General features: G+C 72.7%; 434 protein-coding genes and 3 pseudogenes (2 of these 437 cut by a window edge). 203 read left to right on the top strand and 234 right to left on the bottom strand.

From position 1 onward, the window contains the following. Window positions 1-927: the 3' portion of an alpha-amylase family glycosyl hydrolase gene (locus tag HD601_RS19300; RefSeq protein WP_221441117.1), read on the top strand. 693 nt of this gene lie to the left of the window's left edge; only the last 927 of its 1620 coding nucleotides appear in the window; its start codon lies beyond the left edge, outside the window; its stop codon occupies window positions 925-927. Between the two features lie 121 nt (window positions 928-1048). Further along, window positions 1049-3217 carry a Xaa-Pro dipeptidyl-peptidase gene (locus tag HD601_RS19295; RefSeq protein WP_221441116.1) on the top strand — a complete coding sequence of 723 codons (2169 nt, stop codon included), beginning with the start codon at window positions 1049-1051 and terminating at the stop codon, window positions 3215-3217. An 88-nt stretch (window positions 3218-3305) separates the two neighbouring features. On the opposite strand, the gene HD601_RS19290 is transcribed toward HD601_RS19295, so the two are convergent. Beyond that, window positions 3306-4979: a fibronectin type III domain-containing protein gene (locus HD601_RS19290; RefSeq protein WP_221441115.1), complete on the bottom strand. Its 1674-nt coding sequence runs from the start codon at window positions 4977-4979 to the stop codon at window positions 3306-3308. Window positions 4980-5232: 253 nt separating this feature from the next. Here HD601_RS19290 and HD601_RS19285 point away from each other — a divergent pair, with 253 nt between their 5' ends. After that, entirely contained in the window at window positions 5233-5721 is a 489-nt protein-coding gene (locus HD601_RS19285; protein WP_184824569.1) for a hypothetical protein, read from the top strand. 19 nt (window positions 5722-5740) lie between these two features. Here the strand turns inward: HD601_RS19285 and HD601_RS19280 are convergent, their stop codons facing one another. Continuing rightward, complete coding sequence (locus HD601_RS19280) at window positions 5741-6427, bottom strand: DUF305 domain-containing protein (RefSeq protein ID WP_184824568.1); 687 nt, start codon at window positions 6425-6427, stop codon at window positions 5741-5743. Window positions 6428-6590: 163 nt separating this feature from the next. Between HD601_RS19280 and HD601_RS19275 the strand changes: the two genes are divergently transcribed. The 14 genes from HD601_RS19275 (at window position 6591) to HD601_RS19210 (ending at window position 15727) form a co-directional block, all read left to right on the top strand. Continuing rightward, on the top strand, window positions 6591-8333 hold the full coding sequence (locus HD601_RS19275) for an LVIVD repeat-containing protein (RefSeq protein ID WP_221441114.1): 1743 nt from the start codon (window positions 6591-6593) through the stop codon (window positions 8331-8333). Window positions 8334-8419: 86 nt separating this feature from the next. After that, entirely contained in the window at window positions 8420-9589 is a 1170-nt protein-coding gene (locus tag HD601_RS19270) for an epoxide hydrolase family protein (RefSeq protein ID WP_184824561.1), read from the top strand. A gap of 62 nt (window positions 9590-9651) precedes the next feature. Continuing rightward, the gene (locus tag HD601_RS19265; RefSeq protein WP_184824559.1) at window positions 9652-10143 is read left to right on the top strand and encodes an alpha/beta fold hydrolase; all 492 of its coding nucleotides are present in this window, start codon (window positions 9652-9654) and stop codon (window positions 10141-10143) included. A gap of 139 nt (window positions 10144-10282) precedes the next feature. Continuing rightward, window positions 10283-10510 carry a hypothetical protein gene (locus HD601_RS19260; RefSeq protein ID WP_184824557.1) on the top strand — a complete coding sequence of 76 codons (228 nt, stop codon included), beginning with the start codon at window positions 10283-10285 and terminating at the stop codon, window positions 10508-10510. Window positions 10511-10607: 97 nt separating this feature from the next. Then, complete coding sequence (locus HD601_RS19255; RefSeq protein ID WP_184824555.1) at window positions 10608-11243, top strand: hypothetical protein; 636 nt, start codon at window positions 10608-10610, stop codon at window positions 11241-11243. A gap of 5 nt (window positions 11244-11248) precedes the next feature. Beyond that, window positions 11249-12451: an SRPBCC family protein gene (locus HD601_RS19250; RefSeq protein ID WP_184824553.1), complete on the top strand. Its 1203-nt coding sequence runs from the start codon at window positions 11249-11251 to the stop codon at window positions 12449-12451. Between the two features lie 36 nt (window positions 12452-12487). Continuing rightward, window positions 12488-12913, top strand: a complete 426-nt coding sequence (gvpJ, locus tag HD601_RS19245) for a gas vesicle protein GvpJ (RefSeq protein WP_184824551.1) — start codon at window positions 12488-12490, stop codon at window positions 12911-12913. Next, window positions 12910-13713, top strand: a complete 804-nt coding sequence (locus tag HD601_RS19240; RefSeq protein WP_184824549.1) for a GvpL/GvpF family gas vesicle protein — start codon at window positions 12910-12912, stop codon at window positions 13711-13713. Before gvpJ (HD601_RS19245) ends, HD601_RS19240 begins: the two co-directional genes overlap by 4 nt. Next, window positions 13701-13919 (top strand): gas vesicle protein GvpG, encoded by a 219-nt coding sequence (locus HD601_RS19235; protein ID WP_184824547.1) that lies wholly within the window; start codon window positions 13701-13703, stop codon window positions 13917-13919. The genes HD601_RS19240 and HD601_RS19235 overlap by 13 nt, the downstream gene beginning before the upstream one ends. Next, on the top strand, window positions 13916-14173 hold the full coding sequence (locus tag HD601_RS19230) for a gas vesicle protein GvpO (protein ID WP_184824545.1): 258 nt from the start codon (window positions 13916-13918) through the stop codon (window positions 14171-14173). The genes HD601_RS19235 and HD601_RS19230 overlap by 4 nt, the downstream gene beginning before the upstream one ends. Window positions 14174-14177: 4 nt before the next feature. Further along, window positions 14178-14459, top strand: coding sequence for a gas vesicle protein GvpJ (gene gvpJ, locus HD601_RS19225; protein ID WP_221441113.1), 282 nt, complete (start codon window positions 14178-14180; stop codon window positions 14457-14459). After that, complete coding sequence (locus HD601_RS19220; RefSeq protein ID WP_184824543.1) at window positions 14452-15237, top strand: GvpL/GvpF family gas vesicle protein; 786 nt, start codon at window positions 14452-14454, stop codon at window positions 15235-15237. The genes gvpJ (HD601_RS19225) and HD601_RS19220 overlap by 8 nt, the downstream gene beginning before the upstream one ends. After that, window positions 15234-15437, top strand: a complete 204-nt coding sequence (locus HD601_RS35870; protein ID WP_184824540.1) for a gas vesicle protein GvpJ — start codon at window positions 15234-15236, stop codon at window positions 15435-15437. Before HD601_RS19220 ends, HD601_RS35870 begins: the two co-directional genes overlap by 4 nt. Then, window positions 15434-15727 carry a gas vesicle protein K gene (locus HD601_RS19210; RefSeq protein ID WP_221441112.1) on the top strand — a complete coding sequence of 98 codons (294 nt, stop codon included), beginning with the start codon at window positions 15434-15436 and terminating at the stop codon, window positions 15725-15727. The genes HD601_RS35870 and HD601_RS19210 overlap by 4 nt, the downstream gene beginning before the upstream one ends. A gap of 14 nt (window positions 15728-15741) precedes the next feature. Here the strand turns inward: HD601_RS19210 and HD601_RS19205 are convergent, their stop codons facing one another. Next, window positions 15742-16344, bottom strand: coding sequence for a flavodoxin family protein (locus HD601_RS19205; RefSeq protein WP_184824538.1), 603 nt, complete (start codon window positions 16342-16344; stop codon window positions 15742-15744). A 51-nt stretch (window positions 16345-16395) separates the two neighbouring features. Here HD601_RS19205 and ku point away from each other — a divergent pair, with 51 nt between their 5' ends. Both ku and HD601_RS19195 read left to right on the top strand, forming a co-directional pair. Then, window positions 16396-17277 (top strand): non-homologous end joining protein Ku, encoded by an 882-nt coding sequence (ku, locus tag HD601_RS19200; protein WP_184824536.1) that lies wholly within the window; start codon window positions 16396-16398, stop codon window positions 17275-17277. A 35-nt stretch (window positions 17278-17312) separates the two neighbouring features. After that, window positions 17313-17963, top strand: a complete 651-nt coding sequence (locus HD601_RS19195; protein WP_184824534.1) for a dihydrofolate reductase family protein — start codon at window positions 17313-17315, stop codon at window positions 17961-17963. Window positions 17964-17978: 15 nt separating this feature from the next. Here HD601_RS19195 and HD601_RS19190 read toward each other — a convergent pair whose 3' ends face one another. Further along, a complete protein-coding gene (locus tag HD601_RS19190; protein ID WP_184824533.1) occupies window positions 17979-18245 on the bottom strand; it encodes a DUF6295 family protein in 267 nt (88 codons plus the stop codon). Between the two features lies 1 nt (window position 18246). Next, window positions 18247-18990, bottom strand: a complete 744-nt coding sequence (locus HD601_RS19185; protein WP_184824531.1) for a dienelactone hydrolase family protein — start codon at window positions 18988-18990, stop codon at window positions 18247-18249. Between the two features lie 17 nt (window positions 18991-19007). Between HD601_RS19185 and HD601_RS19180 the strand changes: the two genes are divergently transcribed. Beyond that, window positions 19008-19781 carry a pentapeptide repeat-containing protein gene (locus HD601_RS19180; protein WP_184824529.1) on the top strand — a complete coding sequence of 258 codons (774 nt, stop codon included), beginning with the start codon at window positions 19008-19010 and terminating at the stop codon, window positions 19779-19781. An 87-nt stretch (window positions 19782-19868) separates the two neighbouring features. Here HD601_RS19180 and HD601_RS19175 read toward each other — a convergent pair whose 3' ends face one another. The 5 genes from HD601_RS19175 to HD601_RS19160 all read right to left on the bottom strand — a co-directional run bounded on the left by HD601_RS19175 (window position 19869) and on the right by HD601_RS19160 (window position 23028). Then, the gene (locus HD601_RS19175; protein WP_184824527.1) at window positions 19869-20498 is read right to left on the bottom strand and encodes a DUF1707 SHOCT-like domain-containing protein; all 630 of its coding nucleotides are present in this window, start codon (window positions 20496-20498) and stop codon (window positions 19869-19871) included. A gap of 179 nt (window positions 20499-20677) precedes the next feature. Further along, window positions 20678-20809: a hypothetical protein gene (locus tag HD601_RS34935; RefSeq protein ID WP_281386325.1), complete on the bottom strand. Its 132-nt coding sequence runs from the start codon at window positions 20807-20809 to the stop codon at window positions 20678-20680. Then, a complete protein-coding gene (locus HD601_RS19170) occupies window positions 20806-21987 on the bottom strand; it encodes a DUF6596 domain-containing protein (RefSeq protein ID WP_184824525.1) in 1182 nt (393 codons plus the stop codon). The genes HD601_RS34935 and HD601_RS19170 overlap by 4 nt, the downstream gene beginning before the upstream one ends. Window positions 21988-22034: 47 nt before the next feature. After that, window positions 22035-22391: a YciI family protein gene (locus HD601_RS19165; protein ID WP_184824522.1), complete on the bottom strand. Its 357-nt coding sequence runs from the start codon at window positions 22389-22391 to the stop codon at window positions 22035-22037. Between the two features lie 79 nt (window positions 22392-22470). After that, window positions 22471-23028, bottom strand: a complete 558-nt coding sequence (locus HD601_RS19160; protein ID WP_184824520.1) for a helix-turn-helix domain-containing protein — start codon at window positions 23026-23028, stop codon at window positions 22471-22473. A 70-nt stretch (window positions 23029-23098) separates the two neighbouring features. Between HD601_RS19160 and HD601_RS19155 the strand changes: the two genes are divergently transcribed. The 3 genes from HD601_RS19155 to HD601_RS34930 are packed head-to-tail and all read left to right on the top strand — an operon-like array spanning window position 23099 to window position 24307. Continuing rightward, window positions 23099-23803, top strand: coding sequence for an AzlC family ABC transporter permease (locus HD601_RS19155; RefSeq protein ID WP_184824518.1), 705 nt, complete (start codon window positions 23099-23101; stop codon window positions 23801-23803). A 2-nt stretch (window positions 23804-23805) separates the two neighbouring features. Further along, window positions 23806-24126 (top strand): AzlD domain-containing protein, encoded by a 321-nt coding sequence (locus HD601_RS19150; protein WP_184830052.1) that lies wholly within the window; start codon window positions 23806-23808, stop codon window positions 24124-24126. A 46-nt stretch (window positions 24127-24172) separates the two neighbouring features. Continuing rightward, a complete protein-coding gene (locus HD601_RS34930) occupies window positions 24173-24307 on the top strand; it encodes a hypothetical protein (protein ID WP_281386324.1) in 135 nt (44 codons plus the stop codon). A gap of 25 nt (window positions 24308-24332) precedes the next feature. Here the strand turns inward: HD601_RS34930 and HD601_RS19145 are convergent, their stop codons facing one another. After that, window positions 24333-24953: a pyridoxamine 5'-phosphate oxidase family protein gene (locus HD601_RS19145; protein WP_184824516.1), complete on the bottom strand. Its 621-nt coding sequence runs from the start codon at window positions 24951-24953 to the stop codon at window positions 24333-24335. Between the two features lie 107 nt (window positions 24954-25060). Here HD601_RS19145 and HD601_RS19140 point away from each other — a divergent pair, with 107 nt between their 5' ends. Continuing rightward, entirely contained in the window at window positions 25061-25702 is a 642-nt protein-coding gene (locus tag HD601_RS19140; protein ID WP_184824514.1) for a LysE family transporter, read from the top strand. A gap of 10 nt (window positions 25703-25712) precedes the next feature. Continuing rightward, window positions 25713-26237, top strand: coding sequence for a GNAT family N-acetyltransferase (locus tag HD601_RS19135; RefSeq protein WP_184824512.1), 525 nt, complete (start codon window positions 25713-25715; stop codon window positions 26235-26237). Between the two features lie 13 nt (window positions 26238-26250). On the opposite strand, the gene HD601_RS19130 is transcribed toward HD601_RS19135, so the two are convergent. The 5 genes and pseudogenes from HD601_RS19130 to HD601_RS19110 all read right to left on the bottom strand — a co-directional run bounded on the left by HD601_RS19130 (window position 26251) and on the right by HD601_RS19110 (window position 31962). Then, on the bottom strand, window positions 26251-27735 hold the full coding sequence (locus tag HD601_RS19130; RefSeq protein WP_184824510.1) for a cation:proton antiporter domain-containing protein: 1485 nt from the start codon (window positions 27733-27735) through the stop codon (window positions 26251-26253). A gap of 6 nt (window positions 27736-27741) precedes the next feature. Beyond that, window positions 27742-27969, bottom strand: coding sequence for a cation:proton antiporter regulatory subunit (locus HD601_RS19125; protein WP_184824508.1), 228 nt, complete (start codon window positions 27967-27969; stop codon window positions 27742-27744). Window positions 27970-28007: 38 nt separating this feature from the next. Next, a pseudogene (locus tag HD601_RS35865) lies at window positions 28008-29506 on the bottom strand (methionine--tRNA ligase). A gap of 689 nt (window positions 29507-30195) precedes the next feature. Continuing rightward, complete coding sequence (locus HD601_RS19115; protein ID WP_184824506.1) at window positions 30196-31605, bottom strand: HAD-IG family 5'-nucleotidase; 1410 nt, start codon at window positions 31603-31605, stop codon at window positions 30196-30198. Between the two features lie 9 nt (window positions 31606-31614). Next, window positions 31615-31962 (bottom strand): VOC family protein, encoded by a 348-nt coding sequence (locus tag HD601_RS19110; RefSeq protein ID WP_184824503.1) that lies wholly within the window; start codon window positions 31960-31962, stop codon window positions 31615-31617. 65 nt (window positions 31963-32027) lie between these two features. Between HD601_RS19110 and HD601_RS19105 the strand changes: the two genes are divergently transcribed. Continuing rightward, window positions 32028-32579 carry a TetR/AcrR family transcriptional regulator gene (locus HD601_RS19105; protein ID WP_184824501.1) on the top strand — a complete coding sequence of 184 codons (552 nt, stop codon included), beginning with the start codon at window positions 32028-32030 and terminating at the stop codon, window positions 32577-32579. Here HD601_RS19105 and HD601_RS19100 read toward each other — a convergent pair. Together HD601_RS19100 and HD601_RS19095 are read right to left on the bottom strand one after the other, a co-directional pair. After that, complete coding sequence (locus HD601_RS19100) at window positions 32576-32989, bottom strand: rhodanese-like domain-containing protein (protein ID WP_184824499.1); 414 nt, start codon at window positions 32987-32989, stop codon at window positions 32576-32578. The genes HD601_RS19105 and HD601_RS19100 overlap by 4 nt on opposite strands. Further along, window positions 32986-33507 carry a cysteine dioxygenase gene (locus HD601_RS19095; RefSeq protein ID WP_221441109.1) on the bottom strand — a complete coding sequence of 174 codons (522 nt, stop codon included), beginning with the start codon at window positions 33505-33507 and terminating at the stop codon, window positions 32986-32988. Before HD601_RS19095 ends, HD601_RS19100 begins: the two co-directional genes overlap by 4 nt. 174 nt (window positions 33508-33681) lie before the next feature. Between HD601_RS19095 and HD601_RS19090 the strand changes: the two genes are divergently transcribed. After that, window positions 33682-34914 carry an endonuclease/exonuclease/phosphatase family protein gene (locus HD601_RS19090; protein ID WP_184824497.1) on the top strand — a complete coding sequence of 411 codons (1233 nt, stop codon included), beginning with the start codon at window positions 33682-33684 and terminating at the stop codon, window positions 34912-34914. A gap of 16 nt (window positions 34915-34930) precedes the next feature. Here HD601_RS19090 and HD601_RS19085 read toward each other — a convergent pair whose 3' ends face one another. The 3 genes from HD601_RS19085 to HD601_RS19075 all read right to left on the bottom strand — a co-directional run bounded on the left by HD601_RS19085 (window position 34931) and on the right by HD601_RS19075 (window position 38735). Continuing rightward, a complete protein-coding gene (locus tag HD601_RS19085; RefSeq protein WP_184824495.1) occupies window positions 34931-35194 on the bottom strand; it encodes a hypothetical protein in 264 nt (87 codons plus the stop codon). Window positions 35195-35502: 308 nt separating this feature from the next. Further along, on the bottom strand, window positions 35503-37983 hold the full coding sequence (locus tag HD601_RS19080; RefSeq protein WP_184824493.1) for a tetratricopeptide repeat protein: 2481 nt from the start codon (window positions 37981-37983) through the stop codon (window positions 35503-35505). A gap of 89 nt (window positions 37984-38072) precedes the next feature. Beyond that, window positions 38073-38735 carry a hypothetical protein gene (locus tag HD601_RS19075; RefSeq protein ID WP_221441108.1) on the bottom strand — a complete coding sequence of 221 codons (663 nt, stop codon included), beginning with the start codon at window positions 38733-38735 and terminating at the stop codon, window positions 38073-38075. Between the two features lie 58 nt (window positions 38736-38793). Between HD601_RS19075 and HD601_RS19070 the strand changes: the two genes are divergently transcribed. Continuing rightward, the gene (locus tag HD601_RS19070) at window positions 38794-39855 is read left to right on the top strand and encodes an ArsR/SmtB family transcription factor (RefSeq protein WP_184824491.1); all 1062 of its coding nucleotides are present in this window, start codon (window positions 38794-38796) and stop codon (window positions 39853-39855) included. Between the two features lie 245 nt (window positions 39856-40100). On the opposite strand, the gene HD601_RS19065 is transcribed toward HD601_RS19070, so the two are convergent. Further along, complete coding sequence (locus HD601_RS19065; RefSeq protein ID WP_184824489.1) at window positions 40101-41588, bottom strand: DUF222 domain-containing protein; 1488 nt, start codon at window positions 41586-41588, stop codon at window positions 40101-40103. Between the two features lie 283 nt (window positions 41589-41871). On the opposite strand from HD601_RS19065, the gene HD601_RS19060 reads away from it, so the two are divergent. Further along, a complete protein-coding gene (locus HD601_RS19060) occupies window positions 41872-43803 on the top strand; it encodes an alpha/beta fold hydrolase (RefSeq protein ID WP_184824487.1) in 1932 nt (643 codons plus the stop codon). On the opposite strand, the gene HD601_RS19055 is transcribed toward HD601_RS19060, so the two are convergent. The 3 genes from HD601_RS19055 to HD601_RS19045 all read right to left on the bottom strand — a co-directional run bounded on the left by HD601_RS19055 (window position 43800) and on the right by HD601_RS19045 (window position 46485). Then, complete coding sequence (locus HD601_RS19055) at window positions 43800-44447, bottom strand: hypothetical protein (RefSeq protein ID WP_184824485.1); 648 nt, start codon at window positions 44445-44447, stop codon at window positions 43800-43802. The two genes, HD601_RS19060 and HD601_RS19055, sit on opposite strands and share 4 nt — an antisense overlap. Window positions 44448-44461: 14 nt before the next feature. Then, on the bottom strand, window positions 44462-45001 hold the full coding sequence (locus HD601_RS19050; protein ID WP_184824483.1) for a sigma-70 family RNA polymerase sigma factor: 540 nt from the start codon (window positions 44999-45001) through the stop codon (window positions 44462-44464). A 68-nt stretch (window positions 45002-45069) separates the two neighbouring features. Beyond that, a complete protein-coding gene (locus tag HD601_RS19045; protein WP_184824481.1) occupies window positions 45070-46485 on the bottom strand; it encodes a GH1 family beta-glucosidase in 1416 nt (471 codons plus the stop codon). Between the two features lie 61 nt (window positions 46486-46546). Here HD601_RS19045 and HD601_RS19040 point away from each other — a divergent pair, with 61 nt between their 5' ends. Together HD601_RS19040 and HD601_RS19035 are read left to right on the top strand one after the other, a co-directional pair. Further along, entirely contained in the window at window positions 46547-47701 is a 1155-nt protein-coding gene (locus HD601_RS19040; RefSeq protein ID WP_221441107.1) for a sensor histidine kinase, read from the top strand. Next, window positions 47698-48363, top strand: a complete 666-nt coding sequence (locus HD601_RS19035) for a response regulator (RefSeq protein ID WP_184824479.1) — start codon at window positions 47698-47700, stop codon at window positions 48361-48363. The genes HD601_RS19040 and HD601_RS19035 overlap by 4 nt, the downstream gene beginning before the upstream one ends. Here the strand turns inward: HD601_RS19035 and HD601_RS19030 are convergent. Both HD601_RS19030 and HD601_RS19025 read right to left on the bottom strand, forming a co-directional pair. Beyond that, window positions 48324-49475: a hypothetical protein gene (locus tag HD601_RS19030; protein WP_184824477.1), complete on the bottom strand. Its 1152-nt coding sequence runs from the start codon at window positions 49473-49475 to the stop codon at window positions 48324-48326. The two genes, HD601_RS19035 and HD601_RS19030, sit on opposite strands and share 40 nt — an antisense overlap. Next, window positions 49475-50251: a hypothetical protein gene (locus tag HD601_RS19025; RefSeq protein ID WP_184824475.1), complete on the bottom strand. Its 777-nt coding sequence runs from the start codon at window positions 50249-50251 to the stop codon at window positions 49475-49477. Before HD601_RS19025 ends, HD601_RS19030 begins: the two co-directional genes overlap by 1 nt. A 171-nt stretch (window positions 50252-50422) precedes the next feature. Here HD601_RS19025 and HD601_RS19020 point away from each other — a divergent pair, with 171 nt between their 5' ends. Then, the gene (locus HD601_RS19020; RefSeq protein ID WP_184824473.1) at window positions 50423-52564 is read left to right on the top strand and encodes an MMPL family transporter; all 2142 of its coding nucleotides are present in this window, start codon (window positions 50423-50425) and stop codon (window positions 52562-52564) included. A gap of 42 nt (window positions 52565-52606) precedes the next feature. Here HD601_RS19020 and HD601_RS19015 read toward each other — a convergent pair whose 3' ends face one another. Beyond that, entirely contained in the window at window positions 52607-52975 is a 369-nt protein-coding gene (locus tag HD601_RS19015) for a hypothetical protein (RefSeq protein ID WP_184824470.1), read from the bottom strand. A gap of 28 nt (window positions 52976-53003) precedes the next feature. Continuing rightward, window positions 53004-53504 (bottom strand): DUF1203 domain-containing protein, encoded by a 501-nt coding sequence (locus tag HD601_RS19010; RefSeq protein WP_184824469.1) that lies wholly within the window; start codon window positions 53502-53504, stop codon window positions 53004-53006. Between the two features lie 77 nt (window positions 53505-53581). Here HD601_RS19010 and HD601_RS19005 point away from each other — a divergent pair, with 77 nt between their 5' ends. Then, window positions 53582-54154, top strand: a complete 573-nt coding sequence (locus tag HD601_RS19005) for a GNAT family N-acetyltransferase (RefSeq protein WP_184824467.1) — start codon at window positions 53582-53584, stop codon at window positions 54152-54154. Between the two features lie 12 nt (window positions 54155-54166). Here HD601_RS19005 and HD601_RS19000 read toward each other — a convergent pair whose 3' ends face one another. Both HD601_RS19000 and HD601_RS18995 read right to left on the bottom strand, forming a co-directional pair. Continuing rightward, on the bottom strand, window positions 54167-54841 hold the full coding sequence (locus tag HD601_RS19000; protein WP_184824465.1) for a response regulator: 675 nt from the start codon (window positions 54839-54841) through the stop codon (window positions 54167-54169). After that, a complete protein-coding gene (locus HD601_RS18995; protein WP_184824463.1) occupies window positions 54838-56124 on the bottom strand; it encodes a sensor histidine kinase in 1287 nt (428 codons plus the stop codon). Before HD601_RS18995 ends, HD601_RS19000 begins: the two co-directional genes overlap by 4 nt. A gap of 131 nt (window positions 56125-56255) precedes the next feature. Here HD601_RS18995 and HD601_RS18990 point away from each other — a divergent pair, with 131 nt between their 5' ends. From HD601_RS18990 to HD601_RS35860, 5 genes are all read left to right on the top strand, one after another. Continuing rightward, window positions 56256-57191, top strand: coding sequence for an ABC transporter ATP-binding protein (locus HD601_RS18990; RefSeq protein ID WP_184824461.1), 936 nt, complete (start codon window positions 56256-56258; stop codon window positions 57189-57191). Beyond that, a complete protein-coding gene (locus tag HD601_RS18985; RefSeq protein ID WP_184824458.1) occupies window positions 57191-57979 on the top strand; it encodes an ABC-2 transporter permease in 789 nt (262 codons plus the stop codon). The genes HD601_RS18990 and HD601_RS18985 overlap by 1 nt, the downstream gene beginning before the upstream one ends. Continuing rightward, window positions 57976-58659 carry a YqeB family protein gene (locus HD601_RS18980; protein WP_184824456.1) on the top strand — a complete coding sequence of 228 codons (684 nt, stop codon included), beginning with the start codon at window positions 57976-57978 and terminating at the stop codon, window positions 58657-58659. Before HD601_RS18985 ends, HD601_RS18980 begins: the two co-directional genes overlap by 4 nt. Before the next feature lie 4 nt (window positions 58660-58663). Continuing rightward, entirely contained in the window at window positions 58664-60004 is a 1341-nt protein-coding gene (locus tag HD601_RS18975) for a M20/M25/M40 family metallo-hydrolase (protein WP_184824454.1), read from the top strand. A 118-nt stretch (window positions 60005-60122) separates the two neighbouring features. Continuing rightward, window positions 60123-61544 (top strand): LPXTG cell wall anchor domain-containing protein, encoded by a 1422-nt coding sequence (locus HD601_RS35860; protein WP_184824452.1) that lies wholly within the window; start codon window positions 60123-60125, stop codon window positions 61542-61544. A gap of 31 nt (window positions 61545-61575) precedes the next feature. Here HD601_RS35860 and HD601_RS18965 read toward each other — a convergent pair whose 3' ends face one another. Further along, complete coding sequence (locus HD601_RS18965) at window positions 61576-61794, bottom strand: DUF5703 family protein (protein ID WP_343076427.1); 219 nt, start codon at window positions 61792-61794, stop codon at window positions 61576-61578. Between the two features lie 54 nt (window positions 61795-61848). Here HD601_RS18965 and HD601_RS18960 point away from each other — a divergent pair, with 54 nt between their 5' ends. Continuing rightward, entirely contained in the window at window positions 61849-62457 is a 609-nt protein-coding gene (locus tag HD601_RS18960) for a hypothetical protein (RefSeq protein ID WP_184824448.1), read from the top strand. Window positions 62458-62513: 56 nt separating this feature from the next. Here the strand turns inward: HD601_RS18960 and HD601_RS18955 are convergent, their stop codons facing one another. Then, on the bottom strand, window positions 62514-63491 hold the full coding sequence (locus HD601_RS18955; RefSeq protein WP_184824446.1) for an aldo/keto reductase: 978 nt from the start codon (window positions 63489-63491) through the stop codon (window positions 62514-62516). Between the two features lie 87 nt (window positions 63492-63578). On the opposite strand from HD601_RS18955, the gene HD601_RS18950 reads away from it, so the two are divergent. From HD601_RS18950 to HD601_RS18940, 3 genes are read left to right on the top strand one after another with little or no spacing between them, the layout of a single operon-like run. Further along, window positions 63579-64628: an LLM class F420-dependent oxidoreductase gene (locus HD601_RS18950; RefSeq protein ID WP_184824444.1), complete on the top strand. Its 1050-nt coding sequence runs from the start codon at window positions 63579-63581 to the stop codon at window positions 64626-64628. 30 nt (window positions 64629-64658) lie between these two features. Then, entirely contained in the window at window positions 64659-65513 is an 855-nt protein-coding gene (locus HD601_RS18945; protein WP_184824442.1) for an undecaprenyl-diphosphate phosphatase, read from the top strand. Next, window positions 65501-66397 (top strand): aminoglycoside phosphotransferase family protein, encoded by an 897-nt coding sequence (locus tag HD601_RS18940; RefSeq protein WP_184824440.1) that lies wholly within the window; start codon window positions 65501-65503, stop codon window positions 66395-66397. Before HD601_RS18945 ends, HD601_RS18940 begins: the two co-directional genes overlap by 13 nt. 277 nt (window positions 66398-66674) lie before the next feature. Here HD601_RS18940 and HD601_RS18935 read toward each other — a convergent pair whose 3' ends face one another. After that, window positions 66675-68030: a M23 family metallopeptidase gene (locus HD601_RS18935; protein WP_184824438.1), complete on the bottom strand. Its 1356-nt coding sequence runs from the start codon at window positions 68028-68030 to the stop codon at window positions 66675-66677. Window positions 68031-68258: 228 nt separating this feature from the next. Here HD601_RS18935 and HD601_RS18930 point away from each other — a divergent pair, with 228 nt between their 5' ends. From HD601_RS18930 to mshC, 4 genes are read left to right on the top strand one after another with little or no spacing between them, the layout of a single operon-like run. Next, window positions 68259-68969, top strand: a complete 711-nt coding sequence (locus HD601_RS18930; RefSeq protein ID WP_184824436.1) for an MSMEG_4193 family putative phosphomutase — start codon at window positions 68259-68261, stop codon at window positions 68967-68969. A 38-nt stretch (window positions 68970-69007) separates the two neighbouring features. Then, the gene (locus HD601_RS18925; RefSeq protein WP_184824434.1) at window positions 69008-69568 is read left to right on the top strand and encodes a DUF3090 family protein; all 561 of its coding nucleotides are present in this window, start codon (window positions 69008-69010) and stop codon (window positions 69566-69568) included. Further along, window positions 69565-70380, top strand: coding sequence for an SCO1664 family protein (locus HD601_RS18920; protein WP_184830048.1), 816 nt, complete (start codon window positions 69565-69567; stop codon window positions 70378-70380). Before HD601_RS18925 ends, HD601_RS18920 begins: the two co-directional genes overlap by 4 nt. 21 nt (window positions 70381-70401) lie before the next feature. Beyond that, window positions 70402-71610, top strand: a complete 1209-nt coding sequence (mshC, locus tag HD601_RS18915) for a cysteine--1-D-myo-inosityl 2-amino-2-deoxy-alpha-D-glucopyranoside ligase (protein ID WP_184824432.1) — start codon at window positions 70402-70404, stop codon at window positions 71608-71610. An 84-nt stretch (window positions 71611-71694) separates the two neighbouring features. Here the strand turns inward: mshC and HD601_RS18910 are convergent, their stop codons facing one another. Further along, window positions 71695-72654, bottom strand: coding sequence for a type IV toxin-antitoxin system AbiEi family antitoxin domain-containing protein (locus HD601_RS18910; protein ID WP_184824430.1), 960 nt, complete (start codon window positions 72652-72654; stop codon window positions 71695-71697). A gap of 215 nt (window positions 72655-72869) precedes the next feature. Then, window positions 72870-73700, bottom strand: a pseudogene (locus HD601_RS18905) (PAC2 family protein); the annotation flags it as partial. Window positions 73701-73865: 165 nt separating this feature from the next. On the opposite strand from HD601_RS18905, the gene metH reads away from it, so the two are divergent. Further along, a complete protein-coding gene (metH, locus tag HD601_RS18900; protein WP_184824426.1) occupies window positions 73866-77342 on the top strand; it encodes a methionine synthase in 3477 nt (1158 codons plus the stop codon). Window positions 77343-77633: 291 nt separating this feature from the next. Here metH and HD601_RS18895 read toward each other — a convergent pair whose 3' ends face one another. Next, window positions 77634-77954, bottom strand: coding sequence for an adhesin (locus HD601_RS18895; RefSeq protein WP_184824424.1), 321 nt, complete (start codon window positions 77952-77954; stop codon window positions 77634-77636). A gap of 162 nt (window positions 77955-78116) precedes the next feature. Here HD601_RS18895 and HD601_RS18890 point away from each other — a divergent pair, with 162 nt between their 5' ends. From HD601_RS18890 to HD601_RS18865, 6 genes are all read left to right on the top strand, one after another. After that, window positions 78117-78803, top strand: coding sequence for an HAD family hydrolase (locus HD601_RS18890; RefSeq protein WP_184824422.1), 687 nt, complete (start codon window positions 78117-78119; stop codon window positions 78801-78803). A gap of 168 nt (window positions 78804-78971) precedes the next feature. Next, window positions 78972-80633 carry an ABC transporter substrate-binding protein gene (locus tag HD601_RS18885; RefSeq protein WP_184824420.1) on the top strand — a complete coding sequence of 554 codons (1662 nt, stop codon included), beginning with the start codon at window positions 78972-78974 and terminating at the stop codon, window positions 80631-80633. 8 nt (window positions 80634-80641) lie between these two features. After that, a complete protein-coding gene (locus tag HD601_RS18880; RefSeq protein ID WP_184824418.1) occupies window positions 80642-81646 on the top strand; it encodes an ABC transporter permease in 1005 nt (334 codons plus the stop codon). A 4-nt stretch (window positions 81647-81650) separates the two neighbouring features. Next, window positions 81651-82565, top strand: coding sequence for an ABC transporter permease (locus HD601_RS18875; protein ID WP_184824416.1), 915 nt, complete (start codon window positions 81651-81653; stop codon window positions 82563-82565). A gap of 2 nt (window positions 82566-82567) precedes the next feature. Beyond that, a complete protein-coding gene (locus HD601_RS18870) occupies window positions 82568-83566 on the top strand; it encodes an oligopeptide/dipeptide ABC transporter ATP-binding protein (RefSeq protein ID WP_184830047.1) in 999 nt (332 codons plus the stop codon). Further along, on the top strand, window positions 83563-84684 hold the full coding sequence (locus HD601_RS18865) for an ABC transporter ATP-binding protein (RefSeq protein WP_184824413.1): 1122 nt from the start codon (window positions 83563-83565) through the stop codon (window positions 84682-84684). The genes HD601_RS18870 and HD601_RS18865 overlap by 4 nt, the downstream gene beginning before the upstream one ends. Window positions 84685-84744: 60 nt before the next feature. On the opposite strand, the gene HD601_RS18860 is transcribed toward HD601_RS18865, so the two are convergent. The 4 genes from HD601_RS18860 to HD601_RS33985 form a co-directional block, all read right to left on the bottom strand. Further along, complete coding sequence (locus tag HD601_RS18860; RefSeq protein WP_184824411.1) at window positions 84745-87297, bottom strand: ABC transporter permease; 2553 nt, start codon at window positions 87295-87297, stop codon at window positions 84745-84747. Beyond that, window positions 87294-88055 carry an ABC transporter ATP-binding protein gene (locus HD601_RS18855; RefSeq protein WP_343076426.1) on the bottom strand — a complete coding sequence of 254 codons (762 nt, stop codon included), beginning with the start codon at window positions 88053-88055 and terminating at the stop codon, window positions 87294-87296. Before HD601_RS18855 ends, HD601_RS18860 begins: the two co-directional genes overlap by 4 nt. Window positions 88056-88229: 174 nt before the next feature. Continuing rightward, window positions 88230-88910: a response regulator gene (locus tag HD601_RS18850; protein ID WP_184824409.1), complete on the bottom strand. Its 681-nt coding sequence runs from the start codon at window positions 88908-88910 to the stop codon at window positions 88230-88232. Continuing rightward, complete coding sequence (locus tag HD601_RS33985; RefSeq protein ID WP_221441103.1) at window positions 88907-90136, bottom strand: histidine kinase; 1230 nt, start codon at window positions 90134-90136, stop codon at window positions 88907-88909. The genes HD601_RS18850 and HD601_RS33985 overlap by 4 nt, the downstream gene beginning before the upstream one ends. A gap of 113 nt (window positions 90137-90249) precedes the next feature. Here HD601_RS33985 and HD601_RS18840 point away from each other — a divergent pair, with 113 nt between their 5' ends. Both HD601_RS18840 and HD601_RS18835 read left to right on the top strand, forming a co-directional pair. Next, the gene (locus HD601_RS18840; RefSeq protein ID WP_184824406.1) at window positions 90250-90591 is read left to right on the top strand and encodes a PadR family transcriptional regulator; all 342 of its coding nucleotides are present in this window, start codon (window positions 90250-90252) and stop codon (window positions 90589-90591) included. Next, on the top strand, window positions 90588-91100 hold the full coding sequence (locus tag HD601_RS18835; RefSeq protein ID WP_184824404.1) for a hypothetical protein: 513 nt from the start codon (window positions 90588-90590) through the stop codon (window positions 91098-91100). The genes HD601_RS18840 and HD601_RS18835 overlap by 4 nt, the downstream gene beginning before the upstream one ends. A gap of 25 nt (window positions 91101-91125) precedes the next feature. On the opposite strand, the gene HD601_RS18830 is transcribed toward HD601_RS18835, so the two are convergent. Next, entirely contained in the window at window positions 91126-92028 is a 903-nt protein-coding gene (locus HD601_RS18830) for a RecB family exonuclease (RefSeq protein WP_184824402.1), read from the bottom strand. 75 nt (window positions 92029-92103) lie between these two features. On the opposite strand from HD601_RS18830, the gene HD601_RS18825 reads away from it, so the two are divergent. The 14 genes from HD601_RS18825 to HD601_RS18760 all read left to right on the top strand — a co-directional run bounded on the left by HD601_RS18825 (window position 92104) and on the right by HD601_RS18760 (window position 106504). Beyond that, entirely contained in the window at window positions 92104-93213 is a 1110-nt protein-coding gene (locus HD601_RS18825) for a site-2 protease family protein (RefSeq protein WP_184824400.1), read from the top strand. A 479-nt stretch (window positions 93214-93692) separates the two neighbouring features. Beyond that, complete coding sequence (locus HD601_RS18820; protein ID WP_184824398.1) at window positions 93693-94625, top strand: tRNA (adenine-N1)-methyltransferase; 933 nt, start codon at window positions 93693-93695, stop codon at window positions 94623-94625. 125 nt (window positions 94626-94750) lie between these two features. Next, entirely contained in the window at window positions 94751-96436 is a 1686-nt protein-coding gene (gene arc, locus HD601_RS18815; protein WP_184824396.1) for a proteasome ATPase, read from the top strand. A 92-nt stretch (window positions 96437-96528) separates the two neighbouring features. After that, window positions 96529-97545, top strand: a complete 1017-nt coding sequence (locus HD601_RS18810; RefSeq protein WP_184824394.1) for a Gfo/Idh/MocA family protein — start codon at window positions 96529-96531, stop codon at window positions 97543-97545. Window positions 97546-97552: 7 nt separating this feature from the next. Then, complete coding sequence (locus tag HD601_RS18805) at window positions 97553-98110, top strand: GNAT family N-acetyltransferase (protein ID WP_221441102.1); 558 nt, start codon at window positions 97553-97555, stop codon at window positions 98108-98110. A 48-nt stretch (window positions 98111-98158) separates the two neighbouring features. Beyond that, complete coding sequence (dop, locus tag HD601_RS18800) at window positions 98159-99670, top strand: depupylase/deamidase Dop (RefSeq protein ID WP_221441101.1); 1512 nt, start codon at window positions 98159-98161, stop codon at window positions 99668-99670. A 148-nt stretch (window positions 99671-99818) separates the two neighbouring features. Beyond that, complete coding sequence (locus HD601_RS18795) at window positions 99819-100028, top strand: ubiquitin-like protein Pup (RefSeq protein WP_131981704.1); 210 nt, start codon at window positions 99819-99821, stop codon at window positions 100026-100028. Continuing rightward, window positions 100029-100865 carry a proteasome subunit beta gene (prcB, locus tag HD601_RS18790; RefSeq protein WP_184824392.1) on the top strand — a complete coding sequence of 279 codons (837 nt, stop codon included), beginning with the start codon at window positions 100029-100031 and terminating at the stop codon, window positions 100863-100865. It abuts the gene before it with no gap. Window positions 100866-100918: 53 nt separating this feature from the next. Next, the gene (gene prcA / locus HD601_RS18785; protein WP_246401546.1) at window positions 100919-101653 is read left to right on the top strand and encodes a proteasome subunit alpha; all 735 of its coding nucleotides are present in this window, start codon (window positions 100919-100921) and stop codon (window positions 101651-101653) included. Window positions 101654-101786: 133 nt separating this feature from the next. Continuing rightward, a complete protein-coding gene (pafA, locus tag HD601_RS18780) occupies window positions 101787-103148 on the top strand; it encodes a Pup--protein ligase (protein ID WP_184824388.1) in 1362 nt (453 codons plus the stop codon). A gap of 112 nt (window positions 103149-103260) precedes the next feature. Beyond that, the gene (locus HD601_RS33980) at window positions 103261-104400 is read left to right on the top strand and encodes an FKBP-type peptidyl-prolyl cis-trans isomerase (RefSeq protein ID WP_184824386.1); all 1140 of its coding nucleotides are present in this window, start codon (window positions 103261-103263) and stop codon (window positions 104398-104400) included. A 5-nt stretch (window positions 104401-104405) separates the two neighbouring features. Next, window positions 104406-104765, top strand: coding sequence for an FKBP-type peptidyl-prolyl cis-trans isomerase (locus HD601_RS18770; RefSeq protein ID WP_184830042.1), 360 nt, complete (start codon window positions 104406-104408; stop codon window positions 104763-104765). A gap of 99 nt (window positions 104766-104864) precedes the next feature. Beyond that, entirely contained in the window at window positions 104865-105380 is a 516-nt protein-coding gene (locus HD601_RS18765; RefSeq protein WP_184824384.1) for a SigE family RNA polymerase sigma factor, read from the top strand. Beyond that, window positions 105377-106504 carry a hypothetical protein gene (locus HD601_RS18760; RefSeq protein WP_184824382.1) on the top strand — a complete coding sequence of 376 codons (1128 nt, stop codon included), beginning with the start codon at window positions 105377-105379 and terminating at the stop codon, window positions 106502-106504. The genes HD601_RS18765 and HD601_RS18760 overlap by 4 nt, the downstream gene beginning before the upstream one ends. Before the next feature lie 34 nt (window positions 106505-106538). Here HD601_RS18760 and HD601_RS18755 read toward each other — a convergent pair whose 3' ends face one another. Then, window positions 106539-107627 (bottom strand): DUF3866 family protein, encoded by a 1089-nt coding sequence (locus HD601_RS18755; RefSeq protein WP_184824380.1) that lies wholly within the window; start codon window positions 107625-107627, stop codon window positions 106539-106541. 124 nt (window positions 107628-107751) lie between these two features. Between HD601_RS18755 and HD601_RS18750 the strand changes: the two genes are divergently transcribed. The 8 genes from HD601_RS18750 to HD601_RS18715 all read left to right on the top strand — a co-directional run bounded on the left by HD601_RS18750 (window position 107752) and on the right by HD601_RS18715 (window position 115866). Next, complete coding sequence (locus HD601_RS18750) at window positions 107752-108657, top strand: WYL domain-containing protein (protein ID WP_221441100.1); 906 nt, start codon at window positions 107752-107754, stop codon at window positions 108655-108657. After that, window positions 108654-109718, top strand: coding sequence for a WYL domain-containing protein (locus HD601_RS18745; protein ID WP_221441099.1), 1065 nt, complete (start codon window positions 108654-108656; stop codon window positions 109716-109718). The genes HD601_RS18750 and HD601_RS18745 overlap by 4 nt, the downstream gene beginning before the upstream one ends. 11 nt (window positions 109719-109729) lie before the next feature. Beyond that, entirely contained in the window at window positions 109730-109903 is a 174-nt protein-coding gene (locus HD601_RS18740) for a hypothetical protein (RefSeq protein ID WP_184824379.1), read from the top strand. Between the two features lie 84 nt (window positions 109904-109987). Beyond that, window positions 109988-110281, top strand: coding sequence for a Sec-independent protein translocase subunit TatA (tatA, locus tag HD601_RS18735; RefSeq protein WP_184824377.1), 294 nt, complete (start codon window positions 109988-109990; stop codon window positions 110279-110281). 28 nt (window positions 110282-110309) lie between these two features. Beyond that, entirely contained in the window at window positions 110310-111182 is an 873-nt protein-coding gene (tatC, locus tag HD601_RS18730) for a twin-arginine translocase subunit TatC (protein ID WP_184824375.1), read from the top strand. Beyond that, window positions 111157-112071 carry a diacylglycerol kinase gene (locus HD601_RS18725; RefSeq protein ID WP_184824373.1) on the top strand — a complete coding sequence of 305 codons (915 nt, stop codon included), beginning with the start codon at window positions 111157-111159 and terminating at the stop codon, window positions 112069-112071. The genes tatC and HD601_RS18725 overlap by 26 nt, the downstream gene beginning before the upstream one ends. Continuing rightward, complete coding sequence (locus HD601_RS18720; RefSeq protein WP_184824371.1) at window positions 112068-114833, top strand: DEAD/DEAH box helicase; 2766 nt, start codon at window positions 112068-112070, stop codon at window positions 114831-114833. Before HD601_RS18725 ends, HD601_RS18720 begins: the two co-directional genes overlap by 4 nt. A 16-nt stretch (window positions 114834-114849) precedes the next feature. Then, window positions 114850-115866 carry an NAD-dependent epimerase/dehydratase family protein gene (locus HD601_RS18715; protein WP_184830039.1) on the top strand — a complete coding sequence of 339 codons (1017 nt, stop codon included), beginning with the start codon at window positions 114850-114852 and terminating at the stop codon, window positions 115864-115866. Window positions 115867-116132: 266 nt separating this feature from the next. Here HD601_RS18715 and HD601_RS18710 read toward each other — a convergent pair whose 3' ends face one another. The 6 genes from HD601_RS18710 to HD601_RS18685 all read right to left on the bottom strand — a co-directional run bounded on the left by HD601_RS18710 (window position 116133) and on the right by HD601_RS18685 (window position 122420). Beyond that, window positions 116133-116954: a nitroreductase/quinone reductase family protein gene (locus HD601_RS18710; protein ID WP_343076510.1), complete on the bottom strand. Its 822-nt coding sequence runs from the start codon at window positions 116952-116954 to the stop codon at window positions 116133-116135. A 56-nt stretch (window positions 116955-117010) separates the two neighbouring features. Next, window positions 117011-117364: a hypothetical protein gene (locus HD601_RS18705; RefSeq protein ID WP_184824369.1), complete on the bottom strand. Its 354-nt coding sequence runs from the start codon at window positions 117362-117364 to the stop codon at window positions 117011-117013. Between the two features lie 105 nt (window positions 117365-117469). Continuing rightward, window positions 117470-118423: a sigma-70 family RNA polymerase sigma factor gene (locus HD601_RS18700; protein ID WP_184824367.1), complete on the bottom strand. Its 954-nt coding sequence runs from the start codon at window positions 118421-118423 to the stop codon at window positions 117470-117472. A gap of 16 nt (window positions 118424-118439) precedes the next feature. Further along, a complete protein-coding gene (locus HD601_RS18695) occupies window positions 118440-119639 on the bottom strand; it encodes an NAD(P)/FAD-dependent oxidoreductase (protein ID WP_184824365.1) in 1200 nt (399 codons plus the stop codon). An 85-nt stretch (window positions 119640-119724) separates the two neighbouring features. Then, entirely contained in the window at window positions 119725-121287 is a 1563-nt protein-coding gene (locus tag HD601_RS18690) for an MFS transporter (protein WP_184824363.1), read from the bottom strand. A 203-nt stretch (window positions 121288-121490) separates the two neighbouring features. Next, the gene (locus tag HD601_RS18685) at window positions 121491-122420 is read right to left on the bottom strand and encodes a 5'-3' exonuclease (RefSeq protein WP_221441096.1); all 930 of its coding nucleotides are present in this window, start codon (window positions 122418-122420) and stop codon (window positions 121491-121493) included. A gap of 92 nt (window positions 122421-122512) precedes the next feature. Here HD601_RS18685 and HD601_RS18680 point away from each other — a divergent pair, with 92 nt between their 5' ends. Continuing rightward, entirely contained in the window at window positions 122513-124726 is a 2214-nt protein-coding gene (locus HD601_RS18680) for an MMPL family transporter (protein ID WP_184824361.1), read from the top strand. A 32-nt stretch (window positions 124727-124758) separates the two neighbouring features. On the opposite strand, the gene HD601_RS18675 is transcribed toward HD601_RS18680, so the two are convergent. Then, window positions 124759-125463, bottom strand: coding sequence for a class E sortase (locus tag HD601_RS18675; protein ID WP_184824359.1), 705 nt, complete (start codon window positions 125461-125463; stop codon window positions 124759-124761). 39 nt (window positions 125464-125502) lie between these two features. Here HD601_RS18675 and HD601_RS18670 point away from each other — a divergent pair, with 39 nt between their 5' ends. The 4 genes from HD601_RS18670 to HD601_RS18655 all read left to right on the top strand — a co-directional run bounded on the left by HD601_RS18670 (window position 125503) and on the right by HD601_RS18655 (window position 129295). Continuing rightward, window positions 125503-126180, top strand: coding sequence for a GPP34 family phosphoprotein (locus HD601_RS18670; RefSeq protein ID WP_184824357.1), 678 nt, complete (start codon window positions 125503-125505; stop codon window positions 126178-126180). A gap of 29 nt (window positions 126181-126209) precedes the next feature. After that, window positions 126210-127316, top strand: coding sequence for a M24 family metallopeptidase (locus HD601_RS18665; RefSeq protein ID WP_184824355.1), 1107 nt, complete (start codon window positions 126210-126212; stop codon window positions 127314-127316). A 78-nt stretch (window positions 127317-127394) separates the two neighbouring features. Then, window positions 127395-127676: a hypothetical protein gene (locus tag HD601_RS18660; protein ID WP_184824353.1), complete on the top strand. Its 282-nt coding sequence runs from the start codon at window positions 127395-127397 to the stop codon at window positions 127674-127676. After that, on the top strand, window positions 127673-129295 hold the full coding sequence (locus tag HD601_RS18655) for an amidase family protein (RefSeq protein WP_221441095.1): 1623 nt from the start codon (window positions 127673-127675) through the stop codon (window positions 129293-129295). The genes HD601_RS18660 and HD601_RS18655 overlap by 4 nt, the downstream gene beginning before the upstream one ends. Window positions 129296-129723: 428 nt before the next feature. On the opposite strand, the gene HD601_RS18650 is transcribed toward HD601_RS18655, so the two are convergent. The 3 genes from HD601_RS18650 to HD601_RS18640 form a co-directional block, all read right to left on the bottom strand. Continuing rightward, entirely contained in the window at window positions 129724-131076 is a 1353-nt protein-coding gene (locus tag HD601_RS18650; protein ID WP_184830035.1) for an FAD-binding oxidoreductase, read from the bottom strand. Between the two features lie 91 nt (window positions 131077-131167). Next, a complete protein-coding gene (locus HD601_RS18645; protein ID WP_184824351.1) occupies window positions 131168-132205 on the bottom strand; it encodes an aminotransferase class V-fold PLP-dependent enzyme in 1038 nt (345 codons plus the stop codon). A 25-nt stretch (window positions 132206-132230) separates the two neighbouring features. Next, complete coding sequence (locus HD601_RS18640) at window positions 132231-133463, bottom strand: metallopeptidase domain-containing protein (RefSeq protein WP_184824349.1); 1233 nt, start codon at window positions 133461-133463, stop codon at window positions 132231-132233. Window positions 133464-133581: 118 nt separating this feature from the next. Between HD601_RS18640 and HD601_RS35855 the strand changes: the two genes are divergently transcribed. After that, entirely contained in the window at window positions 133582-134022 is a 441-nt protein-coding gene (locus HD601_RS35855; RefSeq protein WP_184824347.1) for an AsnC family transcriptional regulator, read from the top strand. 161 nt (window positions 134023-134183) lie between these two features. Here HD601_RS35855 and HD601_RS18630 read toward each other — a convergent pair whose 3' ends face one another. The 5 genes from HD601_RS18630 to HD601_RS18610 form a co-directional block, all read right to left on the bottom strand. Next, the gene (locus HD601_RS18630; RefSeq protein ID WP_184824345.1) at window positions 134184-135359 is read right to left on the bottom strand and encodes an acyl-CoA dehydrogenase family protein; all 1176 of its coding nucleotides are present in this window, start codon (window positions 135357-135359) and stop codon (window positions 134184-134186) included. A 1-nt stretch (window position 135360) separates the two neighbouring features. Then, window positions 135361-137508 (bottom strand): thiamine pyrophosphate-dependent enzyme, encoded by a 2148-nt coding sequence (locus tag HD601_RS18625; protein WP_184824342.1) that lies wholly within the window; start codon window positions 137506-137508, stop codon window positions 135361-135363. Further along, complete coding sequence (locus tag HD601_RS18620; RefSeq protein ID WP_184824339.1) at window positions 137505-139061, bottom strand: aldehyde dehydrogenase family protein; 1557 nt, start codon at window positions 139059-139061, stop codon at window positions 137505-137507. The genes HD601_RS18625 and HD601_RS18620 overlap by 4 nt, the downstream gene beginning before the upstream one ends. 21 nt (window positions 139062-139082) lie before the next feature. After that, complete coding sequence (lat, locus tag HD601_RS18615) at window positions 139083-140423, bottom strand: L-lysine 6-transaminase (RefSeq protein ID WP_221441094.1); 1341 nt, start codon at window positions 140421-140423, stop codon at window positions 139083-139085. Between the two features lie 88 nt (window positions 140424-140511). Further along, window positions 140512-141048 carry a GNAT family N-acetyltransferase gene (locus tag HD601_RS18610; RefSeq protein WP_184824335.1) on the bottom strand — a complete coding sequence of 179 codons (537 nt, stop codon included), beginning with the start codon at window positions 141046-141048 and terminating at the stop codon, window positions 140512-140514. Window positions 141049-141069: 21 nt separating this feature from the next. Between HD601_RS18610 and HD601_RS18605 the strand changes: the two genes are divergently transcribed. After that, a complete protein-coding gene (locus HD601_RS18605; RefSeq protein WP_184824333.1) occupies window positions 141070-141639 on the top strand; it encodes a helix-turn-helix domain-containing protein in 570 nt (189 codons plus the stop codon). A gap of 32 nt (window positions 141640-141671) precedes the next feature. Here the strand turns inward: HD601_RS18605 and HD601_RS18600 are convergent, their stop codons facing one another. Beyond that, on the bottom strand, window positions 141672-142775 hold the full coding sequence (locus tag HD601_RS18600) for a winged helix DNA-binding domain-containing protein (protein ID WP_184824331.1): 1104 nt from the start codon (window positions 142773-142775) through the stop codon (window positions 141672-141674). Window positions 142776-142847: 72 nt separating this feature from the next. On the opposite strand from HD601_RS18600, the gene HD601_RS18595 reads away from it, so the two are divergent. The 8 genes from HD601_RS18595 to HD601_RS18560 all read left to right on the top strand — a co-directional run bounded on the left by HD601_RS18595 (window position 142848) and on the right by HD601_RS18560 (window position 152201). Next, entirely contained in the window at window positions 142848-144437 is a 1590-nt protein-coding gene (locus tag HD601_RS18595) for an amidohydrolase (RefSeq protein ID WP_343076425.1), read from the top strand. 100 nt (window positions 144438-144537) lie between these two features. Continuing rightward, complete coding sequence (locus HD601_RS18590; protein ID WP_184824329.1) at window positions 144538-145425, top strand: FAD binding domain-containing protein; 888 nt, start codon at window positions 144538-144540, stop codon at window positions 145423-145425. Between the two features lie 124 nt (window positions 145426-145549). After that, window positions 145550-146089: a (2Fe-2S)-binding protein gene (locus HD601_RS18585; protein WP_184824327.1), complete on the top strand. Its 540-nt coding sequence runs from the start codon at window positions 145550-145552 to the stop codon at window positions 146087-146089. Next, window positions 146086-148479, top strand: coding sequence for an aerobic carbon-monoxide dehydrogenase large subunit (locus HD601_RS18580; protein WP_184824325.1), 2394 nt, complete (start codon window positions 146086-146088; stop codon window positions 148477-148479). Before HD601_RS18585 ends, HD601_RS18580 begins: the two co-directional genes overlap by 4 nt. A gap of 24 nt (window positions 148480-148503) precedes the next feature. Continuing rightward, the gene (locus tag HD601_RS18575) at window positions 148504-149406 is read left to right on the top strand and encodes an XdhC family protein (RefSeq protein WP_184824323.1); all 903 of its coding nucleotides are present in this window, start codon (window positions 148504-148506) and stop codon (window positions 149404-149406) included. A 3-nt stretch (window positions 149407-149409) separates the two neighbouring features. Continuing rightward, window positions 149410-150270 (top strand): AAA family ATPase, encoded by an 861-nt coding sequence (locus HD601_RS18570; protein ID WP_184824321.1) that lies wholly within the window; start codon window positions 149410-149412, stop codon window positions 150268-150270. A gap of 21 nt (window positions 150271-150291) precedes the next feature. Continuing rightward, entirely contained in the window at window positions 150292-150993 is a 702-nt protein-coding gene (locus HD601_RS18565) for an SRPBCC family protein (protein ID WP_184824319.1), read from the top strand. Window positions 150994-150998: 5 nt separating this feature from the next. Beyond that, complete coding sequence (locus HD601_RS18560; RefSeq protein ID WP_184824317.1) at window positions 150999-152201, top strand: vWA domain-containing protein; 1203 nt, start codon at window positions 150999-151001, stop codon at window positions 152199-152201. Between the two features lie 591 nt (window positions 152202-152792). Here HD601_RS18560 and HD601_RS18555 read toward each other — a convergent pair. Continuing rightward, window positions 152793-153752 (bottom strand): LysR substrate-binding domain-containing protein, encoded by a 960-nt coding sequence (locus HD601_RS18555; RefSeq protein ID WP_184824315.1) that lies wholly within the window; start codon window positions 153750-153752, stop codon window positions 152793-152795. A gap of 624 nt (window positions 153753-154376) precedes the next feature. Here HD601_RS18555 and lnt point away from each other — a divergent pair. The 3 genes from lnt to HD601_RS18540 are packed head-to-tail and all read left to right on the top strand — an operon-like array spanning window position 154377 to window position 157194. Next, window positions 154377-155918: an apolipoprotein N-acyltransferase gene (gene lnt / locus HD601_RS18550; RefSeq protein WP_184824313.1), complete on the top strand. Its 1542-nt coding sequence runs from the start codon at window positions 154377-154379 to the stop codon at window positions 155916-155918. Then, the gene (locus HD601_RS18545; protein ID WP_184824312.1) at window positions 155915-156658 is read left to right on the top strand and encodes a glycosyltransferase; all 744 of its coding nucleotides are present in this window, start codon (window positions 155915-155917) and stop codon (window positions 156656-156658) included. The genes lnt and HD601_RS18545 overlap by 4 nt, the downstream gene beginning before the upstream one ends. Next, window positions 156655-157194 carry an FxsA family protein gene (locus tag HD601_RS18540; protein WP_184824310.1) on the top strand — a complete coding sequence of 180 codons (540 nt, stop codon included), beginning with the start codon at window positions 156655-156657 and terminating at the stop codon, window positions 157192-157194. Before HD601_RS18545 ends, HD601_RS18540 begins: the two co-directional genes overlap by 4 nt. 175 nt (window positions 157195-157369) lie before the next feature. On the opposite strand, the gene HD601_RS18535 is transcribed toward HD601_RS18540, so the two are convergent. Both HD601_RS18535 and HD601_RS18530 read right to left on the bottom strand, forming a co-directional pair. After that, window positions 157370-157759, bottom strand: coding sequence for an RNA polymerase-binding protein RbpA (locus HD601_RS18535; RefSeq protein ID WP_184824308.1), 390 nt, complete (start codon window positions 157757-157759; stop codon window positions 157370-157372). 162 nt (window positions 157760-157921) lie between these two features. Beyond that, window positions 157922-159319, bottom strand: a complete 1398-nt coding sequence (locus tag HD601_RS18530; RefSeq protein ID WP_221441093.1) for an MFS transporter — start codon at window positions 159317-159319, stop codon at window positions 157922-157924. 98 nt (window positions 159320-159417) lie between these two features. On the opposite strand from HD601_RS18530, the gene def reads away from it, so the two are divergent. Further along, window positions 159418-159912 carry a peptide deformylase gene (gene def, locus HD601_RS18525; RefSeq protein WP_184824304.1) on the top strand — a complete coding sequence of 165 codons (495 nt, stop codon included), beginning with the start codon at window positions 159418-159420 and terminating at the stop codon, window positions 159910-159912. A 17-nt stretch (window positions 159913-159929) separates the two neighbouring features. Then, on the top strand, window positions 159930-160373 hold the full coding sequence (locus HD601_RS18520; protein ID WP_184824302.1) for a PH domain-containing protein: 444 nt from the start codon (window positions 159930-159932) through the stop codon (window positions 160371-160373). On the opposite strand, the gene HD601_RS18515 is transcribed toward HD601_RS18520, so the two are convergent. Continuing rightward, window positions 160309-161091 (bottom strand): glycerophosphodiester phosphodiesterase family protein, encoded by a 783-nt coding sequence (locus HD601_RS18515; protein ID WP_184824300.1) that lies wholly within the window; start codon window positions 161089-161091, stop codon window positions 160309-160311. The genes HD601_RS18520 and HD601_RS18515 overlap by 65 nt on opposite strands. Before the next feature lie 32 nt (window positions 161092-161123). Here HD601_RS18515 and HD601_RS18510 point away from each other — a divergent pair, with 32 nt between their 5' ends. Both HD601_RS18510 and HD601_RS18505 read left to right on the top strand, forming a co-directional pair. Beyond that, on the top strand, window positions 161124-161816 hold the full coding sequence (locus tag HD601_RS18510; protein WP_184824298.1) for a GNAT family N-acetyltransferase: 693 nt from the start codon (window positions 161124-161126) through the stop codon (window positions 161814-161816). A 136-nt stretch (window positions 161817-161952) separates the two neighbouring features. Beyond that, complete coding sequence (locus HD601_RS18505) at window positions 161953-163227, top strand: serine hydroxymethyltransferase (protein WP_184824296.1); 1275 nt, start codon at window positions 161953-161955, stop codon at window positions 163225-163227. A gap of 12 nt (window positions 163228-163239) precedes the next feature. On the opposite strand, the gene HD601_RS18500 is transcribed toward HD601_RS18505, so the two are convergent. From HD601_RS18500 to HD601_RS18490, 3 genes are all read right to left on the bottom strand, one after another. Continuing rightward, the gene (locus HD601_RS18500) at window positions 163240-163794 is read right to left on the bottom strand and encodes a winged helix-turn-helix domain-containing protein (RefSeq protein ID WP_184824294.1); all 555 of its coding nucleotides are present in this window, start codon (window positions 163792-163794) and stop codon (window positions 163240-163242) included. Then, a complete protein-coding gene (locus tag HD601_RS18495) occupies window positions 163784-164590 on the bottom strand; it encodes a helix-turn-helix domain-containing protein (protein ID WP_184824292.1) in 807 nt (268 codons plus the stop codon). Before HD601_RS18495 ends, HD601_RS18500 begins: the two co-directional genes overlap by 11 nt. Before the next feature lie 386 nt (window positions 164591-164976). Continuing rightward, window positions 164977-165951 carry a BadF/BadG/BcrA/BcrD ATPase family protein gene (locus HD601_RS18490; RefSeq protein WP_221441092.1) on the bottom strand — a complete coding sequence of 325 codons (975 nt, stop codon included), beginning with the start codon at window positions 165949-165951 and terminating at the stop codon, window positions 164977-164979. A gap of 237 nt (window positions 165952-166188) precedes the next feature. On the opposite strand from HD601_RS18490, the gene HD601_RS18485 reads away from it, so the two are divergent. The 7 genes from HD601_RS18485 (at window position 166189) to HD601_RS18455 (ending at window position 174921) form a co-directional block, all read left to right on the top strand. Further along, window positions 166189-167076, top strand: coding sequence for a MurR/RpiR family transcriptional regulator (locus HD601_RS18485; RefSeq protein ID WP_184830032.1), 888 nt, complete (start codon window positions 166189-166191; stop codon window positions 167074-167076). Continuing rightward, a complete protein-coding gene (locus tag HD601_RS18480; RefSeq protein ID WP_184824291.1) occupies window positions 167073-167828 on the top strand; it encodes a sugar isomerase domain-containing protein in 756 nt (251 codons plus the stop codon). The genes HD601_RS18485 and HD601_RS18480 overlap by 4 nt, the downstream gene beginning before the upstream one ends. 46 nt (window positions 167829-167874) lie before the next feature. Beyond that, window positions 167875-169350 (top strand): N-acetylglucosamine/diacetylchitobiose ABC transporter substrate-binding protein, encoded by a 1476-nt coding sequence (gene ngcE / locus HD601_RS18475; RefSeq protein WP_184824290.1) that lies wholly within the window; start codon window positions 167875-167877, stop codon window positions 169348-169350. Window positions 169351-169367: 17 nt separating this feature from the next. Beyond that, window positions 169368-170291, top strand: a complete 924-nt coding sequence (locus HD601_RS18470) for a carbohydrate ABC transporter permease (RefSeq protein ID WP_184830031.1) — start codon at window positions 169368-169370, stop codon at window positions 170289-170291. Beyond that, the gene (locus HD601_RS18465; protein ID WP_184824289.1) at window positions 170288-171226 is read left to right on the top strand and encodes a carbohydrate ABC transporter permease; all 939 of its coding nucleotides are present in this window, start codon (window positions 170288-170290) and stop codon (window positions 171224-171226) included. Before HD601_RS18470 ends, HD601_RS18465 begins: the two co-directional genes overlap by 4 nt. Before the next feature lie 213 nt (window positions 171227-171439). Next, window positions 171440-173035, top strand: a complete 1596-nt coding sequence (locus HD601_RS18460) for an MFS transporter (protein ID WP_184824288.1) — start codon at window positions 171440-171442, stop codon at window positions 173033-173035. Next, window positions 173032-174921 carry an ABC transporter ATP-binding protein gene (locus HD601_RS18455; RefSeq protein ID WP_184824287.1) on the top strand — a complete coding sequence of 630 codons (1890 nt, stop codon included), beginning with the start codon at window positions 173032-173034 and terminating at the stop codon, window positions 174919-174921. Before HD601_RS18460 ends, HD601_RS18455 begins: the two co-directional genes overlap by 4 nt. On the opposite strand, the gene HD601_RS18450 is transcribed toward HD601_RS18455, so the two are convergent. The 5 genes and pseudogenes from HD601_RS18450 to HD601_RS18430 all read right to left on the bottom strand — a co-directional run bounded on the left by HD601_RS18450 (window position 174885) and on the right by HD601_RS18430 (window position 178320). Continuing rightward, window positions 174885-176066 carry an alpha/beta hydrolase gene (locus HD601_RS18450; RefSeq protein ID WP_184824286.1) on the bottom strand — a complete coding sequence of 394 codons (1182 nt, stop codon included), beginning with the start codon at window positions 176064-176066 and terminating at the stop codon, window positions 174885-174887. The two genes, HD601_RS18455 and HD601_RS18450, sit on opposite strands and share 37 nt — an antisense overlap. A 133-nt stretch (window positions 176067-176199) precedes the next feature. Beyond that, window positions 176200-176976 carry an SRPBCC family protein gene (locus HD601_RS18445; protein ID WP_184830030.1) on the bottom strand — a complete coding sequence of 259 codons (777 nt, stop codon included), beginning with the start codon at window positions 176974-176976 and terminating at the stop codon, window positions 176200-176202. Between the two features lie 87 nt (window positions 176977-177063). Beyond that, window positions 177064-177480: pseudogene (locus HD601_RS33975) on the bottom strand (SRPBCC family protein); the annotation flags it as partial. Continuing rightward, a complete protein-coding gene (locus HD601_RS18435; protein WP_184824284.1) occupies window positions 177477-177791 on the bottom strand; it encodes an ArsR/SmtB family transcription factor in 315 nt (104 codons plus the stop codon). The pseudogene HD601_RS33975 and the gene HD601_RS18435, both read right to left, overlap by 4 nt. A gap of 55 nt (window positions 177792-177846) precedes the next feature. Then, the gene (locus tag HD601_RS18430) at window positions 177847-178320 is read right to left on the bottom strand and encodes a CHRD domain-containing protein (RefSeq protein WP_184824283.1); all 474 of its coding nucleotides are present in this window, start codon (window positions 178318-178320) and stop codon (window positions 177847-177849) included. A gap of 331 nt (window positions 178321-178651) precedes the next feature. Here HD601_RS18430 and HD601_RS18425 point away from each other — a divergent pair, with 331 nt between their 5' ends. Continuing rightward, complete coding sequence (locus HD601_RS18425) at window positions 178652-178825, top strand: hypothetical protein (RefSeq protein WP_184824282.1); 174 nt, start codon at window positions 178652-178654, stop codon at window positions 178823-178825. A 113-nt stretch (window positions 178826-178938) separates the two neighbouring features. Here the strand turns inward: HD601_RS18425 and HD601_RS18420 are convergent, their stop codons facing one another. Continuing rightward, the gene (locus HD601_RS18420; protein WP_184824281.1) at window positions 178939-179856 is read right to left on the bottom strand and encodes a hypothetical protein; all 918 of its coding nucleotides are present in this window, start codon (window positions 179854-179856) and stop codon (window positions 178939-178941) included. After that, window positions 179853-180374 carry a SigE family RNA polymerase sigma factor gene (locus HD601_RS18415; RefSeq protein WP_184824280.1) on the bottom strand — a complete coding sequence of 174 codons (522 nt, stop codon included), beginning with the start codon at window positions 180372-180374 and terminating at the stop codon, window positions 179853-179855. Before HD601_RS18415 ends, HD601_RS18420 begins: the two co-directional genes overlap by 4 nt. Before the next feature lie 243 nt (window positions 180375-180617). Here HD601_RS18415 and HD601_RS18410 point away from each other — a divergent pair, with 243 nt between their 5' ends. From HD601_RS18410 to HD601_RS18385, 6 genes are all read left to right on the top strand, one after another. Further along, window positions 180618-182774, top strand: coding sequence for an MMPL family transporter (locus HD601_RS18410; protein WP_221441088.1), 2157 nt, complete (start codon window positions 180618-180620; stop codon window positions 182772-182774). A gap of 68 nt (window positions 182775-182842) precedes the next feature. After that, a complete protein-coding gene (locus tag HD601_RS18405; protein ID WP_184824277.1) occupies window positions 182843-184417 on the top strand; it encodes a phytoene desaturase family protein in 1575 nt (524 codons plus the stop codon). After that, the gene (locus HD601_RS18400) at window positions 184414-185151 is read left to right on the top strand and encodes a tetratricopeptide repeat protein (RefSeq protein WP_184824275.1); all 738 of its coding nucleotides are present in this window, start codon (window positions 184414-184416) and stop codon (window positions 185149-185151) included. The genes HD601_RS18405 and HD601_RS18400 overlap by 4 nt, the downstream gene beginning before the upstream one ends. A 168-nt stretch (window positions 185152-185319) precedes the next feature. After that, window positions 185320-185811 carry a hypothetical protein gene (locus HD601_RS18395; RefSeq protein WP_184824273.1) on the top strand — a complete coding sequence of 164 codons (492 nt, stop codon included), beginning with the start codon at window positions 185320-185322 and terminating at the stop codon, window positions 185809-185811. Next, window positions 185801-186484 carry a cytochrome b/b6 domain-containing protein gene (locus HD601_RS18390; protein WP_184824271.1) on the top strand — a complete coding sequence of 228 codons (684 nt, stop codon included), beginning with the start codon at window positions 185801-185803 and terminating at the stop codon, window positions 186482-186484. Before HD601_RS18395 ends, HD601_RS18390 begins: the two co-directional genes overlap by 11 nt. Before the next feature lie 56 nt (window positions 186485-186540). Beyond that, window positions 186541-187107, top strand: a complete 567-nt coding sequence (locus tag HD601_RS18385) for an Ig-like domain-containing protein (protein ID WP_184824269.1) — start codon at window positions 186541-186543, stop codon at window positions 187105-187107. Here the strand turns inward: HD601_RS18385 and HD601_RS18380 are convergent. Next, window positions 187077-187865 carry an aminotransferase class IV family protein gene (locus HD601_RS18380; RefSeq protein ID WP_184824267.1) on the bottom strand — a complete coding sequence of 263 codons (789 nt, stop codon included), beginning with the start codon at window positions 187863-187865 and terminating at the stop codon, window positions 187077-187079. The genes HD601_RS18385 and HD601_RS18380 overlap by 31 nt on opposite strands. A 95-nt stretch (window positions 187866-187960) precedes the next feature. Here HD601_RS18380 and HD601_RS18375 point away from each other — a divergent pair, with 95 nt between their 5' ends. Continuing rightward, entirely contained in the window at window positions 187961-189064 is a 1104-nt protein-coding gene (locus HD601_RS18375) for a class I SAM-dependent methyltransferase (protein WP_184824265.1), read from the top strand. Here the strand turns inward: HD601_RS18375 and HD601_RS18370 are convergent. From HD601_RS18370 to HD601_RS18340, 7 genes are all read right to left on the bottom strand, one after another. Beyond that, window positions 189019-189834, bottom strand: a complete 816-nt coding sequence (locus tag HD601_RS18370; protein ID WP_184824263.1) for an oxygenase MpaB family protein — start codon at window positions 189832-189834, stop codon at window positions 189019-189021. The two genes, HD601_RS18375 and HD601_RS18370, sit on opposite strands and share 46 nt — an antisense overlap. Beyond that, the gene (locus HD601_RS18365; protein WP_184824261.1) at window positions 189831-190517 is read right to left on the bottom strand and encodes a class I SAM-dependent methyltransferase; all 687 of its coding nucleotides are present in this window, start codon (window positions 190515-190517) and stop codon (window positions 189831-189833) included. Before HD601_RS18365 ends, HD601_RS18370 begins: the two co-directional genes overlap by 4 nt. Window positions 190518-190653: 136 nt before the next feature. After that, window positions 190654-191160, bottom strand: a complete 507-nt coding sequence (locus HD601_RS18360) for a TetR/AcrR family transcriptional regulator (protein ID WP_184824259.1) — start codon at window positions 191158-191160, stop codon at window positions 190654-190656. Window positions 191161-191283: 123 nt separating this feature from the next. Beyond that, window positions 191284-193836, bottom strand: a complete 2553-nt coding sequence (locus HD601_RS18355; RefSeq protein WP_184824257.1) for an amidase — start codon at window positions 193834-193836, stop codon at window positions 191284-191286. A 104-nt stretch (window positions 193837-193940) separates the two neighbouring features. After that, window positions 193941-196211 carry a molybdopterin cofactor-binding domain-containing protein gene (locus HD601_RS18350; RefSeq protein ID WP_184824255.1) on the bottom strand — a complete coding sequence of 757 codons (2271 nt, stop codon included), beginning with the start codon at window positions 196209-196211 and terminating at the stop codon, window positions 193941-193943. Beyond that, window positions 196208-197203 carry an FAD binding domain-containing protein gene (locus tag HD601_RS18345; RefSeq protein WP_184824253.1) on the bottom strand — a complete coding sequence of 332 codons (996 nt, stop codon included), beginning with the start codon at window positions 197201-197203 and terminating at the stop codon, window positions 196208-196210. The genes HD601_RS18350 and HD601_RS18345 overlap by 4 nt, the downstream gene beginning before the upstream one ends. Beyond that, on the bottom strand, window positions 197200-197718 hold the full coding sequence (locus HD601_RS18340) for a 2Fe-2S iron-sulfur cluster-binding protein (RefSeq protein WP_184824251.1): 519 nt from the start codon (window positions 197716-197718) through the stop codon (window positions 197200-197202). Before HD601_RS18340 ends, HD601_RS18345 begins: the two co-directional genes overlap by 4 nt. Before the next feature lie 49 nt (window positions 197719-197767). Here HD601_RS18340 and HD601_RS18335 point away from each other — a divergent pair, with 49 nt between their 5' ends. The 7 genes from HD601_RS18335 to HD601_RS18305 all read left to right on the top strand — a co-directional run bounded on the left by HD601_RS18335 (window position 197768) and on the right by HD601_RS18305 (window position 203061). Next, entirely contained in the window at window positions 197768-198433 is a 666-nt protein-coding gene (locus HD601_RS18335) for a TetR/AcrR family transcriptional regulator (protein ID WP_184824249.1), read from the top strand. Between the two features lie 109 nt (window positions 198434-198542). Further along, window positions 198543-199001, top strand: a complete 459-nt coding sequence (locus HD601_RS18330) for a helix-turn-helix transcriptional regulator (protein ID WP_184824247.1) — start codon at window positions 198543-198545, stop codon at window positions 198999-199001. Window positions 199002-199006: 5 nt separating this feature from the next. Further along, on the top strand, window positions 199007-199417 hold the full coding sequence (locus tag HD601_RS18325; RefSeq protein WP_184824245.1) for a VOC family protein: 411 nt from the start codon (window positions 199007-199009) through the stop codon (window positions 199415-199417). A gap of 29 nt (window positions 199418-199446) precedes the next feature. After that, the gene (locus tag HD601_RS18320; protein WP_184824243.1) at window positions 199447-201816 is read left to right on the top strand and encodes an ATP-binding cassette domain-containing protein; all 2370 of its coding nucleotides are present in this window, start codon (window positions 199447-199449) and stop codon (window positions 201814-201816) included. 159 nt (window positions 201817-201975) lie between these two features. After that, window positions 201976-202362: a VOC family protein gene (locus HD601_RS18315; RefSeq protein WP_184824241.1), complete on the top strand. Its 387-nt coding sequence runs from the start codon at window positions 201976-201978 to the stop codon at window positions 202360-202362. A 79-nt stretch (window positions 202363-202441) separates the two neighbouring features. Then, window positions 202442-202672 (top strand): AbrB/MazE/SpoVT family DNA-binding domain-containing protein, encoded by a 231-nt coding sequence (locus tag HD601_RS18310; RefSeq protein ID WP_184830029.1) that lies wholly within the window; start codon window positions 202442-202444, stop codon window positions 202670-202672. Then, window positions 202669-203061: a type II toxin-antitoxin system VapC family toxin gene (locus HD601_RS18305; protein ID WP_184824239.1), complete on the top strand. Its 393-nt coding sequence runs from the start codon at window positions 202669-202671 to the stop codon at window positions 203059-203061. Before HD601_RS18310 ends, HD601_RS18305 begins: the two co-directional genes overlap by 4 nt. Before the next feature lie 145 nt (window positions 203062-203206). On the opposite strand, the gene HD601_RS18300 is transcribed toward HD601_RS18305, so the two are convergent. From HD601_RS18300 to HD601_RS18285, 4 genes are read right to left on the bottom strand one after another with little or no spacing between them, the layout of a single operon-like run. Then, entirely contained in the window at window positions 203207-203734 is a 528-nt protein-coding gene (locus tag HD601_RS18300; protein ID WP_184824238.1) for a hypothetical protein, read from the bottom strand. Window positions 203735-203789: 55 nt separating this feature from the next. Further along, window positions 203790-204341, bottom strand: a complete 552-nt coding sequence (locus HD601_RS18295) for a hypothetical protein (RefSeq protein ID WP_184824236.1) — start codon at window positions 204339-204341, stop codon at window positions 203790-203792. After that, the gene (locus HD601_RS18290) at window positions 204326-204895 is read right to left on the bottom strand and encodes a hypothetical protein (protein ID WP_184824234.1); all 570 of its coding nucleotides are present in this window, start codon (window positions 204893-204895) and stop codon (window positions 204326-204328) included. Before HD601_RS18290 ends, HD601_RS18295 begins: the two co-directional genes overlap by 16 nt. A gap of 58 nt (window positions 204896-204953) precedes the next feature. Beyond that, window positions 204954-205241, bottom strand: a complete 288-nt coding sequence (locus HD601_RS18285) for a winged helix-turn-helix transcriptional regulator (RefSeq protein ID WP_246401510.1) — start codon at window positions 205239-205241, stop codon at window positions 204954-204956. A gap of 139 nt (window positions 205242-205380) precedes the next feature. Between HD601_RS18285 and HD601_RS18280 the strand changes: the two genes are divergently transcribed. Further along, on the top strand, window positions 205381-206259 hold the full coding sequence (locus HD601_RS18280) for an NAD(P)-dependent oxidoreductase (RefSeq protein WP_184824232.1): 879 nt from the start codon (window positions 205381-205383) through the stop codon (window positions 206257-206259). On the opposite strand, the gene HD601_RS18275 is transcribed toward HD601_RS18280, so the two are convergent. Then, window positions 206246-206764 (bottom strand): DNA-binding protein, encoded by a 519-nt coding sequence (locus tag HD601_RS18275; RefSeq protein ID WP_184824230.1) that lies wholly within the window; start codon window positions 206762-206764, stop codon window positions 206246-206248. The genes HD601_RS18280 and HD601_RS18275 overlap by 14 nt on opposite strands. A 222-nt stretch (window positions 206765-206986) precedes the next feature. Between HD601_RS18275 and HD601_RS18270 the strand changes: the two genes are divergently transcribed. Continuing rightward, window positions 206987-208792, top strand: coding sequence for a VWA domain-containing protein (locus HD601_RS18270; RefSeq protein WP_184824228.1), 1806 nt, complete (start codon window positions 206987-206989; stop codon window positions 208790-208792). Here the strand turns inward: HD601_RS18270 and HD601_RS18265 are convergent. From HD601_RS18265 to HD601_RS18245, 5 genes are all read right to left on the bottom strand, one after another. Beyond that, complete coding sequence (locus HD601_RS18265) at window positions 208776-209888, bottom strand: protein kinase domain-containing protein (protein ID WP_184824226.1); 1113 nt, start codon at window positions 209886-209888, stop codon at window positions 208776-208778. The two genes, HD601_RS18270 and HD601_RS18265, sit on opposite strands and share 17 nt — an antisense overlap. A gap of 5 nt (window positions 209889-209893) precedes the next feature. Beyond that, window positions 209894-211342, bottom strand: coding sequence for an NADP-dependent phosphogluconate dehydrogenase (gndA, locus tag HD601_RS18260; protein ID WP_184824224.1), 1449 nt, complete (start codon window positions 211340-211342; stop codon window positions 209894-209896). Between the two features lie 111 nt (window positions 211343-211453). Beyond that, on the bottom strand, window positions 211454-212710 hold the full coding sequence (locus tag HD601_RS18255; protein WP_184824222.1) for an arginine deiminase: 1257 nt from the start codon (window positions 212708-212710) through the stop codon (window positions 211454-211456). A gap of 29 nt (window positions 212711-212739) precedes the next feature. Further along, window positions 212740-214167: a basic amino acid/polyamine antiporter gene (locus tag HD601_RS18250; protein ID WP_184824220.1), complete on the bottom strand. Its 1428-nt coding sequence runs from the start codon at window positions 214165-214167 to the stop codon at window positions 212740-212742. A 107-nt stretch (window positions 214168-214274) separates the two neighbouring features. After that, on the bottom strand, window positions 214275-215063 hold the full coding sequence (locus tag HD601_RS18245; protein WP_184824218.1) for a TetR/AcrR family transcriptional regulator: 789 nt from the start codon (window positions 215061-215063) through the stop codon (window positions 214275-214277). Between the two features lie 109 nt (window positions 215064-215172). Here HD601_RS18245 and HD601_RS18240 point away from each other — a divergent pair, with 109 nt between their 5' ends. From HD601_RS18240 to HD601_RS18215, 6 genes are all read left to right on the top strand, one after another. Continuing rightward, window positions 215173-216150 carry an ATP-binding cassette domain-containing protein gene (locus HD601_RS18240; RefSeq protein ID WP_184824216.1) on the top strand — a complete coding sequence of 326 codons (978 nt, stop codon included), beginning with the start codon at window positions 215173-215175 and terminating at the stop codon, window positions 216148-216150. A gap of 95 nt (window positions 216151-216245) precedes the next feature. Next, window positions 216246-217001 carry an ABC transporter permease gene (locus tag HD601_RS18235; protein ID WP_184830027.1) on the top strand — a complete coding sequence of 252 codons (756 nt, stop codon included), beginning with the start codon at window positions 216246-216248 and terminating at the stop codon, window positions 216999-217001. A 100-nt stretch (window positions 217002-217101) separates the two neighbouring features. Next, window positions 217102-217317, top strand: a complete 216-nt coding sequence (locus HD601_RS18230) for a DUF1918 domain-containing protein (protein ID WP_184824214.1) — start codon at window positions 217102-217104, stop codon at window positions 217315-217317. 114 nt (window positions 217318-217431) lie between these two features. Next, window positions 217432-219099: a substrate-binding domain-containing protein gene (locus HD601_RS18225; protein ID WP_184824212.1), complete on the top strand. Its 1668-nt coding sequence runs from the start codon at window positions 217432-217434 to the stop codon at window positions 219097-219099. Window positions 219100-219182: 83 nt separating this feature from the next. Continuing rightward, window positions 219183-220070 (top strand): polysaccharide deacetylase family protein, encoded by an 888-nt coding sequence (locus HD601_RS18220; RefSeq protein ID WP_184824210.1) that lies wholly within the window; start codon window positions 219183-219185, stop codon window positions 220068-220070. Further along, window positions 220067-220546, top strand: a complete 480-nt coding sequence (locus HD601_RS18215) for a phosphatase domain-containing protein (protein ID WP_184824208.1) — start codon at window positions 220067-220069, stop codon at window positions 220544-220546. The genes HD601_RS18220 and HD601_RS18215 overlap by 4 nt, the downstream gene beginning before the upstream one ends. Window positions 220547-220771: 225 nt before the next feature. Here the strand turns inward: HD601_RS18215 and HD601_RS18210 are convergent, their stop codons facing one another. The 9 genes from HD601_RS18210 to HD601_RS18170 form a co-directional block, all read right to left on the bottom strand. Next, window positions 220772-221518: a prepilin peptidase gene (locus HD601_RS18210; protein WP_184824206.1), complete on the bottom strand. Its 747-nt coding sequence runs from the start codon at window positions 221516-221518 to the stop codon at window positions 220772-220774. After that, window positions 221515-222372 carry a shikimate dehydrogenase gene (locus HD601_RS18205; protein WP_184824204.1) on the bottom strand — a complete coding sequence of 286 codons (858 nt, stop codon included), beginning with the start codon at window positions 222370-222372 and terminating at the stop codon, window positions 221515-221517. The genes HD601_RS18210 and HD601_RS18205 overlap by 4 nt, the downstream gene beginning before the upstream one ends. Then, a complete protein-coding gene (gene mltG / locus HD601_RS18200) occupies window positions 222366-223517 on the bottom strand; it encodes an endolytic transglycosylase MltG (RefSeq protein WP_184824202.1) in 1152 nt (383 codons plus the stop codon). Before mltG ends, HD601_RS18205 begins: the two co-directional genes overlap by 7 nt. After that, window positions 223510-223971 carry a Holliday junction resolvase RuvX gene (ruvX, locus tag HD601_RS18195; RefSeq protein WP_184824199.1) on the bottom strand — a complete coding sequence of 154 codons (462 nt, stop codon included), beginning with the start codon at window positions 223969-223971 and terminating at the stop codon, window positions 223510-223512. Before ruvX ends, mltG begins: the two co-directional genes overlap by 8 nt. Beyond that, complete coding sequence (gene alaS / locus HD601_RS18190) at window positions 223971-226649, bottom strand: alanine--tRNA ligase (RefSeq protein ID WP_184824197.1); 2679 nt, start codon at window positions 226647-226649, stop codon at window positions 223971-223973. The genes ruvX and alaS overlap by 1 nt, the downstream gene beginning before the upstream one ends. A gap of 2 nt (window positions 226650-226651) precedes the next feature. Continuing rightward, window positions 226652-226957, bottom strand: coding sequence for a DUF6167 family protein (locus HD601_RS18185; protein ID WP_184824195.1), 306 nt, complete (start codon window positions 226955-226957; stop codon window positions 226652-226654). Then, complete coding sequence (locus tag HD601_RS18180) at window positions 226954-227364, bottom strand: DUF948 domain-containing protein (protein WP_184824193.1); 411 nt, start codon at window positions 227362-227364, stop codon at window positions 226954-226956. The genes HD601_RS18185 and HD601_RS18180 overlap by 4 nt, the downstream gene beginning before the upstream one ends. A 115-nt stretch (window positions 227365-227479) precedes the next feature. Next, complete coding sequence (locus tag HD601_RS18175; protein ID WP_184824191.1) at window positions 227480-227860, bottom strand: YdeI/OmpD-associated family protein; 381 nt, start codon at window positions 227858-227860, stop codon at window positions 227480-227482. After that, on the bottom strand, window positions 227857-228303 hold the full coding sequence (locus tag HD601_RS18170; protein WP_184824189.1) for a VOC family protein: 447 nt from the start codon (window positions 228301-228303) through the stop codon (window positions 227857-227859). The genes HD601_RS18175 and HD601_RS18170 overlap by 4 nt, the downstream gene beginning before the upstream one ends. 63 nt (window positions 228304-228366) lie before the next feature. Between HD601_RS18170 and HD601_RS18165 the strand changes: the two genes are divergently transcribed. Together HD601_RS18165 and HD601_RS18160 are read left to right on the top strand one after the other, a co-directional pair. Next, entirely contained in the window at window positions 228367-229344 is a 978-nt protein-coding gene (locus HD601_RS18165; protein ID WP_184824187.1) for a helix-turn-helix transcriptional regulator, read from the top strand. A gap of 223 nt (window positions 229345-229567) precedes the next feature. After that, the gene (locus tag HD601_RS18160) at window positions 229568-230419 is read left to right on the top strand and encodes a Gfo/Idh/MocA family oxidoreductase (RefSeq protein ID WP_184824185.1); all 852 of its coding nucleotides are present in this window, start codon (window positions 229568-229570) and stop codon (window positions 230417-230419) included. A gap of 36 nt (window positions 230420-230455) precedes the next feature. Here HD601_RS18160 and HD601_RS18155 read toward each other — a convergent pair whose 3' ends face one another. Next, window positions 230456-231805, bottom strand: coding sequence for a replication-associated recombination protein A (locus HD601_RS18155; protein WP_184824183.1), 1350 nt, complete (start codon window positions 231803-231805; stop codon window positions 230456-230458). Window positions 231806-231841: 36 nt separating this feature from the next. Continuing rightward, on the bottom strand, window positions 231842-232792 hold the full coding sequence (locus HD601_RS18150; RefSeq protein ID WP_184824181.1) for a dihydrodipicolinate synthase family protein: 951 nt from the start codon (window positions 232790-232792) through the stop codon (window positions 231842-231844). Window positions 232793-232863: 71 nt separating this feature from the next. Here HD601_RS18150 and HD601_RS18145 point away from each other — a divergent pair, with 71 nt between their 5' ends. Together HD601_RS18145 and thyX are read left to right on the top strand one after the other, a co-directional pair. Then, window positions 232864-233619, top strand: coding sequence for an NAD-dependent epimerase/dehydratase family protein (locus HD601_RS18145; protein ID WP_184824179.1), 756 nt, complete (start codon window positions 232864-232866; stop codon window positions 233617-233619). Between the two features lie 28 nt (window positions 233620-233647). Next, on the top strand, window positions 233648-234433 hold the full coding sequence (thyX, locus tag HD601_RS18140) for an FAD-dependent thymidylate synthase (protein ID WP_184824177.1): 786 nt from the start codon (window positions 233648-233650) through the stop codon (window positions 234431-234433). Window positions 234434-234771: 338 nt separating this feature from the next. Here thyX and HD601_RS18135 read toward each other — a convergent pair whose 3' ends face one another. The 3 genes from HD601_RS18135 to HD601_RS18125 are packed head-to-tail and all read right to left on the bottom strand — an operon-like array spanning window position 234772 to window position 237397. Then, on the bottom strand, window positions 234772-235497 hold the full coding sequence (locus HD601_RS18135) for an amidohydrolase family protein (RefSeq protein WP_184824174.1): 726 nt from the start codon (window positions 235495-235497) through the stop codon (window positions 234772-234774). Beyond that, window positions 235494-236219, bottom strand: coding sequence for an amidohydrolase family protein (locus tag HD601_RS35850; RefSeq protein WP_184824172.1), 726 nt, complete (start codon window positions 236217-236219; stop codon window positions 235494-235496). Before HD601_RS35850 ends, HD601_RS18135 begins: the two co-directional genes overlap by 4 nt. Further along, window positions 236216-237397, bottom strand: coding sequence for a DegT/DnrJ/EryC1/StrS family aminotransferase (locus HD601_RS18125; RefSeq protein ID WP_281386817.1), 1182 nt, complete (start codon window positions 237395-237397; stop codon window positions 236216-236218). Before HD601_RS18125 ends, HD601_RS35850 begins: the two co-directional genes overlap by 4 nt. Window positions 237398-237567: 170 nt before the next feature. Here HD601_RS18125 and HD601_RS18120 point away from each other — a divergent pair, with 170 nt between their 5' ends. Continuing rightward, window positions 237568-238830, top strand: a complete 1263-nt coding sequence (locus tag HD601_RS18120; RefSeq protein ID WP_184824168.1) for a response regulator — start codon at window positions 237568-237570, stop codon at window positions 238828-238830. A gap of 12 nt (window positions 238831-238842) precedes the next feature. On the opposite strand, the gene HD601_RS18115 is transcribed toward HD601_RS18120, so the two are convergent. The 13 genes from HD601_RS18115 to HD601_RS18055 form a co-directional block, all read right to left on the bottom strand. Next, window positions 238843-239895, bottom strand: coding sequence for a dihydrodipicolinate synthase family protein (locus HD601_RS18115; RefSeq protein ID WP_184824166.1), 1053 nt, complete (start codon window positions 239893-239895; stop codon window positions 238843-238845). Next, the gene (locus tag HD601_RS18110) at window positions 239895-240911 is read right to left on the bottom strand and encodes an NAD-dependent epimerase/dehydratase family protein (protein ID WP_184824165.1); all 1017 of its coding nucleotides are present in this window, start codon (window positions 240909-240911) and stop codon (window positions 239895-239897) included. The genes HD601_RS18115 and HD601_RS18110 overlap by 1 nt, the downstream gene beginning before the upstream one ends. An 86-nt stretch (window positions 240912-240997) precedes the next feature. After that, a complete protein-coding gene (locus tag HD601_RS18105) occupies window positions 240998-241135 on the bottom strand; it encodes a hypothetical protein (protein WP_184824162.1) in 138 nt (45 codons plus the stop codon). Between the two features lie 132 nt (window positions 241136-241267). Then, window positions 241268-241849 (bottom strand): dihydrofolate reductase family protein, encoded by a 582-nt coding sequence (locus HD601_RS18100; protein ID WP_184824159.1) that lies wholly within the window; start codon window positions 241847-241849, stop codon window positions 241268-241270. Between the two features lie 83 nt (window positions 241850-241932). Next, window positions 241933-242781, bottom strand: coding sequence for a ribosomal RNA small subunit methyltransferase A (locus tag HD601_RS18095; RefSeq protein ID WP_184824157.1), 849 nt, complete (start codon window positions 242779-242781; stop codon window positions 241933-241935). Window positions 242782-243026: 245 nt separating this feature from the next. Further along, window positions 243027-243581 (bottom strand): Uma2 family endonuclease, encoded by a 555-nt coding sequence (locus tag HD601_RS18090; RefSeq protein ID WP_184824155.1) that lies wholly within the window; start codon window positions 243579-243581, stop codon window positions 243027-243029. A gap of 84 nt (window positions 243582-243665) precedes the next feature. Further along, entirely contained in the window at window positions 243666-245306 is a 1641-nt protein-coding gene (locus HD601_RS35845) for an ATP-binding cassette domain-containing protein (RefSeq protein WP_184824153.1), read from the bottom strand. A 144-nt stretch (window positions 245307-245450) separates the two neighbouring features. Next, on the bottom strand, window positions 245451-245921 hold the full coding sequence (locus tag HD601_RS18080) for a pyridoxamine 5'-phosphate oxidase family protein (RefSeq protein ID WP_184824151.1): 471 nt from the start codon (window positions 245919-245921) through the stop codon (window positions 245451-245453). A gap of 71 nt (window positions 245922-245992) precedes the next feature. Then, the gene (aspS, locus tag HD601_RS18075; RefSeq protein ID WP_184824149.1) at window positions 245993-247753 is read right to left on the bottom strand and encodes an aspartate--tRNA ligase; all 1761 of its coding nucleotides are present in this window, start codon (window positions 247751-247753) and stop codon (window positions 245993-245995) included. A gap of 203 nt (window positions 247754-247956) precedes the next feature. Further along, a complete protein-coding gene (locus HD601_RS18070; RefSeq protein ID WP_184824147.1) occupies window positions 247957-249492 on the bottom strand; it encodes an Rv2578c family radical SAM protein in 1536 nt (511 codons plus the stop codon). Between the two features lie 36 nt (window positions 249493-249528). Further along, window positions 249529-250182 (bottom strand): GNAT family N-acetyltransferase, encoded by a 654-nt coding sequence (locus HD601_RS18065; protein WP_184824145.1) that lies wholly within the window; start codon window positions 250180-250182, stop codon window positions 249529-249531. Window positions 250183-250194: 12 nt separating this feature from the next. Next, window positions 250195-251460: a histidine--tRNA ligase gene (gene hisS / locus HD601_RS18060; RefSeq protein ID WP_184824143.1), complete on the bottom strand. Its 1266-nt coding sequence runs from the start codon at window positions 251458-251460 to the stop codon at window positions 250195-250197. A 7-nt stretch (window positions 251461-251467) separates the two neighbouring features. After that, window positions 251468-252133 (bottom strand): MBL fold metallo-hydrolase, encoded by a 666-nt coding sequence (locus HD601_RS18055; RefSeq protein ID WP_184824141.1) that lies wholly within the window; start codon window positions 252131-252133, stop codon window positions 251468-251470. Between the two features lie 150 nt (window positions 252134-252283). Between HD601_RS18055 and HD601_RS34895 the strand changes: the two genes are divergently transcribed. Beyond that, complete coding sequence (locus tag HD601_RS34895) at window positions 252284-253084, top strand: peptidylprolyl isomerase (RefSeq protein ID WP_184824139.1); 801 nt, start codon at window positions 252284-252286, stop codon at window positions 253082-253084. 16 nt (window positions 253085-253100) lie between these two features. Continuing rightward, complete coding sequence (locus HD601_RS18045; protein WP_221441084.1) at window positions 253101-254819, top strand: DUF349 domain-containing protein; 1719 nt, start codon at window positions 253101-253103, stop codon at window positions 254817-254819. 73 nt (window positions 254820-254892) lie between these two features. On the opposite strand, the gene HD601_RS18040 is transcribed toward HD601_RS18045, so the two are convergent. The 17 genes from HD601_RS18040 to pgsA all read right to left on the bottom strand — a co-directional run bounded on the left by HD601_RS18040 (window position 254893) and on the right by pgsA (window position 268510). Then, complete coding sequence (locus HD601_RS18040) at window positions 254893-257196, bottom strand: RelA/SpoT family protein (RefSeq protein WP_343076423.1); 2304 nt, start codon at window positions 257194-257196, stop codon at window positions 254893-254895. Window positions 257197-257358: 162 nt separating this feature from the next. Next, complete coding sequence (locus tag HD601_RS18035; protein WP_221441083.1) at window positions 257359-257832, bottom strand: MarR family transcriptional regulator; 474 nt, start codon at window positions 257830-257832, stop codon at window positions 257359-257361. Then, on the bottom strand, window positions 257829-258245 hold the full coding sequence (locus HD601_RS18030) for an SRPBCC family protein (RefSeq protein ID WP_184824135.1): 417 nt from the start codon (window positions 258243-258245) through the stop codon (window positions 257829-257831). Before HD601_RS18030 ends, HD601_RS18035 begins: the two co-directional genes overlap by 4 nt. Before the next feature lie 20 nt (window positions 258246-258265). Further along, the gene (locus HD601_RS18025) at window positions 258266-258532 is read right to left on the bottom strand and encodes a hypothetical protein (protein ID WP_184824133.1); all 267 of its coding nucleotides are present in this window, start codon (window positions 258530-258532) and stop codon (window positions 258266-258268) included. A gap of 2 nt (window positions 258533-258534) precedes the next feature. Continuing rightward, window positions 258535-259071 carry an adenine phosphoribosyltransferase gene (locus HD601_RS18020; RefSeq protein ID WP_184830021.1) on the bottom strand — a complete coding sequence of 179 codons (537 nt, stop codon included), beginning with the start codon at window positions 259069-259071 and terminating at the stop codon, window positions 258535-258537. 45 nt (window positions 259072-259116) lie between these two features. Continuing rightward, window positions 259117-259476: a preprotein translocase subunit YajC gene (yajC, locus tag HD601_RS18015; protein WP_184824131.1), complete on the bottom strand. Its 360-nt coding sequence runs from the start codon at window positions 259474-259476 to the stop codon at window positions 259117-259119. Between the two features lie 113 nt (window positions 259477-259589). Continuing rightward, window positions 259590-260666 (bottom strand): Holliday junction branch migration DNA helicase RuvB, encoded by a 1077-nt coding sequence (ruvB, locus tag HD601_RS18010; RefSeq protein WP_184824129.1) that lies wholly within the window; start codon window positions 260664-260666, stop codon window positions 259590-259592. Continuing rightward, window positions 260663-261283, bottom strand: coding sequence for a Holliday junction branch migration protein RuvA (gene ruvA, locus HD601_RS18005; protein ID WP_184824127.1), 621 nt, complete (start codon window positions 261281-261283; stop codon window positions 260663-260665). The genes ruvB and ruvA overlap by 4 nt, the downstream gene beginning before the upstream one ends. Further along, window positions 261280-261804 (bottom strand): crossover junction endodeoxyribonuclease RuvC, encoded by a 525-nt coding sequence (ruvC, locus tag HD601_RS18000; RefSeq protein WP_184824125.1) that lies wholly within the window; start codon window positions 261802-261804, stop codon window positions 261280-261282. Before ruvC ends, ruvA begins: the two co-directional genes overlap by 4 nt. 82 nt (window positions 261805-261886) lie before the next feature. Further along, entirely contained in the window at window positions 261887-262651 is a 765-nt protein-coding gene (locus tag HD601_RS17995) for a YebC/PmpR family DNA-binding transcriptional regulator (RefSeq protein ID WP_184824123.1), read from the bottom strand. Between the two features lie 5 nt (window positions 262652-262656). Further along, window positions 262657-263250: a pyridoxal 5'-phosphate synthase glutaminase subunit PdxT gene (pdxT, locus tag HD601_RS17990; protein WP_184824121.1), complete on the bottom strand. Its 594-nt coding sequence runs from the start codon at window positions 263248-263250 to the stop codon at window positions 262657-262659. A 51-nt stretch (window positions 263251-263301) separates the two neighbouring features. Continuing rightward, window positions 263302-263838 carry an NUDIX domain-containing protein gene (locus HD601_RS17985; RefSeq protein ID WP_184824119.1) on the bottom strand — a complete coding sequence of 179 codons (537 nt, stop codon included), beginning with the start codon at window positions 263836-263838 and terminating at the stop codon, window positions 263302-263304. Window positions 263839-263848: 10 nt separating this feature from the next. Then, complete coding sequence (gene pdxS / locus HD601_RS17980) at window positions 263849-264748, bottom strand: pyridoxal 5'-phosphate synthase lyase subunit PdxS (protein WP_184824117.1); 900 nt, start codon at window positions 264746-264748, stop codon at window positions 263849-263851. A gap of 549 nt (window positions 264749-265297) precedes the next feature. Then, a complete protein-coding gene (locus HD601_RS17975) occupies window positions 265298-265840 on the bottom strand; it encodes a hypothetical protein (protein ID WP_221441081.1) in 543 nt (180 codons plus the stop codon). After that, window positions 265837-266976 carry a glycosyltransferase gene (locus HD601_RS17970; protein WP_184824114.1) on the bottom strand — a complete coding sequence of 380 codons (1140 nt, stop codon included), beginning with the start codon at window positions 266974-266976 and terminating at the stop codon, window positions 265837-265839. Before HD601_RS17970 ends, HD601_RS17975 begins: the two co-directional genes overlap by 4 nt. Next, window positions 266973-267902: a phosphatidylinositol mannoside acyltransferase gene (locus HD601_RS17965; RefSeq protein WP_184824113.1), complete on the bottom strand. Its 930-nt coding sequence runs from the start codon at window positions 267900-267902 to the stop codon at window positions 266973-266975. Before HD601_RS17965 ends, HD601_RS17970 begins: the two co-directional genes overlap by 4 nt. Then, on the bottom strand, window positions 267899-268510 hold the full coding sequence (gene pgsA / locus HD601_RS17960; protein WP_184824111.1) for a phosphatidylinositol phosphate synthase: 612 nt from the start codon (window positions 268508-268510) through the stop codon (window positions 267899-267901). Before pgsA ends, HD601_RS17965 begins: the two co-directional genes overlap by 4 nt. A 210-nt stretch (window positions 268511-268720) precedes the next feature. Here pgsA and HD601_RS17955 point away from each other — a divergent pair, with 210 nt between their 5' ends. The 3 genes from HD601_RS17955 to HD601_RS17945 are packed head-to-tail and all read left to right on the top strand — an operon-like array spanning window position 268721 to window position 271554. After that, window positions 268721-270859: an elongation factor G-like protein EF-G2 gene (locus tag HD601_RS17955; protein WP_184824109.1), complete on the top strand. Its 2139-nt coding sequence runs from the start codon at window positions 268721-268723 to the stop codon at window positions 270857-270859. 36 nt (window positions 270860-270895) lie between these two features. Then, on the top strand, window positions 270896-271168 hold the full coding sequence (locus tag HD601_RS17950; protein WP_184824107.1) for a type II toxin-antitoxin system VapB family antitoxin: 273 nt from the start codon (window positions 270896-270898) through the stop codon (window positions 271166-271168). Continuing rightward, window positions 271165-271554 carry a PIN domain-containing protein gene (locus HD601_RS17945; protein ID WP_184824105.1) on the top strand — a complete coding sequence of 130 codons (390 nt, stop codon included), beginning with the start codon at window positions 271165-271167 and terminating at the stop codon, window positions 271552-271554. Before HD601_RS17950 ends, HD601_RS17945 begins: the two co-directional genes overlap by 4 nt. 32 nt (window positions 271555-271586) lie before the next feature. On the opposite strand, the gene HD601_RS17940 is transcribed toward HD601_RS17945, so the two are convergent. The 17 genes from HD601_RS17940 to HD601_RS17860 form a co-directional block, all read right to left on the bottom strand. After that, a complete protein-coding gene (locus HD601_RS17940) occupies window positions 271587-273056 on the bottom strand; it encodes a S10 family peptidase (protein WP_184824103.1) in 1470 nt (489 codons plus the stop codon). A gap of 19 nt (window positions 273057-273075) precedes the next feature. Then, window positions 273076-273585 (bottom strand): HIT family protein, encoded by a 510-nt coding sequence (locus tag HD601_RS17935; protein WP_425503415.1) that lies wholly within the window; start codon window positions 273583-273585, stop codon window positions 273076-273078. Between the two features lie 2 nt (window positions 273586-273587). Then, window positions 273588-275561 carry a threonine--tRNA ligase gene (gene thrS / locus HD601_RS17930; protein WP_184824101.1) on the bottom strand — a complete coding sequence of 658 codons (1974 nt, stop codon included), beginning with the start codon at window positions 275559-275561 and terminating at the stop codon, window positions 273588-273590. A 57-nt stretch (window positions 275562-275618) separates the two neighbouring features. Next, entirely contained in the window at window positions 275619-276485 is an 867-nt protein-coding gene (locus HD601_RS17925; RefSeq protein WP_184824099.1) for an ATP-grasp domain-containing protein, read from the bottom strand. Between the two features lie 186 nt (window positions 276486-276671). Beyond that, window positions 276672-277652 carry a sortase gene (locus HD601_RS34890; RefSeq protein WP_221441080.1) on the bottom strand — a complete coding sequence of 327 codons (981 nt, stop codon included), beginning with the start codon at window positions 277650-277652 and terminating at the stop codon, window positions 276672-276674. Continuing rightward, on the bottom strand, window positions 277649-279097 hold the full coding sequence (locus HD601_RS17915) for a WxL protein peptidoglycan domain-containing protein (RefSeq protein ID WP_184824097.1): 1449 nt from the start codon (window positions 279095-279097) through the stop codon (window positions 277649-277651). The genes HD601_RS34890 and HD601_RS17915 overlap by 4 nt, the downstream gene beginning before the upstream one ends. Window positions 279098-279237: 140 nt before the next feature. Then, entirely contained in the window at window positions 279238-280245 is a 1008-nt protein-coding gene (locus HD601_RS17910; protein WP_184824095.1) for a hypothetical protein, read from the bottom strand. Window positions 280246-280349: 104 nt separating this feature from the next. Then, a complete protein-coding gene (locus tag HD601_RS17905) occupies window positions 280350-281465 on the bottom strand; it encodes a substrate-binding domain-containing protein (protein ID WP_184824093.1) in 1116 nt (371 codons plus the stop codon). Window positions 281466-281776: 311 nt separating this feature from the next. Further along, on the bottom strand, window positions 281777-284407 hold the full coding sequence (locus HD601_RS17900; protein WP_184824091.1) for a hypothetical protein: 2631 nt from the start codon (window positions 284405-284407) through the stop codon (window positions 281777-281779). Next, entirely contained in the window at window positions 284404-286185 is a 1782-nt protein-coding gene (locus tag HD601_RS34885) for a phosphate ABC transporter substrate-binding protein PstS (RefSeq protein WP_184824089.1), read from the bottom strand. Before HD601_RS34885 ends, HD601_RS17900 begins: the two co-directional genes overlap by 4 nt. Continuing rightward, the gene (gene pstA / locus HD601_RS17890; RefSeq protein ID WP_221441079.1) at window positions 286182-287480 is read right to left on the bottom strand and encodes a phosphate ABC transporter permease PstA; all 1299 of its coding nucleotides are present in this window, start codon (window positions 287478-287480) and stop codon (window positions 286182-286184) included. Before pstA ends, HD601_RS34885 begins: the two co-directional genes overlap by 4 nt. A 4-nt stretch (window positions 287481-287484) precedes the next feature. After that, window positions 287485-288498 (bottom strand): phosphate ABC transporter permease subunit PstC, encoded by a 1014-nt coding sequence (gene pstC / locus HD601_RS17885; RefSeq protein ID WP_221441078.1) that lies wholly within the window; start codon window positions 288496-288498, stop codon window positions 287485-287487. After that, on the bottom strand, window positions 288495-288965 hold the full coding sequence (locus HD601_RS17880) for a hypothetical protein (RefSeq protein WP_184824087.1): 471 nt from the start codon (window positions 288963-288965) through the stop codon (window positions 288495-288497). The genes pstC and HD601_RS17880 overlap by 4 nt, the downstream gene beginning before the upstream one ends. 306 nt (window positions 288966-289271) lie before the next feature. Beyond that, window positions 289272-291653, bottom strand: coding sequence for a [protein-PII] uridylyltransferase (locus HD601_RS17875; protein WP_281386802.1), 2382 nt, complete (start codon window positions 291651-291653; stop codon window positions 289272-289274). Further along, window positions 291650-291988 (bottom strand): P-II family nitrogen regulator, encoded by a 339-nt coding sequence (locus tag HD601_RS17870; protein WP_111256740.1) that lies wholly within the window; start codon window positions 291986-291988, stop codon window positions 291650-291652. The genes HD601_RS17875 and HD601_RS17870 overlap by 4 nt, the downstream gene beginning before the upstream one ends. A 4-nt stretch (window positions 291989-291992) precedes the next feature. Further along, window positions 291993-293300: an ammonium transporter gene (locus HD601_RS17865; protein WP_184824085.1), complete on the bottom strand. Its 1308-nt coding sequence runs from the start codon at window positions 293298-293300 to the stop codon at window positions 291993-291995. 135 nt (window positions 293301-293435) lie between these two features. Further along, window positions 293436-294458 (bottom strand): LacI family DNA-binding transcriptional regulator, encoded by a 1023-nt coding sequence (locus HD601_RS17860; protein ID WP_184824083.1) that lies wholly within the window; start codon window positions 294456-294458, stop codon window positions 293436-293438. A gap of 138 nt (window positions 294459-294596) precedes the next feature. Between HD601_RS17860 and HD601_RS17855 the strand changes: the two genes are divergently transcribed. The 4 genes from HD601_RS17855 to HD601_RS17840 are packed head-to-tail and all read left to right on the top strand — an operon-like array spanning window position 294597 to window position 300091. Further along, window positions 294597-295946 (top strand): extracellular solute-binding protein, encoded by a 1350-nt coding sequence (locus HD601_RS17855; protein WP_184824081.1) that lies wholly within the window; start codon window positions 294597-294599, stop codon window positions 295944-295946. A gap of 1 nt (window position 295947) precedes the next feature. Further along, window positions 295948-296880, top strand: coding sequence for a carbohydrate ABC transporter permease (locus HD601_RS17850; RefSeq protein WP_184824079.1), 933 nt, complete (start codon window positions 295948-295950; stop codon window positions 296878-296880). After that, window positions 296877-297713 carry a carbohydrate ABC transporter permease gene (locus HD601_RS17845; protein ID WP_184824077.1) on the top strand — a complete coding sequence of 279 codons (837 nt, stop codon included), beginning with the start codon at window positions 296877-296879 and terminating at the stop codon, window positions 297711-297713. The genes HD601_RS17850 and HD601_RS17845 overlap by 4 nt, the downstream gene beginning before the upstream one ends. 23 nt (window positions 297714-297736) lie before the next feature. Then, on the top strand, window positions 297737-300091 hold the full coding sequence (locus HD601_RS17840; protein WP_184824075.1) for a glycoside hydrolase family 3 N-terminal domain-containing protein: 2355 nt from the start codon (window positions 297737-297739) through the stop codon (window positions 300089-300091). Here the strand turns inward: HD601_RS17840 and HD601_RS34880 are convergent. Continuing rightward, on the bottom strand, window positions 300075-300473 hold the full coding sequence (locus HD601_RS34880; RefSeq protein WP_184824073.1) for a DUF1232 domain-containing protein: 399 nt from the start codon (window positions 300471-300473) through the stop codon (window positions 300075-300077). The two genes, HD601_RS17840 and HD601_RS34880, sit on opposite strands and share 17 nt — an antisense overlap. Before the next feature lie 56 nt (window positions 300474-300529). On the opposite strand from HD601_RS34880, the gene HD601_RS17830 reads away from it, so the two are divergent. Continuing rightward, on the top strand, window positions 300530-300985 hold the full coding sequence (locus tag HD601_RS17830; protein WP_184824071.1) for a MerR family transcriptional regulator: 456 nt from the start codon (window positions 300530-300532) through the stop codon (window positions 300983-300985). A gap of 447 nt (window positions 300986-301432) precedes the next feature. On the opposite strand, the gene HD601_RS17825 is transcribed toward HD601_RS17830, so the two are convergent. After that, a complete protein-coding gene (locus HD601_RS17825; RefSeq protein ID WP_221441076.1) occupies window positions 301433-301813 on the bottom strand; it encodes a pyridoxamine 5'-phosphate oxidase family protein in 381 nt (126 codons plus the stop codon). A 94-nt stretch (window positions 301814-301907) separates the two neighbouring features. On the opposite strand from HD601_RS17825, the gene HD601_RS17820 reads away from it, so the two are divergent. Next, window positions 301908-302576 carry a response regulator gene (locus HD601_RS17820; protein WP_343076422.1) on the top strand — a complete coding sequence of 223 codons (669 nt, stop codon included), beginning with the start codon at window positions 301908-301910 and terminating at the stop codon, window positions 302574-302576. Here the strand turns inward: HD601_RS17820 and HD601_RS17815 are convergent. From HD601_RS17815 to HD601_RS17770, 10 genes are all read right to left on the bottom strand, one after another. Continuing rightward, window positions 302542-304269, bottom strand: coding sequence for a sensor histidine kinase (locus tag HD601_RS17815; protein WP_184824065.1), 1728 nt, complete (start codon window positions 304267-304269; stop codon window positions 302542-302544). The two genes, HD601_RS17820 and HD601_RS17815, sit on opposite strands and share 35 nt — an antisense overlap. A gap of 253 nt (window positions 304270-304522) precedes the next feature. Further along, on the bottom strand, window positions 304523-305692 hold the full coding sequence (locus HD601_RS17810; protein WP_184824062.1) for an MFS transporter: 1170 nt from the start codon (window positions 305690-305692) through the stop codon (window positions 304523-304525). A gap of 2 nt (window positions 305693-305694) precedes the next feature. Next, entirely contained in the window at window positions 305695-307335 is a 1641-nt protein-coding gene (locus HD601_RS17805) for an amidohydrolase family protein (protein ID WP_184824060.1), read from the bottom strand. A gap of 10 nt (window positions 307336-307345) precedes the next feature. Continuing rightward, entirely contained in the window at window positions 307346-309010 is a 1665-nt protein-coding gene (locus tag HD601_RS17800; RefSeq protein WP_184824058.1) for an amidohydrolase family protein, read from the bottom strand. A 60-nt stretch (window positions 309011-309070) separates the two neighbouring features. After that, a complete protein-coding gene (locus tag HD601_RS17795; protein WP_184824056.1) occupies window positions 309071-309982 on the bottom strand; it encodes a fumarylacetoacetate hydrolase family protein in 912 nt (303 codons plus the stop codon). A 10-nt stretch (window positions 309983-309992) separates the two neighbouring features. Then, a complete protein-coding gene (locus HD601_RS17790; protein WP_184824054.1) occupies window positions 309993-311078 on the bottom strand; it encodes an ABC transporter substrate-binding protein in 1086 nt (361 codons plus the stop codon). Continuing rightward, on the bottom strand, window positions 311071-311895 hold the full coding sequence (locus HD601_RS17785; protein ID WP_184824052.1) for an ABC transporter ATP-binding protein: 825 nt from the start codon (window positions 311893-311895) through the stop codon (window positions 311071-311073). The genes HD601_RS17790 and HD601_RS17785 overlap by 8 nt, the downstream gene beginning before the upstream one ends. Next, a complete protein-coding gene (locus HD601_RS17780; protein ID WP_184824050.1) occupies window positions 311892-312755 on the bottom strand; it encodes an ABC transporter permease in 864 nt (287 codons plus the stop codon). Before HD601_RS17780 ends, HD601_RS17785 begins: the two co-directional genes overlap by 4 nt. 114 nt (window positions 312756-312869) lie before the next feature. Next, a complete protein-coding gene (locus HD601_RS17775) occupies window positions 312870-313721 on the bottom strand; it encodes a polysaccharide deacetylase family protein (RefSeq protein WP_184824048.1) in 852 nt (283 codons plus the stop codon). Next, window positions 313718-314374: a GntR family transcriptional regulator gene (locus tag HD601_RS17770; RefSeq protein WP_246401456.1), complete on the bottom strand. Its 657-nt coding sequence runs from the start codon at window positions 314372-314374 to the stop codon at window positions 313718-313720. The genes HD601_RS17775 and HD601_RS17770 overlap by 4 nt, the downstream gene beginning before the upstream one ends. 57 nt (window positions 314375-314431) lie before the next feature. Here HD601_RS17770 and HD601_RS17765 point away from each other — a divergent pair, with 57 nt between their 5' ends. Together HD601_RS17765 and HD601_RS17760 are read left to right on the top strand one after the other, a co-directional pair. After that, entirely contained in the window at window positions 314432-315844 is a 1413-nt protein-coding gene (locus HD601_RS17765) for a carboxyl transferase domain-containing protein (RefSeq protein WP_184824044.1), read from the top strand. A 29-nt stretch (window positions 315845-315873) separates the two neighbouring features. Then, a complete protein-coding gene (locus HD601_RS17760) occupies window positions 315874-316173 on the top strand; it encodes a DUF1905 domain-containing protein (RefSeq protein WP_184824042.1) in 300 nt (99 codons plus the stop codon). Between the two features lie 7 nt (window positions 316174-316180). Here HD601_RS17760 and HD601_RS34875 read toward each other — a convergent pair whose 3' ends face one another. After that, window positions 316181-316306, bottom strand: coding sequence for a hypothetical protein (locus tag HD601_RS34875; RefSeq protein WP_281386317.1), 126 nt, complete (start codon window positions 316304-316306; stop codon window positions 316181-316183). 140 nt (window positions 316307-316446) lie between these two features. On the opposite strand from HD601_RS34875, the gene HD601_RS17755 reads away from it, so the two are divergent. Beyond that, window positions 316447-316872, top strand: coding sequence for a DUF7144 family membrane protein (locus HD601_RS17755; protein WP_184824040.1), 426 nt, complete (start codon window positions 316447-316449; stop codon window positions 316870-316872). A gap of 12 nt (window positions 316873-316884) precedes the next feature. On the opposite strand, the gene HD601_RS17750 is transcribed toward HD601_RS17755, so the two are convergent. From HD601_RS17750 to HD601_RS17740, 3 genes are all read right to left on the bottom strand, one after another. Continuing rightward, on the bottom strand, window positions 316885-317958 hold the full coding sequence (locus tag HD601_RS17750; RefSeq protein WP_184824038.1) for a hypothetical protein: 1074 nt from the start codon (window positions 317956-317958) through the stop codon (window positions 316885-316887). Continuing rightward, on the bottom strand, window positions 317955-318551 hold the full coding sequence (locus HD601_RS17745; protein ID WP_221441075.1) for a sigma-70 family RNA polymerase sigma factor: 597 nt from the start codon (window positions 318549-318551) through the stop codon (window positions 317955-317957). The genes HD601_RS17750 and HD601_RS17745 overlap by 4 nt, the downstream gene beginning before the upstream one ends. 127 nt (window positions 318552-318678) lie before the next feature. Then, window positions 318679-319176, bottom strand: coding sequence for a DUF1269 domain-containing protein (locus HD601_RS17740; RefSeq protein ID WP_184824036.1), 498 nt, complete (start codon window positions 319174-319176; stop codon window positions 318679-318681). 284 nt (window positions 319177-319460) lie between these two features. Here HD601_RS17740 and HD601_RS17735 point away from each other — a divergent pair, with 284 nt between their 5' ends. Beyond that, entirely contained in the window at window positions 319461-320132 is a 672-nt protein-coding gene (locus HD601_RS17735) for a GAP family protein (RefSeq protein WP_184824034.1), read from the top strand. A 4-nt stretch (window positions 320133-320136) separates the two neighbouring features. Here the strand turns inward: HD601_RS17735 and HD601_RS17730 are convergent, their stop codons facing one another. The 5 genes from HD601_RS17730 to HD601_RS35840 all read right to left on the bottom strand — a co-directional run bounded on the left by HD601_RS17730 (window position 320137) and on the right by HD601_RS35840 (window position 326655). Then, window positions 320137-321771 carry an HNH endonuclease signature motif containing protein gene (locus tag HD601_RS17730; protein ID WP_343076508.1) on the bottom strand — a complete coding sequence of 545 codons (1635 nt, stop codon included), beginning with the start codon at window positions 321769-321771 and terminating at the stop codon, window positions 320137-320139. An 8-nt stretch (window positions 321772-321779) separates the two neighbouring features. Further along, a complete protein-coding gene (locus HD601_RS17725; RefSeq protein WP_184824031.1) occupies window positions 321780-323159 on the bottom strand; it encodes a hypothetical protein in 1380 nt (459 codons plus the stop codon). A gap of 21 nt (window positions 323160-323180) precedes the next feature. Next, on the bottom strand, window positions 323181-323429 hold the full coding sequence (locus HD601_RS17720; RefSeq protein ID WP_184824029.1) for a hypothetical protein: 249 nt from the start codon (window positions 323427-323429) through the stop codon (window positions 323181-323183). After that, window positions 323426-323854 (bottom strand): DUF6325 family protein, encoded by a 429-nt coding sequence (locus HD601_RS17715; protein ID WP_281386316.1) that lies wholly within the window; start codon window positions 323852-323854, stop codon window positions 323426-323428. The genes HD601_RS17720 and HD601_RS17715 overlap by 4 nt, the downstream gene beginning before the upstream one ends. Window positions 323855-323985: 131 nt before the next feature. Next, entirely contained in the window at window positions 323986-326655 is a 2670-nt protein-coding gene (locus tag HD601_RS35840) for a winged helix-turn-helix domain-containing protein (RefSeq protein ID WP_184824026.1), read from the bottom strand. Window positions 326656-326852: 197 nt separating this feature from the next. Here HD601_RS35840 and HD601_RS17705 point away from each other — a divergent pair, with 197 nt between their 5' ends. From HD601_RS17705 to HD601_RS17680, 6 genes are read left to right on the top strand one after another with little or no spacing between them, the layout of a single operon-like run. Continuing rightward, window positions 326853-327059 carry a hypothetical protein gene (locus tag HD601_RS17705; RefSeq protein ID WP_184830005.1) on the top strand — a complete coding sequence of 69 codons (207 nt, stop codon included), beginning with the start codon at window positions 326853-326855 and terminating at the stop codon, window positions 327057-327059. A 36-nt stretch (window positions 327060-327095) separates the two neighbouring features. Next, a complete protein-coding gene (locus HD601_RS17700) occupies window positions 327096-327569 on the top strand; it encodes a DUF6069 family protein (RefSeq protein ID WP_184824024.1) in 474 nt (157 codons plus the stop codon). Window positions 327570-327605: 36 nt separating this feature from the next. Further along, window positions 327606-328043, top strand: coding sequence for a DUF6325 family protein (locus HD601_RS17695; RefSeq protein WP_184824022.1), 438 nt, complete (start codon window positions 327606-327608; stop codon window positions 328041-328043). Window positions 328044-328056: 13 nt separating this feature from the next. Next, window positions 328057-328374: an SHOCT domain-containing protein gene (locus tag HD601_RS17690; RefSeq protein ID WP_184824020.1), complete on the top strand. Its 318-nt coding sequence runs from the start codon at window positions 328057-328059 to the stop codon at window positions 328372-328374. A 5-nt stretch (window positions 328375-328379) separates the two neighbouring features. Next, on the top strand, window positions 328380-328949 hold the full coding sequence (locus HD601_RS17685) for a hypothetical protein (RefSeq protein ID WP_184824017.1): 570 nt from the start codon (window positions 328380-328382) through the stop codon (window positions 328947-328949). Next, window positions 328946-329482: a DUF1269 domain-containing protein gene (locus tag HD601_RS17680; RefSeq protein ID WP_184824016.1), complete on the top strand. Its 537-nt coding sequence runs from the start codon at window positions 328946-328948 to the stop codon at window positions 329480-329482. The genes HD601_RS17685 and HD601_RS17680 overlap by 4 nt, the downstream gene beginning before the upstream one ends. On the opposite strand, the gene HD601_RS17675 is transcribed toward HD601_RS17680, so the two are convergent. After that, complete coding sequence (locus HD601_RS17675) at window positions 329421-330251, bottom strand: adenylate cyclase (protein WP_184824014.1); 831 nt, start codon at window positions 330249-330251, stop codon at window positions 329421-329423. The genes HD601_RS17680 and HD601_RS17675 overlap by 62 nt on opposite strands. 126 nt (window positions 330252-330377) lie before the next feature. Here HD601_RS17675 and HD601_RS17670 point away from each other — a divergent pair, with 126 nt between their 5' ends. Then, the gene (locus HD601_RS17670) at window positions 330378-330800 is read left to right on the top strand and encodes an SgcJ/EcaC family oxidoreductase (RefSeq protein WP_184824012.1); all 423 of its coding nucleotides are present in this window, start codon (window positions 330378-330380) and stop codon (window positions 330798-330800) included. A 4-nt stretch (window positions 330801-330804) separates the two neighbouring features. Here the strand turns inward: HD601_RS17670 and HD601_RS17665 are convergent, their stop codons facing one another. The 6 genes from HD601_RS17665 to HD601_RS17640 all read right to left on the bottom strand — a co-directional run bounded on the left by HD601_RS17665 (window position 330805) and on the right by HD601_RS17640 (window position 337974). Then, window positions 330805-334857 carry a S8 family serine peptidase gene (locus HD601_RS17665; RefSeq protein ID WP_184824010.1) on the bottom strand — a complete coding sequence of 1351 codons (4053 nt, stop codon included), beginning with the start codon at window positions 334855-334857 and terminating at the stop codon, window positions 330805-330807. Window positions 334858-334873: 16 nt separating this feature from the next. Then, window positions 334874-335707: an Ig-like domain-containing protein gene (locus tag HD601_RS35835; RefSeq protein ID WP_184824007.1), complete on the bottom strand. Its 834-nt coding sequence runs from the start codon at window positions 335705-335707 to the stop codon at window positions 334874-334876. Beyond that, a complete protein-coding gene (locus HD601_RS17655) occupies window positions 335704-336075 on the bottom strand; it encodes a hypothetical protein (protein ID WP_184824005.1) in 372 nt (123 codons plus the stop codon). Before HD601_RS17655 ends, HD601_RS35835 begins: the two co-directional genes overlap by 4 nt. Further along, entirely contained in the window at window positions 336072-336833 is a 762-nt protein-coding gene (locus tag HD601_RS17650; protein WP_184824002.1) for a hypothetical protein, read from the bottom strand. The genes HD601_RS17655 and HD601_RS17650 overlap by 4 nt, the downstream gene beginning before the upstream one ends. Next, window positions 336830-337198 (bottom strand): hypothetical protein, encoded by a 369-nt coding sequence (locus tag HD601_RS17645; protein ID WP_184824000.1) that lies wholly within the window; start codon window positions 337196-337198, stop codon window positions 336830-336832. The genes HD601_RS17650 and HD601_RS17645 overlap by 4 nt, the downstream gene beginning before the upstream one ends. A gap of 86 nt (window positions 337199-337284) precedes the next feature. Further along, window positions 337285-337974 (bottom strand): LuxR C-terminal-related transcriptional regulator, encoded by a 690-nt coding sequence (locus HD601_RS17640; protein WP_184823998.1) that lies wholly within the window; start codon window positions 337972-337974, stop codon window positions 337285-337287. 83 nt (window positions 337975-338057) lie between these two features. On the opposite strand from HD601_RS17640, the gene HD601_RS17635 reads away from it, so the two are divergent. Genes HD601_RS17635 through HD601_RS17625 form a run of 3 tightly spaced genes read left to right on the top strand, consistent with a single transcriptional unit; the run spans window position 338058 to window position 339953 of the window. After that, complete coding sequence (locus tag HD601_RS17635) at window positions 338058-338867, top strand: NAD(P)H-binding protein (RefSeq protein ID WP_184823996.1); 810 nt, start codon at window positions 338058-338060, stop codon at window positions 338865-338867. After that, window positions 338864-339535: an arsenate reductase/protein-tyrosine-phosphatase family protein gene (locus tag HD601_RS17630; protein ID WP_184823994.1), complete on the top strand. Its 672-nt coding sequence runs from the start codon at window positions 338864-338866 to the stop codon at window positions 339533-339535. The genes HD601_RS17635 and HD601_RS17630 overlap by 4 nt, the downstream gene beginning before the upstream one ends. Window positions 339536-339548: 13 nt before the next feature. Further along, window positions 339549-339953, top strand: coding sequence for an arsenate reductase/protein-tyrosine-phosphatase family protein (locus tag HD601_RS17625; RefSeq protein WP_184823992.1), 405 nt, complete (start codon window positions 339549-339551; stop codon window positions 339951-339953). Here the strand turns inward: HD601_RS17625 and HD601_RS17620 are convergent. Genes HD601_RS17620 through HD601_RS17610 form a run of 3 tightly spaced genes read right to left on the bottom strand, consistent with a single transcriptional unit; the run spans window position 339950 to window position 342262 of the window. After that, complete coding sequence (locus tag HD601_RS17620; protein ID WP_184823990.1) at window positions 339950-340654, bottom strand: cation diffusion facilitator family transporter; 705 nt, start codon at window positions 340652-340654, stop codon at window positions 339950-339952. The two genes, HD601_RS17625 and HD601_RS17620, sit on opposite strands and share 4 nt — an antisense overlap. After that, window positions 340651-340983: an ArsR/SmtB family transcription factor gene (locus tag HD601_RS17615; protein ID WP_184823988.1), complete on the bottom strand. Its 333-nt coding sequence runs from the start codon at window positions 340981-340983 to the stop codon at window positions 340651-340653. The genes HD601_RS17620 and HD601_RS17615 overlap by 4 nt, the downstream gene beginning before the upstream one ends. A gap of 28 nt (window positions 340984-341011) precedes the next feature. Beyond that, window positions 341012-342262 (bottom strand): FAD-dependent oxidoreductase, encoded by a 1251-nt coding sequence (locus tag HD601_RS17610; RefSeq protein ID WP_184823986.1) that lies wholly within the window; start codon window positions 342260-342262, stop codon window positions 341012-341014. A 102-nt stretch (window positions 342263-342364) separates the two neighbouring features. On the opposite strand from HD601_RS17610, the gene HD601_RS17605 reads away from it, so the two are divergent. Together HD601_RS17605 and HD601_RS17600 are read left to right on the top strand one after the other, a co-directional pair. Further along, complete coding sequence (locus tag HD601_RS17605) at window positions 342365-343201, top strand: helix-turn-helix domain-containing GNAT family N-acetyltransferase (RefSeq protein WP_184823983.1); 837 nt, start codon at window positions 342365-342367, stop codon at window positions 343199-343201. Between the two features lie 14 nt (window positions 343202-343215). Beyond that, the gene (locus HD601_RS17600; protein WP_184823981.1) at window positions 343216-343632 is read left to right on the top strand and encodes a PaaI family thioesterase; all 417 of its coding nucleotides are present in this window, start codon (window positions 343216-343218) and stop codon (window positions 343630-343632) included. On the opposite strand, the gene HD601_RS17595 is transcribed toward HD601_RS17600, so the two are convergent. Next, a complete protein-coding gene (locus HD601_RS17595) occupies window positions 343625-344599 on the bottom strand; it encodes an aldo/keto reductase (RefSeq protein ID WP_184823979.1) in 975 nt (324 codons plus the stop codon). The genes HD601_RS17600 and HD601_RS17595 overlap by 8 nt on opposite strands. Window positions 344600-344660: 61 nt before the next feature. Next, window positions 344661-345098, bottom strand: coding sequence for a hypothetical protein (locus HD601_RS17590; protein WP_184823977.1), 438 nt, complete (start codon window positions 345096-345098; stop codon window positions 344661-344663). A 104-nt stretch (window positions 345099-345202) separates the two neighbouring features. Between HD601_RS17590 and HD601_RS17585 the strand changes: the two genes are divergently transcribed. Further along, window positions 345203-346177: a helix-turn-helix domain-containing protein gene (locus tag HD601_RS17585; protein ID WP_184823976.1), complete on the top strand. Its 975-nt coding sequence runs from the start codon at window positions 345203-345205 to the stop codon at window positions 346175-346177. Between the two features lie 6 nt (window positions 346178-346183). Here the strand turns inward: HD601_RS17585 and HD601_RS17580 are convergent, their stop codons facing one another. From HD601_RS17580 to HD601_RS17570, 3 genes are all read right to left on the bottom strand, one after another. After that, window positions 346184-346813, bottom strand: coding sequence for a hypothetical protein (locus HD601_RS17580; protein WP_184823974.1), 630 nt, complete (start codon window positions 346811-346813; stop codon window positions 346184-346186). Between the two features lie 64 nt (window positions 346814-346877). Then, on the bottom strand, window positions 346878-347657 hold the full coding sequence (locus HD601_RS17575) for an MBL fold metallo-hydrolase (protein WP_184823971.1): 780 nt from the start codon (window positions 347655-347657) through the stop codon (window positions 346878-346880). Further along, window positions 347654-348448: an alpha/beta hydrolase gene (locus tag HD601_RS17570; protein ID WP_184823969.1), complete on the bottom strand. Its 795-nt coding sequence runs from the start codon at window positions 348446-348448 to the stop codon at window positions 347654-347656. Before HD601_RS17570 ends, HD601_RS17575 begins: the two co-directional genes overlap by 4 nt. Before the next feature lie 104 nt (window positions 348449-348552). On the opposite strand from HD601_RS17570, the gene HD601_RS17565 reads away from it, so the two are divergent. The 4 genes from HD601_RS17565 to HD601_RS17550 all read left to right on the top strand — a co-directional run bounded on the left by HD601_RS17565 (window position 348553) and on the right by HD601_RS17550 (window position 352984). After that, complete coding sequence (locus HD601_RS17565) at window positions 348553-349509, top strand: GlxA family transcriptional regulator (RefSeq protein ID WP_184823967.1); 957 nt, start codon at window positions 348553-348555, stop codon at window positions 349507-349509. A gap of 9 nt (window positions 349510-349518) precedes the next feature. Next, entirely contained in the window at window positions 349519-350580 is a 1062-nt protein-coding gene (locus HD601_RS17560) for an NYN domain-containing protein (protein ID WP_184823965.1), read from the top strand. 42 nt (window positions 350581-350622) lie between these two features. Next, entirely contained in the window at window positions 350623-351411 is a 789-nt protein-coding gene (locus HD601_RS17555; protein ID WP_184823963.1) for an alpha/beta fold hydrolase, read from the top strand. Window positions 351412-351544: 133 nt separating this feature from the next. Next, on the top strand, window positions 351545-352984 hold the full coding sequence (locus HD601_RS17550) for an MFS transporter (protein ID WP_184823961.1): 1440 nt from the start codon (window positions 351545-351547) through the stop codon (window positions 352982-352984). On the opposite strand, the gene HD601_RS17545 is transcribed toward HD601_RS17550, so the two are convergent. Together HD601_RS17545 and HD601_RS17540 are read right to left on the bottom strand one after the other, a co-directional pair. Beyond that, window positions 352981-354069 (bottom strand): sensor histidine kinase, encoded by a 1089-nt coding sequence (locus tag HD601_RS17545; protein ID WP_184823959.1) that lies wholly within the window; start codon window positions 354067-354069, stop codon window positions 352981-352983. The genes HD601_RS17550 and HD601_RS17545 overlap by 4 nt on opposite strands. Further along, on the bottom strand, window positions 354041-354709 hold the full coding sequence (locus HD601_RS17540) for a response regulator transcription factor (protein ID WP_184823957.1): 669 nt from the start codon (window positions 354707-354709) through the stop codon (window positions 354041-354043). The genes HD601_RS17545 and HD601_RS17540 overlap by 29 nt, the downstream gene beginning before the upstream one ends. Before the next feature lie 352 nt (window positions 354710-355061). Here HD601_RS17540 and HD601_RS17535 point away from each other — a divergent pair, with 352 nt between their 5' ends. Next, window positions 355062-360596, top strand: a complete 5535-nt coding sequence (locus HD601_RS17535) for a peroxidase family protein (RefSeq protein WP_221441073.1) — start codon at window positions 355062-355064, stop codon at window positions 360594-360596. A 67-nt stretch (window positions 360597-360663) separates the two neighbouring features. Here the strand turns inward: HD601_RS17535 and HD601_RS17530 are convergent, their stop codons facing one another. From HD601_RS17530 to HD601_RS17510, 5 genes are all read right to left on the bottom strand, one after another. Continuing rightward, the gene (locus tag HD601_RS17530; RefSeq protein ID WP_184823953.1) at window positions 360664-360843 is read right to left on the bottom strand and encodes a hypothetical protein; all 180 of its coding nucleotides are present in this window, start codon (window positions 360841-360843) and stop codon (window positions 360664-360666) included. Between the two features lie 277 nt (window positions 360844-361120). Beyond that, entirely contained in the window at window positions 361121-362479 is a 1359-nt protein-coding gene (locus HD601_RS17525; RefSeq protein WP_184823951.1) for a hypothetical protein, read from the bottom strand. A 75-nt stretch (window positions 362480-362554) separates the two neighbouring features. After that, window positions 362555-363457, bottom strand: a complete 903-nt coding sequence (locus HD601_RS17520) for a PPK2 family polyphosphate kinase (protein WP_184823949.1) — start codon at window positions 363455-363457, stop codon at window positions 362555-362557. Window positions 363458-363462: 5 nt separating this feature from the next. Further along, on the bottom strand, window positions 363463-366207 hold the full coding sequence (locus HD601_RS17515) for a cation-translocating P-type ATPase (RefSeq protein WP_184823947.1): 2745 nt from the start codon (window positions 366205-366207) through the stop codon (window positions 363463-363465). A gap of 16 nt (window positions 366208-366223) precedes the next feature. Next, a complete protein-coding gene (locus tag HD601_RS17510) occupies window positions 366224-366640 on the bottom strand; it encodes a DUF7144 family membrane protein (protein ID WP_184823945.1) in 417 nt (138 codons plus the stop codon). A gap of 96 nt (window positions 366641-366736) precedes the next feature. Between HD601_RS17510 and HD601_RS17505 the strand changes: the two genes are divergently transcribed. Beyond that, window positions 366737-367822, top strand: a complete 1086-nt coding sequence (locus tag HD601_RS17505; protein WP_221441072.1) for a DNA glycosylase AlkZ-like family protein — start codon at window positions 366737-366739, stop codon at window positions 367820-367822. Window positions 367823-368049: 227 nt separating this feature from the next. On the opposite strand, the gene HD601_RS17500 is transcribed toward HD601_RS17505, so the two are convergent. Together HD601_RS17500 and HD601_RS17495 are read right to left on the bottom strand one after the other, a co-directional pair. After that, entirely contained in the window at window positions 368050-368250 is a 201-nt protein-coding gene (locus HD601_RS17500) for a hypothetical protein (protein ID WP_184823943.1), read from the bottom strand. Window positions 368251-368376: 126 nt separating this feature from the next. Beyond that, window positions 368377-370389: a glycoside hydrolase family protein gene (locus tag HD601_RS17495; protein ID WP_184823941.1), complete on the bottom strand. Its 2013-nt coding sequence runs from the start codon at window positions 370387-370389 to the stop codon at window positions 368377-368379. A gap of 183 nt (window positions 370390-370572) precedes the next feature. On the opposite strand from HD601_RS17495, the gene HD601_RS17490 reads away from it, so the two are divergent. Genes HD601_RS17490 through HD601_RS17480 form a run of 3 tightly spaced genes read left to right on the top strand, consistent with a single transcriptional unit; the run spans window position 370573 to window position 374017 of the window. Further along, window positions 370573-372834: a sialidase family protein gene (locus HD601_RS17490; RefSeq protein WP_184823939.1), complete on the top strand. Its 2262-nt coding sequence runs from the start codon at window positions 370573-370575 to the stop codon at window positions 372832-372834. 20 nt (window positions 372835-372854) lie between these two features. Next, complete coding sequence (locus HD601_RS17485) at window positions 372855-373619, top strand: metallophosphoesterase (RefSeq protein ID WP_184823937.1); 765 nt, start codon at window positions 372855-372857, stop codon at window positions 373617-373619. 23 nt (window positions 373620-373642) lie between these two features. Beyond that, on the top strand, window positions 373643-374017 hold the full coding sequence (locus HD601_RS17480; RefSeq protein ID WP_184823935.1) for a VOC family protein: 375 nt from the start codon (window positions 373643-373645) through the stop codon (window positions 374015-374017). 146 nt (window positions 374018-374163) lie between these two features. On the opposite strand, the gene HD601_RS17475 is transcribed toward HD601_RS17480, so the two are convergent. From HD601_RS17475 to HD601_RS17445, 7 genes are read right to left on the bottom strand one after another with little or no spacing between them, the layout of a single operon-like run. Next, window positions 374164-374919: an SOS response-associated peptidase gene (locus HD601_RS17475; RefSeq protein WP_343076421.1), complete on the bottom strand. Its 756-nt coding sequence runs from the start codon at window positions 374917-374919 to the stop codon at window positions 374164-374166. A 19-nt stretch (window positions 374920-374938) separates the two neighbouring features. Beyond that, a complete protein-coding gene (gene secD, locus HD601_RS17470; RefSeq protein ID WP_184823931.1) occupies window positions 374939-377386 on the bottom strand; it encodes a protein translocase subunit SecD in 2448 nt (815 codons plus the stop codon). 22 nt (window positions 377387-377408) lie between these two features. Then, on the bottom strand, window positions 377409-378368 hold the full coding sequence (locus HD601_RS17465) for an ABC transporter permease subunit (protein WP_184823929.1): 960 nt from the start codon (window positions 378366-378368) through the stop codon (window positions 377409-377411). A gap of 13 nt (window positions 378369-378381) precedes the next feature. After that, entirely contained in the window at window positions 378382-379332 is a 951-nt protein-coding gene (locus tag HD601_RS17460; RefSeq protein WP_184823927.1) for an ABC transporter permease subunit, read from the bottom strand. Then, window positions 379329-380375 (bottom strand): ABC transporter ATP-binding protein, encoded by a 1047-nt coding sequence (locus tag HD601_RS17455; RefSeq protein ID WP_184830001.1) that lies wholly within the window; start codon window positions 380373-380375, stop codon window positions 379329-379331. The genes HD601_RS17460 and HD601_RS17455 overlap by 4 nt, the downstream gene beginning before the upstream one ends. Beyond that, on the bottom strand, window positions 380375-381382 hold the full coding sequence (locus HD601_RS17450) for an ABC transporter ATP-binding protein (RefSeq protein WP_184823925.1): 1008 nt from the start codon (window positions 381380-381382) through the stop codon (window positions 380375-380377). The genes HD601_RS17455 and HD601_RS17450 overlap by 1 nt, the downstream gene beginning before the upstream one ends. A gap of 1 nt (window position 381383) precedes the next feature. Further along, entirely contained in the window at window positions 381384-383174 is a 1791-nt protein-coding gene (locus HD601_RS17445) for an ABC transporter substrate-binding protein (protein ID WP_184823923.1), read from the bottom strand. 152 nt (window positions 383175-383326) lie between these two features. On the opposite strand from HD601_RS17445, the gene HD601_RS17440 reads away from it, so the two are divergent. Together HD601_RS17440 and HD601_RS17435 are read left to right on the top strand one after the other, a co-directional pair. After that, window positions 383327-384010: a response regulator gene (locus HD601_RS17440; protein WP_343076420.1), complete on the top strand. Its 684-nt coding sequence runs from the start codon at window positions 383327-383329 to the stop codon at window positions 384008-384010. After that, window positions 384010-385443, top strand: coding sequence for a HAMP domain-containing sensor histidine kinase (locus tag HD601_RS17435; protein WP_246401432.1), 1434 nt, complete (start codon window positions 384010-384012; stop codon window positions 385441-385443). Before HD601_RS17440 ends, HD601_RS17435 begins: the two co-directional genes overlap by 1 nt. 405 nt (window positions 385444-385848) lie before the next feature. On the opposite strand, the gene HD601_RS17430 is transcribed toward HD601_RS17435, so the two are convergent. The 7 genes from HD601_RS17430 to HD601_RS17400 form a co-directional block, all read right to left on the bottom strand. Further along, entirely contained in the window at window positions 385849-386136 is a 288-nt protein-coding gene (locus HD601_RS17430) for a hypothetical protein (RefSeq protein ID WP_184823917.1), read from the bottom strand. 48 nt (window positions 386137-386184) lie between these two features. Further along, the gene (mmsB, locus tag HD601_RS17425) at window positions 386185-387444 is read right to left on the bottom strand and encodes a multiple monosaccharide ABC transporter permease (protein WP_184823915.1); all 1260 of its coding nucleotides are present in this window, start codon (window positions 387442-387444) and stop codon (window positions 386185-386187) included. Further along, window positions 387441-388988, bottom strand: a complete 1548-nt coding sequence (gene mmsA / locus HD601_RS17420; RefSeq protein ID WP_184823913.1) for a multiple monosaccharide ABC transporter ATP-binding protein — start codon at window positions 388986-388988, stop codon at window positions 387441-387443. Before mmsA ends, mmsB begins: the two co-directional genes overlap by 4 nt. A 79-nt stretch (window positions 388989-389067) precedes the next feature. Further along, a complete protein-coding gene (gene chvE / locus HD601_RS17415; RefSeq protein WP_184829999.1) occupies window positions 389068-390186 on the bottom strand; it encodes a multiple monosaccharide ABC transporter substrate-binding protein in 1119 nt (372 codons plus the stop codon). A 151-nt stretch (window positions 390187-390337) separates the two neighbouring features. Continuing rightward, window positions 390338-391009, bottom strand: a complete 672-nt coding sequence (locus HD601_RS34865; RefSeq protein ID WP_184823911.1) for a DUF305 domain-containing protein — start codon at window positions 391007-391009, stop codon at window positions 390338-390340. A 43-nt stretch (window positions 391010-391052) separates the two neighbouring features. Then, window positions 391053-393128 (bottom strand): LVIVD repeat-containing protein, encoded by a 2076-nt coding sequence (locus HD601_RS17405; RefSeq protein ID WP_184823910.1) that lies wholly within the window; start codon window positions 393126-393128, stop codon window positions 391053-391055. Window positions 393129-393275: 147 nt separating this feature from the next. Continuing rightward, window positions 393276-394229, bottom strand: a complete 954-nt coding sequence (locus tag HD601_RS17400; protein ID WP_184823907.1) for an FKBP-type peptidyl-prolyl cis-trans isomerase — start codon at window positions 394227-394229, stop codon at window positions 393276-393278. 232 nt (window positions 394230-394461) lie between these two features. Here HD601_RS17400 and HD601_RS17395 point away from each other — a divergent pair, with 232 nt between their 5' ends. The 8 genes from HD601_RS17395 to HD601_RS17360 all read left to right on the top strand — a co-directional run bounded on the left by HD601_RS17395 (window position 394462) and on the right by HD601_RS17360 (window position 404414). Beyond that, a complete protein-coding gene (locus tag HD601_RS17395; protein WP_184823905.1) occupies window positions 394462-395736 on the top strand; it encodes an MFS transporter in 1275 nt (424 codons plus the stop codon). A gap of 9 nt (window positions 395737-395745) precedes the next feature. Then, window positions 395746-398031 carry a sensor histidine kinase gene (locus HD601_RS17390; protein ID WP_184823903.1) on the top strand — a complete coding sequence of 762 codons (2286 nt, stop codon included), beginning with the start codon at window positions 395746-395748 and terminating at the stop codon, window positions 398029-398031. Beyond that, window positions 398028-398717, top strand: a complete 690-nt coding sequence (locus tag HD601_RS17385) for a response regulator transcription factor (RefSeq protein WP_184823902.1) — start codon at window positions 398028-398030, stop codon at window positions 398715-398717. The genes HD601_RS17390 and HD601_RS17385 overlap by 4 nt, the downstream gene beginning before the upstream one ends. Window positions 398718-398856: 139 nt before the next feature. After that, entirely contained in the window at window positions 398857-400134 is a 1278-nt protein-coding gene (locus tag HD601_RS17380; RefSeq protein ID WP_184823901.1) for an ABC transporter substrate-binding protein, read from the top strand. A 7-nt stretch (window positions 400135-400141) separates the two neighbouring features. Next, a complete protein-coding gene (locus HD601_RS17375; protein ID WP_184823899.1) occupies window positions 400142-401020 on the top strand; it encodes an ABC transporter permease subunit in 879 nt (292 codons plus the stop codon). Continuing rightward, window positions 401017-402633 (top strand): ABC transporter permease subunit, encoded by a 1617-nt coding sequence (locus HD601_RS35830; RefSeq protein WP_184823897.1) that lies wholly within the window; start codon window positions 401017-401019, stop codon window positions 402631-402633. The genes HD601_RS17375 and HD601_RS35830 overlap by 4 nt, the downstream gene beginning before the upstream one ends. A gap of 6 nt (window positions 402634-402639) precedes the next feature. Next, on the top strand, window positions 402640-403416 hold the full coding sequence (locus HD601_RS17365) for an ATP-binding cassette domain-containing protein (RefSeq protein ID WP_184823895.1): 777 nt from the start codon (window positions 402640-402642) through the stop codon (window positions 403414-403416). Window positions 403417-403424: 8 nt separating this feature from the next. Then, window positions 403425-404414, top strand: a complete 990-nt coding sequence (locus HD601_RS17360) for a TAXI family TRAP transporter solute-binding subunit (RefSeq protein ID WP_221441069.1) — start codon at window positions 403425-403427, stop codon at window positions 404412-404414. 80 nt (window positions 404415-404494) lie between these two features. Here HD601_RS17360 and HD601_RS17355 read toward each other — a convergent pair whose 3' ends face one another. The 3 genes from HD601_RS17355 to HD601_RS17345 form a co-directional block, all read right to left on the bottom strand. Continuing rightward, entirely contained in the window at window positions 404495-405397 is a 903-nt protein-coding gene (locus tag HD601_RS17355) for an endonuclease domain-containing protein (protein ID WP_184823893.1), read from the bottom strand. A 183-nt stretch (window positions 405398-405580) separates the two neighbouring features. Further along, window positions 405581-406999, bottom strand: coding sequence for an ATP-binding protein (locus HD601_RS35825; protein ID WP_184823891.1), 1419 nt, complete (start codon window positions 406997-406999; stop codon window positions 405581-405583). A 3-nt stretch (window positions 407000-407002) separates the two neighbouring features. Then, window positions 407003-407722, bottom strand: a complete 720-nt coding sequence (locus HD601_RS17345) for a response regulator transcription factor (RefSeq protein ID WP_184823889.1) — start codon at window positions 407720-407722, stop codon at window positions 407003-407005. 136 nt (window positions 407723-407858) lie between these two features. Between HD601_RS17345 and HD601_RS17340 the strand changes: the two genes are divergently transcribed. From HD601_RS17340 to HD601_RS17330, 3 genes are all read left to right on the top strand, one after another. Continuing rightward, a complete protein-coding gene (locus HD601_RS17340; protein WP_184823887.1) occupies window positions 407859-408908 on the top strand; it encodes a tripartite tricarboxylate transporter substrate-binding protein in 1050 nt (349 codons plus the stop codon). A gap of 78 nt (window positions 408909-408986) precedes the next feature. Next, a complete protein-coding gene (locus HD601_RS17335; protein ID WP_184823885.1) occupies window positions 408987-409448 on the top strand; it encodes a tripartite tricarboxylate transporter TctB family protein in 462 nt (153 codons plus the stop codon). Window positions 409449-409458: 10 nt separating this feature from the next. Next, window positions 409459-410964, top strand: a complete 1506-nt coding sequence (locus tag HD601_RS17330) for a tripartite tricarboxylate transporter permease (RefSeq protein ID WP_184823883.1) — start codon at window positions 409459-409461, stop codon at window positions 410962-410964. A 21-nt stretch (window positions 410965-410985) separates the two neighbouring features. Here HD601_RS17330 and HD601_RS17325 read toward each other — a convergent pair whose 3' ends face one another. The 4 genes from HD601_RS17325 to HD601_RS17310 all read right to left on the bottom strand — a co-directional run bounded on the left by HD601_RS17325 (window position 410986) and on the right by HD601_RS17310 (window position 413941). Then, window positions 410986-411366, bottom strand: a complete 381-nt coding sequence (locus tag HD601_RS17325) for a hypothetical protein (RefSeq protein ID WP_184823880.1) — start codon at window positions 411364-411366, stop codon at window positions 410986-410988. After that, the gene (locus HD601_RS17320; protein ID WP_184823878.1) at window positions 411363-411926 is read right to left on the bottom strand and encodes a hypothetical protein; all 564 of its coding nucleotides are present in this window, start codon (window positions 411924-411926) and stop codon (window positions 411363-411365) included. Before HD601_RS17320 ends, HD601_RS17325 begins: the two co-directional genes overlap by 4 nt. 198 nt (window positions 411927-412124) lie before the next feature. After that, window positions 412125-413381, bottom strand: coding sequence for an MFS transporter (locus HD601_RS17315; protein WP_184823876.1), 1257 nt, complete (start codon window positions 413379-413381; stop codon window positions 412125-412127). Then, a complete protein-coding gene (locus tag HD601_RS17310) occupies window positions 413378-413941 on the bottom strand; it encodes a class I SAM-dependent methyltransferase (RefSeq protein ID WP_184823874.1) in 564 nt (187 codons plus the stop codon). The genes HD601_RS17315 and HD601_RS17310 overlap by 4 nt, the downstream gene beginning before the upstream one ends. Window positions 413942-414012: 71 nt before the next feature. On the opposite strand from HD601_RS17310, the gene HD601_RS17305 reads away from it, so the two are divergent. Next, on the top strand, window positions 414013-414894 hold the full coding sequence (locus HD601_RS17305) for a LysR family transcriptional regulator (protein WP_184823872.1): 882 nt from the start codon (window positions 414013-414015) through the stop codon (window positions 414892-414894). Here the strand turns inward: HD601_RS17305 and HD601_RS17300 are convergent. Next, entirely contained in the window at window positions 414888-415259 is a 372-nt protein-coding gene (locus HD601_RS17300; protein WP_184823870.1) for a winged helix-turn-helix transcriptional regulator, read from the bottom strand. The two genes, HD601_RS17305 and HD601_RS17300, sit on opposite strands and share 7 nt — an antisense overlap. 82 nt (window positions 415260-415341) lie before the next feature. On the opposite strand from HD601_RS17300, the gene HD601_RS17295 reads away from it, so the two are divergent. Next, the gene (locus HD601_RS17295; RefSeq protein WP_184823868.1) at window positions 415342-415752 is read left to right on the top strand and encodes a RidA family protein; all 411 of its coding nucleotides are present in this window, start codon (window positions 415342-415344) and stop codon (window positions 415750-415752) included. Between the two features lie 66 nt (window positions 415753-415818). On the opposite strand, the gene HD601_RS17290 is transcribed toward HD601_RS17295, so the two are convergent. After that, window positions 415819-419817, bottom strand: a complete 3999-nt coding sequence (locus tag HD601_RS17290) for a metallophosphoesterase (protein ID WP_184823866.1) — start codon at window positions 419815-419817, stop codon at window positions 415819-415821. Between the two features lie 133 nt (window positions 419818-419950). Here HD601_RS17290 and HD601_RS17285 point away from each other — a divergent pair, with 133 nt between their 5' ends. Both HD601_RS17285 and HD601_RS17280 read left to right on the top strand, forming a co-directional pair. Beyond that, window positions 419951-420748, top strand: coding sequence for an AraC family transcriptional regulator (locus HD601_RS17285; RefSeq protein WP_184823864.1), 798 nt, complete (start codon window positions 419951-419953; stop codon window positions 420746-420748). Further along, on the top strand, window positions 420745-421812 hold the full coding sequence (locus tag HD601_RS17280; RefSeq protein WP_184823862.1) for a flavin-containing monooxygenase: 1068 nt from the start codon (window positions 420745-420747) through the stop codon (window positions 421810-421812). The genes HD601_RS17285 and HD601_RS17280 overlap by 4 nt, the downstream gene beginning before the upstream one ends. Here the strand turns inward: HD601_RS17280 and HD601_RS17275 are convergent. Next, window positions 421769-422560, bottom strand: coding sequence for a hypothetical protein (locus HD601_RS17275; protein WP_184823860.1), 792 nt, complete (start codon window positions 422558-422560; stop codon window positions 421769-421771). The two genes, HD601_RS17280 and HD601_RS17275, sit on opposite strands and share 44 nt — an antisense overlap. Window positions 422561-422775: 215 nt before the next feature. Further along, entirely contained in the window at window positions 422776-423642 is an 867-nt protein-coding gene (locus HD601_RS17270) for a LysR family transcriptional regulator (protein ID WP_184823858.1), read from the bottom strand. Window positions 423643-423713: 71 nt separating this feature from the next. On the opposite strand from HD601_RS17270, the gene HD601_RS17265 reads away from it, so the two are divergent. From HD601_RS17265 to HD601_RS17255, 3 genes are all read left to right on the top strand, one after another. Then, the gene (locus tag HD601_RS17265; RefSeq protein ID WP_184823856.1) at window positions 423714-424352 is read left to right on the top strand and encodes a LysE family translocator; all 639 of its coding nucleotides are present in this window, start codon (window positions 423714-423716) and stop codon (window positions 424350-424352) included. A gap of 58 nt (window positions 424353-424410) precedes the next feature. Then, window positions 424411-426855 carry an ATP-binding protein gene (locus HD601_RS17260; protein WP_184823854.1) on the top strand — a complete coding sequence of 815 codons (2445 nt, stop codon included), beginning with the start codon at window positions 424411-424413 and terminating at the stop codon, window positions 426853-426855. 139 nt (window positions 426856-426994) lie between these two features. Continuing rightward, window positions 426995-427180 (top strand): hypothetical protein, encoded by a 186-nt coding sequence (locus HD601_RS17255; protein ID WP_184823852.1) that lies wholly within the window; start codon window positions 426995-426997, stop codon window positions 427178-427180. 15 nt (window positions 427181-427195) lie between these two features. On the opposite strand, the gene HD601_RS17250 is transcribed toward HD601_RS17255, so the two are convergent. Next, complete coding sequence (locus HD601_RS17250; RefSeq protein WP_184823850.1) at window positions 427196-427438, bottom strand: hypothetical protein; 243 nt, start codon at window positions 427436-427438, stop codon at window positions 427196-427198. 127 nt (window positions 427439-427565) lie between these two features. Here HD601_RS17250 and HD601_RS17245 point away from each other — a divergent pair, with 127 nt between their 5' ends. Both HD601_RS17245 and phzG read left to right on the top strand, forming a co-directional pair. Beyond that, complete coding sequence (locus HD601_RS17245) at window positions 427566-428126, top strand: dihydrofolate reductase family protein (protein ID WP_184823848.1); 561 nt, start codon at window positions 427566-427568, stop codon at window positions 428124-428126. Between the two features lie 31 nt (window positions 428127-428157). Continuing rightward, a complete protein-coding gene (phzG, locus tag HD601_RS17240; RefSeq protein ID WP_184823846.1) occupies window positions 428158-428799 on the top strand; it encodes a phenazine biosynthesis FMN-dependent oxidase PhzG in 642 nt (213 codons plus the stop codon). Between the two features lie 64 nt (window positions 428800-428863). Here phzG and HD601_RS17235 read toward each other — a convergent pair whose 3' ends face one another. Then, entirely contained in the window at window positions 428864-429253 is a 390-nt protein-coding gene (locus tag HD601_RS17235) for a winged helix-turn-helix transcriptional regulator (RefSeq protein ID WP_221441068.1), read from the bottom strand. Window positions 429254-429343: 90 nt separating this feature from the next. On the opposite strand from HD601_RS17235, the gene HD601_RS17230 reads away from it, so the two are divergent. The 3 genes from HD601_RS17230 (at window position 429344) to HD601_RS17220 (ending at window position 431533) form a co-directional block, all read left to right on the top strand. After that, complete coding sequence (locus HD601_RS17230; RefSeq protein ID WP_184823843.1) at window positions 429344-429733, top strand: nuclear transport factor 2 family protein; 390 nt, start codon at window positions 429344-429346, stop codon at window positions 429731-429733. 40 nt (window positions 429734-429773) lie between these two features. Further along, window positions 429774-430562: a DUF2470 domain-containing protein gene (locus HD601_RS17225; protein WP_184823841.1), complete on the top strand. Its 789-nt coding sequence runs from the start codon at window positions 429774-429776 to the stop codon at window positions 430560-430562. A gap of 191 nt (window positions 430563-430753) precedes the next feature. After that, window positions 430754-431533 (top strand): NADase-type glycan-binding domain-containing protein, encoded by a 780-nt coding sequence (locus tag HD601_RS17220; protein WP_184823838.1) that lies wholly within the window; start codon window positions 430754-430756, stop codon window positions 431531-431533. Here the strand turns inward: HD601_RS17220 and rox are convergent. From rox to HD601_RS17195, 5 genes are all read right to left on the bottom strand, one after another. Further along, on the bottom strand, window positions 431514-432962 hold the full coding sequence (rox, locus tag HD601_RS17215; RefSeq protein WP_184823836.1) for a rifampin monooxygenase: 1449 nt from the start codon (window positions 432960-432962) through the stop codon (window positions 431514-431516). The two genes, HD601_RS17220 and rox, sit on opposite strands and share 20 nt — an antisense overlap. A 256-nt stretch (window positions 432963-433218) precedes the next feature. After that, window positions 433219-433773, bottom strand: coding sequence for a dihydrofolate reductase family protein (locus HD601_RS17210; RefSeq protein ID WP_184823834.1), 555 nt, complete (start codon window positions 433771-433773; stop codon window positions 433219-433221). 106 nt (window positions 433774-433879) lie between these two features. Next, entirely contained in the window at window positions 433880-436699 is a 2820-nt protein-coding gene (locus HD601_RS17205; RefSeq protein ID WP_184823832.1) for an AAA family ATPase, read from the bottom strand. A 26-nt stretch (window positions 436700-436725) separates the two neighbouring features. After that, window positions 436726-437325 (bottom strand): hypothetical protein, encoded by a 600-nt coding sequence (locus tag HD601_RS17200; RefSeq protein ID WP_184823831.1) that lies wholly within the window; start codon window positions 437323-437325, stop codon window positions 436726-436728. 93 nt (window positions 437326-437418) lie between these two features. Next, window positions 437419-438006, bottom strand: a complete 588-nt coding sequence (locus HD601_RS17195; protein WP_184823829.1) for an NADPH-dependent FMN reductase — start codon at window positions 438004-438006, stop codon at window positions 437419-437421. A gap of 115 nt (window positions 438007-438121) precedes the next feature. Between HD601_RS17195 and HD601_RS17190 the strand changes: the two genes are divergently transcribed. Next, a complete protein-coding gene (locus tag HD601_RS17190; RefSeq protein ID WP_184823827.1) occupies window positions 438122-439051 on the top strand; it encodes a cupin domain-containing protein in 930 nt (309 codons plus the stop codon). Between the two features lie 20 nt (window positions 439052-439071). Here the strand turns inward: HD601_RS17190 and HD601_RS17185 are convergent, their stop codons facing one another. Next, window positions 439072-439530, bottom strand: a complete 459-nt coding sequence (locus HD601_RS17185) for an SRPBCC family protein (protein ID WP_184823825.1) — start codon at window positions 439528-439530, stop codon at window positions 439072-439074. A gap of 125 nt (window positions 439531-439655) precedes the next feature. Between HD601_RS17185 and HD601_RS17180 the strand changes: the two genes are divergently transcribed. Further along, the gene (locus HD601_RS17180) at window positions 439656-440684 is read left to right on the top strand and encodes a DNA topoisomerase IB (protein WP_184823824.1); all 1029 of its coding nucleotides are present in this window, start codon (window positions 439656-439658) and stop codon (window positions 440682-440684) included. An 87-nt stretch (window positions 440685-440771) separates the two neighbouring features. On the opposite strand, the gene HD601_RS17175 is transcribed toward HD601_RS17180, so the two are convergent. Further along, entirely contained in the window at window positions 440772-442562 is a 1791-nt protein-coding gene (locus HD601_RS17175) for a thiamine pyrophosphate-requiring protein (RefSeq protein WP_184823823.1), read from the bottom strand. An 18-nt stretch (window positions 442563-442580) separates the two neighbouring features. Then, window positions 442581-442955, bottom strand: a complete 375-nt coding sequence (locus tag HD601_RS17170) for a DUF6766 family protein (RefSeq protein WP_184823822.1) — start codon at window positions 442953-442955, stop codon at window positions 442581-442583. A gap of 116 nt (window positions 442956-443071) precedes the next feature. On the opposite strand from HD601_RS17170, the gene HD601_RS17165 reads away from it, so the two are divergent. Next, the gene (locus HD601_RS17165) at window positions 443072-443296 is read left to right on the top strand and encodes a DUF7218 family protein (RefSeq protein WP_184823821.1); all 225 of its coding nucleotides are present in this window, start codon (window positions 443072-443074) and stop codon (window positions 443294-443296) included. Window positions 443297-443318: 22 nt separating this feature from the next. Here the strand turns inward: HD601_RS17165 and HD601_RS17160 are convergent, their stop codons facing one another. Next, complete coding sequence (locus HD601_RS17160; protein ID WP_184823820.1) at window positions 443319-444020, bottom strand: GAF and ANTAR domain-containing protein; 702 nt, start codon at window positions 444018-444020, stop codon at window positions 443319-443321. Window positions 444021-444049: 29 nt separating this feature from the next. Between HD601_RS17160 and HD601_RS17155 the strand changes: the two genes are divergently transcribed. Further along, complete coding sequence (locus HD601_RS17155) at window positions 444050-444427, top strand: VOC family protein (protein WP_184823818.1); 378 nt, start codon at window positions 444050-444052, stop codon at window positions 444425-444427. 37 nt (window positions 444428-444464) lie between these two features. On the opposite strand, the gene HD601_RS17150 is transcribed toward HD601_RS17155, so the two are convergent. Continuing rightward, window positions 444465-445277 carry a SigB/SigF/SigG family RNA polymerase sigma factor gene (locus HD601_RS17150; RefSeq protein ID WP_184823815.1) on the bottom strand — a complete coding sequence of 271 codons (813 nt, stop codon included), beginning with the start codon at window positions 445275-445277 and terminating at the stop codon, window positions 444465-444467. 131 nt (window positions 445278-445408) lie between these two features. On the opposite strand from HD601_RS17150, the gene HD601_RS17145 reads away from it, so the two are divergent. The 3 genes in view from HD601_RS17145 to HD601_RS17135 are tightly spaced (each overlapping or abutting the next) and all read left to right on the top strand, a layout consistent with a single transcriptional unit that may run on beyond the window. Beyond that, window positions 445409-447889 (top strand): molybdopterin oxidoreductase family protein, encoded by a 2481-nt coding sequence (locus tag HD601_RS17145; RefSeq protein WP_184823814.1) that lies wholly within the window; start codon window positions 445409-445411, stop codon window positions 447887-447889. Further along, complete coding sequence (locus tag HD601_RS17140; protein ID WP_184823812.1) at window positions 447886-448380, top strand: hypothetical protein; 495 nt, start codon at window positions 447886-447888, stop codon at window positions 448378-448380. The genes HD601_RS17145 and HD601_RS17140 overlap by 4 nt, the downstream gene beginning before the upstream one ends. Continuing rightward, window positions 448377-448443, top strand: partial view of an endonuclease gene (locus HD601_RS17135; protein ID WP_184823810.1) — the 5' portion only. It continues 554 nt past the right edge of the window; only the first 67 of its 621 coding nucleotides appear in the window; it begins with the start codon at window positions 448377-448379; its stop codon lies off the right edge, out of view. The genes HD601_RS17140 and HD601_RS17135 overlap by 4 nt, the downstream gene beginning before the upstream one ends.

Below are 448443 nucleotides of genomic sequence, written 5' to 3'. Positions count from 1 at the left end.
GACCTGCGCGCCTACCTGACCCGCCGGCGCGGCGACGCGATCCTGCTGGGCGAGGTCAACCTGCCGCCGAAGCAGGCGCTGGAGTTCTACGGCGAGACCGGCGACGAGCTGACCATGGCGTTCGACTTCACCGTCAACCAGGCGCTGTACCTGTCGCTGGTCCGCGAAGACGCCGGGCCGCTCGGCAAGGCGCTGAAGGCGCAGCCGGACCTCCCCGACGACTGCCAGCGGGTGAACTTCGTCCGCAACCACGACGAGCTGTCGCTGGACCAGCTCTCCGACAAGGAGCGGGCCGAGGTGTTCGCCGCGTTCGGGCCGGAGCCGGACCTGCAGCTGTACGGACGGGGGATCCGGCGGCGGCTCCCGAGCATGCTCGACGGCGACGAGCGGCGGATCCGCCTGGTCTACTCGCTGGCGTTCTCGCTGCCCGGCACGCCGGCGCTGTTCTACGGCGAGGAGATCGGCATGTCCGAGAACCTCGACATCCCGGGCCGGCTCAGCGTGCGCTCGCCCATGCAGTGGTCGGGGGAGCGGCACGCCGGCTTCTCCACCGCCCCCGACGGCGCCCGGCTGGCCCGGCCGCTGCCCGCCGAGGTCACCGTCACCGTCGAGGCGCAGCGGCGCGACCCGGACTCGCTGCTGAACTGGATGGAGCGGCTGATCCGGCGGCGCAAGGAGTGCCCCGAGTTCGGCTGGGGCCGGCTGACGCTGATCGAGGCCTCCGGCCCGGTGCTGGCGCACCGCTGCGACTGGCAGGACCGCACCATCGTCGCCGTACACAACCTCTCTGGCAGGACGGCGTCCGTGAAGCTCCCCGGCGACGACGGCTGGGAACGGCTGACCGACCTGTTCGGCGCCGACGACGCCGTCCCCGGCGAGGACCTCGAGCTGGAGCCGTACGGGCACCGCTGGTTCCGCGCTCACTGACGCTGACGGCGTCCACCTTCTGTCGCGTTGACCTCGCTTGTCATGCGACAGGTGTCGGATGACATTGCACTGGCGCCCCACTAGGTTCCGAGGATTCCCGCTCTTCGAGGAAGGACCGCTCATGGCCCTGCGCGGAACCCGGACCAGAGCCGGCGCGGCACTCGCCGCCGCCGGCGTCTGTACCGCCGCACTGCTCACAGCCCACGGGGCGGCGGCCAACGCCGCCCCTGCGCCGGCACCCGCCCCCGCGCCCGCCGAGCCGACATTCGTGGACGGGCTCGCCCAGCCGGTCTTCACCGGACCGTTCATCCAGCAGGAGCTCTGGGTCGAGACGGAGTTCGACACCGACGGCGACGGCAAGCTCGACCGCATGCACGTCGACGTCACCCGGCCGGCCGAGACCGAGTCCGAGGGTCTCGACGTCCCGGTGGTCTACGAGTCCAGCCCGTACTACTCGGGCACGGCGAACACGAACTCCCGGTTCCTCTGGAACGTGTTCCACGAGCTGGGCGCAGTGCCGCCGCAGCGGCTCTCGCCGGAGAAGCTGCCGCCGGAGGTCCCGACCAACGAGGGCCCTCGGGCACCGGGCAGCACGAGCCCGCGGATCTCCACCAGCCAGGTCAACACGTGGGTGCCGCGCGGCTTCGCCGTCGTGCACTCCGAGTCGCCCGGCAGCGGCCTCTCCGAGGGCTGCCCGACGGTGGGCGCGCCGAACGAGTCGCTGGCGCCGAAGGCGGTCGTGGACTGGCTGAACGGCCGCGCGCGCGGCTTCACGAGTGTCGACGGTGACGAGGAGGTGCTGGCGGACTGGTCGACGGGCAAGGTCGGCATGACCGGCACGTCCTACAACGGCACGCTCCCGCTCGCCGCCGCGACCACCGGCGTCGAGGGCCTCGAGGTGATCATCCCGGTCGCGCCGAACACGTCGTACTACCACTACTACCGGTCCAACGGCCTGGTGCGGAACCCGGGCGGCTGGGTCGGCGAGGACATCGACTTCCTCTTCGACTACATCAACAGCGGCGACCTGGAGAAGCGGCAGTACTGCCGCGACACCGTCCGCGCCATGATGCAGGCCGAGCACGACCGCGTCACCGGCGACTACAACGACTTCTGGGCCGGCCGCGACTACCTCAACCAGCTCGACGACATGCACGCCGCCACGCTGATGGCGCACGCGTTCAACGACTGGAACGTCGTGCCCGAGCACAGCGTCCGCATCTCCGAGGCGCTGGAGGCGAAGGGCCTCACCGTCCAGGAGTACTTCCACCAGGGCGGGCACGGCGGCAACCCGCCCACCGACATGATGAACCGCTGGTTCTCGCAGTACCTCTACGGCCAGGACAACGGCATCGAGGACGACACGAACACCGCGCACATCGTCCGCAACGAGCTCGGCGGCAGCACGCTGACCGCGTACACCGAGTACCCGAACGCGGACGCGGCGCCGGTGACGCTGAACCTGCAGTCCGGCGGCGCGACGGCGGGCGGATTCTCCTCGCTGGCACTGGGCGACGACGCCACCGAGACGCTGATCGACGGCGGCGCCAACGCCTGCAACGCGGGCCTGCTGGCGACGGTGCCGTCGGCCGAGCGGCTGCTCTACACGACGCCGACGCTGACCGAGAACGTGCACCTCTCCGGCACGACGGAGGTGACGGTGCGCATGGCGGCCTCGAAGGCGCGGGCGAACCTGTCCGTCGCGCTGGTGAAGCTGCCGTGGACGAGTTCCAGTACCTGCACCGGCTCGACCCGCGGCACGACGACCAGCATCATCACCCGCGGCTGGGCCGACCCGCTCAACCGTGACTCGATCCGCGACGAGAAGCCGATCACGCCCGGGCAGTTCGTCGACGTGACGTTCCCGCTGCAGCCGGACGACCAGGTCATCCCGGCCGGCTCGCAGATCGGGCTGATGATCTGGTCGAGCGACGCGGAGTTCACGCTGCGCCCGCAGCCGGGCACCGAGCTGTCGGTGGACCTCGAGGGCACCACGGTGAACCTGCCGGTCGTCGGCGGCCCGCTGGCGCTGCCGATCTGCGGCGCCGAGGACACCCGCGGCACCGTCGTCATCGACGGCGTCGACACCGGCGTCCCGAACGCCGGCCTGGCCGGCACCTGCACCGTCAACGACCACGTCCTCGACGGCGAGGACTGGCCGAACCACGGTGACTTCGTCCGGCACACGACCGAGCTGGGCGACCAGCTCGTCGCGGCCGGGCTGATCAGCGGCCGGGAGCGCGGCGCGCTCGTCCGCACGGCCGCGCAGTCCGACGTCGGCAAGGGCTGACGACACTCACACGCAACAGAACGGCGGGCCGTCCCTTCCCGGGACGGCCCGCCTCTGTTCGTGTGGTGCGTGTTCCGTCAGCCGCGGGTCAGCGGTTGACGGTGATCTCCGGGCTGGTGATCTGCTGGTTCACGCTCTCGAGGTACACGACCTGCGTGCTCAGCTTCTTGGCCGACGACGGGAACCGCACCGGCGTCTCGAGGATGCGGCCGAGCTCGTCGGCCGTGACCTCGCCGACCAGGACGTCCTGGCCGCGCTCGACATTGCGGACGTAGACGTTCACCGTCTCGCCCGGGTCGTAGCCCCACGCCGAGACGTTGACCGTGCCCTTGAAGTCCACGTTCTGCACGTCGACCGCGACCTGCTCGCCGACGGTGTTCTCCGGCGTGCGGATCTCCTGGACGGTGCGCTCACCCGCGTCGTTCTTGCGGATGGTGACGCCGTCGTGGTGCTCACCGTTGGCGTAGCGGGCCTCGTAGGTGATGCTGTCGGCCGTGACGTCGATCATCTGGTAGAGCTGCATGTCCTCGCCGACGGACATCTGGTCGGCGCCGTTCTGCGTCCAGTTGGTGTCGACGGCGTCGTACATCTTGCCGCCGGAGACCGAGGTCGCGTAGACGGTGCTGTCGTGCACGGTCACCGACTTGCGCGACGACGTCACGCTGCCGCGGCCGTAGGTGTGGTCGTGGCCCTGCAGGACCAGGTCCACGCCGTACTCCTCGAACAGCGGGCCCCACTGCGCGCGGACGGTCGGGTTGTTCCGGCCGGACGCGACGGAGTAGACCGGGTGGTGGAACGTGACGACCGTCCACTTGTTCGGGTTGTCGGCGAGCTGCTCCTCCAGCCACGCGGTCTGCGCGGCCATGATCGGGGCGAGGCTCTGGACGTTGCTGTTCAGGCCGATGAAGCGCACACCCTGGTAGTCCACCGAGTAGATGGTGTTGCGCAGGGCGGCGTTCGTGGCGTCGTCACCGAAGTCCGGGCCGTTCGTGGGGAACGGGAACTGCGGCTGCCAGAACGTCGACAGCTGACCACCGCTGTACTCGTGGTTGCCGGTGATCGAGATGTTGTTGACCTGGCTGTTGATGAAGCCGTCGGCGGCGTGCCACTGGCCCCACTGCTCTTCGCTGTTCGCCGAGTCGATGAGGTCACCGGCGTTGACGATGACCTTCGCCTCCGGGCGGTCGGCGAAGGCCTGGCGGAACACGCGGGGACCGGCGGTGTCGATGTAGTTCTGCATGTCGCCGTAGTAGATGAACGAGAAGGGCTCGAACTCCGCCGCTGCGGTGGTGAAGTCGATCCACTCGCTCCAGTTGACGCCGTCGCCCACCCGGTAGGTGTAGCGGGTGTTCGGCTGCAGGCCGGTGAACTCCACCTGGTGGTAGACCGACGCGTAGCCCAGCGTGGTGTTGACCGGGTTGGTCGAGCTGGCGTTCACGGTCTTCAGCGAGGCGGCCGGGGCGACCTGGCCGAGGGCGACGGGCGCCTCGACGATCTGGGCCTGCGCGTACTCGCCGCCGACCTCGGACCGCCACGACACCTTCTGCGACGTCGCAGGGGTCGAGGTCGGGACCAGGATGATGCGGTCCGGCACGCCCGACGGCTCGTAGATCTCCGCCGCCGGAACCTTGACCGGGGGCTCGCTGTCGGCACCGACCGCTGCGGGGACGGCGATCAGGCCGCCACCGAGCAGCGCCGCGCCGACCGCGGCACCGGCCGCGCGACGGGACCGGAACGGCCCGCGCTTGCTCACGTCACTCACGTTGAGTCTCCTCCCAGGACACTCGAGAACGCTGCCGGGCAGGTCGCGCGGCAGTCTGCCCGATTCATCCAGATCTGCCGGTCGCGGCGAGGACGGCCAGTTCACGGCACGTTGACCCCGCGATGAACACCTGAAAACGATTCTCTTGATGCGACGGTGTCGCGCGTCCTGACGGCGAACGGCCATCATCGGGAGGGTTCGGGGGCACCTGCCGGACAGACGTCGTTCATCCGCGGGTGCCTACGATCCGGCCGTGCCCGTCTCTGTCGCCGGCCGCCGCCTGCTCGCGGCCGCCGGTCTCGCCCTGATCGCGCTGACGGCGTCCGGGTGCGGCGGGTCGGTCCACAAGGACGACACGTTCATCGACGCCGGCGTCACGGGCCTGCTGGACATCGAGGTCACGGAGTGCTTCTCCGACCCCGAGTACTCCGACTTCGCCGGCGAGGACGTCGTCGTCTACACCCCGTGCGTCGACGGCGCCGACAACCAGTCGTTCATGTTCGTGCACGCCCCCGACGCCCCGTGGGACCGTGACGCCGTCGCGAAACTCGGCTGGGACGAGTGCGGCAAGGGCTTCGAGCAGCAGTGGACCAGCCAGGACGAGTCCGGCCTCGACTACTACCCGATCCTCCCCACCGCCGAGACCTGGGCCGACGGCGACCGCGCCGTCATGTGCGCGGTCTACGACCCCGACGGCCGCCTGAAGGACTCCGTCCTCCCCGCCGCCGTCGTGGGGGAGTAGTTCGGTCACTCACGAGCCCTTAAGAGGCGGCGATCTCTGCCAGCAGGCTCTTCATCCGGGCGATCTCGATGCTCTGGTCGGAGTCGATGTGCTGGGCGAGCTGGAACAGCGCCGACTCCTGGCCGCCTTCACCGCCGGAGAGCAGCTCACTGACCATGAGCACCGCACCCTCGTGGTGGCGGATCATGTACAGGAGGAACAGCTCGTCGAAGTCCCGGCCGGTCGCGGCCTCCAGCCGGGCCAGGTCGTCGTCGGTGAGCATGCCGGGCATCGACTGGCCGTCCTCGCCGTGCTGACCGTGCTGACCGTGCTGACCGTGCTCGCCGTGATCGCCGGACGCGTCGGGGACGTCCTCGCCCCGGTTCTCCAGCCACTCTTCGAGCATGGCGATCTCGTCGCGCTGGGAGACGTCCATGCGCTCGGCCATCAGGGGGAGGTCGTCGCTACCGGTGCGTTCGGCGACGAGGTCGGTCATGACCAGCGCCTGCGCGTGATGCTGGATCATGCCGTGGACGAAGGCGACGTCGGCATCGGTGTACTGGGGCTGGTCCAGCCCGGCGAGCTCGCCGTCCGTGAGTGGTGTGCCCGTCTCGCCCGGCGGCCCGAGCTGGACGACCGGAGGTGGGTCCGCCTCGTCGTCGGACGTACACCCCGCGACGACGCCGGCCGCCAGCACGGCGAGGAGCGTTCGACGAGCGATCGACATCGGCGGCGACCTCCCTTTATGTCGGAAATGGGTGGATAGTAAGCATCCACAAGGATAGGGCCGGATCGGTTCCCTCGGAGGTGGAGAGCCCGTGGCAATGAAGCCAGCAGTTCCCACGCGCACACCGCGCATCAGACGCCGTGGCGTCACGGTCATCGGGGCCATGGTCCTGCTCGGCGGCCTTCTCCCCGCGGCGGCTTCCGCGCAGGACGAGGACCCTCGAGTCGGCCTCGAGCCGGGGTACTTCCCCTGGTCAGAAGCCAGCAGCAACATCGAACTGCTCGACAACGACCCGCGGGTGGCGCCGTTCGACGCACCGCCGGGCAACTTCGGGTTCGTCAACTCAGACCTGGCGTTCACCGGCGACAACGCGATCGTCGGCGGCTTCAACGGCTTCCAGATCTACGACATCTCCGATCCGGCCGACCCGGTCCTGCGCAGCTCGTTCGTCTGCCCGGGCGGCCAGGGTGACCCCTCGGTGTTCGGCAACCTGCTCTTCTTCTCGGTCGAGGAGACGCGTGGGCGCATCGACTGCGGCACGCAGGGCGCACCCGGCACGGTGAACCCGGAGCGGTTCCGCGGCGTGCGCATCTTCGACATCAGCGACCTCGACAACCCGGTCCAGCTGCCTGGCGTGCAGACCTGCCGCGGCTCGCACACCCACACGCTGGTCACCGACCCGGACGACCCGGACAACATCTACGTCTACAACTCGGGCACCGCAGGGGTGCGCCCGTCGGCCGAGCTGGCGGGGTGCGAGAACGCGGCGCTCACTCAGGCCCCGGTGACCACCGGTAACCCGACGCAGTGGCGCATCGACGTCATCAAGGTCCCGCTCGACGCTCCCGAGGACGCCGAGATCGTCAGCCAGCCGCGGATCTTCACCGATCCCGGCACGGGTGCCTTCAACGGCCTGCAGAACACCCTTCAAGGCGCGCTGCACCCGTCCGGCACGGCCTACTCGCCGCTGCCCAACACCAACACCTGCCATGACGTCACCGCGTTCCCGGAGATCGGCCTGCTCGCCGGCGCCTGCCAGGGCAACGGCATCCTGCTGGACATCTCCGACCCGGTGAACCCGGTGCGCCTGGACGCGGTCGCCGACCCGAACTTCTCCTACTGGCACTCGGCCCAGTTCAGCAACGACGGCACCAAGGTCATGTTCACCGACGAGTGGGGTGGCGGCACCACCGCCCGCTGCCGGGTGACCGACCGGCCGGAGTGGGGTGCCGACGCACTGTTCGACATCGTCGACGGGCAGATGGAGTTCGCGAGCTACTACAAGATGCCGGCGGTGCAGACGTCGCAGGAGAACTGCGTGGCGCACAACTCGTCGGTCATCCCCGTGCCCAACCGCGACATCTACGTCCAGGCCTGGTACCAGGGCGGCCTCTCGGTCGTCGACTTCACCGACACCGCGAACCCGGTCGAGATCGCGTACTTCGACCGTGGCCCGATCAACTCCCCGAACCCCACTGGGCTCAACCTCGGCGGCTTGTGGTCGGCCTACTGGTACAACGGCTTCGTCTACGGCACCGAGATCGCCCGTGGCTTCGACACGTACGGGCTGACGCCGAACGAGCACCTGACCGCGAACGAGATCGAGGCGGCCTCCGAGGTGCAGCTGGACCAGTTCAACTCCCAGTTGATGTCCGAGCTGGTCGCGGCGCCGAGCTTCGCGGTGGTGCGGGCCAACATCGACCAGGTCGTCCGGGCCGCTGACATCGACGCCAACACCGCCCTCAGGGTCCGAAAGGCTGTCGAGCAGGCCGAGAAGCAGGCCGACAAGGGGAACACCAGGGCGGCTGTGGCTCAGCTGAACCACGCACTCAGGGAAGTCGACGACTCTGCCGGCCAGGCCGCGCTCGAGCAGGCGCTGCTGGAGCTGATCGACTCGCTCGACTGAGTCACCGGGCCTGCCGGCAGAGGCGGCGCGCCAGGCATCACGCCTGGCGCGCCGCACTGTCGGACCCGGCTCGTAGGGTGGGTCGCATGCCGGAGGATCTCGCGAAGCCCGAGCCGTTCGACCCGCGCGCGACCGATGCGGAGCTCGACGATCTGCGGCGACGCCTGCGGGCGACCCGCTGGCCCGACGCGCCGGAGGATGCGGGCTGGTCGCTGGGCACCGACGTCGGCTACCTGCGCGAGCTGGTCGAGTACTGGGCCGACGGGTTCGACTGGCGGGCGCAGGAGGAGGCTCTCGCGCGGCTGCCGCGGTTCCGCGTCACCGTCGGCGGCCTGCGCATCCACCTCGTGCACGCGCGCGCCGCGGCACCGGCTCCGCAGCCGGCGATCCCGCTGATCCTCACGCACGGCTGGCCCGACTCCTTCTGGCGCTACACGAAGGTCATCGAGCTGCTCACCGACCCCGGCGCCCACGGCGCCGACCCGGCCGACGCGTTCGACGTGGTGGTGCCGGACCTCCCCGGGTACGGGTACTCCGACCCGCCGGCGGGCGCGCCGCTCGACTCCATCGCCGCCGCCGGGCTGTGGGCCGAGCTGATGACCACCCTCGGGTACGAGCGGTTCGCGGCGGCCGGCGGCGACCTCGGCAGCCACGTCAGCCGCTACCTCGCGCTCGACCACTCCGGCCGCGTCATCGCCGTACACCGCATGGACGCGGGCCTGCCAGTGCTCTCCGGCGACCACTCGGAGCTGACGCCGGAGGAACAGGAGTGGATCCGCACGGTCGGGGTCTGGGGTGCGACGGAGGGCGCCTACGCGGCCATCCATCGCACGAAGCCGCAGACCGCCGCCGCGGGGCTGACCGACTCGCCGGCCGGGCTGGCCGCCTGGATCGTCGAGAAGCTGCGGGCCTGGAGCGACTGCGGCGGCGACGTCGAGCGGGCCTTCACCAAGGACGAGATCCTCACCAACGTCACGCTCTACTGGCTCACCGGCACCATCGGCTCGGCCATGCGCATGTACGCCGCGAACGCCGCCATCCCGCCGGCGCAACTGGCCCGGCGCGTCGAGGTGCCGTCGGGCTTCTCGATCTTCCAGGGCGACGTCGTCCGGCCGCCGCGGGCCTGGCTCGAGCGCTCGACCAACCTCGTGCGGGCGACGGAACCGCCGCGAGGCGGGCACTTCGCGCCGTTCGAGCAGCCCGAGCTCTACGCCGAGGAACTGCGCGCGTTCTTCCGCCCGTTCCGCACCGGCTGAGCGCCGCGTCGTTTGTCCCGGCAGCCGTGGGGAACGGGACCAGCAGCGACCCGCGGAGGTGAATGACCCGTGCCCGTGGCTCTGGCGCCGAGGACGGGCTGCGCGCGGAGGTGCTCGGCGAGGTGCCGGAGCGCGTGCGCGAGAGGATCTCACCGGAGCTCTGGCGGCTGGCCTGGGCCCGCATGCGCGAGCCGGACAACCGGGCGATCATGGTCGAGCTGATGGGACGCATCCGCGAGAGCGTGGCGTCCTTCCCGGAGTTCCAGGCCTACCTGCGCGAACACCGTCCGCCGGCGCTGATCGTGTGGGGTCCGCACGACGGTTATCTGCCGGCCGAGGCGGGTGCCGCCTACCTCGACGACCTGCCCGACGCCGAGCTGCACCTGATCAACGACGCCGGCCACTGGCTCATCGAGACCCACCTCCATCGTGCGCAACTCGCGCCTCCGCGCGCCGGTGCCATGGGGCACGTGAATCGATGTGAGATCGGTGCGCGGAGCGGGTGGCATCACTGTCGTCAGAGCGACAGCGATGCCACACCGTCGCGGCGGTGACGGCACACCGTTGCGCATGCTGACGTCCGGTCCGAAGACTTCATGAGAAGCGCCCGGAACGTCCGGAACGCACCGTTTGGGGTCGAGCGCAGGTGGTAACCGATCAGAGTCGAGTTCCCGACCCGGCTCTGGAGGATCCATGGCGAAGCAGCAGCCCACCGAGGTCGTACGCAAACTGCTCCTCGATTCGCTGATGCGCAAGGTGGAGGCGGACCTCTACCCGTCGTCGACGATGCTCGACCAGATCGAGGCACTGCTCACCGAGGAGGAGTTCGCCGACTATGCGGCGATCCTCCTCGCGCACATCGACGACGACTTCTATCCGAGCATCCCGATGATCCAGCGGGTGCTGAGGCTGGCCGCCTGAGGGCGTCCGGCACGCGGTGATCGTTTGCCGCAGACCTCGTGGGGTACGCCGCAGCAATACCCCCAAACAGTACGAATCCCCACAAAGGGAGTGAGTGATGAACACGGCCACCCGGGTCGCCGCAGCGGCGGCCAGCGGCTACATCCTGGGCCGCAGGAAGAGATTGAAGCTGGCCATCGCCGTCGGCAGCATGCTGGCCGGCAAGCGGCTGGCCACCGATCCGAAGGGCATGCTGCGGCAGGCCAACGAGCTCATCGAGAGCCGCCCGGAGCTGGCGAAGCTCTCCGACCAGGTACGCACGACGTTGTTCATGGCGGCGCGCGGCGCGGCGGTGGGCGTCGTGAGCAACCGCATCAACGCGGTCAGCGACTCCATCCGCGACCGCTCCGACCTGCTGACCGGCGCGGTGACCGACAAGGTCCCGATCGGGCGGGGGAGCGACGAGGCCGACGAGCGCGAGAGCGACGAGAACGAGCCTGACGAGCGCGACACCGACGAGCGCGAAGCCGACGAGCGCGAGCCCGAGGACACGAAGGACGAGCGGCCCCGCCCGCGCAAGCGCCCGGCGAAGAAGGCCGCGTCGTCGCGCAGCGACGCGCCCGCGCGCAAGCGGACCGCTGCCAAGAAGACCACCGCTACCAAGAAGACCGCCGCCGCCAAGAAGACGGCGAAGAAGTCGGCGACGAAGAAGAGCGCGTCGTCCGGCCGGACGCGCTCCGGGTCGAGGGGGTGACCTGAATGGCACGCACTGACATCGAAGGCCGTCCGGACCAGGGTCTGCGTGGCCTGGTCGACGAACTGCCGCTGGACCGGCTCAAGGACGAGGCCAAGAACGGCCTCACCTCGCTCGGCGAGTGGGCGGTCAAGTCCGCCGGGGACAAGATCAGCCAGGCGACCGACAAGCTCGACGACGTCGCCGCCGGCGGCTCCGTCGGCGGCGCCGCGCTCGCGGGTGCCGCGAAGAACGGTGTGCCGGGCGCGGTCAAGGGCGCCCTCACCGGCGTCAAGGACAAGGTCGTCGGCGCGGTCACTGGCGGTGGCAAGGGCGGTGGCGGCAAGGGCGACAAGGCGACCAAGGCGATGAACATCATCGAGGAGATCGACATCGGTGCGCCGGTCAGCGTCGTCTACAACCAGTGGACGCAGTTCCAGGACTTCTCGAAATTCATGAAGAAGGTCGAGAACGTCGAGCAGAAGGAAGACGAGAAACTCGACTTCAAGGCGCAGGTCTTCTGGTCGCACCGCACGTGGTCGGCGACGATCATCGACCAGGTCGCCGACGAGCAGATCGTCTGGCGCTCGTCCGGTCAGAAGGGCCACGTCGACGGCGCGGTGACGTTCCACGAACTCGCACCGCGACTGACCAGGGTCGTCGTCGTGCTCGAGTACTACCCCAAGGGGTTGTTCGAGCGCACCGGCAACCTCTGGCGGGCCCAGGGCCGCCGTGCGCGGCTCGAGCTCAAGCACTTCCGCCGGCACGTGATGATGAACCTCCTCCAGGACCCGGACCAGGTCGAGGGCTGGCGCGGCGAGATCCACGACAGCCAGGTCGAGGAGACCGACGAGGAGGCGCGCGAGCGCGAGGCCGCCGAGGCCGATGACGAGGGCCGGGACGAGGACTACGCCGCCGAGGGCGACGAGTACGAGGACGAGCCGGCCGAGGAGGGCGAGGAGGACCTCGCCGAGGACGAGTACGAGGACGAGCCCGCCGAGGACGGCGAGGAGGACTACGTCGAGGAGGACGAGCCCGCCGACGACGAGACCGACGCCGAGGCCGACGAGTACGAGGACGAGCCGGCCGAGGAGGGCGAGGAGGACCTCGCCGAGGACGAAGAGGCCGCCGACGAGGAGCCCGTCGAGGACGAGGAGCCCGTCGAGGACGAGGCCGCCGACGAGGAGCCCAAGCCCCGCCGGCGTCGTGCCCGGGCCCGCGCCCGATGAGGGGCCCGGCGATCAACGAGACCGAGAGGTGAGCACATGACTGTGGTGAACCAGCGACGCTCCGGCGGCGGCGGCCAGCTCCAGCGCCCGTCGCCCAGCGGGCTCGCCGATGTCATCGACATCATCCTGGACAAGGGCCTGGTGATCGACGCGTACGTGCGCGTCTCGCTGGTCGGCATCGAGTTGCTGACCATCGACGCCCGCATCGTCGTCGCCAGTGTCGACACGTATCTGCGCTTCGCGGAGGCGACCAACCGGCTCGACCTGTACGAGCACGGCGGCAAGGACCTCACGGAGCTCATGGGCAACGGCGTCCACCAGGCTGCCAAGGGCAAGACCCAAGGCGCCATCGAGGGCATCAAGGATGCCTTCACTGGCGGGGACGACGACGAGGACGAGGAACGGCGCCGTCCGGCGAAGAAGACGACCTCTCGCCGGCGGCAGAGGAGCGAGAGCGAATGACGCTCACGGAACCGGGGGCGACCATGGACGAGCCGACGACGGGCTCGGCCGGGCTGACGGCACAGTACGTGTACGCGATCGTGCCGTCCGGCACGGCCGTGCCCGACGATCTCACCGGCATCGACGACGGCGGCATCGAGGTGATCGCGCACGACCACGTCGCCGCCGTCGTCGGCAAGGTGGTCACGGACCGCCCGTTCGGCCGGCGCGACGACCTGCTCGCGCACAGCCGAGTCACCGACGCGCTGGCCAGGCACTGCGCCGTGATCCCCGTGCGGTTCGGCGCCGTCATGGCCGACACGGGCGACGTCGTCACGGGACTGCTCGCGCCGAACGCGGACTTCTTCGCCTCGGTGCTCGACGAGCTGCGGGGTCACCGTCAGTTCGTCGTCCGGGCACGCTACGACGAGGAGGCCGTCCTGGCCGAGATCGTGCAGGAGCATCCCGAGATCGCCCGGCTGCGCGACGACACCCGTGACCGGTCGGTCGAGTCGAGCTGGAACGAGCGGATCCGGCTTGGCGAGCTGGTGTCCCGCGCGCTCGAGGTGAAGCGCGACGTCGACAGCGCGACCCTGCTCGACCTGCTCACGCCACACGCCGCGGGCTGGAACATCCGGGCCGCCGGCGAGGCGGACCACCTGGTCGACGTCGCGTTCCTGGTGGCCGACGAGCGGCTCGAGCAGTTCGAGAAGGCCGCCGAGGAGGCGGCCCAAGGCCTGGCCGGGCGCGGCCGGGTCCGGCTGGTCGGCCCGACGGCGCCGTACGACTTCGTGCCGGGCGACGACACATGGGCCTCCTGACCGGCCTGGTCACGTTGCCGCTGGCGCCGGTGCGCGGCGTGGTCGCGGTGGCCCGGCTCATCGCCGACGAGGCGGAGCGGCAGTACCGCGACCCCGCCGCCATCCAGCGCGCCCTGGAGCAGGTCGACCGCGACCGCGCCGCGGGCCTGCTGTCGGAGGAGGAAGCCGTAGCCATGGAGGACGAGCTGATCGGACGGCTGTTGTGAAGGCGACGGAGGCGGCCGCGCGTGCGGTCGAGCAACTGGCGATGCTGAGCGGGCGGGTCGCGGAGGCGGTCACCGGCCTGGAGAAGGACGACGACGGCTGGCGGGTCCGGGTCGAGGTGCTCGAGCTGGAACGCATCCCGCACTCCACCGACGTGCTGGCCGAGTACGCCGTCGACCTCGACGGGGAGGGCGACCTGACCAGCTACAAGCGGGTGCGCAGGTACACCCGCGGCTCGTCCAAGGAGGAGGACTGACCCCATGACGGAGGCCAGAGAGCGCGCGCCGCTCACCCGGCCCTACGGCTCGTCGCTGGCGGCGCCGCCGCAGCCGGCGAACCTCGCCGACATCCTGGAGCGGGTGCTGGACAAGGGGATCGTCATCGCCGGCGACATCCGGGTCAACCTGCTCGACATCGAGCTGCTGACGATCAAGATCCGGCTGCTGGTGGCGTCGGTCGACAAGGCGCAGGAGATGGGCATCGACTGGTGGCGCCGCGACCCGATGCTCTCGGGGAGCGCGAAGGACGATGCCGATGAGTGAGTCCGGCTGCTACCTGTACGCCATCGCGGCTCCGGTCGACGACGGCGTCCTCGACGGTCTGCGCGGCGTGGCGGGGGAGCCAGTGCGCGCCGTCCGCCACCGCGACCTCGTCGCGGTGGTCGGCACCGTCGACGTCGGCGCGTTCGGCGAGGAGGCGCTGGCCCGCAACCTCAACGACCTCGGCTGGCTGGAGCACGCGGCGCGGGCCCATCACGCCGTCGTCGACGGAGTCGCGCGTGCGGTCCCGGCGGCGCCGCTGCGGCTGGCCACGATCTGCGCCGACGACGACGGTGTCCGCGAGCGGCTGGAGCGGTGGCACGACGGCTTCCGGCGCGCGCTGGACGAAGTGACCGGCCGGGCCGAGTGGAGCGTCAAGGTGTTCGCGCCGCGGCTGCCCACGTCGTCGCCCGACCCCGTGGCGGAGCCGGTGCCGGCGGCCGGGACGCCCGGCTCCGGCGCGGCCTACCTGATCCGGCGCAAGGCCGCCTCGACCGCCCGCGACGACGCCCTGGCCCGCGCGACGGCGGCCGCCGACGAGGTGCACGCCGAACTGGCCGCTCACGCCGTCGACGCCCGCCGGCTCACGGTGCAGGACCAGCGCCTGACCGGCGGCGAGACACCGATGAGCCTCAACGGCGCCTACCTGGTGCCGATCGACGACTCCGACCGGTTCGAGGCAGCGGTCGAGGTGCTGCGAGAGCGGTACGCGGACTGCCACATCGTGGTGGCCGGGCCGTGGCCGGCGTACTCGTTCGTCGCGATGGAGGAGGGCGCGTGACGGCCGCGTCGACGGCGGCGCCGGCCCGGCCCGAGGGATGGCCGACCGCGCAGATCGCGCTGGTCGACCTGCTCGACCGGCTGCTCGGCGCCGGCGTCGTCCTGTCCGGCGACATCGTCATCTCCCTCGCCGGGGTGGACCTGGTGGAGGTGCGCCTGCACGCGCTGATCCGCTCGATCCGGGCGGAGGAGACGCGGTGACCGCGCCGGTGCACGCGCTGCCGCGGCGCATCGACACCGACGCGGACTCCGTCGAGCGCGACCTGTTCAAGCTCGTCCTCACCATCGTCGAGCTGGTCCGCCAGCTCATGGAGCGCCAGGCGCTGCGCCGGGTCGACGAGGGCGACCTCAGCGACGAGCAGGTCGAGGCGCTGGGACAGGCGCTGATGCGGCTGGACCAGGCGATGACGGACCTGCGCGGCCGGTACGGCCTGACCGTCCAGGACCTCAACCTCGACCTGGGCCCCCTCGGCCCGCTGCTGGGGGAGTGAGCGGCCCGACGGCGTCAGCTCGGCTTCGGGAGCGGCGACGCGGCCAGCGCCCGGGCCGCCGCGACCAGGTTGGCGGCCATGGTCCGGCCGGTGGAGTGCGCCCACTCGTGGCCCTTCGTCTCGTCCAGGTAGTCCGGACCCGGGCCGGGGCCCAGGTGCCAGTAGGTCCACGACTGCCCCGGGATGGTGAACCCGAAGTCGACCAGGCCGCCGCAGATCTCGGAGATGACGTGGTGCGCGCCGTCCTCGTTGCCGGTGACGACGACGCCGGCGACCTTGTCGAACGCGACCGGCCGGCCGTCGTCGCCGGTCTCGGACATCAGCGCGTCCAGGCGCTCGAGCGCCCGCTGTGCCAGCGACGACGGGCGGCCCACCCAGGTCGGGCTGGCGACGACGAGGATCTCGGCGGCCAGGATCGCGTCGTGCACCATCGGCCAGTCGTCGCCGTCGCCCAGGTCGGTCTCGACGCCCGGCGGGACGTTCAGGTCGGCCAGCCGGTACGAGGTGACGTCGACGCCGTCGTCGCGCAGGAAGCCGGCGACGACGTCGGCCAGCGCGCCGGTGTTGGAGGGCTGCGGGGACGGCTTGAGGGTGCAGTTCAGCAGGACGGCTCTCATGGTGGGCCGGTTACCCGCGTGCTCGCCGCCCATGCGGGTACGGAACGGAGCATGGCACGGTCGATCTGGAGCGGATTCCTCAGTTTCGGGCTGGTGTCGATCCCGGTGCGGCTGTACTCGGCCACACAGGAGCACGAGGTCGACTTCCACCAGTTCGAGCGCGGCACGTCGGACCGGATCCGCTACAAGCGGGTCAACGAGCGCACCGGCGACGAGGTCGAGTACGACGACATCGTCAAGGGCCACGAGGTCAGCGGCGGCGAGTACGTCATCGTCGAGAAGGACGAGCTCGAGGAGATCGCGCCGGGCCGGTCCCGGGCGCTGGAGATCGAGCAGTTCGTCGAGCTCGCCGAGATCGACCCGATCCACTTCCAGAAGAGCTACTACCTGGGGCCGGGCGACGACGACAACGCCTCCTCGTACGGGCTGCTGCGCACGGCGCTGCAGAAGACCGACCGCGCCGCCGTCGCCAAGTTCGTCATGCGCGGCAAGGAGTACCTCGCCTGCGTGCGCGCCTCGGGCCAGGTGCTCGTCCTCGAGACGATGTACTTCGCCGACGAGATCCGCGACGCGGGCAAGGAGCTCGGCGACCTGCCGAAGGCGGCGTCCAAGGGCAAGCAGCTGGACATGGCCGTCGACCTCATCGAGGCGATGACCGAGGCGTGGAAGCCCGAGCGGTACCACGACACCTACACCGAGCGGGTCGAGGACCTCGTCGACGCCAAGCGCAAGGGCGAGGACGTCGTCACCGAGTCCGCGCCGGCCGCCACCGGTGTCACCGACCTGCTCACCGCGCTCCAGGACAGTGTCGCCGCGGCGAAGAAGTCCCGGTCGGGGACGAAGAAGAAGGCGCCCGCGAAGAAGGCGAGCGCCGCCAAGAAGAAGTCGCCGGCAAGGAAGAAGACTCCCGCGAAGAAGAAGTCGGCGGCATGATGTAGAAGTTCCGTCCCCGACTCCGACCTACGGACATGACGACCACACAGAAGCTCCGCGTCCACATGTTCTCCGTGTCCGTCGACGGCTACGGCGCCGGACCCGAGCAGAGCCTCGAGAACCCGCTCGGCATCGGCGGCGAGAGCCTGCACGACTGGGCCGTCGTGACCCCGACGTTCAACGCCGCCGATCCCACCGCGGCCGCGTCCGTCGGCGTCGACGACGACTACGTCCAGCGCAACTGGCGCAACATCGGCGCCACGATCATGGGCCGCAACATGTTCGGCCCGGTCCGCGGCGACTGGCCGGACGAGACCTGGACCGGCTGGTGGGGCCCGAACCCGCCGTACCACCACCCCGTCTTCGTGCTGACCCACCACGCGCGCCGGCCGGTCGAGATGGCGGGCGGCACGACCTTCCACTTCGTCACCGACGGCATCGAGGCGGCCCGGGAGCAGGCCCTCGCGGCCGCCGACGGCAAGGACGCCCTCGTGGCCGGTGGCGCGGCCACCATCCGCCAGTACCTGAACGCCGGGCTGATCGACGAGATGGAGATCGCGATCTCGCCGGTGCTGCTCGGCGGCGGCGAGCGGCTGTTCGACGACGGCGCCGGCTTCCGCGGGTACACGTGCACGGGCTTCACCGCCGGCGAGAAGGCCGTGCACGCGCGGTTCGAGCGGGCCTGAGCCCGACGGCGTCGGCTACCGGGTCAGCTCCGGCGGCGCGGAGGCGAGGGCGGCCTCGATGGCGGCCACCAGCTCACGCGCCGCTGACGCCGTCAGCTCGACGGCCACCCGCTGGCCCGGCCCGCGGGACGGGTCAGCGAGGTCGATGTTGAGCGTGTGCTCGGCCATGGCGTGCACCGGATGGTCGAAGTAGACGGTAGCGTCGCTGACGTGGAACCAGGCGCCGCCGGGGCCCTTGGCGCTGCCGTCGACGGCGGTGCGCACGGTCGCGTAGGTGCACATGTCAGGCCCCCAGGTGGGTCTCGAAGAACGCGCCGATGCGCTCCCAGCCGTCGTTGGCGGCCGCGACGGTGTAGGACGGCCGCTCGGTGGCGAAGAAGGCGTGGGCGGCGCCGTCGTAGCGGTGGATCTCGTAGCTCTTGCCGTGCTGCTTCAGGATGTCCTCGAGCTCGTCGACGTGGGCGGGCGAGGGGTAGCGGTCCTCGTTGCCGAACAGGCCGAGCAGCGGGGCGCGCAGGCCCGGCAGCTGGTCGACGAGGTTCGGCACCTGCAGCGGGTGTCCCTCGGGCGGCGTGCCGGTGACGAAGGCGCCGTAGCAGTCGACGGCGGCGTCGAGGTCGGTGTGGCAGGCGGCCAGGACGGACTGCCGGCCGCCGGAGCAGTAGCCGATGGAGCCAACCCTGCCGTTCGACGTCGGCAGCGCCCGCAGGTACGCGGCCGCGCCGGCGACGTCGCCGACCAGCCGCTCGTCGGGGACGCCGCCGTTGGCCCGGGCGGCCGCGGCGGCGTCGTCGGAGGCCGCGCCGGGCGCCTCGCGCCAGTAGAGGTTCGGGCAGAGCGCGTCGTAGCCCATGACGGCGAAGCGCCTGGTGATCTCCTTGGTGCCGCGGTCCCAGCCGGGCAGGTGGTGGATGACGACCACCCCGCCGCGCCGCCGGTCGCCGTCGGGCCGGGCCAGGTAGCCCTCGATGTCGTCGCCGTTCGCACCCGGGAAGTGGACGGTCCGCGCGGTCAGGTCATCGGTCACGCTCGTATGCTACGAGCGTGGTCGAACTGCGAGCCGACTGCGCTCGCTGCGCGGGACTGTGTTGCGTCATCCCGGCGCTGACGCGCTCGGCCGACTTCGCCATCGACAAGCCGGCGGGGGAGCCGTGCCCCAACCTGCGCGACGACTTCCGCTGCGGCATCCATGCCTCGTTGCGGGTGCGCGGCTTCCCCGGCTGCACGGTGTACGACTGCTTCGGCGCGGGTCAGCAGGTCGTCCAGGTGACGTTCGGCGGGGCGGCGGCCGCGCGGGACGAGCTGTCCGCCGCGTTCGGGGTGCTGCGCCCGCTGCACGAGCTGCTCTGGCACGTCGACGCGGCGCGCGGGTTCCCGGCCGCCGCTTCCCTGCGGCCCGCACTGGACACGCTGTTCGCCCGGGTGTCCGAGGTGACGACGGCGTCCGCTGCGGTTCTGGCGGGGGTCTCCGTTGCGGAGCTGCGGGCGGCGGCGGGCCCGCTGCTGCGCGAGGCGTCCCGGCTGGCCCGCGCGGGGACGCCCGGCCGTGACCTGCGCGGCGCCGACCTCATCGGGAAGAAGCCGCGCGGCGACCTGCGGGGCGCGGACCTGGGCAGCGCCTACCTGATCGGGGCCGACCTGCGCGGGGCGGACCTCGACCGGGCCGACGTCATCGGGGCGGACTTCCGCGGGGCGGACGTGCGCGGTGCCCACCTGGCGACGGCGCTGTTCCTGACCCAGCCGCAGGTGAACGCGGCCAACGGCGACGCCGCGACCCGGTTGCCGGCCGGCCTGGACCGCCCGCCGCACTGGGGCTAGGGAGCGGCCCGCCTCTCCATGATCATCCAAGTTCCGGGGCGTGATGGCGCCCTATTTCTTGGATGATCCCGGAGCGAAGGGCGACCCTCAGCGCGCCTTCGACTCCTCGACCCGGATGCGCCCGCCCATCATCGATCCCGTCACCGTGACGACGTGCGTCACCGCCGAGCCCGGCACCGCGTGCCGCGAGGCACGGTCGCGGACCCGGCCGCCAGTGGTCACCAACTCGCTCAGGTCGACGGCGACCCCGGGCGGCACCGTCAGCCGCACACGCCCGCCGGTGGTCGTCAGCCGGAGCGTGCTCTGCCCGCCCTCGGGCAGCCGCGCGAGCGTGTAGTCCAGCCGCACCGAGCCGCCGAACATGGTGAGCTCGGCGGTGCGCGGCACCTGCCAGGCGCCCTCGCGGCGGAACCGCTGGCCGACGACGCTCCACTGTTGCGTCTCGCCGTCTGGGACCGCCGGCGCTGTTGCTGCCGGGCCGGCCGGCACGGGGGCGGCCGGCGCCGCGACCGGCAGGCCCTCGGCGAGCGGCTCGAGGTCGGCGAAGGTGCGTGCGGTGAGGGCGCGCTCGACCCGCTCCTCGAGCTCGTCGGTGTCGAGCCGGCCGTCGGCCGCCGCGTCGCGCAGGATCTCGACCATGCGGTCGCGGTCCGCGTGCGAGACACGCATCAGACCCGGATCGGGCTCGCTCCGGCCGCCCGCCTCGTCGGTGCTCATGGCCGTACCCTACGACCCGGCGCGGCCCCGGGCTGGGGAGTGTCTGACGGATACCGACTCCGCGACGACTCACGATCATGCCCGACCGCCGGACCGACACCTTGGAACGCCATCGGTGTGAGATCCCTGCATGATCGATGTGGCGACACTGTCGCTCCGACGACAGTTCCGTCACACTCTCAGCGCAGTGATCGCGCACCGTTGCGATGCCGCCGCCGCGTGAACGGGGCACGCGCCCAGCCGTCGACGCTGCCGCAACCCGCCATCGCGACCAGGCCGAAGCCGGCCAACGCGGCGGCTCGGCGGGTCATGACGGCGGCGTACGGCTGAGCCGGTCCTGGAGGAACTCCTGCTCGGCGGCGTTGTCGCTCAGTGCCAGCGCGGCCCGGTAGGCCTGCGCGGCCTCGGCGTGCCGGCCGAGCCGCAAGAGCAGGTCGGCCTTCGTGGCGGGGAGGTAGCGGTAGCCGGCCAGCCGTCCGTCGTCCTCGAGCGCCGTCACGACGGCGAGCGCCGGACCGGGTCCGTCGACCATCGAGACGGCGACCGCGCGGTTCAGCGCGACCACCGGCGAGGGCCAGCGGCGCAGCAGCTCGTCGTAGAGCGTGAGGATCTGCGGCCAGTCGGTCTCGGCGTAGCTGGGCGCCTGGGCGTGCAGCGCGGCGATCGCGGCCTGCAGCGCGAACCGCCCGGGCGGGCCGGACCGCAGCGCGCCGACGACCAGCCGGTCCGCCTCGGCGATGAGCGTCCGGTCCCACCGCGAACGGTCCTGCTCCTCCAGCCGCAGCAGCCGGCCGTCGGCGTCGGTGCGGGTCGCCCGGCGGGCCTGGTGGACCAGCAGCAGCGCCAGCAGTCCGGCCGTCTCGGGCTCCGACGGCAGCAGCGGGCGGAGCATGCGGGCGAGGTCGAGGGCGCGGCCGGTGAGCTCGTCGCGGACCAGGTTCTCGCCTGAGTGAGCCGTGTGCCCCGTCGCGTACAGCAGGTGGATCACCGTCAGGACGGCGTCGATGCGCACGGGCAGGTCGCTCGCCGACGGGACCGAGTACGGGATGCGGGCCGAGGCGATCTTCTTCTTCGCCCGGGTGATGCGGGCGGCCAAGGTGGGCTCGGCGACGAGGAAGGCGTGCGCGATGTCCGGGGTGCTGACGCCGCAGACCAGCCGCAGCGTCAGCGCGACCTGCGCCTCCTGGGCCAGCGCGGGGTGGCAGCAGGTGAAGATCAGGCGGAGCCGGTCGTCGGGGATGGGCCCCTCGGAGCCGCTGCTGCCGCCGTCGTCGGCGTCCATGAGCAGCAGCGGGAGCTTGGCCTGCAGGGTGCGTTGCCGGCGGATGACGTTGAGCGCCGTCCGCCGGGCCACCGTCGTCAGCCACGCGCCGGGCTTGGCCGGCACGCCGTCGCGCTGCCAGCGGGTGAGCGCCTGGACGTAGGCGTCCTGCACCGCCTCCTCGGCGGCGTCGAGGTCGCGCGTGACCCGCACCGTCGCGGCGAGCACGAAGGCCCACTCGCGACGGTGCGCGTCGGCGACCGCCTGCTCGACCGTCAGGACGTGAGCCCGGAGAAGTCGAGCCCGAGCAGCGGCCGGACCTCGACACCGCCGCTGACGATCGGCGTCATGCGGGCCAGCTCGATGGCGTGGTCGAGGTCGCGCGCCTCGATGACGAAGACGCCGGCCAGCGCCTCCTTGGTCTCGATGAACGGCCCGTCGGTGACGAGGTCGCCGCGGATCGTCGTGGCGGTAGCGCTGGGCTCCAGTGCGATGCCGCCGAGCTCCTTGCCGCCCTTCTCGGTGATGCGGCCGGGCAGCGCCTCGTGCGCCGCCAGGACCTCCGGCGGCAGCTCGGCGGCCTGGCCGCCCTCGGCCTCGCGCTCGTAGATGAGGATCGCGTACTGAGCCATGGGAACTCCTTCGTGTCGGTGCGTACACATCCTCGTCACGCGGCGGGCCGGCGAATCGACAACTCGCGAGAAGAAATTCTCAGACGTGTTCGGAGACGAGGACGGCGACGGTGTCCGGCTCGAGCGCGCGGAACACGTGCGGCAGGTCGCCGGGGTACGCCACGTAGTCGCCTGGCGCCAGCTCGACGGGGTCGTTGGTGAGCCCGACCAGGGCCCGGCCGGCGCTGAGCACGACGTGCTCGACGACGCCGGGCATGTGCGGGTCCGACGAGCGCGGCTCACCCGGCTGGGCGGTGATGAGGTAGATGTCGCGGCGGGCGTTCGGCGGGCTGGCCGACAGCACGGTGGCGACGTAGTCGGCCCGCTCCGAGGCCACGCCCGGCCCCTCGCCCTTGCGGATGACCTGCACCTTCGGCCGGGCCGGCTCGAAGAGCTGGGCGAACGGCACGTCGAGGGCGATGCTCAGCGCCCACAGCGTCTCGACGCTGGGGTTGCCGGCGCCGGCCTCGAGCTGCGAGAGCGTCGACTTCGCGATGCCGGCGCGGCGGGCGACCTCGGCGAGCGACAGCCCGGTGCGCCGCCGCTCGCGCTGCAGGGACGCGGCGATGACGGCGAGCGGCGCTTTGGGCTGGCTCATGGCGGTGTTCGCTCCATCGGTCGGTCGTTCGTCTTGACGAACGGTGCATGCGTCGTTCAGTGTAGTGGTCATGCGTTCGATCTACCGAACACTACGCGCCGACCGGGCGCTGGCGCGCGACATCGCCCTCGTGTGTGTCGCCGACGCGGTGGTCGGCCTGTCCTTCGGCGCCATCGCCGTCAGCGAAGGGCTGCCGGTATGGGCGCCCATGCTGCTGTCGGTCGTGGTGTTCGCCGGGGCGGCGCAGTTCATGTTCGTCGGCCTGGTCGCGTCGGGCGGCAACCCGGTGGCGGCCGTCCTGGCCGGACTGCTCGTCAACGTCCGGCACGTCGTGTTCGGCTTCACCGTCGGCGACGTCGTCGGCCGCGGCTGGCAACGGGTCGTCGGCAGCCACGTCATGGTCGACGAGACCGTGGCGTTCGCGCTGGCCCAGTCCGACGCTGCGCGCCGGCGGGCGGCCTACTGGGGCTGCGGCATCGCGCTCTTCACCTGCTGGAACGTCGGCGTGGTGGCGGGGGCGTCCATGGGGACGGCGGTCAGCGACCCCGCGGTCCTCGGACTGGACGCCGCGTTCCCGGCCGTGCTGCTCGCGCTGGTGCTGCCGGCCCTGCGCGACCGGACGACGGCGCTCGCCTGCGGTGTGGGGGTGGTCATCGCGCTCGCGACGGCGCCGTTCCTGCAGGCCGGGCTGCCGGTGCTGCTCGCCCTGGCCGGCGCCGTGGTCGCCCTGGCCCGCCCGGCCCGCCCCGCGTCACAGGAGGAGGTGCCGGCATGACGATGTCCGCGACGGCGCTCGTGGTGGCCGTGGTCGTCCTGGGGGTGGGGACGTTCGCGTTCCGCTACGCCGGGCCGCTGCTGCGCGACCGGGTGACGCTGTCGCCGCGGGTCGAGCAGCTGCTCGCGGTGTCGGCGATCGTCCTGCTCGCCGCACTGGTCGCGACGGCCGCCGTCATGGACGGCCAGGAGTTCGCCGGCGTCGCCAAGCCGGCCGGCGTGGCCGTGGGGGCCGTGCTCGCCTGGCGTCGGGCCCCGTTCGTCCTGGTCGTCGTGGCGGCCGCCGCGACCGCCGCGCTCCTCCGCCTCGCCGGCATCCCCTGATCGCGAGTCGCACTCTGGGAGCATGGAGGGCAGGAGGTGGTGAGGCATGACCGAGAACGCGACCGAGCATCAGCCGCAGACCCTCGTCGATGCGCTGATCGACGCCGTCGCCGCCATGGGCGGAGTGGAGCTCGAGCTGCCGGCGCGCACCGAGCCGCAGCGGCCGGTGAGCTTCGAGTGATCGCCGTGGTCGACCCGTTCGAGGGTCAGGGGAGCACGTAGCGCCGCGTCCAGTCGCCGCCGTCGTCGAGCGTGAAGCGGGCGCGGGTGGCGATGCCGCTGCCCTCGGGCATCCACCAGACGTCGACGCGGTCGGGGACGAGGACGATCGGGGTCCACGACGGCGGCGGCTGCGGCGGGTCGTCGGCCAGGAACCGCTCGAACACCGCCCGCACCCGTGCCGGCTCGACCGCGGCGCCCTCCACATCACCGAGCTCGTCGTGGGTCCAGGCCAGTGCCCGCAGGTTCGGCGCCTGCGCCCCGTACCAGGCACGGGCCTCGGCGAGCGACGGCGTCAGCACGGCCGCCGTGCCGTGCAGCGTCACCTGCCGGACCAGCGCCGGCCAGAAGAACACGCCCGCCGCCCGCGGGTTCGCCGCCACGTCGGCCGTCTTCATCGAGGGGCGCGAGGTGTGGAACCGCACGCCGGACTCGTCGATGGCCGTGGCGAGCACCGTCCGCGCGTGCGGCGTGCCGTCCGCCGACGCCGTCGTGAAGGTGAAGCAGCGGGCGCTGCTGCCACCACCGGCCTCGTCCACCCAGCCGGCCAGCAGCCGCAGTGGATGGCCGGAAACTCCGTTGAGCGCGGCGCCGTCGTTTGCCATCATCCCTCCATGATCTCGACTTCCGGTCCCCGCCCGCTGCCCGTCTCCGCCCACCCGGCGAAGACGCAGCAGCAGACGCGCCCGGGCCGGAGGCCGATCCCGCTCGTGCCATGAGCGCGGCCATCGTCGCGGGGTTGCTGGCCGGCTACGGCATCGCGATCCCGGTCGGCGCCGTGGGCGCCTATCTCGTCGCCCTGACGGCGCGTACCTCGCTGCGGGTGGGTGCGGCGGCCGCCCTGGGCATCGCGACCGTCGACGGCGGCTACGCGATCGCCGCCGTGCTGGGTGGGGCCGCACTGGCCGGGTCGATCGAGCCGTACGCGCAGCCGCTGCGCTGGGCCTCGGCCGCCGTCCTGCTGGTCATGGCCGCCGTCGGCGCCGTCGCCGCTGCCCGCAGGCACCGCGCCGCACCCACGAAAGACGTCGTCGACCCACAGGAGCCGCGCCAGGAGACGCCGGCGCGCGCGTTCGTCACGTTCCTCGGCATCACGGCGATCAACCCGCTGACGGTGGTGTACTTCGCCGCGCTGGTCCTCGGCAGCGGTGCGCGGCTCGCGCAGGGCGCCGAGGCGGTGGTGTTCGTCGCGGCGGCGTTCGCGGCGTCGGCGAGCTGGCAACTGCTGCTGGCCGGCGGGGGAGCGCTGCTCGGGCGGTTCGTGACCAGCCCGCGGGGCCGCCTGACCACGGCGTGGGTGTCGAGCGCGGTCATCGTGGTGCTGGCCGTTCGCATGATCGTCACCGGCGGCGAGTAACGTCCGGAAGGTGAGGGATGCCGGCCACACCACGCTCGTCACCGACCGGCTGCTATTGCGGCGACCGGTTCCCGACGACGTCGACGTGATCTTCCACGTCTACCGCGACCCGCGGGCGTGCGAGCACAACCCGTCGAACCTGCTACGCGAGCGCGAGGGCGCCGCGAGCCTGTACCGCAGCTGGGACGAGCACTGGCGCACCGAGGGGTTCGGCTACTGGACGGTGCTGCGCCACGAGTCCGACCGGCCGGTCGGGTTCTGCGGCCTCAAGTACATGTGGTTCCGCGAGGACCAGGTCGCGAACCTGTTCTACGGGTTCGACCCCGCCTGGTGGGGGCACGGGCTGGCCGCCGAGGCCGCCCGGGCCGTCGTCGGCTGGGGCGCGAAGCACCTGCCGGGCGTGTCCGTGGTCGCCCGGATCCGGCCGGACAACCACGCCTCGCAGCGGGTCGCCGTCCGGGCCGGGCTGACCAGGGCCGAGCACCTCGACGGGCTCGGCTTCGACGGCCTCGAGTGGATCTACACCACGGCCTGAGTCGACGACGGCGTCAGCTGCCGGTTCGCGCCTGGCCCAGCGGCTCGCGCACCAGGATCTCGTCGACGTAGCAGTACTGCCAGTCCGCGCCGGGCTGCAGCGACTGGATGACGGGGTGGTGCTCGTCCTCGTAGTGCGCCCGCGAGTGCCGGGCGGGGGAGTCGTCGCAGCAGGCCACCAGCCCGCACTTCATGCACAGCCGCAGCTGCACCCAGGTGCCGCCGTCGTCGATGCACTGCTGGCAGACGGTGATGTCGGTCTCGGTGACCTCCATCTGGTCCTGGTGGATGCAGGCGGTGCTCATGGTCTCGGACTGGACGTACTTCCAGCGCGAGCGGAGCAGCCGGTCGGGCACGAAGCGGGCGAAGTGCTGCGACTGCGACGCCAGCAGCGGCGCCGCGATGGCCAGCACCAGCACGTACAGCGCCACGAACGGGCCCATGCGCTCGTCGAGGCCGGCGGCGATGGCCAGCGTGGCCAGGATCAGCGAGAACTCGCCGCGGCCGAGCACCGTCAGCCCGATGTTGGTGGCCGCCCGCTGGTTGAACCCGAACAGCCGCGCCGTGAACACCCCGGCGGTCAGGTTGGTCACCAGCGTGACGCAGACGGCGATGGCCACCGGCAGCGCCACGCCGCCGAGGTCGGCGACGTCGATGGTCAGCCCGAAGGAGATGAAGAAGACCGCCGCGAACACGTCGCGCAGCGGCAGCACCAGCTGTTCGACCCGCTCCTTGAGCGCCGTCCGCGACACCACCAGGCCGATCATCAGCGCGCCGATGGCCTCGGACACGCCCACCTCGAGCGCGACGCCCGCGACCAGCACGACCAGGCCGACCATGAGGATGGCCAGCAGCTCGTCCTCGCGGGAGTCCAGGATCATGGCGATGGCGCGCGCGCCCCACCGGGCCAGCGCGAACAGCGCCACCAGGAAGCCGAAGCTGATCAGCAGGTCGACGACGAAGTCCAGCGTCGAGCCGGAGTCGTTGAGCACCGGCGCCAGCAGGGCCAGGTAGAACGCGAGGAACATGTCCTCGATGACGATGACGCCGAGGATGATCGGCGTCTCGGCGTTGGTCAACCGGCGCAGCTCGATGAGCAGCTTCGTCGCGATGGCCGATGAGGAGATGCCCAGCGCACCGGCGATGACCAGCGCCTCGGACGTGCCCCAGCCCAGCGCGAAGCCGAGCCCGAGCCCCGCGCTGACGTTGAGGCCGATGTAGACGCCGGCCGCGATGAACAGCCGCTTCCCGCTGCCCAGCACCTGCTCGGCGGGGAACTCGACCCCGAGGTGGAACAGCAGCAGCACCAGGCCCAGCGACGCGAGCAGGGCGAGGTCCTCGGGGTGCTCGACCAGCACCGGCCCCGGCGTCCCCGGCCCGAACACGATGCCGATGAGCATGTAGCAGGGGACGGTGGGGAAGCCGTACCGGCGGCCGAGCCGCGCGACGAGTCCGGCGAGCAGGACGATCGCGCCCAGCCCGATGAGATCAGCGTGCACCTGTACCTAGCCCTCGAAGAACGTGCCGGTCAGGACGGCGCCCAGCTTCAGCGCCTGCTCGCGGGTCAGCTCGAGGACGGCGGTCGGCTCGTCGCCCTTGTTGGTGAAGACGTAGAGGTCGCGGATGTCGCCGCGGCGCACGACGACCGAGACCCGCTGCGTCGGGCTGCCCAGGTCGATGTCGTACCGCTTGCCGATGCCCGGCAACTCCTGCATGTGCACGCCCTGGCCCATGGTGGGTGTCCTTCCTCCCGCGCGATCAGAACCCGAGTCTAGGGTCGCCGCGCCCTGGCCGGCGCCAGCCGTCCGAACGCCGGTTCCGGCCGGCCCACCCGCGGGTCGCCGACGGCGCCGAGCTGGGCCTCCAGCCGGGTCGCGCCGCCGGGCAGGAACGGCGTCAGCTCACCGGCCACCACCCGGCAGGCGTGCACCACGCCGGCGAGGACCGCGTCGGTGCCGGGGGAGTCGCGGCGGCCCGCGTCCCAGGGCCGCTCGGCCTCGATCGTCCGGTTCGCCAGATCGACGACGGCGACCAGGGCACCCGCCGCCCTGCGCAGGTCGAAGTCGTCGATCGCCCGGTCGACCGCCGCCGGCAGTGCCTCCGCGGCCGCGGTGAGCGGGCTCGTCCCGGGGGCACTGACGACGCCGTCGCGCAGCCGGTGCACCAGCGTGAGCGTGCGCTGCACGAGGTTGCCCAGCCCGTTGGCCAGCTCGAGGTCGTGCCGGGCGACCAGCCGGTCCTCGGTGAAGTCGGTGTCGCCGACCCGCGGCACCTCGCGGACGAACCACCAGCGCAGCGCGTCGGTGCCGTAGCGCTGGGCCAGGTCGGCCGGATCGGCCGTCACCCCGGTGCTCTTGGCGATCTTGGCGCCGCCGACGGTGAGGTAGTCGTGCACGAGGATCGCGGTCGGCAGCGGCAGCCCGGCCGCGAGCAGGTGCGCCAGCCAGTAGACGGCGTGGAAGCGCACGATGCCCTTGCCGATGACGTGCACCCGGTCGGCGGACTCGACCCACCAGTCCGGTAGGCGGCCCCGTCGTCGCCGTAGCCGAGCGCCGTCACGTAGTTCGCGAGCGCGTCCCACCAGACATAGACGACCTGGGACGGGTCGCCGGGGACAGGGATGCCCCACCCGTCGGCCCTGGCGGCCGGTCGCGACACGCTCACGTCGCGCAGGCCGGCGCGGACGAACGCGAGTACCTCGGCACGCTTGGCGGCAGGCTCGATCCGCACGGTGCCGGACTCGAGCAGGCGCAGCAGCTCGTCCTGGTAGCGGGACAGCCGGAAGAACCAGTTCTCCTCGCTGACCTCCTCGGGCTGGACGCCGTGCTCCGGGCAGACGCCGTCGTCGAGCTCGTCCGGTGCGTAGAACAGCTCGCAGCCGGCGCAGTAGAGCCCGGTGTAGCGGCGGCGGTGGAAGTCGCCGCGGGCGGCGCAGCGCTCCCACAGCCGGCGCACGCCGGGCGCATGCCGCGGGTCGGTGCTGGTGCGGATGACGTCGTCGACGGAGAGCACCAGCGGCTCGCGCAGCGCGGCGAACCGGGCGGCGTTCTCGTCGACGAAGGGCTGGACGGGGACGCCGGCGGCCCACGCCGCGACGACGTTCTTCAGCGCGTTGCCGTCGGTGCCGGTGAGGAACCGCACCGGGCGCCCGCGCCGCCGCCGGTGCCGGGCGAGCACGTCGGCCTGCACCAGCTCCAGCGCGTGGCCGAGGTGCGGCGCGCCGTTGACGTAGGGGATGGACGTGGTGACGTAGTAGCGGTCGGTGGTCATGACGATCTCCCTCCAGCCTGCACGGCGGGGGAGTCCGAACACACGAAAGCCCCCGCTGAGCAGGGGCTTCGACGTTCGGGTGGTGACGGTGTCAGCGCACGCCGGGCGGCCCCGCGACGGGGCGCATCATCGGCTGCGAGAACTGGGTCATACCGGTCATGATACGCGAAGCGGCCGGTCCACACGTCGCGACTAGCTGTGACAAGCGTGTGATGGGACCTGTCAAGACAGCTATGTCCGTTTTCGTCGCACATTCAGTGTCGACGAGAATGTTTAATGCGACGACACGCGGGAAAGATTTCTTCGTTTCTCCTTGCGCAACTTCTTTGACTGCTTAGACTCACAGTCAAGAACACACGGGGTCGTCCGGACCGAAAGCTTGACCCTGCTGGTTCGCCAACAGAGGTTCTTTCCCACGAAGGAGTCAAAGATCATGGACGCACTTTCGGGTCTCCTGGACACCATCGTCGCGCTGGTCAACCAGCTGCTGGGGACGGTCACCGGCCTCCTCGGCTGAGGAACCGGCAGGTAAGCCCTTCTCCATCCGGTGGGCGCTTGGCGGCTCCCCACCACCCGTCCGCGTATGTCCTGGGAATCCCCGGACATACGCGGGCGGTCTTTTTATGTCCCGAATTCGCGGGTGCGAATGTCGCGGTTGCGCCCGGGTTGTCGCGGGTGCGGCAAGCGCCCTATTCCGGGGCGATCTCGCGCGGCATGATGTCGTGCGGCAGCGAGGTGCGGGCGGCGCGGAGGAACGCGAACGGCGTGCGGCGGCCGAGGTTGGCCACGCGCGAGGTGTAGATGTCGGCGTACTTCTCGACCTGGCGGGCGAACAGGCTCTTGTCGTTGCCGGCGCGCATCATGGGGCCCCAGGTGGCGTTGCCGAGCTCGCCGGCGGCGCGGGCCAGCGGCGCGATCTGCTCGTCGAGGGCGCGCAGGGCCTCGCGCAGCGCCTCGACGGTCTCGCGCGGCGCGTCGTCGCCCGGGCGGAGCTGGGCGACGCGGGCGTGGGCGAGGCGGTCCTCGAGGTCGGCCTTCTGGGCCATGAAGTGGCGCAGCTCGCGCTCGTCGTCGGCGAAGGCCATGGCGGCGGCGATCTCGGCCTCGAGCTCGCGCATTATGAGCGCCGTCCGCCAGCGCAGCGCCGACTTCGTGACGTGGACGTCGCCGAACAGGTGGTCGCCGACGTAGAGGATCTCGTCGCCGGTGAGCTGCAGGCTCTGCTCGACGCGGCGCGCGTTGCCGCCGTGGTACACGTCGCCGGTCTTGAACGGCCCCCAGTGCGGCTGCAGCAGCCCGCGCTCGGTGTCGACGACGCGGAACGCCGGCTCGACCTCGGAGAAGAACCGCGGCTTGGCGGCGGCCACCACGACGATGTCGAACAGGTCGCGCCAGGAGCCCGACGGGACGTGCCGGTCGAAGGCGTAGCTCATCATCGCCTTCGTGTAGGCCCACTCGCTGTTGGTGATGAGCAGCAGCCGCTTGCCGGCCAGCCGCTGGTCGATGAGGGTCTGCGCGGTGTCGGGGTCGATGTCGCAGAACCGGTCCGGGTCGGCGACGATCTCGGCCTTCAGCGCGCCGGTCATGTGCGACTCGTCGAGCGCCGCCGACACGATCCGGTACAGCTCGTCGTAGCCCAGCGGGCCGGGGATGGTGCCGTCGTCGAGGCGGTCGACGAACTGCGCGTACAGCGCGGACTCCGAGATGGTGAACAGGGTGTTCATGAACCGGAACCGCGGGTTGTTGAGGTCGACGGTGACGCCGGCGTAGGTGGTGCGCAGCTCGTCGAACGAGAGCTGGCGGGTGCCGTGCTGGGCCTGGATGACGTAGCCGAAGCGGGTCGCCTTGACGAGGTTGCCGAGGTCGAGGTCGATGACCAGGCCCTGCAGGTAGCGGTCGGGCTCGAAGACGAGGCCGGCGACGGGGTAGTCGCCGGCCGCCAGCACCCGCGTGGCGTGCTCGAACGCCGTCCGCTCCCAGTCGTCGGTCCGGTAGTGGATGAGCGTGTAGTCCATGTCGTAGCCGATGGCCTGCACCGAACGCAGGTTCAGTGTGCGGTTGGCGTAGACACCGCGTTCCAGCGGGCCCGGAGACGTCATGGACCGAGCCTAGAGGTTCGGGTCGTTCACCTGGTCCATCACGTAGATGATCGCGCCGCCCGGGTCCTGGTAGGTGGCCATGAAGCCGCCCGGGATCTCGTTCGGCTCCTCGATGACGCCGAGCGAGTCGGGCTTGCCGGCGTGGAACGCCTGCACGCTGTCGACGACGAAGAGCGGCCCGACCGGCGCGTTCGCGTCGTGCGAGTCGAGCATCAGCTGGACGCCGGTGCCCGGCATGGTGAGCGCGACGGTGGCGTCGCCCTCGCGCCAGGCCTCGTCGAAGCCGAGGCCGTCGCGGTAGAGGGCCAGCGACGCCTTGAAATCGGAGGTCGGGACGAACAGGAACTCGAGCTTCATGGCCGTTCTCCTTCTGGATGGTGCCGTAATTGAATTTGAGCATAGCGTAACGGCATTATGGTGTCATGCGCGAGTGGGTTCCGGTGTCGAGTTCGGCGAAGGGGCGGCTCGCGCTGGCCGCGGTCGGGGCGTTCGGTGCGCGCCCGTTCGAGGCGGTCACCGTCGGCGAGCTGGCCGCGGCCGCCGGCGTCACCACGGGCGCGCTGTACCACCATTTCGGCAGCAAGGCGGGCCTGTACGCGTTCGTGCGCGAGGACGTCGAGCGGCGGCTGCTCGACCGCATGGAGGGCGCGGTCGCGGCGACGGCGCCGCCGGGGGACCGGTCCGCGGCCGTGACGGCGGCGCTGCGGGCCGGTTTCGACTTCGCCGTCCGCGAGGGGTTCCCGCGGCTGCTGGGCGCGCCGCCGCCGGAGGCGTCGCCGTCCGGCCCGGATCGGCTGGCGCACCTGCTGGGCGCGCTGACGGCGCCGGTGTCGCCCGTGCTGGGCCGGGTGCTGGCGGCGTCGTGGCGGGCCGCGGTGCTGGCGGTGGCCGACGGCGCGGACCCGCCGGCGGCGCGGGACGCCCTGACGGCGCTGCGGCCGCGGATCCCGGCGTGGCCGCTCGCGGAGGGTTAGGCGGCGGCGTGCGGGCCGGCGACCGGCAGGCCGGCCGCGGCCCAGGCGTGGAAGCCGCCGACCAGGTCGGTCGCGTTGACCAGGCCGAGGTCGCGAAGCGAGGCGGCGGCCAGGCTGGACGCGTAGCCCTCATTGCAGAACACGATGACCGTGCGCCGCGGGTCGTCGGCCTGCTCGAGCCGGTGCGGGCTGGTCGGGTCCAGGCGCCACTCGAGCACGTTGCGGTCGACGACCAGCGCGCCGGGGATGGTGCCGTAGCGGGCGCGGTCCTCGGCCGGGCGGGTGTCGACCAGCAGGGCGAGCTCGTAGGTGACGGCGTGCGCGGCCTGTTCCGGCGTGACCCGGACCAGCCGCGACCGGGCGGCGTCGACCAGGGTGTCGACCCGGGGGCCCGTGGGGTGCGCGCTCATCGGGCCGGCTCCGGCTCGGCGGTGAGGATCGTCCGTACCCGCCGCAGTGCGCCGGCGTCGTCGACCTCGTAGTAGCCCATGGCGGTGAGCGGCGGCGAGTAGGCGTGCACCGTCACGGCCGGCTCGGGAGCGGTGTTGACCACGTCGTGCACGTGTCCGACGGGGAAGCCGATGCCGCGCCCGCCGCGCAGCCGCCGCTCCCGCAGCCGCGACCTCGACGGCGTCCAGAACCGCTCGGTGACGACGCCGGACACGACGGTCAGGGCGCCGAGCGAGCCGGCGTGGTCGTGCAGCTCGGTGGACTGCTCCTGGGTCCAGCTGATCAGCCAGACGTCGGTGTACGGGTCGCTGGACAGCCGCACGGACCAGCGCTCGTCCGGGTCGAAGGTGACGGGGTGCTGTCCGGCGCGCACCTCGGCGGCGACGGTGCGGGTGAGCTCCACGAGGTGGGGGAGCGAGACAGGGGTGGGGCCGTGCGTCATGGCGGACTCCGGGTCGATGCGCAGGGTGGGCGGCATGGGGTGGACCGGAGTCAGCGACAGGACTGCATGGGCCGATAATCCCCAGTGAGTTACTAGGAATCAAGTGGCGTCCGCCCACTGAGATGCGATCGGGTCGTGCGGGCGTCACCTCCTGTTCGCCCGATGGGTCTACGGTTGCCCGGATTCGGTCATCACGGGAGAGGGACACCCATGCGCATCTCGATCCGCGCCGTCGCGGTGACGGCGGCCCTGACCACCACCGCCGCGGTGCTGGCCGCGGCTCCGGCGAGCGCCGGCCGCGACGACGCCCGCGACGACAAGGCGGGCCGCGGCGCCGCAGCCGTCCGCGTCGCCACCTACAACCTCAGCCTCAACCGCGCCGTCGAGGGCGAGCTCGAGGCCGACCTGTCCACGACCACAGACCCGCAGGCGCAGGCCGTCGCCGAGGTCATCCAGCGGACCCGGCCCGACATCGTCCTGCTGAACGAGTTCGACTACGTCGAGGGCGGCGTGGCGGCGGACCTGTTCCGCGAGAACTACCTCGAGGTCGGCCAGGGCGGCGCCGACCCGATCGAGTACCCGTACGCGTTCGTGGCGCCGTCGAACACCGGCATCCCGAGCGGCTTCGACCTGAACAACGACGGCACCGTCGGCGGCGGCGACGACGCCTACGGCTTCGGCCTGTTCCCGGGCCAGTACGGCATGGCGGTGCTGTCGAAGTACCCGATCCGCACCGACGACGTCCGCACCTTCCAGCACTTCCTCTGGAAGGACATGCCGGGCGCACTGCTGCCGACGGCGTTCTACTCGCCCGAGGAGCAGAACGTCCTCCGGCTGTCCAGCAAGTCGCACTGGGACGTTCCCGTGCAGGTGGGCCGGCGGACCGTGCACGTGCTGGTCTCGCACCCGACGCCGCCTACGTTCGACGGCCCCGAGGACCGCAACGGCACCCGCAACCACGACGAGATCCGCTTCTGGGCCGAGTACGTAGGCCCGGGCCGGGCGAACTGGATCTACGACGACGAGGGCGTGCGCGGCGGGCTGAAGCCGGGCTCGTCGTTCGTCATCCTCGGCGACCAGAACAGCGACCCCGTCGACGGCGACTCCGTCCCCGGCTCGATCCAGCAGCTGCTCGAGAACCCGCGCATCGTCGACCCGCTGCCGACGTCGCCCGGCGCACCCGAGGCCGCCGTCCTGCAGGGCGGGGCCAACGCAACGCACCGGGGCGACCCGCGCTACGACACCGCCGACTTCGCCGACGGCGCGCCGGGCAACCTGCGCGCCGACTACGTGCTGCCGTCGCGGCAGTTGCGACCGGTCGGGGCGGGCGTGTTCTGGCCGGTGCGCTCGGACCCGCTGTCGCGGCTGACCGGCGAGTTCCCGTTCCCGACCAGCGACCACCGGCTCGTCTGGGTGGACGTCCGGGTGCCCGCCGGGCGCTAGAGCTGCCGCCGGCCGGCTAGAGCTGCCGCGTCCAGGCGACGACGAACAGCGCGGCCGCCACGCACGCCGTCGTCGCCGCCGGCCGGACCCACCACGCCGCCGGTTCGCCCTCCTGACGGGGGACGAGCCGGCGGCGTAGTCGTTCCGAGCCGACGAGCAGCCCGGCCGCGACGACGCCCAGGGGCACGGCCAGCAGCGCGTGGGTGAGCCAGGCGCCGGTCCGGGACGGCCCGCCCCAGGCGTCGTCGTACGGGCCGGCGTCGACGAGCCCGTACAGCACAGTGTGGTGTCCATGCGCACGGACGGTAACGACGCCGTCACCGTGCGTCGTCATACCACGGAGCCATCGTCCGACCCGTACCTCTGGGGTACGCGCGGGACCACGTTGTCAGGGGGTTGTCAGGGTGCTGTAGCTGTTCCGTAGTGCCCCGGCACGACAGAGTTGTTCCCGCGGGGGGAGGAGTGCCGGAACCCGTACCAGATGTGGGTGGACATGGCCAGGCGCCGGCGCCGCACAAGCTTGGCCGGCTGCGAGTCTAGCGGGGGGCAAGACCGCAGCCGGCCGGGCACTTATCTCGCCAGGCGTGCTCACCAGGGCGCGTCGAGAGTGCTCAACGAGTCGTCGGGTGGGTAGCCGTCGGCGACGGCGTGCAAGGGCGTGGCCTGCCCCGCACCCCAGGCGTGGGCGAACGCGCGCTCGCCCAGCTTGTCGCGGACGGCCGACGTCGTGACCTCGGTGTCGGGACGCTCGCACAGCGGGACCGGGGCGCCGATGGTGTCGCGGACGGCCGAGGCCGCACCGAGGAGGAACGCGGCCTGCCCGGTGTTGTCGTGCTGCTGCGCGACCGCGGCCAGCGCCTCGAGCACGCTCGCCGAGCGCCACTTGTCGCCCAGTTCCTGGTGTTCGGCGAGGCTCTCGTCGAGCAGGTGGATCGAGCGTTCGAGCCGGCCTTGGCGGCGCGCGACCACCCCCAGCTGGTTCAGCGACCAGCCCACGCCTTCGCGGAAGCCGAGCCTCTGGGCGCGACCCAGGCTCTGGTGCAGCAGCCGTTCGGCGCCGGCGAGGTCGCCGTCGTACAGGGCGACACAGCCGAGGTTGATCTGCGACCAGGTGATGCCCTCGCCGTCGCCGGCCTGCTGGAAGTAGGAGAGTGCGGCCTCGGAGTAGTCGCGGGCGCGCTGGAGATCCATGCGCAGCCAGGAGACGAAGCCCAGGTAGTGCCGCGCCCACGCGATGCCGGCGCGGTCGCCCTGCTGCTGGTAGAGCTGCAGGCTCTCGAGGTGCAGCTGGTGGGAGCGGTCGTACTCGGCGCGTTCGCGCGCGACGCTGCCCAGGTGCCTCAGGGTCCGTGCGGCACCGTCGGGGTCGTCGAGGCGCCGGTAGATGTCGAGGGCCTCCTCGAGCCGGTCGGTGGCCACGCCGTACTCGCACTGCAGGAACGCGAGGAACCCGGCGCCGCGCAGCGCGGCGGCCAGGGCGGGCTCCGCGACCGGTTCCGGACCGGCGCGGGCGATGCGCAGTGCCGACTCGAGCCAGTCGCGGCCCTCGGAGTAGTGGCCGCGCAGCGAGAAGTACCGCCACAGGGCCGCGGCCAGCCGCATCGACTCCGCGGAGAGCTCGCGGCTGATGGCCCGGCCGAGAGCGACCCGCAGGTTGTCGAGCTCGGTGTCGAGGCGCTGCAGCGTGGCGCCCTGCTGATCGGTGCCCAGGTTCCCTTCGGTCTGCTCGGCCAGCTCGACGTAGTGCAGCAGGTGCCGCTGCTCGATGGTGGCCCGCCGTCCGCCGTCGTCGAGCCGCCGGCCCGCGTACTGCCGGATGACGGAGAACATCGAGTACCGCGCCTCGGTGGCGTCGCGGTCGACGAGGATCAGCGACTTGTCGATGAGCCGGCCCGTGAGGTCGAGGACGCGCTCGTGGCACGCGTCGGTGACCTCGCCGCAGAAGACGGCGACGGCGGCCGACAGCGTCCAGCCGCCGGAGAACGTCGAGGCGGCCTCGAAGAACTCCTGTTCCTCGCTGCTGAGCAGGTTGTAGCTCCAGTCCAGCGCGGCGTCGATGGTCTGCTGGCGCAGTGGCGCGGTGCGGCTGCCGCCGGACAGGATGCGCGACGACGAGTCGAGCTCGTCGGCGATCTGCTCGATGGTCAGGACGTTCACCCGGGCGGCCGCGAGCTCGATGGCCAGCGGGATGCCCTGGACACTGCGGCAGACCCGGCTGACCTGCAGCAGCCGCTCGTCGCGCGGGTGCACCCCGTGGGCGGCGGCGCGGGCGAGGAACATCCGGACGGCGTCGGCGTCGCGGATCTCCTCGGGCGCGGCGCGCGACGGCGGCACCGCGAGCGGCTGCACCTGCCGGACCACCTCGCCGGGCGCCCGGAGCAGCTCGCGGCTGGTGGCCAGGATGGTCAGACGGGGGCAGCGCTGCAGCAGGACCGTGCACAGCCAGGCGCAGGTCTCGACCACGTGCTCGCAGTTGTCGAGGACGATGAGCATGCGCCGCGACCCGATGTGCTCGGCCAGCGCGTCGACCTCGGCGGCGTCGGAGGCCAGCCGCAGCCCGACGGCGGCCGCGACGGCGTCGGTGACCTCGGGCCCGTCGGGGCGGGCGGCCAGCGGGACCCAGCAGACGCCGGCCTCGAACTGGCGGCCGACGCCGTTGGACACGGCGACCGCGAGGCGGCTCTTGCCGACGCCGCCGAGCCCGGTGAGCGTGACCAGCCGGACCCCGCCGTGCCCGAGCAGCGACGTCAGCTCGGTCAGCTCGGCGGCCCGGCCGATGAGGGTGTCGGGCGGCAGCGGCGGTCCCTGCAACTGCGGTGCGTAGCCCGACGGGGACCGGCGCAGCGACTCGGTGAACACCGCGAAGTCCTGCTCGGAGAGGTTGAGCGCCGTGGCAAGCATGCGCACCGTCAGCGGGCGCGGGGCCCGGCGGCGGCCGCGCTCGAGGGCGGCGACGGCGTCGGAGCTGAGGCCGGCTTTTTCGGCAAGCTCCTCCTGCGACAGACCGGCCGCCAGCCGGTGCCGCCGCAGCAGACCTGCGAAATCGTCGATCTCGTTCTTGCCCGACACGCCTCGTAAACCTCCGAGATGACCCGGTAGCTGTGAAATCGTACCGGGTGATCTTGGGGGTATCAGGAGGCGTCGAGCAAGTGATTCGTTCAGAATCGCCAGACCTCGGCGACGGCGACGAACGCGCTGGACGATGGGCGCTGCGGTGTGCCGCCCCGGATGATCTCTCCGGGTAGCCTCCGGCCGCGCACCTCGATGGCCGCCGAGGCGCTCGGCCCGGTCACCAGACTGAGGCTGTGGACGCGGCCGCCGAGGTCGAACTCGTCGGTCGCGAAGGCCCTCCGATCCAGCACGTTCGCGATGCGCACGGACACGTCGCCGGCCCGCGCCCGGGTGCCCTGGGCGAGGTCGTTGGTGACGTGCACGGCGCGCCGCTCGACCCGCGGCTCCGGCCAGAGCAGGCCCGTGGCCTCGGGGAAGAACCGGGTGAAGGTGCGCTCCAGCCAGTAGCCGAGGCTCGGGTGGTCGGTGAGCACGCGGACCTCGCCGTCGTGCCAGAGCACGATCGCCGCGCCGGAGCCGTGGGTGGACCAGTCGACCGTCCAGACCGAGGCGTACGCCGTCACCACGTCGCCGTGGAACAGCTGGACGCCCGGGTTGGCGCCGACGAGGACGACCTTGCGGAGGGCGGGATCGGTGGGCCCGGCGTCGGCGATGGAGGGGAGTGCTGTGGCGGTGAGGGCGGTGGCCGAGAGAGCTGTGGCGGCGCCGGCGCGGAGGACCCGGCGGCGGCTGAGGGGCTGCGTCGTCATGGCGGCAGTCGACCCGCCGGGCCGATCCGGCCGCCATGAATTCGAGTAGGTTCGAATGATGGCGGTCCGGATGCCGATGACGGCCGATGCCCTGGGCCGGTCGCGGTTCGGCATCTCGCCCTGCGCCGAGGTGGTCGGCAGTCTGCGCGCGCTGCATCGCCCGGCGCCGGGGTCGCCGCACCTGATGCGCTGGCGGTCGCGTGCACTCGACGCCGTCCCGGCCGCTCCGCTGAGCCTGCTGGCGGCGCTGACCGGCAGCTCCGTCTACATCCTCGATCTGCTGACGCCGCCGCCGGACGCCGCCGTGATGACGATCGACGACGAGGTGGCCGCGATCGCGGCGACCCCCGCCGAGCTGGTCGACTACCAGCTCGACATCGCCTACCGCGGCCGGGCGATCCCGGCCGCCGTCGCCGCCAGCGTCGGTGGCCCGGCCCGGCTCGAGGAACTTCGCCAGCCGATGCCCGCCGTCGTCGCCGAGGCACTGGCCGGGGGACCGGCGGCGTTCGCGGCCCGCGTGGCCGCCGCCATGGGCGTGTACTTCGCTCGGGTGCTGGCTCCCGACTGGCCGCGCGTGCTGGACGTGCTGACCGCCGACGTCGCCTACCGGGGCGACCGGATGGCCCAGCACGGCGCGCTCGCCCTGCTCGACGACTTCCATCCGTCCGTGCGCTGGGACGACGGCGCGATCGTGGTGCGCAAACCGTTCGACCTCGTGGTCGACTGGCCCTACGACGGGCTGCTGCTGATCCCGAGCACCGGCGTCGGCGACGGCGTCCTGCTCAACGCCGAGCGCCCGACCACGCCGTCGATCCTGTACCCGGCCCGCGGCCTGCACGCGCTCTGGTCGGTCCCGGGCGCGCCGGGGTCGCGTGCCGAGCGGGCGGCCGAAGACCTGGGCGAGCTGATCGGGCACACCCGCGCCACCCTGCTGGCCGCCCTCGACACCCCGCGCACGACGGCCGAGCTGGGCCGCCGCGAGGCGCTGTCGCCCGCGACGGTCTCGTACCACCTCGCGATCCTGCACCGCACCGGCCTGGTGTCGCGCCGCCGCACCGGCCGCCGCGTCGTCTACGCCCGCACCGACCTCGCAGCCGCCCTGCTCGCCCCGACGGCTTGAGCCAGGGCCTGTGCCGAAGCAGTCGGGTGGCCCAGCCACGAACGGACCGGACGCGCAGTCCCGACGCACCGCCGGGATGGGCATGAACGCATGTGGCGCCGCTGGGCTTCCGGGCCGGTGACAGCAGCGGGTCCGTGGGTGGCGGCGGGCCTGGCCTCGAGAACGGGCTTGGCGCGCGCCGGATCGACGCGCGTCGGCAGGAGCATGCCGACCCCGGGCGCGGCGGGTGGCGTAGCGAGACGGGCTCAGAACGGCACCGGCTCCTCCTGCGGCGTCGGCGGAGGCTTGGCGGCCGGGGTGGCGGGTGCCGGCGGTCGGGTGGCGAGGATGGGGCCGATGGTTTCGGGTTCGACGGGGTAGCGGTGTCCGGCGGGGGTGGTCCACCAGGTGGTGCCGGTGGTGTCGGTGACGATGCGGTAGCCGTGCCAGGTCTTGGCGCGGTGGTGGCCGCCGTGCAGGGCCCAGGTGTTCGCCTCGCCGGTGGTGCCGCCTGCGGCCCAGGGGATCCGGTGGTCGATCTCGGCTTCGGTGGCGGGGCGGTGGCAGGTGGGGAACCGGCAGGTGCGGTCGCGGGCGACGACATGCGCGGCGAGGTCGGCCGGCGGGGCATAAGTGGTGCGGCCGTACTCGAGGAGGCGCCCGTCGGCGGGGTCGGTGAGCAGGCGGCGCAGGGTGGCGTCGGCGGCGATGCGGCGGGCGGTGGCTGCGGGGATGGGCCCGAACCGGTCGAGCTCGGCGGGCGTCTCGTCGACACCGGCCAGCGCGGTGATCGGGACGGTGACGTGCACGGTCGCGGCCCGGCCTCGGCGCTGCCCCAGCACCACCGGCCCCGCCGCACTACCCGCCGTGGTGGCCGGCTGATCGGCCGGGGGCGCGGTCGTGTCGCCGGGTGGTGGGCTGGCGGCGGCGTGGCCGGTGCAGGTGGGGTTGCAGCAGCCGAGGTGGCCGGTGTCGAGGGCGGTCCAGGCCAGGCCGGTGAGTAGGTCGAGGCGGAGTTGGTCCAGGGTGCGGGGGTCGCCGGTGGTGCGGGTGTGGCGGGCGGCGGCGTCGGCGGCGACCCAGAGGGCGGTGAGGTCTTCGGCCGGGCCGTGCAGGGTGAGGGTGGCCGCGCCGTCGTCGCCGCCGGGGTTGGCGGGTTCGGGGCGCCCGACCCGGCGCTGCTGGGCGGCCGTGGCGCGGCGGGTGTCGGCGGCGGCGGGGTCGGCGGCGATGACCTCGCGGCGCAGGGTCTGGTCGAGCACCCACCGGGTCCGGGTCGCCGCGACCGGCAGCGCGACCTGCTCGACCTGGCGGCGCAGCGCCGGTGAGGGGAGGCAGCGGGTGCGTTCGGCGATGAGGCGTGCCTGGTCGGCGTCGATGAGGCCGGTGTCGAGCGCGGTGAGGGTGTCGGGGAGGTCTTCGAGGAGTTCGACGGCGAGCGCGACCCGGGCGGTGGCGCGGCCCGGGGTCCAGCGCAGCGCCAGGGACACCTCGTCGCCGGCGGCCTGCACGGCCCGGTGCGCATGCCCGGGCGCGAGGTCGTCCGGGGCGGTGCAGGCCTGGTACTCCGGCCGGGCGGCCAGTTCGGCGAACACCCGCAGCAGGGCGGCCTCGTCGTGGGCGATCTGGCGTTGCCGGGCCCGCGCGACCGCGACCAGCCCACCAGCCGGCAACCCCGCGAGATCCACCGCCGCGAGCGCGGCCGCCAACTCGGGGCCAGGCGCCAGCCCGGCCAGCCCGTCGAGATCAGCCACAGCAGTCCTCCGTCCACGATGAGGGACGCCCCCGGGTGGTTCGGGGCGTCTGCCACCCGCGTTGGGCCTTATCGGAGGGCTGGGGTGGACGACCGCGAAACCCCTGGACGGGTGCGACCGTGGACGAGGTGAGAACACCTGGCGTGATGTCCTGCTTCGAGGCCCGGGAACCCACTGCTGCCGCTCCCGGTGACGGCTGAACCAACAAAACGATCTTATCGAACACCCGTCCGACCCGCAACCCGAGCAAAGCGGCCGAGAGCGGGCGGCTAGATTGTCGCCCGTGCTGAGGCGGCTGCGGCGGACGACGACGGTGTTCGCTTCATTCGCGCTGCTCCTCGCCCCGGCAGCTGCCGCCGCAGCCGCAGCGGACCCCGCCGTCGATGCTCGCGAGAGCGACTGCCTGGTCGCGGTCCCCACCGGCGGCGAGTGCGGCGTCCTCACCGTCCCCGAGTACCGCGCCGACCCGGACAGCCGGACCATCGAGCTGCCGTACGTCCGGGTCAGGTCCGAGAACCCGACCCAGCCGCCGCTGGTGTTCATGAACGGCGGCCCGGGATCCGGATCGCTGCAGCTCGCGGGGTACTTCTCCTACGGCCTCGGGCTGGCCGAGACCCGCGACGTCGTCGTGCTGGAGCAGCGCGGCGGCGCCCGGAGCACGCCGTCGCTGCAGTGCTCGGGCGCGGCCGCGGCCCTGGCCGACGCGTTCACGACCGCCGACGACCCGTACGTCGAGTTCGAGCCGGCCGCCGTCGCCATGCGCACCTGCCTGGACGAGTTCGAGGCCGACGGCGGCGACCCGCGCGGCTACACCGTCGCCGAGACCGCCCGTGACCTGCGCGATCTGCGCGAGGCGCTCGGCTACGACACGTGGTCGGCGTACGGGCTGTCGTGGTCGACGCAGGTGATGGCGGAGGCCGCGCGGATCGACCCGGCCGGTGTCGACGCCGTCGTGCTCGACTCGTTCAGCGCCCCGGACCGCGACTTCGCCGCCACGGCGTACGAGGGCCTCGAGCTGTCACTGAACCGGCTCGGGGAGCGCTCCGGCGGCGACTTCCCGGACCCGTACACCGACCTCCTCGCGGCGACGGACCTGCTCGACACCCAACCCGTCGAGGTCGACGGGCACAACCCGGTGACCGGCCGGCCGGTGACGTTCCGCATCACCGGGGACGACCTCGTGACGTTCGTGCACGCCGGCCTCTACGACGTCGAGCTGCTGCCGGTGATCCCGTACCTGCTGGACCGGCTCGCCGACGGGCACGCCGGCGCCCTGACGACGCTGGTCGACATCGGCGTCGACGAGCTGACCAGCCACACTCTCGGGCAGTACTGGGTCATGCAGTGCCAGGACGAGGTCGCCTACCGCCGCGAGGGCGCCGGCCGCGCGTCGCCGCTGATCGAGTGGCTGGTCGCCGACGAGGTCGTCTGCGCAGAACTGGGGCTGGCGCCGTCGCCGCCGTCGACCCGCGAACCGGTCGGCTTCACCCAACCCGCGCTCGTGCTGGCCGGCAGCGAGGACCCCGTCACGCCCGCGCCGGTCGCCGAGGAGGCCGCGGCCGGGCTCGCCGACCACCGGTTCCTCGAGTTCGCCGGCGTCGGCCACGCCGTGCTGCTGAACAGCCGGTGCGGTCGCGACGTGATCGCCGCATGGCTGGCAGACACCGCCCGCGACGTCGACGGCCTGTGCGACCGCGCGACGCCCAGCTACGACGTCGTCGGCCGCGGCGACCTGCACCCGACGACGCGGGTCGCGCAGGCCGGGCTCGCGGCCGCCGACGGCAACTGGCTGCTGCTCGCGGCACCGGCGGTGTTCGCGCTGCTGTGCGTGGGCTGGCTGCTCGGCTGGCTCGCGCCGGTCGTCGCGGGCGTGCGACGACGGCGACAGGGGAGCGCCGCCGCCCGGGGGAGCGCTGCCCGGACGGGCGGCCCGACGCTGGTCGCGGGCATCGCGCCGGTCGCCGGGACGGCGCTCCTGCTGGCCGCGGGCGGGCTGATCTGGTCCGCCGCGAGCACTCTGCCCACGCAGCTCGTGGTCGGCGTGCCGACGGCGGTCCCGTGGCTGGGCCTCCTGTTGGTCGCCGGGCTCGCGGGCATCGCGCTCACAGCCCGAACGGCGGCGACGACGCGCGGCCGGGTGGCCCTCGCCCTCGCCGCCCTCGTCTGGCTCGCGTTCACCGCGTGGTTCGCGGTCATCGTCGTCCTGCCGAGCTAGCCCAGCACGTCGCGCCAGAACGCTGCCGTCGTCCCGTCGTAGTAACGGGTGAAGCCGCACGTCCACACGATGGGGTCGTCGAGCGGCCCGCCGCCCCAGCGGGGTTCGCCGCTGACCAGCAGCCGGGTGCCGACCTCGTACACCGGCCCCCACTCGCTCGTCTCGTCGGCGAGGGCGGCGCCGTCGGCCATGGCCACGGTGACCGCGGGCTCCTCGCCGCCGCGGAACCACTCGTGCACGTCGAAGGTGACGGACCCGGCGCCGATGTCCGTCACCGTCCCGTCGAAGGCGAACGCGCGCTCGGCCAGCGTCTCGCGCGAGTACGCGAACGCGCAGCTCGCGGCGCCGCCGTCGGGCAGCGGGCCGGTCCGCGTGACCGGCGACGGCTCGGGGCGGGCCTGGGCGGGTGGTTCCGGATCGCCCCCGGTCAGGACGACGGCGACGGTCACGCCGGCTGCGACGGCGGCAGCAAGCGCCCCGTAGGCTGCCCGACGCCTGCGCCGCGACGAACGCCGTCCGGCCGCCTCCGCTTCCGCGGCCGCCTCCGCGTCCGCCGCCGCCCGCACGGCCTGCCGCGCGCGCTCCAGCGCCGCCGGCTGCACCGGCGGCACGGACCCGGCGGTGCTCAGCTCGTCGTCGCTCATCGGGCTCACCTCCGTCACCCGGTACTTGCCGGTGGGGCGCCGAGGTGTTCGCGCATCCGCTGCCGGGCTCGGTGCAGCCGCGAGCGCGCGGTGCCCGGCGGGATGCCCAGCGCCGTGGCAGCCTCCGCGGGGGCGAGCTCCTCCCAGGTGACGAGCAGCAGCAGCTCGCGCTCGACGGCGGGCAGTGCGGCGAGCGCCTCGCGCAGGGCGGGCCGGACGGTGGTCGCATCGAGCCGGGCGTCGACGGCGTCCCATTCGTCGGCCACGGACTCGGCCGAGGCGACGACGGCCCGCGACCGGGTGCGCAGGTGCGCGGCCAGGGTGTGCCGGGCGACGCCGAACAGCCAGCCGCGCACCTCGCCGCGGGCCGGGTCGAACGAGCGCCGCGCGGCAAACGCGGCGAGCCAGACCTGCGCCAGCAGGTCGTCGGCATCGGCCGGCCCGGCCCGCCGCGTGAGGTACGCGTGCAGCGCCGGGCCGTGCCGGTCGACCAGCGGCTCGAACGCACGCGGGTCACGGCGGGAGCGCTCGATCAGCTCCTCGTCGTCGGCCACCCACCCTCCCACCGCCGGCACCGTCGTCTACCGGTACTTGTCGCGCCGGGGCGGGAGCGTTCGCGGCCTCAGTCCTCCGGGAGCGCGTTCTGTGCCACCACGCCCTGGTACCAGTGGGCGGAGTCCTTCCAGGTCCGCTGCAGCGTGTCGTAGTCGACCCGGATGAGCCCGAACCGGCGGTCGTAGCCGTAGGACCACTCGAAGTTGTCCAGCAGCGACCACGCGAAGTAGCCGCGCACGTCCGCACCCTGATCGATCGCCACTCCCACGGCCTCGAGGTGGCGCGCGATGTAGTCGATGCGCAGCGGGTCGTGGACGGCGCCGTCGGGGGAGACGGTGTCGGCGAAGGCCGCGCCGTTCTCGGTGATCATCATCGGCTGGCCGGGATACTCGTCGCGCAACCGGAGCAGGAGCTCGGTCATCCCACTCGGGTCGATGTTCCAGCCCATGGCGGTGTAGGGGCCTTCGGGGCGGACGAACTCGACGTCGTCGGCGCCGACCCAGGGGGAGCCCAGCGCGTCGTCGTGGCCGTCGTCCTCGGAGCGGGGGCTCGCGCCGTCCCACCGCCGTGCGAGCGCCGTCGAGTAGTAGTTGACGCCCAGCACGTCGATCGGCTGGTGCGCGATCTGCTCGTCACCGGAGCGGACGAACGACCAGTCCGTCACGTGCGCGGTGTCGTCGAACAGGTCCGCCGGGTAGGCGCCGGACAGCAGCGGTCCGGTGAACGCGCGGTTGGCCAGCGCGTCGACCCGGCGGACGGCGTCCAAGTCGTCCGGCGACGACGGGTCGACCGGCCGGATCACGTGCAGGTTCAGCGTGATCGACGCCTTCGCCGACGGCAGCACCGACCGCACGGCCTGCACCCCCAGCCCGTGCGCGAGGTTGAGGTGGTGGACGGCGGCCAACGCTGCGGCGCCGTCGGCCCGGCCCGGGGCGTGCGCGCCGGAGGCGTAGCCCAGGTACGCGCTGCACCACGGCTCGTTCAGCGTGGTCCAGGTGTCGACGCGGTCGCCCAGCTCGCGGGCCATGAACTCGGCGTACTCGGCGAACCGGTACGCGGTGTCGCGGTTGGCCCAGCCGCCGGCGTCCTCGAGGTCCTGCGGGAGGTCCCAGTGGTACAGCGTGAGGACCGGCTTCACACCGCGCTCGAGCAGGCCGTCGACCAGCCGCGAGTAGAAGTCGAGGCCCTCGCGGTTGACCGGGCCGCTGCCGCCCGGCTGCACCCGCGGCCACGCCGTCGAGAACCGGTACGCACCGAGGCCGAGGTCGGCGATGTGGCCGAGGTCCTCCTGCCAGCGGTGGTAGTGGTCGTCGGCGACGTCGCCGGTGTCGCCGTTCAGGGTCTTACCGGGCGTGTGCGAGAACGTGTCCCAGATGGACGGGCCGCGGCCGCCCTCTTTGGCCGCGCCCTCGATCTGGTACGAGGCCGTCGCCGACCCCCAGAGGAAGCCGTCGGGGAAACGGCGGCCGGTGCCGGTGCTCATGGTGTCGGGACTCCTCGCGGAAGACGTCGGAACAGCCCCGACCTTATCTAAGCTGCCCTCCATGACCGAGGGCCGGGAACCGCTCTGGCGCGGAGCGCGCGGCGACGTGCTGCTCGCCGCCGGCACCGGCCTGTTCGTGGTGCTCACGACGGTGCTCGGTGCGGGCGACCCGATCGCGTTCCGGCCCGTGCCGGTCGCCGGCTGGCTGCTGATCGTCGCCGGCTGCGGCGCCCTGGCGTTCCGCCGCCGGTTCCCCGTGACGGTGGGCGTCATCACGCTGGTCGCGTCGATGGCCTACTACCCGCTCATCAACCCAGACGGCGCGCTGCTGGTCACGCTGATCATCGCGCTGTACTCGCTGGCATCGGCCGGCCGGACGGTGGCAGCCGCGGTCATCGGCGGGTCGGCCATCGCCGGCTCGGCGTTCGGCGAGTACGGCACCGACGAGTCCCCGCTGGGCGACGCCGGCATGTTCCTGCTGGTCAGCTGGCTGGTTGCCGCCGTCGCCGTCGGGGCGGTCATGCACACGTCGCGCCGCAGCCGCGAGGAGGCGCTGCGCCGCCGGGCCACGGAGGAGCGCCTGCGCATCGCCCGCGAGTTGCACGACGTGCTCGGGCACAACATCTCGCTCATCAACGTGCAGGCCGGCGCCGCGCTGCACGCACTGTCCCGCGACGGCGGCAACGGCGGTGACGGCGGCAGCGAGAGCCCCGCCGCCGAGGCGCTCGCCGCCATCAAGGAGACCAGCCGCGAGGCGCTGCGCGAGCTGCGCGGCACACTCGGCGTCCTCCGTCAGGTCGACGAACAGGCGCCGACGGCGCCCGTCCCCGGTCTGCGCCGCCTGCCGGAGCTGGCCGAGCGCAGCCGGGCCGCCGGCCTCGCCGTCGACGTCGCTACCGAGGGCGACCCCGTCGAGCTGTCGCCCACCCTCGACCTCGCCGCGTTCCGGATCGTCCAGGAGGCGCTCACCAACGTCACCCGGCACGCCGGTGCCGGGCGGGTCGCCGTCCGGGTCGGCTACGGACGCGATGATGTGACGGTGGACGTGAGCGACGACGGACGAGGTGCCGGCTCCCGCGCGGGCGCCGGTACCGGCAGCGGCATCGACGGCATGCGGGCGCGGGCCGAGGCGCTCGGCGGCACGCTCGAGGCGGCCGACCGGCCCGAGGGCGGCTTCCGGGTGACCGCGCGGCTCCCGTACGGAGGTGCGGCGTGACGACGGTGCTGCTGGCCGACGACCAGCGGCTGGTGCGGGCCGGGTTCCGGTCCATCCTCGACGGCGAGCCGGACCTCGACGTCGTGGGCGAGGCGGCCGACGGCGCCGAGGCGCTCACGCGGGTCCGCGAGCTGCGCCCCGAGGTCGTCCTCATGGACGTGCGGATGCCGGAGCTGGACGGGCTCGAGGCGACCCGGCAGATCGTCGCCGACCCGGCGCTGGCCGGCGTCCGCGTCGTCATCCTCACCACGTTCGACCTCGACGACTACGTCTACGGCGCGCTGCGGGCCGGCGCCAGCGGCTTCCTCGTCAAGGACACCGAGCCCATGGAGCTGATCCACGCCGTGCGCGTCGTGGCCCGCGGCGACGCCCTGATCGCCCCGTCGATCACTCGGCGGCTGATCTCCGAGATCGCCGGCCGGGCCGCCAAACCGGTCCCGAACGCCCGCCTCAACGCGCTGACCGAGCGCGAGCGCGAGGTGCTCGAGCTGGTCGCGGCCGGGCTCTCCAACGACGAGATCGCCGACCGCCTCGTCCTCAGCCCGGCGACGGCGAAGACCCACGTCAGCCGCATCCTCACCAAGCTCGACGCCCGCGACCGCGCCCAGCTCGTGGTGCTCGCCTACGAGGCCGGGCTGGTGACGCCCGGCTGGCTCGGCTGAGGCTCGCCTCGACGGCGCAGCCGCAGCACCAGCGCGTGCACGACGGCGAACCCGGCGGCGACGGCGGGAGCGGCGAACAGTGTCGCGGGCAGGCCCGACGGTGGCAGCAGCAGCCCGAGCACGCCCGGCAGCCCCGGCTCGTCCGCGACACCGATCGCCGCGTCGACGACGCCCTCGTGCGTCACCACGGCGAGCGTGAACGCGTACCAGACCGCCAGCAGCGTCGTCGCCGGACGGCGGCGCAGCGGCTGGGTGTGCACCTGGAAGTAGGCCAGCGCGAAGACCAGCAGGAACGCCTGGATCGCGTAGATCTGGACCAGTCGCGCCCGCCCCTGGTCGAACAGCACGTCGCCCGGCCGGCTGGGCTCGGTGCCCGCGATGAGGGCCAGCCCGCGGGCGCAGCCGTCGCCGGGCGCGGCGCCGGCGCACCACACCCGCGCGACCGGTTCGGTCACGGCCTCCAGCAGGTCCGGGACGACGAGCATCGCGACATAGCCGGCGACCGTCGCGAGCACGGCCATGCCGACGCGCCGCCCGACCGTCCCCGCCGGGCCGCGGACCAGTGTCAGCGCGGAGGCGGCGGTGACCCGCACCGTGCCGTCGGGTGCGCGCGGCCAGAGCCGATCGCCGTGCGTCGCGAGGAGCACGACCGTCCCGGCCAGCGCGACCAGCACCACGTGACCGGACGCGTTCTGGGCGTCGTGGAGGATCCGTGCGAGCCGTTCGCCCCGTCCCGCCGCGTCCGTCGTCAGCCCGACGGTGTCGACCAGGAGCAGCGCCACCAGGTTCGCCAGCGGCGCGAGCACGGGCAGCGCCAGCGCGACGACCACCGGACGGGTCCAGGCGTCCGCCGTCGCCTGCGCGAGCCGCCAGGCCACGACCAGCAGCAGGCCCGCGAACAGCACCGCCCAGACCAGTTCGCCGAGGTACGCCGGCCAGCCGGACCGCTCGTTGTAGAGCAGCGTCGGCGACACCGTGAGGAAGCGCAGCCGGTCGCCGGCCCGTTCCGGGAAGCCCAGGCGGTCGGCCCAGTCGATCTGCGCGGGGAGCGCCGCGACCACCAGCATCGCGACGATGCCGGCCAGCGCCGTCCGGACGGGGTGGCCGCGCATCAGCCGGGCGCCGTCACGCGGAACGGCGCCCCGTCGTTGTCCAGCAGGTCGGTGTGCAGATGTTCGCCGTCCCACCAGGTGATCTCGGCCTGCCACTCGGTGTCGTAGGCCAGCGAGCGGCCGATCAGCGTGAACGAGTAGAAGTCCTGTGCGTCGACGGTGCGGGGCAGCGTGATCTGCTCGCCCTCGTCGTCCGCGAGCTGCCGGGCCGCCGTCTGCTGGTCACTCTGCTGCAGGTAGTCGACGGGGACGGCGGTGCCGACCGGCAGGGTGTCGAGGTCGACGACGACGAAGTCCGGCTCGTCCTCGTCGCCCTCACCGCCGCAGCCCTGGGCCTTGGACTGCTCACCGGTGACGGGGTCGGTGCGGCTCAGCACCGTGATGGTGAGGTCGCGCAGCTGGATCGGCGTCTCGCCGCCGCGGATGCTGACGCGCGCCTTCACCGTCTCGCGGTGGGTGATGAGACCGTCGCGCTCCCACCGGCTCAGCTGCCGGACGTCGATGTTGGCGATGATGTCGTCGACCAATTCGGTGCTCTCGGCCGGCACCGTCCACACCGAGGTGCAGCCGTTGTCGTCCTGCTCGACCAGCAGGCCGGTGGCCGGGCCTCTCGACCCCGTCAGGACCGCTGCCGCCAGCGGCGTCACGACACCCACCGCCGCCAGCACGAGCGCGTAGAGCGCCAGCCGGTTGCTCAGGCTGAGCGTGCGGTGCCAGTGCCTCAGGCGCGCGAACGGGCCCGGGCGGGGCGGCGGGGGAACGTCGGGGGTGACCACGGGGCAGTCATCCTAAACAACCTCAGGCGTACGTGATCACCCCGAGACCACGACTCGGGATGTAGTCCGGGTGTCCACTCCAGCTGGACGCGCCGGAGCACGCCGTCAGCCGATCCTCGTCATCGTCGGGAGCACCCGGCACGAACTCGGGACGACGAGGAAGGACGGATCATGGGGCTGGAACGGCTCGCCGCCTGGTCGCAGCGGCATCACTGGCTGGCCATCGGGCTGTGGGTGGCCGTGCTGGCCGGCGTCACGGCGCTGTCGCAGGCCGTCGGCGACGACTACCACGACGAGCACTCGCTGCCGGGCACGCAGTCGCAGCAGTTGTCGGACCGGCTTGCGGACGCCGCGCCCGCGCAGGCCGGCGACTCCGTCCAGGTGGTGCTGCAGTCCGACGACGGCGTCGAGACCCAGCAGGACCGGATCGAGCCGATGCTCGCCGACCTCAGCATGCTGCCGCACGTCGTGCACGTGTCCGGTCCGTTCGACGTGCCCGGGGCGACGTCGGCGGACGGGACCATCGCCTACGCGACGGTGACGCTGGACGGCACCGCTACGGACGTGCCGGCCGACGCCGTCCGCGAGATCATCGACACCGCTCAGGCGGCCGACGGCGACGGCCTGCGGGTCGAGCTGGGCGGTGACGCCGTCCGGGGTGCGGAGGAGTCCGAGGGCGGGGCCGCCGAGGGCGCGGGCATGCTCGCAGCGCTGGTGATCCTCGTGTTCATGTTCGGCTCGTTCCTGGCCGCGACGCTGCCGCTGATCACCGCCCTCTTCGCGGTGGGCTCGACGCTGGGCGTCATCGTCCTGCTGTCCAACGTGGTGACGATCGCGACCTACACGCCGCCGCTGATGATGCTGGTCGGCATCGGCGTGGGCATCGACTACGCGCTGCTGGTGTTCGCCCGGTACCGCTCGGAGCTGCTGGCCGGCCTGGACCGTCAGGCCGCGGCCCGGGTCGCGCTCGACACCGCCGGGCGCTCGGTGATCTTCGCCGGCTGCACCGTGATCATCGCGCTGCTCGGCCTGTTCGCGCTGGGCCTGGGGTCGCTGCAGGGCGTGGCGCTGGCCGTCGCGCTGACGGTCCTGGTGACCATGCTCGCGTCGCTGACGCTGCTGCCGTCGCTGCTGACGGTGTTCGGGCGGCGCATCGAGAAGCGGATCTTCGCCCACGCGCAGAAGTCGAAGCGGCAGCCCGGTGCCCGCTGGCGGCGCCTGGCCGACGCCGTCCGCCGTCACCCCCTCCCGCCGCTGGTCGCCGCCGTCGCCGTCCTGCTCGCGCTGTCCGCTCCCGCCCTGGGCATGCGACTGGGCTTCGCCGACGCCGGCAACGAGTCCGCGTCGTCGACCAGCCGTCAGGCGTACGACCTGCTGGCGTCCGGGTTCGGCGACGGGTTCAACGGGCCGCTGATCGTCCTCGCCGACGGCGCCGCCGACGGTGGCGCGGCGCTGGCGTCGACGCTGTCGTCGACCGAAGGTGTGGCCGGCGTCGTGCCGCCGCAGCCGCTGGACGGTACCGACCTGGCGCTGGTCGTCGCGTTCCCGGCGTCCGCCCCGCAGGACGCCGCGACCGGCGACCTCGTCCACCGCCTGCGCGACGACGTCCTGCCGCCGCTGGAGGAACAGACCGGCGCGATCTACCTGGTGGGCGGGTCGACGGCGGCCGCCGAGGACTTCGCCGCCGCCGTCAGCGACCGGCTCCCGCTGTTCGTCGCCGTCGTCGTCGGGCTGTCCGCACTGCTGCTCATGGCGGTGTTCCGGTCGGTCTGGGTGCCGGTGAAGGCCGCGATCCTCAACCTGCTGAGCATCGGCGCGTCGCTGGGCGTCGTGACGCTGGTCTTCGGCGAGGGCTGGTTCGGGGTGCCGGCCGGCCCGGTCGAGGCGTTCGTCCCGGTGATGATCTTCGCGATCGTCTTCGGCCTGTCCATGGACTACGAGGTCTTCCTGGTGTCGCGGATGCACGAGGAGTGGCGGCGCTCCGGCAACGCCGTGCGTGCCGTCCGCGAGGGCCTGGCGACCACCGGCGGCGTCATCACCGCGGCCGCGGCGATCATGGTCGTCGTGTTCGGAGCGTTCCTGCTCAGCCCGGACCGCATGCTGCAGCAGTTCGGCCTCGGCCTCGCGGTCGCGGTGTTCCTCGACGCCGTCGTCATCCGCTGCCTCATCGTCCCGGCCGTCATGAGCCTGCTGGGGGAGCGGGCCTGGTGGCTGCCGCGGTGGCTGGGCCGGATACTGCCGCACATCGCGCTGGAGCGTGACCAGCCCGCCCGGGCCGAGGCTGACGCCGTCGTCGCCGGTCAGGAGCGGTAGGCAGGCCGCACCGGGTCGACGGGCCGCATAGGGTCGGCTGGGTCAGCCCGGGACGAGGTGGTCGGCCGGGACGGAGAGCCGGACCATCTCGCCGTCGACCCGGTGCACCTCGTCGCCCGCGGCGTAGAGGTCGCGGGCGAGCGTCCGGTCCACCCGCAGGTAGCCGACCCGGCTGAGCCGGGCCGCCTCCTGCTCCGGCAGGCCCGCGTCCCAGATGCTCCGCACGACCGAGGTGAGGAGGTCGTCGCCGCCGGGCTCGGCCTGCTGGCCCGCCGCGGTGACGGCCTCAGGGTCGCCCATCTTCACCTCGGCGACGGTGCCGAGCTCCTCGCCGAGGGCGTCGACCACCGTCATGCCTTCCCGCACGTCACTGAGCCGATCGGCTCCGTCGAACCCGCTGGTGTCGGTCATGCCCGGCCCTTACCCGCAGGAACGGCCGTCACACCGGGCGGCGGACCTCGGAGAAGAAGCAGCCGAACTCGACGGCGCGGACGTGGACGACCTCGACGGCCGGGTCGGCGAACAGGTCGTCCAGCGCCGCCGACGCGACCTCCTCGGCGTGGCCGGACGCGGGGGAGACCAGCCGGCCGCCGACGATGTGCCCGCGCTTGTCGTAGCCGCGGAACACCCGCCGCGACGAGACGAACTCGGCCGGGAAACCGTCGTGGCGCGGCCCGTCGCACCCGTCGGCGTGCAGGAAGACCGGGCCGACCTCGTCGTAGGCGTGCGGGTCGGCGCCGTGCTCCTCGGCCCAGCGCCGCAGCGGCGCGTAGGACACGAGGACGATGCGTTCGCCGATGGCGCTGCGGGTCAGGCAGCAGCGCAGTGGCGCGCCGCCCTCGTCGTCGACGTACGGCCCACGGGTCTGGCCGGCGTCGTCCCTGGCGCGCAGTCCGTCGGCGACGCCTGCGGGGATGGGCCGGTACTCGTAGCTGCTCATGGGTCCAGCCTGCGGCGCGCCGCGGGGGAGTGCTGGCGGGAATCGGACGCCGCGTGGGCCGTGCCTAGGATGGATCGATGCCGGCCCCCGCTCCCTCCCTGCCCGTCACCACCGACCGCCTCACGCTGCGCCGCTTCACCGAGGCCGACCTCGACGACCTGCACCGGCTGCACTCGCACCCCGACGTCGCCCGCTACATGTACTGGGAGCCGTGGTCGCGCGGGCGCGCCATGGAGGGCCTGGGCAAGCGGATGCAGCAGTCCGCCCCGGCGCATGAGGGCGACGTGCTCGACCTCGCCGTCGTCCGCAGCACCGACGGCGTCTTCCTCGGCGAGGTGCACCTGCAGAACGTCAGCGACGAGCACCGCCGCGCCGAGCTCGGGTTCGCGTTCCACCCGGCGCACCACGGCCACGGCTACGCCCGCGAGGCGGCGACGGCCATGCTGCGCCTGGCGTTCGAGACCTTCGGCTTCCGCCGGGTCATCGGCCGCTGCGACGCCGACAACGCCGCGTCGGCCGGGCTCATGGAGCGCCTCGGCATGCGCCGCGAGGCCCACCTGGTCGAGAACGAGTTCGTCAAGGGCGTCTGGGCCAGCGAGTACCTGTACGCCATGCTGGCGACGGAGTGGAGCACCCTCGCCTCGAAGTGAGCGACGACGGCGTCAGACCAGGCCGGCGTCGTGGACGAGCAGGGCGATCTGGACCCGGTTGTTGAGACCGAGCTTCGTCAGCACCCGCGAGACGTGCGCCTTCACCGTCGCGACGCTCATGTACAGCTCGGTGCTGATCTCGGCGTTGGACTTGCCGTGGGCGATCGCGACCGCCACCTCGAGCTCGCGCTCGGACAGGTCGGCGAGCTGTCCCCGCGCCTGACGGGAGCGGCCGCCGTCGTCGCCGTCGGACACGTGCGCGATGAGCTGGCGGGTGACCGACGGCGACAGGATCGGCTCGCCCGCCGCCGCGCGCCGCACCGCCGCCACGATATCGGCGGGCGGGGTGTCCTTGAGCAGGAACCCGGTCGCGCCGGCCCGCAGCGCGCGCAGGACGTGGTCGTCGGTGTCGAACGTGGTGAGGATGACGATCTCGGGCGGGTCGGTGCGCCGCCGCAGCGTCTCCGTCGCCGCCAGGCCGTCGACCTTGGGCATGCGGATGTCCATGAGCACGACGTCCGGCCGCGCCGACTCGACCATGGCCGGCACGTCGGCGCCGTCGGCCGCCTCGCCGACGATCTCGAGGTCGGGCACCCCGGCGAGCATCATCGACAGGCCCGCGCGGACGAGCGCGTCGTCGTCGACGATGAGGACTCTGGTGACCACCGGCTGCGGATCGGACGTCATGCCGGCCACGGTAGCCAGGCGTGCACGCGGAAGTCGCCGTCACGGGTGATTCCGTGCTCCAGCATCCCGCCCGCCAGCTCGACCCGTTCGGCCAGTCCGATGAGCCCCGTCCCGGTGCCCGGGATCTCGGAGGTGGTGGCCCGCGCGTCCGATCCGACGGGCATCCGGTTGCGCACCTCGACGGCCAGTCCGCCGCCGGGGCCGCCGGTCAGCGTGACGCAGACGCCCGTGCCGCGGGCGTGCTTGCGCACGTTCGTGAGCGCCTCCTGCACGACGCGGTAGGCGCAGCGGGCGATGGCGGGCGGCGGCTCGGCGCCGTCGGCGTTGAGCTGGTCGACGACGCTGACCCGCATGCCGGCCTGCCGCGACTCCTCGACCAGCGCCGGCAGCTGCGCGAGCGTGGGCTGCGGCCGGTCGGGGTCGTCGTCGGACGACGGCGCCCGCAGCACGCCGATGATCTCGCGCAGGTCCTGCAGCGCCTGGTGCGCGCTGGCCCGGATGACCCCCGCGGCGTTCGCGACGTCGGCCCGCGGTGCGTCCGGACGGTACTCCAGCGCGCCCGCGTGCACGCTGAGCAGCGAGATCCGGTGCGCGAGGACGTCGTGCATCTCGCGAGCGATGCGCTCGCGCTCGAGGTGCCGGGCCCGCTCGACCCGCAGCGCCGCCTCGGCCTCGGCCTGGTACGCCCGCTCGCGCAGCGACAGCACCAGCTGACGGCGCGAGCGCACCAGCATGCCCCACAGTGTGACGGCGGCGACGACCGACGCGGACAGCAGGACCGTCCAGCGGAAGGCCAGGACCGGGTCGGGGTAGACGGCGTAGAACGCCAGCGCCGTGCCGAAGTTGACCGCCGCCACCGCCGCGGCGACGGCCCACCGCCGGTGCACGGCGACGGTGAACAGCAGGACGACCCCGGCGCCCGCGGCCGACGACACCCCGATCGCCAGCAGCGCGACCACGACGGCGAGCTGCACGGGCCACCGTCGCCGCCACCACAGCGACAGACAGGCGAGCGCGCCCACGACGAGGTCGGCCAGCTGGACGATCTCGGGCGGGTCGGTCTGCATCGCGCTGTCGTACGTCATGAGCCCGATGAGAATCGCGATGACGAAGCAGAGGGTGTCGACGACCCAGTCGCGCACCGACCGGCGCACCCGGCCGCGGCGGGCCGGGTCGGCGTCGTCGGGGTCGACCCGCAGCATGCCCGGCAGCAGCGCCGGCAACTCCGGACTGCTCGCCGACCGCTCCGGGCTCCGGGCCGACGGCAGGGCAGGGGTCGTCATGGGACCCCACGCTACGAGCCGAACGGCGCCCCGGGTAGCGACGAAGGTCGATCGGGACCTAGACCAAGGTCGCATGGGCGCAGCCTTCGGAGCGACGCGGCGGACCGGGTGGTGCGACCAGAGTGGATGCCATGATCACTGTCGAGCACCTGACGAAGCGGTACGGCGCCTTCACCGCCGTGAACGACGTCTCGTTCACCTGCGTCCCCGGCACCGTCACCGGCTTCCTCGGCCCGAACGGCGCGGGGAAGTCCACCACGATGCGGATGATCAGCGGCCTCACCCCGCCGACGTCGGGCCGCACCACCGTCAACGGCGTCGCCTTCCGCGACCTGCCCAACCCGGGCCGGCACATCGGGGTGCTGCTGGACGCGTCCGCTCAGCACTCCGGCCGCACGGGCCGCGAGATCCTGTCGCTGTCGGCGCAGCTGCTCGGCGTCGGCCAGAAGCGCGTCGACGCGATGCTCGAGCTGGTCGGCCTGCACGGCGCGGCCGAGAAGCGGCGCGTCGGCAACTACTCGCTCGGCATGCGCCAGCGGCTCGGCCTCGCGCACGCGCTGCTCGGCGACCCGACGGTGCTCATGCTCGACGAGCCGGCGAACGGCCTGGACCCCGAGGGCATCTTCTGGATGCGCGGCGTCCTGCGCGACTTCGCCGACCGCGGCGGCACGGTCATGCTCTCCTCGCACCTGCTGCGCGAGGTCGAGGCCGTCGCCGACCACCTGGTCGTCATCGGCAACGGCCGCATCGTCGCCGACGGTGGCAAGGACGAGCTGCTCAACGCCGGCGGCCTCTACGTCCGCTCGCTCGACCCGGCGCCGCTGGAGAAGGCGCTCACCGAGGCCGGGCTGTCCGTGCAGCCGACCCGCGATGGCGGCTTCGGCGTCGCGAGTGACGCCGAGACCGTGGGCCGCGCCGCGCTCGCCGCCGGCGCCGTCCTGCTCGAGCTGCGGCAGGCCGACTCCGGCGGCCTCGAGGAGATGTTCCTCCGCCTGACCTCGTCCCACGATTCCCACGTCGGCAGCGCAACCGCAGCTGACGCCGTCGCCGCCCAGCAGGAGGCCTGATGTCCGCCCTCGCCACGCCCGCGGCCGGTACGCACCGGCCCACCCGCACCTCGCGTCCGTCGCTCGCGCGGCTCACCGCCGTCGAGCTGCGCAAGGCCACCGACACCCGGGCCGGCTTCTGGCTGCTCGCGATCCTCGTGCTGGTCGCCCTCGGCATGGTGATCGTGCAGATGTTCACCGGCAGCGCCGAGGACCGGAACTTCGCCGACTTCTTCGGCGGCGCCCAGCTGCCGGTCGGCATCCTGCTCCCCGTCGTCGGCATCCTGGCGGTCACCGGCGAGTGGTCGCAGCGCACCACGCTCAGCACGTTCGCGCTGGAGCCCCGGCGTGAGCGGATCATCGCGGCGAAGATCTCGGCCGCGACGCTCATGGCCGTCGGCGCCGTCGTCGCGAGCCTCGCCTGGGCCGCGCTGGCCAACATCGTCGCACCGCTGGTCACCGACGCGAACGCGAGCTGGGACTTCAGCGGCGAGCTCCTGGGCCGGGTGCTGCTGTTCCAGGTCCTCATGGTGCTGGTCGGCACCGCCTTCGGTCTGGCACTGCTCAACACGCCGCTGGCCATCGTGCTCTACTTCGTCCTGCCCACCGTGCTGACCATCCTCGGCAGCACCATCTCGGCACTGGAGACCCCGGTCGAGTGGCTGGACCTGAACAGCACCACGATGCCGCTGATCGACGGTGACATGTCCGGCGAGAGGTGGGGGCAGCTGGGCACGTCGCTCGCGCTGTGGCTGGCGGTGCCGCTGGCCCTCGGCACGTGGCGGGTGCTCCGCTCGGAGATCAAGTGAGCGTCGTCGGGCGTCCGCGCTGGGAAGCCGTGCTCGTGTGGCTCGGCTTCCCGGCGCTCGGCGCGCTCCTCGGCCTGGGTCTGCGGCCGCTGGCGCAGTGGATGCTCGACACGTCCTGGGTGCCCGACCACGGTCTGGCGCGCGTCGTCGCCGACCTGCCCCAGCCCTGGGGTGTCATCGGGGCGGTGGCCGTCGGCGTCGTCCTCGGCGTGGTCGTGGCGCTGACCGCCGAGGGTGAGGTGCTCCGGGTCGCCGTCGACGGCAGCGGGGTCACGCTCACCCGCGACGGCAACAACCGCACCTTCGCGCGCGGCGACGTCACGGCGATCTTCACCGACGGCAAGGAGCTGGTGCTGGTCGGGCGGTCTAGCGAGGAGCTGGCCCGCGAGAAGTCCGACCTCGCGGCGGACCGGCTGGCGGCCGCGTTCACCGAGCAGGGCTACCCGTGGCGGGCCGACGGCGACCCGCACCGCGACGAGTTCCGCCGCTGGGTGCCCGACGAGCCCGAGCTGCCGGCTGGCGCGAACGCCGTCCTCAGGGCGCGGTCGTCGGCCCTGGAGAAGGGCGACCTGAAGGACCTCGCCGAACTGCGCGAAGAGCTCGCGAAGCTGGGCGTGGTGGTCCGCGACCAGGACAAGCGCCAGTACTGGAGGCAGGTCAAGGGCGCCGTGTCAGGATAGGCAGATGACGACGACCCCCGCCTCGCCCGACCAGCCGCCCGCCGGCGCGCCCGACGCCGAGGTCGTCGACCTCTGCCGCGACCTGCTGCGCATCGACACCTCCAACTACGGCGACAGCAGCGGCCCGGGCGAGCGCAAGGCCGCCGAGTACGTCGCCGAGAAGCTGGCCGAGGCCGGGCTCGAGCCCGTCGTCTTCGACTCCGAGCCCGGGCGCACCACCGTCGTCGCCCGGGTCGAGGGGTCCGACCCCGCCCGCACCGACGCGCTGCTCATGCACGGCCACCTCGACGTCGTGCCTGCCGACGCCTCGGACTGGACGCACGACCCGTTCTCCGGCGAGATCACCGACGACTGCCTGTGGGGGCGCGGCGCCGTCGACATGAAGGACATGGACGCCATGATCCTGTCCGTCGTCCGCGACCGCCTGCGGACCGGACGGCGTCCGGCCCGGCCGCTCGTGCTGGCCTTCCTGGCCGACGAGGAGGCCGGCGGCGTGCTCGGCGCCCACTGGGCCGTCGACCACCGCCCCGAGCTGTTCGAGGGTGTCACCGAGGCCATCAGCGAGGTCGGCGGCTTCAGCCTCACCGTCAACGACGACCTGCGGCTCTACCTCGTCGAGACCGCCCAGAAGGGCATCGACTGGATGAAGCTGACGGTCGAGGGGCGCGCCGGCCACGGCTCCATGGTCAGCAGCGCCAACGCCGTCACCGAGCTAGCCGAGGCCGTCGCGCGCATCGGCCGCTACCAGTGGCCCGTGCGGCTCACGCCCACCGTCCGATCCTTCCTCGAGGAGGCCGGCGACGCCTTCGGCGTCGAGTTCGACCCCGACGACCCCGAGGCCATGCTCGGCCAGCTCGGCAACGTCGGGCGGATCATCGGCGCCACGCTGCGCAACAGCACCAACCCGACCATGCTCAAGGCCGGCTACAAGCACAACGTCATCCCCGGCCGCGCCGAGGCGTTCATCGACGGCCGCTTCCTGCCCGGCCAAGAGGAGGAGTACGCGGCGACGCTCGACTCGATCCTCGGGCCGAACGTGAAGCGCGAGGCCCTGGTGCACGACATCGCCGTCGAGACCACCTTCGACGGCCCCCTGGTCGACGCCATGAGCGCCGCCCTCCGCGCCGAGGACCCCGGCGCCCGGCCCGTGCCGTACTGCCTCTCCGGCGGCACCGACGCCAAGGCGTTCAGCCTGCTCGGCATCCGCAACTTCGGCTTCTCGCCGCTGCGGCTCCCGCCGGACCTCGACTTCGCCGGCATGTTCCACGGCGTCGACGAGCGGGTGCCGCTCGACGGCCTGCGGTTCGGGGCGCGGGTCCTCGACCGATTCCTCGATCTCGCTTGATGAGAACGCCCTCATAGTTATTCCTGGAATACCTCCCGGTGATGTAATCTGCGCCAGGCAAAACAGACGTTTCGCGCTGCTATTACATAATTCTCTGGGGGCACCGTTGAGGTTCACTGTGCGGACTGCTGTCCGCGTCCTGGCCGGCGCCGGCTTGATCGGGGCGACCGCCCTCGGTCTGGCCGCACCGGCAGCTGCTGAAGACATTCCGCACGACTTCAGCATCGACATGTTCGCCCACACCGGCGATCCGGGCGGGACGACGGAGGTCTTCACCTTCATCGAGAACGAGGCGCCGCGCATGGACGGGCGCAGCCTCGACTTCTCCGTCCCCGACGGCGCCACGATCGTCGGCATGGTGGACGAGGAGTTCGTCGACGGCACGGAGCGGCCGGACGAGGGTTGCGCCCTGGTCACGCCGCAGCGGGTCGAGTGCCACACCAGCGCCACGTTGGACTTCAACGAGGGCGCCAGTGCCTATTTCACGGTGGCCATCGACGACGACGTGACGGGTGATCTCTCGTCCGTGATCTACACGGTCACGCCGGATGGCGGTGTCGCGAAGACCATGGAGATGGACCTTCCGGTCAACGATGCGGAGCCTTCGATTCTGGTCAGCATCGGGCCTGAGCTCAGCGCGTCGGCCCCTCTCGGCGCAGCGTTCGATCAGACAATCAAGATCCACCGTAACTCCGCCGTGCCCGGGTTCACCATCGACTTCACTCCTGCCTCGGGCGTGACCGTCACGGGTGTCACCGGTTTGGAACTGGTCGACGGAACCGAGCGACCTGACGAAGGATGTGTCGTCGCTGAGACCGGGCGCCTCGAGTGCCACGCCGAGGCCGAGATCGGCGCGTTCGAGATCACGGTCCATCAGCAGATGCCGGAGACTGCGCAGGTGCCGTCGCTCGGTGATGCCTCCGTGCATGTGGTGGGGGACCGCGGCGGTGAGGCGTCTGACACGGCGCCGGTGCACATCTCCTACGATCCGCGCATGATGGAGGTGTCCGCGACGCCGTCGGTGACGGGTGCCGCCGGAGACGTCGTCGAGATCGTCCTGACGGCACGGCACAACGGCCTGTTCGGAGTAAAGGGCCGGTATGCCGAGCTGACGGTGCCTGCGGGCGCCACCATCTCCAGCGTCGACGGACTCGAGATGCTCAACGAGATGACCTGGGTGGACGAGGGCTGCAAGCTGTGGACGCCGCAGCGGGTGGAGTGCCTCCGCATGGACACGCTGGCACCCGGCGACACCGAGGAGTGGACCTTCCGGGTCCAGCTCGACTCCGACGCGCCGGCCGGCGAACTGGGCGTGGCGGCGGGGAAGTACGACGCCCACGCCGAGGACTACGCCTTCGAGACCGTCGTGACGGTGGCGGGGGCCGGCGATGACGACGGCTCGGGCGACCACGACGGGTCGGGCGGTGATGGCGAGGAGCTGCCGGACACGGGCACGAGCAGCACCACCGTCACGCTGCTGGCGCTGGGCCTGGTCCTGGCCGGCGGCGCGGCGATGACCCTGCGGGCGCGCCGGGCCTGACGGTGCTCGCGCGACGCTCTGGCCGGGACGGTCAGAGCGTCGCGCGGACCCGAAGGATCTTGCGACGGAGCACGATCTTGCGCGTGCCGTCGGGGTGGAGACGCAGCCGAGCGAGTTCCCAGTGCCCGTGTTCCGCCTGCTCGGTCAGCAGGCGGCGGGCGGCGCCCCGGGTGGTGGTGCGGGGGAGCGAGATGTGCCGGAACTCGTACTCGGTGGCCTGGGGACCTTGGGAATTGAGGCTTCTCGCCACCGACCACTCCATTTACGTATCTTGCCACGCCCGGACCCGGTACGGTCGTCGACTGTGACCACGCCGCCGCACGACGCCGAGCGCCTGCAGGCCGCGCTCGACGACCTCACCGATGCTCTCGAAGCCCACCTCAACGCCTGCCTGGCCCGCACCGGTGAATCGGACCCGGTGGTCCAGGCCGCCTACAACGCGCTGCGGGTCGCCGCCGATCGTTACGACGACCTGTTGTACGACGCCACCGACGAGGTCACCCCCTGGGAGTTCCCGGAAGAGCCGCCGAGCATCGAGTTCGAGGACCTCGAGGCCGATCCCGGTCTGGTCGGCGTGCTGGTCCGCCGCGACTACGAGATCGACGACGCCGACCGCCTCATGCTGTCCGGCCGCGAGGCGTACGGCGAGTTGTACCCGCAGGACCCCGAGGAGTCCGCCGTCGCCGACGTGTCGCACCCGGGCCGGGCGCTCTACCAGATGCTGCACGCCTACGGAGTCGACGGCCTGGACGAGCGGGCCGAGGAGGCCGGGCTGCTGCCGCGCGGCGGGACGGTCTGGGTCCAGGCGCTCTCTGAGACCGACGAGCAGACGCTGACCTCCGACCCGTTCGGCGTCGCCGACGAGGACCTGCTGGTCTACCGCGTCGACGAGATCATCCACACCGACGACTGATCGTCGCCGGCCGGCGGCGACAGCCCCGGCCGGCCCCTGAGCGACCGCAGCCGCGGCTACCCCCGGTTCTCCGGGTAGCCCAGCTCCAGCGCGGACACCTCGTCGAGGGCGGCGCGGATCTCCGCCGGCAGCTCGAGGTCGTCGGAGCCGAGCACATCGCGCAACTGTGCCGCCGTCCTGGCCCCCACGATCGCCGACGACACGCCCGGGCGGTCGCGCACCCACGTCAGCGCGACCTCCAGCGGCAGCGCGTCGAGGCCGTCGGCGGCGGTGCAGACGGCCTCGACGATCTTCGCCGAGCGGCCGTCCAGATACTTGTCCACGAACGACGCGAAGTGCGTCGTCGCGGCGCGGGAGTTCGCCGGCGTGCCGGTGCGGTACTTGCCGGTCAGCACGCCGCGTCCCAGCGGCGACCACGCCAGCACGCCGAGCCCGAGCCGCGAGGCCGCGGGCAGCACCTCGCGCTCGACACCGCGCTCGAGCAGTGAGTACTCGACCTGGGTGGAGACCAGCGGCGCCTGAGCGCCCGCGACCGCACGCTGGTGGACGGCGGCAGCGGCGGTCTGCCAGCCGGTGTAGTTGGACACGCCGGCGTAGCGGGCCCGGCCGGAGGTGACGGCGTGCTCCAGCGCCCCGAGCGTCTCATCCATGGGCGCCGCGTCGCTCCAGGTGTGCACCTGCCAGAGGTCGACGTAGTCGAGGTCGAGGCGGTCGAGGGAGTCGTCGAGCTGGTCGAGCAGGCCCTTGCGGGACACGTCGACGACGCGCTGCCCGGCCGGCCGCGAGGTGCCTGCCTTGGTGGCGATGAGCAGGCTGTCGCGCGGGACCGCGCTGTCGAGCAAGGCGCCGATGAGCTTCTCGCTCTCGCCGTTGCCGTAGGACGCGGCCGTGTCGACCAGTGTGCCGCCCGCGTCGGCGAACAGCTTCAGCTGCTCCCGCGCGTCGTGCTGGTCGGTGTCGCGCCCCCACGTCATGGTGCCGAGCGCCAGGCGCGAGACGTACAGCCCGCTTCCACCGAGTCGTCGCTGTTCCACGCGGCGAGGCTACCGGGTGGGGCACGGACTCGGGGCGAGGACCGCCGACAGGTAGAGTCCCCCGGAGTGTCTCGCGGGAGGTGACGCATGCGGCTCGGGCTCAACCTGGGCTACTGGGGCGGTGGCGACAACCACCTGAACCTGGCTCTGGCCAGGGAGGCCGACGAGCTCGGCTACTCCGTCGTGTGGGCCGCCGAGGCCTACGGGTCCGACGCGCCGACGGTGCTCGCCTGGGTCGCCGCGCAGACGTCCCGCGTCGACGTCGGCAGCGCCGTCATGCAGATCCCGGCCCGCACCCCGGCGGCGACGGCCATGACGGCGGCCACGCTCGACAGCCTGTCGGGCGGACGGTTCCGGCTGGGGCTGGGCGTGTCCGGCCCGCAGGTCTCCGAGGGCTGGCACGGCGTCCGGTTCTCGCGGCCCCTGGAACGCACGCGCGAGTACGTCGACATCGTGCGGCTGGCGCTCTCGCGGCAACGACTGGCGTACGACGGCGAGCACTGGCGGCTGCCGCTGCCGGACGGCCCGGGCAAGGCCCTGCAGCTGACGGTGCACCCCGCGCGGCCGTCGATCCCGGTGTACCTGGCGTCCATCGGGCCCAAGAACCTGACACTGACCGGCGAGATCGCGGACGGCTGGCTGGGCATCTTCTTCGCGCCGGAGCATTCGGGCGAGTCGCTGGACCTGCTGGCGGCCGGGCGTGCAGCCGCGGGCCGGACCATGGACGGATTCGACGTGGTCCCGACGGTGCCGGTGTCGGTCGGCGCCGACCTCGAAGCCTGCGCGGCCCCCGTCCGGGCCTACTCCGCGCTGTACCTCGGCGGCATGGGCAGCAGGCAGCAGAACTTCTACAACGCCCTCGCCGTCCGCATGGGCTTCGGCGACGCCGCGCGCACCGTCCAGGACCTCTTCCTCGAGCGCAAGCACCGCGAGGCCGCTGCCGCCGTCCCGCTCGAGTTCGTCGACCGCACGGCGCTCATCGGGCCGCCCGAGCGCATCCGCGACCGTCTGCACGCCTACGCTGAGTCCGGGGTGACGACGTTGTCCGTGGCGGTGCACGCAGGGCCGCTCGAAGAGCGCATCGCCGCGCTGCGCACCGTCGCCGAGGCGCTCGACGCCGCCGGCCTGGCAACCTGACCACGTCTCTCAGGGGAGTCGACGCATCACATGGAGTGGTTCCAGGCCGCCGTCCTGGGCGTGCTGCAGGGGCTGACGGAGTTCCTGCCGATCTCGTCCAGCGCCCACCTGCGCATCTACCCCGAGCTGTTCGGCTGGGAGGACCCCGGCGCCGCGTTCACCGCCGTCACGCAGATCGGCACCGAGTCCGCCGTCATCCTCTACTTCGCCCGCGACATCGGCCGCATCGTCACGGCGTGGTTCCGGTCGCTGGCGAACGGCCGGGGCGGCGAGTCCCGCGGGCGGCGCCGTCGAGCCACCTACGATCCCCAGGACGCCCGCATGGGCTGGTTCGTGATCATCGGGACCATCCCCATCGGCCTCCTCGGGTACGTGCTGCAGGACGTCATCCGCGACGACTTCCGCTCCCTGTGGATCATCGCGACGACGCTCGTGGTGCTCGGCGTCATCCTGGGCATCGCCGACCGCGTCGGGCGCAAGGAGCGCACCGTCGCCGACCTGAACTATCGCGACGCCGTCGCCATCGGGTTCGCGCAGGCGATGGCGCTGATCCCCGGTGTGTCGCGGTCGGGCGCGTCGATCAGCATGGGGCTGTTCCTCGGACTCGACCGCGCGGCGGCGGCCCGGTTCGCGTTCCTGCTGGCGATCCCGGCGGTGCTCGGGTCGGGCATCTTCGAGTGGCCGGGCGCCATGGAGGAGGGGTCGGTCCTCGGCGTCGGGCCGACGATCCTCGCGACGGTCATCGCGTTCCTCGTCGGGCTCGGCGTCATCGCCTGGCTGATGGCGTGGCTGGAGAAGCGGTCGTTCGCGCCGTTCATCATCTACCGCATCGCGCTCGGCCTGTTCACGTTCGCGATGCTGGCGACCGGGACATGGAGCGCGTGATGGACGGCGTCCTGCTGCGGACGCTGCTGCGCGAGCAGCACCCCGATCTGGCGGACCTGCCGCTGCGGCCGGCGGCGAAGGGCTGGGACAACGAGCTCTGGCGCCTCGGTGACACCCTGGCCGTACGCGTCCCGTGCACCGAGCGCGCGCCGTCGCTGCTGCGCAAGGAGTACCGGTGGGTGCCGGAGCTCGCCCCGCGGCTGCCGCTGCCCGTCCCAGTGCCACTGCGGCTGGGGGAGCCGTCCGCGCGCTTCCCGCAGCCCTGGACCGTCACGACCTGGGTCGACGGCGAGCCCGCCGACCGTGCCCCCGTCACCCGCGGCGACGACGCGGCCGAGGCGTTGGCCGGGTTCCTGCGCGCCCTGCACGGGCCGGCGCCCTCGGAGGCGCCGTCGAACCCGGAGCGCGGCGTCCCTCTGGCGGTGGTCGCCGACGGGGTCGAGCAGGGCCTCCCGGCGCTGCTGCCGCCGTCCCTGGCCGAGGCGGCCCTCGCCGTATGGGAGGACGCCGTGACGGCGCCCGCCTGGGCAGGCCCGCGGACCTGGCTGCACGGGGACCTGCACCCGGCGAACGTCACCGTCGACGGCGGGATGCTGGCCGGGGTGATCGACTTCGGTGAGCTCTGTGCCGGCGACCCGGCCACGGACCTGGCCGCGGCGTGGACGCTGCTGCCCGCGGGGTCTGCCGCGCGGTTCTTCGAGGCCTACGGCGGCGCCGACGACGCCACGATCCGGCGGGCGCGCGGTTGGGCCGTGCGCGCCTCACTCGGCCTGATCGGCGTCGGCCGGGCCGGTGACCAGGGGCTGCCCGGCGGTAAGCCGACCTGGGGACCGGCCGGTCGCAACGCCCTGGACCGCGTGCTCGCCGACGCCGGCGTCGTCTGACGCGGTGTTCGTGAGTTGACTCGCCCATCCGGGGCACGGTCCGCGAGCTCATGGTTGAGGGATCGGTGTTGCCTGGGCGACAGTCATCCCTCAACCATCCGAGACCCGGCCCGCGAGCCTTCGTCACCGCCGCCCGGAGCCCGGGATGGTTGGCGGATTGGTGGGGTCAGGGCGCCAGTAATCCGCCAACCATCGCCCGGACACGTTCATGGTTGAGGGATCGGTGTTGCCTGGGCGACAGTCATCCCTCAACCATCCTGGACGCGGAGCCCCGGGGCTAGGAGGCGCCGCCGGGGAGCGGGGCGCTGGCGACCCACGGCCACGGGTCGGTGTGCTGGCCGTCGAGGCGGACCTCGAAGTGCAGGTGCGGGCCGGTGGAGTAACCCGTCGAGCCGATGTTGCCGATGTACTGGCCCTTCTCGACCCGCTGACCCGGCACGACCATGAGGTCGGCCTGGTGCGCGTACATGGTGGTGAGCCGCTGGCCGCCCACCACGCCGTGGTCGACGATGACCATGTTGCCGTAGGCGTTGTTCCAGCGCGCCTCGATGACGGTGCCGGCGTCGGCGGCGTAGATGCGTCCGTCGCCGCGGCCGAAGTCGAGGCCGGTGTGGATCTTCACGTAGCCGAGGATCGGGTGCAGGCGCGGGCCGTACTCCGACGTCGTCGGGCCGGTGCCGGGGCGGATGAACGTGCCGGTGCCGTAGCCGGGGCCGTAGTTCACCGTGGCCAGCAGGTCGTCGACCTCGGTCGACTGCTGCAGCAGCTCCATGTAGCGCTGGTAGTCCTGCAGCCGGGCGTCGGCGGCGGACTGCAGCGCGGCGTCGACCAGGGTCTGCGTGTTGTCGACGACCTGCCGGGCCGCGAGCGCCGCCGCCTCGGAGGTCTCGAGCGCGGCGAGCGACAGACCGGCCTGGTCGGCGAGCTGCTCGCGCTGCAGCCGCTGACCCTCGAGGCGGGCGTGGGCATTGGAGAGCTCGGCCTGCGTGGCGGCCATCTCGCCGAGGGCGCCGTCGGCCGTGCGCAGCAGCGTGCGCATGCCCATGTAGCGCGCGGCGAGGTCGTCGGGCGTCTCGGCACCCAGCACCACGCCGAGCGCGGCGAGGTTGTTGCCCTGGTACGCCTCGCGGGCGATGGTGCCGATGGTGTTGCGGGTCGCCTCGGTCTGCGCGTCGAGGTCGTCGATCTCGCGCTGTGTGCGGGCGACGGCCTGGGTGGCGATCTCGAGCTGCTGGCGCGCGTGGACGTCGTTGGCGCGGGCGTCGTCGGCGGCTGCGGAGGCCTCGGCGAACACCTGCTGCGCTGCGCCGAGGTCGGCCATGACCTGCGCCAGCAGCCGCTGCGCCTCGGCGACGGCGACCGTCTGGGCGCCCTCGAGACCCTGGTTGTACGCCTCGTCGGGGTCCGACGTCGTCGGTGGCGCCTCGACCGGCGGCGGCGGGACGGTGCCCGGCGGCACGTCGGGCGTCCCGGTGGGCGCGCCCTCGGTGGGCGGGTGGACCGGCGGCTGCGTGGCCGGCGGCGGTGTCGCGGGCTCGGCGCCGGCGGGCACACCAGCGGGCACGCCGGCGGCCAGCGCCAGCCCGGCCGTGGCCGCGATGGCCGCCAGGTGGCGACGTCTGAGGCACCGCATCCGCGTCTGGTCTCCTCCCGTGCCCGACGCGCTGAGGCCCCATGGGCCGAACGGTCCCGGCGACGAAGACGTTTGTCTGAAGCCTTGATAGCCCATTTCGGGGACGCGCGCGACCCTCTAGGCAGAGTCAATGTAAGTCTCGACCACCATGAATCGGAACAAAGCGGCCAGATGTTCACCGGATTCTCAGGTTCCGTAGGCTCGGACCAGGACACGAAGGAGCAGGCATTGCCGACAGTCGTCTTGGTGCGCCACGGCCGGACCACCGCCAACGTCTCCGGGGTGCTGGCCGGTCGCAGCCCCGGGGTCGGGCTCGACGACGCCGGGATCGCGGGCGCCGCGGCGCTGGCCGAGCGGCTCGCGCGGGTCGAGCCGGCCGCCCTCGTCAGCAGCCCGCTGGAGCGGTGTATGCAGACCGCGTCGGCCATCGCGGCTGGTCGCGAACCCGCAACGCACGTCATCACCGACGACGGCCTCGTCGAGTGCGACTACGGCGACTGGACCGGCAAGCCGCTGGCCGACCTGCGCCGCGAGAAACTCTGGAAGGTCGTCCAGGAGCACCCGTCCGGCGTCGTCTTCCCGGGTGGCGAGGCGATGCGCGCCGTCCAGCAGCGCGCCGTCGACGCCGTCCGCCGCCGCGACGCCGAGCTGGCCGACCGGCACGGCCCGGGCGCGGTCTGGTTCGCGGTCTCGCACGCCGACGTCATCAAGGCGGTCCTGGCCGACGCGCTGGGGATGCACCTCGACCAGTTCCAGCGCCTCGTCATCGACCCGTGCTCGGTGTCGGTCGTGTCGTACACCGAGCGCCGTCCGTTCGTCCTGCGCATGAACGACCTCGGCGGCGACCTGGGGTTCCTCCGGTCGCCGGCCCGCCGCAAGCGCCGCGCGAGCCGCACCGACGCCGTCGTCGGCGGGGGAGCGGGCGACGCGGCCGAGTAGATCATCGGTCTCGACGGCGTGCGAGATAGGCTTTCCGGGTGGCCGCGCAGGTGTACCGATTCGACGAGCCCGAACGTTTCATCGCCGGAACGGTCGGGCGTCCGGGCGAGCGATCCTTCTTCCTCCAGGCCCGCGACGACACCAAGCTGATCAGCGTCCTGCTCGAGAAGGAGCAGGTGTCGGTGCTCGCCGACCGGGTCGACGACATGCTCGACGAGATCCTGCGCCGGGCGGGCGGGCTGACCTCCGTCCCCGCCGTAGCGCCGGCCGAGCTCGAGGACCTCGACCCGCTCGAGCAGCCCATCGTCGAGGAGTTCCGCGTCGGCTCCATGACGCTCAAGTGGGACGGCGAGGACGAGCACGTCGAGGTCGCCGCCTACGCCGTCGTCGACGATGACAGCGAGCCGCCGGACGACCCCGACGAGACCGACCGCGACGTCATGGTCGTACGGCTGTCCGGGCCTGCGGCACGTGCCTTCGTCAAGCGCGCGCAGGCCGTCGTCGCCGCCGGGCGCCCGCCGTGCCCGCTGTGCAGCCTGCCGCTCGACCCGGCCGGGCACGTCTGCCCCCGGCAGAACGGCTACCGGCGGCGGGACTGACCGCCGTGGACCTGCTGAGCCTGCTCCGTGAGGGCGAGCTGACCGTCGAGGGCAGGCTGGTCGTCGCGTCGAACCTCACGCTGCTCGGGCGGGTGACGCACGGCGACACGTCGGTGCGGTGCGTCTACAAGCCCGTCGGCGGCGAGCAGCCGCTCTGGGATTTCCCGGACGGCACGCTGGCCGCCCGCGAGGCGGCGGCGTACGAGGTGTCGGCCGCGGCCGGCTGGCATCTCGTCCCGCCCACGGTGCTGCGCCCCGACGGGCCGTTCGGCGAGGGCATGTGCCAGGCCTGGATGGAGCAGGGGACGGCGTCGCTGGGCGCGGGCCAGGTGGACGTCATCCCGGCCTCAGCGCCCGTCGGCGCCTGGCTGCCCATCCTCGAGGCGGTCGACGGCGACGGCTCACCCGTCGTGCTGGTGCACGCCGACGACCCCGGGCTGCGGCGGCTGGCGATCTTCGACGCCGTCGTCAACAACGCCGACCGCAAGGGCGGGCACGTGCTGGTGGGTGACCGGACGGTGGCGCCGTCGGTCGCCGATGTGGTCGGCGTCGACCACGGCGTCTGCTTCAACGTCGACCCGAAGCTGCGGACCGTCCTGTGGGGATGGGCCGGGTCGGCCCTCAGCGACGACGAGCGGGCGTCGTTGGTGCGGCTGCGCGAGCTGGTCGACGGCGACCTGGGCGCGACGCTGGGCGCGCTGCTCGACGCCGACGAGGTCGCGGCGACGGCCGAGCGGATCGACGCGTTGCTCACCCGCGGGACGATGCCGAGTCCCGAGGGGCGGATGCCGGTTCCATGGCCCGTCTTCTGAGCATTTAGGCTGAGCGTCATCATGCGAGCCTGGTCTGCCCCCGACGTGCCCGCCCTTCCCGGGCGTGGACTGCCCGTCCGCCTGCACGACACCGCGGCGGGCGCCGTCCGCCCCGTCGAGCCGGAGCAGGTGGCGACGATGTACGTCTGCGGCATCACGCCGTACGACGCGACGCACCTGGGGCACGCCGCCACGTACCTCGCGTTCGACCTGCTCAACCGAGCCTGGCGCGACGCCGGGCTCGACGTCCGCTACGTCCAGAACATCACCGACGTCGACGACCCGCTGCTCGAGCGGGCCACGGCGACCGGCCAGGACTGGCGCGAGCTCGCCGACGCCGAGACGCGGCTGTTCACCGAGGACATGGCCTGGCTGCGGGTGCTGCCGCCGTCGTCGTACGTCGGCGCCGTCGAGGCGATCCCGCTGATCACCCGGCTGATCGCGCGCATGGAGGGGTCGGTCTACGAGCTCGACGGCGACCTCTACTTCTCCGTGCGCTCCGACCCGGCGTTCGGCTCGGTGGCGCGGCTGTCCGAGGCCGAGATGCGCGCCCTGTTCGCCGAGCGCGGCGGCGACCCCGACCGCCCGGGCAAGAAGGACCCGCTCGACCCGCTCGTCTGGCTCAAGGCGCGCCCGGGGGAGCCGTCGTGGGACAGCCCGTTCGGCCCCGGCCGGCCCGGCTGGCACGTCGAGTGCGCGGCCATCGCCATGGAGTACCTCGGCGTGCCGTTCGACGTGCAGGGCGGCGGCAGCGACCTCGCCTTCCCGCACCACGAGATGTCCGCGGCGCACGCCCACGTCGTGGCGGGCGCGTTCGCGGGCCTGTACTCGCACGCCGGCATGGTGGGCCTCGACGGCGAGAAGATGTCGAAGTCGCTCGGCAACCTCGTCTTCGTCCACCGTCTGCGCGCCGACGGCGTCGAGGCCGCGGCCGTGCGGCTGGCGCTGCTCTCCAGCCATTACCGAGGCGACCGCGAGTGGTCCGAGGACGTGCTGACGGCGGCGCAGGACCGGCTGGCGCGCTGGCGGGCCGCGGTGTCGTCCGGTGCGGGCGCGCCGGCCGAGCCGGTGCTCGCCGAGGTCCGCGAGCGCCTGGCCGACGACCTCGACTCCCCGGGCGCGCTGGCCGCGATCGACCGCTGGGCCGCCACCGCCGGCAACGACCCCGACGCCCCGGCCCTCATCACCGCACTCGTCGACGCCCTCCTCGGCATCTCCCTCTCGAAATGATCACGTTCACCACCCGATTCCCTGCCACACGAGGCCTGCAGACCTCGTGACGCACGCGCAGTCCTCGTGATGTGATCGCGCCCCTCACGCGACGACGACGGGGCGACGGTTCCTGGCGAAGGCCTCGAGGTATCGACCAGCGACGGCCTCGTCCCGGTACAGGTCGGCCCAGACGGTGCGGACCACCTGCAGACCGCGCTCGCGCAGTCGGTCCTCGCGGGTCTTCTCCCGCCAGATCGCGTCCTGGGCCGTCTCGCCGGGACGGAGCAGCACCTCATACTTCATCCGCCCGTCGAACTCGCCCACGGTCGCCTGGTCGGCGAAGTAGAAGTCGACCCGGTCCGCGGAGCCGTCCGGGCCGGGCATGCGGACCTGGAGCTCAGGTCTGGGCAGTCCGATGCGCTCGAGTTGGACCCGGTGCCGCGACTCGCCAACACTCTCGGAGCGTGCGTCCGCGAACTCCACGACACGGCCGGCCGCGCGGGCTCCACGCCAGTCGCGCATGGTGTCGAGCACGGTCAGCAACGGCTCGTTCTTCGTTCCCAGGTGCGCCAGCGCGTCGTCGGCCGTGACCACCGCGGACTCGAAGCCTTCCGTCCGCGCGACGTCGATGGCGGTCCGGGCGTAGCCGGTGACGGGAATGCCGTCGACCTCCATCACATCGGCTTCGGCGAGCGAGCCGGTGTGGTGATGGACGCCGCCCTCGATCCGCGGCGAACGGAGGTCCGACCGCCAGACGTGCACGCGGTTGAGGTCGACGTCCCAGACGCGCAGGCCGGCGACGACGGCCGCGGAGACGTGACAGATCACGACCGGCTTGGCGAGCTGCAGAACCACGGCGTGGCAGAGCGCCCGATGCCTCTCGAGGTCGTCCTTGGCCGCCCAGGACCGTCGATCGGAGTAGGCACCCCGGCGAACGGTCACCCACTGGCCGTTCGCCAGGCGGCGCGCGATCTCGTCGTCGTTCAATCCCGCCGCGAGCGCCTGGGCCCGGGTGACAACGCCGTGCTGCTGGCTCGCGAGGAAGCTGAGCGTCTCGTCCATGCCAGCGACACTTCCCGGCTCCGAGGCCGAGTGCCACGGCCTAGACGCGAAATGTGGACGACTCGGGCTCCCGCCGCGAGCTGTGGACAACCTGCTGGCGGTCGGCCGGCCACCCGCATCACGAGGGCTACTGGCGCATCACGAGGTCTGCAGGCCTCGTGTGGCAGGGAATCGGGTGGTGAACGTGATCATTCCGGACGGGGAGACCGTCAGGTGTCGCGGCGGCGGAGGTAGCGCTCGAACTCGCGGGCGATGTGCTCGCCGGAGGCCTCGGGGAGGTCGACGGTGTCGCGGGCCTCTTCGAGGCGGCGGACGTACTCGGCGACGTCGGAGTCCTCTTCGGCCAGCTCGTCGACGCCGTGCTGCCAGGCCTCGGCCTGCTCGGCGAGGTCGCCCATGGGGATCGGCAGGCCGAGGTGGTCCTCGACCCGCTGCAGCAGGACGAGCGTCGCCTTGGGGCAGGGGGACTGGGCCACGTAGTGCGGCACGGCCGCCCACAGCGACACGGAGTCGAGCCCGGCCTTGGTGGCGGCGTCCTGGAACACCCCGACGATGCCGGTGGGGCCCTCGTAGCGCGACGGCTCGAGGCCGAGGCGCTCGGCCTGGTCGGGGTCGCTCGCCGAGACGGTGACGGGCACCGGCCGGGTGTGCGGGACGTCGGCCAGCAGCGCACCGAGCGTGATGACCTGCTCGCAGCCGAGGTCTGCGGCCACGGAGAGCAGCTCGGCGCAGAACGCGCGCCAGCGCATGTTCGGCTCGATGCCGCGCAGCAGCACGATGTCGCGGTCGTCGAGGCTCGCCACGGACAGCCGGGTGGTGGGCCACTCGATGCTGCGGACGGCGTCCTCGTCGACGCTCACGAGCGGGCGGTTGACCTGGAAGTCGTAGTACTCGTCGGGGTCGAGGGCAGCGACCGACTCGCCGTTCCACACCCGCTCGAGATGCTCGACCCCGGCGGTGGCCGCCTCGCCGGCGTCGTTCCACCCCTCGAATGCCGCGATCAGGACAGGATTGCGCAGCTGCGGCGCCCCATCGATCTCCATCACGCACGTCTCCCTGACTGGAAGGGTCACAACCCCGTCGTCCCTCTGACCAACCCTACGGCTCCGCGCGCCGATTGGCTCGCGGAGGCTCGTCCCAAAATCAGAGACGATTTGTCCGCATGGCGGACTTCAGCTTGTCGCCAGGTCCGCCCGCCATAGTCTGTCGTGATGAGGGGGAGTCTGAGGGAAGCTCTGTCCCGGCGCGTCGTGGTGGCCGACGGAGCCATGGGGACCATGTTGCAGGAAGCCGACCTGACCCTGGACGACTTCCAGGGACATGAGGGCTGCAACGAGATCCTGAACGTCACCAGGCCCGACGTGGTCCGGTACGTCCACGACGCCTACTTCGCCGTCGGCGTCGACGCCGTCGAGACGAACACGTTCGGCGCCAACTGGGCGAACCTGGGGGAGTACGACATCGCCCACCGGATCCACGAGCTCGCCGAGGCCGGCGCCCGGCTGGCCCGCGAGGTCGCCGACGGCTGGTCCACGCCGGACCGCCCGCGCTGGGTCCTCGGCAGCGTCGGGCCCGGCACCAAGCTGCCGTCGCTCGGCCACGTCGACTTCGCGACGCTGCGCGACGCCTACCAGCAGCAGGCCGAAGGGCTGATCCAGGGCGGCGCCGACGCCGTTCTCGTCGAGACCGCGCAGGACCTGCTGCAGGCCAAGGCCGCCATCATTGGCGCCCGCCGCGCCATGAAGGCCGCCGGCGCCGACCTCCCGCTCATGGTCAACGTGACCGTCGAGACCACCGGGACCATGCTGCTGGGCTCCGAGATCGGGGCCGCCCTGACGGCGCTCGCACCGCTCGGCGTCGACCACATCGGGCTCAACTGCGCCACCGGCCCGGCCGAGATGAGCGAACACCTGCGCCACCTCGCCCGCTACGCCCACACCGGCCTGGCCTGCATGCCCAACGCCGGACTGCCCGAGCTGACGGCCGACGGCGCGCACTATCCGCTGACGCCGCAGCAGCTGGCCGACGCCCACGACCTGTTCACCGCCGAGTACGGACTGTCGCTGGTCGGCGGCTGTTGCGGCACGACGCCCGAGCACCTGCGCCAAGTGGTCGAGCGAGTCGGCGGCCGCGAGATCGCCCCGCGCACACCCAACGACGAGCCCGGCGCCGCCAGCCTCTACCAGCACGTCCCGTTCCGCCAGGACACCTCCTACCTCGCCATCGGCGAGCGCACGAACGCCAACGGCTCCAAGGCGTTCCGCGAGGCCATGCTCGAGGGCCGCCTCGACGACTGCGTCGAGATCGCCCGGGCACAGACCCGCGACGGCTCGCACCTGCTCGACCTCTGCATCGACTACGTGGGCCGCGACGGCGCCGCCGACATGCGCACGCTCGCCGCACGACTGGCGACGGCGAGCACGCTGCCGCTCGTCCTCGACTCCACCGAGCCGGCCGTCATCGAGGCCGGCCTCGAGTGCCTGGGCGGGCGCAGCGTCGTCAACTCCGTCAACTACGAGGACGGCGACGGCCCCACCTCGCGCATCCGCAAGCTCATGCCCATGGTCCAGGAGCACGGCGCCGCCGTCGTCGCCCTCACCATCGACGAGGAGGGCCAGGCCCGCACGGCGGAGTGGAAGGTGCGCGTCGCCGAGCGGCTGATCGCCCAGCTCACCGGCGAGTGGGGCATGCGAGTCGAGGACATCGTCGTCGACTGCCTGACGTTCCCCATCGCCACCGGTCAGGAGGAGACCCGCCGCGACGGCATCGAGACCATCGAGGCGATCCGCGAGCTCAAGCGCCGGCACCCGACGGTGCAGACGACGCTCGGCGTCTCGAACGTCTCGTTCGGCCTCAACCCCGCCGCGCGCGCCGTTCTGAACTCCGTCTTCCTGGCCGAGTGCGTCGCCGCCGGCCTCGACTCCGCCATCGTCCACTCCGCGCGCATCCTGCCGGTCTCGCGGATCCCCGAGGAGCAGTACCAGGTCGCCCTCGACCTCGTGTACGACCGCCGCACGCCCGAGTACGACCCGCTCACCCGCTACCTCGAGCTGTTCGAGGGCGTCACGTCGACGACGGAGGACCGCGCGGCCGCCCTGCTCGGCCTGCCGCTGTTCGAGCGGCTCGAGCAGCGGATCGTCGACGGCGAGCGCAAGGGCCTCGAGGACGATCTCGACGAGGCTCTGCAGGAGAAGCCGGCGCTCGAGATCGTCAACGACACCCTGCTGGGCGGCATGCGCACGGTCGGCGAGCTGTTCGGCAGCGGCCAGATGCAGCTGCCGTTCGTGTTGCAGAGCGCCGAGGTCATGAAGGCCGCCGTCGCCCACCTCGAGCCGCACATGGAGCGGGTCGAGGGCGACGACGGCACCAAGGGCACCATCGTGCTGGCCACCGTCAAGGGCGACGTCCACGACATCGGCAAGAACCTCGTCGACATCATCCTGTCGAACAACGGCTACACCGTCGTCAACCTCGGCATCAAGCAGCCCATCAGCGCCATCCTCGACGCGGCCGAGGAGCACGGCGCCGACGTCATCGGCATGTCCGGCCTGCTGGTGAAGAGCACGGTCGTCATGAAGGAGAACCTCGAGGAGATGAACCAGCGCGGCGTGTCGGCGCGCTGGCCGGTGATCCTCGGCGGTGCCGCGCTGACCCGCGCCTTCGTCGAGGACGACCTCGCCGAGCTGTACGCGGGCGAGGTCCGCTACGCCCGCGACGCGTTCGAGGGGCTGCGGCTCATGGACGCCGTCGCCAGCGTGCGCACCGACCCGGACAAGGATCTCGCCGACGTGCTGCCGGCGCTGCGCAAGCGGCGGGTCGCGCGCGTCTCGGCCGCGGACCGGCCGGTCGACGACGGCGACGACGTGCGCTCCGACGTGGCCACCGACAACACCGTCCCGGTGCCGCCGTTCTGGGGCACCCGCGTCGTCCGCGGCCTGCACCTCGCCGACTACGCCGCCTACCTCGACGAGCGGGCGACGTTCATGGGCCAGTGGGGGCTCAAGGGCACCCGCGGCGGCGCGTCCTACGAGGACCTGGTCGAGACCGAGGGCCGGCCCCGGCTGCGCGCGTGGCTGGACCGCCTGCACACCGAGAGCATCCTCGAGGCCGCAGTCGTCTACGGCTACTTCCCGGCCGTCTCCGAGGGCCGCGACCTCGTCGTGCTCGACCCCGACGACCACGGCAAGGAGCTGGAGCGGTTCTCGTTCCCGCGCCAGCGCCGCGACCGCCGCCTGTGCCTGGCCGACTTCTTCCGCCCGCGCGAGTCCGGCGAGGTCGACGTCATCGCGTTCCAGCTGGTCACCATGGGCTCCGGCGTCGCCGAGGCGACCTCGAAGCTGTTCGCCGCCAACTCCTACCGCGACTACCTCGAGCTGCACGGGCTGTCGGTGCAGCTCACCGAGGGGCTGGCGGAGTACTGGCACGCGCGGGTCCGCGACGAGCTCGGGTTCGGCGGCGAGGACGACAAGGACCTCGGCGGCATCCTCAAGCAGGATTACCGCGGCTCGCGCTACTCCTTCGGCTACCCGGCCTGCCCGAACCTCGCCGACCGCGTCAAGCTGGTCCGGCTGCTGCGCCCCGAGCGGATCGGCGTGAACCTCTCCGAGGAGCTGCAGCTGCACCCCGAGCAGTCGACCGACGCGCTGGTCGTCCACCACCCCGAGGCGAAGTACTTCAACGCCACCTGATCGCGCGGGCGGTGCGGGGCGCGACTCGAGCGAAGGGTGGCGGGGTCGGGTTTCGCCGGCCACTGACTGTTGATCATGGAGTAGGTCGGCTTCCGAGGCGCTGTTGACCCGACCTTCTCCATGATCATCAACTTTCTGCGCTCGCGAAACAGGTTGTCCCTGTCATGGCGGGTGAAAGTCCCTCCTCGCGCGGGCGGCGCGGGCGCGACTCGCTCGGGTGAACGGGTATCCCGCCCGCGCCCGCCGCCGGAAGGGGGACAGGGGCGGCGGGCCGCGGGCGGAAGCCTGGGGTCAGCCCGGCATGCCGGGCATGTCGCCGGACCCGGGCCGGCCGTCGATCTGATCGGTGACGGCGAACCGGATGGAGCCGGCGGGGTCGACGGAGGCGTCCAGCGCCTTGTCGTCGAGCATGATGGCGGCGTCGGCGTCGAGGAACAGGCGGGCGCCGGCGTCGTCGAGGACCTGGTCGCCCTCTTCGGGCGAGGGCCGCAGCTCGAGGTCGAGTCCGCCCTCGGGGTTGGCGGCGATGCGCATTCCGGTCCCCATGGGGAGGTCCTCGCGGCCCTCGATGTTGCGGATGACCGCTGCGGCGTTGTCGGTGAGCATGAGCATGGTGGCGTGCACCTCCGGTGGGCGCGCAGCAGCGCGTCCGTTCTTCGGTGTGTGGGTTTCCTGTTGTCAGGGCATCGCGATGGCCGCAGTCCCCACGCTTCCCGCTCGATGCCCATCCGTCAAGCGCGACGGCCGGATCACCGGGGACCGCGGCATGGGACCATGGAGTACGTGACTCCGCCACTTCCCGCCGCGGTCCTCTGGGACATGGACGGCACCATCGTCGACACCGAACCCCTGTGGATGGGCGCCGAGGAGGCGCTCGTGCTGCGCCACGGCGGCACCTGGACCCACGCCGACAGCCTGTCCCTGGTGGGCAGCGACCTGCTCGAAGCGGCCGCCTTCATCCGCGAGCGCGGCTCCATCCCGATGACGCCGGAGCAGATCGTCGAGCACATGGTCGGCGAGGTGCTGAAGGGGATCGCCGACGGCGTCACCTGGCAGCCGGGCGTGTTCGAGCTGCTGGGCGAGCTGCGCGAGCTGGGCGTGCCGCAGGCCCTGGTGACCATGTCGTACCGGAACCTGGCCGAGGCCGTCGTCGCCCAGCTGCCTGCCGGGCTGTTCGGCGCCGTCGTCACCGGCGACGAGGTGACGAACGGCAAGCCGCACCCGGAGCCGTACCTGACGGCGGCCGGCGAGCTCGGCGTCGACCCGGCCGGGTGCGTCGTCATCGAGGACTCGCCGCGCGGGGCGGCGGCCGGGCTCGCGGCCGGGGCGCTGGTGCTGTCGATCCCGAACGCGGTCGCCGCGGTGCCCGAGCCGGGCCTCGTCGTCATCGACTCGATGGCCGGCGTGCGGGCCGCCGATCTCCTCGCGTTGTTCGACGATTCGGCCCTAGACCCGGTGTAATGTCACACAGTCATTTCACATGACGTATTTCGCAACAATGTTGCGAAATCGCGATGTCATCCTGACAACTCGGTGACTGTCCATCACACCCTCACGAAGTACTGTCACAGGCCAACCGGTCGGGAACACCGCCCGGCAGTCGAGTGTGTGAGGTGTGACATGCGTGGCATGAGCCTGAACCGCAGGCTGGCCGCGGGAGCCGTGGCCGGTACCCTGGCCCTGGGACTCACGGCCTGTGGCGGAGACGACGACGGCTCCGCCGAGGGTGGCGACGGCGGTGGCGGCACGCTCGTCTTCGCCGGTTCGGCCGATCCCGTGATCATGGACGGCGCGCTGGTCAGCGACGGCGAGTCCACTCGGGTGATCAATCAGGTCTTCGAGGGCTTGGTCCGCAGCGAAGAGGGCGGCACCGAGATCGAGCCGGCCCTGGCCGAGTCGTGGGAAGCCAGCGACGACGGCCTGACCTGGACGTTCACGCTGCGCGAGGGCGTGACCTTCCACGACGGCGAGGCGCTGGACGCCGAGGCCGTCTGCTTCAACTTCGAGCGCTGGTACAACTTCACCGGCGTCCTGCAGAGCCCCGCGGTCTCCTACTACTGGGGCACCGTCATGGGCGGCTTCGCGGCCAACGAGGACCCCGCCATGGGCGAGAGCCTCTACAGCGGCTGCGAGGCCACCGACGAGCGCACCGCGGTCATCACACTGTCGCGTCCGTCCTCGGCGTTCCTGTCCGCGCTGGCCATGCCCGCGTTCACCATCGCCAGCCCGGCCGCTCTGCAGGAGTTCGAGGCCGACGCCGTCAGCGGCACCGGCGAGGCGCCGTCGTTCGACGGGACCTTCGGCTACGAGCACCCCGTCGGCACCGGCCCGTTCCAGTTCGAGTCGTGGGAGCGCGGCAGCGAGGTGCGGCTGTCGGCGTACGAGGACTACTGGGACGAGCCCGCGCAGGTCGACGAGCTGATCTTCACCGTCATCCCGGACGGCCCGGCCCGCCGGCAGGCCCTGGAGAACGGCGAGATCGACGGCTACGACCTGGTCGACCCGGCCGACGTCGAGCTGCTCGAGACCGGCGGCTTCCAGATCCTGCGCCGACCGGCGTTCAACGTCGCCTACATCGGGTTCCAGCAGAACGTCCCGCCGTTCGACAACCTGCAGATCCGGCAGGCCATAGCGCACGCGATCGACTTCGACAACATCATCCGGACCAACTACCCGGAGGGTGCGGTCAAGGCGACGCAGTTCATGCCGCCGGAGCTGTTCGGCTGGGCCGACGACGTCACGACGTACGACTACGACCCGGACCTCGCCCGCGACCTGATCGCGCAGTCCGGCGTCACCGACCTGACGCTGCCGTTCTGGTACCCGACCGACGTCACCCGGCCGTACATGCCCAACGCCCAGGCCAACTGGGAGCTCATGACGACCGACCTCGAGGCCGTCGGCTTCACCGTCGAGCCGCACACGGCGCCCTGGAACCCGGACTACCTCGACGCCACCCAGACCGGCGGCACGCCGATGTTCCTGCTGGGCTGGAACGGCGACTTCGGTGACCCGGACAACTTCATCGGCACGTTCTTCCAGGACGTCAACCCGCAGTTCGGCAGCTTCGACAACCCGGAGATCTTCGCCAAGCTCGACGAGGCCGAGCAGGAGACCGACCAGGAGGCGCGGGCCGCGCTGTACCAGGAGGCCAACCGCCTGATCATGGACTTCGTGCCGGGCATCCCCTACGTCCACAGCGAACCGGCCATCGCCTTCCGTGAGGGCGTGTCCGGCTTCGTGCCCGACCCGTTGTCGAACGAGAGCTTCTCCACGGTCACGGTCGATTGACGGTCTAGATGCTCAAGTTCGCCGTACGGCGGCTCCTGCTGCTCGTCCCGATCCTGCTCGGGCTGTCGTTGCTGTTGTTCGTGTGGTTGCGCGCGCTTCCGGGAGGGCCGGCCCAGGCCCTCCTGGGGGAGCGTGCGACCGCCGAGTCCGTCGCCCGCATCGAGGAGCTCTACGGGCTCAACGAGCCCTGGTACGTCCAGTACTGGAAGTTCCTCTCCGCGGCGGTGCGACTCGACTTCGGCAACAGCGCCAACACCAACCGGCCGGTGACCGAGGAGATGATGCGGACCTTCCCGGCCACCTTCGAGTTGGCGACGGCCGCGCTGATCTTCGCGGTCGGCATCGGTATCCCGCTGGGCTACTTCGCGGCGAAGAAGTACGGCAGCTGGCTGGACAACCTGTCGGTGTCGGGCTCGCTGCTGGGCGTCGCCGTGCCGGTGTTCTTCCTGGCCTACATCCTCAAGTACGTGTTCAGCGTCAAGCTGGGCTGGTTCCCGACCCAGGGCCGGGACGACCCGCGCATCGACGCGGAGCATCCCACCGGCCTGTACGTGCTCGACGGCATCATCACCGGCAACCTCGAGGCCAGCTGGGACGCGATCATGCACCTGGTGCTGCCGGCCATCGCGCTGGGCGCCATCCCGCTGGCCATCATCGTCCGCATCACCCGGGCCAGCGTGCTCGACGTCGTGAACGAGGACTACGTGCGCACGGCCGAGGCGAAGGGCCTGTACGAGCGGACGATCACCCGCCGGCACGTGCTGCGCAACGCGCTGCTGCCGGTGGCGACCGTCATCGGGCTGTCGGCCGGGTTGCTGTTCTCCGGCGCCATCCTGACCGAGACGGTGTTCGCCTTCGACGGCGTCGGCCGGTTCATCTATGAGGCGATCACCGTGCGGGACTACGCCGTCCTGCAGGGGTTCATCCTGGTGATCGCGGCGATGTACGTCGTCGTGAACCTGCTGGTCGACCTGTCGTACGGGCTGATCGACCCACGAGTACGGGTGAGGTGATCGCATGAGCCTGTCCGAGATCGAGGCGACCACCGAGTCCGAACCGGTCGAGCCGGCCGGCGGCAACCTGCGCAAGGAGGCGTGGAAGCGGCTGCGCCGCGACCCCGTCGCCCTCGTCGGGTTCGCCATGATCGGCTTCTTCGTGCTGGTCGCGATCTTCGCCCCGCTGATCGCGCCGTACGCGCCCGACGCCCAGCCCGGCCGCGGGATGATCACGCCCACGAACATCCCCGGCCCGTCCGCGGAGCACTGGTTCGGCCTGGACGCCTCCGGCCGCGACGAGTTCAGCCGGGTCGTCTACGGCGCACGGCAGTCGCTGCTGGTGGGCGTCGTGGCGACGTTGTTCGGCATGGCCGGAGGCCTGATCCTGGGCACCCTCGCCGGCGCGTTCGGCGGCAAGGTCGACGCCGTCATCATGCGGATCGTCGACATCATGCTGTCCATCCCCGGCCTGCTCATGGCCATCGCCATCGCCGCGCTGCTGGGCGCCAGCTTCTGGTCGGTGATGATCGCCATCGCGATCATCAACGTGCCGGTGTTCGCCCGGCTGCTCCGCGGCCAGATGCTGGCCCAGCGCGGGTCCGACTACGTCATGGCAGCCGTGTCGATCGGGGTGCGGCGGCGGCCGATCGTGTTCGGCCACATCCTGCCGAACTCGATCTCGCCGGTCATCGTCCAGGCGACGCTGACGCTGGCGACGGCGATCATCGAGGCCGCCGGGCTCTCGTTCCTCGGCCTGGGCAGTGCCGACCCGCGGGTCCCCGAGTGGGGCCGCATGCTCGCCGACACCCAGCGCTACCTGGCCTCCGCGCCGCACCTGGCGTTCTTCCCCGGCATCGCGATCGTCATCGCCGCTCTGGGCTTCACCATGCTCGGCGAGCGGCTGCGCGAGGCCATCGACCCCAAGTACAGGCGGTGAGTGTGACAGGCTCCGAACCCCTGCTCGACGTCCGCGACCTGACGGTCACCTTCACCCGCAAGGGCGGGCCGTCGGTGCGGGCGGTCGACGGCGTCTCGTTCACCGTCCGGCCGGGCGAGACCGTCGGCCTGGTGGGGGAGTCCGGGTCCGGCAAGTCGGTGACGTCGCTGGCGGTCATGGGGCTGCTGCCGAAGCGCGGCGTGCAGGTGGGCGGGCAGGTGCTCTACGACACCGACGACCTGCTGACGCTGCCGCGCGACCGCATGCGCGACATCCGCGGCCGCGACGTCGCCATGGTCTTCCAGGACCCGATGTCGTCACTGAACCCGGTGGTGCCCATCGGCATCCAGGTCACCGAGGTGCTGGAGCGCCATCAGGACCTCAAGGGCGAGGCGGCGCGGGCCGCGGCCGAGGACCTGCTCTTCCGTGTCGGCATCCCGGACCCGAACCGCCGGCTCAAGGAGTACCCGCACCAGCTCTCCGGCGGCATGCGCCAGCGCGCGCTCATCGCCATGGCGCTGGCCTGCAAGCCGCGGCTGCTCATCGCCGACGAGCCGACGACAGCGCTCGACGTCACCATCCAGGCGCAGATCATCGAGCTGCTCAAGGAGCTGGTCCAGGACACCGGTGCGTCGCTGGTGATGATCACCCACGACCTCGGTGTCGTCGCCGGGCTGTGCGACACCGTCCACGTCATGTACTCCGGGCGCGTCGTCGAGTCGGCCGGACGGCGCGAGCTGTTCGCCGAGCCCCGGCACCCCTACACCGGCGGGCTGCTGGCGTCGGTGCCCCGGCTCGACGCGCCCCGCGGCACCCCACTGCACCCGATCCCGGGCTCGCCCACCGATGTGCTGCACTGGGAGAAGGGCTGCGCGTTCGCGCCGCGATGCCCGAACCGGCTGGCCGCCTGCCTCGACGGCCCACCGCGGCTGGAGTCGCTGGGCGGACGGTCACTGCGCTGCCTGAACCCGCTGGAGCAGACCGAGGAGGTGCCCGCATGAGCCAGACATCCCCGCCCTCGGCGGAGAAGCGTGCCTCGGTCGAGAACCTGCTGTCCGTGCGCGGGCTCGAGGTGCACTTCCCGATCAAGTCCGGCATCGTCGTCGAGCGCCAGGTCGGGTCCGTCAAGGCCGTCGACGGCGTCGACCTCGACATCCCGCGGGGCGCCACCGTCGGCCTGGTGGGGGAGTCCGGCTGCGGCAAGTCGACCCTCGGCCGGGCCATCCTGCGCCTCGTCGAGCCCACCGCCGGCACCGTCACCTTCGGCGACGTCGACGTGCGCTCGCTCGCGGGCGAAGAGCTGCGCCGCATGCGCCGGCAGATGCAGATGGTCTTCCAGGACCCCATGGCCAGTCTCGACCCGCGGCAGAACGTGCAGTCCGTGCTGAGTGAGCCGCTGCGGGCGCACGGCATCGGCGGCGACCACCGCGCCCGCGTGCGCGAGCTGCTGAACCTGGTCGGCCTGCCCGCCTCGGCGGCGAACCGGTACCCGCACGAGTTCTCCGGCGGCCAGCGCCAGCGCATCGGCATCGCCCGGGCCATCGCGCTGGAGCCGCAGCTCATCGTGGCCGACGAGCCGGTGTCGGCGCTCGACGTGTCCATCCAGGCTCAGGTGGTGAACCTGCTCGAGGAGCTCCAGGACCGCCTCGGGTTGACCTACCTGGTCATCGCGCACGACCTCGCCGTCGTCCGGCACATCGCCGACGTCGTCGCCGTCATGTACCTGGGCGGGTTGGTCGAGCAGGCGCCGTCGGACGACCTGTACGCGACGCCGCTGCACCCGTACACGAAGGCGCTGATGTCGGCGGTCCCGATCCCGGACCCCGAGGTCGAGGACACCCGGCAGCGGATCCTGCTGCAGGGCGACCTGCCCTCGCCGGCTGACCCGCCCACGGGCTGCCGGTTCCACACCCGCTGCCCGTTCCGCCAGCCCACCCGCTGCGCCGACGAGCGACCGGCGCTGCGGACGGTGGCCGGCCACGCCGACGCGCACCGCGTCGCCTGCCACTGGGCCGAGGACATCGAGGCCGGGCGGATCCGCCCCGCCGCGAGCGCCGTCGTCGACCCCGATCAGCAGCCGGACCCGGAGCCCGACCCGAATCCCGCGCCGGCGACCTGAGACGAGGGGGGAGCCGCCACCCGGGCACGGGGTGGCGGCTCCCGGTCTCGGTCCCGCGGGCTACTCCGTCGTGATCGCCCGCAGGACGTCGAGCTTCGCCGCTCGGCGGGCCGGCCAGACGGCGGCCAGCACGCCGATGACCGCGGCCAGGACGACGAACACGATCAGCTGGCCGCCGGGGATCGCGAGCTGGTCCAGCCCGTCGTCGGCGATGGCCCGCTGCAGCGACACCCCGAACAGCAGGCCGAGCGCGACGCCCAGCACCGCGCCCAGGACGGCGATGGCGATCGACTCGAGCCGGATGGTGCGCCGCAGCTGGCGCCGGCTCAGGCCGACCGCCCGCAGCAGCCCGACCTCGCGGGTGCGCTCCATGACCGACAGTGCCAGCGTGTTGACGATGCCGAGGACCGCGATGAGCACGGCCAGCCCGAGCAGCGCGTAGACCAGGAACAGCAGCTGGTTCACCTGGTCGCGCGAGGAGTCCTTGTACTCCTCCTGGTCCTGGACGGTGACCGTCGGGATGTCCGCCGTCACCTGGTCCAGGCCCTCGTGGACGGTGGCGAGGTCGGCGCCGTCGTCGGCCAGGACGTAGAGCAGCGAGTCCAGCGCCGGCACCGCGCCGTCCTCGAGCGTCTGCGTGCTGACGATGATGCCGCCGGACAGCAGCGGCGACTGGCCGTAGATGCCGACCAGCTCGATCTCCTCGTCGGAGCCGGGCAGCTGCAGCCGGACGGTGTCGCCGACGGCGAGGCCCTCGGACTCCGCCTGCTGCTCGCCGATGAGGAACCCGCCGCCGCTGAGGTCGTCGCTGCCCTCGACCATCGGCAGGTCGGCGGCGCGGCCGTAGGCGACCGGGTCGAACGCCTGCAGGAAGGTCTGGTCGCCGTCGACCAGCCCGCCGGACATCCGCACCGGGACGACCTCGTCGACGCCGTCGACCTGGCTCGCCTCCTGTGCGATGGTCGGCGAGAACGGCTGCCCGACGGCGTTGGACACGACGAACTGTGCGCGGACGCCGTCGTCGAGGGCGCGGTCGATGGTCGCGTTGGCCGAGGCGCCGATGATGGAGATGGCCGTGACCAGCGCCATGCCGATCATCAGCGCCGACGCCGTGGCCGCCGTGCGGCGCGGGTTGCGCAGCGCGTTCTCTCGGGCCAGCCGGCCGACGGTGCCGAACGCCCTGGGGTACCAGCCGGCGACGACGCGGAGCACCGGGCTCGCCAGCACCGGCGCCAGCAGCGCCACACCGATGAAGACCGCGAAGATGCCGGCGCCGACCATCAGCGCGGCGTCGTCGACGTCGGCGAACAGGCCGGTGGCCATGGCGACCGCTCCGAGCAGGGTCAACGCGCCGCCGATCCACAGGTGCCAGCGCCGCGACGACTCCGTGGTGGCGACGTCGTCGCGCATGGCCGCCACCGGCGGGACCCGCGAGGCGCGCCGGGCCGGCACGTACGCGGCGATCATGGTCACCACGATGCCCACGACGTAGGCGACGATGACCGTCCGCGGCAGCAGCACGAGGCCGCCGGCCAGCTCCAGCCCGAACGCGCCGAACACCGTCTTGAGCAGCTGCGCGACACCCAGCCCGAGCAGCAGGCCCAGGGTGGAGCCGACGACGCCGACGACGAACGCCTCGAGCAGCACCGACCGCGTCACCTGCCGCCGTCCGGCGCCGAGCGCCCGGAACAGCGCCATCTCCTGCGAGCGCTGCGCCACCAGGATCGAGAACGTGTTGAGGATGAGGAACACGCCGACGAACAGCGCGATCGCGGCGAACACCAGCAGGAACGTGTTGAAGAAGCCGAGGCCCTCCTCGATGGCCGACGCCGTCTCCTCGTCGACCTCGGCGCCGGTCAGCGCCTCGAAGTCGCCGGGCAGCATCGCGCTGATCTCGTCGCGCACGTCCTCGGAGCTCGCGCCGTCGGCCGCCGTGACCGAGATGCGGTTGTAGGCGTCGTCGCCGCCGACGAAGAGCTCCTGCGCGTAGCGGGTCTCGAAGACCGACAGGCTGGCGCCGGCCAGGCTGCCGCCCTCGCCGAACCGGACGACGCCGACGAGCTCCGCGGTGAGCCGGGGCTGGTCGCCGGTGCTGACGAAGCTCACCTCGTCGCCGATCTGGTACCCGGACCGCTCGAACGTGCGGTCGTCGAGCGCGACCTCGCCCGGGCCGGCCGGCAGGTCGCCGTCGACCAGGCGCAGCACCGGGTCGCCGTCGGCCGCGGGGCCGTCGTGCCAGTTGACGGCGATGCCGGGGGCGCCCGGGGTGGTCATGACGTCGCCGTCGCTGTCCAGGACGAAGAAGCTCTGGTTCTCGATCTCGCCGTCGGCGCGCTCGACGCCGGGCAGGGCGGCGACGTCGTCGACCAGGTCCGACGGGATGGTCGTGGTGGTGCCGGTGGGCATGGTGAAGATGTCGGTCTCGCCCGGCAGGTCCGGGCGCACGACGACGTCGGAGGACAGGCCGCCGAAGATGTCGTCGAAGGTCCGGTCGATGGTGTCGGTGAACACGTACGAGCCGGCCACGAACGCCACACCGAGCACGATGGCGAACGCGCTCATGGCCAGCCGCAGCTTGCGGGCGGCCAGGCTCTTGAGGGTCGCGCGGATCATGCCTGCTGCCCCACGGCGTCGAAGCCCTTCATGCGCTCCAGCACCTTCTCGGCCGTCGGGTCGGTCATCTCGTCGACGATCTGGCCGTCGGCGAGGAACAGCACCCGGTCGGAGTAGGCGGCGGCGTTGGGGTCGTGCGTGACCATGACGATGGTCTGGCCGAACTCGCGGACCGACCGGCGCAGGAACGAGAGCACCTCGGTGCCGGACCGCGAGTCGAGGTTGCCGGTGGGCTCGTCGGCGAAGATGATCTCGGGCTTGCTGACCAGCGCCCGGGCGCACGCCACCCGCTGCTGCTGGCCGCCGGAGAGCTGGTTGGGCTTGTGGCTGAGCCGGTCGGCCAGGCCGACGGTCGAGATGACGGTGTCGAACCACTCCTTGTCGACGTCGCGGCCGGCGATGTCGAGAGGCAGCGTGATGTTCTCGCGCGCCGTCAGCGTCGGGATCAGGTTGAACGCCTGGAAGATGAAGCCGATCTTGTCGCGGCGCAGGCGGGTGAGCTCCTTGTCGTTGAGCTTGCTCAGCTCCGTGTCGCCGACGTACACCTGCCCCGACGTCGACGAGTCCAGCGCGGCCATGCAGTGCATGAGCGTGGACTTGCCGGAGCCGGAAGGGCCCATGATGGCGGTGTACGCGCCGGCGGTGAACTCCACCGTCACCCCGCCCAGAGCCACCACCTGGGTGTCGTCCTTGCCATAGATCTTGGTCAGGTCAACGGCGCGGGCCGCCGTGCTCGGCGAGCTGGGTTCCGTCGTCACCGGTGCGCTCCTCGTCAGCTGGTTCGTGGATCGTGTTCCACGCTATGGGCCGGCGGCGCCGGGATGATCGGCGAACGGCACGGTCTGTCGGCTCCACCGTGAGGAGTAGGAGGGTGGATCTGCCCGTCCTGCGGGCGTACGCCCCGCCTCGGCGGGCGTGCTCAGCCCGGCTGCTCAGAGCGCGCCGGGCTGGACCAGGCCGCTCTCATAGGCGTAGACGGCGGCCTGGACGCGGTCGCGCAGGCTCAGCTTCGTCAGCACGTTGCCGACGTGGGTCTTCACCGTCGTCTCGCTGACGACGAGCTCGGCGGCGATCTCGGCGTTGGAGTAGCCGCGCGCCACCAGAGTGAGCACCTCGCGCTCGCGGTCGGTGAGGTGCGCGAGGTTGGCCGGCGTGGGGGAGTCGGTGGCGGGGAAGCGGCTCGCGAACATGTCGAGCAGCCGGCGGGTGATGCTGGGGGCGACGACGGCGTCACCGCGCGACACCGTGCGGATGGCCGTCACCAGGTCCTCCGCGGGCACGTCCTTGAGGAGGAAGCCGCTGGCGCCGGCCCGCAGCGCCTCGACGACGTACTCGTCGAGGTCGAAGGTGGTGAGCACGAGGACGCGCGGGGCGGTCTCGCGGGCGGCGCCGGTGATCTGCCGGGTGGCCTGGACGCCGTCGACCCGCGGCATGCGGATGTCCATGAGGACGACGTCGGGCTGCAGGGCCCGCGCGTCGGCGACCGCCTGCTCGCCGTCGCCGGACTCGCCGACGACCGCGATGTCGGACTCGGCCTCGAGGATCATGCGGAATCCGGTGCGCAGCAGCGGCTGGTCGTCCACCAGCAGGACCCGGATGGGCTGGGCCGTCATCGTGACATCGCTCCGTTACTGTCGTACGGGATCTTCGCCCGCACCTCGTAGCCGCCGCCGCGGCGCGGTCCGGCCGCGAGGGTTCCACCATAGAGGGCCACCCGCTCGCGCATGCCGAGCAGGCCGTGTCCAGGGCGTCGCCCCTCGAGTGCGGCCGCCACGCCGTGGCCGTCGTCGCTCACCTCGACGTGCACCTCCGACGGGAGGTACTGGACGTGGACGGTGGCGGCCGACGGTCCCGCGTGCTTGATCGTGTTGGTGAGCGCCTCCTGGATGACCCGGAAGGCGGCGAGGTCGACGCCGACGGGGACGGCGCCCGGCTCGCCCTCGACGCGGATGTCGACGGGCAGCCCGGCGTCGCGCATCTGCTCGGCCAGCAGCTCGAGGTCGCCGAGGCCGGGTTGCGGCGCCAGCGTGGCCGGCTGGGCGCCGCGGTCGTCGCCGTCGGGGGTGCGCAGGACGCCGACGACCCGGCGCATCTCCTGCAGCGCCGACCGGCCGACGTCCTCGATGGCCTGCAGGGCGTCGGCGGTGCGGTCGACGTCGCGGCGCAGGGACCGGCGTGCGCCGGCCGCCTGCACCGTCATGACCGACACGTGGTGGGCGACGACGTCGTGCAGTTCGCGGGCGATGCGGGAGCGCTCCTCGGCGATGGCGGCCCGCACCTCGACGTCGTGGGCGCGCTCGAGCCGGCGGGCGCGGTCCTCGAGCTCGGCGGTGTAGAGGCGCCGGCTGCGCACCGCCCGCCCGATGCCCCACGCGCCAAGGATGAGCAGGCAGCTGATGATGATGTTGGCCCCGAGGTCCATGCTGAGATCGGGGTGGCGGTCGACGCTGACGACGGCGTAGGCGGCCGACGCCGCGACCTGGGCGCCCGCGACCAGCAACGACGCCGCCAGCCCGCCGTAGTTGGCCGCCGTGTAGATGGCGATCAGCGCCACCACGGCCGCCGTGGGCATGGCGTAGTCGACGGCGGTGAAGGCGGCCAGCCCGGCCGCGGTGATCAGCCCGACGGCGACCGGGTGCTTGCGGCGCGCGATCAGGGGGACCGTGATGACCAGCACCAGCGCGATGCCCAGCGCATCGGCGTCGGCGTACTCGACGCCGCTGGGGTCGGTGTAGACGAACAGCGCGACCACCGCCGTGACCGACAGGACGATCGTGAGGGACGCGTCCAGCAGCCACGGCTCGATGCGGGGGAAGAGCTTGGCGCGCGCCGTCGTCACACGATCAACGGTAGGCCGCACTACACCGCCCGCAACTCGTCCTCGACGTGGAGCTGTGGCCTCCACCAGCAGGCTAGGTTGCGAGCCTGACTAGGTAGCGTTACTGTCTAGCCATGCCCGACGAGAGATGGCCCGCCGAGTGGATGCGGGCGGTGCTGCCGCTCAGCGTCCTGAGCGTCGTGGCCGACGAGGAGACCTACGGCTACGTCATCGCCCGGCGGCTCGACGACGCCGGCTTCGGCACGGTCAAGGGCGGCACGCTGTACCCGATCCTCGGCCGCCTCGAGGACGACGGGCTGGTGACGTCGTCGTGGCGCGAGGGCGACGGCGGGCCGGGGCGGAAGTACTTCACCGCCACGCCCGCCGGCCGGGCCGCGCTGGCCGAGCGCTCCGAGCGCTGGGCCGCCTTCGCCGCGACCACCCACGGACTGCTGACCAGAAAGGCCGACGCATGATCACCGACACCGAGAAGTACCGGCGCGAGCTGCTCACCGCCCTGCGCCTGCGCGACGTCGACGCCGACCGCATCGGCGAGGTCCTGGCCGAGGTCGACAGCCACGTCGCCGAGACCGGCGAGGACCCGCGCGAGGCCTTCGGCGCACCGGCCGACTACGCCCGCGTCATCGGCGACGGCGTCCGCGGCCTGTCCGAGCGCGAGCGGCGGACCCGCAACGCCGGGCACGCGCTCATGGGCGGGTTGGTCGGCGCGGTCAGCGTGCTCGGCATCATGGCCGTGGTCCGCGGCGACGAGACCGCGCTGGGGATGCCGGCCTGGCTCACGCTGGCGCTCGGCCTGCTCGGCGCGGTGCTGGGCATCGTGCTGCTGGCCGTCCGGGCCCGCGTGGTGCGCGACCCGCGGACCGGCCGCCCGGTCGACCCGTCGCAGCGCTGGTTCGCGCCCGTCGTGCTGGCCGGTTACGCCGTCGTGCTCGCCGCCTGCGCCGGGCTCGCCGCGATGCTGTAGCGCCGGCGGCGCCGCCGGGCGGGCGTCAGGCGTCGACCGGGGAGGTGCGGGGAGACGGGGCCTCGTCGTCGTCGGCTGTGGCGACGGTGGCGGGCAGCGGGGGCGGGGTGCCGCCGTAGGCCGGGCAGAGCGCCTGGTGGGAGCACCAGTCGCAGAGCCGGCTGGGGCTGGCCCGCCAGTCGCCGGACTCGGTGGCGCGCTCGATGGCCGCCCACAGCGCCGCCAGCTTGCGCTCGGTGGCGCGGAGGTCGGCCTCGTCGGGCTCGTAGCGCAGCAGCTCGCCGCTGCCGAGGTAGATGAGCTGCAGCAGCCGCGGCACCCGCCCGTGCAGCCGCCAGAGCACGAGCGCGTAGAACCGCATCTGGAACATGGCCCGCTGCTCGAACCCGGCCCGCGGCGCCTTGCCGGTCTTGTAGTCGACGACGCGGAGGTCGCCGGTGGCCTCGGCACGGTCGAGACGGTCGACGTAGCCGCGCAGCCGCAGCCCGGAGTCGAGCGTGGTCTCGACGTACAGCTCGCGCTCGGCCGGCTCGAGGCGGCCGGGGTCCTCGAGCGTGAAGTACTTCTCGACCAGCTGCTCGGCGCTGGCCAGCCAGTCGGCGAGGGCCGAGCCGTCCTCGTCGTCGGCGAACAGCTCGGCGACCGCGGGCTCGGCCTCGAGCAGCTCGTCCCACGCGGGCCGCACCAACCCCGTCGCGCGGCTCGGGGTGCGCTCGCCGGCCGGGAGGTCGTAGAGGTGCTCGAGCACGCTGTGCACGACGGTGCCGCGGGTGGCCTCGGAGCTGGGCGGCTCGGGCAGCCGGTCGATGGTGCGGAAGCGGTAGAGCAGCGGGCACGTCATGAAATCGGCCGCGCGCGACGGCGACAGGCTCGGCACGCGCGGGGCCGCGGGGTCGTCCCCGAGGTCGGCGCGCGTGCGGATCGTCATGTTCGTGACTGTAGATCACACCTCCGACAGAGTGGGACCGCCCACGCCGGGGGTGCCGCCACGTAGCCTTGGATGATGGCAACGGGTCGGGGTCGGCAGCTGAGTCTCGGGCGCATCGCGGGCATCCCGGTGTACATCAGCCCCACCTGGTTCCTGGTCGCCGCCCTCATCACCGCCTGGGGCCACGACACCGTGCTCCGCCAGCTGCCGGAGCTCTCCGACGTCGAGGCCTACGGACTCGCGTTCCTGTTCGCCGTCCTGCTCTACGCGTCGGTGTTCGTGCACGAGCTCGGTCATGCGCTGACGGCGCTACGGCTGGGGCTGCCGGTGCGCGGCGTCACGCTGCACTTCCTCGGCGGCCACACCGAGATCGAGCGCGACGCGCCCACGCCGGGCCGCGACCTCGTCGTCTCTGCCGCCGGGCCGGCGCTGTCGCTGGCGCTGGGCGGGCTCGGCCTGCTCGCCTACCAGGTCGTCGACGACGGCGTGCCCGGCTTCCTGGTCTGGATGCTGACCGTCGCCAACCTCCTCGTGGGCGTCTTCAACGTGCTGCCCGGCCTCCCGCTCGACGGCGGCCACATGCTGCGCGCCGCCGTCTGGCGCATCACCGGCGACGAGCACCGCGGCACCGTCGTCGCCGCCCGCTCCGGCCAGGTGCTCGCCGGCCTGGTGCTGCTGATGCCGTTCGCCCTCGACGGTGCCCGGCCCGACCTCCTCACCATCGTCTGGGCCGGCCTGGTCGCCGCCCTGCTCTGGTCCGGCGCGTCCCAGGCCCTCGCCGTCGGGCGCATGCGGGCCCGGCTGCCACGACTCGACACCCGCACCCTCGCCCGCCGGGCCGCCCCCGTCGCCGCCGACCTCCCGGTCTCCGAGGCGTTGCGGCAGGCGCGCGAGGCCAACGTCACCTCCCTGGTCATCGTCGACAGCGCCGGCCGGCCGACGGGCCTGGTCAAGGAGGCCGCCGTCGCCGCCATCCCCGAGCAGCGCCGCCCGTGGGTCGCCATCGGCCAGTCCGCGCGGTCGCTGCAGCAGGGCATGGTGCTGGCCCTCGACGTCACCGGCGAGGCGCTGCTCAAGGCCATGCGCGACACGCCGGCCTCGGAGTACCTGGTGGTCGACGCGCAGGGCCGGGTCTACGGCGTGCTCGTCAGCTCCGACGTCGACCACGCGTTGGCTGCCCGCTGAGGTCTTCTCCCGGGTTCGTGTGGTTGCGCTGGGTTCCCCCGTCCCCCTGCTGCCCATTGTCTTAGCCGCGGGGACCCGCCTCAAGTCGGCGCCCTCTGGGGTTGCTTGCCGCTGTGGCTTCCGGGGCTTCGACTTGACCCGGGTCCCCGCGGCCTAAGAACGGGCAGCTATCAGGGGGACGGGGGGAGTCTGGCGACGGGTGCGGGTCGCTGGGCCTGCTTGGGGTCCCACGATGTGGGATTTCGGGGGTGCTTTCTGGGTCGCCCACCACGTTTACCCGTGCATCACGAGGCCTGTAATCGTGTCGAGGCTCGGGTAATCCTGGTGATGTACGCGATCGTTGATGATCATCGCTGTCCACAGGCCACCAGAGCGGGACGAAACGGACACGGGCGGGGCGAGGCGAGCCCACCTCACCACCCCGGCAGAACCTCGGACCACCCGCCGGACTGTCACCGGCGGCGGATAGCCTCACCCGCATGTCCGCGACCGAATCGTCTCGCCGCACCGGGCCCTTCCGGGTCGGCGACCAAGTGCAGCTGACCGATCCCAAGGGGCGTCACCACACCATCACGCTCCAGGAGGGCAAGGAGTTCCACACCCACAGGGGATCGTTCACCCACGACCAGCTCATCGGCCAGCCCGAGGGGTCGGTCGTCGTCTCCACCGGGTCGACGGCGTATCTCGCGCTGCGGCCGCTGCTGTCGGACTATGTGCTGTCCATGCCGCGCGGCGCGGCGGTCGTGTACCCGAAGGACGCAGGCCAGATCGTGGCCATGGCCGACATCTTCGGCGGCGCCCGCGTGGTCGAGGCCGGCGTGGGTTCGGGCGCGCTGACGATGTCGCTGCTGCGGGCCGTCGGCGAGCACGGGACGGTGCACTCCTACGAGCGCCGCGCCGACTTCGCGAAGATCGCGGCCGAGAACGTCGAACGGTTCTTCGGCGGCGCCCACCCGGCCTGGCGGCTCACCGTCGGCGACCTCGTCACCGAGCTCGACGACACCGAGGCCGACCGCGTCGTGCTCGACATGCTGGCGCCCTGGGAGTGCGTCGACGCCGCGGGCAGGGTGCTGGTGCCCGGCGGGGTGCTGTGCTGCTACGTCGCCACCACCACCCAACTGTCGCGCACCGTCGAGACCATCCGCGAGAGCACCCTCTTCACCGAGCCGGTGTCCTGGGAGTCCATGGTCAGAACGTGGCACGTCGAGGGCCTCGCGGTGCGCCCCGACCACCGCATGATCGGCCACACCGGCTTCCTGGTCACGGCGCGCCGCATGGCCCCCGGCGTCACCGCACCGCCCCGCCGGCGCCGTCCCGCGCCCGGCGCATCCGGTGAGGCAACTGCCGACACCGGCGGCGACGCAGGTCGCGACGCAGGTGGAACCGAGGGTGGCGCGGGGGAGTTGGGGTAAACGAGATTTCCACACTCGCCGGACCGGAAGTCAACATCTGGTCACTAGCTGATCTCTTGCGTGGCGTTCCGGCCCGGCGACTGTAAGGTCTGGCTATAGACGACCCCCTTACGAGGAGGTGCGAGATGGCGTCGTACGACGATGGCTTCGATCACGGCCGTCGCGGGTCCGGGCGCGAGCCGTCCGACATGGCCGGCGAGGTGGCCTTCCTCGAAGCCCGACTGGCATCGGTGAACGCCCAGAACGAGCGGCTGGCAGCCACCCTCCGCGAGGCGCGCGACCAGATCGTCGCGCTGAAGGAGGAGATCGACCGGCTGGCCCAGCCACCGTCCGGTTTCGGCACGTTCCTCTCCAAGTACGACGACGGCACGGTCGACGTCTTCACCGGCGGCCGCAAGCTCCGGGTCGCGGTGAGCCCCGACGTGGAGCTCGACGGGCTCCGGCCGGGGCAGGAGGTCATGCTCAACGAGGCGCTCAACGTGGTGCGGGCGCTCGAGTACGAGCAGGTCGGCGAGGTCGTCATGCTCAAGGAGCTGCTCGCCGACGGCGACCGCGCCCTGGTCATCGGCCACACCGACGAAGAGCGCGTGGTGCGCATCGCCTCGCCGCTGCTCGACTCCGGCATGCGGGTAGGCGACTCCCTGCTGCTCGAGCCGCGCGCCGGGTTCGTCTACGAGCGCGTCCCGAAGTCCGAGGTCGAGGAGCTCATCCTCGAAGAGGTCCCGGACATCGACTACTCCGACATCGGCGGGCTGTCGCGGCAGATCGACCAGATCCGCGACGCCGTCGAGCTGCCGTTCCTGCACGCCGACCTGTTCCGCGAGCACGAGCTGCGCCCGCCCAAGGGCGTCCTGCTCTACGGCCCGCCCGGGTGCGGCAAGACGCTGATCGCCAAGGCCGTCGCCAACTCGCTGGCCAAGCAGATCGCGAAGCTCAAGGGGATGTCCGAGCACAAGTCGTACTTCCTCAACATCAAGGGCCCCGAGCTGCTGAACAAGTACGTCGGCGAGACCGAGCGGCACATCCGCCTGGTCTTCCAGCGGGCGCGAGAGAAGGCCAGCGAGGGCACGCCGGTCATCGTGTTCTTCGACGAGATGGACTCCCTGTTCCGCACCCGCGGCTCGGGCGTCTCGTCGGACGTCGAGAACACCATCGTCCCGCAGCTGCTGAGCGAGATCGACGGTGTCGAGAGCCTCGAGAACGTCATCGTCATCGGCGCCTCGAACCGCGAGGACATGATCGACCCGGCCATCCTGCGGCCCGGCCGGCTGGACGTGAAGATCAAGATCGAGCGGCCCGACGCCGAGGCGGCCCGCGACATCTTCAGCAAGTACCTCACGACCACCCTGCCGCTGCACGCCGACGACCTCGCCGAGCACGGCGGCGACCCGGCGGCCACCACGTCGGCCATGATCCAGCGCTCGGTCGAGAAGATGTACTCCGAGTCCGAGGAGAACCGCTTCCTCGAGGTCACGTACGCCAACGGCGACAAAGAGGTCCTGTACTTCCGCGACTTCAACTCCGGCGCAATGATCCAGAACATCGTCGACCGCGCGAAGAAGATGGCGATCAAGGACCTCCTCGACTCCGGCTCCAAGGGCCTGCGGGTGCAGCACCTGCTCACCGCGTGCTTCGACGAGTTCAAGGAGAACGAGGACCTCCCGAACACCACCAACCCCGACGACTGGGCCCGCATCTCCGGCAAGAAGGGCGAGCGCATCGTCTACATCCGGACGCTCATCTCCGGCAAGCAGGGCAACGAGGCCGGCCGCTCCATCGACACGGTGGCGAACACCGGCCAGTACCTCTGATACCCAGAGGCCGCACGAGGCGCCGTCCCGCGACCAGCGGGGCGGCGCCTCGCCGTTCCGGGGCCGGTCCGGGTCCGCGTAGGGTTCCGGGCATGACCGAGCGGACCATCGGCTGGGGCGTCGTCGCCACCGGCAACATCGCCCACAACATCGCCGACGACCTGCGCGGGCTCGAGCACAGCCGGCTCGCCGCGGTCAGCTCGCGGAAGCTGGACCGCGCCGGGGCGTTCGCCCGCGAGTTCGGCGACGCCGCCACGTCGGCCCACGACGACGTCCGCGCCCTGGTCGACGACCCCGCCGTCGACGTCGTCTACATCGCCACCCCGCACGCGCAGCACGCCCCCGTCGTCGAACTGGCCCTCGACGCGGGCAAGGCGGTGCTGTGCGAGAAGGCGTTCACCACGTCACTGGCCGAGACGACGCGGCTGGCCGGCCTCGCCCGCGAGCGCGGCGTGTTCTGCATGGAAGCCATGTGGACGCGGTTCAACCCGCTCGTCGTGCAGCTGCGTCAGCTCGTGGCCGACGGCGCCATCGGCGACGTCCGTGCGGTGTCGGCCGACCTCGGCTTCGTCGCGCCGACGGACCGCAGCGACCGGCTGTGGGACCCGGCGCTGGGCGGCGGCGTGCTGCTCGACGTCGGCATCTATCCGGTCGCGTTCGCGCAGATGCTGCTCGGCCGGCCGACGGCGCTCACCGTCACCGGCACGCTCAACGAGCAGGGCGTCGACAACGAGGCCGGGCTCCTCCTCACCTGGCCCGACGGCGTCCGCGCGCACCTCGACGCGTCGCTGGTGTCGCCGATCCCCGGAGCCGCGCTGGTCATGGGCACCACGGGGCGCATCGAGGTGCCACCGCGGTTCCACGCCGCCACCAGCATGCGGCTCGTGCACGCTCCCGGCCGCGGCGTCGAGGAGACGCAGACGTTCGAGTGGGAGAAGGAGGGCCGCGGCTACGTGCCCATGCTGCGCGCCGTCGCCCAGGCGGTCCGCGAGGGCCGCACCGAGTGCCCCGAGATGCCGCTCACGGACACCGTCGAGATCGCCGACATCCTCGACCAGGCGCTGGCCGGGCTCGGCGTCCGGTATCCGGATCCGGCGCCGCTGGGGTGACCGGACCGTGGCCGAGCTGCGGGTCGAGCCGCTGACCGAGGCGCTGTGGCCGGCGTTCGAGGAGCTCATGGCCGACAGCGGGGGACCGGCGGCGCGTTGCTGGTGCATGGCGTGGCGCCTCGGCCCGGAGTACCGGAAGCGGCCGCCGTCGGCGAACCACGACGATTTCCGGGCGGTGGTGGCGGCCGGTCCGCCGCCCGGGCTGCTGGCCCTGTCCGGGGACACCGCGGTCGGCTGGTGCCAGCTGACGCCCCGCGACGCCGTCCCGGCGCTCGACCGGCCCTGGCGGCTGCGGCGGGTCGACGACGTCCCCGTCTGGGCGATCACCTGCTTCTACGTCCGCAAGACCCACCGCAGGCGCGGCGTCACGTCGGCGCTGGTCGAGGCCGCCGTCGACCATGCTCGCGCGGCCGGGGCGCCCGCCGTCGAGGCCTACCCTCTGGACGGCACCGTGTCGCCGTCGTCGACCAGCACCGGATACGCACCGACGTTCCTGCGGGCCGGGTTCACCGAGGTCGCGCGGCGCTCGCCCGAGCGGCCGGTCCTGCGACTGGTGCTCGCCTGACGGTCCGCCGCGCGTGGTGGACGGCGGTTGCTGCCGTAGGCTCGATGCATGAGTGCCCGGCGCATCATGGGAATCGAGACCGAATACGGCATCTCGGTGCCCAGCAACCCTGCCGCCAACTCCATGTTGGCGTCGTCGCAGGTGGTCAACGGCTACGCCGCGCAGCGTGCGCACGCGCGCCGGGCCCGCTGGGACTTCGAAGAGGAGAACCCGCTGCGCGACGCCCGCGGGTTCGAGCTCTCGCGTGGGGGAGCCGACCCCAGCCAGCTCACCGACGAGGAGATCGGGCTGGCCAACCTCATCCTCACCAACGGCGCCCGGCTCTACGTCGACCACGCGCACCCGGAGTACTCCTCGCCCGAGGTCACGTCGCCGCGCGACGCCGTCATCTGGGACAAGGCCGGCGAGGCCATCATGGGCGTCGCGGCCACCTGGGCCGGCCGGCTGCCCGGCGCGCAGCCCATCCAGCTGTACAAGAACAACACCGACAACAAGGGCGCGTCGTACGGCTGCCACGAGAACTACCTGATGAACCGCAGCACGCCGTTCGCCGACATCGTCCGCCACCTCATCCCGTTCTTCGTGTCGCGCCAGGTCGTGACGGGCGCGGGGCGGGTCGGCATCGGCCAGGACGGCAGCGGCCACGGATTCCAGATCTCGCAGCGCGCCGACTACTTCGAGGTCGAGGTCGGCCTCGAGACCACCCTCAAGCGCCCCATCATCAACACCCGCGACGAGCCGCACGCCGACCCCGAGCGGTACCGCCGGCTCCACGTCATCATCGGCGACGCCAACCTGTCCGAGATCTCGACGTACCTCAAGCTCGGCACGACGGCGCTCGTACTGGCCATGATCGAGGACGGCTTCCTCGGCGGTGACCTCGCGGTGTCGCGGCCCGTGGGCGCCCTGCACGAGATCTCGCACGACCCCACGCTCGCGCACCAGGTCGAGCTCGCCGACGGCCGCAAGCTGACCGCCGTCCAGCTCCAGACCGAGTACGCCGAGCAGGCCCGCAAGTTCGTCGAGGACCGCTACGGCGCCGACGTCGACCCCGTCACGGCCGACGTCCTGGCCCGCTGGGAGGCCACGCTGCACGCGCTGGCCACCGACCCCATGTCGCTGTCCGACCAGCTCGACTGGGTGGCCAAGCTGTCGCTGCTGCAGCAGTACCGCGACCGCGACGGCATGGACTGGTCGCACCCGAAGCTGCACCTCATCGACCTGCAGTACGCAGACATCCGGCCCGAGCGCGGCCTCTATCGACGCCTCGTCGCCAAGGGCCGCATGCAGCGCGTCGTCACCGACCAGCAGATCGACGACGCCGTCCACCTGCCGCCCGAGGACACCCGGGCCTACTTCCGCGGCCGGTGCCTGGACAAGTACGCCGAGTCCATCGCGGCCGCCTCGTGGGACTCCGTGATCTTCGACCTGCCCGGGCGCGAGGCGCTGCAGCGGGTTCCGACGCTCGACCCCACCCGCGGCACCAAGGCGCACGTCGGCGACCTCCTCGACCAGTGCGACACCGCGGGCGACCTCGTCGGACGCCTCACCTCCCGCTGACCCGGCGACCCCGCTCGCGACCTGCGGCGGGGGTTGCGCTGTCGGCGTAAGTGGAAAATCTCTGCCCCGATCCGGTGTCCCGGGGCGGCAAGATGTCACCACCTCTGGATAGGGTCGTTCTCAAGGCGACCAGGTGGAGGTTGGCGAGATGGCGCGTGAGACAACCGGCGGTCACAAGCAGCCGCGGAAGAACGAGGACGTCGAGGACACCGCGGCGACCGAGTCGAGCGAAGAGCTCAAGGAGCGGCAGGACAAGATCGACGACGACGTCGACTCCATTCTCGATGAGATCGACGAGGTGCTGGAGGAGAACGCCGAGGACTTCGTCCGGTCGTTCGTGCAGAAGGGTGGAGAGTAAGTGGATGTGTCGCGCATCGGCAGCCTGCCGGCGGAGTTCCTGAACCCGGGGACGTCGTCGTTCACCGAGTTCCTGCGGCAGCACTCGCCCGAGCTGCTGCCGGGGAACCGCGTGCCGGCCGGCGACCTCGGCGGGCTGACGCCGCACGCCACCACGCTGGTGGCCACGACGTTCCCGGGCGGCGTGGTCATGGCCGGCGACCGGCGGGCCACCATGGGCAACATGATCGCCCAGCGCGACATCCAGAAGGTCTTCCAGGCCGACGAGTACTCCGCGGTCGGCATGGCCGGCGCGGCCGGCCTGGGCCTCGAGCTCATCCGGTTGTTCCAGCTCGAGTTGGAACATTACGAGAAGATCGAGGGCACCGTGCTCTCGCTCGAGGGCAAGGCCAACCGGCTCTCGCACATGATCCGCGGCAACCTCGGCATGGCCATGCAGGGGCTGGCCGTGGTGCCGCTCTTCGCCGGCTACGACCAGGGCTCCGGCCAGGGCCGCATCTTCTCCTACGACGTCACCGGCGGCCGGTACGAGGAGCACCAGTTCTTCTCGGTCGGCTCCGGCTCGGTGTTCGCCCGCGGTGCGCTGAAGAAGCTGTACCGCGACGACCTCGCGGTCGACGACGCCATCGCCATCACGGTGCAGGCGCTGTACGACGCCGCCGACGACGACTCCGCGACCGGCGGTCCCGACCTGCAGCGGCACATCTACCCCATCGTGGCGGTGGTCGACGAGGCCGGCTTCCGGCAGCGCGACGAGCAGGCGGTCGCCCAGATCGTCGAAGAGGTCGTCGCCGGCCGCAACGTCCGGCCCGACGGCCCCATCGCGCCGGTGCGCTGACCCGCAGCCCCCACTCACCACCACAGCCCGCAGGAGAGGACCAGTCGGTGTCGATGCAGTTCGGATACGTCTCGCCCGAGCAGATCATGAAGGACCGGGCCGACTACGCCCGCAAGGGCATCGCCCGGGGCCGTTCGGTCATCGTGATCCAGTACGCGGGCGGCATCCTGTTCGCCGCCGAGAGCCCGTCCCCGTCGCTGCACAAGATCAGCGAGATCTACGACCGCATCGCGTTCGCCGCGGTCGGCAAGTACAACGAGTTCGAGAACCTCCGCCAGGCCGGCGTGCGGCTGGCCGACCTGCGCGGATACTCCTACGACCGCGTCGACGTGTCCGGGCGGGCGCTGGCCAACGTCTACGCGCAGACCCTGGGCACCATCTTCACCCAGGACCCGAAGCCGTACGAGGTCGAGCTGGTCGTCGCCGAGGTCGGCCAGACACTCGAGACCGACCAGATCTACCGCATCACCTACGACGGCTCGGTGGCCGCCGACAGCGGTTACTCCGTCATGGGCGGCGCCGCCGAGCAGGTCGGGCGCTACGTCGCCGAGCACTTCACGCCGGGCTCGTCGCTCGAGGGCTCGCTGCGCCTGGCGGTCGACGCCCTGGGCCGCGACACCGACGAGCCGCGGCAGCTGGCGCCGTCGTCGCTCGAGGTCGCGGTGCTCGATCGCGAGCGGCCGCGGCGCACGTTCCGGCGGCTCAGCGGCCCGGTCCTGGACTCGTTGCTCGACCGTGGCGGTTCCGAGACCTCCGCACAGGCCGGTTCCGAGGACTCGGGCGACTAGGCTCCTGTGAAGGGCCTTGCACACCGGCGACGACCGGGGGCCGGAGGCTCCTGCGAGTCGTCGGTCGGGAGTGCACTGCGGACGGAGAGCGGACTCTGCCGTGCAAGGTCCGACACGTAGAGGATGGATTGCCATGGATCGCCGCATCTTCGGACTCGAGAACGAGTACGGCGTCACCTGCACGTTCCGCGGGCAGCGGCGACTCTCGCCCGACGAGGTCGCCCGTTACCTGTTCCGGCGGGTCGTCACCTGGGGCCGCAGCAGCAACGTCTTCCTGTCCAACGGGGCGCGGCTCTACCTCGACGTCGGCAGCCACCCCGAGTACGCCACGCCCGAGTGCGACAGCATCATCGACCTCGTCACCCACGACAAGGCCGGCGAGCGCGTCCTCGAGGGCCTGCTGGTCGACGCCGAGAAGCGGCTGGCCGAAGAGGGCATCGCCGGCGACGTCTACCTGTTCAAGAACAACACCGACTCCGCCGGCAACTCCTACGGCTGCCACGAGAACTACCTGGTGGGGCGGCACGGCGAGTTCTCCCGGCTGGCCGACGTCCTCATTCCGTTCCTGGTCACCCGGCAGATCATCTGCGGCGCCGGCAAGGTGCTGCAGACCCCGCGGGGCGCGGTGTTCGCCGTCAGCCAGCGCGCCGAGCACATCTGGGAGGGCGTCTCCAGCGCCACCACGCGCAGCCGTCCCATCATCAACACCCGCGACGAGCCGCACGCCGACGCCGAGCGCTACCGCCGGCTGCACGTCATCGTCGGTGACTCCAACATGAACGAGTGCACCACGCTGCTCAAGGTCGGCGCCACGGACCTCGTGCTGCGCATGATCGAGGCCGGCGTCGGGCTGCGCGACATGACGCTCGAGAACCCCATCAGGGCCATCCGCGAGATCAGCCACGACCTCACGGGCCGCCGCAAGGTCCGGCTGGCCGGGGGCCGTGAGGCGTCGGCGCTGGAGATCCAGGAGGAGTACTTCACCAAGGCCCGCGACTTCGTCGAGCGCCGCGAGCTGGCCACCCCGGCCGTGCAGCGGGTGCTCGAGCTGTGGGAGCGGACCATCAAGGCCATCGACTCCGCCGACCTCTCGCTGGTCGAGGGCGAGATCGACTGGGTCACCAAGTACCGGCTCATCGAGCGGTACCGCGCGAAGCACAACATGACGCTGACGCACCCGCGGGTGGCGCAGCTCGACCTCGCCTACCACGACATCCACCGCGGCCGCGGCCTGTACTACCTGCTCGAGAAGCGCGGGCAGGTGCGGCGGGTCGCGCGCGACGTCGAGATCTTCGAGGCCAAGTCCGTGCCGCCGCAGACCACGCGGGCGAAGCTGCGCGGCGAGTTCATCAAGCGGGCCCAGGAGCGCCGCCGCGACTTCACCGTCGACTGGGTGCACCTGAAGCTCAACGACCAGGCGCAGCGGACGGTGCTGTGCAAGGACCCGTTCCGCTCGGTGGACGAGAGGGTGGCTCGCCTGATCGAGGGCATGTGAGCGTAAGCTGCCAGCCGCAGCCCGTTCAGGTACTTCTCAGGTGCAGCGCCTAGGGTTGCCGTTTCGAACGGAACTCCAGACAGCCCGCGAAGAGATGAAGGACTAGTTCACCGTGCGCAGAAGACAGGCTCTGGCCGCTCTGATCGTGTCGTCCGCACTGGCGCTCTCCGCCTGCGGTGGCGACGACGGCGACGGCGACTCCACCGCGTCGACCGAGCTGGGCGTCGAGGTCTCCGGCGCGCCGGGCGAGAAGCCGACGCTCACCATCCCCGACGAGGACCCGCCCGAGAGCCTCGAGATCGAGGTCCTCGACGAGGGCGACGGGCGCGAGGTCGGCGAGAACGACGTCGTCGTGGCGAACTACCTGGGTCAGACCTGGGCTCCGCGGCCCCCCGCCGCCGAGGCCCCCGTCGAGCCGCCGGCCGAGGGCGAGGCGCCCCCGGAGGGCGAGCAGCCCGTCGAGCCGCCGGCCGAGACGCCCGCCGAGACGCCCGCTGAGGGCGAGACGCCGGCCGAGGGCGATGTCGGCGGTGCCAGCACGCCCGACGACGAGGCCAGCGCCGACGCCACGGACGACTCCGGCTCCGGCGAGGACTCCGGCGACGCCGAGCCCTACGTCTTCGACAACTCCTACGACCGTGGCGCGGCGGCCAGCTTCTCGCTGAACCAGGTCATCGAGGGCTGGAAGGAAGGCCTCACGGGCCAGGCCGTCGGCTCGCGCGTCCTGCTGTCGATCCCGCCGGACCAGGGCTACGGGGCTCAGGAGGGCCACGACCTGCAGAACGACACGCTGGTCTTCGTGGTCGAGATCGTCGACTCCATCGACCCCGCCGCGCACGCGTCCGGCGAGGCCGTCACCGACCTGCCCGAGGGCCTGCCCACCGTCACCGACGGCGAGGAGGGCGCCGCCCCGACCATCGACTTCGCCGAGGCCACGCCGCCGGAGACGTCCGACTCCACGCTGGTCATCACCGGCGAGGGCGACGAGGTCGGCGCCAACCTGGTGGTCAACATGGTCCAGGCGTCCTACCCGGACGGCGCCGAGGTCATCACCACCTGGGACGAGGGCCAGGCGCCCCTGACGCTGGCCGCGGAGCAGCTGGCCGGCATCCCCGGCCTGGCCGACGCGCTCACCGGCGCCACCGTGGGCAGCCGTGTCGTCAGCCGCATCTCGGCCGCCGACAACGCCGCCCCCGACGGCACCGAGGGCACCCCGCTCGTGCTGGTCATCGACGTCATTGGGAGCTACTGATGCAGCTGGAACGACCCGAGATCGACTTCGTCGGCGGCGAGCCGCCGGCGGACCTGCAGATCACCGACATCACGGTCGGCGACGGTGACGAGGCCACCCCGGGCGCGACCGTCCTCGTGCACTACCTGGGCGTCGAGTTCGAGTCCGGCGAGCAGTTCGACGCGTCGTGGGACCGCGGGAAGCCCATCGAGTTCCCGCTGCAGGGCCTGATCCAGGGCTGGCAGGACGGCATCCCCGGCATGAAGGTGGGCGGACGCCGTCAGCTCGTCGTCCCGCCGGCGCAGGCCTACGGGCCGGCCGGCGGCGGCCATCGGTTGTCCGGCAAGACGCTGATCTTCGTCATCGACCTGCTCGCCGTGAAGTAGTCACCACCGCGGCACGTCCCGAACTCCCGTCACCCTCCCGGGTGGCGGGAGTTCGCGCGTTCCGGCAACCTTCCGGCGCGGGACGGTGTCTGGAGGGGTGTGCGCAACGACGGATTCGACGAGTTCGTGGCCGGGTGGTCCGCCCGGCTGCTCCGCTCGGCGTACCTGCTGACCGGTGACCGCGGCCTGGCCGAGGACCTGGTGCAGGACGTCTACGAGCGGCTGTACGTGGCCTGGCCGCGGGTCGCCGATCCGGCGGCGTACGCGCACCGGGTGCTGACCCGGCAGGCGATGAACCGCTGGCGGACGCGGTCGCGGCGGCCCAAGGAGGCCGCGTTGGGCCTCGAGCACGACCGGCCGGACCATCGCGCCGATGCCGTCACCGCCTTCCACGAGCGTGCCGTCATCGTGGCGGCGCTGCGGACGCTGACCGCGCGGCAGCGGGCGGTCGTGGTGCTGCGGTACTTCGCCGACCTCTCGGAGGCCGACACCGCGGCCGCCATGGGCTGCTCCGTCGGCACCGTGAAGAGCCAGACGGCGCGCGCCCTGGCCCGGCTGCGGACGGTGCTGCCCGCCCTCGACGACACCCATCTCACCCCGGAGGCACGGTCATGACCAGCGACGAGAACACCCTGCGCGCCGCCCTGACGGCCGCGACGAGCGGCCTGGACCCGGACGGCGACGTCCTGCGGCGGGCCCGCGACGGCGGCCGGCGGCGGCTGCGCCGGCACCGCGTGCAGGTGGGCGCGGCCTCGGTCCTGACGGCGGCGGCCGTGGCCGGCGGCGTGCTGCCGTTCCTCGGCGGCGGGCCCGGCGCGGGGACGGCGGCACGACAGCCGGCGACGTCGGAGCCGGCCACGTCGGTGCCGGCGACGTCGGTGCCGACGGGCCTGGCGACCGGCGTCGGCGAGGACTGCGAGGACCTGCCCGGCTACGGCTACCTCCTCACTCCCGAGGAGGTGCCGGACGAGGTGCGGCTGCTCTGGCCCGACGACAGCGGGCTGGACGTCCAGGAGGTCCGGCCGCGGATGGAGACCGGCCCCTGTCATGTCGACGGGGAGCTGAGTCTGGCCGACGTGGACGCCGACGGCGTGATCGTGCGGCTGGCCGCCGTGTTCGGCCCGGAGCCGGCCGACGTGGTGCCGGCCGGGACCGCGCCGGGCACGCTGGTGCCGGGGCCCGAGGACGGCGAGGCGGGCCGGCGTGACCTCGCCTGGCTGCTGCCGGACGGACAGCAGCTGCAGGTCGACGCGGACGGCTTCACCGACGCCGAGCTGGCGGACCTCGCCGCCGCGGTCACCCTGAAGGACGGCGCCGTCGACCTGGGGGCGTGGCCGGAGCAGGCCGGTATCGAGCACGTCGGCAAGCCCGGTCCCGCGCGGTCGACCCAGTACGACTGGAGCGTCAGCGGCGCCCAGGGGCACCTCAGCGTCGTGACGACGGCGGGCGACATCTTCGCCTGGGGACTGACCGGCGACCGGATCGTCGACCTCGGCGGCCGGCCGGCGGTCCTGCGGGGCACGGACACGGTGGTGTGGGTGCCTGCGGCGGGCGTGGCAGCCTCGCTCACCGTCACCGGTGACCTGGACCCGCTGGAGGTTGCCGCCACAGTCGGCCCGGTGCCGGCCGACGACCCGAGACTGGCCGGCGCCGTGCCCGAGGTCGAGCAGTCCGAGACCCCGGAGTCGACCTCGGGGTCGACCCCGGAGCAGAACGGGACGTCGACGCCGACTCCCTGACCCGCCGACGGCTGACGGCGGACGCCCGCCGCCGTCAGCCGTCGTGCTTCAGCAGCGCACCGGCGTGCTTGCCAGCGGCGGCCGCGGCCAGGAAGTAGGCCGCGTCGTCGTCGAGGCCGCGGCCCATGGTCGACAGCGGCACCGGCGACCCGGCCAGTGCCTCCTCGAGCCCGTCGACCGGCACGGTGACCAGGTTGTGGCGGTGGTCCAGCCGGGCGGCCTGGGTGCGGACCTTCTCGCCGAACTCGCCGGGCAGGTCGGGCACGACGACGTCGGCCGGGGCCAGCGCGACCTTGCCGTACGCCGTCAGGCTGTGGTGGGACACGCCGTGGTGGCGGGCCCGGGGGTCGGCCGAGCTGACCCGCAGCGACGCCACGGGACGCCCGCCCAGCACGACGGCGGCGTTGACGGCCTCGCCGCAGGCCACCCCGGAGAAGCCCCACTTGGTGCCGGTGCCCAGGTTGCCCGGCCCCTGGGCGACGACGGCGACGTCGGCCTCGAGGACGTGCTTGGCGGCCAGCAGGCCCGTGTGCAGCGTGACGGCCTCGAGGTCGCCGCCGAAGGCCTGCCCGACGGTGATGGTGCCGGCCAGCCAGCCGGCCTCGCGCAGCGTCGCCACGGACTTGCTGAACCAGAGCGGCAGCGCACCGCCGTCGGTCATGACGTAGGCGACCTTCACCTCGCCCGGGAACGCGGCCGACGTCGTCAGCCCGGCCAGGATCGCCGGCAGCGCCGAGTGCAGGTCGGCCGTCACCACCGGCAGGCCGGTGAGGTCGTCGGCCTCGCGGAGCACCTCGTGCCAGTCGGAGTCCTGCTCGTCGACGCCCAGGACGGTGGCCTGCAGCGGGGTGTAGCGGGCCTTGACCAGGTGCCCGGGGCCGGGCGCGGGGTCGGGCGGCAGCTGGTTGGGGACGGCCACGACCATGGCGAAGCCGCCGGTGCCCAGGCCCATGGCCAGCGCCGTGGTGTTGAGCACGACGATCTCGCCCGGACGGGGCCGGCCGACCAGCTCGTCGTACGCGAGGGCGCGCACCAGCTGCCCGTCGACCTCGACACGCAGCTGCGTGGCTCCGGCCCAGGAGCCGTCTACTGTTTTGACAACACCGTTTCGCCAGCGGATCACGCGTTGAGACTAGCTATTGGCTAGTCTCGCGCTGGCAAGGGGATTGGGGGTTGGCGTGTCGCAGGCGGCCAAGAGCGAGCGGCTGATGAATCTGCTCATCTGTTTGCTCGTTGCGCGCGGATACGTGCCGAAGAGCCGGATTCGCGAGGTCGTGGGCGGCTACGGCGACCAGAGCGACGACGCCTTCGAGCGAATGTTCGAGCGCGACAAGGAGGAGCTGCGCGAGGTCGGCATCCCCATCGAGACCGGCGGCTTCGACCCGCTCGGCGACGAGGAGCCCGGCTACCGCATCCTCCGCCACGAGTTCGAGCTGCCCGAGATCCGCCTCGAGCCCGACGAGGCCGCCGTCGTCGGGCTGGCCGCGCGGGTCTGGCAGCACACCTACCTCTCCGAGGCCTCCAGCAACGCCGTGCTCAAGCTGCAGGCGGTCGGCGTCGAGGCCGACACCCGGTCGCTGGGCGCCGTCGAGCCGCGGGTCGGGGGAGAGGAGCCGGCGTTCTGGCCGCTCTGGGAGGCCGTCCGCGACCGCCGCCCGGTGGCCTTCGAGCACCGCAAGAGCTCCACCTCCGAGCCCCTGCTGCGCCACCTGCAGCCGTGGAGCGTGCTGTCCTGGCACGGCCGCTGGTACGTGGTGGGCCAGGACACCGACCGCGAGGCCGCCCGGATGTTCCGCATGTCGCGCATCGTCGGCGACGTCCGGCCCGACGGCGACCCCGGCAGCTACGAGGTCCCCTCGCCCGACACCGTGCGCATGGCCGCCGCGTCGCTCGCGCCGCCGGAGCGGTCGCCCATCCTGCACGCCCTCGTCCGGGTCCGGCACGGCAGCGGGCACGGCCTGCGCCGGCGCGCTACGTTCGTAGCGACGGACGCGACCACCGGATGGGACGAGGTGACGGTGCCCTACACGAGCAACCAGGCGCTGGCCGAAGAGCTGGTCAGCCACGGCGCCGACGTCGTCGCCGCCGAGCCGGTCGAGCTGCGCGACGCCGTCGTCGAGCGGCTGCGGGCCATCGTGGGGGTGCCGGCGTGACCACTCCGGCGAAGCCGGTGCGGAAGGCCGCCGCGAAGAAGACCACCCGGAAGCGGACGGCCACCAAGGCCACCGCCCCGGTCCGCCGGGCCGACAGCGCCCAGGCGCAGGTCACGCGGCTGCTCTCCATGCTGCCGTACCTGCGGTCGCACCCCAGCGCCAAGGTCTCCGAGGTGGCGTCGCTGTTCGGCGTCAGCGAGCGGCAGGTCATCCGCGACCTGCAGGTGCTCTGGTTCTCCGGCCTGCCCGGCCTGCAGATGGGCGACTACATCGAGGTCGACATGGAGGCGGTCGAGGGCGAGGGCATCATCAGCGTCTCGAACGCCGACTACCTCGCCCGGCCGCTGCGGCTGCGCACCGACGAGGCGGTGGCGCTCATCGTCGCGCTGCGCACGCTGGCGTCGGTGCCCGGCTCGTTCGAGCGCGGCGCCGTCGAGCGGGCCATCACCAAGCTCGAGAACGCCGCCGGCGAGGCAGCCCAGCAGGCCGCGGCCGTGCAGGTGCAGGTCGACGGCGACGCCGTGGCCGATGTCGCCGCCACCGTCCGCGGCGCGCTGGACAGCAAGAACCGCCTGCACCTGTCCTACTGGGTGCCCGCCCGCGACGAGGCCACCGAGCGCGACGTCGACCCCATGCGGCTGGTCGTGGTCGACGGCCGGCTGTACCTCGAGGGCTGGTGTCACCGGGCCGAGTCGGTGCGGCTGTTCCGCCTCGACCGCGTGCTCGACGTCAAGGAGCTCGACGTCCCGGCCGAGGTGCCCAGCCAGGCGCGCCCGCGCGACCTCGACGGCGCCCTGTTCCAGCCGTCCCCGGATGACGAGTTGGTGACATTCGACCTCACTCCGGCCGGCCGGTGGGTGGCCGACTACTACCCGTACGAGTCCAGCGAGGAGCTGCCCGGCAACGAACTGCGGCTGCGGCTGCGCGCCCGCGACCGCGAGTGGGTGCGACGCCTCGCGCTGCGGCTGGGCACCACCGGCCGCGTCGTCGCCCCCGCCGACCTGTCCGCCGAGGTCACCGCGGCCGCTCGCGAGGCCCTGTCCGCGTACGGCGAACGGTAGGGTCATATCTCATGTCCGCGCTCGCCGTCTGGTTGTTCGTCGTTCTCGCCCTCGCGCTGGTCCTGGCCATCGTGCTGCTCGTGCGGGCGGCCTGGGTGCTGATCCGCAAGCTCGGGACGCTGGGGCGCGAGATGAACGCTCTGCAAGACGACCTTGACGAAACCGTAGGATCAAGGTTGAAGTAGTCCCCGGCACGCGACCGGCATGCCAGGTCCGTCGAGCGCGGCGGGTACCATCGACGGGACGTCCCCGTCAGGAAGAGGTCGACCATGGGTAGCATCGGCACCTGGCAACTCGTCATCGTCTTGGCCATCGTGTTCTTGCTGTTCGGGGCCAAGCGGCTGCCGGATGCCGCGCGTGGGCTGGGTCGCTCGCTGAAGATCTTCAAGTCCGAGACCGAGGGTCTGATCAACAAGGACGACAAGCGCGACGACCTCACCGGCGAGGGCTCCGCCCCGCAGGCGCAGCAGCCCGTGCAGCGCGCGGTCGAGCAGCCGACGGCACCGCAGCAGCAGCAGCAGCCGGCCCAGCGGGCCGACGACCAGCCGCGCCGCGACGCCTGATCCGCGTCGCTGATCCGACGTGGCGACCGTGATCGGCCGTCGGGGCAAGGGCTCCAAGCCGGAGCGTGACCCCGAGGGCCGCATGACCCTCACCGAACACCTGCGCGAGCTGCGCAACCGGCTGGTCTGGTCGGCGCTCGCAGTGGTCGCGTTCGGCATTCTCGGCTTCGTCTTCCGCGAGCGCATCTTCGACTTCCTCGTCGACCCGTTCGTCGAAGCGGCGGAGCAGACCGGCCGCAATGCCGACCTGAACTTCCGCGAGATGCTCGACCCGCTGACGGTGCCGCTGCGCATCGCGATGCTCACCGGCATCGTGTTCGCCGCGCCGGTCTGGATCTACCAGCTGTGGGCGTTCGTCACCCCCGCTCTGTACCGCAACGAGAAGAAGTGGGTGCTGGCCGTCCTCGGCGCGGCGGTGCCGATGTTCGGCCTCGGCGTCGTGCTGGCCATGTGGCTGATGCCGCGCGCGATGGTGTTCATGCAGAACTTCGCGCCCGGCGACACGTCCATGCTCGTCGACTTCAACAGCTACCTCAGCTTCTCGATCCGGCTGGTGCTGGTCTTCGGCATCGGTTTCCTGCTGCCCATCTTCGTCGTGCTGCTCAACGCCGTCGGCGTGCTGCGCCACGAGACGCTGGGCGCGGCCCGGCGCTGGGTCATCGTCGGCATCTTCGCCTTCGGCGCCGTCGCCACCCCGACCGGCGACCCGCTCTCGCTGATGGTGCTGGCCGTCCCCATGTGGCTGCTGTTCGAGGTGGCGGTGCTGGTCTGCCGCGTCATGGACAAGCGCCGCGACCGCACCGCCGGGTCAGGGCTGGCCGACGACGAGGCCACCCCCGACGACGTGCTCGACCAGCTGGGCCGTATCGACGACGATGACGACCGCCGCCGCCGGCGATGAACTCGCCCTTCTGATCAACCCGTCGGCCGGCCGTGGGCGTGGTGCCCGGGCCGGCCGACGTGCCGCACAGCGGTTGACCGAGGCCGGCCTGGCGGTGCGCACCCTGGCGGGCCGCGACGTGCGCGAGGCGGCCGACCTCGCACGCGAGAGCGTCGAGGACGGCGTGTGCGCGCTCGTCGTCGTGGGCGGCGACGGCATGGTCCACCTGGGCCTGCAGGCGGTCGCCGGGTCCGGCACCCCGTTCGGCGTCGTCCCGGCCGGCACCGGCAACGACTTCGCCCGCGCCCTCGGCCTGCCGCTGGGCGACCCCGAGGCCGCCGCGGACACCGTCGTCGCCGGTCACGTGCGCGAGATCGATCTCGGCCGCACCGACGGCCAGTGGTTCGCCGGCGTCGTCGCCGCGGGGTTCGACGCGAAGGTCAACGACCGCGTCAACCGCATGCGCTGGCCCAAGGGACCGCGCCGCTACGACCTCGCCACGTTCGCCGAGCTGGGCGTCTTCACACCGATCCCGTACCACCTCGAGCTCGACGGCGAGGTGCTCGACCTCGAGGCCATGCTGGTCGCCGTCGGCAACATCGCGTCCTACGGCGGCGGACTGCGCATCACGCCCGGCGCGGAGCTCGACGACGGCGTGTTCGACGTCGTCGTGGTGGCCCCGGTGAGCCGGCTGACGCTGGTCCGCGCGTTCCGCCGGGTCAAGCACGGCACCCACACGGTGTACCCGTTCGTGACGGTGCACCGGGCACGGCGGGTCAAGCTGGACGCACCGGGCATCACGGCCTACGTCGACGGCGAGCGGCTCGGCCCGCTGCCGCGCACCTTCGACGTGGTCCCGCGCGCCCAGCGGGTGTACGCGCCGGCGGCCGGGATACCGTTGGACCCATGAGTTCGCCGGCGGAACGGTACGCGGCAGCGCATCAGCGGCAACGCGATCCGTCCCCGCATCTACGGCGGTTCCAGGCCGACTACGGGTTCGAGTTCGACGACTTCCAGCTGCGCGCCTGCCGCAGCGTCGAGGCCGGCCGCGGCGTGCTGGTCGCGGCGCCCACAGGGGCGGGCAAGACGCTGGTCGGCGAGTTCGCCGTGCACCTGGCGCTGGCCGAGGGCCGCAAGTGCTTCTACACCGCGCCCATCAAGGCACTGTCGAACCAGAAGTACCACGACCTCGTCGACCGCCACGGTGAGGACAAGGTCGGCCTTCTCACCGGTGACAACACCGTGAACGGTGAGGCGCCGGTGGTCGTCATGACCACCGAGGTGCTGCGGAACATGCTCTACGCGGGCTCGCCGACGCTCAACGGGCTGAGCTATGTCGTCATGGACGAGGTGCACTATCTCGCCGACCGGTTCCGCGGCGCCGTTTGGGAGGAAGTGATCATCAACCTCCCGGAGTCCGTGAGCGTCATCTCGCTCTCGGCCACCGTCTCCAACGCCGAGGAGTTCGGCGACTGGCTCACCACCGTCCGCGGCGACACCGACGTCGTCGTCGAGGAGAAGCGCCCGGTCCCGCTGTGGCAGCACGTGCTGGTGGGCCCGCGGCTGTTCGACCTGTTCGCGCAGGGCGACGGCGACGGCGACGGCCGGGGCCGCAAGGTGGTCAGCCCGGAGCTGGTGCGGGCCGGGCGTGACGATTTCCGGAGCTCCCGGCCCGGCGGACGTGCGGGCCGCGGCGGGCGACCGCCACGCCGTCCGCGCGGCACGTACACGCCGGGCCGGGTCGAGGTGCTCGAGAAGCTGGACGCGGCCGGGCTGCTGCCGGCCATCGTGTTCGTGTTCAGCCGGGCCGGCTGCGAGGCGGCGGTGCAGCAGTGCCTGAGCGCGGGCGTCCGGCTGACCTCGCCCGAGGAGCAGACCGAGATCCGCGCGCTCATCGAGGAGCGCACCACCGGCATCCCCGAGGAGGACCTGCACGTCCTGGGCTTCCACGAGTGGTCCGAAGGGCTCGAGCGGGGCGTCGCGGCGCACCACGCGGGCATGCTGCCGACCTTCAAGGAGGTCGTCGAGGAGCTGTTCGTCCGCGGCCTCATCCGCGCCGTCTTCGCCACCGAGACGCTGGCCCTGGGCATCAACATGCCGGCCCGCACCGTCGTGCTGGAGCGGCTGGTCAAGTGGAACGGCGAGACCCACGCCGACGTCACGCCGGGGGAGTTCACGCAGCTCACAGGGCGGGCCGGGCGGCGCGGCATCGACATCGAGGGACACGCCGTCGTGCTGTGGCAGCCCGGGTTCGACCCCGCGGCGCTCGCCGGGCTGGCCTCGACGCGGACGTTCCCGCTGAACTCGTCGTTCCGGCCGTCGTACAACATGGCCGTCAACCTGGTCGACAGCGTCGGGCGCACCGCGGCGCGCGAGATCCTCGAGTCGTCGTTCGCACAGTTCCAGGCCGACCGCGCCGTCGTCGGGCTGGCCCGGCAGCTGCGCCGCGCCGAAGAAGCGCTGACCGGCTACCACGAGGCCATGACCTGCGACAAGGGCGACTTCGAGGAGTACGCCGGGCTGCGGCAGGCGATCAAGGACCGCGAGACGCGGCTGGCCCGCGAGGGGACGGCGCAGCGGCGGGCGGCGTCGTCCGCGGCACTCGAGAAACTGAAACCGGGCGACGTCATCCGGGTGCCCACCGGGAAGTTCGCCGGCCTCGCCGTCATCCTCGACCCCGGCATGCCCGGCGGCGGACCCCACGGCGGCGACGGCCCGCGCCCGACGGTGCTCACCGAGGGCCGTCAGGTCCGCCGGCTGTCGCTGATCGACTTCCCGGACGCCGTCGAGCCACTGGCGAGGCTGCGCATCCCGAAGTCGTTCAACCCGCGGGTCCCGGCCTCGCGGCGTGACCTCGCCGCGTCGCTGCGGGCCAAGGCGCCCGACGACGGTCCCCGGCAGTTCCACGGCAAGCGGCGCGGCCGGTCTGCCGCGGCCGACGACGAGGAACTGGCCCGGCTGCGGCGCGAGCTGCGCGACCACCCGTGCCACCGCTGCCCCGACCGCGAGGAGCACGCCCGCTGGTCCGAGCGCTGGCTGCGGCTCAGGCGCGAGGTCGAGCAGCTGCAGCGCCGCGTCGAGTCGCGCACCAACACCGTCGCCCGCCAGTTCGACCGGGTGTGCCGGGTGCTCGAGGACCTCGACTACCTGTCCGGCGACACCGTCACGCCGTCGGGGCGGCGGCTGGCGCGGCTCTACGGCGAGCTGGACCTGCTGGCCGCCGAGTGCATCCGCCGCGACGTGTGGGCCGGCCTCGACCCCGCGGAGCTGGCTGGCGCGGTCGCCGCGCTCACCTACGAGTCGCGCCAGCCCGACGACGCCGTCCCGCCGCGGCTGCCCCCCGGCCCAGTGCGCGACGTCCTGGGCGAGATGGTGCGGCTCTGGGGCGACCTCGACCACGTCGAGTCCACCCACCGGCTGGACTTCCTGCGCGAGCCCGACCTCGGGTTCACACACGCCGCCTGGCGCTGGGCCAGCGGGCACCGCCTCGACGTCGTGCTGCGCGACGCCGAGCTGGCCGCGGGCGACTTCGTCCGGGCGGTGCGCCAGCTGCTCGACCTGCTGGACCAGATCGCCGACGCCGCGTCCGGCACGCCGCTGCGCGAGACGGCACGGCTGGCGTCCGGGGCGCTTCGGCGCGGCGTGGTGGCGTACGCGACGCTGTCGGCCTGAGTTCGTGGGAGGTTCTGTGCGGTTGCTGGTGCTGGGCGGGTCGGGGTTCGTCGGACGTGCGGTGGTCGACGACGCGGTGGCGCGCGGCTGGGAGGTGACGACGTTCAACCGCGGCTGGCGAGCCGGGGGAGCGGTCGCCGACGGCGTCGAGGTGCTGCGCGGCGACCGGCTCGACCCGTCGTCGCTGTCGGTGCTGGGCGACGGGCGCGAGTGGGACGCCGTCGTCGACACCTGGTCCGGCATCCCGCGAGCGGTCCGCGACAGCGCCGCGGCGCTGGCCGGGCGGGTCGGGACCTACGCGTACGTGTCCAGCCGGTCGGTGTACGCGCCGCCGGTGCCGCCCGGGGCCGACGAGTCCTGGCCGGCGGTGGAGTCGTCGCCCGATGCCGAGGACGGTGACTACGGTCAGCAGAAGGCCGGCGCCGAGCTGGCCGCCCTCGAGGCGTTCGGCGAGCACGCGCTGATCGCCCGGGCCGGGCTGATCCTCGGCCCGTACGAGGACATCGGTCGGCTGCCGTGGTGGCTGGGCCGGGCCGCCCTCGGAGGCCCCATGCTGGCGCCCGGACCGGCGGACCTGCCGATCCAGTACATCGATGCCCGCGACCTGGCGTCCTGGCTGGTGTCGTCGGTCGCGGCCGGGACGGGTGGCGTGTTCAACGCCGTCAGCACGCCCGGCCACACGACCATGGGCGCGCTGCTCTCGTCCGTCGTCGCCGTCACCGGCGGGGCGGCGACGCTGCGCTGGGTCGACCCCTCGGTCATTCTCGCGGCCGGGGTGGTGCCGTGGAACGACCTGCCGGTCTGGATCCCGCCGGGGCACGAGTACGACTCGCTCGGGCTGCACTCCGCCGACGTGTCGCGGGCGCTGGCCGCCGGGCTGGCGCCGCGCCCGGTCGAGGAGACCGTCGCCGACACCTGGGCCTGGCTGCGGTCGGTCGGCGGCGTCGCGCCGCAGCGCCCGGACCGGCCGGCGGTCGGCCTCGACCCCGAGGTCGAGGCCGCCATCCTGGCCGCCGCCACGTCCGAGAACTGACGCCACCAGTCCGCAACTAGCACCTCTACGCACCACTTCACCTCAGCCGGCTGCGTCGTGCGCTGCCGCGCGGCAACATCGAGCTCAGGCTGCTGGGTGGGTCGACTGACGCCGTCGGGGTCGAGTTACTACCGCTAGAACAGCAGCAACTCGACCTTCGCGCCGCGTCAGGAGGGAGTTTTCCTCGCCATAGCGAGGGAAACTCCCTCCCGGCACCGTACCCATCCAGCCGTCCTGGTGGTGGGTATAGGTGCCCATTGCAGGAGCTAGAAGAGCGCGTCGAGGACGGGGACGAGCTGCTGCTCCTCCCAGTCCAGGTGCGCCTCGAGCTGCTCGATCAGCGCGTCGACGTCGGCGAGCACGGCGGGACCGGGGCTGTCGCCGTCGTCGCCCCGGATCGCCGCCTCGAGCCGCTCGATCAGGGTCGCGACGGTGCCGTGCTCGGCCCGCAGCCGCGCCAGCACGTCCGCGAGGTCGGGCCGGGCCCGCTCGATGGCCGGGAAGATGGCGGTGTCCTCGCCGGTGTGGTGGAAGTGCAGGCCCTGGCAGGCGCTGAGGCAGTTCAGCCGCAGCTGCGCGCCGAGCCGTGGGCCGGCGGCGGCGACCTCGGCGCGGACCAGCGCCAGCTCGCGGCGGAACGCCTCTTGCACCGTCGTCAGGAACGCGCCGGGGGAGTCGATGCCCGGACCGCCGGGCGGCCCGGGGACCGGGGTCAGCACGACGACGGGCAGCCTGCGGCCGGAGCGCTCCTCGTAGCCGGCCCAGCCGGGATCGGCCTCGACGGCGCGGGCGAAGACGGCGTCGCGCTCCGCCCCGGTGAGGACGGCGGCGTCGGCGTCGTAGGCGAACAGGCCGTCCTCGACGTGCACGCGCGGCTGGGCGACGAGGTTGTGGAACCAGGCCGGGTGCCGTGGCGAACCGCCGGCCGACCCGATGACGACGACCTTCCCGTCGCCGTCGGGCAGGTAGCCGACGGGGACGGTGCGCGCGGCGCCGGTGCGGGCGCCGGTGGTGGTGAGCAGGAGCAGCCGGGCTCCCTCGAACGGCCCGCCGACGCGGCCGCGGTTCGCGCGGAACTCGTCGACGATCTGCTGGGTGTAGTCGGTGATCGTGTCCTCCGGAGGGTCGCCCTCGACCCTAACCGTCAGGTCTGGCTGAAGTAGACCCGGGTGACGGTGTCGTCGGGGCCGAAGTCGACCACCAGCACCTCGAAGTCGATCATCGTCGGCTGGGTCATGTACTCCCAGCTGGTGGCGTCGGTAGCGCCGCCCTCGCCGAGCAGCTCGGCGGTCTCGGCGCGGGTGGCGTCGTCGAGCAGCCCGCAGTCGACGACCATGTCCGCCAGCTCGCCCTTGCGGGCGCCCTGGTCGTCATCGGTGGCGTCGAGGCCGGCCCACTCCTCGGTGTCGAAGTCGCAGCCGGCGGCGTCGTCGTCGGACCCGGAGCAGCCTGTCGCGAGGGCGACCAGTGCGGCCGTTGCCAGGAGAGCGGTGCGCATGATCAGGACGCTACCGACGCCGGGCGAACGGCAGGCGACACCCGGGCGACGTCTGGGCCGGCCTCGACCCCGAGGTCGGGGCCGCCAAGCCGGCGCCGTCCCAGCTCACCACTCGGTGACGAGTGGCGGGCCCGGCTCGTGCCGCCGCCAGGCGTCGGCGAGGCGGGTGAGGCGGTCGGGCGCGGCGACCCCGCAGACGGCGGCGATCCTGCCGCCGGTGAGGTCGAACGCCACCGCGCCGACGACCTGGTCGCCGAGCACGAAGAGGATGGCGGGGGAACCGTTGACGAGCGCGTAGTGGACGGCGGGCGTGCCGCCGGCGAATCGCCGCTTCGCGGGGGTGGGTGCGAAACCGGCCCGGGCGATGGCGGCGATGCGCTGCGGGGTGTCGTAGCGCAGCAGCGTCTCGGTCAGGCCGGCGCCGTCGGAGACCGCCGTCGCGTCGTCGGTGAGCAGCGCCACCAGTGGTTCGGTGCGGCCCGAGGCGGCGGCGGTGAAGAACTCCTCGACGATCCTGCGGGCCGCCGCCGGGTCGACCTCGCCGCCGCGGGGTCGCGACGCGGTGACGCGACGCCGGGCGCGGTGCAGGTGCTGTTGACTGGCCGACTCGGTGATGTCAAGGATCTCGGCGATCTCGGCGTGGCCGTAGGAGAACGCCTCGCGCAGCAGGTAGACGGCCCGTTCGGGGGGTGATAGCCGCTCCATCAGCGTCAGTACGGCCAGCGACACCGACTCTCGCTGCTCGTAGGTTCCGGCCGGGCCGAGCATCGGATCGCCCTCCAGCAGTGGCTCGGGCAGCCACGCGCCGGCCGTGCGTTCGCGGCGGGCCTGCGCCGAGCGGAGCCGGTCGAGGCACAGGTTGGTGACGACCTTGGTCAGCCACGCCTCCGGGACCTGGATGCGCTGCCGGTCAACGCCTTGCCAGTGCAAGAACGCGTCCTGGACGGCGTCCTCGGCGTCGGCGGCGGATCCCAGCATCCGGTACGCCAGCGAGGCCAGCCGGTGGCGGCTGGCCTCGAACCGACCGGCGTCGAAGCGATCGGCGGCAGCGCTGTCCACGTGGACCACCCTAGATTTACCCGGCCGTCGTCCGGGCGGAGTCGGCCGGGACGGCAGCAAGACGGCGCCGACGCCTGGGCCGGCCGAAAGCCGACGGGTGCATGGTGCCCTGCAGCGCACCCCACTGGACGCCGGACTTGATCCGCACGGCCTTCCGGCCGCGCACGAACCTCCGCCTGGCCTGCGCCGAACCGTCGATCAGCTGCAGGATCCCGTCGCGGCGTCCGAGGCTGATGGCGTTGTACCAGTACACCAGCTTGACGTGTGCGATCTTGCGGCCGGTCAGGCGCCCCACGATCGCCTCGATGGCCTGCCGGCCGGTGAAGCCGGCCGAACCGCAGTTCATGGGCAGCTGCCGGCCGTTCTCGCCGATGGTGTAGACGCTGTCGCCGACGGCGTAGACGTCCGGGTGTGAGACCGACCGCATGGTGCGGTCGACGAGGATCTGACCGTTGTCGGTGACCTCTAGCCCGCTCGCGGCGGCGATGGGGCTGACTGCGAATCCGGCCGTCCACACGGTCGCGTCGGAGGCCAGGACGGTGCCGTTGGCGCACTGCACCTGTGTGGCCTCGACGGCGTCGACGTCGGTGTGCTCGAGCACGGTGATGCGCAGCCGGTCGCAGGCCCGGCGCAGGTGGTCGCGGGCGCCAGGGGCAAGCCGGACAGCCAGCTCGCCGCGGGCGAGCAGCGAGACCGAGAGCTCGGGCCGGGCCTCGGCGATCTCGGTGGCGGTCTCGATGCCGGTCAGCCCGTCGCCGACGACCAGCACCCGCCCGCGCCCGCGGCCGTCGAGGCCGTCCAGGTGCTCGCGCAGGCGCAGCGCCGACGGCCGGCTGGCGACGTCGAAGGCGTGCTCGGCCGCCCCGGTGACGGCGTGGTCGGCGATGTGGCTGCCGAGCGCATACACGAGCGTGTCGTAGCCGATCTCGCCGCCGCCGTCGCCGTCGGCCACCGCGACGACCCGGCGCTCGGGGTCGATGGCGGTGACCCGGGCGAGGCGCAGCCGGATCTCCGTGCCGTCGAAGACCTCGGTGAGCGGCGGGGCGGCGACCTCCCGGCCTGCTGCCAGCTGGTTCAGCCGCTGCCGCTGGACGAAGTCCGGCGCCGCGTTGACCACGGTGATCTCGGTGTCCTCCGGTGACAGCCGGCGGGCCAGGTTCCCGGCAACGTAGGCCCCGGCATCGCCCGCGCCGAGAACGACGATGCGGTGCTTCATGCGATGCTCCTGTCGGTTCGTTCGGCCTTCGTGAGTTGAGCGGGACAGCGGCATGATTCCTGACAGCGGCCGCATGTGGCGTGCGTCACACCGCGGGGGTGCGGGCGGCGTTCTTCGGACCGCGGAAGGCGATGTAGACGAACAACACGCCCATGACGGCGAAGCCTGTCCACATGGACTGCTGCCATCCGTCGACGTAGGACTGCTGGGCGGCGTCGAGCACCTGCTGCGCGTGCGAGCCCGCGCTGCCCGAGACCTCGACGGCGGTGGCGACGCCTTCCCGTGCGATGTCGGCGGTCTCCTGGGGAACGCCCTCCAGCCGGTCGTCCATCGAGTCGCGGTAACCGGTCGTCAGGACCGCACCGATCATGGCGACGCCGAGTGCGGTGCCGAATTCGCGGGTGACGTCGTTGAGGGCGGAGGCGACGCCTTGCTTCTCGTGCGGCAGGGAGAGGGTGATGGCCTCGGTGGAGGGCACCATGGATAGGCCCATGCCGATGCCCATGACCAGGATGCCGGGCAGGAGCGAGAGGTAACCGCCGTTGACGGAGACGAACATGGCCATGAGCGCCAGGCTGACGCCGGTCAGCGCGATGCCCGCACTCATGGTCGGGCCGGGACCGATCCGCACGACCATCTTGGGGGCCAGGCTGGTGGCCACCATCATCGTGACGGCCATGGGCATCAGCGCCGCCGCGGACAACAGCCCTGACCAGCCGAACACGGCCTGGAAGAACGGGAAGAGCACGACGAAGATGCCCGCCTGGACACCGAAGGCCACGAGCAGCGTGATCGAGCCGCCGGACAAACCGCGCGCCCGGAACAGGCGCACGTCCAGCAGCGAGGCGTCCCGGCGGCGCAGTTCCCAGGCCACGAAGCCGACCGTGGCGACGATGCCGACGACGAGGCTGATGAGCGTCGCGGGTTCGGTCCAGCCGCGCTCAGGTCCCTCCTGCAGGCAGAAGGTGAGGCCGACCACGGCGACGATGGAGACCAGTGCGCCGACGGTGTCGAAGGAGTGGGCGGGGCGCTCGTGCGAGTTGGGCACCGACGTCAGCGTCATGGCCAGGGCCACGACGATCAGCGCCACGGGCAGGGCGAACAACCAGCGCCAGTCGGCGACGTCGACGAGGAAGGCGGAGAGGAACATGCCCAGGATGCCGCCGCCTCCGGCGACGCCGGTCCACACGCCGATCGCCTTTCCGCGCTGCTCTTCGGGGAAGGTCGAGGTGATGACGGCCAGCGTGATGGGCATGATCACCGCGGCGCCGATACCGCTGACCAGACGCGAGGCGAGCATCATCTCTGCGTTCGGCGCCAGGGCCCCGACAACGCTCGAGACGCCGAAGACGACCAGCCCGGCGACCAGCATCGGCTTGCGGCCCAGCCGGTCGCCGATCGCGCCGAGCGGCAGCAGAAGCGCGCACAGGGTGAGGGTGTAGATGTTGATGATCCACAGGACGGTGTTCTGTGCGATGTCGAAGTCGACGGCCATCTTCGTCTGGGCGACGTTCAGCCCTGACACTGACGCGATGACGGCCATGAGCGCGATCGAGACGGCGATCAGGATCGTGCGCAGCTGACGCGCGTCCGGTGCGCCTGGGCCGGTCCCGTCAGCGGGTGCCACGTGTAGGGGGTTCGTGCTCATGTGAGTTGAGCGGAACGACGCCCCGATTGCTGACAGGACCGGCCTGTGGCATGACTCACAGAGTGCTCGGAGCGCGGTGGGTCACGTCCATCTCGGGCGGGAGCAGCGCATCGCCATGGGTGGCGACGAGGTCGCCCGGGTCGCGATGTTCCTGGCCGTCGGACCGGCACGGCCGCCGCGACGAGGCCGGTGGGCCTCGGCGGCTACGCCGGGGCCGGGTTGAACGCGTTGAGCACCCGGTTCAGCGAGGAGTCGAGGCCCCACCGGTTCGCCAGCTCGACCAGCGCCTCGGGGTCGGCCGGCGCCACGGGCAGGGTGTCGTCGTAGTCGGGCAGCGGGACGTCGTGGCGGACCTCGACGACGGTGGGCGCGACGGCCAGGTAGTCGCGGGCGTCGGCGATCTTGCGGCGCAGCGTCGGCGACAGCTCCGCCTCGGGGTCGTCGACGGCGGCCAACAGCCCGTCGATGCTGCCGAACCGGGTGATCAGGGTGCCGGCGGTCTTGTCGCCGACGCCGGCGACGCCCGGCAGGCCGTCGCTGGGGTCGCCGCGCAGCGTCGCGAAGTCGGCGTACGAGCGGCCCGGGATACCGTACTTCGTGGTCACGACGGTCTCGTCGACCACCTCGTGCCGGCCGACGCCGCGGGCGGTGTAGAGGATGCGCACGCCGCGGTCGTCGTCGACCAGCTGGAACAGGTCGCGGTCGCCGGTGACGACGTCGACGGGGCCGGCGTCGGCCGTCGCGAGGGTACCGATGACGTCGTCGGCCTCGAAGCCCTTGACGCCGAAGTGCGCGATGCCCAGCGCCGTCAGCACGTCCTCGATGATCGGCAGCTGTGCCTGCAGCGCCGCCGGCACCTCCTCGATGTTGCGCGCGGCGTTGGCCAGCCGGTGCGCCTTGTACGACGGCAGCAGGTCGACCCGGAACTGCGGCCGCCAGTCGGCGTCGAGGCAGGCCACCAGCCGGCCCGGCTGGCGGTCGGTCGTCAGCCGGGCGATGAAGTCGAGCAGCCCGCGCACGGCGTTGACCGGCGTGCCGTCGGGCGCCTTGATCGATTCGGGAACGCCGAAGAAGGCGCGGAAGTACAGCGAGGCGGTGTCGAGGAGCATCAGGCGGTTCTCGGTCCCGGGCATGCCCGCCAGCGTACTGGCGGGTTAGGGCCGAAGGTCCGTTGACTCACCTGGGTGCCGCTCCTACGTTCGCAAGGAGACGCCGGGGGGCCACGATGGCGGATTCGACGGGGCGGCACATCAGGGTGGAGCCGGCGAAGCCGGAGGAACCGGGGGAGCCGGCGCTGGAGTCGGGGGCGTTGGAGCGCCTGGGCCGCAGCTGCGCCCGTCACCACTGGGTCGTCATCGCGGTCTGGCTGGTCGTGCTGGTCGGCACCGTCGCCGCCGACCGGATCTGGGGCGGCGTCTACAGCGACGACTTCACCCTGCCGGACACCGAGTCCGGGCAGGGCAGCGACCTGCTCGTCGACCACGGCGTCACCGCGAGCTCGTACTCCGCGCGCCTGGTGTTCACCGACGACGCCGGCCTGACGTCGCAGCCGGAGGACATCCAGCGGGCGGTCACCGACGTCGAGTCCGTCGACCACGTCCTCACCGTGTCGGACCTGGTCACGGCCCCGGACGGCACCGTCGGTTACGTCACCGTCCAGTTCGACGGCAACCCCGGCGCGTTCGGGGACGATTTCGTCGACGCCATGGACACCGCGACGGACCCGGCCCGCGCCGCCGGCGTGGACGTCGACTACACCGGCGCGCTGGGCCAGGCGGCCGAGCCGGCGCCGAACGACCGGCTGTCCGAGTCGATCGGGATCGGGGTCGCGATCGTCGTGCTGCTGGTCGCGTTCGGCAGCGTGGCCGCCGCGCTGCTGCCGATCGCCTCGTCGGTCGTCGGGGTGCTGACGGCGCTGAGCGTGCTCGGGCTGATCGCGGCCGGGGTCGACTTCGGGACGGCGTCGCCGACGCTGGCCGTCATGCTCGGGCTGGGCGTCGGGATCGACTACGCGCTGTTCCTGACGACGCGGCACCGGCAGCGATTGATCGACGGCACCGACCCGGTGACGGCGGCCGGCCAGACGGTCGGCAGCAGCGGCCGGTCGGTGCTGATCGCGGCGTCGACGGTGGTGATCGCGCTGTCCGGGCTGTGGGCGACGCGGATCGGCTTCATCGGCAAGCTCGGGCTGGCCGCCGCGGTCGCCGTCGTCGTCGCCGGAATCGCCGCCGTCACCCTGGTGCCGGCGCTGCTCGGCGCGCTGGGACGGCGGATCGACAAGCTGAGGGTGCGCACGCCGGTCGCGGAGGAGTCCGGCGACGGCTCCGCGTCGACCTGGCGGCGCTACGCGCTCGCGCTGGACCGGCACCCGTGGCGCTACCTGCTCCTCGGTGTCGGGATCGCCTGCGTACTGGCCATCCCGACGCTGTCGATGCAGCTCGGGCACGTCGACGACGGCGCCTCGGCCGAGGGGAGCACCACGCGCGAGGCCTACGACGCCATCGCGTCCGGCTTCGGGGCGGGCGTCAACGGCCAGTTCACCGTCGTCGCGGAGGTCGGCTCCGGCGACGACCCGACGACGATCGCGGCGGACCTGTCGTCGGCGATCAGCGACACCGACGGTGTGGCCTCGGTCAGCGACTTCACGCCCAGCCAGGACGGCGATCTCATCGTGTCGACGGTGACGCCCACCACCCGCCCGCAGGACGAGGCCACCGACGACCTGCTGCACACCTTGCGCGACGACACCATCGCCCCGGTGCTGGCCGGCACGACCACGACGTCGTACGTCACCGGGATGACGGCGGCCCAGCTGGACTTCCGCGACCTGGTGGCCGAGCGGCTGCCCGAGATCATCGCGATCGTGGTGCTGGCGGCGTTCGTCGTGCTGCTGCTCTCGTTCCGCAGCCCGGTGCTCGCGCTCAAGGCCGCCCTGCTCAACCTGCTCTCCATCGCCGCCGCCTACGGCGTGGTCGTCGCCGTCTTCCAGTGGGGCTGGGGCTCGTCCTGGCTCGGCGTCGACCAGGAGGTGCCGATCGAGTCGTACGTGCCGATGATCATGTTCGCGATCGTGTTCGGCCTCTCGATGGACTACGAGGTCTTCCTGCTGTCGCGGGTCCGGGAGGCCTGGCTGAAGACGCGCGAGAACCACGGCAGCGTCACGACCGGCCTCGCGGTGACGGCGCGCGTCATCACGTCGGCCGCGCTGATCATGATGTGCGTGTTCTTCGCCTTCGTGGTGTCCGACGACGTGGTCATCAAGATGCTGGCGGTCGGGCTCGGCTTCAGTGTCCTCATCGACGCGACGATCATCCGGCTGCTGGTGGTGCCGTCGGCGATGTTCCTGCTGGGGGACCGGTGCTGGTGGCTGCCGCACTGGCTGGACCGCCTGCTGCCGCACCTCGAGCCCGAGCCCGAGGTCACCCCGTCGGGCCGCTGAACAGGGTGCGCGCCGGCGGTGCGGGAGGCGGGTCAGCCGGTCGGGCCGCTGACCAGGGTGCCGGTGGCGTACATGCGGTGTGACGAGCCGAACCGCGGCCAGCAGGTGGTCAGCGTGATGCGCCGCTCCGTCGGCTCGGTGTCGCTCGGCTCGCCGGGGACGGGGTCGACCACCCAGACGTCGTTGATGTCGATCTTGTTGCCGTCGCTGTCGCCGTCGGGGGCGGAGTCGAGCTGGTAGACGTAGGTGCCGTCGGCCATCTCGAGCTCGATGGTGTCGCCCACCCGCAGGTCCGGGAAGTCGGCGAACGGGGACAGGTGGCCCGAGCGGTGCGCGGCGATGCCGACGTTGCCCACCTCGCCGGGGTTGGCGGTGCCGGGGTAGTGGCCGGGCCCGCGGGCGAGGTCGTCGGCGAGGACGCCCTGGACGACGGTGAACTCCCAGTCGTCGCCGAAGCGGGGGATGCGCAGGACGCCGTACGCGTCGCCGTCGGCCAGTTCGTCGGGGTCGGGCGGCGGCGTGCCGGGGTCGAGCTGGCCCCACTGCTGGCCCAGCTCGTCCTCGAGCGCGTCCTGCGCCTGGGCGGTCTGGATGCCGGTGCCCCAGATGACGTAGACGACGAAGAGCAGGACGAGGACGCCGGCGGTGAGGAGGATCTCGCCGATGCCGCCGATGACGACGGCCCAAGCACTGCGGCGCGGCCTGGTGCTGACGCGCTGCTGCGCGTGTCGTGGCATACCCACGACCCTAATAGGAACGCGGCTAGAGTCGAGAGCGTGCTGATCGCCGAGGACCTCCTGCTGCTGAGTTATGACGACGAATCGGGCAAAGCGACCTTCGACGGCACACGCCTCGAGTACTCGCTCGCCGGCGCTCTGCTGCTCGAACTGTCCATGCTCGGGAAGGTCGACGTGGCCGGCGAGGGCGAGGCGGTCAAGCGCGACCGCCTGGTCGTGCGCGACGCGAGCCCCGTCGGCGACGACGTCCTCGACCACGCGCTGACCGAGCTGTCCGACGACGAGGGCAAGAAGCCGAAGAACGTGCTCGGCCAGCTGCGCAAGGGCACGCGCGACCGGCTGCTGCGCCGTCTGGCCGACCGCGGGCTACTGCGCGAGGAGGAGGGCAGGGTGCTCGGCATCTTCCCGACCACCCGCTGGCCGGCCGCCGACGCCACGCACGAGGCCGGAGTCCGTCAGCGGCTGCACGACGTGCTGGTCACCGGGCTCGAGCCCGACCCGCGTACGGCGGCGCTGGTGTCGCTGCTGCTCGCCGTCGACGGCGTCAACAAGGTCGTGCCGTCCGACGACCGGCGGGCCGTCAAACGGCGCGCCAAGGAGATCTCCGAGGGCGCCTGGGCGGCCGACGCGGTCAAGCGGGCGGTCCAGGAGGTGCAGGCCGCGGTGACGGCGGCCATCGTCGGTGCCAGCACCGCGGCGGCCGCCGGCGGGAGCTGAGCGGGGCGCCGGTCGATAGGGTGCGAGGCGTGACCGCCGACCTCGACGACCGCCTCGTCCGCGCCCGTGCCGCCGCTGCCGCCGCGGGCCTCGACGCCCTGCTCATCACGCCCGGCGCGGGCCTGCGCTACCTCACCGGCTACGACGCGAAGCCGCTCGAGCGGCTCACCTGCCTGGTGCTGCCGGCCGACGGGACGGCGTCACTGGTGGTGCCCGGGCTGGAGGAGCCGGCCGCCGTCGCGTCCGGCGCCGGGAAGCTGGCCCTCGACATCCTGCCGTGGGACGAGACGGACGACGCCGTCGCCCTCGCCGCCGCGCTGCTGCCGGACGCCCGACGGGTCGGGCTCGACGACCAGATGTGGGCCGAGAAGGCGCTGCGGTTCCGCGCCGCCATGCCCGGCGTCCAGCAGGTGGCCGCGGGTGCGGTGCTGGCCGAGCTGCGCATGCGCAAGTCCGCGGCCGAGGTCGAGGCGCTGCGCGAGGCCGGCGCCGCCATCGACCGCGTGCACGCCCGGGTCGGCGAGTGGCTCCGGGCCGGCCGCACCGAGGCCGAGGTGGGCCGCGACATCGCCGCCGCCATCCTGGCCGAGGGCCACGTCACGGCCGACTTCGTCATCGTCGCCTCCGGCCCGAACAGCGCCAGCCCGCACCACGAGACCAGCGGCCGGGTCATCGCGGCCGGCGACCCCGTGGTCGTCGACATCGGCGGCACGACGGAGGCCGGCTATTGCTCGGACTCCACCCGCACGTACGCCGTCGGCGACCCGGGCGCTGAGTACCGGGCGGCCTACGACGCGTTGCAGGCGGCGCAGGCGGCGGCAGTCGCGCACGTCCGGCCCGGGGTGACGGCGGAGTCGGTCGACGCCGCCGCGCGCTCCGTCCTGACCGAGGCCGGGCTGGGCGAGGCCTTCATCCACCGCACCGGCCACGGCATCGGCATGGAGACGCACGAGGAGCCGTACATCGTCGCCGGCAACACGCTGGCCCTGGAGCCGGGCATGGCGTTCTCCGTGGAGCCGGGGTTCTATCTGGCCGGGCGGTACGGCGCGCGCATCGAGGACATCGTGGTGGCGACGGCCGACGGGGTCGAGGCGCTGAACCGGCGCCCGCGCGACCTCGTGATCCTTGATACGTGACGTTGCCGACATAGCGCCGAAACCGTTCCGCACGAGAGTGTTCGGGCACCCCCGTCCGTCCCACCCTCGAGGAGCGACATGGCGCCCACCCCACCCACCGACGCCGAGCTCGACATCATGATCCGGGCCCGGCTCGCGGCCGTCGGCATCGACCTCGGCCAATTGCCGCCCGGCACGGCCGACGACCCCGAGACCGGCGCGCCCGGCCAGGCCGCCGTCCTGTCGTCGCTGCGCTCGTTCGTCCGGTCCTCGCTGGCCGAGATCAGCGCCTGGGTGCCGCCGGCGCCCAGCGTCGAGGTGTCGCAGCAGGCCGCCCCGATGCTGTATCCGTCCATCAGCACGGCGTGGAGGGAGTCGTGACGGGGCCGCAGGACGTCCACGTCGACCGGCGCTCGTTCCTGGCCCGCATGGCGGTGCTCGGGGCCGGCGCGGCGGTGGCCGGCGCCGTCGGGCTGCCGCAGGTCGCGTTCGCGGGCCCGGTCGGCCCCGTCGCCACCCGGTCGGGGTCGAGCCCGCACCCGGACGCCTACACCGAGCCGCGGCCCGAGGCGCTCGCCGACCTCACCGAGCTGACCATCGCCGAGGCCGCCTGGCTGATCCGGGAGGGCCGGCTGCGGCCGGAGGCGCTGGTCGAGGCGCACCTGGACCGCATCGCCGCGTTCGACGGCACCTACCAGGCGTTCAACCTGGTGCTCACCGCCGAGGCGGCTGCTGCCGCCCGTGCGCTGCGGCGCGGCCGGTACCACGGCCCGCTGCACGGGATCCCGCTGGCGATCAAGGACAACTACTACACGGCCGGCGTGCCGACGACGGCGAACTCGTACGTCTTCGCCGACTTCGTGCCGCCGTTCGACGCGACGGCGGTGGCCCGGCTGACCGCGGCCGGCGGCATCGTCCTGGGCAAGACCCAGATGGGCCCGCTGGCGACCACCCGCGCGACCACGCCGGACGGAGTCGTGACCACGGTGAACGCGTGGACGCCGTCGAACCCGACGACCAACCCCGGCGGATCGTCGACGGGGACGGCGACGGCGGTGGCCGGGCGGCTGGCGACGTCGGGCATCGGCACGCAGACCGGCGGGTCGATCACGGCGCCGTCGAACGCGCAGAACCTCACCGGCCTCAAGCCGACCATGGGCCGCGCGTCGCTGTACGGGATCGTGCCGCTGACCTACTCGCGCGACCACCCGGGACCGCTGGCCAGGGACGCCAAGGACGCGGCGATCATGCTGCAGGCCATGGCCGGTGAGGACGTCAACGACCCCCGCACGCAGGGGCTGCCGCCGGTGCCGAACCTGGTCTCCGCGGCCACGCCGGTGTACCGGGGCTCGGGCTCGCGGGTGAGGCTGCGGTGGAAGACCCGGATCGGCGTCATCCCCGGGTTCCTGTCCGGGACCAGCCCGACGGCGGCCGCGCGGCGGGCGTTCCTCGACACCCTGGCCGGCATCGAGGGCTGTTCCGTGGTGGACGTGACGCTGCCCGACGAGTGGGACGTGCTGACCGGCCGGTTCAACGACGTCCGGCTGCCGGAGCGGGCCGAGCCGTTCGTCCCGTACCTGCGCCAGGACCTCAAGCTGTTCGGGGTGTCGCTGACCAGCTGGCTGCAGGGCGCGCTGATGGGCGCCGACGAGTACGTGACCGGCCAGCGGGCCAAACTGGTGCTGCTGGAGCGGGTGCTCGACGACCTGTTCTCGCAGTGCGACGTCGTGGTGCAGACGTCGCCGGTGCCGTTCGACATCATCGGGCTGCCGGAGCTGGCGCTGCCGATCGGGTTCTCCGGGGGCATTCCGATCGGCACCATCCTGGGCGGCCGGCCGTACGCCGAGGACCGGCTGCTGTCCGTGGCGGCGGCCTACCAGGCACTGACCGACTGGCACTGGCAGCGTCCGCCCGACCCGGCGGCGGCCGGCTGGGCGCGATCGTTGGCGTCGGCCCGGCTCCGCCTCACTGCGGCTGAGGCGGCTGAACAGTCGGAGTGAGGTTTGCCGAGTTCGGCGGTGGCGTCCGAGCGTGGGTCGGGCCCACTGCTGTCTCGATTGTCGAGGGCGCGGCGGCGCGCCTCGAGTCTGCGCGCGCCGTGGTTGCGTCGCCGCTGTGGTGGGGGGCGCTGGACTTGACCCGCACCGCCGCGCCCTCGCCTTTCACAGCACCAGGGCCCTTCCCCCGGAATGGCCACGCCCTTCTTGCCGCTGGTGTGGGGTTGCGCTGGCCGCTAGCTGTTCTCGCGTGGTTTGGCCATTGGTCTCGCTGTGGTCCAGTTCCGCCGGCCGCTCGCTGTTGATCATGGAGAAGGTCGGCTTCCGAGGCCCGTTTGAGCCGACCTTCTCCATGATCATCAAGGATCCGACCCCCTATGGTGTGGTGAATCCTTGATGATCATGGAAAGCGGCCCCCGCAGGGCTGGTGATCAGGTCGCCGGCGGGATGTTGTGGGTGTACTGGAACAGGTTCTCGGGGTCCCAAGCCGTCTTGACCTGCTGCAGCCGCTGGTAGGCGGCAGGGGAGTAGGCGGCCTTCACCACCTCGGGCGTGGAGCCAGGCTCGAGGAAGTTGAGGAACCCGTGCGGCCGGGCGGCGTCGCCGAGGGCGGCGAAGCCGTGGTCGAGGCGCTCCTCGACGGTGGCCAGTTGCTCCGGTGTGGCGGCCATGGCGTGCGCCGCCGCGATGTACGGGGCGTCGCGGTGCGAGACGGGGCTGTCCTGCTCTTTGGCCGCGGCGCCGCCGAGGTGGCGGATCTCGATGCCCGGGACCGGCGAGCCCGGCTCGGTCAGCCCCACCAGCGCGCCGATGACGTCGTCGCTCAGTTCGCCCAGCGCGGTGCTGCGCCCGGCCGCCGGCATGGGGTCGGTGGGCTCGCTGCCCGAGAGCGCCGCCTCGAGGTACGTCATGGTGCGGAACATGTCGGCGATGGGCTCGCCGAGCGCGGAGCGCAGCGCGTCGAGCTCGGCGCCGTGGTCGGCGGCGATGGTGGCCCGCAGCATGACGACGTGCTGGCCGCGCAGCGGCTCGGGCACCGTCGGCGCCGGCGGGACCGTCATGACCATGGCCGCCGCGGAGACGTCGTCGGAGACCTGGCCAGTCCAGTCGGCCCAGGTGCGCAGCACCTCGGCGGCCCGCGCGCCGGGGTAGATCATGGTGCCGTTGTGGACGGCCGGCACGTGGTGCAGCCGCACCTCGAGCGCCGTCACCACGCCGAAGTTGCCGCCGCCGCCCTTGAGCGCCCACAGCAGGTCGGGGTTCTCGTCGGCGCTCGCCCGCACCAGCTCGCCGCCGGCGGTGACGACGTCGGCCGCCACGATGCTGTCGGCGGCGAAGCCGTGGCTGCGCAGCAGCAGGCCCAGGCCGGCGCCCATGGAGTAGCCGACGGCACCGACGGTGGGCGCCGTGCCGGACAGGCCGGCGAGCTGGTGCGGGGCGGTCGCCTCGAGGACCTCGCGCCAGCGGGTGCCGCCGACGATGCGGGCGACCTTGCGCTCGGCGTCGACCTCGACCCCCGTGAGCCGGGTGACGTTGACGACGACGCCGTCGTCGTTGCCGCGCACGGCGCCGTGGCCGGAGGACTGGACGGCGAACGGCAGGCCGCGCTCGCGGGCCAGCCGGACCGCCGCCTGGACGTCGGCCGGGGTCTCGGCCGCCACCACCACGCCGGGGTGCTGGTCGATGAGCAGGTTCCACGGCCGCCGGACGTCGTCGTAGCCGTCGTCTCCGGGCTTGTAGGCCCGGCCGGTCAGGGAGGTGCGGAAGCCGTCGAGGGTGTTCATGGGTACTCCATCCGGTGCTGTGTCTGCGGCACCCCGCCAGTCTGCCCGGCGGGACTGACACTGGGACGGATTGACGCCCGCGAATGTGACATCAGCTGGTCAGGGCCTCGACGGCGCGGTCGACGTCGTCCTCGGTGGAGTACAGGTGGAACGACGCGCGCAGCCGGCCGCCGCGCACCGCCGCCCGCACGCCGGCCGCCTCGAGCCGCTCCTGCGCGCCGGGCACGTCCACCGACACGATCGCGGAGTCGCCCGGCGCCAGCCCGAGCCCGTCGAGGAACCGGTTCGCCAGCCCCACGTTCCAGTCGTGCACCGCATCGACGCCCACCGATGCGAGCAGCTCCAGCGCCGGCGCGGCGCCGACCCAGGAGAACCACGCGGGCGACAGGTCCAGCCGTCGCGCGTCGGCGGCGAGGCGCAGCGGCGGCCCGTAGTACGAGCCGAACGGGTCCTCGCCCGCCCACCACCCGGCCTGCGACGGCACCACCCGCGACCGCAGCTGCGCCGTCGTGACCAGGAACGCCGTCCCACGCGGCGAGAGCTGCCACTTGTACCCGCCCGCGACCAGGGCGTCGAACCGCCGGGCGTCGACCGGCAGCCAGCCGACCGCCTGGGTCGCATCGACGACCGTCGATGCGCCTGCCTCACCTGCCGCGGCGACGACGGCGTCGACGTCGGCCACAGCGCCCGTGGCGGACTGCACGAGGCTGAACGCGACCACGTCGACGTCGGGCGTGACGGCGTCGGCGAGGGTCGCGGCGGGCGCCGTCCGCACCACCACACCGCGGTGCTGCTGGGCGAACCAGGGGAAGAGCAGCGAGGTGAAGTCCTCCTCGGGCGCCAGCACGACGGTCCCGTCCGGCACCGACGCGGCCAGCTGCCCGACCAGCTGCGACACCTGGGCGCCCGTCGTCACGTCGGCCTCGTCGGCGTGCACGAGCCGAGCGAACGCCGTCCGCGCCCGCGCTGTCGACTCGCCCCAGCCCTCCCACGACACCCGGCCGTGCCGCCACTCGTCGAGCGCGGCCTGCAGCGCCGCCCACGCGGTGGACGGCGGCAGGCCGTAGCTCGCGGTGTTCAGCCAGCCGGGGTCGGGGGAGAAGAGGGCGCGCGCCGCTGCCAGGTCCATCCGGTCATCGTGCCACCGGGCGGCCTCAGTCGCCGGGCCAGGTGACCGTAACGGTGTCGCTCAGGCCGGACTGGCGGACGATCTCGACGGTGATGCCCTCGGGCAGCGTGAGCGAGGTGACGCCGTCGAGCGAGAGCGTGGCGTGGTCCAGATCGGTGCACTGACGGGTGCTGCCGCCGGCGCCGGGGCTGGCGTCGACCACCCAGATCGGTGCCTGCGCCGACCGCTTCTGCGAGTCCACCGAGTACACCAGCGCCCCCGTGCTGCAGGCCTGGACGTCGTGCTCGAACCTCCGGCGGCTCTCGACGACGTACGCCGTCGTCTCGCTGGTCCGGATGACGACCGCCTTCGTGCCGTACGGGAACCGCTCGACCGCCGTGAGCCGGTGCTGGCTGACGCCCGGACCCGTCACGCAGTCGATCTGGTCGTCGTCGAGCCACCCCATCTTCCACTTGTGCCAGGCGAAGAAGTCCGGCGCGTGGCCGCCGATGTTGCCCATGAGGTCCCAGCCGCGGACCGCGCGGTGCTGGTCGCCCGGCTCGACGTAGAGGTCGGCCAGCCCGAAGATGTGGCCGGCCTCGTGGCTGAGCAGCTTGCTGCCCCAGCTGCGCATGTCCTGGCCGAACGTGACGCCGTGGCGCACCCAGGTGCCGTCGGCGATGATCTCGTCGCCCGGCCCCGACACGTAGCCCGGCGAGAAGCTGATGGCCGACGCGTTGCGCGGCGGCACGACGAGGACGACGTCGTACTGCGAGTAGTCGACCAGGTGGTCCGCGGCCTCGACGGCGTCGCGCACGTACTCGGTCTGGGTCGACAGCGTCATGGTGCGGGCGAAGCCGTAGGTGGTGCTGGCCTGCGGCATCCGGACCCACTGCCGGGTCGGCGTGACCTCGAAGTCGAGCCTCCCGTAGGACGAGCGCTCCAGCCACTCCGCGCCCGGGCGCAGGTAGTCGTAGTAGTAGCCGGTGTCGTCGTACGGCGCCGCGTTGGCCGAGGCGACCGCGTCGGGGAAGTCGACGAACAGCATGATCGCGCGGACCTGGCCAACGGGCGGGACGTAGCGCTCCCAGCGGGTCTCGTGGCCGCCGTCGCCCCACCAGTTCTTCCGGTCGGTGCCGCCGGGCTCGCCGGGGACGCCGGGCAGGGCGCACGCCTGGGCATGGTCGTGGTCGGGCGCGACGGTGTCGGCTTGCGCCGGGGTGGGGGCGATCAGGAGGGCGGTGAGGAGGGTGATCAGGGCGACGAGTCTGCGGCTCATGTCCGTGTCTGTAATGGATTGTTGTGGAATTGTCCATATGACATTGCACTATTCGGTCATGGAACGGGTGCCGCGCGCCGCGACGGTGTCCTGCCAGGGGCGACGCTAGAGTGCACCCGTGGAGGACATCGACAGGAAGATCGTGGCGTTGCTGATGCGGGACGGCCGGATGAGCTACACCGATCTCGGCAAGTCCACCGGCCTGTCCACGTCGGCCGTGCACCAGCGCGTCCGACGGCTCGAGGAGCGCGGCGTCATCCGCGGCTACTCGGTCGTCGTCGACCACGAGGCGGTGGGGCTCCCGCTGACGGCGTTCATCTCCATCAAGCCGATCGACCCGAGCCAGCCCGACGACTCACCGGACCGGCTGGCCGGCATCCCCGAGATCGAGGCCTGCTACTCCGTCGCCGGCGACGAGAACTACATCCTCAAGGTGCGGGTGGGGCGTCCCGCCGACCTCGAGGACCTGCTGGCCCGCATCCGGTCGTCGGCGAACGTCTCCACCCGCACCACCATCGTCCTGTCGACGGCCTACGAGAACCGCCCCATGACAGCCTGACGGCGGGGTGCGGGATGGCGGGTGGATGAGTGGCGCCCTGGCGCCACCAAACCGCCCGCCATCGAGGGGCGGCAAGGCCGCGGAGCGCCGACGCGGCCATGATCATCCAGGATTGGTGGGGCTATAGCGCCACTAATCCTGGATGATCATGAGGGACGGGGTCAGCTGAAGGCGCTGTGGCCGGTCAGGGCCTGGCCGATGACCAGCTGGTGCACCTCGCTGGTGCCCTCGTACGTCAGCACCGACTCGAGGTTGTTGGCGTGGCGCAGCACCGGGTACTCCAGCGTGATGCCGTTGGCACCCAGGATCGTCCGGCACTCGCGGGCGATCGCGAGCGCCTCGCGGACGTTGTTCAGCTTCCCGAGGCTCACCTGCTGCGGCGTCAGCGAACCCGAGTCCTTCAGCCGGCCGAGGTGCAGGGCCAGCAGGTAGCCCTTCTGCAGCTCCAGCGCCATGTCGGCGAGCTTGGCCTGGGTGAGCTGGAACGACGCGAGCGGCCGGTCGAACACTTCGCGGGTCCCGACGTACGACAGGGCCGCCGCCAGGCAGTCCCGCGCGGCGCCCAGCGCGCCGAACACGATGCCGAAGCGGGCCTCGTTCAGGCACGACAGCGGCCCCCGCAGCGAGGACACCTCGGGCAGGACGGCGTCGGCGGGCAGCCGGACTCCCTCCAGCACGAGCTCGCTCGTCACCGACGCCCGCAGCGACAGCTTGCGCCCGATCGAAGGTGCCGAGAACCCGGGCGTCCCCGCCGGCACCAGGAAGCCGCGCACGGCATCGTCGTCGACACAGCGCGCCCACACCACCGCGACGTCGGCGACCGAGCCGTTGGTGATCCACATCTTGGTGCCGTCGAGCACCCAGTCGTCGCCGTCGCGGCGGGCGCGGGTGCGCATGCCGCCCGGGTTGGAGCCGAAGTCGGGCTCGGTCAGCCCGAAGCACCCGATCAGCTCGCCGGACGCCATCCCCGGCAGCCACTGCTGCTTCTGCTCCTCGGAGCCGAACTTCCAGATCGCGAACATCGCCAGCGACCCCTGCACCGACACCAGCGAGCGGACGCCGGAGTCGCCGGCCTCCAGCTCCATGCAGGCGAGGCCGTACGAGACGGCGTTGGTGCCGGCGCAGCCGTAGCCGGTCAGGTGCATGCCGAGCAGCCCGAGCTTCCCGGCCTCGAGGGCCAGGTCGCGCACCGCGGACGGCGACAGCCCGGACTCGTACCAGTCCGCGATCGACGGGCGGACGCGGTCGTCGACGAAGTGGGCGACGGCGTCGCGCAGGTCGCGCTCCTCCTCGCTGAGCAGGTGCTCGGCGCTCAGCAGTTCCAGGGGCGAGGTCATGTCACTCCTTCTCGGCCAGCTCGACGGCGGCCCTCTCGATGTCCTGCTCGCCGAGCAGCACGTGGTTCGCGGCGCTGCCCAGCGGCACGAAGCTGTCGTGGCTGGCGACCCGGGCGATGCGGCCCTGGTAGCCGGCCTCGACCAGCGCGGTGATGACGCCCTCGCCGACCCCGCCGGAGTGGCGGGTCTCGTCGGCCACCAGCACTCTGCCGGTGAGGTTGGCCTCGCGGACGATGTCTTCGACCGGCAGCGGCGCCAGCCAGCGCAGGTCCAGCACCTGCGCCGCGATGTCCCGCTCGGCCAGCCGCTTCGCGACCCGCAGGCTCATCGGCACGCCGTTTCCGAAGGTGACGATGGTCAGGTCGGCACCCGCCCCGTACACACGCGCCCGGCCGATCGGCACATGCTCCCCACCGTCAACAGAGAGCCAGGCGCCGTCGCCGTCCCCATGCAGGTCACGGGTGTGGTAGAGCGCGATCGGCTCGAGGAACGCCGAGACGGTTCCATCGACCACAGCGGCCGCCAGACACGTCCGCAGCATGGCGGCGGCGTCGTCACCGCGCGACGGGCAGGCGACCACCAGGCCCGGGATGTCGCGCAGCACGGCGACGCCGTTGTCGTTGTGGAAGTGCCCGCCGAACCCGCGCTGGTAGGCCAGCCCGGCGATCCGCACGACCAGCGGGTTGCGGTACTGCCCGGTGGAGAAGAACGCCAGCGACGCCGCCTCGCCGCGCAGCTGGTCCTCGGCGTTGTGCAGGTAGGCGAGGTACTGGATCTCGGGGACGGGGAGCAGCCCGGCCAGGCCCGCGCCCAGCCCGAGGCCGAGGATCGACTGCTCGTCCAGCAGCGTGTCGAAGACCCGGGCCCGGCCGTGCTTGCGCGCCAGGCCGCGGGTGACGCCGTAGACGCCGCCCTTGCGCCCCACGTCCTCGCCGAAGACGACGACCCGGCGGTCACGCTCGAGCGCCGCCGACAGCGTGGCGTTGATCGACTCGGCCAGCGTCGCCGGCTCGCCGCCGCGCGATTCGTCATAGAGCGAACGGGCGGCGACGGCGACGGCGTCCGGTGTGCGCGGGGAGAGCGGGGCGACGATCTCGGGCGCGGACCCGAGGGTGCGGGCGCCCCGCAACGACGAGGCGACGGCGTCGACCTCGGCCCGCAGCTCGCGGTACCGGGTCAGCAGCTCGGCCGGCGTCGCGGCCCCCGCGGCGACCAGTGCGCGCGCCGTCCCCAGGATCGGGTCGCGGGCGTGGTCGGCCGCGATCTCGGTGGTCGTGCGGTAGCTGATCTCCGCGTCGCTGCCGGCGTGCCCGAGGTAGCGGACGGTCTGCAGGTGCAGGAACGCGGGCTTGCGCTCGGACCGGACGTAGCCCACCGCCCGCCGAGCCCCCGTGAGCGCCGTCAACGGGTCCGACCCGTCGACCCGCACGTAGGTGAGCCCCGGCCGCGACCCGTACGCCGTCTCGACCCAGCCGGCCGGCGTCGGGACCGAGATGCCGAGCCCGTTGTCCTCGCAGACGAACAGCACCGGCACCGGCAGCCCGCGGAACGCCGTGTTCAGGGCGGCGTTGATCGCCCCGACGGCGGTCGAGTGGTTGGCCGACGCGTCGCCGAACGAGCACGCGACGACGGCGTCGTCCGGCCAGGGCACGGACACGCCGAGCCGGTGCGCCCGGTGCAGCGCGATGGCCAGCCCGACCGCGCGCGGCAGATGCGAGGCGATGGTCGACGTCTGCGGGATGACCGACAGCGCCGCGTTCCCGAACACCTTGTGCCGCCCGCCGGCGATCGGCTCGTCGGCGGCGCCCATGAGGCTTTGCAGCACGTCGCGGACCGGCGTGCTGCCCGGCACCTGGGCCGCCCGGGCGGCGTAGAAGCCGCCCGAGCGGTAATGCAGCAGCGCCGGGTCGCTGGGCCGAAGCGCCGTCGCGACCAGCGCGTTCGCCTCGTGCCCCGCTGACCCGATGGTGTAGAAGCCGCGCCCCGCCGCCTGCAGCTCACGCGCGACGACGTCGAGGTGCCGGCTGGTCACCTGCGCGTCGAAGACGCCCTGCAGCACCCCGGCGGAACCGGCAGCCGACGCCGTCCCCGCGGGCAGCGCCGAGATCGCCGCAAGCAGCGACTCCTCGAGCGCGGCGGTGGTGCTCACGACTCGTCGAGCCGGAAGGCCAGATCCGCGTCGAGGTCGGCGACGTCCATCTGCGCCTTCTGCAGCCGCCCGGAGTAGTCCCAGTTGACCGACTGCCAGCGGGTGAACTGGTCGAGCACCCACATGCCGGACTGCCGCGACCCGTTGCCGGACTTGCCGTTGCCGCCGAACGGCAGGTGCGCCTCGGCGCCGGACGTGGAGTTGTTGATGCTCACCATGCCGGCGGAGATGCCGCGCCGGTACGCGAACGCGTCAGCCGGGTCGGTGGTGTAGATGCTGCTGGACAGGCCGTAGCCGGGCGCGTTGGCGAGGTCGATGGCCTCGTCGAGCGTCGAGTACGAGGTGACGCCGACGATGGGGCCGAACGTCTCCTGGTCGAACAGCTCGTCGCCGGGGCTGACGCCGTCGACGACCACCGGGTGGTAGAAGAGACCCTTCGCGGGGTCGCCGACGAAGCCGTCGCGCGGGTTGGCGCCGGTGATGCGGCCGGTGCGCCCGAGCACGGTGTGCTGCGGCTGGACCCAGCCGAGGAACTTCTCGTACCGCTCAGCGAACTTGGCGTCGAGCAGCGGGCCCATGAGGACGTCCTGCGTCGGGTCGCCGACGGCGGCGGCGTCGACCGCCGCGCCGTAGCGGCGGATGAACTCGTCGTGCAGCGACTCGTGCACGATGACCGTGCCCAGCGACGTGCAGCGCTGCCCGGCGGTGCCGAAGCCGGAGAACAGCGCGCCCTCGACGGCGAGGTCGAGGTCGGCGCTCGGAGCGATGACCAGCGGGTTCTTGCCGCCCAGCTCGAGGCAGGCGGTCTGCAGGTGCCGGCCCGTGAGCGCGCCGATCTCGCGGCCCACCTCGGACGAGCCGGTGAAGCCGACCTTGTCGATGTAGCCGAGCTCGAGCGACTCCTGCAGGCCGGCGTACGTCTCGGCGCCGTCGGCGTGCACCAGGTTGAACACGCCGTCGGGCAGCCCGCCGCCCTTGACGAACAGGTCGTGGAAGGCGTTGGAGACGACCGCGGAGTACTCGGCCGGCTTCCAGACGATGGTGTTGCCGGTGAGCAGCGCCGGGACGATGTACCAGGACGGCACCGCCACCGGGAAGTTGCCGGCGGTGATGACGGCGACCGTGCCGACCGGGTTGCGGAACGTGAACAGCTGCTTGTCGGGCATCTCGCTGGGCACCGTCTGGCCGTAGAGACGCCGGCCCTCGCCCAGGAAGAAGTCGCAGGTGTCGACGATCTCGCGGACCTCGCCGAGGGCCTCGGCGTACGGCTTGCCGATCTCGCGGGTCACCAGCCGGGCCAGCGACTCGGCGTTCTCCTCGACCACGCGGCCGATGTGGGCGATGGCCCGGCCGCGGACCGGCGCCGGGATGTCGGCCCACGCGCGCTGAGCATTGCGGGCGACGACGGCGGCGGCGGTGAAGATGCGTCCCGGCGCGAGGGCGACCTCGCCGACGACGTCGTCGAGGTCAGCCGGGTTGAGCGATTGCGCGATCGGCTGTGTCGAATCAAAGACGGCCTTGCCGTCGACGACGGAGGTGACGGTGCGGGTCACGGTGCTTGTGCTCCTCGGTGCTCAGACGCTGGCGAACTGACGGGCGACGGCGCGGCCGAGCGCCGCGACGGCGAGGTCGATCTCATCATCGGTCACCGACAGTGCGGGACGGAAGCGGATCGCGCGCCCGCCACAGGGAAGGGCGATGACCTGCTCGTTCTCGCGAAGGTCGGCCACGACGGCGTCGCGGGTGGCGCCGTCGGGCAGGTCGCAGGCGAGCATGAGGCCGCGGCCGCGCACGTTGCTGACGGCGCCGGTCTCGGTGGCGACGGCGCGCAGCCCGGCAAGGAACCGCTCGCCCTTGGGGCCGGCGGCCTCGATGAGCCCGTCCTTCTCGATGATCTCGAGCAGCCGGCGCGACCGGACCATGTCGGCGAGCCCGCCGCCCCACGTGGAGTTGATGCGGCCGGACACGGTGAAGACGTTGTCGGGGACCTCGTCGACCCGGCCGCCGGCCATGACGCCGCCGACCTGGGTCTTCTTCGAGAACGCGACGACGTCGGGCTTCAGGCCGAGCTGCTGGTACGCCCAGGCGGACCCCGTGGTGCCGGCGCCGGTCTGGACCTCGTCGACGATGAACAGGGCGTCGTGCTGGTGCACGAGGGCCTGCATGGCCTGCAGGAACTCGGGGCGCATGTGGTTGTCGCCGCCCTCGCCCTGGATGGGCTCGCAGATGAATGCGGCGATGTCGTGCGGGTGGGCCGCGAAGGCGGCGCGGGCCTGCTCGAGGGCGTGCTGTTCCGCCGCCTCGACCTCGGCCAGGTGGTCCTCGAGCGGGAACGTGATGGCCGGGACGTCGATGCGCGGCCAGTCGAACTGCGGGAACCGGGCGGTCTTGTTCGGCTCGGTGTTCGTCAGCGACATGGTGTAGCCGCTGCGGCCGTGGAAGGCGCGGGTGAGGTGCATGACGCGGGTGCCCAGGCGCGGGTCGCGGCCGTTCGCCTCGTTCTGCCGGCTCTTCCAGTCGAAGGCGACCTTGAGCGCGTTCTCGACGGCGAGCGCGCCGCCCTCGACGAAGAACAGGTGCGGCAGCCGCGGGTCGCCGAGCACCCGGACGAACGTCTCGGTGAACTCGGCGAGGTGGATCGAGTAGATGTCGGGGTTGGCCGGCTTGTTCGCGGCGACCCGGCCCAGCAGGTCCATGAACGCGATGTCGTCGACCAGGCCGGGCGGGTTGCAGCCCAGCGGCGCGGACGCGAAGAACGTGTACATGTCGAGGTAGCGCTTGCCGTCGCGCGCGTCGACCAGCCAGCTGCCCTGGCTCGCGTCGGTGTCGAGGACCAGCTTGAAGCCGTCGGTCAGCAGGTGCTTGCCCAGCACGGCGTGGACCTCGGCGGCGGTGATGGTGAGCTGTTCGGCCACGATCGGTGAACCTCCTCGAACCGGGTACGGTGACAGAAGACGTCCCTTGTGAGGCTCGCCTTGGCGTAATTCTTGCGTTGATTCGCCATCAGGGCAAGAAGACATCCCGCTGCAGCAGGGCGGTGTCGAGCCAGCGGCCGTGCTTGTGCCCGACGGCGCTCAGCCGCCCGGCCTCGGTGAAGCCGAGGGAGCGGTGCAGGGCCAGCGACCGGTTCGGCTCGGCCCCTTCGTCGACGACGACGGCGACCAGCTGCCGGACGGCGGTGCGTGCGCACGCGTCGAGGAGCGCCGTCATGAGGGCGCGGCCGAGGCCCCGGCCGGTGTGGGCGGGGGAGAGGTAGACGGTGTTCTCGGCGGTGTGCCGGTAGGCCGGCTTGGGCCGCCAGGGCGCGGCGTACGCGTAGCCGGCGACGGCGTCCGCGGCGGCGCCGTCGGTCGCGACCAGGAACGGCAGGCCGCGGTCGTCGAGGTCGCGCAGCTTTCGCGCCCAGTCGGCGGCCGACGGGGGAGTCTCCTCGAACGTGACGACGCTTGTCTCGACGTAGTGGGCGAAGATCGCGGCGACGGCCGGCAGGTCGGCCTCCGTTGCGGGGCGGATGCTCGACGGTTCGCTATAGCGAAGCATGCCTCATTATAGTGAGTCGTCATGGACCTCGAGGCGCTCGGCCGGCGCATCACCGACGCGCGGCTGCAGCGCCGCACGACCATGAAGGCCCTCGCCGAGAAGGCCGGCGTCAGCGCGAGCATGCTCTGGTCGGTCGAGCGCGGCCGCAAGGCGCCCACCGTCGTCGTGCTGGACCGGATCGCCCGGGCGCTGGGCACGCCGCTGGCCGCTCTGCTCGATCCCGGCGACGTGCCGCGGGTCATCGTGCGCCGGGCCGCGGACCAGGACGTCGCCGAGCCCCCGGACGGCTGGCGGCGCACGATCCTGACCCCGGTCGTGCCCGGGGTGAACTTCGAGTGGGTGCGGACCGAGCTCCCGCCGGGGGCGGCGCCGGGCGCCTACCCGCCCTACGCGGCCGGATCGCACGAGTACGTCGTCGTCGAGTCCGGCCGGCTGTCACTCACCCTGGGCGGCGACGACGGCGACACCCACGAACTGGCGGCTGGCGACTCGATCTACTTCGCCGCCGACGTCAGCCACGCGTACGCCAACCCGTGGGACGAGCCGTGCGCCTACCACGTCGCCGCGCTGATCATGCGTTCGCGCACCTGACGGGCTCGCGCCGCCGGCGGGCGAGGACATCCTCACTCCTCGGGCGGCAGCAGCCGCACGTCGGCGCCGTCGGCCGAACCGTCGAGCGCGAACGACAGCAGGTCGGCACCCTCGGTCCCGACGGCGTCCGCCTCGGCCGCCGTCAGCGGGCGGAAGGGCGTCACCGTCAGCACCGCGTCCTCGAGCCGCCACCAGCCCGCGACCTCGCCGTCGACCAGGAGGGCGTGCGGGACGACGCCGTTGCGGCGGTTCATGCGCTTGCGGCTGAGGTCGTCGATGACCCGGGTGCGGTCGGCGTGGGAGCGGAGCACGTTGTCGAAGTCGGGCAGGAAGCGGACCGGGGCGGGGGTGTCCGACGGCGGGCGCGGCGCGTCGGGGAGGTCGAACAGCTCGCGGCCGGTCTCGTCGCGGAACACCCGCAACCCCGGCCGAAGCTCGTCGACGACACCGCGGAGCCGGGTCAGGCCGCACCACGTCTGCACGTCCATGATCGACGCCGGGCCGAACGAGCCGAGGAACCTCAGCACGTACTCGGCCGGCGACGGCGCCGGGTCGAGCGGCCGCCCGAGCCAGGCCTCCACCGTCGTCAGCCGGGTCAGCCCGCTCTGCCCCCAGACCGCCCGCGGCGGCACCTGCACCAGCCCGAGCAGCGCCCGGGCCGCGTGCGCGAGGTGCGTCGCCCCCACATCGGGCCACGACGGCGAGAGCTCGGCGCCCAGCTCGGCCATGGTCCGCGGCTCTTCCTCCACGAGCACCCGGGCGGCGGCGGCCACCGCGTCGACGTCGACGCCGGCCAGCGCCTTGGCGTGCTCCGCGTTCACCCGCAGGTCCGCGACGTACAGGGGCTGGACCCAGGCCCGCACGCCCAGCGCGTCGGGCACCGAGAGCAGGTGGATGGTGCCCCGCTGCGCGGCGATGCGCACCACCGTCCGGTCGACCAGCAGCCGGGCGAGGTCGTCGGGCCGGAAACCGCGCAGCCGGGACCAGAGCTGGTAGTACGGCGAGAACGGCTGCTGGGCTTGCAGCCCGCCCAGGTGCTCGACGGTCTCGAGCACCTGGCGGTCGGCACGGTCCAGCAGCAGCTGCCGGGCCAGCGTGGCGCGGTTCAGCTCGCGCCGGGTCAGCACGTCGGGCATGCGCCCCACCCTCTCGCACCACACCGACAACGTCACCGTCGGCCGTCAGAACGCGTAGGGAAGAATCGCCGGGTGACGACGACGCTCTACCGCAACGGCCGCATCCACAATCCCGCCGACCCGTTCGCGACCGCGATGGTGGTGGTCGACGACACCGTTGCCTGGGTGGGCGCGGAGGGTGCGGCACAGACGCACCTGGACGCGGCCGACGAGGTGGTCGACCTCGAGGACGCGCTCGTGGCCCCGGCATTCGTCGACGCGCACGTGCACCTGACGGAGACCGGGCTGGCCCGCGACGGCCTCGCGCTGGAGGGGGTCGGCAGCCTGACGGCGCTGCTGGACCTGGTCGCGGCGCGGGCGAAGGAGCGGCCCGGCGAGGTGATCCTGGGCTTCGGCTGGGAGGAGGACGGCTGGCCCGAGGGTCGCGCCCCTATGCCCGACGAGCTCGACCGCGCGGCCGCCGGCGCCCCCGTCTACCTCGCCCGCCGCGACGTGCACACCGCCGCCGTCTCCTCGGCGCTGCTCAACGCCGACCCGACCATCGCCCGTGCCGACGGGGCCGAGGCCGGCCTGGTCCGCCGCGACGCACACCACCGGGCCCGGCAGGCCGCCCGGTCGGCCGTCCCCGCCGGCCGGATGGCGCGGCTGCGTGAGGACGCACTGCGGCACGCGGCGTCGCTCGGCATCGGCGCCGTGCACGAGATCGGCGCGCCGCACATCAGCGACCCCGCCGACTTCACGGCGGTGCTGGCGCTGGGGACGTCCCCGGATCTGCCCGAAGTCATCGGCTACTGGGGCGCGACGGCGGTGGGCGAGGCCCAGGCGCTGGGCGCGGCCGGTGCGGCCGGCGACCTCAACATCGACGGGTCCATCGGCTCGCGCAGCGCCCGGCTGTCGGCGCCCTATGCGGACGCACCCAGGGAGCGCGGACGGCTCTACCTCGACCCCGAGACCGCCACCGAGCACGTCGTCGCCTGCACCCGGGCCGGCATCCAGGCCGGCTTCCACTGCATCGGCGACGAGGCCGTCCGGGTCGCCGTCGAGGCGATCGCGGCCGCCGCCGACGTGTGCGGGCTGGCCGCCGTCGTCGGGTCGCGGCACCGGCTCGAGCACGTCGAGATGATCGACGACCTGCTGATCGCCGAGATGGCCCGGCTCGGGGTGGCGGCGAGCGTGCAGCCGTCGTTCGACGCGCTGTGGGGCGGCACCGACGGGCTCTACGTGGAGCGCCTGGGGCCGGACCGGGGCGTGGCGCTCAACCCGTTCGCCGCCATGGCCCGGGCCGGCGTGCTGCTCGCGTTCGGTTCCGACTCGCCGGTCACGCCGCTGGCCGGCTGGGAGACGGTGCGCGCGGCGTCGCAGCACCGCACGCCGTCGCAGCGGCTGAGCGCGCGGGCGGCATTCTCGGCGGCGACGCGCGGTGGCTGGCGGGCGGCGCGGGTCGAGGACGCCGGCGTGCTGGCGCCCGGCATGCGCGCCTCGTTCGCCGTGTGGGAGGTCCCGTACGAGCTGGTGGTGCAGGCGCCGGACTCGCGGGTGGCGGCCTGGTCGACCGACCCCCGGGCGGGCGTGCCGGGGCTGCCGGACCTCTCGCCGGACGTGGATCTGCCGCGCTGCCTGCGCACCGTGGTCCGCGGCCGGACGGTGTATCGCGCGGAGTGATCTCCGCGAGGTGAGTTAAGCGATCGATTAGGTCGCCGTTGACATCCCGGGTCCCTGGGCGTGTGCTGATCAGAGCAGGCACAGGACAAGGGGGTCCGGCATGCAGGTTCCCGCACCGTTCGAGTACGAGCGTGCCACCAGCGTGGAGCACGCCATCGGGCTGCTGGAGCGGCTGGGCAGCAGCGCCCGGCTGGTGGCGGGCGGTCACAGCCTGCTGCCGATGATGAAGCTCCGGCTGGCGAACTTCGAGTATCTGGTCGACATCAACGACCTGCGCGACGAGCTCGGGTACATCCGGATCGAGCCGCACGAGATCCGGATCGGGGCGCTCACCCGGCATCGCGAGCTGCTCGAGTCCGACGCGCTGGCCGCGGCGTTCCCGATCTTCCGCGACGCCGAGAAGGTGATCGCCGACCCCGTCGTGCGCAACTGGGGGACGCTCGGCGGGTCGCTGTGCCAGGCCGACCCGTCCGAGGACCTCTCCGCGGTCTGCACCACTCTCGACGGCAGCTGCGTCATCCGCGGCAGCGGCGGCGAGCGGGTCGTGCCGATGACGGAGTTCCACCGCGGTCCGTACGAGACCGCCGTCGGCGACGACGAGATCCTCACCGAGATCCGGTTCCCGGTCCGCCCGGGCGGCGGCAGCGCGTTCGAGAAGGTCGAGCGGAGGGCCGGCGACTGGGCGGTCGTGTCGGCCGGCGCCGCCGTCTGGCTCGACGGCGACACCGGCGGCACCGTCGCCGATGCGCGGGTCGGGCTGGCCGCCGTCGGGCCGAACACGACGGCGCTGCCGGCGGTCACCGCGGCGCTGGCCGGGCGCGAGCCGTCCGAGGAGCTGTACGACGAGGCCGGGCGCATCGCCGCCCGCGACTGCAGCCCGGACACCGACATGCGCGGCAGCGAGGAGTACAAGCGCCACCTCGCCGGCGAGCTGACGACGCGGGCGCTGCGCCGGTCGGTCGAGCGCGCGCGGCAGGGGAGGGGATGACCCGTGGAGTGGCGGGCACGCCGGCGGCGACTGGGGGCCGGAGGCTCCCCACGAGTTGTCGGCCCTACGCCGAGGACGGACCGCACGGGCTGGATGTGCCCGGCACGACACATGAGGAGATGAGATGCAGGTCACCATGATCGTCAACGGCGACGAGGTCACCCGCGAGATCGAGGCGCGGCTGCTCCTCGTCCACTTCCTGCGCGACGTGCTCGGGCTGACGGGCACGCACTGGGGCTGCGACACCAGCAACTGCGGCACCTGCGTCGTCTGGATCGACGGGCGGCCGGTGAAGTCGTGCACGGTGCTCGCGGCCATGGCGGGCGGGCACGAGGTCAGCACCGTCGAAAGCCTCGCCCGGGGCGGCGAGCTCGACCCCGTCCAGCGCGGCTTCATGGAGTGCCACGGCCTGCAGTGCGGCTTCTGCACGCCGGGCATGATGATGACGGCGCGCGCCCTGCTGAACGAGAACCCGGACCCGTCGCCCGACGAGATCCGCGAGGCCATCAGCGGGCAGATCTGCCGCTGCACCGGCTACGCCACGATCGTCCGCTCGGTCCGCTGGGCGGCCGCCTACGAGGCCGGCGACCAGGCCGCGGCGGACGCCGTCGCCGAACCGGAGCCCGGCTCGATCGCCGAACCCGTCGCGGGAGGTGCGCAATGACCTCCGTCGACGCCCGCAAGCCGGCCGGCTTCGAGGACAACGACCAGCATCCGGTCGGCCACGGCCGCATGCTGCGCAAGGAGGACCCGCGGTTCGTCCGCGGCCGCGGCAACTACGTCGACGACGTGCAGCTGCCGGGCATGCTGCACCTGGCCATCCTGCGGGCGCCGGTCGCGCACGCGCGGCTGGTCAGCATCGACACGACGGCGGCCGAGGCGCACCCGAAGGTCAAAGCGGTCGTCACCGGCGAGACGCTGGCCGGGCTGAACCTGGCCTGGATGCCGACGCTGTCCAACGACGTCCAGGCCGTCCTGGTGACCGACAAGGTGCGCTTCCAGGGTCAGGAGGTCGCGTTCGTCGTCGCCGAGGACCGCTACGCCGCCCGCGACGCGCTGGAGCTCATCGACGTCGAGTACGACATCCTCGACCCGGTCATCGACGTGCGCCGGGCGCTCGAGCCGGGCGCTCCGGTGATCCGCGACGACCTCGAGGGCAAGACCGACAACCACTGCTTCGACTGGGAGACGGGGGACGCGGCGGCGACGGAGGCGGCGTTCGCGCGGGCCGACGTCGTCGTCAGCCAGGACATCGTCTACCCACGCGTGCACCCGGCGCCGATGGAGACCTGCGGCGCGGTCGCCGACTTCGACCCCGTCGAGGGCCGGCTGACGCTGTGGTCGACCACCCAGGCGCCGCACGCGCACCGGACGCTGTACGCGATCGTCGCCGGGCTGCCGGAGCACAAGATCCGGGTCATCTCGCCGGACATCGGCGGCGGCTTCGGCAACAAGGTGCCCATTTACCCGGGCTACGTGTGCGCCGTCGTCGGCTCGATCGTCACGGGCAAGCCGGTGAAGTGGATGGAGGACCGCTCCGAGAACCTCGTCAGCACCGGCTTCGCCCGCGACTACGTCATGCGCGGCGAGATCGCGGCGACCCGTGACGGCAGGATCCTGGCGATCCGCACCAACGTCATCGCCGACCACGGCGCGTTCAACGGGACCGCGGCCCCGGTGAAGTACCCGGCCGGGTTCTTCGGCGTCTTCACCGGCAGCTACGACCTCGAGGCCGCCTACTGCCACATGAGCGCCGTCTACACGAACAAGGCGCCCGGCGGCGTCGCCTACGCCTGCTCGTTCCGCATCACCGAGGCCGTCTACCTGGTCGAGCGGATCGTCGACTGCCTCGCCGCGGAACTGGCCATCGACCCCGTCGACCTGCGGATGCGCAACTTCATCCGGCCCGAGCAGTTCCCGTACACGACCAAGACCGGTTGGGTGTACGACTCCGGGAACTACGAGCCGACCATGCGCGAGGCGATGCGGCTGGCCGGCTACGAGGACCTGCGCCGCGAGCAGGCGGGGAAGCGGGCCCGCGGCGAGCTCATGGGCATCGGCGTCTCGTTCTTCACCGAAGCCGTCGGCGCCGGGCCGCGCAAGCACATGGACATCCTCGGCCTCGGCATGGCCGACGGGTGCGAGCTGCGGGTGCACCCGACGGGGAAGGCCGTGGTCCGGCTGTCCGTACAGTCCCAGGGGCAAGGCCACGAGACGACGTTCGCTCAGATCGTCGGCGAAGAGCTGGGTATCCCGCCCGCCGACATCGACGTCGTCCACGGCGACACCGACAACACGCCGTTCGGCCTGGGGACGTACGGCAGCCGGTCCACTCCCGTCTCGGGCGGGGCCGCCGCGCTGGTGGCCCGCAAGGTCCGCGACAAGGCCCGGCTCATCGCGTCCGGCATGCTCGAGGTCTCCGCCGACGACCTCGTCTGGGAGAAGGGCTCGTTCCACGTGGCCGGCGACCCCGGCACGGCGGTGACCATCCAGGACATCGCCATGCGGGCGCACGGGGCAGGCGACCTGCCCGACGGCGTCGAGGGCGCGCTGGAGGCGCAGATCACCTACAACCCGCCGAACCTCACCTACCCGCACGGCGCCTACATCTGCGTCGTCGATGTCGACCCCGGCACCGCGCAGGTCAAGGTGCGCCGGTTCGTCGCCGTCGACGACTGCGGCACCCGGATCAACCCGATGATCATCGAGGGGCAGATCCACGGCGGGCTCACCGACGGCGTCGGCATGGCCCTCATGGAGATCATCGCGTTCGACGAGGACGGCAACTGCCTGGGCGGCTCGCTCATGGACTACCTGCTGCCGACCGCGCTCGAGGTGCCGGACTGGGAGACCGGCTTCACGGTGACGCCGTCGCCGCACCATCCGATCGGCGCGAAGGGCGTGGGGGAGTCGGCGACGGTCGGCTCGCCGCCGGCCATCGTCAACGCCGTCGTCGATGCGCTCGCCCCGTTCGGCGTCCGGCACGCGGACATGCCGCTGACGCCGTCGCGGGTGTGGGACGCCATGCGCGGCCAGGCCCGGCCGCCGATCTGACCGGCTGAGCTGACGGAGGCGACGGTGACGCACACGATCGGGGACCGGGCCGGCGAACTGCTCGCGGGCCGGGTCCCGTTCGTCCACGCGACGGTCGTGCGGGCCCAGGTTCCGGCGTCCGCACGGGCCGGCGACGACGCGATCATCCTGGCCGACGGCAGCATCGAGGGGTTCGTCGGCGGTCAGTGCACCGAGAGCTCGGTCCGGGTGGCGGCGCTCGGGGCCATGCGCGACGGCGAGAGCGTGCTGCTGCGGGTGTTGCCGGAGGGATCCGGGGAGTTCCCCGAAACGCCCGGCGCGCGCGTCGTCGTCAACCCGTGCCTGTCGGGGGGAGCGATGGAGATCTTCCTGCAGCCGCGGCTGCCGCGGCCGCTCGTGCACGTGGTGGGGCAGTCGCCCATCGCGGCGGCGCTGTTCGACCTGGGCGGGCCGCTGGGCTTCGACATGCGCCGGGCCGACGGCGCCGCGTCCGGTGCGCCGACGGCGCTGGTGCTGGCCAGCCACGGCGGCGACGAGCCGGCCGCCATCCGAGCCGCGCTGGACGCCGGGGTCGGCTGGATCGGCCTGGTCGCGAGTCCGCGTCGGGGTGCGGGCGTGCTGTCGGAGCTGACGCTTGATGAGGGGGAGCGGGCGCGGATCAGCACCCCGGCCGGGCTGGACATCGGCGCCAGGACGGCGGCGGAGATCGCGCTGTCGATCCTGGCCGAGATCGTGCAGGAGGTGCGGTCCGGGCGGCTCGCCGTCGGGTCCACGGGGGCACCGGAACGGCCGCTCGGTGAACGACCGGTCGAGGCCGTCGACCCGGTCTGCGGCATGACCGTCGTCGTCGGGCCGGACACCCCGCACCTGGTGGTCGACGGCGAGGACGTCTGGTTCTGCGGTCCGGGCTGCCGCGACCGCTACGCCGCCGAGCAGGCAGGGAGGTAGCGCTTGTTCGCCGACCCCGACGAGGTGCGGCGCCGGCTCGACGCCGTCGACTACCTGGTCGACGAGGGCACGGCCACGGCGATGTACTTCGCCGTGGCGCTCGGCCAGCCGCTGCTGCTCGAGGGCGAGCCCGGGGTCGGCAAGACGGCGGCCGCCAAGGCGCTCTCGCGGGCCCTGGACGCGCCGCTGCTGCGGCTGCAGTGCTACGAGGGCCTGACGGCGGGCGAGGCGCTCTACGAGTGGAACTACCAGCGCCAGCTGCTGGCGATCCGGCTGGCCGAGGCGCGGCACGAGCGGCTCACCGACGCCGACCTGTTCACGGAGGAGTTCCTGCTGGAACGGCCGATCCTGGCCGCCGTACGGGCGACCGGGCCGGTGCCGCCGGTGCTGCTCATCGACGAGATCGACCGTGCCGACGACGAGTTCGAGGCGCTGCTGCTGGAGTTCCTCGGCGAGGCGTCGGTGACCGTGCCGGAACTGGGCACGTACACGGCGGCGCGCCCGCCGGTCGTCGTCCTGACGTCGAACCGCAGCCGCGAGCTGCACGACGCCCTGCGCCGCCGCTGCCTCTACCACTGGATCGACTTCCCGGCGCCGGAGCGGGCCGCGGAGATCCTGCGGCGGACGGTCCCGGCCGCGGCCGAGCCGCTGATCGCGTCGACCAGCCGGTTCATCGGCCGGGTCCGCACGCTGGACCTCGACAAGGCGCCGGGCATGGCCGAGACCATCGACTGGGTGGCCGCGCTGTCGGCGATCGGTGCAACAGAGCTCGTCAGGGCCGATGCCGTCCGTACGCTGTCCACCATCGCGAAGACCCCGGACGACCGCGGCACCATCGCGGCGGCGTTCGAGGAGCTGGCGTGATCCGGTGACAGGAGGGGATCCATGCAGATCGACAACGAGTTCACCGTCGGAGTGCCCGTCGAGCGGGCCTGGGAGATCCTGACCGACCTCGAGGGCATCGCGCCGTGCATGCCGGGCGCCCAGCTCACGGGCCGCGACGGCGACGCCTACAAGGGCAGGGTGAAGATCAAGGTCGGGCCGGTGGTGTCCGAGTACGCCGGCACCGCCACGTTCACCGAGAAGGACGACGCCGCCCACCGCGCCGTCATCAGCGCGTCCGGGCGCGACTCCCGCGGCGCCGGCAACGCCACCGCCGAGATCGTCGCCCAGCTGCGGCCCGACGGCGACAGCACAGTCGTGACGGTCAACACCGACCTGCGCATCACCGGCAAGATCGCCCAGCTCGGCCGCGGCATGATCAAGGAGGTGTCGACGAAGCTGCTCGGCCAGTTCGTCGACTGCCTCGAGGGCAAGATCGGGGCGACTCCGGCGACCCCGGCGGCGGCCGCTGCGGCGCCGTCGACCCCCGTCGAGCCGGTGTCGGAGCCGGTCGCGGTGGAGCCGCAGCGGGAGGTGCCGATCGAGCCGCAGCCGGCGCCGTCGTCGCCGAGCGCTCCGGCCCCCGAGCCCGAGCCGCTGGACATCATGGGGGTGGCCGGCGGGTCGATCGCCAAGCGGATCGTCCCGCTGATCCTCGTGCTCATCGTGCTGGCCGGGCTGATCGCGTACCTGGCGTCGCGCTGACGGCCATGGCCGGGCTGCTGCGCGGGGCGGACCGGGCGGCGTTCGCGACGGCGTTCGGCGTCCGGCTGCGCGAGCACGGGGTCGCCGTCGGGCAGACCGCCGTCGAGGACTTCGTGCGGGCGCTGGCGGCCTGCCCGCCGGACACCCGGTCGCGGCTGTACTGGACCGCCCGGACGACGCTGGTGCGCCGCCACGGCGAGCTGGCGGCCTTCGACGCGGTCTTCCGGGCGGTGTTCGAGTACGCCTCGCTGGACCTCGACAACCGCGGCCAGGCGGGGAACGGCACGCTTCCGGACCCGTATCCGGACGACTCCCCGTTTCCGCCGCCGGGGGCTCGTCCGATCGCGGGCGGTTCCGAGGGCGGTCTGCCGTGGGCGACGCTTCCGCGGGTCGTGGCCGCCGCCGATGACCCTGGCGACCCCGGCGCCGTCGTCGTGCCGCAGCGGCTGCCCAGCGCGCTGGCCGGACTACCGGACGCGCCGTTCGCCGCGCTGGACGCGGGGGAGATGGCGCTGCTCGGCGCCTGGCTGCGGGCGGCCCTCCCGGCCCGGCCGACGCGGCGGACCCGGCGACAACTGGCCGACCACGCCGGGCACCGGGTCGCCGTCCGGCCCACCATCGCGCGGGCCCGGCGGACCGGCTGGGAGGCCGTCACGCTGGTCCGGACCCGGCCGGCCCGGCGGCCGCGGCGGGTGGTGCTGCTCTGCGACGTCAGCCGGTCCATGCAGCCCCAGGCGACGGCGTACCTGCACCTCATGCGGGCCCTCGCGACCGGCGCCGACGCCGAGGTGTTCGCGTTCGCCACCGGCCTGACCCGGCTCACGCCGGTGCTGGCGCACCGGTCGCCGGCCCTGGCCGTAGCACGGGCGTCCGAGAAGGTGGCGGACCGGTTCGGCGGCACCCGGATCGCGTCGAGCCTGCGCGCCCTACTCGCCTCGCACCACGCCGACAGCACCCGCGGCGCCGTCGTCGTCATCGCGTCGGACGGCTGGGACAGCGACCCGCCTGGGGACTTGGCGGCGGCACTGGCGAAGCTGCGGCGGCGTGCCTACCGGGTCGTCTGGCTGAACCCCCGGGCCGGCGCGCCCGGCTACGTCCCGGCGGTCGCGAGCATGGCGGCGGCGTTGCCCTACTGCGACGAGTTCCTGCCCGCCGCGACGTTCCGCTCCCTCGCCGACGCCATCGCCGTCGTCGGCCACCACCGCTGACCGGTCCGTCCCCCGCCGGCCTCGAAATGATCACGTTCAGCAGGCAATTCCCTGCCCAACCAGGCCTGCAGGCCTCGTGATGCAGGGAAACGCCTCATGACGTGCCCCGGACATGATCATCAACCGCGTCGCCATGGCAGCCCAAAAAGGTTGATGATCATGGAACCGGGGCGCCCTGACGCTCTGGAAACCGGCGGACGCTCGGGAAACCGGCGGTTGGCAGCGGAATCCGGGCGGTAAGCGCCGGATTCCGAGGCGTGAGCCGGATCGCAGGGCGTCGCCACCACCGCCAGCGGCCGGCGGAACTGGACCACAGCGAGACCAATGGCCGAACCCCACAGCGCAACCGTCAGCGGCCAGCGGAACAGGAGCACAGCGGGTCTGAGGGCCGGGTCCATTCCGGGAGGGGGCCCTGGTGCTGTGAAAGGCGAGGGCGCGGCGGCGCGGGTCAAGTCCAGCGCCCCCACCACAGCGGCGAAGCGACCCCAGCGCGCGCAGACTTGAGGCGCGCCGCCGCGCCCTCGACAATCGAGACAGCAGGGGCCCGACCCACGCCAGGACCCCACCGCAGAACCTCGACCCCCGCAGAACCTAGCTCCACAACGTCACGTGGACCGCCGGACGGAAGCGGCCCACGTGCACGCCGGAGCCCTTGAGCATCGCCTGGGTGGCGCGCGGGGTCGTGACGAAGCGGACCAGTTCGGCCGCCGCAGCGGGCGCGCCGCGGTCCGCCAACGTGAGGATCGACCACACGCCCTCGCCGTGCAGGGACGGGCCGGAGAGGCGGACCAGGCGGCCGCTGCCAACGTCGCGGGCGACGGCGTACGAGACCGCCAGGGCGACGCCGTGGCCGCGCTGCGCCTCCTCGAGGGCCGCCGCGTGGCTCTGGAAGATCCGCTGCCGTTCCTCGGGGACCCCTAAGCGGCGCAGCAGGGCGGGCACGGTGCCGGTCTCGGCGGCCGCCGACGGGCCCAGCAGCCAGACGTGCTCGCGCAACTGCCCCGCACCGGGCGACGTCACCGTGGCGAGCGGGTGCTGCGGGCCGACCACGGCGACGAGCTGGTACTGCAGGAACCGGGTGCAGCGCAGGGAGTCGTCGACGGTGGCGGGCTGCGGCCCGATGGCGACGTCGACGGCGCGGGTGTGGAGGAGTCCGGCGAACGCGCGCGGGTTGTGGACGCTGAGCTCGACGTTGAGGTCGTCGGCGCGGCCGGCGAAGAGGTCGATGAGCCCGGGCGCGGCGTACTCGGCGAACAGGCTGGACGCGGCGATGCGCAGCAGGCGGCGGCCGTTGCCAGCCTGGCTGACCTCGACGATCGTGCGGTCCTGCAGGCCCAGGAGCTCCGCCGCGCGGCTGGCCAGCCGCAGCCCGCCGGGCGAGAACGCCAGCCCCGCCGCCGTGCGGCTGAACAGCTGGTCGCCCAGCTCGCGGCGCAGCTTGCCGACGTGCAGGGACACGGCGGCCTCGGTGATGGACAGCTCACCGGCCGCCTGCTTGACCGAGCCCAGCCGGACGACCGCGAGGTAGGCCCGCAGCTGCGTCGGCGTCACCGGTCCAGGCTAGCGCCCGTGGGGCCAGGGTGGCAGTTGATGATCATGGGAGCGGTTTGTCCGACTCGACGATCACGACACGCCGGTAGATGTCAACGTTTTGAGATCGACTTCTGTGGATCCATTCGTTTCTGACCTGCCGCGCAGAGGCGTTTCCGCAGGTCGACCAGCGGCTTGACACCCTGCCTTTGCGTGCAGCAAAGTCACGACAGTCCACCAGCGGACGAAACCGTTCGGGTCGACGGCCCGGGCGGGCGTTGCGAGGAGGGTCGAGGGGCGGTTCCGGTGTCTCACCGGGGCCGGGCATCCTTTCGTGAGCCAGGCCCTCGCTCGCATGGCCCGTCTGAACGTCGCTCGCAACGGCACGGGGTGAGACGAGGTCGGGCCCGGCCCGCCCAGTAGACAACGGTCCGCGAGCCGCATCCAGCGGCGTCCGCGGCCCGGTCCGAAGGGCGGAGCCGGGCTGCGTCCTCTGTCACAATTGCTGGGGTTCGACCGGCCCCCGGGCACTCTCGGCCCGGGGCGCACGTTGTACCGTCACGCGATCAGCATCACACTTGACGGGGCAGCCCGATCCAAGGGTCGCCCACCGCCAATCGCTGGACGTCGGACGGAGCACGACACGTGAGTCACCTGTGGCGATACGCAGGAGCCGCGCTCCTCGGCGCGTCCCTCACCGCCGCGTTCCCGCCGTACGACCTCTGGTTCGTCGCGGTCCTCGTCCCGGCGGCCTTCGCGCTCCTGGTCCGCGACCAGCCGCTGAAGCGCTCGGCCCTCCTGGGCTACCTGTTCGGCGCCGGCTTCTTCCTGCCGCTGCTCGACTGGACCGGCATGGAGGTCGGGCCGATCCCGTGGATCATCCTGGCCCTGTTCGAGGCGCTGTTCTTCATCCCGCTGGCGCTCGGCGTCACGCTGGTCATGCGGCTGCCGGGCTGGCCGGTGTGGACGGCGGCCGTCTGGGTCGCCGACGAGGCCATCCGCGGGCGCATCCCGTACGGCGGGTTCACCTGGGGCAAGCTGGCGTTCTCGCAGGCCGACAGCCCCACGCTGGGCCTGGTGTCCTGGATCGGCTCGCCGGGGCTGTCGTTCGCCGTCGCACTGGCCGGCGGGCTGCTGGCGTGGGTCGTCGTCGAGCGGCGGCTCTGGATCCGGGCGGCGGCCGCCGCGGGCGCCGTCGGCATCGTCCTCGCCCCGGCGCTCATCCAGCCCATGGAGCCCGACGGCGACACCATCACCGTCGCCGTGGTGCAGGGCAACGTGCCCGCCGAGGGGCTGGCCTACAACGACGAGAAACGCGCCATCACGCGCAACCACGTCGAGGCCACCGAGCGGCTGGCCGCCGACGTCGAGGCCGGCCGGGTCGAGCGGCCCGACATCGTGGTCTGGCCCGAGAACTCCTCCGACATCAGCCCGTTCGACGACGCCGACACCTACCGCGCCATCGACGGCGCGGTGCGGTCCATCGGCGTGCCGACGCTGATCAGCGCCATCGTCCCCACCGAGGACGGCCGCAACGTCCGCAACACCTCGATCCTCTGGGACCCCGTCGACGGCCCGGGCGAGACGTACGTGAAGCGCCACCCCATGCCGTTCGGCGAGTACATCCCCATGCGCTCCATCGCCGCGCGCATCACCGACGCCGTCAACCAGCAGCCGCGCGACCACCTGCCCGGCGACCGCATCGGCACCTTCCAGGTCGGCGACGTCACCCTGGGCGACGTCATCTGCTTCGAGGTGGCTTTCGACGGCATCGTCCGCGACGCCGTCACCCACGGCGCGCAGTTCCTCGCCGTCCAGACCAACAACGCCACGTTCGGCCGCACCGAGATGACCGAGCAGCAGCTCGCGCAGTCGCGGCTGCGGGCGTTCGAGCACGGCCGGACGGTGCTCGTGTCGGCGCTCGCCGGGGTCAGCGCCGTCGTCGCCCCCGACGGCAGCGTGCTCGACCGCGCCGAGCTGTTCACCCAGGACGTGCTGGTCACCGACGTCCCGCTGGCCGACGGCCTGACGCTGGCCACGCGTCTCGGTGCCTGGCCCGAATGGATCCTCACGGCCATCGGCGCCGGCGCCGTGGCGCTCGTCGTCGTCAACGCCCGCCGCGGCCGACGTGACGACGGCGCCGTCGACGACCAGCCCCGGCCCACCGTGGAGGCAGGAGTCCCGTGACGTCCGTCCTCGTCGTGATCCCGACCTACAACGAGGCTCTGACGATCGCCAAGGCGGTCGACCGCACCCGCACGTCCGTGCCCGGCGCCCACATCCTCGTCGTCGACGACGGCTCGCCCGACGGCACCGGCGCCATCGTCGACGACCTCGCCGAGCTCGACGACCACGTGCACGTGCTGCACCGCGGCGGCAAACAGGGCCTGGGCGCGGCCTACCTGGCCGGTTTCGCCTGGGGGCTCTCGCGTGACTACGACGTGCTGGTCGAGATGGACGCCGACGGCTCGCACCAGCCCGAGGAGCTGCCGCTGCTGCTGCACGCCCTCGAGCGCGCCGACCTCGTCATCGGCTCACGGTACGTGCCCGGCGGCAGGGTCGTGAACTGGCCATACAAGCGTCAGGCGCTCTCGCGCATCGGCAACACCTACACCCGCATCGCGCTCGGGACGGCGTTGCGCGACACCACCGGCGGGTACCGGGCGTACCGGGCGTCCGCCCTGCGCGCACTGGACATGCAGGCCGTGGCGTCGCAAGGTTATTGCTTCCAGGTCGACATGGCGTGGCGGACCATCCGGGCGGGCCTGCGGGTCATGGAGGTCCCCATCACGTTCGTCGAGCGCGAGCAGGGAGAGTCGAAGATGGACGGCAGGATCGTGCGCGAGGCGCTGTGGAGGGTCACCCAGTGGGGTGCCGCCCACCGCGGCCGGCAGCTGCGCGGGCTGCTCGGAGGGAGCCCTCGGTGAGACGTTTCGGTCCGTTGGCCCTCGGCGTGATCGAGCTGATCGCGCTGGTCATGGTGGCCAACTGGGTCGGACTCGGCTGGGCGCTGCTGCTCCTGGCCGGCACCAGCGTGCTCGGCATCGCGCTGCTGCGCATCGTGGGCCTGCGCGCGTGGTCGGAACTGCGCGCCGCGGCCGCCGACGGCCGCTACCCCGAGGGCGAGGCCGAGACGGCGAACGCCCGGTCGGCGCGCATGGCCGACACCGGCGCGCGCCTCCTCTCCGGCGTCCTGCTGACCTTCCCCGGCTTCATCACCGACCTCATCGGCCTGGTCCTGCTGATCCCGCCGATCCGCCGCGGCGTCGGGCGCCGCCTGGCCGCGTCGGCGTTCCGCACGTTCCCCGGCCGACGGGGTCCCGGCGGGCTGGGTCGTCCCGGCCCCGGCGGGCAGGGCGGTCCGGGCGTGCCCGGCAGCGGGGCCGGCCCGGGCGGCATCCACCACGGCGTCGTCATCGAGGGCGAGGTCGTCGAGAACGACCCGCCCCGCGATCAGCGCTGACCCCGTCACGGCCCCACGAGCAAGTTGATCATGGAGAAGGTCGGCTCTCACGGCGCTGCGGAGACGACCTTCTCCATGATCAACTCGGCGGGGTGCGGACGCGAAAACGCGCCTGCCCCCGGATGGGTTCCGGGGGCAGGCGCGATTCAGCGGACGAGACGAACGGCCGTGGCCGTCAGGCGGTCTTCTTGCGACGCGCCCCGCGGTCGGCCAGGTGGGCGGCGCCGGGGATGAGCCCGGAGCGCAGCAGCTCGAGCCGCTCGTCGAGAAGTGCCTCGAGGTCCTCGATGGAACGGCGCTCGAGGAGCATGTCCCAGTGGGTGCGGGCAGGCTTGCCCGGCGCCTCCTCGGGACGATCAGCGGCGACACGCAGCGACTCCGAGCCGCACCGCGGGCAGTCCCACAGTGCCGGCACCTCGGCCTCGGTCGAGAACGTCATCTCGAAGCGGTGGCCGGCGGTGCAGCTGTAGGCGACCGTCTGGCGCTCGGCGAACTCGACGCCGCGCTCGTCCTCGTAGCTCGTCGCGCCGAGGCGGGAGCCGCGCAGGGTGGAACGCTCGGACATGTGTGAAACCCTTCCGGGGCGGTGGCCCCTGGGACGAGACGTCGGTCCATTACCTCGCCGTCGTGGTCAGGTCGCGATCACAACGACATGGTGACAACGGACAGCCGAAGAGTAATGTTCCGCGTTCCCTGTGATAATGCAATTCGGGTGACGTGATGTTCCTCACCGGTAACGTTCGACGGATCGGGGTACCCGGTTGCCCGCCGCGACGATGCCGGCCTTCAGATCCACCCGCGACAGCAGGATCATTCCGGCGATGAAGAACACCACCAGCACCACGACCGACCATCGGTAGCTGTGCGTCAGTTGGAACGCCAGACCGAACGCCAGAGTTCCGAACCAGCTCGTGCCGCGCTCGGCGGCCTGGTAGAGGCTGAAGTACTCCGCCTCCTTGCCCTTCGGGACGAGCAGGCTGAACAGCGACCGCGACAGTGCCTGGCTGCCGCCCAGCACGAACCCGATGGCCACGGCCAGCACCAGGAACGGAACCACCTGCTCGACCGGCAGGAAAAACGCCGCGGCGACGACCACCGTCCACAGCACCAGGCTGGACATGACGACGTTCTTGGCGCCGAACCGGTCGGCCAGCCGGCCCAGCGCCAGCGCGCCTCCGAACGCCACGAACTGCACGATGAGGATCGCGATGATGAGGATGTCCTCGCCGAGCCCCAGTTCCCGGTTGCCGTAGATCGACGACGCCGAGATGACCGTCTGGACGCCGTCGTTGTAGAGCATGTACGCGATCAGGAACAGCAGGGTCTGCGGGTAGCCGCGGGCGTGGCGCAGCGTCTCGCGCAGCTGCCCGAACGCCCGGTGCGTCGCCCCGCCGCCGACCTGCTCGACGCCGGTGGCCGGCCGGTCGCGGATGCCGCGGTACGGGATGATCGTCCACGCCGCCCACCACAACCCGGCCGACAGCAGGCTGATGCGGACGGTGTCGGACCGGCTCAGCCCGAACGGCTCCAGCGTGACCAGCGCGAGGTTCAGCGCCAGCAGCAGGCCGCCGCCGAGGTAGCCGAACGCCCAGCCGCGCGACGACACGCGGTCGCGGTCGTCCTCGTCCGCGATCTGCACCAGGATCGCGTCGTAGACCACCATCGACGAGCCGAGGCAGATCGCCGCCACGACCAGCAGACCGGCCCCGAGCTGCCAGTTCGCCCCGGCGACGAAGAACATCGCGGCGGCGGCAGCCGACCCCGTCCACGCGAACCCCGCCATGAGGTGGCGCTTCTTCGACGTGCGGTCCGCGATCGCCCCGACGATCGGCAGCAGGATCGCGGACAGGATGGTCGCGAACGTGATGGTGTAGGCGGCGACGGACCCGGCCGCGATGGGGATGCCCAGCACGGACAGATCGCCGCGGCAGGGGTCGTCGGTGGTGCCGGCCTCGCCGCACGCGGCCGTCTCGGCGACCGCCGTCAGGTAGGGACCGAACAGCACGGTGGCCGTCGTCGTGACGAAGGCCGAGTTCGCCCAGTCGTAGAAGTACCATGCACGGTGCTCCCTGGCCCGCTCGACGGGGTCGGCCAGCGGGCCCGACGGGGCGAGGACACGGGTCACGCGCGGACGGTATCGGGTGCGGGGCCGTCGTGGCCAGACGACACGATGGCACGCCCGTGAACGTGTCATGGTGAACGAGTGATGAGGAGACGACGACGGTGACGGTGCGGGAGATCCGCCTCTACGGCGACCCGGTGTTGCGGACGGTGACCGACCCGGTCAAGGAGTTCGGCGAGGCGAGCCGCGCGCTGGCCCAGGACCTGCTGGACACCTTGGACCTGCCCGGACGCGCGGGCGTGGCGGCGCCGCAGATCGGCGTGCCGCTGCGGGCGTTCTCGTACGACCTCGAGGGTCAGCGCGGCGTCGTGTTCAACCCAACCCTGGTCGGCACCGAGGGGGAGCAGGGCGGCGAGGAGGGCTGCCTGTCGGTGCCCGGCCTCTGGTTCCCGACGACGAGAGCCGCCTGGGCCGCCGTCGAGGGCTTCGACGCCGACGGCGAGCCGGTCCGCGTCGAGGGCGAGGGCGAGCTGGCCCGCTGCCTGCAGCACGAGACCGACCACCTCGACGGCATCGTCTACATCCACCGCCTCGAGCCCTCGACCCGCCGCGGCGCCATGCGCGAGATCCGCCGCAGCGCCTGGTTCAGCGCCTAGCGTCCGGGGGCCGAGCGATGGGCGGCGACGACGAGGACGACCTGCGGCCCGACATCGCCGCGGCCAGGCGGCGCATGCGGCTTCCGACCGGCGTCGGCCGCGAGCTGCGCCGGCTGGAGTGGGTGCTGCACGACGGCGAGACCGTGGAGCGGCTGGCGTCCGGCATCCACGGCCGCGGCGTCGGGCTGCTCGCGCTGACCGATCAGCGCCTGATGTTCCTCCGCCGCCGCTGGCTGTCGCAGACCCTCGAGGACTTCCCGGTCGCCCGGATCACGTCGGTCCAGTGGCACGTCTCGGTGATGAGCGGCACCATCACGGTCTTCGCCACCGGCGTGAAGGCCGAGATCACGAACGTGCAGAAGGACGACGGCCGCGAGCTGACCGAGCGGCTGCAGCTCAACCCCTGTGCCATTGGTTGCGGGACTCGAGGACGTCGCGCAGCAGGTCGGCGCGATCGGTGATGAGGCCGTCGACGCCGAGGTCGAGGAGGCGGCGCATCTCGGCCGGCTCGTTCACTGTCCAGACGTGCACCGGCCGGCCCGCCGCGTGGGCGGCCGCCACCGTCGCCGCCGACACCACCGTCCGGCCGCGGAACGTCGCCGGCACCTGCAGGCAGTCGACCCCGCGCAGGACGCGCCCGGCGAACCCCGCCAGCCCCGGCGTCGACGCCGCCGTCACGAACGCGGCGATCAATGTCTGCCCGGCCGACGTCGCGACGGGGGCGGCCACGCGGCGCAGCACGGCGCGGCGGCGGGCGTCGGAGAACGAGGCGACGCAGACCCGGCCGTGCGCGCGGGTGCGGTCGAGCACGCGGGCGAGGGGGACGACGGCGCCGGCGGACTTCACGTCGATGTTCACCCGCAGGTCCGGCCAGCTGCCCAGCACGTCCTCGAGCGCCGGCACCGGCTCGACCCCGCCGATCAGCGCCGTCCGCACCTCGGACCACGGCAGCTGGGCGACGGCGCCGGTGCGGTCGGTGACCCGGTCCAGCGTGGCGTCGTGCAGGGCGACGGCGACACCGTCGGCCGTGGCGTGGACGTCGGTCTCGACGTACTCGTAGCCGAGCTCCACCGCCGCCGCGAAGGCCGCCATGCCGTTCTCGCGCCCGTCGAGGGAGAATCCCCGGTGGGCCAGCGCGAGCGGTCCGGGACGATCGAGATACGGATGGATGCCGGCCACGGGGCCAGGCTAACCGTCGCGGGAGGTCGGAGATGAGTGAGCTGCGCGACGTGGTGCTGCGCTGGCAGGCGGGCTGGGTGACGGCTCGCGACTACCGCAGCAGCGTCGACGGCGACGTCGTCACCGTCCGCATCGGGCTGCCCGACCGCATCACCGAGACGATCCTGCTCACCGACGACCCGGACCTCTATGCCGACGTGGCCGGGCGGGTCGGCGGGCCGAGCCGCTGGCTGACCGCCCCGACGAGCGACCGCGCGCGGACCGAGGCCGCCGCCGTCGACGCCGGGTTCGCCGTGCACGCGCCGGAGTGGCTGATGTCGCGCCCACTCGACGACGACCCCGGTCCGGGCGCGCCGGAGGGGTACGAGGTCTGGCTCAGCGGCCGGCCGCCGGTCCTGGTCGCCGAGGTCGTGACCGGCGACGGCGACCCGCGGGCCCTGGCGGCGAAGGGCCACCTGGCCCTGTCCGGCGAGGGTGACGCCGACGCCGTCGCCGACCGGATCTTCACCGTCCCCGCGCACCGCCGGCGGGGGCTCGGCTCCGTCGTCATGGGGACGCTGACGGCGGCGGCTCGCGAGCGCGGCGCGCGGACCGGGCTGCTGGTCGCGTCGGCCGACGGGCGCCAGCTCTATGAGCGGCTCGGCTGGCGTCTCGAGGCCGAGATGACGGTCGCGCACTGGTCCGGCCACGCGACGCCCGAGGCGCCGTCGGACCCGTTAGAGTGATGCCCGTCGCGACTGGCGCAACGGCCCGGGAGACCGGGCACGGGTGGAACCGACCACCGGGGAGCGGACGTCCGTGGCACCGCGCGCCTGGGTGCCCCGGGACACACCGACACATCGAGGGGATGTGGCTCTCGCCATGACCACCACCGACCGCGCCGCGCTGCAGTCCGCCGACCCCGAGGTCGCCGCGCTCATCACGGCCGAAGAGGAACGCCAGCGGCAGACGCTGAAGCTGATCCCGTCCGAGAACTACGTGTCCTCGGCGGTCCTCGAGGCCACCGGGACCGTGCTGACCAACAAGTACTCCGAGGGCTACGCCGGGCGCCGCTACTACGAGGGCCAGCAGGTCATCGACCAGCTCGAGACCCTCGCCGTCGAGCGGGCCAAGGCGCTGTTCGGCGCCGACCACGCCAACGTGCAGCCGTACTCCGGCTCGCCGGCCAACCTCGCCGTCTACCTGGCGACGGCCAACGCCGGCGACACCGTCATGGGCATGTCGCTGCCCATGGGCGGGCACCTGACCCACGGCTGGAAGGTGTCGGCGACGGGGACCTGGTTCCGTCCCGTCCAGTACGACGTGCGCCGCGACACCGGCCGCATCGACCTCGACCAGGTCCGCGAGATCGCGCTGGCCGAGCGGCCGAAGCTGATCTTCTGCGGCGGCACCGCCATCCCGCGCACCATCGACTTCGCCGGGTTCGCCGCCATCGCGCAGGAGGTCGGGGCCGTCCTGGTCGCCGACATCGCGCACATCGCCGGCCTGGTCGTCGGCGGGGCGCACCCGACACCCGTCGGCCACGCCGACATCGTCACCACGACAACGCACAAGACGCTGCGCGGGCCGCGCGGCGCCATGATCCTCACCACCGAGGAGTACGCCAAGCCCATCGACAAGGCCGTCTTCCCCGGCCTGCAGGGCGGCCCGCACAACCACACGACCGCCGGCATCGCCGTCGCGCTCGGCGAAGCGGCCCAGCCGGAGTTCAAGGACTACGCGCACCAGATCGTCGCCAACGCCGTCACCCTGGCCGACGAGCTGCTGGCCCGCGGGTTCGACCTCGTCTCGGGCGGCACGGACAACCACCTGATCCTCATCGACCTCACGTCGAAGGACGTCGCCGGCAAGCCCGCCGCGAAGGCGCTCGACCGGGCCGGCCTCGAGACCAACTACAACACCGTCCCGTTCGACCCCCGCAAGCCGTTCGACCCGTCCGGCCTGCGCATCGGCACCCCGGCGCTGACCAGCCGCGGCATGGGCGAGGCCGAGATGCGCGAGGTCGGCCGCTGGATGGACGAGGTCGTCACGGCCGCCGCCGGGTCCGACGAGGACGCGCTCGAGTCGGTCATCACGCGGGTCCGCGGCGAGGTCACCGAGCTCACCGGCCGGTTCCCGACTCCCGGCCTGGACTGACGGGGTTTCGCGTCAGCCGCGCGCGGCGGGCCGGACGAGGGAGAGTTCCGGTCCGCCGTCGAGGCGGAAGCCGACCCCGCGGGTGGCGCGGATCGTCACCGAGGCGCCCGCCTCGCGCAGCTTGGCCCGCAGCCGCTTGATGACCGACTGCACGGCGGCCGGTCCGGCGAAGTAGGTGCCGCCCCAGGCGCGTTCGTGCAGCTGCTGGTAGCTCCACACCTGCCCGGGGCGGCCGGCCAGGCAGCCGAGTACCTTGAACTCGTACGGCGTCAGCGGCAGGCCGCGGCCGTGCCAGGTGGCCTCGTGCCGGGAGAGGTCGAGGGCGAGCCCGCCGACCCGCAGGACCTCGTCCGGCGGTTGCGGCGCGGGACGGCGCCGGCGGGCCGGGTCGACGACGGCCGCGGCTCCGGATCCGGTTCCGGCGAGGCGGCGGAGCAGGACGCCCGCGGCGCCGGCGTCGGGCGCGAGCACCAGGATGCCGGCGCCGTCGAACTGACCCGCGAGCCGGGCCCGCTCGGCGGGGGAGCTGGAGATGCAGACGATCATCGGCGCCGGGTCACTGGGCATGGCCGCCGCCCACGGTCGCGAGGTTGGGTTCGACCGGCACCGCGGCCGCCCAGAGCGTGTCGAACAGCAGCCCGAGCGCCCCGGCCAGCTCGCGGCTGCGCACGATGAGCGCGACGACACCGCCGACCCCCGGTGCGAACAGCGGCGTCAGCACCGTGTGGCCGTCGAACACCGCCCATTTCATCGGCAGCTCACCGTGGAAGACGCGGGCCTGCTCGCCGGCCGCCATCCAGGCGCCGATGTTCTCGACCACCGCCGGGTGGAGCATGAGCCCGTGGTCGTAGATGGCGCGCACCCGTACCCCACGGGCCAGCGCGTCGAGCTCGGGCTGGTTGGACCCGCCGACCTGGATGGGCCGGCGCACCACGATGTCGACGGCGTCCTCGGCCGCCGCGTGCAGCCGGTCGAACCGGTCTCCGACCAGCTTCGGCGTGCGCAGGATCTCGACCAGCTCGCCGTCGCCGCCGGTGTTCGAGCCGAATCGGCGCATGAGGTCGGGCAGCGCCGTCTCGACGTTCCGCTCGCGTTCGCGCAGCTCCTCGCGGTCGCGCTGGAGCAGCCCCGCGAACGCGACATCGGGGGCCGACGGCGCGAACCTGCTGCTGTAGCCGGCGCCCGCGTCGACCAGGCCCTTGTCGACCAGCGAGCGCAGGATGAGGTAGACGCTGCTGCGGCTGGTTCCCGTGATCTCGGCGATGGTGCCGGCGGCCAGCGGCGACTGCTCGAGCAGGCACAGGTAGATGCGGGCCTCGGTCTTGGTGAGCCCCAGGTCCTCGAGCAGCGACTCGGTCTGCACGCGCGCCTCCGGTATGTCCGATCCGCCGGATGTGCGCTTCATCGTGACCCCGAGTGGGGTGCTGCGTCAAACCTGTCGTACAACCGGTGGACGACATCCTCCAATTGCCCCTGAACTGCCCCGATCCCGACCCGAACCCGCCCGGTTCCGCGCGCGGCCGGGTGGTCGGCGGGCCGCCCTCCTGGCGCTATGGGCCCACCAAACCGCCCACCACTGCGGGACTGGCGGGGGTGATGAGGGAGCTCGCGCGAGTGAGGTGCACCCACGCGGTGGGTGCGGTTCGGGCCTTGGCACGTCGGCGGTGACCCCTTGGCACGCCGGAGGTGAGCTCGCGCGCCCGAATTGCCCCGGTTCGTGGAACGCTCCGGCGTGCCAAGGTTGAGCGGTCAGGCCGAGAACAGAGCCGCGTGCAACCGTGCCGCGGCGTCTTCGTCGCCGGGGGAGAGGGAGCGGGCGGCCAGCCAGGCGGCCCCGGCCGCACCGTCGAGCGCGACCCCGACCGGCGCCGACGGCCACGACGACGCCAGCCGCTCCCGCACCAGGGAAGCCAGGGGAGTGGAGCCCGTCAGCAGCGACCCCGCCAGGACGATCGGCGACGCGTCATCCGCCGAGCGAACCTCCCCGGCGGCGGCCAGCAGGTGGTCGGCGGCCGTGGCGAGGATGCGGTCGGCCACCGGGTCCACCCCAGCGACGGCCGTCACCAGTGGGGCCAGCTCCGACAGCGCGACCGGCGGCCGCGAGTGCACCGCCAGCACGATGTCGTTGGTGACGTCACGGGCCGGCGCCACCACGGAGCGCCCCAGCAGCGCCTGCACCACGGCGTCACCGAGCGGCCCCGGCAGCACCCCCCGGTCCAACGCGGCCAGCGTCGACAGGACCGCCTCGCGCCCGAGCCAGAAGCCGGAGCCGAAGTCTCCCAGCAGCCAGCCGTGGCCGTCGATGATCTGCTCGAGCCGGCGGCCGGTGAAGCGGGCGGTGATGGCACCGGTGCCGGACAGCACGAGCGTCCCGTCCGGTGACGGCGTCCCGGCGACGAAGGCGGCCAGCGCGTCCGCGACCACCGTGTAACCGCAGGTCAGGCCCGCAGCCTTCCACCGCACGTTCAACTCGGCCACGATCGGGGGCCGGCTGAAGTTGTGGTCCCCGGCCGTCGCGATGACCGCCGCGCCCACGTCCGCAGGGGACACCGACGCCAGCGCCGCCGCGACCGCGGAGGACACCGCGTCGAACGCCTTCTCGGCCGCGTGCGAGGTGAGGTTGGCGCCGTCGGCCCGCCCCGATCCCAGCCTCCGGCCGGCGTCGTCGATGACCAGGGCGCGCGTGGACGTGCCGCCGATGTCCAGGCCCAGTGCGAGCACCACCGTGAGAATCCTTTCCACCCGGTACCGACCCGGTCTCACCCGGGCTGCGGCTGGGTCACGCTTCCGAAAACTCTCGTCAAACACTTGACATCCGGGCCAGGGTAGAAAGAATTCTCACCACTGCGGCCTGGGAGGCCGCGGGCGAAACTGACTACCAGGACGGGAGGTCGCGTGGCGGAAGGGACACTACCCACCTCGGAGGTCCCCGAGGCCGGGCTGCCCGCCGACTCCGTGCTCATGCGGATCCGGGCCGCGCTGCCGGACCTGCCCGCCGCACTGCAGCGGGTGGGGGAGCAGGTGCTCTCCGCTCCCGCCGTCGTCGCCCGGGCCACCATCCTCGAGACGGCGGAGCGCAGCGGGACATCGGCGGCGACGGTGACCCGGTTCTGCCGGGCGCTCGGGCTGCCGGGCTACGCCGACCTGCGGCTGGCCATGGCCGAGGAGACGGGCCGCTCGTCCGCCGTCGCCGGCTGGGAGATCGACATCGGCCGCGAGATCCTGCCGACGGACTCCCTGCAGGCCATGCTCGACCTCATCACGACCGCCGACCTGCGGGCCATCCAGGAGACCGCCGCGCAGCTGGACCTCGCCGAGGTCGAGAAGGCGGCCGACGCCATCGCGCACGCCGGCCGGGTCGAGGTCTACGGCATCGGCGGCAGCGCCCTGGTCGCCGGCGAGATGCAGCTCTGCCTGCACCGCATCGGCATCCCGACGTGGTCGTGGAGCGACGTCCACTCGGGCCTCACCAGCGCCGCCCTGCTCGGACCCAGCGACGTCGCCATCGCGGTGTCGCACTCCGGCGCCACCTACGAGACGGTCGAGATGCTGTCGGCGGCCGGCAGCCGCGGCGCCACCACCGTCGCGCTCACCAGCTACCGCAACTCCGCGCTCGCCGAGGTCGCCGACATCGTCCTCACGACGGCGATCCACGAGACGACGTTCCGGCCCGACGCGTTGGCCGCCCGGCACCCGCAGCTGATCGTGCTCGACCTCATCTACGTGGCGGTCGCGCAGCGGCGGTACGAGACGACCGGAGTGGCCCTCAACCTGACGGCGCAGGCGGTCAGCTCGCACCGGGCGGTCAGCCCGGAGCTCGCCCGCGCCCTGAAGAAGGAGCAACGGTGAACGAGGTCAGCGCGGCGGCCTACCTGGCCCGCCTCACCGAGATCGTCGACGGCGTCACCTCGACGCAGCTCGACGGCGTGCACCGCGCGGCGGACATCGTCGCCCGGTCGGTGCGCGACGGCGGGGTGGTGCAGGCGTTCGGCACCGGGCACTCGCAGGCGACGGCCATGGAGATCGCCGGGCGGGCCGGCGGGCTCATCCCGACCAACCGCATCGCCATCTCCGACCTGGTCATGTACGGCGGCGAGGACCCGGCGACGATCCTCGACCCGCGCACCGAGCGGGAGCCGTCGCTGGCCCAGCGGCTGTACGACCTCGCACCCATCGAGGCGAACGACGTCTTCGTCATCGCGTCGAACTCCGGCATCAACGGCAGCATCGTCGGCATGGCCGAGGTCGCCCGCAAGAACGGGCACCCCGTCATCGCCATCACGTCGCTGCAGCACGGCGCGCAGGTGGAGTCGCGGCACCCCACGGGGCGCAAGCTGCCCGACTTCGCCGACGTCGTCCTCGACAACGGCGGGCCGTTCGGTGACGCCGTCCTGCCGCTCCCCGGTGGCGGCGACGTCTGCGCGGTCTCGTCGATCACCGCGGCGCTGCTCGCGCAGCTGCTCACGGCAGAGGTGGTCCGCCGGCTCCTCGAGGCCGGCGACACGCCGCCTGTCTATCTCTCCGCCAACGTCCCAGGGGGAGACGTCCACAACGACGGCCTGCTGCAGCGGTACGCGGGCCGGATCCGGCGCGGTGGCTGAGCGACCGCCGGACCCACATCCGAATCAGTCCAGGAGAGGTTTCACGATGTCCAGCAGCATCGAACGCACCCCTGCGGCGGCCGGGACCGACCGCCGGACCTTCCTGCAGCGCGTCGCGCTCGCCGGTGTGGCCCTCGGGCCCGGTGGCGCCTTCCTCGCGTCCTGCGCGACCGGAGGCGGTGACGACACCGACGACGAGGCCTCCGAGGCGCCGTCGGGCGACGTGTCCGACGACAACCCGCTCGGCATCCCCACGGACCAGCCGGTCGAGGTCTACATCTTCGACGGCGGCTTCGGCGACGAGTACGCCACCGAGCTGCACCAGCCGATCTTCAACGAGAAGTGGCCGGACATCCAGATCGACCACCACGCGGCGGTCGACATCGGCGCGGAGCTGCAGGCGCGGTTCGTCGCCGGCGACCCGCCGGACTTCATCAACAACTCCGGCGACGGCCAGATGGACCCCGGCCAGCTCGTCAGCGACGGCCTGCTCGCCGACCTCACGCCGCTGTTCGACGCCCCGAGCTGGGACGACCCGAGCGTGACGGTGCGCGACACCCTGCTGCCCGGCACGATCGAGTCCGGCACCCGCGACGGCAAGCCGTACGTCCTCAACTACGCGTTCACCGTCTTCGGCCTCTGGTACAACGCCGCCCTCATGGAGCAGAACGGCTGGCCGGTGCCCACGACGTGGCAGGAGATGATGGACGTCTGCGCCGACATCGCCGCCACCGGCATCGCGCCGTGGGTCTACCAGGGCGTCACGGCGCCGCGGTACATGAACTGGCCGCTGCTCTCCATGGCCACCAAGCTGGCCGGCCCCGAGATCCTGGTCTCCATCGACAACCTCGAGCCCGGCGCCTGGGGTCACGAGGCCATCCTGGAGTCGGCGGCCGCCATCCGCAGCCTCGCCGAGAACAGCTACTTCCTGCCGGGTGTCGAGGGCATGGAGTTCCGCGACGCGCAGGGCCTGTGGGCGCGCGGCGAGGCCGTCTTCTGCCCGTCGGGCTCCTGGCTGGAGAACGAGGAGGCCGACGCGATCGCCGAGAACCCGGACTTCCAGATGGCGATGATGCCCGACCCGCTGCTCTCGCCCGACTCCGTCATGCCGCTCGAGACCGTCCGCGCGACGGCGGGCGAGCCGTACGTCGTCCCGGCCGACGCGAAGAACCCGCTCGGCGGCATGGAGTACATGCGGGCCATGCTCTCGATGGAGGGCGCCCGCGGCTTCACCGAGCGGGTCACCAGCCTGACGTCGGTGGCGGGCTCGTCCGAGGGCGTGCAGATCGACGCGCCCGGCCTGGCGTCGGCGCAGGCCGCGCTGCAGGCCGCCGGCGACAACGTCATCAACTGGTTCTACCCGAGCTGGTACGGGACCATGGAGAACCCCGGCATCGACCAGGTGACCGGCGCCCTGCTGCGGGCCGAGATCACCGTCGACCAGTGGGCGGAGCAGTGCGAGGCGGTGGCGACGGAGATCCGCGAGGACGACTCCATCGTCAAGCAGACCCGCGAGGGCTAGGAGGGGCGCTCGTGAACATGCGGCACGGCAAGTATCCGTTCATCCTGGCGTTCCTGCTGCCGCCGGTCGGGATCTACGCGATCTACATGCTGTCGCCGTATGTCCAGGCCATCTACATCTCGATGACCGACTGGAGCGGCCTCACCGCCGCCCAGACGTTCATCGGGTTCGACAACTACGTGGAGATGTGGGGCGACGACCAGCTCCGCAAGGCGCTCTGGAACAACCTGATCCTGGTGCTGGTCGTCCCCGTCCTCACGCTGTTGCTGGGCCTGTTCTTCGCCTCGATGCTCAACGTCGGCGGGCGCAGCCGCGGCGGCGCGGTCACCGGTGTGCGCGGGTCGTCGATCTACAAGGTCGTGTACTTCTTCCCGCAGGTGCTCTCGGTCGCGATCATCGGCATCGTCTTCAAGTACGTGTTCGCGCCCGAGAACGCCGGCGGCATCCTCAACCGGGTGCTCGGCGCCATCGGGCTCGGCGGGCTGCAACAGCTCTGGCTGGCCGAGCCGAACTACCTGATCTGGATCATCGTCCTGGTCATGACGTGGTCGTTCGTCGGCTTCTACGTGGTGCTGTTCTCGGCGGCCATGCAGTCGATCCCGCGCGACATCTACGAGGCGGCGCTGCTCGACGGGTCCAGCCGCTTCACGACGTTCCGCAAGGTCACCGTCCCGCTGGTCTGGGACACCGTGCAGGTCGGCTGGGTGTACATGGCGATCCAGGCCATGGACGGCTTCGCGACGGTGCACATCATGCTGGGCATCAACGGCGGCGTCGAGGGCGCCGGCGACGTGCTCGGCATCGCGATGTACCGCGAGGCGTTCGCCGAGGCCGACTTCGGCTACGCGGCCGCCATCGGCGTGCTCATGCTGGTCCTGACCATGGTGGTCGCCGTCGCGTTCATGCGCGGCCTGCGGCGCGAGAGGGTGGAGCTGGCATGACGACCATGCAGAGTCCGCCCCGGGTCGCCGACGGCGGTGGCAACGGCCGGGCGCGGGGGCACCGGATGCCCGGCATCGGCGCGGGCGACAAGGCGGTCGGGCTGATCAACGGCGGCTTCCTGCTGCTGTGGGGGCTCATCACGGCGCTGCCGCTGGTGTGGGCGATCCTGTCCTCGTTCAAGACCAACGGCGAGTTCCGCGTCGACCCGCTCGGGCTGCCGTCGGGCGTCCAGTGGGACAACTTCTCGCGGGCGTGGTCGGCGGCCAACATCGGCCAGTACTTCCTCAACAGCGTCATCGTCGTGTCCATCTCGCTGACGCTGACCATGCTGTTCGGCGCGATGGGCGCCTACGTGCTGGCCCGCTACGACTTCCCGGGCAACCGGTTCGTCTACTACCTGTTCGTCGGCGGGCTGATCCTGCCGGTCTTCCTCGCGCTCGTCCCGATGTTCTTCGTCGTGCGCAACCTCGGCAACCTGCCGGTGATCGGGCAGTTCCTGGGCCTGAACAGTTACCTGAGCCTGGCCCTGGTGTACGTCGCGTTCTCGATGCCGTTCACGGTGTTCTTCCTGACGGCGTTCTTCCGGACGCTGCCGAACTCCGTGGCCGAGGCGGGCGTCATGGACGGCTGCTCGCACTTCTCGCTGTTCTGGAAGGTCATGCTGCCCATGGCCCGCCCCGGCATGATCAGCCTGGCGCTGTTCAACTTCCTGGGCCACTGGAACCAGTACGTGCTGCCGCTGGTCATCATGCAGGACGGCGACAAACGGGTGCTGGCGCAGGGGCTGGGCACGCTGGCCGCCAACACCGGGTTCCGCGCGGACTGGACGGCGCTGTTCGCCGGGCTGGTCATCGCGCTGCTGCCGGTGCTGATCGTCTACATCGTGTTCCAGAAGCAGGTGCAGGCCGGGCTCACAGCCGGGGTGCTGAAGTAGGGGTGGACGGCTCGTACTCGCCGGCAGCGGGCGTTGCTGTCGAGTACGGGTGGCGTTGCTGTCGCTACAGCGACAGTGATGCCACCCGGTCGTCGCGGTGGTGCCACACCGTTGGCGGCCGCGGCGCTGACCCTGGGCGCGACACTGCTCGCGCCGGCCGTTCGCGGCCGGCGAACTTGACCTCAACCTTTGTTGAGGTATGAGACTGCGGAGATGACGACCGACACAGACGCCCTGGCGCCGCAGCCCCCGCCCCGTGCCGGGGCGAAGGAGTGGACGGCCCTGGCCGTGCTGAGCCTGCCCGCCATGCTCGTGATCATGGACCTGACCGTGCTGCACCTCGCCGTGCCGCACCTGAGCGCCGACCTGACCCCGACCGCCTCGCAGTTGCTCTGGATCACCGACATCTACGGGTTCCTCATCGCCGGCTTCCTCATCACCATGGGGTCGCTGGGGGACCGGATCGGACGGCGGAAGCTGCTGCTCATCGGCGCGGCCGGGTTCGGGCTCGCGTCCGTGCTGTCCGCGTACGCGACCAGCGCCGAGATGCTGATCGCAGCCCGGGCGCTCATGGGGATCGCCGGCGCGACGCTGATGCCGTCGACGCTCTCGCTGATCCGCAACATGTTCCACGACGACCGGCAGCGGACCACGGCGATCTCGCTGTGGATGATGAGCTTCATGGTCGGCGGCTCCATCGGGCCGCTGGTCGGCGGGGCGCTGCTCGAGGCGTTCTGGTGGGGCTCGGTGTTCCTGGTCGGCGTGCCGGTCATGGTGCTGCTGCTGGTCGCCGGCCCGGTGCTGCTGCCGGAGTACCGCGACCCCGTCGCCGGCCGGCTCGACCTACTCAGCGCGGTGCTGCTGCTGGCCGCCGTCCTGCCGGTGATCTACGGCGTCAAGAAGCTGGCCGAGGACGGGTTCGGCTGGCTGCTCGTGGTGTCCCTGGTCGTGGGGGTCGCGTTCGCCGTGCTGTTCGTACGGCGGCAGCGGACGCTGGCCGACCCGCTCATCGACATGGAGCTGTTCCGCAACCGCGCCTTCGGCGCCACGCTCGGCGTCATGACGACCGCGACGTTCGCGATGATGGGGCTGAACCTGTTCGTCATGCAGTACCTGCAGCTGGTCCACGGGCTGTCGCCGTTCCGGGCGGGGCTGTGGGTGCTGCCGATGACCGGGGCGATGATGCTCGGGATGATCCTGGTCCCCCTGCTCGCGTCGCGGGTCCGGCCCGGGTGGCTGATCGCCGGCGGGCTGCTCGTGTCGGCCGTGGGCATCGGCATCATGACGCAGGTCGGCGGCTCGTCGGGGTTCGGCGTGCTGATCGCCGGCACGTGCGTCATGGCGGCCGGGTTCACCCCGCCGGCTGCGCTCGGCACCGACCTCGTCATCAGTGCCGCGCCGGCGTCGAAGGCGGGCGCGGCGTCGGCGGCGTCGGAGACGAGCAACGAGTTCGGCGGCGCTCTCGGCCTGGCCATCCTCGGCTCTGTCGGTACCGCCGTCTACCGTTCGGGCATGAGCGATTCCCTGCCCGCCTCCCTTGGGCCCGAGGCCACCGAGGCCGCCGGCGACACCCTGGCCGGTGCGGTCGCGGTGGCGGCCACGCTGCCCGACGGCGCCCCGCTGCTGGCGGCCGCCCGCGCCGCGTTCACCGACGGGCTCCAGGTCACCGCCGTCGTGGCCACGGTCATCGTGCTGGCCGGCGCGCTGCTCGCGGCGGTGTTGCTGCGGCGGGTCGGGGTTCCAGCGGGCGAGCCCGCGCCCGCCGGGTCCGCCGTTGGCGAGTCCGCCGTGGAGGTCGCCGCGCCATGAGCATGGAAGTCACCGCCTGGAACGCCCTCTACAACGCCATGCACGCCCAGCAGGACACCCGGCCGTTCTCGCGCGCGACGCTGCGGCGCATCGCCGGGTTCGCCCGGCCGCACCGTCGCTACCTGGTGGCGTTCGTGCTGCTCAGCGTCGTGACCGCGGTCCTGGCGGTGGCCACTCCAGTGCTCGCCGGGCGGGTCGTCGACGCCATCATGGAGGGCGACGCCCAGCGCACGGTCATCGTGCTGGCGCTGGTCATCGCGGTCATCGCCGTCGCCGAGGCCGGCGTGGGGCTGGTGCAGCGCTGGCTCTCGGCCAGCATCGGCGAGGGCCTCATCCTCGACCTGCGCCAGGCCGTCTTCGACCACGTGCAGAAGATGCCTGTCGCGTTCTTCACCCGCACCCGCACCGGCGCGCTGGTCAGCCGGCTCAACAACGATGTCATCGGCGCCCAGCGGGCGTTCAGCGACCTGCTCTCCGGCGTCGTCAGCAACGTCGTCATGCTGGTGCTGGCACTCGTGGTCATGTTCGACATCTCGTGGCAGATCACGGTGCTGGCGCTGGTGCTGCTGCCGGTGTTCGTGCTGCCCGCGCGGCGCATGGGCGGCAAGCTGGCCCGGCTCGAACGCGAGGCGGCCAACCACAACGCCGTCATGGGCACCCAGATGACCGAGCGGTTCTCCGCGCCCGGCGCCACGCTGGTCAAGCTGTTCAGCCGGCCCGAGCGCGAGTCCGCCGAGTTCGCCGCCCGGGCCCGCCGGGTCCGCGACATCGGGCTGCGCACCGCCATGGTGCAGTGGCTGTTCATCACGGCGCTCACACTGGTCGGCGCGCTGGCGCTGGCCCTCGTCTACGGGCTGGGCGGCTTCTACGCGCTGCGCGGCCAGCTCGACGCCGGCGCCGTCGTGTCCATGGCGTTGCTGCTGACCCGCCTGTACGCGCCGCTGACGGCGCTGGCCAGCGCGCGCATGGAGGTCATGAGCGCGCTGGTCAGCTTCGCCCGGGTGTTCGAGGTGCTCGACCTCAAGCCGCTGATCCAGGAGCGGCCGGGCGCGCGCGAAGTGCCCGACGGCCCGGTGTCGGTCGAGTTCGACGACGTGCACTTCAGCTACCCGGCGGCCGACAAGGTGTCGCTGGCCTCGCTCGAAGAGGTCGCAATGCTCGACACCCGCGGCGGCGACGAGGTGCTGCACGGCGTCTCCTTCACCGCCGCGCCGGGCGAGATGATCGCGCTGGTCGGCTCGTCCGGTGCCGGCAAGTCGACCATCGCCCAGCTGCTGCCGCGGCTCTACGACGTCGACTCCGGGGCGGTGCGGCTCGGCGGCGTCGACGTCCGCGACCTGACGACGGCGTCCGTGCGGTCCACGCTCGGCATGGTCACTCAGGACGGTCACCTGTTCCACGAGTCGCTGCGCGAGAACCTGCTCATCGCCCGGCCCGAGGCCACCGACGACGACATCTGGGACGTCCTGCGCCGGGCCCGGCTCGACGCGCTGGTCGAGTCGCTGCCCGACGGGCTCGGCACGGTCGTGGGCGAGCGCGGCTACCGGCTCTCCGGCGGCGAACGGCAGCGGCTCACCATCGCGCGGTTGCTGCTGGCCCGGCCGCGCGTCGTGATCCTCGACGAGGCGACCGCGCACCTCGACTCCACCTCCGAGGCCGCGGTGCAAGAGGCGCTCGGCGCGGCGCTCGAGGGCCGCGCGGCGGTGGTCATCGCGCACCGGCTGTCGACCATCCGCGCCGCCGACCAGATCCTCGTCGTCGAGGCCGGCCGCGTCGTGGAGCGCGGCACCCACGGCGAACTGCTGGCGGCGGGCGGACGCTACGCCGAGCTGCACCGCACGCAGTTCGATCAGACCCGCGGCGACGAGGTGATGACCTCGGGCTGACGGGCGGTGGGCCGGGCGACGGCGGCGGCGAACGCCTCCACGCCGTCGATCACGGCCTCGTGCCGCACCGAGCGGAACAGGTCGAACGCGTGCTGGGCGCCCGGGAGCTCGGCGTAGACGACCGGGTTCGGCGAGGCCGACCGCAGGTGGGCGACGAACTCGCGGGCCGCCTCGACCGGCACCATCGGGTCGCGGTCGCCGTGGGCCACGAACACCGGCGGCGCGGCGTCGGCGGCGTAGCCGAGCGGCGACGACACCGGCAGGTCGGCCGGCCCTGTGCCGTAGTAGTACCCGTAGTAGCCGTACAGGCAGACCGCCGCGAGCGGCCGGGTGGTCACCGGGGCGTCGGGGGTGGACGTGTCGGCCGGGGTCAGCGCGGTGATCGCGGCCAGGTGCGCGCCGGCCGAGCTGCCCGCGACGATCACCCGGTCCGGGTCGCCGCCGTGCTCCGCGATGTGCGTGCGGACCCAGGCGAGGACGCGCTCGACGTCGGCGAGGTGGTCGGCGAAGTCCGCGCGCGGCCGCAGCCGGTAGTTGGCGCTCACGCCGACGAAGCCGCCGGCGGCCAGCCGGTACAGCATGAGCCGGCCCTCGCGGTTCTTGCTACCGCTGTAGTAGCCACCGCCGTGGAAGTAGACGATGACGGGCGCCGTTTCGGTTGCACCGCCGGCCGCGCGGGAGCGGTACACGTCGAGCCGGTTGCGGCGGCCGGCCGGGCCGTAGGCCAGGTTGCGGACGCGCCGGACGTCGAGGCGGTGCACCCAGAGCGGCCGGAGCAGGATCGACGCCCACGGGGTCCGGCGGAGGCCGCCGGTCGCGCCGGCGCCGAGGGCCTCGGCGAGCGCGGCTCGGACGATCCCCGGCGCACCCAGTGACCGGCGGGCGACGACGACCAGCCCGGCCGGGATCAGTGCGGCGAGCCCGACGACGGCCCAGGAGCCCGCCGACGCGATGTCGCCCTCGGCGAACGCCAGCGCCGTCGACCCGGCGAGGAGGGTCAGCGCCAGGAATGGCAGCTCGTTGACCACCAGGCCGGTGACGAAGCCCAGCTTGCCGACGACGGGGTAGCGATACGGCACGGGGGCGAGCGCCGCCAGCGTGCCGAAGGCGAGGATGACGATGGAGACCAGGTATCCGTAGGGCATGCCGCCACGCTAGGAAGACCGCGGCCGGCGCACCCATGACGGAAGTCACCACCCGCCCATGAGCTTCCGCCCACCCCGTTGATCATGGAGAAGGTCGGCCCCCGAGCGCTCCGGAAGCCGACCTTCTCCGTGATCAACTCGGCTGGGGGCGGTCGCGGAGCTCGCGGGCCAGCTCGGCCACGCGGCCGGCCCAGGCGTCGTCGTCGCCGGAGGCGGTGAGGACCAGGCGGGCGCCGTGGCCGGTGCCCTCGCCGAGCTCCCACCGCACGTCGTCGCCACCGGCCGTGGTGTAGGCGAGCACCTTGGGCTCGTCGCGTTCCCGCACGTCGGCCGGCGTCCCGGCGAGCCGTTCGATGACCGGCCAGGCGGCCTCGGCCGGGGCGGTGAGCTGGCGCTCGAACCGGACCCGCGGGCCGCCGTCGTCCCCGGTCGAGGCCACGCCGGTGTCGAGGCCGAACCGCTCGACGTAGGCGTCGTGCTGCTCGGCCGACGGCGACGCGGCGGTGACGGGGACGCCGTCGAGCACCTCGTCGAGGGCGACCAGGCACTGCACCCAGCCGGACGCGAAGCTGGCCGCGCCGTAGCGGTCGGCGAACGTGTGCGCGAAGTCCAGCCGGCAGCCGTCGCCGTCGTCGTGCAGCTCGAACCGCAGGTGATCGTCGCCCCAGGTGAAGGCCAGGACGCGGCCCGGTTCGGCCTCGATGACGCGGCCGTCGACGCTGGGGCCGTCGCCCGTGTCGAAGCTGACGTCGCTGCCGGCGACGGGGCTCAGCTCGACCTGGGCGGGGAACCACTGTCCCAGGTGGCCCGGCTCGGAGATGGCGGCCCAGACGCGCGACCGCGGGTGCCGGAACCGGCGCTCCATGCGCAGGACCGTGCGGTCGCCGTCGGTGTGCAGGGACTCGGTCATGAGGTGCTCCTCGTACAGTCGGTGCAGGTCGGCGGCGCGTTGCCACGCCGCTTCAGGATCGGTCGCCCGGCCCGCCAGCGCGGCGTCGAGCAGGTCCAGCCCCGCGTGCCAGCCGCCCGCGACGGCCGGGCCCGCGCCGTCGTCGGCGATGGTGTTGACGAAGACCAGCCGGCAGCCGTCGCCGTCGGGCGTGAGCTCCCAGCGCAGCGTCTCGGTGCCCCAGGTGTACTCGAGCAGCCGGGGAGGGTCGGCGGCGAGGACGCGGCCGGCGACGGGGTCGGGGGAGGCGCCGAAGCGCTCGCGCTACTCCGGGGTCGGGTGGAACCAGACGGTCGCGCCGGGCGTGAGGTCGAGCTCGACGACGGCGGGGAAGTGCCAGCCGCGCAGCTCGGCGGGGTCGGTGAGGGCGCGCCACACCTTCGCGGGCGGGTGGGCGAGGCGGCGTTCGAACCGGATCTCGACCCGCCCGCCGCCTACGCGTCGCACGCTGCCCGGCGCCGTCATGCGTCGTCCATGGTGTCGAGGTGCCGCTCGAGGGCGTCGAAGCGGTCGGCCCACATCCAGCGGTACGGCGTCAGCCAGGCGTCGACCTCGGCGAGCGGCTCCGCGCGCAGCTCGTACCAGCGGCACTGCGCCTCGGGGCGGACGGTGACCAGCCCGGCCTCGCGCAGCACCCGCAGATGCTTGGACGTGCCGGGCTGGGAGAGCCCGACGGCCTCGGTGAGCTCGCCGACCAGCCGGGGGCGCTCGCGGAGGAGGTCCAGGATGCGCCGCCGGGCCGGATCGGCGAGAACGGTGAACGGTTCGGACGACATGCCACGAGTATAGCTCTCTAGCTATATAACCGCAACGGCATGCGTCGTGCTGGGGTCAGCGGAGCTGGCCGCGGATCGCGCCCGGCTGGAACGACGCGTTGTGCACGTTCACGTAGTAGTCGCCGGGGTTGGCCACGAGTGCGGCCAGCTCGCTCTCGGTGAGCGTCGACGTCGAGTTCTGGTCGTCGGGGACCGCGGTGATGCAGCCGTGACTGACGGGGTCGGGCGTGTCGAGGCCGATGACGATCGGACCGGGCGCGGTCGGCGGGGCGATGTGGATGTGGGCGGCCGTCGCCGGCTCGATCCGCACGGCGACGAGTGTGTAGCAGAGCGTGTCGCCCCGGACGATGGCCGCGAACGCGCCGCGGCCGTCGGTGTCGCCCGGTCCGGGCCGCTCGGCGGCTCCGGTCAGCACGGCATGGAGTGTGGTGACATCGGCCTCGTTGGACGAGGCGGGTACAGCGCCCGCGACGATCGCCGCTCCCGCGGCCACGGCAAGCGCTGTCGAGCGGACGAGCCAGGTGCGCATGATGCTCTCCTTCGGTCCGGTGGCGGGACGTCCCGGCCGAGCCGTCCCGTCTTTCTACGAAGGTGATCGCCGAAGGGCTGCCGATGGGTACGGACCAGCCGTGCTGGCATCGGCCGTTCGGTCAGGGCATGCCACGACCGAACGGACGAAATTTGCGTTTCAGAGGCCGCACACGCGGGCCGACCAGGCGAAACGCGGCGTGGCGGGAGTCGTTCGCGTTGCGGGCCCGGCATGATCGGTAGATCATTCGGTGATCTGGCCGAAGTTTTGGGCGGGCTCAGGTACCGACCGATCGCTGCTGGGACGGGCAGCGAGGAGCAGGAGGATCACGATGTTGCGCCGGGACACGGAGTACGTGTTGACCTGGAACGCACAGAACCACAGCTGGCTGGTGCGGCCGATCGAACGCGATGGAAACCAGATCATGCAGATCGGCGGCGGCACCCAGATGGGTGATCCGGCCTGGGCCATGAGCTCGCCGCTCGGTACGGGCTGGGACGACTAGGAGCGCGAACCCGACGCGATCCGTCGTCCGGCAGTTACAGACACACGGTGCCGGCTGTCCTACGCCATGAGCGTGGGGCAGCCGGCACCGTGTCGTTGTGGGGGAGTAGCGGCCTAGTCGACCGGCGTCGTCGAGGTGCCCTCCGGGCCGACGGTCTCCGGCCAGGTGCCGAAGGGGTCGTCCTCGGCGGCTTCGGCGGGATCGACCAGCAGGCCGGGGTCGGTGACGAACGCGATCGCCTGCTCCAGCGTGATGCCCACCTCGGACACCGGCGTGACGCTGTTGTTGCCGAAGAGGCTGCTCACGCCGATGCCGACCATCGACCCGTCGGCACGCTCGTACACCACGCCGAACTGCAGGGTCGACTCGGAGTTCGGCCCGGCCACCAGGACCGTCTCGTCGGTGCCCGGCACGGGCTGCTCCTCGCAGCCGTCGTCGGGCCCCGAGCAGCCGAAGCTCCCGCCGAACTGGGCGCGGGCGTACTCGTCGGCGGTCGCGTAGCCGGGCGAGGTCACGGCCACCTGGACCAGGCCCAGCCCGTCCTCGCCCGGAACCGTCCAGCCGAGCTTGGTGCCCACCTCGAAGGCGTCCTCGAACCCGCCGCCGGTGAGTCCGGTGCTCTCGGCGTCCAGGTGCTCGTGCGCCGGGTCGAGGTGCTCGACCGCGGTGTCCAGCAGCAGCTGCCGGGTGACCGGGAATCCCAGCTCGTGGTCCACAGGCGGCGCCTCGGGCGGGGCGGTCGCGGTCGTGCTGGGCACGGCGGGCGCCTCGACGGCGGCCGGTCCGTCGCCGCTGCCGGCCACGTTCAGGTCGCTCTGCGCCGCCGGGCCGAAGCCGGGCAGCAGCAGCGCCACGCCCACCCCGGCCGCGGCCACGCCCAGCGCGCCGCCGCCCAGGGTCGCGATGCGACGGCGGCGCAGGTGCCGCCGTCCCCGCTCCAGGTCGTCCGTCGCGGTGGAGGCCATCGGCGGCTCGCCCGCGAACCCCAGGCGTTCCAGCCGCGTGCGCAGCAGCTCGTCGTGCTCGGTCATCTCGATCGCCTCTCGGTCGTCGTCACGTCATCGGTCGACAGGGAGGCCCGCAGGTGCGCCATGGCCCGCGCGGTCTGGCTCTTCACCGTGCCCGTGGTGCAACCGAGGTCGTCGGCCGCCTCCTCCACGGACAACCCGACCCAGTAGCGCAGCACGATGGTCGCGCGCTGCCGCTCGGGCAGGGTCTTGAGCGCGGCGACGAGGGCGTCGCTGTCCTCGAACGAGAGCCTCTCGGGCTCGGCGGCGTCGACACCGTCGAGTCCGATGCGCTCGCGCCGCCACGGCCGGCGCCGCTCGTCGAGGTGCGCCCGCACGATGATCCGGCGGACGTACGCGTCCTCGGCGCCGTCGGTGTGGATCCGGGGCCAGGCCGCGTACAGCTTGATCAGCGCGGTCTGGACCAGGTCCTCGGCGGCGTGCCAGTCTCCGCACACGAGGTAGGCGACGCGGCGCAGGTAGCCGCGCCGGGCATCGACGTACGCCACGAACTCGTCAGCTCGCGCTTGACGTCTACTCACACCGTCTCCCTCGTGCGGTCTCTCATCCTGTCACCCCCTAGACGGAGCCCGCGGGCATCCGGTTGTCGCCGTCGGCGGACGAACCCGAAGAGACAGCGGGGGGATAGCCCCACCCCGGGCCGGTACCTGGCACCAATGTGGGCGCGGCCGAGCGCGAGAAGCATGGGTGGCGACCTGTTGATCACCCGCTCGGAGGGCCGTCCGGTGTCTCACACCACCAGCTCCCGCTACTCCCGACCACCCGTGACCGTCCGCATCGCGCGCTGGAGCGCGACCCACCCCGGCCGCGCGATCGGCGGCTGGTTCGCCTTCGTGGTGCTGTGCCTGGCCGCGATGAGCGTCGCCGGCATCCAGCAGGCCAGCCAGCTCGACCTCGGCATCGGCGAGTCAGGCCGGGCCGACCGCATGCTCGACGAGGGCGGCCTCGAGTCGCCGATCACCGAGAACGTGCTCATCAGCCCGGCCGGCGCCGACGCCGACTCGGCGGCGGCGGAGATCACCGGTCGGATGGCCGCCCTGCCCGAGGTCGACGCCGTCGGCGACCCCGTGACCTCGCCCGACGGCGCCGCCGTCACCGTCCCCGTCACCATGACCGGCGACGAGGAGCAGGCCGAGGAGGACGTGCAGGCGCTCCTCGACGTCACCGCCGGCGTGCAGGAGCAGTACCCGGACCTGCGGGTCGAGCAGGCCGGCGAGGCGTCGGTCATGAAGGGCTTCTTCGCGCTGCTCGAGGAGGACCTCGGCACCATCGCGATGCTCAGCCTGCCGATCACGCTGATCGTGCTGCTCGTGGCGTTCGGCGCGATCCTGGCCGCAGGCGTCCCCGTCCTGCTGGCGATCTCGTCGGTCGGGTCGGCCATCGGGTTGTACGCGCTGGCGTCCTACGCGGTGCCCGACGGCGGCACCGTCACCCACCTGGTGCTGCTGATCGGCATGGCGGTCGGCGTCGACTACTCGCTGTTCTACCTGCGCCGCGAGCGCGAGGAACGGGCCAAGGGCCGCGGCACGCTGGAGGCCGTGGAGATCGCGGCCGCCACCTCGGGCCACTCCGTCGTGGTGTCCGGGCTGGCCGTCGCCGTGTCGATGGCCGGGCTCTACCTGGCCGCGGACGTCAACTTCGCCTCGATGGCCACCGGCGCGATCCTCGTCGTCGCCATCGCCGTCATCGGGTCGCTGACGGTGCTGCCGGCGCTGCTCGCGAAGCTCGGCCACCGCATCGACCGGCCGCGGGTCCCGGTGCTGTGGCGGCTGACGAACCAGCAGCGGCCGCCGCGGTTCTGGCCGGCCGTCCTGCGCCCGGCGCTGCGCCACCCCGTCGCCACGCTGGTCGTCTCCGTCGTCGCGCTGCTCGCGCTGGCGGCGCCCGCCCTGAACCTGAAGCTGGCCAACCCCGACGAGGCCGCGTTCCCGCGCAGCCTGCCGGTCATGCAGAGCTACGACCGGCTGGTCGAGGCGTTCCCGAGCACCGGCGCCGCGCACACCGTCGTCGTCGAGGCACCGGCGGGGGAGGCCGACGGCGTCCGCACGGCCCTGGAGGACCTGGCCGCCCGCACCGGCGATGACGAGAACTTCGCCCACGACCAGGAGCCGGTTATCGCGCAGTCCGACGACGGCCGGTTCAGCTCCCTGACCGTCGGCGTTCCGTTCGGCCCGGACACCGAGGAGGCCGCGCACTCGCTGGACGTGCTGCGCGGCGAGCTGATCCCGGCGACGCTCGGCGCGCTGCCCGGCGCGACGACGGCTGTGACGGGCGATGTCGCGGGCGGCGTCGACTACAACGACAACCTGGCCGCGAAGCTGCCGTGGATCATCGCGTTCGTGCTCGGACTGGCCTTCGTCATGATGACCGTGACGTTCCGCTCCGTCGTCGTCGGCCTCACCACCGTGTTCGTCAACCTGCTGTCGACGGTGGCGGCGTTCGGCGTGCTGGCGCTGGTGTTCCAGTACTCGTGGGCCGAGGGGCTGCTGGACTTCACGTCGACGGGGTCCGTGGTGGTCTGGATCCCGCTGTTCCTGTTCGTGATCCTGTTCGGCCTGTCGATGGACTACCACGTGTTCGTCGTCAGCCGGATCCGGGAGGCCGCCGACCGCGGGCTGCCGATCCGGGCCGCCGTCCGCGAGGGCATCACCAGCTCGGCCGGCACCGTCACCAGCGCGGCGCTCGTCATGGTTGCGGTCTTCGGGCTGTTCGCGGCCATGCGGGTCATCGAGATGAAGCAGATGGGCGTCGGGCTCGCCGTCGCCGTGCTCATCGACGCGGTAGTGATCCGGGCGGTCGTGCTGCCGTCGCTGATGGCGCTGCTCGGCAACGCGAACTGGTGGGCGCCGCGGTGGCTGCGGAGGTCGCCGGCGCCGGTCGCGGCGGCCGGGCCCGAGCACGAGCTGACGCGAGTGCCCTGATGCTCTGGCTGACGGCGGTCCCGGGCAGGGGTGGCACCGGTGCCGGGGTTCGCGTGAGGATGGCCGGCATGGCTGACGATCTCTCGACGCTGCAGGCCCGGTACGACGCCGTGGTGGTGGGCGGCGGGCACAACGGGCTCACCGCCGCCGCCTACCTCGCCCGGGCCGGGCGCAGCGTCCTGGTCCTGGAACGCCTCGACCACGTCGGGGGAGCGGCCGTCTCGGAGCGGCCGTTCCCCGGCGTCGACGCCCGGCTGTCGCGCTACTCCTACCTGGTGTCGCTGCTGCCGCGGCAGATCGTCGACGAGCTGTCGCTGCCGATCACGCTGCGGCGGCGCCGGTACTCGTCGTACACGCCGGTGGGCGACGGCGGCCTCCTGGTCGACACCGGCTCGGAGGAGGCGACGAGGGCCTCGTTCGCTTCGCTCGGCGCGGCCGCCGACCACGAGGCGTGGTCGCGGTTCTACGCGATGACCGGCGAGGTGGCCCGTCGCCTGGCGCCGACGCTGACGGAGCCGCTGCTGCCGGCGGCCGAGGTCCGATCACTGGTGGGACCGGAGGCGTGGACGGCGCTGTTCTCGGAGCCGATCGGCGCCGAGGTGCGCGACACCTTCGCCGACGACACCGTCCGCGGCGTCGTCCTGACCGACGCGCTGATCGGCACCTTCGCCGCCGTCGACGAGCCGTCGCTGCGGCAGAACCGGTGCTTCCTGTACCACGTCATCGGCAACGGGACCGGCGACTGGGACGTCCCGGTCGGCGGCATGGGCGCGGTCAGCGGGGCGCTGCGCGACGCCGCGGTCGCCGCAGGTGCCACCGTCGTCACCCGGGCGACGGTGACCGCCGTCGATCCCGCCGCGGGCGAGGTGGAGTTCACCGACGGCGACGGCGCCGGCCGGCGGGTGGGCGCGGGGCACGTCATGGCCGGCTGCGCGCCGTCGACGCTGGCCCGCCTGCTGGGCCAGGCGCCGTCGTCGCCGTCGTCGCCCTGGGACGAGCCCGAGGGCGCGCAGCTGAAGATCAACCTGGTGCTGACCCGGCTGCCACGGCTGCGGTCGTCCGTCGACCCGGCCGCGGCGTTCAGCGGCACCTTCCACGTCAACGAGTCGCTGACGCAGCTCGAGGCGGCATACGCGCAGGCCGCGGCGGGTTCGGTGCCGGACCTGCCGCCGTGCGAGATCTACTGCCACTCGCTGACCGACCCGTCCATCCTGGGACCCTCGCTGCGCGAGGCCGGCGCGCACACGATCACGCTGTTCGGTCTGCACCTGCCGGCCCGGCTGTTCCGCGCCGACAACGAGGGGACGCGCACGGCGGCCGTGAAGGCGACGCTGGCCTCGCTGAACTCGGTGCTCGCCGAACCGATCGAGGACTGCCTCGCGGTCGACGCCGACGGCCGGCCCTGCCTGGACGCGCGCACCCCCGTCGACCTCGAGTCGTCGGTCGGGCTGCCGGGCGGGCACATCTTCCACCGCGACCTGTCCTGGCCGTTCGCCGAGTCGCCGGACGAGGTGGGCCGCTGGGGCGTCGAGACGGCGCACCCGCGGGTGCTGCTCTGCGGCGCGGGCGCCCGGCGCGGCGGGGGAGTCAGCGGCATCCCCGGCCGCGCGGCCGCGATGGCCTTGCTGGATGCGGCCCGATGACGACGGCCGGGGCGCCGGCGTTGCCGGTGGGCGCCGATCCGGTTCTGGAGGCGGCTTTCGTCACCGGCGACTTCGACGCGGCCGACCGGGCACTGGCGGACCGGCTGGCCGTGGCCCGGGGCGCGGGGGAGCGGGGCGCCGAGGCGGCGCTGCTGCACTGGCAGGCGATGGCGCTGCACTACCGGGCGATCGATGCCGGCCTGTCGTCATTGGCGCCGGAGACCATCGAGGCAGAGGAGGCGTTGTTCACCGAGGCGCTGGGGCTGCGCCGGTCGATCGACGACCGCGCCGGGGTGGCGGAGTCGCTGTTCGGCCTCGGGCTGGTGCACCAGGTGCTGCGCGGCGACTGGGACGCGGCCGAGCCGTACTTCTTCGAAGCGCTCACCGAGGCCGACGAGCACGCCGACCTGCTCACGCGGTCCGAGACGCACCGGCACGTGGGCTTCTTCCATCTCGTGGTCACCGACCGCCACGATGTCGCCGTCGGGCACCTACGGCACTCGCTCGCACTGCGGCAGGAGCTCGGCGATCCGCGGCTGCTCGCGACGGCGTCACTGGCGCTCGGGCAGGCTCTGCTCGTGGCCGGGGAGCGGTCCGAGGGCGTGGCGGTGTTGCGGGAGTCGGTGGAGCAGGCGGGGTCGGGGCGGCTGCGGCCTCTGTGGGCGACGATGACGGCGGACTGGCTGCGGCGCGCGGAGGCGGGGGAGACGCCGTCGTTCGCGCGTACAGCGTGACAATGTAGATGAGTTCCCGGAGGGACGTGGGGCGATTCCTTCCGGGATACCCGCACGTCTTTCCATACGTACCGGGCACGGAAATGGATTGATCCGACCCGAAATCAATCCGGCCGGGCCGTGGACGCGTATCGCCAGGAGTACGCAGATCCACGGAACGGAGACACCATGTTCAGGTCATCGCTGCTGTCCAGCGTCGCGTTCGTCCTCGTCCTCGCAGCGTGTGGGGGTGATGACGACGCCAGTACGACCTCCGGAGGGGGCGACGGGCCCTCGGTCGAGATCGTCGAACCGGCCGACGGCGCGGAGCTGGGCGTGCCCTTCACGCTCGTCGTCGATTCCAGCGAGGAACTCGGGACCACCGACACCGGGAACCACCACGTCCACGTCTATTTCGACGGTGACGACAGCTCCTATGAGGTGATCGAATCCGGCAACGGTGAGGAACACGAGATCACGGCCGACTCGTCGGCACTCGAGGGGGTGGAGCCCGGCGAGCACACGCTGAACATCTCGCTGCGCAACGCCGATCACTCCGCCGCGGGGGCCGAGGCCGAGGTCACCGTGACCGTGGGGGAGGGCGGCAGGTCCGGCTCCGGGTCCTCGGACGACGAGGACGACGAGAGCGACGACGAGCAGCCGCCCGGCTATGACTACTGAGGACGGCGAGCGGAGCCGGAGCGTCGAGCGGAACAACGCCCGCACCCGCTGGCTGCACGCCGCCGTCTACGTGACGGTGCTGGTGCTGCTGCTGACCGGCTGGTGGCTGACGCTCGGTCAGGAGGGCCGTCCGAGCCCGCTGGCCGAGCTCACCCGGGCGGCGGACGCCGAGATCCACACGATGGCCGGTTGGGTGTTCGCGGGCGTCGCGCTGCTCGGTATCGTCGCCGGGTGGCGGGCCGCGCGGACCCTGCTGACCGACTCCGTGCGGTTCCGGCGCACCGACCTGCGCTGGTTCGCCCGCTGGCCGCGGGCCGTGGTCACCGGGCGGTTCGGCCGCCACGAGGGCCATTTCGACCCCGGTCAGCGGGTGGCGAACCTCGTCATGATCGTGCTGCTGCTGGTGCTGATCGTCTGCGGGATCGGGCTGTGGGCGGTGTCGGGCGGGCCCGCGTTCGTCTGGTTCAACCGGATCCACCGGTGGGCGACGTACCTGTTCACGCCCGTGATCGCCGGGCACGTCCTGATCGCGGCCGGTGTGCTGCCCGGCTATCGCGGCGTCTGGCGGGCGATGCACCTGGGCGGCCGCCTGCGCCGCCGGGACGCCGAGCGGGTCTGGCCGGCCTGGCTCGAGCGCATCGACGGTGATCGGCGGCGCCCGCCCGATCGCTGACTTCCCGGTTCGGGGGTAGCGTCGTGATCACGCGGAGCCTCGGAATGGGGGCGATCATGTCCAGGTCCGTGCTGCTGTCCAGCATCGCGCTCGTCCTCGGCCTCGTCGCCTGCGGCAGCGACGACGATGAGCCGAGCACCACGACCGACGGGGGCACCGGCGAGCCCACGGTCCAGATCGTCCGGCCCGCCGACGGCGCCGAGCTGACCCTGCCGTTCACTCTCGTCGTCGACTCCAGCGAGGAGCTCGGCTCCGACAGTCACCACGTGCGGCTCTACGTCGACGGCGACAACGGCACCTTCGAGACGATCGAGGCCGGCAACGGCGAGGAGTACGAGGTCACCGCCGACTCGGCGGCGCTCGCCGGAATCGACTCGGGCGAGCACACCCTGAACGTCTCGCTGCGCAACCCCGACGAGTCCGACGCGGGCGCCCAGGCGGAGGTCGCCGTGATCATCCGCCTGGGCGGCGGCCCCACGGAGGATGACGACGATGACGACGACCCGGGCGACGACGACGGGGATGACGACGGGGATGACGACACCGGTGACGACGACGGGGACGATTCCGATGACGACGGGGACGACGACGGTCAGGGTGCGGTGAGCGGCTCGACCCCGTAGACCTCGTGCAGCAGGGCGACGAACTCCGGCGCGGCCGGCAGGGCGGCCTCGCCGATGCGGTGCACCGCGATCCCCGGCGTCCACGAGTTCATGACGACGGCGCCGGTGAGGCCCACCAGATCACCGGGGCGGACTTCGGCGTCGCGCTGCGGCACCCCGCGGGCGGCCAGCTGCCGGCGCAGGATCCCCATCGTGATGCCGCCGAGCACGTCGGCGACCGGCCATACGACGGCCGAGCCGTCCCAGAAGGCGAGGTTCCAGATCGACGCCTCGCTGAGCCGGCCCTGCCGGTCCACGAAGGCGGCGTCGTCGAAGCCCACGGCCGCGGCGGTGCGCAGGACGTGGGTCTTGGCGACCTCGCCGACGTGCTTGACGGCGGGCAGGTAGCGCTCGTGCTCGACGACGGCGAGCGCGAGCGGGCTGTCCGGGCCGGTCAACGGCGGGCCGGTGCGCACCAGCAGGTCCAGGGCGCCGTCGGCCGCCGTGAACTCGCCGGCCGCGGAGTACACCGTCGCCATCAGGGAGACGTCCGCCGGTCCGGCCGCCAGCGCCGTCCGCAGGTGGGTGCGGACGACGTCGTCAGGAAGGGCGGTGCCGAACAGCTCCAGCGAGGCGGTGCGCAGCCGCTCGAGGTGCAGGTCGAGGCCGCGGATCCGCCGGTCGCGGACCTGGGCGGCGGTGAAGTGGGCGTAGCCGGCGAAGGCCAGTGGCGCGAGGTCGTCGGCCGTCGCGGCGCGCCCGTTGCGATGCACGATCATGCGCCGACCGTAAGGGTTCACACCGGTGTCAGGGTCAAGTCCTTCTCGGCGCCCGGCGGCGGGTCTACGCTGCGAGCAAGGGGGAGGGGGCAGCCATGACCACGTCCTTCACACCGGGGGAGCTCGACGATGACAGGGTCGGGGCGTTCGCCGAGCGGCTCTTCGGCCTGTACACCGACGGCCTGCTGACGCTGATGATCGACGTCGGCCAGCGCACCGGCCTGTTCTCGGCGCTCGCCGCCGGTCCGGGCACCAGCGCGGAGCTGGCCGCGCGGGCCGGACTCGAGGAGCGCTACGTGCGTGAGTGCCTGGGCGCGCTCACCACCGCCGGCATCGTCGACTACGCCGCGGACGGAGGCGTCTACACGCTGCCGGCCGAGCACGCCGTCTGCCTCACCGGCGGCGGTTCCACCGACCTGGCGCCGATGAGCGCAGTCGTCACCCTGCTCGCCCGGCAGGTCGGGCCGCTCGCGCAGGTGTTCCGCGACGGCGGCGGCATCCCGTACGAGGCGTACCGGCCCGAGTTCACCACCGTCATGGACGGCATGTCGCGCGGGCTCTTCGACGACCAGCTCATCACCGGCATCGTCGAGCCGGCCGGGCTGGCCCCCACGCTGACCGCCGGTGTCGCCGTCGCCGACATCGGCTGCGGCACCGGGCACAGCACGAACCTGCTGGCCAGGACGTATCCGCGGTCGACGTTCGTCGGCTACGACCTGGCCGGCGACGCCCTGGACCACGGCCGCGCCGAGGCCGACGGCTGGGGGCTGGACAACGTGACGTTCGAGCCGCTGGACCTCGTCGACCTGCCGTCCGACCCGCCGCTGGACGTGGTCGTCGCGTTCGACGTCGTGCACGACCAGGCCGACCCCGCCACCGTCCTGCGGCGCGTCCACGACGCGCTCGGGCCCGGCGGCGTCTTCGTCATGATGGACACCAAGGCGTCCAGCCGCCTCGAGGACAACGTCGGCAACCCGTTCGCGCCGCTGCTCTACGCCGTCAGCACGCTGCACTGCCTGACGGTGTCGCTCGCGCGCGACGGCGCCGGGCTGGGCACCGTGTGGGGCGAGCAGACCGCCCGCCGCATGCTCGCCGACGCCGGCTTCACCGACGTCACCGTCCGGGACGTGCCCGACGACCCGCTGGACTCGGTCTACGTGGCCCGCACGGCGTCCGCGCGGGCCATGGCCTCGCGGTAGATCGGGCCCTCGCGCACCGGCAGCGCGTTGATGACCCCGCGCAGCCCGATGACGGTGAGCGAGGCGGCGATGTCCGTGGTCGGGAACCCGGGCATGCGGTAGAGCCGACGGGCCCAGCGCGGCAGCAGCGCGAACGCCGTCGTCGCGAGGCCCAGCCAGGCCGGCCGCCCGACGGCGACCACCTTCGTGGGCATGGGCGGCACGGTGAGGAAGCGGGCGACGTCGCGGGCCTCGGCGGTGAACCGGAGCTCGGGCCGGAGGTCGCGGTAGAACTCCTCGACGGCGGCCGCGCTGGCGGGGACCGTCGCGGGGTCGAGGCCGACCAGGGCGGCGGCGCGGGTCTGCTCCGCGTAGTAGCGGTCGATGTCCTCGTCGGTCAGCCCGATGCGAGCCCGCCGCGCCGTCGACACGAACGACTCGACCTCGGTGACGTGCACCCAGCGCAGCAGGTGCGGGTCGTCGACGCGGAACTCCTCGCCGGTGGCGGGGTCGTGGGCGCGCAGGCGGTCGTGGATGCGCCGTACCCGCAGCCCGGCCTTCTCGGCCTGCTCGGAGGTGCCGTAGACGACGGTGCCGACGTACTCGGCGGTGCGCATGAGCCGCGGCCAGCAGTTGCGGCGGATGTCGCCGTTCTGCACGACGCCGGCGACGGCGCGCGGGTGCAGCGCCTGCAGGTAGAGCGCGCGGATCCCGGCCAGCCACAGCACCGGCTCGCGGTGCACCCGCCAGCTCACGCTGTCCGGGCCGAACAGGCCGAGATCGTCGCTCATGGTTCCTCGCTCCCTCGATGGAACTCCGCGCGCCACCGGTACCAGGGCGGGACGGCGTCCAGGTGTTCGACGGCGACGGTGTGCAGGCCGTCCTGGGCGAACGCGTTCACCTCGGCGCGGGTGAGCGGCCAGGGCGGGCCCCCGTGGGCGTCGCCGCCCGGGTGCGTCTCGGGTGCTGCCGTCGCGATGACCAGCAGCGTCCCGCCTGGTGCGACGAAGCCGGCCACGGACGCCGTCGCGGGCGGATGGAACGGCGGCGGCATCGACTGCACCGTCATGATCTCGACGACCAGGTCGAACGCGTGCCGCCACTCGTCCGGCGGCGTCAGCAGGTCGGCGACGCGGTAGTCGACGGGGGAGCCGGGGAAGCGCTCGCGGGCGGCCGCGACGGCACTGGGGGCGACGTCGAACGCCGTGGTCTGCGCGCCGTGGTGCGCGAGGAGCTCGGCGTCGAACCCGGGGCCGAACCCGACGACCAGGGCGCGAGCGCCGGTTCGAATGCGCTCGCCGTCGCCGATCCAGTCGAGGAGCAGCGGATGCGGCGCGCCGCGGTCCCACGGGACGACGGCGGAACCGTCGGCCGCGGCGGCGTAGAGGTGCTCGAACCAGCCGGTGGGGTCGTCGGCCGCCAGCGACACCGCGGCCAGGCGCCGGGCGTCCGCGTCGGGATCCTCCGTGCTCATCCCTTCCCACCATAGTCGCGCGGGCTCGGGCCGCTTGGCTCGGCCGGCGGCCCGCTCGGCTCGGCTGGCCGCCCCTGCCATGTCCGTTTCGTCCCGGTTCCCGGCATGGCCGGCCGTGCCAAGGCATCGGTTGGCGTCAACCGGCGGCGACCGCGCGGCGCACCAGCTCGAGCAGCCGGGCCTGCTGGGCGGGGGAGTCCGCCGTCAGGGCGACGCCGCGGACCAGCGCGAGCAGGTCGGCGACGGCGACGTCGGTCCGGGCCGCGCCGTCACCGCGGGCCGCGGCCAGCAGCTCGGCCGCCGTCGCGTGAACGGCGCCGTACCAGTCGCCGTCGGCGGCGAGCGCGAGATCCTTCGTGTGCGTGAGGTGCGTGGCGAGCGCCCGCAGCCACCCGTGCAGCGCGTCGGCCGGCGGCTCCTGCTCGCGCAGCAGCTCCGCGTAGTCACGCAGGGCCGTCAACTCGTCGGCGTAGACGGCGGTCAGCAGGTCGCGGCGGGTGGGGAAGTGACGGTAGAGGGTCGCGTTGCCGACCCCGGCCCGGCGGGCGATGTCGTCCAGCGGCGCCTCGGGGCCGAGCTCGGCGAACACCTTGGCGGCCGCCGTCACCAGTGCCTCGCGGTTGCGCCGCCCGTCCGCCCGCATACCCCGTCCGTCCGTCGATGTGGGGAGCCCCCCGGTTGAACCGGAGGACTCCCCACATATGCTCTCACCCGGACGACCCTACCGCGTGTCATCGATGTCAGAACAGGTGTGTCATCGATGACATCAGCCGTCGTTCTCACGCTGCGACAGCCCGGTGCCCGCGCCGAAGGAGAAGCGTAGTCCGGCTGCCGCCGGAGCCCTGCCCGGAACGAGCGGCGAGATCTCCGGAACGGCGTGCGGGCGGGCGTTCGGCCGGTACTCCAGCGCGGGCGCGTCGTCGGGCACCTGCTGGCCCTGGGCCTGCTGCTCCAGGGCATAGCCCATGCCGAGGATCGCCGCGTCGTCCCAGGCCCGGCCGACCAGCTGCATCGAGATCGAGTAGCCGTGCGGGTTGGTGCCGACCGGCACGACCACCGTCGGCAGCCCGACGTTCGAGGTCAGCACGCCGGTGCCGCGGTCGGCCGTGAGCTGGTTCCCGGCCGCGTCGTTGTTGTACATGTCGCTGATGAAGCCCGGGTACACGACGGCGTCGACGTCGGCCGCGTCCATCCAGCCGGCGATGACCTGCTTGTAGGTGGCCCGGTAGGCCAGCCAGGCGTCGACCTGCTCCGGCGTCATCCGCGGGGTGTCGCGCAGCGCCCGCTGGTTGTAGGGGAGCACCAGGGGTGAGGCCAGCAGCGCGTCGCCGTCGGGATAGGGGAAGTCGTCGTGCAGCTCGATGTAGCGCGCCCAGCCCTCCTCGCTGCGGCTGCCGCCCGGCGACGATCCACCGCTCGGCGGCGGCGTGAGCTCGACCATCGTCGCGCCGGCCGCCTCGAGGTCGGCGAAGTGCTCCATCACGGCCGCACCCGTGCCGTCGTCGGCGTACCCGGAGACGAACGAGGCCGGCAGGTAACCGATCCGCATCCCGTCCAGGGCGCCGGCGTCGAGGTGCGCCGTCCAGTCGGCCGGCCGGCGCGCGTCCGCCTGCGCCGTCAGCGGGTCCAGCGGGTCGGTGCCCGTCGTGGCGTTGAGCAGGTGCGCGAGGTCCGTGACGGACCGTGCGATGGGGCCGCCGTAGTCCTGCGCCCAGGTCAGCGGCATGATGCCGCGCAGGCTCGCCATGCCGTCGGTGCCGCGGAACGTCGTCAGGCTGTTGCCGGTCGACGGCGCGTAGAGCGACACGCCGGTCTGGCTGCCCAGCGCGCCCGCCGCCATGCTGGTCGCGACGGCGACGGCGGACCCGCCGCTGGAGCCGAACGAGGTCTTCGACGGGTAGAGCGCGTTCCACACCTGGCCCCAGCCGCTCTCGCTGTAGCCGCCGGAGTTGGCGAACTCGCTCAGGTTGGCCTTGCCGATGATGACGGCGCCGGCCGCCCGCAGGCGCTCCACCTGGTAGGCGTCGGTCTCGGGCTGCCAGCCCTCGAGTGCCAGGGTGCCGCCGGTGGTCGGCATGTCCTTGGTGTCGTAGAGGTCCTTGATCGCGAGCGGGATGCCCAGCAACTCGCCCGTGGCGCCGCGCGCCCGGGCCCGGTCCGCGGCACGGGCCTGCTGCATGGCGTCCTCGGCGACGTGGATGAACGCGTGGTAGCCGAGCGGGCCGCCGTCGTAGACCGCGATCCGGTCCAGGTAGGCGCGGGTGATCTCGGCCGACGTCGTGACACCGGCGTCGAGGTCGCGCAGCATCTGGTCGATCGAGGTGTTGACGACGTCGTAGGACGAGGTCGTGTAGGCGGGCACCTGCGGGCCGGCCGACGGCGTCGCCAGCACCGGCGCCGACGGGCAGCGGGCGACGCCGAGCGCCGAGGCGTCCCAGTTCTGCAGCGTGCAGCGCTCCAGCGTGGTCAGGCCGGAGAGGTCGGGCGTGGCCGCCAACGCCGTGAGCTGCGCGGCCGCCGCGGTCTGGGAGCCGGCGCCGGTCGCGCCCACCGTCACGAACCGGGCCAGCGACCGGGTCTCGCGGGGCGCGACGGTGAAGGTGCTGACGTAACCCTGGAAGTTCGCCTCGTGCCCGGTCGTCGCCATGGGCGTGTCGAACGGGTCGCGCTGCTGGTTGCCGGTGCGGTCCAGCGTGCCGGGCGCCCCGGGGGAGCCGAGCACGACGCCGACCGGGCGCTGCGCGGCGTTCGGGGTGGCGGCCAGCGTCCACGCATCCTGCCGGTCGACGACCGCGTCGCCACTGGACGTCGACCGGATGGCGCCCTGACTCTGGGCCGCGCCGAAGCCCAGCGATCCGCCGAACGAGACCTCGACGGTGACCGGCTTGCGCCCGGTGTTGGTGAAGGTGTCGAAGAACCGCGCCCACGCGTCGGCGCCGTCGACCGTCACCTCGCGGGTGATCCGCACGTCGCCGAGCTGCACCGACCGCGTCGGCTCGAACGTGTCGACACCGTCGAAGGTGAGGCCGAAGCCGCGCATCATCTCGCCGTTGAGCCGCGGTTCTTCCGCGCCCGCTGGAATGGACACCCGGACGAAGATGTTGCCGAACCCCTCGACAGGCGAGTTGCTGACGGCGCGGATGCTGCCGGTGTCCAGCCCCGGCGGGGACGCGTCGTGGATCTGCCACGTCGCGCCGTTGCCGGCCGGAACGCTGGTGACGGCTCCCGTGGGGGCCGCGGGCAGCAGGACGGCCGTGGTCAGCGCCGCGGCGGCACATCCCGCCGCGACCGCCCGGCCCCTCGACACGCTTCTCGGCATCGGGTCCCTCTCTGGTGGATCGAAGATCACCTGTGCAAACGGTGAAACCTCACCATCGGGACATTGCGGACGCGTTTCCTCGCGGTGCCGCGGGTGTAGCCGCGTCAGGAACCGGCGGGCCGGGGGAGCACCGCGTCGAGGGTGATCGGCAGTTCCGTCACCCGGCTGCCCGTCGCGTGCCAGATCGCGTTCGCGACCGCCGCCCCGGCGCCCGTGATCCCGACCTCACCCGCACCGAGGATGCCCAGCGGCGTCTGCGGATCCGGGTGGTCGAGCAGGTGCACCTCGATCGGCGGGACGTCGGCGTGGACCGGCACGTGGTACTCGGTGAGGCTCGGGTTCATGATGCGGCCGCGGCGCGGATCGACCAGCGTGGCCTCGGTCAGTGCGAGGCCGATGCCCATGACGACGCCACCGCGGATCTGGCTGGCGGCCGTCTTGGCGTTGATGACGCGGCCGATGTCGTAGGCGCCGACCCACCGGGTGACCCGGACCTCGCCGGTGTCGGCGTCGACGCGCACCTCGCACAGCTGTGCGCCCGCGGCGGCCTTGAGCCAGCGCCGTTGGTCGCGCATCAGCTTCACGGTATCGCGCAGCCCGGACCAGGTCGCGGCGAGGCCGGACCGCGGGCCCAGCTCGACCGTCACCTCGTCGCGCCCGGAACGGCGCACGATCTCGGTGTAGCGCTCGTGGGCGCTCCGGCCGTCGCCGAACGCCCCGCCGTCCGTCCGCCGGCCGAGCCGGTCCAGTGTCGCGACCAGCCGGCGGCTCGCGACGTCGACACTCGCCGCGATGCTGGCCGACTGGCCGCTGCCGCCCGCCCCCGGCCCCGTCGGCAACGAGGTGTCGCCGTAGCGGACCTCGACGGCGGGCAGCGGCACGTCCAGGCGGTCGGCGACCAGCTGCGCCACGGCCGTCGGCGCGCCCATGCCCAGCTCGTGGAAGGCGCACTCCAGCGTCACCGTCCCGGTGGCGGCCACGGACAACCGCAGGTGGGCCGGGAACTGCCAGGCCGGGTGGAACGCCGTCGCCGCGCCCCAGCCGACCAGCCACCGCCCGTCGCGCATCGAGCGCGGGGCCACCGGCCGGTCCGCCCATCCGAACGCCGATGTCGCGACGTCGAACGCCTCGAGGATGCGGCGCTGCGAGAACTCCTTCCCGTCGATCGGCCCGCGCGACGGCGCCAGGTTGCGGCGGCGCAGCTCGATCGGGTCGAGACCGGTCGACGCGGCCAGCATGTCGAGCGCCGACTCCAGCGCGAACGTGCCGTTGGCCTCGCCCGGCGCGCGCATCACCTGGTTCGGCAGCAGGTCCATGCTGACCAGCTGCGTGCCCAGCCGCATCGCCGACGCGTCGTAGAGGTCGTGCGAGCAGGAGACCACCTGCTCGGCCGCGCCGCCGACGGCGCCCTTGCGCAGCTGGGCGGTGTGGATCAGCGCGGTGAGCCGGCCGTCGTCGCCGGCGCTCAGCGCGACCCGCTGGATCGAGGGACTGCGCCCGCCCACGGTCCGGTAGACGCCCTCGCGGGTGAGCTGCAGCCGCACCGGCCGGCCGGTCTCGCGGGCGGCCAGCGCGGCCAGCACGGTGTGCGCCCACACCATGGTCCGGCCGCCGAACGCGCCGCCGACGTGCTCGCTGATGACCCGCACCTGGCCGGGCGCGAGCCCGAAGGTGCGCGCGAGGTGCCGTTTCACCCAGTCGACGTTCTGCGAGCCATCCCACACGGTGACCTGCGCGTCGCGTCCCGACCCGGTCCACACGACGGTGCAGCCGTGCGGCTCGAGCGCGTTGTGGTTCTGCGGCGGCGTGACGAACGTGGCGTCGACCCGGTGTGCCGCCTGGGCCAGGGCGGCCTCGGCGTCGCCCTTGCTGCCGCCCAATGGCGGGCCGATCGGCATGGGCCGCTGTGGTGCGCCCCCGGCGGCGACGGCGGGGAAGTCGACGACGGGGTCGGGCGCGGCCTCGTACTCGGCGCGCACGAGCGCGGCGGCCTCATGGGCCGCCTCCAGGGACTCGGCGACGACGACGGCGATCGGCTCGCCGTCATAGTGCACCTCGTCGTCGAGCAGGTAGCCGGACGAGACACCCGGCGCGAGCGAGGCGAGGTTGAGCGGGTTGAGCCGGCCGGGGCGCCGCATGGCCGGCCGGTCGCGGTAGGTCAGGACCGCGAGCACGCCGGGGACCCGCGCGGCGGCCTCGACGTCGAGCACGGTGATGCGGCCGCGGGCCACCGTGGCGTGCGCGAGCGCCGCGTGGACGATGCCCTCGACGTCGACGTCCGTGGAGTAGGTGGCCCGGCCGCTGGTCTTCACCGCGCCGTCGCGGCGGTCGACCGGTGCCCCGAGGACGCCGGTCGCGTTCGTCGTGTCAGTCACGCCGCACCGCCCTCGTCCCGCAGCCGGCGCAGGACCGCCGGGACGGTGCGCCGGACCAGATCGATCTTGAACGCGCTGTCGCGAGTTCCGTGCGCGCCGGCCAGTTCGGCGTCGACGGCGGCGGCGAAGGACTCGTCGGTGGCCGGCGCCCCGGTCAGGGCCGCCTCCAGCCGGGTCGCGCGCCAGGGCCGGGCCGCGACGCCGCCAAGGGCGACCCGCGCCGCGCGCACGGCGCCGTCGTCGACGTCCAGCGCGGCGGCGACCGAGACCAGCGCGAACGCGTACGAGGCGCGGTCGCGGACCTTTCGGTACCGCGACGTCCGGGCCACCGGCGACGGCGGCAGCTCGACGGCCGTGACCAGCTCACCCGGGCGCAGCACGGTCTCGAGGTCCGGCCGGTCGCCGGGGAGCAGGTGGAACTCCGTCAGCGGCACCCGCCGCGCGCCGTCCGGTCCGAGCAGGTGCACGACGGCGTCGAACGCGGCCAGCGCCACGCACAGGTCCGACGGGTGCACAGCCACGCAGTGCTCCGACGCGCCCAGGATCGCGCCCATGCGCGAGAACCCGTCGCGCGCGTCGCAGCCGGCGCCCGGCGTGCGCTTGTTGCACGCCGACGCGGTGTCGTAGAAGTACAGGCAGCGGGTGCGTTGCAGCAGGTTGCCACCGACGGTGGCGAGGTTGCGCAGCTGCCCGCTGGCGCCTGCCAGCACCGCCTGCGCGAGCGCCGGGTACGCCGTTCGCACCCGGTGATCCCGGGCGAGGTCGGTGTTGCGCACGCCCGCACCCACCAGGAGGCCGCCGTCCGCCGTCGCCTCGATGCCGTCGAGCCCGGCCCGGGTGACGTCGACCAGGAAGTCCGGGTCCTCGACGCCCTCGCGCCACAGGTCGACGAGGTTCGTCCCGCCGGCCAGGTACCGCGCGCCCGGGTGCTCGCCTGCGAGGCGGACCGCGTCGTCGCCGGAGGTGGCCCTGGCGTAGCCGATGTCCCTCATGGCCGGCCGGCCGTCTCGGCGATCGCCTCGACGATGCCGTTGTAGGCGCCGCAGCGGCACAGGTTGCCGCTCATGCGCTCGCGGATCTCCTCGCGGCTCAGGGGGAGGGGCGCGTCCGGCCCGACCCGGTCGCTGACGTGGCTGGGCAGCCCCGCCGCGTGCTCGGCGAGCATGCCCAGAGCGGAGCAGATCTGCCCCGACGTGCAGTACCCACACTGGTACCCGTCGTGGCGGACCATCGCGTCCTGCAGCGGGTGCCGGCCGCCGGCACCGTCGCCGACACCCTCGACGGTCGTGACGTCGGCGCCGTCGTGCTGCACCGCGAGCGTCAGGCACGAGAGCACCCGCCGGCCGTCGACGAGCACGGTGCAGGCGCCGCAGCCGCCTTGGTCGCAGCCCTTGCGGGTGCCGGTGAGTCCGAGCCGTTCGCGCAGCGCGTCCAGCAGACTGGTCCTGGCCGGGAGCGCCAGATGGTGGGTCGTTCCGTTGACCCGCAACGACACGTCGGTAGCCATGGCCTCGAAGTTAATGCAATGATGTTGCACTATCAAGCGGGAGTGGTGAATGGGCTTCGAACGGGCCAGGCGGCCGGAGCACAAGGCGATCCGGCGCGCCCAGATCCTCGACGCGACCCACGAGCTCATCGCCGAGCAGGGCGTTCGTGGACTCACGCTGGCGACCATCGGGGAGCGGGTGGGCCTGGCGGCGTCGACGGTGGCCCGGCAGTTCCACAGCCGCGACGACCTCTTCGTCACGCTGACCGAGCGCGAGTGGGGCCGCTTCGACGAGCTGGTCCGCCGGGGCCTGGGGGAGCGGCCCGAGGACATCGCCGGCGCGTTCGTCCGGGCACTCGTCGGGCTGCCGGTCCTGTGCGAGCTGGGCGCGTACATGCCGGCGGCGCAGCAGTTCGAGCTCGCCGACGAGGTGGTCCGCAGCTACCGGCGCACGACGCTGGCGCATGTGCGCGGGCTGGCCGAGGCCGTCCACGCGGCCGACCGGCGGATCAGCGTCGAGCGCGGTCGCGGCCTGGTCGCCACCGCCGTCGTCATGGCGGCCGGCACCTGGACCAGCTCGAACCCGGGCCGCGCCCGCGACCCGTTCCACGCGAACAGCCCGGACCTCGACGACGAGCCGTTCGACTTCGAGGTGCTGCTGCGGTCGGTGCTGGAGGCCGTCGTCGCCGGGTTCCGCCAGCGGCCACCGGCCGAGTCGGGCGCGACCGCAGGCTGACCCCGTCCCGCACCGGTCAGGATTCGAGAAGCGCCCGGCGGGGGAGCCGCCGCACGATCGGGACATGACGAGACACCTGGCTCCGCACGATCGGCGTACGATTCGGGACATGACCAGCCGGCCGACCGAGGACCAGCGGCTCAGCGACCTCGCGCGCCTGCGCCGGGTCCGCGACCGCATGGACCGCGAGTACGCGCAGCCGCTGGACGTCGAGGCGCTCGCCCGCGGTGTGCACATGTCGTCGGGCCACCTGAGCCGCGAGTTCAAGCGGGTCTTCGGCGAGTCGCCGTACTCCTATCTCATGACCAGGCGCATCGAGCGGGCCATGGCGCTGCTGCGGCGCGGCGACCTCAGCGTCACCGAGGTCTGCTTCGAGGTCGGCTGTTCGTCACTGGGGACGTTCAGCACCCGGTTCACCGAGCTGGTCGGGGTGCCGCCGAGCACCTACCGCGAGCAGATGGCCGGCGAGACCGCCGAGATGCCGCCCTGCCTGGCCAAGCAGGTGACGCGCCCATTGCGCCACCGCGAGCCGAATCGTGCCGCGCGCGCGGAGGCGCAACTAGCCTGACCGCCATGGACATCCGCATCTACCACGCGTTCCTCCCGCACACCGACGCCGAGGCCGCCATCGCGTTCTACCGCGACCTGATGGGCTTCGAGGTGCTCAACGACGTCGACTACGAGGGGATGCACTGGATCACGGTCGGCTCGCCGGACCAGCCGGGCACCACGATCGTGCTGCACCCGCCCGCCGTCGACCCCGGCATCACCGACGACGAGCGCCGGGTGATCCTCGAGCTGATCGCCAAGGGCAGCTTCGGCGCGGTCACGCTGGCCACGCACGACCTCGACGGCCTGTTCGAGCGGCTCGAGGCCGGCGGCGCCGACATCGTCCAGGAGCCGACGGACCAGCCGTACGGCGTGCGCGACGCCGCCGTCCGCGACCCGTCCGGCAACCTGATCCGCATCAACCACCTGAACTGACGAACGACGCGAGACCGGACGGAGACACGATGAGCAAGCCCACGGGGGCGCAGCACGCCGCTGACAGCCACGACCTGATCCGCGTGCAGGGGGCGCGCGAGAACAACCTCAAGGACGTCAGCATCGAGATCCCGAAGCGCCGCCTGACGGTGTTCACCGGCGTCTCGGGGTCGGGGAAGAGCTCGCTGGTGTTCGACACCATCGCGGCAGAATCGCAGCGGCTCATCAACGAGACCTACAGCGCGTTCGTGCAGGGCTTCATGCCGTCGCTGGCGCGGCCCGAGGTCGACGTCCTCGAGGGGCTGACGACGGCGATCATCGTCGACCAGGAGCGCATGGGCGCGAACCCGCGCTCGACCGTCGGCACCGTCACCGACGCCAACGCGATGCTGCGCATCCTGTTCAGCCGGCTGGGGGAGCCGCACGTGGGGCCGCCGCCCGCGTTCTCGTTCAACGTGCCGGCACGCAAGGCCAGCGGCGTCATGACCTCGGCGACGGGCGAGAAGACCATCGTCCGCGACGCGATCTACCACGGCGGCATGTGCCCGCGCTGCGAGGGCCGCGGCTCCATCTCCGACGTCGACCTCTCGCAGCTCTACGACGACACCAAGTCGCTGAACGAGGGCCCGTTCACGATCCCCGGCTACAACGCCGACGGGTGGAACGTGCGGATCTTCGCGGCCTCCGGGTTCTTCGACCCGGACAAGCCGATCAAGGACTACACCGAGAAGGAGCTCGACGACCTCCTGTACAAGAAGGCGACGAAGGTCAAGTTCGAGAACATGAACCTGACCTACGAGGGCCTGATCCTGCGGATCCAGAAGTCGTTCCTGTCCAAGGACGTCGACTCCCTGCAGCCGCACATCCGCGCGTTCGTCGAGCGGGTCGCCACGTTCACCGCGTGCCCCGAGTGCGGCGGCACCCGGCTCAGCGAGTCGGCGCTGTCGTCGAAGGTCAAGGGCATCAACATCGCCGAGGCCTGCGCCATGCAGATCACCGACCTCGCCGCGTGGATCCGCGGCCTCGACGAGCCGTCCGTCGCGCCGCTGCTGTCGGCGCTGGGCGAGAACCTCGACTCGTTCGTGCAGCTCGGCCTCGGCTACCTCAGCCTCGAGCGTCCGTCCGGCACGCTCTCCGGCGGCGAGGCGCAGCGCATCAAGATGCTGCGCCACCTCGGGTCGTCGCTCACCGACGTCACCTACGTGTTCGACGAGCCCACCGTCGGCCTGCACCCGCACGACATCCAGCGGATGAACGACCTGCTGATCCAGCTCCGCGACAAGGGCAACACCGTCCTCGTCGTCGAGCACAAGCCGGAGGCCATCGCCGTCGCCGATCATGTGGTCGACCTCGGGCCGGGGGCGGGCTCCGGCGGTGGGGAAGTGGTCTTCGAGGGCTCCGTCGACGACCTGCGCAAGACCGACACCGTCACCGGGCGGCACCTGGACGACCGCGCGGCGCTGAAGCCGTCGGTGCGCACGGCTTCGGGGGCGCTGTCGGTGCGGGGTGCCACCATGCACAACCTCCAGGACGTCGACGTCGACATCCCGCTCGGCGTGCTGGTGGTCGTCACCGGCGTCGCGGGCTCGGGCAAGAGCTCGCTGATCCACGGCTCGGTCTCCAAACGCGACGGCGTCGTGGCCATCGACCAGAGCGCGATCAAGGGGTCGCGGCGCAGCAACCCCGCCACCTACTCCGGGCTGCTCGAGCCGATCCGCAAGGCGTTCGCGAAGGCCAACGGCGTCAAGCCGGCCCTGTTCAGCGCCAACTCCGAGGGCGCCTGCCCGACCTGCAACGGCGCCGGCGTCATCTACACCGAGCTCGGCTTCATGGACACCGTCGCCACCCCGTGTGAGGACTGCGGTGGAAAGCGGTTCCAGGCCGCGGTGCTCGAGTACGAGCTGGGCGGGCTGAACATCGCCGAGGTGCTCGACCTGCCCGTGGCCGAGGCGCACGCGTTCTTCGCCGACGGTGCGGGAAAGGTGCCCGCGGCGGCGGCCATCCTGTCCCGCCTCGAGGACGTCGGTCTCGGTTATGTCAACCTGGGGCAGCCGCTGACGACGCTGTCGGGCGGGGAGCGGCAGCGGCTCAAGCTGGCCGCGAGCCTGGGGGGCGGCGACGGTGTCGTCTATGTGCTGGACGAGCCGACGACCGGCCTGCACCTGGCCGACGTCGAGCAGCTGCTCGGGCTGCTGGACCGGCTGGTCGACTCCGGGAAGTCGGTCATCGTCATCGAACACCACCAGGCGGTCATGGCGCACGCCGACTGGATCATCGACCTCGGCCCGGGCGCCGGTCACGACGGCGGCAGGATCGTCTTCGAGGGGTCGCCGGCGGACCTGGTGGCCGCTCGTTCGACGCTGACGGGGGAGCACCTCGCGGAGTACGTGGCCGGCTGAGCTCCCGTCGGCCACTCGGCCCCCGATGGCGGGTGGTTTGGTGGCGCTATGGCACCACCAAACCACCCGCCATCGAGTCGGTCAGGAATCGAGAAGCCCCAGTGGCGCGCGCGGCCGTAGCGTGACGAGTACCGACATCGTCAATGCAAGGAGATCATCATGTCGCTGCAGGTGAGCGTCGTCATGCTCGGCGTGGAGGACATCGACCGCGCCAAGAAGTTCTACGTCGACGGCATGGGCGCCGAGCTCGAGCAGGACCAGCCGGGATTCGTGCTGTGCCGGCTGGGCGGGGCGACGAAGCTGGCGCTGTACCGCTGGGAGGCGGTGGCAGGTGACGCCGGCGTGAAGGCCGAGGGCTCCGGCTTCCGCCGGTTCTCGCTGCACTACATCGCCGACACCCGCGAGGAGGTCGACGAGGTCTTCGCGGCCGCCGTCGCAGCCGGGGCCACCGTGCTCAAGCCGGCCGAGGCCGCCCAGTGGGGCGGCTACTCCGGCACGTTCAGCGACCCGGACGGCCACCTCTGGAAGGCCGCCACGAACGCCTGACCGGCTTGCTCGGCTTGCTCGGGCAGCATCGCTTCCTTACCATGGTGTAAGGAGGCGATGCTGAGTGTTCTCTGCGACCATGACCAGCAAGGGACAGATCACCATTCCGAAGCAGGTTCGTGTGGAGCTGGGTCTGATGACAGGCACTCGCGTGACGTTCACCAAGAACGAGGACGGTGACTACGTGCTCAGCCGGCGGGCGCGCAGCGTCAAGGAGCTCAAGGGGCGGCTGCGGTATGACGGCGAGCCGAAGACCCTGGACGAGATGGACGCCGGCATCGCGAGCGGCGCGGCCGAGTCGCTCGGATGATCGGTGTCGACACCAACGTCCTGGTGCGCTATCTGACGCAGGACGACCCGGCTCAGGCGCGGATCGCCACCAGGGTGATCGAGAGCCTGACCGTCAGGCAGCCCGGCTATCTGGGCCTCGTCACCCTGGCCGAGACCTCCTGGGTGCTACAGCGCTCGTACGGCTTCGACGCGAGCGAGGTCACTCGAGTGCTGAGCGACGTGGTGAGCGCCGACGAGTTCGTCGTCGAGAATCCCGCGGTGGTCGGCCAGGCGCTGGATGCAGCAGCCGCCGGAGCCGACTTTGCTGATGCGCTCATCGCTGAGACGGCACGCCAGGCGGGTTGCGACCACACCGTGACGTTCGATCGCCGTGCGGCCAAGCTGGCTGGTGTGCGGCTGCTCGCCTAACGCCGATAATGCACATTATGTCAACTAAACGAGATGAGGGCCCAGACGAGGCGACGCCAGGTCCTCCCCCCGAAAGGAAGACATCCGGCGTCGCTTCGGTGTGTCGTGTGTTCCACCGCGCGTTGACGGCGGCCGAGGCCCGCGATCAGCTGAGCGCGCAGCGCGGTCCGACGCAGATGGTGACCTCCATGCGCGACGCAAGCCGGTAGGACCGGCCGCCCTCGGTGTAGGCGATCTCGACGCCCTTGATACTGGACCGCCCCTGATGGGCCGGCTGCAGGCCCACGGCGAGGTCGTAGTCGCGGCCCGGCGGCACCCGAGCCCCGACGGCGTCGACCCGCCGGCTCCAGGCGGGACGCAGATGCTGGCTTTGCTCACCGGTGAGGTCGGGCGGGAAGGGGCCGCCGATGACGAAGCGCCCCGGCAACACGAGCGCCGCTTCCAACGTGATGCCGTCGGGGTCGAGCAGACGGACGTGGTCGACCGTGATGGTCCCCGGTCCGAGATTGGGCAGCGGGTAGCTGATCGTCACCGGCCCGCCGTCCGGAGACCGTACGCCCACCAGGTTGCCCGACCCACCCAGCGGGCCGGCCGCTACGGTGCCCGCGGCGCAGACAGCCGCGGCGGCCACGACGCCGGTGAGCAGGAGCCGTCGAACCCAGCGAGGTGGCACCTGCCCAGCCTAGCGTGGCACGTGCATTGCAAGAACCTATACCGGCTCCGGCGGCTCAGCTGAAGCCGCAGGCCGACGACCCGGCGCGGACCGTGACGCTGAGCAGTGACGTCACCAGGTAGGACCGACCGCCCTCGGAGTAGGCGATCTCGACCCCGTCGATGCTCGACTCCCCTGGGCCCGACGGCCGCAGCCCGACCACTAGGTCGTGGCCGAATCCGGGCGGGACCAGCGCGCCGACGGCGTCGACCCGCTGCTCCCAAGCGGGCAGCAGTTCCGGAAACGCGTCGGCGCTGGTGAAGTCCGGCGGGTACGGGCCGCCCATGACGAACCGCCCGGGCACCACGTGCGCGGCTTCCAGGGTCAGGCCTTCGGGATCGACCAGCCGGACGTGGTCGATGGTGACGATTCCCGGTCCGCTGTTGGGCAACGGGTAGCTCGCCGTCACCGGGCCGCCCGTGGGCGACGGCGCGCACAGTCCCCCGCCTCCGGCGGCCTCCGACAGCGGACCGGCGGCGACGGTGCCGGCGGCGCAGAGAGCCGCCGCGGCCACGACGCCGGCCAGCAGAAGGCGCCGCTCCCAGGCCGAGGTCAACGCTCCGCCCATGCCTCACAGGCCTGCACATCAGGCCCGAGCATGATGTCCCCGTCCATGACGACGCGATGGGAGCGGCCGCCGTCGACGTAGGTGACGTCGAAGCCGCGCAGCGTGGCCGGCCGGTCCTCCGTCGTCCGGCGGACGCCGAAGATCAGCGCGCGGACCTCGCCTGCCGGGATCTGCGCGCCGACCGCCGGGAGCCGCTGCGCCCACTCGTCCGCGAGCTCGGGAGAACCGTCGGCCGGGTCGAACGACGGCGGGTGCGGCCCGAAGTCCATCCCGAGGCTGCCGCCGCCGGGCACCTGATGGTTGGCCATGAGCGAGGCCTCGACCACTGCCACGCCGACCGGCTCGCGGAGTGCCACATGAGTGAGGGTGACCGTGCCCGGGCCATGATTGGGGAGCCACTGCCCCACCGTAGCCAGGCCGTCGTCCGGCCACGGCATGCAGATCCAGGCGCCCGCCGCCGTGACCGGACCGGCCGAGACCGTGCCGCTGGCACACAGAGCGGCAGCCGCAGCTGCCGCCGTCGCCCACGCCCATCGACCCCAGTTGCGTGGCACGGCGTCCTCCGCTCCCCCGAGATGGCACCAGCCTAATGGCCAGGTGCATTGCGGGGAACTACTCGAACGGGATCGACTCGATGCGCTCCATGTTGTCCTCGCCCCACTCGCCCAGCGGCGCGAGCGCGTCGTTGAGCGAGCGGCCGAAGTCGGTCAGCGAGTACTCGACCTTCGGCGGGATCTGCTGGTACACCTCGCGGTGCAGGAGCCCGGCGGTCTGCAGCTCCTTCAGCTGCAGGATGAGCATCCGCTCACTGATGCCACCCACCGTCCGGCGCAGCTCGCCGAAGCGCAGCGGGCCGTCCTGGAGCGCGAACAGGATGAGGCCCTTCCATTTGCCGCCCATGACGGCGACCGCGGCGTCGAGCCCGGAGGTGAAGTTGCGCTGAGTCACGGCTTTGACCTCTTGACATACAGAACTGTGGGTACCGAACAGAAGTGTAGGTACTTGCGCACAGGCAAGTATAGAACACAGCATCGTGCCCATGACCGACCACCAGCCCGCGCCCGTCACCGTCCTCGGACTCGGCTCGATGGGCAGCGCGCTCGCCCGCGCGTTCCTCGCCGCCGGCCACCCGACGACGGTCTGGAACCGTACCCCGTCGAAGGCCGCTCCCCTGGTCGCCGAAGGCGCCCGCCACACCACCGCCGTCGACGACGCCGTCGCCGCCAGTCCGCTCGTGATCGCCTGCCTGACCGGCTATGACGACACCCGCGCGGTGCTGGAGTCGACGACGGCGTCCTGGGCCGGTCGCGTGCTGGTCACCCTGAACAGCGGCACCCCGACCGGCGCTCGAGGCATGGCCGCCTGGGCGGCCGAGCAGGGCATCCGGTTCCTCGACGGCGCGGTCAAGGACGTGCCCGACGCCGTCGGCAAGGCCGGAACCCTGCTCTACTACGCCGGCGACCCCGAGGGGTTCGCCGAGCACGCGGCCACCCTCCGGGCCCTCGGCGGCGACACCGTCCTGCTGGGCGACGAGCCCGACCTCGCCAAGTTCTACGAGTCTGCCGTCGGCGCCACCCTGCTGCCCGCGCTGGTCGGCTTCTTCGCCGGCGCCGCCGCGGCCCGCAACCGCGGGATCCCGGCGAGCGAGCTGGTCCCCTACTCCGTCCGCTGGCTGACGATGATCGGCGAGATCCTGCCCCTGTTCGCGGCGGAGATCGACGCCCGCGACTACAGCGCGGGCGCGTCGTCGGTCGACCTGTTCCTCACCGGCGCGGACTGGGACCTCGAGTTTGCCCGCGATGCCGGGATCGACGACGCCTGGCTACGGCCGCTGCACGACCTGATCCGCAGGGCTGGGGCCGCCGGCCACGGCCCGGACAGCATCGCCGCCCTCACTGAGGTGATCAGGGTGCCGTGACCGGCCCCGCGAGGTGGGCGACGGCGTCGTCGGTGCGGCCGGCGCCGTAGACGCGCAAGAGCTCGGCGATCTCGGGGTGGGCGTCCTCGATCCGCCCGGCCGCCGACAGGTAGTCCGACGCCGACGCGACCCGCCGGAACAGGCTCTGGACCTGTTCGGCGATCTCGCGCGCCGACGTGCGCCGGGTGGTGGCGCCGGTGAGCAACTCCCCCGGCCCGCCCGCGGCCTCGATGCGCGCGATCGCGTCGGCGCCCGCCAACCGGCCGGCGGCGACGGCGTCCGTGGCCTCGACCATGGCGCGCAGCCGTTCGACCGCCGCCGGGTTTCCGATCTTGATCCGCTGCCCGCTCATGACCTGCGACAGCATGGGCGCCGAGATGCCCAGCAATGCCGCCACCCTCCCCTGCGTCAGCCCCAGCGTGGCGCGGCAGCGGTCGACGATCGCCCCCAGCGGTTCGCCGTAGATGTCGCGCTGCGCCGCGCGGTTGGCGTCGACGTCCGCCATGTGCGCCCTCCAACGATTTGCACCCGTGAATCCGCAACCATGTTGACACGCACGGGTTCTCCGGTCCAGACTCACCGTACGTTTGCAACTGCAAATCAGGTCGGGAGTTCGCATGAGAGTCTCGTCGCCGCAGCGGTCGCCGCCTCCGTCATCGCCGTCCTGGTCCCTGCCTCCGCCCAGGCGCAGACCGAGCCGATCGACCCGGCCAGCCGCATGGTCCTGGTGCTCGACTCGTCCGGCTCGATGTCCGAGGCGACGCCCGACGGCACCACGCGCATCGACGCCGCCAAGGACGCGCTGCGCGAGGTCGTCGGCGGTCTCCCCGACGACCAGGAGGTCGGCCTGCGGGTGTACGGCGCCGAGGTGTTCTCGCAGAACGACCCCGGCGCGTGCACCGACTCGCAGCTGATCGTCGAGCCCGGCACAGGCAACCGCGACCAGCTCACCTCGGCGCTCGACGGCTACGAGCCGTACGGGGAGACGCCGATCGGCTACGCGTTGCAGGAGGCCGGCAAGGACCTGGGCACCGAAGGACCCCGCACCATCGTCCTGGTCTCCGACGGCGAGCCGACTTGCGATCCGGACCCGTGCACGGTCGCCACCGAACTGGCCGGCGACGGTGTCGACGTGCGCATCGACGTGGTCGGCCTCGACGTCGACGCCGCGGCCCGCGACAAGCTGCGCTGCATCGCCGAGAACGGCCACGGCACCTACTACGACGCCGCCGACGCCGAAGACCTCGTGCAGTCGCTCGACACCTCGACCACCCGCGCCTCGCGCCCGTTCGACCTCACCGGCACACCGATCAAGGGCGCAGCGACGCCGGACGATGCCCCCACCATCTCCACCGGCCAGTACCTCGACACCTTCCCGCAGGAGGGCAGCCTCTGGTACCGCGTCGAACGGACGGTCCCGAACAGCACCATCCACGTGGGCGTCACCCACCGGAGCATCGCCTTCGGCGCCATGGGTGACTGGGTCAACGTGAGCACCCATCACCCCGGCGACGATCCCGGCTCGCTGGGCTTGTGCGGCGAGCGCTCGTCGTTCCCGCTGGGCACGCTCGGCTACACCTCGGCGACGAGCTGGGTCGAGAACGCGGACAACCCCTGCAACACCGCCGACGTCGTCTACGTCGAGGTCGCGCCACAGAAGGGCGACCTGGCCGCCGAACCGGTCGAAATCGCCGTCTACGAGGAGCCGCCGCTGGCCGACCCGTCCGGCGGCGACCTCTTCCCCCGGCCGCAGGAGCCGGCCTGGACCCCGCTGGAGCCGGGCGAGCCCGTCACCGGAGTCGTCCCCGGCACGTCGATCTCCAACGCGCCGGTGGTCTCCGACGGCACCTACGCGTTCGACATCAACCTGGGCGAGACGCAGGTGGTCGCGATCCCACTCGACTGGGGCCAGAGCCTGCAGGCGCAGTTCGACAGCGCGCTGCCGACGGGTGAGAGTCTGGCCACCCACGGCCCCACTGTCCAGATCTCCGGACCGGTGCGCGACGACGCCAGGGTGGACCTCTTCGGCAGAGAACCCTCCGACTGGACCGACGGGGTGTGGGGCGCATTCCCCGCGGGCACGACGTCCTACCGCATCGGCACCCTGACGCAGACGGTCGGCTACCTCCACCGCAATGGCGGCGCCGGGGCCAGCATCCCGGGCCTGCGGTACGTGCAGGTCTCGTTCGACACGTCGGGCGACCCGATGGAGTACACGCTGACCCTGAAGACCAACGGCACCGCCGGCGAGACCGCGCCCACCTACGCCGACGTCGACGGCCTCACTCCCCCGGCCGCCGATTCGGCCCTGGTCGACGGCGGCAGTGGCGGCTCGGGTGATGAGCAGGTCACGGACCTGCCGACCGACGAGGTGACCGGCGAGCCGGACACCGAGAACCAGGCACTGACCAGCGACGACGGCGACAGCTCCGGCACGCCGTGGCTCACCATCGGACTGGCGGCGGCCGGTGTGCTGGCCCTCGGCGGCGCGGGCGCACTGATGCGCCGGAACCGGGCTACGCCAGCGCCGTGACGACGGCCGCGACCAGCAGCCCGACCCCGAGGACCGCGAGCGCCACCGCCGGCCACGGTGCGCGCCGCGTCGCGGACGGTCCCGGTGCGGGCGCCGACGACGGGGCCGGCTCAGATTCGGGCTCCGGTTCCGCTTCTGGCTGCGGTTCTGGTCCCCGCCCGGTTGGGAGGGGGCCCACCCTACGGGCGGGCACCGACAACTGCGGCGTTACAGGCTCCGACCGCGGCGCCGCGACGGGGCTGGACGACGGTGGCGGTGCGACGGGGACCGGCCCGCCCGGTCCCCAGCCGGGCGGCCAGGGTGGCAGCTGGTCGAAGACCTCGATCGGCTCGCCGGACGGCGCCGGCACGGGCACCGCCTCCAACGCCTCGCGCGCCTCGGCGGCCGAGCCGTACCGATCGGCCGGGTCCGCCGCCAGCAGGCCCGTGACCAGCTCCGCGAACGGCCCGGACGGAACCGGGCCATCGCCGTCGGCACCCGGGCGCCGTCCGGTCAGCAGCTCCACCAGCACGACCCCGCACGAGTAGAGGTCCTGCCGCGGATCGGGGTCGGCACCGCCCAGCACCTCGGGCGCGGAGTAGCCGGGCGTGTGGACGACCTCCGAGTGGTGCGTCAGCCGCGGCTCGTCGGCCCGGACGGCGATGCCGAAGTCAGACAGCCACAGCTCCGGCGCCGCGGTCCCCGTCGCCGAGAGCAGCAGGTTCGACGGCTTCACGTCGCGGTGGACGAGGCCGGCCGCATGCACCGCCGTCAGCGCGTCGAGCAACTGCAGGCCCAGCGTCCGGGCCCACCGGTCCCCCAGCGCCCCGTGGTCGGCCAGCAGCACCGCCACCGATCCGCCGTCGACGAGCGGCATGACGATCAGCACGCGGCCGTCGTCGGCCCACCAGCCGGTAGGGGCGAGGACGTGCGGGTGGTCGACCCGGGTCGAGGACTCGCGGACGAAGCGCAGCAGCGAGGCGCTGTCGGACTGGCGCTGCAGCTTCGCCGCCCGGAAGGCCCGTTCGCGCTGGTCCCAGACCCGCCAGACGTCGCCCATGCCGCCGCGGCCGAGCACGTCGACCAGCTCGAAGCGACCGGCGAACACCTCGCCCACTGCGCTCAGCCCTGCACCTCCGAGCGGTCCTCCGACCAGAGCGTGTGGAACGAACCCTCGCGGTCGACCCGGCGGTAGGTGTGGGCGCCGAAGAAGTCGCGCTGGCCCTGGGTCAGCGCGGCCGGCAGCCGCGGCGCCCGCAGCGCGTCGTAGTAGGCCAGCGCCGTCGAGAAGCCGGGTACCGGGATGCCCAGGCGCGCCGCCGTCGACACCACCGCGCGCCAGGCGTCCTGCGCCGCGCCGATCTCGGCCGCGAACTGCTCGTCGGCGAGCAGGCTCGGCAGCGCCGCGTCCTTGGCGTACGCCGCGGTGATGCGGTCGAGGAAGGCCGCCCGGATGATGCAGCCGCCGCGCCAGATGCCGGCGATGGCGCCGAGGTCGAGCGTCCAGCCGTACTCCGCACCCGCGGCCTGCATCTGGTGGAAGCCCTGCGTGTACGAGACGACCTTGGACGCGTACAGCGCCTGCTCGACCTGCGCGGCGAACCGCTCGGCGTCGTCGGCGTCGAGCGCGCCCACGTCGGCGGGCGACGGGCCGGCCAGCGAGGCGCCGACGGCGCGCAGGTCGGTGTGACCGGACACCGACCGGGCGAAGACGGCCTCGGCGATGCCGCTGACCGGGACGCCGAGGTCGAGGGCGATCTGCACGGTCCAGCGGCCGGTGCCCTTCTGCTCGGCCTGGTCGAGGACGACGTCGACGAACGGCCGGCCGGTGTCGGCGTCGACGTGGGCGAGTACCTCGGCGGTGATCTCGATGAGGTAGGAGTCGAGGCGGCCGGTGTTCCAGCCGCGGAAGATCTCGGCGATCTTGGCCGGCTCGTACCCGGCGGCGTGGCGGAGCAGGTCGTACGCCTCGGCGATGAGCTGCATGTCGGCGTACTCGATGCCGTTGTGCACCATCTTGACGAAGTGCCCGGCGCCGTCGGCGCCGATGTGCGTGCAGCAGGGCGAGCCGTCGGCGGCCTTGGCGGAGATCTTCTCGAGCATCGGGCCGAGCGACTGGTAGGACTCGTCGGAGCCGCCGGGCATGATGCTCGGGCCGTTGAGGGCGCCCTCCTCGCCACCGGAGATGCCGGTGCCGACGAAGTGGATGCCCTGCTCGCGCAGCTTCGCCTCGCGCCGGCGGGTGTCGGCGTAGTGCGCGTTGCCGCCGTCGATGATGACGTCGCCCGGCTCGAGCAGCGGTGCGAACTCGTCGATGACGGCGTCGGTCGGGTCGCCCGCCTTGACCATGATGATCAGCCGGCGCGGCCGCTCGAGCGCGGCGACGAACTCCTCGGCGGTCTCCGCCGGCACGAACGAGCCCTCGGAGCCGAACTGCTCGACGAGGTCGTGCGTGCGGCTCGCGGTGCGGTTGTGCAGCGCGACGGTGTACCCGTTGCGGGCGAAGTTCCGCGCGAGGTTGCGGCCCATGACCGCGAGCCCGGTGACGCCGATCTGTGCCGTTCCAGCCATCAGTGCCGCTCCCTGTCCACGTGCCCGTCGAACCGCGGCGGCCGGCCGCCGCCCAGGCCTCAAGTATTCACCGCTGGACGACGGCGTGAGCAGCCGGTCGGCGGCTCCGGGTCAGACGCCGACGGGGTCGCGGCTCAGCGGGCAGGTCATGCAGTGGCCGCCGCCGCGGCCGCGGCCGAGCTCGGCGCCGACGATCGGGATCACCTCGATGCCGGCCTTGCGCAGCAGCTCGTTGGTCTGGGTGTTGCGGTCGTAGGTGAACACCACGCCGGGCTCGACGGCGACGGCGTTGTTGCCGCTGTCCCACTGCTGGCGCTCGGAGGCGTACGCGTCGCCGCCGGTCTCGACGACTCGCAGCCCGTCCAGGCCGAGGGCAGCGGCGACGACGTCGACCAGCCGAGCGTCTCCCTCGTCGGTGACGTCGACGCCGGGCGCGCGGTCGCCCGGGCGCAGCGTGAACACGTGCAGGGCGTCGACGATGCGCGGGAACACCGTCACCACGTCGACGTCGGCGAAGGTGAACACGGTGTCCAGGTGCATCGCCGCGCGCAGCTTCGGCATGCCGGCGACGATGACCCGCTCGGCGGCGTCCTGCTCGAACAGCGCCGCCGCGACCTGCGTGATGGCGTGCCGCGAGGTCCGCTCGCTCATCCCCATGAGGACCGTGCGGTTGCCGATCGGCATGATGTCGCCGCCCTCGAACGTGGCCCGGCCCCAGCTGCGCTCCGGGTCGCCCCACCACACCGTCGAGTCCGCGTAGCCGGGGTGGAACGTGTAGATCGCCTTGTAGAGCAGGGTCTCGTCGTGCCGGGCCGGCCAGAACAGCGGGTTCATCGTCAGCCCGCCGTACAGCCAGCAGGTCGTGTCGCGGGTGTACAGCGTGTTCGGCAGCGGCGGCATCAGATAGTCGCGCGCCCCGACGGACTCCTGGGCCAGCCCGACGTAGCCGGAGCGGTAGTCGTCGGGCAGGTCGGCCGTCGCCAGGCCGCCGATCAGGAACTCCGCCAGCGCGGCCGGGTCCAGCGACTCCAGGTACTCCCTCGTGGCGTCGACGAAGCCGAGCCCGACCTCGTTGACCGTCACCTTGCGGTCGAGCAGCCACGACCGCGCGCCCGGGATCGCCATGGTCTCGGCCAGCAGGTCGTGCAGTTCGACGACCTCGACGCCGCGGCCGCGCAGCCGTTCGACGAAGTCGAGGTGGTCGCGCTGGGCGGACTCGACCCAGAGGACGTCGTCGAAGAGCAGGTCGTCGGCGTTGGTCGGGGTGAGCCGGCGGTGCGCGAGGCCTGGCCGGCACACCAGCACCTTGCGCAGCCGGCCGACCTCGGAGTGGACGCCGTGCGGCGCGCCCGTGGTCCCGTCGGTCATGGCAGGGTCCTCTCGCTCGGCGGATGGGGTCAGAGACTGATCCAGCCCAGGCTCAGGGCGACGACTCCGACGACGGCGCCGGCGATCGACACGGCCAGGATGAGCAGCTCACCGGGCCCGAACGGCCGTCGTCCCTGCTCGCGGCGGGCCATGACGAACAGCACGGTGGCCGGGGCGTAGACGATGAACGAGACCAGCAGGTACTTCGGTCCGGCGGCGTAGAGCAGGAACGCCGTGTAGAGGGTGGCGAGCAGCGCGACGACGATCTCGCGCGCCGGTCCCCCGGACCGCTCGCCGTCGCGGCCGAGCGCCAGCTTCGCCGCGTACCCCGCCGCCAGCAGGAACGGGATCAGTGTCAGCGCGCTGGTGAGGTTCAGCGCGAAGTTGAACGCGTTCTCGGAGAACGCCGTCACCACGAGCATGACCTGCACGAGCACCGTCGTCAGCAGCAGGGCCGGCCCGGGCACGTCGGCGCCGGTCTTGCGGCCCAGGAAGCGGGGCATGTCGCGGTCGGCCGCGGCGACGAAGAGCACCTCGGCCGCCATCAGCGTCCAGGCCAGGTAGGCGCCGAGGACGGAGATGATCAGGCCGACGCTGACGAACACCTCGCCCCACTGCCCCACCGCCGCCTCGAGCACGCCGGCCATGGAGGGCTGGCGCAGCTCGGCGAGCTCCTCGTTGGGCAGGATCCCGTAGGACACGATGGTCACCGAGGCGAAGATGCTCAGCACCATGGCGAAGCCCAGCAGCGTCGCGCGGCCGACGTCCTCGCGGCGGCGGGCGTGCCGGGAGTAGACGCTGGCGCCCTCGACGCCGAGGAAGACGAACACCGTCGCCAGCATGGTGCCGGTGACCTGGTCGTACAGCGAGCCGAGGTCGCCGCCGCCGCGCCAGTTGTCCGCGAACACCTGCGGGTCCAGGTAGAAGATCGCCAGGATGACGAAGACGATGATCGGGATGACCTTCGCGACGGTCACGATGCGGTTGATCGCCGTGGCCTCCTGCACGCCGCGGCGGATCAGCAGGTAGAACGTCCACAGCCCCACGCTGCTGAGCACGATGGCCAGGACGGTGTCGCCGTCGCCGAGCGCCGGGGCGATGGCGCCCACCGTCGACATGATCAGCACCCAGTAGGTGACGTTGCCGACGCACGCGCTGGCCCAGTACCCGAAGGCGGAGAAGAAGCCGAGGTACTCCCCGAAGCCGGCCTTCGCGTACGCGTACACGCCCGCGTCGAGGTCCGGGCGGCGCAGCGCGAGCGACTGGAAGACGAAGGCGAGCATGAGCATGCCGCTGCCGGCGACGGCCCACGCGACCAGCGCCCCGGCCACACCCGTCTCGCTGCCGAACCGCTGGGGCAACGAGAAGACGCCCGCACCCACCATCGAGCCGACCACCATGGCGGTCAGGGTCGCCAGCGTCACCTTCTGGGCGGTCTGCGCCGTCGTGTCGGCCATCTCGGCCTCCGCCGAAGATCGGCAATAGCGTCGCGGTCACGCTAGCGCAACCCGATCGAGATGATCGGGGAATCGATCACATTGGCACTCGGGTGCCATTCCGAATGTCACCCGGGTGACGCTGCTCCCGTCCGCCGCTCGATGTACCGGGCGATGCCGTCGAGGACCAGGTCGAGACCGAAGGCGAAGTCCTGCCCCAGCCACTCGTCGTCCAGGTCGACCTCGGGGTCGTGGAAGGCGCCCTCGGCGACGATGCGGGCCAGCGTCGGATGCTGGTCGGGGTCGACGAACTCGGTGAGCATGCGGCCGTACGCCTGGTCCCAGGCCTCCTGTGGCGTTCCGGTGCGCGACTCGACGTCGGCCAGGGTGGTGGCCAGCTGGGCGTGGCCGCGCACGTAGCCGCTGAGGACGACCAGGATGGCGAGCATCTCGATGCCGCTCAGGCCGGTGCCGTCGAGGGCGGCCAGCGCCTGCTCCATGCGCTTGATCTGGTGGGGGCCCATGGGCGGCGCGTTGAGCGGGACGTCGAGCGCCCAGCGCCGGCGCCGGTAGATCTCGGCGGTGTCGTTGGCCCACCAGTGCAGCTGGTCGCGCCAGCCGGTGAGCTCCGGCGGCATGTCGGCGATGAAACCGGCGTTCTCGACCATGAGCTCGAGCAGGTCGGTCTTGCTGGGCACGTAGCGGTACAGCGACATCGTCGTGAAGCCGAGCTCGTCGGCGACCCGGCGCATGGAGACCGCCGCCACTCCCTCGGCGTCGGCCACCTCGATGGCGGCCTCGACGATCTGCGGCAGCGACAACGCCGGCTTCGGGCCGCGGGTCGGCGGCTGCAGGGTGCCCCAGAGCAGCTCGAGCGTGCGGTTCGGATCGGCCCGGTGGTTGTCCGTGGCGGCCATGCACTCCCCATCAGTCGAGTCGCGAGTCTGCGCTTGACGCCCATCCTAGAACTGTGTACAACATAAACCAAGCGCTATACATCATAAACAGTTTCTCAGGAGGGTGGCTGTGACCACGAACGACGCGGCGATCGTCGCCGAAGGGCTGCGCAAGCGGTACGGCAGCAGCGACGCACTCGACGGGCTCGACCTCACCGTGCGGCGCGGGGTGGTGCACGGGCTGCTGGGCCCCAACGGCGCCGGCAAGACCACGGCCGTGCGCATCCTGTCCACGCTCCTGCGCTTCGACGGCGGCAGCGCCCGGGTCGCCGGGTACGACGTCGTCGCCGAGGCCGACGAGGTGCGCCGCCGCATCGGCCTCACCGGGCAGTACGCCGCAGTCGACGAGACGCTGTCCGGCCGGCAGAACCTGGTGATGTTCGGCCGGCTGTACCACCTGGGCGCACGGCAGGCGAAGCGGCGGGCCGACGAGCTGCTGGAGCAGTTCGATCTCACCCACGCCGCCGACCGGTCCGGGCGCACCTACTCCGGCGGCATGCGGCGCCGGCTCGACCTCGCGGCCAGCCTCATCCTGGCGCCCGAGGTGCTGTTCCTCGACGAGCCCACCACCGGCCTCGACCCGCGCAGCCGCAACGACGTCTGGGACGCCGTCCGCTCGCTGGTCGCCGGCGGCACGACGGTGCTGCTCACCACCCAGTACCTCGAAGAGGCCGACCAGCTGGCCGGGCGCATCTCCGTCATCGACACCGGCCGGGTGGTCGCCGAGGGCACCGCCGACGAGCTCAAGGCCCGCATCGGCGGCGACCGCATCGAGGTCGTCGTCCGCGATGCCGCCCAGCTGCCGCAGGCTGCCGCCGTCGTCGCCCGCATCGGCACGTCCCCGCCCGAGACCGACGCCGACACCCGCCGGGTCAGTGCCCCCGTCGCCGACCGCATGGCCGCGCTCACCGATGCCGTTCGCGAGCTGCAGGCCGCCGGCGTCGCCGCCGAGGACATCGGCCTGCGCCGGCCCACCCTCGACGAAGCCTTCCTCCACCTCACCGGCCACCGGGCCGAATCCGACGCCGTCAAGGAGTCCGTCTCGTGAGCATCACCTTGCAGCAGCCGCCCGCCCTGATCGCTCCCCCGCCGGCCCGCACTCCCCTGGCGCGACTGCGCTGGACCGCCGCCGACGCCTGGGTGATGACGAAGCGCAACATGGCGCACGTCGTCCGGGCGCCCGAGGAGGTGATCATCTACTTCACCCTGCCGATCATGTTCGTGCTGGTCTTCGGCTACGTGTTCGGCAGCGGCATGGCGATGCCCGGCGGCGGCAACTACCGCGAGTTCCTGCTGCCCGGCGTGTTCGCGATGACCATGCTCTACGGCCTGGGCGCGACGGCGACCGGCGTGGCGTTCGACGTCGACCGCGGCGTGGTCGACCGGTTCCGGTCCATGCCCATGGCGCGGTCGGCGCTGGTGGCAGGGCGCAGCGCCGCCGACCTCATTCGCGCGGTGCTCGAGATGACGACGCTGGTCGTCTGCGGCCTGCTGGTCGGCTGGCAGTGGCACCGCGGCATCGGCAACGCGCTGGCCGCCGTCGGGCTGATCCTGCTGCTGCGCTTCGCCATCACCTGGGTCGGCATCTACCTCGGCCTCGTCGTGCCCAACGCGGACACCGTCGGCGTCATCGTCTTCCCGGCCGCGTTCCCGCTGACGGCGCTGTCGAACGTCTTCGTCGCGCCGGAGCTGATGCCCGGCTGGCTGGGCGCGGTGTCGGAGTGGAACCCGCTGTCGTCGACGGTGGCCGCCACCCGCGAGTTGTTCGGCAACCCGGGCCTCGGCGGCGACTCGTGGGCGGCGCAGCACAGCCTGCTGCTGGCCGTCGCCTGGCCGCTGGTCATCCTGGCGATCTTCGTGCCGCTGTCGATCCGTCGTTACCAGAAGCTCAGCCGATAGCTCCGGGGGCCCGACGGCGGCCGACCCGTTGCCGTCAGGCCCGGTCCGGAGCACGCTGGACGGTGACGGGTTCGGGTTCCGCCGAGGGAGGTCGAGGACCGTGCACGCACACGACGGCGACCGTCTGGTGGTCGAGGGGACGAGGGTCGGCTCGCCCCGCCGCGAGGGCGAGGTGCTCGAGACGCACGGGCCGGACGGCGGGCCGCCGTTCCTGGTCCGCTGGTCCGACGGTGCGCAGTGTCTGGTCTATCCGGGCACCGACGCGCACATCGAGCCGGGGGCGCCGACGACGCCCGCGGCGCCCGCGAGCGGCTGAGCAGGTGATCTTCATACTTCCGTGACACGCGTGACTTGCGTGACACAGAACTACCTGAGTCGCATTGGTCCCGGTTAGTCTGCAATCCCACTGACTCGCACGGAGCCGCAGACCATGCCAGGACGTCACGCCTCGCACCGTCAGGCCGCGCCGACGCCCTGGTTGCGCCGGCTCGGCCTGTCCGTCATGGCCGTCGCCCTCATCGGGGCCGCCGGGCTCGGCGTCGCCTCCGTCCTGGACCGCGGGACCGGCGACTGCGCCGGCCCGCTGGCGGTGACCGTCGCCGCCGACCCCACCATCGAGCCGGTCCTGACCGAACTGGGCCGCAGCTACGCCGAGACGGACCCCCGTCAGGGCGACCGGTGCGTGCAGATCGACGTCAACGCCGCGGCGTCCGGGGCGGTCGTCGGCACACTCGGCTCGGCCGAGGCGCCGCACCTGTGGGTTCCGAAGACGCGGGCGTTCGGCCCGGCCGTCGAGGAGGGCGCGGCGACCGAGCTGGCCAGCGTCGCGCTGAGTCCGCTGGTCGTCGTCATGCCGAGCCAGGCGGCCGAGGCGATCGGCGGGTCCGAGGCGGAGATCTCGTGGACGGCGCTGGTCCAGGGCGAGGGCCCGGCCGTCATCGCCGACCCCGCCGCCAACGACGAGGGCATCGCCAGCCTCATCGCCGTGCGCACCGCGCTCGGCGAGAACGTCGACCGGACCCAGCTGGTCCAGCTCATGACCCAGGTGTCGCAGGCCGCCGTCCCCACCGTCGGCGACGCGTTCGCCGCGGTGGCGGAGTCGCCGGCCGCGTTCACGGCCACCGAGCAGGCCGTCGCCGCCTACAACCGCGACGCCGGCGACGCCCGCGTGACCGCCCTCTACCCCGCCGAGGGGACGCTGGCCTTCGACTACCCGGCACTCGCGGTCACCGGCGCCGACGAGGACGAGGCCGCGCGGTCGGCCGCGGCGGCGTTCGTCACGTACCTGGGCTCGACCGACGCGCAGGAGGCGATCCGGCGAGCCGGCTTCCGCAGCCCCGACGGCACCGCCGACCGCAACGCCGGCGTCGTCGACGGCACCCGCCAGGCGATGCCGGCGCTGCTCCCCGACCCCGACCCCGCCGCCGTCACCGAGCTGTCGCGGCAGTGGGCGGCGCTGGCGCTCGACATGCGGATGCTCGCCGTCATCGACGTCTCCGGCTCGATGAACGAGCAGGTCACCGACGACGCCACCCGTATTGAACTGACCCGCGACGCCGCCTTGGAGGCGCTGCAGCTGTTCCCGCCGGACGCCTCGGTCGGCCTGTGGGCGTTCTCGATCCTGCAGGACCCGCCCAATGACTACGTCCAGCTGGTCGACGTCGGGCCGATGAACGAGCCCACCGAGGACGGCACCCTGCGCGGCGAGGCCCTGGCGGCGGCCGCCGCGTCGCTGCCGGACATCGCCGACGGCGGCACCGGCCTCTACGACACCGCGCTGGCGGCGTTCCAGGAGATGCGCAGCAGCTACCAGGCCGGCATGGTCAACTCCGTCGTGCTGCTCACCGACGGCCGCAACGAGGACGACCCCGAGGGCATCGACCTCGAGACCCTGCTCACCCAGCTCACCGCCCAGTTCGACCCGGCCGCGCCGGTGCCGATCATCACCATCGGCATGGGCCCCGAGGCCGACATGGAGGCGCTGCAGCAGATCTCGGCCGCCACCGGCACCACCGCCTACCACGCCGAGGACCCCAGCGACATCCAGAGCGTGTTCCTGCAGGCCATGATCGAACGGCAGTGCCGGCCGAACTGCTGACCGGACGTGGCGCGCCTGTCCGATTCCGGCCCGGCCGAACCCTATGATCATGGGTCGACGAGCGCCGCAGGGAGGTGGCACCGGTGAACAACCTGTCCTGGCCGGCCACCGTCCTTCTCGGCATCCTCATCGGGCTCATGGCGGTCGCCGCCGAGCGCGGCGGCGCGCGCGACGACGAGGCGGCGGCGAGCCCGTCGGCCGGTCCGTCGGCCAGCGCCTCCCCCGGTGCCGGGTCGGGTGACGACGGCGGCGGCTCCGGGTCCGGTGGCGGGTCGGGCTCGGGGTCGGGTGACGGTTCCGGTGACAGCTCCGGTGACGGCTCTGGGGAGAGCTCCGGGGAGAGCTCCGGGGACAGTGACGGCGGCGCGGGGAACCCCGACACCGGCGGCGACCCGGCCGACTACGTCGTCACCCTCACCTTCGATGACGGCCCGCACCCGGTGTACACCGCACAGATCCTCGACGTGCTCGAGGCGCACGACGCGACCGCCGTGTTCTGCGTCGTCGGCCAGCGGGTCCGCGAGAACCCCGAGGTCGTGCGGCAAGTCGTCGACGCCGGGCACGCGCTGTGCAACCACACCGACACCCACGACGAGAAGCTCTCCGAGCGCAGCGCCGAGCAGATCGAGCGCGAGATCGCCGAGACCGACGAGGCCATCGACGACGCGCTCGGCGAGGACGCCGAGGTGCGCTGGTTCCGGCAGCCGAACACGTACGTGCAGCCGCCGGTCGAGGCGGTCCTCGACGACGTCGGCCTCGAGCCGCTGGACTGGACCGTCGACCCGAAGGACTGGTCGCGACCGGGCACGGTGCCGATCGTGCAGGAGACGCTCGGCCAGCTCGAGCCGGGCGCGATCATCCTGCTGCACGACGGCGGCGGCGACCGGTCGCAGACGGTCGCGGCGCTCGAGCAGATCCTGAGCGGCCTCGACGCCGCCGGCTACCAGTACGTCCTCCCGGGAGACCCATGAGCCGCCCCGTCGCCGTCGTCGACATCGACGGCGTCCTCGCGAACGTCGACCACCGGCTGCACCACCTGGACCGCCGCCCGAAGGACTGGGCCGGCTTCTTCGGCGCCATGGGCGACGACGAGCCGTTCGCCGAGGGCATCGAACTCGTCACGCTGCTGGCGCACGAGCACGAGGTGATCTACCTGAGCGGCCGGCCCGAGCGCACCCGCGCCGTCACGCAGAGGTGGCTGGCCTCGAACGGCGCGCCCCGCGGCACCGTCATGCTCCGCCCCGACGACGACCGCCGCCCCGCACGGCAGTTCAAGGTGGGCGTGCTGCGGCGGCTGGCCGAGCGCCGCGAGGTCGCCATGCTGGTCGACGACGACCCCGCCGTCTGTACCGCCGCCCGCGCTGCCGGCTTCACCGTCTACGAGGCGGAGTGGAGCCGGCCCAACCCGACGCTCTTCTCCGCCCAGGAATCCGACGGCCGCACCTGACGCCGTCGTCGCCCACCGGGAAACCGGCTCACGCTCGGGAAACCGACGCGTGACGCGCGGATCGACCCGCCATCCGCCGTTTTCCCGAGCGTCAGCCGGTTACCCGAGCGTCAGCGGTTTCCCGAGTGTGAGCGGTCCGGCGGTCGGCGAGGTTGTCGGTACCCGCCCGTAGGATGGGCACCCTCCCAACCGGGCGGGGACCAGCACCACCGACGCCGGACTCGGCTACGTCAGCAGCAGCGAGAGCAGCGCGCCCACGAGCATCGGCGGGCCGAACGGCAGGCTCGTCCGCCGGCCCGCCCGCCCCACCACCAGCAGCGCGATGCCCACGACGGCGCCCACCAGGAAGGCCAGGAACACCCCGAGCACGACCGCCTGCCACCCCGCCCACCCCAGCAGCAGCCCGAGCGACACCGACAGCTTCACGTCGCCGAGGCCGAGGTCGGCCGGGCGGAGCAGCGCCAGCAGCAGGTAGAACGCCAGGCAGGCGCCGGCCGCGGCCCAGGCCCGTCCGTAGGCGCCCCACGAGTCGGTCAGGGCGGCGGCGACGGTGAGCCAGGCGCCCGCCGCACCGAACGCCGTCAGCGTCAGCCAGTCCGGCAGCAGCTGGGTGCGCAGGTCGACATGGGCCATGGCGACGCCGAGCAGCCCGACCGCGAGGTAGGCCGGCAGCTCCTCCGGCGCGCCGGGAGCGCCGTCGCGGGCGATCGCCAGCAGGCCCCAGACGGCCGCCGTCGCGACGGCGAGCCAGGCCGCCAGCCGGGGCGCGGCGGCCAGCTCGCGGTACGGGATCGGCGTCGGCGGCCGGCCGCCCTCGACCAGCTCCGGCGCCGAGTCCGGCGACGGCTCCGGGGCCGGCGTCACGTCGGCGGACACCTCGACCGGCTCGCGGTCCGGGATCCGGGCGATCAGCAGCGGCAACAGCGCTCCGGCGGCGAGCCCGGCGACCACCAGCACGACGACCAGGGTCACGCGCGGGCGCCGATCGCCGCCAGCGCCGCGGACCGCAGCAGGTCGGCCGGCACGTCGGAGCCGGTCATGAGGTGCACCTGGCCGACGGCCTGGTGCACGAGGAGCTCGAGTCCGCTGGCCACGACTCCCCCGGCGGCCTGCCAGGCGGCGGCGACGGGTGTGGGCCACGGGTCGTAGACGACGTCGAACAGCACCCGCCCGGAGACGCCGCCACCCAGCCCCACGACCAGCGACGACGCCAGCTCGTCCATCGCGCCCGACGGCGCCGTCGTCACCGTTACGCCGGCGTCGGCGCAGGCCGGCAGGACCGCCCAGGGCGCGGGCTCGGCCGGGTGTCCCAGGGCGGCCGCGACCGCCAGCGCACCGCCGGCCCGCGCCGCGGACCGGACGTGCACGTGGACCGGACCACTCTCGAGGAACGCCAGCGCCGCCAGCACGCTGGACGCCGTCGCTCCCCCACCCCACAGGCACACCGGCCCGGGGGTCGAAGCCCCGTCGACCGGCCCGCCCGAGGCCGCGCGCAGCGTCGCCACGACGCCGGGCACGTCGGTGTTGTCGGCGTCCCAGCCGCCGTCGTCGCGCCGGACCAGGGTGTTCGCCGCGCCGACCGTCCGGGCGACGTCGGACGCCGTCGTCGCGACGTCCAGCGCCACCCGCTTGAGCGGCATCGTCAGCGAGAGGCCGCGCCACTCCGGCCCGAGCCCGGCGACGAACGCCGGCAACGACTCCTCCGCGACCTCGTGCGCGGTGTACTCCCAGTCCAGCCCCAGCGACCGGTACGCCGCCCGGTGGATCACCGGCGAGAGCGAGTGCGCGATCGGCGATCCGAGGACGGCGCAGCGACGCGTCAGCACAGATCGCTCTCGCGGCAGTACGCGTCGAGGAGCGCGATGTTCGCCTGGTGGTCGGCCTCGGTGACGGCGAACGCGGTCTCGCCGGTCTCGAGGTTCACCGCGACGAAGTAGCAGCTGCCCTCGCTCGACGGGTTGAGCGCCGCGGAGAGCGCCGCCTCGCCGGGCGAGGCGATGGGCCCCGGCGGCAGCCCGGACACCCGGTAGGTGTTGTAGGGCGAGTCGACCTGGCGCTGCTCACTCGACGTGTAGACGCTGGAGTAGTCGTCGACGGCGTAGTGGACGGTGGAGTCCATCTGCAGCCGGCCCTCGGGCACCCCGTTGGCCGTGCAGGCGCCGGACATCCGGTTGTAGATGACCTCGGCGACCCGCGGCATGTCCTCCTCGCGGCTCACCTCGCGCTGGACGATGCTCGCCACCGTCACCACCTGCAGTGGGGTGAGGTCGAGCGCTGCGGCGCCGTCGACGAGGTTGACGTCGGTGGCGACCTGGTCGAACTGGGCCACCATGGACGCGATCAGCGACTCCGGAGTGACGTCGCCGCCCAGGCCGTAGGACGCCGGGAACAGGAAACCCTCGGCCACACCCTGGGCGTAGTCGGGCAGCGTGGCGGCGTCGACGGCGGCCTGCAACTCCTCGACGGTGAACCCGGAGGTCTCGGCGAGCCGCTCGACGGTCTGCCGGACCCGGTAGCCCTCGGGCAGCGAGACCCGCTCGCCGCCCGCGCCGTCGACCAGGGCGGCGACGGCATCGGCGGCGCGCATCTCGCTGCGCAGCACGTAGTTGCCCGGCTGGATGCCCCGGGCGTCGGGATTCTGGTCGGCGGCCGCGACGAACGCGTCCTGGCTGGCGACGACGCCGGCGTCGAAGAGCGTGGCGCCCATGGCGCTGATGGTGGCGCCGTCGGCGATGGTCACGTTGACCTCGCCGGTGCCCGGGCCGGGAAAGTCCTCGGCCTCACCGAACAGGCCGTCGACGCTGTTCAGCAGCGCGCTGCCGCCGTAGTAGATGCCGCCCAGGACTCCGCCGATGACGGCGAGCGAGGCCAGCACGGCCACGAAGGAGCCGAACCGGCTGCGCTTGCGCCGACGGCGCCGCTGACGCCGGGGGCGGACGATCTCCTCCTCCGACGTGTACAGGTCACTCATCCGTTACCGTCAGCACCTCTCCAGGCGGCTCGCCGGCCCTGCGCTCGGCGTCCAGCGCGTCTTGCAGGATCACCATCGCCGCGGCCTGGTCGATGGCCGGGCGTGCCGCACGCGACGAGACACCGCTGGCTCGCATCCCACGCGCTGCGACGGTGGTACTCAGCCTTTCGTCGACGAGCCGCACCGGGCATGGTGCCACAAATCGTGCCAAATCGGCACCAAAGGCCCTGGCGTGCACTGCCGCCGCGTGCTCCTTCCCATCGAGACTACGCGGTAATCCGAGCACGATCTCGATCGCGTCGTACTCGGTCACCAGCATCCCGATGCGCCGCAGGTCACCCTTGCCGCGTCGGACCGTCTCGATGGGCGTGGCGATGAGCCCGTCGCGGTCGCAGGACGCGACCCCGATGCGGACCGTCCCGACATCGACCCCCAGCCTGACGCCCGTCCGCACTAGTTGGTCACGGCCTGGCCGATGGCGTGTTCCACCTGCGTCAACGCCTCGCCGATCTTGCTCGCGTCGGTGCCGCCGCCCTGCGCGACGTCGTCCTTGCCGCCACCGCCGCCACCCAGCGTCTGGGCGGCGACCCGGACCAGCGCACCGGCCTTGACGCCCCACTCGCGCCCGGCCTCGTTGACCGCGATGACGACGCTGGGCCGCCCACTGTCGCCGGCGCCGGCCACCGCGACGACGGCCGGGCGCTCGTTGCCCAGCCGGCCGCGGACGTCCAGCGCCAGCGAGCGGAGGTCGTCGGCCGCCGTGCCCTCGGGCGCGGTGTGGCCGACGAACGCGACCCCGTAGACGTCGCGGGCCGCCGCCGCCAGCTCGGCCGCCTGGGCGCCGAGCTCCGACGAGCGGGCCTTCGCCAGCTCTTTCTCCGCGTCGCGGACCTGCGCGACCAGCTTCTCGATGCGCTCGGGCAGCTGGTCGGGCTGCTGCACCTTGAGGAGGTCGACCAGCTGGTTGACCAGCGTGCGCTCGCGGGCGAGGTGGCGGAAGCCCTCGATGCCGACGAACGCCTCGACCCGGCGGGTACCGGCGCCGACGGAGCCCTCGCCGGTCAGCGTGACCAGCCCGACCTGCGACGAGTGGGCCACGTGCGTGCCACCGCAGAGCTCGCGCGACCAGGCGCCGCCCATCTCGACGACGCGCACCTCTTCGTCGTACGTCTCGCCGAACAGCGCCAGCGCGCCGATCTCGCGGGCCCGCTCGAGCGGCATGTACGTGGCCGACACCGAGTGGTCGCGGCGGATCGCCAGGTTGGCGACCTCTTCGACCTCGCTGCGGGTCTGCGCGCCGAGCGCCTGCCCCCAGGCGAAGTCGAGGCGTAGGTAACCGGGCTTGTTGTACGAGCCGCTCTGCAGCGCCTGCGGGCCGAGTACCTGGCGCAGCGCCGCGTGCACGATGTGGGTGCCGGAGTGCGCCTGGCAGGCGCCGACCCGCCACTCCTGGTCGACCTTGGCCGCGACGTCCTGGCCGCTGATGACCTCGCCCTTGAGGACGCGCGCCTTGTGCACGATGAGGCCCTTGATGGGCCGCTGCACGTCGAGGACCTCGAGCTCGAAGCCGTCGCCGGTGATGACGCCGGCGTCGCTGTCCTGGCCGCCGGACTCGGCGTAGAACGGCGTGCGGTCGAGCACGATCTCGATGGTCTCGCCCTCGCCGGCGCCCGGGATGGCGACGCCGTCGAGCAGCAGGCCGCGGATCGTGCTGTCGGTCTCGAGCTCGTCGTAGCCGGTGAACGGCGTGGGGCCGGCGTCGCGCAGCGTCCGGTAGGCGCTGAGGTCGGCGCCGCCGGTCTTCTTCGACTTCGCGTCGGCCCTGGCCCGCTCGCGCTGCTCGGTCATGAGCCGGCGGAAGTGACCCTCGTCGACCTTCAGCCCCTGCTCGGCCGCCATCTCCAGCGTGAGGTCGATGGGGAAGCCGTAGGTGTCGTGCAGTTTGAACGCGGTGTCGCCGGGCAGCGCGAACTCGCCGGCCCGCTTCGCCTCGTCGGCCGCGAGGTCGAAGATCTGCGTGCCGGTCTGCAGCGTGCGGCGGAACGCCTCTTCCTCGGCGTACGCGACGGAGGAGATGCGCTCGAAGTCGGACTCGAGCTCCGGGTAGGCCGCCCTCATGCAGTCCTTGGCGGTGGGCAGCAGTTCGGGCAGCGCCTTGTCCTCGACGCCGAGCAGCCGCATGGCGCGGACCGAGCGGCGCAGCAGCCGGCGCAGCACGTAGCCGCGGCCCTCGTTGGACGGGGTCACGCCGTCGCCGATGAGCATGAGCGAGCTGCGCACGTGGTCGGCGACGACCCGCATGCGGACGTCGTCGGTGTGGTCGGCGCCGTAGCGCCGGCCCGAGAGGTCGGCCGCGCGCTGCAGCGTCGGGCGGACCTGGTCGATCTCGTACATGTTGTCGACGCCCTGCAGCAGGTACGCGACGCGCTCGAGCCCCATGCCGGTGTCGATGTTCTTCGACGGGAGATCGCCGACGACGGTGAAGTCGTCCTTCGCCCGGACGTCGGTGATCTGCTCCTGCATGAAGACCAGGTTCCAGATCTCGAGGAACCGGTCCTCGTCGACGACGGGGCCGCCGTCGGGTCCGTGCTCGGCGCCACGGTCGATGTAGATCTCGCTGCACGGGCCGCCCGGGCCGGGCTGGCCGGTGTGCCAGTAGTTGTCGAGCAGGCCGCGCCGCTGGATGCGCTCGTCGGGCAGGCCGGCGATCTTCTTCCAGAGCTCCGCGGCCTCGTCGTCGTCGTGGTAGACGGTGACCCAGATCTTGTCCTCGGCGAACCCGTAGCCGCCGTCGGCCTGGGACTTCGTGATGAGGTCCCAGGCGTGGGTGATGGCGCCTTCCTTGAAGTAGTCGCCGAAGGAGAAGTTGCCGTTCATCTGGAAGAACGTGCCGTGCCGGGTGGTCTTGCCGACCTCTTCGATGTCGCCGGTCCGGATGCACTTCTGCACGCTGGTGGCCCGCGGCCACGGCGACGCCTGCTGCCCCGTCAGGTACGGGATGAACGGCACCATGCCCGCCACCGTGAACAGCAGCGACGGGTCGGGCGAGATCAGCGAGGCGCTGGGGACGACGGCGTGACCGTTCTTCTCGAAGTGGTCGAGGAACCGGCGCCGGATCTCGGCGGTCTCCATGGTCAGAACGTGCCTCTCGGGTGCGTGCGGAACAGATCGTCGACGGCGTCGAGGTCGGGCTCGGCGCGCTGGACGCCGGTGCCGTCGGGGGCGATGCCCAGGGCGTAGCGCAGCTCGGCGTCGCGCTCGGCCATGCCGGCGCGGACCTCGTCGGTGAACTCGCGAACGGCGTCGCCGAGGTTGCGCAGGCCGCCGGCCACGCGGTCGGCAGCGCCCTCGGGCGTCAGGCTCTCGGCGGCGCGGGTGAGCCGGCGGACCACCAGCACCCCGGCAGTCGCCCCGAGGGCGACCCAGAAGAGCTTGCTCATCCTCGGCTCCCGAAGCGGCGGCGCCGGCCGGTGCCGGCCGCGGCGCCGTCGCGGCGGGCGGTGATGGCCCGGCGGACGCCGTAGGTGAACGCGGCCGTGCGGACCAGTGGCCCGCCGAGCGTGGCCGCGAACAGCGACGACATGGCGGCGACGTTGGTGGTAACGGTCTGCGCGTTGGACGTGATGGCGTCGATGCGCTGCAGCTGCGCGTTCGTGGAGGCGAGCAGCTCGTTGGTCTCGTCGACCGTGGTGGCCGTCTTCGCGACGTGCTCCTTGCGCAGGTCGCGCACGACGAGGGTGAACTCGTCGACGGTGCGGCCCAGCTTCAGAATCGGCACGGCGAGGAAGCCGACCAGCGCGACCAGGGCGGCGGCGGCCAGCAACCCGGCGATCTCGCCTACGGACATGGGTGGAGCTGCCTCTCTTCGGATGGGTGTCTCGAGCGTCTGACCCTACCGCGCCGGGCCAGCCCGCGCGGTCACGACCAGGAGACGGCTGCTGCTCGGTGACCACCCATGTCATTCAGGGTAGGCGACCCGCCGTGGTCGCGGCCAATGCGTTGTCCCACCGCCCGTCCGCCTTCGCCGCCGCAACCTGGGCGAGCCCGCCGGAGCGCATGCGGCCGGCCGCCGTCAGCGCCTCGACGATGGCGGCGTTGCGGGCCGACCACGGGCTCTTCTGTCGTCGGCGCGAGTAGCGCTGCTGGAAGTGGTGCTCGTCGCCGGAGCGGCGGACGCTGTCGATCCAGCCGTGGCAGAGCGCCACCTCGAGCGCCTCCTCGATGTGCAGGCCCGGCGCGCCCTTGCGCGCGATGCGCAGGACGACGCCGTCGGCGCTGTCGTGGTGCTCGGCCAGCCAGGCGTCCCAGCCGGCGGCGTCGTCGAAGACCAGGACGTCGCTCATGCCGTCGCCTCCCCGTCGGCGCCGTCGGCCAGCGCCTTCCAGTGCGGGTTGTACATGAGCCCGATGATGTTGCCGAACGGGTCGACGACGGAGGCGTTCGCGAACCCCTGGGTGCGGTCGACGCGCGGCTGGTGGACGGTGGCGCCGTGCGCGACCAGGCGCTCGGTGGTGCCGTCGAGGTCGTCGACGTGCCAGTTCATGACGGCGCCGCCGGGCGCGCTGGTGGTCGGGTCGCCCGGCGGGCGCCAGGCGCCGTTGATGATGCCGAACTCGTCCTGGTGATCGCCGAGGCGCCACTCGTAGTAGCCGACCTGGCCGGAGCGCGGGTCGGTGGCCTCGAAGTACGGCTCGGCGCCGAGCACTTCGGTGTACCAGGCACGGGCGGCGGGCATGTCGTCGGCGTAGAAGTTCAGGGTGCAGAAGCCCCGCAGGTCGATGCTCATGAGAACGACGTTATCGGCGGTTGTGGAACGTGTGGTTCCGCAATAGCTGGCAGACTTCCGTGCATGTTGGAGACGTCGGTGCGGCTGCTGCGGCTGCTGTCGTTGCTGCAGGTCAGGCGCGAGTGGTCGGGCGCTGAGCTCGCGTCGCGGCTCGAGGTGACCACGCGGACGGTCCGCAACGACATCGAGCGGCTGCGGATCATGGGCTACGAGGTCGAGTCGACGACGGGTCCGGCCGGCGGCTACCGCCTGGGCGCGGGGTCGGCGCTGCCACCGCTGGTCCTCGACGACGACGAGGCGGTCGCCGTCGCGCTGGGGCTGCGGGCGGCCGCCGCCGGCTCCGTCACCGGCATCGAGGAGACGTCGCTGCGGGCGCTGGCCAAGCTCGAGCGGACGCTGCCGTCGCGGCTGCGGCACCGCATCGACGCCCTTCGATCGGCGACGGCGTCGGCCGCCGGTGTGGGGACGCGGGTCGACGCCGAGGTCCTGACGGCGGTCGCGGCGGCCGTGCACGCGCGCGAGCAGCTGCGCTTCGACTACGAGGGGCACGACGGCGAGACCTCCGTGCGCCGGACCGAGCCGCACCAGCTCGTCTACACCGGGCGGCGCTGGTACCTGCTGGCCTGGGACCTCGACCGCGACGACTGGCGCACCTTCCGGGCCGACCGGATACTCCCCCGGGTGCCGACGGGTCCCCGGTTCGCCCCGCGCGAGCCGCCCGGCGGCGACGCCGTCGCCCACGTCCTGCGCGGCGTCGGGTCGCAGGCCTACCGCGAGCAGGCCCGGGTCCGGCTGGACGCGCCGATCGACGTCGTGACGGACAAGATCACCGCCATGGGCGGACTGGTCACCGAACTGCCCGACGGCAGCTGCCTGCTGCAGACCGGCGGCGACTCGTGGCACGACCTCGCCGGCTACCTGGGCAGCCTCGGGGTAGCGTTCGAGGTGCTCGACCCGCCGGAGCTGCGCGATCACCTCCGCTCTCTCGCCGAGCGCTACCTCGCGGCCTCCGCCGCGGGAAACGATCAGATGACGTACTGAGCGTGTCCGTCGCGCCTTCGTCACCTGATCGTTTCCGGTCCGCATGCTGGCGGCGATCAGGTGGCGAACCAGCCCGGCGGGACACCTTTCCGGTCACCTGATCACTGCAGCAGAAACGATCAGGTGACAACACGCCCGCGCCCACACGTCCGCGGGGCCGCGCTTCCAGCCGATCGCTCCAAGATCAACTTCGAGTGGGGTGGATCCCGTAGGCTCGTCTGCCGTGACGCGCATCGGGGTCGTCGGGACGGACAGCAGCCACGTCGACCAGTTCGTTCGCCTGCTCGATGCCGAGCAGCGGCACGGCGACGCCCGCATCGTTGCGCTGGCCGGCGGCGACACCGAGCGCAACCGCGAGCTCGCGGCCGCCGCCCCCGGAAGCGCGATCGACCTGGTCGACGACGCCGCGGCGCTGCTGGGCCGGGTCGACGCCGTCCTCGTCTGCACGCGGGACGGGCGCGGGCACCTGGCCGAGGCGACGCCGTTCATCGAGGCCGGGCTGCCGGTGTTCGTCGACAAGCCGCTGGCCGGATCGGCGGCCGATGCCACCGCGATCGTCGCGGCCGCGCAACAGCACGGCGTACCCCTCTACTCCGGGTCGGCGCTGCGGTTCGTCCCCGCGATGGACGAGCTGACGGCGGGCCACCGGCAACCGCCGCGGCTCATCACCGTCACCGGACCTGCCAACGCCCGCGGGCAGCACGGCGGCCTCTACTTCTACGGCGTGCACATCGTCGAGGCGGCGCGGCGGCTGGCCGGTGACCCCGTCGGGCACGGCGAGGTCGCCGTCAGCGTCACCGAGCGGCCGAACGGGGTGACGGCGCGGACCACCCTCGGCGGCACCGAGGTGATCCTCGGGTTCGTCGCCGACGCGTACCCGTTCCACGCCGCCGTCGTCCGGGACGGCGGGCCGGCCGAGCAGCGGGAGCTGGAGCTGCCGCCGGGCTACACCGCGCCGGTGCTGGAGCGCTTCCTCGCCGCCGTGGCCGCCGGCGCGCCGCCCACCGAGGCCGAGGCGGCGGCACTGGTGGCGCCGATCGAGCTGCTCGACGCGATCGCCGCCCAGCTCCCCTGACGACCCGTGACCGGGCCGCGGCTCAGCCGCCGCGGCTCAGTCGCCGCGGACGATCTTGCGCAGCCGGGCGTACCGCTCGGCGTAGTCGCGCTCGGCGCCGCGGGTGCCGGGCTCGTAGTACTGCTTGGCGACGACGGCGTCGGGCGCGTACTGCTGCTCGACGACGCCGCGCGGGTCGTCGTGGGCGTAGGCGTAGGCCGTGCCGTGGCCGAGCTTCTTCGACCCGGCGTAGTGGGAGTCGCGCAGGTGCGGCGGCACTGCCCCGGCCAGCCCGGCGCGCACGTCGCCGACGGCCGCGCCGATGGCCTTGACGACGCTGTTCGACTTGGGTGCCAGCGCCAGCGCGATGACCACCTGCGCCAGCGTGATCTGCGCCTCCGGCCAGCCGATGAGCTGCACCGCCTGGGCGCCGGCGACCGCCGTCTGCAGGGCGGTGGGGTCGGCCATGCCGATGTCCTCACTGGCCAGGATGACCAGGCGGCGGGCCAGGAACTTGGGGTCCTCGCCGGCCTCGGCCATGCGGGCGAGGTAGTGCAGGCCGGCGTCGACGTCGCTGCCGCGGATGGACTTGATCATGGCGCTGGTGACGTCGTAGTGCTGGTCGCCGTCGCGGTCGTAGCGGACGGCGGCGCGGTCGACCGCCTTCTCGGCCACCTCGAGCGTGATGACGCCGTCGACCGCTCCCCCGGCCGCAGCCTCGAGGTACGTGAGGGCCCGCCTGGCGTCGCCGCCGGCCAGCCGGAGCAGGTGGTCGTGCGCGTCGTCGTCGATGGTCACCGCACCGTCGAGCCCGCGCGGCTCGGCCAGCGCCCGGCGCATGACCTCGCGGATGGCGTCGTCGTCGAGCGGCTCGAGCGTGAGCAGCAGCGACCGCGACAGCAGCGGGCTGATCAGCGCGAAGTACGGGTTCTCGGTGGTGGCCGCCACCAGCGACACCCAGCGGTTCTCGACGCCCGGCAGCAGCGCGTCCTGCTGGGTCTTGGAGAAGCGGTGCACCTCGTCGACGAAGAGGACGGTGCCCGCCCCGGATCGCACCAGCTCGCGCCGGGCGGTGTCGATGACGGCGCGCACGTCCTTGACGCCCGCCGTCACCGCCGACAGCTCGACGAAGCGGCGCTGGGTGGCCCGGCTGACGACGTAGGCGAGCGTCGTCTTGCCGGTGCCGGGCGGCCCCCACAGCACGAGCGCCATGGGCTGGTCCTCCTCGACCAGCCGGCGCAGCGGCGTGCCCGGCCCGAGCAGGTGCTGCTGGCCCACGATCTCGTCGAGCGTGCGCGGGCGCATGCGGACGGCCAGCGGCTTGCCGGCGACGTCGTCGTCGGCCCCGGAGAGCGACCCCGCGGGCACCGACGGCGCGGCGCCGCCGAACAGACCTTCCTGCTCCATGAGGTGGACCTTACGCGCCGACGCTGACAGCCGGTGTCACCGGCGCACCTGGTCGCGGCACTGCCGCACCACCCGGACGACCTCGTCGCGCTCGGCGTCGTCGAGGTCGGCGGGGCGATAGGGGTCGACGGCGAACTCCTCGGGAATGGTGCCCTCGTCGGCGGCGATCCAGAGCATGCGCTGCACGTAGCCGTCGAAGGGCGGCCGGAACGTCACCCGCGACAGCTCGTCGACGACGGCGGACACCTCGATGAACCGGGTGGCGGCGTCGCGCGCGGACGTGAGCACGGCCGCCGCGAAGGTGGCGACCGCCGCGACGGAGATCTGCGCGGCCGCGGCCGCCAGCCCGATGAGCGCGCCTTCGGCGCCCCACATGAGCGACGCGCCCAGCATGCGGTCCTCGCCGGTGAGCACCAGCTTCCCGCGTGCCCGGGCCGCCGCGATGCCCTCCTGGCAGGCGATGGCGTCGTGCAGCCGGGCCGGCTTGAACGCCCCGACCGACGGCAGGTCGAGCAGCCGCGCGAGGGTCGACGGCGCGTACGGCCGGGTGTAGAGGTCGAACGCGATGAGCGGCAGGCCGGAGGCGCCGGCGATGGCCTCATGATGGGCGACGACGGCGTCCGGGTCGGTGTCGGCGGGCGGGAAGACCAGCAGGGCCTGAGCGCCGGCCGCGGCGGCCGTGGCCGCCCACTCGAGGTCGTGGCCGGGACCGTCGGCATGACCCCCGACACCGGCGACGACGGGGACGTCGAGTGCGGCGGCGCGGCGCACGAGGTCGGCCTTCGTGGTGATGGGCAGGCGGTCGCCGCGGCCGGTGTGCGCCGCGATGGCCAGCCCGCCGGCGCCGGCCCGCACCAGGTGGCCGAAGTAGGCCGAGCAGACGCCCGGATCGGTGCTGCCGTCGGCGCGCATGGGCGTGGCCGCGGCGGCCACCAGCGACCAGCGCAGGCGGCCGTTCAGCTCCGTCGTCTCTCGAGAGATCCCCACCCCTGCAGGGTAACGAGTGTTCGACTATGTGAACGTCCACGTACATCGTGTGAGACAGAGAGGAAATGCCCATGCACGTTCTGGTCATCGGCGGCGCCGGACTGGTCGGCAGCACCGTCGTCCCGCACCTGGCGGCGCGGCACCGCGTGCGGGTCCTCGACCGGCGCGTCGCTGACGCGAGCGGTGTCGAGTCCGTGGTCGGTGACGTGCGATCCGCCGACGACGTCGCGGCGGCCGTCGAGGGGGTCGACGGCGTCGTCCACCTGGCCGCGGGCTTCCCCACCCGCCACGACGACGCCGCGGGCATGCGGGCGGCGTTCGAGCTCAACGTCGCGTCGCTGCACCTCACGGCGGTGACGGCGGCAGCTGCCGGCGTGTCGGCGCTGGCGCACGTCAGCAGCATGTCCGTCTTCGCCGACTACGCCAAGCGCCGCGTCGACACCACTGCGGCGCCCGACGCGGCCGACCCGTACGGTCTCACCAAGCGGCTGGGCGAGCAGGTGCTGGCCGCGCTGGCGCCGTCGCTCGGGATGGCGGTGTCGTCGCTGCGGCTGGTCTACCCCACGACGGACGAGGCCTGGCCCGAGTGGGCGTCCTCGCAGGGCGGCGGCAGGACCCGCGTCATGCGCATGCGCGGCGGCCCGCCGATCCCTTCGCTGGCGGCGAGCGACCTCGCGGCCGCGATCGAGCGGGCGCTGGAGTACCGCGGGCCGTACCGTGCGTTCTCCGTCACGGCGGATGTGACGGGTGTCTCCGTCGTCCCGGACGACACGCAGTCGGTGTTGGCCTGGAGCCCGGTCCGCGTACCCGGGTGGGTGGCAGACTGAACGCGAGACCGCTTCCTGGAGGCCAGCCGTGCGCACCGTCGAACCCGAGGTTCACCTCATCGCCCGTCCCGACTTCGACTACGACGAGGTCGCGACCTACCTGAAGGACGTCGGCGGCGAGAACTGGCTCGAGCGGGTCGACCGCGGCGACCTCGACGACGCGCAGAACCTCGCCGAGTTCGCCGGGCGCATGTGCTACCGATCGTGGGAGCCGGGGCTGAACCCGAACGTCAGCCGCATCCGCACCGACCAGACCGAGTACCTGCGCAACATCCTGGCCAGCGCGCACGGCTCGGTGCTCGAGCACGTGAACTTCTCCTTCGTCCTGCACAACGTCAGCCGCGTCGCCACCCACGAGCTGGTCCGCCACCGCGCCGGCGTCGCCGTCTCGCAGGAGTCGCTGCGCTTCGTCCGCCTCGACGACCTCCCCTTCTGGTTCCCCGACTGGGCCCGCGAGGACCCCGAGCTCATGGAGCGGGCGAGCGCGCTGCTGACGCAGATGGAGGAGTTCCAGCACTGGATGGCCGGTCACTTCGGGCTCGACGACGAGGGCGTGAAGTTCGGCGAGAAGAAGCACAAGACCTCATTCATGCGCCGCTTCGCCCCCGAGGGCGTCGGCACCGGCATGGTGTGGACGGCGAACGTGCGCACGCTGCGCCACGTCATCGAGAACCGCACCGCGCCAGGCGCCGAAGAGGAGATCCGCCTCATCCTCGGCAAGGTCGGCGACCTCATGGTCAAGGAGGCGCCCGCGCTGTTCGGCGACTACACCGTCGAGGACGGCTCCTGGATCCCCGGCTGGCGCAAGGTCTGACGGCCGCTGCTCCGGCGATCCAGCGGTGCGGGCGATGCGTCGGCAGCGTGGCGCTGCTGCTGGAACGTGGGTGGCGGTGCTGTTGCCAGGGCGACAGTTCGGCCACCCACCGGGTGGGGCGTCGCCACACCGTGGCCGAGGCGAGCCAACGACACGCCGGCGCGGCGCGACCGGCCGTTCCGGCTCACCGTGCAGCGATCGCTGTGGCCATCCTGCGCAAACGCCGCGGCATCACTGCCGCGTCCACGACAGCGATCTCACATCGTCGGCGCAGCGATCCCACACCCTTGACCCGCGCCACACGACACGACTGATCAGGGCCGTGTCGAACTACGGGTTCAGAGGCGGAACACCTCGGTGGCGTTGCGCCACATGACCAGCTCCTCCTCCGCGGCGCTCAGCCCGGACGCGCGAACCGCGCCCAGCGTCACTGCGGGGTGGATGAGGGTCGAGTCGCTGCCGAACATCAGCCGCTCCGGGCCGATGCGGTCGAGCACCCAGCGGATCCGGCCGGGCGCAGGGGTCGACCAGCACGGCTCGAACCACAACCGGCCCGTCCGCGAGGCGGCCGACGGCGTCAGCTGCCAGGCCGGCCCGCCGAGGTGGGCGGCGACCACGCGGACGCCGTCGACCCGGGCGACGACGTCGGCGAGGCCGAGGATCTCCTCGCCCCAGGTGTGCACCAGCACGGGCAGGTCGTGCGCGGCCAGCAGCGTCAGCGCGGCGGCCATGGCGTCGGACCCGCCGGGAGAGCCGGCGTAGTGGGTGTGGATCTTCGCGCCCACGAACAGCCCCGTAGGCAGCAGCTCGTCGAGCTGGGCGGCGGCCAGTGACAGGTCGCGCGGGTCGACGACCAGCAGTCCGCGCAGCCGCGGCCCGGTCGCCTCCAGCACCGGGACGAGCGCCGGGTTGCCGGTCAGCGGGTCGTAGACCACCGCCTCGACCGCCGACACCAGCTGGACGTCGATGCCGCACCGGTCCATGACCCGCAGGTTCGCCGCCGCGTCGGCGACATCGGTGCTGAAGAACCAGGGGCCCCAGTGGCCGTGCACGTCGACGATCACGCCGTCGCCCCCGCCCCCAGCAGCCGGCGCAGGTTGCCCTCGACGACGAGCGCGCGCTGCGACGCCGTCAGGTCGGACGCCGCCAGCCGGTCGACGACGGCGGCCGCCTCGAACCAGCCGGGCCGGCTGCCGAACACCAGCCGCTCCGCACCGACGTCCGACGCCACCAGCTCCCAGCCGTCGACGTCGCCGAGCAGCCGGGTCGACGCGTGGAAGCCGGGCTCGTCGCGGGCCAGGAGCACGAAGTCGCCCAGGTGGTAGAAGTGCGCGTCGAGGAAGACGACGGTCGCGTCCAGACCGGCCAGCGCCGGCCCGACGACGCGGACGTCGCCCTCGGCCAGCAGCACCAGCCCGGCCGCCGTCGCTTCCCGCGCCACGGCCCGCACCCCCGGCGCCGTCACCGGAACGGCCTGCCGGTCGAGGGCCAGCCGCACCGCCCGCACCGTCCCGTCCGATGACGCGGCCCGCGACACCTCCGCCAGCGCGGTCAGCGGGTCGCGCAGGTCGACCCCCGCGGCCGCCCACCAGCCGTGCGCCGCCGCCACCGCGCGGGCCTCGTCGTTGCCGCTCGGCGCGTCGAAGAGCAGCGCCCGCAGCGACGTGACCAGGCCGCCGCCGATCCCCAGCCCGGCCACCGCCACCGCCACGTCGTCGCCGGACAGCCGCGCCCCGGTCACGATGTCGCGGCCGACCAGCAGGTCGGCATCCAGGAGCGCCGTCACGGCCGCACCACCGCCGCGTGTACCTTGGCGACCGCCGCGGCGATGTCCGCGACGTCGTCCGTGGAGTAGTTCTCGTTCCAGCCGAGCACCACGAGCCGCCGGTCGATCAGCTCCTCCGCCACCGGGCACAGGCCGTCGGGATACGCCGTCCGGCCGCGCAGCGGATAGCCCGATCGCCCGTATGTCCGCGCCTCGCGCAGCACCGGTTCCGCGTACAGCGGCCGCGCCAGGTAGCCGGCGACCGCCGGGACGCCCTCGGCCGTCAGCGCCGCCGCGTACCGCCGCAGGCCCGCGTGGTCCAGGCCGTCGACCAGCAGCGGGAGGTACCAGTAGACGTGGTCGCCGTCGTCGGCGGGCAGGCGCAGTCCGTCCACACGGCCCAGCGCTCCGGCCAGCGCGGCCGCGGCCTGACGCCGTCGTTCGATCACACCCGGCAGCTTGCGCAGCTGCTCGCGCGCCACCGCCGCGACCAGCTCGGTCATCCGGTAGTTCAGCGCGTAGTGCAGGTAGGCCCGCTCCCCCGTCTCGCGCGGCCAGCCCTTGTCGGCGAACCGGCGCATCCGGGTCGCGAGGTCGGCGTCACCGGTGGTGACCAGGCCGCCGTCGCCGGCGGTGATGTGCTTGTGCTGCTGCAGGCTGAACGCGCCGACGTGCCCGACGGTGCCCACCTGCGGCCCGCCCGGGTCGCCCGGCCGCACCGGCGCCAGGTACGCCTGGGCGCAGTCCTCGATCAGCATGATGCCGACGCGGTCGGCCAGGGCGCGCAGCTCGTCGACCGGGGCCGGCTTGCCGAACAGGTGGACGGCGACGACGGCGCGCGTGCGCGGACCGATCAGGGCGGCGACGGCGGACGGGTCGAGGTTGCCGGTGCGCGGGTCGACGTCGGCGAAGACCGGGACGGCGTTCTGCGCGAGCACCGGCGTGACCGAGCCCATGTCGGAGATCGGCGGGACGATGATCTCGTCGCCCGGGTCGGGGTCGGCGGCGGCGACGGCCAGGTGGACCGCGGCGGTGCCGCTGCTGCAGGCTACAGCGTGTGCGGCGCCGGTCAGAGCGGCGAACTCCGAGGTCAGCGCCGGGACCTCGCTCCCCCAGACGCCCGAGAGCATGCCGCTGCGCAGGACGCGCAGGACCGCCTGCTCCTCCTCGGGGCCGAACGTGCGGCCGGCGGCGTCCATGACGGTGGGCAGCGGCCGGTCCGCGGGACGGACCGGCGTCCCGCCGTCGAGGGCCAGTCCAGCGGAGTGCACGGCCGCCACTATATCGGCCGGGCCCGAAATGCGACGCTGCTGGCTAGAGTGGCATCCTGACCGGCCAGGCCCGCCCGGGTCCGACATAATGGAGGGCGATGGACACCTCGATCGGCGTGGTGGGGCCGCACGACCTGGTCGGAGACGTCGCGGCGGTGTGCGCGGAGCAGGCGGGCGTGCGGGCGGTCCCGTTCCCGTACGACCACGAGACGGCCGCGCCCGGCCTCGTCGCCGCGCACGCGCCCGAGGTGGACGCCTGGCTGTTCACCGGCGTCGTCCCGTACACGCTGACCCAGAGCACGCTCACCCGCCCGGCCGTGTACGTCGACTACAGCGGATCGACGCTGCTGCAGGCGCTGGTCTGGCTGCTGCGCGAGGGGCGCGACGTCACCCGCATCTCCGTCGACACCCTCGAGCCCGCGCAGGTCCGCGGCACCCTCGCCGAGGCGGGCGTGCCCACCGCCGAGGTCCGCGCGCTCCCCTACCGCGCCGGCACCACGGCCGCCGACTTCGCCGCGTTCCACCGCCGCCACGCCGGTCGCACGGCCGGCGCCGTCGCCGTCACGTGCCTGGCGTCAGTGCACGACGAGCTGGCCGGCGAGCTGCCCGTGCTGCGGCTGGCGCCGTCGCCGCAGTCGGTCCGGGTGGCACTGCGCCAGCTGCTGCTGACGGCGGCCGGGCAGATCCAGGAGGACGCGCAGCTCGCGCTCGGACTGGTCGAGATCGACCCCGCCGGGCTCGACGACCTCGCCCGCGAGGCCGCGCTGCTGGGCGGCGCCGTGGCGTCGACGGCGGACGGCTCGGCCCTCATCGTCACCACGCGCGGGCCGCTGCACGGCGCCACGCAGGCGTTCACGGCGCTGCCGCTGCTGCACCGGCTGGGCGACCGGCACGACGTCGTGCGCATCGGCTTCGGGCTCGGGCACAGCGGCGCCGAGGCCGAGCGGCTGGCCCGGCGGGCGCTGGCGCGGGCGCGCAGTCACGGCGACGTCGCCGCCGTCGTGTCCTCGCGCAACGACCTCGACATCGTCCTCGAGACCGTGCGCCCGGCGGCGTCCGGCGACGAGGTGGGTGCGGCCCACCCGGCGGGCGGGGCCGACGGGGTGCGGCAGAGCCGGGCCGTCGTCGCCAGCCGGGTCGGGTTGTCGGTGGCGACGCTGGACCGGCTGCGCGACCTCGCGACGGCCTCCGGCGACCAGCCGCTGACCACCCGCGACGTCGCCGACGGGCTCGGCGTGCAGCTACGGACCGCCCGCCGGCTGCTGCAGCGGCTCGAGCTCGCCGGGCACGCCGAGCGGTCCGGCAGCCTCGACTCCGGCGCCATCGGCCGGCCGCTGACGCTCTACCGCGTCACCCTCTGAGCCGTTACCGGCTCAGCGCAGCCAGCCGTCGGCCCGGGCGGCGATGAAGTCGTCGTCGCGCAGCTCCGGGTACGCGGCCCAGATGCGGTCGATCTCGGCCTCCTGGCCCGGCGACAGCGTCTCGTGCTCGTCCAGGCACCACAGGCCGGCCAGCAGACCCTGCCGGCGCAGCACCTCGTGCAGGCCGGGGATGCAGCCGTGGAAGCCGTTGGCGGCGTCGAACAGGACGGCGTTGGCGTCGGTGAGCACGGGGTTCAGCGCCAGCAGCCGCCGCAGCGCGCCGTCGTCGCCGGCCTTGGCCTTACGCGCCAGCTCGACGGTCTCGACGGCGCCGCGCACCCACACCGACCACTGCCCGAGCAGCCCGCCGACGATCTCGAGCTGCTCGCCGCCCGTCTCGTAAGTCGTCACGAGATCCATGACGATGTGGTCGTCGTTGCCGGTGTAGAGCGCGACGTCACCGGCCCGGCCGGACGCCGCGACGCCGTGCAGCACCTCGAGCGTGGCGTAGCGGTCGAACGGGGCGATCTTGAAGCCGGCGACGGCGGGCTGCTCGGCCAGCCGGCGCCAGAAGTCGCGGCCGAGCACGCGGCCGCCGACCTTCGGCTGCAGGTAGAAGCCGATGACGGGGAGGACCTCGCCGACGGCGTGGGCGCGGTCGAGCAGGTCGTCCTCAGTGGCGTCGCCGGTGCCGTACGGCGTCAGCAGCGCGAGGTCGTAGCCGAGTCCGCGGGCCAGCTCCGCCTCGGCGACCGCCTGTTCCGCCGGGCCGACGATGCCGGCGACGAGGACCGGCCGGGTAACGCCGTCGCCCCTGTCGCCGTCGTACTCGGCGGCGGTCTCGGCGGCCAGCTCGAGCACCGGGGCGAGCAGGCCGCGGGCCGGCTCGTGCACGGCGAACTGGGTGGTGTGGACGGCGACGGCGAGCCCCGTCGCGCCGGCCTCGACGTAGTAGCGCGAGAGCGCCCGCTGCCGCCGTTCGTCGAGCTTGCGGTCCTGGTCGAGGGCGAGCGGATGGGCCGGGATCACGCCGCCGGCGCGGAACCGGTCGAGTGCGGCCGTCATCAGAACTTCCCGTCGCGGCGGTTGAACTTGGTCGGCTTGCCCAGCGTGGGCAGGCCGGCGCGGACCCAGTGCGCCGTCGCCGCGACCAGCTCCGGCACCGTCACGTCCGGGTAGCCGAAGAGCGCGTGGCAGCGCTGCGCGTTGCCGAGCAGGGCCGTCGGCTCCTCGGCGCCGGTGAACGTCACCGGCTTCTCCAGCACCGCCGACACGTCGGTGGCCAGACGGCGGACGCTGAGCGTCTCGGGGCCGGTGACGTTGAGCAGCAGCGGCGGGGCCGACACGTGCAGCAGTGCCCGCAGCGTCACCTCGTTGGCGTAGCCCTGCCAGACCAGGTTGAAGCTGCCCATCGTCACGTCGACCGGCTCGCCCGCCTCGATGGTCTGCGCGATGTCGACGAGCACGCCGTAACGCATCTCGACCGCGTAGTTGAGCCGGATGATCGCCATGGGGGTGCCGTCGCGGCGGGAGGCGGCCTCGAGGACCCGCTCGCGGCCGAGGCAGGACATGGCGTACTCGCCGATGGGCCCGGGCAGGGTGTCCTCGGTGGCGCCGCCGCTGCCGACGCCGACCATCGGGTACACGTTGCCGGTCGAGAGCGCGCTGATGCGGCTGCCCGCGTAGCGGCGGGCGACCCGGCCGGGCAGGTAGACGTTGGTCTCCCAGGTGCCGGACTGGTTGCCCTCGGTGCCGAACTTCGCGCCGACCAGGTAGACGACGTTGCGGGCGTCGGGCAGTGCGGCCAGGGCGTCGTCGTCGCCGACGTCGGCCGCGACCACCTCGGCGCCGGTCGCCTCCATGGCCTCGACGGCGCCGGGAGCGCTGTACCGCGAGACGGCGATGACCTTCGCGCCCGTTCCCGCGGCCTCGACGCCCCGCACGGCCAGGCGGGCCAGGCTCACGCCCAGCTTGCCGCTGGCACCCAGGATGACGATGTCGCCGTCGAGCCGGCGCAGGTCCTCGACCAGCCCCGGCCGCGGCCTCGACAGCCGCTCGTCCAGCTCCTCAACGGTCCGCACCAGCCGGCCCTCCCGATCGCACGACGATTACGGTCAGGACCGTAAGTCCGTGCGATCGGGGATGTCAAGGCCGGAAAGGAGGCGAACTACTCGGCGACGAGTCCTCCGCCGAAGATCACCGCGAACCCGAGAGCGAACCCCAGGGCCGAGTGGTCGAAGATCATGGCCAGGACCAGGCCAAGACCGAATGCGATCATGAACCGTTTCGCGAGCTTCTGACTCATCGCCACGCTCCCTGCCGGTGGGTCAACCGCCTTCTTCCATGATCAGGGAGGCCTCCGGGGTGCGTGCAAGCGGAAGTCTCATATTCAGGACGGCGTGTCTCAGCCTGACACGCCGTCCTGACCTCCTATGTCCTAGTTCGTGGGGCGCGGCGTCCTGATCGCGTAGCGCAGCAGCGCCAGGCCGTTGTCGAATCCGGTGGCCTCGACCAGCTCGAGGTCCTGCGCGTCCTCGAAGACGCGGGTTCCCTTGCCGCGCGACACCGGGCACACCAGCAGGCGGACCTCGTCGACGACGCCGGCGTCCAGCAGCGAGCGCATGAGCGTCAGGCTCCCCCACAGCCAGAGGTCCTTGCCGTCCTGCTCCTTGAGCTCCCGGATGGTCGCAACCGGGTCGGGCGTCACCGACGCGGCGGAAAACTCGCCCCAGGGGGCGTCGGCCAGCGTCGTCGAGGCGACGACCTTCGTCAGACTGTTGAGCTTCCGCCCGTACTCACCCTGGTCGTCGGCGGTCGGCCAGTAACCCACCGACTGGGCGTAGGTGTTCGAGCCGAGGATCATCGTGTCGACGGAGTCGATGAACGCCATCGTCCTGGTCTTGTAGGGGCTGGTGTCGTCCTCGGAGAAGGGTGCCGCCGACACGAAGCCGAGCCCGCCGTCCTCCTCCGCGGCGACGTTGTCGACGGTCACCCACTGCTGGACGATGAGCTTGCGCATGATGGTTCTCCTTCGTCGTCGTGCGGCCGGTCGTGGCCGCTCGTGTCCCTGGGACGGAGCCGGCGTGCGGTTCTCGACATCGGTCAGCGAGAATCTCTGGATTCGCCCGAAGCGTCGATGGCGCGGGCGAGTTCCAGCCAGGTCGCGACGGGGACCGTCTCGGCCGCGGCCGGCGGGTCGATGCCCGTCGACGTGAGCAACCGGTGGGCGCGCTTCTTCGGCACGTGGGCGCCCAGGACCTCGCGGGCCGGCCGCCCCGGCTGCCGGTAGGCGTCCTGCAGCAGCCGCCGGGCCGTCCTGACCTGGCCGCGCGACAGGCCCGGACGGCGCCGGATCACCAGGTGCGCGGAGTCGACCGACGGCGCCGGCCGGAAGCTGCCCGGCGGCACACGGCCGGCGATCCGCAGCTCGAACCGCGCCTGCCACCAGGCGACCTCGAGGTCGCGCGGGTGGGTCGCCGTCATCCGCTTGGCGAACCCCCACTCGACCAGCAGGTCCGCGCTGGCGATCGCCGTCGCCTCGGGGTCCAGCAGCCGGCGCAGCAGCGCCGTCGAGATCGCGTACGGGATGTTCGCGACCACGGCGTACGGCCGGTGCGGCAGCATGACGCTGCGCGCATCGCCCTCGACGACCTTGACGCCCGGGTCGTCGGCGAACCGGCGCTGCAGCTTCGCGACGAACCGGGGGTCGCGCTCGACGGCGATGACGCGGGCGCCCGTGGCGGCCAGCGGCGTGGTCAGCGCACCGAGACCGGCGCCGAGCTCGATGACGAGGTCGCCCGGTCCGGCCGCGGACGATCTGACCATCCGGGCGCTGACCGCGGGGTCGCGGAGCAGGTGGATGCCGGCGTGGTTGGGGGCGCCGCCCCGGGCGGAGCGGTTCTGACCGTTCCGGCGGTTCTGACGGTTCTGGATGCGGGAATGCCGTGGCATGGGTCATCACGACCAATCGGGAACGCGGGAGGACGAGGACGTCGAAAAGCCGCGCCGTGCGCCTCGGGTGTGTTCACCGAGGGACGGACGCGGCGCGGCGTGCTCCCGTGTCTCCGGCCCGGACCCGCCCTGAACGGGGGTCAGCCGGTGGTGCGCGGAGCTACGCCGTGACGGACAGGCGGGGACGCCAGTACGCCACAGCGCCGTTCTTCAAGACTCCCACGTTCCCAGCCTAGCGGGTCGGCTCAGCCGGACACCAACGACTTCGGGGTGACGGTGACCTCGAACGGCTGCCGCAGGGTGACGCTCTGGTCGCCGGCCGCCCGCCCCACCTCGACGTACGCGCCGTCCTTCAGGTCGTACGCCACGATGGACGGCTCGTCCGGGTCGACGATCCAGTACGACGCCACCCCGTGCTCTGCGTAGGTCGCGTACTTGAGCGCCCGGTCTGTGCGCCGCGTGCTCCGGGACAGCACCTCGATGACGAGACTCGGCGCTGCCGCGATGGGCGCCGCTTGGTCGTCTTCCCGGCGGATCACGAAGACATCGGGCTGGAACGACGTCCGGTCGTCCGGCTGCCAGTCACGAGGTGCGATGTAGAGCTTCAGGCGTGAAGGTGTCGCAGGCCCCAACAGCAGCGCGAGCCCGAGGACCGCGTCCTGGTGCGGTCCCAGCGGTGCGGGCGTCACCAGCAGCGTCCCGTCGACCAGTTCGTAGCGCAGACCGTCGTCGGGAAACTCCTCGAGGTCGGCGACAGTCCATCCGTCGACCGCATGTGGCCGCTCCATCATGGTTGTCATGGTGCCCCCTTCCGGGCTCTGTCGCCACTCAGCCTTTCCGGAACCGCCGGATGCCGCAAACGGCTATTCGTGAATTGTGGATAACTAGCCCAGCAGCAGCTCGTTGTGGACGACCTCGGCGCGTTCGCCCTGCCAGCGCCGCCGCGCCCAGCGGTCGTGCGTCACCACGACGACGGCCAGGCCGGCGCCGTCGACCGCCTCCTCCAGCTCCTCGACCAGTCCGAGCGACAGGTGGTTCGTCGGCTCGTCGAGCAACAGCACCTGCGGCCGTGTAACGAGCAGCCGGGCCAGCGCCAGTCGCCGCTGCTGGCCCACCGACAGCGCGCCGACCGGCATCGCCAGGGCCGGTCCGGGCAGCAGCCCGAGCCCGGCCAGCTCGGCCTGGTACTCATCGGCCGGGCCGGCGCGACCGACGGCGAACGCCTGAACCGCCGTCAGCGACGGGTCGGGGAAGCTGCCGGTCTGGGGCAGCCAGCCGATCCGCAGCCGGCGCGAGCGCAGCACCTCGCCGGTCTCCGGCTCGAGCGCCCCGGCCAGCACCGCGAGTAACGACGACTTGCCGGAGCCGTTGCGGCCGGTGATCATCAGCCGGGTGTCGGCGGTGACGTCGAGCGCACGGGCGGTGATGCGGCCCGGCACCTTCACGTCGCGGACCGCCACCAGCACGCCGTCGGGAACGTCGGCACCCAGGGCGGCGTCGAAGCGCAGCAGCCGCGGCGGCTTCGGGATGCGCAGCTCCTCGAGCCGGCGCAGCCGCACCTCGGCGTCGCGGACCCGCCGCGAGACCGCGGCGTCGACCTTCTGGCTGAGGAAGTGCGCCACGAACTTGTCGTTGTCGCGCCGCCCGCGTCCCTCGTGGCCGACCCGCCGGGCGTCCTGCTTGACGACGGCGCGAGCCTCGTCGACCTCGTCGGTCCAGGTGGCGTACGCCTGCTCCCAGCGGGCCCGGGCCGCGGACTTGCCGGCCAGGTAGTCGGTGTAGGTGCCGGTGTAGCGGGCCGGGCCGACGTGCGGGGTGCCGTCGCGCTCGACGGTCAGGACGGGGTCGAGGTCGAGGATCGACGTGGCGACGCCGTCGAGGAAGGCACGGTCGTGCGAGACGGTGACGACGGCGCCGCGGTACTCGCGCAGCGCGTCCTCGAGGAACGCGATGGCGTCGTCGTCGAGGTGGTTCGTCGGCTCGTCCAGCAGCAGGACGTCCGGCGAGCGCACCAGGGCGAGCGCCAGCGCCAGCCGGGACCGCTGGCCGCCCGACAGCGTGTCGAGTGCCCGGTCCCCCGCGACGTCGGCCAGGCCGAGCCCGCCGAGCGCGCGGGCCGCCCGGGCGTCGGCCGACCAGCCGTCGCGATGCTCGAACTCGGCGAGGAGGTCGCCGTACTCGTCCAGGACGGACTGGTCGCCGTCGGCCAGGCTCGCCTCGGCGGCGCGCATGCGCTCCTCGAGGACCCGGAACTCCGCCAGCGCGGCGTCGACGGCGTCGTCGACCGTGCCGCCGGCCGGCAGCTCCGGCTCCTGGGTGAGGTATCCGAGGGTGCCGTGCCGCTCGACGGTGCCGGCGTCGGGCACCTCGACCCCGGCCGAGAGCCGCAGCAGCGTGGACTTGCCGGCCCCGTTCTCGCCGACGATGCCCAGCCGCTCCCCCGGGCCGGCGTCGTAACCGACGCCGTCGAGGACCGGACGGCCGGAGTAGGCGATGGAGAGCGAACGAACGGAGAGAAGAGACACGTGACCGACCTCGGCGAGGTTCGACGGGAGCTCGCCGGGTGCGGACACACCTCAGGCGCGAGCAGGAGTCACGGTCGGATCACATCGCTCTCGATGATGCCAAACGGACCGGCCGCGGGCAAACGGATTACCGCGGCCGGGCCGTCAGTCGATCGGCTCGTCGAGCCAGGCGGCGTCGAGCATGACGGTGCGCCCGCCGAACTCGTGGAAGCCGTTCCAGACCTGGATGCGCTCCGGCCGCAGGTACAGGTACCGGAAGCCGGGGATCCGCCTCGGATCGTGCGAGACCTGCGCGTACCGATCGGCCACCGTGGTGTCGACGTCCGGCACCTCGACGATCGACACCACACCGTCGACGACGACCACGTCATCGGTGTCGCCGATCGCCGCCCTGGCCCGCGGGTTCGCCCGCAGGTTGGCCATGGTCCGGCTGCGGTCGAAGGTCGCCATGACCAGGCACGCGCCGTCCCGGACGAAGCTGACCGGGATCAGGTGGGCGCCGTGACCGTCGCTGCCCGTGGCCAGCCAGAGCCGGTAGTGCGTGGCCAACCGGTGCCGGGCGACGTCGCGCCGTTCGGCGAGCGGACGTGGGGCGGTGGTGGGTGTCGAGGTCATGCCAGGTCCTTCCGTTCGTCTCAGGGGCCGCTACCCCTGAGACGAACGGACACGGGCACGATCCGACAGCGTCAGCCCTCGGGCTTCTCCGGGACGGCGTCGATGCCGGCCTCCTTGCGCTGCTGCGCCGTGATGGGCGCGGGCGCCGCGGTCAGCGGGTCGTACCCGCCACCGGTCTTCGGGAACGCGATGACCTCGCGGATCGAGTCGGACCCGGCGAGCAGCGCGGTGATGCGGTCCCAGCCGAACGCGATGCCGCCGTGCGGCGGGGCGCCGAACTTGAACGCGTCGAGCAGGAAGCCGAACTTCTCCTGCGCCTCGTCCGCGCCCAGGCCCATGACCCGGAAGACCCGCTCCTGCACGTCGCGGCGGTGGATACGGATCGACCCGCCGCCGATCTCGTTGCCGTTGCAGACGATGTCGTAGGCGTAGGCGAGCGCGCTGCCCGGGTCGGTGTCGAAGGTGTCGATCGAGTCCGGCTTCGGCGACGTGAACGCGTGGTGGACGGCGGTCCAGGCGCCGGAGCCGACGGCGACGTCGTCGGTCTCGTCGACCGGCTCGAACAGCGGCGAGTCGACCACCCAGGTGAACGCCCAGGCGTTCTCGTCGATGAGGCCGGCCCGGCGGCCGATCTCGAGCCGGGCCGCGCCGAGCAGCGCCTGCGACGAGCGCCGCGGGCCGGCGGCGAAGAACACGGCGTCGCCGGGGACGGCGCCGACCAGCTTCGGCAGGCCGGCCTTCTCGTCCTCGGACAGGTTCTTCGCGACCGGGCCGGAGAGCTCGCCGTCGGCCCCGACCAGCACGTACGCGAGGCCGCGGGCGCCGCGCGCCTTGGCCCAGTCCTGCCAGCCGTCGAGCTCCTTGCGGGTCTGCGACGCGCCACCCGGGTGCACGACCGCGCCCACGTACTGGGCCTGGAAGACCCGGAACTCCGTGGTGGCGAAGTGGCCGGTGACCTCGGTGAGCTCCTGCCCGAACCGCAGGTCCGGCTTGTCCGAGCCGAACCGGTCCATGGCGTCGCGGTAGGTCATGCGCGGGATCGGGGTGGTGATGTCGTGCCCGACCAGCGCCCACAGCGCCGTCAGCACCTTCTCGGCCAGCGCGATGACGTCGTCCTGCTCGACGAAGCTCATCTCGATGTCGAGCTGGGTGAACTCGGGCTGACGGTCGGCGCGGAAGTCCTCGTCGCGGTAGCAGCGGGCGATCTGGAAGTACCGCTCCAGCCCGGCGACCATGAGCAGCTGCTTGAACAGCTGCGGCGACTGCGGCAGCGCGTACCAGGAGCCCGGGCGCAGCCGCGCCGGCACCAGGAAGTCGCGCGCCCCCTCGGGCGTCGAGCGGGTCAGCGTCGGCGTCTCGACCTCGACGAAGTCGGCGGCCAGCAGCACGTCGCGGGCGGCCTTGTTCACCGCGCTGCGCAGGCGGATCGCGGCGGCCGGCCCGGTGCGGCGCAGGTCGAGGTAGCGGTACTTCAGCCGCACCTCCTCGCCGACGTCGACGTGGTCGTCGATCTGGAACGGCAGCGGCTCGGCCTCGCTCAGCACCTCGACGGCGTCGGCGACGACCTCGATCTCGCCGGTCGGCAGGTTCGGGTTCTCGTTCCCCTCGGGACGGCGGCCGACCTGCCCGGTGACCTTGATGCAGAACTCGTTGCGCAGCCCGTGCGCCACGGCCTCGTCGCGCACCACCACCTGCGCCACCCCGGACGCGTCGCGCAGATCCAGGAACGCCACTCCCCCGTGATCGCGGCGGCGGGCCACCCAGCCGGTGAGGGTGACGGTCTGGCCGGCGTGGTCGGCACGCAAGGTGCCGGCCTCGTGGGTGCGGAGCACGGGTGTTCCTCCGGGATCGAGCGAAAGGGTTGGCGTTGAACCCCATTCGGGTTCAACGCAGCGATCCTACGGAACCCGCTCGGCTCACGGCGAGGCGATTCCCTCCCGTCGACCCGCCGACGATCAGGTGACCTACCGCGTCGCCGGCCCGCACCTTCGTCACCTGATCGTTTCGCCAAATGATCAGGTGACAGAGCGGGGGATCAGAACAGTGCGTCCTGCCCGGGCACGACGGCGGCAGCCTCGGTTCCGGTGCCGGTCGGCGTGAGCCGGGTGCCCCAGCGCTTGCCGTGCAGCGGCCGGCGGCGGTCGTCGACCAGCGGTTCCTCGTCGTCGTCGCGCAGCCGGTACTGCCGCAGGTGCGGCTCGACCCGGGCCCGGAGCCAGTCGCGGTAGCGCTGGTCGGAGTAGGAGCCCCGGTGGTAGAGCCGGCGGTACAGGGGCAGGAGGTCGGGCCGGGTGGACTCGAGCCACCCCAGGTACCACTCGCGCGCCCCCGGCCGCAGGTGCAGCGGGATGTAGCTGATGCCCGTCGCTCCCGCGTCGGCCACCGCTTGGACCAGCGCGGACAGATGCTCCTCGGAGTCGGTGAGCCCCGGCAGGATGGGCGCCAGCAGGACGGTGCAGGGCAGTCCGGCCGCCCGTACCGCACGAATCAGGTCGAGCCGGGCCTTCGGGGTGGGCGTGCCGGGCTCGACCGACTTGTGCAGCCCCTCGTCGAGCAGCGCCAGCGACACCCCGATGCCGACCTCGACGTCCTGGGCGGCGCGCTGCAGCAGCGGGAGGTCGCGGCGCAGCAGCGTGCCCTTGGTGAGGATGCTGAACGGCGTGCCGGACCCGGCCAGCGCCCCGATGATGCCGGGCATGAGCCGGTAGCGGCCCTCGGCGCGCTGGTAGGGGTCGGTGTTGGTGCCCATGGCGACGTGCTCGCGGGCCCAGGTGCGCCGGCCGACCTCGCGCTGCAGCACCTCGGCGACGTTGACCTTGACGATGACCTGGCGGTCGAAGTCGTCGCCGGCGTCGAGGTCGAGGTAGGTGTGGGTGTTGCGGGCGAAGCAGTTGTGGCTCACGACGCCGTGGGCGATGAAGTCGCCGGTGCCGGTGGTGAGGTCGAACATCGGCAGCTCGACGTCCATGGGCCGCACGTAGCTGACGGTCAGCGCCTGGTCGGCGCGCACCGCCGCCCCGACCACACCCCGGCGCAGCCCGACCAGCCGGTCGCGGGTGGTCAGATGCGGTCGCGGCGCCTCGCCCTCGGCCGCCGCGGCGACGTGCTTCCAGCCGTCGGGCGTGAGGAACCGGTGGTCGCCGCTGGCGACGATGGAGGTGCCGCCGTCGAGCTCGAGCCGGAACGCCGGCTTGGAGGTGCGCCAGTGGTCGAGCACCTGCGTGCGCACGAGCCGCCGGCTGAGGCCGTCGACCCGCGTGCCGAGCACCTGGTCGCCCGGCCGCACCCGCGCGAGCGGGACGGTGGAACCGTCGGACATGGTGATGGGCGCGTAGCCGGACAGGCAGTAGGTGCACGCGTGACTGCACCCGCGGTACGGGTTGACCGTCCACCGGAACGGCACGTGCGAGGCCTCGGGCACCTTGTTCAGCGCGGACTTGGACGTGACCTCGTGGAACGTGATGCCCTCGAACTCGGGCGTGCGGACGCTGCGGACCAGGCCGGCGATGCGCTGCAGGCCGGGCAGTGCCGCCCCGTCGGTGACGGCGAGTTCCTGACCTTCCCAGCGCATGCCTCCATTCGAACACAGGTTCGAACGAGAGGCAACTCAGGCGGCGGCCTCGGCTCCGAGCAGCGGCAGGCAGGGCTCCAGACCCTCGATGGTCGCCTCGACGGTGCGGTGCTGCTCCCAGGCCTCCCGGCTGAGCCGGAAGCGCTGCTCGAGCGCGAGCTTCCCCCGCGAGATGCCCCGGCTGGTGCCGTTCTCGGCGTAGCCGAGCTTGCGCGACACCCGCAGCGACGCGTGGTTGTCCATGTAGCCGACCGACACCGCCTCGTCGGCGCCCAGCCCGGCGAAGGCCAGGTGCAGCATGGCCGCGCGCATCTCGGTGCCGATGCCCCGGCCCTGGTGGCGCAGGCCGAGCCAGGACTCCGACGTGACCTGACGCTGGATGGCGAAGTCGTCGGCCTCGATCTCCTGGACGCCGACCGGCCGGCCGTCCAGGAAGACCACCAGGTTCAGTGCCCAGGCGTCGGCCTTCAGCTCCGCCAGCGTCCTCCAGTGGCGCTGCATGACCCGGCGGGCGCGGTCGGCGGGCGGCAGCTCGGACCACGGCGTGCCGAACGGCATGAGGTCGGGCCCGTGGATCCCGTCCATGGCCAGCTCGGCGAGCTCGGCCAGCTCCTCGGGCGCGGGCAGGCGCAGCTCCAGCCTCGGCGTGCGCACGCGGATCCCGTAGACGGGGAAGTGATCGATCAGCACGCCGCCACCCCGTCAGACGAGTCGCTTGAGGTGGGTGACCAGCCCGTTCACCGAGATGGCCTGCTGCTCCCCGGTCGCGAGGTCCTTGACCTGGGCCACGCCCTCGGCGAGGTCGCGCTCGCCCACGACGACGGCGTACTTCGCGCCGCTGCGGTCGGCGGCCTTCATGGCGCCCTTGAGCCCGCGCCCGCCGGTGGCGACGTCGGCCGCCACGCCCTCGCGCCGCAGCGTCGTCACCAGCGAGAACGCCCACGCCGCCGCCTCGTCGCCGAGCGGGACGGCGAACACCTGGACGCCCGTGGTGCCCGGCAGCGGCAGCCCTTCGGCCTCCATGGCCAGCAGCGTGCGGTCGGCGCCGAGCGCCCAGCCGACGCCGGGCAGCGCCGGACCGCCGATCAGCTCGGACAGGCCGTCGTACCGGCCGCCGCCGCCCACCGCGGACTGCGAGCCGAGGCCGTCGTGCACGAACTCGAAGAGCGTGCGGGTGTAGTAGTCGAGGCCGCGCACCAGCCGCGGGTCGTCCTCGAACGCCACACCCGACGCGGTGAGCAGCGAGCGGACGGCGTCGTGGTGCGCGCGGTCGGCCGGAGACAGGAAGTCGGTGATGAGCGGCGCCTCGGTGAGCGCCTTCTGGATCTCGGGGCGCTTGTCGTCGAGGACCCGCAGCGGGTTGAGCTCGACCCGCTTCCGGGTCTCCTCGTCGAGGTCCAGGCCGCGCAGGTAGTCCTGCAGCGCCGCCCGGTACGCGGGGCGCGACTCGTGCGAGCCCAGCGAGTTCAGCAGCACCCGCACGCCGGTCAGCCCGAGCGCGCGGTAGGCGTCGACGGCCAGCACGATGAGCTCGGCGTCGCTGGCGGGGTCCTCGGTGCCCAGGATCTCGGCCCCGACCTGCGAGAAGTGCCGGTAGCGGCCCTTCTGCGGCCGCTCGTAGCGGTAGTACGAGCCGGAGTACCAGAGCTTCACCGGCAGGGCGCCGCGGTGCAGGTTGTTCTCGAGGACGGCGCGCAGCACCGGCGCCGTGCCCTCGGGCCGCAGCGTGACGTCGTCGCCGCCACGAGTGGTGAAGGAGTACATCTCCTTGGTGACGATGTCCGTGGACTCGCCGACGCCGCGGGCGAACAGCGTCGTCTCCTCGAAGCTCGGCGTCTCGATGTAGCCGTAGCCGGCCGAGCGCAGCGGAGCGGCCATGGCCTCGCGGACGGCGAGCATGGCCTCGCCGCGCGGCGGCACGAGGTCGAAGGTGCCCTTCGGGGCACGGAAGGTCGGGTTCGCGTTCACAGGGTCTCTACAGTCCTCGCAGGTACGGGTTGGATGCGCGTTCCCGGTCGAGGGTCGACGCCGGGCCGTGACCGGGCCGGACGGTGGTGACTCCGGGCAGGCCGTCCGCCGACGCCAGCCGGGTCAGCGTCGCGCGCATGAGCGCGTCGTCGCCTCCCGGCAGGTCGGTGCGGCCCACCGTGCCCGCGAACAGGACGTCGCCGGTGAAGACGACACCGTCGCCGGGCAGCTCGAAGAGCGTCGACCCCTCGGTATGGCCCGGGGCGTGGATGGCGCGCAGCCCGACGCCGGCGAGGTCGAGCTCGGTCTCGGCGCCGGTGAACGGGCGCACGTCGGCCGGCGGCGTCCAGCCGTCGACGAACTGCGCGAACTGCTGCGCCAGCTGCGGGCCGAGCGAGCCGAGCGGGTCGGCCAGCCGGTACACGTCCCCCTCGTGCAGGTGAACGGGCAGGTCACGACGGCGGCAGAGCTCGCTCAGCGCGTAGGTGTGGTCGAGGTGCCCATGGGTGACGAGGACGGCGGCCGGCTCGACGCCGTGCTCGGCGAACGCCTTCTCCAGCTGGTCCTCGACACCGATGCCGGGATCGATCACGACGCACTCGCGGCCGCCGTCGGGCGCCACGAGATAGCAGTTGGTGCCCAGGACCGGGGCGACGAGGGTGAGCACGAGCACCCACGAAGGTTACCGGCGGCCCACTCATCGCCGCGAACTCGTTATCTGATTCCCGCCGTGTACTGCCTAGACTGTCCCCGCGTACCACACGTGGAAGGGGGGTCCCGGAGGCCTCCCCAGCGTTTCTCGAACGATCGGGAGGATCGGCCGGTGGCCCAGAGCGCCAAGCAGCGACGGCGTGAGCTCGCGCGCCAGCACATCGAGCGCCAGCAGGCCCGCCGGGCCGAGGAGGCCCAGAAGCGGCGGAAGATCGGCCTCGTCGTGGGCGGCGCCATCGTCGTGGTCGCCCTCGTCATCGGCACGCTGCTGGTCTCCGGCGCGCTCGGCGGCGACGACGAGAGCCCGGTCGCGTCCGGCACGGATCCCTCGGCGCCCGCCGACGCCGCCGCGGCCACCTGCGACTACCGCACCTCCGGCGAGTCCGCCGTCCCGAACCTCGGCACGCCGCCGGCCATCGACCCGGCCGCACTCACCACGCCGCTGCCCACCACGGCCACGCTGACCCTCAACGGGGCCCCGGTCACGGTCACCCTCGACACCGGCGCGCCGTGCACCGTCAACTCGCTGGCCTTCCTCGCCGCCGCCGGGTACTACGACGGCACCACCTGCCACCGCCTCACCACGTCGGACAGCCTGAAGGTGCTGCAGTGCGGCGACCCGACCGGCGGCGGCTCCGGCGGCCCCGGCTACGAGTACGACAACGAGAACACCGACGGCGCCACCTACCCGGCCGGGACGGTCGCCATGGCCAACGCCGGCGCCAACACCAACGGCAGCCAGTTCTTCCTGGTGTACGGCGACTCCCAGCTACCACCCGACTACACCGTCTTCGGACAGATCACCACTGGTCTGGACGTGATCACTGGTATCGCGGACGGCGGCACCGACAATGGATCGACGGATGGCGCACCCATCCAGCCGGTCACCCTCGACTCCGTCACCACCGCCTGACCCGGATGAGGACACCGTGACGAACACGACTGGTAGCCCCGAGCCCACCGAAGCGGCGCCCGCTGCCGCCGAGGTCGAGCCCACCGAGGCCCCCGAGTCCCCCGACGCCGCCGCCGAGGCGGCGCCGACGCCCGAAGCCGAGGCGCCCCGGGCCGACGTGCCCGAGGCCGACGTGCCCGAGCCCGCGGCCGCCACCCCGGATCCCGATCCGGCCGCGGTCGAGCCGGAGCCCCCGGCCGCCGCGGAGCCCGAAGCGGCCGCACCCGAGGCCGAGCCGGTCGCGTCGGAGGAGCCCGTCGCCTCGGAGGAGCCGGCGCAGCCGGAGCCCGCGCCCGAACCGGCAGCTGACGCCGTCACGCCGGAGCCCGAGCCGGAGCCCGAGGCCGTCACGCCCGCGCCGGTGGCCGTGCCGACGCCCGCCGACATCCTCCCCGCGCCCGCCACACCCGCTCCGGCGACGCCGGCGGCACCCGCTGCTGCCGCCGCCGACGCCGACACGCCCACCGTCGCCGCCAACGAGTGGGGCCGGGTCGACGAGCACGGCGAGGTGTTCGTCCGCACCCCGGAGGGCGAGCGGAACATCGGCTCCTGGCAGGTCGGCAAGCCCGAGGAGGCGCTGGCCTTCTTCGTCCGCAAGTACGACGACCTCGCCGTCCAGGTCGACCTGCTCGAGACGCGGCTCGAGTCCGGCGCCGCCGCGCCCGACGACACCGCCCAGGGTGTGGCCAAGGTGCGCACGCAGCTGAACGAGGCGCACGCCATCGGCGATCTCGCCTCGCTGGGCGGCCGGCTCGACGCGCTCGACGCCCGCATCGCCGAGCGGCGGGCCGAGCGCCGCGCCGCCCGGGCCAAGGCGCAGGAGGAGGCCCGCGGGCGCAAGGAGCAGATCGCGCAGCAGGCCGAGAGCATCGCCGAGGGCAACGACTGGCGCAACGGCGCCGACACGCTGCGGGCGCTGCTCGAGGAGTGGAAGTCGCTGCCCCGGCTCGACCGCGCCACCGACGACGAGCTGTGGCGCCGGTTCTCCTCCGCCCGCACCCACTACACCCGCCGGCGCAAGGCACACTTCTCCGAGCTGGCCGAGCGCCGCGACGAGGCCCGCGTCATCAAGGAGCGCATCCTCACCGAGGCCGAGGAGATCAGCGGGTCGACCGACTGGGGCCCGACGTCGCGGCGCTACCGCGAGCTGATGGCGCAGTGGAAGGCCGCCGGCCCCGCGCCGCGAGGGGTCGAGGACAGCCTGTGGAAGCGGTTCAGAGCCGCCCAGGACACCTTCTTCGGCGCCCGCACCGCCCACCAGTCCCAGCGCGACGACGAGCAGCAGGCCAACCTGACGGTCAAGGAGGGCATCCTCGCCGACGCCGAGGCGCTGCTGCCGGTCACCGACTGGAAGACCGCCCGCCAGCAGTTGCGGGTGCTCCAGGAGCGCTGGGAGGACGCCGGCCACGTGCCGCGCGACGTCATGCGGTCGGTCGAGGGCCGCATGCGCCGCGTCGAGGACGCCATCCGCGAGGCCGAGCAGAACGAGTGGCAGCGGTCCAACCCCGAGGCCCGGGCCCGCGCCCAGGCCACGGTGACGCAGCTCGAGGCGTCGATCGCCGACCTCGAGTCGAAGGCGGCCAAGGCCCGCGACGCCGGCAACGACCGCAAGCTGCGCGAGGCCGAGGAGGCCATCGCGGCCCGGCGGTCCTGGCTCGAGCAGGCGCAGCAGGCGCTCGACGAGTTCACCAGCTGACCCACCATCGGCGACGGCGTCAGCCTGCGGCACCCGTACGGGACCGCACGGCTGACGCCGTCGTCGATGTGGCTCAGTGCAGGGTCGGCGCCGGGATGCCGCTGGTGAGCCGGTAGGCGTCGAAGACGCCCTCGACGCCGCGGACCGCCTTGAGGACGTGGCCGAGGTGCTTGGGGTCGGCCATCTCGAAGGTGAACCGGCTGGTGGCGATGCGGTCGGTGTTGGTCGACACCGTCGCCGACAGGATGTTCACGTGCTGGTCCGACAGCACCCGGGTGACGTCGGAGAGCAGCCGCGCGCGGTCGAGCGCCTCGACCTGGATGGCCACGAGGAACATGCTGTTGGCCGTGGGTGCCCACTCGACCTCGACCATGCGCCCGTGCTGGCGGCGCAGGGAGTCGACGTTGACGCAGTCCTCGCGGTGCACCGACACGCCGGAGCCGCGGGTGACGAAGCCGACGATGGTGTCGCCCGGCACCGGGGTGCAGCAGCGGGCCAGCTTGACCCACACGTCGGAGACGCCCTTGACGACGACGCCGGGATCGCCGCCGGTGCGCCGGCGCGGGCGGTCCGGGGTGGCCGCCTCGGCGACGTCCTCGGTGGTGCCCTCTTCGCCGCCGAGGATCTGCACCAGCTTCTGCACGATGCTCTGTGCCGAGACGTTGCCCTCGCCGACGGCCGCGTACAGCGCGGAGATGTCGGGGTAGCGCAGGTCGTCGGCGACGGCCTTGAGCGACTCCTGGCTCATCATGCGCTGCAGCGGGAGGTCCTGCTTGCGCATGGCCCGGGCGATGGCGTCCTTGCCGTGCTCGATGGCCTCTTCGCGGCGCTCCTTCGAGAACCACTGCTTGATCTTGTTGCGGGCCCGGGCGCTGGTGACGAACGTCAGCCAGTCGCGGCTCGGCCCGGCGCCGGCGGCCTTCGAGGTGAACACCTCGACGACGTCGCCGTTGTCGAGGTTGGACTCGAGTGGCACCAGCCGGCCGTTGACCCGGGCGCCGATGGTGCGGTGGCCGATGTCGGTGTGGACGGCGTAGGCGAAGTCGACCGGGGTGGCCGCGGCCGGCAGCGCGACGACGTCGCCCTTGGGGGTGAAGACGAAGACCTCGTTGGACTCCATCTCGAAGCGCAGCGACTCGAGGAACTCGCCGGGGTCCTCGGTCTCCTTCTGCCAGTCCAGCAGCTGGCGCAGCCAGGCCATGTCGTTGCCGGCGCTGTCGCCGTTGCCGATGTGCTTGTCGGTCTCGCGGCCGGCGTTGGAGTCTTCCTTGTACTTCCAGTGCGCGGCGATGCCGTACTCGGCGCGGCGGTGCATGGCGTGGGTGCGGATCTGCAGCTCGACCGGCTTGCCGCCCGGGCCGATGACCGTGGTGTGCAGCGACTGGTACATGTTGAACTTCGGCATCGCGATGAAGTCCTTGAACCGGCCGGGGACCGGGTTCCAGCGCGCGTGCACGATGCCCAGGACGGCGTAACAGTCGCGGACCGACTCGACCAGCACGCGGATGCCGACGAGGTCGTAGATGTCGGCGAAGTCGCGGCCGCGGACGATCATCTTCTGGTAGATCGAGTAGTAGTGCTTGGGCCGGCCGTAGACGTTCGCCTTGATCTTCGAGACCCGCAGGTCGCCCTGCACCTGGTCGATGACCGAGGCGAGGTAGTCGTCGCGCGACGGGGCCCGCTCGGCCACCAGGCGCACGATCTCGTCGTAGACCTTGGGGTGCAGGGTGGCGAACGAGAGGTCCTCGAGCTCCCACTTGATGGTGTTCATGCCCAGCCTGTGCGCCAGCGGGGCGTAGATCTCGAGCGTCTCGTGGGCCTTGCGACGCGCGGACTCCTTGGGCACGTAGCGCCAGGTGCGGGCGTTGTGCAGCCGGTCGGCGAGCTTGATGACCAGGACGCGGATGTCCTTGGCCATGGCGATGACCATCTTGCGGACGGTCTCGGCCTGTGCTGCCTGCCCGTACTTGACCTTGTCGAGCTTGGTGACGCCGTCGACCAGCATGGTGATCTCTTCACCGAAGTCGGCGCGCAGCTGCTCGAGGGAGTAGTCGGTGTCCTCGACGGTGTCGTGCAGCAGGGCCGCCGCCAGCGTGGGCGGCGTCATGCCGAGCTCGGCCAGGATGGTGGTGACGGCGAGCGGATGCGTGATGTACGGGTCGCCGCTCTTGCGCTTCTGCCCGCTGTGGGCGCGCGCGGCGCTGCGATAGGCGCGCTCGATGAGCTCGAGGTCGGCCTTCGGGTGGTTGGCCCGGATGATCCGGAACAGCGGTTCCAGCGCGGGGTCGGACTGCTGGCGTTGGGCGGTCAGGCGGGCAAGCCTCGCCCGCACCCTGACCGGGGTCAGCGCGCCGCTGGGAACGGTCTGCTCGGCCACAGGCCCCCTTTCGTCCCGTGTGAAGGACACAACACAGCTTAGAGGGTCGCTGTTCCCGAGGGGTAACGCACCGCCTTGCCGCAGGCTCGTTCCCTGCTGGAACGCCCATGTCGAGTATGGGCTCTCGCGCCGCGTCAGGGAGGCATCACCGCCGAACTGGCGTCAGCGGCCGCCGCGGTTGCGCTCGTCCAGATCGGCGAGGTGAGCGAGGAAGCTCCGGTCGCGGGACGTGCCCGGGCCGAAGAACGCCTCGTCGGCCGATTCGACCGCGGCGTTGGCCCGGCGGGCGAGGCCGGCCCCGCCCGCGGTGACCCGCACCAGGACGGCCCGGCGGTCGTCCGGGTGCGGCAGGCGTTCGACGTGTCCCTTCGCCTGGAGTGCGCGAAGCACCTGCGACACCATCATCGGGTCGGCCCGGACCTGCTGGGCGAGCTCGGCCTGGGTCATGCCGCTGGTGTCGCCCGCCGGGTCGTCGGCCCAGGTCAGAGCAGCGAGGAGCACGAACTGCACGTGGGTGAGCTCGAACGGCACCAGAGCCGCGCGGATGGCGGCCTGCCAGCGGTTCGTGACCCGCCAGAGCATGAATCCGGGGCTGGCCCCCTCGGACTCGTACCTGCTCGAGAGCGAGCCGGTCACGATTCCACGAGGGCGACGAGGCGGTCGAGGTCGGCCGGGACGGACTGCCGGAACCCGCGGAAGGCCGTGCGTGCCCACAACCACGACATCGGCCCCTCGAGCCACACGGTCACCGTCAGCTCCGACCCCGTGGGCGAGGGAGCGGCGGTGTGCCGGAAGGTCAGCGTGGCTCCCGGGACCCGGCTCACATCGGTGTAGACGCGGTCCCGTTCGCACTCGGCCACCAGGAACTTCGTCCTCGGGCCGCCCTTCGGCTTGAGCACGCCGTGTGCGCCGGCCTTCACGGGACCGTCGACCCGGACCCATTCCGTGTCGGGCGACCACGCGGACCAGCTGGAGTGGTCGACCCACCGGTCGAAGAAGAGCGAGGGCGCGGCCGTGGACGCGCGGGATGCGGTGGCGAGCTCGATCATGCACTTAGTATGCGCGCATATTATTTCCCGCGCAAACCACCGGGCGGGCGCAGCAGGGCGATGACGGCGGCGCAGCCGGCGACGGCGGCCAGCGTGAGCAGCAGGGCGAGCTGGACCCACCCGCCGTCGCCGACACCGCCGCCCCACCAGCCGTAGCGCAGGCCGGCGTAGTAGAGCGGCACCGCCACCAGCGGCACGATCAGGGCCCACCATCGCCGCGCCACCAGGGCGGCGGCCAGGGACAGGGCGAACGGCGCCAGGAACAGCGCCATCGCCCCGTCGTCCATGGCTAGATGACCAGCAACGACCGGAGGTTGACGTCGTCGAGCTTGGCCCGGCCGCTCAGGAAGCCGAGCTCCATGAGGATGCCCACGCCCACCACGTCGGCACCGGCACCGCGCACGAGGTCGACCGTCGCGCGCACCGTCCCGCCGGTGGCGAGCACGTCGTCGACGATGAGGACCCGCTCCCCCGGCCGGAAGGCGTCGGTGTGGACCTCGATGGTCGCCTCGCCGTACTCGAGGGCGTAGCTGGCGGCCGTGGTGGTCCAGGGCAGCTTGCCCGCCTTGCGGATCGGGACGAAGCCGGCGCCGAGGCGGTGCGCGACCGGCGCGCCCAGGATGAACCCGCGCGCCTCGATGCCCACGACGACGTCGACATCCTGGCCGCCGACCCCGCTCAGCAGCTCGATCATGGTGTCGAACGCGGCAGGGTCGCGCAGCAGCGGGGTGATGTCCTTGAAGACCACGCCCGGCTCCGGCCAGTCCGGCACGTCGCGGATGCGGGACAGCAGCAGATCGCGGTCGGAGTCGGCGATGGCCGGCATGTTCGTCACGGGGTCAGAGGCTATCGCGGGCGCGCGGCGACGGCGTCAGCGGATGTCGTCGCCGTTGGTGCGGTCCTCGCCCTTGGCCTGCACCGGCTCGTGCGTGGGCGCGTCGTCGGCGATGTCGGCGACCGAGGGCTCCTCGGACGGGAGCACGTTGACGATGGCGCGGCGGACGTAGCGGTTGTGGACGCCCGGCGCCACCTCGAGCACGATCTCGTCCTTCTCGGTGTCGACCTCGACGACGGTGGCGAGCAGTCCGGCGCTCGTCATGACCTTCGACCCGGGCTGGACCGACTGCTGGAGCTCCGCCATCTGCCTGCGCTGCTTCTGCTGCGGGCGGATGAGCAGGAAATAGAAGACAGCGATCAGCAGGATCGGGAGCAGCAACGACGCAGCATCCATGGTGATCTACGAGATCCTTCCCAGTGCTCCCGCGCGACGGCGGGGCCGTATGTACCGGACGGTGACCCTGGCGGCCACCGAAAGGTCGAGTCTACCCACACCCGGCGGGTCTACTACGCCCCGTCGGCGGCCGAGAACAGATCGGGCTCGTCGAACCCGCGTCCGAACGCCGTCTGCGCCGGGACGGCCAGCCCGAGGTGCGTCCACGCCGCCGGGGTCGCGACCCGCCCGCGCGGCGTGCGCATCAGCAGCCCGGCGCGGACGAGGAACGGCTCGGCGACCTCCTCGACGGTCTCGCGCTCCTCGCCGACGGCGACCGCGAGCGTGCCAAGGCCCACCGGTCCCCCACCGAAGCTCTTGCACAGCGCCGTCAGCACCGCGCGGTCGAGGCGGTCGAGGCCCAGCTCGTCGACGGCGAACACCTTCAGCGCCGCGCGGGCGACGTCGCCGGTGATGACGCCGTTGCCGCGGACCTCGGCGAAGTCGCGGACCCGGCGCAGCAGCCGGTTGGCGATGCGCGGCGTGCCGCGGGACCGGCCGGCGATCTCGCCCGTGCCGTCGCCCTTCAGCTCGACGTCGAGCAGCCCGGCGGAGCGGCGCAGCACCAGCTCCAGCTCGGCCGGCTCGTACAGCTCGAGGTGCCCGGTGAACCCGAACCGGTCGCGCAGCGGCCCCGGCAGCAGGCCGGTCCGGGTCGTGGCGCCGACCATGGTGAAGTGCGGGAGGTCCAGCGGGATCGCCGTCGCGCCCGGGCCCTTGCCGACCACGACGTCGACCCGGAAGTCCTCCATGGCGGTGTAGAGCATCTCCTCGGCCGGCCGGGCCATGCGGTGGATCTCGTCGAAGAACAGCACGTCGCCCTCGTTGACCGAGGACAGGATGGCCGCGAGGTCGCCGGCGTGCTGGATGGCCGGGCCGCTGGTGATGCGCAGCGGGACGCCCATCTCCGCGGCGACGATCATGGCCAGCGTCGTCTTGCCGAGGCCGGGCGGGCCGGACAGCAGGATGTGGTCGGCACTCCGGCCCCGGGCGCGGGCGGCGTCGAGGACGAGCGAGAGCTGCTCGCGCAGGCGCTCCTGCCCGACGAACTCCGCCAGCGTGCGCGGGCGCAGCGCCGCCTCGACGGTCCGCTCCTCCTGGTCGGCGTCGCCGCCCACCAGCCGGTGTACGTGGTCGTCGGGGAAGCTCATGTCCTGGCCAGCGTACGCAACGCCTTGCGCAGCAGCGTCGAGACGTCCATGCCGGCGGCCTCACCGTTCAGCTCCGCTGCCACGGACTCGACGGCGCGGTCGGCCTCGCGGGTGGACCAGCCCAGCCCGAGCAGCGCCTCGTGCACCTGCACCTGCCAGCCGTCGGCGCCCGGAGCCGGAGCGGACGGCACCGCGGCCAGCGAGGGACCGCCGCCGGGCAGGCCGAGCTTGTCCTTGAGCTCGATGACGATGCGCTGAGCGCCCTTCTTGCCGATGCCCGGCACCTTCGTCAGCGCGACGAGGTCCTCGGTGGCCACCGCACGGCGCAGGTCGTCGGGCGAGTGCACCGACAGCATGGCCTGCGCCAGCCGCGGTCCGACGCCGCTGGCGGTCTGCAGCAGCTCGAAGACCGTCTTCTCGTCCTCGTCGGCGAAGCCGTACAGCGTCAGCGAGTCCTCGCGCACGACGAGGCTGGCGGCCAGCTGGGCCACCTCGCCCAGCCGCAGCGCCGACGTCGTCGCCGGCGTGCAGTGCAGCGCCAGCCCGACGCCGCCGACGTCGACGACTGCCTCCGTAGGGCGCACCACCGTGACCTGGCCACGGACGTAAGCGATCACCGTCGACCCCTCCCCGCCGCGGCGACCGCGGCCTGCAGCCGGTTCTGTGCCGCCCCCCGCCACACCTGGCAGATCGCGAGGGCGAGCGCGTCGCTGGCGTCCGCCGGCTTGGGCGCGGCGTCGAGCCGCAGCAGCCGGGTCACCATGAAAGCGACCTGTGCCTTATCGGCCTGGCCGCTGCCACTGACGGCGGCCTTGACCTCGCTGGGCGTGTGGGTGACGACGGGGATGCCGCGGCGGGCGGCCGCGAGGGTCGCCACGCCGCTGGCCTGCGCCGTCCCCATGACGGTGCGGACGTTGTGCTGGCTGAACACCCGCTCGACGGCGACGGTGTCGGGCCGGTACGTGGCCAGCCACTCGTCGATGGCGGTCTCGATGGCCAGGAGCCGGTGCCCCAGCTCGGCGTCGGCGGGCGTGCGGACGACGTCGACGGCGACGAGGTTCAGCGCCCGCCCGGGCGACCCCTCGACGATGCCGAGCCCGCAGCGCGTCAGCCCCGGATCGACCCCCAACACCCGCATGTAGCACCCTTCACCGAACACCAGTTCGGTGGCGACACTACCGGCGGGCGTGGTGCGGGCGTCGCAGACGCGCCGCACCCGATCAGTCGACCGCCGCCATGACCTCGTCGGAGACGTCGAAGTTGGCCCAGACGTTCTGGACGTCGTCGCTGTCCTCGAGGGCGTCGATGAGCCGGAAGATCTTTCGGGCGCCGTCCTCGTCGAGCGGGACGCTGACCGACGGGATGAACGACGACTCCGCGGAGTCGTAGTCGAGGCCGGCCTGCTGGACGGCGGTGCGGACGGCGACGAGGTCGGTGGCCTCGCTGCGGATCTCGAACGCCTCGCCGAGGTCCTCGACGTCCTCGGCGCCGGCGTCGAGCACGACCTCGAGGAGGTCGTCCTCGGTGACCTTGCGCCCGCCGTCCTGCACCGTCGGCACGACGACGACGCCCTTGCGGTCGAACATGTAGGACACCGAGCCGGGGTCGGCCATGGAGCCGCCGTTGCGGGTCATGGCGACGCGGACCTCGGACGCCGCGCGGTTGCGGTTGTCGGTGAGGCACTCGATGAGCACCGCGACGCCGTTGGGGCCGTAGCCCTCGTACATGATGGTCTGGTACTCCGCGCCACCGCCCTCGGCGCCGGAGCCGCGCTTGACGGCGCGGTCGATGTTGTCGTTGGGGACCGACGACTTCTTCGCCTTCTGGATGGCGTCGTAGAGCGTCGGGTTGCCCGCGGGGTCGCCGCCGCCCGTGCGGGCCGCGACCTCGACGTTCTTGATCAGCTTGGCGAAGAGCTTGCCCCGCTTCGCGTCGACCAGGGCCTTCTTGTGCTTGGTGGTCGCCCACTTGGAGTGGCCGGACATAGGGGTCAAGCCTCCTTCACGATGTCGAGGAAGAGCGCGTGCACACGCGCGTCCGCTGTCAGTTCCGGGTGGAAGGACGTGGCCAGGAGCCGTCCCTGCCGGACCGCGACGATATTACCTGCGGTACGGGCCAGCACGTCGACGCCGTCGCCGACCTTCTCGACCCACGGCGCCCGAATGAAGACGGCATGAAGGGGTCGCTGCGGATCGGGCAGGGCCGGGAAGTCGATGTCGGCCTCGAAGGAGTCGACCTGGCGGCCGAAGGCGTTGCGGCGCACCGTGATGTCCATGCCGCCGACGGTCTCTTGACCCGCGACGCCGCCCTCGATGCGGTCGGCCAGCATGATCATGCCGGCGCACGACCCGTAGGCGGGCATGCCGCCGGCGACCCGCCGGCGCAGCGGCTCGAGCAGCCCGAACGTGCGCGCCAGCCGCCACATGGTGGTGGACTCGCCGCCGGGCAGCACGAGGGCGTCGACGGCGTCGAGCTCGGCCGGCGTGCGAACGGGCGTGCTCTGCGCGCCCGCGGCGGCCAGCATGCGCTGGTGCTCGCGGACGTCACCCTGCAGGGCCAGCACGCCCACGGTGGGCTGGGACACGGTGTGCCTTCCGTTCGGTTCTTCCGACCTTCGATTTTACCGTTTCCGCGGTCAGTCGACCGTATGGGCGACGCCGTCCCAGCCGCGGTCGAGGAGGCCGCGGACCATGGCCGGGAGCGCCGGCGGGTACACCGGCTCGGTGACGGCGTCGAGCTCGTCGGCGCTGACCCAGCGCAGTTCCGTCACCGATGCCCGCTCGACCGAGGTCCAGCCGGTGGTGTCGAGCTCGTCGTGCTCGTGCGCGCCGGCGACCCGGGCGAAGAACAGCACCTCGTCCTGCCGGTACGGGCGGCCGTCGAAGCTGAACAGCGCGCTGCGGCTGGCGACCGGGCCGGCGAGGTCGGCGGGGTCGAGGCGGATGCCGCTCTCCTCGAACAGCTCGCGGACCGCCCCGGCCCGCTCGTCCTCGCCGGGCTCGAGGCCGCCGCCGGGCGTGATCCACCAGACGTGCTGGTGGTCGGCGGGGTCGTACCCGCGCATCATCAGCACCCGGCCGGCGGCGTCGACCGCGATGACCCGGGCGGCGCGACGGAACCAGACACCGTCGTCGTCGCGCCACTCCCCCAGGTCGGAGGCGTCCGCCGTCACGGCCGCGGGGTCACCAGCCGCGCTCGGCCAGCCGGTGCGGCTCAGGCACGTCGGCGACGTTGATGCCCACCATGGCCTCGCCGAGGCCGCGGGATACCTTCGCCAGCGTGTCGGGGTCGTTGTAGAACGTGGTGGCCTTGACGATGGCCTCGGCGCGGCGGGCGGGGTCGCCGGACTTGAAGATGCCCGAGCCGACGAAGACGCCCTCGGCGCCCAGCTGCATCATCATGGCGGCATCGGCCGGGGTGGCGATGCCGCCGGCGGTGAAGAGCACCACCGGGAGCTTGCCGGCCTTGGCGACCTCCTTGACGAGGTCGTACGGCGCCTGCAGGTCCTTGGCCGCCACGTACAACTCGTCCTCGGGCAGCGACGCCAGCCGGGTGATCTGGTCGCGCAGCTGGCGCATGTGGGTGGTCGCGTTGGAGACGTCGCCGGTGCCGGCCTCGCCCTTGGAGCGGATCATGGCCGCGCCCTCGTTGATGCGGCGCAGCGCCTCGCCCAGGTTGGTCGCCCCGCACACGAACGGCACCGTGAACCGCCACTTGTCGATGTGGTGCTCGTAGTCGGCCGGGGTGAGCACCTCGGACTCGTCGATGTAGTCGACGCCGAGGCTCTGCAGCACCTGCGCCTCGACGAAGTGGCCGATGCGCGCCTTGGCCATGACCGGGATCGACACGGCGTCGATGATGCCGTCGATGAGGTCGGGGTCGCTCATGCGCGCCACGCCGCCCTGGGCGCGGATGTCGGCCGGCACCCGCTCGAGCGCCATGACGGCGACGGCGCCGGCGTCCTCGGCGATGCGGGCCTGGTCGGGCGTGACCACGTCCATGATCACGCCACCCTTGAGCATCTCGGCCATGCCACGCTTGACCCGGGCGGTACCGACGGTGGACTGCGTCTCTTCGGACACTGCTGCTCGAACCTCATGAGTCGATGGACGGATGGTCAGGTCCATGGTACGTCCTCGCGCGTGACACCTTCGCGCCAGTTTCCGGTGCGCCGGAGTTTGCCTGGGCGGGCCGGGGTGATGAGGTTCTGCGGGGGTGGTGGGCTGGGCACGCCTCGCCCTTGGCATGCCCGTTTCGTGCCGTTTGCCGGGCTGTGGACAGCGATGATCATCAAGGATCGCCTACATCACGAGGCTTACCCGAGCCTCAACACGGCTGCAGGCGTGTTGAGGCTCGGGTAAGCCTGGTGGGCGGCCCAGAAAACGCCGGCAAATCCCACATCGCGGACGCAACCAGGCCCGCCGAGCCCCGCACCCGTCGCCAGACTCCCCCCGTCCCCCTGATAGCTGCCAGAGTTCTTGGCCGCGGGGACCCGGGTCAAGTCGAAGCCCCCCAACCACAGCAGCGACCCCACCACAGAGGGCGCCGACTTGAGGCGGGTCCCCGCGGCTAAGACACTGGGCAGCAGGGGGACGGGGGAACCCAGCGCAACCACGCGGACCCGCAGAACCTCACTCCGACGCCAACCCGTGCGGCACGGTGTCGTCCAGCTCCACGGTCTCGGGCATCGGTGCATAGCCGGCCAGCCGCAGCCACCGCACCAGGGCCTTCCGCCGCAGCCGGATCGCGCCCCGCACCAGCTCGTTGTGGAACCGCCGGGCGTGCGCGGCCCGGCGGCAGGCCATGGCCAGTTCCTCCAGCGCGGCCTCGGCGGCCGGATCCGACCGCAAACCCACCAGATCATCAGGATCGTCCAGCACCGCCGTCAGCACGGCCGTCAGGTCGCTCTCGGCCTGGTACCGCTCCGTCCCCTCCGCCGCCGTCCGGGCCCGCGACGCCGCGTCCGCCAACGCGACCGACGTCGCCGGGTCCAGCAACCCTGCCGTCGCCAGGTCCAGCACCGACCCGGACCGGCGCAGGAGCTCGGCGTCCAGAACGGCCCGCGACGCGTCCAGTCTGGCGTGGCGGCGGTCCAGGCGGCCGGCCGTCCACGACAGGTAGACGCCCAGTGCGGCGAGGACGGCGATCGTGACGAACAGCCACTCCCAGTTCACGGCAGCCCCGGCAGCTTGAAGGTGTGGCCGCCGGACCCGACCGCGATCGCGATCTCGTAGACGCCCAGGATCTCGTCGGTGACCCGCGCCCAGTCGTAGCGCCGCACCCCCAGCAGCGCGGCCTCTCGGTAGCGCGACCGCCGCGCCGGGTCGCCCAGCAGGGCGATCGCCGACTCGGCCAGGGCCTCGGCGTCGCCGACCGGAACCAGCGCGCCCAGCCGGCCGTCGTCCAACACCGCCCGGAACGCCTCGAGGTCGCTGGCCAGCACGGGTGCGCCGGCCGCCATGGCCTCGGCCAGGACGATGCCGAACGACTCGCCGCCGATGTGCGGGGCCACGTAGATGTCGCTGCTGGCCAGCATGGCCGCCTTGTCGTCGTCGCTGACGCCGCCCAGGAACTCGACGGCGTCGCGGTGACGGGGCTCGATGCCGCGGCGGATGTCGTCGATCTCGCCCCGTCCGGCCACCAGCAGCCGCGCCTTCGGGAAGGCGTCGTGGATGGCCGGCCACGCGCGCAGCAGCACCTGCAGGCCCTTGCGGGGCTCGTCCAGCCGGCCCAGGAACGACAGCGTCCCCTCGGGCGACCGCCACTCTTCGCGCGCGGAAACCGCGAACCGGTCCACGTACAGCCCGTTGGGGATCTGCACCGCATCGACGCCCAGGTGCTCGACGACGGTGCGCCGGGCCTCCTCGGACACGGCGATGTGGGCGGCGAACTTCTCGAACGCTGACTTGAGGATCCCCTGGGCGGCGCTCATGGCCCGCGACCGGCGCATGGCCGAGTGCGACGTCGCGACGATGGGGATCTCGGCCCACCACGTGGTGATCAGGCCCAGCGACAGCGACGCCGGCTCGTGCACGTGGACGACGTCGAACTGGCCGTCGACGAGCCAGCGGCGCACCCGGGCGGCGATGCGCGGGCCGAACGCGACCCGCGCCACCGACCCGTTGTACGGGATCGAGACGGGACGCCCGACGGTGGTGACGTACGGCGGCAGCGCGGGGTCGTCCTCGCCCGGCACCAGGACCGAGACGGTGTGCCCGCGCCGGGTCAGCTCCTCGGTGAAGTCGCGGATGTGCACCTGGACGCCGCCGGGGACGTCCCAGGCGTACGGGCAGGCGATGCCGACCTTCACGACGTCACCGGCTCCGCCCGCCGCCGCGGGTCGTTGGCGTCGAGGTCGGACAGGAACAGCCGCTGGGTCATGTGCCAGTCCTCGGGGTTGGCCCGGATGCCCACCTCGAACGCGTCGGCGATGCGCTGCGTCATGGTGGCCAGCCGCTCGCCGCGCTCCTCGGGCGGGTCGATGGGCTCGTGGAAGCGGATGACCAGCCGGTGGTCGGGCTCGCGGCCCTCGTAGGCGAGCGTGACGGGGATCAGCGCGGCCCCGGTGCGCAGCGCCAGCATGGCGCTGCCGGCCGGCATGCGGGTCGGCTCGCCGAACAGGGTGACGGGGACGCCGCGGCGGGACAGGTCGCGCTCCGCCGGCAGGCAGACCAGGCCGCCCTTGCCCAGGTGCGTCGCCAGCGCGCCCATGACACCGTCGCCGCCCAGCGGGTGCACCGTCATGCCGAGGGCCTCGCGGTAGGTGACGAACCGCTCGTAGAGCTTCTCCGGACGCAGCCGCTCGGCCACCGTCGCCAAGGGAGCGCCCGTCAGGCAGGCCCAGGCGCCGGCCCAGTCCCAGTTGCCCATGTGCGGCAGCGGAACGACGACGCCCCGGCCGGCGGCCAGGGCGTCGCGCAGGCGGTACTCGTCGACCACCCGGACGCGCTCGAGGATGCGCTCGTGGCTCCACTCCGACATCCGGAACGCGTCGCACCAGTACCGCATGTACGACCGCGCGCCCAGCCGGGTCAGCTCGCGCAGCTCCTCGGGCGTCCACTTCCCCACGCGCGCGTAGTTCAGCTCGAGCCGTCGTACCGACGGGCTGCGACGGCGCCAGAAGAAGTCGGCGATGGTCCGGAACGACCGATAGGCGGCCTTCTCCGGCATGTGCTGCACCGCCTTCCAGCCGGTGCTGTACAGCCACAGCTGCCGCTGGTCGCTGAAGGCACTCACTCCCGGGCCGCCTGCCGCCTGACCTCGCTCACGCGCTGCCACACGGTCCACGCGCTCGCCGCCGCCAACAGCCAGAGTAGGACCTCGAGCACCACCATGGGCAGGTCCAGCAGGCCCACCAGTCCGGTGACGACGAGGATCGCCACCAGCCGGTCGGCCCGTTCGGCGATGCCGCCGCCCGCGGTGAAGCCGAGACTCTCGGCCCGTGCCCTGGCATAGGAGACGACGGCGCCCAGCGTCAGGCAGGCGATCAGCAGCGCCACCATGCGCATGTCGTCGCCGTCGCCGGCGAACCAGAGCGCCAGCCCGCCGAAGATGGCCGCGTCGCCGAAGCGGTCCAGCGTGGAGTCGAGGAACGCCCCCCATTTGCTGGTCCGGCCCGAGAGCCGCGCCATGATGCCGTCGATGTTGTCGAAGAACACGAACGCCGTGATGAACAGCGTGCCCCAAAGGAACTCGCCCTGGGGGTAGAAGATCAGCGCGCCGGCGCACACGCCGAGCGTGCCGACGACCGTGACCGCATCCGGCCCCAGTCCCAGCCGCAGCAGGCCCCGTGCGGCCGGGGTCAGGATGCGGGTCGAATAGACCCGGGTGTACTTGTCGAGCATCGCCCGTCCGTTCGACTCCAGATGTCCCAAACCGGCCCGCCGTAGTGGCAGCACCCGGCGCCGCCATGCTACTGGCGATGTGCCCGTGGGCCTTGCGCATCCGCGCTTCGAGCACCAAAGTGGCCATCACCACATCTACGAACCGCGGCGGCGCAACGAGGCGCTGGATCCGCCGGGCCGCGCGTCGCCTGCGAGGCAGGAGGCTGGCGCATGGCGACTCGGCACCAGACAGGAGAGCAGGGCGACGCCGGAGGTGTACCTCCGGCCGACGGGGTCGACGTGCGCAACGTCGCTCTCGTCGGCCCGACCTCCGCCGGCAAGACCACGCTCGTCGAGGCCCTCCTCGTCGCGTCCGGCACGATCCACCGGGCCGGACGGGTCGAGGACGGCACCACGGTGTGCGACCACGACGAGAGCGAGGTCCGCCAGCAGCGGTCCGTCGGCCTCGCGCTCGCGCCGCTGCTCTACGACCAGACCAAGATCAACCTACTCGACACCCCCGGCTACGCGGACTTCGTCGGCGACCTGCGGGCGGGGCTGCGCGGCGCCGACTGCGCGCTGTTCGTGGTGTCCACGGCCGAGCCGATCGACGGCACGACGCGGCTGCTCTGGGCCGAGTGCGAGGCGGTCCGCATGCCGCGCGCCGTCGTCCTCACCAAGCTCGACCACCCGCGCTCGGACTACGCGGGCACCCTGGCTGCCATCCGCGACGGCTTCGGCGACAAGGTCCTCCCCCTCTACCTCCCCAGCGGCACCGACTCGCTGGTCGGCCTGCTCAGCGAGCGGGTCTTCACGTACGACGGCGCCGGCTCGCGCTCCGAGCGCGACCCCTCGGACGACGAGGCCGCCCTGCTCGAGGAGGCCCGAGGCGAGCTGATCGAGGGCATCATCGAGGAGTCCGAGGACGAGACGCTGATGGACCGCTACCTCGGCGGCGAGCACATCGAGCTGAAGGTGCTGGTCGACGACCTCGAGCGGGCGGTCGCGCGCGGCTCCTTCCACCCCGTCATCCCGGTCTGCGCCGCGTCCGGCCTGGGCACGCACGAGCTTCTCGAGGTCATGGCCGGCGGCTTCCCCTCTCCTGCTGAGCACCCGATGCCCGAGGTCACGACGCTGGACGGCACGCCCCGCGACGGCATCACGGCCGACCCCGCGGGCCCGTTGCTCGCCGAGGTCGTCAAGACCACCTCGGACCCCTATGTGGGGCGGGTCAGCCTGGTCCGGGTGTTCTCCGGGACGCTGCGCCCGGACGCGACGGTGCACGTCTCGGGCCACTTCCTGGCCGACCGCGGGCACGAGGAGCACGACGAGGACGAGCGCATCGGCACGCTGTCCTGCCCGCTGGGCAAGACGCAGCGCCCGGTCCCCGAGGCGCACGCCGGCGACATCGTCGCGATCGCCAAGCTGTCGCGCGCCGAGACCGGCGACACGCTGTCGGGCAAGGACGACCCGCTGCTCATGCGGCCGTGGTCGATGCCCGAGCCGCTGCTGCCGTTCGCGATCGTCTCCTCCGCCAAGGCCGACGAGGACAAGCTCGTCCAGGGCCTGTCCCGGGTGGTGGCCGAAGACCCGACGCTCCGGGTGGAGAACAACGCCGAGACCCACCAGCTGGTGCTCTGGACCATGGGCGAGGCGCACGCCGACCTCGTCCTCGATCGGCTGCGCACGCGCTACGGCGTCCACGTCGACACCGTCGCGCTGCGGGTGCCCCTGCGCGAGACGCTGGCCGGCAAGGCGAACGGCCGCGGCCGCCACGTCAAGCAGTCCGGCGGACACGGGCAGTACGCCATCTGCGAGATCGAGGTCGAGCCGCTCCCCGAGGGCGCCGGCTTCGAGTTCGTCGACAAGGTCGTCGGCGGCGCCGTCCCACGCCAGTTCATCCCGTCGGTCGAGAAGGGCGTGCGGGCCCAGATGGAGCGCGGCACCGTCGCCGGCTACCCGATGGTCGACATCAAGGTCACGCTGCACGACGGCAAGGCCCACAGCGTCGACTCGTCGGACATGGCGTTCCAGATGGCGGGCGGCCTGGCCCTGCGCGAGGCGGCGACGGCGGCGGGCGTCAGTCTGCTCGAGCCGGTCGACGAGATCTCCGTCATGGTCCCCGACGACTACGTGGGCTCCGTCATGGGCGACCTCGCCGGCCGCCGCGGCCGGGTGCTGGGCACCGAGGCGGTCGGCTCCGGCCGGACGGTGGTCCGCGCCGACGTGCCGCAGACCGAGATCGTGCGCTACGCGATCGACCTGCGCGCGATGAGCCACGGGACGGGGACCTTCACGCGGCGCTACGCCCGGTACGAGCCGATGCCGCACAACATCGCCGCCAAAGTGACGGCCGACTCCTCGGCGTAGCCGCCACCATTACACCAATTGCGCTACCATTACACCATGGCGCTGAACATCAAGGACCCCACCACGGAGCGGCTGGCTGCCGAACTGGCGGCGCTGACCAACGACACGAAGACCGGTGCGGTCCGCAGCGCCCTGGAGGAGCGGCTCGAGCGAGTGCTGGCATCCCGGGCCGCGGCGGGCCGACGCGAGCGGTTGCAGCGGTTCCTGGTCGACGAGGTGTGGCCGCAGGTCTCGGTGGAGGTCCGCGGCCACCCCCTCACCAAGGCCGAGCGCGAGGAGATCCTCGGCATCGGAGCGGAGGGCGTGTGATCATCGACAGCTCCGCCGTGGCGGCGACCCTGCTCGGCGAGCCGGGACACCAACGGCTCCTCGATCACATCGCCACCGCCCCGGAAGTACGCATCGGCACGCCGACCTTGGTGGAGACCGGCATCGTCCTGTCCGCCCGCATGGGCCCGGCCGGTTCCAGCCTGCTCGGCCGGTTCGTCACCGAGGCCGGACTTCGCCCCGTCGAGCTCACCGCGGTGCACTGGCCGGTCGCCGTCGGCGCCTATCTCCGGTACGGCAAGGGCCGTCACCCGGCCGCCCTGACCTTCGGCGACTGCCTCACCTACGCGGTCGCCGCCGTCAGCGGCGAGCCGCTGTTGTGCGTGGGCAACGACTTCCCGCAGACCGACCTGGTGCTGGTCGCCTGAGCTCGCGCGACGGCGGTCCGTGGCCCTAGCTCCTAGCTCGTCGTCGCGCGGCGGACGAAGTCGGCGAGGTCGGCGCTCTGGCGCAGCCGGCTGGGCTCGTGCACGTACATCATGTGGCCGGCCTCGTAGTACCGACGCTCGATGTTGCCCTGCAGCTCGGCCGGGATGTTCAGGTGGGCGAGGTCGTCCTCGGCGCAGGAGAACGGAGTGGCGCCGTCGTAGTAGCCGAACGCGACGTGGACGCGCAGGTGCGGGTTCTGCCGCATCGCGCGCGAGAGGCGGTCGAGGACGGACACCGACGCGTTCTCGAACTCCTTGTAGCTCCATTTGGCGATGACCTCCGGGCCGAACACGTGGAACGGCGTGGTGTCCTCGATGCCGAGCTCGGCGCGCGCGTAGTGCTGGTACGCCGTCGCGTACGGTCCGAGGATCGCGTCCATGGACGGGTCGGCGTCCATGCCCTCGGCGACGCCGTCGCCGGCCGGTCCGGTGAACCGCGAGTCCAGACGGCCGACGCTCAGGCCGTCGGCGCGGCGCAGCTCGGTGAAGTAGCGCCAGTGCTCCAGCCGCAGGTTCGCGCGGGACACGTAGTCCTCGCTCGCGCCGGTGAGGCGGGCCAGGGTGGCGACGGCGTCGGCCCGCTCCTGGGCGCTGAGCCGGGACCCGCGGGCCAGCACGTACAGGTAGTCGCGGGCGGCATACGCCTCGGCCTCCGCGACGACGTCGCCGAGCTCCCGGCCCGGGTGCCGGCCGTGGAAGTGGGCGGTCGCGGCGTAGAACGGCAGGAACCGCGCGTAGGCGGTGTCGTTGCCCTCCTTGAAGTCGTGCGCGCCGAAGTTGAGGACGCAGGAGATCAGCATGAGCCCGTTGAGGTACATGCCGGCGCTCTGCAGGTGCTGGGCGAGCGCCGCAGCGCGGGTGGTGCCGTACGACTCCCCCGCCAGCAGCTTCGGCGACAGCCAGCGGCCCTCGGCGGTGACCCGCTGGCGGATGATCTCGCCGACGGACTCGATGTCCGGGGTGAACCCGTGGAAGTCGACCGCCTTCACGCCGTCGACCACCCGGGAGCGCCCGGTGGAGACCGGGTCGATGAAGACGAGGTCGCTGACCGCCAGCAGCGACTCCGGGTTGTCGGTGAGCCCGTACGGCGGCGCCGCGAGGTCGCCGGCGTCGCCCATGACGACGCGACGCGGCCCCAGCACGCCCAGGTGCAGCCAGACGCTCGCCGAGCCCGGTCCACCGTTGAACGCGAACGTCACGGGCCGGGTGCCGGGGTCGGCGTCGTCCAGGGTGTACGCCGTCAGACCGACCTGGGCGCGCGGGCGCCGGCCCTTCCACACGTCGTCCTCGACCTTGTCCTCCCACAGCACGACCCGGCCGGCCTTGGCCGTGTAGGCCAGCGGGCCGCCCGGGGTGTCGAGGACGTGGTGGCTGGTGACGAGCTCGTCCTCGAGGTGCTTGACGGCGTCGTCCTTGGCGGGGGTGGAATCGGCGTCGCTCACAGCCGCCGACCCTATCGGCTCACTCCGGCCAGGCGGCCGCCAGCATCGCCCGGGTGTCGGCGAGCAGCTGCGGCATGATCTTGGTGTTGTCGAGGACGGTCATGAAGTTCGCGTCGCCGCTCCACCGCGGCACCACGTGCTGGTGCAGGTGCGCCGACAGCGAGCCGCCGGCCACGCCGCCGAGGTTCAGCCCGATGTTGAAGCCGTGCGGGCTGGACGCCGCCTGCACGGCCCGCAGCGCGTCCTGCGTCATGGTCGTCAGCTCGCGCGACTCTGCCTCGGTGAGCGTCTCGAACACGCCCGTGTGGCGGTACGGGACGACCATGAGGTGACCGGGGTTGTACGGGTGCAGGTTGAGCACCGCGAACGCCGTCCGGCCCCGCCGCAGGATCAACCCGTCCTCGTCGGACAGGGTCGGGATGCGGCAGAGCGGGCAGCCGTCGCCGTCGACCCCGTTGCTCGCCTCGCCGGTGATGTACGCCATGCGGTACGGCGTCCAGAGCCGCTCGAGGCGGTCGGCCTCCGGCACGGTCAGACCTGGATCCGGCGCGCGACGGCGTCGACGATCTCGGCGACCGCCTCGTCGACCGGGACGCCGTTCTTCTGGCTGCCGTCGCGGTAGCGGAAGGAGACCGCGTCCTTGGCGACGTCGTCGTCGCCCGCGATGAGCATGAAGGGGATCTTCTGCTTCTGCGCGTTGCGGATCTTCTTCTGCATGCGGTCGTCGGAGTCGTCGACCTCGACCCGGATGCCGGCGTCGGAGAGCTTCGCCGCGACGGTCCGCAGGTACGGCACGTGCTCGTCGGCGATCGGGATGCCGACGGCCTGCACCGGCGCCAGCCAGGGCGGGAACGCGCCGGCATAGTGCTCGACCAGCACGCCGATGAACCGCTCGATGGAGCCGAACTTCGCCGAGTGGATCATGACCGGCTGCTGCCGCGTGCCGTCGGCGGCCTGGTACTCGAGCTCGAACCGGGCCGGCTGGTTGAAGTCGAGCTGGATGGTCGACATCTGCCAGCTGCGGCCGATGGCGTCGCGGATCTGCACCGAGATCTTGGGGCCGTAGTAGGCGGCGCCGCCCGGGTCGGGGACCAGTTCGAGGCCGGAGGCCTTGCCGACCTCTTCGAGCGTGCGGGTCGCGACCTCCCACTGCTCGTCGGTGCCGATGAACTTGTCCGACTCGGGGTCGCGGGTGGACAGCTCGAGGTAATAGTCGTCGAGCCCGAAGTCCTTCAGCAGCCCCAGGACGAAGTCCAACAGGTGCCTGATCTCGTCGGCCGCCTGCTCCTGGGTGACGTAGGAGTGCGAGTCGTCCTGCGTCATGCCGCGCACGCGGGTGAGGCCGTGCACCACGCCGGACTTCTCGTAGCGGTACACCGAGCCGAACTCGAACAGCCGCAGCGGCAGCTCGCGGTAGGACCGGCCGCGCGAGCGGAAGATCAGGTTGTGCATGGGGCAGTTCATGGCCTTGAGGTAGTACGAGCTGCCCTCGAGCTCCATGGGCGGGAACATGCCCTCGGCGTAGTACGGCAGGTGCCCGGAGGTCTCGAACAGGCCCTGCTTGGTGATGTGCGGCGTGCCGACGTACTGGAATCCCTCTTCCAGGTGCCGGCGGCGGACGTAGTCCTCCATCTCGCGCTTGATGACGCCGCCCTTGGGGTGGAACACCGGCAGGCCGGAGCCCAGCTCGTCGGGGAAGCTGTAGAGGTCGAGCTCGCGGCCCAGCTTGCGGTGGTCGCGCCGCTCGGCCTCGGCGAGGCGGTCGAGGTAGGCCTTGAGCGCGTCGCGGCTCTCCCAGGCGGTGCCGTAGATGCGCTGCAGCTGCGGGTTCTTCTCGCTCCCCCGCCAGTACGCGGCGGCGACGCGCATGAGCTTGAACGCCGGGATGTTCCGCGTGGTGGGCAGGTGCGGGCCGCGGCAGAGGTCCTTCCAGGCCAGCTCGCCGTCGGGCTTGACGTTGTCGTAGATGGTCAGCTCGGCGCCGCCGACCTCGGCCGACGCGCCCTCGGCGGCCTGCTCGGCGCCGCCACCCTTGAGACCGATGAGCTCGAGCTTGTACGGCTCCTGTGCGAGCTCGACGCGGGCGTCGTCGTCGCTGACCGGGCGGCGGACGAAGGACTGCCGCTCCTTGACGATCTGCTGCATCTTCTTCTCGATGCTCTTGAGATCGTCCGGGGTGAACGGCTCGGCGACGTCGAAGTCGTAGTAGAAGCCGTTCTCGACCGGCGGGCCGATGCCCAGCTTGGCCTCGGGGTACAGCGCCTGCACCGCCTGGGCCATGACATGCGCCGTGGAGTGGCGCAGGATGTCGCGGCCGTCCTTGGAGTCGATGGCCACGGGCTCGACGTCGTCGCCGTCGGCCAGCACCCGGGCGAGGTCGACGAGCGTGCCGTCGACGCGCGCCGCGATGACCGCGGTGTCGTCGGCGAACAGCTCGGCCGCCGTCGTGCCCGCACCGACCTGTCGCTCGCTTCCGGCGACGGTGATGCGGATCTGTTCGGACACGACGTGCTCCTCGGGTGTGGGTGGTTCGTGGTGTGTGGGCCGGGTCGATGGTAGCGGTTAGAGCTGTGCGGTGATCGCCCGCGCCAGGCGTTCGGGCGCGCCCGGCGACGTGGCCAGGAACAGGCTCGGCTCGGTCAGCTCGACCTCGAGGACGACGGGCGTGCCGTCGGGCCCCGGGATGACGTCGACGCGGGCGTAGAGCAGCTGGTCGTGGCCCGGGATGGCCGCCAGCGTGCGCCTGGCGACGTCGCGCTCTTGCTCGGACGGCTCGCGCGGCGCGATCTCCTCGGACCACAGCGGCGCGCCGTCGCGCAGGTCGGGCCCGTCGAGCAGGGGGCCCTTGCGGATGGCGTGGCTGAAGACGCCGCCCAGGTGCAGCATGGCGGTCTCGCCCGCGGTGTCGACGGCGCTGAGGTACGGCTGCAGCATGACGGTGTCGCCGCGGGCGAGCAGCTTGTCGACGTGCGCCTCGGCCAGGGCGCGCTGCTGCTGGTCGGCGAGGTCGTAGCGGCCGGTGTCGGCCGAGCCCGCGCTGACCGACGGCTTGACGACGTACTCGCCGCCGTCCGGGAGTTCGGGGCCGCCGTCGTGGCCCGGCTCGAGCCACGTGGTGGGGACGACGGGCACGCCGGCGGCCGCGAGCTCGCGCAGGTACACCTTGTCGGTGTTCCACGCGACGACGGCGGGCGGGTTCAGCAGCCGCGGGACGGAGCGCGTCCAGGCCAGGAACTGCTCGCGGCGGCGCGGGTAGTCCCACGGGTTGCGCAGCACGGCGACGTCGAAGCCGGCCCAGTCGACCGCGGGGTCGTCCCAGACCGGCGTCTCGACGTCGACGCCGAGCGCCCGCAGCGGCTCGACCACCAGCTGGTCGTCGGTGTGCAGGTCGGGCAGCTCGGCGCAGGTGACCAGGGCGACGCGCGGCATGACGGGCTCCTTCGGCGAGCGGGAACGACAGCCCCGAGATTACCGGTCGCCCCTGACGTCACATTCGCCTCGGCTGCGGGATCCGGCGGATGCTCCCTGGTCCGCTGCGCGCATCTCCATGATCATCCAAGTTTCGGGGCGTCCTGGCGCCCCATTTCTTGGATGATCATGAGCGGAGACCGCCCCTCACATGAGGTTCGGGAGCAGGACGGCGGTCGCGTCGGCGAGGGCGATGCCGAGGCCGCCGAGCAGCGGCACCCCGATCGTCCACGCCTGCGCCTTCCCCCAGCGCACCGTCGCCCACGCCACGCCGAGTGCCGCGAACGCCGTCGCCTGGGCCCAGAGCATCACCGCCACCCAGCCCGACGGGTCGCCCTGCATCGCCTGCTCCTCCTCGGGCAGGTCGGCGGAGCGGAACGGCCGGGACGGCGTGGGGACGGCGTCGCTGACCAGTTCGGCGTCCACGCGCAGGACGTCGTCGGGGCGGAAGGGGTCGCCGCCGGCGGTGACCAGCGTGAGCCGGCCCTCGCCGTCGGCCAGCGGGGCGGGCTGCGGGTCGCCCTCGCGGCGCACGCCGGTCACGTGGTACGTGTGCGCGCCCTGCCCCGTCGTGACGGTGAACGGCTCCCCCGGCTGCAGCAGGTCCAGCCGCCCGAACGGGCCGCCATAGGTCGCCTGACGCCCCATGATGACGCTGGTGCCCTCCTGACCGGGCAGGACGGTGTCGCGACGGTGTCCCGGGCCGTCCTGGAGCACGCCGGACGTGGTCCCCTCGAAGACGACCTCGTGCAGGTCCAGGGCCGGGATCTCGAGGACCGCGATCGACGTCCCCAGCGGCCACAGCTCCTCGTCCCGGTTGAGCTGGCCGATCGGTGCGGTGCCGTCGGCCAGCTGGACCCGGAAATCGTCGAACGCGACCTCCTGCGCCCGCTCGTGCCCGAGCTGCGACAGCAGCGCCAGCTGCCCGAGGAACCCGAGCAGCAGCACCGCGACGATCGACAGCGCCAGCCCCGGCATCCGCAGCGCGTCGCCCTTGCCCGACGGCACGACCGGCGGGACCGACGGCATCACCGGCGGCTGGACGGGCGGGCGCACGGACGGCGGCGACGGCGGCACGGGTGGGGCGGGCGGGGCGGGAGCGGCCGGGACGTCCGGCGGGGCGCTCACGCCGGCGCCTCGTCCGTGCCGCGCATCGAGCGCACCATCAGGGTGCCGAACACCAGCAGCAGCCCGCCGATGCCGACCCAGCCGGCGATGTCGGCGCCGGTCGGCGGGTGCTCGCCGGTGCCGTCCTCGTCGCCGCCCGCGCCGCCGTCGTCGTCACCCGAATCACCCGAATCGGAACCGGTGTCGTCGCCCGTCGGCGTGGTCGACGGGACGGTCACCGTCACGTCCATCTCGCCGGGGCCCGGAGGCCGCTCGGTCGCGGTCGCCGTCAGTCCGCCGCCCAGCCCGAACAGGGCGAGCAGCGCCAGCAGGCCCCCGGTCACCACGGCGACGACCCGCGGCGCCTGCAATCCGGCAGCCTCGGCGGCAGCGGCGGCCCGGCCGCGCGCCTCGGCGGCGGCGATCGCGTCCGCGGCCTTCCGGCGCCGCAGGCGGGACCGCCGGCGCAGCAGCCACAGCAGCACGACGACGACCAGCAGCACCACGAGCTCCGGCCACGGGATCGCCCATGCCGACGCCACACCGGTCACGCTCGGCGGCTCCGGGCTGCCCTCCGGGACGTTCAGCGACGACGGGTCCACCGTCAGCCGCGCGGTCACGCGGCCCAGGCGCTGGACGCCGTCCGCCTCGACGGTGACGGTGTACTTCTGGCCGGGCAGCAACTCGGGCAGGTCCTCCGGATGGACGGACTTCAGCCCGACGCCCAGCGGCCCCTCGACGTCGACCAGCTGTGATCCCGTCACCCGCACGTTGCCGGTGTTCTCCAGTTCGTAGCTGACGGTCATGTCACCGCCGGTGAACGGGATCCAGCCGTTGTCGAGGCTCGCCGACACGGCCTGGATTCGCACGGACGGCGCCAGGTCGCCGCCGACGCGCAGGTAGATGCGGGTGCCGACGCGGTTCTCGACGAGGACCTGGTTGTCGTTCTCCTCCGTGACGACGTCGGTGAGCGAGGCGACGATGCCGCCGGCGTGGTCGCCGGGCGTGGCGTTCGCCGGCACCGTCAGCGTGAACGGCAGGTCGACGTGGCCGTTGGCCGGCACCTCGACGGTGTCGTGGCTCACCGCGGCCCACAGGCCGACGTCCACGGGCGTCTCGGACCCCTCGAGCAGCGAGAAGCTGCCCTCCGGGGTGTTGATCGCGTCCTGGGAGTAGACGCGGAAGGTCTGCGGCGTGTCGCTGAAGTTGTTGACCCGGACGACGTCGGAGACGGTGCCGCCGGGCTCGAGCTCGTAGATGAACGCGTTGCGGCCGTCCGGGCCGGACGCCGTCGACGGCTGCACTGACCAGCTGACCGAGCCGGCGGCGTCGGCGGGCTCCTCGCTGCCGGGCGACGGGGTGGACGTGGGGTCGGCTGCTGCCGGTGCGGCGACGAACGCCGCGGAGGCCAGAACGGCAGCGAGCGCCCCGGCGAGTCGGCCGGGGCGCAACCGGGACAGGGACATGCGAAGGGCTCTGGCCATCGCAGGTGGCTCCAATTCTCTATCGACGCGGCCGGACCCACCGCCGGACGCACCCATGGGGTGGACCCGGCGACGAGCGCCGGATCCACCCCCGGGCGTGCTGACGACCGGCCCGATCGAACTCAGATCGTGGTCAGGGTCAGCGTGGCGGTGTAGGTGCCGGCCGCGGTGTCGGTCGGGATCTCCAGGGAGAGACCCGCGCCCAGCTCCGACGAACCGGTGCCGCTGCCCGCGGGAGCGCCAGCGAGCTGACGCGCCTCCGACAGGCCGGTGCCCTCGCTGAAGCCGGGGGCGACCGCAGCACCCGGAACGACGCCGGTCGCCGTCGAGGAGACGACCTCCGGGGTCCAGCCGAGGTACTTGCCGTCGAACTCAGCGGTGTCGGAAGCGAACTCCGAGACCTGGGCGGTGGTGTCCCAGCCCGGCGCACCCGCGCGGGTGTCGCTGACCGTGACGGGGTCGAGGTCGCCCTCGGACGAGAGACGGTCACCATCGAGCTGCGGCGCCGGCAGGGTGACCTGCGCGTCGTCGCCGATCGTCATGGTGAGCTGGCCCTCGCCCTGCTCGACCTCGGTGGTGATCTCCTGCGTGCCCTCGACCGGCTCCGGGTCCGGGTCGCCACCGCCATCGGCGATGCGCCACGTGTCGCCCTCGACGATGATCGTGGTCGCGTAGTAGTCCGCCGAGGCGACGAACTGCTCCGAGAGGCAGCTGATGCGGATCTCGAACTCGCCCTTGCGGCCCTGCAGCCGGGTCTCGAGCGTACGGGGGGTGCCCGCGATGCCGTCGACCTGGATGAAGGGAACCGTGTCGTACCCACCCTCGTTCAGGGTCGGCCCGAGCGACAGAGTCTCGTCGTTCGGCGGGTCGATGTTCGGCTCGATGGTGCCGTTGCCGTTGATGTCGATGGCGACATCGAGCGAGGCGCCCTGGGCGAAGCCCGTCGGGCAGGGGCCGGTGGAGCGCGCCCACTGCAGGAACGGACCATCGTTGATGCTGCCGGTGGTCGCCGAGAACTCGACCTCGCCGATCTCGGCCGCGTTCGCCGGCATGGCGGCGAGGCCGGTACCGACGATGCCGGCGACCACGGACGTGGCCGCGAGCGCCAGCGCCCTCTTCGACATGTGCATGACATACCTTCCCTTCGAAGGTGATGGCGGGGCCGGCCCCGTGCCGGCCCCACTCGTGGGGCGCCTGTCACTCGCGCCCCACGAGGGTCTGGTGCGGCTGAGCGTCAGCTGTTCGCGCGCAGCGTGGTGGCCCCGCAGGCGAGCCCGCCCGGAACCGGGGTCTGCCGGAAGCCGAAGCCGTAGGCCTCGATCACCGGGCGCGCCTCGCAGACGTCCGAGCTGAGGCCCACGAAGGTGTTGACGATCGTGGCGTCGGGAGCGCCACCCTCGATGTCGTGCGTCGGAACGACGTTGTAGACGTCACGGACGATCGGGAAGTTGAGGTTCAGGACCGGGTCGGCGGCCGTGCCCGTCGTCGGGGCGATGCCACCGATCCGGCCGAGGACCGCGCTACCGCGACGGTTCTCGACGTCGATCAGGACGCCGCCGTGCGTCTCACCGGCGTTGCCCTGAGCGATGTACTGCGCGATCGAGAACGGCACGATGTCGGCGCTGTTCTCGTCCAGGTCCCACTCCAGCACGCGGCCGTCGTGCTCCTGGATCGTGTTGTTCCGCTGCTCGATGCAGGGGTACGACGCCAGCTCCTGCTCGAGGATGTCGACCTGCGCCAGCCAGAACTGACGCGTGCCCGAACCCGACTGCGGCAGCAGCGGGTGCACCTCGATGCCGTTGACGAAGCGGATGACGCACTTGTAGATGCCCTCGAGCTGACGGCGGGTCAGGTTCGAGGGGAAGCCCAGGGCGTTGACGGCGTCGCTGTGCACCGCATAGGTGACGGCGTCCACGCCGAACGGGACGTAGGTGAGGGTCCCGGCCGGGTTCGGCGAGCTCGGGCCGCTGGAGGACCGGGCGAAGTCGAAGCATCCGGGGATGCTCTTGCCCATCCACTGGCCGACACCCTCCGACGCGAGCAGCGCCGTGCGCCCCTGGCCGGAGCCGTTCGGGCGGGCGATGTCCGTGCAGGCGGCGTTCTGCGCCGGGCTCTTGGTGGTGATGGTGGCCGTGCCGCGGGCATCCCACGACGCGATCACGTCACCGCCGCCGACCGCCAGGCCCAGGCCGTTGACCGCGTCCTGGGTCGTGTCGGAGCCGGCACCGGCCAGCTGCCGGTAGTCGGTGACGGGGTCCGGGTCGGCCGACGCCGGGCCCACCGCGAGACCGAGAGCCATGACAGCGGCCCCCAGCGCGGCGCCCACGCGGGCGAGATTCTGACGCTTCACTGAATTGCTCCCCTTTCCACAGGGATGTGCTACTGGCAGTCCACCGCATTGCCTGAACGGCGAACCCGAATCGATACTTTCCTGATCATCGGAAGCACGCGAGAGACAGCGCGGAAACGTTGGGTCGGCTAGGTCTCGCCAACGTTTACGCCAGATGAATTGGCCATCTTTGCTGGTGAAGCGGAGCGTGCGCCATCGCGCAGAGTATTGTCGAATGGAATTTCCAGGCCTATCGCCCGCGCTATGGCGCCGCGCGCCCGCTACATTCGACGCATCCGTCCCGGTCCCCCCAAAATATGTTGTGAATTCCGTCAGGCCGGCCTGTTGAAGCGCGAGCCGAGTCGGGTCAGTGCCGGTCCGGCGATGGCGGCCGCCGCGCCGATCAGCAGCGCCACCATCAGCACGTAGGGCGCGATCCCCGCGTCGGTCCCCGGCGTGCTGCTCGACTGCGCCACCGGCGTCGACGACTCGGTCGGCGACGGGGTCGGGCTCGGGCTGGGTGCCGGCGCGGGCGGCGCCGGCGAGTTCGTCGGCCCGGTGCCGTCCGGCGGCGGCGTGGTGTAGCCACCGTCGGCGCCCGGGGGCGGGCCGGACCCGTCGGACCCAGGCGGCGGGTCGTTGCCGGCGGGGCCGGGATTCCCGTCGTCGTCGCCCTGGTCACCGCCGGACTCGTCGTTCCCACCCGGAGCGGGCGTCGTCGGGGTGGGCGTCGGGGTCGGCGATGCCAGCGTCCGCAGCCGCTCCGCCGCGTCCTGGGTCTGCTCGCGCAGCTCGTCGGGCAGGGAGGCATAGCCGTCGGGTAGCTGGCCCCGCGCCGACCCCGGTTCCTGTCCTGCGCCGGCCGCGTACTCGAGCAGGTCGGCGTAGTCGCTGAGCGCCTCCGCGTCTCGGTCCGTGTTCACCGCGGCGTACGTCACCATCGTCAGCGGATAGGCGTCGGGGTCCGTTGTCTCCGGGTTGTTCTCGAGCACCCCGTCGTCATCGGTGTCGACCATCGCGTCGACCGCCGCCAGCATGCTCTCGCGGGTCGGTGTCACGAACTCGCCCGCCGCGTTCCGCAACGCTGCGCGCAGGACCCCGTAGCGCTCGGTTGAGGCCGAGTCACTCAGTCCGATGGTCCAGCGCCTGCCGATGTGGCGCGGTCCCGACTCGACGTAGGCCGGCGGCACCTTCAGAGCGTCCCAGTCGATCTTCTCCGCGACGGCGGCTCGCAGGACGCGTTGTGCGACCTCGCTGTACGTCCCGACGTACGGACGCAGGTCGAGGGTGCAGTAGTCCAGCTCGGCGCCGAGATCGCGGGCGCAGGTCGGGTCGGCCTTCGGGAAGCTCATCGGCGGGTTCTCGTCCAAGCCGAGGTCCTCGTAGTACGGGTTCACGACCATGCCGTACTCGTCGGGTGTCCCGGACAGCCACTCCCTCGCCTCCGGGTCGGCCTGGATCCACCGCCACACCTCCCGGTTGGCAGCGCCGTTCGGCAGCGTGACCATCAGCCCCTGCGGTCCGCTGGCCGAGGTGGGGAAGTTCTCGAAGATCGGGTTCAGCTCGCGGAACTCCGGATCGTAGGTGATGAAGATCGGATTCGACGCTCCCTCACCACCGCTCAGGTGCTCGATCCCGCCGGCCCCGCCACCGGGGACGTCGACCTGATACGACTGGGTCAGCAGCTTGGCGACCAGTCGCGGCGTGAGCTTCAGCTCGGGCACTTGTGTGCCGAACAGCTCCTCGAACTCCGGCGGCGCGAAGGTGTGCGGCCGGACGTCGATCCGGAAGGCGATGGTCATTCCCGAGATCGCCACCGGTGCCTCGACGAGCTCCGGGCCGTCGGGCCCGGGGTCGATGGCGGCCGTGCTGAAGGCCAGCCCGGGTGAGCCGTCGAACTCGCTCAGGAGCTGGTTCCCGGCTTCGATGTCGCCGATCGCCGAGTAGCCGAATGTCGTGCCGCCGTCCGCACACAGGAGCGGCTGCCACGATGTCATCGCCTCGGCGACGAGCTCCGTGCCCACGGTCGGCTGCTCTTCGGAGCCCAGCTGGCAGAAGCCGCTCACCGGCTCGAACTGCAGTGGAACGACCAGGCGGTTGGCCCAGTTCGTGGCCGACAGCGGCGATCCGGGACTGTAGTTCTCCACCGGCAGAGGTACGCCGGCCACATCGAACTGCCCGCGCGGAACGATGACCAGCCAGCACGCTTGCGGCTGAGGCTGCGTCTCCGTCACGCGTCCGCAACCCAGATGCGGTGCTTCCTTCGCGCTCTGCACCCAGAACGTCGTCTGGCCGGTCCCGTCGCCGCCGGTCGGAACCCATGGCTGCTCGTTGGTGCTGTAGGCGTTGAAGAGGTCTCTGATCAGGCCGTCGTACCCCTCCGGCGCTTCACGTGGCCTCGGCGGCGCGCCCGTTTGCAGGGCGTCGATGTACGTGCCTCCATAGGCAGCCTGGAACGGCAGCATGGGGGTGCTCAGGACCGGGTCTCCGTTGTCATCCCACTCGACCGGGATGGCCTCATGCGTCTCCTCTGGGTCGGTCCCCGCGAACACCGCGCGCGTCGGGTCGCCTACGTTGCCGCCCCAGGGGACGTCACCGGGCGCCCACTCCGCGCCGAACTGGCACGTCTCCCTGAAGTCAGCGGCATCCGGGTCGGGCCCCCAGCACTGCATGAACGTCAGGTAGTTCGGGCCGAACGCGCCGTACGGCGTCGGGTGGCCGCCCGTCCAGGTGATGTCGATGCCCTGCCCGATCAGGCCGTTGGTCTGCGAGACCGTGACCTCGAGGTCGGAGAAGTCCTCGTACTTGCCCGGACGGCCCTTGACGGTCACTGCCGAATCCGTCAGCTCCCTCGAGCCCGCAGCCAGGGCCTCATCGCGAGGCGGGCCGAGGACGAGCAGGGCCACCGCCAGGCCGAACAGCATGAGCCCGGCGACCAGCCGCGTCCACAAGGTCCTCGTCACGACGGCCCCCCGGGCTGGTGGCGGAGCAGGCGCAGCACCAGGGGTGGCGCGACGATGACGACCAGCAGCGACAGGCCGGCGATCAGCATCAGGGTCTGGTCCAGGCCCCAGCCGGTCGACGCGGCCATCACGGTGGGGACGTTGACGGCGTTCGAGTCACCGTCTCCCCCACCCCCGTCGCCGGCGCCCGAGTCGGCGCCGGCGATGATCTCGCCGGTATCGGGGTCGATGATCGGGGCTCCGCCGTCGGCGCCGGTGTCCGTGCCGTCGGCGCCGCCCGCATCGCCGGCCGCGTCACCGCCGCCGGCGTCTCCCGTCGCGCCGGCGGCGTCACCACCGGCACCGGAGGCGTCCCCGCCCCCGGCCGCGTCGCCGCCGGCTCCCCCGTCGCCGCCGCCTGACGCGTCACCGCCACCGTCACCACCGTCCCCGCCGGCTCCTCCGCCGTCACCGCCGCCCTCGTCGCCGCCGGGGCCGGGTTGTGGCGCACCACCGGTGCCGTCCGCGCACTGGACCGGGCCTTGCTGGTCGCACTCGGGCGGATACGGCGCGTTGTCGGCCAGGGTGTTGGAACCGTCGGTGGAGAAGGTCGGGTTGTTGCAGTCGGCGACGTTGAGCTGATCGGTCCGGGCGCCGGGGATCTCACGAACCTGGGCGAATCCGGCCTCGACCAGGTTGATCGGCAGCGGCGAGTAGCCGAGTGCCGGCGCGGATCGCTGCCCCTCGCAGAGGAAGTGGTACGCGAAGTCGCCGAGCGTGTAGCCCTTGTTCTCGGTGAAGCCGTACTCCACCTTGTCCGGGATGATGATGTAGGAGTACGACGACAGCGGATACGCGCGCCTGTCCTGGTTCCTGTACACGTTGGTCAGGTTCTGGGTGAGGTAGTTCTCCGACTCCGGGTCGTCCTCGATCTGCGCACCCAGCAGTCCGACGGCGACCGCCTCCGGCGTGGGCTCGATGTAGTAGCCGGACCGGTTGAGTACCTTCACGACAGGGAAGTCCGCGTTCAGCGCGTACGAGTACTCGACGTAGGTGATGGCGCCCTCGTTGTGCGCCTGGGCGACGTAACCCGCCACGTTGTTGGACCCGGACTGGGCGACCATGCCGGAGACCGTCGGGTAGTAGGACGTCTGCCCACAGGGGGTCTCCCGGCCGACCCGCTCGCAGTAGGCGTTCCACAGGCCGCCATGCTCCGATGCCATCCACATGGAGAACTGTGCCGACGTGCCGGAACCGTCGGACCGGACCACCGGGACGATCTTGCGCGCCGGCAGCGCCAGCGCCGGGTTGTCCTGCCGGATCGCCGCGTCGTTCCACATGGTGATGACGCCGGTGAAGATCTTGGTGAGCACCTCGCCGGACAGCCGCAGGTTGGTGACCTGCTGGCCGCCGATCTCGAGGTTGTACATGAACGAGGTGCCGCCGGCGACGATCGGCATGTAGCGGAAGCTCCGGGGCGGTGGCGGGTCGGATGCGGTGGTGCCGGTGTCGCGCAGACCGTAGGGGATCTCGGAGACCGCGAAGTCGACAGAGCCCTGGCCGAACTGCTGGCGCCCGGCCGACGACCCGACACCGGAGTAGTTGATCGTCATGCCGTACTGGTTGACGTTGCGCCGCCACTGGTCCAAAGCGTTCTGGCTCCACGTCGAGCCCGATCCGCTCACGGTCACATAGGTGCCCTGGGCGATCGCTGGATCGGCGCCGGTGACGATCGCAGCGCCGATCAGCGCCGTGGCGGCGAGCACCCCCGCCGCCCGCGCCAGCTTTCCGAACCTCATCGCGATCCTCCAGGCTCGCCGGGACCGGACCCGAGCGCGCCGTCGATGAATCCGTTCTCGCCCGGTCCGGTCGGGAGAGCGTGCCGCTGGTCGCGGTCGGCGTACCGTGCGGCGTCACGGCGAGATGCGGCCATGCGCCGCCCCTGTTGCCGCCGGCTGAGCTGGCCGGGGCCGCGCCCGCCGAAGATGCGGGCGGCGACGAAGAGGGCGAGCACGATGATCATCAGGAGCGCGGCCGCTCCGAACGCACGGCTGACGTACGCCGGTTCCGGCGACCGCACGAGGTCGAAGGTGAGCAGCGGCAGCGACACCATCGGACCCTCGAACGGGTTGAAGTTGACGTGCGATGTCATGCCGGCGGTGAGCAGGACCGGCGACGTCTCGCCGACGCCGCGGGCGGTGCCGAGGATCACCGATGTGGTGAGCCCGGACCGCGCGGTCGGCAGCGTCACGTGCCAGACCGTCCGCCAGTGCCCCGAGCCCAGGCCGTAGGACGCCTCCTTCAGCGTGCCGGGCACCAGTCGCAGCACGACGTCGGCGGCACGGATGACGATCGGCAGCATCATCACCGACAGCGCCAGCGCCGCGGCGAAGCCGGAGAACCCGAAGCCGAGCGCCACGACGACCGTCGCGTAGATGAACAGGCCGGCGACGATCGACGGCAGCGCGGTCATCGCCTCGACGATGGTGCGGACGAATCGGCTGTACTTGCCCGGGAACTCGCTGAGGAACACCGCGCAGACCAGCCCGATCGGCACGGTGATCACGATCGCGATGGTGATCATGATCAGCGTCCCGACGATGCCGTGCAGGACGCCGCCGACGTCGAGCCCGTCGAGCGGCCCGGCGTTGCGCAGGTCCTGAGTGTAGAAGTTCCAGTGCGACATCGGCTCGCGCCCGCGCCAGAACGTGAACGCGACGACCGAGATCAGCGCGGTCAGCATGAGCACCGCCGCGCTGTGCATGACGACGGTCGACAGCCGGTCGATCACGGCCGGGCCGTTCTCGTCGTAGGACACCAGCAGCGCGTAGAACCCCAGGAACAGCAGGTACGCGACGACGACGTAGCCGATCAGGCCGTCGAACGGCGTCAGGAGCGAGAACAGCAGCGTGGTGACGGCGATCGCCGCGATCGCGGAGCCGAACAGCGCCAGGATGTCGGTCCGGCGCACCGACGACGTACGCCGGATCATCTCGCTCTGCGCCGCCGGGAGCCGTGGTGGCAGGGTCGTCGACGGCGGCGCCTCGGCCTCGCTGACGTCGCCGTGGGCGGTTCCGGGCATGGTGACGGTCATCGGTTCACGCCTCGCTCGCCGCTCCGGACCGGGTGCGCGCCACGATCGACGAGGCCGCGAAGTTCACGACCAGCGTCATGAGGAACAGCGTCAGGCCGGCCGCCATGAGCGCCGACATGCCGAACTCGGTGGCCTCGCCGAACCGCAGCGCGATGAGGGCGGAGATCGAGTTCGACCCGGTCTGGAGAATGTTGGTCTGGATCTCGAAGACGGGCGAGATGATCAGATAGACGGCGATCGTCTCACCGAGCGCCCGGCCGAGGCCGAGCATCGATCCGCCGATCATGCCGCCGGTGCCGAACGGCAGGACGACGGAGCGGATCATGCCCCAGCGGGTGGCGCCCAGGGCGAAGGCGCCCTCCCGCTCGCCGGGCGGGGCCTGCGAGAACACCTCGCGCATGATCGAGCAGATGATCGGGGTGATCATCAGCGCGACCACGATCCCGGCGATGAACGTCGAGGCGGTGAAGACCGACATCGACAGCAGCGGGTCGTGCGGGTCGAACGCGTCGACCTGGAGGAACGGGATCCAGTTCAGCCAGGTCGCGATCCACCGCGACAGCCCGATGACGTACGGCTGCAGCAGGTAGACGCCCCAGATGCCGTAGACGATGCTGGGCACGGCCGCCATCAGGTCGACCATGCTGACGAGCGTCTGCTTGAACTGCCGCGGCGCGTACTCGGAGATGTACAGCGCGGCCCCCGTCGCCAGCGGCACCGCGATCGAGACCGCCACCAGCGCGATGAGGATCGTCAGCACCAGCACCGCGGCGATGCCGAAGTTCCCGGAGTCGGGCTCCCACGTCGTCGTCGTGACGAACGCGCCGATGCCCTCGGCCGACAGCGCCTGCCAGCCGCGGTAGAGCAGGAACAGGCCGACGAGCGACATGACGGCAAGGACGACGAAGCCGGCCAGCCGCGAGACGCCGCCGAAGATCTGGTCGGAGCGGCCGGTGACGGTGGTCAGCCGGCGTGGAGCGTCGGTCTCGTTCGCGTCGTGCTGTGGAGCGATGGTCACAGCGAGCCCACGCTGCTCTGCCGGTCGTGCCGGCCGCGGCCCTCGACCTGCCGGACGCCCTCGACCAGCTGCGCGCCGGGCACCGCCGCGAGGAACGTGCGCAGGCTGTACCGGCACTCGCGCTCGCGGTGGTACATGCGCCCGGACCGCGCGACCGGCCGGTCCCCCAGCGTGACCCGCCAGGTCCACATGCCCGTGGCGGTGTCGGTGGCCATCGAGGTCTCGAGCTGCTCGACACCCTGCTGCAGGATGCCGACGTCGGACCGGCCCGCGGCGTAGCTGTCCCAGACGCGGAAGCTGCGGCCGAGCTCGCGGTTGTTCGGCGACGCCAGCAGCCAGGCGAAGCACACCGCGGGGCTGCCCGCCCGTCGCGCCGGGTCCGGCTCGGCGTTGCGGCCCCAGCTGGGACTGCGCGACCGGTCCGGGTCGTGCAGGGCAAGGAAGATGAACCGAGCCGAACGCACCACGCCACCCCCTCGACGTGGCGCGTGCGCCACCGCCGGTGATCCGTCAGATCTCGGGCGCGAGGTGCGCCGTCGGGGGTGACTCTGCTGGGTATGCGTTGCATCTCAACCAGGCCTACATGTACGCCGGACATGCGGCAGGTGAAGAGGATCTACCCGTTTTGGCTACCTTTGTGACGACAATTCGTCATCATACCGGAAAGGTCATGAGCCAAGATCAAGATTAGTGCTGACCTGCGGTTCCGTCCTACATCGTCGCGATGTAAGTCCGAAACTCCGCCTGCATGAGAACCCGTGCCACGTGAACATTCATCGTACGCGTCCGGCGCCTTCGGGAAAGGGCTCCGAGTCGGTGTCCGGCGGGCTGACGGCGGCCGTGGCGGCGGCGACGGCGTCGTCCTCGGCTTCCGGGGACAACGGCGCCCCGGCGTCGTCGACCAGATAGAAGACGTCGATCGCCTCGGAGCCCAGCGTCTCGACGACGGCGGCCCTGATGACGACGCCGGGCGCGGCGACCGCCGTCGCGACCCGGTGCAGCAGGCCGGGCTCGTCGTGCGCCCGCACCTCCAGGACGGTCGCCTCCGCAGACACGTCCCGGAGCAGCTCGACCCGGGGCCGGGCGTGGACGATGACCCGCCCGCGCCACTCCGCGGCCCGCGCCGCCAGCCGCTCACGCAGGTCCAGGCTGCCGGCGAGGGCCCGGCCGACGTCCTCGCGCAGCCGCACCCCGTCCGGTCCCCCGCCGCGGCGCGGCACGACCCGCCACACCAGCACGGCCGTGTCGCCGGCCGTGTAGGCGCCGGCCGTGCGCACGTCCAGGCGATGCAGGGCCAGCACGCCGGCGACGGTGCCCAGCAGTCCGCGCCGCGCCGGGGCCACGACGGTGACCACGGCGAGACCGCCTCTGTCGCCGTCGGCCGACGGAGGCGCGTCCGACACGCGCACGGCGAGGTCCCCCGCAGCCGCGAGTGCCGCCTGCTCGGCGGTAAGCCTGGCAGGCTCCGGCGGGGCCGCACCGGCCAGGACGTGCCGGGTCCGCTCCACGAGGTCGCCGACCAGCCGGGCCCGCAGCGGCGACCACGCGACCGGGCCGGCGGCGGCCGCGTCGGCCTCGGTCAGGCAGGCCAGCAGGTCGAGGAACTCGCGGGTCCCGACGGCGTCGACGACGGCCGCGAGCGTGGCGGGGTCGTCGGGGTCGCGCCGCGTCGCCGTCTCGGGCAGCAGCAGGTGGTGGCGGACGAGGCGCCCCAGCGTCGCCGCGTCCGGCTCGGTCAGGCCGAGACGCAGACCCAGGGCGATGGCGATCGGCTCCCCCGCCTCGGAGTGGTCGCCCCTGACGCCCTTGCCGAGATCGTGCACGAGCGCGCCGAGCAGCAGCAGGTCCGGCCGGGCGACGCGGCGGGTGAGCCGGGCGGCGACGGCCGCGGTCTCGACGAGGTGCCGGTCGACGGTGTGCCGGTGCACCGGGGTGCGGGTCGGCCGGTAGCGGATCCGCTCCCACTCCGGCAGCCAGCGGAGCACCAGACCGGCCGCCTCCAGCGCGTCCCACACCGGCACGATCCCCGGCCCCGCGCCGAGCAGGCTGACCAGCGCGTCCCTGGCCGCCGCCGGCCACGGCTCGGGCAGCGGCGGGCACTCGGCCGCCAGTCGGGCCAGCGTCTGCGGGCTCAGCACGATGCCGGCCTGCGCGGCCGCGGCGGCGGCCCGCAACGGCAGGACGGCGTCCCGCTCGGGCCGGGCGTCGCGGGACAGGACCGCCTCGCCATCGTACTCGTCGACGCCGTCAGCGAGCGGGCGGCGGACCAGCTGCTGACGGCGGCCGCGCCGCTTCCGCCCCGCGAGGGTCCGTTCGACGTCGCGCCACGTGACGTCGGAGGCGTACGCGATGCTGCGGCCGGCCTCGGCGACCCGGCGCAGCAGTGGGTCGGCGCCGGGCAGCCCGAGCCGCACCGCGACGTCGTCCTGGTCCTCGAAGAGCAGCCGGTCCTGCCGCCGTCCGGTCGTCCGATGCAGCGCGTCGCGGACGGTGAGCAGCCACTGCCGGGCCACGTCGACGCCGGCGGTGCGTGGGCGGTCGGCGATCCAGGACGCCGTCACCGCCCGCAGCGCCAGCGTGTCGCGCAGCCCGCCGTACGCCTGCACGAGGTCCGGCTCGAGCAGGTGCGCCAGCTCGCCGATGCTCGCCGCGCGGTCGCGGCACATCGCGGCGAGCTCGGGCAGCCGGGTGCCGGCCTGTTTGCGCCAGCCGTCGCGGGCGCCGGAGCGCAACGTCGCCGTCAGCTCCTCGTCACCGGCCACGTGCCGGGCGTCGATGAGCCCCAGCGCCACCTTGAGGTCGCCGGTCGCGACGGCGAGCGCCTCGTCGAGCGTGCGCACCGAGTGGTCCAGCGCGAGGCCGGCGTCCCAGATCGGGTAGAACAGCGCGTCGGCGACGGCGCCCGGGTCGCCGCGGCGGTTCACCAGGAGCAGCAGGTCGAGGTCGCTGCCGGGCAGCAGCTCCTGCCGTCCGTACCCGCCGACGGCGACCAGCGCGAAGCCGGGACGCGCGGCGGCCGGCACGTCCGCGAACAGACGTGCCAGCCAGCCGTCCGCGAGCTCGGACAGCGTCAGCGCTCGTCGCGCTGCGCCGAGGGTGTCGTCGTCGACGATCGCCTTGCGCAGCGCGACGAAGCGCTGGGTCGCGGTGCTCAGAGCGCGTCCGGCCCGGTCTCCCCGGTGCGGACGCGGATGACCGCCTCGGCCGGCGTGACCCAGATCTTGCCGTCGCCGATCTTGCCGGTCCGGGCCGCCTCGGCGACGACCCCGAGCACCTGGTCCACGTCGAGGTCGTCGACCAGCACCTCGAGGCGCACCTTCGGCACGAGGTCGACGGTGTACTCCGCGCCCCGGTAGACCTCGGTGTGGCCCTTCTGCCGGCCGTACCCGCTGGCCTCGGTGACGGTCATGCCGTTGACACCGAACGCCTCCAGCGCCTTGCGCACCTCGTCGAGCTTGAACGGCTTGATGACGGCGGTGACGAGCTTCATCGGGTCACGCTCCCTGGGTGGTGTCGGCTTCGACGCGGACGGGCGCGGCGTGCGCGACGGGGACGCCGCGGGTCGGACCGGCCGACGTCGAGGTCAGCTCGTAGGCGGTCTCGAGGTGGCTGCCGAGGTCGATGCCGTCGACCTCCTCCTCCTCGCTGACCCGGAACCCGACCGTCCGGTCGATGATCTTGCCCAGTGCGAACGCGACCACGAACGAGAAGACGATGACGACGGCGGCCGCCACGGCCTGGCGCCAGAGCAGGTCCACGCCGCCACCGTAGAACAGGCCCTCTGGACCGCCGGTGAACGCCTCGGTGGCCAGCAGGCCGATCATCAGCGTCCCGATGACGCCACCCACCAGGTGCACCGCGACCACGTCGAGCGAGTCGTCGTAGCCGTACTTGTACTTGAGCCCGACGCACAGCGCGCACACCGAGCCCGCGACGACGCCGATGACGATCGCACCGATGGGGCTGACGAACGCACACGCCGGCGTGATGGCGACGAGGCCCGCGATCGCGCCCGACGCCGCACCCAGGGTCGTCGAGTGCTTCTGCTTCACGACGTCGACCAGCAGCCAGCCCAGGACGGCGGCCGCCGTCGCCACCAGCGTGTTGACGAACGCCGCCGACGCCAGCCCGTTGGCACCCAGCGCCGACCCGGCGTTGAACCCGAACCAGCCGAACCACAGCAGCCCCGCGCCGAGCAGCACGAACGGCAGGTTGTGCGGCCGCATGGGCTGCTTCGGCCAGCCGACCCGCTTGCCGAGCACCAGCGCCAGCGCCAGGCCCGCCGCACCGGCATTGATGTGGACGACGGTGCCGCCGGCGAAGTCCAGCGCGCCCAGCTCGAAGATCCAGCCGCCGCCCCACACCCAGTTCGCGACAGGGAGGTAGACCAGCGTCAGCCAGATCGGCACGAAGATCGCCCAACCGCGGAACGTCGCCCGCTCGGCGACCGCTCCACTGATCAGCGCCACCGTGATGATGGCGAACACGGCCTGGAACGCGACGAACGCGAACTCCGGGATCGGGGCCGCCGCCATGCTGTCGATGCCGACGCCGTCGAGGCCGAACTTCCCGAGCCCGCCGATCAGGCCGCCGTTGGTGCCGTCGAACGCGAGCGAGTAGCCCCAGAGCACCCAGATCACCGGCACGATCGCCAGCGCGAGGAAACTCATCATGAGCATGTTGAGGACGGCCTTGGCGCGGACCATGCCGCCGTAGAAGAACGCCAGGCCTGGGGTCATGAGCAGGACGAGAGCCGCGCTCGTGAGCACCCACGCGGTATCGCCCGCGCTGAGTTCGGGCATCGATGGCTCCTAGCCGAGTCGGAACGCCGGCCCGTTCACCGGCCGGCCACGTCCCTGTGATCGTGGCGACCCGCCGTTACTCGAACGTGCGGCGACCATTACGGCCAGGTGACATGGGTGCCCGCCGCGTTACGACTACGTGAACGGAGCGGTGGAGCTGCGCTCGACCAGCGTCGTGGCGAGCTCGAAGTGGTGGGTCTCGGGGCGCTGGCCCTGCGCAAGCGACAGCAGTGTTCGCAGCGCCACCCGGCCCATCTCGCGCATCGGCTGACGCACCGTCGTCAGCTGGGGCGAGGTCCACGCGGCCGCGTAGGTGTCGTCGAAGCCGACGATGCTCAGGTCCTCGGGGAGCCGCAGTCCGCGCCGCCGGGCCTCCTCCATGACGCCCAGCGCCGACGCGTCGCAGCCGGCCACGATCGCCGTCGGCGGCGACGGTAACCCGAGCAGCCGGGACGCCATCGAGCGGCCGTCCTCGTGGCTGAAGCCCACCTGCAGCACCAGGTCGTCGTCGGCGGCCAGGCCGCGGCTGCTCAGGGCGGCCAGGTGACCGTGCAGCCGCTGCTGCGCCGGCCGCGAGGCGGGCAGCCCGCCGGCGAACCCGATGCGCCGGTGACCCAGCCCCAGCAGGTGCTCGGTCGCCTGCAGGCCGCCGGACCAGTTGGTGGCGCTCACGCTGACCAGCTGGTCGGTGGTGCTCGGGTCGATCGAGACGGGGTCGATGGCGACCAGGCCGAGCCCGGCGTCGGCGCAGGCGCGGACCTGTTCGGACCGGACCTCCGTCGTCACGACGATCAGCCCGGCGTGGCCCTTCGCGGCCAGCCCGCGGAACCACGACGGCGTCAACGCGTCGGGCGCGTCCGACAGGTGCGTCACCACCACGTCGACGCCCTGCTCGTTGCCCGCGGACACGACACCGGAGAGGACCTGCGCGGAGTACAGGTTGACGAACGCGTCGAACAGGACGGTGACCGTCGGCGTGGTGTCGTGCACGCGCCGGCCGGTGCTGGGAACGTAGCCGAGCGACGCGATGGCGTCCTGCACCCGCGCTCGGGTGGCGGCTGACACGTCGCCGCGCCCGTTCAGCACCTTCGACACCGTCGCCTTCGAGACCCCGGCGACCTGCGCCACGGTGTCGAGTGTCGGCCGCTCTCCACGCATGCGTCCGAAACTATTTCGACGACACCACCGTTGTCAACCCGTAATGCACCCACGATTGACGGGCCCGACATGCCTCGTTACTGTCACGGGCAACCGAAACACCGTCGTAATTGTTTCGAACCAGGACGGGATGGGGCAATGAGGCACACCAGACTCCGGGCCGTGACGACCGCGGCAGTCGCGGCCGTCGCGGCACTCACACTGGCAGCGTGCGGGGGCGCGAGCCCCGGCGACTCGACCGACGGCAGCACCGACGGCAACACGAGCGACGGCGACGACGGCGACAGCGCCGCCGGCGGCGAGGCCGGCGCGTGGATCCTCACCGGCGGCGGCTGGCCGGTCACGGCCGCCTCGTTCGAGCGCTGGAACGAGGCCAACGCCGACCAGCAGATCACGGTCGAGGAGTTCGAGAACGACGCGTTCAAGGAGAAGATCCGCACGTCGGTGGGCTCGGGCGAGGCGCCGACGCTGATCATGAACTGGACCGGCGGCACGCTCGCCGACTACGTCGCCAACAGCCAGGTCGACGACATCACGGCCGAGACCGAGGACCTCGTCAGCCGGGTCATGCCGTCCGTCGCGCAGAACGGCGTCATCGACGGCACCACCTACGCGGTCCCGATGAACGACGTCCAGCCGGTCATCCTCTACTACAACGAGGACGTCTTCGCGCAGGCCGGCATCGAGGTCCCGACCACCTGGCAGGAGACCCTCGACGCCGTCGCGACCCTGAGCGACGCCGGCATCATCCCGTTCTCGCTGGCCGGGCAGAGCGTCTGGCCCGAGCTCATGTGGATCCAGTACCTCACCGACCGCATCGGCGGCCCCGAGGTCTTCCAGGCGGTGCTCGACGGCGAGGCGGACGCCTGGTCCGACCCCGCGATCGTCGAGGCGCTGACGAAGATCCAGGAGCTGGTCGACGCCGGCGGGTTCGGCGACGCGTTCGCCTCGGTCGCCGCGGATCAGAGCGCCGACGCCGCGCTGGTGCACACCGGCCGCGCCGCCATGCTGCTGCAGGGCAGCTGGGTCTACGCGACCTTCCACACCGACAACCCGGAGTTCGCGACGTCCGCACTCGGCTTCACGACGTTCCCGACCATCGAGGGCGGCAGTGGCGACCCGGGCAACATCGTCGGCAACCCGGCCAACTTCTGGTCCATCTCGGCGTCGGCGAGCGACGAGGCCAAGCAGACCGCGCTGGACTACCTCAACGAGTTCGTCTACGACGAGGACCAGCTGACGGCCATGCTCGACGCCGGCAGCGTCCCGCCGGTCGCGGGCCTGGAGGACCGGATCGCGCAGAGCGACGACGCGGAGTACCTGGAGTTCGCCTACGGCATGGTGAACGACGCGCCGCACTTCCAGCTCTCGTGGGACCAGGCACTCCCGGCCGACCAGGCGCAGGAGCTGCTGACCAACCTCAGCCAGATCTTCCTCGGCGAGATCATCCCGCAGCAGTTCGTCGACGCGATGAACGCCACGCTCTGAGATGACGACTGTCGAGCGGCCCGGTGCGGCCACCCCGACGCGGCCCGTCGCGGCCGTGCGGAGAGCCCGCACCGGGCCGTCGTTCTGGATGGCCGTGCCGGCCCTGGCGTTCTTCGCCCTCTTCGCGCTCCTCCCCCTCGGCGGCGTCGCCGTCCTCTCCTTCATGGAGTGGGACGGACTCGGCACGCCGCGGTGGGACGGCATCGGCATCTGGATCGACACCCTCACCGACCAGGCGACCCTCGATGCGCTCTGGCGCACCATCGTGTTCGTCGTCGTGTCGTACCTGTTCCAGGCCCCGGTCGCGCTGCTGCTCGGCGTCTTCATGGCCGGCCGGCAGCGCTATCGGGCGGTCTGGTCGGTGCTGTACTTCCTGCCGCTGCTGTTCTCGTCGGCGGCCATCGGCATCACGTTCCGGTCGCTGCTGGACCCGAACTTCGGCCTGTCCCGGGCCTTCCCGGCCGGCACACTGAGCACGAACTGGCTCGGCAACCCCGACCTAGCCCTCTACGCGGCGATCTTCGTGCTCGGCTGGTGCTGGGTCCCGTTCCACGCGCTGCTCTACCAGGCCGGCGTGCGGCAGATCCCGGCGTCGCTGTACGAGGCGGCGGTGCTCGACGGGGCCGGACGGGTGAAGCAGTTCCGCTACGTGACGCTGCCGCAGCTGCGCTACACGATCGTGACGTCGTCGACGCTGATGATCGTCGGCTCGCTGACCTGCTTCGACATCGTGTTCGTCCTGACCGGCGGCGGCCCGGGCGAGGCGACCCGGATCCTGCCGCTGGACATGTACCTCACCGGGTTCCGCAGCTACCAGATGGGCCCCGCCAGCGTCATCGCGGTGGTCCTGGTGGTCGTCGGCCTCGCGGTGTCGCTGCTGCTCAACCGCATCACGGGGTCCAGTCGCATGCAGAGCCAGCAGGCGGGGGCATGATGAGCGGCCGCGCGATCAAGGAGACCCCGAACGTCCTCGGCGCCCTTGGCGGGCTGGTCTGGCTCGTCGTCACAGTCGTGCCGATCTACTACCTGGTGCTCACCAGCCTGCGCTCGCAGCAGGACTACTACGTCGAGAACCCGCTGCTGCCGCCGTCGAGCCCGACGCTGGACGCGTACCGGCTGGTGCTCGAGAACGACTTCCTGCGCTACCTGGGCAACAGCGTCCTCGTCACCGTCGTGTCCGTGGCCGTGGTGCTGACGGTGTCGCTCATGGCGTCGTACTACCTGGTCCGTGCCGGCACGCCGCTGTCCCGCGGCTCGCTGCGGCTGGTGCTGCTGGGGCTGGCGATCCCGGTGCAGGCGACGATCATCCCGGTCTACTACCTGATCATCCAGCTCGGCCTGTACGACAGCCTGCTCGCGCTGATGCTGCCGGCGGTCGCGTTCGCGATCCCGATCAGCGTGCTGATCATCGTGAACTTCGTCCGCGACATCCCCGCGGAGCTGTTCGAGTCGATGCGGGCCGACGGCGCCGGCGACTGGCGGATCCTGTGGTCGCTCGTGACGCCGCTGAGCCGGCCCGCGCTCATCACCGTCGGCATCTACCAGGCGCTGCAGGTCTGGAACGGGTTCCTGTTCCCGCTGGTCCTCACCCAGAGCTCGTCGGTGCGGGTGCTGCCGCTGTCGCTGTGGACCTACCAGGGCCAGTTCGCGGTCAACGTGCCCGCCGTGCTGGCCGCTGTCACGCTCTCCGCGCTGCCCATCCTGGCCGCGTTCATCGTCGGCCGGCGCTACCTGGTGTCCGGCCTCACCGCCGGCTTCGGCAAGTGAACCCACCACGTCTGAGGATGTCGATGACTGCTCACGCATGGGCCGGCCCGCGCACGGGCCCCTGGCACGACACCGCCCGGCCGCTCGCCGAGCGGGTCGACGCGTTGCTCGCCGCGATGACGCCCGAGGAGAAGGCCGGCCAGCTCGGCAGCTTCTGGCAGCGGCCCGGCGGCCACGGCGACGCCGTCGACGACACCCAGGTCGCGCCCATGGAGGGCGAGATGGCCGGGCCGGCCTCGTTCGCCGACGCGCTCGAGTTCGGCCTCGGCCACATCACCCGGGTGTACGGGACGGCACCGGTCACCGCCGCCGACGGGATCGCCGACCTGCGCGCCCGCCAGGCGCACGTGCAGCGGGTGTCGCGGTTCGGGATCCCGGCCATCGCGCACGAGGAGTGCCTGACGGGGTTCACGGCGTACGGCGCGACGGTGTACCCGACGCCGCTGGCGTGGGGCGCGGCGTTCGACCCGGCGCTGGTCGAGGAGATGGCCGCGGCGATCGGCCGTGACCTGCGCTCCGTCGGCATCGACCAGGGCCTCTCCCCCGTGCTCGACGTGGTCCGCGACTACCGCTGGGGCCGGGTCGAGGAGTCCATCGGCGAGGACCCGTACCTGGTGGCGACGACGGCGACGGCGTACGTCCGCGGCCTGCAGGCGTCCGGCCTGGTGGCGACGTTGAAGCACTTCGCCGGCTACTCGGCGTCGCGGTCCGCGCGCAACCACGCGCCGGTGTCCGCCGGGCCGCGCGAGCTGGCCGAGGTGCTGCTGCCGCCGTTCGAGCTGGCGGTCCGCGAGGGCGCGGCCGGCTCGGTCATGGCGTCCTACGCGGCGGTCGACGGCGTCCCGCCGACGGCCAGCCGCGAGCTGCTGACGACGCTGCTGCGCGAGCAGTGGGGCTTCGACGGAACGGTCGTGTCGGACTACTGGGCGGTCCCGTTCCTGCAGGCCATGCACCGGATCGCGGCCGACGACGACGGCGCCGGCCGGCTCGCGCTGACCGCCGGGGTGGACGTCGAGCTGCCCGAGACGGTCGGGTTCGCGCGGCTGGCGGCGCAGGTGCGCGACGGCGTCATCCCGGCGGCGGCGCTGGACGACGCCGCCCGGCGCGTGCTGCTGCAGAAGGCCCGGCTCGGCCTGCTCGACCCGGACTGGGAGCCGCGGACGGCGGACCCGGAGACGATCGACCTCGACTCCCCCGCCAACCGGTCGCTCGCGGCGCGGCTGGCCGAGGAGTCCGTCGTGCTGCTGGCCAACGACGGCACCCTGCCGCTGACGCCGTCGGCCCGGAAGGTCGCGGTCGTCGGCACTACCGCCGTCGAGCCGCGCACGTTCCTCGGCTGCTACTCCTTCCCCAACCACGTGCTGGCGCAGTACGGCGACGGCACCGACCTGGGTGTCGCGGTGCCGACGCTGCTGGACGCGCTGCGCACGGAGTTCGGCGGGGCCGACGTCATGCATGCCACCGGCGCGGCGATCACCGGCGACGACCGGTCCGGGTTCGCGGCGGCGGCCGAACTGGCCGCCGGGGCGGACGTCGCGGTCGTGGCGGTCGGCGACCTGGCCGGGCTGTTCGGCCGCGGCACGTCCGGCGAGGGGTGCGACGCGCCCGACCTCGCGCTGCCGGGCGTCCAGGCCGACCTGGTGGCGGCCGTGCTGGACGCCGGCACGCCGGTCGTGCTGGTGGTGGTGTCCGGGCGGCCGTACGCGCTCGGCGACCTCGCGCCCCGGTGCGCGGCCGTGGTCCAGGCGTTCCTGCCGGGTGAGGAGGGCGGGGCGGCCATCGCCGGGGTGCTGTCCGGGCGCGTGCAGCCGAGCGGCCGGCTGCCCGTCGCCGTCCCGCGGACGCCGTCGTCGTCGCTGCCGACCTACCGCGCGGCCCGGCTGGACCAGCGCACCGACGGCGTGTCGAACCTCGACCCCGCGCCGCTGTACCCGTTCGGGCACGGCCTGGCGTACACGACGGTGGCCTACGAGGCGCTGACACTCAGCGCGCCGTCGATCTCCGCCGATGGCTCCGTCGACGTGACGGTCACGGTGCGCAACACCGGCGACCGGCCGGTCGACGAGGTCGTCCAGCTCTACCTCACCGACCACGTCGCACAGACGGTCCGGCCGGTGCGCGAGCTGGCCGGGTTCCACCGGGTGCCGCTGGCGGTGGGCGAAACGCGCCGGGTGCGGTTCACCGTCCACGCCGACCGCACCTCGTTCATCGGCCTGGACCTGCGCCGGATCGTCGAGCCGGGCACGTTCACACTCGCCGCCGGCCGGTCCAGCGAGGATCTCCCCGTCGCCGCCGAGCTCGAGATCACCGGCGCCGGCGTCCGCGTCCTCGATGGTCCCCGGGTGATGACGACCCCGGGGGTCATCGAGGCGGACTGATCCCGACGAGGCGGCGCAGCAGGTCCGGGTTGCCCGGCCAGGCCTCGAACAGGGCCTCGGCCGGCACCGACCTCGCGGCGTAGCGCAGCACCAGGGCGACCACGACGACGTCGTCGAGCGGGCCGATGACCGGCAGGAACTCAGGGATGAGGTCGATCGGCGACAGCACCCAGAGCATGCCGAACAGGACGGCGACCCGGGCCCGGCGCGGCACCCGCGGGTCGCGGCGCAGCCGCCGGGCGGTGGTGACGCAGTCGGGCAGGAACCCGGCGAGGTCCTTCGCCAGGCCCGGCGGCAGCCGCGCCGCCAGCACGACCAGCACGACCCAGGTCAGGACGAGCACGCCCGCCGCGACGAGGACGGCCTGGAGCCAGCCGGGCATCGCCACCTCCGCGCGGGCTTGCAACCGGTACCCGGGTACGGGTCTACCGTCGGGACATGGACATCATCGCCGACGCGCCGTCCGCCTGGCCCGGGGGCGGGCTGCGCAGCGGCGAACTGGCCGCCGCGGCCGAGGTCAACCTGCAGACGCTGCGCTACTACGAGCGACGCGGACTGCTCGCCGCGCCGGACCGCACGCTCGGCGGCCACCGCGTCTACCCGCCCGACGCCGTCACGACCGTCCGGGTCATCAAGGCGGCCCAGCGGCTCGGGTTCACGCTGGACGAGATCTCCGAGCTCGTCCACACCGGCCGCCGGCACGCCCGCACCGACGCCGACCTGCACGAGCGGGCCGCGGCGAAGATCGCCGAGATCGAGTCGCGGATCGCCGACCTGGTCGCGATCCGCGACACCCTGCGGGCGGCGCTGGACGCCGGCTGCCACGAGCTGCGCGACTGCGCGGGCAGCCCGGACTGCCCGATCCCCTTCACCGGCCTGGCCCACGAGGCGTGAGCCGCCGGGCATGATCATCGGCGATCGCTGGTGTCAGGGCGCCAGCGATCGCCGATGATCATGGAGAAGTGCGGGTTCCCAGCGCGCCGGAAGCCGCTCTTCTCCATGATCAACAGTTGGCGGCCGGCGGAACTGGACCACAGCGAGACCAATGGCCCATCCACACGAGAACAGGTAGCGGCCAGCGCAACCCGAGACACAGCGCCGCCAAGGGCCGGGGCCATTCCGGGGAGGGGGCCCTGGTGCTGTGAAAGGCGAGGGCGCGGCGGCGCGGGTCAAGTCCAGCGCCCCCAACCACAGCGGCAAAACAACCACAGCGCGCGCAGACTTGAGGCGCGCCGCCGCGCCCTCGACAATCGAGTCAGCAGGGCCCGACCCACGTCAGCCCCCACGCCGAGCCTCGAACTCGCGCCCTCCGTCGCCGGCGGGGCCGGCGCGGACGACGGCTCAGCCGACGGCGGTGTCCTGGTGCGCCGTCAGCGGGAGCGACCGGATCCGGCGGCCGCGGACGATCTCGGGCCTGATCCGGACGCGGTCGCCGTCGGCGTGCGACCGCCCGATCAGCACCACGCGCCAGCCCGTGCGGGTGTCCTCGTCGTAGGCGTCGGCCTCGAACGCGACGACCGCCATTCTCGACGCCGCCGGCAGGACGAGTCCCAGCTCGGCGTCGATGACCACGTCGTGGCCCTCGAGCCTGAACCGGACCGGCTCGATGGCCGGCAGCGCGCCCTGCGTGAACACCAGCCGCCCGATCAACGTCCGCGAGAGCAGGTCGTAGCAGGTCTGCCGGTCCAGGTGCTCGAGACCGGCGGGGTCGGCACGCGTCAACGGGTCCACCTCCCCAGCGTTCCGTCCGCCCATGCGCGCGGGAAGGGACGAAGGTCCCATGCCCATACCGGCTACCGGGCAGTACGGTCGTCACGTGAGTGCTGATCGTGTCGTCACGGTCTTCCTGCTCGACGACCACGAGGTGGTCCGCCGCGGCGTGGCCGCGCTGCTCGAGACCGAGCCGGACATCGAGGTGGTCGGCGAGGCCGGCACCGCGGAACAGGCCATGGCCCGCATCCCGGCGTTGCGTCCCGACGTCGCGATCCTCGACGTGCGGCTGCCCGACGGCGACGGCGTCACCGTCTGCCGGGAGATGCGCTCGCAACTGCCCGACCTGCAGTGCCTGATGTTCACCTCGTTCGCCGACGACGACGCGCTGTTCGACGCCGTCATGGCCGGTGCCGCGGGCTACGTGCTCAAGCAGGTCCACGGCACCGACCTCATCGGCGCGGTGCGGGCGCTGGCGCTGGGCAAGTCGCTGCTGGACCCCGAGAGCACCGCGCGCATGCTGGCGCGGCTGCGCGAGCGGGCGACCCGGGCCGACCCGCTGGCCGCCCTGACCGACCAGGAGCGGCGCATCCTCGACCTCATCGGTGAGGGGCTGACGAACCGGCAGATCGGCGAGCGGATGTTCCTCGCCGAGAAGACCGTGAAGAACTACGTGTCGAACCTGCTCGCCAAGCTCGACATGAGCCGGCGCACCCAGGCCGCCGCGCTGTCGGCGCAGCTCAAGGCCGAGGCTCGCGACCAGCGCGAGGCGTAGCGGGAATCTCCCAGCGCACGACGGTGCCGCCGGTGGCGCCGCGGCCGGCGGCGAACCGACCGCCGAGCAGCTCCGCCCGCTCCGCCAGGTTGGCCAGGCCGCTGTTGCGCCGCTCGGCCGGCAGCCCCACGCCGTCGTCGGCGACGGTGACGCGCAGCCAGCCGCCGGTCAGCTCGACGACGGCGGTGACCTGGCTCGCGTGGGCGTGCTTGACGACGTTCGACAGCGACTCCTGCAGCACCGGCACCAGCTGGTCGCCCAGCTCGGCGGGCACGGACGTGTCCAGCTCGCCGACCAGTTGCAGGCCGGGCGCGAACCCCAGCTGCTCGGAGGCCGATTGCACCGTCGTCACCAGGCGGCCGCGCAGGGTGCCCGTCACGTCCTCCTTGGCCGACTGCAGCGCGAAGATCGTGGAGCGGATCTGCCGGATCGTCGCGTCGAGGTCGTCGACGGTCCGCTCGACCCGCGCCGCGACGTCGGGGCGGTCGATGAGCCGGGCCGCCGCCGTCAGGCTCATCGCGCTGGCGAACAGCCGCTGGACCACGACGTCGTGCAGGTCGCGGGCGATCCGCTCGCGGTCGTCGACCAGACCGTGACGCTCGGCCTCCTTGCGTGCGTCGGCCAGCTCGAGCCCGACGGCGGCCTGGCTGGCGAACGCGTGCAGCATGCGCATGACGGCGCCGGCGAAGGGCGGGTCGCCGATGCCCTTGACCAGGACGAGGACGCCGCGGACGCGCGGCCGGGTGCCCAGCGGCACCAGCATGGCCGGCCCCGTCGGCAGCCGGTCCAGCAGCGGCGACGGCTCCACGCCGCGGCGGATCTCGGCGACCGAGCGCGGCTCGCCGGACTCGAGCACCGTCTGCGTCAGCGTCCCGGTGCCGGAGAACCGCAGCCCCCGCAGCGGCGGCGCGCCGTCGCCGGCGGCCGCGAGCACGCGCATGAGCCCGCTGCCGTCGGCCTCGGGCGCGACGACCACCGCGGACGCCGCCGACGACATCGTCCGGGCATGGGTCGCGATGAGGGTCAGCGCCTCGTCGACGGAGCTGCCCGACAGCAGCGCCTGGGTGACCTCGGCGGACGCGTCGAGCCAGGTCTCGCGCCGCCGGCTGGCCTCGAAGAGCCGGGCGTTCTCGATGGCGATGCCGGCGGCGGTGGCGAGCGCCGTGACGATGGTCTCGTCCTGCTCGTCGAACTCGCGGCCGCCGTTCTTCTCCGTCAGGTACAGGTTGCCGAAGACGTCGTCGCGGATGCGGATCGGCACCCCCAGGAAGCCGCGCATCGGCGGGTGGCCCTCGGGGAACCCGTACGACTCCGGATGGTCGCCGATCTCGGCCAGGCGCAGCGTCTCGGGCTCCTTGATGAGCAGGCCCAGCAGGCCGCGGCCGTGCGGCCACTGGGCGACCCGGGCGATCTCCTCGACCGTCACCCCGATGGGGACGAACTGGGCGAGCTGACCGTCGGGGCCGATCACGCCCAGGGCGCCGTAGCGACAGTCGACGAGGTCGATGGCGGCCTCGACGATGCGCCGCAGCGCTGTCTCGAGGTCGAGCTCCCGCCCGATCGACACCACGGCCTCGAGCAGTGCGTGCACCCCGTCCCGGGCCGCCACCACGGCCTGCAACCGTGACTGCACCTCGGCCAGCAGTGAATCGAGCGGCAGCTTCGGCAGAAGCTCCGACTCGAACACACTCATACCCCCTGCTAACGGCCTCAGTGTCGCACCGAGCAGCGACGATGTCGAGGAACTCGCGGTGCGTTGGTCCCTGGAGGATGAGGACCTTCGGCCCCGTGGGGCGCGACCTTCGCCCCGTACGCGCCGCCGCCGGATTCGGATGCACTGGGTCGGGGCGGGGATGAGAGCCGCACTGAAGGGGGACGGTTCGGGGCCGGTGTGGGGGCGCCGGCCCCGAGCTGTCTCCGCCGTCCGCACCGCCTCGCCGGGGTCGTCAGGCGCGGGTGCGGACGGCGGAAACGGCGGCGAGGACGCCCGAGACGAGGAGCGCCGCGGCGACCAGGCACCACCCGGCCGCGTAGCTGCCGGTGTGGTCGGTGAGCCGGCCGAACGCCAGCGGCCCCGCCACCATCCCCAGCAGGAAGCCGCCGATGACCACGCCGGCGGACCGGCCGTCGCGGTCGCCGTCGCGCATCAGGCCCAGCATCGCCGCGGACTGCCAGCCGGGCGCTGTCGCGCCGAAGCCGGCCACCGCCGCCCAGACCAGGCCGGGCCGGTCCATCGCCGGGATCAGCGCCAGCGTCGCGGCCGCGCCGGCGAAGGCGAGCCCGGCCAGCCAGAGCCAGAACCGCGGCAGCCGGTCGCCCAGCACGCCGACCGTCACCCGGGACGTGGCGCCGAGCAGGCCGAGCAGCGCGACGATCACCCCGGCCCGCTGGGCCGGCATGCCGAGCTCCTCGAACGCGAAGAGCGGCAGGAACGCGTTGACGGCGCTGGCCGCGACGCCGGCGAGGACGGCGTAGACGGTGAGCGCCGGGTGCGGGACGGACAGCCGCGGTCGCCGCGCTGATCGTTCGGCGCCCCGGGCCCCCAGCGGACCCCGCAGCGGCAGCGCGACGGCCAGGCCCGCTGCGGCGACGACGGCGAGCAGCCCGCCAGCCGCCCGCCAGCCGTACGCCGCCGCGACCGTCGGCAGGGTCAGCCCGACCAGCAGCGCGCCGACCTGCACGCCGGCCTGCTTCAGCCCGGTCGCGGTCCCCCGCAGGGCGGCCGGCACCCGGTGCACGACCACCACGTTGGTGACGGGGTTGCCCAAACCCAGCGGTACGCCCATGATCAGCGCCGCGAGCATCACGCCTGCCCAGCCGGGGGTGACGGCGAGCAGCACGAACGCTCCCACCGCGGCCGCGTACAGGGCGCGGAGCAGGACGACCGCGCCGAACCGGTCGACCAGCCGCCCGGCCAGCAGCGACACGACGACGGCGCCGAGGAACAGGACGCTCGCCGCCGAGCCGTAGCGGGTCCGGCTCAGGTCGAACTCGGCGGTGATGAACGGGGCCAGGACGGCGAGCACGAACTGCATCAGGGTGCACACCGTCATCGCGGACAGCAGCACGCCCAGCAGCCACACGCTGTGCGGCGATCCGCCGTCCCGGCCCCGCATGCTCACACGATGCCGGCGTCGTGCACCACGCGCCCGCCGACGATCGTGAGCACCGAGCTCATCTCACGGATCGCCGCGTCGGGGACCGCGCGCGGGTCGAAGACGTCGGCCTTCAGGACGGCGAGGTCGGCGAACCGGCCGGCGCCGATGCCGCCGAGCCGGTCCTCCTCCTTGCTGAACCAGCCCTGCTGCGGTCCGGCGTAGAGCCGCATCGCCTCCGTCCGGCTGACGACGTGCGAGCCGTCGCCGGCGATCTGCCCGCCGCTGTGCCGGCCGGTGGCCATGAAGTAGACGCCGGCCCAGGGGTTCAGCGGCGCCACGCGGGCGCCGTCGAGCCCCGTCCCGACCGGCACCTCGGCGAGGTCGAGGATCATCCGGAAGTTCGGCGTCGCGGAGTTGCCGGTGAGGTACTGCCAGCCGTGCGGTGCCAGACCCACGCCCAGCTCGTTGGCCTCGTGCACCTGCGCCTCGGTGAGCCCGCTGATGTGCCCGAGGCTCCAGTGCAGCTCGGCCGGCGACGGGAGATCCGGCCGCGACGTGACGAACTGCCGGATCGCGTCGAGGTGGGCCTGGATCTCCTGGGTGGAGATGAGGTGCTGGTGGTACAGGAACCCGCGCTCGGCCATGATCCGCAGGGACGCCTGGTAGTTCGCGCCGCGCGGCGCCCACTCGCCGATGCCGCTCATCTGGTGCAGGTCCGAGCCGAACTCGCGCCACCGGTGGTTCACGATCTCCTGCAGCACGGCGGGGTCGTTCTGCTCCGGGAACCGGCAGCGGGTGCGCACGTGCAGCGTGCCGGCCCGGACCAGGTCGAGGTAGTGGTCGTGCCCGGTCACGCGGTCCAGTGTCCCGGGCGGACCGCCCGCCGAGCCGTGGTCGTCCATACAGGTGGTGAGGCCGAGCGAGAGCGCGTAGTCGGCGGCGCGGAGCAGCTCGCGCCGCTTCGTCTCCTGGGTGATGAACGCCGCCAGGGCCGTGTACGCGTTGAGCTGGTTGGGCAGGGTGCCGTCGTCGAGGACGGTGACGCCCAGCTCGCGCAGCCGGTCCCGGCCCAGCGTGTTGGTCTGCCCGGCGCCGGTGGTGGCGATGACGACGGGGTGCTCGGGCGCGGCCTCGTCGAGCTCGGCCCGGTTCGGGAACCGGCCCTCGGGACCGAACTGGCGCGGCGCGATGCCGGCCAGGGCCGTCAGGAACTCCCCCGGCGCGACGGTGGCGGCCGTCGCCGCGACGACCTGCTGGGCGGCCTCGACGGAGAACGCCGTCTCGAGCGCCCGGACGTCGTGCCCGACCGCCTGCCCGATGCGGATGAAGTGGACGTGGTTGTCGATCAGGCCGGGGACGACCGTGCGCCCCCGTAGGTTCACGATCTCGTAGCGCTGGCCGGCGCCGCCGATGCTGCCGACCTGGGCGATCCGCCCGTCGCGGATGAGCACCTGACTGACGACGGTGTCCTGGTCGTCGAGCGTGTGGATGCGCCCGTTGACCAGCGCGAGGTCGATGCCGGAGCCGACCCGGCCGGCGCCGGCCGCGGACGCGGCGCCGGCCGTGGCCGTGGCGATGCCCAGGCCGGCCGCCGTCACTCCTGCCGCGCCCGCCGCGCCGAGGAATCCGCGCCGGCTCAGCCGGCGTCGTCGTGTTCCCATCACGCACCCCCTACAGGACGCCGGCGTCGTGCCGGACGACGCCGTCGACGACGGTCAGCACGGAGCCCATGGTCCGCAGCTTCGTGTCCGGGACGGCCCGGGTGTCGAAGACGTCGGCCGAGAGCACGGCGAGGTCGGCGTAGCGGCCCTCGGCGATGCCTCCCATGAGGTCCGGCTCCTTGCAGAACCAGCCCTGCTGCGGCCCGGCGTAGAGCTTCAGCGCCTCGTGCCGGGTGACCTGCCGGCCGTCGTTGACCAGGGCGCCGCCGCTGTTCCGGCCGGTGGTCATGTAGTAGACCATCGTCCAGGGGTTCAGCGGCGCGACCCGGGCGCCGTCGGTGCCGGTGCCGACGGGGACCTCGGCGAGGTCGACGATCGAGCGGAAGTCCGGGCCCGCGCCGTTGCCGGTGAGGTACGACCAGCCCTGCGGGATTAGCCCGATCCCCAGCCGGTTCGAGTGCTCGATCTGCGGCACCGTCAGGCCGTCGATGTGGCCCATGCTCCAGTACAGGTCGCCCACGTTCACGTCCGGGTGCTCGTCGGCGAACTGCTGGACGGCGTCGAGGTGCGCCTGGATCTCCGCCGTCGAGATGAGGTGCTGCTGGTACTGGATCGGGCGGCTCGCGATGGTGCGCAGCGAGTACTGGTAGTTGTCGCCGCGAGGCGCCCACTCGCCGATGCCGGCCTGGCGGAACATCGCGTCGCCGAGCAGCTCCCAGCGGTTGGCGGCGTAGGTCTCGATCAGCGACGGCGCGTCGGTGCCGCCGGAGTGCGCGTCGCGGACGCCGAAGCGGGCCCGCACGCGCACCGGCAGCTGCCCGTTCCGCCACAGGTCGAGGATGTGGTCGTGCCCGGTGATGCGGTCGAGGAAACCGGCCGTGCCCTCCGGGAGGATGTTGCCGTGCTCGTCGATGAAGCCGGTGAGCCCGACCGACAGCGCGTACTCGGCCGCCCGCAGCAGCTCGCGCTTCTTCGTCTCCAGCGTGATGAACCGGGCCATCGCCAGGTACGCCTGGTCGTCGTTGACCGCGCCAGCGTCGCTGACGGTGACGCCCAGCGCCCGCAGCCGGTCCCGGCCCAGGGTGTTGGTCTGGCCGTTCGTCCCCTCGGAGATCACGACGGCGTGCTCCGGCGCGGCCTCGTCCAGCTCGAACCGGGTCAGGTGCCGGGCCGGCGCCGACCACTGCCGGCGGGCCAGGCCGCGCAGCCCGGTGAGGAACTCCCCCGGCTCGACGTCCGCCGCGGTGTCGGCGACGACCTGCTGCACCTCGTCGATCGAGAAGGCGGTCTCGAGCCGGCGCATGTCGTAGCCGGCCGCCTGCCCGATGCGGACGAAGTGCACGTGGTTGTCGATCAGGCCGGGGATGACGGTGCGGCCGCGCAGGTTGATCACCTCGAACCGGCCGCCGCCCCCTCCGATGCTGCCGACCTTCGCGAACCGGCCGTCCTGGATCAGCACCTGGCTGACCACGCGGTCGGTGCCGTCGAAGGTGTGGATCCGGCCGTTCACCAGCGCCAGTCCGACGCCGGAGCCCTCGCGGCCGGCACCGGCGGCCGCGGCGGCCGCTGGGCTCACCGCGTTCGCCAGTGCCGCACTGCCGAGCCCTGCCGCCGTCACTCCGGCCGCTCCCGCCGCGCCGAGGAACCCGCGGCGGCTCAGATCACGTCGACTCATCACGAGCCTCCCTCTCACGCCGCATCGTCGCGGCGTGCGTGAATGGAAATCGGGTCTGCGTTACACCTCGGCCGCGGACTGCGCGGCGTGCGGCGTGTACGTCGTCAGCGACTGCTCCACGACCCGGTTGCGCAGCTCGCCCAGGGCGGAACTGGCCACGACCACCTCGTCGCCGGGAGCCAGGAACATCGGCGGGTTCCTGGCGTAGCCGGCGCCGGCGGGCGTGCCGGTGAGCAGGATGTCCCCCGGTTGCAGCGTCATGGCCTCGGACAACGACGAGACCAGCTCGGCGATCGTGAAGATCATGAGGTCCGTGGTGGCGTCCTGCATGACCTCGCCGTTGACGCTGTAGGTGAGGTCGAGCGGGACCTGCGGGTCCAGCTCGTCCGGCGTCACCAGCGCCGGGCCCAGCGGGCACGTGCCGTCGACGCTCTTGCCCTTGAGCCACTGCCCGCCGTGCCGGCGCTGGATGTCGCGGGCCGTGACGTCGTTGGCCAGGGTGTAGCCGAACAGGTGCCGGGGCACCTGGTCGACCGGGATGTTGCGGCCGCCGATCCCGATGACGACGGCGATCTCGCCCTCGCCGTCGAGCTGCTCGGTCAGCGCGGCGTCGTAGGGCAGCGGGTCGCGCGGCCCGATGACGGTGGTGTCGGCCTTGGCGAAGAAGCTCGGGAACTCCGGGAGCTCCACGACCGTGTCGTTCCGCTTGCCGATGCCCTCGTTGAAGTGCTCGAGGTAGTTCCAGCCGGTGGCCAGGACGAACCGCTCGGGCTCGGGGATCGGGGACAGCAGGTGGACGTCGTCGAGGACGGCGCTCGCCGGGCGGTCCAGGGCGGCCGCCGCCAGCCGGAGCCCGTCGTCGCCGAGGCGGATCACGTCCAGGATCCGGGGCACGTCGAGGTCGACGAGCTCGGCGCCGCGGAGCACGGCCGGCTGCGGGGTACCGTCACGGTCATAGGTCACGAAGCGCATCTGGGCTCCTTCAGTTCGCGGCGCCGGACTGGATCGCGTTCTCGATGTAGCTGGGGTCGATGAACTCCCCCGGATCGGGCAGCGGCTCCGGGACGTCGCCGTCGGCGGCCATCATCTCCAGCGTCGTCCGGATCTCCTCGGCCGTGACCTGGCCGTCCGGGGTGCCGATGCCGAACTCGTCGAACCACAGCTCGTAGGTGGCGGCGACGTGCTCGGGGGCCTGGTCGGCGGCGGCGGCGAAGATCTCGACGGCCTCGTCCCGGTTGGCCGGGTCCTGCAGCCACTCGTTGGCCCGCACGAGCACCCGGCCCAGTCGCTCGCCGCGGTCGTTGTCGCCCACCCAGTCGTCGTTCACCAGGTAGACGATCAGCGGCATCTGGTCCGCGGTCTCCAGCTCGGCCGTCGAGCCGAGGATGTTGAATCCCTGGGCCTCGAGGGCGTAGTCGGTCGGGCTGAACAGCACCGCGGCGGCCACGGAGCCCTCGCTCAGCGCCGCCGCCTTCGCCGGGGTGGCGCCGGAGACGATGACGTCGTAGTCGTCGCCCTCCTCCAGGCCGTGCTCGGACAGCAGCTGGCGCAGCAGCGCGATCTCGCCGCCCTTGAGTGCCGAGACGCCGATCGTCTGGCCGCGCAGGTCCTCCCAGTCGGTGACGTCGGGGCCGCCGACGACGCTCAGCGGGGAGCCCTTGATGGTCGACGACACGATGGTCACCGGGGCGCCCTGCTGCATGCCGAAGATGGCGGCGTCGGGGGTGGCGCCGGCGAACTGCACCGATCCGGCGGCCGCCTGCTGGACGGCGCCCGTGGAGCTCTGCGTCAGCACGACCTCGGCGTCGAAGCCCTCGTCGGCGAAGAAGCCCTGGTCCATGGCCACGTACACGGCCGAGTAGACCTGGTTGGGGGCGGCGAAGCCGATCAGCAGCTCCTCCGTGGGGTACTCGGTGGGCTCGTCCTCGGCGGGGGCCGACGGTTCCGCCGTCGCGCCGTCACCCCCGCCCGCGTCGGCGCTGTCGCCGTCGCCGTCGCCCGAGCCCGAGCAGGCCGCGGCGAGCAGGATCGATGCGACCAGTGCCGCGAACATCGTCGTCCTACGCATGGTTCACCCTCGCTTCCTGGGTGTCGTCGGCGTCGCGGGCGGACCGGCCGGAGTCGTTGAGCTCGATCTCCTGCCAGATCCGGTCCACGATCGCGATGAACTCTGGGGTCCTCTTGAGCTCGAGCGTCCGCGGCCGGGGCAGCTCGATCGGGATGCTGGCGCGCACGCGGCCGGGCCGGGCGCTGAGCACGATGACGCGGTCGGCCAGGTAGGCGGCCTCGTCGATCTGGTGCGTGACGAAGATGACGGTCTTGCTGCGCTCGGACCAGATGCGCAGCAGCTCCTCCTGCAGCACCTCGCGGGTCTGCGCGTCGAGGCTGCTGAACGGCTCGTCCATCAGCAGGACCTGGGGGTCGACGGCGAGCGCGCGGGCCACGTTCACCCGCTGGCGCATGCCGCCGGACAGCTGGTGCGGGTAGTGCTCCTCGAAGCCCTGCAGCCCCACCAGCGCGGCGAGGTCGCGGGCGATCCGGTTCTTCGTGGCGCGGTCGCCGGCGCGGGCCTCGAGCCCGAGCCGGATGTTCGCGAGCACCGTCCGCCAGGGGAACAGCGAGTCCATCTGGAAGACGAACCCGCGGTCCGGCCCCGGCTTGTCGACGACGGTGCCGTTGACGGTGATCTCGCCGGACGTGCGCGGGATCAGCCCGTCGATGGACTTGAGCAGCGTGGTCTTGCCGCAGCCGCTGGGCCCGACGATGGCGACGAACTCGCGGTCGGCGACGTCGAAGCTGACGTCGTCGAGCACCAGCAGCGAGCCGTTGCGGGTCTGCCGGACCAGCCGGAAGTCCCGGATGCTGACCATGGGTGTCGTCGTCATACCGTCATGTCCTCCCGCCAGGGGGCGAGCCGGCGCTCCAGCCGTCCGACCAGCCCGATTCCGATGACGCCGGTGAACGCGAGCAGCAGGACCGCCAGCAGCAGCCGGTCCATCGCGAAGGACTGGCTCGAGACGAGGATCAGGTAGCCCAGCCCGCCGCGGGAGCCGAAGAACTCCGCGACGACGACGGCGACGATGCCGCGGCCGACGGCGAGGCGGAAGCCGGTGACGATGAACGACAGCGCCGACGGCAGCAGGACCTTGCGGAAGATGTCCGAGCGCGAGTACCCGAAGGCGCGGGCGACGTCGATGAGGTCCTGGTCGGTGTTCTTGATGCCCGCGGTCGTGTTGATGGTGATCGGGAACAGCGCCATCGCGAACACCACGGCGACCTTCGACACGATGCCGATGCCCAGCCAGAGGATGAACAGTGGCGCCAGCGCGATCAGCGGCGTCGAGTAGAACCCGGAGATCCACGGCTGCACGTAGTCGCGGACCCGGGCGCTGATGCCGACCGCCATGCCCAGCGGGACGCCGACGACGACCGCCAGCATGATGCCGTAGAAGAACTCCTGGAAGCTCACCCAGGCGTGGTGCTGCAGCTCACCGGTCAGGGTGAGGTCGTAGCCGGCCCGGACGACGTCGGTGAGCGGGACGAAGAACAGGCTGCCGTCGACCAGCACCCGGGCAACGAACTCCCAGATCGCGACCCCGACCAGCAGCGAGATCAACGCCCGCCGGCGGCTCGTCGTCAGCCCGGCGCGGTGCCACCACGGCTTCGAGGCTCCGGCCGGCGGGGACGGCTCGCCGCGGCCGCCCGCGAGGTGCGGGCTCGCCACGTCGATCCTGGCATCAGTCATCTTCCACTCCTCTCAGGCATGCTTTCGAGCACGCTGCGGCCGCGCAGGGTGCGGCCGGGCGAGATGGAACCCGTACTGACGAGCGACGCGCCCCCCGTGAGCGCGGAGAGGTGACTAGCGGCCCGCGGCGGCGTGCGGTCCGGTCCGGACCCGCTGCGCGAGGGCACTCTTGGTGGTGACCCAGACGTCGTCGCGGGCGGTCACCAGCCGGATGATCTCTTCGAGGATGCGGGCGCCGAACGGGCGCCCGAAGACGTGCGGGTGGACCGTGACGTCGACGTGCCCGGTGCCGCCGTCGAGCGCGGCGCCGAAGGCCTCGGCGAAGACGTCGTAGTAGGCGCGTGGCGGGTTGCCGTGCCGCAGGTACAGCGGCAGGTCGTTGACCTCCATGGTCATCGGCATCGCGACGATCGGCCGATCGCCCGCGGTGTCGAGGTACGGCAGGTCCTGGTCGAAGCAGTCGCCGTGCCAGCCGAAGCCGGCCTCGGCCAGCAGCCGGCGGGTGTTGACGCTCGGCGTGCAGCGCGGGCTGAGCCAGCCCTCGATCGGTGCCCCCGTGAACGGTTCGAGCAGTGCCGTGCAGAGCGCGATGTGCTCGCGCTCGGCGTCCTCGTCCAGCAGGACCGGGAGGACGTCCTGGGTGTAGCTGTGCGCGCAGAGGTCGTGGCCGCCGTCGACGATGGCCCGGACGGTGTCCGGTGCCACCTCGGCGGCGCGAGCGCTGGTGAAGACGGTCGCCCGGACGTCGTGGCGGGCCAGCACGTCGAGGATGCGCCAGATGCCCTGCTTCCACCCGTAGGACGCCCAGTCGGCGGCCTGGGTGTCGAACGCGCCGGGCGGCAGCGGGTTGCCCATGGGGCTGAAGCCGGGGGCGACGCCGTCGGGCCACAGCTCGTAGGCGACGTTGAAGACGACGGCGGCGCGGTGGCCGTCGGGCCATCCCGTGTCGTGCGGCGTGCCGGTCACGCGCCCTCCTCGGCTCGGGCCGCGAGATCCTCGCGGATGCCGGCGATGAGCGCCCGGCCGGCGGCCAGCTTGTGCTCCAGCGCGATCTCGGCCGCGGCGTCGGCGTCGCCTTCGCGCAGGGCCTGCACGATCTGCTGGTGCTCCTGGTACGACGTCCACTGCCAGTCCGGCGCGAGCCGGAACACCATCTGGTAGCCGCGCTGGCCGTCCCAGATGTTCTCGATGAGCTCCTGCAGGCGCCGGTGCGGCGACGCGCTGAAGATCAGGCCGTGGAACTCGCGGTTGATCTCCGCATAGCCCAGGCCGTCGCCGCGGTCGAGCGCCTTGCCCATGTCGCGCAGGCACCGGTCGAGCTGGGCGAAGTGCTGGTCGGTGAGGTGGCCGACCGCCGTCCGCGTGGCCAGGCTCTCGAGGTGACCGCGGATGAGGTAGCCCTCTTCGATCTCCTCCGGCGACAGGTTCACCACCCGGGCGCCGCGGTACGGGCGGATCTCGACCAGCCCGTCGCGCTCCAGCATGCGCAGCGCCTCGCGGATCGGTATGTCGCTGGTCTCGTGTTCGAGCGCCAGCGACCTGATGACCAGCCTGCTGCCCGGAGCCAGCTCCCCCTTGAGGATCCGCTCCCGGACCGAGTCGTAGATCCGCAACGTCATCGTCGCCACGGCGAACAATATATGATCTGATTCTCCTTGGGCACAAGGGGGTCATATATGATCAAATCCGGCGATCTCATCGAGCGGGTCCTCGACGGCGGCAGCTGGCGGCCGTGGGACGCCGAAGCGCCGCCCGAGTCCGTGGTCACCGGCCAGGGCGCCATCGGCGGCCGCGCGGTCGCCGTCGTGGCCAGCGAGTTCGGCTACCTCGCCGGCTCCATCGGCCTGACGGCGAGCGCCCGTGTGGTCGCTGCGGTGGAGCGTGCGACGGCGGAACGGCTGCCGCTGCTCGCCTCCCCCGCGTCCGGCGGGACCAGGCTGCAGGAGGGCACGCGAGCCTTCGTCAAGATGGCCGGCATCGCGTCCGCCCTTGCAGTGCACCGGTCGGCCGGGCTGCCGTACCTGGTGTACCTGCGCCACCCGACGACGGGCGGCGTGCTGGCCTCGTGGGGGTCACTCGGGCACGTGACGGCGGCCGAGCCCGGCGCGCTGGTGGGCCTCCTGGGGCCGCGGGTGCAGCGGGCGATCTACGGTCGCGAGCTGCCCGCCGGCGTCCAGCGGGCCGAGAACCTGCACGCGCACGGCCTCATCGACGCCGTCCTGCCGCCCGACGACCTCCGCGAGGTGGCGATCCGGGTGCTGTCGGTGCTGTCGGGCGAGGTGGCGGAGGAGCTCACGCTGCCGACCCCGGTGCCGGCGGAGCCGGCCCTCGCACCGACCGGCACCTGGGACTCCGTCGTGCGCTCCCGCCGTTCCGGCCGGCCCGGTGTGCGGGCGTTGCTCAAGCTGGCCGCGTCGGACGTCACGCTGCTCAGCGGCACGGGGGCCGGCGAGCACGACGACGCGCTCGTGCTGGCGCTGGCGCGGTTCGGCCGGGCGCCCTGCGTGGTGCTGGGCCAGGACCGGCGCGGCCACGCCGCGGACGTGGTGCTCGGGCCGGCCGGCCTGCGTGAGGCCATGCGCGGCATGCGGATCGCCGCCGAGCTCGGGCTGCCGCTCGTCACCGTCGTCGACACCCCCGGCGCGCCGCCGACCCGGCAGGCCGAGGAGGGCGGGCTGGCCGGCGGCATCGCGCTGTGCCTGGCCGACCTGGTGGCGCTGCGCTCCCCCACGGTGTGCGTACTGCTCGGGCAGGGTGGCGGCGGGACGGCGCTCGCGCTGCTCCCGGCCGACCGCGTGCTCGTGGCCCAGCACGGCTGGCTGGCGCCGCTCCCGCCCGAGGGGGCCGCCGAGATCCTGCACGGGTCGCCGTCGCGGGCGGCCGTCGTCGCCGACGAGCAGGCGATCGGTGCGGCCGCCCTGGTCCGCGACGGCATCGCCGACCGCGTCGTCCCCGAGCACCCCGATGCCGCCGACGAGCCGGCCGCCTTCGTCCGCCGGGTCGGCGCCGCCCTCGAGCAGGAACTGCTCGCGCTGCTGGCGGCGGACGTGTCGGCCCGGCTGGCGGCGCGGTCGTCCCGTTACCGCTGACTGTCGGCGGCGGGTGCCATCCTTGGCGGGTGGACCAGACGTACACGTTCGCGGCGGAGCTGTGGCCGCACGACGGCGAGGGCTCGTGGACGTTCGTGACGCTGCCGGCCGACGTGTCCGCCGACATCAAGGAGCTGCCCCGTCCGCGCCGCCCGGGGTTCGGTTCGCTGCGGGTGAAGGTGAGGCTGGGCCGCACCTCGTGGTCCACCTCGATCTTCCCCGAGGCCGCGTCCGGCTGCTATGTCCTGCCGGTGAAGAAGGCGGTCCGCACCGCCGAGCGCGTCGACCACGGCGACGTCGTCGAGGTCGAGCTGACCCTCGCGGAGTGACGCCGGCTCAGAGCAGCAGCATGAGCACCGCCACGTCCGCGGCGAGCACGACCGCGACCACCAGCCACTGCCACCGGCGCGGCCACTTCCGCGCCAGCGCCGTCAGCACCAGCACGGCGCCGCCGAGGCCCACGAGGACGCCCGCGGCCGCCGTCCCGGCCGACCCGGGGTGGCCGCTGCGCGGAGATCACCCCGCGGGGGTGATGCCCCGGCTCTCCCCCTTCGCGATGGTGAGCTGCGGGGACGTCCCCACCTGTGCGCAGGAGGAGAGCCATGACCGACTTCCGAACGTCGCCGAACGAGATCAGAGACAAGCAGCCGTCCGGCTGGGCGACCGGCGGAGTGATCTTCGCCGCCACGATGATGATCATCATCGGCGTGTTCCAGGCGTTCGAGGGACTCGCCGCGATCATCGACGACACCTTCTACGTCGTGCTGCCGAACTACACCTTCGACCTGGACACGACCGCCTGGGGCTGGGTGCACCTGATCATCGGCGTGCTCATCGCGCTGGCCGGGTTCTACCTGTTCACCGGCAGTGCGATCGCCGGCGGGATCGCGATCGGACTCGCCGTCGTGAGCGCGATCAGCAACTTCTTCTTCATCCCGTACTACCCGTTCTGGGCGCTGCTGATCATCGCCATCGACATCTTCGTCATCTGGGCGATCGCGAGGTCGGGCATCCTGAGCCGGAGCTGACGGCGTCGGCGGTCAGCCGCGGCCGAGGCACTGGTACTGGACCCGCCAGCCCTCGAACGGGGTATCGCCCTCGATGACCGTCTCGTGGCCGCCGACCAGTACGCCGTCCTCGACGAGCTGGTCGACGGCGGCCCAGATCGAGGCCTCGAGCGGCCTGGCCTCGTCCTGAACGGGCCAGTCGCGGGCGCCGCTCAACGCGGTCGCGGCGGTGGTCACTGCGGCTGCGTCGCCGGCGCCGGTGGCACGGATCCACTCCTCGATCCACGCGCACCGCGCATCCGCCTCGACGATGCCGGCCAGCTGGTCGCGGGTCATCGCCCCCGCGGGCGGGGCGACGGCGACACCATCCGGCAGTGCCACCCCGGCCAGCATCTCGCCGATCACGGCGGCGGCGTCGTCGGGCCGGACCACCGTGCCGGGCAGCGCCGACAGCCACGTCTCGGCATCGACCTGCGAGAGTGCGTCGAGGAGCGCGGCGTACTCGTCGTCGTCCATCGGCGACCTCCAGGTCATCAGCTCCACCACGGCGTCGCCCTGCTGCCAGTAGGTGTTCCGCTGGCCGTCCGGCCACTCGAACGAGACCGCCTCGCGGCCCATCACGATCGCCGGCTCGCCCACCCACCCGTTCTCCTCGCGGTTCGCGACGACCTCGGCGAGGTCCACCGTGGTAGTCCAGTCGAGGTACAGCTCGCGGTCACCGTTCGTGAACGTCATGCTGCCGCGTTCCTCGGTCACCTGCTGGGTGTCCTCGACCTGCCAGCCGTCGGCCTCGATGAGCAACCGCGGGGTGTCGTCGGCCAGCGCGATCGCCTCCGCCGCCCAGGCCACTCGGTCGCCGTCGTCGCTCTGGACGGCCACGAAGGCGGTGACGGCGACGGACGCCGCGGCGGCGAGCCCCGCGAGCGTGCCGATCCGGCGGGCCCGGCGGCGCGGCCGCCGGACGCGGCCACCGGCGGGCAGTGGCGCCGGCTCGGCGAGGATGCGGGTCATCAGGTCCGTCTCGGCGGCGCTGCCCGTGAGGGCGGCGATCTGGTCGTCGCTGCGCTGCGCGGCCCGGCGGACCAGCGCGGTCATGGGGTCGGTCACGATTCCTCCTGGTCGTCGAGCTGGTCATCGGGGGTGCGAGGCGCGGTCCAGCCGAGCGCTTCGAGCTCGACGCGCAGGCGTTGCCGGGCGCGGTGGAGTCGGCTGCGCAGGGACGACGGCGCCACCATCAGGACGGCGGCCGCCTCGGTGGGCGTCAGGCCCTCCCAGCTGGTCAGCTCGATGAGCTCGCGATCGGCCGCGTGGAGGCGCGCGAGGGCGGCCCGGACGATCTCGACCTCGGGCTCGTCGTCGCCGGGACGCTGCGCCCGGGCCTCGGTGGCGAGGTGGTCGCGCAGCCGGCCGGCCAGGAGGTGCCGGCGCCGGTCGCTCCGGCTGTGGTTGGCGAGGACACGCCGGGCGACCCCGTACAGCCAGAGTCGTGCCTCGTCGGCCGCGGGGACGTCGTCGATGCGGCGCCAGACCACGACGAACGTCTCGGCGGCGATGTCCGCCGCGTCGGCGGCGACGTCGACCCTCCGCAGCGCGTACGCGAGCACCGTCGACGAATGAGCGGTGAACAGGGCCTCGAACCGTTGCCGGCGCGAGGTCAGGTGCTGGTCGGTGTGGTCTGGCGCTCTCGTCGTGCTCGCCACTGGCTCCCTCTCTCCGCGAGGACATTGTCGTAGAGAGATGTCCGGGCGGCGCCGTGGCGTCCCAGCGCAGGACGGCGGGCCGGAACCGTTCCCCCGAATGCGGTTCCGGCCCGCCGTGCTCGTGAGGTCACTCGCCCTCGGCGAACGCGTCGCGCAGCTTCTGCTCCTGCTCGGCGGAGAGGTTCGACTGGACGAGCTCCGGCTTCAGGCCCGACTCCTCGAACGCCTGCAGCACCTTGTCCTGCACGGCGCCGCTGGTGAGCGCGAAGAGCGCGGACGTCCCGGGCGTGACCTTCTCGCGGATCTGCTTGATGAGCCCGTCGTCGATGCCGACGTCGCTCAGCGACCCGCCCAGCGCGCCGGCGGCCGCGCCGACCGCGGCGCCGAGCAGCGGGATGAAGAACAGCAGGCCGAAGAGCAGCCCCCAGAAGGCGCCGCCCAGCGCGCCGACCTTCGTCATGCTGTTGGCCTGACGGGTCTTCGGCTTCTTCTTGTCCGGCGGCCACGACACGGTGGCGGCGTCGTGCACCTGGATGAGCTCCTGCTTCTGCAGGCTCTCGAGCAGCTGCTCCGCGCGGTCGGCGCCGGTCGGGTCCTCGAACTTCCAGACGGTGAACGTGGCCATGAGTGTCTCCTCACTCCGGTGGGTGGCTCGTGTTCGGCGCGCCACGGGAGCCCGCCGCGGTCTGGTCGCTCCCTCTGTGCGGGCCTGGCGCGCGTCCGCCTCATCGTCGGGCGGGCGTGTGGCCGTGGGCCTCACCTTCTCCGGGTGAGGTCGCCGCGACCGCAGTGCCGCGAACCGCCGAACTCCCGAGCCGGTGTGCGGCCGTGGTCGGCGCCGGGCCGGGGCCGGGGCTCACCCCGCCCGGGTGACGACGGGCCCGGGCGGCCGCCACGACGATACGGCGCATGGGCCAGGCGATCGGGGCGGTGCTGCCGCTGGGCGTCGGGGTCGCGTTGAGCCCGCTGCCGATCGTCGCCGTCGTGCTGATGCTGGGCGGCACGCGCGGCCGGTCGAACGGGCCGGCCTTCCTGGCCGGCTGGCTGCTGGGACTCGCGGTAGTCGGGACGGTCGTGCTGCTGGTCGCGGGAGCGCTCGGGCCGGGCGACGACGGGGAGCCCGCGGACTGGGTGTCGTGGGTGAAGCTGGCGCTCGGTGTGCTGGTGCTGCTGCTGGCGCTCCGCACGTGGCGCACGCGACCTTCGGACGACGGTGGGCTGCCGGGGTGGATGTCGGCGCTGGACTCGTGGACCGCTGGAAAGGCGTTTGGTCTGGGCGCCGCATTGTCGGCGGCGAACCCGAAGAACCTCATGCTGACGATCGCGGCGGCGGCTGCGATCGCGCAGACCGGCGCGTCGGCGGGGTCGCAGGCGGTGGCGTTGGCGGTGTTCGTGGTGATCGGCGGGCTGGGACCGGGGCTGCCGGTCGTGATCGACCTGGTGATGGGCGCACGAGCAGCCAGGTTGCTCGCGCAGCTGAAGAGCTGGCTGGCCCGGCACAACGCGGCCGTGCTCACCGTCGTCCTGCTGGTGATCGGCGCGAAGCTGATCGGTGACGCCGTCGCCGGACTGTCGGCGTGAGGCTTTACGAGGGTCTGGTGACCGACGGCCCGGACGGCGCCGCCACGTGAGGTCTCACCCCGACCGGCCCGATCCGTTCCGGCGGTCTTCGAAAGATGTGTCCGGTGGGACTTCGCCATCGGGTGGTGCCGTCAGGCCCTCGGGTGACGGTCCACCCGCCGCGGTGCTTGAGCAGGTGGTGGGTCTCGCACAGGGTGTGGCAGTTCGCCGCGCAGGTGGTCCCGCCCTTGGCGAACTCCTTGATGTGGTCGATGTCGCTGCCGCGGGCGGGGCGGTGGCAGCCGGGCATCCGGCAGGTCCGATCCCGGGCGGTGATGAAGTCGGCCAGCGCCTGGGACGGCCGATACCTCGTGCGGCCCATGTCGAGCAGGTGCCCGGTGCCGGGGTCGGTCTTCAACCACGTCCACACGCCTTCTTCGGCCAGGGTGCGGGCGACCTGGGCGGTGATGGGCCCGTAGCCCTCGAGCTCGCCCGGCTCGTCGGTCAGCCCGACGAGCGACCCGAACGGGATGGTGACGTGCACGCTCACCGGCCGCGCCCGCCGTTTCGGCGCGTTGGTCGCTGCCCTGGCCGTGGCCGTGGCCGTGGCGGAGTCGGCAGACGCGGCGTGACCGGCCAGGCCGGCAGGACCGGTGGTGATGTCGCCAGGTGCGGTCGTGTCAGCCGCACGGCCGAACATCGCGTGGCCGGTGGCGCCGTCGGCACACGCCGTCAGCGCGGCCCACCCGAGTTCGGCGAGCGCGTCGGCGCGGCGCTGGTCCTTCGACCTGACCGGCCCACCCGCCGCAGCATCGGCACGCTTCAAGTCCGCGGCGGCGGCGTTCAGCGCGGTGTTCAGGGCGGCGGCATCCTCGGCCGGCAACCTGGCCTCCAGCTGCGCCATCCCATCACTGGCCGGGGTCACCACGACATAGCGGGAGTCGCGGGCGACCTGGTGCCGCTGCGCCGCCGACACCGGCGCGAGCTCGTGCAGCAACTGCCGGATCAGCTTCCGCAACGCCACCGAATCCAGCTGCGACGCCCGCGGCAACACCACCGCCTCCACCCGGGAACGCACGCTGGGGTCCTGCCCGCCCAGCTCGTCCAGGATCGCCCGGACTCGCCGCCAGTCGATCAACCCGGCCCACCACGCCGCCCACGTGTCGGGGAAGTCACGCAGGAGTTGGACCGCGGGTCCGACCAGGCCCTCGGCCTGCTTGGCCGTCAGCTGACACCGCCCGGCCACCACCACCGCCGCGTTCGTCACCGGGTTCACCGATCGATACCCAGTCCCCATCGAAGCCGGTCGGACCTCGGCCCGCGCGGCCAGCTCGGCCAACGCCCGGGCCAGCCCGGCCTCGGCATGAGCGACCTGCCGCACCCACCCGGCGACCTGTTCGACCACGTCGAACACATCACCCGCCGCAGCAGGATCGCGCCGGGCCAGCAACGCCGCCAACTCCGGACCCACCGACGCCGCATCGATGTCCAGCACCGCCGACGAACCCTCCGCATACGACGCCGCCAGCTCGTCCAACAGGACCCGCGTCTCGGCGTCGCGCGGCTCCGCCCAACCCTCAGCGTCCGGCGGACCGAAGTCCGGCGGAGCCTCAGGCGGAGCAGCGAATTCGAACATGCAAATGATCTTAACCGCACCCACCGACAAGATCAACTCGATGGCCGCGGCACCGATGGACCCGTCGCCAGTTCGATGGCCGCGAGCAGCGCCCCCGCGACCAGCAGGATGCCGATGACGACGCCGGCGTTCGGGTAGTTCCAGAACGTGAACACCAGCACGGCGACGATCGCGACGGCGACCTGGACCGGGCGCTTGTGCTCGCGCAGCCAGCCGATGGCGGCGGAGTCGCGCCAGCCCCACTCGCTGCCGACCGTGCCGAGCCGCGCGACACCGCGGCGCACCCCGACCGCCTGCGTCGACGGGCCGGAGAGCCAGGCGACCAGCGCCACCGCCAAACCGGCGGCGAGCACCGTGCGCAGGGTGGTCCGCAACAGCGAGACGACCTGGTCGAACACGGCGCCCGCGGCCGCGTCGTTCACCTCTGCGGGCAGTGCCCCGAGGTAGAGGGGACGCGCGATCGTCAGCGCGGCGCCCAGCAGGAGCATCGCCACCGCCAACCCGATGCCGGCGCCGATGAGCGCCCGCCGCCGGCCACGCGCCACCAGGACGCCGGCCGCGATCAGCGCGAGCGCCACGACCGGCAGCCAGGTACCCAGGCGGTCGATCAGCCGGAAGCCCGCCTGCGCCTTCTCGATGTCGTCGGACTGGAACAGCGTCAGCGTCATGTCGACGTCCGGGATCGCCCCGGCGCGCTGGAACCCGGCGTCGACGAGGCGTTGCTTGGCCTCCTCGACGATCGGCGCCAGTTGCAGGCTGACGGTGTTGCCCTCGACCTGGACGGCACCGTTCTCGTTCTGCCCGGTCAGCGCCGCCACGACGGCCTGGTGGGCGGCGCGGTTGGCCTGGGTCCAGAGGTCGGCGAACCGGTCGCTGGCGATGACCGTGCCGACCTGGTCGTGCACCCAGCCCTCGACGGCGCCGTTGATCGGCCCGGCCAGGTCGCTGAGGGTCGTGGTCAGCCGCGGCCGTGCGCCCTGTGACGCGAGCAGGTCCGACGCCTCCTGCACCACGGCCGGCACATCGATCTCCTGCATGAGCCGGGTCGTGACGCGGTTGGTGACGGCGCGCTCGATGTCGGGGTCGCGCGCCAGCGGGCCGACGGTCTCGACGTACCGGTCGGTGTCGGTGACGACGGAGTCCAGCCAGACGGCCGCCGTCGCCGGAATCGCGAGCAGGCAGCCGAGCGCGATGAGGATCGGCGCGAGCACCGCGCGCCAGCGACCGCCGCTCGGCGGCGCGACGGTCCCGGCCGAACCGCCGGCCGAACCGCCGGCCGGTCCTCCCCCCGGGCCGCTCGCCACCTCCGCGCGCAGCTGGGTCACCTCCGCCCGGAGCCGCTCCAGCTCGGCCCGCTCGTCCTCGTCCCGAGACTCCCGAGACTCCCCCGGCGACCGAGGCGTCCGGGGCACCTGAGGCTCGTCCACCGGCCGTCAGTCCGTCCGCTGCCTGGCGACGAGCGACCAGCGGCCGTCTCCCGCGCCGGCACCGGCCACCGCCGGGCGCCGTCGTCCCCTGTCGTCGTCCACCCCGATGCGGCGCCGCGCGGTCGCGTGGGTCACCGCGTTCCTGATCACCGGTGCGGTCCCGTCGAGCACCGCGGCCCCGGTCACTGTCGCCAGCAAGCCGGGCCGGTCGAATCGTCCGGTCATGATCTCCCCCTCATCACCGTTCCACGTCATGGTCGTTCCCCCTGGTCGGTGGCCCGCAGTGCGTCGTCGGCCGCCTCGGAGGGGATCAGAACGTGCAATGCGACCTGGCCGCCGCCGTCGCGGATGGCGTCCGCCACGCGCCGCACCCAGGTGTTCTCGTAGGCGATCAGCACCGCCGCGTGTCCGGGCGACAGCGCCTCGGCGACGACGGCGATGTCCTCGTCGTTGACGAGGTCGCCCTCGGCGAGCTCCACCCCGGTGAAGCCGAACTCGTCGGCCCCCTCGTCGAACTCGACGACGCGGAGGTCGCCGTTGGCCTCGCGGGCGGCGAAGACGATGTCCAGCAGCGTCACGTCCCCCATGTCGACCACCCCCCGCAGCGCCTCGACCGCCAGCGGGTCGATGCGGTCGCCGGGATACGTCAGGATCAGCACTTCAACAGGCCGGAATCTCATCGCCGCCCCCGTCCGAGCACGGGCAACACCCCACCCCCGTTCCCGAGCTCGGGCACCAGCGTGCCCGGGCCCCACCCCACCCGCCTCACCCGCCGGGGGTGAGGCAACGACACCAGCTAGCGCGGCACCGGTTACAGCAGGCCCAGCTCGCGGGCCCGGTCGACCGCCTGCCGCCGGCTGCCGACCTCGAACTTGCGGTAGATCGCCTTCAGGTGTGTCTTGACGGTGTTGACGCTCAGCACGTGGGCGTCGGCGATCTCCTCGAGCGACAGCAGCGACGGCAGGTCGCGCAGCAGCTCGAGCTCTCGCGCCGTGAGCGCCTCACCCGACACCGTCGCGGTTCGCTCCGCTCCGGTCTCCTCCCCTCCCATGGCCGTGACCAGCGCCCGGACGAACTCGTCGTAGGCGCCGAACCGGCCCTTGCCGTGGATCAGCAGCGACCGGACCCGCCCGGACGCCGCCACGAACTCGCGGTACAGCTGCCGCGGCGCCGCGAGCTCGAGCGCGTGCAGCAGCGCGTCGTGGGCGCGGGCCGGCTCATCCAGCTCGGCCGCGAAGTGCGCCGACAGCAGCCAGGCGGTGATCTCGAGGTTCACCAGGTGACAGGCCAGCGTCCCCCCGAGCACCGGCTGCAGTGCCGCCCGCGCCGCCGCCTTCCGCCCGTCGTGCGCGTGCACCACCGCCCGCAGCACCAGCACGTCGCCGGACTCCCCCAGCAGCCGCTCCGCCCGGCCGAGGACCTCCGTCGCCGCCGGCCGGTCACCGGCCGCGAGCGCCAGCTGCAGTTCGGCCAGGCAGAAGAAGCTGACGCTGACGGGGAGCAGGGCGGTGTCGTCGTACGGCCAGGCCCGCCGCAGCACCCGCGCGGCCTCGTGCCGGTTCGGGGTGTCGGCCGCCGACAGGCAGGCCCGCATGAGGCGGGTGGACAGCTCCACCTCGGGTTCGAGGTCGGCGTCGATCGACCCGAGGAGCGACAGGTACCGCGCCGCCTCGGCATGGTCGAGCCGCTGGAACGCCGCGCCGGCCGCCAGCAGGTACACCGGCGGCATCCGGCCCGTGGCCGACCAGCCGCGGCGGGCGGCGAACTCGATCGCCTCCCCGGTCCGGCGCACGACGGTGTCGGCGTCGCCTCTCGCCGCACCGATGACCGCGAGGTACGACAGGCACTCGAGCGCGAGGGCGTCGCGGCCGTCGCGCCTGGCCATCCGCAGCGCGTCGCGCAGGTCCTCGTCGGCCGCCTCGTAGTCGCGGAACCAGATCCGGAGGATTCCCCGGTTGACCGCCGCGAGCAGCAGCAGGTCCGGCTCGCCCGGCACCGGCTCGTCGCTCAGCTCGATGAGGTGCAGCAGCCCCGGCCCGCGGTCGCCGCGCAGTCGCGCCTCGCACATGAGCGCCGTCGTGTGCAGCAGCCGCAGCCGCGCCGACACGTGCCCCGCCGGGTCGCGCCCGACGAGGTCGATGTGCCGCCGAGCACTGGCCAGCGCCCCGTCGTGCAACGCCGCCAGCGCCGCGACCAGCGCCGTCACCGGGTCCGTCACCAGCTCGTCGGGCAGCCGCCGCACCGTCGACGTCAGCCGTCCCGCGTCGCCGGACAGCAGCAGCCGCAGGCCGTACCGGTCGATCAGCTCGGCGGTGCGCTGCCAGTCGCCGCCGTCGGCGGCGTGGTCCAGAGCGGGACCGGGCATGCCGTGATCGGCGAACCAGCGTGACGCCTCGACGTGGGCGCGGCGCTGTCCCTCGACGTCGCGGCGGGTCGCCTCGGCGAGCAGGAAGCTACGCAGCAGGCCGTGCACGCGGTACGACGTGGGGGCCCGGCCGACGCGCGAGACCAGCGCGTTGTCGCGGGCCAGCCGGGCCAGCACCGCTCCCGCGTCGGCCCGGCCCGCGAGCCGGCTGGCCAGGTCCGACGTCAGCGTCTCGGCCACGGCGGTCGCCAGCAGCAGCTCGACGGTGTCCTCGGACAGCGTGTCCAGCACCTCGGCGACGAGGTAGTCGGCGACCGGCCGCTCGTCGCCGGCGAACCCGGCGATGTACTTGGACCGGTCCACCTGCGACGACAGCGACAGCGCCGCCATGCACAGCCCGGCCGCCCACCCCTCGGTCCGTTCGAGCAGCAACGACAGGTCGGGTTCGTCGAGCCGGATCTGCCGTCTTCGCAGCAGCTGGTCGGCCTCGGCGCGGTCGAACGCGAGGTCGGAGGCCCGCACCTCGGTCGCCTGGTCGTCGAGCACCATGCGGGCCACCGGCAGCGGCGGGTCGAACCGGCTGCCCAGCATGATCCGCAGCCCGGCGGGCCGGTACCGGATCAGCCCGGCCAGGCAGGCCACGCCCCGCGGCGAGGTGATGACGTGCACGTCGTCGAGCAGCACCCACAACGGCCCGTCCAGCGCGTCGACGGCCTCGGCGAACGCCGTCAGGAACCCCCGGTTGCCCGCGTCGGCCGGCGGGGTCAGCGCGGCCAGCCGCACCTCGGCCGCCGGGTCGATGCCGCGCACGGCCCGGCCGCACGCCCGCAGCAGCCCGGACCAGAGCACGAAGGGGTCGTCGTCGTGGTCGTCGAGCGCGAGCCAGGCCGCCGGGATGCCGGCCGGCCGGAGCCGCCGCCACCACTGCGCCAGCAGCATGGTCTTCCCCGCCCCGGCCGGAGCCGAGACGAGTGTGAGCGCGCGTCCCTCGGCCTCCGCGGCCTCGAGGTCGCGGAGCAGCCGGGTGCGCGGTACCACGCTGGCCGGCATGCGAGGTACTCGCAGCTTCTGTTCCAGCACCCTCGCACGCCCCGCGTGGGCGGTGGTGACGGCCACGTTGATCACACTAGCGGCGAAACGAGGATCGGGAGCCCCATCCGAGCCCACCACCTCATGTCACATGACATACCACCCACAGGGCGAAACCAAGGCCCCGAAAACGCACGTGCGCGCCCTTCACCCCGTGCGGGTGAGCCGCGCCGCGCCGCGGCCGGAGATCGTGGAGCGTGTCCGCATCGAAGCCATGGGGGCGCATGCTCATGCGCTACGAGTTCCTCGTCACCGGCCGGGTGTCCGACATCGTCCGGGCCGCGTTCCCCGAGTTCGAGGTCGCCGACGGTCCCACCGGCGGCACGTCGATCTTCGGGCCGGTCCGGGACAAGGCCGCGCTGCGAGGGATGCTGGCCCGGCTCGACGCCCTGGGGCTGACGGTCGTGGAGATGCGGAAGCTGCCCGACTGACCGCCCGACGTGGCGCCGCCCGAGGAGGCCGAGCCGATGACCACCGACCCCGCTCCCCGGTCCGGTCCGCCCGACGTCGACGCCCGCCGGTTGTGGGCCGGCGGCGTGGCGACGGCCGTGATCGGCGCGCTCATCGCCGTCGTCGGGATCGTGCTGGTCCGCGGCGTGTTCGACATCCCGATCCTGGCGCCCGAGGGCGAGGGCACCTGGGGCGACGCGAGCACCGGCTGGTACGCGGCCGGCGCGGCCGGGGCGGCGCTCCTGTCGACCGGCCTGGTGCACGTGCTGCTGCTGACGACGCCGCAGCCGCTGCGGTTCTTCGGCTGGGTGGTCGGGCTGGCGACGGTGATCGGCGTGGTCGCGCCGTTCACCTCCGACGCCGACCTCGACGCCCAGGTCGCGACGGCCGGGCTCAACCTGGTGCTGGGGATCGCGATCGGCACGCTGGTCTCGTCCGTGGCGCGAAGTGCCACTCGCCCACCCGGACGCCCGGTCACCCGCAACGGGTGAGGCGCACGGTCGCCGGGCGGCGGAAGGCTGGGCCACATGGACACCGTGGATGTGGGACCCGTCGACGTGCTGCTGCTGAAGTTCCCGGGGAACCAGTTCAAGGGCGAGATCCTGCCCGCGATGCGGGACCTCGTCGTGAACGGGATGGTCAGGATCATCGACCTGCTGTTCGTGTACCGCGACGACGAGGGCACCGTCGGCTCGATCGAGCTGGCCGGCCTCGGACCCGAGCTGAGGCCGGCGTTCGCCGACCTCGACGGCCAGCTCGGCGGCGGCATGCTGGACGCCGAGGACGTCGACGAGGTGGCGGCCGACCTGCCGCCGGGCAACTCCGTCGCGGTCCTCGTCGTCGAGAACACCTGGGCGATCCCGTTCGTCAACGCCGTCCGCAATGCCGGCGGCGAGGTGGCCGACCAGGCCCGCATCCCGGCCGAGACGGCGGACCGCGCGCTGCGCGGCCTCGACATCGGCTGAGGTGGCGACGGCGATGGGACTGCTCCGCGGGATGGCCCGGACGGCGGTCGTGGCCGGCACGGCGACGGCGGTGTCGAACCGCGTGTCGCGCCGGCAGGCCAGCCGCTGGCAGCAACAGGACTACGACCGGCAGATGCAGGAGCAGGCCGCGTACGAGCAGCAGGCCCGCGCGGCCTACGCCGCCCAGCCGCCTCCGCAGCCGGCCCCGTCGGCCGCCGGCGGTGAGGACGACCTGTCCGCCCAGCTCGAACGCCTGGCGGACCTCAAGGCCCAGGGCGTGCTCACCGACGAGGAGTTCGCCGCGGCCAAGGCACGCCTGCTGAACGGCTGACGCCCATGCGGCCGCGCGTTCTCGCCCTGGCCCTGACGGTGGTGCTCGCTGCCGGGTGCAGCGGCGACGACTCGCCGACCACGCAGTGGGCCGACGGCGTCTGCTCGGCCTGGTCGGAGCTGCGGACCAACGTCTCCGGGCTGACCTCCGGGCTGAGCCTGGACGCGCTGACACCGGAGGCACTGGAGAGCCTGCGCACCGAGGTCGAGGACCGCCTGTCGGCGCTGCAGGCCAGCGCGGAGAACCTCGCCGACGCCATCAGGGACACGCCCGAGGGCGCCGACCAGGCCGTCGAGGACGCCCAGCAGGAGATGAGCTCCGATGCCGACGACGTACGTGCCGGGCTGGACTCCGTCGGGCAGGCGTTGCAGGGCGTCGCGAACGCCACCAGCGCCCAGGACGTCACGGCCGCGCTCGACGACGCGCAGGCCGGGCTGACGGCGACCGGCCAGGCGCTCACGACGCTCGGCGACACCGTCGGCGGCTACGCCTCTGCCGCCGACGACACGCTCCAGCAGGCCTTCGACGAGGCGCAATCGTGCCAGCAGACCCGCACAGGAGGGACCCCATCATGAACGACAACCCGATGCAGGTGTTCGTGGCCACGTTCGGCACCGAGGACGAGGCCGGCGAGGCGCTGAAGGACTTCCGCGCGATGAACCGCGAGGGGTCCATCCGCCTCATCGACGCCGCCGTCGTGGTCCGCCGGGCCGACGGCAAGGTGACGTTTCAGGAGACGGCCGACCCGAGCGGCAAGACGTGGGCCAAGCGCGGCGCCGTCGCCGGCGGCATCGTCGGCCTGATCTTCCCGCCCGGCCTGCTGGTGTCGGCCGCCGTGGGCGCTGCCGGCGGCGGCGTGTGGGGCAAGGTCCGCGACAAGGGTTTCCAGGACTCCGACCTGCGTTCCGTGGGCGACAGCCTCGAGCCCGGCACGTCCGCCATCATCGCCGTCGCCGAGGACCGGATGATCGAGCGGCTCCAGGCCGGGCTCGCGGGCTATCGGAACATCGCCCGGCACGCCGTCAGCGCGGAGGCCGCGGCCGCCGTCATGGCTGTGCCCGACGCGCCGCCGTCCGCTGACGCGGAGTCGAGCGGGGCTTCGAGCTAGCGCCGCGCAGCTGCTCGGAGAAGTAGGTCAGTGCCGTGCGGGTCTTCGTCTGCTGCACGCCGCCGAGGTCGACGCCGTGCTGGCCGAGGAAGGCCCGCCCCTCGGCTGCGACGTTGAGTGCCTCGACCGGCAGGCACTTGGTCGACAGTTCGAGGATCCGGCTGCCGTCGGGATAGAACCAGAGCTCCGCGACGATGCGCCGGCCCATCTCGGCGGGCGAGAACTTCAGCTTCATGATGGGGATCGGGCCGAGCGGTCGCAGCTCGTCCAGCTCGATGCCCTCGGGGCCGAACATCGTGAACAGCTCGCGCTGCTGCTTGGTGAACAGCTTGCGGATCGGCCGGTCGCCGGTGAGCACGTCCTTCACGTGGGCGTTGTCGACCGGCGACTTCATGGTGCCGGACGCGACGAACGATCCGCCCGGCATCGCGTCGACCTCGACCCCGAAGTCCGGCGACTGTCGCAGCGACGGCGGGAGCCGGTCCGGGTCGACCGGGCGGAGCTTGACGACGGCGTCACCCGGCCGCCGCTGGACGCGCCGGGCCCGGACGACGACGCCGGCCTTGTCCAGCGCCAGGTCCGGTGTGTCGAAGAACACCACCTGCCGGATCTGCGCGTCCAGCGGGTCGATGCCCAGCGCCTGGACGGCCCCCCGCTGGTCGCCGTCGGGCACGCTGAGCTTCAGCTCGACGGTGTCCGCGCCCTTGACCAGTCGCATCAGCTCACCCAGCCGGTCACTCGACATGATCGGCAGCACGGTCTCGGCCATGTGACCACCCCTTCGGTTGGTCCGACCGTCTCTCCGGCGGGTCCGTCCGTCACCACCCGTACTGGGTGAAGCCGGCCCCCCCTGCGCACTTGACCTCAAGTTTGGTTGAGGTACGAGAGTGGAGGCATGAGTACGGACATCGACGCCATCCGCCGCGTCATCGACACCGTCGAGCACGCCCAGAACCACGAGCTCCCCGACGAGTTCCTCGCCCTGTTCCGCCACGACGCCATCTGGACCACCGGCGGCGGGAAGCGGCTCTACGGGCTCGACGAGATCGCCGCGTTCACCCGTCAGGTCCTCCCCGGCGGCATGCGGGGGATGTCGGTGCGGTTCGAGATCGAGCACCTCCTCTTCATCCGCGACGACGTCGCCGCCGTGAAGCTGCGCCAGGTGTACACGACGCCCGACGGCCTGGACGTCGGCTCGCCGCTGTGGATCATGGCTAAGGAGGACGGCCGCTGGCTGCTGACCGCCTGCCAGAACATCGGCGTCCCCGACGACGAGGACGTCGCGCCCGGGCGGCCGGTGTTCGGCGCCGCGTCCTGACGGTTCAGCGGGCGTTGCGGCCGACCGCACGCTCGAGGACCGTGATGCCGTCGTCGCGGAGGTGGCGGATGAACGAGCGGTAGGCGCTGCGGATGCCGTGGATCCGCAGCCCCGCCGGCCCGTCGACAGGGTCGGGGACCTGGTTGGCGAAGACGAGCAGCTCGTCGGCCAGGCGTTTGCGGATCGTGGCGTCGATCGCCTGGTGGGCGACCGGGCCGAGGCTGCCCCAGCGCCACTCCATGGGCGCGCGCCCGCCGCCGGGAACCCGCAGGGCGACGGCGGCCGTGCGGGCGACGTCCTCGCGCGGCACGAAGGCGCGGGCCGCGAACACCGAACCGCCCAGGGCCTGGCGCATCGCGCTGCCCCGCTGCGACAGCGACACGTCGGCGCGGCCCAGTTTCACGCCGGCGCCGCGCACCCGCTCCAGCTCGCGCAGCGACGCGATGACGGCGACGACGGCCATGCGCCGGGTCTCGATGCCGAACCGGTTCGACCCGAGGTGACCGTCGCCCATGGCGCGCCAGTGGTGGCCGCCGGCGACCGGCTTGCCGTCGGCGTCGACGTCGCTGACCACGTCGAGCCCGAGGTTGTCGACATCGTGCAGGGCGAGGCTGACGATGTCGCCGAGCGAGATGTTCGCGACCGCCTCGCCGCCGAGCGTCCGGATCCGGTCGACCATGACGCCGCGGGTCACCCAGCCGAACCACCAGGCCAGCTGCGGCAGCTGCTGCCGCTCGTCGAGCCGGTCGAAGAGGAACCGGGCCAGGTACTGCAGGATCCGCTGCCCGCTGTCGGGGAAACGCTGCTGGTACCAGTCGCGGATCTCCGCGCGCGGCGTCCGCACGTGCCCGGCCGAGAACGAGTCGGTCAGGAAGTGCAGCCCGAACGCCTCCTTCGTCAGCGCCCGCCGCCACAGCGCGGCGTCCGACGTCCGGCCCGCGTCCAGCGCGTCCACCAGCGCCTTCGCGTGCCAGCTCGTGTACGCCTGCCAGGCGGTGCCGCCACCGGAGAAGTGCGAGATGTTCCGCGACGCCAGCAGCAGGTACCGGTCGGTGACGGACTGGATGACCGCCGCGTCCTTCGTGGGCGCCGCGACGCCGTCCCGCGACAGCGACAGGCAGTGCCAGCGCGCGTACGCCAGCTCGATCCGCCCGGCCGCGGTCCGGGACAGGTCGCGCATCTCCTCGAACGTCGCGAAGTAGTCGCCCGCCAGCGCGGTCACCTCGCCGAACGTCAGCTGGGCCGGCGGGTCGCCGAAGGTCAGCGACGTCAGCTCCTTGCCGGACGCGTTGTCGGTGATGTCGCGGTGCTCCCGGCCGCTGAACTCGGCGAGGTCGCCGTCGTCGACGGCGTCCGTGTCACCTTCCGCTTCCCCGGGCGGGTCGCCGTAGCCCTCGGCCAGCAGTTCCATGGCCTCGTCGGCTTCGTCGACGACCACCGCCTCGCCCGAACCGGACGGCGAGCACGACATGCGCCCCGGCGTCAGGGCGTAGAGCTCGCCGATCGTCCGATGCTCCGGCAACAGGTTCACGCTGATGAGGAACTGCTGGTACCGCCGGTTCCGCTCGACGGGGTCCTTGGTCGCCTTCGTCGTGCGGGCGACGGCGTCACGCAGCAGCCGGGCCGTGGCCCGGAGCTGCTCCGCGATCTGGTCGTTGGCCTTGCCGGGCCGGGCGTCGGCCCACCTCGCGGAGTCGGTGTACGCCTCGACCTCGTAGCGCATCATCGTCGCGTGGTCGGCCGGCGGCTTCCCGCCGGCCTTCATGAACTGCCGTACGTGCAGTGACTCGTGGTACAGGATGGCGGCCAGGACCTCGGGCCCGGCGTTCGCGTCGGGGCTGACGTACACCGCCGTCGGCGAGTTCGTCCACGCGGTGAAGTCGGCCCCCGCCACCTGCGCCGACGGGGCGCAACCGGCCAGGTCGCGGATCACCACCTTCGGCAGGTCCTTGAACAGTGTCGGCCAGAGCTTCCGCGCCTCCGTCACGTGCGCCGGGATCGTCGGTGTCTCCTCCGGCGACAGCAGGCCGGCGTCGTCCGGCACGAGCGGGCGCAGCAGCAGCTGGCCGGGACCGAGCCGCCACGAAGCCACCTGCTCGCGCGGCAGCGTCGTCACCGTCCCGGGTCCGGGCCGCCCGAGCGGCACGTCGACCAGCAGGTCGCCGCGGTCCGCGCCGGCGGCGACGTCCTCGCCGGGGCGCGCGAGTACGGCGAAGTGCCGGCCGACCCAGCTCGCCAGCTCACCACCCGGCCGGTACAGCAGCTCGCGGAACGCCTGCGAGGGAGTGACGGAACGGTCGGCAGCCATGACGGCCTCCTTCGGACGGTCGGTGGACGGGGTGCCGGTGGTGAGGACGGCGGCCAGCCGGGCCAGGTCGAGGTACCCGGCTCCCGCGCGGCCTGGCGGCGAGGCGCGCGGCGCGGGCCGGACCGCGTCGAGCACCAGCCGCCGCAGCTCGACGGCGCCGAGCCGCCCGCCGGTCGCCTGCAGGCAGAGCGCGACCGCCCCGGTGACGTGCGGCGCGGCCATGCTGGTGCCGGACTTGCGGGTCAGCGCGCCGGGGCTGCGGTGGCTGCCCGCGGGCGCGGACCGCGCCGACAGGACGCCGACGCCCGGCGCCACCAGGTCCGGCTTGCCGCGCCCGTCGCGGGTCGGCCCGGTGCTGCTGAACGGGGCGAGTGGCGCAGCCGGGTCGCGGGCGTCGTAGGCGCCGACGACGAGCGGCAGCCGGCCGGTCGCGATGGTCCCGATGGTGCCGGTGGGCTCGACGTCGGCGGGGACGAACCGCGGTTGGCACGGGGCGCACCGGTCGTCGCGCTCGAGCCAGGCGTGGAACCGCCCGTCCCGCACGTGCGCCGCCCGCAGGCTCACCGTCCAGTCCCCGGCCGGCGCCGTGGCCTCGAGGAACGCGTCGACCTGGCGGTCGTGGTTGTTGGGGTCGGCGGCCCGGTGGTACAGCCGCCCGACGGTGTCGCCGTCGGCCCGGACGGGGACCTGCTCGCCCAGCCGCACCCACGGGCCCGGCGCGCGCCCGGGCGGCGTCAGCCGGACGTCGAAGCGGTCGCCGCCGTCGTACCAGATCTCCAGCTCGTTGCGGCTCGGGTCGCCGGGACGGGTCCGGAAGGTCAGCGTGCGGGTGGCACCGGGCGCGACGGTGCCGGCGGCGTGCGCGCGGGCGCGGAAGTAGTTGCCGGCGCTCTGCACGACGAGTGCGCCGGTGGTCGCGCGCAGCAGCTCGTCGAGGGCCAGCTCGAACAGCGTCCGGCCGTCGTGCGGGCCTCCGTGCCGCCCGACACTGAGGTTGACGACCCACGGCCGCCGCCCCGCGGTCCGCCGGACGAAGTCGACCGCCTCGAGCAGCCGGACGGAGTCGCCGAGCGTCGCCAGCCCGCCGGTCCCCCGGTCGGCCAGGTGCACGAACACCAGCTCCGCGCCGGGCGCCACACCGGTGGCGATGGCAGCGACATGCGTCCCGTGCGTGCCGCCGCCGCGGTCGGCGACAGCCGGGTGGTAGCCGAGCGCGTCGTACGGGTCGCCGGTGCGCAGGGCCGCGTCGACGGCGGCGCGGTCGTGCACCCGCCCGTACCCGTACGGCTCGGGAGCCGGCCCGCCGCCGTCGTCCCTCGACCGCTGGTCCCACAGCGCCAGCAGCCGGGTCCGGCCGGCCGCGTCCCGGAATGCCGGGTGGTCGACGTCCAGCCACCAGTCGACGACGCCGACCACGACGCCGTCGCCGGTCAGCCCCGCCGCGTCGAGCTCCGGCGGGCGCCGTGTGCCCGGCCGATCGCCGCCGGCGGCACCCGAGGATGCGCCCAGCGACACCGGCGGGTCCGGGCCGTAGCGGCGCGAGGCCTTCAGGCTGCGGACCGCCGGATGGCGCCGGACAGCGGGAACGGCGCCCACCGGCAGCCGGCAGGTGGCGATCCGGCCGAACCGCGCCACCAGGCGCACCCCGGGTACGACGGCGCGGGCGTCACGGAGCCGGACGATCGCCTCGATCTCGCTGTCGGGCGTCGCCCGCTCGGCGCGCAGCAGCTGCCACAGCGCCGGGTCCATCGGACGTCGCCGCCGCTCACGTGACGACGAGCGGGATCCGCCGGGCCGGCAGGCCCTCCGACGTCGCGATGAGGAACACCGCGCCGGCGTTGACCCCCGTGACCTTGCCCGTGGCGTCGACGGTGGCGATGTTCGGGTCGCTGGTCGTCCACTGGACGGCGCGCCCGCTCACCACGTCGCCGCGCGGCGAGATGACCTGCGCGTTCAGCTGTACCGACGACTTCGCCGCCAGCTGCGACGGCGCCGCCACGTCGATGCTGGCGCGGTTGCGCTGCTCGCCGAGGACGGTGATGCCGAGGATCGCCGCGCCGCCGATGACGCGCGGGTCAGCGACGAACGACTCCAGCCCGCGGCCGCGGCGCTGCGGGGTCAGCAGCAACAACGGTGCGAACCGGAGGGCGGCCCGGGCGTACGCGTTCTGCGGCTGGTCGAACGTGTCGACGAACTGGCTGACGGCGAGGCCGGCCACCGCGGCGTACTCGGAGCGGTTCATCCTCCTCCTCTGCAGGGCCAGCTCGCGGCGCAGTCCGTCGTGGGCGACGCGCGAGTCGAGGTCGACGGCGCGGATCGCGGCCGCCGCGGTGCGGGCCGGCGGCGCCGCCGCCGGCCGCGGGCGGACCGCGGTCGAGCGGGCCCGGGCCTGCGCCTGCGCGCGCACCTGCGCCTGCCGGCGGGCGACGGCGAGCTGCCGTGCCTGGGCCCGGCGCCGCCGCGACGCGCGCGACTCCTCGCTGTCGCCGTCGTCGCTCTCGCCCTCGTCCCATTCCAGGTCGCTCTCGGAGTCGTACAGCTCGCCCTCGTCGTACTCGGCGGCCTCCGAGTCCAGGTCTTCCTGCCACGTCGTGCTCACGATCGCACTCCCTCCTGTGGTGCGGCGGCCGCGCGCCGCTGGACGGCGGGCGCGACGTACTCGGCGTAGAGCTCGAGGTCGGGGTCGGTCCAGCCGGCCCCGCCGCGGCCGGCGCACACCGGGCAGCCGGGGTCCTGGCCCCAGCACACACAGGCGCCGAGGGCCGCGGCCAGCAGGATCTCGGTGTCGCCCGGCCCGGTGGCGGGCTGGACGACGGTGATCGGCTGCGACCCGGCCGGCTCGGTGGCCAGACGCTCCAGCAGCTGTTCGAGGATCCGGTCGGCGAATCCGCGCGGATCCGGCAGCGCCTGGAACAGCAGCGACTCCAGCTGCTGCAACTCGCTGCCGTTCCTGTCGTCGTGGCTCATGGCCAGCTCACCGCCTCGCTCAGTTCGGCGTTGTCGGCGTCGACCAGCGCCGTGTAGAGCGACTCGTCGTCGTCCCACTCGGCCGTCTCCTCGGCGTCGCCGTGGCCGCCGAGGTACGCCAGCTCGTCGGCGTCGGCGGCGGCCCGCCCGAACACCGAGCTCAACATGCTCATCAGCGCCGCCACGGGCACACCGTCGACGGTCTTCTTCCCGTGCTCCCCCAGCGCGAGGGCGAGCAGGCCCTTGGCGACCGTCGGGTGCTGGGTGAGGACGGCGGCCTGGGTGGCCGCCGCCGACCCGCCTGCGGCGGACGCGGGCGGGGGTGGTGGCGGGGCGGGCGGGGCCGCAGCTGTCGCCGTCCGCCCCCGAGGGAGCGACCGGGCCGCCGCGGAGCCCAGCTGCGAGCCGAGCGCCGTGCCGGCCGGGCCGCCGATCGCGGTGCCGAGAGCGCCTCCGGCGACCGGGAGCACCCGGCCGGCGATCTGCGCGAACGCCGGGTCGGAGACCAGCCCGGCAGCACCGCCGCCGAGCCGGCGCAGCGCCTTGCCGACGCCGAACGCCTCGGCCGGGCTCAGCTCGCCGAGGACGTCCGACACGGCCAGGTCGAGGTCCGCCGGCGTCGCGTCCGCGTAGTCGTCGGCCAGCACCTCCGCCAGCGCCTCGCCGAGCCCGTCGCCGTACCCGTAGCCGTCCTCGTCGTCGTACGCGTCGTAGGCCTCGTCGTAGGCGTCGTCGTAGGACCCGTAGGCGATGCTCATCGGTACCCCCAGGCGTTGTCCTCGGCGGCGCTGCGGATCGCGGCCGCGATGGCGCCGGGCGACACCGCGTCCAGCGGCTCGAGCGCCGGGCGGAGCCGGTACACCGCGCCGTGGCCGGCCTCGACGTCGACGCAGACGACGCCGACCCGCGGGTACTCGTCGAGCAGCCGCTCGGCGACCGCCGGGACCCGCCCGCTCGGCATCGCGACCACGACGACGTCGGCGCGGCTCGCCTCGAGCATGAGGGCGACCTCGCCCGGCGCCGCCGCGACCAGCATGAGGTCGGGCTGGCCGGCCAGGCTCGCCTCGACCAGCCGGTGCAGTTCCGCGGGCGCCTCGCCCACGGCGATCCGGATCCGCCGCATGCCTCGACGCTAGGGCCGCGGCGCACGCCGCCGACAGGACCGGACGGGGCCCGCATTCGGCCGGCGTCGGGTACCGGTCCCGGGTACTAGGACCGGGTGACCGGCGCCGGCCGCGCGGCCGCCGCGACCAGCGCGGACAGCTCCGGGACCCGGGCGTCGCGGAGCCGGGCGGCGGCCTCGCTGCGATGCCGGACGCGCAGCTTCTCGAGCACGTTGTGCACGTGGTTCTTGACGGTGCGCACCTCGATGCCGAGCCGGCGCGAGATCTCCTTGTTCGTCATGCCCTGCTCGATCAGCACCAGCACCTCCCGCTCGCGTGACGTCAGCCGGCCGTCGTCGGCGGGCGCCCGGACGGCGCTGGCCTCGGCGCACACGTGCCGCACGAGGGCGCCGACGACGCTCGGCGGGCAGACGGTCTCGCCGCGGACGACGCCGGAGACCGTGGCCTCGAGGTCATGCAGCGTGCCGGTGCGCAGCACGATGCCGGCGACGCCCGTCTGCGCGCACGCCAGCGCGTCGTCGCCGTCGTCGGGCACGGCGATCGCGACCACCCGCGCCTCCGGCAGGGCCGCCCGGACCGCCCGCAGGACACGCAGCCCGCCGACCGAGCCGAGGTGCACGAGGACGACGCTGGACTCCGGGTCGAGGGTCAGCCCGACGGTGGTGGCGACGTCGGCGGCGGTGCGGACGTCGCCGGCCCAGGCCTGGCCGCGCAACTGGGCGGCCAGCGCGTCGCGGGACAGAGTGGTGTCGTCGACCAGGATCACAGACGTCATCGCACCGCCCCCCGTGTCCTTCACTCTGTCCCCGCCGGCGGGCGCCGTCAAGATCGGCCGGTCGGTCACCTACGCTCCGGGCCATGAGGATCGCGGTGACGGGGGCGAGCGGCCGGGTGGGCGGCCGGGTCGTCGAGCTGCTGGCCGCCGGGCGGGAGCACGAGGTCGTCCCCCTGACCCGGCCGACGACCGACTATGCCGACCCGGTGTCGCTGCGCATGGCGTTGACCGGCGTCGACACCCTGGTCTTCGTGTCCAGCGACGGCCACGCGGCCACGGTGATGCTGCACCACGCCAACGTCGTCCGGGCGGCCGCCGAGGCCGAGGTGGCGCACGTCGTCGCACTGAGCGGCCTGGACATCGACGTCGACTCGCCGTTCTGCTATGCCGTCACCAACGGGCACACCGAGGACCTGCTGCGGGCGAGCGGCTGCGGCTACTCGCTCGCCCGCGCGTCGGTGTACACGGAGTTCTTCGCCTCATTGGTCCGCGGCGCACTCCGGCCCGGAGCTGGCGGCGACGAGGTCCGGCTGCCGGCGGGTGACGCCCGGGTGTCACTGGTGGCACGGGCCGACGTCGCGCGCTCGCTGGCCGCCCTGGCGCTGCTGCCGCCGTCGAACACCCACCACGACCTCACCGGCCCGGCGGCGCCCACCGTCGCCGAGATCGTCGCCGCCGTCGAGCCCGGCGCCCGGTACGTCGACGTCTCGCCGGCCGAGTACCTGACCGCCCTGCTCGACGGCGGCGAGACGTCCTGGTGGGCGCACGCCTACGCGACCATGCTCGAGTCCATCCACCTCGGCCGCTGGGCGACGGTGTCCGGTGACGTGGCCGCGCTGACGTCCCGGCTGCCTCGACGTTCGACGGTGGCTCAGCAAGTATTGACTCAATGAATACTGAGCGATCGGATCTCGAGCGACGGGCCGCCGCGCACGCGGCGCTGGCCGATCCCTCCCGGTTGCGCGTCGCCGACCTGCTCAGCCTCGGTGACCTCTCCCCCAGCGAGCTGCAGGCGCAGCTCGCGATGCCGTCGAACCTGCTGGCCCACCACCTCAAGGCGCTCGAGACGGCGGGCCTGGTCACGCGCGGCCGGTCCGAGGCCGACCGGCGCCGCAGCTACGTCCGGCTCGTTCCCGGCGCGCTCGACGGCCTGCTGCCCGGCAGCGCCGGGCACGCCCGCCGCGTGGTGTTCGTCTGCACCGCCAACTCCGCCCGCTCGCAGCTCGCGGCCGTGTTGTGGCGTCGCGCCAGCGCTGTCCCGGCCACCTCCGCCGGCACGCACCCCGCCGACCACGTCCACCCCGGCGCCGTCGCGGCCGCCCGCCGGCATCGGCTGCCGCTGCGCGCGGCCCGGCCCCGCGGGCTGGCCGACGTCGCGGCTGACGGCGACTACGTCATCACGGTCTGCGACCACGCCCACGAGGAGCTCGGCGACCTCGGCGGCCTGCACTGGTCCATCCCCGACCCCGTCCGCTCCGGCACCGACGCGGCGTTCGACGCCGCGATCGGCGCGCTCGCCGGCCGTGTCGACACCCTCGTCCCGCGACTCACCACGACCTGAGAGGACTCCCGAGGTGACGCCGTCCGTCCTGTTCCTGTGCGTGCACAACGCCGGCCGCTCACAGATGGCGCTCGGCTTCCTCCGTCATCACGCGGGCGACCGCGCGACGGCGTACTCCGGCGGGTCCGCACCGGCCGACCAGGTCAACCCCGTCGCCGTCGCCGCCATGGCCGAGCGGGGCATCGACATCGCCGGTGAGCGGCCGCGGCGCTGGGCCGACGCCGACCTCGAGGCCGCCGACGTCGTCGTCACCATGGGCTGCGGCGACGAGTGCCCCTACGTCCCCGGCACGCGCTACGAGGACTGGCCGCTCGACGACCCCGCCGGGCGCGACCTCGACGCCGTCCGCCCGATCCGCGACGAGATCGAGCGGCGGGTGCTGGCACTGCTGTCGGAGCTCGGCATTCCCCGTGGCTAGCAGCAGTCGCAGTCCGGGCCGCAGCCGTCGGCCTCGGGGTCGCGCAACAGCGCGCCCGCCGACATCGCGCAGGCGTCGCCGCGCCAGGCCTCGACGCCCTCGCGGACCGCGAACCCGGCGATGACCAGCGCCGCCAGCGGGTCGGCCCACCACCAGCCGAAGGCGGAGTTCAGCACCAGGCCGGCCAGCAGCACGGCCGACAGGTAGCTGCAGATCAGTGTCTGCTTCGAGTCGGCGACGACGGCGGCAGAGCCCAGTTCGCGGCCCGAGCGGCGCTCCGCGTAGGAGAGCGCGGGCATGACCGCCAGGCTCACCGCCGCCAGCACGATGCCGACGGTGCTGTGGTCGGCCTCGGCGCCGCCGACGAGCCCGCGGATCGCCTCGAACCCGACGTACGCGGCCAGCGCGAAGAACGAGAACGCGACGATCCGCAACGCCGTCCGCTCGCGCGACTCGTGGTCGCGGCCGGCGAACTGCCAGGCGATCGCGGCGGCCGAGACGACCTCGACGACGGAGTCGAGCCCGAACCCGATCAGCGCGGCCGACGACGCCGCCGCACCCGCCGAGATGGCGACGATCGCCTCGACGACGTTGTAACCGATGGTGGTGGCGACGATCAGCCGGACCCGGCGGCGCAGGACGTCGCGACGCTCGCCGGTGGGGCCGGCCGGCCCGGCCGCCGGCAGCAGGGGCAGGTTCATCGGCAGGTGCACCCTTCGGGTCCGCAGCAGGACGGGTCGACCACGAGCACGAGGTCCAGCAGCTCACCCAGCGCCCGGCCGAGGTGCGCGTCGACCAGCCTGTACCGGGTCCGCCGCCCCTCGGGCTCGGCCTCGACCAGGCCGCAGCCCCGCAGGCAGGCCAGCTGGTTCGACATCACCTGCCGGGACACCCCCAGCTCGTCGGCCAGGTCGGACGGGAACGCCGGCGCCGCGCGCAGCGCCAGCAGGATCCGCGCCCGGGTGCCGTCGGACAGCGCGTACCCGAGCCGGGTCAGCGCGTCCGTGTGCGACTCCGTCACCGTGGTCATGCGCCGCACAGTACAGCAATCGCTGTACTCAGGGAATCCTGGACGTGAGCTGAACCAGTTCCGGACCGGCCGAGACCCCGCAGCACGCGCCGTCCTCTGCGGCGAACCCGCCCGTCCCGCCGCAGACGCCCGTCTCGGGCAGCACCAGCTCGACCCGCTCGGCGGCCGCGTGGTCGCCGGCGAACGCGGCGGCGATGCTGCGGACCTGCTCGTACCCGGTGAGTGCGAGGAACGTCGGCGCGCGGCCATAGCTCTTCATGCCGGCCAGGTAGACGCCGGGCTCAGGGTGGGCCAGCTCGCGGACGCCGTGCGGCGCGACGGTGCCGCACGAGTGCACCGTCGGGTCGATCATCGGCGCCAGCCGCACCGGCGCCTGCAGGGCGGGGTCGAGCGCGAGCCGCAGCTCGGACAGCCAGGACAGGTCCGGCCGCAGCCCGGTGAGCGCGACCACGTGGTCGACGGCGCCGACGGTGCGGCCGTCGGCGGCGACCAGGGTCAGCGACCCGTCCGGCCCGGTCTCGACGGCGGCCGTACGGAACCCCGTCACGACGTGGACGCCCGCCTCGACCGCCGCGCGGGCCCGCTGGCCGAGCCGCCCGCGAGCCGGCAACTCATCGCGCTCTCCCCCGCCGAACGTGTCATCGATGCCACCCCGGCGCAGGAGCCACGTCACCTTTGTGTCACTGTTTCCGCTGGTCAGAGCCACGAGGGCGGTGAGGGCGGAATGTCCGCTCCCGGCGACGACGACGTGGCCTCCGAGCGGCGCGCGCGGGATGCGGTAGGTGATCCGGCCGGCGTCGGCGGCGGCGCGCTCGCCCAGCGCCGGGAGCCCGTCACCGCCCAAGGGGTTCGGCCCGCCCCAGGTGCCGGACGCGTCGACGACGCCACTCGCGGGCACCCGCTCCTCGCGGCCGTCGGAGTGCCGGACGTGGACGGTGAGCGGCTCACTGCCGACGCCGACGACCTCGGCGCCCGTGCGCAACCGCTCCCCCAGCGCTTCGGCCAGCGGCGACAGGTAGTCGTGGACCCACTCGGCGCCCGTCGGGTAGGCGTCGGCGGGCGGCTCGGCCCAGCCGGTGGGTTCGAGCAGCCGCCGGGCCGCGGGCGCGACCAGCTCGGGCCAGGCCGAGAACAACCGGACGTGACCCCACTCCGCGACTGCAGCCCCCGCCGTCGCGCCGCGCTCGAAGACCACGACCTCGACGCCGCGCTCGGCCAGCTCGGCCGCGGCCGCCAGTCCGACCGGGCCGCCGCCCACCACCACTACCGGATCCGCCATGGAACCTCTCGCTTTCATCGAAGACTGTCGATGGATGTTCGAAACACTATCGACGAGTGTCGATCCTCGCAACCATCGACATCTGTCGATAGACTGCGCGGCATGACGACCCTCGCCGCCCCGGCGCCGCTGCTCCCCGCGGACGCCGCCACGGACTACGCCGAGTGCTTCGCCTGCCTCTCCGACCCCACGCGGGTCCGGCTGCTGCACGCCGTCGCCACCTCGCACGGCGGGCTGACGGTGGGCGAGCTCACCGAGCTGCTGGGCGTCAGCCAGTCCACGGCGTCGCACCACGTGCGCAAGCTGGCCGCCGTCGGGTTCGTGCACGTCGCGAAGGTCGGCACCAGCACCCGCGTCACCGTCAACGAGGCGTGCTGCACCGGGCTGCCGCACATGGCCGACGTCGTCATGGGCGTGGTCGGCGCCACGCGGCCGTGCTGCCCCGACGACGTGCCGGCCGACGTCACCGTCCGGGCGCTCGACGACGGCGACTGGCCGGCGGTCCGGCGCATCTACCGCGAGGGCATCGACACCGGCGTCGCCACGTTCGAGACCTCGGTACCGCCGAGCACCCGGCTGGCCGCGGCCTGGCTGCCCGGGCACCGGTGGGTCGCCGAGGTCGACGGCGCCGTCGTCGGCTGGACGGCGGTCACCCCCGTCTCAGCCCGCGACTGCTACCGCGGGGTCGGCGAGACGTCGGTCTACGTCGACGCGGCCTTCCGTGGGCGCGGTGTCGGGAAGGCACTGCTACGCCGCCAGGTGACGGCCGCCGACGCCGACGGGCTGTGGACGCTGCAGACGTCGGTGTTCACCGAGAACCGGGCCAGCCTGTCGCTGCACCACCAGGCCGGCTACCGCACCGTCGGCATCCGCGAGAGGATCGCCCAGCGCGAGGGTCGCTGGCACGACACCGTCCTGTTGGAACGCCGCGCTGCCTGAGCGATCATGAGCGGATGACGGCTCTCAGCCCCGCCGGCGGCGACGCGATCCTCGCCGAGAACTTCGCCCCCTGGGTCCAGGACCTCGGCCTCACCGTCGTCGACACCGGCGACACCCACGCGACGCTGCGGCTGCCGTGGAGCGACCGGCTGGCCCGCGAGGGCGGCGCGCTGTCGGGGCAGGCGCTCATGGCCGCCGCCGACACCGCGACGGTCATCGCGCTCAGCGCCGCCCGCGGCGGCTACGGGCCGATGACCACCGTCCAGCAGTCGACGACGTTCCAGCGCCCGGTCATCGGCGCGGACGTCCTGGTGACGGCGCGGGTGAGCAAGGCCGGCCGCACGCTGGCGTTCGTCGACGTCACCATGACCGCCGACGGCGACGACCGCCCCGTCGCCCAGGCGTCGACGGTGTACGCGATGCTCAGCTGAACCCGGTCGGCCGGCGCAGCGTGTACGGCTTCTCCAGCAGGGCGGCCTCGTCGTCGGTGAGCTCGAGGTCGAGCGCCGCCACCGCGTCGGCCAGGTGGTGCGGCTTCGTCGGCCCCACGATCGGCGCGGTGACCACCGGGTTGCGCAGCACCCAGGCGAGCGCGACCTGCGCCATCGGCACCCCGCGCGTCTCGGCGACCCGCTCGACGGCGTCGGCGATCGGCTTGTCCGCCTCCTCGGTGTAGCGCGAGCGCCCGAGAGCGTCGTTCTCGCTGCGGGTGGTCGCCACGCCCCACGGACGGGTCAGCCGGCCCTTGCCGAGCGGGCTCCACGGGATGCTGCCCACGCCCTGGTCGGCGAGCAGGCCGTACAGCTCGCGCTCGTCCTCGCGCTGCATGAGGCTGTACTGGTTCTGCATGGACACGAACCGGGTCCAGCCGCCGAGGTCGGCGGTGTACTGCAGCTTCGCGAACTGCCAGGCCCACATGGACGACGCGCCCAGGTAGCGCGCCTTGCCGGCCTTGACGACGTCGTGCAGGGCCTCCATGGTCTCCTCGACCGGCGTCTCGGGGTCGAAGCGGTGGATCTGGTAGAGGTCGACGTAGTCGGTGCCCAGCCGCGTCAGCGACGCGTCGATCTGCTCCATGATCGCCTTGCGCGACAGCCCGGAACCGCCGGGACCGTCGTGCATGCGGAAGAACACCTTGCTCGCCAGCACGATGTCCTCGCGTCGCGTATAGCGCCGGATCGCCCGGCCGACGATCTCCTCGGACGACCCGCCGCTGTACACGTTGGCGGTGTCCCAGAACGTGATGCCGAGGTCGAGCGCCTGACGGAACACCGGCTCCGCGGCGTCGTCGCCGAGCGCCCACTGGTTGTCGTCGCGAGAAGGGTCGCCGAAGCTCATGCACCCCAGCGCGATGCGGCTGACCTTGAGTCCCGAGTCGCCCAGCCGGGTGTACTCCATGGTGCGCTCCCTGTGGTCGAGGATCCCGCCGGACCCATCCTCCCCCAGGGCCGCGCCGGCCTCACCGGTGGCGGTGGTGCGAGCGCGCGTACTCGTCGTAGCGCCAGAGCATGACGCCGAGCATCGCGGGCAGCATGACGACGTGCTGGACGAGCATGCCCGCCCCGGTGCCGAAGACGCCGGCCGCGACGAGGGCCGCCGCGATCGCCGTCGGGACCATCATGGAGGCGGCCATCTCGGCGCTGCGCATCGCCGGGTGCCCGCGCAGCGCCATCCACGCCACCATCGGCACCGTCATGGTGATCCCCATGAGCAGGACGCGGAACCAGCCCGCCTGGTCGCTGACGCTGCTGCCGGCCGCGCCGAACGCGAGCGCCGCGAGCCCGCTGAAGATCCCCATGCCGGCGAACATGACGACGACCATCTCGAGGTAGTGCAGCCAGAACCGGCGCCGGCTGGGTGCGTTCTGGTGGTCGACGGTGATCGGCTGCGGCTCCATGGGCGCGAGGATCGCAGCCGCCTCCGCTCGGCGACCAGAGGCGGTCCGGAATCCTGGGAAAGCTGTCCCACCGGACGGGGGTCCGTTCTCCTAGGGTGGGGCGGGTGACGTCGCGGCAGGTGGTGGTCGTCGCGTACGAGGGTGCCGAGCTGGTCGACATCGCGTCCGTGACCACCGCGTTCGATCTGGCCAACCGGCTCGGCGCGGTGCCGCCCTACGAGGTAGCGCTGGCGACCCTCGACGGCGGTGCGCTGCGGTGCGAGACCGGGCTCATGCTGCACGCGCAGACGGCCCTGCGACTGGTCGATCGGGTCGATACGCTCGTGGTGTCGGGCGGGCGCGGCCACACCGCGGCGGCGGCCGACGCGGAGCTGGTGCGGCAGGTCCGGCGGCTGGCCGGCACGGCCCGGCGGGTGGCGTCGGTCTGCACGGGAGCGACGGTGCTCGCCTCGGCCGGCCTGCTCGACGGCCTCCGCGCGACGACGCACTGGTGGTACGCCGACGAGCTGGCGACGGCGTACCCGTCGGTGAAGGTCGACGCCGCGCCGATCTACGTCCGCGAGGGCAACGTGTCGACGTCCGGCGGTGTGACGGCGTCGCTGGACCTCACGCTGGCCTTCATCGAGGAGGACCACGGCTCGGAGCTCGCCCGCTGGGTGGCGATGGGCATGGTGACCTACCTGCAGCGGCCCGGCAACCAGGCGCAGATGAGCGTCTTCACCACGGCCCGCCGCCCCGACCACGCCACCCTGCGCGCCGTCATGGACCACGTCACCGCGCATCCCGACGACGACCTCACGACGGAGTCGCTGGCCCTGCGCGCCGGGGTCAGCGCCCGGCAGCTCAGCCGGCTCTTCAACGACCACCTCGGCGAGCCGCCGGCAGCCGTCGTCCGCCGCTTCCGGCTCGAGCTGGCGGCCCGGCTGGTCGCCTCGACGGACCTGCCGCTGTCGCAGGTGGCGAAGCGGTGCGGCTTCAGCTCCGCCGAGGCGCTGCGGCAGGCCTTCGCCGCCCGCTACGGCGTCAGCCCGCGGTCCTTCCGCCAGACCCAGTCCCGCGCCGCCGCCCCGAGCGGCTGACCGGCGTCAGGACGACCGGCCGCGCTCGTGACTCCAGATCGCGTAGTCCAGCGCGGTCGCATCGACCATCAGCTCCACGGCGGCGGCCTTGACGAGGTCGCGGCTCTCGGCCGGCGACGGGGTGCGGCCCAGCGCCCGGCCCACGAACCGGTTGATCCAGACGTCCGCCTTGACGCCCGGCTTGCCGAGCAGCATGAGGAAGTACTCCCACGTGACGTCGCCGAGGCCGGTGACGTCGGTGTAGGCGAGCTTCTGCCCCATGGACGCCGGGTCGACGTCGGCCGCGTGTCGTACGCCCAGTCCACTGAGGTTGCGCGCCGCCTCGATCATCGCCTCGGCCTTCGACACGCCGCCGGACAGCTGCTGCTTCCCGACGATGCCGGCGAGCACGGCCGGGTCGGTCGCGGCGAGCACGGACAGGTCGTCGGGGCGGTCGGTGCCGCGGTGGGCGCGCCACTTCCCGACGGCGCCGCGGACGCCGTTGTGCTCCTGGCCGTACTGCGCCCGGATCGAGCGCACGGCGTCGATGTGCGCCGCCTCGATCTGGCCCGGCCAGCCGCCCGGCCAGGCCGCCCAGTCGTCGGGCAGCTCCCGCTCCACCGCCGCCACCAACGTCCGGACATCGTCGTCCGCCACCATCGTGCCCCCCAGCCCGAGATCGGATCCGTCGGCGGGCAGCGTAGGGCGACCCCCGGACAGATCAGGCGACCGAGGTCGCCGTCCCGAGCTCGAGGCGGCGGACCCGCGACCGCACATCACCAGGGGCCGCCGCCAGCGCCGCGTCGAGGCCGGCCGGGCCGTCGGCGAAGTGGGACCAGCCCTCGTAGTGGACGGGGACGGCGATCCTCGGGCGCAGCGTGCCGATCAGCGAGACCGCCTCGCGTCCCGTCATCGTGTACCGGACGGGGCCGGTGATGCCGAACCGCACGCCGCCCACGTGCACCAGCGCGACATCGACCGCCAGCGACGACGCCACCTGCCGCAGCGGGCCGAAGAGGACGGTGTCGCCGGTGATCCACAGCGCCACCGCCGACGCGTCGGCCAGGCGCACCGCGAAGCCGACCACGTCGCCGACGATCGGGTGGGACAGCGGCGGGCCGTGGCGGGCAGGCGTCGCCGTCACCGACAGCGAGGGCCGTCCCGGACCGCCGGGCAGCACCGTCGTCGCACCCGCCGCCAGTCCCACCGCGCCGCCCAGCCGGCGCGAGCCGGACACCGTCGTCACCACGGTCCCCGCCGACGGCAGCAGCGCACGCCCCGCAACGTCCAGGTTGTCGCCGTGATGGTCGTGCGTCAGCAGGACGGCGTCGACCGGCCCCACGTCCTCCGGAGCGACGGCGGGACCGGTCAGCTTCACCGACGACGAGCCCCACCCGAAGGAGTAGCGCTCCCCGGGTGGGTCGAACGTCGGGTCGGTCAGCAGCCGCCAGCCGTCCACCTCGATGAGGACGGTGGGGCCGCCGATGTGCGTGAGGATCAACGAGCGTGCTCCACGGCCCAGGCGAGGACGTCGTCGGCGATCTGCTCCCAGCCCTTCTGGGCGGGCAGCAGGTGGGCGTAGCCCTCGTACTCGCGGATCTCGGTGATCGTGTTGGACTTGTAGTGCTTGAGGTTCGACTGCTGGATCGCCGGCGGCATGATGTGGTCCTCGCTGCCGGACACGAACAGCAGCGGCGCGCGGTCGTCGTTCTTGTAGTCGACCCAGGTCTCCTGCGGGCCGGGCTGGAAGTTGGCCAGCACGCTCCCCCACAGGATGCCGCCGTTGGCCGGGATGTGGTACCGCTCGTACAGCGCGTTCGACTCCTCCTCGGTGAAGGTGTTCGTGAACGCGTACCGCCACTGCTCCGCCGTCAGCCCCACGGCCTTGTGCCGGTTCGCCGGGCTCCTCAGCACCGGGAACGTCGACTTGACCTGCGAGAACGGCACGACCTTGACGCCCTCGGTGGGCGCGGAGTTCATGGCGACGCCGGCGGCGCCGAACCCGTGGTCGAGCAGGATCTGGGTGAACGCGCCGCCGGCCGAGTGGCCCATGATGATCGGCGGACGGTCCAGCTCGCGGAGGATGGCCTCGATCTTCTCGATGAGGGCGGGAACGGTGACGTCGGCGATGATCTGCGGATTCTCGCGCAGGGCCTCGACCTCGACCTCGAAGCCGGGGTAGCCGGGCGCGATGACCTTGTATCCCTTGGCCTCGTAGTGCGTGATCCAGTGTTCCCAGCTCCGGGGCGTGACCCAGAAGCCGTGCACGAGCACGATGGTGTCCGGTTCCATGTCCCGATCATCGTGGGCAACGTCCTGGCCAGGCACTACGCTGAGCGCCAGAGTTCCCACGAATTCGGCCACGGGGGTAGGAATTGGGCCGTCATCGGGTGGCCATGATCGTTCTCGGCGGGACGTTCGTGCTCGACCTCGCCGTGGCCGTGCAGGCTTTCGGCCGCCGGCCGTCGGTGTTCTCGAAGCTCCGCGACGAGCCCGAGGCGCCGTACGAGATCGGCGTCTGCGGCTTCGCGCCCACCCCGACCTCGCTCGGCTTCACCATCGCGGACCTCAAGCCGGTCGACTGGATCAAGGGCGCCGACACCGTCGTCGTCCCCGGGCTGGAGGCGCCGTGGGCGCCGCAGGATCCGGCGGTCCTCGACGCGGTGGCGAGGGCGGCCGACGACGGCGCGCGCCTGGTCTCGCTGTGCGCGGGCGCGTTCGTGCTGGGCCAGGCCGGGGTGCTCGACGGGCGGCGGGTCACCACGCACTGGGCGCTGGCCGACGAGTTCCGCGCCGCCTTCCCCAAGGCCGACCTCGTCGAGCACGCGCTCTATGTGGACGACGGGCAGATCCTGTCGTCGGGCGGCATGCTCGCGTCGGCCGACCTGTGCCTGTACGTGCTCGGCCAGGACCACGGCCAGTCCTACGCCAACGACGTCTCCCGCGTGCTGGTCAGCCCGCCGCACCGCACCGGTGGCCAGGCCGTGTACGCCAAGCCGGGGCCGCGCCCGTCCGGGCCGCTCTCCCCCGTCCTCGACTGGCTCGACGAGCACCTCACCGAGCCGCTGAGTGTCGAGATGGTCGCGGCGCAGGCGCACATGAGCCAGCGCACCCTCGAGCGGCGGTTCCGCGAGGAGACCGGCGAGAGCCTCGCCGCCTGGATCGCGCGGCGGCGGGTCGAGCGGGCGCGGGCGCTGCTCGAGGACTCGCACCTGACGGTGACGCAGGTCGCCCACGCGGCCGGGTTCGGGTCGACGGAGTCGATGCGCCGGCACTTCCTCACCCACACCGGCACCACGCCACGCTCCTACCGCGACACGTTCCGCGGCACGGCGGAGGCCCGCCGGGCGTAGCCTGCCCGTGTGGACGACGAAGATCGCATCGCCCTGTTCCTCGACTACGAGAACCTCGCCATCGGCGCCCGCGACAGCCTGGGCGGCATCGCGTTCGACGTCCGCCCCATCGCCGACGCCCTGGCCGAGCGCGGCCGCGTCGTGGTGCGGCGCGCCTACGCCGACTGGTCCTACTTCGACGAGGACCGCCGCATGCTCACCCGCTCGCACGTCGAGCTGATCGAGATGCCGCAGCGCATGGGCGCCTCGCGCAAGAACGCCGCCGACATCAAGATGGCCGTCGACGCCGTCGAGCTCGCGTTCGTCCGCGACTACGTGTCGACGTTCGTCGTGTGCACCGGCGACAGCGACTTCACTCCCCTGGTCTACAAGCTGCGCGAGCTGAACAAGAGCGTCATCGGCGTCGGCATCCGGTCGTCGACGTCGGCCCTGCTGCCGCCCGCCTGCGACGAGTTCCTCTACTACGACGACCTCGAGGGGGTCGAGCCCGCCCCGGCCCGGCGTACCCGGAAGCGGGCCGAGCCGATCGCGGCCGCGCCCGAACCCGTCGTCGCGCCGGTGCCGGACGAGGCGCTCCCGTCACGCGACCTCGACGACCTCGCCGTCCTGGTCGCCCAGACGGTGTCCGGCCTGCAGCGCACCGGCGGCCCGGTCACCGCGTCGACGCTGAAACGGACGCTGCTGCGCAAGGACCCCACGTTCAACGAGGCCGACCACGGCTTCCGGGCCTTCGGCGAGCTGCTGCGCCACCTCGGCGAGCGCCACGTCATCGAGCTGTCCGAGGGTTCGGCCAAGGGCGATCCCGAGGTGCTGCTGCCCGCGCTGGAGGGCCAGGAGGAGGCGTTCGAGCTGCTCCGTTCGGTGGTCCGCGACCTCATCGACAAGCACGGCCGGGCCGCGCTGTCGGGCCTCAAGGACCAGCTCCGGCGGGTGCGGCCCGGCTTCAGCGAGCAGGCCCTCGGCTACCGCAGCTTCCTGCAGTTCTGCCGGGCCGCCGCGACGACGGGTGCGATCCGGCTCGCCTGGGACGACGACGCCGAGGACTATCTGGTGACGGTCACCGACAACTAGCCTGTTCTTGACAAGAGTATCTGTCGGACGAAGGATGGTCGCATGCACACGACCTCCTCGCCCGACGGCACCACGCTCGCCTACGACCGCACCGGCGCCGGCCCGGTCCTCGTCGTCGTCGGCGGCGCGTTCGGCACCCGCGACCACCCGTCCGTCACCGGCCTGGCCGAGCACCTGTCCGCGCACGCCACCGTCGTCGCCTACGACCGGCGCGGCCGCGGCGACTCCACCGACACGTCCCCGTACGCCGTCGAGCGCGAGATCGAGGACCTCGCGGCCGTCATCGAGGCGACCGGCGGCCGGGCGCACGTCTACGGCCTGTCCTCCGGCGCCGCACTCGCCGCGCGTGCGGCCGCGGCCGGCCTGCCCATCGACCGGCTGGTCCTGCACGAGCCGCCGTACGACGTCGACGGCGCCCGGCCCCCACTGGCGCCCGGCTTCTCCGAGCAGGTGGCGGCGCTGGTCGCCGACGGCCGCAACGGCGACGCCGTCGACTACTTCATGACCCAGGGCATGGGCCTGCCCGCCGAGATGGTCGCATCCATGCGGCCCACCCCCGTGTGGGCCGGGCTCGAGGCTCTGGCGCCCACGCTCGTCTACGACAACGCCGTCATGGGTGACAACACCGTCCCGGTCGACGCGCTGCGGAGGATCGCCCAGCCGGTCCTGGTGCTGCAGGGCGAGCTCAGCCCGGACTGGTTCCACCGGGCCGCGGCCGCCACCGCCGCCGCCTGCCCGGACGCCCAGCTGCACGAGCTGCCCGGCCAGAGCCACTTCGCCCCGGACGACGCCGCCGTGGCCGCGGTGGTGGCGGAGTTCCTCCACCCCTGACGCCGTCCGACGCCGTGACCGAGGGCACGTCGTTAATTGGTTGCGTGGTACAACCAACTTGATAGGCTGACGTCGCACGCCGACGCCGTCGTGCCATGCGCCGAATTCCACCCCCGGTACGGCAGGAGCACGAATGACAGACGCTGTGGCCATGGTCGTCGACGATCGCCCCGCGGCCCGACGGACGTCCACTCCGGCGATGACGCTGCTGGCCCTGGGCGCGGCGGGCCTGGTCATCTCGTTGCAGCAGACGCTCGTGCTCCCGCTGCTCCCCCGGCTGCAGCAGACCTTCGACACGTCGGTGACGGCGGTGTCGTGGGTTTTCACGGCGACGCTGCTGGCCGGGGCGGTAGCGACGCCGCTCCTGTCGCGGTTCGGCGACATGTACGGCAAGAAGCGCATGATCACCGTCACCATGGGGCTGCTGGTCGCCGGGTCCGTCGTGTGCGCGCTCTCGGACTCCCTCGGCGTGCTGATCGCCGGCCGGGCGCTGCAGGGCTGCGCCACCGCGGTGATCCCGCTGGCCATCGGCATCATCCGCGACACCTTCCCGCGTGAGAAGGTCATGTCGGCCATCGGCATCGTCAGCGCCACCATGGGCGTCGGCGGCAGCGCCGGCATGCTGGTCACCGGCGTCGTCGCCGACCACACGCAGAGCCACCACCCGGTGTTCTGGATCTCCGCCGGCATGGGTGCGCTGGCCCTCGTGCTGGTGCTCGCGTTCACCGTCGAGGCGGGCGAGCGGACCGGCGGGCGGCCCGACGTCGTCGGCGCGGTCCTGCTGGGCGGCTGGCTGGTCAGCCTGCTGCTGGGCATCAGCCAGGGCAACTCGTGGGGCTGGACCAGCGGCCGCGTGCTCGCGCTGTTCGCCGCCGCCGTCGTGCTGTGCGCCGTGTGGGTCGCCGTCGAGCGGCGGGTGCGCGAGCCGCTGGTGCACCTGCGGCTGCTGACGGGGCCGCGGTCGCTCTCGGCGAACCTGGCGTCGGTGCTGCTGGGCTTCGCGATGTTCGCCGCGTTCACGTTGGTGTCGAACCTCATCCAGACGCCCGAGGCGACGGCCGGCTACGGGCTCAGCGGCTCCGTCCTCGACGTCGGCCTCTACATGCTGCCGAGCACGGTCACCATGCTGGTGTTCTCGGTGCTGGCCGGGAAGTTCGAGGCCCGGCTCGGCGCGGCGTACACGCTGGCCCTCGGGTCGGTGTTCGCGGCCGCGAGCTACACCTGGCTGGCGCTGAACCACGACACCCCGCTCGACCTCATGATCTTCAGCGGCATCCAGGGCATCGGCTTCGGCGTCGCCTACGCGGCGCTGGGCACGCTCGCCGTCGAGCACGTCCCGATGAACCAGAGCGGCATCGCCAGCGGCATCAACTCGCTCGTCCGCACGGCGGGCGGCAGCGTCGCCAGCGCGGCGACGGCGGCCATCCTCACGGGCACGCTCATCGCCGGAACGGCCATCCCGGCCGTCGACGGCTACGTCCTCTCGTTCGCCATCGCGGGCGTCGCCGCGCTGCTGACCGCCGTCATCGCGACGGTGCACGGCATGCGGCACCGCCGCGTCCACCTCACCTAGGCGAGGGCGGAACCGACGGGAGCACCGGGGGCCGACGGCGTCAGCTGCGGCTGCCGGGGCAGCCGCAGCTCGAACAGCGCCCCGCCGTCGGCCGATCGGCCCGCCGTCACCCGGCCGCCGTGCGCCTGCACCGCCGCCTGCGCCATGGCCAGGCCGAGCCCGCTGCCCATCGGGCCGTCCGGCGGGCGGCGGTGCCAGAACCGCCCGAAGACGTGCGGCAGGTCCTCGTCGGCGATCCCCGGCCCGGAGTCGGCGATGGTGACGACGAGCTCGTACGCCGTCTCGTGGCAGGTGAGCCGGATGCGGTCGCCGGGCTCGGTGAAGTGGACGGCGTTCTCGATGATCGCGTCGAGGGCCAGCTGCAGCCACTCCGGGTCGGCCTGGATGGTGCCCGTCACGGCGCAGGCACGCTCCCACTCGCGGTCGGCGCCGGCGGCCCAGTTGCGGCCGACCTCGTCGACCAGCTCCGCGAGGTCGACGGTGACCGGCCGGACCGAGTGCCCGGAGTCGAGCTTGGCCAGCGCGAGCAGCCGGTTGGACAGCGCCGTCATCCGGTCGAGCTGGCGCTGGGCGATCTCGAGGTCCTCGCGCGACACCGGGTCGCTGACGACCCGCCCGAGCAGCTCGAGGTTGCCGCGGGCGATCGCCACCGGGGTGCGGATGGCGTGCGAGGCGTCGCGGAGGAACTCGCGCTGCCGCTCGAACTCCGTCCGCCGCTGCTCGGCCATGCGCTCGACCTCGCGCTGCGCCGCGACCCGCCGGTGCGCGTGCCAGGCCATCACCAGGAACAGCAGCGAGTTCAGCGGCACCTCGACCAGCTCGCCGGCGTGGATGTAGCCGTAGTGGTGGTGCCGGAGCATGATCGCCCCGGTGGCCAGCGTGACGGCGAGCGCCACCAGCAGCGTCGGCACCGGCGGCCAGACCCGGAACCCGTAGACGAGCATGAGCCCCAGGAGCAGCACATGGTACGGCGCGACCTCCTGCCCCTTCGACAGCTCCATCATCACGAGCATGGCGACGACGAGGACGGCGAGCAGGAGGTCCGTCAGCCGCCGGTCACGCCGTCTGGAGCTGATAGCCGACATTGCGCACCGTCTGGATGAGGTCGCGGCGCAGCTTGGCCCGCAGCCGGCCGACGTAGACGTCGACGACGTTGGTCGCCACGTCGAAGTCGTAGCCCCACACCGCCGACAGCAGCTCGGCCCGCGAGCAGACCGCGTCGGCGTGCCGCATCAGGTGCATCAGCAGCAGGAACTCCCGCTGCGACAGCGTCGACTCCCGGCCGTCGACGGTGAGCCGGCGGGCCCGCACGTCGAGCGAGATGGAGCCGACCCGCAGCGTCGGCTCGACGCCGCCGGCCTCGCCCGCGCCGCGCAGCCGGGAGCGCACCCGGACCAGCAGCTCGCGGATCGAGAACGGCTTCGCCAGGAAGTCGACGGCACCGCGTTCCAGACAGCTCACGCGGGCCTCGACGTCGGCGGCCGCCGACAGGACGAGGACGCGCATGTGCGGGTGCCGGCTCAGCACGCCGGTGAGGACGGTGTGCCCGTCGACGCCCGGCATGAGCAGGTCCAGCACGATCAGGTCGGGGACCTGGGTGAGGGCCAGTCGCAGCCCCTCGGCCCCCTCGGTCGCCGTCAGCACCTGGTACCCGTCCGCCTCCAGAGCACGGCGGACGAAACGCACCAGATCGGGCTCGTCGTCGATGACGAGAATCCGTGTCATGAACACCCCCCCCAGGTTCCGGGCCCCCACTGGCCCGGGCGGTCGCCGACACCGGTGCGACCGCTTCGCCCGCCATTGTGGCCCAGGGGTCGGACAGCAGGAAGGCGGCGCAAAGGATTTTCTATTCCGCGCGCCGTCACGCCTCGCGACAATGCAGGCCAGAACGCATGACGGCCGAATGACAGTCCTGTTAGGAAGCTTCCCAGTGCCCGCCCCCGCGCCCGGAAGATGCTCCCGGGACGAGGGGCCCCGTCTCGCGCTACACCGCCGCTGACACCCAGCGGCACATGCCGAGCAGGTTCCAAGGGGGGAACGTCTGATGGCACGTCATCGAGCACGTCCACGCACGCGGGTGGGAACTCCACACCGACCTCGCGGCCGCCTCCGCCCCGGGCTCGCGCTCGGGGCGGCCGCCGCGGTGGTCCTGGGGTTGCTGCCGCTGGCCGGCACGGCCACCGTCGCCGGCGCCGCGCCGGAGGGGTTCGGCTTCACGCTCAACGCCGGCGACCTGCGCTTCATCCTGAGGCAGATCGAGATCGCCGAGAACCACGCCACGAAGGAAGGCCCCGACGGTGAGCCGGTGCCCGGTGAGCCGCTGCTGGGCAGCGGCCCGAACCAGGTGGCGAACCCGCTGCTGCCGTACGGCCTGCGCACCGTGGACGGCAGCTACAACAACCTGGTCGAGGACCGCGCCGGCTTCGGCGCCTCGCACGAGCTGTTCCCGCGGCTGAGCACGCCGCACTTCCGCGACGCCGAGGACGGGACCGGCTTCGGCCCGCCCGGGCCGACGTCGTACACGCAGAAGTCCGGCGTCGTCGTCGACTCCGAGCCGCGGCGGATCAGCAACCTCATCGCCGACCAGACGTCGGCCAACCCGGCGGCGGTCAAGGCCGCGACGGCGCCGCACCGCACGTTCCTGGGCGAGCCCGTGGTGCCGTGCGAGTCGACCGACCCGGACGTGCCGGAGGGCTGCATCCCGCCCGGCGAGACGCTGCCGATCCCGAACGTGAGCACGGACGTCGGCCTGTCGCCGCCGTTCAACTCGTGGTTCACGCTGTTCGGGCAGTTCTTCGACCACGGCATCGACTTCACCGTCAAGGGCGGCGGCGCCGTCGTCGTCCCGCTGCAGCCGGGCGACCAGCTGATCGCCGGCGACGACGGAGTCGAGGGCACCGCCGACGACCTGCCGCCGAACCAGCGGTTCATGGTCGTCACGCGGGCGAAGAACCAGCCGGGTCCCGACGGCGTCATGGGCACCGCCGACGACGTGCAGGAGGCGACGAACACCGACTCGCCGTGGGTGGACCAGAGCCAGACCTACGCCTCGCACCCGTCGCACCACGTCTTCCTGCGCGAGTACGAGCTCGACGACGACGGCCGCACCGTCGCGACCGGCGCGATGCTGGAGCTGGACGGCGGCATGCCCACCTGGGCGACGGTGAAGCAGCAGTCGCGTGAGCTGCTGGGCATCGACCTCACCGATGCCGACGTCGCCGACCTGCCGCTGCTGCTCACCGACCAGTACGGCCGCTACCTGCGCGGGCCGGAGCGCGGCCTGCCGCAGCTGGTCATGGCCGACGGCACCGCCGTCGAAGGCGACCTCGCCGCGCCGATCCCGACCACGGGCGCGCGGCGGATCTCCGTCGCGTTCCTCGACGACATCGCCCACACCGCGGCGCCGCGCGCGGGCCTGGTGCCCGACGCCGACTCCGACCTCACCCCGACGACGGGGGTGCAGCCGGCCGGCACGTACGACGACGAGATGCTGGACGCGCACTACATCGGCGGTGACGGACGGCTCAACGAGAACATCGGCCTCACCGCGGTGCACCAGGTGTTCCACTCCGAGCACAACCGGCTGGCCGAGTACATCAAGGAGCTCATCGTCGCCGAGGACGTCGACGTCGAGGAGTGGCAGCTCGAGAACGGCGACTGGAACGGCGAGCGGATCTTCCAGGCCGCGCGGTTCGTCACCGAGATGGAGTACCAGCACATCGTGTTCGAGGACTTCGCGCGCACGGTGCAGCCGGGGATCAACCCGTTCAACGTGTTCACGCAGTCCGACACGGCCATCAACCCGGCGGTGACGGCGGAGTTCGCGCACGCCGTCTACCGGTTCGGCCACTCGATGCTGACCGACACCATCTCGCGCACCCGCGCGGACGGCACGGTCGACGACATCTCGCTGCTCGAGGGCTTCCTCAACCCGCCCGCGTACACCAACGGCGGCACGATCAGCCCGGCCGAGGCGGCCGGCAGCATCGCGATGGGCATGACCGACCAGGCCGGCGCGGAGATCGACGAGTTCGTCACCGAGACGCTGCGCAACAACCTGCTCGGCCTGCCGCTCGACCTCGCGTCGATCAACCTGACGCGGGCCCGCGAGGCCGGCATCCCGTCGCTGAACGCGTTCCGGCGGGAGCTCTACGAAGAGACGCAGGAGAGCTCGCTGCGTCCGTACAGCGACTGGGTCGACTTCGGGCAGAGCCTGAAGCACCTGGACTCCGTCGTGAACTTCATGGCCGCCTACGGCACGCACCCGAGCATCGTGGCCGCGGCCACGAACGACGAGAAGCGGGCCGCGGCGCAGCTGCTGTTCGACAACGACCCGGCGCTGAACCCGGCGACGCCGGCCGACGCCTACGACTTCGTCAACGGGGTCGGCGCGTGGGCCAGCGAGGACGGCGTCACCACCACCGGCGTCGACGGCATCGACCTGTGGATCGGCGGGCTGGCGGAGTCGACCGTCACGTTCGGCGGCATGCTCGGCTCGACCTTCAACTACGTGTTCGAGCGCCAGCTCACCGACCTGCAGGACGGCGACCGGCTCTACTACCTGTCCCGCACGGCCGGGTTGAACCTGCGCACGCAGCTCGAGGGCAACTCGTTCGCCGAGATGGTCATGCGGAACACGACGGCGCAGGGCCTGAAGGCGCACGTGTTCAGCGTCGCCGACTGCGAGTTCGACCTGGCCAACCTGCAGGGCAGCGGCAACACCGTCGCCGACGACCCGTTGTCGGAGTGCGACGAGTCGAGGGTCCTGTACCGGATGGCCGACGGCACGATCCGCTACCGGCAGTCGAACACCGTCGACCCGCCGGGGCTGAACGCGCAGAGCACCTACAACGGCACGCCCGGCAACGACCGCATGTGGGGTGGCGTCGACGACGACACCTTCTGGGGCAACGACGGCGACGACACCATCGAGGGCAGCGACGGCATCGACACCGCCCTGGGTGGCCGCGGCGACGACGTCATCACCGACTCCGCGGGCGACGACGTGCACAAGGGCGGGCCGGGCAACGACGCCATCGACACCGGTCCCGGCCTGGACATCATCATGTCCGGCGACGGGCACGACTTCACCAACGGCGGCCTCAACGCCAACGAGACCTTCGCCGGCGAGGGCAACGACTTCGTGGTGGCCGGCGGCGGTGCCGACACCGTCTTCGGCGGCGGCGGGCACGACTGGCAGGAGGGCGGCAACGGCAACGACCTGCTCCAGGGCGACAGCGGCGCGCCGTTCTTCGACGACATCAACGCGCCGGGCGACGACGTCCTCATCGGCGGCAGCAACGAGGACGACTACGACGCCGAGGGCGGCGACGACATCATGGTCGCCGGCGCCGGCATCGAGCGGAACCACGGCGCGCGCGGCTTCGACTGGGTCACGCACGCCCGCGAGCCGGTCGCGGCCGACTCCGACCTGACGATCAACGTCCTGGACGGGCCGCCCGCCCTGGCCGACCGGTTCCTCCTCACCGAGGCGCTGTCCGGGTGGGACAAGAACGACGTCCTGCGCGGCGACGACCTCGTCCCGTACGAGGCGGACACCGAGCTCGAGGCGCCGTGGGGGTCGAATGTCCTGACGCCCGAGGGCATCGAGAAGATCGACGGGCTGGCCGAGATCGTCGACGGCCACACCGAGTGCCGCGTCGAGCCCGGCACCGAGGACGACCCGCACGAGGTCTGCGGCTTCGGCGCCGGCAACATCCTGCTCGGTGGCGGCGGCAGCGACCTGCTCGAGGGCCGCGGCGCCGACGACCTCATCGACGGCGACGCCTGGGTGAACCACCGGCTCAGCGTCCGGACCGACCCGGCCGACCCGGCCACCGAGGTCCGCAGCGCGACGCAGCTGTCGCAGCTGTCCGCCGATGTGTTCAGGCGGATCATCGACCCGGCCGACATCGTCATCGTCAAGGAGGTCCTCACCGCGGGCCCGGACGGCATCGACACCGCCGTGTTCTCCGGGCCGCTGGCCGACTACGACGTCGACAACACCGGGCCGGCGCTCACCGTCACGCACGCGCGCAACATCGTGTGCTGCGACGAGCAGGGCGACCCGATGGGCGACGGCACCGACACCATCACCAACGTCGAGCGGCTGCAGTTCGCCGACCAGGTCGTCGAGGTCTCCGACATCCCGACCAACGCTCCGCCGGAGGGCACGGTGACGCTGAGCGACACCACGCCCACGGAGAACCAGGAGCTCACGGCGACGCGTGACTTCACCGACGCCGACGGGATCGACGAGGCCACCGTCGTGCTCACCTGGCAGGCCGAGCTCGACAGCGTCTGGACCGGCGTCGGGACCGGGGCGACGTTCACCCCGTCGGACGACCAGGTCGGCGCCCCGCTGCGGGTCGTCGTCACCTACACCGACGGCGACGGCGTGGTCGAGAGCGTCACCTCGGCCGCGACGGCCGCCGTGGCGAACGTCAACGACGTCCCGACCGGCGTCCCGGCGATCCTCGACATCACCCCGCAGGAGGACGTGGCGAGCACCGTCTCGACCGCCCTCATCGCCGACGGCGACGGGCTGCCGGCCACGCTGGACGTGCGCTGGCAGGCCAGCACGACGCCGACGAACAACACCTACGCCGACATCGCGGGCGCGACCGGCACCACGTTCACGCCCACGCAGGCGCAGGTGAACCGCAAGCTGCGCGCCGTCGTCACCTACACCGACGGCAACGGCACCGCCGAGAGCATCGCGTCCGCGCCCACCGGCGTGGTCGGCGACCTGTTCATCGGCAGCGGCGCGCCGGAGACGTGGACCGGCACCGCCGGCGACGACCGGGCCTACGGGCGCGGCGGCAACGACACGCTCAACGGCGGCAGCGGCGACGACGTCATCGCCGGCGAGACCGGGAACGACATCGTCAACGGCGGCGCCGGCGACGACACGTTCCAGGTCACCGGGACGGCGCACGGCTGGGACTCCGTCACGGGCGCGGCCGGCACCGACCGCGTGGTGGCGACCACCGCCGGCACGCTGATCGGGCTGGCGTCGGTCGCGAGCGTCGAAGAGGTGTCCGCCGAACCGGTCCCGGGCGGCGGGGTGCTGGAGAACGTGGAGGTCAACGGGTCGAACTCGGCGAACACGCTGTCGTTCGCGCCCGTCACCCTCACCGGCATCGTCCACGTCGACGGGCTCGGCGGCGACGACTCCGTCACGGGCAACGCCGCCGACGACGTGCTCCGCGGCGGGGCCGCCAACGACACCGTCAACGGCGCGGGCGGGAACGACGCGCTGCACGGTGACGCCGGGGCGGACACGCTGAACGGTGCGGCCGGCGACGACGTGCTCGAGGGCGGCGCGGGCAACGACGCGCTGGTGCCGGGTCCCGGGTTCGACGTGCTGGCCTACGGGACGGGCACGGTCAACGTCGACACCGTCACCGGGTTCGACGCGAACCCGAACGGGGGCGGGCAGGACCTGATCGACCTGTCCGCGCGCGGGATCACCCCGGCGACGTTCGGCAGCTCGGTGACGATCACGCAGGGCGCCGGCTTCGTCCAGGTCCAGGTCGGCGCCGGGAACCAGATCAGGTTGACGGGGCTGACGGCCGCCACGGTCACCCAGGCGGACTTCGTCCTCGACTGATCGCACGAGACCCCCACTGAGGGGCCCCCAGGCCGGTGCGGGGTGTCACGGCACCCCGCACCGGCATCTAGCCGTGGATCTCGGCGATCTCGGACCGGTCCGTCCCCGAGCCGGAGCCGCTCTGCAGCAGGGCCAGGCTGCCCGCGATGAGCAGGACGCTGACCATGAGGAGGGCCAGCAGGCTCCGCTCGGCACCCGGCATGATGAGCCGGCGCCGCAGCTCGCTGAGGACGTGGTGTCCGGCCACGGGAAGGTCCTTCCGTCCGCTTCGGGGGTCGACGAGCAACCTGTCACTACCCGCTCGCCGGCCCTCGAAACGGGTCCATCGCATGACCTGAGGCGGCCGCCCGGGAGCGCCCGCAGGTCGAGCGCTGCAGCGACGTCGGCAGGCGACCAGGGTCGCTTCCTGCGCGAGAAGTTCGGCCGCTCCGAGCTCGACCTCTGACGCCCGCTTTCCATGATCATCAAGGATTCACCACACCATAGGGGGTCGGATCCTTGATGATCATGGAGAGCCGGCGGACTCAGGCGGAGAACCAGCCGCCGACGATCGCGTCGTGCCAGTCGGTGATGACGGCGGGAGCGATGCCCAGCGGGAGGTCGCCGTCCTCGCCCCACATCTTGTGGGTGCCGCCCAGGTACCGGGTCAGCGCGTACTTGGGCCGCGGCTCGATCGCCTCGAACATCGGGACGATGACCTCGGCGTAGACCTCGGGGCTGTGGTCGCGACTGGCGCCGGAGATGCCGGTCAGGGTCGGCGGCAGCGGCTTGACGTCCGGGCCGCTGAGCGGCTCGGTGTAGCCGACGAACCGGTCGACCAGGGCCTGGGTGCCCGCGGCGTCGAGTCCCAGGCGCTCCGCCGACACCTCAGCGGCGGCGACGAGGGACGTCCGGATGTTGTGGGTGATGAGGTACTCGCACTTGAACCGGGGCCGGACGGTCTGCTCGGCCCACTCGTCGAGGATCTCCTCCATCAGCCAGGGCAGCCGCATCAGGGCCGACGGTCCCTCCTTGGCCAGCGCCTCGGGGCCGCGGTATCGGGCGTGGTCGCGCCAGGTGCGGATGTAGAGGTCGTTGAAGAGGTCGTAGCGCTCCTTGGCTGGCGCCGCGGTCCGGTCGTAGCCCTGCACCTTGCCGGTCGGCGCCCACGCGAACTTCGCCGCGTTGATGTAGCCGAACGGCGAGGCCTCGGCCGCCAGGTTGCCGGAGCAGTTCGGGATCCGCTGCGACAGCATCGACACGATGGGGCCGCCGGTCGAGTGCCCGTGGACGTAGACGGCGTACTCGGACTCGGGGAGGTGCCGGCGGGCGGCCTCGATCATGCCGACCTCCATGGCCGCCGGCCAGGCCGCCATGCGGTGGTAGAACCGGGTGCCGGGCTTCGCGCGGGCCAGGGTGCGGGTGCCGTCGCGCAGCCGCTGCTTCTGGTCCTTGATGATGTCGTAGTCGTCGGGCGAGACGAACTCGCCGTCCTGCCAGATCGGGGTGCGGACGGTGCCGTCCGGGTGGATGGTGTCGCCCGGCCAGTCGCGGCTGGCGTCCGGCAGGTACAGCCGCCCGGGGAACGTGGGCAGGACGACCTTCCAGCCCAGCTTGCCGACGAGCAGCTCGGCGAGCGGCACCAGCTGGCGCCAGTCGTCCTCGCCGCCGTGCAGGAACAGCCCGCCCACCTTCTTGCCGTCGGCGTCGACGGGGATCTGCTCGGGCCGCGTGGGCTCGAAGACGCGCACGCCGATGTCCCACTGCAGGCCCAGGGCCTCGACGGTGAAGACGTCCTCGCGTTCACTGAACGGGACGTCCTCGCGTCCGAGCAGTGCGTCCGTCGCCGCGACCATGTCCGGTCGTTCGACGAACTCTCGCGGCATCCACACGGTTTGCGTCATCGTCGAAGGCTCCCGTCGGCAGGACCGTCACGTTCCACAATCCGTATATCATGTCATGTATCTACGTGGCGAGAGCTACTCCGATTCGAGCACCTTGCGGGCGCGCAGGTTGGCCTCGTGGGCGCCGGGCGAGACGGTCGGCCAGCTCAGGTCCAGGCTCTCGATGGTCTCCAGCACGACGGCGGCGACCAGCGCCTGAGTGACGCTCTTCTGGTCGGCCGGCACGACGTACCAGGGCGCCCACTCCGTCGACGTCGCGGACAGGGCCGCCTCGTACGCGGCCTGGTAGTCCTCCCACAGGGCCCGCTCGGCGACGTCGGCGGCGTTGAACTTCCACTCCTTGTTCGGATTGTCGAGGCGGGCCATGAACCGGCGGTGCTGCTCGTCCTTCGAGACGTGCAGGTAGAACTTGACGATCTTCGTCCCGTTGCGGTCCAGGTGCCGTTCGAAGGCGTTGATGTCCTCGTACCGATCAGCCCAGAAGCCCGGCCCGCGGTCCCTCGACGGCAGTTTCTGCGCGTCCAGCCAGTCCGGGTGCACGCGCAGCGCGATGACCTCCTCGTAGTGCGACCGGTTGAAGATCCCGATGCGGCCGCGCTCGGGCACCGCCCGGGCGATCCGCCACAGGTACGTGTGGTCCAGTTCCTCGGCCGACGGCTTGCGGAAGCCGACCACGTCGACCCCCTGCGGGTTGACGCCGGACATGACGTGCTCGATCGCCGAGTCCTTCCCCGCGGCGTCCATGGCCTGGAAGACGACGAGCAGCGCGTACCGGTCGCTGGCCCACAGCAGCTCCTGGGCGTCGGACAGCTGCGACACGCCCTCCTTCAGCAGCGCCCGCGCCGCCGTGTCCAGCTGCGGCTCGGTCAGCACACCGAGCTCACCGCCGGCCGACCAGCGGGTGTCGCGCTCGGCCAGCCCGGCCGGCCGCCCCGGCCGCACGCGGAGCCCGTCGACGATCCGGCCGCGTCTGTCCATGGTGCTCACCTCTCGACCCGCGCCGCAGTCTTCGGACGGCGGCGGATGATCAGCTTCTCGACCTCGGCCAGCACCAGGTAGCCCAGCGGCGCCAGCAGGCAGATCCCCCACTGCGTCGCCGTCAGCTCGACGGTGTCGAACAGGCGCTGCAGGCCGGAGATCGCGGTGACGATGAACGTCAGCGCGATCGTGATGAGCACCAGCCGGACGAACCGGCCGTTCGAGAGCGTGTCCCGGCTGAAGATCGTCCGCGCCGGGTCGCGCCACTCCACCGCCGCCACGATGTGCAGCAGCGACATGGCGACGAGGCCCATCGTCGTCGCGACCGCCAGCGAGTACTGGTCCTCCCCCACGGCGACGACCACCAGCGCGCCGATCGCGATCAGCAGACCGTCGAGCCCGAGCCGCACGCCCAGCGCCGGACGGATCACCGGCTCGTCCGGCGGGCGCGGACGGCGGTCCATCAACCCCGGCGTCGGCTCGTCGAACCCGAGCCCGATCGCCAGCAGCACGTCGATGGCGAAGTTGATCCACAGGATCTGCAACGGCAGCAGCGGCGTGCCGTCGGCGATGGTGAAGATGCCGGCGCCGAGGAAGGTCAGGATGAACCCCGCCAGCATGATCATCTGGACGCGCACGTACTTCATCAGGTTGTCGTAGAGCCCGCGCCCGCCCTCGACGGCGGTGACGATCGTCGCGAAGTTGTCGTCGGTGAGGATCATCTCCGCCGCGTCCTTGGTCACCTCGGTGCCGGTGATCCCCATGGCCACGCCGATGTCGGCCCGGGTCAGCGCCGGGGCGTCGTTGACGCCGTCGCCGGTCATCGCGACGACGTTCCCCTGCTTCTTCAGCACGCCGACCAGGCGCACCTTGTCCTCGGGCGCGACCCGGGCGACGACGCCGATGCTGCCGACCTCGCGGTCCAGCCGGTCGTCGGAGAGCGCGGCGAACTCGGTGCCCGTCATCGCCCGGCCCTCGATGCCCAGCTGCCCGGCGATCGCGGCCGCCGTCGTCGCGTGGTCGCCGGTGATCATGCGGACGCGGATGCCGGCCCGCTTGCACTCGGCGATCGCGTCCCGGGCCTCCTTGCGCGGCGGGTCGACGATGCCGACGAGCGCCAGGAACTCGAGGTCGGCCACGGTGCCCAGCAGGTCCGACGTGGCGTCGAAGTCGATCCGCTCGAGGTCGCGCCGGGCCACCGCCAGCACCCGCATGCCCTCGCCGGCCAGCCGGTCGTTCTCGGCCAGCACCTTCCCCGTCCCCGCCGCGCTGTCGACCAGCGGCTGCGAGGTCCCGTCGCCGGCCAGGTACCGGGTCGACCGCGCCAGCAGCACGTCCGGCGCGCCCTTGACCAGGCACCGGACGAATCGCCGGCCGCCCTCCTGCAGCTCGTGGAACGTCGCCATCAGCTTGTACTCGGCGTCGAACGGGACCTCGGCCAGCCGCGGGACGGCGCGCCGGGTCTCCTCGACGTCCAGCCCGCCCTTCTCGGCCAGCACGACCAGCGCGCCCTCCGTCGGGTCGCCGATGCAGGCGCCGTCGCGGATCACCGCGTCGTTCGCCAGCGCCATGGGCAGCAGGAACGGCTCCAGCGCGGCGTCGCCGGACCCGGCCACCCGCATGATCCGGCCCTGCGTCGAGTAGCCCTCGCCGTCGACGTCGAACCGGCGGCCGGCCACGACCAGCGCCCGCGCCGTCATCTGGTTGAGCGTCAGCGTGCCGGTCTTGTCCGAGCAGATCGCCGACGTCGACCCCAGCGTCTCGACCGAGCGCAGCCGCTTGACGATCGCGCCCTTGCCGGCGAGCTGCTGCGTGCCCATCGAGAGCAGCATGGTGACGACGGCGGGCAGCCCGGTCGGGATCGCGGCGATGGCCAGGCTGATGCCGACGAGGAACAGCGAGTCGAAGTCCTCGCCGCGGGCCAGCCCCAGTAGGATGATCGCGACCAGCGCACCGGCGGCCATGATCGTGATGAGGACGGTCAGCTGGTCCAGCTGCTTGGTGAGCGGCGTCTTCTCCTGCTCGACGCCGCTGAGCATGCCGGAGATGTGCCCGACCTCGGTGCCCATGCCGGTCGCGGTGACGACCATCTCGCCGCGCCCGCGGGTGACCTGCGAGTTCATGTACGCCATGTCGACGCGGTCGCCCAGCGGGACGTTGACGCCGTCGACCGGGTCGATGCTCTTCAGGACCGGGGTGCTCTCCCCCGTCAGCCCGGCCTCCTCGATCTCCAGCGTCGCCGCCACCAGGATCCGGCCGTCGGCGGGCACCTTGTCACCGGCCTCGAAGCTCACGACGTCGCCCGGCACCAGCTCCTCGGCGGGGATCTCCTGCACCTGGCCGTCGCGGCGCACGCTCGCCGTCATGATCAGCATCTTGCTGAGCGCGGCGACGCTCTCGGCGGCCTTGCCCTCCTGGTGCAGTCCCATGATCGCGTTGACCACCGTCAGGCCCAGGACCGCCAGCCCGGTGCCGAACTCCTGCAGCGCGACCATGCTGACGATCGCCGCGCCGACCAGGACAAGCTGCATGAGGTCGCGGTACTGGCGCAGGAACGCCTTCCAGCCGGGCTCCTTCGCGGCCTGGGCCAGCCGGTTCGGCCCGTACCTCGCGCGCCGCTCGGCGACCTCGCCCGCCGTCAGGCCGGTGCCGGGGTCCACCTCCAGCCGGCGGAGGGCGTCGTTCGCCGAGAGCCGGAACCACTCCGTCCGGTCCTCGGCCGGAGTGGGCGGTGCCACCGTCGTGCTCATCTCAGCCTCCCCGCGGTCAGCGGACGAAGACCCCGGAGCGGACGATCGCCCAGATGACGAACACGCACAGCGCGATGATCACCAGCGACCACACCGGGTAGTGCGGCAGGAACAGGAAGTTCGCGATCGCGGCCAGGGCGGCGAGGGCGATCCCGACGCCGCCCGCGACCGGGCTCCCGCTGAACAGCGCGAACCCCGCGATCATCAGCAGGATCCCGGCGATGAGGTGGATCCAGGCCCACGCGGTCACGTCGAGGTCCAGCGAGTAGTCCGGCACCGTCGCGTAGAAGTCGTCGTCGAGCAGACCGGCCAGGCCCTCGAGCGCCTGGAACGCGCCGAGCAGGACCATCATCGTCGCCGCGAAGACCAGCCCGGCCGCGGCCCACGAGTCTCTCCGGCTCGGCCGTTCGTAGATCGATCCGTGCTGGGCCATGACGCCTCCCCGGTCGGTCTCGGGCTCATGGTGGTCCGGCGCCCGGCGAGCGGGCCTCACCCGGCCGGGGTGAACCGCGGTCTTAGGGTGGGCGGCGTGACGGTGCACGAGCTGAGCCGCGAGGAGGCGCGCCGCATCTCCGTCCGTGCCCAGCTGTTGGACGCCTCGCGCCCGGACGACCTGTTCGACGTCGTCCGCACCCTCGCCTTCCTGTACTACGACCCCAACGCCGCCGTCGCGCCCGCCGCCGAGCTCATCGTGTGGAGCCGGCTCGGCTCGGAGTTCGACCCCACGACGCTCGCGGACGCGCTGGCCGAGCAGCGGCTGGTGGAGCTGCGCGGCGTCATCCGCCCCATCGAGGACGTCGCCCTGTACCGGGCCGAGATGCTCGCCTGGGACACCCCGGCGCCGGGCGAGCCGGAGTGGCGGCAGAGCCTGCGCGACTGGGTCGACGACAACGACGGGTTCCGGCTCGACCTGCTCGAACAGCTACGCGCCGACGGGCCGCTGCGCTCGCGCGACCTGCCCGACACCAGCGTGCGATCGTGGCGGTCGACCGGCTGGACCAACAACCGCAACGTCCGGCAGATGCTGGAGCTCCTGGTGGCGCGCGGCGAGGTGGCGCTGCACGGCCGCGCCAACGGCGACCCGCTCTTCGACCTCGCCGAACGCGTCTACCCCGACGCCGTCGTCCCGGCCGCGTCGGCGCTGCGGATGCGCGACGAGCGGCGGCTGCGGGCGCTCGGTCTGGTGCGGCCGCGGGCGCTCGAGTCGCCCGACGAGCCCGTGGGCGAGCCGGCCGTCGTCGACGGCGTCCGCGGCCGGTGGCGGGTCGACCCGGCCCAACCCGGGCGGCCGTTCGCGGGCCGGGCGGCGTTGCTGTCGCCGTTCGACCGGCTGGTCTACGACCGCAAGCGGCTGGCCGAGCTGTTCGAGTACGAGTACCTGCTCGAGATGTACAAGCCCGCCGCCGCGCGCCGGTGGGGGTACTTCGCGCTGCCGGTGCTCTACGGCGACCGCCTGGTCGGCAAGCTCGACGCGACCGCCGACCGGCGGGCCGGCGTCCTGCGCATCGACGCGCTGCACGAGGACGTCGACTTCACGCCGCAGATGAGCGAGGCCGTCGACCGTGAGATCGACGACCTCGCCACCTGGCTCGGGTTGATCCCCATCCGCCGCTGACGCTTCGGGATGGCTGAGGGAAAGGTGTCGCCCCAGCGACACTGATCCCTCACCCATCGCGATGAGTGAGCACCTACTGGCGCCAGAGCGCCACCAGACGCTCACTCACACACCGCACGATCGCGCCCGAACACGCAGCGATGGTCGCCGAATGCGGATCCGTCGGGAGGGAGTTCTCCCCGCCAGAGCAAGGAGAACTCCCTCCCCACAACGGTGCTGGCCCGGCGTCAGGCCGGGTCGGCGCTGAAGCGCCGCTCGGCGGCGTCGTACTCGGTCACGCGCACGCGCACGGTCGAGCCGGCGTCGGCCCGCGCATCGCGGGCGAGACCGGGCACGCCGGAGTCGGTCACCACGAGCAGCCCGAAGGGTGCGACGGTCGTGACAGTCGCGGCGATCTCGTCACCCGCGGCCGGGAGGGTTCCGGTCATGTGGCTCGCCCCCTCTCCTGCATCAGGGTGAGTCGGACGGCCGGGGCAGCGCCCGGCCGTCCTTCCCTTCGCCGTGGCGGGTGCGCGGGCCGGGCTCCCGCCCGGACCTCACGCACCCGACCCTCGTCACGACACCCAGTACGAGTACAGGACGACGTTGACCAGGTGGAAGCGGAACTTCACCTCCTGGCCCGCCAGGGTCGCCAGCCGCGCCCGGCCGCGCCACTTCACCGACGCGTCCAGCCGGTCGCCGATGACGGGGATCATGTCGGCGGCCGTGAATCCGGGGATCGGCGTGCCGTCGGCCGCCAGCACCTCGATCTGGAGGCTGCCGCCGTCGTGCACCACCGCGTTGACGTGCAGGTCGGAGCCGTCGAAGACGACCGGCTTGGTGGTGACCTCACCGGCGTCGCCGAGGCCGGGCAGTGAGGCGTTGGACATCGAGGCGAAGCCGTCGCGGCGCCACGTCGCCAGGCCGACCTGGCCGAAGTGCTCCTCGCGGTTCGGGTCGTCGGAGTCGGCGCCGCCGTGGCCGTTCTGGAAGCCGGCGTAGTACATCGAGATCGTCGAGTCGTCGACCAGGATGTTCGAGGCCGTGTAGAGGGCGCCGTCGTCCCAGGCGCCGCCGCGGCTGGGCTCGAGGATCGGGTCGCGCACCGGCCGCTCCCAGCGCAGCAGGTCGCGCGACGACGCGAGCTGCGGCAGCACCGGGCCGTCGGCCGCCGACGCGTACTCGCCGGAGGTGTAGTCGGTGGTGAGGAAGACCCACGGGACGCCGATGTAGGTGCTCTCGTACGGCAGGACGGGCATGCCGTAGATCTGCCCCTCGACCCCGCCGATCGCCTCGGCCGCGCCGTCGTCGGCGGAGTCGCCCATAACGGCGAGCTGCGGGGTTGTCCAGGTCTCGAGGTCGGGGCTGGTCGAGATGAACGCGGCCCGCTCGTAGATGCCCGGCGTGCGCGCCGTGAACATGCGCTTCTTGATGGTCGCGATGTACAGCCGCTGCTTCGGGTCCCACGCGGTCTGCACGACGTCGCCGTCGTTCAGCAGGTGCTCGGCCCGCAGCGGCGTCCAGTCGTACCCGTTGGGCGAGATCCAGCCGTAGTAGCCGTTACCGCCCGGCACGCTCGGCGCCGGCTGCGTCTTCATGGTGAAGTAGCGGCGGTCGGCCGGGGCGTCGGGGTTGTAGACGACGTGCGCCCCGCTGCCGGCCAGGACGATGTTCGTCTGCGACGCCGGGATGTCCTTGTAGCCGACGCCCGACACCGTCGAGCGGCCCACCGGCTTGTCCCAGGTCAGGCCGTCCTCGCTCTCGGCGTAGCAGAGGTGGTAGTTCGGCGCCTGGTCGTTGTAGCACGTGTACCACATGCGGTACAGCCCGTCGATCACGTAGACCGAGCCGTAGGTGTAGCTGCTCGCCTCCCACGGCTGGTCCGGACGGAGCACCGGCCGCTCGCGCTTGTCGCCCGGGTGGACGACGCGCTCGACGTCGTGGGCGGACTCGATGCGGTAGTCGTCGAGGAAGAGTTCGCGCTCGGTCCCCAGGGCCGGATCGTACGACGGCGGCGCCGCGGTCAGCACGGCCTCGTCCCAGTAGGAGATGCCGGCGGCGGCCTGCGAGCCGTAGATGTGCGCCGTCACGTGCGCGGTGTTCGCCGGGGCGACGCCGGTGACGGAGACCTCCTGCCAGTCCGTGCTGAACTCCGGCTCGACGTTCGTCACGCCGATGCGGTTGCGGTCGAAGTCCCAGAACTCCAGGTACAGCCAGGCCGGCGTGCCGCTGCGGCCCTTCAGGTTCACGGTCAGCGTGTACTCGTCGCCGGCCGTGGCGACGATCCGCTCGCTGCGCACCGACACCGACGTGCCGGCGACGTCGTTGATCTCCAGCGAGCCGAGCCCGGCCGTGCGGTACGCGCCGAGGTTGACGACGTTGGCGCCGTCGGCGTTGCCCTCCACACCCCAGCCGAGCGGGTGGCCGCTGCGGTCGCCGGCGTCGAACGCGCCGTTCTGCAGCAGCAGGCCGGGCTTGCCGACGACGGGCTGCGGCAGCGGCTGCGCCGACACCAGCAGGGTGGACGAGAGGGCGACGGCGGCGACGACGGCGCCGGCTGTGGCGGCCGTGCGGGTCCATCGAGACATGGCGACTCCCATGATCCGGGGGGTGGAGACGGCATTCCGCAGCGAACACGGGCCGACGTTTCATGTCAATAGACAGATCATGACGAACGTGGTCTTGACCGCCGATACCGGATTGATCTACCGTCGCCGACCAAAGGTATGGAATGACATTCCACTCATTGCCGAGTGTTGGGAGTCCCCCTCATGCCCACCCGCTTCTCCGGCCTCGTCGGCGGTCTGGTCGGCTTCGGTGCGGCCGTCGTCCTGCTCAGCACGACCCTCGGCGGCCCCGCCCCGCTGGACGATGCCGCCGTCGACCCCGTCGCCGAGACCCCCGACGGCGCGATCAACCCGCTGCCCGCCGGTGACGGCCCCGCGGCCGACGCCTCGGTGACCGGCGTCGGCCCGGAGTGGAACGTGCTGAACTGGGGCCCGGGGCCGCGCGCCGCCGTGCCCGCCTCGTTCGGCTACGACACCGTCGTCGACGGGCGGACCGAGCAGAAGATCTTCGTGTCGACGCAGGCGAACGACGACGTCGCCGCCGCCGACTCGATCGTCAACATGTCCACATCGGAGGACTCCGGCGTCTCGTTCCTCACCACCGAGCGCAACTACCCGACGACGGCGCTGAACATGACCCGGCTGCCCGACGGGTCGCTGTTCGCCGTCGATTTCATCCCGGAGTGGGGCGACAGCACGCGCACCTGGGTGAACCTGCTGTCCTGGCGGTCGACAGACGGCGGGCAGACCTGGGAGCGGATCAAGGGCCGGTTCACCCCGCCCGACGGCGAGCAGTTCGCCGGCACCGACCGCGGCCTGCGCGTGCACCGGGTGCCGCGGGTCCTGGCCGACGGCGCGATCGTCGTGCCGGTCTACACCGTCTACCGCTCGATGCCGCGCCGGATCAGCGCGTTCCTGCAGTCCACTGACGGCGGCCTGACCTGGACGCAGCGCTCGTTCGTGCCGTCGAGCATCGGCACCAACGAGGTCGGCTGGGGCTACACCCAGGACGGCCGGCTGATCTCCGTCATGCGGACCGAGGGCGAGACCCCGGCGCGGCTACGGGTCAGCTGGTCCAGCGACGACGGCCACACCTGGACGCCGTCGCAGCCGCTACTGGACCCCGACGGCGCGCAGGTCGTGGGCATCTACCCCGACGTCGTGCTGCAGCCCAACGGGATCATGCTGATGAGCACGGGCCGGCCCGACAACCGCGTCTACGTCGACTACGACGGCACGGGCGAGACGTGGGACGAGGTCCGCAACGTCTTCACCCTCTATCCGTCCGACACCGGTAACGGCCGCTACGACGGCTCCAGCGGCAACCAGTCGATGACGAACGTCGGCGCCAGCCGGACGATGTTCTTCGGCGACAAGTGCCACGTCTGGGGCTGCAAGGCCTACAACGAGCAGTACGGCGTCGTCGCGGTGCTGATGAACGCCGTCACCGACGGGGTCGGCAAGATCGACGTCGCGTCGCAGCTGGCCGCCGGCGTCGCGACGGTGAGCGGCGACTTCGCCGCGGCCGACCCGCGCTTCCCCGAGCAGCGGCCCGAGGGCGCGTTCGACGGCAGCTCCCGGCCGCACTCGGCCGCGGTGCTGTCGGGCACCGCCACGTCGACGATGACCCTGAAGCTGGACCGTCCCTACTTGATCGACCGGATCGGGCTCATGCTCGGCGACGGCCAGCCGCTCGACGCGAACGTGCAGCTCTCGCTCGACGGCCGGCGCTGGGGCAAGCCGGTGGTGCGGACGGTCGACAGCCGCGACCACGCCATGCGCTACACCGACTTCGCCGCGGAGCGGGCGCAGTACGTCCGGGTGACGGTGCCGGCCGGCACGACGCCGATCACCGAGCTCGAGGTCTACTCCAGCGACGTGCAGACCTTCGAGAACGACCCGATCTACGGCATCCCGCGCGGCTTCGTCGACGCGAAGAACACCACCGTCAACGACCAGGAGCTCGAGGGCTGGAACAGCAGCTCGTCGCTGCGGCTGTTCGACAAGTTCCTCGACGACAACGCGACGGCCACGAAGCCGACGGAGCCGGTGGAGCACCAGCGGGCGACGTTCGCGTGGAGCACCAACGACTTCCGCGGCCCGTTCACGTTCGCGGTCGAGGGCGTCGCGGGCGGGGCCGACGGTGACGCCGTCACCCCGTGGCGGTTCCGGCTCGTGCCCGGCGCGAACGCGACGACGCCGCCGTCGCTCGAGGTGTCCGACGGGTCCGCCTGGACGCCGGTTGGGCGACTGAACGCCGTCGTCCCGATCAACACCTGGGTGCCGGTCACCGTCGACACGACGACGTCGTCGGCGACCGTGACGATCGGGACGCAGGAGTTCAGCACCTCGGTGACCGCCGCGTCCGCCGATCGCCTCGCCGGGCTGACGTTCACCACCGGCGACCCGATCGCCTACGGCATGTCGTTCTTCATCGACGACCTCAGCATCGGGGCCGCGTCGTAGGCGTCTCGTAGGGTGGGACGGTGATCCTCGCGCATGCCAGTGACCCCCATGTCGGCAGCATCCACGACGAAGCCCTGCTGTCGGCATGGCGGTCGCTGCCCGGCGCGCTCGACGGCGTCCGGCCCCGGCCCGGCCTGCTCATGCTGACCGGCGACCTCACCGACCACGGCACCGCCCCCGAGTACCGCCGCCTCGACGACCTGCTGTCGGGGCTGGACGGGCTCGGGGTGCGGTGCCGGGTCGTCGCCGGCAACCACGACGACCCGGCGGTTCTGCGCGAGACGCTGCCGCACCTGTTCGGCGAGGTGGCCGACGACGCCGGCTCCCCCGCCGTCTGGACCGAAGTGGTCGACGGCGTGACGCTGGTCGGGCTGGACAGCTCGTCCGGGACGCTGGGCGCGACGCAGCTCTCGTGGCTGGACGGCGTGCTGGCCGCGGCGACCGGCCCGGTGCTCGTCGCGCTGCACCACCCGCCGTTCCCGACCGGCCTGCATCAGCTCGACACCGAGTGGCCGCTGGTGGACGCCGCCGCGCTGCGTGCCGTGGTGGCCCGGCACCCCGTAGTCGCCGGCGTCCTCTGCGGCCACGACCACCGCCACATCGCGACGGTGCTCGACGGCCGGGTGCCCTTGGTCTCCGCGCCGGCGCTGTCGTGGCGGCCGCGCCTGGACCTGCGCCCCGGCGAGCCCCTGACGCCGTCGCCGTCGCACGAGCCGGCCGGTCTGCTGATCCACGTGGTCGACGAGCTCGGCCTGCGGACCCACCACCTCCCGCTGGCGCACTGAGCCCGCCCGTCTAGGGTGGGGCGATGGCACCGGTGAGGCAGATCCAGGTCACGTTCGACTGCGCGGACCCCGAGCGGGTGGCCCGGTTCTGGTGCGACGTACTCGGGTACGTCCTTCCCGACGGCTATGCGTCAGCGTGCGTCGATCCCCATGGCGTCGGCCCGCGGCTGTACTTCCAGAAGGTTCCCGAGGGCAAGGTCGTCAAGAACCGGGTGCACCTCGACGTGCGGGTCGGCACCGGGCTCGTGGGCGAGGAGCGCCTCGCCGCCCTCGAGGCCGAGTGCGCTCGGCTCCTCCCCCTCGGCGCGACCCGCCTGTACCTCCTCCCCGCCGACGACGAGAACGAGTCATGCCTCGTCATGCAGGACATCGAGGGCAACGAGTTCTGCCTCGACTGAGCCGGGCGCCCCGGGTTTCCGATGAGGTCCGGCCTGCCCGCCGTCGAGCCTTGGCACGCCGGAGCGTTGCACACACTGGGGCAATTCAGACAGGCAAGGTCGCCGCCGGCGTGCCAAGGGGTCACCGCGGGCGTGCCAAGGCTCCGCTAGGAGCCGAGCAGGTCGGGCTGGGCGGGCAGGTACTCCTCGGCCAAGCCGGGGTGGTTGTTGCGCACGTTGCCCACCTCGGGGCCGACAGGGCGGGCGACCAGTCCGGCCCCCACCGAACCCGCGGCGGACCGAGCCAGATCGAGCACTCCGGCGGCGTCCTCGTTGCCGCGGTCCAGCCAGTCCCCGAGCGTGTCCGCCGTCAGGAACACCGGCATCCGGTCGTGGATGTGAGCGAGCTCCGGAGCCGGGGTCGTCGTCAGCACGCTCGCCGACAGCACCCAGCGGGCCGGGTCCTCGGCCGGGACGGAGTCGTCGCGCCACCACTCGAAGACGCCGGCCATCGCCAGCCGGGCCGCGCCGCCCGGCGGGTGGATGTAGAACGCCTGTTTCCGGCCGGACCCGCCCGGCCCGCGCTGCCACTCGTAGTAGCCGCTCGCGGGGACGACGCAGCGGCGGCGTGCGACGGGGCCGCGGAAGGCCGGCTTCTCCCCCACGGTCTCGATGCGCGCGTTGATCATCTTGGCGCCGCCGGACGCGTCCTTCGCCCACGACGGGATCAACCCCCACCGGGCGGCGTGCAGCTGCCGGGTCCGCTCGGGCGGCTCGTCGGTGCGCTCGAGGACGACGGGGACGCGGTCGGTCGGGGCCACGTTGAACGACGCCATCAGCTCCAGCACGCTGCCGTCGGCGATGGCGGCGAACTCGGCCGCGAGGTCGTCGATGGACGCGTCAGCCACATACCGTCCGCACACGTCCCCGATTGTCCCCCACTCACACGACGGCGCCGGAGTGCCGTACCGTCTCGGGACGCGGCTCCCGGCGGGACGGCGACCGGCCCCGGTCCCGGCCGCCGCGCCGCCCATCCCACCGGACCAGCAGCGGCACCGCGATGAAGATCGACGAGTAGGTGCCGGCCAGGATCCCCACGAACAGCGCCAGCGCCAGGTCCTGCAGGGTCTGCGCACCGACGGTGACGGTGCCGGCGATCAGCATCCCGGCAACGGGGAGCAGCGCGATCAGCGACGTCGACACCGACCGGAGCAGGGTCTGGTCGACGGCGCGCCCGGCGGCGGCCGCGTAGGAGACGCCGTTGCCGCGCCGGCGGGTGTTCTCGCGGACCTTGTCGAAGACGACGACGGTGTCGTACAGCGAGTAGCCGAGGATGGTGAGGACGCCGACGACGGTGGCGGGTGTAACGGTGAGCCCGGCCAGCGCGTAGACGCCGACGGTGATGAGCAGGTCGTGCAGCAGCGCGACGAACGCGGCCAGCGCCATGAGCGGCGCGAACGCGATGGACAGGTAGCCGACGATCAGCACCGCGAACACCGCCAGCGCGACGACCGCCTTGCGGGTCACGTCGTGTCCCCAGCTCGGCCCGATGACGTCGGTGGTCACGTCGTCCGCGGACACGCCGGCCACCTCGGCGACGTCGCCCCGCAGGTCCGCCGCCCGGTGCGCGTCGTCCTTGCCGATCTCTACGACGATGCTGCCGTCGCCCAGCTCGCGCACCTGCGAGTCGGCGACGCCGTCGGCCGCGAGCACGTCCTGGACCTCGGACACCGTCGCCGACCCGCCGTGGGTCTGGATGATCGCGCCGCCCTCGAACTCGACGCCCAGGTTCAGCCCACGCGCGAACAGGCCGCCCACGGCCAGCACGATCACGACGCCACTGATCGCGAACCAGCGGCGGGTGTGCCCCACGACGTCGATCGTCGCGTCGCCGCGGTGCAGCCGGTCACCCAGCGAGGTGCGAGGCCGCCCGCCCGCGAACCGCAGGCCGGACCACCGGCCCCGCAGCCACCACCCGCGCACCGCGTACGCCACCACGGGCCGCGTGAACAGGAACACCACGAGCACGTCGATGACGGTGGCCAGGCCCAGCGCGAACGCGAACCCGCGCACCTGGTCCGCCGACAGCACGTACAGGACGGCCGCGGAGAGGAACGAGACGGTGTCGGCGACGAGGATGGTGCGGCGTGCCCGGCGCCAGCCGTACTCGACGGCCGATCGCGCCGTCCGGCCGTCGCGCATCTCGTCGCGGATCCGTTCGAAGAACACGACGAACGAGTCCGCGGTGATGCCGACGGCGACGATCAAACCGGCGATCCCGGCCAGCGACAGCCGGTAGTTCACCTGCGCCCCCAGCAGCGACACCGCCGCGTACGAGCAGCCGGCGGCGAGCACCAGGCTGGCGACGGCGATGACGCCCAGGCGGCGGTAGTACGCCAGGCAGTAGAGGACGACCAGCCCGAGCCCGATGACCCCGGCCACCAGCCCGGCCGTCAGCTGGGTCGAGCCCACCGTCGGCGAGATCGTGCTGACCTGGCTCTTCTCGAACGCCAGCGGCAGCGAGCCGTAGCTGAGCACGTGCGCGAGGTCGGTCGCCTCCTGCCGGGTGAACGTCCCGGTGATCTGCGCCCGGCCGCCCGTGATGGCCTCGTCGATCCGCGGCGACGACACCACCAGCCCGTCCAGGACGATCGCGATCTCGTTCTTCGGCGCCGGCTGACTCACGACGGCGGTGGTGGCGTCGGCGAACTGCTTCGTCCCGGCGTGGTCGAACTTCAGGTCGACCTCCCACCCGCCGGCCCCACCAGCCGGCACCCCGGCCTGCGCGGCGGACAGGTCGGTGCCTTCGACGACCGCCGGGCCGAGCACGTACTTCGCCGTGCCGTCCCGGTCGCAGGCGGCGACGGCGGCATCGGCGGCGGCCGTGTCCCCACCCTGCCGCGTCGCGGGGTCGGTGCAGTCCAGCGCGTCGTAAGCGGCGGCGACATCAGCAGCGACGCCGTCGCTCGCGGCCGTCGTTCCCGCGGGCTGTACCGCAGGCGGCCCCGTCAGGAGGGTCGGGCGGAACCGCAGCAGCGCCGTCTGCCCGATGAGGTCGACCAGCCCCTGGTCGTTGCGCCCGGGCACCGTCACCACGATCTGGTCCGAGCCGCGCACCGCCACCTCGGCCTCGGCGACGCCGGTGCTGTTGACCCGCTGCCGGATGATCGCGACCGCCTCGTCCAGGGAGGCCCGGGTGACGCCCTCGTCCGAGCCCTTCGGGGGTGACGCCGTCAGCGTCACGCTGGTGCCGCCGGCGAGGTCGACCGCGAGCCGGGGCTTCACGGCTCCGGCGAGCAGCATGCCGGCGACCACCAGCACGAGCAGCGCGGCCAGCGCGATGAGCGGCCGTCCGGGCCTCGGGATGCCGGGCGGGCGGGAGTCGGGCATGCGGGTTCCTCCGGGTTCCGGTTCAGTGCAGTCGCACCCGCGGGTCCAGACCCGCGTAGGCGACGTCGACGACGATGTTGGCCAGCACCACGGCCGCCGAAGCCACCAGCACGATCCCGATGATCACCGGGAGGTCCTGGCGGGTGATGGCGTCGACGGCGGTGTTGCCGAGCCCTGGCAGGCTGAATACGGTCTCGGTGACGACGGCGCCGCCGACCAGCTGGCCGAGGTCGATGCCGAACTGCGTCACCACGGGGGTCAGCGCGGCCCGCAGGCCGTGCCGGTAGACGACCCGCCGCTCGGTGATCCCCTTCGAGCGGGCGGTGCGGATGTAGTCCTCGCCCAGCACGTCGAGCATCGACGCGCGGGTGAGCCGGGTGTAGGTGGCCGCGAGCAGCAGCGCCAGGGTGATCCAGGGCAGCACCATGTGCTGGAACCAGGCGGCCGGGTCCTGGGCGAACGGCACGTACCCGCCGGCCGGGAACCAGGACACCCCGGCCAGGGTCAGCTGGTAGTAGAAGGCGTAGAGCAGCAGGATGCCGAGCAGGAACGGCGGCATCGAGTAGAAGAACAGCGCGAACGCGGTCAGCCCGCGGTCCGACGCCGACCGCGGGTGCGTGGCCGACACCACCCCGTTGAAGACGCCCAGCCCCAGCCAGATGATCGACGCCCCGAGCACCAGCGACAGCGTGATCGGCAGCGCCTGCGCGATGATGTGCGTCACCGGCACCTGGTGGTAGTAGTCGTACCCGAGGTCGCCGCGCAGCGCCCGGCCGATGAAGTCGAGGTACTGCTTCCAGACCGGCTGGTCCAGGCCCAGGCGGTGCTGGATCAGCGCGATCGTGTCCGGGGTGGCCTGCCGTCCGGCCAGGGTGCGGGCGACGTCGTTGGGCACCACGAAGAACAGCGCGAACACCGCGAGCGTGATGAGCCAGAGCACGACCAGGCCCTGCAGGACGCGGCGGACGAGGAAACGGGTCACGGTGCGCCTCCCCTCACCGGCGAAGCGTCTGCTCGAGACGCGGGTCGAACGCGTCGCGGACGCCGTCGCCGAACAGGTTGAAGGCCAGCGTCGTGACGAGCAGCGCGGCGCCGGGGAAGACGACGAACCACCACGCCGTCGTGTAGTAGTTCTGCGCCGAGCTGATCATCCCGCCCCAGTCGGCCGTGGGCGGCGGCAGCCCGAGGCCCAGGAACGACAGCGTCGCCTGGGTCACGATCACGACCGGCACCAGCAGCGTCGTGTAGACGATGACCGGCGCGAGCACGTTCGGCAGCACGTCGACGAACATGATCCGGACCGGCCCCGCGCCCAGCGAGCGCGCCGCCTCGACGTACTCGCGCTCGCGGATCGACAGCACCTGGCCGCGGACGATGCGGGCCACCGACGCCCAGCTGAAGAACCCGATGAGCAGCACCGTCACCGTCATGCTCGGCCCCGTCACCGACACCAGCGCGATCGCGACCAGCAGGAACGGCACCGACAGCACGACGTCGACGATCCGGGCCAGGACGGTGTCCAGCCAGCCGCCGACGTACCCGGCCGCCAGCCCGACGAGGACGCCGATCACGACGGTCAGGCCGGTCGCGACGACACCGACCAGCAGCGAGACGCGGGCGCCGTAGGCGATGCGGACGAGGATGTCGCGGCCGAGGTCGTCGGTGCCGAGCCAGAACGTGCGGCTCGGCGCCGTCGGCAGCCCCTCCGGCGAGAGCCCGATGTCGCGGTACTGCTGGTTCGGCGGGTGCCCGGTGACGGCGGCGACCAGCGGCGCGGCCAGCGCCAGCAGGAGGATCAGCACGATCACCAGCAGCGAGATCATCGCGACGCGGTCGCGGCGCAGCCGGCGCCAGGCCAGCGCCCAGGTGCCCTTGCCCTGGATCGGCTCCAGCCCCCGCCCGCCGGTGCCGATGTCGAGCGCCGCCGCCGCGGCCTGCGCGTTCACGCCACACTCCGGGGTGCCGACGGCGTCACCGTCAGGTCCTCGCCGGCGCTCAGCGGGTGCCAGCACGCCGTGGCGTGGACAGCCGGGTCGCCGAGCACCGGCAGCAGCGGCGGTTCGGTGAGCGCGCAGTCCTCCTGCGCCTTCGGGCAGCGCGGGTGGAACCGGCAGCCCGAGGGCGGCGCGACCGGCGAGGGCACGTCGCCGCCGAGGATCACCCGGCGGCGGCTGTCGGCGGCGTCCGGGTCGGCGACGGGCGCGGCCGACAGCAGCGCCCGCGTGTACGGGTGCCGCGGCCGCTCGAACAGCACGTCGACCGGCGCCACCTCGACGATCTTGCCGAGGTACATGACGGCGATCCGGTCGCTGACGTGCCGCACCACCGAGAGGTCGTGCGAGATGAACACGTAGGTCAGCCCGAAGTCCGCCCGCAGGTCGGCGAGCAGGTTGATGATCTGCCCCTGGATCGACACGTCCAGCGCCGACACCGGCTCGTCGCAGATCAGCAGGCGCGGCCGCAGCGCCAGTGCCCGGGCGATCCCGATGCGCTGGCGCTGGCCACCGGAGAACTCGGCCGGGAACCGGTTGTAGTGCTCCGGGTTCAGCCCGACCAGCTCCATCAGCTCCTGGACCCGGCGACGGCGTTCGCGGCGGTCGGCGAGCCCGTGGATCGCGAACGGGTCGCCGATGATCGCGCCCACCCGGCGGCGCGGGTTCAGCGAGCCGAACGGGTCCTGGAAGATCATCTGCAGGTTCCGGCGCAGCGGCCGCATCCGCGCGCCGGACAGGTGGGTGATGTCCGCGCCGTCGAAGACGACCCGGCCGCCGGACGGTTCCAGCAGCCGGGCCACGCAGCGGGCCAGCGTCGACTTGCCGCACCCGGTCTCGCCGACCAGCCCCAGGGTCTCGCCGGGCGCGACCTCGAGGCTGACGCCGTCGACCGCGTGGATGACCCCGCCGGGACGTCCCGTGAGCGCGGACGCCCCGGCGGGGAACTCTTTGACCAGCCCCTCGACCCGCAGCAGCGGCCCGGTGTCGGTGTCCATCACGCCGCCTCCTCCGGGTGCTCGAGCGACTCGCGGCGAGGCCGGTCCACCGGCAGCCAGCAGGCCGACAGGTGCCGGGGGTCGTGGAGCACCCCGGCCAGCGGCGGAGCCTCCACCCAGCAGCGGTCGAAGGCGTACCGGCAGCGCGGCGCGAACGGGCAGCCCGGCGGCAGGCCGATGAGGCTCGGCGGGGTGCCGGGGATCGGCCGCAGCCGCCCCTTCGCCTCGCCGCGCACCGGCAGCGACGTCAGCAGGCCCTCGGTGTACGGGTGGTGGTAGCGGTAGAACAGCTCGCGCCGCGGCGCCCGCTCCATGGCCGCGCCGGCGTACATGACGACGACGTCGTCGGCGAGCTCCGCGACCACGCCGAGGTCGTGGGTCACCATGATGATCGCCGTCCCGAAGTCCTCCTGCAGCCGGCGCATCACGTCGAGCACCTGCGCCTGGACGGTGACGTCGAGCGCCGTCGTCGGCTCGTCGGCGATCAGCACCTGCGGCGAGAGCGCCATCGCCATCGCGATCATCACGCGCTGGCGCATGCCGCCGGAGAACTGGTGCGGGTAGTCGTCCAGCCGCGCCCGGGCCTGCGGGATGCCGACCAGGTCCAGCAGTTCGGCGGCGCGGCCGGACGCCTGTGCGCGGGTCGTCGACGGCTCGTGCGCCCGGATGATCTCCTCGATCTGCCAGCCGACCCGGTGGTACGGGTGCAGGCTCGACAGCGGGTCCTGGAAGATCATCCCGATGCGGGCGCCGCGGACTTCCCGCAGCTCCTCCTCGCCCGCCGTCAGCAGGTCGACGCCGTCGAGCCTCACGCTGCCCTCGACGGTGGCGCCGCGCGTCAGACGGGTGAGCGTCTGGACGGCGACCGACTTGCCCGAGCCGGACTCCCCCACCAGTCCCAGCGTCGACCCCGCGGCCAACGTGAAGGACAGGCCCCGGACGGCGCGGACCACGCCGTCCGGGGTGTCGAAGGAGACCCGGAGATCCTCGACCTCCAGCAGCGCCATGTCAGCCGCCCTGGTGGCCCTTGCTCAGCCACACGTTCGCGGGGTCGAAGTTCTGGAACGCCGGGATATAGACGGCGTTGTTGACCTGCGAGGCGTGGTAGTTGGCGTTGAACGGGTCGGTGATCGGGAAGAACACGGCGTCCTTCATGACCAGCTGGTCCGCCTGCGACCAGAGCTTGGCCGCGTCGTCCGCCGTCGCCGCCTCGGACGCCTGCTGGATCAGCGCGTCGAGGTCGGGGTTCTCGTAGAGGCCGAAGTTGCTGCCCGCGGGCGGGAACGACGGCGGGCCGGAGAACAGCGGCTTGAAGAACGACAGCGCCGCGTCGCCGTACCAGTCCGGGCCCCAGCCGGCCAGCGCCAGGTCCCAGGTGCCGCTCTGGGCGACCGACGGGACCTGCACGTACTTGGTGTAGAAGTCCGCGTTCGGCGACGGCAGCCCCTTGATCGTGATGCCGGCCTTCGTGAGGTCCTGCTGCACGGTCTGGAACGTCTTGCTGCTGCCCTCGGACGCGTTGCGGTACAGGAACGTCAGCGTCAGCCCGTCCGGGTACCCGGCGTCGGCCAGCAGCTGCTTGGCCTTGTCGGGGTCGTACTCGTACATGTCGGAGTCCTCGGAGCCGTTGATCTCCTTGGGGAGGACGTGGGTCAGCGGCGGCGTGACCTTGGGGCCGCCCAGCACCTGGATGATGTCGTCGCGGTTGATCGCGTACTCCAGGGCCTGCCGGACCTCGGGCTTGCTCAGCGCGCTGTCGTTGTTCGGCGAGGCCGTGTTGAAGACGATGTACGGGTTCGTCGACGACGTGTCGCCCAGGTCCAGGTTGGGGTCGTCGGCGCTCATCAGCCCGGCCAGTTGCGACGGCGGCACCTGCACGTCGAACTGCATGTCGGCGGCGTCGGTGCCGGTCTGGAGCTGCTGCTGGATGGAGTCCTGACTCACGGTCTCGTCGACGACGATCTTGTCGACGTAGGCCTTGCGGACCGGGTCGGAGTCCGGCGCCCAGGCGGTGTTGCGGACGTAGGTGATCGACTTCGTCGGCTCCCACGACTCGACCTGGTAGGGCCCGTCGGAGATCTCGTGCTGACCGAGCTCGGTGCTGCCGGGCAGGTAGTTCAGCACCTCCTTCGGCGCGGGCGAGAACGCCGGCAGCGTCAGCATGTCGACGAAGTAGGTCGCCGGGTGGGTCAGCGTGAACGTGACCGTGGTGTCGTCGGTCGCGACGACGCCGGGCAGGTCGGTGTTCTCGATGTAGTTCGCGATCGACTTGGCGTCCTGGGGCACGTTCGCGAACCCGGCGCAGAAGTCCTGGTAGCCGACGATGAGGTCGGCGAAGTCCGGCGTGCCGCCGAACGGCTGCACCGGGTTGCAGGTGCGCTTGACGCCGCGGACGAGGTCGGCCGCCGTCACCGGCCGGGCCGGGCTGGTGTTCCAGCGGGCGTCGTCGCGCATCGTGATCGTGTAGGTGAGGCCGTCGTCGCTCACGCCGCCGTTGTCCTTCGTGGGGATGTCGGTGGCGAGGTCCGGGACGGCCTCCGTGGCCTTGTTCTCGTCGGCCGGATAGGTGAACAGCTGGCGGCTCCACAGCCGCAGGTTCAGGTAGCCGACGGAGTAGTAGCTGACGTTCGGGTCCATGTAGTCCACGTCGCCCGCGCCCAGAATGTTGAGCGTTCCGCCCTTGACGGCGTCGCTCGTCGAGCTCCCGGCGGTGTTGCCGCCGTTTCCCCCGCACCCCGCGAGGGCGAGGATGCCGACCGCTCCGATCGCCGCGGCCCAGCGAGTTCTGGCGTGCCTCATGCTGCCCATTCGACGCCGGCCCCGACGGGCCGGCGGTGCGTCTGGAACGGATGTCACGGGTTCGCCATCTGCGGGACGGGGTTCGTGACGGTTGCGTGACGACACGTCATCTCCGTCACCGGATCGTCATGGGTGCGGGTGATACTGGAGACGTGACGCGCAGCGTGCTGCTCGTCGAGGACGACCAGCGGGTGCGCAGGGCACTGCGGCTGGCGCTCGAGGACGAGGGCTACCAGGTCCGCGAGGCCGGATCCGGACGCGACGGACTGGCCGAGCTGAGCCGCAACCCGCCCGACGTCGTGCTCCTCGACCTCATGCTCCCCGACCTCGACGGGTTCGCCGTCTGCCACCAGATCCGGCACACCAGCGCGATCCCCGTCATCATGGTCACCGCCCGCACCGACAGTCACGACGTCGTCGCCGGGCTCGAGGCGGGCGCCGACGACTACGTCACCAAGCCGCTGGTCGCGAAGGAGCTGTCGGCGCGCATCCGGGCGCTGCTGCGGCGCACCGACAACGCCCCGGGCGGCGCGCCCCGGCGGCTGACGTCCGGCGACCTGTCGATCGGGGTCGACGAGGGCGTGGTGACCCGGGACGGTTCGCCGGTGGCGCTCACCGAGACGGAGTTCAAGCTGCTGGCCGAGCTGGCCCTGGCCGGCGGCAAGGTGCGCAGCCGCGAGCAGCTGCTGGAACGGGTCTGGGGCTACGGCTACTTCGGCGACAGCCGCATCGTCGACGTGCACGTCCGGCGGCTGCGGACCAAGGTCGAGCGCGACCCGGCCAACCCGTCGCACGTCGTGACGGTGCGCGGCCTGGGCTATCGACTGGTGCCGTGATGGCGCGGGCCCGGCTGCGGAGGCCGTCGTGGCGGCGACCGGGACTGCGCAACCAGGTGGTGCTCTGGTTCGGGCTGCTCGGCTTCGCGCTGTCGGTGCTGTTGGCGGTGGTCGTGTGGGTGCTGCTGAGCCGGTTCCTGGCGACGGAGCAGGAGTCGACGGCGCTCACCGAGACCTCGGCCAACGCGACGGCGATCCAGCGCGGCCTGCAGGCCAGCGAGCAGGACATCGACGGGCTGCTGGCCGGGCTGCCCGCGGCCGACGGCCGGACGGCGGCGCTGCTGCGCTGGTCGGGTGACTGGCATGCGACGCCGTCGGGCCTGGACCCGTCGTCGGTGCTGCCGGACGACCTGCTGTCGACGGTGGAGGGCGGGCGTCCGGCGCAGTCGCGTGTCTCCGTCGACGGGACGACCCAGCTGGCGGTGGCGCTGCCGCTGAGCCGCCCCGACGACGTGTACGTCGAGCTGTACTCGCTGTCATCGTTGAACCGGGTGCTGCTCCTGCTGGCGGTGAGCCTGGTCGCGGGGGTCGTGCTGACGACGGCGCTCGGGCTGGCGGTCGGGCGGGCGGCCGGACGGCGGGCGCTGCGGCCCCTCGCGTCGGTCACGCGGTCGGCGGCGGCGATCGCGGGCGGTGACCTGGGCGCCAGGTTGGAGGCCGGCGACGACCCGGACCTCATGGAGCTGGCCACGTCGTTCAACCGCACCGCCGAGGCCCTGCAGCGCCGCGTCGAGGCCGACACCCGCTTCGCTGCCGACGTCTCGCACGAGCTGCGCACTCCCCTGACGACCATGCTCAACTCGATGGACCTGCTGCAGGCCCGGCGTTCGGAGCTGCCCGAGGCGTTGCGCGAGCCGCTGGAGCTGCTGGCCGGCGAGCTGGAACGGTTCCGGCGGCTGGTGCTCGACCTCCTGGAGATCTCGCGCGACTCCTCGTCCGACGCCGACGACCAGGGCGCCCGCGAGATCGTCGTCATCGGCGACCTGGTGCGGTACGCCGCCGACACGGCGGCCGGCCGGCCCGTCACCGTCGTCGACGACGATGTGGCCGACGTGCTCGTGCGGGCGGACAAGCGGCGGCTCGAGCGGGTCATCGCGAACCTCGTCGACAACGCCGAGTCGCACGGCGGCGGCGTGGTCGCTGTCCGGGTCGCACTCGGCGCCGAGTCGGGGTCCGGTGTGCGGGTCGAGGTCGACGACGGCGGCCCCGGCGTCCCGGCCGACCGTCGGGAGCGGATCTTCGAGCGCTTCGCCCGCGACGGCGTCAGCGGCGGCCGCGACGGGCGCGGCGTGGGCCTCGGCCTGGCGATCGTCGCCCGCCACGTCCAATGGCACGGCGGCACCGTCTCGGTGGTCGACCGCCCCGGCGGCGGCGCCCGCTTCGTCGTCGACCTCCCCGTGGTCCGCTCCTCCTCCGCCGGCTGGCGCCCCTGAGTGCCCCCTCCCCGTGATCATCAAGGATCCGACCACCTATAGGGGGTCGAATCCTTGTTGATCATGGAGAAGGTCGGCTCAACAGCGCCTCGGGAGCCGACCTTCTCCATGATCAACAGTGAGCGGCCGGCGGAACTGGACCACAGCGAGACCAATGGCCGAACCCCACAGCGCGACCGTCAGCGGCCAGCGCAGAGAAAGAACAGCGGGTCTGAGGGCCGGGTCCATTCCGGGGAGGGGGCCCTGGTGCTGTGAAAGGCGAGGGCGCGGCGGCGCGGGTCAAGTCCAGCGCCTCCACCCCCGCGGCGAAGCAACCACCACGCGCGCAGACTTGAGGCGCGCCGCCGCGCCCTCGACAATCGAGACAGCAGGGGCCCGACCCACGTCAGCACCCCACGCAGAACCTCAGGGGACCGCAGAACCTTCTTCGGCCGACACCAGCTCGGCGATCGCGCTGAAGAACTCCGCGATCCCCGGCAGGTTGGCACCCTTCTCCCGCGACGCCGCGAAGTCCTCCGGCGACGCCCACGTCACGATGTCCAGCCACTCATCGCCGGGCAATCGCACCAACAGAGCAGAGACGAACCCCGCACGGTCCGCGCGGAAGTCGGCGAGCATGGCCGGGCGGGCGGCCAGGAGGCGGTCGGCGTTCTCGGGCAGGACGCGGAAGCGGGTCAGCTCCACTGTCGTCATCGGGGTCTCCTCGGTCGCATGACGGCCCTCCGAACAGCGAGGACCGTCTTACCGAACCGCGCCGCCGCGCCGCTTGTTCCAGATGTCGAAGGCGACCGCCAGCATGAGGACCAGACCCTTCACCACCGACTGCACGGACTGGTCGACGCCCATGAGCTGCATGCCGTTGCTCATGACGGCCATGATCAGGCCGCCGACCATGGCGCCGACGACGGTGCCGACCCCGCCCGTCACCGCCGCCCCGCCGATGAACGCGGCCGCGATCGCGTCGAGCTCGAACATCGTGCCGGCCGCGGGTTGCGCCCCGTTGGACCGCGAGGAGTAGATGACGCCGGCGACGGCGGACAGGAAGCCCATGTTGACGAAGATCCAGAAGTTCACCGTCCGCACCCGCACGCCGGACAGCAGCGCCGCGGACAGGTTGCCGCCGATCGCGTAGACCTGACGGCCGAACACCGTCTGCTTCGTGACGACGGCGTAGGTGATGACCAGCACGCCGAGGATGATCAGCACGATCGGCAGGCCGCGGGCGTGCGCGAGCTGCCAGGCGAAGGACATGACGACGGCGCCGACGGCGAGCACGCGCGCCACGAACAGCGGGAACGACTCCACCGGCTGGCGGTAGCGGATGCGAGCGACCCGGGTCCGGAACCCGCTGATCGCGTAGCCCGCCACCGCGAACGCGCCGATGAACAGCGTGAACGCGTCGTAGCCCTGCCCGCCGAGCAGCCCGTTGAGGAAGCCGTTGGCGACCCGCTGGTACTCCGAGGGGAACGGCGACAGCGAGATGTTGTCGAGTACCTGCAGCGTGAGGCCGCGGAACAGCAGCATGCCGGCCAGTGTCACGATGAAGGCCGGGATGCCGACGTAGGCCACCCAGAACCCCTGCCAGGCGCCGACGGCGACACCCACCAGCAGGGCGACGACGATGCCGGCCCACCACGCGTAGCCCTGCTGGATCACGATGACGGCCGACACCGCACCCGTCAGGGCGACGACCGAACCGACGGACAGGTCGATGTGCCCGGCGATGATGACGATGACCATCCCGATGGCCAGCACCAGGATGTAGGAGTACTGCAGGACGATGTTCGTGATGTTGCCCGGGCTCAGCAGCACGCCGTCGGTCAGGATCGCGAACAGCGCCACGATCACCACGAACGCCACGTAGATGCCGCTCTGGCGCATGTTGCGGGTCACCAGCGTGCGCAGGTTGCTGGTCCCGGTGTGCAGGGCAGCGGCCTGGGCGCTCTCCGACCCGGAGCGCTCCCCGCGATCCTCGGCCGGCGGTCGCTGTGTGCTGGTCATGCGGCCCGCTCCCTGTCCTGGGTCATGAGTGCCATGAGGTTCTCCTGGGTCGCCTCGGCGATCGGCACCTCGCCGGTGATCCGGCCGGCCGCGAGCGTGTAGACCCGGTCGCAGACGCCGAGCAGCTCCGGCAGCTCGGACGAGATGACGAGGACGCCCTTCCCGGCGGCCACGAGCCGGTTGATGATCGTGTAGATCTCGTACTTGGCGCCGACGTCGATGCCGCGGGTGGGCTCGTCGAGGATCAGCACGTCGGGGTCGGCGAACAGCCACTTCGCCAGCACGACCTTCTGCTGGTTGCCGCCGGACAGCTTGCCGACGGCGGTCATCACGCTGGTCGTGCGGATGCCCAGGTAGCTGCGGCTCTCCTCGGCGACGCGGATCTCCTCGTTGCCGTCGACCCAGCCCCGGCTGGCCAGCTTGCGCAGCGCGGCCGCGGAGATGTTGCGGCGCACGTCCTCGATGAGGTTGAGGCCGTAGCGCTTTCGGTCCTCGGTGGCGTAGGCGATGCCGTTGTCGATCGCCTCGGACACCGACCGCGCCCGCACCTCGCGGCCGCGCACGAACAGCCGGCCGCCGATGTCACGGCCGTAGGAGCGGCCGAAGACGCTCATGGCGAGCTCGGTGCGCCCGGCGCCCATGAGCCCGGCGATGCCGACGACCTCGCGCGCGCGGACCGTCAGGCTGACGCCGTCGACGACCTTGCGATCCTGGGTCGGGTGCCAGACGGTCCAGTCCTCGATCCGCAGCACCTCGTCGCCGGGGTGGCTCTCGCGGTCGGGGTAGAAGCTCTCGAGGTCGCGCCCGACCATGCCGCGGATGATCCGCTCCTGGCTGACCTCGCCGGCGTCGTCGACACCCGGGCGCAGCGTCTCGACGGTGCGGCCGTCACGCAGGACGGTGATGGCGTCGGCGATCGCCGTCACCTCGCCCAGCTTGTGCGAGATGAGGATGCACGTGATCCCCCGCTCGCGCAGCCGCCGCAGCAGGTCCAGCAGGTGTGCCGAGTCGGTGTCATTCAGCGCCGCGGTCGGCTCGTCGAGGATGAGCAGCCGCACCTCCTTGGACAGCGCCTTGGCGATCTCGACCAGCTGCTGCTTGCCGACACCGAGCTGGGCGACCGGCGTGACGGGGTTCTCGTCCAGCCCCACCGAGGCCAGCAGCTCGGCCGCCTCGGCGTTGGCGCGGTTCCAGTCGATCAGTCCGGCGCGGCCGCGTCGCTCGTTGCCGAGGAAGATGTTCTCGGCCACCGACAGATACGGCACCAGCGCGAGCTCCTGGTGGATGATCACGACGCCGACGGCCTCGCTGTCGCGGATGCCGTGGAACCGCCCGGGCGCCCCGTCGAACACGATCTCGCCGTCGTAGGAACCGGCCGGGTGCACGCCGGACAGGACCTGCATGAGCGTCGACTTGCCGGCGCCGTTCTCGCCGCAGATCGCGTGGATCTCGCCGCGCCGCACCTCCAGAGAGACGTTCTCGAGCGCCGTCACGCCCGGGAAGGTCTTGGTGATGCCGCGCATCTCGAGGATGGTGTCGTCCATCGCCGTCCTCACCGTCGGCCGGGCCGGCCCGGTGGGTGTGCCTCCACCGGGCCGGCGATCGGGGGTCTGCCGTACGGGATCAGCTGTCGGTCTGGCCGGCGGCCACTTCCTCAGCCGTGTAGTACCCCGAGTCGACGAGTGCTGTCTGGATGTCGTCCGCGTACACGGTCTCGACCGGCAGCAGGAACGACGGGACCACCTTGACGCCGTTGTCGTAGGTCTCGGTGTCGTTGGCCTCGGGCTCCTCGCCGGCCAGGAACGCCTCGGCGGCGACGACAGCCTGCTCGGCCAGTAGCCGGGTGTCCTTGAAGATCGTGGAGTTCTGCACACCGTCGTCGATCAGCTTCACCGACGCGATCTCGGCGTCCTGTCCGGTCACGACCGCCATGGGGCTGGCCGCGGCGCCGTAGCCGGCGTTCTGCAGGGCGGTGATGATGCCGCGCGAGAGGCCGTCGTACGGCGACAGCACGCCGTCGACGCGCGAGCCGTCGTTGTAGCTCGACGTCAGCAGGTCCTCCATGCGCCGCTGCGCGGTCTCCTGCTGCCAGCGCAGGATCGCGACCTGCTCGATGCCGGTCTGAGCGGACTTGACCACGAGCGAACCGTCGTCGATGAACGGCTGCAGCGTGTCCATCGCGCCGTCGAAGAAGAAATGCGCGTTGTTGTCGTCGAGCGAGCCGGCGAACAATTCCACGTTGAAGGGGCCGGTGGCCTCGCCCGGCGCGCCGTCGGCGGTCTGCAGGCCCAGCCCGGTGAGCAGCGCCTCGGCCTGGGCGACGCCGACCCGGTAGTTGTCGAAGCTGACGTAGAAGTCGACGTTCTCGCTGTCGCGGATCAGCCGGTCGTAGGCGATGACGGGGATGTCCGCGTCGGCGGCCGCTTGCAGCTGGCTGCTCAGCGCCGTGCCGTCGATGGCGGCGATGATCAGGACGTCCGCGCCCTGCGTGATCATCTGGTCCACCTGCTGCGACTGCGTGGGGATGTCGTCGTTGGCGTACTGCAGGTCGACCTGGTAGCCGAGCTCCTCGAGCTGCTCCTCCACGGCGTCGCCGTCGGCGATCCACCGCTCCGAGGTCTGCGTGGGCATCGAGACCCCGATGGTGAGGTCCTCGGGCGCGGCGGACTCCTCGGTGTCTCCGCCCGCCCCCTCGCCGCCGCACGCCGCCACCGAGAGGGCCAGCACGGCGCCGCCGATCATCGCCACGAATCGAATGTTCACAAGGCTCTCCGCTCCGTCCGGATTGCGTAGCTTGTGAACGCTAACAGCAGATGCGAGACAAGGCAGTCACGATCCGGTAACGGGCTTGTCGTATCACATAGCCATCGCAAGTGGTACGGAGATGTACGGATCAGTCATCGAGCAGGTCGCGCATCGCCGCGATCTCGTGCTCCTGGCGCTGCGTGATCGCGGTCGCGATGTCCCGGGCCGCCGGGTCGAGACCGTTCTCGAGCACGGGAGCCGCCATGGCCACGCTGCCCTCGTGGTGGGCGATCATGAAGGTCAGGAACGTCTCGTCGAAGTCCTCGCCCGACGTGTCGGCCAGCAGGTTCATCTGCAGCGCGTTGAGCATGCCCGGCATGCCGGAGTGCGACGGGTGGCCGTCGGCGAAGGCCTCGGGCGGCGGCTGCTCCAGGCCCCGCTCGGTCAGCCACTCCTCCAGGCCGGCCGCCTCGGCGGTGAGGGTCTCGCCGATCTCCTCGGCCAGGTCGGCGACGGCGTCGTCGCTCGCCCGGTCCGGGGCGAGCTCGGCCATGCGCACGGCCTGGGCGTGGTGCGGCAGCATCCGCTGGGCGAAGTAGAAGTCGACGACGTTGTGCTCCCCGCCCTCGGGACCGTCCGGAGCGTCGGAGGGGGCGGCCGCGGCCGGCGCTGCGGAGGCCGGCCCGGCCGCGCCCGGGTCCTGGGCCGGGCCCGGGACCGCGGCGCCGGTGCCGCACGCCGTCACCCATACGGCCACGAGCCCTGAGACGACGACGGCGGCCAGCTTGCCACCCGCTGTGCCATGAGCACCCGTACGCACCGGTGCGTACGGGTGCTCATGGCAAGGGCGAGGGCCGTGCACGTCAGTCGTCCTCCGGCATCTCCACCGGCGGCGGCAGCGGCTGGGCGGGCCGCGGAGCGGGCGGCGGCGGAGGTGCGGAGAACCGCTCGCCGTGCTCGCCCCGGACATTGATCGTGCCGCCGCGCAGCTCGCCGGTGAGCGACCAGTCGCAGCCGCTGGTGCAGACGACGTGGACGCGGTCGGCCTTGCCCTGGCCGGACCGGGCGTTGTCCTGGACGCAGATGCGGAACGCGGCGTCGACGCCGTCGATGGTGCCGGTGCCGTCGAGCTGCAGCGAGTTGGCCGTCGACGGGACGGTGCCGCACCGGTCCCGGGGGCTGCCGAGGAACGTGAGGTCGTCGACCTCGACGTCGGGGACGTCGCCCCGGGACCCGCCGGTCCCCCGCACCGTCAGCCCGCCCATGATCCCGCTGTCGGTCCGCCGGGCCTGCAGGTCGAACCGCACGCGCTCGCCGTTGTCGCCGGTGACCATGCCCGCGCCCTGCACGGTCTTGCGCATGCACGGGTTGTGCTCGGGGTCGGTGATCTCGAGGATGATCAGGCCGTTCTGGTTCCAGCCGGTGTGGATGAAGCAGTTCTGCGGGTCGTACGGCGCGTCCGGCCGGGTGTAGTCGGTGCCCGTCACCGACGTCAGCGTGGGGTGCCGCGGCGCCATGAAGTACGCGACCTCCTCCGGGTTCTCGGGGTCGAGGTAGTCGACCACTCGGATGCCCTGGTTCGACGACGCGTAGAACACGTACCGGAAGCCATCGCGGTCGTCGACGGCGAAGTAGTGCGTCATGCCGGCGTGGTAGTTCTGGTCGAGCAGCGTCTGGCAGTTCTCGGCCTCGTTGACCTCGGGCGTCCAGCGCGACCCGGGCACCGTCCGCGGCGCGTTCTCGTCGCTGATGTCGATGAGCCGGGCGTAGGTGAGCTGCCGGCACGCGCCCTGGGCGCTGCCGGTGAGGGCCGGGCCCTCGTCGGTGGTGATGACGTACTCCTTGCCGTTCTGGTGCTTGGCGTAGACGGTGGCGTGGCTGGCCGCCGTCGAGCCGTCCTCGTAGCCGCCCGGGTCGGGCTCGTCGCACCAGGACAGGAAGCTGACGAACTCGAGCTTGGGGTTCGGCCGCCGCTCGGCGACGTCGGACGAGTCGAGCACCATGAGGCCGTTGGCGCACCGGCCGGGCTCGCCACCGCCGCCACCGAGGGGCTGTGTGCCGCCGTAGAGCGCGATGTAGAGGCGGGTGCCGTCCTCGTTGGTGCTGGCGTCGTGGAAGTTGTACGTGGGCGCCGTCAGGTCGCGGATCTCCGGCGGCAGGTCTCCCGTGCCGTACGTGCCGACGCGGTTCCAGGTCAGCAGCTGCTTCGGGTCGGTCGGGTCGGAGACGTCGAGGACATGGATGTCCTCGTCCAAGGGGTTGCTCAGCGGGCTGCCGCCGCCGAACTGCACGCCGTAGTAGGTGGTGCCGTCCGGGGTGAGCCAGCCGTCGTGGTTGCCGCCGGCGGTCATGGTGAAGCCCTGGAACGACGGGTTCAGGCAGTCGTTGACGTCATAGATGTCGAACGGCTTGGCGTTCTGGTATGCCCCGGCCAGGAACCCGCTCTCGGTCTGCAGCGCGGAGTACGACTGCATCATGGCCGGGGTGCGCAGGATGTCGACGATGGTGGGCTCCGACGGCACCGTGAGGTCCAGCACCATGGTGCCGGTGTCGGGGTCCTCGGGGTCCGACGGGTTGCGCATGCTCGAGTAGTTGCAGAAGCCGTACTCGCCGTTGTTGACGAACGCCGTCGAGCCGAACGCGCCGCGGTCGCGCAGCGTGTTCTGGCCGACGATGCCCATGGCGCACCAGAAGCCCTGGAAGCCCAGCGGCGCCTGCCGCTCGAAGCCGGGCACGCCGCCCTGCAGGCCGCTCTCGGGCCGGTCGCCGGGCTGGCAGTTCGCCTCCGATCCCGACGTCGCGGCCGCGGCGGGCTGCGGCCGGGCCGGGGCCGCGGACGGCGATCCGGTGGCGGCGGGGATCAACAACACCGAGAGCAATGCGGAGACGAGCGCGACGGCGGTGATCGTCGCGTTGAACCTGCGTTTCACCGGAGCCATGACGAGGATTCTCCTCTCTGAGATCCAACCCGACGTGCGCAACGTAACAAGGCGCGAATTCGCCGATCAAGACGCGCCGCGACAACTCTTCGTCAATGCCGGTCCGGCATTCATCAACAGTTCGTCAATGCGGCCGGAAATGGAGCGTCAGTAGGTTCCGATGACGTCGACGACGATGGCCAGCGGGTCGCCCGGCGTCGGCGCGAGCGGCTCCGCCATGCCCATCATGTCCATCGGCTCCTCGGTGTTGTCGTCGACGGAGACGCGCACCAGCACCCGGCTGCCGACCCGGGCGCCGGCCAGCGCGTCGGCGAGCCCGGGCAACGCGCCGGTGCCGTCGACCGGGATGGCGACCGGGGTCTCGCGCCAGCTGGAGTAGAGCACCTCGCCGGTGCTGTACGAGGCGGTGAGCACCTTGACGACGAGGTTGTCGCCGAACTCCGCGCCGTCGCCCCGGACGAGCAGCGTCGCGCCGGACTCCTCGACCGGCCAGGCGGTGGACCCGAACTCGACCACGGGTTCCGCGGCGCCCTCGCCGCTGACCGCGGGCAGCCCGTCCGGCAGCGCCTCGACCGGCTCGCCGGACACCCCCTGGTCCTCGCCGAATGCCGCGACCAGGTCGAACACGTACAGGAGCGTCGAGTTGCCGGGGATCGAGCCGGTGCTCCGCTCGCCGTAGCCCAGCGCCGGCGGGATGGACACCAGCACCCGCGACCCGACCCGCTGGCCGGCCAGGCCCTCGTCCCAGCCGGGCAGCACGGCTCCGACGCCGACCGGGAACCCGACCGGCGCACCGGTCGTGAAGGAGTTCTCGACGACGTTGACGTCGCCCTCGGCGTCCGGCGCCCAGGTCTGCCCGAGGTAGTTCGCCAGGACGAACTCGCCCGGGTCGACGACGTCCTCGCCGTCGCCGCCGGAGAGCACGTCGACGCGCAGCTCGCCCGCGGGATCGCCGTCGCCGACCCGGATCTCGGGCTCCTCGCCGAAGCCGCCCGCGACGGTGACCCCGAAGCCGTCGCCGCCGCTTCCGCCGTCGCCGGCCGAGCAGCCCGCGACCGCCAGGCAGAGCCCCGCGATGATCACGAATGCCGTTGCGCGCACCACAGCTCCTCACCGATGAGAGCAAATGAACGAGCGCCGCCCGAGTGGGCTGGAGGGGACGATATCGACCCCGGAATCGGCGCGTCAACAACGCGTCTCAACACGACGTCAACAGGGCGGCCGAGAACATCAAAGAATCATCAACGCGGGGTCATGGATGCAGCCGGAATGAGTCATGATTCACAGTCGCGGACCGGCTATTGTCGCCGTCGTGACGTCTAGAGTCGGCCTCATGCCGCTCGCGCGTGGACCCGCAGCGGCCGAGCCGCCGCCGGGCGGGTACCGCCGCGGTTCGGCCGGCTACCGGCGGGCCAGCGCGGCTGCGTTCCTGGCCGGCGCCGGCACGTTCGCGCTGCTGTACGGGGCGCAGGCGGTGCTGCCGCTGCTCTCCGACGACTTCGTTGTCTCCGCCGCGACCGCCAGCCTGGCCCTGTCGGCGGCCACCGGCACCATCGCGGTCTCGCTGCTGCCGATGAGCTCGGTGTCGTCGCGGTGGGGCACGTCGCGGGTCATGACGGTGTCGCTGGCGGCCGCCACGCTGGTCGCGGTGCTGGTGCCGCTGGCGCCGAGCTTCCCGGTGCTGCTGGCGCTGCGGGCGGCGCAGGGCGTCGCGATGGCCGGCGTGCCCGCGCTGGCCATCGCCTACCTCGGGCGGACCATCCACCCCTCCGGGCTGGGCGGGGCCGTCGGCCTGTTCGTCGCCGGCAACACCATGGGCGGGCTGTCCGGACGGCTGATCTCCGCGGCCGTCGCCGACCTGCTCGGCTGGCGGGCCGCGTTCGCCGTCGTCGCCGTGTTCGCCACCGGCTGCCTGGCGGCGTTCTGGTGGCTGCTGCCGACGCGGGCCGACGGCGACGCCGCCGCCCCGATGCGCACGGCGACCGCTGCGCGGGGGGCCGACGCCACGGCCGTCCAGCACGTCATCGCCCACCTGCGCGACCCCGTGCTGCTGCGGCTGTTCGGGCTCAGCTTCGTGCTGATGTCGGCGTTCGTCACCGTGTACAACTACCTTCCGTACCGCCTGCTCGCCGCGCCGTTCACGCTCTCGGCCGCCGTGGTGGGGCTGGTGTTCCTGGCCTACGTGCCGGGGTCGATCTCCGCCGGGGTGGCCGGGCGCGTCGGCGACCGGGTGGGCCGGCGCGCCGTGCTGTGGGCCGGCGTGCTGCTCGCGCAGATCGCCATCCTGCTGACCTGGCCCGACGTGCTCGCCTGCGTGGTCGCGGGGCTCGTGCTGTTCACGGTCGGCTTCTTCGGCGCGCACGCGTCGGCGAGCACCGCCGTCAGCGCGCGAGCGGTCCGAGGCCGGGCCCAGGCGTCGGCGCTGTACCTGACCGCGTACTACGCCGGCAGCAGTCTCGGCGGGTCGCTGAGCGGGCTGGCGTTCGCGGCGGCCGGCTGGACCGGCATCGTCGCGTTCGTCACCTGCGCGGTGCTGCTCGCGGCGGCCCTGGTCCACGGGGTCCGGCCGGGCCGCGGCGGCGCGGGACCGTCGGCGACCCGGGCATGATGGGCCGCCATGGACGCGCCGCTCCCCCGCATCCCGGCCGCCGGACGATGGCGGCGCGCGCTGGTCGCGGCGGGTGTGGCGGCGGCGCTCATCGTGGCCGCCGCCGGCGCGACGGTGTGGTGGAACGTCCGCGACCTCACGGCCGAACTGGCTCAGCGCGACGCCGACACCGTCGCCGCGCTGGCCGGCACCCTGGCACTGTTGCCCGCCGACGAGCGCGCCGGGGCCCTGCCCGCGGAGCCGGGTGGGCGCAGCGGTGTGTGGCTGGTCGCGGCTGACGGAACGGTGACGCCGCCGGCCCTCGCCGGCGACGGTGGCGACGCGCGCTGGCAGCGGTGGACCGGCCTGGTGGCCCGCGACGCCCGGCTCACCGCCCGGTTCGACAGTCGCGACCCCGGCGGCACGCCCTGGTCGTTCGTCGCGGCGCGGCTGCCCGACGGCACCGTCGTCCTGCTCGGCCGGCCCGACGCGCCCGGCCCCGGCGCCGTCGCGGTCATGCTCGCCGCGGTCGCGGGCGGCGCCGCGCTGCTCGCCGTCATCGCGTGGGCGCTGTTCCGGTGGGGTGTGCGCCGGCCCATGGACGACCTGCTGGCTGCGACCGAGGACCTGCGCTGGCGCGGCCGGATCCGCGACGAGACCCGCCCGCGGGTCGACCGTGTGGCCCGGCGCGACGACCACGCCGGCCGGCTGGCCCGCAGCCTGGCCGGCGTCGAGCAGGACGTCGGCCGCCGGTTCCTGCAGCTGTCGACGCTGCTCGAGACGATCCGGGCGGTCGGCGCGTCGCTCGACGGCGACGAGGTGCTCGACCGCGTCCTCGGCCAGCTGCAGCGGCTGTTCGGGGTCGAGCGCTGCGCCGTCGTCACCCTCGACGAGCGGGCCGGCGCCGTGCTGGTGCGGGCCAGCCGCGGCCTGTCCGACGCGTTCGTCGCCGACCTGCGCGCCGACGTCGCCGAGCCCGGCTCGCCGTCGCTGCGGGCGCTGCGCTCGGGCGAGCCGGTGCAGGTGTCCGACACCGCCGCCGACCTCTCCTTCGCCGCCGTCCGCGACGGCTCGCCGCGCTTCGACCACCGCAGCGTCCTCGCGATCCCCCTGGCCACCAGCATGGCGCCGCCGTCGGTGCTGCTGCTGTACCGGTCCGAGGCGTACCGGTACAGCCACTCCGAGCTGGAGCTGGCGACCAGCTTCGCCCGGTTCGCGTCGATCGCCATCGAGAACGCCGCGCTCTACACCCGCATCGACGCGCGGTTGCAGGAGCAGAGCCGGCGGCTCGAGGCGATCATCGAGAGCCTCGACGACGGCCTGGTCCTGGCCGGCCCCGACGGCCGGGTCGCCTACCACAACGCCGCGGCGGCGGCCCTGCTCGGCAGCCCCGGACAGGGGATGACCGGCGACGACGTCGGCAGCCTGCTGCGCCGCCTCGGCGCCGACCCCGCCGTCGCGCCCGGCGGTGAGCCCGGCGAGGTCCTGCCCGCGTCGCGCGAGGTGACGACGAAGGCCGACGGCGTCCAGCGCGACCTGCGGCTGCGCACCTTCACCGTCGCCGACGAGCGCGGCGCCCCGATCGGCCACGGGCATCTCTGGCAGGACATCACCCACGACCGCCTCGTGGCGAGGCTGAAGGCGTCGCTGCTGGCCACCGCGTCGCACGAGCTGCGCACGCCGCTGGCCAGCATCAAGGGCTACGCGTCGACCCTGCTCGCCGAGGACATCGAGTGGTCGGTCGAGGAGCAGCGGCAGTTCCTCACCACCATCTCCGCCGAGACCGACCGGCTCACCGCGCTGGTCCGCGACCTGCTGGACATGTCGCGCATCGAGGCCGGCGCGCTGACCATCCGGCGCGAGCCGGTCGGCGTGGCCGAGCTGGTCCGGCGCGCGGTCGCCGGCCGGTCCACCGCCGACCGCGAACGCCTGGACCTGCGCCTCCCCCGCGGCCGCGCCACCGTCGACGTCGACCGGTCCCGCATCGAAACCGCCATCAGCAACCTCGTCGGCAACGCGCTGAAGTTCTCGCCGGAGGGGCAGCCCGTCACCGTCACCGCGCAGCTCACCGGCGGGGAGCTGCGCGTCACCGTCCGCGACCGCGGCACCGGCGTCCCGCCCGACCTCGGCGAGCGGATCTTCGAGAGCTTCGTCCGGGGCGACGACGGACTGGCCCGGCAGGCGGGGGGACTCGGACTGGGGCTGGCGATCTGCCGCGGTTTCGTCGAGGCTCATGGCGGCCGGGTCCGGTGCCGTCCGGAGCGGCCGGGGACGTCGTTCGTGCTCACGATTCCGGCCGGGGAGGCAGACGCATGACAGGCGCTCGGGTGCTGGTGGTCGACGACGACGACGCGCTGCGGCAGTTCGTGGCCCGCAACCTGGCCGCCCGCGGCTTCGAGGTGACCACCGCCCGCAACGGGCTCGAGGCGCTCGCGCTGGTCGACCGCGTCCACCCCGACCTCGTCGTGCTCGACATCATGATGCCCGGCCTCGACGGCCTCGAGACGTGCCGGCGCATCCGGCTGACCTCGGTGATGCCGATCATCGTGCTGACCGCGCTGGACACCGAGGCCGACAAGGTCCGCTGCCTCGACGAGGGCGCCGACGACTGCCTGGTGAAGCCGTTCGGCGTCGACGAACTGCTGGCCCGGGTCCGCAGCGCGCTGCGTCGCGTCCGCTGGCATGCCCGGTCCGGCGACGACACCGTCCTGCGCCACCGCGACCTCGAGCTCGACACCGAGTCGCTGCGCGCCGCCGTCCGCGGCCGCGAGGTCGACCTCACCCGCACCGAGCTGACGCTGCTGCGCTACTTCATGGAGAACGCCGGCAAGTCGCTGCCGCACGCGCGGATCCTGCGCGACGTCTGGGGGCCCGGCTATGGCGGCGAGACGCAGTACGTGCGGGTCTACGTGAGCCGGCTGCGGCAGAAGTTCGAGGACGATCCCGCCCACCCCGCGTACTTCGTCACCGAGCACGGCCTGGGCTACCGGTTCGGTGGCTGAGGGGCCGCACGCGGCAGCACGTCAAATCGAGCCAAAGAAGTCCCCGAAGGGGCATCCGCGCCGTTGACGACGGCGAGCCGCGAGGCCAGGGTCACCGTACGTCATCGGTCCGCGAGACGTGCGAGATTGGGGGCCCGGCGTGCGACTGTGGCGCGTGGCGGCGCTGGCCCCCGTCCTGGCCGCACTCGTGGCCTGCGGTCTCGCCGGCCCTCGGACGTCGACTCCCCCGGACCCGGCCGACGGCGTTCGCGGCGGTTTCGACGGGGTGATCCGCTTCGGCGCCACCGTCAGCGACACCGGCCGGTACGCGCAGGAGGGGCGCGACGTCCGCCGCGGCTACGACGTCTGGCTCGACTGGGTCAACGGCGAGCACGGCGGCATCCGCGTCGGCGATCGCCGGCTGCGCGCCGAGATCGTCTACTACGACGACGAGAGCGACCCCGGCCAGGCGGCGGCGCTGACCGAGCGGCTCATCGTGCACGACGGGGCCGGCTTCCTGCTCGGGCCGTTCTCCAGCGGGCTGAACGCGGCCGCCGGCGCGATCGCCGAGCGGCACCGCACCCTCCTCGTCACCGGCAACGGCGCCTCCGACGCGCTGTTCGACCGCGGCTCGCGCTACTTCTTCAGCGTCATGACGGTGGCCTCGCGCTACGCCGAGTCGGTGCTCGACGTGCTGGCCACCCGCGGCGCCGAGACGCTGGTCGTCGCCTACCAGGACGCAGACTTCCCCATCGACGCCGGCGAGGGCGCAGCCGAGCACGCGCGCCGCCTCGGCATGCGCGTCTTGGCGGTCGAGACGTACCCGCGGACGCTGGCCGGCGTGGCGGGCATCGTGGCGAAGTTCCGCGACCTCGACCCGGACGTCCTCTTCGTCGGCGGGCACTTCGTCGACGGGCTGCGGTTCACCCGGGCGGCCGAGGAGCAGGGCTTCGAGCCCGAGGCGATGATCCTCACCGTCGCGCCGAGCAACCCCGCCTTCGCCGACGAGCTGGGCGACGCCGCCGAGCTGGTCATCGGGCCGACGCAGTGGGAGGCGTCGATGCGCCGGCCGGGCGACGGGGCGGGCGCTCCGGGCGCGTCGTTCGGCACCGGCGCCGACTACGCCGAGCGGTACAGCGCCCGCTACGGCGAGGCCCCGACCTACCACGCCGCCGGCGCGACGGCCGCCGCCCTGGCGCTGCAGCTGGCCATCGAGGCGGCCGGCTCCACCGGCACCGACGCCGTCCGCGCCGCCCTGCTGGACCTGGACGCCGAGACGTTCTACGGGCCGATCGACTTCGACCGCCGCGGCCGCAACTGGGGCAAGCCCATGGGCGCGGTGCAGGTGCAGGACGGCGGCCTCGAGCTGGTGACGCCGGGCGCGGCCGCGACCGCCGAGCTCGTCTACCCGAGGTCTCGCGCCGGGGCGGAGCGGTGATCGCGCGGTGACCCAGGCGATCGTCAACGGGCTGCTCCAGGGCGGGCTGTACGCCACGATCGCACTGGCGTTCTCGCTGGCCTGGCGCATCACCGGCGTGCTGAACCTCGCGCACGGCGAGCTGGTGACGGCCGGCGCGTACCTCGCCTGGCTGCTGCACTCGGCCCGCTGGCTGCCGCCGCTGCCGTCGTTGCTGGTCGTCGTGCCGGTGCTGGTCGCGGCCGGCTGGCTGCTGGAGCGGCTGGTGCTGCGACGGCTGGGTGCGCCGACGGCGGGCGCTGCGGCCGCCGTCCTGGGCACGCTCGGGCTGTCGGTCGTGCTGCAGCAGGCGGCACGGCTGCTGTTCAGCCCGACGCCGCACACGCTGCCGCTGCCCGTGGGCGGGTTGTGGCGGGTGGGCGGGGTGACGGTCGCGGCCGGCCACGCCGTGCTGTTCCTGGTCGCGGCAGCCACCGCCGGCGCCGTCGTCGTGCTGCTGCGGGCGACCCGGCTGGGAGCCTCGCTGCGCGCCGTCGCGCAGAACCCGGAGGCCGCGCGGCTGGCCGGCATCGACGTGCCGCGGATGCGCTCGCTCGGCTTCGCGCTGTGCGCGGGGGTGGCCGGCGTCGCCGGTGTGCTCGCCGGGCAGGCGCAGCCGATCCACCCCGCCATGGGGACGCCGCTGCTGCTCGGCGCGCTGGCGGTCACGGCGCTCACCGGGCCGGGCCACGTCACCGGCGCCGTGCTGGGCGGCCTCGCGCTGGGGGTCGCCGAGGGCGTGCTCGGGGCCGTCGTCCCACGGGTCGGGGCGACCCTCGGCGTCGTGCTCGCCGCCGCGCTGCTGGTCGTCATGCTGGTGATCCGGCGCGACCCGCTGCTCGCGACGCCGGTGCGGGGCCGGCCGTGAGCGCCGCGTGGACCTGGCCGTCCGTCGCGACCCAGGCGCTGCTGCTGGCCACGCTCGCCCTGAGCTGGAACCTGGTCGGCGGCTACCTCGGCCGCATCGACCTCGGCCAGATCGCCTACGCCGGCCTGGGCTCCTACGGCGCCGCGGTGACGGCCACGTCGCTCGGCTGGCCGGCCGCGGCCTCCGTCGCCGCCGGGACCGTCGTCGCGGCCGCCGCCGCTGCCGCCGTCGGGCCCGGCCTGCTGCGCCTGGCCGGGCCGGCGTTCGCGATCGCCACGCTCGGCCTGCTGGTCGCCATCCGCGAGGTCGTCCGGCTGCTCAGCCCGGTGACCGGTGGCGGGCGCGGACTGGTGCTGCCGCCGCTGCCGTCCGGCCTCGCGTGGGGCGGCGCCGTCGCGCTGTTCGCCGTCGCGGTGACGGTGTCGTGGCGGCTGCGCCGCGGGGTCGCGGGCGCGGTGCTGCACGCGATCCGGGCGGACGAGGTGGGCGCGGCCGTCCGCGGGGTCCGGACCGGCGCCTGGACCCGCGGCGTCTACGCGGGCGCCGGGGCGCTGACCGGGACGGCCGGCGCACTGTGGGCGTACCAGAGCACGTTCATCGACCCCGACCTCGCGTTCGCCGACGCGCGCACCCTCGACGCGATCACGGCGGCGGTACTCGGCGGGCTCGGCACCGTCGCCGGGCCGGTGCTGGGCGCGCTGGTGCTGGTGGCAGGACGGACGGTGCTCGGGCTGCCGTCCGACGCCTGGCAGCTGCTGCTGCAGGGCGCGGTGCTGCTCGCGCTGGTGCGCTGGCTGCCCGGTGGGCTGGCCGGGCTGGCCGGGCTGGTGCCTAGCCGGGCCACGCGGTCGCCGCAGCTGACGCCGTCGCGCCCCCTCGTGCCGGTGAGTCGTGCCGAACCGCAGCCTCCGCCGTCGGGACCCCCGGTGCTGGAGGTGCGCGGGCTGCGCACCCCCGACGACGGCGGCACCGTCCTGACCGACGTCGACCTCGCCGTCCGGCCGGGCGAGATCCTGGGCGTTCTCGGCCCGAACGGCAGCGGCAAGACCACGCTGGCCGACTGCGTGGGCCGGTTGCGGCCGGTGAGCGGCGGCAGCATCCGGCTGGCCGGGCGCGACGTCACGCGCGACTCCCCCGGGCGGGTCGCGCGGGCCGGGCTCGGGCGGACGTTCCAGCGGCCGCGGATCCACCGGCGGCTCACCGTCGCCGGCCAGCTGCGCCTGCGCGGCGACGACGGCGACCGGGTCGCGTCCACGCTCGCCCGGCTGGGGCTGACGCCGTACGCCGACGTCCCCGCCGGTGAGCTCGACGCCGGCCGGCAGCGGCTGGTCGAGCTCGGCCTCGCGCTGCTGGGCGAGCCGCGGGTGCTGCTGCTCGACGAGGCGACCGCCGGTGTCCCCGCCGACCTCGTCCCCGTGCTGGCCGCGGTGGTGCGCGCGTGCGCGGCGCAAGGGGTCGCCGTCGTCGTCATCGAGCACGACGTCGGCCTGGTGGCGGACCTGTGCCACCGGGTCGTCGTGCTGGACCGCGGGCGGCTGGTCGCGGCCGGGCCGCCCGCGTCGGTGCTGGCCTCCGGTGCCGTCGAGACCGCCTACATCGGCTGTGAGGGGTGAGCGAACGTGTGGAGTGCCGACCGCCCGCTGCTCGAGGTGCACGACCTGCACGTCGACGGCGCGCTGCACGGCGTCAGCCTGTTCGTCCGCGAGGGCGAGGTCGTCTGCGTCGTCGGCCCCAACGGCGCCGGCAAGTCGACGCTGCTGCACGCCATGTCCGGGCTGGCGCCGGTCTCGCGCGGGCGGGTGCTCTTCGACGACCGCGACATCACCGGCGTCGGGCCGGCCGACGGGCTGCGCTCGGCCGGCGTCGCACTGGTGCCGCAGTACCGCACGATCTTCCCCGAGATGACGGTGCGCGAGAACCTCACGCTCGGGCTGTCGCCGCACCGCGACCGGGCCGCCGTCCGGGCCCGGCTCGGCTACGCCTACGACGTCTTCCCCCGGCTGGCCGCCCAGGCCCGGCGCGCGGCCGGGGACCTCGCCGTCGCCGACCGGCGCGTGCTCGAGCTCGCCCGCGCGCTGGTGTGGACGCCGCGGCTGATCCTCATCGACGAGCTGTCCGCCGGACTGCCGCCCGCCCTGGCCGCGCCGATCGTCGCCGAGCTGCGCCGCCTCAGCGCCGACGCCGGCGTGACGATCCTGCTGGCCGAGCAGGACGCCCGGCACGCGCTCGCCGTCAGCGACCGCGGCTACGTGCTGGCGCTGGGACGGCAGGTCTTCGAGGGCACCCGCGCCGAGATGCTCGCCAGCGTCGCCGTCCGGCGGTCGCTGCTCGGCACGGCCGGCCCCGACTCCACTAGACTGCGCCGCCACGATCGGGGCGCGGCGGAGGCGAGGTGAGCGGAGGCGTGAGTGCGCAGCGCGCGACTGCCCGGCGCGTTCGGCGGCGGACGGTGCTGGCCGCCGCCGCGGGCTCGGTGCTGCTCGGGTGCTCGCCCAGCCCGGCCGCCGACGGCGTCGACCTGCGGCTGGCGACCGGGCCGGCCGGCGCCGTCTACCGCCGCATCGGCGGCGCGCTGGCCGAGCGGATCACCGCCCGGGTGCCCGGCGCGAAGGTCACCACGGTGCCCAGCGGCGCGTCGACGGACAACATCCGCATGCTCCTCGACGGTGAAGTGCACATGGGCCTGACCAGCCTCGACGCCGTCTTCCCCGCCGGCAGCGACGAGTCGCCCGCCGGACTGTCGGCGCTGTGCCGCCTGTACGACAGCCACCTGCACCTCGTCGTGCTGGCCGACTCCCCCGTCACGGCGCTGGCCGACCTGACCGGCGCCCGGGTGGGGCTGGGCGCCCGCGACTCCGGGACCGAGTTCACCTCGCTGCGGCTGCTGTCGCTGAGCGGCGTCGAGGCGGACGGCTCCTACAACCCCCAGGCCATCTCGGCGCAGGAACTGATCCGCGGCGATCTCGACGCCATGTTCTCGCTCAGCGGCGTGCCGACCCCGGCCATCACCCAGCTCGCCGCCGAGCGCCCGATCCGGCTGATCCCGCTGGACCAGGAGGCCGGCGCGCTGGCCCAGGAGTACCCCGGCCCGTACGTGCCGGCCGCGATCCCCTCGACCGCCTACGACGGCGTGCCCGCCACCGGCACCGTCGCCGTCCCCAACATCCTCCTCGTCCGCGACGACGTCCCCGCCGACCTCGTCGAGGCGATCACCGGGACGATCTTCACCCACCCCGAGGCCCTGGCCACCGCCGGCGGCGCCGACGACGCCGAGGACGCCACCGCCGAGCCGGTCCCCGAGGCGTGGCAGATCAACGTCCGCACCGGCATCTCGACCGGCCCGGTGCCGCTGCACCCCGGCGCCGCCGCCTGGTTCCGCTCCCAGAAACGCTGACCCCGCCCGCCAGGCCCCACCGAAGTTGACCATGGAGAAGGTCGGCTCTGCGCGGCCTCGGGAGCCGACTTTCTCCATGATCAACTCGGCGCGGGGAGGGTGGAGCGGAGGTGGACGTAGCGGCGGATGCGGTCGACGGTGCGTTGGGGGTGGCGGAGGATGTCGTCGGCGGTGAGGGGGATGACGATCCAGCCGGCGTCGCGGAGTTGTTCGTCGCGGTAGCGGTCGCGTTGCCATTGGCGTTGGTCGGTGCGGTGGTGGTCGCCGTCGTACTCGATGGCGATCTTCAGGTCGGGGTAGGCGAGGTCGGGGCGGGCGAGCCAGGTGCCGGTGTGGTCGGTGACGTTGACGCCGACCTCGGGGCAGGGGAGTCCGGCGTCGATGAGGAGCAGCCGGACGCGGGTCTCCATGGGCGAGTCGACGCCGGGGCGGATCAGCCGGAGGGCGTTGCGGGCAGTGACGATGCCGCGACGGCGGGTGGCTGCGGCGATTTCGTCGTGCAGGCGTTCGGGGGTGGTCCAGCGGCGCAGCATGGCGTCGCCGAGGGTGACGAGGTCGTCGCGTCGCCAGGTGGCGGCGAGGTGGACGAAGGTGCGTTCCGGCGCGACGACGGGCAGGCCGTGGACCTCGATGACGGTGTCGGGGTCCAGGCCGACGTGACCGTCGGTCCCGGACAGTTGGGGAACCACCGCGCCGGGCGGGACGATGACGTCGAGGTCGTCGTCGAAGCTGGGTACAGGCAGGTCGCAGAGCAGGGCGGCGGTCTCGTGGGAGAACGCGACGACGCGCGGCAGGACCAGTCGCACCGCTCGGCAGCGCGTGACGAGGGTGTCGGGCAGCGCGGCCGGAACGCGGACGCCACGCACAGGCCGCTGGAACCGCCTCGCGGCGAGCACGTCCTTCGACAGGCCGGCGACCTTGGCGTCGGCGACGCGGAACGACCGCGAGCAGAACGGCTCGGGCAGTGAGCGATGACGCGACATCGCCCGATCATCACCCGAACCGGCTGACCACCCCGAAAGTTATCCACAGCCCCGCCGGGAACCCGCCCCCCACCCGAGTTGATCATGGAGAAGGTCGGCTCCCGAGGCCGCACAGAGCCGACCTTCTCCATGATCGACTCGGGTGGGGGCGAGTCGAGGGCAGGGGTGGGTTGACGGCGGTGGTCAGGTGAGGGCGTCGGCGGGCTCGACGGCGACCGGCAGGGCGACCACGGCGGCGAGTCCGCGGCCGCCGTCGTCGCGCGGGAGGCCGTCCTCGAGCCGCAGCTCTCCCCCGGCCCGGGCCACGAGCTCGGCGCAGATGGCCAGGCCGAGGCCGGTGCCGGGGACGTTCTGGTGCTTCGGCGCCCGCCAGAACCGGCGCAGCGCCTGGTCGCGGTCGGCGGGGTCGATGCCGCGGCCGTCGTCGCGGACCACGACCTCGACGAACCCCGCCGGGCCGGCCGGGCGCGCCGCGACCTCGACCACCGACGCGTCGGAGAGCCGCATCGCGTTGCTGATCAGCTCGTCGAGGATGCTGCCCAACCCGCCCGGCGGCTCGAGCAGCAGCAGCCCGGGTGGGACGTCGACCCGCAGCTCCTGGCCCTCGTGCGACGTCAGCGCCCGCCAGCGGTCGACGCGGGTCTCGAGCAGTGTGTCGAGGTCGACGGGTTCGGCGGTGCGCATGCTCTCCATGCGGGCGCTGGCCAGCAGCGCGTTCAGCATCCGGTGCATGGCCCGCAGTTCGTCGACGGCGACGTCGTGGGCCAGGCGGCCGCCGTCGCCGGCCAGGTGCGGGCGCAGGCTCTCGACGACGAGGCGCAGGCTGGTCAGCGGGTTGCGCAGCTGGTGGGACGCGTCGGCGACGAACGCCCGCTGCCGTTCGACGGAGTGCTCGACGGCGTCCATCATCGTGTTGAACGACCCCGCGAGCCGGCGCAGCTCGACCGGGCCGCCACCGGCGTCGACCCTGATGGTGAGGTCGCCGCGCGAGATGCCGGCGGTCGCGGTGTCCAGCTCGCGCACCGGCCGCAGGATCCAGCTCGACACCGGCCAGGCCACGGCCACCAGCGCGAGCAGCGGCAGCAGCCCGAGCGCCGCCAGCGTCGCCCAGCGGGTGACGACGCGCTCGCGGGTGCGCTCGAGGTCGGAGATCGTGACGACGACGCCGACGACCTCGCTGTCGCGGCCGACCGGCTCGGCCACGACCAGCGGCGAGTCCTGCCAGGGCCAGAAGTCGCGCGACGGCTCCGACCGCGCGCCGGCCAGCGCCGCCTGGATGATCCTGGGCAGCGCGTCGCTGTCGCCCCGGGCCGCGTCGAATTCGGCCTCGGACCCGACCAGGACGGCGCCGTCGGTGCCGAGCAGCGCGCCGGGCGTGCCGTAGAGCTCGTGGTAGCGCTCCAGCTCCTGGTCGAGCGCCTCGGTGCGACCGCCGGACAGCGCCGTCTCGGCCAGCGACGCGAACCGGCCGGCGTCGTTGAGGCGGTCGACGTAGGTCTCCTGCAGCTCGCGCTCGGCGACGGTGATGCCCAGCGGCACGCCCAGGGCGCCGACCAGCAGCACCGCGAGCGGGACCAGGACGGCCAGGAGACGATGGCGCACGTGCTAGCCGATCAGCTCCGGCTGGTCGGCCGGATGCCCGGCCGGCTGACCGGCCGCGTGTTCGGCCTGCAGGCGGTAGCCGACGCCGCGGATGGTGCGGATGGGCACGCCCGGCCCGAGCTTCCCGCGCAGCGCGGCGATGTGGGTGTCGAGGGTGCGGGTGGACGCCTCCCAGGACACGCCCCAGATCTGGTCGAGGATGACGTCGCGGCTGACGACGTTGGGCGCGCGCCGCACCAGCAGCACGAGCAGCTCGAACTCCTTGCGCGTCAGCACGACCGGCGCCCCGTGCACCGTCACCTCGCGGGTGCCGGGGTCGATGCGCATGCCGACGAGCTCGAATGGCTGGTCCGGGTGGGTCTGCGCGCGGGCGGCCCGGGTGCGCCGCAGGACGGCGTCGATGCGGGCCAGCAGCTCGGGCACCCCGAACGGCTTGACGATGTAGTCGTCGGCGCCGGTGCGCAGGCCGCGGACGCGCTCGTGCTCCTCGGACCGGGCGGTGACGGCGATGACGGCGGTCTCGGGCTGGTCGCGCAGCTGCCGGATGACGTCCAGGCCGTCGCCGTCGGGCAACCCGAGATCGACGAGCACGACATCGGCGGGCGCGGTGCGCACCGCCTCGACCGCCGTGGCGACCCGGTGGACGTCGAAGCCGGCCTGGGTCAGGACGGTGACGAGTCCTCGTGCCACGCGGTCGTCATCTTCGACGACGGTGATCCGCATACCGGTGCATTCTACGGATTTCCGGGAGCGGTATCCGGGTCCGGATTTTCTTGAGATTTCTCTGACACAACCCCTCCGCATTCGCGCCAAGAATGGTCCGCGACACGAGACCCGACGCTGACGAGGAGGTCAGTGGATGAGCACCATCAGAAGGCCCGCTGGGACGGTGCGACTGTTCGCCGTCCTCGCCGCCGCATCGCTCGCCGTCACCGCGTGTGGTGACGGCGACGGCGGCCCGACCGCCGGCGGAGGCGGTGGTGGCGGCGGTGGTGACGCCGCCGACTACCCGGACCAGAACATCACCTTCGTCGTCCCGTTCAGCGCTGGCGGGCCCACGGACACGGTCACCCGGCTGATCGCCGAGCCGATGTCGGAGGAGCTGGGCCAGCAGATCGTGGTCCAGAACGTCGAGGGCGCCGGCGGCACCGTCGCGTCCGGCGAGGTCGCCAACGCCGAACCGGACGGCTACACCGTCCTGATGCACCACATCGGCATGTCCACGGCCCCGGCGCTCTACCAGGACCTGGGTTTCGACCCGCTGGAAGACTTCGAGATGATCGGCCTGGTCACCGAGGTCCCGATGACCATCGTCGCGCGCAACGACTTCGAGCCCGAGACGCTCGAGGACCTCATCGACTACGTGTCCGCGAACGCCGACTCCGTCACGCTCGCCAACGCCGGCATCGGCGCCGCGTCGCATCTGTGCGGGCTGCTGTTCCAGGACGCGATCGGCGCGACGGTGCAGGAGGTGCCGTACGAGGGCACGGGTCCGGCGCTCACCGACCTCATCGGCGGCCAGGTCGACTTCATGTGCGACCAGACCACCAACACGACGAGCCAGATCACCGCCGGCGAGGTGAAGGCGTACGCCGTCACGACGCCGGAGCGGGTCGACAGCCTGCCCGACCTGCCGACGACCGAGGAGGCCGGGCTGCCGGACCTGCAGGTCGGTGTGTGGCACGGCCTGTACGTGCCGGCCGGGACGCCGGAGGAGATCGTCACCCAGCTGTCCGACGCGCTCAAGGTGGCGCTGGCCGACCAGGGCGTCATCGACCAGATGGGCGACCTCGGCACCGCCCCGGTCGCCGAGGAGGACGCCACCCCGGAGGCGCACCGGGCCCGGCTCGAGGAGCAGATCGAGACCTGGGGCCAGATCATCGCCGACGCCGGCGTCGAGCAGTCCTGACCCCGTTCGAGCTGATGGGCGGCCCGTTCCGCGAGCGGGCCGTCCATCCTCGCTCCCTGTCGCTCTGGAGGTGACGCGTTGGAGAGCCGTCGATCCGTTCCGGACATCCTGGCCGGCGCGATCTTCGCCGGCATCGGCCTCACGTTCGTGGTGGCCTCGCTCGGCTACGAGCTGGGCACGCCGCTGCGCATGGGCCCCGGCTACTTCCCGCTGGTCGTCGGCGCCATCCTGGTCGCGCTCGGACTCGGCGTGGTCGTCAAGGGCCTGGTCGCCGGCGAGGACATCACGTGGGGCTCGGTCCCGTGGCGGTCGGTGGTGATGATCGTGGCCGCGCTGATCTTCTTCGGCTTCACCGTCCGGCGGGCCGGGTTCCTGCCGGCGACCTTCGTGACGGCGCTGCTCACCGCGTTCGCCAGCTCCCGGATCAAGCCGGTGACGGCCGTCGTGGTCGCCGCCGGGCTCACCGGGCTGAGTGTCCTCATCTTCATCGTCGGCCTGCAGCTGCGCCTGCCGCTGTTCGGCCCCTGGCTCACGTTCTAGGCGGCCCCGCATGGATCTGCTGGACAACCTCGCGCTCGGCCTCGAGACCGCGTTCCAGTTCGAGAACGTCCTGTACTGCCTGCTCGGCGTGGTGCTGGGGACGGCGGTCGGCGTCCTGCCGGGCATCGGCCCGACGGCGACGATCGCGATGCTGCTGCCGATCACCTTCGGCCTGGAGCCGGTCGCGTCGCTGATCATGCTGGCCGGCATCTACTACGGCGCGCAGTACGGTGGCTCGACGACGGCGATCCTCATCAACCTGCCCGGCGAGTCATCTGCCGCCGTCACCGCGATCGACGGTCACGAGATGGCCCGGCAGGGACGGGCGGGTCACGCACTGGCCGCCGCCGCGCTCGGCTCCTTCTTCGCCGGCACGGTCGCGACGGTGGTGCTGGCGGTCTTCGCGCCTCCACTGGCGCGGGCCGCGTTGGAGTTCGGGTCGGCCGAGTACTTCTCGCTGGTCGTGCTGGGCCTGATCGCGTCGATCGCGCTGGCCCGTGGCTCGGCGTTGAAGGCCCTGGCGATGATCGCGCTGGGCGTGCTGCTCGGCACGGTCGGCCAGGACATCTACACGGGGACGCCGCGGTTCACGCTCGGCATCCGCGAGCTGTTCGGCGGCCTCGACTTCGTCTCCGTCGCCGTCGGCGTCTTCGGTGTCGCGGAGATCCTGCGCAACCTCGAGAACGAGCAGACCCGCTCCGCGTTCGTCCAGCGCGTCAAGAACCTCTGGCCGAGCCGCGACGACCTGCGCCGGATCGTCGGGCCGGTGCTGCGCGGGACGGGGCTGGGCTCGGCACTCGGCGTGCTGCCCGGCGGCGGTCACGTGCTGGCCGCGTTCGCCTCGTACTCGGTGGAGAAGCGGTTGTCGCGGACGCCGGAGCGCTTCGGCCACGGCGCGATCGAGGGCGTGGCCGCGCCGGAGTCGGCCAACAACGCCGCGGCGCAGACGTCGTTCATCCCGCTGCTGACCCTGGGCCTGCCGGCGCACCCCGTCATGGCGCTGATGATCGGCGCGTTCATCGTCCAGGGCATCACCCCCGGCCCCAACGTCATCAACGAGCAGCCGGCCCTGTTCTGGGGCCTGATCGCGTCGATGTGGATCGGGAACCTGCTGCTGGTGATGCTGAACCTGCCGCTGATCGGGCTGTGGGTGAAGATGCTGGCGATCCCCTACCAGTGGCTCTTTCCCGCGATCGTCGTGTTCGCCGGGATCGGCACGTTCTCGCTGAACTTCAACTCGTTCGACGTGTACGCGGTCGCGGTGTTCGGGGTGCTCGGGTACGTGCTGATCAAGTGCGGCTGCGAGCCGGCGCCGTTGCTGCTGGGCTTCGTGCTGGGCCCGCTCCTCGAGGAGCACCTGCGGCGGGCGCTGATCATCTCGCGCGGGGACGCCTCGGTGTTCTTCACCCGCCCGATCTCCGCGGTGCTGCTGGCGCTCGCCGTCGGCGCCCTGGTGATCTCCGTCCTGCCGGCGATCCGCCGCAAGCGCGAGGAGGTCTTCGTCGAGGACGACTGACCTCCTCGCGCCGTCGTCGGATCAGAGGATGGAGCCCGTGTCGATCAGACCCGCCTGCTGGTAGACGGCGCGGGTCTCGGTGTCGAACGGGGCGGACAGACTGACGGCGCCGTCCTTCAGCCCGTCGGACGTGGCGATGGTGATGCCGTTCAGGTACCCGGCCCCCGTCGACGCGTCGTACTGGAGGATCCACGCCGAGCCCAGCGAGTTCGTGTAGGGGCTGCTCGGCCGGATGCCGGAGAGCTCCTCGCCCTTGATGGCGGCCGAGGTGGCCGGGAACGTCTGGTCGATCGGCAGGTCGATCAGCTGGCGGACCCAGAAGCCCACCGGCCAACCGGCCGAGTGGCCCAGCACCGTCCGCTGACCGTGCTGCTGGTTCCACGCGAAGCCCTGCGCCGTCACGACGTCGCCCAGCCGCCCGGCGTCGCGCAGGTGCCGGCCGTTCGGTCGGAGTCCTCGTAGACGTCCCAGTCGTAGTGCCGGAACGACTGTGCGCCGACGAAGACGCCGTACGGCGCCTTGTTCTTGGCGAACCCCGGGACGAAGACCCAGCGGTCCAGTTGCTGGTCGGCGCACTGCCCTGCGGTCGCGACGAGGTTGCGGTGCGCGGAGGTCACCGCCACGCCGGAGCACCAGCGAGGATTGCCGTCCGCGTCGACGAAGAACACCCGCCCGACGGAGGACGGCAGCTTCGGCAGCGAGAACTGGGACGGGTCGCCGTTCTCGAGCTGCTCGGGAGTCGCCTCGACCTCCGTCCTCGGCGACGAGAGCCGCACCGACTCGGTGACCGGCTGCGCGAGCCGCATGTTCCGCAGGCCGCGGTCGAGCCAGTAGTGGGCCGTCTCCTGCTCGGGTGTCAGGCTGTCGGCCTGCGCCTGGGCGGGCGCGGCGACGAGGACGCCGCCCAGCAGACCTGCGATCAGGCCCGTGACGGCAGCAGCGATCGAACGAGAGCGTTTCACGAGATCCCCCCCGGGAAGAGGCTGGCGACCAGCGCAGATGTGCGCGATGTCCAGCTCGAAACGCCTGAATCGTAGGGCACGCCCGAGCGGCCTCACAACGTGATCGCCAAGGCCTGGACGGTGTGGCATCGCTGCGGCAGCCGGGTGGCGAAACTGTCGCTGGAACAACACCCATGCCACACGGTTCCCGCTGCATCGTCACACCGTTGATCCAGCTTCCGAAGCGACTGCGGCCGCCCCCTCCGTACGGACGCGGGTAGCGGCGACCAGGACGCCGGTCGAGAAGACGGCGGCCAGGCCGAGGAGGCCGGCGAAGCCCCACATCGCCATCAGCGGTCCCGCGACCGTGGCGGCTCCGGCCGACACGAGAGTCATCGCGGTGTCCGCCGCTCCCTGGACCCGGGTGTCGCCGACCGAGCAGGCCGCGATGTCCGACGACGCGGCGACGGTGCACAGGGACCAGCCGAGACCCAGCAGGAACAGTCCCAGCCCGTGCGTGAAGCCCGACATCCCGAACAGGCCGGCCGACACCGTCAGCGACAGCATCAGCACACCGCCGCCCACCACGAGGGCCGGCCGCACGCCCGCCCGATCGGCCAGGAGACCGGACAGCGGCGCGAAGGCGTACATGCCGAGGAAGTGCATGGAGATGACGGCGCCGATGGCGCCGTGGCTCGCGCCCTCGTGGTGCATCTCGAGCGGCGTCATGACCATGACGGCGACCATCGTCGCGTGGGCGAGGACCAGGGCGGCCACCGTCGGGGCGACCCGGGCCACGAGCTGACGGGACAGCGGTCCCGCGGCCGGGGACGCCGGCGCGCCCGACGATGCGCCCAGCGAGCGGGCGACCAGCAGCGGATCCGGCCGTAGCAGCGCCCAGATGACCAGCCCGGCCACCGCCGCGCACGCGCCGTCGAACAGGAACGGACCGGCCAGTGGCGGCAGCCCGAGCCCGGAAGAGGCGCCCTCGGCGGGCCCGACCATCAGGGGACCGACGACGGCGCCCGCGGTGGCCACCCACACCACCAGTGACAAGGACGTCGCGCGCCGCCCCTCGGGAGCCAGGTCGGTCGCCGCGTACCGGGCCACGCTCGTCGAGGCCGACGACGCTCCCAGCGCCACCGTCCCCACCACCAGCAGGGCGTAGCTCGACATCGTCGCCGCCACGACGCACAGCACCGCTCCGCCCGCGCCGACGAGGTAGCCCGCCGCCATCCCGAGCCTCCGCCCGCGCCGGTTCATCCAGGCGGCCAGGATGTAGGAGGCGGCGCCTGCCCCCAGGGTGAGGGCGGCCTGCGAAAGACCCGCGGCGCCGGTCGACCCGGTCATCTCGACGGCGAGGATGCCGCTCACGGTGAAGGTGAGGGTCACCGCGATGCTGCCCAGGATCTGGCTCACGACCAGCAGCGACATCGTCCGCCGCTGCACACGGCCCACATCGGCACTCGTGCTCATGACGGCTCCTGACGTCGGTCGGCGACGAACTGGAGGCCGAGCACCGACTCGGCCTCGCGCAACGAGGCGTCCTCGAGGTAGCGGTAGAGGTAGGGCACGCGCGCGAGCGACGCGATCGAGAACCGCCGCGCGACGGCCTCGACCATGGCGTCGCCGGTGTGGAACGACCGGTGCTTGTCGCGCCAGAGCGGCAACGACCCGGCCGCGCCGAAGTAGCGGTCGGCGATCGCCCCGCCCGCCTGCTCGTGCGCGAACTCGTCGACGATCAGCCGGCCGCCTCGGGCGAGCAACCCGGCCAGCGAGTCGAGCGCGCACGACAGGTCCTCGACGTGGTGCAGCGACAGCGAGCAGACGACGGCGTCGTACGGCTCGTCCTCCGGATCGCGGAAGCCGCAGATGTCGGCGACGAGCACCCCGGGCCGCGCGCGGGCGGGGTCGACGTCGATCGCCGTGACGGTGTACCCGACGGCCCGCAGCCGGTCGGCCAGCCGGCCGTCGCCGCAGCCCGCGTCGAGCACCCGGGCCGGGGCCGGTGGGAGATTCGCGGTGATGAAGTCCATGCCCTCAACGGTGCGAGCAGAGAGGCATAACCACAACTGCAGGTTGAACAGAGGAGGTATACGCTCAGAACATGCTCGAAACGTGGTCGCTCCGCGTGCTGGTCGAGGTCGCCGACCGGGGCTCGTTCTCCGGCGCGGCCGAGGCGCTGACCATGACCCAGCCCGCGGTCTCGCGCCAGATCGCCTCGCTGGAGCACAAGGTCGGGGTCGCGCTGTTCCGCCGTGTGCCGCGCGGGGTCGCGCCCACCGCGGCCGGCACCATCGCCATCGACGAGGCGCGCGCGATCCTCGGCCGGCTGGCCGGCATGGAGGCCCGCCTCGGCGCGTTCGCCGAGCTCCGCACCGGTCACGTCCGCGTGTCGGCCTTCCCCAGCGCCAACACCGAGTTCGTCCCCGAGGCGATCCGCCGCTTCAGCGAGCTCTACCCCGGCGTCGACGTCAGCCTGGTCGTCGCCGGCTGGCGCGACATCCGCTCCGGCGGCGTCGACGTCGCGCTGGTGACCGACTGGGACACCGTCGACGACGACGGCGTCAGCGTGGTGCCGCTGCTCGAGGAGGAGCACCGGGTCGTCCTGCCGGCGACGCATCGGCTGGCCGGGCGGACCACGGTCCCGCTCCGCGAACTGCGCGGCGAGACCTGGATCGAGGGCAGCCACCCCGACTGTCTCGGCCCACTCGAGGGGCTCGCGAGGGCGCTCGGCGGGCCGCCGCGCATCGGCTTCACCTGCGACGACTGGACGGGCAAGCAGGCGCTCGTCGCCGCCGGCACAGGCGTCACGATCATGTCGACGCTGGCCGGCTCCGCCGTCCGCCCGGACCTCGCCCTCCGGCCGACCTCGCCCGCGCTCCCCCGGCGGCGCGTCCTCGCCGCCGTCGCGCCGCCGGAGGTTCGCAGCGCCGCCGCGAGCGCGATGCTGACGGTGCTCACCTCACTCGCCGCGCGCTATCACTGACCGCCGACTGAAGTCGGGCTGAAGTCGAAGTGGGCGCGGGCGCGCTCGACGTCGGGCAGGTTGACGGTGGTCCAGAGCAGCAGCGCGTCGATGAGGTCCTGCAGGGTCTTCCCCAGCGGCGTGATGCGGTACTCGACCGCGACCGGCCGGGTGCTGACGACGACCCGCTCGACCATGCCGTTGCGCTCGAGTCGCCGCAGCGTGGCGGTGAGCGACTTCTGCGTCACGACGGGGATCGCGCGGCGCAGCCCGTTGAACCGCAGCGGCTGCTCGCACAGCGCGTCGAGCACGTGCAGCGACCACTTGTCCAGCACCTGGTCGAGCAGTTCGCGGTGCCGCCCGGTGACCTGCGGGGTTTCCGTCATGACACCTAGTCTCGTTGAAGTGCCCTTCAGACACCAGGTAGACGTTGGATACCTACCAGGATCACGCGAAGGGAACCGACCGATGACGGTGCAGCTGCTCACCCCGGACGGCATGTTCCAGCCCGTCCCCTACCACCACGTCGCCGTCGGCACCGGCAGCCGGCACGTGCACGTCGCCGGGCAGATCGCCCGCGACGCCGACGGCAACCCCGTCGCGACCGGCGACCTCACCGGCCAGATCGTCCAGGCGCTGCGCAACACGGCGCGCGGCCTGGCCGGCGCCGGCGCCACCTTCGCCGACGTCGTCCGGCTGCGGTTCTTCGTCACGCACTGGCAGCCGGAGCTGTACGACGCGTTCGTGGCCGGCATCGACCAGGTCGCCGACGAGATCGGCCTCCCCCGGCCGCTCCCGCCGCTCTCCGCCATCGGCGTCGACTACCTCTTCGAGCCCGACGTGCTCGTCGAGGTCGAGGCGTACGCCGTCCTCGACTGAGCCGGCACGCGATGGTTGAGGGATCCGTGTCGCCAGGACGACACGGATCCCTCAACCATTCGGGGCCTACTCCTCAGAGAAGTACGGCCACAGCGGCGACCGCGCGTCCCACCGGCCCGGGCCGCCGTCAGCTGCCGCCGTCGTGAAGACGGCAGGCTCCGCGGCCGTGACGCCGCCGCCCGCGCTCGTCGCCGTCACGATCCACGCATAGGTCGTCCCCGGCTCGAGCGAGGGCCACGAGACCGTCGCCACCGCGCCCGAGTCGACGGTCACCGATCCCACCTCCGCCACCGGTGCGTACAGCGCCAGCGCGTCGGTCTGGAAGGTCGTCGTCCGGGTCTGGAGGTCGACCGGGAGCACCATGTTGTCCTCGGTGCCGTCGTACCGGCCGTCGGTGTCGAACTCGGTCGCGCCGAAGTTTGCCAGCAACGGCGAGTAGGTGTCGACGATCATCTCCGAGCGGTCGACGTCGAACTGCAGCAGGCGGAAGAAGCTGGCCCCGAACTGGAGCTGGTCGTCCGGTTCGTAGCCGCCGACCTCCGTCAGCCCGAGCCGCTCGGCGGACACCGTGTAGAACTGGTAGTCCGCCAGCAGCTCCACCACCCCACGCCCTATCGACCCGCCCACCTGCGGCTTGATGTTCGTGGCGACGCCGTGCTCGTGGCCGGCCAGCACCAGGAACACGTTCGGGTTCGGTTCGACGACGCGGCGGTAGAGCAGCGCGCCGTCAGGAGCCGAGAACCCGGCCAGGCGCCCGTCCGGGTTGCTCGACGGGACCAGGTAGTCGTGCGAGAGCAGGATGCCGTTGCGGTCCGGGAACCGCTGGAAGATCGAGGTGGCCCAGTCGGCCTCCTCCTTCGTCACCCCGTAGGAGAGCCCGACGACGACGAAGTCCAGGCCGCCGGCCGAGAACAGGTCGTAGTGGTTCTGGTTGTCGCCCTCGCGCCACGGACCCCCGTACGACGCCGACTCCCACTGGTCGTCGGCGGCGGCGTAGCGGTCCGGGCCGTAGTACTCGTTGTACAGCGACTCGGGCCCGGTCTCGCGGCCGGACTGGTTGTCGTGGTTGCCGGCGATGACGCCGTTCGGGATGCCGGCGCCGTCGAGCACACCCTGCTGCTCCGAGGAGAACTCGAACTCGCCGATGACCTGCTGGCGCATCGGCTCGTCCAGCGCCGGGCGGGTGTTGTTCTCGATGATGTCGCCGGTGTGGGCGGCGTAGGCGATCTTCCGCTGGTCCGCGTTGTCGACGACCCAGTCGACGATCCCCTGGTAGGCCGACGCCCAGACGGCGCGCTCCTCGGCCGTCTCCTGCTCGACGGCGCCCTCGGAGATGTACTGCGTGTCGGTGAAGTGGACGATCGAGAAGTCGTAGGTCGACGGATCGGCGAAGCCCTCGGGGTCACCGGGGTCCATGTCGTCGGCGAACGGGTCCTGCGCGGTGACCAGGACGTGCACGCGCCCGCGGTCGACGTAGCGCTGCGCGACGGTGGCCGACAGGACGGTGTTGCCCTCGACGGCGCCGCGCGCGGTCCCGACCGCGTCCCACGTCCCCGCAGCCGGGTCCCAGACGTGCAACGACGCCTGCCGCTGCGGGTCGACGACGCCCTCCCACCGCAGGAACGGCGTGTCGACGTTCGCGCGGACCCGGATGTCGAACCGCTGGTAGGTGAGCTCGCGGCTGGTCGGGGCGGCGACCGTGCGCCCGTCCAGCGGCGCGAGGTCGCGAGTCGACACCGGCCGTTCCCCCGGCACCCGCAGCGTCGTCGGCATCGTCGCCGTCGAGCCCTGCCAGGCGGTGTCGGCGCTGAAGACCTCGGCCTGCGAGAACGTCGCCTCGACGGGACCGCCGCCCGGCGTGGCCACGCGGGCCGACAATGACGCCGTCGCACCCACATCCACCGACCCCGAGGCCGGCGACAGCTCCGCCGGGACGTCCGGGATGCCGGCGCTGGTGAAGACGATCTCGCGTTCCGCGGCGTTGCCCAGCACGTCGGTGGCCGAGACCACCAGGGTGTGGTTCCCGGGCGACAGCCCCGGCCCGACCAGCCCGCCCAGCGGCACCTCCGCGCCGTCCAACGTCACCGAAGGACCGGACAGCACGCCGGACGCGTCGTCGATCGCGACGTCCAGGACCACAGCGGACGTCAGCGTCGAACCGGCCGCCGGCGTGCTGGTGACCACCTCGGGCGCGGTGTTGTCCGTCGTCAGCACGCGGGTGGCCACCTCGCCCGTCGTCGACGACGCGGCGACGGTGTGCGAGCCGTCGGGCAGCTCGGCGGTGTCGAGGTCGGCCCGCAGCCCGCGCGACGGCGCCTCGATGACGAAGTTCAGGTCCACCTCGCGGAACGGGTTCGCCGTCGACCCGCAGTCGCCGTCGCCCATGCCGTAACTGGCCTGCGGGCGCTGCGCCGTCGCCGTCCCCTCCGCCGGGGTCACCGTCACGTTGGAGACCACGAAGTCGTCGCGGTTGTTGCCGCAGCTGGTCGGGAACGTGCCGGTGACCAGGTCGATCGTGTTCCAGCCCGGCATCAGCCACTCGTTCGGGATGGTGACGTCGACGCGCTGGCTGACGTAGTCGCCGCCGAGGTCGATCTTCATGCCGTTGACCAGGAGGTGGTTGTGGTAACGCGCCTCCATGGAGTTGGTGGCGATGTCGAAGCTGACGGTGGCCAGGCCCGACCCGAGCGTGGGCCGCTGGTGCGTGGCCGGCGCGTCGATGACGTAGCGCAGCTCCACCTCGCGCAGCGCCGTCGTGCTGGTGCCGCAGGACCCGTCACCCATCGCGTACGACGGCGCGATCTGCTGCCCCGTCGCGGTGCCCTCGGTGAGCGTCAGCGCCAGGTTCGACAGGGTGAAGTCGTCGCGGTTCACGCCGCACGACTCGTTGCGCCCGCCGGTGACGATCGTGATGACGTTCTCGCCCGGGCGCAGGTACTGGTTCGGGATGGCGAAGTCGACGCGGCGGCTCACGTAGTCGCCGCCCAGGTCGATCTTCTTGCCGTTGACCAGCAGATGGTTGTGGTAGCGGACGTCGAGGGAGTTGCTGCCGACGTCGAAGCCGAACGTGGCCGCGCCGTCGCCGAGGGTCGGCGCGGTGACCGGCTCGGCGCCGTCGACGGTGAGGTTCGGCACGCCGCCGGGCGTCCCCGCCGGGAACGACGCGAACACGGGCTGGATGCCCGCCGTCAGCGTGCCGTCGGCCGGGGCGAGGTGCGGGGCGCCGGTCGGGGCGTTGTTGACGGTGACGGTGTGCGTGACGGTCGTGTTCGACGCGGTCCGGGCCACGATCTCGTGCGGGCCGTTCGCCAGCGCCGTCGTGTCGACCTCCGCCGTCAGGCCGGTGGTGCCCTGCGGCTCGCTCGCGACGTCGAAGGTCAGCTCGGCGGTCAGCAGCAGCGACGTGTTCGAGCCGCAACTGCCGTCACCGAAGGAGTAGCTGAACTCGTTCGCCTCGCCGTCCGCGACCTCGCCGAGCAGTTCCAGCGTGAAGTCCGACAGCACGAAGTCGTCGTAGTTGGTGCCGCAGCTCGACGAGACAGTGCCGGCGAAGACCTCGACGGTGTTCTCGCCCTGGCGCAGCTGGTCGTTCGGGATGTCGAGGCTCACCCGCTCGTTGACGGCGTCGCCGAGGTCGATGCGGTGGGTGCCGTTGACCAGCACGTAGTTGCGGTAGCGCGCCTCGGTCGAGTTGCTGCCCACGTCGAAGTTCAGCGTCGAGACGCCGACGGTCGGGGTGGCGCCCTCGATCGGGGTGCCGTCGACGGCCAGGCTCGTGACGTCGTCGCCCGCGGTCGCCGGGACCGACGCGACGGTGACGACACCCTCGAGGTACGCGCCGTCGGCGGGCGTGAGGCTCGGCGGCGCGACGGCGGCAGCGGGCCGCGCGCGCTCGGCCGCGGCCTCGGCGGCCTCAGCCGCCTCCTCGGCCTCAGCCGCCTCCGTCGTCGCGTAGGACGCCGGCCAGGTGGCGCCGACGAGCACGGCTGCCAGTGCCGCGGCGACGATGCCGGCCCGTCTCGCGCGTCTCGCGCGGCGGGCGGGCTGACGTGGGGGGTGCGTCATCGACCAGGCCTCTCTTCGGGGGATGAACGCAGGATTGTCGCGATGGCCGGGAACCTCCCCGGGGCCGCCCAGGGAAACGGCGGTGACCGTTACGTGAATCCTTCGGGTGCGGCGTTCGGGGCAGACTGGGGCGATGGCAGCGCAGCGATGGGTCGGCTGGGTGTCCGTGCGCCCGGGGCGGCTGACGTACGCCGGCGCCCTCGGGTCCGCCGCCGAGCACGCCCACCACGCCGTCCAGCTCATGGTCACGGCGGGCGCGCCGATCCTGCTGGCCGACGGCGACGGCGTCGAACGGGAGTTCCGCGGCGTCGTCGTCCCGCCGAACGTGCCGCACGCGATCCTGCGCGGCAGCACCGACGCGCTGCTGGTGCTGATCGACCCGTTCTCGGCGACGGGGCGTTCCCTTCCGGGTGGCGACGGCGACGGCGTCCGCTCGGTCTCGTCGTGGCGGACGGTCCCCGGCGGCGACGGCGGCCGCTGGAGCAGCGTCGAGGCGGCCGAGGAGTTCGTCGAGTCGGTGGCCGGGTCGGGCGCTGTTCCCGAAGAGCCCGAGCACCCGGCCGTCCTCGAGGCCGCGGCACTGGTGCGCGAACGGATCGACGACGGGCAGCTGCGCCTCGGTGACCTGGCCGCCGCCGTCGGGCTGTCGGAGAGCCGGCTCGGGCACCTGTTCTCCGCGCAGGCCGGGCTGCCGTTCCGCCGCTACGTGCTGTGGCAGCGGCTGCAGCGGGCGCTGGCGCTGCTCGCGGGCGGCGCGTCGCTGACGGACGCGGCGCACGGGTCCGGCTTCGCCGACGCCGCCCACCTGACGCGCACGTTCGTCCGGATGATCGGCGCGCCGCCGTCGCGGCTGGCGAAGGACGTGCGCTGGGTGGAACAGCCGAATCGTTCAAGCCTCGGGCCCGGGTCGGCCCGCACGCTGGAGGCATGAGCCAGGACATCGTCATCATCGGGGCCGGCCAGGCCGGTCTCGCCGCGGGCCGCGCGCTCGCGATCGCCGGACACGAGCCGTTGCTCCTCGACGCGGCCCCCGCCATCGGGCACAGCTGGCGCGAGCGCTGGGACTCGCTGCGGCTGTTCACCCCCGCCCGCTTCGACGGGCTGCCCGGCCTGCCGTTCCCCGGCGACCCGGACCACCATCCCGGCAAGGACGAGGTCGCCGACTACCTGCGCTCCTACGCCTCGACGTTCGACCTGCCCGTGCGGCTGTCGTCGCCGGTATTGCGGCTGACGCGCAGTGGCGACGGGTTCGCGCTGGCCACGCCGGACGGGGAGATCGAGGCGCGGCAGGTCGTCGTCGCGACCGGGCCGTTCCAGCGTCCGGTCGTCCCGCCGCACTCCCTGACGGTGCCGAGCCCGCACACGTCGGAGTACCGGCGGCCCGGGCAGCTCCCCGACGGCCCGGTCGTGGTGGTCGGCGGGGGCAACTCCGGCGTCCAGATCGCCGCCGAGCTCGCCGCGTCCGGGCGGTCCGTCACCCTCGCCGTCGGCACCCGGCAGCCCGCGCTCCCGCAGCGGCTGCTCGGCCGCGACCTCTTCCACTGGCTGAACCGCGTGGGCGTCGTCCGGATCCCGTCGGACACCCGCATCGGCGCCCGGATCCGCCGTCGTGAGCCGCTGATCGGGACCAGCCTGCGCGCCCTTCGTCGTGACGGGGTCCGGCTCGCCGGCCGCGTGGTCGCCGCGTCGGGCGACACCGTCACGACGGCCGACGGCGGGACCCTCCGCGTCTCCGCCGTCGTCTGGGCGACCGGGTACCGCGTCGACCACGGGTGGATCGACATCGAGGGCGCGGTCGGCCCGGACGGCGCGCCCGTGCACACCCGCGGCGCCGGCGTCGTGCCCGGCCTGCACTATCTCGGCCTGCCGTACCAGTACAGCCGCGGCTCGGCGCTGCTGGGCTGGGTGGGCGACGACGCGGGCCGGCTCGCCACCCGCGTCGCCGCGCCCGTCAACGCGGGCGACGCAGCGCGACGTAGAACAGCAGCGCGCTGATCCCGAGGCCGACCACACCGCCCACGAGCAGTCCGAACGCGACCCACGGCAGCACCGGCAGCTCGGCGGCCACGCGCGCCGTCACGTCGACGCCCGCACTGCCGTCGGCGTTCATCACGACGACGACCCAGCGGCCGTCCCGCGGCTCGAAGGTCAGCGTCTGGTCGCCGCTGCCGCTCGCCTGCACGGCCCAGAACTGCTGCTCTGCGGGGACGGTCTCGGGCGCCGCGCCGTCGTGCGCGGTGTAGTCGACGTCGTCGTCGCCGCTGATCCGGGTGACCTCGTCGTAGCCGAGGCCGGCCAGGTAGTCGGCCGCGTCGGACTCGCGCGCCAGCCCCACGAACACGTCCTGGTCGCCGCCGTCGACGCGCAGCTGCACCTCGCCGAGCACGTCGCTGGCCTGTGCCCAGTCCGGTGCGTTGGTGTCGATGTCGAGCGCCGGGCCGACCAGCGCGTACGAGTCGGTCTGCAGCCGGACCTGCTCCGTCGTCAGGTAGCCGTCGCTGTCGCGCTGGGTCTGGTCGACCACCAGCCCGGTGATGCCCGCGGCCAGCAGCGCCAGCGAGCCGATGCCGACGATCACCGCCAGCACCAGCGCGATGATCCGGCCCGCGGTCATGCGCCGCTGCGGGCGCTCCTCCGGCGCCGGCCCGTCCGGCGGGACCGTGTCGCTCGGCGGGACGGGGCCGCCCGGAGGTACGGGGCCGCCCGGAGGTACGGGGCCGCTCGGCGGGACGGTGTCAGCCATCGGACTCTCCCCCTCGAGTCGCAGGTCGGACCAGTCCAGTCAACATCGTTTCCGGCGGCTCGGAGCGGAAATCCGCGCACCGATCACCCGGGCGAGGCGCCTCGGAAACCGGCTCACGCTCGGGAAACCGGCGGATGGCGGCCTGATGCGCCCCGCAAGCGCCGGTTTCCCGAGCGTGAGCCGGTTTCCCGGGCGCGGGAGGCGAGCAGGCCCGGTCACCCGGGCGAGGCGGCCTCCGTCAGGGCGGCGATGACGGCGGCGGTGGCGGGCGGGTCGGGCGGCTCGCCGTAGGTGGCGGCATAGATGCGCCGCGGCGGCACCGCGAGCCGCGTCGCCGTGATGTCGGGATGACGGTGGGCCTGCAGCGCCAGCTCGGGGATCGTCGTCACGCCCAGACCGGCGGCGACCAGGCCCTGCATGACCACCATGTCGTCGGTGACGTGCGCCAGCCGCGGCGTGAAGCCGGCCGCCTCACACAGCTCGACGAGATGGCTGCGGCACCGGACGCAGCCGCCCACCCAGGCCGCGTCGCGGTGGTCCGCGAGCTCGTCGCCGCCGCCCCGGGTGAGCAGGTAGAGCGGGTCGTCGAGCAGGTGGACCAGGCGGACGCCGTCCTCGGGCGCGGTCTCCTCGAACCGGAAGATGACGGCGAGGTCGATGCGCCCGGCCCGCAGCAGTGCCAGCGCGTCCTCGGGATGGGCGTCGGTCAGCTCGAGCTCGAGCCCCGGATGGCGCCCGGCGAGGACGGCGGCCGCCCGGGGCACCAGCGCGCTCATGACCGAGCCGAACCCGGCCAGCCGGACCCGCCCGGCCTCGAGCCCGACCAGCGTCGACAGCTCTGCCGTCGCAGACTCGACCCGGCCGATGATCTCCGCCGCGCGGTCGGCGAGCAGCCGGCCGGCCTCGGTGAGCCGGATGCCGCGCCCGGCCCGCTGGAGCAGCTGGGCGCCGGTCTCGGCCTCGAGCCGGGTCAGGTGGTGACTGAGCGACGGCTGCGCGTAGTGCAGCGCCTCGGCGGCGGCCGTGACGGACCCGGTGCGGCGGACGGCGTCGAGGACGCGGAGCTGGACGAGACTGACCATCGACGCAGTCTATGGGTCAGCGCGCGTATTGACATTGGACCTATGAGTCGCGTGGCGGCAGGCTGAGCCGCATGACGACGTTCGCGATCGCAGCCCTGGTGCTGATCATGATGCCCGGCCCCGACCAGGTCCTCATCACGCGCAACGCCCTGGCCGGTGGGACGGCCGGCGGGCTGCTCACCGTCCTCGGCGGCGTCCTCGGCCTGACGGTGCACGCGAGCGCCGCCGCCCTGGGCCTGTCGGCCCTGCTGCTGACGTCGGCGACGGCGTTCACCGCGCTGAAGATCGTCGGGGCGGCGTACCTGCTCTGGCTCGCAGTACAGACGCTGCGCTCGGCCGCCCGCACCCGCCGATCGGCGACCATGGACGAGACGGCGTCACCTGCGGCCCCCGCGCCCGCGGCCCGGCCCTGGGCGTACCTGCGCCACGGCTTCCTCTCGAACGCGCTCAACCCCAAGGTCGCGCTGTTCTTCGTGACGTTCCTGCCGCAGTTCCTGTCTCCAGGTTCCGGCTCGCCTCGGGCGGAGGCGCTGCTGCTCTCGGCGATCTTCGCCGGCCTCTACCTCACCTGGTTCGGCCTCTACGTCGCCGCCGTCGAGCGCCTCGGCCGGTGGCTGCGGCGGCCGCGGGTCCGGGCCCGCATCGAGCAGGTCACCGGCGTGCTGCTGCTGACGGTGGCCGTCCGGCTGGCGACCGCCACCGCCCACTGAGCCCGACCCGGGCGCGTCGGTAGGCTGTGGCTCCGCTCTGGGGGGAGGAGCCGAGCCGATGGGTCTCGACGACGTCGCGCTGGCGTTGCGGTCGCTGCGGCAGGATGCCGGGCTGCCGTCATACGCGGAGATCGCCCGGCGCATCGGGGTCGCCCGGGCCCTGCGCGGGGTGCCGCTCAGCGAGCGGCGGCCGGCGCGGGCCACCGTCTACGACTGCTTCCGCACCGAGCGGCGCCGCCTCGACATCGACCTCGTCGTCGAGATCGTCCGGGCCCTGGGCGCCGACGACGCCGAGGCGGCCCGGTGGGCGCAGCTCTGCCGAGTCGCGCAGAGCAGGGCCGACGCCGCCACCGTCGTCACCGTCCACGCGACGCTGCCCGCCGGGTCGGTCTTCGTCCCCCGCCGGGCCGCGACCGAAGCGGCGCTCGCGGCGATCGAAGCGGCCGCCGCGCCCGGCGGGACGCGGGTCGTCTGCCTCGAGGGCATGCCCGGCAGCGGGAAGTCCCGGCTCGCCGTCGAGCTCGCCCGCACCCTGACGGCCGACGACGGCGGCGCCAGCGGCCAGCTCCACGCTGACCTGCGCGGCTTCCACCCGGAGCTGCCGCCCGCAGCACCAGCGGCGGTTCTCGAGGGGTTCCTCCGGCTGCTCGGCGTACCCGCCCGCGAACTCCCGGCCGGCCAGGACGAGCGGCGCGCGCTGCTCGAACGACACCTGCGCGACCGCCGCCACGTCGTGGTCCTCGACGACGCCGCCGACGCCGGCCAGCTGCTGCCGCTGCTCCCCACCGGCGCCGACGCCGTCGTGCTCGTCACCAGCCGCACCGCCGTGAGCGAGACGCTGACCGCCACGGACGCCGTCGTCACCCGGGTGCCGGTCGGCCCGTTCAGCCCGGACGAGGCGGTCGAACTGCTGCGCCGCGTGGCCGGAGCGGACCCCGTCGACGCCGATGCCGTGGCCGCCGTCCGCCTGGTCGAGGCCGTCGGGTGCCTGCCGCTGGCCGTGCACCTCACCGCCACGCGTGTCGCCGCGCGACCGTCCTGGAGCGTCGCCGACCACCTCGACGCGCTGCTCAGCCGCGGCGCCGCGGTGCGCCTCGACGAGGCCGTGTACTCGACGCTCGAGCTGTCCTACCTGGGCCTCTCCCCCGCGGCGCAGGCGACGCTGCGGCTGCTGGCGGTCCACTCGTGCCCCGAGCTCGACGAGGCCGCCGTCGCCGCCCTGACCGGCGCAGACACCGTCGATGGCAGGGACGCCCTCGCCGAGCTGCGGGCGCACCACCTGGCCGGCGAGCCGCGGCCGGGCCGGTTCGCGCTGCACTCGCTGGTGCGGCTGTTCGCGCTGGACCGCTCGCACGACGACGACCGCCCGGCCGAGCGCGCCGCGGCGACCGACCGGCTGTGCGACCACTACCTCGCCCAGGTGTGGGCCGGCTACCACGCCATGTTCGCGCCCATGGGCATCGTCAACCGCCTCCCGCCCGACGGCGTCGACGTGCCGGAGGTCGACGACGAGACGGCCCGCCAGTGGCTCGAGGCCAACCTCGGCAACCTGTTGACGCTGGCCGGCCACGGGCCCGAGCTGGGCCGGCCGGAGCTGGCGAGCGGGCTGTCCGACGGCGCCTCGTGGTGGCTGAACCGCTACGGCCGCCACACCGAGGCGAAGCTGCTGCACGGGCTGGCCCTCGACGCGGCGCTGCAGGCCGGCGACCGCGTCGGCGAGGCGCGGGCGCGGCTCGACCTCGGCCAGGTGCTCGTGCGCCTCAACGAGTGGGACGACGCGACGGTGCAGCTGGTCCGCGCCGAGCGACTGTTCTCCGACGCCGGCGACCTGTACCCGACCAGCGCGGCGAACAACTCGCTGGCCATCATGGACGTCCACCGGGGCCGCCTCGACCAGAGCATCGAGCGGTTCACCCGCTGCGTCGAGCTGGCCCGAGCGGCCGGCAACGAGCACGGGGTCGCGACGGCGCTGAACAACATCGCGATCGTGCACCGGCGGGCCGGCCGCCCGGATCGGGCGCTGGAGTTCCACGGCCTGGCCATGGAGCAGGCCGAGGGCATCGGCGACCGGTACGTGCTGGTCGACGCGCTGACGAACCGGTCGGAGGCGCAGCTGCTGCTCGGCCGGCTCGACGACGCGCTCGCCTCGGCCACGCGCGGGCTGGCCATGGCCGAGGAGCTCGACGACGTGCCCGCGATCGCCTACGCGCACGACGCCGTCGGCAAGGTCCGCGCGGCCGGCGGCGACCACGCCCCCGCCGTCGACCACTACGAGACGGCGCTGCGGCTGAGCCGCGAGCTGACCGACCGGCACCTCGAGGCCGGCGTGCTCAACGACCTCGGTGCCACCCGCCTTCGCCGCGGCGAGCTGGGACTCGCCCGCGACTGCCACCAGGAGGCGCACACCGTCGCGACCGAGATCGGCGACCGGTTCGAGCAGGCCAGAGCCGAGTCCGGGCTGGCAGACGTCCAGGCGGCGTCGGGGGCGGCGGAGCCGGCCTGACCCCGTCCGCGCCCGGCACCGATCGGATCCGTCCGGATCTGTATGGGATCGCGGCGGGAGGCTGACGCCGTCGCCAGACTGCAGCCGTAACGACAGTGCGGCCCGCGACTCGCGGGCCCGAGGCAGCAGGAGGACGGGTATGCGTCGACTCGTGGCATCGGTGGCGATCGGCATCGGGGTGCTGGTGGGAGGGATCGGGTTGACGGCCGCGCCGGCGAACGCGGCACTCGACACCGGCGCCTGCGTCGGACACGACTGGTTCTTCGTGGACGGTGGCGGCTACGGCTGGATCTACGACTCCGACCGGTGCGACTACTGGCCCTGATCGGCCCTCACGGCGTCAGGCCTGGCCCGCGTGGCCGGGCCTGGCGCCGTCCGTCCCGCCGTCGATCCCGCCGGGAAGATGCGCGAGGCCCTGCCGGTCGGCCCGCCGCATGAGGTCGATCCGCTCGTCGAGCCAGCCGTCGATGGCCGCGTAGATGCGCAGCTGCTCCCCCGGGTCGTCGCACCGGCGCCGGTAGTCGGCCAGCCAGACGAGCGTCTCGTCGACGTAGCGGATCTTCGCCGCCAGCGGCCATGTCATCGCCGGCTCTCCCGTCAGTCGCCGCGGCAGGTCTCAGCCCCACGCTGACACCGTCGGGCCGCCGTCGCCTCCTCCGGATCGGGTGAGCGCGCCGATGAGTTCTCGCGGCACGAGCGGTCTACTGGGCATGAGCACACTCACAGTGGACATCTTCATCTCGGCCGACGGCTACGCCCGCGGCGAGGACTCCCCGGCCTACTTCGGCTACCTCGGACCGGACCTCGAGCGCTGGATCGGCGACCAGGGCTCGACCCGGCAGATCGCGCTCATGGGCCGCGTGACGTACGAGGCGCTCTCCGCGATCCCCGAGGAGGTGCGCGACGAGGGGTGGGACCAGATGATGCAGACGGAGACCGTCGTGTTCAGCCGCACGCTCACGGCGACGACCTGGCCGAACGCCCGCGTTCGCGCCGACCTCGTCCCCGAGGTCACCCGGCTGAAGAAGGAGAGCGACGTCGGGCTCTACACCATCGGCAGCGTGTCGCTCGCCCGGCAGCTCACCGACGCCGGCCTCGTCGACCGGCTCCGGCTGATGACGTTCCCGCTGGTCGTGGGCCCGTCGGGGCGCGAGCCGTTCTTCGCCGGCCTGGCCGCGAACGAGCTGGAGCTGGTCGCGCACAGCGTTCTCGACGACCGCATCGTGCTGACGGAGTACCGGACGACCGGGCGCGACATCCCCCGGGCGTGACGGGGTTCGCTTCGTCCCTAGGGTGGTGCGCATGACCGAAGCGGCGCAGACGCTCAGTGGGGCGACCGACCTGGACCTGCCCGAGTTCGACGACCCGCCCGCGTCGCCGTGGGGCCTGCTGCGCGGCTGGCTGGACGCCGCCGTCGCGCGCGGCGTGCGCGAGCCCTATGCCGTGGTGCTGGCCACGGCCGACGCGGCCGGCCGGGCGTCGAGCCGGGTCCTGCTGGTGAAGGACGCCGACGAGCACGGGCTGGTCTTCACCAGCGCCGCCCACAGCCGCAAGGGCCGCGACCTCGCGGAGCGGCCGTGGGCGTCGGCCACCTTCTACTGGCGCGAGACGCTGCAGCAGATCACCGCGGCCGGGCCGGTGGAGCGGCTGCCGGACGACGAGTCCGACCTCCTCTTCGCCGGCCGGCCCCGCGACGCCCAGGCCGCGAGCGCCGTCTCGCACCAGAGCGCGCCGTTGGCCGACGAGGCCGCGCTGCACCGTTCCGCCGCGTCGCTGCGCGACGGCGACCGGCCGATCCCACGCCCGGACGGCTGGGCCGGCTACCGGCTCGTCCCGCACGAACTGGAGTTCTGGTACGGCAGCCCGACCCGGCTGCACCGCCGGCTCGCCTACACCCGCCCGGCCGCCGACGCCGCCTGGTCGCACCGGCGCCTGCAGCCGTGAGCCCGCGCCTGCAGCCGTGACCCGCCGCCTGTCGGCGTGAGCCGCTGTTGGATCTGGGGGCTGGTCAGCGGTCGTCGTAGGCGTCGCGGGCGGCGAGGACCTCGGGGATGTGGAGCTCGGCCCAGCGGATGAGCGTGGTGAGCGGTTCGAGCAACGTCAGGCCGAGCGGCGTCAGCTCGTACTCGACCCGCGGCGGGATCTCGGCGTACGCCGTCCGCGTCAGCATGCCGTCGCGCTCGAGGTCGCGCAGGGTCTCGGTGAGCACCTTGGCGCTGATGCCCTCGAGCGCCGCCCGCACATCGCGGAAGCGCATGGGCCCGTCGGCGAGGACGGCGACGATCATGGCCGTCCATTTGTTGGCGATGCGCGCCAGCGAGGTGCGCGACGGGCAGGTGCCGCTCAGGACGTTCCAGGCCATACCGGGCGGCGGCGCGTACGTCTTCTGAACCGTCATGGCGCACATCCCGTTGGTTACGTTGAGGTGATTGGTTTCCGATCGTAAGTATTGAGCTCAGGAAGCACAACCGCAGACCAGGAGGTCACCATGAGCTCTGCCGAACAGGTCGTCCGCACGTACTTCGACGCGCTCGAGGCCCAGGACCTCGCCACCGTCGCCGCCGCCCTCGCCGAGGACGTCGTCTGGCACCAGCCCGGCGCCAACCGCTTCTCCGGCGTCCAGCGCGGCGCGACCGCCGTCGGCGCGATGATCGCCGGCATGACGGAGATCAGCGGCGGCAGCTTCGCCCTCACCGTCACCGCTCCCCTGCTGGTCAACGACGACACCGTGGCGGCGCACATCCACTTCAGCGCTTCGCGGGACGGCGCCACGCTCGACCAGGACGGCATCGACGTCCTCAAGGTCACCGACGGGAAGATCAGCGAGGTCTGGCTGTTCTCCGCCGACCAGCCGGCCGAGGACGCATTCTGGGGCTGACCTTCCCAGGCAGCTTCAGGTAAGGCTAACCTAAGTCTCCATGAGCTGCCCGTCGCCCGCGGAGCGCGCCCGCACCCTCGTCCAGGGCAGGCTGCCCGGCCTGCTGTTCCTCGAGGGTGCCGCGGCGCCCCTCCCGGTCCGGCACGGCACCGGCCGCAGCGGTCAGCCGCTGCTGCTGGTGCCGGTGGGCGGCAGGCTGTACCTGTCACTGCGGACGCATCGGGGGCCGGTCGCGCCGGGCGCGGTGCTGCGGGTCGACGACGTCACGCCGTCGGCCGGCGCGCCCAGCCTCGGCCGGGTGCGGGTCAGCGGCCGGCTGCACGCCGTCCCGCCGTCGGAGGCGGCCGCGGCGGCCCTCGAGTTCGCCGAGGCCAACCCGCTCCCGAGCCTGCTCGGCGTCGGTACCGATGCCGTCCTCTACCGGCTACTGGTCGACGGTGTCGGCCTCGAGACCGAGACCGGCGGCGGCCCCGTCGACACCGTCGCCTACCTCACGGCGGAGCCGGACCCCCTGCACGAGGCCGAGCGGGACCTGCTGCTCGACCTCGCCGACCATCACGGCGAGCAGCTCGAGCCCTGGTTCCGGCGGGCGCTGCACGGCGCCGGCATCCACGCCGACCACCCGCGGGCGGTCCGGCTCGACCGGTACGGCATCGTCGTCGACACCGGACGACCGCTCCCCGGGCGACGGCGATGGGTGCGGCTGGAGTTCACCCACCCGCTGGACACCGTCGAGGACCTCGCCCAGCTGCTGCATCCGGTGCTGTTCCACCAGGTCAGCGAGTTCGCGACGCCGTGCTGCGACCACCGGCACGCCCCGGAGCCCTAGCCCTCCGGCGCTCCGCCGGGCTGGCGACGACGGCGGCGGTCGCGTAGCCTCCGGCGGAGCGACAAAGGAGGACAAAGAGGATGGCCGTCTGCGGTGCCTGCGGATACCGGGTCTCCGAACTGGCCCTCGAGTGCGGCCGGTGCCGGGGTCCGATCCCCACTCCCGTCCCCGCGGTTCCGGTCGCGTCGAGCGTGAGCTCGGCCGGCTCCGGCGGCGCCTCGGCTGCCGGCTCGGCCGGCGCCTCGGTGCTCCCGCCACCGCCGCCCCCGCCGTCCTCGATGCTGCCGCCGTCGTCCCCCGTGACGCCGCCGCCGCTGCGCTCCCCGGTCGAGCCGCCGCCGGTTCCCCCGCCCGCTCCGCCGTCGAACGACCGCGCGCCCATCTCGCGGGGTGTCATCGCGATCGTCGCGGCCGCCGCCGTCATCATCCTCGTCATGATCGTGGCGATCGCCGTCGGTGGCGGAGGCGACCCGGCCGACGACGACGCGGGCGACGGGTCCGCGGCCCCGGCCGAGGTCGCCGCCCGGGCCGAGGTCGAGGTCCCCGGCACCGCCCCCGACGGCGTCGACGGCAGCGGCAACGAGGTCAGCTACGCCGCCGCCAACCTCGTCGACGGCGACCCGAGCACCGCCTGGCGGGTCGAGGGCGACGCGACGGACGAGGAGATCGTCCTCACCCTGCCGGAGGCACGGACCATCAGCGAGGTCGGCATCGTCAACGGCTACGCCAAGGTCGACGACGAGAGCGGCGACCGCCGCTACGGCCAGAACCGCCGCGTCCTCGCCGTCACCTGGATCTTCGACGACGGGACCGAGGCCTCGTACGACCTCGAGCAGACCACCGAGCCGCAGACCTTCACCCTCGACGCCCCCGTCGAGACGACGACGGTCCGGCTCCGCATCGACGAGGTCTCCGACCCCGGCGGCCGCGACTTCACCGCCGTCGGCGAGATCAGCCTGCTGGGCCGCTGACGGCGTCGGCCCGCGGGCCGAACCAGCGGGTCAGGGCGGCGCCCAGCTCCTCCTGGTCGTCACCCGCCCAGGCGATGTGGCCGTCGGGCCGCAGCAGCACCGCGGGGACGTCGATCCCCGCGCCCGGGTCGGCCAGCTGGTCGACGCGGTCGGCCCAGCCCTCGGCCGACAACTGGCCGGTCCGGTCGAGCAGCAGCCCGCGGCCGGCATGCAGCCGGTCGAAGAGGCGTCCGCGGGTCAGCCCGGTGTCGCGCTGACGCCGTCCGAGCAGCTCGTGGCCCGGGCCGAAGTCGTAGCGGACGCCGAGCGCGGTGACCTTCTCGATCAGGAAGCGGTTGACCCCCTCGATGTCCATCAGCTGCGTCAGCAGCCGGCGCACCGCCCTCGGGCCGGGCTCGAGGCGCAGCAGCTCGCCTTGTGCGCGCACGTTGTTCAGGACGTCGTCGGCCACCGGGCGCCGCTCGGCCTCATAGGTGTCGAGCAGTCCGGACGGCGCCCAGCCGGCCAGCTCCGCGGCCAGCTTCCAGCCCAGGTTGAACGCGTCCTGGACGCCGAGGTTGAGCCCCTGCCCGCCCAGCGGCGGGTGCACGTGCACCGCGTCGCCGGCGAGCAGCACCCGCCCGACGCGGTAGCGCTCGGCCAGCCGGGTGGCGTCGGTGAACCGCGACATCCAGCGCGGGGAGTGCACCCCGAAGTCGGTGCCGGCGTACACCTTCAGCTGCTGCTTGAACTCGTCGAACGACGGCGGCGAGGTGCGGTCCTCCGTCACCCCGGCAGCCGGCACCACGCCCCGGAACGTCCCGGTGCCGGACGGCCCGACCCCGAAGGTGTAGTGGGTCTTGCGGATCTCCGCCACGGTGGCGACGAGCTCCTCCACCGGCACGCCCACCTCCATCTCGGCGAGCAGCCACTCGTGCGTGGCGGGCTCGCCGCTGAAGTCGACGCCGAGCAGCTTGCGGACGGTACTGCGCCCGCCGTCGCAGCCGACGAGAAAGCGCGAGCGCAGCGTGGTCCCGTCGCCCAGCTCGACCGTGACGCCGTCGTCGTCCTGGGACAGGCCGGTGACCGCGACACCGCGCCGGATCTCGGCGCCCGCCTCGGCCGCGTACTCCTCCAGCAGCCGGTCGGTGACGGTCTGCGGGAGACCGAGCAGGTACGGGTGGGCGGTGTCCATCCCGTCCGGCCACGGCTTGCCGATGCCGGCGAAGTAGCCGCTGAGCCGGTACTGCTGCCCGTGCTCGAGGAACCGGTCCAGCCGCCCGCGCTGGTCCATCACCTCGATGCTGCGCGCGTGCAGCCCGAGCGAACGGACCACCGGCGTCGGCTCCGCATCCCGCTCGATGACCAGCACGGAGACGTCGTGCAATCGCAGCTCGGCCGCCAGCATCTGGCCGGTCGGGCCGCCGCCGGCGACGATCACGTCGATCATGAAACCCCCAACTCACGGTGTGTGAGCTGCAGATTCTGCAACAGCACCGGGGCCTTGCCGCAAGACCCCGGTGCTGCTATACGTTGTAAATGGAGGGAGTGTGACTGTTCAGTCCCCCTCCGGCCTGGCCCCCCTGAGTCCTTGGCAAGGCTGGCCATGCTGCGAGCCCGAGCCGGCGATCGACCCCTTCGCTTGATCATCAAGGATCGACCACATCAGGACGGGGTCGATCCTTGATGATCATGGGCGCGGGCGATCAGGCGGCCTCGGGGCGGTAGCGCAACCACACGACGCCCGAGCGGTACGGCGTCGCCGACACCAGCTTGAGCCGCACCGGGCCCACGCCGTCGAGGATGCGCGGCCCTTCGGCCCAGATGTGCGGCTGCAGCCAGAACCAGAACTCGTCGACCAGGCCGAGCCGGGTCAGGGTGTGCGCGAAGCTGCCGCAGCCGGTGATGACCAGGTTGCCCCGGAACCCCTCCTTGAGGGCCGGGATCGCGTCCTCCAGCTCCCCCTCGATCAGCGACGCGTTCCAGTCGAGCGGGCCGCTGAGCTTGCGCGACGCGACGAACTTGGGCATCGCGTTGATGCGCCCGGCCAGATGCCCCATGGCGGGGTCCTCGCCGAGCATCGGCCAGACCGCGGCCAGGCCCTCGTATACGGGCCGGCCCATGAGCAGCGCGTCGGCCAGGACGAGCTGGTCGAGGGAGTCGTTGCTGCTGTCGTTGTCGAGCTCGAGCCAGGTCTCCGGGTTGGGCGACTCGAACGCGCCGTTCACCGTCATCATGTTGTGCAGGACGATCTTGCCCATCGCGGGTCTCTCCTCCGGTCGTGTGTCACCTCACGACGACGGTAGGAAGGGCCGATGACCGGCCGCATCTGTCGAACGACTGGCGTCGAGCCGGCCGGCGGGGGACCTACAGGTCGAGCCGGCCCAGCTCCGCCCTCCGGGCGACGCCCAGCTTCGGGTAGGCCTTGTACAGGTGGTGCCCGACGGTGCGCGGGCTGAGGAACAACTGCGCGGCGATCTCGCGGTTGGTCTGCCCCTGGGCCGCCAGCCGGACGACCTGCAGCTCCTGCGGGCTGAGCCGGACGGCGCCGTGCGGCTGCGGCGGCTGCTCGGGCGCGCGCACGCCGAGCGCGTCCAGCTCGGCCCCGGCGCGCGGCGTCCACACGTGGGCGCCGATCCGGTCGAACGTCTCGCGCGCCTCGGTCAGCTGCGCCCGGGCGGCGCTGGGACTGCGGTGCCGGCGCAGCCACTCGCCGTAGGCCAGCCGCGTCCGGGCGCGGTCGTAGGGTCCGCAGCCGTCGACCCGCAGCGACGCCTCGAACCGGTCGCGCGCCGCCGGCCCGTCGTCGAGCACGGCGGCGCAGCGCAGCGCCAGGGCCGACGCGACCGGGCTCTCCGTCCGGCGGGACCACGTGTCGAGCTCGGCGAGCAGCTCCCGGGCCCGCTCGCGCTCGCCCACCCGGACCGCGGCGTCGATGTGGTCCGGGAGCGCCCGGACCAGGACGTCGCGGCCGGCCGGGCCGCGGCCGGACTCCTCGAGCCGCTCCAGCGCCGCCGCCGGCTCGGCCCCAGCGAGGTCGCGGACCGCGAGCGCCCAACTCGCCAGGGCGGCCGCGATCCGGTGCCCATGGTCGTCGTCACGCACCCGCGCCGTCAGCAGCTCGCAGAGCACGGTGTCGCCGCGGACGGCGGCCAGCCACGACGCGATCGACGTCAGCACGGTGAGCTGCACGGGCTGGGCCAGCTCCGCGGCCAGGGCCAGCGCCTCGCTCACCGTCACCTCGGCGTCGCGGAACCGCCCGGACACCAGGTGGCCGAGGGCGAGCACCTCGTTGGCGTACGGCAGCCAGCCGATGGCGCCCTCGTCGCGCAGTGCGGCCGTCTGGGCGGCCAGCGTCGCCAGTGCCGTCACGTCGTCGCCGATGAGGATCCCCACGAAGCCGCCGGTGAGCCGCTCGACCGAGCCGGTGATCCGGCCGTCGTGGCTCGCCTGCAGCAGGGCGCGCATGGTCCGCGCCGACGACGGCGTCGGGCCGCTGCCGAGCAGGGTGGTGAAGGCGGCCAACGCGTCGCGCACCTCCGCCGCGGGGCCGGGCGGCACTCGGGCCAGCAGCTGGGCGCACCGGGCGAGCAGCTCCGGGTCGGCGGCGTCGCGGGCGCACCAGCTCGCCTCGGTCAGCACGGCCGTGGCGCGGGCGGGATCGAGCGTGACGATCGGCGCGGCGGCCTCGAGCGCCAGCTCGGCGGCCCGGGTCGGCGACTCGCGCTCGTAGGCGACCTGGGCGCGGACCCAGCCGGCCTCCGCGGCCTGACCGGCCCGCTCGACGGCGACCTTCTTCCGGGCGGCGACGGCGTCAGCTGCGGTGCCACCGGGGTCGCCTCCGGGGTCGCCCGGTGCGCCACCGTCCAACCCCGCGACCGCAGCTGCCGCCGTCGTCGCCAAGGACTCGGCCCGGTCCAGCTCGCCCGCGTCGTAGGCCGTGCGGGCCGCCTCGACGAGACGGCGGGCACGGGCGGGCCGGTCGGCGCTGAGGGTCGCGGCCCGCTCCCAGGCCTGCGAGGCCGCGGCCGGGGCGCCGCGGGTCAGCGCCCGCCGCGCGGCGTCGTCGAGCGCGGCCGCGGCGGTCTCGTCGGCGCCGGCCGCTGCCGCCGCGAGGTGCCAGGCGCGCCGGTCGCCGTCGTCGATGACCTCGGCGAGCGCCCGGTGCGCGGCCAGCCGGCGCCCGAGCGGGACGTCCTGGTAGGCGGCGGCGCGGACCAGCGGATGGCGGAACTCGAGCCGTCCGGACGTGACGCGGATCAGCTCGCGGACCTCGGCCGGCTCCAGGTCGGCGACGCCGACGCCGAGCGCACCGGCGGCCGCCGTGAACACGGCCAGCTCCGAGCGGTGGTCCGCGGCGGCCAGCAGCAGCGCCCACCGGGTCGGCTCGGGCAGGGCGTGCAGCCGGCCGCGGAAGTGCTCCTCGAGGCGGCCGGTCGCCGGCAGCGGCGCGACGGGCTCCGGCAACGGCGCCGCCTCGGCGTCGGCGGGCCGGCCGACCGCCAGCTCGACGATGGCGAGCGGGTTGCCGCCGGACTCGCGCAGCACCCGGTCGGCGACGTCGAGCGGCAGCGTCCACCGCGCGGCCAGCAGCTGGGCCGCGCTGTCGCCGTCGAGCCGCGGCAGGGTGACGCTCTCGACGCCGTCGGCGGGGAACGGGCGGTCGCCGTCGCGGGCGGTCAGGATCGCGGCGACCGGGTCCGAGCCGAGGCGGCGCACCGCGAACAGCAGCGCCGCGGCGGACGAGCGGTCGAACCAGTGCGCGTCGTCGAGCAGGACCAGCAGCGGCGCCCGCTCGGCCAGCTCGGAGAGCAGCAGCAGCGTGGCGGCGCCGGCCAGGAGCGGGTCGGTGGGCGCGGTCTCCGTCCCGAAGGCGGCCCGCAGCGCCCGGGCGTGCGTCTCGGGCAGGTCCGCGATGCCGTCGGCGACGGGAGCGAGCAGGACCTGGAGCCCGGCGAACGGGATCTCCGCCTCCGACTCGACCCCGGCGGCTCGCAGCACCCGGAACCCGCCGGCCATCGCGGCGGCGTGGTCGAGCAGGGTGGTCTTGCCGATGCCGGCCTCACCCCGCAGCACCAGCGCGCGGCCGTGCCCCTCCTTGGCGTCGGCCAGCAGGCGGCGCAACCGCGACTGCTCGCCGGACCGGCCCACGATCGGCGGCGCGGTACCAGCGGACGCGATCTGCACAGGGCGACGGTAGTCCGCTCCCCCGCTCAGTTCGAGTCCTGGCCCCACCCGTAGTCCTCGGGCCAGCCGCTCTGACATTCCTCGACGTGCTCGGGCCCTTCGCAGAGGATCATCTCCCAGCCGAGCCGGTGGACGAACGTCTCGCCCTCGGACTCGTAGGTCAGCTCGACGATCGCCCCGCGTGCGGTCGCGGCCGTCGGCTTCGAGAACTGCAGCCCGAGGTGCATCGGCAGGTCGGTGGAACCGCTGTCACCACCGAGGTCGTCGGGACACACCGCATCGATGGTCGTCGATGACAGGTCTAAGCCGAGGTCCTCAAGGGTCTCCTCGCCGGTCATCGTGGCCGGATCCAGCTCCTCGACCTCACCTGCGGGCAGGACCGCGAACGCGTCGACACGCACGCCGTCGCTGTGCGCGAGCTCGGCACTGGTGAGGCGGATCGAGCCCGGCCGATCGATGCACAGATTGAAGGCCCCGACCAGACTCCACGGAGTGTTCGCCGGCCAGTTCGGGATGGACGCTCCCCCGAACGCGTCGGACGCAGGGATCCGCGGCGAGTCGTCACCGCAGCCGCTGAGCAGGACGAGGGCGGCGAGCGCGGACGCCGCCGGCGTGAGGTTCCGCACGGCGCCACTCTCCCATCCGGCCCGGACAGACGCGGATCTCACTTTTCGGGCCACGTCGGGCGTGGTGCGGCGCATCGCCGACCCGCGCCACCCCTACACGCGCGACGTGCTGGCCGCGGTCCCGGCGCTGCGCACGTAGGACAGCGCGTCGGCCCACTCGACGACCTCGCCGAGCATGGTGCCGGCGGCAGCGACGTGACGCTCGCGCGGCGTGGGGCGGACGAAGTCGGCGAAGTCGTCGTACACCGAGAGCGTGACCTGGGTCCGGACGTCGGCGATCTGCAGCATGCCCATGACGCCGCGCAGGTGCTCGACCGCGCGGACGCCACCGTCGGCGCCGTAGCCGACGAACCCGGCCGCCTTGTGGTGCCACTCGGCGTAGAGGAGGTCGATCGCGGTCTTCAGCACGCCCGGGTAGGAGCGGTTGTACTCGGGCGTGACGAAGACGAAGCCGTCGAACCCGCCGACGGTCTCGGCGAGGCGCAGCGTGTGCGGCCTGGTGTACTGCCCGGTCGCGGCGGGCAGCGGCTCGTCGAGGTGCGGCAGGTCGAAGTCGGCCAGGTCGACCAGCTCGTACTCGGCGTCGCCGCGCTGTTTCGCCAGGTCGAGGAGCCAGCCGGCGACGGCGGGGCCGACGCGGTCCGGGCGGGTGCTGCCGATGATGATCGCGATGCGGGTCATGCCGACGACGGTAGGAACGCGGGGCCGGTCACGGCCATGGGCGGGCGTCTCACCGGTTTGCGCGATCGTCTCGCCGCCGGGTGCCGGGCGAGACGGCCGACCTAGGGTGGATCGCGTGGACTCGTTGAGCCAGGTCGTCGCCGTCATGCGCACGGGCCGCCCGCTCTCGTTCCGGCTGCAGGCCGGCGGCACGTGGGGCTGGGCGTACCCGCCGGTGCGCGGGGCCGCCTTCCACGTGGTGCTGCAGGGCTCGTGCTGGCTGCTCCCGGCCGACGGCGACCCGATTCCGCTCGCGGCCGGTGACGTCGTGCTGTTCCCCCACGGCACCGGGCACGGCCTGGCCGACCGGCCAGAGACGCCGCTCGCCGCGGTGTGCCGGACCGAGGCCGAAGGGCACGCCGTCGTCGCCGGGACCGCGGCCGGCGGCGCCGAGCCGGACCTCGTCGCCGTCTGCGGCCAGTACCTCGTCGACCGCGAGCGGCCGCACCCCATGTTCGCCGAGCTGCCCGACGTGGTGCACCTGCCGAACCGGCTGGGCCGGTCCGCGTCGCTGCGCTCCGCCGTCGAGCTGCTCGGCGCCGAGGTCGACGCCCCCGAACCCGGCTCGGACGCCGTCGTGCCCGCGCTGCTCGACGTGCTGTTCCACTACATCCTGCGCGAGTGGCTGCGGCGCGAGGACTGCGCGCGTCCGGAGGCACGCGGCTGGGGCGCGGCGCTTGAGGACGACGTCGTCGGCGCCGCACTCGCCGCCGTCCACGCCTCGCCGGAGCGGGCCTGGACGGTCGAGTCACTGGGCGTCGAAGCGGGCCTGTCGCGGGCCGCGTTCGCCCGCCGGTTCACCGGCCTCGTCGGCATGGCGCCGCTGGCCTACCTGACCTGGTGGCGGATGACGCTGGCCGCCCGGCTGCTGCTCGACACCGACCTGCCCGTCGGCGCCGTCGCCCGCCGGGTCGGCTACACGTCGGAGTTCGCGTTCGCCGCGGCGTTCAAGCGCGAGTACGGCCGCCCGCCCGGCCGGTACCGCAGCTCGCGGGCGGCCGCCTGAGCGTCTCTGCGCTCGCGCGGTCAGCCCTCGCGCGGGACGTCGTCGCGCCAGGCGCCGGAGGCGAGGCCGCGGGACTCGATGAACTCCTTGAAGTTCGCCATGTCGCGCTCGGCGGCCATGCCGACGATGCCGGTCTTCTCCCCCACCTTCTCGACCATGCCCTCGGGCTCCATGTCCAGCTGCAGCGTCACCCGGGTGTTCTCGGCGTCGAGCTTGTGGAACGTGACGACGCCCGCCTGGTCCACGCCGCCGGTGGAACGCCAGGCGACCCGCTCGTCGGGATGCTGCTCGGTGATCTCGGCGTCGAACTCGCGCTGCACGCCGGCGATCTTCACCGTCCAGTGCAGGTGCCGGTCGTCGAGCTGACGGACGGACTCGACGTCGTCCATGAACTTCGGGAACTCCTCGAACTGCGTCCACTGGTTGTAGGCGGTCGTGATCGGGACGTGGACGTCGACGGACTTCGTGGCCGTGGTCATCGGTGCTCCTCTCGGATCGCTTTTCTCGGACCCGCGGCCCATACCCGGGCGCCGTCGCCCCATGCGGCCCGTGTGCCACGGCCGCCGGCTGGGTACGGGGAACGGCACGCGCGAGGGGGTGGGATGTGCGGCTACGGCGATGGGACCCGTCGGGTCCGGCGATCCGGCGGCGGCGACGGGGGCGCGGCTTCGGCTACGACGACGTCGACGGCGAGCCGCTGCGCGACGAGGAGACGCTGGCCCGCATCGACGCGCTGGTGATCCCGCCGGCCTGGCAGGACGTGCTGATCTGCCCGTGGCCGCACGGTCACCTGCAGGCCGTCGGCACCGACGACGCCGGGCGGAGGCAGTACCTGTACCACGAGGCCTGGCGGGTGCAGCGCGACCGCGAGAAGTTCGCACGGGTCCGCGAGTTCGGCCGGGCGCTCCCGAAGGCCCGCGACCGCATCGCCGACGACCTCGCGACCCGCGGGCTGAACCGGCAGCGGGTCCTGGCCGCGGCGGCCCGGCTGCTCGACATCGGCTTCTTCCGCATCGGCGGCGAGGTGTACGCGCAGGAGAACGGCTCGCACGGGCTGACGACGGTGCTGCGCTCGCACGTCAGCGTCCGGCGCGGCGGCGAGGTGGTGTTCGAGTACCCGGCGAAGTCCGGGCAGGAGCGCATCCAGGCGGTCGCTGACGCGGACGTCGTCGCCGTCGTGCGCGCGTTGATGCGGCGCCGCTCCGCGTCGCAGACGTTGCTGGCCTACTACGAGGGCCGGGCCTGGCACGAGGTCCACTCCGCCGACGTCAACGACTACCTGCACGACATCTGCGGCGACGACACCAGCGCCAAGGACTTCCGCACCTGGCACGGGACGGTGCTCGCCGCGGTCGCCCTGGCGACGGCCGCCGACGACCCGGGGTCGCTGTCGCGGACGGCGCGGCGGCGGGCCGAGGCGCGCGCGATCAAGGAGGTCGCCGAGTACCTCGGCAACACCCCCGCCGTCTGCCGCTCCGCCTACGTCGACCCGGCCGTCCTCGAGGCCTTCGAGCAGGGCGTCACGATCCGCCGCGCCCTCGAGCGGCTCGGCACCGACGACGTCCTGGTCGCCGACGAGGACCGCGACCGGGTCGAGCGCGCCGTGCTGAAGCTGCTCGACGACATCGGCTGACGCCTCAGCAAGGCTGGCCACCAGACCGTGGGTGAGCATCTACTGGCGCCATAGCACCACCAAACGCTCACCCATCCGCAGCCGGGGTCAGCGGCGGCCGGGGACGAACTCCTGGGCCTTCGCCTTCACACCCTGCACGAGGATCCGCCAGGCGTTCGGGTCGCCCTTGAGCAGTGCCTCGGTGGTCTCCTTGACCTGCTCGAACGTCGCGTGCGGCGGGATCGGCGGCACCTCGGGATCGCAACGGACGTCGAGGAGGACCGGGCCGTCCGCCGTCAGTGCATGGTCCCAGGCGTCGCCCAGCTCGTCCGGCGACGACACGTTCACGCCGTCGACACCGAAGCCCCGCGCCGCCGCGGCGTAGTCGATGTCGGGCAGGGTCTGCGACTCCTCGAACTTGGGCGCGCCGCCCAGGGCCCGCAGCTCCCACGTCACCTGGTTGAGGTCGTTGTTGTGGAACACGCAGACGACGAGCCGGCGGTCGGTCCAGCGGTCCTGGTAGCGGGTGACCGTCATCAGCTCGGCCAGGCCGTTCATCTGCATGGCGCCGTCCCCCACCAGCGCCACGACGGGCCGGTCGGGGCAGGCGAACTTCGCCCCGATCGCGTACGGCACCCCCGCGCCCATCGTCGCCAGCGTCCCCGAGAGCGACCCCCGCATACCCCCGCGCATCCGCAGCAGCCGCGCGTACCAGTTGGTCGACGACCCGGAGTCGGCCGTGACGATCGCGTCGTCGGGGATCCGCAGCGACAGCTCGTGCACGATGCGCATCGGGTTCACGGGGCTCGCGTCGACCATCGCCTGCCGCTCCACCGTCGACCACCAGTCCGCCACCGACTCCTCGACGCGGCCGCGCCAGGACCGGTCCGTCACCGGCCGGAGCAGCGGGATCAGCGCCCGCAGCGTCGCGCCGGCGTCGCCGACGAGGTTGACCTCCGTCGGGTAGCGCATGCCCGCCATCCGGCCGTCGAGGTCGATCTGCACCGCGCGGGCCTGGCCGAAGTCGGGCAGGAACTGCGTGTACGGGAAGCTCGAGCCGACGATCAGCAGCGTGTCGCAGTCGCGCATCAGCTCGTAGCTGGCCCGGGTGCCGAGCAGCCCGATCGACCCCGTCACGTACGGCAGGTCGTCGGAGAGCACGTCCTTGCCGAGCAGCGCCTTGGCGACGCCGGCGCCGGTCGTCTCGGCCACCTGCATGACCTCGTCGGCGGCGCCGCGGGCGCCCTGCCCGATCAAGATCGCGACTCGCGACCCCGCATTGACGACGGCGGCAGCTCGCGCCAGCTGGTCCTCGGCCGGGACGACGACGGACGACGGCGCATCGGGCGGCCCGGAGGGCACCTGCCGGAACACGTGCTCCGGCGCGCTGTAGTCGAGCTCCTGCACGTCCGCCGGGATGATCAGAGCCGTCGGCGCGCGCCGGGCCAGCGCCGTCCGGAACGCGCGGTCCACGGCGTTGGGCAGCTGCTCCGGGACGTTCACCTCGGCCAGGTACTCGCTCGCGACGTCCTTGAACAGCGCCTGCAGGTCGACCTCCTGCTGGTAGTGCCCGCCCATGGCCGCCCGCGCCGTCTGCCCGACGATCGCGACCACCGGCACGTGGTCCAGCTTGGCGTCGTAGAGCCCGTTGAGCAGGTGGATCGCCCCCGGCCCGGAGGTCGCGACGCAGACCCCCGGCCGGCCGCTGAACTTCGCGTAGCCGACGGCCTCGAAGGCGGCCATCTCCTCGTGCCGTGACTGGATGAACCTCGGCTCGTCGTCCGCCTCCTCGAACGCGGCGACGATGCCGTTGATGCCGTCGCCCGGATACCCGAAGACCTGCTCGACGCCCCACTCGCGCAACCGCGCCAGCAGCCGGGCCGCCACCGTCTCAGCCATGTGTGTCCTCCGTCCTCGTCAGGTCCGCGGCTCGGGGTCGATCGCCCGCGGGTCGCCCTCCTCGGGGCCCGCCGGACCGGCGCCGACCGTCTCGTGGATGCGGTCGATCTTGCGCTCGAGCCGTTCCAGGTCCTCGGCGTCGGCCTGGAACAACAGGTGCTTCGCGGCCAGCAGCAGCACCGCCTGGAACACCAGCTGCAGCCACTCGCTCTGCCAGTTCTCGAACGTCGACGCGAAGAACGACGCCAGGTACTCCGACCAGCTGAACGGCGCTCCGAGCGTCTGCTGGTCGCTGCGGAACTCCGAGAGCTGGGTGAAGAACTGCCCCATCCACGACCCCAGGAACAGCAGGATCAGCACGTACACCGCGCCCCACCGACGCAGATTGCGCATGGCGACCTCCTTGCTCGGCCCGCCCGTACCCGGCGCCGCCCCGCCGCATGCGCAGAAGGCCGACGGGTACGGGCGGCGCAGAAGGCGCAGGAACCGGACCGAGGGAGGCGGACGCCATGCCCGGCAAGTCGGCGAACGTGAAGAACGAGAAGCAGTACGAGGCCCTGAAGGACAAGGGCATGTCGAAGGAGCGGGCGGCGCGTATCGCCAACTCCCCCGGCGCCTCGAAGCGCGGCGGGAAGAAGAGCGGCTCCGGCGGCGACAGCTCGCAGGGCGGCACCAGCGCGCAGAAGAAGAAGGCCGGCAGCAAGGGTGGCAAGGCCACCGCGCGCAAGAGCTGACAGCCGGCCGAGACCGCGCGGCCTACGGCTCCGGCGACGAGCGCGCCGTCGTGACGACCTGCTCCGCCGCGTCGCGCAGCTTGATCCGGTTGCGCCGGGACACGCCGTTGAGCACGGCGAACGCGCGTTCGGCGTCGAGCCCGTAGCGCTCCATGAGCACGCCCTGCGCCAGCCCGACGGCGTGGTGCGCGTCCATGGCGCGGCGCAGGCCGGCCTCGTCGCGCGCGGTCGCGACGGCGACGGAGGCGTGCCGGGCGAAGATCTCGGCGACGGCGGCGTCGTCCTCGTCGAACGCGCCCGGCTCCGTGCTGTAGAGGCTGAGCGCGCCGAAGGGCGCCTCGCCGGCGACCAGCGGGACCGCCACCGCGCTGCGCAACCCGCGCTCCGTCGCCGCGGCGCCCCAGTGCGGCCATCGGGTGTCGGCGCCGGTGTCGCCGACGACGACGGCCGAGCGGTGCTGCATGGCCCGCAGCGCCGGACCGTCCTCGAGGCTCGCCTGCAGCAGCGCGAGCTCGCGGACCCGCGGCTGCGTGACCACGGCCGACTCGAGCCGGCCGCTGCCGCTCAGCAGGACCAGCCCGGCGTCGGTGCAGGCGACCGCCTGCCGCGCGTAGTCGACGACCAGCTCGAGCGTCTGTTCCGGATCGGGCGCGTCGTGCAGCGCCGCCGCGATCGTCGCGAAGTCCCCGGAGCCCAGCTCACCGCTCACCGCACCCTCACTCATCTTCGACAGTATGGATTCCAGGAGGAACGATGACGAGTACGTTCTCGCAGTGGACGCTCGACGTACGCGACGTGGATCTCATGGCCCGGTTCTGGGCCGAGGCGCTCGGCTACGGCATCCATCCCGACGACGACGGCGACGGCGCGCACCTGCGGCCGCCGTCCGGGACGTCCGGGGACGCGCTCACCGTCTGGCTGCAGCCCAGCGGCGGGCCGAAGAGCGAGAAGAACCGCAACCATCCCGACCTCGTCGCGACGGCGGGGACGGCGGCCGCCGAGGTGGACCGACTGCTCGCGCTCGGCGCCACCCGCGCCGACGTCGGGCAGACGGGACGCGAGGGGTTCACCGTCCTCGCCGACCCGGAGGGCAACGAGTTCTGCGTCCTGCACCACCGGTCATCGCGCTGACGACCGCCGACACGCGGCGGCGCGGAACGGGCAGGCGCTACCCTCCGGACGCCGGCTCGAGCGCGCCGATCTTCGACCGCAGCCGGCGCAGGATGCGGTTCAGCAGGCGCGACACCTGCATCTGTGTGACGCCGAGGTCGCGGCCGATCTCCTCCTGGGTCCAGCCGCGGAAGAACCTCAGGTAGAGGATGCGCCGGTCGCGCTCCGCCAGTTCGCGGCAGGCCGGTCCGAGCGCGACGGCGGCCTCCGACTGCTCGTACGCGGTGTCGTCGGCACCGAGGGACTCGGCCAGCGAGGTCTCGTCGGTGTCGCCGCGGTAGTCGATCGAGGCGGCGGTGAAGCAGTCGTGCGACGCCCGCGCCTCGCGGACGTCGGCGACGTCGACGTGCAGGTGCTCGGCCAGGTCCGCGTTCGTCGGGGTGGCGCCGTTCGCCTGCGCGATCTCAGCGGTCGCCGTCGTCAGCGCCGCCTGCAGTTCCTGCACGCGCCGCGGGGGCCGCACCGCCCAGCCGTGGTCGCGGAAGTGCCGCTTGATCTCGCCCGCGATGGTGGGGACGGCGAACGAGACGAAATCCTTCCCCACCTCCGGGTCGAACCGCGTCGCCGCGTTCACGAGGCCGAGGTTGGCCACCTGCAGGATGTCGTCGTTCTCGAGACTGCGCCGGTAGTAGCGCTTGGCGATCGCCTCGGCGAGACCGAGGTGGAGCAGCACCACTTCGTCGAGGAGCTGGCGGCGTTCGACGCCGTCGGCCTCGGCCACGCGGCGGAACAGTTCGTGGGTGAGACGCCCGCGTTCGGCGTCCTGACGTCGGTGGTGATGGTCGTCGAGCCTGGCACGGACGTGCGTCACGGCCGACACCTCGTCTCCGCATGGAGGGTGTGGCGAATGCTTGACCACGTCCCTCCACCGAAGCACGTTATCGACTCGTTATCAACCGGTTCCCCTGCATGTCCCGGATCCGAGCCGGGTAGGGACGCGGCATGGGGCGCATCGATCGGATCGCTGAGCCATGGGGGACGCGGACACCGTACGGGCCGGGCGAGACCTGGCCCACGCGCGTCGACAGCTACCTGGCGGACGGACTGGACGAGCACGACGTCGATCGGTGGGTGCAGTCGGCGACGGTCCTGCACTCCAACGGCGACGCCCTGGACATCGCGGTGAAGGACGGCCGCATCGCCGGCGTCCGCGGCCGCGCCGGCGACCGCGTCAACCACGGCCGGCTCGGGCCGAAGGACCTCTACGGCTGGCAGGCCAACCACTCACCGGACCGGTTGACCGAGCCGCTGGTCCGCCGCGGCGGTGAGCTGGTCCCGGCGGACTGGGACACCGCCATGGACGCCGTCGCCGGGCGGACGCGCGAGCTGCTGGACGAGCGAGGCCCGGGCTCCGTCGGCTTCTACACGACCGGCCAGCTGTTCCTCGAGGAGTACTACACGCTGGCGGTGATCGCGCACGGCGGCATCGGTACCAACCACCTGGACGGCAACACCCGGCTGTGCACGGCGACCGCCGGCGAGTCGCTGAAGGAGTCGTTCGGCAGCGACGGCCAGCCCGGCTCGTACACCGACGTCGACCACGCCGACGTCATCGCGCTCTACGGCCACAACGTCGCCGAGACGCAGACCGTCCTGTGGACGCGCATGCTCGACCGGCTGGCCGGACCGAACCCGCCGCGGCTGCTCTGCGTCGACCCCCGGCAGACCCCGGTGGCCGACGCCGCGACGGTGCACCTGGCGCCGCGGCCCGGCACCAACCTCATGCTGATGAACGCGCTGCTGCACGAGATCGTGGCGCACGACTGGGTCGACCACGACTGGGTGTCGCGGCACACCACCGGCTTCGACGACCTCCGTGCCCAGGTGGCGGACTGCCCGCCGGAGCGCGCGGCGGAGGTCTGCGACGTGCCGGCCGGCGACATCCGCGCGGCCGCTCAGCTCCTGGGCAGCGCGGAACGGCTGCTGTCCACCGTCCTGCAGGGCTTCTACCAGTCGCACCAGGCCACCGCTGCCGCCGTCCAGGTCAACAACGTGCACCTGGTCCGCGGCATGCTCGGCCGGCCGGGCTGCGGCGTGCTGCAGATGAACGGCCAGCCGACCGCGCAGAACACCCGCGAGTGCGGCGCCGACGGCGACCTGCCCGGCTTCCGCAACTGGGCGAACCCGGCGCACGTCGAGGACCTGGCCCGGCTCTGGAACGTTGACCCGCTGCGAATCCCGCACTACGGCCCGCCGACGAACCTCATGCAGATCCTGCGCTATGCCGAACAGGGCTCGATCCGGTTCCTGTACGTGACGGGGACCAACCCGGCGGTCTCGCTGCCGGAACTGGCCCGCGTGCGCCGGGTCCTCGCCCAGGAGCGGCTGTTCCTCGTCGTGCAGGACATCTTCCTCACCGAGACCGCCCAGCTCGCCGACGTCGTCCTGCCGGCAGCGACGTGGGGCGAGAAGACCGGCACGTTCACCAACGTCGACCGCACGGTGCACCTGTCCGAGAAGGCCGTCGACCCGCCCGGCGGGGCCCGGCCGGACCTCGACATCCTGCTCGACTACGCGCGCCGGCTCGAGCTGGCGGACCAGGACGGCGCGCCGCTGGTGACCTGGACCGACGCCGAGGGCGCGTTCGAGGCGTGGAAGGCCTGCAGCGCCGGCCGGCCGTGCGACTACTCCGGGCTGAGCTACGACCAGCTCCGCGGTCGCAGCGGGATCCAGTGGCCCGTGAACGACGCGCATCCGGGCGGGACCGAGCGGCTGTACGCCGACGGCGTCTTCCCGACCGACCCCGGCTACTGCGAGACCTACGGCCGCGACCTCGTCACCGGCGCTCCGGTCGAGCCCACCGCGTACCGGGCGGCGAACCCGTCGGGCCGGGCCCTCATCAAGCCGGCCGAGTACGTCCCCCCGCACGAGCCGCCCGACGACGCGCACCCGTTCGTGCTCACCACCGGCCGGACGCTGTACCACTTCCACACCCGCACGAAGACCGGCCGCGCCCCGCAGCTGCAGCGCGCGGCGCCCGACGTCTGGGTCGAGGTGTCCGACGACGACGCCCGGGCGCACGGCTGGGACGAGGGCGACCTGCTGCGCATCACGACCGAACGCGGCAGCGTGGAGGCGCGGCTGCGCATCAGCGGCATCCGGCCGGGCGTGGTCTTCCTGCCGTTCCACTACGGCTACTGGGATACCCCGGGCGGCTACCGTCCCGGCGGCGCGAACAGCGCGGACGGCGCGCACGGCCGGGCGGCCAACGAGCTGACGCCGACCGACTGGGACCCGGCGTCCAAGCAGCCGCTGTTCAAGACCGCCGCGGCCGCCGTCGAGCGCATCGCGGCCGGCGACGGCTCCCCCGCCCCGGCGCCGACGACGACGGCGTCCCGCCCGGTCCGCGACGTCGGCACGCACACCCGTGGCGACGAGCGCAGCCTCGCCCTGGAGACCCTGCCGGACGGAGGTGCGCGATGATGGTCCGCCTGACCGCCGCCCTGCGGGATCTGTACCGGGACGAGACGGAGCTCGCGGCCGCGCTGCTGCGGGTCGCCGACCGGCACGGCGCGGATCCCGAGCTGCACCACGGCTGCCACGACCTCGCCCGCTGGTCCGAGCAGCACGCCACGGACCTCGTCGAGGCGGGCCGACGCTACGGCCTCGGCGTCTCCGAGCCGGCCGGCTACGGTGCCGGCTATGGTGCCGCCGTCGACGGTGCCGCAGCGGACGCCGTCGACCCCGGGCTGCTGCTCCTCGCCGACCTGCGCGACCTGCACCGCCGCAGCGCCGGGGTGGTGCTGGACTGGGACGTCGTCGCCCAGGCCGCGCAGGCGCTGCGCGACCGCGAGCTGCTCGCCCTCGCCCAGGCGTCCCGGACGCAGGCCGAACGGCAGCTCGCCTGGTCGAAGGCGCTGGTCAAGGCGAGTGCGGCGCAGATCATGACCTCGCCGCCGCAGGACGCGTCGTGACCGGCCGCGACGAGCGGGTCGCCGAGCTGCTGCGGCAGCACGGCCGGACGTTCGCCCAGCAGG

This window comes from Jiangella mangrovi (genome assembly GCF_014204975.1).
In the GTDB taxonomy this organism is placed as follows: Bacteria; Actinomycetota; Actinomycetes; order Jiangellales; family Jiangellaceae; genus Jiangella; species Jiangella mangrovi.
Note: the sequence above shows the minus strand (reverse complement) of the source record. Positions and strands in the feature narration are given on the sequence as shown.

What these genes read in the sequence shown, in the direction of transcription:
- HD601_RS19295 (WP_221441116.1), top strand. Translation starts at nt 1,049, where the DNA reads ATGGCCCTGCGCGGAACCCGGACCAGAGCCGGCGCGGCACTCGCCGCC.
- HD601_RS19280 (WP_184824568.1), bottom strand. Translation starts at nt 6,427, where the DNA reads ATGTCGATCGCTCGTCGAACGCTCCTCGCCGTGCTGGCGGCCGGCGTC.
- HD601_RS19275 (WP_221441114.1), top strand. Translation starts at nt 6,591, where the DNA reads ATGGTCCTGCTCGGCGGCCTTCTCCCCGCGGCGGCTTCCGCGCAGGAC.
- HD601_RS19270 (WP_184824561.1), top strand. Translation starts at nt 8,420, where the DNA reads ATGCCGGAGGATCTCGCGAAGCCCGAGCCGTTCGACCCGCGCGCGACC.
- HD601_RS19265 (WP_184824559.1), top strand. Translation starts at nt 9,652, where the DNA reads ATGACCCGTGCCCGTGGCTCTGGCGCCGAGGACGGGCTGCGCGCGGAG.
- HD601_RS19260 (WP_184824557.1), top strand. Translation starts at nt 10,283, where the DNA reads ATGGCGAAGCAGCAGCCCACCGAGGTCGTACGCAAACTGCTCCTCGAT.
- HD601_RS19255 (WP_184824555.1), top strand. Translation starts at nt 10,608, where the DNA reads ATGAACACGGCCACCCGGGTCGCCGCAGCGGCGGCCAGCGGCTACATC.
- HD601_RS19250 (WP_184824553.1), top strand. Translation starts at nt 11,249, where the DNA reads ATGGCACGCACTGACATCGAAGGCCGTCCGGACCAGGGTCTGCGTGGC.
- gvpJ (WP_184824551.1), top strand. Translation starts at nt 12,488, where the DNA reads ATGACTGTGGTGAACCAGCGACGCTCCGGCGGCGGCGGCCAGCTCCAG.
- HD601_RS19240 (WP_184824549.1), top strand. Translation starts at nt 12,910, where the DNA reads ATGACGCTCACGGAACCGGGGGCGACCATGGACGAGCCGACGACGGGC.
- HD601_RS19235 (WP_184824547.1), top strand. Translation starts at nt 13,701, where the DNA reads ATGGGCCTCCTGACCGGCCTGGTCACGTTGCCGCTGGCGCCGGTGCGC.
- gvpJ (WP_221441113.1), top strand. Translation starts at nt 14,178, where the DNA reads ATGACGGAGGCCAGAGAGCGCGCGCCGCTCACCCGGCCCTACGGCTCG.
- HD601_RS19220 (WP_184824543.1), top strand. Translation starts at nt 14,452, where the DNA reads ATGAGTGAGTCCGGCTGCTACCTGTACGCCATCGCGGCTCCGGTCGAC.
- HD601_RS19205 (WP_184824538.1), bottom strand. Translation starts at nt 16,344, where the DNA reads ATGAGAGCCGTCCTGCTGAACTGCACCCTCAAGCCGTCCCCGCAGCCC.
- ku (WP_184824536.1), top strand. Translation starts at nt 16,396, where the DNA reads ATGGCACGGTCGATCTGGAGCGGATTCCTCAGTTTCGGGCTGGTGTCG.
- HD601_RS19195 (WP_184824534.1), top strand. Translation starts at nt 17,313, where the DNA reads ATGACGACCACACAGAAGCTCCGCGTCCACATGTTCTCCGTGTCCGTC.
- HD601_RS19190 (WP_184824533.1), bottom strand. Translation starts at nt 18,245, where the DNA reads ATGTGCACCTACGCGACCGTGCGCACCGCCGTCGACGGCAGCGCCAAG.
- HD601_RS19175 (WP_184824527.1), bottom strand. Translation starts at nt 20,498, where the DNA reads ATGAGCACCGACGAGGCGGGCGGCCGGAGCGAGCCCGATCCGGGTCTG.
- HD601_RS34935 (WP_281386325.1), bottom strand. Translation starts at nt 20,809, where the DNA reads ATGACCCGCCGAGCCGCCGCGTTGGCCGGCTTCGGCCTGGTCGCGATG.
- HD601_RS19165 (WP_184824522.1), bottom strand. Translation starts at nt 22,391, where the DNA reads ATGGCTCAGTACGCGATCCTCATCTACGAGCGCGAGGCCGAGGGCGGC.
- HD601_RS19160 (WP_184824520.1), bottom strand. Translation starts at nt 23,028, where the DNA reads ATGAGCCAGCCCAAAGCGCCGCTCGCCGTCATCGCCGCGTCCCTGCAG.
- HD601_RS19155 (WP_184824518.1), top strand. Translation starts at nt 23,099, where the DNA reads ATGCGTTCGATCTACCGAACACTACGCGCCGACCGGGCGCTGGCGCGC.
- HD601_RS19150 (WP_184830052.1), top strand. Translation starts at nt 23,806, where the DNA reads ATGTCCGCGACGGCGCTCGTGGTGGCCGTGGTCGTCCTGGGGGTGGGG.
- HD601_RS34930 (WP_281386324.1), top strand. Translation starts at nt 24,173, where the DNA reads ATGACCGAGAACGCGACCGAGCATCAGCCGCAGACCCTCGTCGATGCG.
- HD601_RS19145 (WP_184824516.1), bottom strand. Translation starts at nt 24,953, where the DNA reads ATGATGGCAAACGACGGCGCCGCGCTCAACGGAGTTTCCGGCCATCCA.
- HD601_RS19140 (WP_184824514.1), top strand. Translation starts at nt 25,061, where the DNA reads ATGAGCGCGGCCATCGTCGCGGGGTTGCTGGCCGGCTACGGCATCGCG.
- HD601_RS19125 (WP_184824508.1), bottom strand. Translation starts at nt 27,969, where the DNA reads ATGGGCCAGGGCGTGCACATGCAGGAGTTGCCGGGCATCGGCAAGCGG.
- HD601_RS19115 (WP_184824506.1), bottom strand. Translation starts at nt 31,605, where the DNA reads ATGACGTCTCCGGGCCCGCTGGAACGCGGTGTCTACGCCAACCGCACA.
- HD601_RS19110 (WP_184824503.1), bottom strand. Translation starts at nt 31,962, where the DNA reads ATGAAGCTCGAGTTCCTGTTCGTCCCGACCTCCGATTTCAAGGCGTCG.
- HD601_RS19105 (WP_184824501.1), top strand. Translation starts at nt 32,028, where the DNA reads ATGCGCGAGTGGGTTCCGGTGTCGAGTTCGGCGAAGGGGCGGCTCGCG.
- HD601_RS19100 (WP_184824499.1), bottom strand. Translation starts at nt 32,989, where the DNA reads ATGAGCGCGCACCCCACGGGCCCCCGGGTCGACACCCTGGTCGACGCC.
- HD601_RS19095 (WP_221441109.1), bottom strand. Translation starts at nt 33,507, where the DNA reads ATGCCGCCCACCCTGCGCATCGACCCGGAGTCCGCCATGACGCACGGC.
- HD601_RS19090 (WP_184824497.1), top strand. Translation starts at nt 33,682, where the DNA reads ATGCGCATCTCGATCCGCGCCGTCGCGGTGACGGCGGCCCTGACCACC.
- HD601_RS19075 (WP_221441108.1), bottom strand. Translation starts at nt 38,735, where the DNA reads ATGACGACGCAGCCCCTCAGCCGCCGCCGGGTCCTCCGCGCCGGCGCC.
- HD601_RS19070 (WP_184824491.1), top strand. Translation starts at nt 38,794, where the DNA reads ATGGCGGTCCGGATGCCGATGACGGCCGATGCCCTGGGCCGGTCGCGG.
- HD601_RS19055 (WP_184824485.1), bottom strand. Translation starts at nt 44,447, where the DNA reads ATGAGCGACGACGAGCTGAGCACCGCCGGGTCCGTGCCGCCGGTGCAG.
- HD601_RS19045 (WP_184824481.1), bottom strand. Translation starts at nt 46,485, where the DNA reads ATGAGCACCGGCACCGGCCGCCGTTTCCCCGACGGCTTCCTCTGGGGG.
- HD601_RS19040 (WP_221441107.1), top strand. Translation starts at nt 46,547, where the DNA reads ATGACCGAGGGCCGGGAACCGCTCTGGCGCGGAGCGCGCGGCGACGTG.
- HD601_RS19030 (WP_184824477.1), bottom strand. Translation starts at nt 49,475, where the DNA reads ATGCGCGGCCACCCCGTCCGGACGGCGCTGGCCGGCATCGTCGCGATG.
- HD601_RS19020 (WP_184824473.1), top strand. Translation starts at nt 50,423, where the DNA reads ATGGGGCTGGAACGGCTCGCCGCCTGGTCGCAGCGGCATCACTGGCTG.
- HD601_RS19015 (WP_184824470.1), bottom strand. Translation starts at nt 52,975, where the DNA reads ATGACCGACACCAGCGGGTTCGACGGAGCCGATCGGCTCAGTGACGTG.
- HD601_RS19010 (WP_184824469.1), bottom strand. Translation starts at nt 53,504, where the DNA reads ATGAGCAGCTACGAGTACCGGCCCATCCCCGCAGGCGTCGCCGACGGA.
- HD601_RS19005 (WP_184824467.1), top strand. Translation starts at nt 53,582, where the DNA reads ATGCCGGCCCCCGCTCCCTCCCTGCCCGTCACCACCGACCGCCTCACG.
- HD601_RS19000 (WP_184824465.1), bottom strand. Translation starts at nt 54,841, where the DNA reads ATGACGTCCGATCCGCAGCCGGTGGTCACCAGAGTCCTCATCGTCGAC.
- HD601_RS18995 (WP_184824463.1), bottom strand. Translation starts at nt 56,124, where the DNA reads ATGACGACCCCTGCCCTGCCGTCGGCCCGGAGCCCGGAGCGGTCGGCG.
- HD601_RS18990 (WP_184824461.1), top strand. Translation starts at nt 56,256, where the DNA reads ATGATCACTGTCGAGCACCTGACGAAGCGGTACGGCGCCTTCACCGCC.
- HD601_RS18985 (WP_184824458.1), top strand. Translation starts at nt 57,191, where the DNA reads ATGTCCGCCCTCGCCACGCCCGCGGCCGGTACGCACCGGCCCACCCGC.
- HD601_RS18975 (WP_184824454.1), top strand. Translation starts at nt 58,664, where the DNA reads ATGACGACGACCCCCGCCTCGCCCGACCAGCCGCCCGCCGGCGCGCCC.
- HD601_RS18950 (WP_184824444.1), top strand. Translation starts at nt 63,579, where the DNA reads ATGCGGCTCGGGCTCAACCTGGGCTACTGGGGCGGTGGCGACAACCAC.
- HD601_RS18945 (WP_184824442.1), top strand. Translation starts at nt 64,659, where the DNA reads ATGGAGTGGTTCCAGGCCGCCGTCCTGGGCGTGCTGCAGGGGCTGACG.
- HD601_RS18940 (WP_184824440.1), top strand. Translation starts at nt 65,501, where the DNA reads ATGGAGCGCGTGATGGACGGCGTCCTGCTGCGGACGCTGCTGCGCGAG.
- HD601_RS18935 (WP_184824438.1), bottom strand. Translation starts at nt 68,030, where the DNA reads ATGCGGTGCCTCAGACGTCGCCACCTGGCGGCCATCGCGGCCACGGCC.
- mshC (WP_184824432.1), top strand. Translation starts at nt 70,402, where the DNA reads ATGCGAGCCTGGTCTGCCCCCGACGTGCCCGCCCTTCCCGGGCGTGGA.
- HD601_RS18910 (WP_184824430.1), bottom strand. Translation starts at nt 72,654, where the DNA reads ATGGACGAGACGCTCAGCTTCCTCGCGAGCCAGCAGCACGGCGTTGTC.
- metH (WP_184824426.1), top strand. Translation starts at nt 73,866, where the DNA reads ATGAGGGGGAGTCTGAGGGAAGCTCTGTCCCGGCGCGTCGTGGTGGCC.
- HD601_RS18895 (WP_184824424.1), bottom strand. Translation starts at nt 77,954, where the DNA reads ATGCTCATGCTCACCGACAACGCCGCAGCGGTCATCCGCAACATCGAG.
- HD601_RS18890 (WP_184824422.1), top strand. Translation starts at nt 78,117, where the DNA reads ATGGAGTACGTGACTCCGCCACTTCCCGCCGCGGTCCTCTGGGACATG.
- HD601_RS18885 (WP_184824420.1), top strand. Translation starts at nt 78,972, where the DNA reads ATGAGCCTGAACCGCAGGCTGGCCGCGGGAGCCGTGGCCGGTACCCTG.
- HD601_RS18880 (WP_184824418.1), top strand. Translation starts at nt 80,642, where the DNA reads ATGCTCAAGTTCGCCGTACGGCGGCTCCTGCTGCTCGTCCCGATCCTG.
- HD601_RS18875 (WP_184824416.1), top strand. Translation starts at nt 81,651, where the DNA reads ATGAGCCTGTCCGAGATCGAGGCGACCACCGAGTCCGAACCGGTCGAG.
- HD601_RS18865 (WP_184824413.1), top strand. Translation starts at nt 83,563, where the DNA reads ATGAGCCAGACATCCCCGCCCTCGGCGGAGAAGCGTGCCTCGGTCGAG.
- HD601_RS18860 (WP_184824411.1), bottom strand. Translation starts at nt 87,297, where the DNA reads ATGATCCGCGCGACCCTCAAGAGCCTGGCCGCCCGCAAGCTGCGGCTG.
- HD601_RS18850 (WP_184824409.1), bottom strand. Translation starts at nt 88,910, where the DNA reads ATGACGGCCCAGCCCATCCGGGTCCTGCTGGTGGACGACCAGCCGCTG.
- HD601_RS18840 (WP_184824406.1), top strand. Translation starts at nt 90,250, where the DNA reads ATGCCCGACGAGAGATGGCCCGCCGAGTGGATGCGGGCGGTGCTGCCG.
- HD601_RS18835 (WP_184824404.1), top strand. Translation starts at nt 90,588, where the DNA reads ATGATCACCGACACCGAGAAGTACCGGCGCGAGCTGCTCACCGCCCTG.
- HD601_RS18830 (WP_184824402.1), bottom strand. Translation starts at nt 92,028, where the DNA reads ATGACGATCCGCACGCGCGCCGACCTCGGGGACGACCCCGCGGCCCCG.
- HD601_RS18825 (WP_184824400.1), top strand. Translation starts at nt 92,104, where the DNA reads ATGGCAACGGGTCGGGGTCGGCAGCTGAGTCTCGGGCGCATCGCGGGC.
- HD601_RS18820 (WP_184824398.1), top strand. Translation starts at nt 93,693, where the DNA reads ATGTCCGCGACCGAATCGTCTCGCCGCACCGGGCCCTTCCGGGTCGGC.
- arc (WP_184824396.1), top strand. Translation starts at nt 94,751, where the DNA reads ATGGCGTCGTACGACGATGGCTTCGATCACGGCCGTCGCGGGTCCGGG.
- HD601_RS18810 (WP_184824394.1), top strand. Translation starts at nt 96,529, where the DNA reads ATGACCGAGCGGACCATCGGCTGGGGCGTCGTCGCCACCGGCAACATC.
- dop (WP_221441101.1), top strand. Translation starts at nt 98,159, where the DNA reads ATGAGTGCCCGGCGCATCATGGGAATCGAGACCGAATACGGCATCTCG.
- HD601_RS18795 (WP_131981704.1), top strand. Translation starts at nt 99,819, where the DNA reads ATGGCGCGTGAGACAACCGGCGGTCACAAGCAGCCGCGGAAGAACGAG.
- prcA (WP_246401546.1), top strand. Translation starts at nt 100,919, where the DNA reads ATGCAGTTCGGATACGTCTCGCCCGAGCAGATCATGAAGGACCGGGCC.
- pafA (WP_184824388.1), top strand. Translation starts at nt 101,787, where the DNA reads ATGGATCGCCGCATCTTCGGACTCGAGAACGAGTACGGCGTCACCTGC.
- HD601_RS18760 (WP_184824382.1), top strand. Translation starts at nt 105,377, where the DNA reads ATGACCAGCGACGAGAACACCCTGCGCGCCGCCCTGACGGCCGCGACG.
- HD601_RS18740 (WP_184824379.1), top strand. Translation starts at nt 109,730, where the DNA reads ATGTCCGCGCTCGCCGTCTGGTTGTTCGTCGTTCTCGCCCTCGCGCTG.
- tatA (WP_184824377.1), top strand. Translation starts at nt 109,988, where the DNA reads ATGGGTAGCATCGGCACCTGGCAACTCGTCATCGTCTTGGCCATCGTG.
- HD601_RS18725 (WP_184824373.1), top strand. Translation starts at nt 111,157, where the DNA reads ATGACGACCGCCGCCGCCGGCGATGAACTCGCCCTTCTGATCAACCCG.
- HD601_RS18720 (WP_184824371.1), top strand. Translation starts at nt 112,068, where the DNA reads ATGAGTTCGCCGGCGGAACGGTACGCGGCAGCGCATCAGCGGCAACGC.
- HD601_RS18705 (WP_184824369.1), bottom strand. Translation starts at nt 117,364, where the DNA reads ATGCGCACCGCTCTCCTGGCAACGGCCGCACTGGTCGCCCTCGCGACA.
- HD601_RS18695 (WP_184824365.1), bottom strand. Translation starts at nt 119,639, where the DNA reads ATGAAGCACCGCATCGTCGTTCTCGGCGCGGGCGATGCCGGGGCCTAC.
- HD601_RS18690 (WP_184824363.1), bottom strand. Translation starts at nt 121,287, where the DNA reads ATGAGCACGAACCCCCTACACGTGGCACCCGCTGACGGGACCGGCCCA.
- HD601_RS18685 (WP_221441096.1), bottom strand. Translation starts at nt 122,420, where the DNA reads ATGCCCGGGACCGAGAACCGCCTGATGCTCCTCGACACCGCCTCGCTG.
- HD601_RS18680 (WP_184824361.1), top strand. Translation starts at nt 122,513, where the DNA reads ATGGCGGATTCGACGGGGCGGCACATCAGGGTGGAGCCGGCGAAGCCG.
- HD601_RS18675 (WP_184824359.1), bottom strand. Translation starts at nt 125,463, where the DNA reads ATGCCACGACACGCGCAGCAGCGCGTCAGCACCAGGCCGCGCCGCAGT.
- HD601_RS18660 (WP_184824353.1), top strand. Translation starts at nt 127,395, where the DNA reads ATGGCGCCCACCCCACCCACCGACGCCGAGCTCGACATCATGATCCGG.
- HD601_RS18650 (WP_184830035.1), bottom strand. Translation starts at nt 131,076, where the DNA reads ATGAACACCCTCGACGGCTTCCGCACCTCCCTGACCGGCCGGGCCTAC.
- HD601_RS18645 (WP_184824351.1), bottom strand. Translation starts at nt 132,205, where the DNA reads ATGGACCTGGCAGCGGCGCGCGCCCTCTTCTCCCCCGACCCCGGCTGG.
- HD601_RS18640 (WP_184824349.1), bottom strand. Translation starts at nt 133,463, where the DNA reads ATGAGCCGCAGACTCGTCGCCCTGATCACCCTCCTCACCGCCCTCCTG.
- HD601_RS18630 (WP_184824345.1), bottom strand. Translation starts at nt 135,359, where the DNA reads ATGACCTCGCCCCTGGAACTGCTGAGCGCCGAGCACCTGCTCAGCGAG.
- HD601_RS18610 (WP_184824335.1), bottom strand. Translation starts at nt 141,048, where the DNA reads ATGCTTCGCTATAGCGAACCGTCGAGCATCCGCCCCGCAACGGAGGCC.
- HD601_RS18605 (WP_184824333.1), top strand. Translation starts at nt 141,070, where the DNA reads ATGGACCTCGAGGCGCTCGGCCGGCGCATCACCGACGCGCGGCTGCAG.
- HD601_RS18600 (WP_184824331.1), bottom strand. Translation starts at nt 142,775, where the DNA reads ATGCCCGACGTGCTGACCCGGCGCGAGCTGAACCGCGCCACGCTGGCC.
- HD601_RS18590 (WP_184824329.1), top strand. Translation starts at nt 144,538, where the DNA reads ATGCAGGTTCCCGCACCGTTCGAGTACGAGCGTGCCACCAGCGTGGAG.
- HD601_RS18585 (WP_184824327.1), top strand. Translation starts at nt 145,550, where the DNA reads ATGCAGGTCACCATGATCGTCAACGGCGACGAGGTCACCCGCGAGATC.
- HD601_RS18580 (WP_184824325.1), top strand. Translation starts at nt 146,086, where the DNA reads ATGACCTCCGTCGACGCCCGCAAGCCGGCCGGCTTCGAGGACAACGAC.
- HD601_RS18565 (WP_184824319.1), top strand. Translation starts at nt 150,292, where the DNA reads ATGCAGATCGACAACGAGTTCACCGTCGGAGTGCCCGTCGAGCGGGCC.
- HD601_RS18560 (WP_184824317.1), top strand. Translation starts at nt 150,999, where the DNA reads ATGGCCGGGCTGCTGCGCGGGGCGGACCGGGCGGCGTTCGCGACGGCG.
- HD601_RS18535 (WP_184824308.1), bottom strand. Translation starts at nt 157,759, where the DNA reads ATGTCCGAGCGTTCCACCCTGCGCGGCTCCCGCCTCGGCGCGACGAGC.
- HD601_RS18520 (WP_184824302.1), top strand. Translation starts at nt 159,930, where the DNA reads ATGGGCGGCGACGACGAGGACGACCTGCGGCCCGACATCGCCGCGGCC.
- HD601_RS18510 (WP_184824298.1), top strand. Translation starts at nt 161,124, where the DNA reads ATGAGTGAGCTGCGCGACGTGGTGCTGCGCTGGCAGGCGGGCTGGGTG.
- HD601_RS18505 (WP_184824296.1), top strand. Translation starts at nt 161,953, where the DNA reads ATGACCACCACCGACCGCGCCGCGCTGCAGTCCGCCGACCCCGAGGTC.
- HD601_RS18500 (WP_184824294.1), bottom strand. Translation starts at nt 163,794, where the DNA reads ATGCCCAGTGACCCGGCGCCGATGATCGTCTGCATCTCCAGCTCCCCC.
- HD601_RS18485 (WP_184830032.1), top strand. Translation starts at nt 166,189, where the DNA reads ATGCGGATCCGGGCCGCGCTGCCGGACCTGCCCGCCGCACTGCAGCGG.
- ngcE (WP_184824290.1), top strand. Translation starts at nt 167,875, where the DNA reads ATGTCCAGCAGCATCGAACGCACCCCTGCGGCGGCCGGGACCGACCGC.
- HD601_RS18470 (WP_184830031.1), top strand. Translation starts at nt 169,368, where the DNA reads ATGCGGCACGGCAAGTATCCGTTCATCCTGGCGTTCCTGCTGCCGCCG.
- HD601_RS18465 (WP_184824289.1), top strand. Translation starts at nt 170,288, where the DNA reads ATGACGACCATGCAGAGTCCGCCCCGGGTCGCCGACGGCGGTGGCAAC.
- HD601_RS18460 (WP_184824288.1), top strand. Translation starts at nt 171,440, where the DNA reads ATGACGACCGACACAGACGCCCTGGCGCCGCAGCCCCCGCCCCGTGCC.
- HD601_RS18455 (WP_184824287.1), top strand. Translation starts at nt 173,032, where the DNA reads ATGAGCATGGAAGTCACCGCCTGGAACGCCCTCTACAACGCCATGCAC.
- HD601_RS18450 (WP_184824286.1), bottom strand. Translation starts at nt 176,066, where the DNA reads ATGCCCTACGGATACCTGGTCTCCATCGTCATCCTCGCCTTCGGCACG.
- HD601_RS18445 (WP_184830030.1), bottom strand. Translation starts at nt 176,976, where the DNA reads ATGACCGAGTCCCTGCACACCGACGGCGACCGCACGGTCCTGCGCATG.
- HD601_RS18435 (WP_184824284.1), bottom strand. Translation starts at nt 177,791, where the DNA reads ATGTCGTCCGAACCGTTCACCGTTCTCGCCGATCCGGCCCGGCGGCGC.
- HD601_RS18430 (WP_184824283.1), bottom strand. Translation starts at nt 178,320, where the DNA reads ATGCGCACCTGGCTCGTCCGCTCGACAGCGCTTGCCGTGGCCGCGGGA.
- HD601_RS18425 (WP_184824282.1), top strand. Translation starts at nt 178,652, where the DNA reads ATGTTGCGCCGGGACACGGAGTACGTGTTGACCTGGAACGCACAGAAC.
- HD601_RS18420 (WP_184824281.1), bottom strand. Translation starts at nt 179,856, where the DNA reads ATGACCGAGCACGACGAGCTGCTGCGCACGCGGCTGGAACGCCTGGGG.
- HD601_RS18405 (WP_184824277.1), top strand. Translation starts at nt 182,843, where the DNA reads ATGGCTGACGATCTCTCGACGCTGCAGGCCCGGTACGACGCCGTGGTG.
- HD601_RS18400 (WP_184824275.1), top strand. Translation starts at nt 184,414, where the DNA reads ATGACGACGGCCGGGGCGCCGGCGTTGCCGGTGGGCGCCGATCCGGTT.
- HD601_RS18395 (WP_184824273.1), top strand. Translation starts at nt 185,320, where the DNA reads ATGTTCAGGTCATCGCTGCTGTCCAGCGTCGCGTTCGTCCTCGTCCTC.
- HD601_RS18390 (WP_184824271.1), top strand. Translation starts at nt 185,801, where the DNA reads ATGACTACTGAGGACGGCGAGCGGAGCCGGAGCGTCGAGCGGAACAAC.
- HD601_RS18385 (WP_184824269.1), top strand. Translation starts at nt 186,541, where the DNA reads ATGTCCAGGTCCGTGCTGCTGTCCAGCATCGCGCTCGTCCTCGGCCTC.
- HD601_RS18380 (WP_184824267.1), bottom strand. Translation starts at nt 187,865, where the DNA reads ATGATCGTGCATCGCAACGGGCGCGCCGCGACGGCCGACGACCTCGCG.
- HD601_RS18375 (WP_184824265.1), top strand. Translation starts at nt 187,961, where the DNA reads ATGACCACGTCCTTCACACCGGGGGAGCTCGACGATGACAGGGTCGGG.
- HD601_RS18370 (WP_184824263.1), bottom strand. Translation starts at nt 189,834, where the DNA reads ATGAGCGACGATCTCGGCCTGTTCGGCCCGGACAGCGTGAGCTGGCGG.
- HD601_RS18365 (WP_184824261.1), bottom strand. Translation starts at nt 190,517, where the DNA reads ATGAGCACGGAGGATCCCGACGCGGACGCCCGGCGCCTGGCCGCGGTG.
- HD601_RS18360 (WP_184824259.1), bottom strand. Translation starts at nt 191,160, where the DNA reads ATGCGGGCGGACGGGCGGCGCAACCGCGAGGCACTGGTGACGGCGGCC.
- HD601_RS18355 (WP_184824257.1), bottom strand. Translation starts at nt 193,836, where the DNA reads ATGCCGAGAAGCGTGTCGAGGGGCCGGGCGGTCGCGGCGGGATGTGCC.
- HD601_RS18345 (WP_184824253.1), bottom strand. Translation starts at nt 197,203, where the DNA reads ATGAGGGACATCGGCTACGCCAGGGCCACCTCCGGCGACGACGCGGTC.
- HD601_RS18340 (WP_184824251.1), bottom strand. Translation starts at nt 197,718, where the DNA reads ATGGCTACCGACGTGTCGTTGCGGGTCAACGGAACGACCCACCATCTG.
- HD601_RS18335 (WP_184824249.1), top strand. Translation starts at nt 197,768, where the DNA reads ATGGGCTTCGAACGGGCCAGGCGGCCGGAGCACAAGGCGATCCGGCGC.
- HD601_RS18330 (WP_184824247.1), top strand. Translation starts at nt 198,543, where the DNA reads ATGACCAGCCGGCCGACCGAGGACCAGCGGCTCAGCGACCTCGCGCGC.
- HD601_RS18325 (WP_184824245.1), top strand. Translation starts at nt 199,007, where the DNA reads ATGGACATCCGCATCTACCACGCGTTCCTCCCGCACACCGACGCCGAG.
- HD601_RS18320 (WP_184824243.1), top strand. Translation starts at nt 199,447, where the DNA reads ATGAGCAAGCCCACGGGGGCGCAGCACGCCGCTGACAGCCACGACCTG.
- HD601_RS18315 (WP_184824241.1), top strand. Translation starts at nt 201,976, where the DNA reads ATGTCGCTGCAGGTGAGCGTCGTCATGCTCGGCGTGGAGGACATCGAC.
- HD601_RS18310 (WP_184830029.1), top strand. Translation starts at nt 202,442, where the DNA reads ATGACCAGCAAGGGACAGATCACCATTCCGAAGCAGGTTCGTGTGGAG.
- HD601_RS18305 (WP_184824239.1), top strand. Translation starts at nt 202,669, where the DNA reads ATGATCGGTGTCGACACCAACGTCCTGGTGCGCTATCTGACGCAGGAC.
- HD601_RS18295 (WP_184824236.1), bottom strand. Translation starts at nt 204,341, where the DNA reads ATGGGCGGAGCGTTGACCTCGGCCTGGGAGCGGCGCCTTCTGCTGGCC.
- HD601_RS18285 (WP_246401510.1), bottom strand. Translation starts at nt 205,241, where the DNA reads ATGGGCGGCAAATGGAAGGGCCTCATCCTGTTCGCGCTCCAGGACGGC.
- HD601_RS18280 (WP_184824232.1), top strand. Translation starts at nt 205,381, where the DNA reads ATGACCGACCACCAGCCCGCGCCCGTCACCGTCCTCGGACTCGGCTCG.
- HD601_RS18275 (WP_184824230.1), bottom strand. Translation starts at nt 206,764, where the DNA reads ATGGCGGACGTCGACGCCAACCGCGCGGCGCAGCGCGACATCTACGGC.
- gndA (WP_184824224.1), bottom strand. Translation starts at nt 211,342, where the DNA reads ATGGCTGGAACGGCACAGATCGGCGTCACCGGGCTCGCGGTCATGGGC.
- HD601_RS18255 (WP_184824222.1), bottom strand. Translation starts at nt 212,710, where the DNA reads ATGACCGACGGGACCACGGGCGCGCCGCACGGCGTCCACTCCGAGGTC.
- HD601_RS18250 (WP_184824220.1), bottom strand. Translation starts at nt 214,167, where the DNA reads ATGGCCGACACGACGGCGCAGACCGCCCAGAAGGTGACGCTGGCGACC.
- HD601_RS18245 (WP_184824218.1), bottom strand. Translation starts at nt 215,063, where the DNA reads ATGGCCGCCACGGACAACCACCGGGCCGATCCGAACCGCACGCTCGAG.
- HD601_RS18235 (WP_184830027.1), top strand. Translation starts at nt 216,246, where the DNA reads ATGACGAAGCGCAACATGGCGCACGTCGTCCGGGCGCCCGAGGAGGTG.
- HD601_RS18225 (WP_184824212.1), top strand. Translation starts at nt 217,432, where the DNA reads ATGCCAGGACGTCACGCCTCGCACCGTCAGGCCGCGCCGACGCCCTGG.
- HD601_RS18215 (WP_184824208.1), top strand. Translation starts at nt 220,067, where the DNA reads ATGAGCCGCCCCGTCGCCGTCGTCGACATCGACGGCGTCCTCGCGAAC.
- mltG (WP_184824202.1), bottom strand. Translation starts at nt 223,517, where the DNA reads ATGAGTGACCTGTACACGTCGGAGGAGGAGATCGTCCGCCCCCGGCGT.
- alaS (WP_184824197.1), bottom strand. Translation starts at nt 226,649, where the DNA reads ATGGAGACCGCCGAGATCCGGCGCCGGTTCCTCGACCACTTCGAGAAG.
- HD601_RS18185 (WP_184824195.1), bottom strand. Translation starts at nt 226,957, where the DNA reads ATGAGCAAGCTCTTCTGGGTCGCCCTCGGGGCGACTGCCGGGGTGCTG.
- HD601_RS18180 (WP_184824193.1), bottom strand. Translation starts at nt 227,364, where the DNA reads ATGTCCGTAGGCGAGATCGCCGGGTTGCTGGCCGCCGCCGCCCTGGTC.
- HD601_RS18175 (WP_184824191.1), bottom strand. Translation starts at nt 227,860, where the DNA reads ATGAGCGACGTCCTGGTCTTCGACGACGCCGCCGGCTGGGACGCCTGG.
- HD601_RS18170 (WP_184824189.1), bottom strand. Translation starts at nt 228,303, where the DNA reads ATGAGCATCGACCTGCGGGGCTTCTGCACCCTGAACTTCTACGCCGAC.
- HD601_RS18165 (WP_184824187.1), top strand. Translation starts at nt 228,367, where the DNA reads ATGTTGGAGACGTCGGTGCGGCTGCTGCGGCTGCTGTCGTTGCTGCAG.
- HD601_RS18155 (WP_184824183.1), bottom strand. Translation starts at nt 231,805, where the DNA reads ATGGAGCAGGAAGGTCTGTTCGGCGGCGCCGCGCCGTCGGTGCCCGCG.
- HD601_RS18145 (WP_184824179.1), top strand. Translation starts at nt 232,864, where the DNA reads ATGCACGTTCTGGTCATCGGCGGCGCCGGACTGGTCGGCAGCACCGTC.
- HD601_RS18125 (WP_281386817.1), bottom strand. Translation starts at nt 237,397, where the DNA reads ATGGACGCCGCCGGCCGCACGTTCGGCCCCGAGGAGGAGCAGGCGGTC.
- HD601_RS18120 (WP_184824168.1), top strand. Translation starts at nt 237,568, where the DNA reads ATGGACACCTCGATCGGCGTGGTGGGGCCGCACGACCTGGTCGGAGAC.
- HD601_RS18115 (WP_184824166.1), bottom strand. Translation starts at nt 239,895, where the DNA reads ATGACGGCCGCACTCGACCGGTTCCGCGCCGGCGGCGTGATCCCGGCC.
- HD601_RS18105 (WP_184824162.1), bottom strand. Translation starts at nt 241,135, where the DNA reads ATGAGTCAGAAGCTCGCGAAACGGTTCATGATCGCATTCGGTCTTGGC.
- HD601_RS18100 (WP_184824159.1), bottom strand. Translation starts at nt 241,849, where the DNA reads ATGCGCAAGCTCATCGTCCAGCAGTGGGTGACCGTCGACAACGTCGCC.
- HD601_RS18095 (WP_184824157.1), bottom strand. Translation starts at nt 242,781, where the DNA reads ATGCCACGGCATTCCCGCATCCAGAACCGTCAGAACCGCCGGAACGGT.
- HD601_RS18090 (WP_184824155.1), bottom strand. Translation starts at nt 243,581, where the DNA reads ATGACAACCATGATGGAGCGGCCACATGCGGTCGACGGATGGACTGTC.
- HD601_RS18080 (WP_184824151.1), bottom strand. Translation starts at nt 245,921, where the DNA reads ATGACCTCGACACCCACCACCGCCCCACGTCCGCTCGCCGAACGGCGC.
- HD601_RS18070 (WP_184824147.1), bottom strand. Translation starts at nt 249,492, where the DNA reads ATGCGCTGGGAAGGTCAGGAACTCGCCGTCACCGACGGGGCGGCACTG.
- HD601_RS18030 (WP_184824135.1), bottom strand. Translation starts at nt 258,245, where the DNA reads ATGATCGAGCTCGCCACCGCATCCCGCGCGTCCACGGCCGCGCCCTCG.
- HD601_RS18025 (WP_184824133.1), bottom strand. Translation starts at nt 258,532, where the DNA reads ATGGACGACGGGGCGATGGCGCTGTTCCTGGCGCCGTTCGCCCTGTCC.
- HD601_RS18020 (WP_184830021.1), bottom strand. Translation starts at nt 259,071, where the DNA reads ATGCCGGCCATCGCCGACTCCGACCGCGATCTGCTGCTGTCCCGCATC.
- yajC (WP_184824131.1), bottom strand. Translation starts at nt 259,476, where the DNA reads ATGGATGCTGCGTCGTTGCTGCTCCCGATCCTGCTGATCGCTGTCTTC.
- ruvB (WP_184824129.1), bottom strand. Translation starts at nt 260,666, where the DNA reads ATGAGCTTCCCCGACGACCACGTACACCGGCTGGTGGGCGGCGACGCC.
- ruvC (WP_184824125.1), bottom strand. Translation starts at nt 261,804, where the DNA reads ATGCGGGTGTTGGGGGTCGATCCGGGGCTGACGCGCTGCGGGCTCGGC.
- HD601_RS17995 (WP_184824123.1), bottom strand. Translation starts at nt 262,651, where the DNA reads ATGTCCGGCCACTCCAAGTGGGCGACCACCAAGCACAAGAAGGCCCTG.
- pgsA (WP_184824111.1), bottom strand. Translation starts at nt 268,510, where the DNA reads ATGCTCGACAAGTACACCCGGGTCTATTCGACCCGCATCCTGACCCCG.
- HD601_RS17955 (WP_184824109.1), top strand. Translation starts at nt 268,721, where the DNA reads ATGGCGACTCGGCACCAGACAGGAGAGCAGGGCGACGCCGGAGGTGTA.
- HD601_RS17950 (WP_184824107.1), top strand. Translation starts at nt 270,896, where the DNA reads ATGGCGCTGAACATCAAGGACCCCACCACGGAGCGGCTGGCTGCCGAA.
- HD601_RS17925 (WP_184824099.1), bottom strand. Translation starts at nt 276,485, where the DNA reads ATGCCGCGCGTCGCCCTGGTCACCTGCGCCGAGCTGCCCGACCTGCAC.
- HD601_RS17915 (WP_184824097.1), bottom strand. Translation starts at nt 279,097, where the DNA reads ATGTCCCTGTCCCGGTTGCGCCCCGGCCGACTCGCCGGGGCGCTCGCT.
- HD601_RS17910 (WP_184824095.1), bottom strand. Translation starts at nt 280,245, where the DNA reads ATGCACATGTCGAAGAGGGCGCTGGCGCTCGCGGCCACGTCCGTGGTC.
- HD601_RS34885 (WP_184824089.1), bottom strand. Translation starts at nt 286,185, where the DNA reads ATGAGGTTCGGAAAGCTGGCGCGGGCGGCGGGGGTGCTCGCCGCCACG.
- pstA (WP_221441079.1), bottom strand. Translation starts at nt 287,480, where the DNA reads ATGACCGTCACCATGCCCGGAACCGCCCACGGCGACGTCAGCGAGGCC.
- HD601_RS17870 (WP_111256740.1), bottom strand. Translation starts at nt 291,988, where the DNA reads ATGAAGCTCGTCACCGCCGTCATCAAGCCGTTCAAGCTCGACGAGGTG.
- HD601_RS17865 (WP_184824085.1), bottom strand. Translation starts at nt 293,300, where the DNA reads ATGCCCGAACTCAGCGCGGGCGATACCGCGTGGGTGCTCACGAGCGCG.
- HD601_RS17860 (WP_184824083.1), bottom strand. Translation starts at nt 294,458, where the DNA reads ATGCGTGGAGAGCGGCCGACACTCGACACCGTGGCGCAGGTCGCCGGG.
- HD601_RS17855 (WP_184824081.1), top strand. Translation starts at nt 294,597, where the DNA reads ATGAGGCACACCAGACTCCGGGCCGTGACGACCGCGGCAGTCGCGGCC.
- HD601_RS17850 (WP_184824079.1), top strand. Translation starts at nt 295,948, where the DNA reads ATGACGACTGTCGAGCGGCCCGGTGCGGCCACCCCGACGCGGCCCGTC.
- HD601_RS17845 (WP_184824077.1), top strand. Translation starts at nt 296,877, where the DNA reads ATGATGAGCGGCCGCGCGATCAAGGAGACCCCGAACGTCCTCGGCGCC.
- HD601_RS17840 (WP_184824075.1), top strand. Translation starts at nt 297,737, where the DNA reads ATGACTGCTCACGCATGGGCCGGCCCGCGCACGGGCCCCTGGCACGAC.
- HD601_RS34880 (WP_184824073.1), bottom strand. Translation starts at nt 300,473, where the DNA reads ATGCCCGGCTGGCTCCAGGCCGTCCTCGTCGCGGCGGGCGTGCTCGTC.
- HD601_RS17830 (WP_184824071.1), top strand. Translation starts at nt 300,530, where the DNA reads ATGGACATCATCGCCGACGCGCCGTCCGCCTGGCCCGGGGGCGGGCTG.
- HD601_RS17815 (WP_184824065.1), bottom strand. Translation starts at nt 304,269, where the DNA reads ATGAGTGTGTTCGAGTCGGAGCTTCTGCCGAAGCTGCCGCTCGATTCA.
- HD601_RS17810 (WP_184824062.1), bottom strand. Translation starts at nt 305,692, where the DNA reads ATGCGGGGCCGGGACGGCGGATCGCCGCACAGCGTGTGGCTGCTGGGC.
- HD601_RS17805 (WP_184824060.1), bottom strand. Translation starts at nt 307,335, where the DNA reads ATGGGAACACGACGACGCCGGCTGAGCCGGCGCGGATTCCTCGGCGCG.
- HD601_RS17800 (WP_184824058.1), bottom strand. Translation starts at nt 309,010, where the DNA reads ATGAGTCGACGTGATCTGAGCCGCCGCGGGTTCCTCGGCGCGGCGGGA.
- HD601_RS17795 (WP_184824056.1), bottom strand. Translation starts at nt 309,982, where the DNA reads ATGCGCTTCGTGACCTATGACCGTGACGGTACCCCGCAGCCGGCCGTG.
- HD601_RS17790 (WP_184824054.1), bottom strand. Translation starts at nt 311,078, where the DNA reads ATGCGTAGGACGACGATGTTCGCGGCACTGGTCGCATCGATCCTGCTC.
- HD601_RS17785 (WP_184824052.1), bottom strand. Translation starts at nt 311,895, where the DNA reads ATGACGACGACACCCATGGTCAGCATCCGGGACTTCCGGCTGGTCCGG.
- HD601_RS17780 (WP_184824050.1), bottom strand. Translation starts at nt 312,755, where the DNA reads ATGACTGATGCCAGGATCGACGTGGCGAGCCCGCACCTCGCGGGCGGC.
- HD601_RS17770 (WP_246401456.1), bottom strand. Translation starts at nt 314,374, where the DNA reads ATGACGTTGCGGATCTACGACTCGGTCCGGGAGCGGATCCTCAAGGGG.
- HD601_RS17765 (WP_184824044.1), top strand. Translation starts at nt 314,432, where the DNA reads ATGATCAAATCCGGCGATCTCATCGAGCGGGTCCTCGACGGCGGCAGC.
- HD601_RS17755 (WP_184824040.1), top strand. Translation starts at nt 316,447, where the DNA reads ATGACCGACTTCCGAACGTCGCCGAACGAGATCAGAGACAAGCAGCCG.
- HD601_RS17740 (WP_184824036.1), bottom strand. Translation starts at nt 319,176, where the DNA reads ATGGCCACGTTCACCGTCTGGAAGTTCGAGGACCCGACCGGCGCCGAC.
- HD601_RS17735 (WP_184824034.1), top strand. Translation starts at nt 319,461, where the DNA reads ATGGGCCAGGCGATCGGGGCGGTGCTGCCGCTGGGCGTCGGGGTCGCG.
- HD601_RS17720 (WP_184824029.1), bottom strand. Translation starts at nt 323,429, where the DNA reads ATGACGTGGAACGGTGATGAGGGGGAGATCATGACCGGACGATTCGAC.
- HD601_RS17715 (WP_281386316.1), bottom strand. Translation starts at nt 323,854, where the DNA reads ATGAGATTCCGGCCTGTTGAAGTGCTGATCCTGACGTATCCCGGCGAC.
- HD601_RS17705 (WP_184830005.1), top strand. Translation starts at nt 326,853, where the DNA reads ATGCTCATGCGCTACGAGTTCCTCGTCACCGGCCGGGTGTCCGACATC.
- HD601_RS17700 (WP_184824024.1), top strand. Translation starts at nt 327,096, where the DNA reads ATGACCACCGACCCCGCTCCCCGGTCCGGTCCGCCCGACGTCGACGCC.
- HD601_RS17695 (WP_184824022.1), top strand. Translation starts at nt 327,606, where the DNA reads ATGGACACCGTGGATGTGGGACCCGTCGACGTGCTGCTGCTGAAGTTC.
- HD601_RS17690 (WP_184824020.1), top strand. Translation starts at nt 328,057, where the DNA reads ATGGGACTGCTCCGCGGGATGGCCCGGACGGCGGTCGTGGCCGGCACG.
- HD601_RS17685 (WP_184824017.1), top strand. Translation starts at nt 328,380, where the DNA reads ATGCGGCCGCGCGTTCTCGCCCTGGCCCTGACGGTGGTGCTCGCTGCC.
- HD601_RS17680 (WP_184824016.1), top strand. Translation starts at nt 328,946, where the DNA reads ATGAACGACAACCCGATGCAGGTGTTCGTGGCCACGTTCGGCACCGAG.
- HD601_RS17675 (WP_184824014.1), bottom strand. Translation starts at nt 330,251, where the DNA reads ATGGCCGAGACCGTGCTGCCGATCATGTCGAGTGACCGGCTGGGTGAG.
- HD601_RS17670 (WP_184824012.1), top strand. Translation starts at nt 330,378, where the DNA reads ATGAGTACGGACATCGACGCCATCCGCCGCGTCATCGACACCGTCGAG.
- HD601_RS17665 (WP_184824010.1), bottom strand. Translation starts at nt 334,857, where the DNA reads ATGGACCCGGCGCTGTGGCAGCTGCTGCGCGCCGAGCGGGCGACGCCC.
- HD601_RS17655 (WP_184824005.1), bottom strand. Translation starts at nt 336,075, where the DNA reads ATGAGCCACGACGACAGGAACGGCAGCGAGTTGCAGCAGCTGGAGTCG.
- HD601_RS17650 (WP_184824002.1), bottom strand. Translation starts at nt 336,833, where the DNA reads ATGAGCATCGCCTACGGGTCCTACGACGACGCCTACGACGAGGCCTAC.
- HD601_RS17645 (WP_184824000.1), bottom strand. Translation starts at nt 337,198, where the DNA reads ATGCGGCGGATCCGGATCGCCGTGGGCGAGGCGCCCGCGGAACTGCAC.
- HD601_RS17640 (WP_184823998.1), bottom strand. Translation starts at nt 337,974, where the DNA reads ATGACGTCTGTGATCCTGGTCGACGACACCACTCTGTCCCGCGACGCG.
- HD601_RS17635 (WP_184823996.1), top strand. Translation starts at nt 338,058, where the DNA reads ATGAGGATCGCGGTGACGGGGGCGAGCGGCCGGGTGGGCGGCCGGGTC.
- HD601_RS17630 (WP_184823994.1), top strand. Translation starts at nt 338,864, where the DNA reads ATGAATACTGAGCGATCGGATCTCGAGCGACGGGCCGCCGCGCACGCG.
- HD601_RS17620 (WP_184823990.1), bottom strand. Translation starts at nt 340,654, where the DNA reads ATGAACCTGCCCCTGCTGCCGGCGGCCGGGCCGGCCGGCCCCACCGGC.
- HD601_RS17615 (WP_184823988.1), bottom strand. Translation starts at nt 340,983, where the DNA reads ATGACCACGGTGACGGAGTCGCACACGGACGCGCTGACCCGGCTCGGG.
- HD601_RS17610 (WP_184823986.1), bottom strand. Translation starts at nt 342,262, where the DNA reads ATGGCGGATCCGGTAGTGGTGGTGGGCGGCGGCCCGGTCGGACTGGCG.
- HD601_RS17605 (WP_184823983.1), top strand. Translation starts at nt 342,365, where the DNA reads ATGACGACCCTCGCCGCCCCGGCGCCGCTGCTCCCCGCGGACGCCGCC.
- HD601_RS17600 (WP_184823981.1), top strand. Translation starts at nt 343,216, where the DNA reads ATGACGGCTCTCAGCCCCGCCGGCGGCGACGCGATCCTCGCCGAGAAC.
- HD601_RS17595 (WP_184823979.1), bottom strand. Translation starts at nt 344,599, where the DNA reads ATGGAGTACACCCGGCTGGGCGACTCGGGACTCAAGGTCAGCCGCATC.
- HD601_RS17590 (WP_184823977.1), bottom strand. Translation starts at nt 345,098, where the DNA reads ATGGAGCCGCAGCCGATCACCGTCGACCACCAGAACGCACCCAGCCGG.
- HD601_RS17570 (WP_184823969.1), bottom strand. Translation starts at nt 348,448, where the DNA reads ATGGAACCGGACACCATCGTGCTCGTGCACGGCTTCTGGGTCACGCCC.
- HD601_RS17565 (WP_184823967.1), top strand. Translation starts at nt 348,553, where the DNA reads ATGATCGTTCTCGGCGGGACGTTCGTGCTCGACCTCGCCGTGGCCGTG.
- HD601_RS17555 (WP_184823963.1), top strand. Translation starts at nt 350,623, where the DNA reads ATGCACACGACCTCCTCGCCCGACGGCACCACGCTCGCCTACGACCGC.
- HD601_RS17550 (WP_184823961.1), top strand. Translation starts at nt 351,545, where the DNA reads ATGACAGACGCTGTGGCCATGGTCGTCGACGATCGCCCCGCGGCCCGA.
- HD601_RS17545 (WP_184823959.1), bottom strand. Translation starts at nt 354,069, where the DNA reads ATGTCGGCTATCAGCTCCAGACGGCGTGACCGGCGGCTGACGGACCTC.
- HD601_RS17540 (WP_184823957.1), bottom strand. Translation starts at nt 354,709, where the DNA reads ATGACACGGATTCTCGTCATCGACGACGAGCCCGATCTGGTGCGTTTC.
- HD601_RS17525 (WP_184823951.1), bottom strand. Translation starts at nt 362,479, where the DNA reads ATGACGCAAACCGTGTGGATGCCGCGAGAGTTCGTCGAACGACCGGAC.
- HD601_RS17520 (WP_184823949.1), bottom strand. Translation starts at nt 363,457, where the DNA reads ATGGACAGACGCGGCCGGATCGTCGACGGGCTCCGCGTGCGGCCGGGG.
- HD601_RS17515 (WP_184823947.1), bottom strand. Translation starts at nt 366,207, where the DNA reads ATGAGCACGACGGTGGCACCGCCCACTCCGGCCGAGGACCGGACGGAG.
- HD601_RS17510 (WP_184823945.1), bottom strand. Translation starts at nt 366,640, where the DNA reads ATGGCCCAGCACGGATCGATCTACGAACGGCCGAGCCGGAGAGACTCG.
- HD601_RS17500 (WP_184823943.1), bottom strand. Translation starts at nt 368,250, where the DNA reads ATGACCGGAACCCTCCCGGCCGCGGGTGACGAGATCGCCGCGACTGTC.
- HD601_RS17495 (WP_184823941.1), bottom strand. Translation starts at nt 370,389, where the DNA reads ATGTCTCGATGGACCCGCACGGCCGCCACAGCCGGCGCCGTCGTCGCC.
- HD601_RS17490 (WP_184823939.1), top strand. Translation starts at nt 370,573, where the DNA reads ATGCCCACCCGCTTCTCCGGCCTCGTCGGCGGTCTGGTCGGCTTCGGT.
- HD601_RS17480 (WP_184823935.1), top strand. Translation starts at nt 373,643, where the DNA reads ATGGCACCGGTGAGGCAGATCCAGGTCACGTTCGACTGCGCGGACCCC.
- secD (WP_184823931.1), bottom strand. Translation starts at nt 377,386, where the DNA reads ATGCCCGACTCCCGCCCGCCCGGCATCCCGAGGCCCGGACGGCCGCTC.
- HD601_RS17455 (WP_184830001.1), bottom strand. Translation starts at nt 380,375, where the DNA reads ATGGACACCGACACCGGGCCGCTGCTGCGGGTCGAGGGGCTGGTCAAA.
- HD601_RS17450 (WP_184823925.1), bottom strand. Translation starts at nt 381,382, where the DNA reads ATGGCGCTGCTGGAGGTCGAGGATCTCCGGGTCTCCTTCGACACCCCG.
- HD601_RS17445 (WP_184823923.1), bottom strand. Translation starts at nt 383,174, where the DNA reads ATGAGGCACGCCAGAACTCGCTGGGCCGCGGCGATCGGAGCGGTCGGC.
- HD601_RS17435 (WP_246401432.1), top strand. Translation starts at nt 384,010, where the DNA reads ATGGCGCGGGCCCGGCTGCGGAGGCCGTCGTGGCGGCGACCGGGACTG.
- HD601_RS17430 (WP_184823917.1), bottom strand. Translation starts at nt 386,136, where the DNA reads ATGACGACAGTGGAGCTGACCCGCTTCCGCGTCCTGCCCGAGAACGCC.
- mmsB (WP_184823915.1), bottom strand. Translation starts at nt 387,444, where the DNA reads ATGACCAGCACACAGCGACCGCCGGCCGAGGATCGCGGGGAGCGCTCC.
- mmsA (WP_184823913.1), bottom strand. Translation starts at nt 388,988, where the DNA reads ATGGACGACACCATCCTCGAGATGCGCGGCATCACCAAGACCTTCCCG.
- chvE (WP_184829999.1), bottom strand. Translation starts at nt 390,186, where the DNA reads ATGATCGGCGGCGCCGTGCTGGCCCTCTCGGTGGCGGCGTGCGGCGGC.
- HD601_RS17405 (WP_184823910.1), bottom strand. Translation starts at nt 393,128, where the DNA reads ATGGCTCCGGTGAAACGCAGGTTCAACGCGACGATCACCGCCGTCGCG.
- HD601_RS17395 (WP_184823905.1), top strand. Translation starts at nt 394,462, where the DNA reads ATGCCGCTCGCGCGTGGACCCGCAGCGGCCGAGCCGCCGCCGGGCGGG.
- HD601_RS17390 (WP_184823903.1), top strand. Translation starts at nt 395,746, where the DNA reads ATGGACGCGCCGCTCCCCCGCATCCCGGCCGCCGGACGATGGCGGCGC.
- HD601_RS17385 (WP_184823902.1), top strand. Translation starts at nt 398,028, where the DNA reads ATGACAGGCGCTCGGGTGCTGGTGGTCGACGACGACGACGCGCTGCGG.
- HD601_RS17355 (WP_184823893.1), bottom strand. Translation starts at nt 405,397, where the DNA reads ATGTCGCGTCATCGCTCACTGCCCGAGCCGTTCTGCTCGCGGTCGTTC.
- HD601_RS17345 (WP_184823889.1), bottom strand. Translation starts at nt 407,722, where the DNA reads ATGCGGATCACCGTCGTCGAAGATGACGACCGCGTGGCACGAGGACTC.
- HD601_RS17340 (WP_184823887.1), top strand. Translation starts at nt 407,859, where the DNA reads ATGAGCACCATCAGAAGGCCCGCTGGGACGGTGCGACTGTTCGCCGTC.
- HD601_RS17330 (WP_184823883.1), top strand. Translation starts at nt 409,459, where the DNA reads ATGGATCTGCTGGACAACCTCGCGCTCGGCCTCGAGACCGCGTTCCAG.
- HD601_RS17315 (WP_184823876.1), bottom strand. Translation starts at nt 413,381, where the DNA reads ATGAGCACGAGTGCCGATGTGGGCCGTGTGCAGCGGCGGACGATGTCG.
- HD601_RS17310 (WP_184823874.1), bottom strand. Translation starts at nt 413,941, where the DNA reads ATGGACTTCATCACCGCGAATCTCCCACCGGCCCCGGCCCGGGTGCTC.
- HD601_RS17305 (WP_184823872.1), top strand. Translation starts at nt 414,013, where the DNA reads ATGCTCGAAACGTGGTCGCTCCGCGTGCTGGTCGAGGTCGCCGACCGG.
- HD601_RS17300 (WP_184823870.1), bottom strand. Translation starts at nt 415,259, where the DNA reads ATGACGGAAACCCCGCAGGTCACCGGGCGGCACCGCGAACTGCTCGAC.
- HD601_RS17295 (WP_184823868.1), top strand. Translation starts at nt 415,342, where the DNA reads ATGACGGTGCAGCTGCTCACCCCGGACGGCATGTTCCAGCCCGTCCCC.
- HD601_RS17290 (WP_184823866.1), bottom strand. Translation starts at nt 419,817, where the DNA reads ATGACGCACCCCCCACGTCAGCCCGCCCGCCGCGCGAGACGCGCGAGA.
- HD601_RS17285 (WP_184823864.1), top strand. Translation starts at nt 419,951, where the DNA reads ATGGCAGCGCAGCGATGGGTCGGCTGGGTGTCCGTGCGCCCGGGGCGG.
- HD601_RS17280 (WP_184823862.1), top strand. Translation starts at nt 420,745, where the DNA reads ATGAGCCAGGACATCGTCATCATCGGGGCCGGCCAGGCCGGTCTCGCC.
- HD601_RS17275 (WP_184823860.1), bottom strand. Translation starts at nt 422,560, where the DNA reads ATGGCTGACACCGTCCCGCCGAGCGGCCCCGTACCTCCGGGCGGCCCC.
- HD601_RS17270 (WP_184823858.1), bottom strand. Translation starts at nt 423,642, where the DNA reads ATGGTCAGTCTCGTCCAGCTCCGCGTCCTCGACGCCGTCCGCCGCACC.
- HD601_RS17265 (WP_184823856.1), top strand. Translation starts at nt 423,714, where the DNA reads ATGACGACGTTCGCGATCGCAGCCCTGGTGCTGATCATGATGCCCGGC.
- HD601_RS17260 (WP_184823854.1), top strand. Translation starts at nt 424,411, where the DNA reads ATGGGTCTCGACGACGTCGCGCTGGCGTTGCGGTCGCTGCGGCAGGAT.
- HD601_RS17255 (WP_184823852.1), top strand. Translation starts at nt 426,995, where the DNA reads ATGCGTCGACTCGTGGCATCGGTGGCGATCGGCATCGGGGTGCTGGTG.
- HD601_RS17250 (WP_184823850.1), bottom strand. Translation starts at nt 427,438, where the DNA reads ATGACATGGCCGCTGGCGGCGAAGATCCGCTACGTCGACGAGACGCTC.
- HD601_RS17245 (WP_184823848.1), top strand. Translation starts at nt 427,566, where the DNA reads ATGAGCACACTCACAGTGGACATCTTCATCTCGGCCGACGGCTACGCC.
- phzG (WP_184823846.1), top strand. Translation starts at nt 428,158, where the DNA reads ATGACCGAAGCGGCGCAGACGCTCAGTGGGGCGACCGACCTGGACCTG.
- HD601_RS17235 (WP_221441068.1), bottom strand. Translation starts at nt 429,253, where the DNA reads ATGACGGTTCAGAAGACGTACGCGCCGCCGCCCGGTATGGCCTGGAAC.
- HD601_RS17230 (WP_184823843.1), top strand. Translation starts at nt 429,344, where the DNA reads ATGAGCTCTGCCGAACAGGTCGTCCGCACGTACTTCGACGCGCTCGAG.
- HD601_RS17225 (WP_184823841.1), top strand. Translation starts at nt 429,774, where the DNA reads ATGAGCTGCCCGTCGCCCGCGGAGCGCGCCCGCACCCTCGTCCAGGGC.
- rox (WP_184823836.1), bottom strand. Translation starts at nt 432,962, where the DNA reads ATGATCGACGTGATCGTCGCCGGCGGCGGCCCGACCGGCCAGATGCTG.
- HD601_RS17210 (WP_184823834.1), bottom strand. Translation starts at nt 433,773, where the DNA reads ATGGGCAAGATCGTCCTGCACAACATGATGACGGTGAACGGCGCGTTC.
- HD601_RS17195 (WP_184823829.1), bottom strand. Translation starts at nt 438,006, where the DNA reads ATGACCCGCATCGCGATCATCATCGGCAGCACCCGCCCGGACCGCGTC.
- HD601_RS17185 (WP_184823825.1), bottom strand. Translation starts at nt 439,530, where the DNA reads ATGACCACGGCCACGAAGTCCGTCGACGTCCACGTCCCGATCACGACC.
- HD601_RS17175 (WP_184823823.1), bottom strand. Translation starts at nt 442,562, where the DNA reads ATGGCTGAGACGGTGGCGGCCCGGCTGCTGGCGCGGTTGCGCGAGTGG.
- HD601_RS17170 (WP_184823822.1), bottom strand. Translation starts at nt 442,955, where the DNA reads ATGCGCAATCTGCGTCGGTGGGGCGCGGTGTACGTGCTGATCCTGCTG.
- HD601_RS17165 (WP_184823821.1), top strand. Translation starts at nt 443,072, where the DNA reads ATGCCCGGCAAGTCGGCGAACGTGAAGAACGAGAAGCAGTACGAGGCC.
- HD601_RS17160 (WP_184823820.1), bottom strand. Translation starts at nt 444,020, where the DNA reads ATGAGTGAGGGTGCGGTGAGCGGTGAGCTGGGCTCCGGGGACTTCGCG.
- HD601_RS17155 (WP_184823818.1), top strand. Translation starts at nt 444,050, where the DNA reads ATGACGAGTACGTTCTCGCAGTGGACGCTCGACGTACGCGACGTGGAT.
- HD601_RS17145 (WP_184823814.1), top strand. Translation starts at nt 445,409, where the DNA reads ATGGGGCGCATCGATCGGATCGCTGAGCCATGGGGGACGCGGACACCG.
- HD601_RS17140 (WP_184823812.1), top strand. Translation starts at nt 447,886, where the DNA reads ATGATGGTCCGCCTGACCGCCGCCCTGCGGGATCTGTACCGGGACGAG.